General features: G+C 36.9%; 404 protein-coding genes, 4 tRNA genes and 2 riboswitches. Of the genes, 190 read left to right on the top strand and 218 right to left on the bottom strand.

Annotated features, from left to right (window positions below):
• Window positions 1-81 precede the first annotated feature (81 nt).
• The 5 genes from fbaA to AC5YGI_RS02020 all read right to left on the bottom strand — a co-directional run bounded on the left by fbaA (window position 82) and on the right by AC5YGI_RS02020 (window position 4,079).
• The gene (gene fbaA / locus AC5YGI_RS02040; protein WP_137904522.1) at window positions 82-1,152 is read right to left on the bottom strand and encodes a class II fructose-bisphosphate aldolase; all 1,071 of its coding nucleotides are present in this window, start codon (window positions 1,150-1,152) and stop codon (window positions 82-84) included.
• A 70-nt stretch (window positions 1,153-1,222) separates the two neighbouring features.
• Window positions 1,223-2,089, bottom strand: a complete 867-nt coding sequence (locus AC5YGI_RS02035; RefSeq protein WP_110009016.1) for an NAD kinase — start codon at window positions 2,087-2,089, stop codon at window positions 1,223-1,225.
• 1 nt (window position 2,090) lies between these two features.
• Window positions 2,091-2,744, bottom strand: a complete 654-nt coding sequence (locus AC5YGI_RS02030) for a CBS domain-containing protein (protein WP_110009017.1) — start codon at window positions 2,742-2,744, stop codon at window positions 2,091-2,093.
• A gap of 187 nt (window positions 2,745-2,931) precedes the next feature.
• The gene (locus AC5YGI_RS02025; protein WP_110009018.1) at window positions 2,932-3,462 is read right to left on the bottom strand and encodes an RNA methyltransferase; all 531 of its coding nucleotides are present in this window, start codon (window positions 3,460-3,462) and stop codon (window positions 2,932-2,934) included.
• A gap of 5 nt (window positions 3,463-3,467) precedes the next feature.
• Window positions 3,468-4,079: a toxin-antitoxin system YwqK family antitoxin gene (locus AC5YGI_RS02020; RefSeq protein WP_330744800.1), complete on the bottom strand. Its 612-nt coding sequence runs from the start codon at window positions 4,077-4,079 to the stop codon at window positions 3,468-3,470.
• Between the two features lie 64 nt (window positions 4,080-4,143).
• Here AC5YGI_RS02020 and AC5YGI_RS02015 point away from each other — a divergent pair, with 64 nt between their 5' ends.
• Window positions 4,144-4,743, top strand: coding sequence for a hypothetical protein (locus AC5YGI_RS02015; protein ID WP_227941281.1), 600 nt, complete (start codon window positions 4,144-4,146; stop codon window positions 4,741-4,743).
• 12 nt (window positions 4,744-4,755) lie between these two features.
• Here AC5YGI_RS02015 and AC5YGI_RS02010 read toward each other — a convergent pair whose 3' ends face one another.
• Complete coding sequence (locus AC5YGI_RS02010; protein ID WP_110009020.1) at window positions 4,756-5,634, bottom strand: bestrophin family protein; 879 nt, start codon at window positions 5,632-5,634, stop codon at window positions 4,756-4,758.
• A gap of 263 nt (window positions 5,635-5,897) precedes the next feature.
• Here AC5YGI_RS02010 and AC5YGI_RS02005 point away from each other — a divergent pair, with 263 nt between their 5' ends.
• The gene (locus AC5YGI_RS02005; protein WP_496167375.1) at window positions 5,898-6,770 is read left to right on the top strand and encodes a cupin-like domain-containing protein; all 873 of its coding nucleotides are present in this window, start codon (window positions 5,898-5,900) and stop codon (window positions 6,768-6,770) included.
• 191 nt (window positions 6,771-6,961) lie between these two features.
• Here AC5YGI_RS02005 and AC5YGI_RS02000 read toward each other — a convergent pair whose 3' ends face one another.
• Window positions 6,962-7,492 carry a GNAT family N-acetyltransferase gene (locus tag AC5YGI_RS02000; RefSeq protein ID WP_496167374.1) on the bottom strand — a complete coding sequence of 177 codons (531 nt, stop codon included), beginning with the start codon at window positions 7,490-7,492 and terminating at the stop codon, window positions 6,962-6,964.
• Between the two features lie 126 nt (window positions 7,493-7,618).
• On the opposite strand from AC5YGI_RS02000, the gene mutS reads away from it, so the two are divergent.
• Window positions 7,619-10,210 (top strand): DNA mismatch repair protein MutS, encoded by a 2,592-nt coding sequence (gene mutS / locus AC5YGI_RS01995; protein WP_496167373.1) that lies wholly within the window; start codon window positions 7,619-7,621, stop codon window positions 10,208-10,210.
• Between the two features lie 220 nt (window positions 10,211-10,430).
• Here the strand turns inward: mutS and AC5YGI_RS01990 are convergent, their stop codons facing one another.
• From AC5YGI_RS01990 to AC5YGI_RS01975, 4 genes are all read right to left on the bottom strand, one after another.
• Entirely contained in the window at window positions 10,431-10,598 is a 168-nt protein-coding gene (locus AC5YGI_RS01990) for a bacteriocin (protein WP_202842062.1), read from the bottom strand.
• Window positions 10,599-10,753: 155 nt separating this feature from the next.
• Window positions 10,754-10,912 (bottom strand): hypothetical protein, encoded by a 159-nt coding sequence (locus AC5YGI_RS01985; RefSeq protein WP_162800871.1) that lies wholly within the window; start codon window positions 10,910-10,912, stop codon window positions 10,754-10,756.
• Between the two features lie 42 nt (window positions 10,913-10,954).
• Complete coding sequence (locus AC5YGI_RS01980; RefSeq protein WP_171006249.1) at window positions 10,955-11,116, bottom strand: hypothetical protein; 162 nt, start codon at window positions 11,114-11,116, stop codon at window positions 10,955-10,957.
• A 121-nt stretch (window positions 11,117-11,237) separates the two neighbouring features.
• The gene (locus AC5YGI_RS01975; RefSeq protein WP_496167372.1) at window positions 11,238-12,083 is read right to left on the bottom strand and encodes a hypothetical protein; all 846 of its coding nucleotides are present in this window, start codon (window positions 12,081-12,083) and stop codon (window positions 11,238-11,240) included.
• 135 nt (window positions 12,084-12,218) lie between these two features.
• Between AC5YGI_RS01975 and AC5YGI_RS01970 the strand changes: the two genes are divergently transcribed.
• The 3 genes from AC5YGI_RS01970 (at window position 12,219) to AC5YGI_RS01960 (ending at window position 13,848) form a co-directional block, all read left to right on the top strand.
• A complete protein-coding gene (locus tag AC5YGI_RS01970; protein WP_496167371.1) occupies window positions 12,219-12,704 on the top strand; it encodes a TlpA family protein disulfide reductase in 486 nt (161 codons plus the stop codon).
• Window positions 12,705-12,717: 13 nt separating this feature from the next.
• Entirely contained in the window at window positions 12,718-13,374 is a 657-nt protein-coding gene (locus tag AC5YGI_RS01965; RefSeq protein ID WP_496167370.1) for a thioredoxin family protein, read from the top strand.
• 72 nt (window positions 13,375-13,446) lie between these two features.
• Window positions 13,447-13,848, top strand: coding sequence for a ribosomal maturation YjgA family protein (locus AC5YGI_RS01960; RefSeq protein WP_496167369.1), 402 nt, complete (start codon window positions 13,447-13,449; stop codon window positions 13,846-13,848).
• A gap of 17 nt (window positions 13,849-13,865) precedes the next feature.
• Here AC5YGI_RS01960 and AC5YGI_RS01955 read toward each other — a convergent pair whose 3' ends face one another.
• Genes AC5YGI_RS01955 through AC5YGI_RS01940 form a run of 4 tightly spaced genes read right to left on the bottom strand, consistent with a single transcriptional unit; the run spans window position 13,866 to window position 17,074 of the window.
• Window positions 13,866-14,786, bottom strand: coding sequence for a YARHG domain-containing protein (locus tag AC5YGI_RS01955; protein WP_496167368.1), 921 nt, complete (start codon window positions 14,784-14,786; stop codon window positions 13,866-13,868).
• Window positions 14,783-15,421 (bottom strand): DUF2306 domain-containing protein, encoded by a 639-nt coding sequence (locus AC5YGI_RS01950; protein ID WP_496167367.1) that lies wholly within the window; start codon window positions 15,419-15,421, stop codon window positions 14,783-14,785. Before AC5YGI_RS01950 ends, AC5YGI_RS01955 begins: the two co-directional genes overlap by 4 nt.
• Before the next feature lie 5 nt (window positions 15,422-15,426).
• On the bottom strand, window positions 15,427-15,840 hold the full coding sequence (locus AC5YGI_RS01945; protein WP_330744810.1) for a hypothetical protein: 414 nt from the start codon (window positions 15,838-15,840) through the stop codon (window positions 15,427-15,429).
• A gap of 31 nt (window positions 15,841-15,871) precedes the next feature.
• Entirely contained in the window at window positions 15,872-17,074 is a 1,203-nt protein-coding gene (locus tag AC5YGI_RS01940; RefSeq protein ID WP_496167366.1) for a BaiN/RdsA family NAD(P)/FAD-dependent oxidoreductase, read from the bottom strand.
• A gap of 114 nt (window positions 17,075-17,188) precedes the next feature.
• On the opposite strand from AC5YGI_RS01940, the gene AC5YGI_RS01935 reads away from it, so the two are divergent.
• The 5 genes from AC5YGI_RS01935 (at window position 17,189) to AC5YGI_RS01915 (ending at window position 22,340) form a co-directional block, all read left to right on the top strand.
• Window positions 17,189-17,683, top strand: coding sequence for an acyl-CoA thioesterase (locus tag AC5YGI_RS01935; RefSeq protein ID WP_288444340.1), 495 nt, complete (start codon window positions 17,189-17,191; stop codon window positions 17,681-17,683).
• Between the two features lie 88 nt (window positions 17,684-17,771).
• Window positions 17,772-18,824: a thiamine-phosphate kinase gene (gene thiL / locus AC5YGI_RS01930; RefSeq protein WP_496167365.1), complete on the top strand. Its 1,053-nt coding sequence runs from the start codon at window positions 17,772-17,774 to the stop codon at window positions 18,822-18,824.
• 298 nt (window positions 18,825-19,122) lie between these two features.
• Complete coding sequence (locus AC5YGI_RS01925; RefSeq protein ID WP_496167364.1) at window positions 19,123-19,944, top strand: helix-turn-helix domain-containing protein; 822 nt, start codon at window positions 19,123-19,125, stop codon at window positions 19,942-19,944.
• Window positions 19,945-20,112: 168 nt separating this feature from the next.
• Window positions 20,113-21,333: a multidrug effflux MFS transporter gene (locus tag AC5YGI_RS01920; RefSeq protein ID WP_330744814.1), complete on the top strand. Its 1,221-nt coding sequence runs from the start codon at window positions 20,113-20,115 to the stop codon at window positions 21,331-21,333.
• A gap of 98 nt (window positions 21,334-21,431) precedes the next feature.
• Window positions 21,432-22,340: a DUF6268 family outer membrane beta-barrel protein gene (locus AC5YGI_RS01915; RefSeq protein ID WP_330744815.1), complete on the top strand. Its 909-nt coding sequence runs from the start codon at window positions 21,432-21,434 to the stop codon at window positions 22,338-22,340.
• Window positions 22,341-22,394: 54 nt separating this feature from the next.
• Here the strand turns inward: AC5YGI_RS01915 and AC5YGI_RS01910 are convergent, their stop codons facing one another.
• From AC5YGI_RS01910 to pepT, 8 genes are all read right to left on the bottom strand, one after another.
• A complete protein-coding gene (locus AC5YGI_RS01910) occupies window positions 22,395-23,129 on the bottom strand; it encodes a LytR/AlgR family response regulator transcription factor (RefSeq protein ID WP_395972129.1) in 735 nt (244 codons plus the stop codon).
• Entirely contained in the window at window positions 23,119-24,180 is a 1,062-nt protein-coding gene (locus AC5YGI_RS01905) for a sensor histidine kinase (RefSeq protein WP_330744817.1), read from the bottom strand. Before AC5YGI_RS01905 ends, AC5YGI_RS01910 begins: the two co-directional genes overlap by 11 nt.
• 78 nt (window positions 24,181-24,258) lie before the next feature.
• Window positions 24,259-24,852, bottom strand: a complete 594-nt coding sequence (locus tag AC5YGI_RS01900; RefSeq protein WP_496167363.1) for a porin family protein — start codon at window positions 24,850-24,852, stop codon at window positions 24,259-24,261.
• 245 nt (window positions 24,853-25,097) lie between these two features.
• Complete coding sequence (locus AC5YGI_RS01895) at window positions 25,098-26,687, bottom strand: DUF3472 domain-containing protein (protein WP_496167362.1); 1,590 nt, start codon at window positions 26,685-26,687, stop codon at window positions 25,098-25,100.
• Window positions 26,688-26,984: 297 nt separating this feature from the next.
• Complete coding sequence (locus tag AC5YGI_RS01890; protein ID WP_041461961.1) at window positions 26,985-27,236, bottom strand: hypothetical protein; 252 nt, start codon at window positions 27,234-27,236, stop codon at window positions 26,985-26,987.
• Window positions 27,237-27,388: 152 nt separating this feature from the next.
• Window positions 27,389-28,696: a hypothetical protein gene (locus AC5YGI_RS01885; RefSeq protein ID WP_496167361.1), complete on the bottom strand. Its 1,308-nt coding sequence runs from the start codon at window positions 28,694-28,696 to the stop codon at window positions 27,389-27,391.
• Between the two features lie 156 nt (window positions 28,697-28,852).
• Window positions 28,853-29,419, bottom strand: a complete 567-nt coding sequence (locus AC5YGI_RS01880; protein ID WP_496167360.1) for an energy transducer TonB — start codon at window positions 29,417-29,419, stop codon at window positions 28,853-28,855.
• Window positions 29,420-29,425: 6 nt separating this feature from the next.
• Complete coding sequence (gene pepT / locus AC5YGI_RS01875; protein WP_202842024.1) at window positions 29,426-30,673, bottom strand: peptidase T; 1,248 nt, start codon at window positions 30,671-30,673, stop codon at window positions 29,426-29,428.
• Between the two features lie 187 nt (window positions 30,674-30,860).
• On the opposite strand from pepT, the gene AC5YGI_RS01870 reads away from it, so the two are divergent.
• Window positions 30,861-31,709, top strand: a complete 849-nt coding sequence (locus AC5YGI_RS01870) for a hydroxymethylglutaryl-CoA lyase (protein ID WP_110009044.1) — start codon at window positions 30,861-30,863, stop codon at window positions 31,707-31,709.
• A 15-nt stretch (window positions 31,710-31,724) separates the two neighbouring features.
• On the opposite strand, the gene AC5YGI_RS01865 is transcribed toward AC5YGI_RS01870, so the two are convergent.
• The gene (locus AC5YGI_RS01865) at window positions 31,725-32,465 is read right to left on the bottom strand and encodes a hypothetical protein (protein WP_496167359.1); all 741 of its coding nucleotides are present in this window, start codon (window positions 32,463-32,465) and stop codon (window positions 31,725-31,727) included.
• 85 nt (window positions 32,466-32,550) lie between these two features.
• Here AC5YGI_RS01865 and AC5YGI_RS01860 point away from each other — a divergent pair, with 85 nt between their 5' ends.
• On the top strand, window positions 32,551-33,381 hold the full coding sequence (locus tag AC5YGI_RS01860) for a sulfurtransferase (RefSeq protein WP_496167358.1): 831 nt from the start codon (window positions 32,551-32,553) through the stop codon (window positions 33,379-33,381).
• Between the two features lie 51 nt (window positions 33,382-33,432).
• On the opposite strand, the gene AC5YGI_RS01855 is transcribed toward AC5YGI_RS01860, so the two are convergent.
• Both AC5YGI_RS01855 and AC5YGI_RS01850 read right to left on the bottom strand, forming a co-directional pair.
• The gene (locus AC5YGI_RS01855) at window positions 33,433-33,759 is read right to left on the bottom strand and encodes an SUF system Fe-S cluster assembly protein (RefSeq protein ID WP_047422116.1); all 327 of its coding nucleotides are present in this window, start codon (window positions 33,757-33,759) and stop codon (window positions 33,433-33,435) included.
• Between the two features lie 3 nt (window positions 33,760-33,762).
• Window positions 33,763-34,464: a 3'-5' exonuclease gene (locus tag AC5YGI_RS01850; protein ID WP_227941254.1), complete on the bottom strand. Its 702-nt coding sequence runs from the start codon at window positions 34,462-34,464 to the stop codon at window positions 33,763-33,765.
• Between the two features lie 82 nt (window positions 34,465-34,546).
• On the opposite strand from AC5YGI_RS01850, the gene AC5YGI_RS01845 reads away from it, so the two are divergent.
• Complete coding sequence (locus tag AC5YGI_RS01845; RefSeq protein ID WP_496167357.1) at window positions 34,547-35,317, top strand: DUF4382 domain-containing protein; 771 nt, start codon at window positions 34,547-34,549, stop codon at window positions 35,315-35,317.
• 67 nt (window positions 35,318-35,384) lie between these two features.
• On the opposite strand, the gene AC5YGI_RS01840 is transcribed toward AC5YGI_RS01845, so the two are convergent.
• Both AC5YGI_RS01840 and AC5YGI_RS01835 read right to left on the bottom strand, forming a co-directional pair.
• Window positions 35,385-35,732: a tRNA-binding protein gene (locus tag AC5YGI_RS01840; protein ID WP_076595106.1), complete on the bottom strand. Its 348-nt coding sequence runs from the start codon at window positions 35,730-35,732 to the stop codon at window positions 35,385-35,387.
• Complete coding sequence (locus AC5YGI_RS01835; protein ID WP_131436986.1) at window positions 35,729-36,238, bottom strand: hypothetical protein; 510 nt, start codon at window positions 36,236-36,238, stop codon at window positions 35,729-35,731. The genes AC5YGI_RS01840 and AC5YGI_RS01835 overlap by 4 nt, the downstream gene beginning before the upstream one ends.
• Window positions 36,239-36,524: 286 nt before the next feature.
• On the opposite strand from AC5YGI_RS01835, the gene AC5YGI_RS01830 reads away from it, so the two are divergent.
• From AC5YGI_RS01830 to AC5YGI_RS01810, 5 genes are read left to right on the top strand one after another with little or no spacing between them, the layout of a single operon-like run.
• Window positions 36,525-40,454 carry a hypothetical protein gene (locus AC5YGI_RS01830; RefSeq protein WP_496167356.1) on the top strand — a complete coding sequence of 1,310 codons (3,930 nt, stop codon included), beginning with the start codon at window positions 36,525-36,527 and terminating at the stop codon, window positions 40,452-40,454.
• Window positions 40,455-40,484: 30 nt separating this feature from the next.
• Entirely contained in the window at window positions 40,485-42,047 is a 1,563-nt protein-coding gene (locus AC5YGI_RS01825) for a hypothetical protein (RefSeq protein WP_330744829.1), read from the top strand.
• A gap of 11 nt (window positions 42,048-42,058) precedes the next feature.
• On the top strand, window positions 42,059-42,538 hold the full coding sequence (locus AC5YGI_RS01820) for a hypothetical protein (protein ID WP_330744830.1): 480 nt from the start codon (window positions 42,059-42,061) through the stop codon (window positions 42,536-42,538).
• A gap of 57 nt (window positions 42,539-42,595) precedes the next feature.
• The gene (locus AC5YGI_RS01815; RefSeq protein ID WP_330744831.1) at window positions 42,596-44,986 is read left to right on the top strand and encodes a hypothetical protein; all 2,391 of its coding nucleotides are present in this window, start codon (window positions 42,596-42,598) and stop codon (window positions 44,984-44,986) included.
• Window positions 44,986-45,516, top strand: coding sequence for a hypothetical protein (locus AC5YGI_RS01810; RefSeq protein ID WP_330744832.1), 531 nt, complete (start codon window positions 44,986-44,988; stop codon window positions 45,514-45,516). The genes AC5YGI_RS01815 and AC5YGI_RS01810 overlap by 1 nt, the downstream gene beginning before the upstream one ends.
• An 89-nt stretch (window positions 45,517-45,605) precedes the next feature.
• On the opposite strand, the gene AC5YGI_RS01805 is transcribed toward AC5YGI_RS01810, so the two are convergent.
• The 7 genes from AC5YGI_RS01805 to AC5YGI_RS01775 all read right to left on the bottom strand — a co-directional run bounded on the left by AC5YGI_RS01805 (window position 45,606) and on the right by AC5YGI_RS01775 (window position 50,990).
• Entirely contained in the window at window positions 45,606-46,616 is a 1,011-nt protein-coding gene (locus AC5YGI_RS01805) for a trypsin-like serine peptidase (protein ID WP_330744833.1), read from the bottom strand.
• 71 nt (window positions 46,617-46,687) lie between these two features.
• A complete protein-coding gene (locus AC5YGI_RS01800) occupies window positions 46,688-47,533 on the bottom strand; it encodes a caspase family protein (protein WP_120232383.1) in 846 nt (281 codons plus the stop codon).
• Window positions 47,534-47,796: 263 nt separating this feature from the next.
• Window positions 47,797-48,441: a response regulator transcription factor gene (locus AC5YGI_RS01795; RefSeq protein ID WP_062672986.1), complete on the bottom strand. Its 645-nt coding sequence runs from the start codon at window positions 48,439-48,441 to the stop codon at window positions 47,797-47,799.
• The gene (locus AC5YGI_RS01790) at window positions 48,438-49,208 is read right to left on the bottom strand and encodes a sensor histidine kinase (RefSeq protein WP_330744834.1); all 771 of its coding nucleotides are present in this window, start codon (window positions 49,206-49,208) and stop codon (window positions 48,438-48,440) included. Before AC5YGI_RS01790 ends, AC5YGI_RS01795 begins: the two co-directional genes overlap by 4 nt.
• 13 nt (window positions 49,209-49,221) lie before the next feature.
• Window positions 49,222-49,866, bottom strand: coding sequence for a hypothetical protein (locus tag AC5YGI_RS01785; protein WP_330744835.1), 645 nt, complete (start codon window positions 49,864-49,866; stop codon window positions 49,222-49,224).
• A gap of 11 nt (window positions 49,867-49,877) precedes the next feature.
• Window positions 49,878-50,423, bottom strand: coding sequence for a hypothetical protein (locus AC5YGI_RS01780; RefSeq protein WP_330744836.1), 546 nt, complete (start codon window positions 50,421-50,423; stop codon window positions 49,878-49,880).
• Between the two features lie 219 nt (window positions 50,424-50,642).
• Window positions 50,643-50,990, bottom strand: coding sequence for a winged helix-turn-helix transcriptional regulator (locus tag AC5YGI_RS01775; RefSeq protein ID WP_288444303.1), 348 nt, complete (start codon window positions 50,988-50,990; stop codon window positions 50,643-50,645).
• A gap of 119 nt (window positions 50,991-51,109) precedes the next feature.
• Between AC5YGI_RS01775 and AC5YGI_RS01770 the strand changes: the two genes are divergently transcribed.
• The gene (locus tag AC5YGI_RS01770; RefSeq protein ID WP_496167355.1) at window positions 51,110-52,057 is read left to right on the top strand and encodes an NADP-dependent oxidoreductase; all 948 of its coding nucleotides are present in this window, start codon (window positions 51,110-51,112) and stop codon (window positions 52,055-52,057) included.
• Window positions 52,058-52,171: 114 nt separating this feature from the next.
• Here AC5YGI_RS01770 and AC5YGI_RS01765 read toward each other — a convergent pair whose 3' ends face one another.
• On the bottom strand, window positions 52,172-52,996 hold the full coding sequence (locus AC5YGI_RS01765) for a universal stress protein (protein ID WP_496167354.1): 825 nt from the start codon (window positions 52,994-52,996) through the stop codon (window positions 52,172-52,174).
• 229 nt (window positions 52,997-53,225) lie between these two features.
• Here AC5YGI_RS01765 and AC5YGI_RS01760 point away from each other — a divergent pair, with 229 nt between their 5' ends.
• The 12 genes from AC5YGI_RS01760 to AC5YGI_RS01705 all read left to right on the top strand — a co-directional run bounded on the left by AC5YGI_RS01760 (window position 53,226) and on the right by AC5YGI_RS01705 (window position 70,977).
• On the top strand, window positions 53,226-54,344 hold the full coding sequence (locus AC5YGI_RS01760; protein WP_496167353.1) for a sensor histidine kinase: 1,119 nt from the start codon (window positions 53,226-53,228) through the stop codon (window positions 54,342-54,344).
• Window positions 54,341-55,105, top strand: coding sequence for a LytR/AlgR family response regulator transcription factor (locus AC5YGI_RS01755; RefSeq protein ID WP_446107082.1), 765 nt, complete (start codon window positions 54,341-54,343; stop codon window positions 55,103-55,105). The genes AC5YGI_RS01760 and AC5YGI_RS01755 overlap by 4 nt, the downstream gene beginning before the upstream one ends.
• A gap of 272 nt (window positions 55,106-55,377) precedes the next feature.
• Window positions 55,378-56,499, top strand: a complete 1,122-nt coding sequence (locus tag AC5YGI_RS01750; protein ID WP_343640889.1) for an efflux RND transporter periplasmic adaptor subunit — start codon at window positions 55,378-55,380, stop codon at window positions 56,497-56,499.
• Between the two features lie 29 nt (window positions 56,500-56,528).
• Complete coding sequence (locus AC5YGI_RS01745; protein WP_496167352.1) at window positions 56,529-59,687, top strand: efflux RND transporter permease subunit; 3,159 nt, start codon at window positions 56,529-56,531, stop codon at window positions 59,685-59,687.
• Entirely contained in the window at window positions 59,674-61,089 is a 1,416-nt protein-coding gene (locus AC5YGI_RS01740; protein ID WP_496167351.1) for an efflux transporter outer membrane subunit, read from the top strand. The genes AC5YGI_RS01745 and AC5YGI_RS01740 overlap by 14 nt, the downstream gene beginning before the upstream one ends.
• A 253-nt stretch (window positions 61,090-61,342) precedes the next feature.
• Window positions 61,343-61,921: a DUF4840 domain-containing protein gene (locus AC5YGI_RS01735; RefSeq protein WP_330744844.1), complete on the top strand. Its 579-nt coding sequence runs from the start codon at window positions 61,343-61,345 to the stop codon at window positions 61,919-61,921.
• Between the two features lie 102 nt (window positions 61,922-62,023).
• Window positions 62,024-62,590, top strand: coding sequence for an RNA polymerase sigma factor (locus AC5YGI_RS01730; RefSeq protein WP_330744845.1), 567 nt, complete (start codon window positions 62,024-62,026; stop codon window positions 62,588-62,590).
• Window positions 62,583-63,962, top strand: coding sequence for a porin family protein (locus tag AC5YGI_RS01725; RefSeq protein WP_330744846.1), 1,380 nt, complete (start codon window positions 62,583-62,585; stop codon window positions 63,960-63,962). The genes AC5YGI_RS01730 and AC5YGI_RS01725 overlap by 8 nt, the downstream gene beginning before the upstream one ends.
• Window positions 63,963-64,001: 39 nt before the next feature.
• A complete protein-coding gene (locus AC5YGI_RS01720; protein WP_330744847.1) occupies window positions 64,002-64,964 on the top strand; it encodes a T9SS type A sorting domain-containing protein in 963 nt (320 codons plus the stop codon).
• A 453-nt stretch (window positions 64,965-65,417) separates the two neighbouring features.
• The gene (locus tag AC5YGI_RS01715) at window positions 65,418-66,953 is read left to right on the top strand and encodes a YifB family Mg chelatase-like AAA ATPase (protein ID WP_454510818.1); all 1,536 of its coding nucleotides are present in this window, start codon (window positions 65,418-65,420) and stop codon (window positions 66,951-66,953) included.
• Between the two features lie 466 nt (window positions 66,954-67,419).
• Window positions 67,420-70,527 carry a non-ribosomal peptide synthetase family protein gene (locus tag AC5YGI_RS01710; RefSeq protein WP_496167350.1) on the top strand — a complete coding sequence of 1,036 codons (3,108 nt, stop codon included), beginning with the start codon at window positions 67,420-67,422 and terminating at the stop codon, window positions 70,525-70,527.
• Window positions 70,528-70,686: 159 nt separating this feature from the next.
• Window positions 70,687-70,977, top strand: a complete 291-nt coding sequence (locus AC5YGI_RS01705) for a hypothetical protein (protein ID WP_496167349.1) — start codon at window positions 70,687-70,689, stop codon at window positions 70,975-70,977.
• Between the two features lie 80 nt (window positions 70,978-71,057).
• On the opposite strand, the gene AC5YGI_RS01700 is transcribed toward AC5YGI_RS01705, so the two are convergent.
• The 3 genes from AC5YGI_RS01700 to AC5YGI_RS01690 form a co-directional block, all read right to left on the bottom strand.
• Entirely contained in the window at window positions 71,058-72,284 is a 1,227-nt protein-coding gene (locus AC5YGI_RS01700; protein WP_496167348.1) for a spondin domain-containing protein, read from the bottom strand.
• Window positions 72,285-72,414: 130 nt separating this feature from the next.
• Window positions 72,415-72,891, bottom strand: a complete 477-nt coding sequence (locus AC5YGI_RS01695) for a YdeI/OmpD-associated family protein (protein WP_496167347.1) — start codon at window positions 72,889-72,891, stop codon at window positions 72,415-72,417.
• Between the two features lie 84 nt (window positions 72,892-72,975).
• A complete protein-coding gene (locus AC5YGI_RS01690) occupies window positions 72,976-75,180 on the bottom strand; it encodes a S46 family peptidase (protein ID WP_446107066.1) in 2,205 nt (734 codons plus the stop codon).
• An 86-nt stretch (window positions 75,181-75,266) separates the two neighbouring features.
• Here AC5YGI_RS01690 and AC5YGI_RS01685 point away from each other — a divergent pair, with 86 nt between their 5' ends.
• Window positions 75,267-75,701, top strand: a complete 435-nt coding sequence (locus AC5YGI_RS01685) for an META domain-containing protein (protein ID WP_496167345.1) — start codon at window positions 75,267-75,269, stop codon at window positions 75,699-75,701.
• Window positions 75,702-75,805: 104 nt separating this feature from the next.
• Here the strand turns inward: AC5YGI_RS01685 and AC5YGI_RS01680 are convergent, their stop codons facing one another.
• From AC5YGI_RS01680 to AC5YGI_RS01665, 4 genes are all read right to left on the bottom strand, one after another.
• On the bottom strand, window positions 75,806-76,225 hold the full coding sequence (locus tag AC5YGI_RS01680; RefSeq protein WP_110009079.1) for a hypothetical protein: 420 nt from the start codon (window positions 76,223-76,225) through the stop codon (window positions 75,806-75,808).
• 6 nt (window positions 76,226-76,231) lie between these two features.
• A complete protein-coding gene (locus AC5YGI_RS01675) occupies window positions 76,232-78,754 on the bottom strand; it encodes a beta strand repeat-containing protein (protein ID WP_446107064.1) in 2,523 nt (840 codons plus the stop codon).
• Between the two features lie 6 nt (window positions 78,755-78,760).
• Entirely contained in the window at window positions 78,761-79,234 is a 474-nt protein-coding gene (locus AC5YGI_RS01670) for a T9SS type A sorting domain-containing protein (RefSeq protein ID WP_496167343.1), read from the bottom strand.
• 147 nt (window positions 79,235-79,381) lie between these two features.
• A complete protein-coding gene (locus AC5YGI_RS01665) occupies window positions 79,382-80,089 on the bottom strand; it encodes a LytR/AlgR family response regulator transcription factor (protein WP_496167342.1) in 708 nt (235 codons plus the stop codon).
• Window positions 80,090-80,282: 193 nt separating this feature from the next.
• Here AC5YGI_RS01665 and hflX point away from each other — a divergent pair, with 193 nt between their 5' ends.
• The 9 genes from hflX to AC5YGI_RS01620 all read left to right on the top strand — a co-directional run bounded on the left by hflX (window position 80,283) and on the right by AC5YGI_RS01620 (window position 89,750).
• Window positions 80,283-81,506: a GTPase HflX gene (gene hflX / locus AC5YGI_RS01660; protein ID WP_062673053.1), complete on the top strand. Its 1,224-nt coding sequence runs from the start codon at window positions 80,283-80,285 to the stop codon at window positions 81,504-81,506.
• Entirely contained in the window at window positions 81,506-82,141 is a 636-nt protein-coding gene (locus tag AC5YGI_RS01655) for a DUF4919 domain-containing protein (protein WP_330744857.1), read from the top strand. The genes hflX and AC5YGI_RS01655 overlap by 1 nt, the downstream gene beginning before the upstream one ends.
• 20 nt (window positions 82,142-82,161) lie before the next feature.
• On the top strand, window positions 82,162-83,448 hold the full coding sequence (locus tag AC5YGI_RS01650; protein ID WP_227941223.1) for a cation:proton antiporter: 1,287 nt from the start codon (window positions 82,162-82,164) through the stop codon (window positions 83,446-83,448).
• Window positions 83,449-83,454: 6 nt separating this feature from the next.
• Complete coding sequence (locus AC5YGI_RS01645) at window positions 83,455-84,171, top strand: DNA alkylation repair protein (protein WP_330744859.1); 717 nt, start codon at window positions 83,455-83,457, stop codon at window positions 84,169-84,171.
• Between the two features lie 131 nt (window positions 84,172-84,302).
• Window positions 84,303-84,971: a hypothetical protein gene (locus AC5YGI_RS01640; RefSeq protein WP_496167341.1), complete on the top strand. Its 669-nt coding sequence runs from the start codon at window positions 84,303-84,305 to the stop codon at window positions 84,969-84,971.
• A 17-nt stretch (window positions 84,972-84,988) separates the two neighbouring features.
• Window positions 84,989-87,007: a hypothetical protein gene (locus tag AC5YGI_RS01635; protein ID WP_496167340.1), complete on the top strand. Its 2,019-nt coding sequence runs from the start codon at window positions 84,989-84,991 to the stop codon at window positions 87,005-87,007.
• The gene (locus AC5YGI_RS01630; RefSeq protein WP_496167339.1) at window positions 87,008-88,246 is read left to right on the top strand and encodes a hypothetical protein; all 1,239 of its coding nucleotides are present in this window, start codon (window positions 87,008-87,010) and stop codon (window positions 88,244-88,246) included.
• 28 nt (window positions 88,247-88,274) lie between these two features.
• Window positions 88,275-88,613, top strand: coding sequence for a DUF6122 family protein (locus AC5YGI_RS01625; protein ID WP_446107060.1), 339 nt, complete (start codon window positions 88,275-88,277; stop codon window positions 88,611-88,613).
• A 66-nt stretch (window positions 88,614-88,679) separates the two neighbouring features.
• Window positions 88,680-89,750, top strand: a complete 1,071-nt coding sequence (locus tag AC5YGI_RS01620) for a calcium:cation antiporter (protein ID WP_330744864.1) — start codon at window positions 88,680-88,682, stop codon at window positions 89,748-89,750.
• Between the two features lie 114 nt (window positions 89,751-89,864).
• On the opposite strand, the gene AC5YGI_RS01615 is transcribed toward AC5YGI_RS01620, so the two are convergent.
• On the bottom strand, window positions 89,865-90,245 hold the full coding sequence (locus AC5YGI_RS01615) for a group III truncated hemoglobin (protein ID WP_330744865.1): 381 nt from the start codon (window positions 90,243-90,245) through the stop codon (window positions 89,865-89,867).
• 200 nt (window positions 90,246-90,445) lie between these two features.
• On the opposite strand from AC5YGI_RS01615, the gene AC5YGI_RS01610 reads away from it, so the two are divergent.
• The 4 genes from AC5YGI_RS01610 (at window position 90,446) to AC5YGI_RS01595 (ending at window position 93,705) form a co-directional block, all read left to right on the top strand.
• A complete protein-coding gene (locus AC5YGI_RS01610) occupies window positions 90,446-91,438 on the top strand; it encodes a hypothetical protein (protein WP_330744866.1) in 993 nt (330 codons plus the stop codon).
• A gap of 270 nt (window positions 91,439-91,708) precedes the next feature.
• Complete coding sequence (locus tag AC5YGI_RS01605; protein ID WP_330744867.1) at window positions 91,709-92,680, top strand: ion channel; 972 nt, start codon at window positions 91,709-91,711, stop codon at window positions 92,678-92,680.
• Window positions 92,680-93,168: a YkgJ family cysteine cluster protein gene (locus AC5YGI_RS01600; protein WP_330744868.1), complete on the top strand. Its 489-nt coding sequence runs from the start codon at window positions 92,680-92,682 to the stop codon at window positions 93,166-93,168. Before AC5YGI_RS01605 ends, AC5YGI_RS01600 begins: the two co-directional genes overlap by 1 nt.
• Before the next feature lie 234 nt (window positions 93,169-93,402).
• The gene (locus tag AC5YGI_RS01595) at window positions 93,403-93,705 is read left to right on the top strand and encodes a hypothetical protein (protein WP_110009093.1); all 303 of its coding nucleotides are present in this window, start codon (window positions 93,403-93,405) and stop codon (window positions 93,703-93,705) included.
• Between the two features lie 41 nt (window positions 93,706-93,746).
• On the opposite strand, the gene AC5YGI_RS01590 is transcribed toward AC5YGI_RS01595, so the two are convergent.
• The 4 genes from AC5YGI_RS01590 to AC5YGI_RS01575 form a co-directional block, all read right to left on the bottom strand.
• On the bottom strand, window positions 93,747-94,115 hold the full coding sequence (locus AC5YGI_RS01590) for an iron chaperone (RefSeq protein WP_330744869.1): 369 nt from the start codon (window positions 94,113-94,115) through the stop codon (window positions 93,747-93,749).
• Window positions 94,116-94,247: 132 nt separating this feature from the next.
• Window positions 94,248-95,606, bottom strand: coding sequence for an NADP-specific glutamate dehydrogenase (gdhA, locus tag AC5YGI_RS01585; protein ID WP_062673086.1), 1,359 nt, complete (start codon window positions 95,604-95,606; stop codon window positions 94,248-94,250).
• A 190-nt stretch (window positions 95,607-95,796) separates the two neighbouring features.
• Window positions 95,797-96,906: a DNA-processing protein DprA gene (gene dprA / locus AC5YGI_RS01580; protein ID WP_330744870.1), complete on the bottom strand. Its 1,110-nt coding sequence runs from the start codon at window positions 96,904-96,906 to the stop codon at window positions 95,797-95,799.
• 33 nt (window positions 96,907-96,939) lie between these two features.
• The gene (locus AC5YGI_RS01575; protein WP_227941208.1) at window positions 96,940-97,707 is read right to left on the bottom strand and encodes a rhomboid family intramembrane serine protease; all 768 of its coding nucleotides are present in this window, start codon (window positions 97,705-97,707) and stop codon (window positions 96,940-96,942) included.
• Window positions 97,708-97,957: 250 nt separating this feature from the next.
• Here AC5YGI_RS01575 and AC5YGI_RS01570 point away from each other — a divergent pair, with 250 nt between their 5' ends.
• The gene (locus AC5YGI_RS01570; RefSeq protein ID WP_330744871.1) at window positions 97,958-98,884 is read left to right on the top strand and encodes a DUF3078 domain-containing protein; all 927 of its coding nucleotides are present in this window, start codon (window positions 97,958-97,960) and stop codon (window positions 98,882-98,884) included.
• A 227-nt stretch (window positions 98,885-99,111) separates the two neighbouring features.
• Window positions 99,112-100,035: a DUF3078 domain-containing protein gene (locus AC5YGI_RS01565; protein ID WP_202841914.1), complete on the top strand. Its 924-nt coding sequence runs from the start codon at window positions 99,112-99,114 to the stop codon at window positions 100,033-100,035.
• 72 nt (window positions 100,036-100,107) lie between these two features.
• Here the strand turns inward: AC5YGI_RS01565 and sufD are convergent, their stop codons facing one another.
• The 4 genes from sufD to AC5YGI_RS01545 form a co-directional block, all read right to left on the bottom strand.
• A complete protein-coding gene (gene sufD, locus AC5YGI_RS01560; RefSeq protein ID WP_137904484.1) occupies window positions 100,108-101,415 on the bottom strand; it encodes a Fe-S cluster assembly protein SufD in 1,308 nt (435 codons plus the stop codon).
• Window positions 101,416-101,572: 157 nt separating this feature from the next.
• The gene (gene sufC / locus AC5YGI_RS01555; protein ID WP_110009100.1) at window positions 101,573-102,316 is read right to left on the bottom strand and encodes a Fe-S cluster assembly ATPase SufC; all 744 of its coding nucleotides are present in this window, start codon (window positions 102,314-102,316) and stop codon (window positions 101,573-101,575) included.
• A gap of 233 nt (window positions 102,317-102,549) precedes the next feature.
• The gene (sufB, locus tag AC5YGI_RS01550; RefSeq protein ID WP_062673097.1) at window positions 102,550-103,998 is read right to left on the bottom strand and encodes a Fe-S cluster assembly protein SufB; all 1,449 of its coding nucleotides are present in this window, start codon (window positions 103,996-103,998) and stop codon (window positions 102,550-102,552) included.
• An 81-nt stretch (window positions 103,999-104,079) separates the two neighbouring features.
• Window positions 104,080-104,409, bottom strand: a complete 330-nt coding sequence (locus AC5YGI_RS01545; protein ID WP_062673099.1) for a HesB/IscA family protein — start codon at window positions 104,407-104,409, stop codon at window positions 104,080-104,082.
• Window positions 104,410-104,705: 296 nt separating this feature from the next.
• On the opposite strand from AC5YGI_RS01545, the gene AC5YGI_RS01540 reads away from it, so the two are divergent.
• Window positions 104,706-105,566, top strand: a complete 861-nt coding sequence (locus AC5YGI_RS01540) for a GLPGLI family protein (RefSeq protein ID WP_496167338.1) — start codon at window positions 104,706-104,708, stop codon at window positions 105,564-105,566.
• A gap of 58 nt (window positions 105,567-105,624) precedes the next feature.
• Here AC5YGI_RS01540 and ypfJ read toward each other — a convergent pair whose 3' ends face one another.
• From ypfJ to AC5YGI_RS01475, 13 genes are all read right to left on the bottom strand, one after another.
• Window positions 105,625-106,488, bottom strand: a complete 864-nt coding sequence (ypfJ, locus tag AC5YGI_RS01535) for a KPN_02809 family neutral zinc metallopeptidase (RefSeq protein WP_110009102.1) — start codon at window positions 106,486-106,488, stop codon at window positions 105,625-105,627.
• A 65-nt stretch (window positions 106,489-106,553) separates the two neighbouring features.
• The gene (locus tag AC5YGI_RS01530) at window positions 106,554-108,632 is read right to left on the bottom strand and encodes an LTA synthase family protein (protein WP_496167413.1); all 2,079 of its coding nucleotides are present in this window, start codon (window positions 108,630-108,632) and stop codon (window positions 106,554-106,556) included.
• Window positions 108,633-108,801: 169 nt separating this feature from the next.
• Entirely contained in the window at window positions 108,802-109,320 is a 519-nt protein-coding gene (gene ribH / locus AC5YGI_RS01525; RefSeq protein WP_065400059.1) for a 6,7-dimethyl-8-ribityllumazine synthase, read from the bottom strand.
• A 3-nt stretch (window positions 109,321-109,323) separates the two neighbouring features.
• On the bottom strand, window positions 109,324-110,031 hold the full coding sequence (locus AC5YGI_RS01520; protein ID WP_062673110.1) for a YfgM family protein: 708 nt from the start codon (window positions 110,029-110,031) through the stop codon (window positions 109,324-109,326).
• 239 nt (window positions 110,032-110,270) lie between these two features.
• On the bottom strand, window positions 110,271-110,807 hold the full coding sequence (locus AC5YGI_RS01515; protein ID WP_227941205.1) for an adenine phosphoribosyltransferase: 537 nt from the start codon (window positions 110,805-110,807) through the stop codon (window positions 110,271-110,273).
• 3 nt (window positions 110,808-110,810) lie between these two features.
• Complete coding sequence (locus AC5YGI_RS01510; protein WP_496167337.1) at window positions 110,811-112,010, bottom strand: hypothetical protein; 1,200 nt, start codon at window positions 112,008-112,010, stop codon at window positions 110,811-110,813.
• A 116-nt stretch (window positions 112,011-112,126) separates the two neighbouring features.
• Window positions 112,127-113,143 (bottom strand): hypothetical protein, encoded by a 1,017-nt coding sequence (locus AC5YGI_RS01505; RefSeq protein WP_496167336.1) that lies wholly within the window; start codon window positions 113,141-113,143, stop codon window positions 112,127-112,129.
• Between the two features lie 85 nt (window positions 113,144-113,228).
• Complete coding sequence (locus AC5YGI_RS01500) at window positions 113,229-114,560, bottom strand: hypothetical protein (protein WP_034691800.1); 1,332 nt, start codon at window positions 114,558-114,560, stop codon at window positions 113,229-113,231.
• 8 nt (window positions 114,561-114,568) lie between these two features.
• Window positions 114,569-115,258: a c-type cytochrome gene (locus AC5YGI_RS01495; RefSeq protein WP_110009109.1), complete on the bottom strand. Its 690-nt coding sequence runs from the start codon at window positions 115,256-115,258 to the stop codon at window positions 114,569-114,571.
• Between the two features lies 1 nt (window position 115,259).
• Window positions 115,260-115,781: a DUF3341 domain-containing protein gene (locus AC5YGI_RS01490; RefSeq protein WP_027371993.1), complete on the bottom strand. Its 522-nt coding sequence runs from the start codon at window positions 115,779-115,781 to the stop codon at window positions 115,260-115,262.
• Window positions 115,768-117,165, bottom strand: coding sequence for an NrfD/PsrC family molybdoenzyme membrane anchor subunit (nrfD, locus tag AC5YGI_RS01485; RefSeq protein WP_034691792.1), 1,398 nt, complete (start codon window positions 117,163-117,165; stop codon window positions 115,768-115,770). Before nrfD ends, AC5YGI_RS01490 begins: the two co-directional genes overlap by 14 nt.
• A gap of 25 nt (window positions 117,166-117,190) precedes the next feature.
• Window positions 117,191-120,253 (bottom strand): TAT-variant-translocated molybdopterin oxidoreductase, encoded by a 3,063-nt coding sequence (locus AC5YGI_RS01480; protein ID WP_137904465.1) that lies wholly within the window; start codon window positions 120,251-120,253, stop codon window positions 117,191-117,193.
• A 23-nt stretch (window positions 120,254-120,276) separates the two neighbouring features.
• On the bottom strand, window positions 120,277-121,635 hold the full coding sequence (locus tag AC5YGI_RS01475; protein WP_110009111.1) for a c-type cytochrome: 1,359 nt from the start codon (window positions 121,633-121,635) through the stop codon (window positions 120,277-120,279).
• A 184-nt stretch (window positions 121,636-121,819) separates the two neighbouring features.
• Here AC5YGI_RS01475 and AC5YGI_RS01470 point away from each other — a divergent pair, with 184 nt between their 5' ends.
• Window positions 121,820-122,377, top strand: a complete 558-nt coding sequence (locus AC5YGI_RS01470; RefSeq protein WP_330744878.1) for an SPOR domain-containing protein — start codon at window positions 121,820-121,822, stop codon at window positions 122,375-122,377.
• A gap of 56 nt (window positions 122,378-122,433) precedes the next feature.
• Here the strand turns inward: AC5YGI_RS01470 and AC5YGI_RS01465 are convergent, their stop codons facing one another.
• From AC5YGI_RS01465 to AC5YGI_RS01440, 6 genes are all read right to left on the bottom strand, one after another.
• Complete coding sequence (locus AC5YGI_RS01465; protein WP_496167335.1) at window positions 122,434-123,711, bottom strand: DUF6080 domain-containing protein; 1,278 nt, start codon at window positions 123,709-123,711, stop codon at window positions 122,434-122,436.
• Between the two features lie 74 nt (window positions 123,712-123,785).
• On the bottom strand, window positions 123,786-124,601 hold the full coding sequence (locus AC5YGI_RS01460) for a T9SS type A sorting domain-containing protein (RefSeq protein ID WP_330744880.1): 816 nt from the start codon (window positions 124,599-124,601) through the stop codon (window positions 123,786-123,788).
• Window positions 124,602-124,687: 86 nt separating this feature from the next.
• The gene (locus tag AC5YGI_RS01455; RefSeq protein ID WP_496167334.1) at window positions 124,688-126,229 is read right to left on the bottom strand and encodes a protein adenylyltransferase SelO; all 1,542 of its coding nucleotides are present in this window, start codon (window positions 126,227-126,229) and stop codon (window positions 124,688-124,690) included.
• A 75-nt stretch (window positions 126,230-126,304) separates the two neighbouring features.
• Window positions 126,305-128,683, bottom strand: coding sequence for a transglycosylase domain-containing protein (locus AC5YGI_RS01450; protein WP_227941198.1), 2,379 nt, complete (start codon window positions 128,681-128,683; stop codon window positions 126,305-126,307).
• Window positions 128,684-128,689: 6 nt separating this feature from the next.
• Entirely contained in the window at window positions 128,690-129,154 is a 465-nt protein-coding gene (locus tag AC5YGI_RS01445; RefSeq protein ID WP_446107048.1) for a gliding motility lipoprotein GldH, read from the bottom strand.
• Window positions 129,147-130,541 (bottom strand): PSP1 domain-containing protein, encoded by a 1,395-nt coding sequence (locus AC5YGI_RS01440; RefSeq protein WP_496167333.1) that lies wholly within the window; start codon window positions 130,539-130,541, stop codon window positions 129,147-129,149. Before AC5YGI_RS01440 ends, AC5YGI_RS01445 begins: the two co-directional genes overlap by 8 nt.
• Before the next feature lie 442 nt (window positions 130,542-130,983).
• Between AC5YGI_RS01440 and AC5YGI_RS01435 the strand changes: the two genes are divergently transcribed.
• The 5 genes from AC5YGI_RS01435 to AC5YGI_RS01415 all read left to right on the top strand — a co-directional run bounded on the left by AC5YGI_RS01435 (window position 130,984) and on the right by AC5YGI_RS01415 (window position 136,927).
• Window positions 130,984-132,222 carry an OmpP1/FadL family transporter gene (locus AC5YGI_RS01435; protein ID WP_330744884.1) on the top strand — a complete coding sequence of 413 codons (1,239 nt, stop codon included), beginning with the start codon at window positions 130,984-130,986 and terminating at the stop codon, window positions 132,220-132,222.
• A gap of 12 nt (window positions 132,223-132,234) precedes the next feature.
• Entirely contained in the window at window positions 132,235-133,695 is a 1,461-nt protein-coding gene (locus AC5YGI_RS01430) for a G-D-S-L family lipolytic protein (RefSeq protein ID WP_343643873.1), read from the top strand.
• Window positions 133,696-133,780: 85 nt separating this feature from the next.
• The gene (locus AC5YGI_RS01425; protein WP_110009120.1) at window positions 133,781-134,719 is read left to right on the top strand and encodes a ribose-phosphate pyrophosphokinase; all 939 of its coding nucleotides are present in this window, start codon (window positions 133,781-133,783) and stop codon (window positions 134,717-134,719) included.
• A gap of 56 nt (window positions 134,720-134,775) precedes the next feature.
• Entirely contained in the window at window positions 134,776-135,423 is a 648-nt protein-coding gene (locus AC5YGI_RS01420; RefSeq protein WP_110009121.1) for a 50S ribosomal protein L25/general stress protein Ctc, read from the top strand.
• Between the two features lie 283 nt (window positions 135,424-135,706).
• Window positions 135,707-136,927 (top strand): aminotransferase class V-fold PLP-dependent enzyme, encoded by a 1,221-nt coding sequence (locus tag AC5YGI_RS01415; RefSeq protein WP_330744887.1) that lies wholly within the window; start codon window positions 135,707-135,709, stop codon window positions 136,925-136,927.
• A 56-nt stretch (window positions 136,928-136,983) separates the two neighbouring features.
• On the opposite strand, the gene AC5YGI_RS01410 is transcribed toward AC5YGI_RS01415, so the two are convergent.
• A complete protein-coding gene (locus AC5YGI_RS01410) occupies window positions 136,984-137,109 on the bottom strand; it encodes a GNAT family acetyltransferase (protein ID WP_330744888.1) in 126 nt (41 codons plus the stop codon).
• Between the two features lie 136 nt (window positions 137,110-137,245).
• Here AC5YGI_RS01410 and AC5YGI_RS01405 point away from each other — a divergent pair, with 136 nt between their 5' ends.
• A complete protein-coding gene (locus tag AC5YGI_RS01405; RefSeq protein ID WP_496167332.1) occupies window positions 137,246-138,064 on the top strand; it encodes a T9SS type A sorting domain-containing protein in 819 nt (272 codons plus the stop codon).
• A gap of 77 nt (window positions 138,065-138,141) precedes the next feature.
• On the opposite strand, the gene hemE is transcribed toward AC5YGI_RS01405, so the two are convergent.
• The 4 genes from hemE to hemA all read right to left on the bottom strand — a co-directional run bounded on the left by hemE (window position 138,142) and on the right by hemA (window position 142,134).
• Window positions 138,142-139,173 (bottom strand): uroporphyrinogen decarboxylase, encoded by a 1,032-nt coding sequence (gene hemE / locus AC5YGI_RS01400; protein ID WP_034691752.1) that lies wholly within the window; start codon window positions 139,171-139,173, stop codon window positions 138,142-138,144.
• Window positions 139,174-139,216: 43 nt separating this feature from the next.
• On the bottom strand, window positions 139,217-139,900 hold the full coding sequence (locus AC5YGI_RS01395) for a uroporphyrinogen-III synthase (protein ID WP_496167331.1): 684 nt from the start codon (window positions 139,898-139,900) through the stop codon (window positions 139,217-139,219).
• A gap of 64 nt (window positions 139,901-139,964) precedes the next feature.
• Window positions 139,965-140,873 (bottom strand): hydroxymethylbilane synthase, encoded by a 909-nt coding sequence (hemC, locus tag AC5YGI_RS01390; RefSeq protein ID WP_110009127.1) that lies wholly within the window; start codon window positions 140,871-140,873, stop codon window positions 139,965-139,967.
• Window positions 140,860-142,134, bottom strand: a complete 1,275-nt coding sequence (gene hemA / locus AC5YGI_RS01385; RefSeq protein WP_110009152.1) for a glutamyl-tRNA reductase — start codon at window positions 142,132-142,134, stop codon at window positions 140,860-140,862. Before hemA ends, hemC begins: the two co-directional genes overlap by 14 nt.
• Before the next feature lie 392 nt (window positions 142,135-142,526).
• On the opposite strand from hemA, the gene AC5YGI_RS01380 reads away from it, so the two are divergent.
• The 6 genes from AC5YGI_RS01380 (at window position 142,527) to AC5YGI_RS01355 (ending at window position 148,864) form a co-directional block, all read left to right on the top strand.
• The gene (locus AC5YGI_RS01380; RefSeq protein WP_002982450.1) at window positions 142,527-143,552 is read left to right on the top strand and encodes a rod shape-determining protein; all 1,026 of its coding nucleotides are present in this window, start codon (window positions 142,527-142,529) and stop codon (window positions 143,550-143,552) included.
• 28 nt (window positions 143,553-143,580) lie between these two features.
• The gene (mreC, locus tag AC5YGI_RS01375) at window positions 143,581-144,435 is read left to right on the top strand and encodes a rod shape-determining protein MreC (protein WP_330744891.1); all 855 of its coding nucleotides are present in this window, start codon (window positions 143,581-143,583) and stop codon (window positions 144,433-144,435) included.
• Window positions 144,428-144,934: a hypothetical protein gene (locus AC5YGI_RS01370; protein WP_002982456.1), complete on the top strand. Its 507-nt coding sequence runs from the start codon at window positions 144,428-144,430 to the stop codon at window positions 144,932-144,934. Before mreC ends, AC5YGI_RS01370 begins: the two co-directional genes overlap by 8 nt.
• The gene (locus AC5YGI_RS01365) at window positions 144,931-146,976 is read left to right on the top strand and encodes a penicillin-binding transpeptidase domain-containing protein (protein WP_454510840.1); all 2,046 of its coding nucleotides are present in this window, start codon (window positions 144,931-144,933) and stop codon (window positions 146,974-146,976) included. The genes AC5YGI_RS01370 and AC5YGI_RS01365 overlap by 4 nt, the downstream gene beginning before the upstream one ends.
• The gene (rodA, locus tag AC5YGI_RS01360; protein WP_202841875.1) at window positions 146,973-148,202 is read left to right on the top strand and encodes a rod shape-determining protein RodA; all 1,230 of its coding nucleotides are present in this window, start codon (window positions 146,973-146,975) and stop codon (window positions 148,200-148,202) included. Before AC5YGI_RS01365 ends, rodA begins: the two co-directional genes overlap by 4 nt.
• Window positions 148,203-148,282: 80 nt before the next feature.
• Window positions 148,283-148,864, top strand: a complete 582-nt coding sequence (locus AC5YGI_RS01355; protein WP_496167330.1) for a pentapeptide repeat-containing protein — start codon at window positions 148,283-148,285, stop codon at window positions 148,862-148,864.
• Window positions 148,865-149,050: 186 nt separating this feature from the next.
• Here the strand turns inward: AC5YGI_RS01355 and AC5YGI_RS01350 are convergent, their stop codons facing one another.
• Together AC5YGI_RS01350 and AC5YGI_RS01345 are read right to left on the bottom strand one after the other, a co-directional pair.
• On the bottom strand, window positions 149,051-149,761 hold the full coding sequence (locus AC5YGI_RS01350) for a C40 family peptidase (RefSeq protein ID WP_202841871.1): 711 nt from the start codon (window positions 149,759-149,761) through the stop codon (window positions 149,051-149,053).
• A 338-nt stretch (window positions 149,762-150,099) separates the two neighbouring features.
• Window positions 150,100-152,295 (bottom strand): glutamine synthetase III family protein, encoded by a 2,196-nt coding sequence (locus tag AC5YGI_RS01345; protein WP_137904454.1) that lies wholly within the window; start codon window positions 152,293-152,295, stop codon window positions 150,100-150,102.
• A 304-nt stretch (window positions 152,296-152,599) separates the two neighbouring features.
• Between AC5YGI_RS01345 and AC5YGI_RS01340 the strand changes: the two genes are divergently transcribed.
• The 4 genes from AC5YGI_RS01340 to AC5YGI_RS01325 all read left to right on the top strand — a co-directional run bounded on the left by AC5YGI_RS01340 (window position 152,600) and on the right by AC5YGI_RS01325 (window position 157,334).
• Entirely contained in the window at window positions 152,600-154,291 is a 1,692-nt protein-coding gene (locus tag AC5YGI_RS01340; RefSeq protein ID WP_496167329.1) for a DUF6909 family protein, read from the top strand.
• A 46-nt stretch (window positions 154,292-154,337) separates the two neighbouring features.
• Entirely contained in the window at window positions 154,338-154,817 is a 480-nt protein-coding gene (locus AC5YGI_RS01335; RefSeq protein WP_446107044.1) for a cysteine peptidase family C39 domain-containing protein, read from the top strand.
• Between the two features lie 4 nt (window positions 154,818-154,821).
• Complete coding sequence (locus AC5YGI_RS01330; protein WP_496167328.1) at window positions 154,822-155,292, top strand: DinB family protein; 471 nt, start codon at window positions 154,822-154,824, stop codon at window positions 155,290-155,292.
• A gap of 203 nt (window positions 155,293-155,495) precedes the next feature.
• Window positions 155,496-157,334: a M1 family metallopeptidase gene (locus tag AC5YGI_RS01325; RefSeq protein ID WP_496167327.1), complete on the top strand. Its 1,839-nt coding sequence runs from the start codon at window positions 155,496-155,498 to the stop codon at window positions 157,332-157,334.
• 46 nt (window positions 157,335-157,380) lie between these two features.
• Here AC5YGI_RS01325 and AC5YGI_RS01320 read toward each other — a convergent pair whose 3' ends face one another.
• On the bottom strand, window positions 157,381-157,983 hold the full coding sequence (locus AC5YGI_RS01320) for a hypothetical protein (RefSeq protein WP_496167326.1): 603 nt from the start codon (window positions 157,981-157,983) through the stop codon (window positions 157,381-157,383).
• 190 nt (window positions 157,984-158,173) lie between these two features.
• Between AC5YGI_RS01320 and AC5YGI_RS01315 the strand changes: the two genes are divergently transcribed.
• Window positions 158,174-158,932 (top strand): type III pantothenate kinase, encoded by a 759-nt coding sequence (locus AC5YGI_RS01315; protein ID WP_110009141.1) that lies wholly within the window; start codon window positions 158,174-158,176, stop codon window positions 158,930-158,932.
• Window positions 158,933-159,000: 68 nt separating this feature from the next.
• Complete coding sequence (locus tag AC5YGI_RS01310; protein WP_496167325.1) at window positions 159,001-159,528, top strand: GNAT family N-acetyltransferase; 528 nt, start codon at window positions 159,001-159,003, stop codon at window positions 159,526-159,528.
• Between the two features lie 68 nt (window positions 159,529-159,596).
• Here the strand turns inward: AC5YGI_RS01310 and AC5YGI_RS01305 are convergent, their stop codons facing one another.
• The 19 genes from AC5YGI_RS01305 to AC5YGI_RS01215 all read right to left on the bottom strand — a co-directional run bounded on the left by AC5YGI_RS01305 (window position 159,597) and on the right by AC5YGI_RS01215 (window position 179,467).
• Window positions 159,597-160,028: a nucleoside deaminase gene (locus AC5YGI_RS01305; protein WP_496167324.1), complete on the bottom strand. Its 432-nt coding sequence runs from the start codon at window positions 160,026-160,028 to the stop codon at window positions 159,597-159,599.
• Entirely contained in the window at window positions 160,028-160,645 is a 618-nt protein-coding gene (locus AC5YGI_RS01300; RefSeq protein WP_227941181.1) for a hypothetical protein, read from the bottom strand. Before AC5YGI_RS01300 ends, AC5YGI_RS01305 begins: the two co-directional genes overlap by 1 nt.
• A 53-nt stretch (window positions 160,646-160,698) precedes the next feature.
• Window positions 160,699-161,619, bottom strand: a complete 921-nt coding sequence (locus AC5YGI_RS01295) for a helix-turn-helix transcriptional regulator (RefSeq protein ID WP_137904446.1) — start codon at window positions 161,617-161,619, stop codon at window positions 160,699-160,701.
• A 111-nt stretch (window positions 161,620-161,730) separates the two neighbouring features.
• Window positions 161,731-162,285, bottom strand: coding sequence for a hypothetical protein (locus AC5YGI_RS01290; RefSeq protein ID WP_496167323.1), 555 nt, complete (start codon window positions 162,283-162,285; stop codon window positions 161,731-161,733).
• A gap of 230 nt (window positions 162,286-162,515) precedes the next feature.
• Window positions 162,516-162,998, bottom strand: coding sequence for an SMI1/KNR4 family protein (locus tag AC5YGI_RS01285; RefSeq protein ID WP_496167322.1), 483 nt, complete (start codon window positions 162,996-162,998; stop codon window positions 162,516-162,518).
• Window positions 162,999-163,365: 367 nt separating this feature from the next.
• Window positions 163,366-163,722: a hypothetical protein gene (locus tag AC5YGI_RS01280; RefSeq protein WP_496167321.1), complete on the bottom strand. Its 357-nt coding sequence runs from the start codon at window positions 163,720-163,722 to the stop codon at window positions 163,366-163,368.
• 334 nt (window positions 163,723-164,056) lie between these two features.
• On the bottom strand, window positions 164,057-164,701 hold the full coding sequence (locus AC5YGI_RS01275; protein ID WP_496167320.1) for a hypothetical protein: 645 nt from the start codon (window positions 164,699-164,701) through the stop codon (window positions 164,057-164,059).
• Window positions 164,702-164,779: 78 nt separating this feature from the next.
• Window positions 164,780-165,433 (bottom strand): hypothetical protein, encoded by a 654-nt coding sequence (locus AC5YGI_RS01270; RefSeq protein WP_496167319.1) that lies wholly within the window; start codon window positions 165,431-165,433, stop codon window positions 164,780-164,782.
• 273 nt (window positions 165,434-165,706) lie between these two features.
• Window positions 165,707-165,937, bottom strand: a complete 231-nt coding sequence (locus AC5YGI_RS01265) for a hypothetical protein (protein WP_496167318.1) — start codon at window positions 165,935-165,937, stop codon at window positions 165,707-165,709.
• Between the two features lie 95 nt (window positions 165,938-166,032).
• Window positions 166,033-166,938: a hypothetical protein gene (locus AC5YGI_RS01260; protein ID WP_496167317.1), complete on the bottom strand. Its 906-nt coding sequence runs from the start codon at window positions 166,936-166,938 to the stop codon at window positions 166,033-166,035.
• A 5-nt stretch (window positions 166,939-166,943) separates the two neighbouring features.
• On the bottom strand, window positions 166,944-168,965 hold the full coding sequence (locus AC5YGI_RS01255) for a hypothetical protein (protein WP_496167316.1): 2,022 nt from the start codon (window positions 168,963-168,965) through the stop codon (window positions 166,944-166,946).
• Between the two features lie 71 nt (window positions 168,966-169,036).
• A complete protein-coding gene (locus AC5YGI_RS01250) occupies window positions 169,037-172,858 on the bottom strand; it encodes a hypothetical protein (RefSeq protein WP_496167315.1) in 3,822 nt (1,273 codons plus the stop codon).
• Between the two features lie 6 nt (window positions 172,859-172,864).
• Window positions 172,865-175,039: a hypothetical protein gene (locus AC5YGI_RS01245; RefSeq protein WP_496167314.1), complete on the bottom strand. Its 2,175-nt coding sequence runs from the start codon at window positions 175,037-175,039 to the stop codon at window positions 172,865-172,867.
• A gap of 26 nt (window positions 175,040-175,065) precedes the next feature.
• Window positions 175,066-175,683 (bottom strand): leucine-rich repeat domain-containing protein, encoded by a 618-nt coding sequence (locus AC5YGI_RS01240; RefSeq protein WP_454510851.1) that lies wholly within the window; start codon window positions 175,681-175,683, stop codon window positions 175,066-175,068.
• A 13-nt stretch (window positions 175,684-175,696) separates the two neighbouring features.
• A complete protein-coding gene (locus AC5YGI_RS01235) occupies window positions 175,697-176,455 on the bottom strand; it encodes a leucine-rich repeat domain-containing protein (protein ID WP_446107032.1) in 759 nt (252 codons plus the stop codon).
• Window positions 176,456-176,463: 8 nt separating this feature from the next.
• Window positions 176,464-177,105: a leucine-rich repeat domain-containing protein gene (locus AC5YGI_RS01230; RefSeq protein WP_496167313.1), complete on the bottom strand. Its 642-nt coding sequence runs from the start codon at window positions 177,103-177,105 to the stop codon at window positions 176,464-176,466.
• 227 nt (window positions 177,106-177,332) lie between these two features.
• Window positions 177,333-177,503, bottom strand: a complete 171-nt coding sequence (locus tag AC5YGI_RS01225) for a hypothetical protein (RefSeq protein WP_167497887.1) — start codon at window positions 177,501-177,503, stop codon at window positions 177,333-177,335.
• 235 nt (window positions 177,504-177,738) lie between these two features.
• Entirely contained in the window at window positions 177,739-178,776 is a 1,038-nt protein-coding gene (locus tag AC5YGI_RS01220) for a patatin-like phospholipase family protein (RefSeq protein WP_446107031.1), read from the bottom strand.
• Window positions 178,777-178,966: 190 nt separating this feature from the next.
• On the bottom strand, window positions 178,967-179,467 hold the full coding sequence (locus tag AC5YGI_RS01215; protein WP_110008332.1) for a M15 family metallopeptidase: 501 nt from the start codon (window positions 179,465-179,467) through the stop codon (window positions 178,967-178,969).
• A 225-nt stretch (window positions 179,468-179,692) separates the two neighbouring features.
• Between AC5YGI_RS01215 and AC5YGI_RS01210 the strand changes: the two genes are divergently transcribed.
• The 8 genes from AC5YGI_RS01210 (at window position 179,693) to AC5YGI_RS01175 (ending at window position 188,664) form a co-directional block, all read left to right on the top strand.
• Entirely contained in the window at window positions 179,693-181,045 is a 1,353-nt protein-coding gene (locus tag AC5YGI_RS01210) for a Na+/H+ antiporter (RefSeq protein WP_330744911.1), read from the top strand.
• Complete coding sequence (locus AC5YGI_RS01205; protein WP_330744912.1) at window positions 181,046-181,276, top strand: hypothetical protein; 231 nt, start codon at window positions 181,046-181,048, stop codon at window positions 181,274-181,276. It abuts the gene before it with no gap.
• Between the two features lie 155 nt (window positions 181,277-181,431).
• Window positions 181,432-181,770: a Y-family DNA polymerase gene (locus AC5YGI_RS01200; protein ID WP_330744913.1), complete on the top strand. Its 339-nt coding sequence runs from the start codon at window positions 181,432-181,434 to the stop codon at window positions 181,768-181,770.
• 259 nt (window positions 181,771-182,029) lie between these two features.
• Window positions 182,030-183,370, top strand: coding sequence for an SIR2 family protein (locus AC5YGI_RS01195; protein ID WP_496167312.1), 1,341 nt, complete (start codon window positions 182,030-182,032; stop codon window positions 183,368-183,370).
• Window positions 183,367-185,394, top strand: coding sequence for an ATP-binding protein (locus AC5YGI_RS01190; protein ID WP_330744915.1), 2,028 nt, complete (start codon window positions 183,367-183,369; stop codon window positions 185,392-185,394). Before AC5YGI_RS01195 ends, AC5YGI_RS01190 begins: the two co-directional genes overlap by 4 nt.
• A 16-nt stretch (window positions 185,395-185,410) precedes the next feature.
• Entirely contained in the window at window positions 185,411-186,886 is a 1,476-nt protein-coding gene (locus tag AC5YGI_RS01185; RefSeq protein WP_330744916.1) for a putative phage abortive infection protein, read from the top strand.
• 17 nt (window positions 186,887-186,903) lie between these two features.
• Window positions 186,904-187,755: an FRG domain-containing protein gene (locus AC5YGI_RS01180; protein ID WP_330744917.1), complete on the top strand. Its 852-nt coding sequence runs from the start codon at window positions 186,904-186,906 to the stop codon at window positions 187,753-187,755.
• 21 nt (window positions 187,756-187,776) lie between these two features.
• Window positions 187,777-188,664 (top strand): FRG domain-containing protein, encoded by an 888-nt coding sequence (locus AC5YGI_RS01175; RefSeq protein WP_496167311.1) that lies wholly within the window; start codon window positions 187,777-187,779, stop codon window positions 188,662-188,664.
• Window positions 188,665-188,764: 100 nt separating this feature from the next.
• Here AC5YGI_RS01175 and AC5YGI_RS01170 read toward each other — a convergent pair whose 3' ends face one another.
• Complete coding sequence (locus AC5YGI_RS01170) at window positions 188,765-189,007, bottom strand: helix-turn-helix domain-containing protein (RefSeq protein WP_330744919.1); 243 nt, start codon at window positions 189,005-189,007, stop codon at window positions 188,765-188,767.
• 169 nt (window positions 189,008-189,176) lie between these two features.
• On the opposite strand from AC5YGI_RS01170, the gene AC5YGI_RS01165 reads away from it, so the two are divergent.
• The 4 genes from AC5YGI_RS01165 (at window position 189,177) to AC5YGI_RS01150 (ending at window position 190,728) form a co-directional block, all read left to right on the top strand.
• Entirely contained in the window at window positions 189,177-189,539 is a 363-nt protein-coding gene (locus AC5YGI_RS01165; RefSeq protein ID WP_330744920.1) for a superinfection immunity protein, read from the top strand.
• A 14-nt stretch (window positions 189,540-189,553) separates the two neighbouring features.
• Window positions 189,554-189,712 (top strand): hypothetical protein, encoded by a 159-nt coding sequence (locus tag AC5YGI_RS01160; protein ID WP_330744921.1) that lies wholly within the window; start codon window positions 189,554-189,556, stop codon window positions 189,710-189,712.
• A 7-nt stretch (window positions 189,713-189,719) separates the two neighbouring features.
• Window positions 189,720-189,899 (top strand): hypothetical protein, encoded by a 180-nt coding sequence (locus tag AC5YGI_RS01155; RefSeq protein ID WP_330744922.1) that lies wholly within the window; start codon window positions 189,720-189,722, stop codon window positions 189,897-189,899.
• A 124-nt stretch (window positions 189,900-190,023) separates the two neighbouring features.
• A complete protein-coding gene (locus tag AC5YGI_RS01150; RefSeq protein ID WP_330744923.1) occupies window positions 190,024-190,728 on the top strand; it encodes a hypothetical protein in 705 nt (234 codons plus the stop codon).
• Window positions 190,729-190,806: 78 nt separating this feature from the next.
• Here AC5YGI_RS01150 and AC5YGI_RS01145 read toward each other — a convergent pair whose 3' ends face one another.
• Window positions 190,807-190,962: an alpha-ketoglutarate-dependent dioxygenase AlkB gene (locus AC5YGI_RS01145; protein ID WP_496167412.1), complete on the bottom strand. Its 156-nt coding sequence runs from the start codon at window positions 190,960-190,962 to the stop codon at window positions 190,807-190,809.
• 237 nt (window positions 190,963-191,199) lie between these two features.
• Here AC5YGI_RS01145 and AC5YGI_RS01140 point away from each other — a divergent pair, with 237 nt between their 5' ends.
• Genes AC5YGI_RS01140 through AC5YGI_RS01125 form a run of 4 tightly spaced genes read left to right on the top strand, consistent with a single transcriptional unit; the run spans window position 191,200 to window position 200,882 of the window.
• Window positions 191,200-192,819, top strand: coding sequence for a T9SS type A sorting domain-containing protein (locus tag AC5YGI_RS01140; RefSeq protein WP_496167310.1), 1,620 nt, complete (start codon window positions 191,200-191,202; stop codon window positions 192,817-192,819).
• 9 nt (window positions 192,820-192,828) lie between these two features.
• Window positions 192,829-196,737, top strand: coding sequence for a DUF5977 domain-containing protein (locus tag AC5YGI_RS01135; RefSeq protein WP_330744925.1), 3,909 nt, complete (start codon window positions 192,829-192,831; stop codon window positions 196,735-196,737).
• Window positions 196,738-196,743: 6 nt separating this feature from the next.
• Window positions 196,744-200,271 carry a DUF6443 domain-containing protein gene (locus AC5YGI_RS01130; protein WP_496167309.1) on the top strand — a complete coding sequence of 1,176 codons (3,528 nt, stop codon included), beginning with the start codon at window positions 196,744-196,746 and terminating at the stop codon, window positions 200,269-200,271.
• A 2-nt stretch (window positions 200,272-200,273) separates the two neighbouring features.
• Window positions 200,274-200,882, top strand: coding sequence for a hypothetical protein (locus AC5YGI_RS01125; protein WP_123869400.1), 609 nt, complete (start codon window positions 200,274-200,276; stop codon window positions 200,880-200,882).
• A gap of 49 nt (window positions 200,883-200,931) precedes the next feature.
• Here the strand turns inward: AC5YGI_RS01125 and AC5YGI_RS01120 are convergent, their stop codons facing one another.
• Window positions 200,932-201,699, bottom strand: a complete 768-nt coding sequence (locus tag AC5YGI_RS01120; protein WP_330744927.1) for an XRE family transcriptional regulator — start codon at window positions 201,697-201,699, stop codon at window positions 200,932-200,934.
• A gap of 91 nt (window positions 201,700-201,790) precedes the next feature.
• Between AC5YGI_RS01120 and dinB the strand changes: the two genes are divergently transcribed.
• The 6 genes from dinB (at window position 201,791) to AC5YGI_RS01090 (ending at window position 209,208) form a co-directional block, all read left to right on the top strand.
• Window positions 201,791-202,939 (top strand): DNA polymerase IV, encoded by a 1,149-nt coding sequence (gene dinB, locus AC5YGI_RS01115; RefSeq protein WP_330744928.1) that lies wholly within the window; start codon window positions 201,791-201,793, stop codon window positions 202,937-202,939.
• Between the two features lie 16 nt (window positions 202,940-202,955).
• The gene (locus tag AC5YGI_RS01110) at window positions 202,956-206,012 is read left to right on the top strand and encodes a DNA polymerase III subunit alpha (protein ID WP_330744929.1); all 3,057 of its coding nucleotides are present in this window, start codon (window positions 202,956-202,958) and stop codon (window positions 206,010-206,012) included.
• An 87-nt stretch (window positions 206,013-206,099) separates the two neighbouring features.
• A complete protein-coding gene (locus tag AC5YGI_RS01105) occupies window positions 206,100-206,375 on the top strand; it encodes a hypothetical protein (protein WP_330744930.1) in 276 nt (91 codons plus the stop codon).
• 226 nt (window positions 206,376-206,601) lie between these two features.
• A complete protein-coding gene (locus tag AC5YGI_RS01100; RefSeq protein ID WP_330744931.1) occupies window positions 206,602-207,462 on the top strand; it encodes a complement C1q domain-containing protein in 861 nt (286 codons plus the stop codon).
• 10 nt (window positions 207,463-207,472) lie between these two features.
• A complete protein-coding gene (locus AC5YGI_RS01095; RefSeq protein ID WP_330744932.1) occupies window positions 207,473-208,285 on the top strand; it encodes a hypothetical protein in 813 nt (270 codons plus the stop codon).
• Window positions 208,286-208,293: 8 nt separating this feature from the next.
• Entirely contained in the window at window positions 208,294-209,208 is a 915-nt protein-coding gene (locus AC5YGI_RS01090; protein WP_330744933.1) for a hypothetical protein, read from the top strand.
• Here AC5YGI_RS01090 and AC5YGI_RS01085 read toward each other — a convergent pair whose 3' ends face one another.
• The 3 genes from AC5YGI_RS01085 to AC5YGI_RS01075 are packed head-to-tail and all read right to left on the bottom strand — an operon-like array spanning window position 209,209 to window position 212,532.
• Entirely contained in the window at window positions 209,209-210,768 is a 1,560-nt protein-coding gene (locus AC5YGI_RS01085) for a tetratricopeptide repeat protein (protein ID WP_330744934.1), read from the bottom strand.
• 13 nt (window positions 210,769-210,781) lie between these two features.
• Window positions 210,782-211,393 carry a YdeI/OmpD-associated family protein gene (locus tag AC5YGI_RS01080; protein ID WP_330744935.1) on the bottom strand — a complete coding sequence of 204 codons (612 nt, stop codon included), beginning with the start codon at window positions 211,391-211,393 and terminating at the stop codon, window positions 210,782-210,784.
• Between the two features lie 5 nt (window positions 211,394-211,398).
• On the bottom strand, window positions 211,399-212,532 hold the full coding sequence (locus tag AC5YGI_RS01075; protein ID WP_330744936.1) for a serine hydrolase domain-containing protein: 1,134 nt from the start codon (window positions 212,530-212,532) through the stop codon (window positions 211,399-211,401).
• 98 nt (window positions 212,533-212,630) lie between these two features.
• On the opposite strand from AC5YGI_RS01075, the gene AC5YGI_RS01070 reads away from it, so the two are divergent.
• On the top strand, window positions 212,631-213,959 hold the full coding sequence (locus AC5YGI_RS01070) for a M48 family metalloprotease (RefSeq protein ID WP_446107021.1): 1,329 nt from the start codon (window positions 212,631-212,633) through the stop codon (window positions 213,957-213,959).
• A 153-nt stretch (window positions 213,960-214,112) separates the two neighbouring features.
• Here AC5YGI_RS01070 and AC5YGI_RS01065 read toward each other — a convergent pair whose 3' ends face one another.
• On the bottom strand, window positions 214,113-215,642 hold the full coding sequence (locus tag AC5YGI_RS01065) for a hypothetical protein (protein WP_496167308.1): 1,530 nt from the start codon (window positions 215,640-215,642) through the stop codon (window positions 214,113-214,115).
• An 82-nt stretch (window positions 215,643-215,724) separates the two neighbouring features.
• On the bottom strand, window positions 215,725-217,266 hold the full coding sequence (locus AC5YGI_RS01060) for a glycine--tRNA ligase (protein WP_446107020.1): 1,542 nt from the start codon (window positions 217,264-217,266) through the stop codon (window positions 215,725-215,727).
• Window positions 217,267-217,551: 285 nt separating this feature from the next.
• Between AC5YGI_RS01060 and AC5YGI_RS01055 the strand changes: the two genes are divergently transcribed.
• Together AC5YGI_RS01055 and AC5YGI_RS01050 are read left to right on the top strand one after the other, a co-directional pair.
• Window positions 217,552-218,259, top strand: coding sequence for a pseudouridine synthase (locus AC5YGI_RS01055; protein WP_280213234.1), 708 nt, complete (start codon window positions 217,552-217,554; stop codon window positions 218,257-218,259).
• 355 nt (window positions 218,260-218,614) lie between these two features.
• Window positions 218,615-219,652: a quinone-dependent dihydroorotate dehydrogenase gene (locus AC5YGI_RS01050; RefSeq protein WP_496167307.1), complete on the top strand. Its 1,038-nt coding sequence runs from the start codon at window positions 218,615-218,617 to the stop codon at window positions 219,650-219,652.
• Window positions 219,653-219,682: 30 nt separating this feature from the next.
• On the opposite strand, the gene AC5YGI_RS01045 is transcribed toward AC5YGI_RS01050, so the two are convergent.
• On the bottom strand, window positions 219,683-220,573 hold the full coding sequence (locus AC5YGI_RS01045) for a hypothetical protein (RefSeq protein ID WP_330744940.1): 891 nt from the start codon (window positions 220,571-220,573) through the stop codon (window positions 219,683-219,685).
• 27 nt (window positions 220,574-220,600) lie between these two features.
• Window positions 220,601-221,845: a DUF445 domain-containing protein gene (locus AC5YGI_RS01040; protein WP_330744941.1), complete on the bottom strand. Its 1,245-nt coding sequence runs from the start codon at window positions 221,843-221,845 to the stop codon at window positions 220,601-220,603.
• Window positions 221,846-221,987: 142 nt separating this feature from the next.
• Between AC5YGI_RS01040 and msrB the strand changes: the two genes are divergently transcribed.
• Window positions 221,988-222,434, top strand: coding sequence for a peptide-methionine (R)-S-oxide reductase MsrB (gene msrB / locus AC5YGI_RS01035; protein ID WP_330744942.1), 447 nt, complete (start codon window positions 221,988-221,990; stop codon window positions 222,432-222,434).
• A gap of 127 nt (window positions 222,435-222,561) precedes the next feature.
• Window positions 222,562-223,317, top strand: a complete 756-nt coding sequence (locus AC5YGI_RS01030) for a murein L,D-transpeptidase catalytic domain family protein (RefSeq protein WP_062673223.1) — start codon at window positions 222,562-222,564, stop codon at window positions 223,315-223,317.
• 30 nt (window positions 223,318-223,347) lie between these two features.
• Here AC5YGI_RS01030 and AC5YGI_RS01025 read toward each other — a convergent pair whose 3' ends face one another.
• The gene (locus AC5YGI_RS01025; protein WP_330744943.1) at window positions 223,348-224,721 is read right to left on the bottom strand and encodes a HAMP domain-containing sensor histidine kinase; all 1,374 of its coding nucleotides are present in this window, start codon (window positions 224,719-224,721) and stop codon (window positions 223,348-223,350) included.
• On the bottom strand, window positions 224,718-225,404 hold the full coding sequence (locus AC5YGI_RS01020; protein ID WP_446107015.1) for a response regulator transcription factor: 687 nt from the start codon (window positions 225,402-225,404) through the stop codon (window positions 224,718-224,720). The genes AC5YGI_RS01025 and AC5YGI_RS01020 overlap by 4 nt, the downstream gene beginning before the upstream one ends.
• Before the next feature lie 239 nt (window positions 225,405-225,643).
• Here AC5YGI_RS01020 and AC5YGI_RS01015 point away from each other — a divergent pair, with 239 nt between their 5' ends.
• Genes AC5YGI_RS01015 through AC5YGI_RS01005 form a run of 3 tightly spaced genes read left to right on the top strand, consistent with a single transcriptional unit; the run spans window position 225,644 to window position 227,904 of the window.
• Window positions 225,644-226,972, top strand: coding sequence for a hypothetical protein (locus tag AC5YGI_RS01015; RefSeq protein WP_446107014.1), 1,329 nt, complete (start codon window positions 225,644-225,646; stop codon window positions 226,970-226,972).
• 11 nt (window positions 226,973-226,983) lie between these two features.
• A complete protein-coding gene (locus AC5YGI_RS01010; protein ID WP_330744946.1) occupies window positions 226,984-227,403 on the top strand; it encodes a Dabb family protein in 420 nt (139 codons plus the stop codon).
• 21 nt (window positions 227,404-227,424) lie between these two features.
• On the top strand, window positions 227,425-227,904 hold the full coding sequence (locus AC5YGI_RS01005) for a cupin domain-containing protein (protein ID WP_227941155.1): 480 nt from the start codon (window positions 227,425-227,427) through the stop codon (window positions 227,902-227,904).
• Between the two features lie 138 nt (window positions 227,905-228,042).
• Here the strand turns inward: AC5YGI_RS01005 and fabF are convergent, their stop codons facing one another.
• The 5 genes from fabF to AC5YGI_RS00980 form a co-directional block, all read right to left on the bottom strand.
• Complete coding sequence (fabF, locus tag AC5YGI_RS01000) at window positions 228,043-229,284, bottom strand: beta-ketoacyl-ACP synthase II (RefSeq protein ID WP_496167306.1); 1,242 nt, start codon at window positions 229,282-229,284, stop codon at window positions 228,043-228,045.
• Between the two features lie 202 nt (window positions 229,285-229,486).
• Window positions 229,487-230,755, bottom strand: coding sequence for an acetyl-CoA C-acetyltransferase (locus AC5YGI_RS00995; RefSeq protein ID WP_496167305.1), 1,269 nt, complete (start codon window positions 230,753-230,755; stop codon window positions 229,487-229,489).
• A gap of 10 nt (window positions 230,756-230,765) precedes the next feature.
• Window positions 230,766-231,371, bottom strand: a complete 606-nt coding sequence (locus AC5YGI_RS00990) for a TetR/AcrR family transcriptional regulator (RefSeq protein WP_330744949.1) — start codon at window positions 231,369-231,371, stop codon at window positions 230,766-230,768.
• 176 nt (window positions 231,372-231,547) lie between these two features.
• Complete coding sequence (locus tag AC5YGI_RS00985) at window positions 231,548-231,967, bottom strand: OsmC family protein (RefSeq protein ID WP_002982623.1); 420 nt, start codon at window positions 231,965-231,967, stop codon at window positions 231,548-231,550.
• Window positions 231,968-232,055: 88 nt separating this feature from the next.
• On the bottom strand, window positions 232,056-232,922 hold the full coding sequence (locus AC5YGI_RS00980; RefSeq protein ID WP_411414180.1) for a helix-turn-helix domain-containing protein: 867 nt from the start codon (window positions 232,920-232,922) through the stop codon (window positions 232,056-232,058).
• Between the two features lie 201 nt (window positions 232,923-233,123).
• Here AC5YGI_RS00980 and AC5YGI_RS00975 point away from each other — a divergent pair, with 201 nt between their 5' ends.
• The 12 genes from AC5YGI_RS00975 to AC5YGI_RS00920 all read left to right on the top strand — a co-directional run bounded on the left by AC5YGI_RS00975 (window position 233,124) and on the right by AC5YGI_RS00920 (window position 253,836).
• A complete protein-coding gene (locus tag AC5YGI_RS00975; protein WP_496167304.1) occupies window positions 233,124-234,002 on the top strand; it encodes an AraC family transcriptional regulator in 879 nt (292 codons plus the stop codon).
• A gap of 385 nt (window positions 234,003-234,387) precedes the next feature.
• Window positions 234,388-237,354: a SusC/RagA family TonB-linked outer membrane protein gene (locus AC5YGI_RS00970; RefSeq protein ID WP_496167303.1), complete on the top strand. Its 2,967-nt coding sequence runs from the start codon at window positions 234,388-234,390 to the stop codon at window positions 237,352-237,354.
• A gap of 17 nt (window positions 237,355-237,371) precedes the next feature.
• Complete coding sequence (locus tag AC5YGI_RS00965; RefSeq protein ID WP_330744953.1) at window positions 237,372-238,997, top strand: SusD/RagB family nutrient-binding outer membrane lipoprotein; 1,626 nt, start codon at window positions 237,372-237,374, stop codon at window positions 238,995-238,997.
• Between the two features lie 171 nt (window positions 238,998-239,168).
• Window positions 239,169-240,470, top strand: a complete 1,302-nt coding sequence (locus AC5YGI_RS00960; RefSeq protein WP_330744954.1) for an MFS transporter — start codon at window positions 239,169-239,171, stop codon at window positions 240,468-240,470.
• Between the two features lie 30 nt (window positions 240,471-240,500).
• Window positions 240,501-241,472, top strand: a complete 972-nt coding sequence (locus AC5YGI_RS00955) for a glycoside hydrolase family 130 protein (RefSeq protein WP_047376309.1) — start codon at window positions 240,501-240,503, stop codon at window positions 241,470-241,472.
• A gap of 128 nt (window positions 241,473-241,600) precedes the next feature.
• Window positions 241,601-243,832 carry a GH92 family glycosyl hydrolase gene (locus tag AC5YGI_RS00950; protein WP_330744955.1) on the top strand — a complete coding sequence of 744 codons (2,232 nt, stop codon included), beginning with the start codon at window positions 241,601-241,603 and terminating at the stop codon, window positions 243,830-243,832.
• A 30-nt stretch (window positions 243,833-243,862) separates the two neighbouring features.
• Window positions 243,863-245,290, top strand: coding sequence for a glycoside hydrolase family 125 protein (locus AC5YGI_RS00945; RefSeq protein WP_496167302.1), 1,428 nt, complete (start codon window positions 243,863-243,865; stop codon window positions 245,288-245,290).
• Window positions 245,291-245,399: 109 nt separating this feature from the next.
• On the top strand, window positions 245,400-247,550 hold the full coding sequence (locus tag AC5YGI_RS00940; protein WP_496167301.1) for an endo-beta-N-acetylglucosaminidase H: 2,151 nt from the start codon (window positions 245,400-245,402) through the stop codon (window positions 247,548-247,550).
• A 58-nt stretch (window positions 247,551-247,608) separates the two neighbouring features.
• Window positions 247,609-250,017 (top strand): endo-beta-N-acetylglucosaminidase H, encoded by a 2,409-nt coding sequence (locus AC5YGI_RS00935; RefSeq protein ID WP_496167300.1) that lies wholly within the window; start codon window positions 247,609-247,611, stop codon window positions 250,015-250,017.
• A 132-nt stretch (window positions 250,018-250,149) separates the two neighbouring features.
• The gene (locus AC5YGI_RS00930) at window positions 250,150-251,010 is read left to right on the top strand and encodes an ROK family protein (RefSeq protein ID WP_496167299.1); all 861 of its coding nucleotides are present in this window, start codon (window positions 250,150-250,152) and stop codon (window positions 251,008-251,010) included.
• Between the two features lie 21 nt (window positions 251,011-251,031).
• A complete protein-coding gene (locus AC5YGI_RS00925) occupies window positions 251,032-253,314 on the top strand; it encodes a GH92 family glycosyl hydrolase (protein WP_496167298.1) in 2,283 nt (760 codons plus the stop codon).
• 24 nt (window positions 253,315-253,338) lie between these two features.
• A complete protein-coding gene (locus tag AC5YGI_RS00920; RefSeq protein WP_047380263.1) occupies window positions 253,339-253,836 on the top strand; it encodes a cupin domain-containing protein in 498 nt (165 codons plus the stop codon).
• A gap of 260 nt (window positions 253,837-254,096) precedes the next feature.
• Here AC5YGI_RS00920 and AC5YGI_RS00915 read toward each other — a convergent pair whose 3' ends face one another.
• The 5 genes from AC5YGI_RS00915 to AC5YGI_RS00895 all read right to left on the bottom strand — a co-directional run bounded on the left by AC5YGI_RS00915 (window position 254,097) and on the right by AC5YGI_RS00895 (window position 260,365).
• Window positions 254,097-256,802, bottom strand: a complete 2,706-nt coding sequence (locus AC5YGI_RS00915) for a TonB-dependent receptor domain-containing protein (protein WP_496167297.1) — start codon at window positions 256,800-256,802, stop codon at window positions 254,097-254,099.
• 67 nt (window positions 256,803-256,869) lie between these two features.
• Window positions 256,870-257,232 (bottom strand): hypothetical protein, encoded by a 363-nt coding sequence (locus tag AC5YGI_RS00910; RefSeq protein WP_330744962.1) that lies wholly within the window; start codon window positions 257,230-257,232, stop codon window positions 256,870-256,872.
• Window positions 257,233-257,251: 19 nt separating this feature from the next.
• Window positions 257,252-257,896, bottom strand: coding sequence for a hypothetical protein (locus AC5YGI_RS00905; RefSeq protein WP_496167296.1), 645 nt, complete (start codon window positions 257,894-257,896; stop codon window positions 257,252-257,254).
• A 78-nt stretch (window positions 257,897-257,974) separates the two neighbouring features.
• Window positions 257,975-258,661, bottom strand: coding sequence for a response regulator transcription factor (locus AC5YGI_RS00900; protein ID WP_002982671.1), 687 nt, complete (start codon window positions 258,659-258,661; stop codon window positions 257,975-257,977).
• Window positions 258,662-258,820: 159 nt separating this feature from the next.
• The gene (locus AC5YGI_RS00895; protein ID WP_062673264.1) at window positions 258,821-260,365 is read right to left on the bottom strand and encodes a sensor histidine kinase; all 1,545 of its coding nucleotides are present in this window, start codon (window positions 260,363-260,365) and stop codon (window positions 258,821-258,823) included.
• A 201-nt stretch (window positions 260,366-260,566) separates the two neighbouring features.
• Between AC5YGI_RS00895 and AC5YGI_RS00890 the strand changes: the two genes are divergently transcribed.
• A complete protein-coding gene (locus AC5YGI_RS00890; protein WP_454510878.1) occupies window positions 260,567-261,058 on the top strand; it encodes an SRPBCC family protein in 492 nt (163 codons plus the stop codon).
• Between the two features lie 115 nt (window positions 261,059-261,173).
• Here AC5YGI_RS00890 and AC5YGI_RS00885 read toward each other — a convergent pair whose 3' ends face one another.
• From AC5YGI_RS00885 to AC5YGI_RS00865, 5 genes are all read right to left on the bottom strand, one after another.
• Entirely contained in the window at window positions 261,174-261,512 is a 339-nt protein-coding gene (locus AC5YGI_RS00885; protein WP_120232485.1) for a hypothetical protein, read from the bottom strand.
• A gap of 163 nt (window positions 261,513-261,675) precedes the next feature.
• Entirely contained in the window at window positions 261,676-261,921 is a 246-nt protein-coding gene (locus AC5YGI_RS00880; protein ID WP_330744965.1) for a four helix bundle protein, read from the bottom strand.
• 15 nt (window positions 261,922-261,936) lie between these two features.
• On the bottom strand, window positions 261,937-263,979 hold the full coding sequence (locus tag AC5YGI_RS00875) for a S9 family peptidase (protein WP_330744966.1): 2,043 nt from the start codon (window positions 263,977-263,979) through the stop codon (window positions 261,937-261,939).
• A 171-nt stretch (window positions 263,980-264,150) separates the two neighbouring features.
• Window positions 264,151-264,891, bottom strand: a complete 741-nt coding sequence (locus tag AC5YGI_RS00870) for a uroporphyrinogen-III synthase (protein WP_034691594.1) — start codon at window positions 264,889-264,891, stop codon at window positions 264,151-264,153.
• Window positions 264,892-264,903: 12 nt separating this feature from the next.
• Window positions 264,904-265,572, bottom strand: a complete 669-nt coding sequence (locus AC5YGI_RS00865; RefSeq protein ID WP_330744967.1) for a DUF4271 domain-containing protein — start codon at window positions 265,570-265,572, stop codon at window positions 264,904-264,906.
• Between the two features lie 240 nt (window positions 265,573-265,812).
• Here AC5YGI_RS00865 and AC5YGI_RS00860 point away from each other — a divergent pair, with 240 nt between their 5' ends.
• The 4 genes from AC5YGI_RS00860 to AC5YGI_RS00845 all read left to right on the top strand — a co-directional run bounded on the left by AC5YGI_RS00860 (window position 265,813) and on the right by AC5YGI_RS00845 (window position 269,219).
• Entirely contained in the window at window positions 265,813-266,529 is a 717-nt protein-coding gene (locus tag AC5YGI_RS00860) for a polyprenol monophosphomannose synthase (RefSeq protein ID WP_227941131.1), read from the top strand.
• Between the two features lie 5 nt (window positions 266,530-266,534).
• A complete protein-coding gene (locus AC5YGI_RS00855) occupies window positions 266,535-266,903 on the top strand; it encodes a DUF4296 domain-containing protein (RefSeq protein WP_330744968.1) in 369 nt (122 codons plus the stop codon).
• Between the two features lie 66 nt (window positions 266,904-266,969).
• Window positions 266,970-268,100 carry a tRNA guanosine(34) transglycosylase Tgt gene (tgt, locus tag AC5YGI_RS00850; RefSeq protein WP_306596454.1) on the top strand — a complete coding sequence of 377 codons (1,131 nt, stop codon included), beginning with the start codon at window positions 266,970-266,972 and terminating at the stop codon, window positions 268,098-268,100.
• Between the two features lie 6 nt (window positions 268,101-268,106).
• On the top strand, window positions 268,107-269,219 hold the full coding sequence (locus AC5YGI_RS00845) for an LptF/LptG family permease (protein ID WP_034691587.1): 1,113 nt from the start codon (window positions 268,107-268,109) through the stop codon (window positions 269,217-269,219).
• Here the strand turns inward: AC5YGI_RS00845 and AC5YGI_RS00840 are convergent.
• Window positions 269,213-269,926 (bottom strand): biotin--[acetyl-CoA-carboxylase] ligase, encoded by a 714-nt coding sequence (locus tag AC5YGI_RS00840; protein ID WP_110008377.1) that lies wholly within the window; start codon window positions 269,924-269,926, stop codon window positions 269,213-269,215. The two genes, AC5YGI_RS00845 and AC5YGI_RS00840, sit on opposite strands and share 7 nt — an antisense overlap.
• A gap of 87 nt (window positions 269,927-270,013) precedes the next feature.
• Between AC5YGI_RS00840 and rsfS the strand changes: the two genes are divergently transcribed.
• The 9 genes from rsfS to AC5YGI_RS00795 all read left to right on the top strand — a co-directional run bounded on the left by rsfS (window position 270,014) and on the right by AC5YGI_RS00795 (window position 279,053).
• Complete coding sequence (gene rsfS / locus AC5YGI_RS00835) at window positions 270,014-270,379, top strand: ribosome silencing factor (RefSeq protein ID WP_047097448.1); 366 nt, start codon at window positions 270,014-270,016, stop codon at window positions 270,377-270,379.
• Between the two features lie 21 nt (window positions 270,380-270,400).
• The gene (ftsH, locus tag AC5YGI_RS00830) at window positions 270,401-272,422 is read left to right on the top strand and encodes an ATP-dependent zinc metalloprotease FtsH (RefSeq protein WP_330744969.1); all 2,022 of its coding nucleotides are present in this window, start codon (window positions 270,401-270,403) and stop codon (window positions 272,420-272,422) included.
• A 136-nt stretch (window positions 272,423-272,558) separates the two neighbouring features.
• Window positions 272,559-273,140, top strand: coding sequence for an LUD domain-containing protein (locus tag AC5YGI_RS00825; protein ID WP_110008379.1), 582 nt, complete (start codon window positions 272,559-272,561; stop codon window positions 273,138-273,140).
• A 24-nt stretch (window positions 273,141-273,164) separates the two neighbouring features.
• Window positions 273,165-274,037 carry a phosphatidate cytidylyltransferase gene (locus tag AC5YGI_RS00820; protein WP_110008380.1) on the top strand — a complete coding sequence of 291 codons (873 nt, stop codon included), beginning with the start codon at window positions 273,165-273,167 and terminating at the stop codon, window positions 274,035-274,037.
• Between the two features lie 4 nt (window positions 274,038-274,041).
• Window positions 274,042-274,698, top strand: coding sequence for a phosphatidylserine decarboxylase family protein (locus tag AC5YGI_RS00815; protein ID WP_110008381.1), 657 nt, complete (start codon window positions 274,042-274,044; stop codon window positions 274,696-274,698).
• A gap of 437 nt (window positions 274,699-275,135) precedes the next feature.
• Window positions 275,136-276,128: a helix-turn-helix transcriptional regulator gene (locus AC5YGI_RS00810; RefSeq protein WP_330744970.1), complete on the top strand. Its 993-nt coding sequence runs from the start codon at window positions 275,136-275,138 to the stop codon at window positions 276,126-276,128.
• A gap of 97 nt (window positions 276,129-276,225) precedes the next feature.
• A complete protein-coding gene (locus AC5YGI_RS00805; RefSeq protein WP_330744971.1) occupies window positions 276,226-276,639 on the top strand; it encodes a transposase in 414 nt (137 codons plus the stop codon).
• 1 nt (window position 276,640) lies between these two features.
• Entirely contained in the window at window positions 276,641-276,958 is a 318-nt protein-coding gene (locus AC5YGI_RS00800) for a helix-turn-helix domain-containing protein (protein WP_330744972.1), read from the top strand.
• 292 nt (window positions 276,959-277,250) lie between these two features.
• The gene (locus AC5YGI_RS00795; protein ID WP_330744973.1) at window positions 277,251-279,053 is read left to right on the top strand and encodes a phage tail-like protein; all 1,803 of its coding nucleotides are present in this window, start codon (window positions 277,251-277,253) and stop codon (window positions 279,051-279,053) included.
• Window positions 279,054-279,103: 50 nt separating this feature from the next.
• Here AC5YGI_RS00795 and AC5YGI_RS00790 read toward each other — a convergent pair whose 3' ends face one another.
• The 4 genes from AC5YGI_RS00790 to AC5YGI_RS00775 all read right to left on the bottom strand — a co-directional run bounded on the left by AC5YGI_RS00790 (window position 279,104) and on the right by AC5YGI_RS00775 (window position 282,994).
• Window positions 279,104-279,451 (bottom strand): DUF1801 domain-containing protein, encoded by a 348-nt coding sequence (locus tag AC5YGI_RS00790; protein ID WP_330744974.1) that lies wholly within the window; start codon window positions 279,449-279,451, stop codon window positions 279,104-279,106.
• A gap of 18 nt (window positions 279,452-279,469) precedes the next feature.
• On the bottom strand, window positions 279,470-281,308 hold the full coding sequence (locus tag AC5YGI_RS00785) for an ABC transporter ATP-binding protein (RefSeq protein ID WP_131437222.1): 1,839 nt from the start codon (window positions 281,306-281,308) through the stop codon (window positions 279,470-279,472).
• A 232-nt stretch (window positions 281,309-281,540) separates the two neighbouring features.
• The gene (locus tag AC5YGI_RS00780; protein ID WP_330744975.1) at window positions 281,541-282,461 is read right to left on the bottom strand and encodes a M28 family peptidase; all 921 of its coding nucleotides are present in this window, start codon (window positions 282,459-282,461) and stop codon (window positions 281,541-281,543) included.
• A gap of 143 nt (window positions 282,462-282,604) precedes the next feature.
• A complete protein-coding gene (locus tag AC5YGI_RS00775; RefSeq protein WP_330744976.1) occupies window positions 282,605-282,994 on the bottom strand; it encodes a DUF4293 family protein in 390 nt (129 codons plus the stop codon).
• 144 nt (window positions 282,995-283,138) lie between these two features.
• Between AC5YGI_RS00775 and rho the strand changes: the two genes are divergently transcribed.
• Window positions 283,139-284,968: a transcription termination factor Rho gene (gene rho, locus AC5YGI_RS00770; protein WP_110008390.1), complete on the top strand. Its 1,830-nt coding sequence runs from the start codon at window positions 283,139-283,141 to the stop codon at window positions 284,966-284,968.
• Between the two features lie 28 nt (window positions 284,969-284,996).
• Here the strand turns inward: rho and AC5YGI_RS00765 are convergent, their stop codons facing one another.
• Window positions 284,997-285,746, bottom strand: coding sequence for a 4-hydroxy-tetrahydrodipicolinate reductase (locus tag AC5YGI_RS00765; protein ID WP_330744977.1), 750 nt, complete (start codon window positions 285,744-285,746; stop codon window positions 284,997-284,999).
• A gap of 280 nt (window positions 285,747-286,026) precedes the next feature.
• Between AC5YGI_RS00765 and AC5YGI_RS00760 the strand changes: the two genes are divergently transcribed.
• Window positions 286,027-286,623, top strand: a complete 597-nt coding sequence (locus AC5YGI_RS00760; RefSeq protein WP_330744978.1) for a superoxide dismutase — start codon at window positions 286,027-286,029, stop codon at window positions 286,621-286,623.
• 133 nt (window positions 286,624-286,756) lie between these two features.
• Here AC5YGI_RS00760 and AC5YGI_RS00755 read toward each other — a convergent pair whose 3' ends face one another.
• The 4 genes from AC5YGI_RS00755 to AC5YGI_RS00740 all read right to left on the bottom strand — a co-directional run bounded on the left by AC5YGI_RS00755 (window position 286,757) and on the right by AC5YGI_RS00740 (window position 289,757).
• Window positions 286,757-287,524: a GLPGLI family protein gene (locus AC5YGI_RS00755; RefSeq protein WP_330744979.1), complete on the bottom strand. Its 768-nt coding sequence runs from the start codon at window positions 287,522-287,524 to the stop codon at window positions 286,757-286,759.
• 57 nt (window positions 287,525-287,581) lie between these two features.
• On the bottom strand, window positions 287,582-287,845 hold the full coding sequence (locus tag AC5YGI_RS00750; RefSeq protein WP_330744980.1) for a hypothetical protein: 264 nt from the start codon (window positions 287,843-287,845) through the stop codon (window positions 287,582-287,584).
• Window positions 287,846-288,095: 250 nt separating this feature from the next.
• Complete coding sequence (locus AC5YGI_RS00745) at window positions 288,096-288,515, bottom strand: DUF6146 family protein (protein ID WP_330744981.1); 420 nt, start codon at window positions 288,513-288,515, stop codon at window positions 288,096-288,098.
• A 51-nt stretch (window positions 288,516-288,566) separates the two neighbouring features.
• The gene (locus AC5YGI_RS00740) at window positions 288,567-289,757 is read right to left on the bottom strand and encodes an endonuclease/exonuclease/phosphatase family protein (protein WP_496167295.1); all 1,191 of its coding nucleotides are present in this window, start codon (window positions 289,755-289,757) and stop codon (window positions 288,567-288,569) included.
• Between the two features lie 247 nt (window positions 289,758-290,004).
• Here AC5YGI_RS00740 and AC5YGI_RS00735 point away from each other — a divergent pair, with 247 nt between their 5' ends.
• Together AC5YGI_RS00735 and AC5YGI_RS00730 are read left to right on the top strand one after the other, a co-directional pair.
• Window positions 290,005-292,881, top strand: coding sequence for a carboxypeptidase regulatory-like domain-containing protein (locus AC5YGI_RS00735; protein WP_496167294.1), 2,877 nt, complete (start codon window positions 290,005-290,007; stop codon window positions 292,879-292,881).
• 26 nt (window positions 292,882-292,907) lie between these two features.
• Entirely contained in the window at window positions 292,908-294,314 is a 1,407-nt protein-coding gene (locus AC5YGI_RS00730; RefSeq protein WP_330744983.1) for a DUF5689 domain-containing protein, read from the top strand.
• 115 nt (window positions 294,315-294,429) lie between these two features.
• On the opposite strand, the gene AC5YGI_RS00725 is transcribed toward AC5YGI_RS00730, so the two are convergent.
• The 7 genes from AC5YGI_RS00725 to AC5YGI_RS00695 form a co-directional block, all read right to left on the bottom strand.
• Window positions 294,430-294,894, bottom strand: coding sequence for a hypothetical protein (locus AC5YGI_RS00725; RefSeq protein WP_496167293.1), 465 nt, complete (start codon window positions 294,892-294,894; stop codon window positions 294,430-294,432).
• A gap of 351 nt (window positions 294,895-295,245) precedes the next feature.
• Complete coding sequence (locus tag AC5YGI_RS00720; protein WP_110008398.1) at window positions 295,246-295,797, bottom strand: inclusion body family protein; 552 nt, start codon at window positions 295,795-295,797, stop codon at window positions 295,246-295,248.
• 276 nt (window positions 295,798-296,073) lie between these two features.
• Window positions 296,074-296,544, bottom strand: coding sequence for a DUF6702 family protein (locus AC5YGI_RS00715; protein WP_227941116.1), 471 nt, complete (start codon window positions 296,542-296,544; stop codon window positions 296,074-296,076).
• Between the two features lie 58 nt (window positions 296,545-296,602).
• Complete coding sequence (locus tag AC5YGI_RS00710; RefSeq protein ID WP_110008400.1) at window positions 296,603-297,355, bottom strand: LOG family protein; 753 nt, start codon at window positions 297,353-297,355, stop codon at window positions 296,603-296,605.
• A gap of 8 nt (window positions 297,356-297,363) precedes the next feature.
• Window positions 297,364-298,077: a nucleotidyltransferase family protein gene (locus AC5YGI_RS00705; RefSeq protein ID WP_330744985.1), complete on the bottom strand. Its 714-nt coding sequence runs from the start codon at window positions 298,075-298,077 to the stop codon at window positions 297,364-297,366.
• 92 nt (window positions 298,078-298,169) lie between these two features.
• Entirely contained in the window at window positions 298,170-298,577 is a 408-nt protein-coding gene (locus tag AC5YGI_RS00700; protein WP_330744986.1) for a RapZ C-terminal domain-containing protein, read from the bottom strand.
• Between the two features lie 106 nt (window positions 298,578-298,683).
• Window positions 298,684-299,703, bottom strand: a complete 1,020-nt coding sequence (locus AC5YGI_RS00695; protein WP_330744987.1) for an aminoglycoside phosphotransferase family protein — start codon at window positions 299,701-299,703, stop codon at window positions 298,684-298,686.
• 227 nt (window positions 299,704-299,930) lie between these two features.
• On the opposite strand from AC5YGI_RS00695, the gene xrtF reads away from it, so the two are divergent.
• Together xrtF and AC5YGI_RS00685 are read left to right on the top strand one after the other, a co-directional pair.
• A complete protein-coding gene (gene xrtF / locus AC5YGI_RS00690; protein WP_330744988.1) occupies window positions 299,931-300,461 on the top strand; it encodes an exosortase family protein XrtF in 531 nt (176 codons plus the stop codon).
• A complete protein-coding gene (locus AC5YGI_RS00685) occupies window positions 300,448-300,894 on the top strand; it encodes an exosortase F system-associated membrane protein (protein ID WP_202841741.1) in 447 nt (148 codons plus the stop codon). Before xrtF ends, AC5YGI_RS00685 begins: the two co-directional genes overlap by 14 nt.
• Window positions 300,895-300,902: 8 nt before the next feature.
• On the opposite strand, the gene AC5YGI_RS00680 is transcribed toward AC5YGI_RS00685, so the two are convergent.
• The 19 genes from AC5YGI_RS00680 to AC5YGI_RS00590 form a co-directional block, all read right to left on the bottom strand.
• A complete protein-coding gene (locus tag AC5YGI_RS00680) occupies window positions 300,903-301,910 on the bottom strand; it encodes a cation diffusion facilitator family transporter (RefSeq protein WP_330744989.1) in 1,008 nt (335 codons plus the stop codon).
• A gap of 58 nt (window positions 301,911-301,968) precedes the next feature.
• Window positions 301,969-302,961, bottom strand: coding sequence for an aspartate-semialdehyde dehydrogenase (locus tag AC5YGI_RS00675; RefSeq protein WP_496167292.1), 993 nt, complete (start codon window positions 302,959-302,961; stop codon window positions 301,969-301,971).
• Window positions 302,962-303,027: 66 nt separating this feature from the next.
• On the bottom strand, window positions 303,028-303,459 hold the full coding sequence (locus tag AC5YGI_RS00670; protein WP_034691532.1) for a hypothetical protein: 432 nt from the start codon (window positions 303,457-303,459) through the stop codon (window positions 303,028-303,030).
• Between the two features lie 86 nt (window positions 303,460-303,545).
• Complete coding sequence (locus AC5YGI_RS00665; RefSeq protein ID WP_330744990.1) at window positions 303,546-306,140, bottom strand: TonB-dependent receptor; 2,595 nt, start codon at window positions 306,138-306,140, stop codon at window positions 303,546-303,548.
• Between the two features lie 208 nt (window positions 306,141-306,348).
• Window positions 306,349-307,209 carry a carboxylating nicotinate-nucleotide diphosphorylase gene (gene nadC / locus AC5YGI_RS00660; RefSeq protein WP_330744991.1) on the bottom strand — a complete coding sequence of 287 codons (861 nt, stop codon included), beginning with the start codon at window positions 307,207-307,209 and terminating at the stop codon, window positions 306,349-306,351.
• Window positions 307,210-307,222: 13 nt separating this feature from the next.
• The gene (nadB, locus tag AC5YGI_RS00655; protein WP_137904406.1) at window positions 307,223-308,794 is read right to left on the bottom strand and encodes an L-aspartate oxidase; all 1,572 of its coding nucleotides are present in this window, start codon (window positions 308,792-308,794) and stop codon (window positions 307,223-307,225) included.
• 31 nt (window positions 308,795-308,825) lie between these two features.
• Window positions 308,826-309,452, bottom strand: coding sequence for an NAD(P)H-dependent oxidoreductase (locus AC5YGI_RS00650; protein WP_330744992.1), 627 nt, complete (start codon window positions 309,450-309,452; stop codon window positions 308,826-308,828).
• Window positions 309,453-309,574: 122 nt separating this feature from the next.
• On the bottom strand, window positions 309,575-311,833 hold the full coding sequence (locus AC5YGI_RS00645) for an FIDD domain-containing protein (RefSeq protein WP_330744993.1): 2,259 nt from the start codon (window positions 311,831-311,833) through the stop codon (window positions 309,575-309,577).
• Between the two features lie 158 nt (window positions 311,834-311,991).
• Window positions 311,992-314,250: an FIDD domain-containing protein gene (locus tag AC5YGI_RS00640; protein ID WP_446106979.1), complete on the bottom strand. Its 2,259-nt coding sequence runs from the start codon at window positions 314,248-314,250 to the stop codon at window positions 311,992-311,994.
• Window positions 314,251-314,415: 165 nt separating this feature from the next.
• Entirely contained in the window at window positions 314,416-314,892 is a 477-nt protein-coding gene (rnhA, locus tag AC5YGI_RS00635; RefSeq protein WP_330744995.1) for a ribonuclease HI, read from the bottom strand.
• Window positions 314,893-314,953: 61 nt separating this feature from the next.
• A complete protein-coding gene (gene dnaB / locus AC5YGI_RS00630) occupies window positions 314,954-316,540 on the bottom strand; it encodes a replicative DNA helicase (RefSeq protein WP_330744996.1) in 1,587 nt (528 codons plus the stop codon).
• Between the two features lie 155 nt (window positions 316,541-316,695).
• A complete protein-coding gene (locus AC5YGI_RS00625; RefSeq protein ID WP_446106977.1) occupies window positions 316,696-318,843 on the bottom strand; it encodes an FIDD domain-containing protein in 2,148 nt (715 codons plus the stop codon).
• Window positions 318,844-318,946: 103 nt separating this feature from the next.
• A complete protein-coding gene (locus tag AC5YGI_RS00620) occupies window positions 318,947-321,019 on the bottom strand; it encodes an FIDD domain-containing protein (protein WP_330744998.1) in 2,073 nt (690 codons plus the stop codon).
• 165 nt (window positions 321,020-321,184) lie between these two features.
• Entirely contained in the window at window positions 321,185-321,790 is a 606-nt protein-coding gene (locus AC5YGI_RS00615; RefSeq protein ID WP_496167291.1) for a tetratricopeptide repeat protein, read from the bottom strand.
• Window positions 321,791-322,093: 303 nt separating this feature from the next.
• Window positions 322,094-323,329, bottom strand: coding sequence for an MFS transporter (locus AC5YGI_RS00610; protein WP_202844191.1), 1,236 nt, complete (start codon window positions 323,327-323,329; stop codon window positions 322,094-322,096).
• 92 nt (window positions 323,330-323,421) lie between these two features.
• Window positions 323,422-323,784 carry a hypothetical protein gene (locus AC5YGI_RS00605; RefSeq protein WP_110008421.1) on the bottom strand — a complete coding sequence of 121 codons (363 nt, stop codon included), beginning with the start codon at window positions 323,782-323,784 and terminating at the stop codon, window positions 323,422-323,424.
• A gap of 69 nt (window positions 323,785-323,853) precedes the next feature.
• Window positions 323,854-325,353 (bottom strand): GH3 auxin-responsive promoter family protein, encoded by a 1,500-nt coding sequence (locus AC5YGI_RS00600; RefSeq protein ID WP_330745000.1) that lies wholly within the window; start codon window positions 325,351-325,353, stop codon window positions 323,854-323,856.
• A 134-nt stretch (window positions 325,354-325,487) separates the two neighbouring features.
• Window positions 325,488-325,778 carry a hypothetical protein gene (locus tag AC5YGI_RS00595; RefSeq protein WP_330745001.1) on the bottom strand — a complete coding sequence of 97 codons (291 nt, stop codon included), beginning with the start codon at window positions 325,776-325,778 and terminating at the stop codon, window positions 325,488-325,490.
• A 180-nt stretch (window positions 325,779-325,958) separates the two neighbouring features.
• Window positions 325,959-326,354, bottom strand: coding sequence for a hypothetical protein (locus AC5YGI_RS00590; protein WP_330745002.1), 396 nt, complete (start codon window positions 326,352-326,354; stop codon window positions 325,959-325,961).
• Between the two features lie 251 nt (window positions 326,355-326,605).
• Between AC5YGI_RS00590 and mfd the strand changes: the two genes are divergently transcribed.
• The 7 genes from mfd to pth all read left to right on the top strand — a co-directional run bounded on the left by mfd (window position 326,606) and on the right by pth (window position 335,452).
• On the top strand, window positions 326,606-329,974 hold the full coding sequence (gene mfd, locus AC5YGI_RS00585) for a transcription-repair coupling factor (protein ID WP_446106972.1): 3,369 nt from the start codon (window positions 326,606-326,608) through the stop codon (window positions 329,972-329,974).
• A 372-nt stretch (window positions 329,975-330,346) separates the two neighbouring features.
• Entirely contained in the window at window positions 330,347-331,168 is an 822-nt protein-coding gene (locus tag AC5YGI_RS00580) for a hypothetical protein (protein ID WP_330745004.1), read from the top strand.
• 2 nt (window positions 331,169-331,170) lie between these two features.
• Entirely contained in the window at window positions 331,171-331,995 is an 825-nt protein-coding gene (locus tag AC5YGI_RS00575; protein WP_330745005.1) for a hypothetical protein, read from the top strand.
• A gap of 8 nt (window positions 331,996-332,003) precedes the next feature.
• A complete protein-coding gene (locus AC5YGI_RS00570; protein ID WP_330745006.1) occupies window positions 332,004-332,741 on the top strand; it encodes a hypothetical protein in 738 nt (245 codons plus the stop codon).
• Window positions 332,742-332,893: 152 nt separating this feature from the next.
• Window positions 332,894-333,769 carry a hypothetical protein gene (locus AC5YGI_RS00565; RefSeq protein WP_330745007.1) on the top strand — a complete coding sequence of 292 codons (876 nt, stop codon included), beginning with the start codon at window positions 332,894-332,896 and terminating at the stop codon, window positions 333,767-333,769.
• A gap of 99 nt (window positions 333,770-333,868) precedes the next feature.
• Window positions 333,869-334,801 carry a hypothetical protein gene (locus AC5YGI_RS00560; RefSeq protein ID WP_137904398.1) on the top strand — a complete coding sequence of 311 codons (933 nt, stop codon included), beginning with the start codon at window positions 333,869-333,871 and terminating at the stop codon, window positions 334,799-334,801.
• A gap of 87 nt (window positions 334,802-334,888) precedes the next feature.
• Complete coding sequence (gene pth, locus AC5YGI_RS00555) at window positions 334,889-335,452, top strand: aminoacyl-tRNA hydrolase (RefSeq protein ID WP_496167290.1); 564 nt, start codon at window positions 334,889-334,891, stop codon at window positions 335,450-335,452.
• Between the two features lie 87 nt (window positions 335,453-335,539).
• Here the strand turns inward: pth and AC5YGI_RS00550 are convergent, their stop codons facing one another.
• The 8 genes from AC5YGI_RS00550 to AC5YGI_RS00515 all read right to left on the bottom strand — a co-directional run bounded on the left by AC5YGI_RS00550 (window position 335,540) and on the right by AC5YGI_RS00515 (window position 343,090).
• A complete protein-coding gene (locus AC5YGI_RS00550) occupies window positions 335,540-336,466 on the bottom strand; it encodes a hypothetical protein (RefSeq protein WP_496167289.1) in 927 nt (308 codons plus the stop codon).
• 248 nt (window positions 336,467-336,714) lie between these two features.
• Window positions 336,715-337,350: a carbonic anhydrase gene (locus AC5YGI_RS00545; RefSeq protein WP_330745010.1), complete on the bottom strand. Its 636-nt coding sequence runs from the start codon at window positions 337,348-337,350 to the stop codon at window positions 336,715-336,717.
• 51 nt (window positions 337,351-337,401) lie between these two features.
• Window positions 337,402-338,994, bottom strand: a complete 1,593-nt coding sequence (locus AC5YGI_RS00540; RefSeq protein WP_496167288.1) for a SulP family inorganic anion transporter — start codon at window positions 338,992-338,994, stop codon at window positions 337,402-337,404.
• A gap of 148 nt (window positions 338,995-339,142) precedes the next feature.
• Window positions 339,143-339,442 carry a hypothetical protein gene (locus AC5YGI_RS00535; RefSeq protein ID WP_227941089.1) on the bottom strand — a complete coding sequence of 100 codons (300 nt, stop codon included), beginning with the start codon at window positions 339,440-339,442 and terminating at the stop codon, window positions 339,143-339,145.
• Between the two features lie 21 nt (window positions 339,443-339,463).
• On the bottom strand, window positions 339,464-340,132 hold the full coding sequence (locus tag AC5YGI_RS00530) for a carbonic anhydrase (protein ID WP_227941088.1): 669 nt from the start codon (window positions 340,130-340,132) through the stop codon (window positions 339,464-339,466).
• Window positions 340,133-340,765: 633 nt separating this feature from the next.
• On the bottom strand, window positions 340,766-341,323 hold the full coding sequence (locus AC5YGI_RS00525; RefSeq protein WP_496167287.1) for a serine O-acetyltransferase: 558 nt from the start codon (window positions 341,321-341,323) through the stop codon (window positions 340,766-340,768).
• 11 nt (window positions 341,324-341,334) lie between these two features.
• Window positions 341,335-342,483, bottom strand: coding sequence for a glycosyltransferase (locus AC5YGI_RS00520; RefSeq protein ID WP_496167286.1), 1,149 nt, complete (start codon window positions 342,481-342,483; stop codon window positions 341,335-341,337).
• A 37-nt stretch (window positions 342,484-342,520) separates the two neighbouring features.
• Window positions 342,521-343,090, bottom strand: a complete 570-nt coding sequence (locus tag AC5YGI_RS00515) for an acyltransferase (protein ID WP_202841688.1) — start codon at window positions 343,088-343,090, stop codon at window positions 342,521-342,523.
• Between the two features lie 53 nt (window positions 343,091-343,143).
• On the opposite strand from AC5YGI_RS00515, the gene AC5YGI_RS00510 reads away from it, so the two are divergent.
• The 3 genes from AC5YGI_RS00510 to AC5YGI_RS00500 are packed head-to-tail and all read left to right on the top strand — an operon-like array spanning window position 343,144 to window position 345,134.
• Window positions 343,144-344,115, top strand: a complete 972-nt coding sequence (locus AC5YGI_RS00510) for a 3-oxoacyl-ACP synthase III family protein (RefSeq protein ID WP_137904394.1) — start codon at window positions 343,144-343,146, stop codon at window positions 344,113-344,115.
• Between the two features lie 27 nt (window positions 344,116-344,142).
• Window positions 344,143-344,376 (top strand): phosphopantetheine-binding protein, encoded by a 234-nt coding sequence (locus AC5YGI_RS00505; protein WP_047380387.1) that lies wholly within the window; start codon window positions 344,143-344,145, stop codon window positions 344,374-344,376.
• On the top strand, window positions 344,376-345,134 hold the full coding sequence (locus AC5YGI_RS00500; protein WP_496167285.1) for an SDR family NAD(P)-dependent oxidoreductase: 759 nt from the start codon (window positions 344,376-344,378) through the stop codon (window positions 345,132-345,134). The genes AC5YGI_RS00505 and AC5YGI_RS00500 overlap by 1 nt, the downstream gene beginning before the upstream one ends.
• Here AC5YGI_RS00500 and AC5YGI_RS00495 read toward each other — a convergent pair whose 3' ends face one another.
• The 4 genes from AC5YGI_RS00495 to AC5YGI_RS00480 all read right to left on the bottom strand — a co-directional run bounded on the left by AC5YGI_RS00495 (window position 345,135) and on the right by AC5YGI_RS00480 (window position 348,661).
• A complete protein-coding gene (locus AC5YGI_RS00495; protein WP_496167284.1) occupies window positions 345,135-346,292 on the bottom strand; it encodes a glycosyltransferase in 1,158 nt (385 codons plus the stop codon).
• Complete coding sequence (locus AC5YGI_RS00490; protein ID WP_496167283.1) at window positions 346,292-347,131, bottom strand: glycosyltransferase family 2 protein; 840 nt, start codon at window positions 347,129-347,131, stop codon at window positions 346,292-346,294. The genes AC5YGI_RS00495 and AC5YGI_RS00490 overlap by 1 nt, the downstream gene beginning before the upstream one ends.
• A 5-nt stretch (window positions 347,132-347,136) precedes the next feature.
• Window positions 347,137-347,679 (bottom strand): acyltransferase, encoded by a 543-nt coding sequence (locus tag AC5YGI_RS00485; protein ID WP_496167282.1) that lies wholly within the window; start codon window positions 347,677-347,679, stop codon window positions 347,137-347,139.
• Window positions 347,680-347,824: 145 nt separating this feature from the next.
• A complete protein-coding gene (locus AC5YGI_RS00480; RefSeq protein ID WP_496167281.1) occupies window positions 347,825-348,661 on the bottom strand; it encodes a glycosyltransferase family 2 protein in 837 nt (278 codons plus the stop codon).
• A gap of 305 nt (window positions 348,662-348,966) precedes the next feature.
• Here AC5YGI_RS00480 and AC5YGI_RS00475 point away from each other — a divergent pair, with 305 nt between their 5' ends.
• From AC5YGI_RS00475 to AC5YGI_RS00460, 4 genes are all read left to right on the top strand, one after another.
• The gene (locus AC5YGI_RS00475; protein WP_496167280.1) at window positions 348,967-349,737 is read left to right on the top strand and encodes a class I SAM-dependent methyltransferase; all 771 of its coding nucleotides are present in this window, start codon (window positions 348,967-348,969) and stop codon (window positions 349,735-349,737) included.
• 90 nt (window positions 349,738-349,827) lie between these two features.
• Window positions 349,828-350,856, top strand: coding sequence for an acyltransferase family protein (locus tag AC5YGI_RS00470; protein WP_496167279.1), 1,029 nt, complete (start codon window positions 349,828-349,830; stop codon window positions 350,854-350,856).
• Window positions 350,857-351,057: 201 nt separating this feature from the next.
• Window positions 351,058-352,491 (top strand): MBOAT family O-acyltransferase, encoded by a 1,434-nt coding sequence (locus AC5YGI_RS00465; RefSeq protein ID WP_496167278.1) that lies wholly within the window; start codon window positions 351,058-351,060, stop codon window positions 352,489-352,491.
• 1 nt (window position 352,492) lies between these two features.
• The gene (locus tag AC5YGI_RS00460; RefSeq protein WP_496167277.1) at window positions 352,493-353,410 is read left to right on the top strand and encodes an SGNH/GDSL hydrolase family protein; all 918 of its coding nucleotides are present in this window, start codon (window positions 352,493-352,495) and stop codon (window positions 353,408-353,410) included.
• 45 nt (window positions 353,411-353,455) lie between these two features.
• On the opposite strand, the gene AC5YGI_RS00455 is transcribed toward AC5YGI_RS00460, so the two are convergent.
• The 18 genes from AC5YGI_RS00455 to AC5YGI_RS00370 all read right to left on the bottom strand — a co-directional run bounded on the left by AC5YGI_RS00455 (window position 353,456) and on the right by AC5YGI_RS00370 (window position 371,671).
• Window positions 353,456-354,397, bottom strand: a complete 942-nt coding sequence (locus AC5YGI_RS00455; protein WP_343639674.1) for a glycosyltransferase family 2 protein — start codon at window positions 354,395-354,397, stop codon at window positions 353,456-353,458.
• Between the two features lie 172 nt (window positions 354,398-354,569).
• Window positions 354,570-355,508, bottom strand: coding sequence for a glycosyltransferase family 2 protein (locus tag AC5YGI_RS00450; protein WP_496167276.1), 939 nt, complete (start codon window positions 355,506-355,508; stop codon window positions 354,570-354,572).
• Window positions 355,508-357,304 carry an asparagine synthase (glutamine-hydrolyzing) gene (gene asnB / locus AC5YGI_RS00445; protein WP_330745023.1) on the bottom strand — a complete coding sequence of 599 codons (1,797 nt, stop codon included), beginning with the start codon at window positions 357,302-357,304 and terminating at the stop codon, window positions 355,508-355,510. The genes AC5YGI_RS00450 and asnB overlap by 1 nt, the downstream gene beginning before the upstream one ends.
• A 202-nt stretch (window positions 357,305-357,506) precedes the next feature.
• Complete coding sequence (locus AC5YGI_RS00440) at window positions 357,507-358,430, bottom strand: glycosyltransferase family 2 protein (protein ID WP_496167275.1); 924 nt, start codon at window positions 358,428-358,430, stop codon at window positions 357,507-357,509.
• A gap of 4 nt (window positions 358,431-358,434) precedes the next feature.
• The gene (locus tag AC5YGI_RS00435; RefSeq protein ID WP_330745025.1) at window positions 358,435-359,160 is read right to left on the bottom strand and encodes a class I SAM-dependent methyltransferase; all 726 of its coding nucleotides are present in this window, start codon (window positions 359,158-359,160) and stop codon (window positions 358,435-358,437) included.
• Between the two features lie 30 nt (window positions 359,161-359,190).
• Window positions 359,191-360,120, bottom strand: coding sequence for a glycosyltransferase family 2 protein (locus AC5YGI_RS00430; protein ID WP_496167274.1), 930 nt, complete (start codon window positions 360,118-360,120; stop codon window positions 359,191-359,193).
• A gap of 1 nt (window position 360,121) precedes the next feature.
• Entirely contained in the window at window positions 360,122-360,790 is a 669-nt protein-coding gene (locus tag AC5YGI_RS00425; protein ID WP_496167273.1) for an NAD-dependent epimerase/dehydratase family protein, read from the bottom strand.
• A gap of 27 nt (window positions 360,791-360,817) precedes the next feature.
• Window positions 360,818-361,687 carry a glycosyltransferase gene (locus AC5YGI_RS00420; protein ID WP_496167272.1) on the bottom strand — a complete coding sequence of 290 codons (870 nt, stop codon included), beginning with the start codon at window positions 361,685-361,687 and terminating at the stop codon, window positions 360,818-360,820.
• 1 nt (window position 361,688) lies between these two features.
• Window positions 361,689-362,867, bottom strand: a complete 1,179-nt coding sequence (locus AC5YGI_RS00415; RefSeq protein WP_343639660.1) for a glycosyltransferase family 4 protein — start codon at window positions 362,865-362,867, stop codon at window positions 361,689-361,691.
• 1 nt (window position 362,868) lies between these two features.
• On the bottom strand, window positions 362,869-363,459 hold the full coding sequence (locus tag AC5YGI_RS00410; protein ID WP_496167271.1) for an acyltransferase: 591 nt from the start codon (window positions 363,457-363,459) through the stop codon (window positions 362,869-362,871).
• Between the two features lie 16 nt (window positions 363,460-363,475).
• Window positions 363,476-364,381, bottom strand: coding sequence for a glycosyltransferase family 2 protein (locus AC5YGI_RS00405; protein ID WP_330745031.1), 906 nt, complete (start codon window positions 364,379-364,381; stop codon window positions 363,476-363,478).
• On the bottom strand, window positions 364,378-365,013 hold the full coding sequence (locus AC5YGI_RS00400) for an acetyltransferase (protein WP_496167270.1): 636 nt from the start codon (window positions 365,011-365,013) through the stop codon (window positions 364,378-364,380). Before AC5YGI_RS00400 ends, AC5YGI_RS00405 begins: the two co-directional genes overlap by 4 nt.
• Before the next feature lie 2 nt (window positions 365,014-365,015).
• On the bottom strand, window positions 365,016-366,098 hold the full coding sequence (locus tag AC5YGI_RS00395) for a DegT/DnrJ/EryC1/StrS family aminotransferase (protein WP_330745033.1): 1,083 nt from the start codon (window positions 366,096-366,098) through the stop codon (window positions 365,016-365,018).
• Window positions 366,099-366,108: 10 nt separating this feature from the next.
• Window positions 366,109-367,302: an ABC transporter ATP-binding protein gene (locus AC5YGI_RS00390; RefSeq protein ID WP_330745034.1), complete on the bottom strand. Its 1,194-nt coding sequence runs from the start codon at window positions 367,300-367,302 to the stop codon at window positions 366,109-366,111.
• Window positions 367,302-368,042, bottom strand: coding sequence for an ABC transporter permease (locus AC5YGI_RS00385; RefSeq protein WP_330745035.1), 741 nt, complete (start codon window positions 368,040-368,042; stop codon window positions 367,302-367,304). Before AC5YGI_RS00385 ends, AC5YGI_RS00390 begins: the two co-directional genes overlap by 1 nt.
• A 273-nt stretch (window positions 368,043-368,315) precedes the next feature.
• Entirely contained in the window at window positions 368,316-369,179 is an 864-nt protein-coding gene (gene rfbA, locus AC5YGI_RS00380) for a glucose-1-phosphate thymidylyltransferase RfbA (RefSeq protein ID WP_496167269.1), read from the bottom strand.
• A 94-nt stretch (window positions 369,180-369,273) separates the two neighbouring features.
• Window positions 369,274-370,353, bottom strand: coding sequence for a dTDP-glucose 4,6-dehydratase (gene rfbB, locus AC5YGI_RS00375; RefSeq protein WP_496167268.1), 1,080 nt, complete (start codon window positions 370,351-370,353; stop codon window positions 369,274-369,276).
• A gap of 4 nt (window positions 370,354-370,357) precedes the next feature.
• Window positions 370,358-371,671 carry a UDP-glucose dehydrogenase family protein gene (locus AC5YGI_RS00370; protein ID WP_330745038.1) on the bottom strand — a complete coding sequence of 438 codons (1,314 nt, stop codon included), beginning with the start codon at window positions 371,669-371,671 and terminating at the stop codon, window positions 370,358-370,360.
• A 213-nt stretch (window positions 371,672-371,884) separates the two neighbouring features.
• Here AC5YGI_RS00370 and rimP point away from each other — a divergent pair, with 213 nt between their 5' ends.
• The 11 genes from rimP (at window position 371,885) to pckA (ending at window position 390,450) form a co-directional block, all read left to right on the top strand.
• The gene (rimP, locus tag AC5YGI_RS00365) at window positions 371,885-372,352 is read left to right on the top strand and encodes a ribosome assembly cofactor RimP (protein ID WP_034691441.1); all 468 of its coding nucleotides are present in this window, start codon (window positions 371,885-371,887) and stop codon (window positions 372,350-372,352) included.
• A 16-nt stretch (window positions 372,353-372,368) separates the two neighbouring features.
• Complete coding sequence (nusA, locus tag AC5YGI_RS00360) at window positions 372,369-373,604, top strand: transcription termination factor NusA (protein ID WP_002982960.1); 1,236 nt, start codon at window positions 372,369-372,371, stop codon at window positions 373,602-373,604.
• Window positions 373,605-373,680: 76 nt separating this feature from the next.
• Window positions 373,681-376,650: a translation initiation factor IF-2 gene (gene infB / locus AC5YGI_RS00355; RefSeq protein ID WP_110008475.1), complete on the top strand. Its 2,970-nt coding sequence runs from the start codon at window positions 373,681-373,683 to the stop codon at window positions 376,648-376,650.
• A 305-nt stretch (window positions 376,651-376,955) separates the two neighbouring features.
• A complete protein-coding gene (locus AC5YGI_RS00350; protein WP_330745039.1) occupies window positions 376,956-379,751 on the top strand; it encodes a SusC/RagA family TonB-linked outer membrane protein in 2,796 nt (931 codons plus the stop codon).
• A gap of 12 nt (window positions 379,752-379,763) precedes the next feature.
• Complete coding sequence (locus AC5YGI_RS00345; protein WP_330745040.1) at window positions 379,764-381,203, top strand: RagB/SusD family nutrient uptake outer membrane protein; 1,440 nt, start codon at window positions 379,764-379,766, stop codon at window positions 381,201-381,203.
• A 92-nt stretch (window positions 381,204-381,295) separates the two neighbouring features.
• Complete coding sequence (locus AC5YGI_RS00340) at window positions 381,296-383,233, top strand: putative porin (RefSeq protein ID WP_496167267.1); 1,938 nt, start codon at window positions 381,296-381,298, stop codon at window positions 383,231-383,233.
• A gap of 12 nt (window positions 383,234-383,245) precedes the next feature.
• Complete coding sequence (bshC, locus tag AC5YGI_RS00335) at window positions 383,246-384,832, top strand: bacillithiol biosynthesis cysteine-adding enzyme BshC (protein WP_496167266.1); 1,587 nt, start codon at window positions 383,246-383,248, stop codon at window positions 384,830-384,832.
• A gap of 38 nt (window positions 384,833-384,870) precedes the next feature.
• On the top strand, window positions 384,871-386,844 hold the full coding sequence (locus tag AC5YGI_RS00330) for a LysM peptidoglycan-binding domain-containing protein (RefSeq protein WP_496167265.1): 1,974 nt from the start codon (window positions 384,871-384,873) through the stop codon (window positions 386,842-386,844).
• 70 nt (window positions 386,845-386,914) lie between these two features.
• Entirely contained in the window at window positions 386,915-387,790 is an 876-nt protein-coding gene (fabD, locus tag AC5YGI_RS00325) for an ACP S-malonyltransferase (protein WP_330745044.1), read from the top strand.
• 10 nt (window positions 387,791-387,800) lie between these two features.
• A complete protein-coding gene (locus tag AC5YGI_RS00320; protein WP_496167264.1) occupies window positions 387,801-388,706 on the top strand; it encodes a GYDIA family GHMP kinase in 906 nt (301 codons plus the stop codon).
• 127 nt (window positions 388,707-388,833) lie between these two features.
• The gene (gene pckA / locus AC5YGI_RS00315) at window positions 388,834-390,450 is read left to right on the top strand and encodes a phosphoenolpyruvate carboxykinase (ATP) (protein ID WP_330745046.1); all 1,617 of its coding nucleotides are present in this window, start codon (window positions 388,834-388,836) and stop codon (window positions 390,448-390,450) included.
• Window positions 390,451-390,498: 48 nt separating this feature from the next.
• Here pckA and AC5YGI_RS00310 read toward each other — a convergent pair whose 3' ends face one another.
• Window positions 390,499-390,939, bottom strand: a complete 441-nt coding sequence (locus tag AC5YGI_RS00310) for a hypothetical protein (RefSeq protein ID WP_496167263.1) — start codon at window positions 390,937-390,939, stop codon at window positions 390,499-390,501.
• A 37-nt stretch (window positions 390,940-390,976) separates the two neighbouring features.
• A complete protein-coding gene (locus AC5YGI_RS00305; protein WP_496167262.1) occupies window positions 390,977-391,384 on the bottom strand; it encodes a type II 3-dehydroquinate dehydratase in 408 nt (135 codons plus the stop codon).
• A gap of 244 nt (window positions 391,385-391,628) precedes the next feature.
• A riboswitch (SAM riboswitch) is annotated at window positions 391,629-391,726 on the top strand.
• Window positions 391,727-391,809: 83 nt separating this feature from the next.
• Between AC5YGI_RS00305 and AC5YGI_RS00300 the strand changes: the two genes are divergently transcribed.
• Window positions 391,810-394,743 (top strand): SusC/RagA family TonB-linked outer membrane protein, encoded by a 2,934-nt coding sequence (locus AC5YGI_RS00300; protein ID WP_496167261.1) that lies wholly within the window; start codon window positions 391,810-391,812, stop codon window positions 394,741-394,743.
• An 18-nt stretch (window positions 394,744-394,761) separates the two neighbouring features.
• The gene (locus tag AC5YGI_RS00295) at window positions 394,762-396,255 is read left to right on the top strand and encodes a RagB/SusD family nutrient uptake outer membrane protein (RefSeq protein WP_496167260.1); all 1,494 of its coding nucleotides are present in this window, start codon (window positions 394,762-394,764) and stop codon (window positions 396,253-396,255) included.
• A 121-nt stretch (window positions 396,256-396,376) separates the two neighbouring features.
• Here the strand turns inward: AC5YGI_RS00295 and AC5YGI_RS00290 are convergent, their stop codons facing one another.
• The 6 genes from AC5YGI_RS00290 to AC5YGI_RS00265 all read right to left on the bottom strand — a co-directional run bounded on the left by AC5YGI_RS00290 (window position 396,377) and on the right by AC5YGI_RS00265 (window position 406,322).
• On the bottom strand, window positions 396,377-396,838 hold the full coding sequence (locus AC5YGI_RS00290) for a hypothetical protein (RefSeq protein WP_496167259.1): 462 nt from the start codon (window positions 396,836-396,838) through the stop codon (window positions 396,377-396,379).
• A 12-nt stretch (window positions 396,839-396,850) separates the two neighbouring features.
• Complete coding sequence (locus AC5YGI_RS00285) at window positions 396,851-397,279, bottom strand: hypothetical protein (protein ID WP_330745052.1); 429 nt, start codon at window positions 397,277-397,279, stop codon at window positions 396,851-396,853.
• 29 nt (window positions 397,280-397,308) lie between these two features.
• Window positions 397,309-404,013 (bottom strand): RHS repeat-associated core domain-containing protein, encoded by a 6,705-nt coding sequence (locus AC5YGI_RS00280; RefSeq protein WP_496167258.1) that lies wholly within the window; start codon window positions 404,011-404,013, stop codon window positions 397,309-397,311.
• A gap of 6 nt (window positions 404,014-404,019) precedes the next feature.
• Entirely contained in the window at window positions 404,020-404,487 is a 468-nt protein-coding gene (locus tag AC5YGI_RS00275) for a T9SS type A sorting domain-containing protein (protein WP_496167257.1), read from the bottom strand.
• A gap of 6 nt (window positions 404,488-404,493) precedes the next feature.
• Window positions 404,494-405,327, bottom strand: a complete 834-nt coding sequence (locus tag AC5YGI_RS00270; RefSeq protein WP_330745055.1) for a cell wall anchor protein — start codon at window positions 405,325-405,327, stop codon at window positions 404,494-404,496.
• Window positions 405,328-405,515: 188 nt separating this feature from the next.
• Window positions 405,516-406,322, bottom strand: coding sequence for a class I SAM-dependent methyltransferase (locus AC5YGI_RS00265; RefSeq protein ID WP_496167256.1), 807 nt, complete (start codon window positions 406,320-406,322; stop codon window positions 405,516-405,518).
• A 351-nt stretch (window positions 406,323-406,673) separates the two neighbouring features.
• Here AC5YGI_RS00265 and AC5YGI_RS00260 point away from each other — a divergent pair, with 351 nt between their 5' ends.
• The 19 genes from AC5YGI_RS00260 to AC5YGI_RS00170 all read left to right on the top strand — a co-directional run bounded on the left by AC5YGI_RS00260 (window position 406,674) and on the right by AC5YGI_RS00170 (window position 430,489).
• Window positions 406,674-406,997, top strand: a complete 324-nt coding sequence (locus AC5YGI_RS00260; protein WP_120232553.1) for a DUF6660 family protein — start codon at window positions 406,674-406,676, stop codon at window positions 406,995-406,997.
• Between the two features lie 148 nt (window positions 406,998-407,145).
• Window positions 407,146-411,507, top strand: coding sequence for a CusA/CzcA family heavy metal efflux RND transporter (locus AC5YGI_RS00255; protein ID WP_496167255.1), 4,362 nt, complete (start codon window positions 407,146-407,148; stop codon window positions 411,505-411,507).
• A gap of 1 nt (window position 411,508) precedes the next feature.
• Window positions 411,509-412,738, top strand: coding sequence for an efflux RND transporter periplasmic adaptor subunit (locus tag AC5YGI_RS00250; protein WP_496167254.1), 1,230 nt, complete (start codon window positions 411,509-411,511; stop codon window positions 412,736-412,738).
• A 133-nt stretch (window positions 412,739-412,871) separates the two neighbouring features.
• Window positions 412,872-413,753, top strand: coding sequence for a bestrophin family protein (locus tag AC5YGI_RS00245; RefSeq protein ID WP_496167253.1), 882 nt, complete (start codon window positions 412,872-412,874; stop codon window positions 413,751-413,753).
• A gap of 16 nt (window positions 413,754-413,769) precedes the next feature.
• Window positions 413,770-414,666: a cation diffusion facilitator family transporter gene (locus tag AC5YGI_RS00240; protein WP_496167252.1), complete on the top strand. Its 897-nt coding sequence runs from the start codon at window positions 413,770-413,772 to the stop codon at window positions 414,664-414,666.
• Window positions 414,667-414,683: 17 nt separating this feature from the next.
• Window positions 414,684-415,103 carry a Fur family transcriptional regulator gene (locus AC5YGI_RS00235; RefSeq protein WP_002983024.1) on the top strand — a complete coding sequence of 140 codons (420 nt, stop codon included), beginning with the start codon at window positions 414,684-414,686 and terminating at the stop codon, window positions 415,101-415,103.
• Window positions 415,104-415,148: 45 nt separating this feature from the next.
• Entirely contained in the window at window positions 415,149-417,131 is a 1,983-nt protein-coding gene (locus tag AC5YGI_RS00230; RefSeq protein WP_496167251.1) for a heavy metal translocating P-type ATPase, read from the top strand.
• Between the two features lie 553 nt (window positions 417,132-417,684).
• On the top strand, window positions 417,685-418,047 hold the full coding sequence (locus AC5YGI_RS00225; protein WP_496167250.1) for a hypothetical protein: 363 nt from the start codon (window positions 417,685-417,687) through the stop codon (window positions 418,045-418,047).
• Window positions 418,048-418,250: 203 nt separating this feature from the next.
• On the top strand, window positions 418,251-418,526 hold the full coding sequence (locus tag AC5YGI_RS00220; RefSeq protein ID WP_446106921.1) for a YHS domain-containing protein: 276 nt from the start codon (window positions 418,251-418,253) through the stop codon (window positions 418,524-418,526).
• Window positions 418,513-419,190, top strand: coding sequence for an SCO family protein (locus AC5YGI_RS00215; RefSeq protein WP_496167249.1), 678 nt, complete (start codon window positions 418,513-418,515; stop codon window positions 419,188-419,190). Before AC5YGI_RS00220 ends, AC5YGI_RS00215 begins: the two co-directional genes overlap by 14 nt.
• Window positions 419,191-419,380: 190 nt before the next feature.
• Complete coding sequence (locus AC5YGI_RS00210; RefSeq protein WP_330745067.1) at window positions 419,381-420,055, top strand: superoxide dismutase; 675 nt, start codon at window positions 419,381-419,383, stop codon at window positions 420,053-420,055.
• A 4-nt stretch (window positions 420,056-420,059) separates the two neighbouring features.
• A complete protein-coding gene (locus AC5YGI_RS00205; RefSeq protein WP_330745068.1) occupies window positions 420,060-420,428 on the top strand; it encodes a hypothetical protein in 369 nt (122 codons plus the stop codon).
• A gap of 183 nt (window positions 420,429-420,611) precedes the next feature.
• Entirely contained in the window at window positions 420,612-421,442 is an 831-nt protein-coding gene (locus AC5YGI_RS00200) for an MbnP family protein (RefSeq protein ID WP_330745069.1), read from the top strand.
• Complete coding sequence (locus AC5YGI_RS00195) at window positions 421,435-422,484, top strand: cytochrome-c peroxidase (protein ID WP_330745070.1); 1,050 nt, start codon at window positions 421,435-421,437, stop codon at window positions 422,482-422,484. Before AC5YGI_RS00200 ends, AC5YGI_RS00195 begins: the two co-directional genes overlap by 8 nt.
• Before the next feature lie 12 nt (window positions 422,485-422,496).
• Entirely contained in the window at window positions 422,497-423,444 is a 948-nt protein-coding gene (locus AC5YGI_RS00190) for a transporter (protein WP_330745071.1), read from the top strand.
• 92 nt (window positions 423,445-423,536) lie between these two features.
• Window positions 423,537-423,722, top strand: a riboswitch (cobalamin riboswitch).
• A 109-nt stretch (window positions 423,723-423,831) separates the two neighbouring features.
• On the top strand, window positions 423,832-425,865 hold the full coding sequence (locus tag AC5YGI_RS00185; protein ID WP_496167248.1) for a TonB-dependent receptor plug domain-containing protein: 2,034 nt from the start codon (window positions 423,832-423,834) through the stop codon (window positions 425,863-425,865).
• Window positions 425,862-426,995, top strand: coding sequence for a YncE family protein (locus AC5YGI_RS00180; protein ID WP_496167247.1), 1,134 nt, complete (start codon window positions 425,862-425,864; stop codon window positions 426,993-426,995). The genes AC5YGI_RS00185 and AC5YGI_RS00180 overlap by 4 nt, the downstream gene beginning before the upstream one ends.
• A 13-nt stretch (window positions 426,996-427,008) precedes the next feature.
• Window positions 427,009-428,202, top strand: coding sequence for a cell surface protein (locus tag AC5YGI_RS00175; protein WP_330745074.1), 1,194 nt, complete (start codon window positions 427,009-427,011; stop codon window positions 428,200-428,202).
• A 28-nt stretch (window positions 428,203-428,230) separates the two neighbouring features.
• Window positions 428,231-430,489 carry a DUF5074 domain-containing protein gene (locus tag AC5YGI_RS00170; protein ID WP_330745075.1) on the top strand — a complete coding sequence of 753 codons (2,259 nt, stop codon included), beginning with the start codon at window positions 428,231-428,233 and terminating at the stop codon, window positions 430,487-430,489.
• 145 nt (window positions 430,490-430,634) lie between these two features.
• Here AC5YGI_RS00170 and AC5YGI_RS00165 read toward each other — a convergent pair whose 3' ends face one another.
• The 9 genes from AC5YGI_RS00165 to AC5YGI_RS00125 all read right to left on the bottom strand — a co-directional run bounded on the left by AC5YGI_RS00165 (window position 430,635) and on the right by AC5YGI_RS00125 (window position 435,512).
• Entirely contained in the window at window positions 430,635-431,423 is a 789-nt protein-coding gene (locus AC5YGI_RS00165) for a T9SS type A sorting domain-containing protein (RefSeq protein ID WP_330745077.1), read from the bottom strand.
• Window positions 431,424-431,648: 225 nt separating this feature from the next.
• Window positions 431,649-432,422 carry a T9SS type A sorting domain-containing protein gene (locus tag AC5YGI_RS00160; protein ID WP_330745078.1) on the bottom strand — a complete coding sequence of 258 codons (774 nt, stop codon included), beginning with the start codon at window positions 432,420-432,422 and terminating at the stop codon, window positions 431,649-431,651.
• A 287-nt stretch (window positions 432,423-432,709) separates the two neighbouring features.
• Window positions 432,710-432,781 (bottom strand) — tRNA-Glu (locus AC5YGI_RS00155).
• A 63-nt stretch (window positions 432,782-432,844) separates the two neighbouring features.
• Window positions 432,845-432,916: transfer RNA gene (locus AC5YGI_RS00150), tRNA-Glu, on the bottom strand.
• A gap of 82 nt (window positions 432,917-432,998) precedes the next feature.
• A tRNA-Glu gene (locus AC5YGI_RS00145) sits at window positions 432,999-433,070 on the bottom strand.
• Window positions 433,071-433,080: 10 nt separating this feature from the next.
• Window positions 433,081-433,335, bottom strand: a complete 255-nt coding sequence (rpsT, locus tag AC5YGI_RS00140) for a 30S ribosomal protein S20 (protein ID WP_002983073.1) — start codon at window positions 433,333-433,335, stop codon at window positions 433,081-433,083.
• A gap of 66 nt (window positions 433,336-433,401) precedes the next feature.
• Window positions 433,402-433,722: a hypothetical protein gene (locus AC5YGI_RS00135; RefSeq protein ID WP_105683297.1), complete on the bottom strand. Its 321-nt coding sequence runs from the start codon at window positions 433,720-433,722 to the stop codon at window positions 433,402-433,404.
• Window positions 433,723-434,093: 371 nt separating this feature from the next.
• A tRNA-Glu gene (locus AC5YGI_RS00130) sits at window positions 434,094-434,165 on the bottom strand.
• 60 nt (window positions 434,166-434,225) lie between these two features.
• A complete protein-coding gene (locus AC5YGI_RS00125) occupies window positions 434,226-435,512 on the bottom strand; it encodes an N-acetylmuramoyl-L-alanine amidase family protein (protein ID WP_227940981.1) in 1,287 nt (428 codons plus the stop codon).
• Between the two features lie 53 nt (window positions 435,513-435,565).
• Between AC5YGI_RS00125 and AC5YGI_RS00120 the strand changes: the two genes are divergently transcribed.
• From AC5YGI_RS00120 to AC5YGI_RS00110, 3 genes are all read left to right on the top strand, one after another.
• Window positions 435,566-438,151, top strand: coding sequence for a putative LPS assembly protein LptD (locus tag AC5YGI_RS00120; RefSeq protein ID WP_454510961.1), 2,586 nt, complete (start codon window positions 435,566-435,568; stop codon window positions 438,149-438,151).
• A gap of 146 nt (window positions 438,152-438,297) precedes the next feature.
• A complete protein-coding gene (locus tag AC5YGI_RS00115; protein ID WP_034694591.1) occupies window positions 438,298-438,678 on the top strand; it encodes a RidA family protein in 381 nt (126 codons plus the stop codon).
• Window positions 438,678-439,133, top strand: a complete 456-nt coding sequence (locus tag AC5YGI_RS00110) for a hypothetical protein (protein WP_034694594.1) — start codon at window positions 438,678-438,680, stop codon at window positions 439,131-439,133. The genes AC5YGI_RS00115 and AC5YGI_RS00110 overlap by 1 nt, the downstream gene beginning before the upstream one ends.
• Window positions 439,134-439,198: 65 nt before the next feature.
• On the opposite strand, the gene AC5YGI_RS00105 is transcribed toward AC5YGI_RS00110, so the two are convergent.
• Together AC5YGI_RS00105 and AC5YGI_RS00100 are read right to left on the bottom strand one after the other, a co-directional pair.
• Complete coding sequence (locus tag AC5YGI_RS00105) at window positions 439,199-439,768, bottom strand: GNAT family N-acetyltransferase (protein WP_330745080.1); 570 nt, start codon at window positions 439,766-439,768, stop codon at window positions 439,199-439,201.
• Window positions 439,769-439,931: 163 nt separating this feature from the next.
• Window positions 439,932-441,458 carry a trypsin-like peptidase domain-containing protein gene (locus tag AC5YGI_RS00100; protein WP_202840891.1) on the bottom strand — a complete coding sequence of 509 codons (1,527 nt, stop codon included), beginning with the start codon at window positions 441,456-441,458 and terminating at the stop codon, window positions 439,932-439,934.
• Between the two features lie 340 nt (window positions 441,459-441,798).
• Here AC5YGI_RS00100 and trhO point away from each other — a divergent pair, with 340 nt between their 5' ends.
• Genes trhO through AC5YGI_RS00080 form a run of 4 tightly spaced genes read left to right on the top strand, consistent with a single transcriptional unit; the run spans window position 441,799 to window position 445,259 of the window.
• A complete protein-coding gene (gene trhO, locus AC5YGI_RS00095) occupies window positions 441,799-443,160 on the top strand; it encodes an oxygen-dependent tRNA uridine(34) hydroxylase TrhO (protein WP_330745081.1) in 1,362 nt (453 codons plus the stop codon).
• A gap of 58 nt (window positions 443,161-443,218) precedes the next feature.
• A complete protein-coding gene (locus AC5YGI_RS00090; RefSeq protein WP_330745082.1) occupies window positions 443,219-444,463 on the top strand; it encodes a peptidase U32 family protein in 1,245 nt (414 codons plus the stop codon).
• Window positions 444,463-444,693: a ferredoxin gene (locus AC5YGI_RS00085; RefSeq protein WP_454510964.1), complete on the top strand. Its 231-nt coding sequence runs from the start codon at window positions 444,463-444,465 to the stop codon at window positions 444,691-444,693. Before AC5YGI_RS00090 ends, AC5YGI_RS00085 begins: the two co-directional genes overlap by 1 nt.
• A gap of 5 nt (window positions 444,694-444,698) precedes the next feature.
• Entirely contained in the window at window positions 444,699-445,259 is a 561-nt protein-coding gene (locus tag AC5YGI_RS00080; RefSeq protein ID WP_330745084.1) for a 5-formyltetrahydrofolate cyclo-ligase, read from the top strand.
• Here the strand turns inward: AC5YGI_RS00080 and AC5YGI_RS00075 are convergent.
• Together AC5YGI_RS00075 and AC5YGI_RS00070 are read right to left on the bottom strand one after the other, a co-directional pair.
• Window positions 445,223-445,804, bottom strand: coding sequence for a hypothetical protein (locus AC5YGI_RS00075; protein ID WP_330745085.1), 582 nt, complete (start codon window positions 445,802-445,804; stop codon window positions 445,223-445,225). The genes AC5YGI_RS00080 and AC5YGI_RS00075 overlap by 37 nt on opposite strands.
• Entirely contained in the window at window positions 445,788-446,969 is a 1,182-nt protein-coding gene (locus AC5YGI_RS00070; protein WP_330745086.1) for a hypothetical protein, read from the bottom strand. The genes AC5YGI_RS00075 and AC5YGI_RS00070 overlap by 17 nt, the downstream gene beginning before the upstream one ends.
• A 183-nt stretch (window positions 446,970-447,152) precedes the next feature.
• On the opposite strand from AC5YGI_RS00070, the gene AC5YGI_RS00065 reads away from it, so the two are divergent.
• Window positions 447,153-447,482: a hypothetical protein gene (locus AC5YGI_RS00065; RefSeq protein ID WP_034694620.1), complete on the top strand. Its 330-nt coding sequence runs from the start codon at window positions 447,153-447,155 to the stop codon at window positions 447,480-447,482.
• Between the two features lie 119 nt (window positions 447,483-447,601).
• Here AC5YGI_RS00065 and AC5YGI_RS00060 read toward each other — a convergent pair whose 3' ends face one another.
• The 4 genes from AC5YGI_RS00060 to AC5YGI_RS00045 form a co-directional block, all read right to left on the bottom strand.
• Window positions 447,602-448,369: a TrmH family RNA methyltransferase gene (locus AC5YGI_RS00060; protein WP_330745087.1), complete on the bottom strand. Its 768-nt coding sequence runs from the start codon at window positions 448,367-448,369 to the stop codon at window positions 447,602-447,604.
• A 20-nt stretch (window positions 448,370-448,389) separates the two neighbouring features.
• Window positions 448,390-449,181, bottom strand: a complete 792-nt coding sequence (locus AC5YGI_RS00055) for a CPBP family intramembrane glutamic endopeptidase (protein ID WP_330745088.1) — start codon at window positions 449,179-449,181, stop codon at window positions 448,390-448,392.
• Between the two features lie 90 nt (window positions 449,182-449,271).
• Window positions 449,272-450,111, bottom strand: coding sequence for a LytTR family transcriptional regulator DNA-binding domain-containing protein (locus tag AC5YGI_RS00050; protein WP_330745089.1), 840 nt, complete (start codon window positions 450,109-450,111; stop codon window positions 449,272-449,274).
• An 11-nt stretch (window positions 450,112-450,122) separates the two neighbouring features.
• A complete protein-coding gene (locus AC5YGI_RS00045) occupies window positions 450,123-451,628 on the bottom strand; it encodes a DNA recombination protein RmuC (protein WP_330745090.1) in 1,506 nt (501 codons plus the stop codon).
• Between the two features lie 200 nt (window positions 451,629-451,828).
• Between AC5YGI_RS00045 and AC5YGI_RS00040 the strand changes: the two genes are divergently transcribed.
• The 5 genes from AC5YGI_RS00040 to AC5YGI_RS00020 all read left to right on the top strand — a co-directional run bounded on the left by AC5YGI_RS00040 (window position 451,829) and on the right by AC5YGI_RS00020 (window position 459,667).
• Window positions 451,829-452,503, top strand: coding sequence for a response regulator transcription factor (locus tag AC5YGI_RS00040; protein WP_446106901.1), 675 nt, complete (start codon window positions 451,829-451,831; stop codon window positions 452,501-452,503).
• A gap of 2 nt (window positions 452,504-452,505) precedes the next feature.
• On the top strand, window positions 452,506-453,870 hold the full coding sequence (locus AC5YGI_RS00035; RefSeq protein ID WP_496167246.1) for a sensor histidine kinase: 1,365 nt from the start codon (window positions 452,506-452,508) through the stop codon (window positions 453,868-453,870).
• 305 nt (window positions 453,871-454,175) lie between these two features.
• Complete coding sequence (locus tag AC5YGI_RS00030) at window positions 454,176-455,450, top strand: TolC family protein (RefSeq protein WP_496167245.1); 1,275 nt, start codon at window positions 454,176-454,178, stop codon at window positions 455,448-455,450.
• A 3-nt stretch (window positions 455,451-455,453) separates the two neighbouring features.
• Entirely contained in the window at window positions 455,454-456,569 is a 1,116-nt protein-coding gene (locus AC5YGI_RS00025; protein ID WP_330745094.1) for an efflux RND transporter periplasmic adaptor subunit, read from the top strand.
• Window positions 456,569-459,667, top strand: a complete 3,099-nt coding sequence (locus AC5YGI_RS00020; protein WP_330745095.1) for an efflux RND transporter permease subunit — start codon at window positions 456,569-456,571, stop codon at window positions 459,665-459,667. Before AC5YGI_RS00025 ends, AC5YGI_RS00020 begins: the two co-directional genes overlap by 1 nt.
• 57 nt (window positions 459,668-459,724) lie before the next feature.
• Here the strand turns inward: AC5YGI_RS00020 and AC5YGI_RS00015 are convergent, their stop codons facing one another.
• Together AC5YGI_RS00015 and AC5YGI_RS00010 are read right to left on the bottom strand one after the other, a co-directional pair.
• Window positions 459,725-460,480, bottom strand: coding sequence for a DUF5995 family protein (locus tag AC5YGI_RS00015; RefSeq protein ID WP_330745096.1), 756 nt, complete (start codon window positions 460,478-460,480; stop codon window positions 459,725-459,727).
• A gap of 205 nt (window positions 460,481-460,685) precedes the next feature.
• Window positions 460,686-460,940, bottom strand: a complete 255-nt coding sequence (locus tag AC5YGI_RS00010) for a hypothetical protein (protein WP_330745097.1) — start codon at window positions 460,938-460,940, stop codon at window positions 460,686-460,688.
• A 262-nt stretch (window positions 460,941-461,202) separates the two neighbouring features.
• Between AC5YGI_RS00010 and AC5YGI_RS00005 the strand changes: the two genes are divergently transcribed.
• A complete protein-coding gene (locus AC5YGI_RS00005; protein WP_330745098.1) occupies window positions 461,203-461,370 on the top strand; it encodes a bacteriocin-like protein in 168 nt (55 codons plus the stop codon).
• Window positions 461,371-461,373 lie beyond the last annotated feature (3 nt).

The raw sequence follows: 461,373 nt of genomic DNA, 5'->3' as shown, positions 1-461,373 counted from the left end.
GTATTAATGTATAAATGTAAAATGTACCAATGTAAATGCATTTCTATGAATACTTTTTACATTGGTACAAATGTACAGTTCTTATTTTAAAGTATCTACGTTATTTAAATCTTCAAATGCTTTCACCAATCTTGCAGAGAATGTGTCCTCACCTTTTCTTACCCAAACTCTTGGGTCATAGAATTTTTTGTTAGGTTTTTCTTCTCCTTCAGGGTTTCCGATCTGAGCTCTTAAATAATCAATATTGTTTACCATATAATCTCTGATACCTTCTGTGTATGCAAACTGAAGGTCAGTATCAATGTTCATTTTGATAACTCCGTAGTCGATAGCCTCTCTGATCTCCTCTAAAGTAGATCCTGAACCTCCATGGAATACAAAGTTGATAGGCTTGGCAGCTGTTCCGAATTTTTCCTGAACATATTTCTGAGAATTGTCAAGGATTTTCGGCGTAAGAACTACGTTACCTGGTTTGTAAACTCCGTGTACGTTACCGAAAGCAGCAGCGATTGTGAAGTTATCAGAAATAGCTTTTAATTTTTCATAAGTATACGCTACATCTTCAGGCTGAGTATATAATTTTGAGTTATCAACATCTGAGTTGTCAACACCATCTTCTTCACCTCCTGTTACCCCGATTTCTACTTCAAGAGTCATCTGAAGCTTAGCCATTCTTTCGAAATATTTAGCAGAAATTTCAAGGTTTTCTTCTAAAGACTCTTCAGAAAGGTCCAACATGTGAGAAGAGTAAAGAGATTTTCCTGTTTGCTTGAAGAATTCTTCGTTAGCATCCATCAATCCGTCGATCCAAGGAAGTAATTTCTTTGCACAGTGGTCTGTGTGTAGAATTACCGTTGCTCCGTAAGCTTCTGCAAGAGTGTGAATATGTTTTGCTCCAGCAATTGCTCCTAAGATTGCAGACTTTTGTCCGTCATTGCTTAATCCTTTCCCTGCATTGAAAGCAGCTCCTCCATTTGAAAACTGAATAATTACAGGAGCGTTTAATTTCGCTGCAGTTTCCATCGTAGCGTTTACGTTGCTTGATCCAATTACGTTTACTGCAGGTAATGCAAATTTGTTTTCTTTAGCATACTGAAAGATATCAGTAACTAACTGACCTGTGGCAACTCCTGCCGGAAAAATTCTGCTCATGTTTTACTTTTTATTATAAATTTATTAGGTGTTTTAATTTCGTGTAAAGGTAATCATTTTTAAGAAATTACTAGTTTCTTTTATCTCTGCCCCAAAGGAGCTTCTGACGGATGGTTTCATAGAAACTCAAACTGTTGGGCTGCACCAGAAGAAGCTGGAATTTTGCCTTTTTAATGATGATTTCCTTGTCGGTTTCTATATGTATCAGTCGGGAGTCTAAAGAAAGAGAGTATTGTGGTACACGGCTTTCCACCCTGAATTTTATTTCTACTTTATCATTCACAACCAACGGCCTCACATTCAGATTGTGAGGAGCAATAGGAGTAATGACAAAATTTTCGTTATTGGGAGAAATGATAGGGCCTCCGCAGCTCAGAGAGTAGGCGGTAGAACCTGTAGGTGTTGAAATGATCACGCCGTCACCCCAGAATACATTCAAAAACTCGTCATTGATATATGAGTCAACGGTGATCATGGATGTTGTTTCTTTTCGGGAAACGGTAACGTCGTTTAATGCGTAAGGAAAAACTCCCTCCAGTTTTGGAGAAACCACTTCGATGACAGAACGGCGGCTTGTTTTTACATTTCCTTTTAAGATGGAATCCAGTTCCTTAAAGGCTTCTTCTTTCGTGAAAAAAGCTAAAAAACCAAGTCTTCCTGTATTCACTCCTACCACCGGAATTTCAAGATCTTCAATAAATGTCAGTGAGTTTACAATGGTTCCGTCTCCACCAAAAGTGAAAAACAGATCCACTTCTTTATCCAGAAGATCCTGTTTGGAATTGAACGTTTCGAATATTTTTGAAAACTGAAGTGCTTCAGCCATTTCATCATAAAGAACAGATTTTACATCTCTTGCTTCAAGTTCAGAGATAAACTTACTTAAATATAGAAAAGTATCAAGATCCTTTTTCTGAGAATATATGGCTGCCTTCATGTTATATTTCTATGAATTTTTGTAAAAAACCATAACGGTCTTTAAACAGATCGGTTTTCTCATCAGAATAATATTTTTCAACGATTCTGTAGTCATACCGGTCAAAAGTAGCGTCTATCGAGGCCAGGTTTTCATTGCTGATTTTTATGGTGACCTGAACTACCTCTTCAGACATAAAGCTTATAAACCCTCCGTAAAACTTCGAATTGTTGCTTTCTACAATGTTGGTAATTTCCGTCATAGAATATTTTCTGGCCGGAGTTTCTACGGTAAGAATAGCTCCTGTTTCTGAAAATAAAGGATAACGGGAAAGGTCCTGAAAAACATCTTCGCAGGTAATGTACCCAAGATATTTCTCATTTTTATTAATCACCGGAATCACATTGCTGCTGAAGGTATAAAACAGACGGATACTGTCCATAATATTATTGTCCTCCAGAATGGCAAAACGTTCAATCTGGTGTTCCAGATCCTTCAGTGTTCCGCCATCTTCCTCATACAGGAAATCCATGGCAAGAGCTCCGTAGAAGTGATGGGATTTTTTGATGAAAACATGGGAATATCCAAAGTCTTCCAACATATTTCTGGCCGACTCTATAGAGTCAGACAGGCTAAAACACGGAAAGTCTTTTGAGATATAGTCCTTGATAAACATTGTGCTAATTTATAAAAAATTAAATGAAACTTTTTCTGAAAACACGACTTTTTTTAAGATGAAACAAAAAAAGTGCCGTCAAAATTTGTTTGTAAAAAAAAATAAAGTACCTTTGTCGCCTTTCATTTTTACTTTTTATTAGATTTATTTCAAACTGCACTGTCTACTAAGGACATATGCAGTTTTTTTATTTTAATGCTTTTGCAAATTCCCACATCACAATTCCGGCACACACACTTACATTAAGAGAATGCTTCGTCCCAAGCTGTGGAATTTCTAAAAATACATCAATATTCGGGAGAACCTCATCGCTGATTCCTTCCACTTCGTTTCCTAAAATTAGGGCATATTTTTTTGATCTGTCAATGGTGAAATCGGTAATAAGCCGGCTTCCTGTAGTCTGCTCAATCCCGATAATTTCGTATCCTTTGCTTTTCAGATCAGCAATCGCGTTATTGGTATCTGCGTCATGAGACCAGTCTACACTTTCCGTGGCTCCCAATGCCGCTTTATGAATCTCCCGATGGGGTGGCTGCGGTGTAATTCCGCAAAGGATTATTTTTTCAATTAAAAACGCATCTGCCGTTCTGAAAGCTGCACCTACGTTGTGCATACTTCTGATATTATCTAAAATGATGACCAACGGAATTTTTTCAACCTTCTTAAATGTTTCTACATCTATTCTGTTAAGTTCTTCCAGTTTTAGTTTCTGTACCAATTGTATTATTTTGTTGAGATTAATTTTCCGTCTTTATAGACCTCTGTTTTTTCTATGCTTCCGTCTTCACGGTAATGAACTCTGTTGCCGTTTCTTTTATCGTTGGCAAGTTCAGTTTCACGCTGTAATTTTCCTGATGGATAAAATACTTTCCACTTTCCGGTAGCCAGTCCGTTGTCATACTGGCCAATATCTTTTATTGATTTCCCATCTTCATGAAAGGTCTTGCTTTCACCCTGTAATTTATTGAATTTATAATTGGAAATTTCAGTTATTTTACCTGCAGGAGAATAAAAAGTAGCGGTAAGGCTGTTATCATAAATATTCTTCTCCCCATTTCTGAAAACTTCCTTGGACGTAAGAACTCCATTTTTGTCAAAATACGACCATTCTTTTACTTTATATCCTTTTTTATATTCTCCTTTCGACTGCACTTTTCCGTTATCATAATAAAAAACAGCATCGCCATCCAGTTTCCCTTTTTTCCATTCCACGGTATTTTTTACCTGGCCATTGTCATAAAATTCTTTACAGGCTCCTTCCTGTAATCCGTCTTTATATCCACAAGGTTTCTGTGCCATGATCAGGACAGAAGTGGAAAAAAACAATAGAAACATGTGCTTCATAGCTATTTTTAATTCAAAAATAGTAAAATACTTATATTTGACTCAAAAATATACTATGAAAAAATTATTCACATTATTCATATTAATATGGGGATTTATTTACCTGAGTGCACAAAATACTTATTATCCTCAAGCTTTTTTTGATAAAAAGCTCGCAAGAGACATGCTGGGATTTGGAAACTCTACCATTGAAGGAGTGGCTTCTACCAAACAAAAAAACAACTGGGGAATCAAACCATTACTTGGAGAAAAGCATTATGCTCCCAAAGGTACGGTTGTCATGCTTTTTCCTGTTACTCCTTATTTTGAGGAATTTTATAACATGAGAAAGAAATATGAAAATAAAAAAACCACCGTATATATGTCAGAAGAGGCTTTTAAATATAGAGTGGAAGCTTTAACCGATGACCATGGGAGATTTAAATTTGAAAAACTCAAACCCGGTAAATATTATCTTGAAACTATTGTCAACTTTACGGCAACGGCAAGTTACCAGCAGCAGACAGGAACCTCAGATGCTTATAACGGCTATGGAGCCTATCTGTATTCCACTCCTATATACAGCACATTTTTCTACGGATATTCTGCTGCCAACAGGGAAAGCAAATTTGTAGAGATAAAACAGGACGGCGAACTTAAAGAAATCAAGCTTTAAAAGCTTGATTTTTTATTTTCTGATCATAATCTGCTGTACATTTTTCTCAATGTTCTGAGCTAAGGTTTCCATAGGAATATCATTTTCATCATTATTGAACGGGTCTTCAATTTCTTCTGCAATAAGCTCCAGACTCATCAAAACATAATACACAAAAACAGTAAGCGGAATCATAAAAAGCCCGATCGTAATAACGTAAGCAATAGGCAGCGCAAAAACATACAGAATAATAAACTTCTTGATGAAAGAAGAATAGGAGTAAGGAATCGGAGTATTTTTGATTCTTTCACAACCTCCGCATACATCCAGAAATCCGGAAAGCTGGGTGTCTAAGTACAGCATTTCAACTTCAGAAACTTTTCCTTCTTTTTTTAATTGATTCAGTTTATGGCTTAATAGAATAACAATTTCACTTGGTCCATGGTTTTTCAACGAGCTTTCAATTTCAGAATAATCTTCATCCAAAGCCAGCCTTGTAGATTCCTTGGAAAGATGTTTGGCTAAAAAGTGCGGGAAATATTTTAAATATCTGGCAATCTGCTCAGCATCCTGGCGGTTGTCACCAAGAATAGTATTGATTTTTATCGCAAAGTTTCTCGTGTCATTCACTAGTTTTCCCCAAAGTTTTCGACCTTCCCACCATCTGTCATAGGCAGTATTCGTTCTGAAAACCAGCAAAAGTGAAAGCACAAAACCGAGCAAAGAATGGATCATACCTACATTGCTCACTCCTGATTTTGTGGTAAGGTGCAAATATTCAACTTCCAGATACTGAATTCCCCATGAATACAGCCCTACAAGAACCATACTCGGAAAAAGAATTTTTAAAGTATCACTTTTGTGTAAGCTGAAAAGGATTTTAATGAAATGTTTGGTATTGTAGACTCTCATAAATTCACTTATTACTACAAATATAAATTTTTCATATGAGCTCTGCCAATAAAGTAAGGAAGTGTGAAGCAGGAAGAGAGAAGTTATTGAAGCCGAAGAGAGGTCTAAGTCATTTCATAAAATCTTTTTATGAAATGATGTATAGGCGTTTACAGACAAATATTAACTTCCAGCATCCATCCTCCAGCTTCCCTCGCTTTTAATCTAAATTTTCTCAGGTTTCAAAAAAACACTATTTTTATTTCGCATTAAATACAAAGTACATGATCCTCGCAAACGTAGATATTGTAAATGATATCAGTAAAGAAGATTTTCAGAAAAATTATTTTAAAAAGCAGAAACCTCTTTTAATTAAGAATTTTGCCAGCCGATGGGAAGCTTTTGACAAATGGAATCTTGCCTATATCAAAGAAAAAGCAGGAGATCAGGAAGTTCCGCTGTATGATAACAAACCGGCTGATGCTGCAAAAAGTTCTGATGCTCCGGTGACCCGGATGAAAATGAAGGACTATATTGATACCATCAAAAGCAAACCTTCAGATCTGCGAATTTTTTTCTATATCATTACAGACAGGCTTCCCGAGTTACTGAAAAATTTCACCTATCCTGATCTTGGAATAAAGTTCTTTAAAAGACTGCCGACTTTATTTTTCGGTGGAAGTGAGGCGCATGTTTTAATGCATTATGATGTGGATTTAGGTGATTTTATGCATATCCATTTTGAAGGAAAGAAAAGAATCCTGCTTTTTGATCAGAAGCAGTCGCCCTTTTTATATAAAGTTCCTTTATCCGTTCATACCATTTATGAGGTTGACTATGAAAATCCTGATTATGAGAAGTTTCCGGCACTGAAATATGCCAAAGGATACGAAATCTTTATGGAGCATGGTGATGCCCTTTTTATTCCCGGGGCATTCTGGCATTTCAATAGATACCTTGAGCCTGGTTTTTCTCTTTCTTTAAGAGCGCTTCCAAATAAGCCAAACGTTTTTGCCAATATGCTCTATCATGTTTTCATTATGAGGTATACAGATAAACTGATGCGAAAACTTTTCAAAGCTAAATGGGTGAATTACAAGCAGAAATGGGCCTACAAGAAAAGTTCCGAGGCTTTGGAAAAGCATCTTTCTAAATGATAAGAATTAGAGTTTAGGTGATTTTAACGCATTGAACGCTAGTTTAATGCTTATCTGTTTATAAAGGTTCGCAAAGGCATTTCACTCAGCGAGTAAAGCACTTCAATTGCTAAATGAAATGCCTTTGCGAACGAAAATAAGAAGAATCAATATCAATTTTCTTTGCTTCTTAGCGTTAGATTTAAATCAATTTATTTATTGATAAGTCCAAAGATTGTTGCGTCTACAAATTTCCCTTTCTCAAAAAAATAATCTTTCAACGTTCCTTCTTTGCTGAAATTTAAAGAAGACAACAGTCTGTCAGAAGAAATATTGGAAGGATCAATGAATGCGTCCACACGGTGAAGTCTCATCGTTTCAAATCCATAGGTAAGAATGGGAAGAAGGGCTTCTTTCATATAGGACTGCTGCCAGAATTTTGGATTAAGCTCATATCCGACCTCTGCCCGGAAATGCTCCCTGTACCAGTTGTGATACCCGCAGGTTCCAATAACTTTTCCATTCGATTTCAGTTCCAGAGCCCATCTGAAACCTTTTCCTTTTTCGAATTCACTGTTAAAATGCTGGATAATGCGCCGGGAATCATCTTCGGTTTTGAAGGTTTCCAGGTCATAATATTCCATAACTTCATCCAGAGAAAAGTATTCAAAAAGGTCCTGGGTATCATTAAAAGTAAGCTGGCGCAAAGTAAGCCTTTCAGTCTCTAAGACAGGAAATTCCATAAATAATGTGATTTGACAGGCGAAAAGTACGATTAATTACTGATAAAGAAAAGTCGGGAAGATTAACCCTTAAACAATTCTATTACCCTGAATTTATTTTTTTAAATTTGGGGCTCATTTTTTACTATGGCAAAAACGAAGAAGGAAACTCCATTAATGACTCAGTATAATACCATCAAGGGTAAATACCCGGATGCGCTTTTACTTTTCAGAGTGGGAGACTTTTATGAAACTTTTGGGCAGGATGCCGTGAAAACATCCCAGATTCTGGGTATTGTTCTTACCAAAAGAAACAATGGAGAAGGCAGTGTAGAGCTTGCAGGTTTTCCGCATCACTCAATAGATTCTTATCTTCCCAAGCTGGTAAGAGCCGGGATGAGGGTTGCAATCTGCGATCAGCTGGAAGATCCTAAAATGGTGAAAGGAATTGTAAAACGTGGTGTTACTGAATTGGTTACGCCTGGTGTTACTTTCAATGACCAGGTTTTGAATTCCAAAAAGAACAACTTCCTTCTTTCATTACACAAGGAAAAAGAGAAGTACGGAATTGCTTTAGTGGATATCTCCACAGGAGAGTTTCTGGTAAGCGAAGGAAACCTGGAAAAGCTTTTACACATTATCAATACTTTTGATCCGAGCGAGATTATTTTCCAGAGAAGCACACAGATTCCGGAGCAGATCAAAAATAAAAATGCTTTTAAGCTTGAAGACTGGGCCTTCCAATATAATTTTGCCTATGAAAAATTAACAAATCACTTTAAAACCAATTCATTAAAAGGTTTTGGAGTGGAAGGTCTTCCGCTGGCGATTACAGCAGCAGGAGCTATTTTTGCGTATCTCGTAGAAGATACCCATCATAATCTGCTGGCCCATATTACGAAACTGCAGATCATTCCTCAGGAAGATTATCTGATGATGGATAACTTTACCCTGAGAAACCTTGAAATTGTTTATCCAAGCAATCCACAGGGGAAATCTCTGCTGGATATCATTGATAAAACATCTACTCCGATGGGAGGAAGATTGTTGAGAAGGAGAATTATCCTTCCTTTAAAATCGGTGGATGAGATTATGAGGAGACTTTCCCTGATTGATTTCTTGAACGAAAATGATCCTCTGAAATATGAAATCTGCCAGCTTTTGAAATCAATTTCAGATCTTGACAGATTAATGGGAAAACTGGCCGCAGAGAAAATTTCACCTAAAGAACTTGGGTATTTACGCCAAAGTTTAATTAATATCCATAAAATCAAAGCATTATTGCATCCTCATGCAGGTGTGCTGGCATGGTTAGAGCCTTTATTTGATCTGGAAGAATTGATTAAATTCCTGCAGGATCATCTTAATGAAGAACTTCCGGTAAGTATTGCCAAAGGAAATATCATCAAAGAAGGGGTTTCTGAAGAGCTGGACCGACTGAGAAATCTTCAGAGCAAAGGACGGGGTTTCTTAGATGAAATGTGCCAGAGAGAGATTGAAAGAACAGGAATCACCAGCCTTAAAATTGATTTTAATAATGTGTTCGGATACTATATTGAAGTTCGAAACACGCATAAAGATAAAGTTCCTGATGATTGGGTAAGAAAACAGACTCTTGTAAATGCAGAAAGATACATTACCGAAGAGCTGAAGGAATATGAAAATCAGATTCTTGGTGCCGAAGAAAAAATAGGCGTTCTGGAAACGTCACTGTACCGAAATGTATGTGGAGAAACAATGGTTTACATCGATCAGATTCAGGGGAATTCCAATATCATTGCCCAGCTTGATGTGGCTGCGGGGTTGTCTGAACTTGCTGTATCTGAGAGTTATACAAAGCCTGTTTTGAATGACGGTTATGCTATCGATTTAAAAGAAGCAAGACACCCTATCATTGAAAATGCACTTCCGTTAGGAGAGAAATACATCCCGAATGATATCTTCCTGGATAAAGACTCCCAGCAGATTATCATGGTAACAGGACCTAACATGGCCGGTAAATCGGCAATTCTGCGTCAGACAGCTATTGTATGTCTTCTGGCACAGATCGGAAGTTTTGTTCCTGCAAAACATGCGGAGATCGGGATGCTGGATAAAATTTTTACAAGGGTAGGAGCTACCGATAATATTTCTGCCGGAGAATCTACTTTCATGGTGGAGATGAACGAGGCAGCCAATATTCTGAACAATATTTCAGAACGAAGCCTGATCTTATTAGATGAAATCGGCCGTGGAACTTCTACTTATGACGGAGTTTCTATTGCATGGGCGATTGCAGAATATCTTCATCAGCATCCAACGCAGGCAAAAACATTATTTGCTACGCATTATCATGAGTTGAATGAGATGACCGTCAATTTCGAAAGGGTGAAAAATTTCCACGTTTCTATTCAGGAAAACAAAGGAAATATTATTTTCCTGAGAAAGCTTGTTCCGGGCGGAAGCGAACACAGTTTTGGTATCCACGTTGCAAAACTGGCCGGAATGCCTGCCAAAGTGGTAAACAGGGCCAATGAAATTCTTAAAACACTTGAAGCGAGCAGAACTCAAGGAAGTGGAAGTACTTCAGAAAGCATTAAAAGAGTGACAGAAGAAAATATGCAGCTTTCATTCTTTCAGCTCGATGATCCTGTTCTGGAGAATATTCGTGAAGAACTGACGAAAATAGATATCAATACGTTAACACCGATTGAAGCTTTAATGAAGCTGAATGCGATAAAAAAAATGATTGGAGGGTAATCCAATCATTTTTTATAAATGCTAAAAGTCTGATTAGCAGCAGTAGCCGTCATTGCCCCTCGGGCCGATAATAAGGAAGTGGCTGACTCCTCTTAGTTTGCATAAACCTTCAGCGCAGGCAGCTGCCCCTCCGTTGATTTTCTTGAGCTCAGCTTTGTTGAGTTTCCTCGTTTTCAGGTTTGAATTTTTCATATTCCTTGTTTAAATATTATAAACCTGGTTAACAACAAAATCCATCCTGCATACCGGGAACTCCGTATCGCTCTTCTCCGGTATTCGGATCTGTGCAGCTTATCACTCTTGGGCAGATCGGTCTGTTGGCTCCTCCGCTGATCTCTTTCAGCTCATTTTTGCTAAGTTTTCTTTTTTGATTCTTTGAATTTTTCATAATAATTTTAATTTGGTAAAAGCTAATTTACAAGTTATTTTAATAACTACAAAATATTGTGATTCAAATTGTTAGCTTTTTGCAAAAGATTTCTCCTTCGAAAAAAAAGATTGAGGTGCGGCCTCAATCTTTAGTATCTAACAAAGCTTTTGCTATTAACAGCAGTATCCGTTTCTTCCTACGGGCCCGATTACATATTCACCGTCCCCTCTGTCGCAAAGTCCTTCCGGGCATACAACAGGTCCGTTACCTCCGTTAATTTCTTTCAGTTCGCTTTTTGTTAATTTTCTTTTCTGAGCGTTTGATTTTTTCATGATGATTTGATTAGGGTTATTGTTTTATTTAATTTGTATGCATTAACAGCAGAAACCGTCTTTTCCTACAAGGCCCGGTACCGGTTCGACAGAGTCAGGCAGCATGCAGAATCCGCGCAGACACCTTGGAGAAAATGCTCCTCCGTTAATTCTTTTTAATTCACTTTTTGTAAGCTTTTTAGGCTGAATGTTTTGTTTTTTCATGGTAATTTAGTTTTTGATTCAACCCAAATATACAAAACCATTCATATAATTCCATCAATTGTGATAAAATTAACATATGTGTTAATGAAAACAAAAAGAGCGCCTTAAGCGCTCCCTTGTATTATAAATGATTGTATTCGTAAGTGTTCATTTCACTATTTGTTACCCCCGTTCCTGTCTTATTATAGTATGTTTTGACATTCTTTGTAGGATATCCGCTGCTATTATACTCATAAACGCATTTAAAGATTCCCCATTCCCCGCTTCCTGCTCCGTTGTTATAATTAAGAACATGATTATAACTTAGTATATTGTGTACGGATCCGTTTTCATCTTCCGTATCAATAATTTTTAAAAATCCTGTTATATTTTTAAAAGGTACATTTTTGGTATCATACACAATAGGTTGTAAAGCACCTGTTGCACTGTGAAAACCGCCTGTATTACTGGGTACTGATGCCGTTTCTGTCCAGCTGCTAAGAGAACCGTCGGCATTTAATGTGGCCGTTTTGCTGCCTGTTCTTACGGCTGAAGATCCGGTAAAGCTTGCTGTATAGGTGATCTTTACACTATTACCGGAAAGATAGTTATAATTGGTTTCTACCGTAGAAATAGTTCCGGACGTAAGGTAAGTCTCACTGTATGTTTTTTTGCTCAATCTGCTGCTTCCATCATAAACATATGTTGTTTTATAGCTGGTGCTTGAACCCGTTGTTACCTGCTGGGTAATCAGATTTCCAGAATAGCTGAAAGAGGTCACTTCACCATTGGTAATGTTTTTAATCTGGGAAATTTTTGAGCCATTGTAAGTATAAGTTGAGGTCTCGCCGTCAGCAACCATTTTTGTTACTAAAACCGGGCTGTTATCATTATTGTTTTGATTGTTGTTGGATGAATCTGTATCATCATTGCTGCTTGAGCAGGATGCCAAAAAGAATACTGGCAGCAGTAAATAAGCTTTTTTCATGGTTTTAATTTAAGCCGTAAAAATATCAAAAAAATGAATCAATGGACAAATAAATTATTCTTTTATAAGAAATTGATCCAATGGGTGAATTTTATTTTCGTATATTGATGATTTGTAGTTGTTTGTATTTTAAAAATGAAAAATATAGTAAAAATATTAGCCCTGTTTGTATGCTGCCCGGTTTTCAAGGCCCAGCAGACGGAAGTTTCTGTCGTACAATATGAAAACCTGGAGAAGCGTATTGAGCAGGAACATGATAAATTGCTTGTTGTGAACTTCTGGTCTACCACCTGCGGACCATGTGTAAAAGAGCTGCCTCATTTTATGGATGTAAATGCTGAATATGGTGATAATCAAAAATTTAAAATGATTTTGGTTTCATTGGACAGGCTGGCAGATAAAGAAAGGATATTGAAATTCATTAAAAATAAAAACCTTACTGCTGAAGTAGTTCTGTTGGATGATATCAAGAGAATGAATACCTGGATTCCAAGGTTTGAAAAAGACTGGGACGGGAATATTCCGGTAACGCTGTTCTATAAAAACGGATCAAAAATCTATTTCAATGACGGTGAAATGAGCAAAGAAGATCTCGAAAAAACAATTAAAGAAAACCTGTAATAAATAATCGATTATGAAAAACCTGAAAATTGTAATGACCGCATTTGTCGTTGGGCTGGGATTACTGAGCTTTACAACAAAAGATGATCATAAAACTACAGATAAGAACATGAATGTTTCGTCTGTAAAAGGCTACGAAGTAGGGGATGAAGCCACTGACTTTAGGCTTAAAAATATTGACGGGAAAATGGTTTCGTTAAGTGATTTTAAAAGCGCAAAGGGGTTCATTGTTATATTCACCTGCAATCATTGCCCGTACGCAAAGAAATATGAAGACAGGATTATTGAGCTGGATAAAAAATATAAAGCTCAGGGATATCCTGTAATTGCCATCAATCCTAATGATCCCAATGTACAGCCGGAAGACGGTTATCAGCAGATGATTGAAAGAGCAAAGCAGAAAGGATTCACTTTTCCTTATCTTGTAGATGAAGGACAGAAAGTTTATCCGCAGTACGGAGCAACAAAGACACCCCATGTTTTTGTACTGAAAAAAGAAAACGGAAAGAATATCGTAAAATACATTGGTGCTATCGACAATAATTATGATAACCCGGATGATGTATCGGAATATTTTGCACAGGATGCCGTAAATGCTCTGATCAAAGGGGAAACGGTGAAAACATCTAAAACTGTAGCCATCGGGTGTACAATTAAAGTAAAGAAATAATATATTTGTTCCTGTAAAAATAAATCGGTATTCCCTGAATACCGATTTTTTATGCCTAAACTCAATTTTAAAATGAAATTCCAGTTCAGCCTGAAGTATCTGCTTCTCACCATATTTATTTTTCTTGCAGAAGTATTGATTGCCACCAAACTAAGTGATATTTTCTTCGTAAGAGCTTATCTTGGGGATGTGATTGTGGTTATGCTTCTTTACACGTTTGTAAAGAGTTTTGTAAAAGTAAATGATCAGAAACTGATTCCGGGAATTCTTATTTTTTCTTTTGCGGTAGAATTTGCACAGTATTTCCATATTGCAGAAAAACTAGGCTTCCGTCCTGGAAGCCTGATGTATATTGTCATTGGAAACTCTTTTTCCTGGATTGATAACCTTTGCTATGCCATAGGCTGTCTGCTGCTCTATATTTTCGTAAAGATGACAAACAGTGATGGCTTAACCTCAACCCCTAATCCCTGATTCCTAAAACCTATTCTCTATCTGCCGAAACTATCATATTTATCCTCTGCATATTTGGTAAATCGGTTCAGTAAAGCCACATTTTCCTTTTCCAGAGGAGAAAGATCATTGTCCACATTATTAGAAACAGGGATATACCAATCTGTCTGCTCAAAGAAGTTTCTGTAGGTTTCTTTTTTGAAAGAGTAACCATGTCTTGCAAATACAGAATTTTTGATGATCTCGAGATCCAGTTTTCTTAAGTTTTTAAGGTCTTTTTCTGTGAGTTTCTGCTTGGATGCGTTCAGCTTGAAAATTGCTTCAGATGCTATACGGTTTTTAGAGGTTTTATAACTTTCCGTTTTTCCTGTTTCTTCATCGGTATATTTTTCGGTAAACTCTTTCGGGTTTGACCAGTCTACCAGATCAGAATCCTTATCCAGCATAAAATTCGGGTTATAGACAAATTCTTTTTTGGTCAGTTTAAGCGTTTTGGAAGGTGCTTTAACACTTGTTTTATCAAAAGCATTCCACTTTCCGGTTAAGCTGTCGCCTTTTAATTTTACCTCAAACCTTCCGTCTGTTTTGTCACTGCCGGGTTCATCCAGTACAAAAGATGCCGTGGATTCATTGAAAACACCTCTGAACGGGCGCTGATTCCCATTTACGATACTTTGTCCGTAAACACTGTCTTTGGTGATTCTGTTGATCTTCAAAGAAATTCTTTTGTAGTTGCTGACATCATATTCTGAGCCGTCTGTTGGGTCAACAACCTTTTCCATGCCGGCAAATTCACCGGTATAAATTCCGTAATATTCTTTGTGAACCTCGGGGATTATCATAGAGTCTTTCTTTGCAGTCAGAGAATCTTTTCCTGATTCAGTAGTCTTTCCCTCTTTTTTGCAGCTTAACAGAGAAACTGTAAGCAGGGAAATCAGTGTGTAATTTAGAATTTTCATATAAGTTTTTTTGTGATTAAATATTCAATAATAAGGATGTTGGGAATCCAGCCCAGCCATGCAATGATCTGATAGACCTCCATAGGATTGGGATGAAATAAATATACAATAATTACCTTCCACATTCTCAGGGTAATAGCAGATAAAGTAAAAGCGAAACTCCGCCACATCCACTGTTTGTGCTCTTTAAACCTTTTCTGTCTGGCTAATTGATACGCTTTTAATGTTGAAAACCACCATACAAAGCCCAAAATAACAAAAGAAATCTTCGACAAAAGACCTCCGTTGGCAAATATTCCCATATAAATTCCCGAAGGTGCTGCAAAGATCAGAATGAGAAAAATATATACTTTTCCCATATTCCTGTGGAAATTTTTGAATCCAAAATTCTTTCTGAGCAAAGCGAGAAAACCCGAAAGAAGTACAAAAATGCTCGTATAAACATGAGTATAGAAAAACGTAAGATATTCTGGTCTTTCAGCCACTTCCGTCTGTTTAATCATCAGAAAACTCACTTCAGGATTAAAAGGAATGTATTCTAAGGTAATCTTAAGCATCAACCAAAAGAAATACCCGAACCCTAGAACTAAAAGGGTTTTAAAAAAGATAGATGTATTTCTTTTAGCAGAAAGCATTCTGATTATTCAAAATTAATAACGAAAGGAAGATTAAACCAAATCATTACAGTATTCCCCTTATATTCTCCGGGTTTCCATTGAGTTTTCATAGATTTCATCACTCTTTCTACTTCATGATTAAGGGATTCATTGTCTCCGGTTACGATAATCGTTTCAATATAACCTTTAGCATTGACAGAAAACCTTGCTTGTGAACTTGTTCTTCCTTTGGCTCCTTTTATTCGGTTCGTATTTATTTTTTGAGATACCTCACGCATAAATGCTGAAAGCCCCCCGGGATATTCTGCCTGCTTACTTTGTTCAGGAATAAACTTATCTCTGGAATGATCTTCTGTGGGTGGTGTTTTGGTTTTCTGCGTTTGTGAGAAGACGAGGCCGGATCCCAGACATAGAACGAATGCAACTATTTTTTTCATGTATTTAGTTTTTATTAAAAGTAATAATTTTTTATAAGCTGTTGAGATCCTGTGCAATCAGCCATCCTTCACTCCAGCATGCCTGGAAATTGAATCCTCCGGTTACGGCATCTATATTCAAAACCTCTCCGGCGATATAGAAATTGGGAAGTAATTTTGAAGACATGTTTTTGAAGTTAATTTCCTTTAAATCAACGCCTCCGGCCGTTACGAACTCATCCTTAAATGTTGATTTTCCGGTTACCTGAAATTTCTTTTGGCAAAGATTTTCAAGTATTTTATGGATTTCTTTTCCGGAAATATTAGCCACCTGTTTGTTGAGATCAACCTTTGAGATCTCTAAAATTTTCTGCCAGAACCGGTTGGTAATATCAAAGATCTTAGCTTGTCCGATCGTTTTTTTAGGATGGGTTTGCTTGAAATTCTGAAACATTTCTTCCGCTTCATCTATTTCAACAGAAACGAAATTCACTTCAATTTCAAAGTTGTATTTCAACTTTGCCAGGCTTATCGCTTCCCATGCAGAAATTTTCAGAACAGCAGGCCCGGAAAGCCCCCAATGCGTAATAAGCAAAGGTCCGCTTTCATCGGTTTTCAGCTTAGGAATAGAAATTCCTGCATTTTCAAAGCTTGTTCCCGGAAGATCTTTCAGCAATTCATCTTTAATATTGAAGGTGAAAAGCGAAGGAACAAGATCCACAATCTTATGACCAAGATTTTCTACAATTTTCAATGATTTTGGAGAACTTCCGGTCGTGTAAACGATATAATCGGCTTCAAAATCTCCGGAATTGGTCTTTACAATATACTTTTCGTCCTGTTTTTCAATCTCTTTTACAGTACATTTTGTCTGCACTTTGACGTTTTTCTTTTGAGTTTCATTCAGGAAAGTATTGATGATGGTCTGGGAAGAGTTGCTTTCAGGAAAAGTTCTGTTATCATTTTCAATTTTTAAAGGAACGTTACGCTGGTCAAACCATTCCATCGTATCGCCAGGCTGAAATTTAGTAAAGACACTTAGCAATTCTTTATTTCCACGGGGATAAAACTGAACCAATTCTCTTGGATCAAAGCATGCGTGCGTCACATTACAGCGTCCGCCTCCGGAAATTTTAACTTTCTGAAGGACATCTGAGTTCTGTTCTAAAATCGTAATAGTATATTTCTTTTCGTCAAGATTAGATGCGCAGAAAAAGCCTGCAGCACCGCCTCCGATAATAATGATCTGTTTCATGTATGGGTAATCCTATGCGGAAGATTATTTTTTCAAAAGTACAATTTTTATAAACCATCTTATTTGAGTATTTTTGAAGATTATAATTTTAATTATATCAAAAACGATTTTCATATGATTTTCTACCATAAATTTGAAGTAAGATGGAGCGATCTTGATGCCAACAAGCACCTGGCCAATTCATCATATGTACAATATTGTGCACAGGCCAGAATGGCTTTTATGACTAAAGAGAAAATGGGGGTTACCCAGCTGAGCAGATGGGGAATCGGCCCGGTGATCCTGCATGAAAGATATTCTTTCTTCAAAGAGATCTATGCAGATCAGACGGTAATCGTAAGTGTGGAAATAGACGGATGTGCAGAAGATTCTTCCATCTACCGTTTCGTACACAAATTCTATACACCGGACGGAATGCACTGTGCTACGGCAGAAGCTACAGGCGTATGGATTGATATGATGCTTAGAAAAATGACCACTCCGCCGGATGATGTTGTGGAAGCAATGAATAAATATAAAACCCCGGACACTGTTGTACTATCAAAGGAAGACTTCAAAAAGTTTCCTTTCCACCCGCACAATATTGACCCGGCTGAAATTAATATATAAATGATGAATGATGGTTGATACAGAATGAAAATCTGTATTCAGGAATATCAATTATCATTTATCAACCATCACTTATAAAAAGAAATTTATGTTTGAAGATAAATCACAGGAGCTGACGCCCATTTCAAAATTAGGAGAATTTGGTCTTATTAAACATTTGACAGAGTATTTTCCGTTATCCAATGAATCTTCAGAACTTGGAGTAGGAGATGATGCGGCGGTCATTAATCCCGGCAACAAAAAAGTAGTTCTTACAACAGATGTACTGGCAGAAGGAGTTCATTTTAACCTGGGCTATGTTCCTTTAAAGCATTTAGGATATAAAGCAGTGGTCGTGAACCTAAGTGATATTGCTGCGATGAATGCGACACCTACACAGATATTGGTTTCCCTTGCGGTATCCAACCGTTTTCCGGTGGAAGCTTTAGAAGAAATCTATTCAGGAATTCAGGCTGCTTGCGGAAGGTACAAAGTTGATCTGGTTGGAGGTGATACAACAAGCTCCAATTCAGGGCTGGTGATGAGCATTACGGCTGTAGGAATTGAAAATGAAGAAAACATCGTAAAAAGAAGCAGTGCAAAACCAAATGATCTTCTTGTTGTAACAGGAGATTTAGGTGGAGCCTATATGGGGTTACAGATTCTGGAAAGAGAACATGCGGTTTACCTTGCTGACCCCAATATGCAGCCTGAAATGGAAGGCTATGATTATATCCTTGAAAGACAGCTTAAACCTGAAGCAAGAACAGACGTTAAAAAGATCCTGGAAGAACTGGATATTAAACCAACTTCTATGATTGATATTTCAGACGGTCTGGCTTCCGAAATCCTTCACCTTTCAGACCAATCCAAAGTAGGTTTCAGATTATATGAAGAAAAAATTCCGTTGGATAATCTTACCATTTCTACGGCAGATGAAATGAATTTAAACCCGGTAATGACTGCTTTAAGCGGTGGTGAAGACTATGAACTTCTGTTCACGATTTCACCAAATGATTTTGATAAAATTAAAAACCATCCGGACTTTACCATTATAGGACATGCCGTAGAAAAAGAAGATGGAAACTTTATGGTGGCAAGAGGATCCAACCAACTGGTAGCCCTTACTGCTCAGGGATGGGATGCTTTTTTAAACCAATAAAATGTATACTTTTACAGTACTACCATGTTTAGTAATTATAACGTTTGTAATAGTTACTTTATATAAACATTACATAAAAAAACGAAATCAGAACTTGAAAGAGTCTTTCGTTTTTGTCTTATTTTTTGTGAGCATCTGGAGCTTAATTTATTATTTTGTTTTCAGCTGAACGAAGGTAGGCTGGAAAAGCATATCAATAAAATTGAAAAATTATATTTAATTTTAAATATTGTAAGAGAACCGCAGCACTTTTTTTGCTGTGGTTTTTGTTTCCAGTTAATTATTTTACACCATAATAATGATTACGCCTGAAAAAGAAATTCCCATTCACCATCTGACCTCTGAAGAGTTTCAGATGAGTACACTGAGCGCAGCAGGCCCGGAGAATTTTCATGATGTTCACCGACATAACTTTTTTGAAATCATCTGGTTCAGGGAAGTGTATGAAAACAGCCGCTTAGAACTGGATTTTGAAAGCTATAAACTGGAAAATAATCAAATCTGTATCATTGCACCAGGGCAGGCTTTTAATATGAAGCTGGAAGGAGAGGAAGGGTATGCAATGGCAATAAGCAGGGAAATTTTCAACGAAGTATGTGATATAGAATCAGTACTTAACGGAGGTGAAATTCCCTTTTTTTTACATCCAAAAAATGAAAAAACCTGCAGTACAATCATATCTCTGATGGAGCAGGAGTATACAACAACATCAAGAACAGCGCTTTTAAAGGCTTATCTGAAAGCATTCTGTATCATCATCGGGGAGCAGATTATCCCTCAGGAGCCTTTATTGAATGACCGCCAGCGTATTCAGGAGCTGGTGGGACTTATTGACAAACATTATATCGTGCATAAAGAGACTGGTTTTTATGCCGATCAGTTAAAGATAAGTACCCATCATCTTAATGATATTGTGCGTCATCTGAGAGGAACGACTGTAAAAAAAATGATTTCTCAGCGTCTTGTCCTCGAGGCGAAAAGAGAGCTTAGCTTCGGAGCGCTCACGGTGAAGGAAATTGCTTTTAAACTAGGATTTAACGATGCTTCATATTTTTCAAGGTTTTTCAAGAAACATACGGGGCAAAATCCCGACAATTTTAAGAATAATGAAAAAGGGTAATCCTCAATATTTACCACAACAATAGAGTAAAACTAATATTTTTCATTTGTTGTTCTATTTAAATCTTCAGTTTGTCCTATACTTCCTTCAGTTCTTTTATTGAAAAACGATGCTTTTTACAGCAATTTTGCAGCTGAAAAAATCGCCTGCGAAGGCTTATTGTTATTTATGAAGAAGAATTTAAGTATTGTAGTGTTTATTCTTGCACTGCTCAACACACTGGAGTCGTTAAGTATAGATCTTTATCTTCCCGCTTTCCCAAGTATGGCCGAAATCTTTAAAACGGATATCGGGCATATTCAGATCTCTATTTCGGTATTCTTTGCCGGATTTGCCTTCGGGCAGCTTTTGTGGGGACCTTTATCTGATAAAAAAGGGCGTAAACCAATGCTGTATTGCGGGCTTTTGCTTTTTATTATCGGAGCTACAGCCATCTATTTTACATCGGATATTTATGTTTTGTGGGCCATGCGTTTTCTGCAGGCGTTCGGGGGAAGTGCAGGAATTGTGATCGGAAGGGCTATTATCATTGATCTCTATGATAAGCATAAAGCAGTCACCATCTTTTCACAGCAGTCGCAGATCAGTGGAATCGCACCCATTGTGGCACCGCTGTTGGGAAGTGTATTCCTTAAATTCTGGGGCTGGAACAGTTCTTTTGCTTTTTTATGCATCATGGGACTGATCACATTTTTCATGGTCTACAAGTATGTGCCTGAAACCAATACCAGAATCAAGCTTTCTGATGATGAGATACCGGATGAAAAAGGATTAAAAGATCAGTTGAAAATGATCATCTCCAACAGGGATTTTATCAACAGTACGATGGTAGGAAGCATTGCTTTTGCCTCTTTGATTATTTATATTTCCAATGCCCCGTTTTTATTCATGGAGATTCATGGATTTTCGAGCAGTACATTCAGCTTTATTTTTGCTTTTAATTCTTTAGCATTGATAACGGCAGCTTATATTACACCCAAACTGATCAAAAGAATAAGCAATTCCACCCTTTTGTTTGCTGCTACCATTGTTTTACTGGTAGTATGTACACTTCATATTCTGGTTGCAGCTGAAAACCTTTCTGTAGCCTTGGAAATTGCAATGTTGTACCTGTCATTGCTGGCTATTGGTATTTTATTTCCCATCACATCTGCCCATGCCCTGTCACCATTTAAAGAAGGAAGAGGTACAGCTGCTGCACTACTTGGTTTTACGCAGCTGATGGTTACCTTTTTAATGTCAGCATTGCTGGGCTTTTTAGAAGCAGATTCCATCATTCCAATGGTGGTAACGCGTTCTGCTATGGCGTTGATTGCTGTATGGTTCGGGTATCGTATTTTTAAGACTCAAAAAGTGACTGCAGCATTGGTTGCCCAGCCTGGAAATTAATCCTCGTATTTGATCCTGTTGTCATACAATCCGGGCACTTAATCAAGTAATTTTTGTAAAAAATGGTCAAAGGGTTCTCTTTGCATAAAATTTAAAATATGAAAAGAACCCTTTCGACAGCTTTATGCTGTATATTGCCATTAGGATACTGGGTAAGTGCACAGTCCGGACTCTCCGCAGAGCTTAAAACCGAATACATTCCTGCATCCAATTACATCCGTCCGGAAGACAGTACAAAGACCAATTCCAAAAGTGATTTTAAAAGAGTAGATCTGAATCTAAGCATTCCTTTATCTGTAAAAAAAGATACTGATGGAAAAGTAAGAGCATGGTCTATGCTGCTGAGCGGATCGTATGCAAAGATGAATCACAAAAATTATGAAACAGCATTATTTCCGGATCAGATGCTGAGCGCACAGGTCGGAATACAGCATATGAGGCCTTTAGGTAAAAAGTGGAGTATGATGATGACGGCATCCGTAGGAGTGTATACAGACCTTGAGAAAATAGATTTCGATGATGTACTGGGGCAGGGTGGAATTTTATTTATCAGGCATTTTAATCCTAACCTTTCGTTAGGGGCCGGGCCGGTGCTTACCACTGCTTTTGGGGTCCCTATGATTTTACCGTGGATTTATTTCGACTGGAAAACCAACGGAAAGATTAAATTCAAGATCAACTTCCCGGAAGGAATGGAAGCCGGATATCTTTTCTCGGATAAATTTGCTTTAAAAGCTGTTGTAGAACTGAACGGAATGACGGCAGAGAGAAGTATAAACGGAAAATCGATGTTGTTAGGGTATCAGCAGATCACCGCAGGGCTCAGACCGGAATTAAAAATCAATGACAGGCTCACCGTACGTCTTACGGGTGGAACAGCGATACTGAGAAGCTTTAGTGAAAATGACCGGAAAATCAGCAGCATTTTCAGAGACAAAAAAATAGCTGATCCCAGATTTTCAAGTACATTTTACGCTGCAGTATCATTACGCTGGAATCTTCCATAAAAAAACAGCCGGAAACCGGAAATTATTACATTCTCCGTTTCCGGCTTCTTTCAGTTACTTACTGATTAATTTCTTATAAACCACCTGATTAAGCAATTCTTCTTTGCGGGTCCGGGAGATGGGAAGCTCAATTTTATTAATAAAAAGACGTCCCCCGGAAATCATATCAATATGGGTAATATTGATGAGGTATGATTTATGAATCCGGAAAAAATGATCCGAAGGAAGTGACTCTTCAATCGCTTTCATCGTCTGATGGATAATCAGTGATTTATCTTTAAAATGAAGCCTGGTATAATTCTGCATACTTTCAATGTACAAAATATCAACCCAGGAAACTTTAATAAAAGTATCAGATTGTCTTACATACAGAAAAGGATCATCCAGCAAAGTGTTTTTTTTCAGCTTTTCACTGATGATAAATTGCTGCTGAGCCTTATTAACCGCCTGATAAAACCGGTTGAAGGCAATGGGTTTTAACAGATAATCTACCACCTGCAGCCGAAATCCTTCCAGTGCATATTCGGAATAAGCGGTAGTGAGAATACATAAAGGAGGATTCTCAAGCTGTTCCAGAAATTCAAGGCCTGTAAGGTAAGGCATATTGATATCAAGGAAAAGAAGGTCTATTTCACTCTCCTTTACCTTTGCGTCGGCTTCCAATGCTGTTGCGCATGTTCCTTCAACCGATAAAAAATCAATCTGACCGGCCAGTTCTTTAAGATGGAATCTCGCTAAAGGCTCATCATCAATAATAAGGCATTTCATTTTAGGAATATTAGAGCTCATAACTGTCAGATAATGTTAGTGTTAATGTTATTCTAAAGATGTGATTATCGGATTCGATGTTCAGATCATAAGAGTCCGGGTATTGTAATTTTAAACGTTTTTTTACATTTTGAAGACCGATTCCGCCCGTTCCGTCCTTCTTTTTATAGGTTGCCATATCCGAATAGGAATTTTCGACATAAAAATACAGACTGTTATTCTTTTCTTGACAGGAGATTTTCACATAACCTTTATGTCCCGGAAGCCTGCAAACGTATTTAAATGCATTTTCTATGAAAGGAACCAAAAGTAGCGGAGCAATAGAAGCTTTTCTGTTATTGATCTGCCATTGGGCTTTTACGTCCAGCTCATTTCCCCACCTCAGCTTTTCTACCTCAACAAGGTTTTGGAGATACTCCATCTCTTTATCCAAAGGAACCAGTGGCTGATTACAATGATACAGCTGGTACCGGAGAATATCCGAAAATTTCATCAGTAAAAAATCCGCAAGCTGGGTATCCGTTTTCATCAGGATATGAATATGATTCAGGATATTAAATACCACATGCGGGTTGATCTGATCCTGCAGAAGCTTGAGCTGGTTTTCCAGATGAGCCTGCTGAAGGAGAATATGATCACGCTCTATTCTTCCATGTTCATTATAAAATTTTACACCACACGCTGCTCCGTTGATCAGAAAAGAGGCAGGCAGGGACATATAAAAACCCTTCCACAAAAAAGGTAAATGATCTCTGAAGTTGTCCGGAAGCTCATCTTTGGGTTCCACTTCAAGGTAGGTAAATATAACGGAGAAAACCAGACTAAGCATGAAAATCACCATGACCAGCTGTACCAGGAACAGTTTCATTTTCTTTTCCCGAAGTGCTTTCGGGAGAAGTTTATTGGTTAAAAAATGAGTAAATGTAAACGAGAATGCCGCAATGATCACAGCCTGGGTCATCGCAAGATAACTTTCTGTTGTACTCTGGAAATTAAACCACAATACAATAGCTAATACAAGCCAGAAAATAAAAGTAAATATGTATTCTTTTACAATAAAAGATTTTGTCATGGAATGGGAAATAGGTTGATAAAAAAATTAGAAACTGCAGGGAAAACAGTTTCTAATGGTAAAGATAATTTAAGTTTTTTAGAACAGGAAATAGCCTATTCCCAGGGAAAAACTGTGAGGTTTCGACTTAAATTCTTTACTGATGCTTGTAAGGCCGGTTTCATATCTCAAATCTACTGTGAAGTTCTTATAATCTAATCCAAGACCTCCCGTAATGCCAATATTGGATTTGTCAAACTTTTTAAATCCCTCCTGAATGGCTTGAGACGCAGATACTTTATTGTTGAAAGCATAGCTGTAAACACCTCCGGCAAATACTCTCACATTAAAATCATCTGCTTTAATCAGTTTATATCCAACTACCACAGGAATATCAATAGCGTTCCATGAAAGTTTTGAAGAGCTTCCGTCTTGGGATTGGTATGATGTTTTTCTTTTGTTGAACAGAGCTTCTCCCTGCACATACAGTTTTCCGATATCCATTCTTGTCATTACACCTGCCTGATAACCAAATCCGTATTTCCCCTCTAAAGAAGATTCCGTGGAGGTTTTTGTAAAGTTTGCCCCTCCCTTTACTCCAATGTGAAAAGCCGGAGCCTGCTGTGCTTTAGTTTCCATACTGCAAAAAATGCATAATAGCAATGCACTTAAAGCGAAAAATTGCTGCTTCATAATTTTATTATTGTTAAAAATCTGATGCAAAACAACAACTATGACGGATGGAATTAAATTTTATTTGATGAATGGCAGAGATGCTTTGACAAGGATCTGTTTTTAGGTGAAAAATAAAACCGGAAGTTGTCATACTCCCGGTTTTTATTATTTAATAACGCAGCCTTTCTTACCAGGTGTTTACCTGTTTAAATACGTGATATCTGTGTTTGTTTCTGATTGGAAAGACTGAGCCTGCTTTCCATTTAATTTTTAATAAACTTTAAACTTTTTCTGATGGTAGTACCATCATATATATTGAGTATATAGATACCATCCAGCAATGCTGAGATTGATATTTCCTCCCCGTTTGTGTGTCCAGTTTTAATTATTTTACCCTGTACATTCATGATGCTGTATGAAGCCTGCTTAGCTTCCAGTCCTTTTACCTGAATGAAGCTATGAGCAGGATTCGGGAACAATCTGACAGGATCTGTATTTTCAGGAGCCGCTGCAGAACGCTGTTGTATGGTGCCGGTATTATTGCAGTACGGCAAAGCTGATAGATTAATGTTCGGAGCCTGAGCAGGTGCAGTAACGCTCAGCAACGTATTTACCGGAGTATATTCATTGGTAAATCCTCCGTTTCTTAAGAAAAATTTATTATTCACGGTTCCTCCGGACGCATCCACTCTCTGATTGGCGGTGTAAGTGGCATCAACGGTAAAATTCGCTTTTGAAACCGGCATCCATTGTCCCTGCGCTGTTCTTATCCATTGGTTTCCGAACTCAACCCTTCTGCCCAGATACCCATTTTCAGGCTCAAAATTTTCTACAAAACTGTAAAATCCTTTTAAGTAAGTATTGGTATAAGGTCTTTTCCAGCTTGCGATAAGTTTCCAGCTTCCGGCTGTAGGTTCAAAAAACCAGGCTGTGTAATCTGTACTGCCTGCTCCATCCGGATTTGCCTTCAGCAGAAATTTATAGGTAAGGCCCGCTTTCCAAGGGAATTTCAGATAGCTTTGCCCTCCTGAGCCTTCATTACCGAATTCCCCAATGGTAACATTATCCCCCTTACAGTTCAGTTTTATCTTTTTATCTTCAGGAATCGTATCAGGATTGTCTGTTTCGAAGGGACTCCATACTGAAAATAAGATACGTCTTTCCTGTGCACTATTTACCTGCATTCCAAAATATCCTTCTCCAAAACCGTTCACCATAAAATAGGATCCCACCTTATCCTGGCCGACAGGCACCGTTACTTCATTGTAGTAGTAAGAAACGTTTTCGGAAGTGGGAATAACGTATCCTAAGTGACATGAAGGACCTCTTCTTGCCCAATAGTAATAATCCGGATTGTTGCAGAAAATAGTATTCCCCGATGTTGCAGGTCCGTCAATCAGCAGATCAGATACGCGCCCGAAATAGAGCCCGTTTTTCCTGACACCCTGAAGATCTACTTTTACATATCCTGCAGGTACATAAAAGCTTCCAGCGGAATAGGTAGTAAAAGAGGTACCTTTCATAAAAATGTTGTGTGAAACTCCATTAACGGTAACCTTAATGGTGCTGCTTTTATCAAAGAATACCTTTGCGATTACTTTAATGTTTAAGAATCCACTGTTGCTTACCTTAAAATAGGTGCTCACTACCGCTTGAGAACTTGTCCAGTTGGTCAGTCCGTAATCGGTAATCTCCTCCGTTCCGTTACTTGCCGGGCGGGTTATAAAGGCATTTCCTGCAAGAGGAATTTTGTAAGTTTCTCCGTTACAGGTAATGCCTGATCCTGAAGCCGATACAAGATTGGCCGCGAAAAAGAATGTAATTAATGAGAAAATAGATTTTAATACTTTCATTTGTGTGGTTTTTTAATAAAAATACTAATGTAAAAGATTATAATCGAGAGAAAATTGAAGTAAATTCAAATTTGATATCAATTCACTTATATAGGATTTTTTTTGTTAAAAATATTTTGATTTTTAAACTGTTAGATTTAAAAACAAAAGGATAATTAGGGGATTATTTTGAGTATAAAGAGTATTTTTTGTGATTTTTAATGAGATAAATGACAAAATTTCATAATAAGATGCCTTTGGATACAAATACTTAGAATAAAAAAACCGGAAGCAGTAATGCTTCCGGTTTCTTATCGTTTAATAAGGCTGTTCTTCACAAATAGAAGGAGGAATGCATCCGCCAGTGCCTCCGCCACCAGGATTTCCGCCTCCGCCAACAGCGATGCACTGCCCCGGGGTTCCGTCTTCATACATTTCACAGGCTTTTCCCCATGCACACTCACAGTCACTCTGGCAGTTGTAGGAATCTCCTCCCATATGGCACTCATTTCCTCCGCTGCCCAGAATGGCAGATAAATCTTTTCTCAAAAGTTTTTTCATTGTTTTCATGATAATTGGTTTTAATGTTATTGTTTACAATTGTAACTGATTGTAAATATAATAAAATTGACTTAATGTGTTGTAAATGAATTTCATGTAGGACTTTAATAAAGAAAAGCCACTGTAAAAGTGGCTTTCTTATGTTGAATAGTAAAGATGTCTTAAAAACTGAATTCCTTCTGATAAAGCATACGTTCTTTTTTGAAAAGAGGAATAGTTCCTTCATATCGTAAAGGAGCAATTCCAAAACCATAGAACATATCAGCCTGAATTTTACCTTTCACAGAAATCACGCCTTTTCTTTGAGGAACAAGTGTTAATCCTAAAGATGAAAGGGCAGAAGCTCTTCCTTTTACTCCTGAATTAGCAATAGGAATGGTAAGGAACATGAGTCCTACAGCTCCTTTTGCTTCTAAACCTCCTTCGGCAGATAAATTCCCCTCTGCAAGAGTGATGGCTGGTTCTGATTTCTTCTGAAGATTAATGTTAATATCTGGATTTTTGCTTACTAAAAAGTTGGCATTCCCTTCAAGATCCAAAAGCTGGGCCTGGACTTTTCCTGTAGCCTGTACTCCCAGGAAAGGACCTGCAGAAAGAGTAGGGCTTAAAATCAATCCTGTAGGTCCTAAAACGATAGGAACAATAGGAATATTCAGGTAGTCTGTGGTACTTGCGGTGTAGCCCAGGCTTCCTGTGATACTTACAGAGCTTTTAAGTTTGATATCATCCATGATGAGGTTAACATAGAAGTTGGATAAATGTCCCCATGAGAAGGTGATATTATAATCAATTTTGGGTGTAAAACCTCCTTGTACGTTAACACTGGATGTTCCTGCTGAAGTTAAAGGAAACGAAAAGGTTTTATTAAAATTATAACGGTTGAATGTAATTAATTTCTGATTTTGAAGGTTTTTAGCTTCAATAGAAAGTATTCTTTGATTGATCTGCTCAGAAACCATACCTTCTACAGGAATATAATTAACCATTCTTCCATCAATATTAACGGGAGCTTTGCCTGACGTATCATATACACCGCTCAGGGTTCCGCTGTAGATAAATTCTTCAAGCTTTGCACTGGAAGTCTGTACGGTGAATTGGTTATTCAGTTTTGAAACAGAATTTACTTTTGAAAGAATGGTATTCACCTGATCACCTTCTATCTTTGTCCCGACAATAACAGTTCCTACGGAAATGCTATCTGTTTGTGGAGTTGGACGGCTAAATGTAATTTCTCCGTTATTATGAGCAGAAATTGCATTCACTGATTCATCATTCAGAATAATAACATTCTTCTGTAAAGTCAGATTTCCCAGCGTTTTCATTTGGGCAGTCTCTGCAGGTTTTTCAGCAGGCAGATCGGCAGGATCATCCTGAGAACAAGACGTTAAAAGAAACAAACAGAAAATAGATAAAAGTAAAGAAAAACAAAAATTTCTGTTGATTTTGAAAGGGTTGGATTTCATTTTCATATAAAGTGATTTTAAGTTTTAATCAAAATTAGGTGAATTATTTAAAACTTACAAAAGAATTGTGTTAAATTAATATCAACAACATAATGATCTTTAATTATGTTTTTATTATATGAAAAATAAAAAACCCGCTATGATGATAGCGGGTTCTGTATATTATTTTTTAAAGGACATTGTTAAAGGAACAGAAACATTTGAAGAGACGGGTTTCCCTTTGTCTTCTGCCGGTTTCCACTTGCCTTTATCTTTAATCCGGTAAAAAGCGGCTTCGATGAATGCATTTACATCTTCATTATTTCCTTTTACATTGGGATTGAGAGCGTTCCCTTTGGAATCTACAACAAAACTTATTGTTGCTTTGTAGGTTTCCGAAGAAAAGTTCAAAAAGTCAAGATCTACAACTTCATATAAAAGCTTTTGAAAAGCGGCCCTACCTTTATCATATTCTGCGTCCTTACTCACTTTTGTTTTTACAGGAGGGTCTGCCGAGATCATTTTCTGATCTTCAAGAGAAGCTTTATCCAAAGCGGTCTTGTAAGCTGTTATTTTATCCTCTGTCAAAAGCCATTCTTTCTTGGTTCTTAAATCATTAGGCTTAGGATATTTATTATACAGAGCCGTTTTCTTTCTTTCATAGCGTGAGTCTGCCCTCTGAAATTCAGAAATCTGGGCACTGCTGAAAATAAAAGTGAAAATGAATGCTGATGCTAAGACCTTTTTCATGATGTATTAAGCTTTTACAATGTTAATAATAACTTCAGTTGCTTTTTCCATGCTTTCCAAAGCGACATACTCGTATGGTCCGTGGAAGTTGATTCCTCCCGCGAAGATATTCGGGCAGGGAAGTCCCATATAGGAAAGCTGAGCGCCATCTGTACCTCCTCTGATTGCCTTGATTTTAGGCTCAATGCCTGCTTCAGTCATTGCTTTTGCAGCAAGGTCTACAATATGCATTTTACCTTCAAACTGCTGCTTCATGTTTCTGTACTGCTCTTTAATCTCTACTTCAGCAGTTCCTTCCCCATGTTTTTGGTTGAACTCAGCTACTTTTTCTTCCATGAATTTCTTTCTGGCTTCAAATTTATCTGCATCATGATCCCTGATGATATATTGAAGTTTAGCTTCAGAAATATCCGCTGTAATGTCCATCAAATGGTAGAATCCGTCAAAACCTTTTGTCGTTGCAGGTGTTTCGTTCGCAGGAAGCATTTGCGCAAATTCAGCAGCTAAAAGAGCAGCATTGATCATTTTTCCGTAAGCATAACCGGGGTGAACACTTAATCCGTGGATTTTTACCACAGCTCCGGCAGCGTTAAAGTTTTCATATTCAAGTTCTCCAACTTCTCCGCCATCCATTGTGTAAGCCCATTCTGCACCAAATTTAGCAACATCAAATTTATGCGCTCCTCTTCCAATCTCTTCATCCGGAGTAAATCCTATAGCAATTCTTCCATGTTTGATTTCAGGATGCGCGATAAGATATTCAGCTGCTGTTACGATCTCTGCACAGCCGGCTTTATCATCGGCACCAAGAAGTGTATTTCCGTCCGTAGTAATTAAGGTCTGACCAACATATTTTTTTAAGCTTTCAAATCTTGATGGAGATAAAGTGAATCCTGTTGTCTGGTTCAAAAGAAGATCATTTCCATCATAGTTTTCCCAAACCTGAGGTCTTACATTTTCTCCGCTGAAGTCCGGTGAAGTATCATAATGGGAAATAAACCCTATGGTAGGTCTGTCATCATTTTCCAGATTAGAAGGAACATATCCCATGATATAGCCGTTGCTGTCTATAGAAACATCTTCCAGGCCGATGGTCTTCAGTTCTTCAGTAATATAGTTGGCAATATCCCATTGACGTTCAGTAGAAGGTGTTGTTTCACTTTCTGCATCACTGGTAGAATATATTTTTACATAGCTAAGGAAACGGTTCAGTAATTTTTCTTTCCACAAAGGGTTGAATTCTATTGTACTCATCAGATATCATAAATTTTAACAAAGTTAGCAAATTTGGTGCTGAGAATACATTATTTGCGATTTAATATCAGTTATTGAAATTATGAATCAGATATAAATATTTGAAAATCAAAATAGTGTTAGCTTTGTATGTACAGTATACCAAGTAGTTTAGTTTTATTATATTTGAGAAAATCAAAAAGTAAAAATGTTTCTTACCGAATGTCCTAGAGATGCTATGCAGGGATGGGGAGAATTTATCCCTACCGATAAAAAAATAGATTATATCAACTCCTTGATGGATGTTGGTTTTGATGTATTGGATTGTCTGAGTTTTGTTTCTCCAAAAGCAATTCCGCAGATGGCTGACTCTGATGAGGTGGCAAAAAATATTGACAAATCACGCTCCAAGACTAAAGTTTCTGCCATTATAGGTAATTACAGAGGTGCCGAAAAAGCATTGAAACATGAGTCAGTAGATATTCTGGGTTTTCCGTTTTCTATTTCTGAAACGTTCCAGCACAGAAATACCAACAAAAGTCAGGAAGAAGCATTCGATGAAATCATTAAAATGCTTGAACTGGTAAAAAGTGAAGGGAAACAGCTTAATATCTATTTCTCTATGGCTTTTGGAAATCCGTATGGTGAAATGTGGAAATGGGAAGATGTTGACCAGTGGGCACAAAAGTTCTCAGATATCGGAGTGAAAGATATCTTGTTATCAGACACTACCGGCGTAGCCACTCCTGAGACCATTGCTCTTTTGTTTGAAAAAATACCTTCAAAATATCCGGATATCAACTTCGGAGGCCATTTTCATAACCGCTATGAAGATTCGTACTCGAAATTAAAAGCCGCTTACGACCAAGGCTGCCGAAGATTTGACAGTGCGATCAAAGGAATCGGAGGATGCCCAATGGCTAAGGATGATCTTGTAGGAAATATGCCTACAGAACAGGTGATCAACTTTATGAGTGTTGAAAAAGCAGAACATAAGCTGAACCTTCTGAACTTTGAAAGTTCTTATAACAAGGCGAAGGATATCTTTCATTTTTAAAATACAGACAATTATTTAATCAAATTTTATAGAATCGCTGTCTGACTGGGATGGTGATTCTTCTTCATAATGCGGGTTTTTCATGTCATCAAGCTCTTCTTTAGTATATTGATGGAATTCTTCAAAATTGGTAGTTTTTGAAACATAAAGGATAACGCTTTTACGGTATTTAAATTTGATAATAAGCCCATCTTCTGGAGACGGCTCTAAATATTCAGTATCCATAAAAATCTTACTTCCTCTTTTGAAAGAATTGATAACCGGCACTTCGCTATCAAATCTTTTCTTATAAAGAACATCTCCATTACTGGAAATAATGAATAAAATACTGCTGCTGGAGTCTTCATTTTCTACTAAAAATGCGAGATCATCTTTGTTTGTTTCATTTTTTCCAGTAAAATTACCAAATGTGAATACTTTGGGTGCACGGTCTTTGATATTGGTAAGATGAAACCTCTCGGAATGGTCTTCTGCATCGTAAAATTTATTGTTGATAAATATTTGAACGATTCCTTTTTTATATTCTTTGTTAATCTTATTATATTCTTGTATTTTAAACGTGATGCTTGCCAGATAATCAAAATTCTCAATAACGATGGCTGGAGTACCATACTCTACCTGCGGAGAATCTGTTGAGGTGAAATAACGTTGCCAGTTGTATAAAAATGAAAAAGCGATTAATAGAAGAGCTGCTATTACAGATGTTAAAATCCACTTTTTATTTGATTTTTTCGGAAGCTTTGGGTTAGAATTCATATTTGTCTTTTTTAATTGCTTAAATTTATACAAAATAATTCTCAGGAAAATAATTTTAACCTGAAGTATAATTTATCAATCCATTATGAAAACTTCTTCAATTACAAAGACTATTAACGTTTCACAGAATACAATTGTTTTAGATGCAAGAACTGGAAAAGAAGCAAAGCAAAGCTATCTTGACAAGCACATTAAAGGAGCCCGGTTCATAGATCTGGACAGAGATCTGGCTGAAATTGGAGAAAATGCAGCTTTTGGTGGAAGGCATCCTCTTCCTTCGGTAGACAAGTTTGCTGTAACTCTCTCAAATCTTGGAATATCAGAAGATGCTCATATTGTTGTCTATGATGACAAAAATGCTTCCAATGCAGCAGCAAGAGCATGGTGGATGCTGAGATCTTTCGGACTGGAAAATGTTCAGGTTCTTGATGGTGGAATGCAGGCAGCAGAAAAAGAAGGATTAGAATTTTCTTCCGGAGAAGAAACATTTGATAAAGCAGCTTTAATTAAAAAAGATCATTGGAGTCTTCCGGTTTCAAGTCTGGAAGTAGTTGAAAATGAATTAATAAACAATTCTTCTACAGTTGTTGATGTAAGAGATGCCTACCGCTACAAAGGTGAATCTGAGCCTATTGATCTGGTCGCGGGGCATATTCCGGGGGCGATCAATATTCCTTTTTCTGAAAACCTTGATGAAAACGGAAATTTTCTGAGCCCGGAAATCTTAAAAGAAAAATACAGCCAATTTTTAAAGGATAAACCTGAACACCTTATTATTCATTGTGGATCAGGTGTTACAGCTTGTCATACAATTTTAGCCCTGGATTATGCAGGATTTCCCATTCCGGATCTGTATGTAGGTTCATGGAGTGAATGGAGCAGGAGAGAAGGCAAGGAAATCGCAAAAGATATTTAAAAATAAAAACCCCGAAAATACTTCTTCGGGGTTTTATATTGTTAAGAGTAATTAAAGCATTCCCAGCTCAAACTTCGCCTCTTCGCTCATCATATCCTTATTCCAGCTCGGTTCGAAAGTAAGCTCTAAATCTACACTGTTTACATGCTCTACTTCAGCCACTTTATCTTTTACTTCCTGAGGAAGTGTTTCTGCCACAGGACAGTTGGGAGTAGTAAGTGTCATGATAATTTTTACGTCTGCATCATCGGAGATCTGGACATCGTAAATCAGCCCTAATTCGTAAATATCTACCGGAATTTCAGGGTCATATACGGTTTTTAATACACCAATGATTTCCTCACCAATGTCAGCAATTTGATCGTCTGTAAATTTCATTTTTTAATCTAGATTGATATTCCTTTTCAACAAATCTTCCTGACGCATGCGCCGGAAAATATTTGCCAAAGTTAAGACATCTTTTTCACAATAGTCAACAATTCTCTGCAAGTCTTTTTCTATGTAGTAAATTGATGAAACCATTGAGCCGTCAATATCATCCTTCGGAGTAGGAATACCAAAGACATGAGCCAGTAATTCCAGGGAGACAAAACTTTTATAATCCCCGAACTTCCAGAGTTCCATAGTATCTATATGAGGAATTTCCCAGGGCTTTTTCCCAAACATCTGAAATGGTGCCGGCGGCTGCATTCCATTGATGAGATAACGCCTGGCAATCCACGGAAAATCAAATTCTTTTCCGTTGTGGGCACAGAGAATCACATTATAAAGTCTTGGGCTGTTGAAGATTTCTCCAAATTCCTGCAGCATTTTCTTTTCATCATGCCCGGAAAAACTCTTTATTTTTAACGTTTCATTCTTTTCAACCATTCCAATGGTAATACAGATGATTTTTCCAAACTCGGCCATAATACCGGCTCTGTCATAAAATTCTTCAGCAGTAACATCTTCTTTTCTCTGAAATTTTGTTTTTTTATCCCACAGATATTGTTCTGTTTCTGATAACTCGTTCCAGGAGCCGGATTGCGGAACCGTTTCAATATCAAGAAATAAAATTCTTTCTAAAGGAATGTTTTGGATCATTTTTTGTTTTTTATAACCGAAATATATGACATAATAAATCAATTATCCAAAACGTTTTTTATTATACATAAATTTAAAGCTTATGAAGAATTTATTCATTATAGGAAGCAGTATCTGCTTATTATTCTTGGCATCATGTAATGATTCCGATGAAAAAGGTTCTGCTACAGTGAATGTAAGGCTTACAGACGGCCCTGCTGCATATAATGCTGTTAATATTGATATTCAAAAAATTGAAATTAACAGCAATGGAGAATGGACAGCGTTAAACTTTCCAAATCCGGGAGTTTATAATCTTCTTAATTTTAAAAATGGAACAGATGTAGTTTTAGGACAGGCCACACTTCCTGAAGGAAATGTTTCTCAGATGAGAATGGTACTGGGTCCTAATAATAGTGTGGTTGTAAACGGAGTAACTTATCCGCTGCAAACCCCATCGGCTCAACAGAGCGGACTGAAATTCAACTGGAATCAGACATTATCAGCAAACGGAGCATATACCGTGTGGATTGATTTTGATGCCGGAAGATCTATTGTAACGACAGGGAATGGATCATATATTTTAAAACCGGTGATACGGGCATTCTCTGAGCTTACCAATGGACAGATTAAAGGATATGTACAGCCTCAGGCGGCGCAGGCAGTTATACACGCCATTATGGCTTCAGATACGCTTTCTACTGCAATCCCTAACCCTGACGGATTTTTCATGTTTTCAGGGCTTCCACAAGGAAGTTATACCGTTTCTTATGATGCCGGAAACAGCACTGGATATATGGATGAAAATACACCCAATGTATCAGTAAGCTTTGGTCAGGTTACCAATCTTGGGGTAAAAACCCTCCATCAATAAATAATAATATCAAATAAAAAAACCTTAGTGAAAGTCTTCCTAAGGTTTTTTATGTTTTATTGGCAGGTTATCCTACCTGCATTCCGTTTTTTGTGGGTAATGATGGCGTTAAAAGAGTGACATCTTTTTTGTCTTCACCATAAAGCCCTAACACCAGACATTCACTGAAGAAATTAGCAATCTGCTTTTTAGGAAAATTCACTACGGCTAAAATCTGTTTTCCAATAAGCTCTTCTTTTTCGTAGAGAGAAGTAATTTGTGCAGATGATTTTCTGATTCCTAGGTCTCCAAAATCTATTTCGAGCTGGTACGATGGATTTCTTGCTTTTTCAAAATCATTTACTGAGATTATAGTTCCGCATCTGATGTCTATTTTTTCAAAATCTGCCCAGGTGATGTCTGGTTTTACTGTCATGGTAATTCGTTAATTAGATGTTCTACTTCTGTTTTCTGTTCTGCATACTTTTGCTGCAATACTGAGCCTTCACCCATTCTTTTGTAGTATTCCAATGCTTTTCCTCCAAAGAATTTTTTATGAAAATCCGAAACTTCAGGAATCTGTGGGAAAACCTTGTGAAAAAGCATTTCATAATACGCCTGAAATTCCCTTTCATTTTTGTCTTCAATAACTTGTCCGGGTGCTTTTTGTCTTACATGAAGCATTTCGTGGGCAACCATATTCAGAACAAGGTTCAGGTCAAAGTCAAATAAATTTCGTGGGATCATTACGGTTTGAGGTCCTCCCAGATCTCCTTCTGCTGTAAGAAGCATCGACGTAGGAGATAGCTCTTCCCTGAAACCAAATCCCGCAAAGTTCTCATGTTCCAGATTAAAAGAATGGATCAGATACTTGGCAGCATCCAGAATCTGGTTGTGTTCTTTGTAAGCCTCAAGGTGTAAGTTGATCTGCTCGAAATTCATCTGAAGTATGTTTTAAACAAATGTATTAAAATATTGAGAATACCAATAGTTTTTGTTCCAAAGGTTTAGAGTAGAAAAATAACTTTTTTTATACGACGAGTTCTGTCGCTTCTGGGGGTGATCTTTGCTTTAAGAAAAAACACAGAATATGAAACTAGACTTAAAAATTCCAGGTGGACATCTTTTGCCGGAAACCACCTAAAAAAATAAGGCTAAAACCTGAAGACATTCTACTAAAAAGAGCTTCAGATCTCAACCTTTATAAAAATCAAAACAAAATTAAAAAATGGAAGCAATTAATCAAAATAATAGCTCACAAACTTTATTCAGATTTGCAACGATGCGCAACGCGGAATTGTCTGATCCAAAGAATAGGGAGAAAAGATTTATTTTCAGAAACTATCTAAGACAAAAGGGAGTAATTGACCCACGAGTAGAAGCTGGAGAATCTTTGAAAAGCGTCTGTGAAAAGATCACAGGTTTAACTATAGAAACAGAAGAGTCATTAAAAGCTAAAAGTGTACAATTTTATGAATTGTCAGTTTGGGTTGCAAAAAATAAAGTAAAAGCAACCAAAGAGGAGTTTGATGCTAAAATCAAAACTTATAAAGAGACTCCAAAACCTATCGTTGAAATTGACTCTAATATTTGGGATAATCTTATTTATCAGGTGGTCACTCAAAAAGATTTTTACGCAAAGGAAACTTTAATGCAATTTTTACATCTGGATCATATTCTTTCCAATTATGATGGAACTACTCAAACGCAGTATGAAGATGTTATTAAAGCCAAAGTTGTTCTTCCTAAGGAGCTTTTTAGTGCTAAGACTGCTTCTTCAAATACAGTTGCTTCAAGAGAGGGAAACAGTATTCAAAGTCATCCTTTGAGTGATAGTGCCTTGAAGTTTGCAGAAGCTACAGTAAACTTAAAAGGAAATGAGGAGCTTAAAAGAACTTTAGAACAGCTTGAGAAGAATTATCAAAAAGAATACGGAGCGGCTTATGATATTGCCTACAAACAATATCAAGAAGAGGTAAGGCCTGAGCAGTCCAGATATGATGCCCTAGTAAAAGAACAGGAATATCAGAAGGAAATTTTCCTGGCAGCAGATAATCGTGAAGGACTATCAAGTTTAAAATATATTCCGGTTCCGGAAGTAAAGACTTTTACATTTAACTTTCGTCCTGAAATTCAGGCAGATGATCTGCAAAGAAAATTAAGCCAAGAAAATAACGAATCTTTACAACGAATTTTTGGGACATCAAACTCACTAAATGATGTTTCAACCTTTACAGAGCTTTTTCAGACCATTGAACAAAACAGCCAGCAGCTGCAGCAAACGATATTAAATAATACAAATCTTACTCCACAGGTTTCTGCAACAGTAGGAGGTGTTGTTATTCCTGTAACGCAATCTGTAAATACTCAGGAGATTCCTTTTTTTGCAAGAACAATGAGTGGTAATATGGGATTGGGGGATCATACCATGATTCTAACGACTGATATCAATGCTCCTAAGCACATTGTAAGTGGAAATTACAATATAAAGTCATATGATGACCAACTTTTAGCAGGTGGAACCCTGGCTTATACATTTGATGCTCCCAATGTAACATCTTTATTCAATACTCCGGAAAAAATTCCCGCTGCTGTTATAGATAAAAATGAAGTTTTACTATTGGAAGGAGAAGTTATTCTTAATGATGGACTTGCCTATACGATGAAAGCGAAGTTATTGTGGACGGCAAACAGAATGTACAGATTTGAAGGACCAGGAACATTTACATTAAAAAATAAAGGTACCGGAGGTGATGGAGGAACCGGTAACTGCCTGCCTGTTTTATTAAGAACCAGATCTTTTCAGAACTATTCGGACAGATGGTTGCTAAGTATGACACCTAAAGAGACTACATCGTTATTTTCATCAGCTTCAGGAATAATCAAAATATTGGATAATAATGGGAATGTAGTTCAAACCTCAAATCAATTACAGGTTGCCGGTGGGGGAGATTACTTATCCTTGTTTAGCGATGGTGTTTTGCCTCAATTACAAATTACAGACGCTATAAAGAATGGCTGCCAGCTTGAAGCAGAGCTTACCCTTGATGACGGAAAAGTATATACCTGTAAAATTCCTATGACAATATATACTGCAGGAGGAATAGATTCAGTAACAAAAATCTATAATCTGACAGGTGAAGGAAGTGTTTGTCTGAAAAATAAAGATATCCCGACAACACCTGAGGATGATCAGACATTCATCCCATCAGGCTTTGGAATGAGAAATATTGGGATTGCAGATTATCGAAAGGTAGAGCAAAGCACTTACTGTTATGTAGAAGGAGATGTTTCACATATTGAAAACGTCATGGCAAGGGAGTATAGAGAAAAATCTTCGCGAAGATTAAAAAGAAGTGAATCCCAAACTACCAAATCTACGGAATCTGAAAAAGAGAAATTGACGGATACAACTTCCACGGAAAGAAATGAGATGCAAAGTGAAATTTCTAAAGTTCTTCAGGAATCTAAGGATTTTGCAGCCCAGGCAGGATTTAATGCATCATGGGGAGGAAGTGCTTCTCCAAGATACATGTTAAATACTGCTGCTAACTATGCTACTCATAGTTCCAAAGAAGAAAGTAACAGACAGGCCGTTACCGAGGCTAAAGATGTTACCGCCAGAGCCCTGGAAAGGATTGTTACCAAGGTGAAAGAAGAACGAATTGATAAAATCCTTGAGGAATATGAGGAAAACAATAAACATGGTTTTGATAACACCAAAGGCAGCAACCATGTCGTAGGGGTATATCGCTGGGTGGATAAAGTAGTCAAAAACCAGATCTTTAACTATGGAAAGAGAATGATGTTTGAGTTTATGATTCCGGAACCTGCCAAATTACATTCATTAGGAATGAAGGTAAGTAATGTTGTTGAAAATCAATTGGTAAAGCCTATTGATCCGAGAGAATCTGCCGGGATGCAGATCAAAGACTGGAGTGCTCTGGCAGATTCCACAAAACTAAAATATTGGCTGGGTTATTACAATGTTGAAGTTGATGAAAGACTGGAACCAGTTGTGTATGTAGGAAAATCCATTGATTACTCATCCACTGAATCAAAACAGGCCTCTTCAAAATCTGACCTTATTGCGATCCCGGAACATTATATCACTGAATCTTATGTTGTTAAAAGCAATAATTCATTCCCAGGCTACAATGGCTGGGCAAGTGGAGTAAGTTTATTGGTAGGAGGAGATAGTTCGTCTAATGCATTCTTAAAATTTGTAAGGGAGGTTCCTATTACTATTGCGACAACAAATGCCCATTATTTCCATGCAACGGTTAATATCAAATGTGTGCTGCAGGAAGAATATAAAAATGGCTGGCTGCAGAAAGCATTCAATAAAATTATTGAAGCCTATAAAGTGGAGTTGAGCAAGTATGAAGCTGCCTTGGCAGATGCAAAAGCTGTAGGAGCTCAGATCAAAGGATCTAATCCAGGATTCTACAGAAAAATTGAAAATACCATTTTAAGAAGAAACTGTATTTCCTATATGCTGAATCAGAATCCTGATGCATTACTCACTTTCGGTAAAAAAAGATATTATACCAATGATAATGCTTCTACAGAAACTTTTCAGAATACAGACATTAAGGTGGATGAAAAACTGGATCAATATGCTGCATTTATCAAATTTATGGAGCAGGCGTTTGAATGGGAAATCATGAGTTATTATTTCTACCCCTATTATTGGGGTGAAAGAAAATCATGGGCAGATTTATATCAGTTTGATGATAATGATCCTACGTTCAGAGTATTTATGCAGTCAGGTATGGCAAGAGTTATTGTTACGGTAAGACCAGGATTTGAAGAAGCAGTGAGACATTTCCTGGCTACAGGACAAATCTGGAACGGAGGTGAAGTTCCTGTCATTGATGATCCTTTATTCTTATCCATTGTGGATGAATTACGCTCACCAAAAGCGACAAAAGAAGGAGAGCCATGGAGAGAGAAAATTCCTACTTCCCTTACCATTCTTCAGGCAGGATCTATTGGGCTAATAGTTAAAAAAGCCCTGCCTTGCAACTGTGAACCAGGAGTGAAGTTTGATGATGAACTGGGAGAAATCTGCGGAACCAATTTTGAACCCAATGACAATCTTCTTGGAGTAGAATCGCTGGAAGGACAGAAAGTGATTTTGGGAGACTGGAAATAACATAATTATTAACCTTAAAAATTAAAAAAAATGCCAATTATAGGAAAAATTATACGTGTCAATGAATTGCCTCCCATTGGAGAAAGAGAAGTGAACGCCATCTATCAGGTAGCTGCAATAGGTTCTCCCACTTACACAGATTATGCTGTTGATGAAAACGGAGATTTAAAAATGCATGCCGTTGTTGATGGAACTATTCCCCTGGAATTAGCTGATAGTCATATCAGTATTTCAAATACGGATCTTGTAGCAGAAGGAATGGCAAGTCAGGCTCAATATAATATCAATACACAAGAGAAATTAGCTAAAAAATTAGAAATACCTCTGACAGATGGGAATGCGCAGGATTATCCTAAAATCATAGGAATGAATGATAACGGAAATGTTGCCAAACTTCCGGCAGGTGATCTGGGAAAAAATATAGCCAATTCATCACTTACATCTGTTGTGGGAGCAGGACTGAAATTAGGAGCCAACTGGACGTTAGATACTTCAGGACTTTATTATTCGATCACAGGCTTGAATGACGTTTCCAATGATGCTACCTTTAGTACTTTCTTATCTCAGAACTCTTCAGGACGTGTAGGTAAAACAAATGGAAAGCAGCCGTTCTTAAGCTTGCCGGCCACTCTTTCCGAAGCGGAGAAAACAGCATGGAAAACAGCAATGAACGGAGGCTGGACGACTAATACTATGAGTGTTGCTGTTATCACTCCTCCTGTTGTAGATAAGCAGAATAAAAACTACTGGATCAGCTTAAGAGGAGCCAACCTTAACCTCCCTCCCACATCTTTCTCCATAGATATCATGGATGAAAGCGGCTCTACGAAATTAGCGACTGTTCCTAATTCACAGGTACAATTATATACCAATGGATTAGACCTGACATTCTATTACAACTTTAAGGATTTACCCATAGGACAGTATAAGATAAGACTATGGAATGGAGTCGCTTATTATGTGACACCCCTTACAGTTTCAGTAGTGCAGAATCTACAGATTGCAGATGTATCAGCATTGACATGGACCAAAAAGATTTATAATGATGCATCCAATCCCGACACATTTGGTAGCGGAGGATCAGCTATTTATCAAAGCAACTCTGCTGTAAAAGCTTACAGTACGGATGATCCTACTATCGTAGCAGCACTTAAATCCTCAAAGCTTAATAGTGCCGGAGAAAACTTTTATCTGGAATTTTCTGTCAATTATCAGCATGCAGCTAATATGACCTCAAAAACACAATATGTAGGACTGATGAATAATGCATCGAATGTAGAATTATTGGATCAGACTATTACCCGCCTAAAAACAGTAGGAACACTGGGAAACAGTATAGGATACAGAGTTCATTACCTTAATAATGTAGTAGTGGGAGCCGTTAATGCAGGGACTACCGGAACCAATGAGACCATCAATGTTATTATTGTTAAAAACGGAACCTCTATGACTGTTTCTATGACTGCAAGGGGAGTTACATCACTGGCCATTATTTCTGTTCCTGACGTTGAATACAGCTTGAATATGGCCGTCAATAATATGGGAGGGAATGCAACAACATCGTTAAATATTATCAATTTATACAAATTTTAAAAACAAAAATTATGAACGAACATTTAATTATACCCGAAAACATTAAAGAAATCCTTAATAATGTAGAGAATATTTCATTAAGCCTTGCAGAACTTCCACTTCAGGAGCATCCGAAGCTTCCACAATTTCAAAGAAGTATTCGTGTATTGGATATTGATGCTAAATCTGAACAACAGTTCATCAGTTTCAGATATAAGCAGATTTTGAAAGACAAGGAAACAGGAGAAGAAATTAATATTTCACTTCCTTCTCCGGAATGGATAATCTATAAAGATACGTGGAGCTACCTTCGTGACGGAGACAATCATCTTATAGAACTTCCTGTTGCAGAACCTGAAGGTAATATGAATACCGATCTGGTAAAAGTACCAAGCTATCAGTACATGCTTTGGCTGTTGAAAAACAATAAAGCTGGTTTTACAGAACTTCTGGCTTCCTATCTGGATGAATTTGTGGAAAAACACAAAGAGAACCTAGATGCACTTTCTTAAGAATTATTAATTACTGGCAGGGCCTCAAAGCCCTGCCTTTTTCAAAAAAGAAAAATTATGGAAACACTTGAACTTAGGGAAATTATCAGTAAGGAATGGCGTACTGATGATTTTATAAAAAAGCAGCTGTTATGTAATAAATTGAAATACAGCAATCAGTTTAATCAGCGGTTTATTCTGGATTATAACATCAATGATTATGATGGAACTGCCGAAGAAAAATACATTAAGGATGATAAAGAGAACATTATATACTTAAAAACATATCTCAATAAGAATAAAGAGCTTGTGAATCTGGTCCAAACAGAGTGTGAAATCAAATTTGTAATTAATGCTGCCCAAGAGCAGATTTCCTGCCAGCTTATTTATTTTTATCACAGAGATGCAGATCGGGAAGAGCTCAGGAGAAAGAAAGCTATTATATTGGAAACCTTTTCCTATGAAGAATTTAGGAGATTGGTCAATTATGTTGGGTATGGTGATTTCGAAAATTATTCTAAATACAAAAACTACTTCACAGAAATCTTTAAATCAGGTTTTTTAAAAGCAAAGAGTGCAGAGGAGCTTAAATTTCTTTATAACAATACTCCTGAGTTTGTCCTTCGGGGAATGGCTCTTGAAAATGAAACGTTATTTGGGCATCTGCTTGCCTTGACAAAACTTGATGATACTGGGATTTTCAGCGGATGGAAGGATGGAAGTTCTGCTTTAGTCAATGTCTTAAAAGCATTTTCCGATCGTTTTTTTTTAGTGGACAAGTTCAAAAAAAGTCCTGAACTCTGCAACAGGATTTATTTCAACCTGGATGGGGTAAGTGAGTTTAATGGAGAAATGAAATCCAACCGTATCATTTTTGCTACTATCCTGATGGAGTATTGCCTGTTTTCTTATAGTCGTCCGAAGGCAGGAGCTTCTACTTTCAGGATAGGAAATGAGTATAAAGTTAATACTGAAGTTTTCGGGCTGGCGGGAGATCTATTGGGTTTTGGAAAATCAGATGAAAAAACTTTTTTTCTTCAGCAGCAGAAAGAAGTGACAAAAAGAGTTTTCATTGTACCTAAAGAAGGAGATCCTAATGCAACAGAACAGGTAACAGAAGATCTGGATGAAGGAGCAGAGTTTTATCCTCTTGAAATGGTTTATTTTATAAAACAACAGACATCAGAAACCAATGAAGGAGCGGAACAGGAAGGTACTATCATGATGGTTCCGGCTATTTATGTAAAAGCGCTGGCTGATGCAGAAAAGTGGGAAGATATTAATGAAACCATCCGGATTGTGGGCGATATGCTAGGAGTCGTTTTTGGAATCGGAACATTAGCATTATCCGGAAACCCGTATCTCTTATTAGCAGCGGCGGCAGATCTTAGTTTGGCATTACCGGATCTCACCATACGGGCGTTCCGGGCGGAAATTGCCAAACTTCCTGGAGGAGATGAATTTTTGAGGCAATGGGATCTTATTTATAATGTATTGGGATCTGCTGTAGCAGTACCGCAGCTTGCTGTTGGTTTAGCGCAGCTTACTGTCGCTTTTTACAGAAGTTGCTTAAGCTTATTGAAAGCATCTGTGAATGTTGCAGAAAATGTGAGACAGGGATTGCGTGCAAGTGCAATTTCCGTATTTTTGGATTTGAACAGCGGAGTTTATCAAAGGAAAGATCTCCGCATGTTTAATCCAACAGAATGGGTAATCCCAAGCGCAGGGTTCATTTCAAAAACATCGGAATGTGATGCTTTGATACAGAATGGAGCGTTCTTTCTGGAGATTGATGCAGCTGCTATTATGGAGAGTATTGGAAAAAAAGGAGGTATTAATCCTGATGCGATAGGCTCAATAAGTAGTAATAGGAGATTTGCTTTGGTGTATAAAGGTGAGATTATTGCTCAAGGAAGCCGTTATGATAAAGCGTATCAGAAAGTTTTGCAGGAGATAAGAAAAGTAAGTTATGATGCTGGAAAGGTTGGAAAGATTTTAGAAGAATATAGGATAATTGCTTTTTGTGAAAGAATACCGAAAATAGCAAATAAATATCCAATAGAAGAGTTGCCAAAAGATGGATTTGTTCTCGGATATAAAATGGATTCTCAGGGAGTTTTTAGACAATTGAATGATAATATTTTTCCTTCAGACGAATTTGATTTTGTAATTACAAAATCTGGTGAATTAAAAATAGGAGAGAAACATCATTTACTAGGGAATCGTGAGGATGTTTTAGCTGCTGGAGGTATTCGTTTTAAAAATGGTAGAATAGTGGAATTTGATAATATGTCTGGCCACTATACACCAACAGCAGAAGAAGCTGAAAGATTAGGAGAAATACTAAAGGGGCTTGAAATACCTATTAAAAGAGCACGTAATGAAATCACTCCTTTAGGTATAAATAGCAGAGGAGAGGTAGTGCGGACTGGGAAGGATAAAATAATATATATACAAAATATAAAATAATGGAACAGATTATACAAAAATTACATCATGGAATAAAACAAAGTGGTTGGGATTCTTATAAACCTTTAAAAAATGAATTACTAACCTATAATTCAAAAGATTTAATAATTAAGCTGCTTAATTCTGAGGATTTTAGATATAAAAATGTAAGAAGTCTTTTTGTTATTATTCCCGAATTATGGAAAGATTTTAATCTGGATGATTGGATGTATATTATTCGAAAAGTTGACCGTCCTACAAACTACCGATTATATATTGATGACGGACCCTATTTTGAAGACATTCGTTTTTTATATAACTGGATAGGTATAGATAGTATTAGTTTGTATAAAAATGATCCGGGAGTTTCTTCTAAAAATAAACAAAACTTGGATAAAGTATTTCCAATGTTTCTACATGATACATTAAGAAATGGAGATTATAAGGAAGAATTTTCAGATGGAACTTTTGGAGACATAAAATATTTCCGAGATATGAAAACACGATTAATAAATCAAGGGGCAAAGCCAAGTCCAATGCCAAATTTATAATGACTTGGAATAGTTTTAGAAACATTTTAAACTGAAATAACCCCGGCCGCCTTCAAAGGCGGCCGGGGTTATTAAACTAAAAAAATAAATTAAGGATGTTCATTTCTCGCTCTGATGACCAGATTGACTAAATCCGAGCCGCCACTTGCAAAATTATCGCTTGGATTATGTGCGCTTTGAGTAGCCACAGCATACGGAGAGCCATCCCAATATCCCCAGAAAGGACCTCCGCTTTGTCCAGGCCATATATCTGCTTTATGGCTCATGCTTTCGTTGTCATCAGCACTCCAGAAATCTCCATCCAGTGCGATACCTGTCTGGTAGGTAGGTCTTTGCGTTCCGGTAAGATCTCCCGGATAGCCTGCGTGAGTCCAGTAAGCACCTCCGTCCCATGAATCTGAATAGGATTTTGAACCTAACCAGCCTGTGCTGTTTCCGATAGGTCTGTCCAATACAATTACCACATAATCATATTGTATCTCTGTAGAATCAATAGAAGGTCCTGCAACTTTATACTTGTAATACGTTAATGTACCCCAGGCAGTTCCGTAAGGAGCGCTTCCGTTGTAATACATCGGAGTGAATTTCAGCCATCCCGTTGTATTATTAGGCTGCCAGTCTACAATGTGAGAGCAGGTAAGAAGGTGTCTTGGTCCGATCATTACGCCGCTTCCTGAACCCAGAGAGCTTTCTACTCTGCCGACACATCTCCACGGATAAGCTGTAGAATTGTATACTTTTCTCTGATCGACTCCAAAAATGGTTCTTGCATTTTCAGGAGTCAGGAAAGAATCTCTGTCAATAAATTTAGGTTTACGGTCTCTTTTCGGTTCAAGCTTTGGGCTGTATTCAAAATCAGCATGGGTAGGGTAGAAATGGTCAGTTTCCAGTGCACGGTTTTCTGCTGTTTTTTCGTCCATCGGCATTCCTATAGTTTTCATTCCTTTAGGAAAAGTTCTTCCGTTAATGGTTTCCATAGCGGGAGCCTGCTTAAATAGTTTTTCAACTGCTTCTGGTTTTTCAGTTGATTTCGCTTTAACAGTTCTAAGTCTTAGAACTTCTTCAGCGGTCATTGGGTTGTTGTTTTCGGTTTTTGACATGATTATTATTTTAATCTGGTATATTCCTACTCTTTTATGGCTTTTCGGATTCCGCCGGTAATGGTTATTAGTTAAGTGAATATTTTTTGTGAAAATTCTGCAGTGATGCTTTCTGTCTGGTTGATCTGGGCAGCTCCCATAGCCGCTAAGGCAATGGCAACCTGTTTATCAAGAGTTTTTCTTACAATATTACCATTGGTAGCACGTAGTATTTTACAGAAATGATACGTAAAATAGCCTCGTATCTGTCCGCTGATATTTCCTTCCATGGATACCTGATTGTCTTTTGCTGCAGCCCATAACGTATGATTCATTCCGGTAACAGGTACAAGTGCTTTAGTGAGAACGGTTGATTTTTTTGAATTTTTAGAGGTTTCCATTTCACTGGCATAAGTGAGATAAAATTCATCCTCAAGCATTGGAGGGATATAACGGGCCGTTTCGTTGAGAAGATCAGCTTCCAGCCCCAGATCCATTTTTCGGGTTCCCGTTCCCGAATAACAGCAGTCGAAGATAACTTCCATATTTACTCCGGCTTTCAGTTTGCTGAGAACGGTTTTAAAATCATCATCACGAATGACACCGTTATTGGCATAGTCGTGCGGACAAATGGCTTCATCCAGACCATCCAGTTCCAGATCTGATCCTATATTAGCCACTCTGGTTCCGTGTCCTGAATAATAAAAAACAAGAGAATCTCCTTTTACACTCGTGCTGATCATGGATTTCAGATAGTTCAATATATTCGCTCTTGTAGCATTTTGATTGGTCAGGATTTTAATCTTTGCCGGACTAAAACCACAGATCACCAATGTATTGGCCATATCTCTCGCGTCATTTACACAGCCGTTAAGATCCGGACCTCCGTATCCGATGGGTGCATAATCATTAATACCTACGATAAGTGCTTTTTTCATTGTATTAGTTTTAAAAATATTCCCTACTCTGTTCCGGCTTTTCGGGTGCTGCCTTTTTGTGTTTTTTTCTATGACAAAATTCCATCTTTCAGAAGAGCAAAAACAGAGGAGAAAACCGTATTTTGAAAAAGGAAAAACACCTTTTCGTTTGCAAATGAATGAGTTGTGAAATAAAAATCCGGCAGCTTGAAAAGCTGCCGGATACATAAAAAGAATGTAAAGATGTTTATTTTTTCAGGGAATAACTAAGATTAAAAATTAAGTCAGCACAAATCATGCTTCAAAGCAAAAAGTACCAGACCCGCTCTGTTTTTTATATCCAGTTTTACGAAAACCGAATCTCTGTAGCCATCAATGGTTTTAGGGCTCAGGCACATTTTGTCGGCAATCTCCTTATAAGTAAGTTCGCTGCAGGCCCATTTGATAAATTCTTTCTCCCGGTCTCTCAGCTCAGAAAGCAGGGAGGCATTTTTCGCTTCCTCTGTTTTTACTTTCAATAACTTTTGGGCTACAAAATCAGTATAAAAGCTGCCTTTCTCAAATACCGTTTCAATAGCCTGGAAAAGGATAGAAGGCTGCATGTCTTTTAGCAGATAGCCTTTAGCGCCTGCTTTCAGCATTTTAATCAATATTCTTTCATCATCGTCCATGGTAAGGGCAATGACTTTAATATCAGGATAATGCTCTGTAAGCCATTCTGTAGTTTCTATACCATTTTTATAAGGCATATTAACATCCATCAGGACTACGGCGGGTAATTCAGAAGCTTTTTCCACGCCTGCAATAAATTCTTCTCCGTTGGGATGATTCATAATGACCCGATATTGAGTGTTTTCTGTGATCATATTCTCCAGTGCTTTGGAGATTAAGGTATGATCATCAACGATCGCTATGGGAATAGTTTTCATAATAAATTTTTATGATAGGTTATCAAAGTTTGTGTTCCTTTATTCAGTTCTGAATGTATAGACAGTTCAGCATGAATCAGCTTGGCTCTCAGTTCCATATTTTTTAATCCTGAGCCGTCCTGATTACTATTGATATCAAAGCCTCTTCCGTTATCCGAGATACTGATATGTAATTTTTCACAGTCATCCTCCATGTGTATGGAAACATTTTTGGCTTTGGAATGTTTCAGAATATTATTGATACTTTCCTGGATAATTCTGAAAAGGATCAATCCATGTTTAGGCGAAATATCAATATCCTGCTTTTGCGTGATGAATTCTATTTTTAATAATTTCAGTTTTTTAATTCTCTTAACTTCTCTTTCAATGGATTCCGCCAGTCCGAAATGAATGATCTGTTCCGTGATTAATGTTTTAGAAAGATTTCTGATATCCTGTATACATTCTCCCAACAATTCATTGAGCTCGATGAGGTCTTCTTTTTCTGAATTCTGAAGTTTGGTAATCAGTTGGTTTTGGCGTAATCGGACCACAGATAATTTCTGTCCCAGATCATCATGCAATTCCTGCCCGATATAATTGAGCGTCTGTTCTTTCATTTCTACCTGTGAGGTGGCCAGCTCTTTTTCAAACCGTAAATCTTTTTCCTTCTGCTCAATCAGCAAGGTTGTTTTTTTCCTGATAAAAACCGCATAGATGAAGACCATTGTCAAAACAACGATGAATAAAGTAATCGTAAAGATGATAACCAGATTATTCTCTTCCATATCTGCAAAGCTTTTATCTTATTCTTTCCTGTTTGTTCCAGAGTAAACCTAATATAAGTATCCCGTTACTGATCAGATTCAGCATAAATAAAATGAAGAAATAAATACTTTCTGAAACAGTAGTTCTGAAAAAAAGTATCGGAATGCTTCCGATAAAAAATATCATTAGAGATACTGATATCCAGAAGGGTAAATAGTTTTTAATTTCTAATATTTTGTCAGAATTAAAGGTTTGATACAGGAACAAAATAATTGAAAACAACAACAGAAGAATATCTGCATAGAGCATATTAAAAGAAAAATGATGAAGCAGATCATCCTCTGTATAAAACATCACAGCAATATTAAGGACAAAAAGAACCAGGATGATGGCCTGTATCTTTTTGAGCAGCGGAACATACAGTAATTGGAAATAATATAATAAATACAAAAAAAATACAATCATTAAAAAACCAATTACATAGAAGATGTCCGTAGGCAGATTCGTCAGCTTGAAATAGAAATAACAGGAAATATCAATCAGGGAAAACAACAGATATCCTATGATAAAAAATAAATTCTCCTTTCCGGTTTTTCTATATTTTATGACCATTAGAATCATCACTACAATGGATATGGCCATCGATATCTGTTTCCCTGTTTCAATATTCCAGTTCATAATGCTGTGTTTTAAGGCATCGTTTCTGATAACGTTTTTGGTGGCGGTGCCAGATTGGTCATGTTCATAGATTCTATAGAAGTAACGTCTGTGTTTTCTTCGGTGGTGGCTGATCTGGCCATGGCCTTCTCTCTTTCTCTTTTTTGGGCAGTAGGTACTAAAAATATAGTTTGGTAACCTGCATATTCAGGTTTTGCCATTCTGTTTTTAGGATGATTCATTGGATATTTTCCCATGTAGATCCTGATTCCCGGATTTTTTAATTTTTGTTTTCTGGCATTTTCTTTTACATATTTAATATAGCCTTCCATATCTTCAAGCGAAAACCAGTACCATCGCGAATCGGGTTCACCGTTTCTGTACTTCATGAGAATTTCATGATTGGTTCTGGTATATTCATCAAAAAGAACGCGCCCTTCACGGTAGCTGATCAGTTTCTTTTTATAACTGTTGCTTACAGGTTCTTTAGGAGGTTCGGTGCAGCTAAGCAGACAAAATGCCAGAATAAGAGCTGCACATAAGAGACTTAAAATCTTAGTAAAAAAGGAAGTTTTCATTTTTATGGTTTTAATTTTATGGAACAAAATTAGCGAACGGCACAACTATAAAAAAGGGTGAAAACACTGTTTTTATCCTTTACTAAATTTACGACTTTTTGATATTCAGTTGAATATGAATTATGAGGTTTGTTTTTTTTAAGTAAAAATATCCAATGGTACTCCTTCAGTAATAAAATTAAAACCATGATGAACATTCATGGTTTGGAAGGAAACTATTTACCTTTTTATTCTCTCTTTTTCAATCTGCTTTTCACCCCAAAGCCGCAGATAATCAATAAAAGGAATGAGCTCGGCGCCGTTTTCCGTTAAAGAATATTCTACCTTAGGAGGAACTTCGTGATACACTTCTCTATGGATAAGCCCGTCATCTTCCAGCTCCCGGACAGTCTGGGTAAGCATTTTAGGGGTAATATCAGAAAGGGTTTTACGAAGTTCGCCATACCGCATAACTGTCTTCAGATGGAGATACCATAAAATACGGCCTTTGTACTTTCCTCCAATCCGTTTAAAGGCATAGTCAACAGGACAGGATGGCTCATTGGTAACTTTTTTTATTTTTAACATTTTTTCAATGGTTTGATAATCAGTATTAGTATATTTTTAGTATGTAGATTACAAAAAAGTACATACTTGCTGCAAAGATATGATGAGACTACATTTGCCCGATAATTAAAATCAAAAAAATGAAAGCTGTTATTGTAAACGAAGCAGGAGGCGTTGAAAATCTTCAATTTGCGGAAATAGATAAGCCTGTCGTAGGAAATGATGAAGTATTGGTAAAAGTAGTATCGGTAAGCATTAATCCTGTAGATGTAAAGTCCAGAGCATATGAAGGAGTTCTGAACTGGATTTTTGAAGAAAAAAGACCCGTTATTTTAGGATGGGATATCTCGGGAGAAGTAGTGGAAACCGGGAGAAATGTAACTGATTTTAAACCGGGAGATGAAGTCTTCGGAATGGTCAATTTTTTTGGAAAAGGAAATGCCTATGCAGAATATGTGGCCGCTCCGGCGGCTCATCTGGCATTAAAGCCTAAGAATATTACCCATCAGCAGGCTGCCGCGGCCTCAATGGCTGCTTCAACGGCATATCAGGCCTTAGTGGATGTTGCCGGAATTAAAAAAGGAAGCAAGGTTCTGGTCCATGCCGCTTCAGGTGGTGTCGGTCATTTTGCTATTCAGATTGCGAAGTATTTTGGTGCATATGTTATCGGCATATCATCCGGTAAAAATAAAGAATTTGTTTTGTCGCTTGGGGCTGATGAACATATTGATTATACAACGGAAAACTTTTATGAAAAGGTACAGGATGTAGATATCGTCATTGATACCCTTCAGGGAAAAGCTTTGTCAGATTCGGTAGATATTGTAAAAGAGAATGGTATTATTATAACACTTTCGACACCTGAGATTCCTGAAGATATTGAATTGAGAGCCAGGCAGAAAAAGGTGAATATTGAATTTATGATGGTACAGTCTAAAAAAGAAACTGCAGAAGCAATTGCGGGCTTATTGAAGCAGGAAGCCTTGAAACCATTTGTTTATAAAACTTTCCCGTTTGAAGACATAGCACTGGCACACTTGGAGGTTGAGACCAGCCGCGTTGCAGGAAAAGTAATAGTAAACCTGTGAAATAAAAACAGGACCGGAAATCTATTCCCGGTCCTGTTAAACAAGATTAAGTGTAAAATTTAGCCTTTACAGGCAAAAAGGATAATTCAAATGTGAACAGATTTTTATTGATTCTTAATCTATGTTTAAGGGAATTGATAGTAATGGTAATTTATTCTTGTAGGCCATTATGGCTGTTTTGCTTCGATGGAAAAGAGATTCTACAAGATTGTATTTATAAGGAATCATGGTTAAAAGATCCGGACTGGTCAGTTTTATTTCCTCCTCAATCGCCTTGATGACTTCAATGGACTGAATCATTTTAAAGCTGTATTTAATATCATCCAGATCGTACCCGGAATTCAGGTCAATATCATGAATAACCTCAGCAAAATCTTCTAATCTTTCACTTACATTGAAGACCTCAATCTCAGCATTGAATTCATTAATAAAGTGGTAAATATCATTCATGGCAGACCAGGTCATGCTTTTGTGCGTATCATAAGCAAAAAGAATTTTTCTGATTCCTGTATATTCTATATGAGCGGGAACAATGAGTATCGGTTTTTTAATTCTGTGGATAGCTCTTGTTACACTGTTTCCCAAAAGCTTTTGTTCCAGAGTTTTTTCAGCCATTCCCATCACAATAAAATCACAATCGTGAATCTGCATACAGTTTTCAAGCTCTTCAATAAAATTGCCGGAAGCCAGATGATGCTGGGTTTCGACAGTATATAATCTTTTTAGTTCCGCCGCCTTATCCTTCATTTTTTTCTGATTTTTAAGCGTTTGAGTGTAGAAAAAATCAGCTGAAACCTGTGCATTCAGGGCATGGATGGAAACGGATTGAAGATTGAAAAGCACAATTCTGTATTTGTTTTCTTTAGCCATAGATGCTGCATAATGAGTAGCGTTTTCAGCTTCGTGGGAAAAATCTGTGCAGACAATTATTGTTTTCATTGTACCGGATTTAATACCACAAAACTATGATAGACAGCTATTCCCTGATTATAAAAATATTGTGATGTTGCATAAAATGATGATGAAATGTCTTTTTCAGGTGATGAACCGTCACATTCATTTTAACTCTGCTATTTTACGTTTCAGGTATTGTTTTGGCGGCCTCGTCCAAAATAGAAGATATTCATATAAAATCTATTTCTATATTTACATTCATAAAGTCCCGGATATGAACAGGATTTCTGCCATCAGGAAAAAAATAGTACGGAATAAGAAGATTCTTTCCACCATGAAAAGAAGGCTGGTGATCTGGGCATTAGCAGTGGGCACTTTCTGTGTTTTTTCCTACCTTATTGATCCCTTTGATCCCGTTTGGAAAGGCTACCTTGATGCTCCTTTAAAAATGATTATGGAAGACGCCACATGGATTGTCTTTTTTTCCATCATCATTTCTGAGGTAAGTATTTTTATAGACAGGACGCTCAATAAGTGGCTTCCCTGGAGAAACAGGACTGTAAAGCGATTATTTATTCAGTGTTTGCTTCAGATCGTGGGAAGTGTTTTGATTGTGATTATTATTAATGCAATCGTAGATGGCACTTCAGTCACATTACCTGAAATGGATTCCCGCAAAGAATATACACTTCTGGGACAATGGATCGCTACTAATATTGTCATATCATTGATTATCAGTGCTTTTAATACCGTTGATTATTTATTGGAAAACTGGAAAAAAACAGCAGTAGAAGCTGCCCAGCACAAACTGAGGGCATCAAAACACAAGCAGGCTGCAATGGCGGCAGAACTTCAGGCACTTAAGCTTCAGATAGACCCTCATTTTATTTTCAATAACTTAAGTGTGTTGTCAGAACTCATCCTTGAAGATCAACAGTTGGGATATGATTATTCCGAGAAATTTGCGAGAGTATACAGATACTTATTGGTAAATTCCAAAAAAGACATTATTGCCGTAGAAGAGGAACTTAAATTTTTAGAATCCTATATCTTTCTGATTGAAAAAAGAATTGGGGAAGGCGTTATATTCAAAATAGATATTCAGGAAGAATACAGATCCAGATTCACCCTTCCGCTGTCTTTACAATTGTTGGTTGAAAATGCCATTAAACATAACCAGACTTCAAAGGTAAATCCTCTGGAGATTCATGTTTATACAAGCCCTGAAGGAGAATTGGTAGTTTCTAATACATTTCTGCCTTTAATCAATAAGCCGGATTCCTCAGGAGTAGGGCTTACCAATATCATTGCACGATACGAAATCTTAGGATATCCTAAACCTGTGATTGAAAAAACAGAAGATAAATTTATAGTAAAACTCCCATTGATATGAAGATTAATAAAGTTTTAATCGTTGAAGACGAAAGACCCAATGCAGACAGGTTAAAAAGACTGTTGTTGAAGTTAAGACCCCATATCGAAATTCTGTCTGTGGAAGACTCGATTACCTCAACAGTACACTGGCTGGAAAATAATGTGGTTCCCGATGTTATCATGATGGATGTAAGACTTGCAGATGGCCTCAGCTTTGAAATATTTAACAAACATGAAGTTAAAAGTGCTGTCATATTTACAACAGCATACGATGAATATGCTGTACAGGCATTCAAATACAATAGTGTAGATTACCTCCTGAAACCTATTGAAGAAGAAGAGCTGGATGCTGCATTAAAACGCTATGAAACTTTTATGGAAGCCGTCCCGGTAGTAGGAACAGCTATTGAAGGATTATTAAATTATATCCAGCCGAAAGACTACAGAAAACGTTTTCTGATCGCTCATAGAGATGGATATAAGACCGTGCTGGCAGAAGATATCCTTTACTTTTATACCGAATTGGGAATCAGCAAAGCCATGCTGAATACCGGAGTGGTAGAAAATGTTCCCCAAACCCTGGAAGAACTTGAAAAACAATTGGATCCCAAATTCTTTTTCCGTGCCAACAGACAATTTATCATCCATATCAATTCCGTTAAGCAGATTTTAAATCATTTTAATGGGAAACTGAAGCTGGAACTAAGGAAACAACCTGATATGGAAGTGATTGTAAGCCGGGAAAAAGCTTCCATTTTCAAATCCTGGATGGATTATTAATCCTAAAAAAAATACAGAGGAGATTGCTTTTACAAGAGCAATCTCTTTTTCGTTTTACTTGTGAAATACCTTAGTTTATCCTTACTGATTTCACTCTTATTTCCACATGAAAATCTCTTTTTTACCATAATTACAAAGAAAAATAACTGTTTTCCTTTCATTTTTCCGATCGTACGTTTCACCTGCGATTAATGACACTTCACCCAACTTCTGAATGAATATCACTGTAAGATGAAGTTATTTTGCTCCTGTAAAATTTAAAAACCAATGTTATGAATTACAGAAAAGGATATCTGGTACTTTCACTTACAGCTGCAGCGATATTGTACTCGTGTGGTTCCGGGAGCGGTCAGGAGAATGCCCATCAGATGCAGCAGGCATTGCCTACAGATTTTATTCAGGTAAAATCCGGAGATGCAGATGTGTCTACAGGATATCCGGGAAGCATAGAAGGACAGGACAATGTGGATATCAAAGCACAGGTAACAGGATATCTGGAAGCAGTATATATCAAAGAAGGACAGTATGTAAATAAAGGGCAGACCCTTTTCAGAATAAATCCATCTGTTTACAACGAGCAGGTCAATACCAATGAAGCAGCCTTGAAATCAGCGCTGGCGGCACAGGAAACCGCAAGACTTGAAGTAGAAAAGCTGAAACCTCTTGTAGAAGGAAAAGTAGTTTCCGATATGCAGCTGAAAACCGCTCAGGCAAGTTATAAAGCGGCTTCAGCACAGGTTGCACAGGCACAGTCATCATTGGGATCCTCAAAGATTAACGCCAATTTTACGTATATCAAAGCACCAGTGAGCGGATACATAGGCAGAATTCCGAACAGAGTAGGAAACCTTATCAGTCCCTCTGATCCATCACCACTAACAACGCTTTCAAGCATCAACAGCGTGAATGTGTACTTCTCAATGAATGAAGCTGATTTTATTGCACACAGCAGAGCTGCGGCATCAGGAAATACAGCAGAAGATGTAGAACTTATCCTGGCAGACGGTTCCACTTATTCTCTTAAAGGAAAACTGGAAAATGCCAGCGGGAACTTCGACAGAAATACCGGAAGTATTCAGATGAAAGCTGTTTTCCAGAATCCGGATAAATTATTAAGAGCCGGAGGAACAGCCAGAGTGATGATTCATAATGCCCTGAATGGTGTGATTAAACTTCCGAAAACCTCTGTAAAAGATATTCAGGACAAATTCTTTGTTTATAAACTGAATGGTAAGGATAAAGTGAAAATGACCCAGATTACCGTTTCAGGAAGTACCTCCCAGGATTACTTCATCAAAGAAGGCGTGAATGCAGGAGATAAGATTGCCATTAACAGAATTGATGCTCTTACAGACGGAGCACAGGTGGTGGCACACACTGTTCCTTTGAAATAGTTGTATAACCTTTCTTAGAAAATTCAAAAATGTTAAAAAAGATAATAGACCGTCCTGTACTGGCGACGGTAATATCCCTTATCATTGTTATTTTAGGGATTATAGGATTAAACCAGCTGGCGGTGACCAGATTTCCGGATATTTCTCCGCCCACGATTACCGTTTCAGGATCATATCCCGGAGGAAACAGTGAAACCGTGATCCGTTCTGTGGTAACACCTCTGGAAGAGCAGATCAATGGGGTGGAAGATATGGAATACATGAAATCTACGGCAAGTAATGACGGTACGTTCTCGATCTCCATTATATTCAAGCAGGGAGTGAATGCTGATCAGGCAGCCGTAAACGTGCAAAACAGAGTACAGCAGGCCACCCCGATACTACCGCAGGAAGTAGTGAGAATGGGATTGACCACCTCCAAGCAGCAGAACAGTATGGTATTGATTTTCAATATTTATACGGAAGATAATAAACAATATGATGAAACTTTCCTTCAAAATTATGCGAATATCAACCTTATTCCACAGGTTAAAAGAGTAAAAGGGGTTGGGCAGGCCATGGTTTTCGGGCTTAAAGATTATTCCATGAGAATATGGCTTAATCCTCAGAAAATGTCCTCTTACGGACTCGAGCCGGCAGATGTTTCCAGAGCGATCGCAGACCACAGTTTGGAGTCTGCTCCGGGTAAACTGGGAGAAGAATCGGATGCCGCTTTAGAATATGTCATCAGATACAAAGGAAAAAAGAACAAGCCGGAACAATATGAAAATATCATTGTTAAAAATACAGGAAACCAGGTTATTAGGTTAAAAGATGTTGCCCGTGTAGAATTCGGAGCGATTTCAAATACCGGAGATAACCTTTCCAATGGAAAAAATGCGGTTACTGTAGCGATTATGCAAACTACAGGATCTAACGCCAACCAGATTGAAATTGGGGTGAACAAAGCCCTTGACCAATTATCAAAATCATTCCCTCCTGGTATCAAATACACGAAGGTAATGAGTACCAAAGAAAGATTGGATGAAGCTACAGGACAGGTGAAATCTACCCTGATAGAAGCATTTATCCTTGTATTTATCGTGGTATTTATATTCCTGCAGGATTTCAGATCTACGATTATTCCGGCAGTGGCAGTTCCGGTGGCGATTATCGGTACCTTCTTCTTCCTTCTGGTTTTAGGATTTACGATCAACGTACTGACCCTTTTTGCCCTCGTACTGGCCATCGGGATTGTAGTAGATGATGCCATTGTAGTGGTGGAAGCCGTTCACAGTAATATGGAAGGAACGGACCTTTCCGGAAGAGAAGCTACTCATAAGGCAATGAGCGAGATTACAGGAGCGGTTATTTCCATTACACTGGTGATGTCGGCGGTATTTATCCCAATTGGATTTATGTCCGGTTCAGCAGGATTATTCTATAAGCAGTTTGCGTATACATTGGCCATAGCCATTATTATTTCAGCGGTTAACGCGTTGACATTAACTCCGGCTTTGTGTGCCGTGTTTCTGAAAAACAATCACTCGGGAGAAGGTAAAAAACCACAAGGATTCGGGCAAAGATTTGCAGTGGCATTTAATGCAGGATTTAATAATATGACCAATCGTTATGCGAAAGGCGTTAGATTTTTAATAGGAAGAAAATGGATTGCAGGAGGATTAATCATAGCCGTTATCGGGGTTGCAGGATGGCTGATGTCAAGTACGCCAAAAAGTTTTGTACCAATGGAAGACGACGGATTCTTTATGTACACTTTAAGTATGCCTCCGGGGACAGCATTGACCAAAACGACAGAGGTTTCCAACAAGATCAATGATATCTTAAAAGGAGTAGAGGCTGTGCAGGAAAATACTTCCATTACAGGATACAACTTACTCAGCAATAGTGCGGGACCTGCTTATGCGATGGGATTTGTTAAACTGAAACCTAAGAAAGAAAGAGGTGATGTTCAGGATATCCAGGAAGTGGTAGACATGGCAAGTGCAAAATTGGGAGTGATCAAAGAAGGAAGTGTAATGACCTTCAGAATGCCTCCGGTAGAAGGATACGGAATGACGAATGATGCCGAAATCGTACTTCAGGACCGTATGGGACGAGATCCTCAGGTTCTTAAAGCGAAAGCAGATGAACTGATCGGCCAGCTGATGCAGGTTCCGGAAGTAGCATTTGCCTACACGATGTTCAGGGCAGATTATCCTCAGATGGAGCTGGAAGTGAACGAAGATAAAGCAAAACAGCTGGGAGTAAGCATTTCCAATCTGTTGGGAACTGTTCAGACCTATTTCTCGGGAGATCAATCTCAGAATTTTTCAAGATTCGGGAAGTTCTATAGAGTGAATATTAAAGCTGACGGTGTTTTCAGAATGGATGAACAGGCCTTCAATGATATTTTTGTAAAAAATGAAAAAGGGGATATGGTACCAGTGAATACGCTGATTACTTTGAAAAAAGTCTACGGTCCGGAATCCGTTCAGCGATACAACCTTTACAATTCATTAAATATCAACGTATCTCCAAAACCAGGCGTAAGTAATGGAGAATTGATGGGTAAACTGGAACAGACTTTAAGTAAACTGCCATCTGACTACAGCTACGAATGGACAGGGCTGAGTTTGGAAGAAAAATCAGCAGGAAATCAAACCATTGCCATTTTTGGATTGTGCTTGCTTTTCGTGTATCTGCTCTTGGCCGCTCAATATGAAAGTTATATCCTTCCTCTGGCAGTAATGCTTTCCATTCCAACAGGGATTGTAGGTGCATTTTTAGGAATAAAAGCCATAGGACTGGATAACAACATCTACGTACAGGTAGGACTCATCATGCTTATCGGTTTATTGGCCAAAAATGCGATCCTTATTGTAGAATTTGCCATACAAAGGCGTAAGGCAGGACTTTCTATTCTGGATTCAGCACTGGAAGGGGCAAAGGCAAGGTTACGTCCTATTATCATGACATCATTAGCTTTTATTGTGGGAATGGTTCCACTGATGATTTCTTCAGGAGGAATGGCTTCCGGAAACAAATCCATCAGTACAAGTGCTGCCATGGGAATGTTGAGCGGAGTGGTTTTAGGAGTTTTCGTCATTCCTGTACTCTACATGTTCTTTCAGTATCTGGATGAGAAATTTTCTGCCAAAAAGAAGTACAATACGATAGAAAATCAATTGACAAATGACACTATTTAATATAAAGAATTTCCTTATTTCAGGCGCAATGGCATCACTGCTGATGTCTTGTGCCGTAGGGGAGAAATATACAAGAACAGACCTTCAGATTCCTGAAACCTACAAAGAATCTGTGCAGGTGACAGGCGATACTGTAGTGTTGCCATGGAAGACTTTCTTCAAAGATCCAAAATTGATTGGTTTAATAGATAAAGCCCTTTCAAGAAACAATGAAGTAAATGTAGCCCTGAAAAATATAGAACAGCTGGATCTGATCTACAGGCAAGCTAAGCTTAGTTTGATGCCAACACTGGATTTCACTGCAGGCGCAAACAGAAGCTGGGCTTCCAAAAATACCCTTAACGGCTCTCTGAACGAACAGTTTGTCGGTACAAAATACATGGATGATTTCAGTGCTGCACTGAGGCTTTCCTGGGAAGTAGACATTTGGGGAAAAGCTAAAATGCAGAAAGAATCTGCTGCTGCAGAATATTTTGGACAAAAGGAAAATTTAAATGCCATCAAAAGCAGGATTGTCGTTCAGGTTGCGCAGGCATATTACAACCTTATCAGCCTTGACGAACAGTTGAAAATTGCTGAACAGAATATTGAACTGAGCGACAACACGCTCAAGATGATGAATCTTCAGTTTAAAGCGGGACAGATCAATTCATTGGCGGTTCAGCAATCGGAAGCTCAGAAGAAAACCGCTGAGCTGCTGATTCCTTTGGCAAAACAGAATATTTCGATTCAGGAAAATGCTTTGAGCATCCTTTGCGGAGAATATCCGGCGAAGATAGAAAGAGAAGGAACCCTTAAAACAATGATTCCCGAAAACAAACTGTCTGAAGGATTACCGGCACAACTTCTGAGCCGTAGACCGGATCTGAAGATGGCAGAGTTCAACGTAATTAGCCTCAATTCAAAAACCGGACTGGCAAAAGCAGCCATGTATCCGAGTATCAGTTTAAGCCCGCAAATAGGAGTCAATTCCAATAAATTCAGTTCATGGTTTGATATTCCCGGATCTATTACCAAAGCGATTGCTGCTAATTTAGCGGCTCCGATATTTCAGAAAAAACAGTTGAAAACAGCGTATGAAACAGCTTTGATTGAACAGGAAAAAGCAGCCATCAATTTTAAACAATCTGTAATGACTGCTGTGGGAGAGGTTTCCGATGCTATGGCAAAGTCTAAAGGTTCTTCAGAAAGACTGCAGCTTTTAGAACAGAGAACAGCCATTCTGGACAAGGGAATCAATGATGCGCTGAAGCTGTATAAAAGTGGTATGGCAACCTATCTGGAAGTCATCACTGCCCAGAACAATAAACTTCAGAATGATCTGGAAGCTATCAATGTTACCCTTGAAAAACTAAATGCTGAGGTTGATCTTTACAGAGCACTTGGAGGGGGAATACAATAAAATACAACGGGTAAATAATGAAAAGGAAGCTATGTCATGTAGTTTCCTTTTTGCTGTTTTGAAGCATCAATACAACTCTATTATATAACAGGTACGGAATTTGCAATGAAGAGATGAAATTTTACGTGCACTAAATCAATTGGTTATAATTTTTTTATTCTTTTTTCTAAAAAAGGATGCAAGATTTTCAGAAAACAGGATTTATATAGATGAGTACTCGAAAATAATTAATGTTTAACGAAAATGTAATGCAATGAAAAAATTGACAGTACCCCGATTTTTTATGACAGTTTTAATGGTTTTGGCAGGATTGACCCTATTCTCATGTAATGATAATGAAGGACCGGACATTCCGCCTGTAAAAATGGAAGAATTACCAGGAAACTATAAAGGAAAAATGATTATTGTACAAGGAACTACCAAAAGAGAAGGAATAAAAGAATTCAAAGTAAAGAAAGATACGATCTCTTTTGCTGAATTTCCAATAGGTGAAATCGTAAAAACTGTGGTAAAGGATCCTGCAAAAGCTGAAACTGCCATAAAATCACTTGGAAAAGTGAACTATGATATTAAATATGCAGCAGTGATCAATACCGCAAATAATGTGATAGAGCTTACTCTTACTCCAAAAATAATGGAGCTTCAGATTCCGGTAGACGGAGTCAACAAAAAAACGGTTGTGGAATTCGTTTCTAAGCAAAAAGGATATTATGTAGGGATGGATAGAACGCTTAGATATGCGCTCACAGCAGAAAAAATTACAGTAGACGGAACAGTGGTTACTCCTTATGAAGTGATCGATTATAATTTCCCGTTCTGTATAAAAAATTAATAAATAGTATCATCAATGGATTGCACTTTATTAAAAAGATGCAATCTATTTTTGCCTGACAGTTTTATAACATCCCGGTGGATACGGAGGCAGTTGCATCATATGGAAGAAAGTAAAGAACAGATTTTGGTAAAGCACCTTCTGAAAAAGGAAGAGGCTGCCTGGAAAGAGCTTTTTGGAGCTTATTCCGGAAATCTGTCCTATGTATGCTCCCGTTATCTGGCAGAAAAAGAAGATGTTCATGATGTGCTTCAAAACAGTTTTATAAAAATGTTCCGTTCGATAGAATCTTTTGAGTACAGAGGTAGTGGTTCTTTAAAAGCCTGGATGACCCGTATCACAGTTAATGAATCTTTAAAGCATATCAAACAGAAAGGGGATTTTAAATCTGCTGTAGAGGTAGACGATCTTGCGGACATCCCTAATGAAGAAGAACCGGATTTTGAAGAAATCCCCCGTGATGATATTATGATGATGATCAGAGCTCTTCCTGATGGCTACCGGACTGTTTTTAACCTGTTTGTATTTGAGAAAAAAAGCCATAAAGAAATTGCCGGGCTGCTGGGAATTGCAGAGAATTCTTCTGCATCCCAGTTTCACCGGGCAAAAGGATTGCTTGTTCAGAAAATAAAAGAATTTAAAATGTCAAAAAAAGCACAATATGAATAACGAGTGGCTAAATAATCTGCGAAGCAGAATGGATGACCATGAAGAGGACGTTCCGGAAGGGTTGTGGGATGGCATCAGAGATGAATTATTTTCAGGAGAAGAAAATAGCAGCATTCCCGCATTTGTTCCTGAAATGCATGAAGGAGAAACGGGAAAGGCAGAAAAGATAGCTGGCAGAGGTCAAAAATCCCTGTTTTATCGTATCGGAGGAATTGCTGCCGCTATTGCATTGCTGTTTTTGCTGACAAAATTATGGCCACAGAATGATACAGAGAAAATGCTGTCTCAGATACAGACAAACGTGCAGAAAGAGAAAAATTCTTTAAAACCTGTACGAGCCGAACATGCTTCATCAGAAGAAATGACATCGGTGTCAGAAGCTCCGTTAGCTGAAAATATAGTGAATTCCGGACCTTGGTTGAAAGAACAGACCCGAAAATATTTTGAACCCGTAAGGAAAAATGAGCTAAAGGATATAATTAAACTGCCAACGGCTTCAGAATCTTTTCAGCAGGAAAGTAGTAAGATCGCTCAGAAATTATCTCCTGTTGATGATACAGCGAAAGAGCAGGTTGTGGAAAATAAAAATGATGAGGTTCTTTTTAAGCAGGAAAAAATAAAAGAAGTATATGCAGGAAATGCAACCCATCATACCAGAAAATCCAGAGACAAAAAATCATGGATGCTGGGTATGCTTACTGGCAATATGGCTTCCAATTCTGCAGAACAGCAGTTTCCCGGCTATGCTTCAATCACAGGAAAAGCGATGAACGTTGAGCAGGTATGGACGACTTCCGAATATCATGATGATCCTCTTACGGCTATACTACTGGCCAATCAAAGTCAGCCGGTAGAAGCAAGAATCAGACATAAAGTGCCGGTTACATTTGGTCTTTCTGTATACTATAATTTGGGGAAAAGATGGGGAATAGGAACAGGACTGAATTATACCAAGCTGTCTTCTGAACTGCATTCCGGAAGTGACAACAATTATATTAAAGGAGATCAGACGGTTCATTATCTGGGAATTCCGGTACAGGTTAATTATAATGTCATTCAAAAAGGAAGATTCACAGGATATGTTACAGGCGGGGCCCTGGTAGAAAAGCCGATAGCAGGAAATATTACCACAACGTATGTTGTGAATGATGAAATAAAGGAATCCTCAAAGGAACGCCTGGAGCCGAAACCTTTTCAGTTTTCTGTTAATACGGCAGTAGGCCTGCAGGTGAAGCTCATTGACAAGGTTGGAATTTATGCAGAACCGGGAATAGGATATCATTTTAAAGAAGAGAATGCTCCGAATACCATTTATAAAGAAAAGCCCCTTCATTTTAATATGAAATTCGGAATCAGAGTGCTGCTGGACTAATGCAGCCGATTTAAAAACACCAAACTTAATAATTGATATATGAAAACAAAACTAATCTTTTTAGTGGTTTTATTATTCTCTATTTTGGATATAAAAGCACAGTGCACGCCAACAATTACCAGTGCCAGACTCGGACAAAAATACCCGGGAACGATCTTATTCTGTGATACGGAAGATGAAGTTCTTTCCACAACACAGACTTACGCAAGTTATCAATGGTATAAACAGGAATGGACCTGGCAGACCCCTAATAATAACCCTTGGGTAGCCATTCCGGGAGCGACCTCACAACAGTTAACCATTAGTGGTAATGATCAGCTGAATTATTTTAAGGTAGTTGTTTCCCAAGGCGACTGTACAGCCGAAAGTCCTACAGCATTTGCAGATGGTTTTGTATATGGACTGCCGGCAATGATGACTACTTATACTCCAGGCACCTATGAAGAAAATATGGGAACAGTGAAGGTCTGCAACGGAGCTTCTGTACAGTTTGACAATATATTTCCATTAGTATATGGCAAACATACCTGGTTCAAATGTGTGCCGGGGAGCAATCCACCGGTAGCAGGAGATCCTTGTATTATTGCAGGTGTAGTAGGAGACACCTATGTTGCAACAAGCTCGGGGAAATACGGATTTTATGCCTGTACGGAATATTGTCCGGATCAGTGCCAGATGTTAGATCCGTTTGCTTTTGTTGAGGTGACTTTCGGAGATTGGGAATTCTGCAGCAATCTGGGAACAGGAGAAACAAAAATAAAAGATAATAATCTGAAAATTTATCCTAACCCTACGGCACAGCACCTTTATATCGGTAAAGAATCTGATAAAATCTATAAAGAGGTTATCATTATAGATATGTCCGGAAAACTTGTTCTGAAGAAAAATGATCACAGATATAATCAGCCGATTGATGTAAGCGGTCTGGTACCCGGAAATTATATCATTGTTTCCAGGAGCACAGACGGAACAGAATATAAAAACAGATTTATAAAAAAATAATAGGATTATAAAATCTGAAGATGCTAAAATATTGATTGTGGGAAGGAAGATTGGATGTCTGAGGAGGGATGTTCCTTGTATTGAAGAAGAACTGAAGTGATTTATTTTAATACTTTACGCTCATAGATACATTTTCATCCTTGTTAATCTAATGACGATCATAATTACCCCAAAAAGGAATTTCCTCTTTCCGGCATCCGCTTCCTGACTTACACTTAATGTTCAGTAATTCAGATGGCATAATCTTTTTCGTTAGTTTTTAATAATGGTTGAGTCGGTACAAAGAAATTTGTACCGGTTTTTTTTATTATCATCATCGTACTTCTACAAAAATATCTGATGATCTGTTTTCTTAAAATCTTTTTTAAAATCTTTGTCTGGCTAGAATACTGTTAATATAAAACCCGGATTTTCAAAATAGTATATTCATTACTTTTACTTCAAAAACACACCATGCTGATCAAAATTTATGGAAGTGCCATTCATGGAGTGGCCGCACAGACCATTACCATTGAAGTGAATGTAGATACCGGAGGAGTAGGATACCATCTTGTGGGGCTTCCTGATAATGCTATTAAAGAAAGCAGTTACAGAATTTCTGCAGCATTGAAAAATGTAGGATTTAAAATTCCCGGAAAGAAAATTACGATTAATATGGCTCCTGCAGATCTTAGAAAAGAAGGTTCTGCTTATGATCTCAGTATTGCTATTGGTATCTTAACCGCCTCAGATCAGATATCGGCAGAGAATGTTAAAGACTTTATTATTATGGGTGAGCTTTCTCTGGACGGAAGTTTACAGCCGATTAAAGGTGTTTTGCCCATTGCGATACAGGCCAGGGAAGAAGGATTTAAAGGAATCATTCTTCCAAAACAAAATGCCAGAGAAGCAGCCATTGTAAATGACCTTGATGTCTACGGAGTAGAAAATATCAGAGAAGTTATCGATTTTTTCAACGAAGGAAAAGCGCTTGAAAAAGTGACACTGGATACCCGAAAAGAATTTCATGAAAAGATCAATGATTTTCCTTTCGATTTCTCTGAAGTTAAAGGTCAGGAAACAGCCAAAAGAGCGATGGAAGTAGCTGCAGCAGGCGGACATAATATTATTCTGATCGGCCCGCCGGGAAGTGGGAAAACAATGCTGGCCAAAAGAGTTCCCAGTATTTTACCTCCTCTGACATTGAAAGAAGCGCTGGAAACAACAAAAATTCACTCTGTAGCCGGGAAAATAGGAACAGAAACATCATTGATGACTGTTCGTCCCTTCAGATCTCCGCATCATACTATTTCTGATGTTGCTCTGGTGGGAGGAGGAAGTTACCCTCAGCCCGGAGAAATTTCCCTTGCTCATAACGGAGTTTTATTTCTCGATGAAATGCCGGAATTTAAAAGAACGGTGCTGGAAGTAATGAGGCAGCCTCTGGAAGATCGTGAAGTAACGATTTCAAGAGCCCGGTTTACAGTCAATTATCCTGCAAGTTTTATGCTGGTAGCTTCTATGAATCCCAGCCCAAGCGGTTTTTTTCCCGATGATCCTAATAATACCTCATCTGTTTACGAAATGCAGCGGTACATGAACAAACTCTCAGGGCCTCTTTTAGATAGAATAGACATTCATATTGAAGTTCAGAAAGTAGAATTTGAACAGCTTTCCGAAAAAAGAAAAGGTGAAAAGAGTAAAGATATCAGAGACCGTGTACTGAAAGCAAGAGATATTCAGAATAAAAGATATCAAAACCTCAATATCAGCAGTAATGCGCAAATAGGACCTAAGGAAATTGAGGCCTATTGTGAACTGGATGAAACTTCTTTCGGTCTTATCAAATTAGCTATGGAAAAACTCAATCTTTCGGCAAGGGCTTATGACAGAATTCTTAAAGTTGCCAGAACAATAGCCGACCTTGAAGGATCTGAAAATATCCTGTCACATCATATTTCTGAAGCCATACAATACAGAAGCCTCGATAGGGAATTCTGGAATGGATAATGGTGTGCTATTTGGTTGGTTTTTAAATAGATAAATACTTTGTTTTTTCATAAGTTTAATACTTTGTGGTAGGATAAATGTAGCAATTATGTAACGCATAGGTTAAAATATTATGTTAAGTTTGATTGTCAAATTTTTAAAAATCCTTTATTATGAAAATTAAATTCTTAAATTTTGAAGTCCTGAATAGGAAATAATATCAATTTCTGAAGAATATGTGCCATTTATTCTTTCTTCTTTCCGACTGCCATAAACATCGTTTGAACACTGTTTACCGTTCTGCTCACTGAGAGAATAGTGTAAAACTCTGTATCACTCGGTTTTTAAAACTATTATGAAAACACATTGAGTAAAATAAGCTGTGGTTATGTTTTACGTCCGTTTTTCTCATTTCACAGAGTTTAAAATATACTTATCGAAGCATTAAGCTGCTATTTACAAATTTTTTAATCCAAATCAAATCATCATGTTAAACACAATTCCCTCATCAGGAACCTTATCGATAGGTTCAGCGGTATTACTGTCCTCTGAAGACAGAGAAAAATTGCTCAACGGATTTAATAAAACGGGTTGGGATTACCATCATGAAGAAACCCTGGAATCTCTTTTCCGGAAACAGGCAATCCTTCATCCTGATAAGACTGCTGCGGTTTATCAGAATCAGAAGATTACGTATGAAGAGTTGGATCAGAGAAGCAATCAGGTAGCCAATTTCTTATTAGGGCGAGGTATTGAAGAAGGAAAATATGTTCCCATCTGGTTGGACCGTTCTTTGGAATGGGTCATTGCTGTACTTGGAGTTATCAAAACAGGTGCGGCGTACGTTCCAATAGACCCTGCCTATCCTTCCAGGAGGATAGAGTATATTCTTTCCGATACTTCTTCTGATATTATCATTACCAATCAAAACCTCAAAATATTGCTGTCTGAAACTGAAAATGACAAAATATTCGATCTGAGCAACATGGAAAATCTTAATGATTTACCTTCAGAATATCCAGGGATTAACATCCATCAGAACGCTCTGGCATATACCATTTATACTTCAGGCTCAACCGGAAAGCCAAAAGGTGTAATGGTAAGCCATCAGGCTATACAACATCTGGTAACATGGCATAATCATCATTTTCATGTGGATTATAGTTCAAAACTGACTCTTGTGGCGGGATTGGCATTTGACATTTCTGTGTGGGAAATATGGTCGGCCCTTACTTCAGGTGCAACGGTTTTTATTGCAGACAATGAGGATAGAACAGAAGCTCAGGCGTTGGCAGATTACTACAGAAAAAATCATATTACCCATGGCTTTGTGCCTACTGTTCTCGCTCCTTCTGTAGTGGATATTACCCGCAATTATAATGACCTGAAGCTAAAATATCTCTTTACAGCAGGTGAGAAGCTAAAACCGGTACTTACTTCAGAATTAAGCTATGAGCTGGTGGATTATTATGGTCCCACAGAATGTACCGTATACGCTACTTATAAAAAAGTGAAAGATATTAACGGGAAATATGTTTCATCTATTGGCAGACCCATTGCCAATGCAAAAGCCTATATTTTAGATGAAAACAGGGAATTGCTGCCCGTAGGAGCTGTTGGGGAACTCTGTATTGGAGGAAATCTCTTAGCAAAAGGGTATCTTAATAATAAAGAACTTACGGATGCCAAATTTATTACGAATCCATTCAATGAAGCAGAGAAAATCTACCGTACCGGAGACCTGACCAGATGGAAACCGGATGGTGAGATTGAATTCTTAGGAAGAATTGATAATCAGGTAAAAATCCGGGGATTCAGGGTTGAACTTGGGGAGATAGAACGTTCACTGATTCAGCAGGAAAATATTAAAGAAGCTGTGGTGATTGGTAAAGATAGCGAAGGAAGCAGCAAATATCTTATTGCCTTTGTTGTTTTAGATCCCGGAGCCGTAACAAATATTTCGTCAATCCGGAATGCATTGAAAGATGAACTTCCAGGGTATATGATTCCTGCGCAAATTATTTTTATAGATAAAATCCCGTTAACGGCAAATGGTAAAACAGATACTCAGGTATTAAAAGATCTGGCCGATCAAGAAGCAAAAAAATTGGTTTCATCTGAACCTCCAACCAACGAAACCGAAAGAATAATTACAGAAGTCTGGTCTTCTGCATTGGAGCGGCCTGTTATTAATATTACAGATAATTTTTTTGATATCGGAGGAAACTCGCTGTTGGTTGCAACGGTGGCGGTTGCTTTACAAAGAAAGCTGGATGTGAAGGTGTATCTGCGGGATATCTATCAGTATCCGGTACTGCAGCAACTGTCGGAAGTTCTTATTGAGAGATCCGGAGAAACCAGAGAAGCTATCCCCGCGGAAGATGTAGAGCCCTATGTAGAACTTCAGAAAGATGTGTATCTCGCTCCGGGAACTGTTTTCGCAGGTGGTTTTGATCCTAAACAGGTAGAAAATCCAACAACAATATTTTTAACGGGAGCTACAGGATTTGTAGGAATTCACCTGTTGCAGGAACTTCTGGATACTACAAATGCTGATATTTACTGCCTTGTAAGAGCTCAGGATGAATTTTATGCGATGGAAAAGATTGACGAATGCTTTAAACAATACCATATTCCCCGGCATCCGGAACAGAAAGCACGTATTATTCCTGTTATCGGAGATCTGGCTCTGCCATCCCTGGGATTGTCTCAGGAAACATTTACAAAGCTTGCCAGGCAAACCGATCTGATTTATCATTCCGGAAGTTCCGTGAACTTCATAGAACCGTATTCCTATATGAAAGCTCCCAATGTAGAAGGACTAAGGGAAGTCATAAAACTGGCAGGAGCAGAAAGAACAAAATGTCTCGCCTTGCTGTCAACCATTTCCGTATACAGCTGGGGGCATATATTTACAGGAAAAACGGTAATGCTTGAATCGGATGATATTGAGCAGAACCTGATGTCTGTAAGCAAAGATATCGGATACGTAAGAAGTAAATGGGTGATGGAAGCGGTTGCCGATTTAGCAGCAAAAGAAGGACTGCCATTGATTACTTACCGTCTCGGATATGCCATGTGCCACAGCGAAACAGGAGCAAGTGCATCCTACCAATGGTGGTCCGGATTGGTGAAAAACTGTATAGAGTTCAAATCTTACCCTGTACTTACAGAGCTTAGAGAAGGTCTTATCACCGTAGATTATATGACCAAAGCCATGGCTCATATCACAAAAAATAAAGATGCGCTAGGTAAAAAATTCAATCTGATTGCACGTTCTGAAACCAATCTTACTCTAGAAGATTTCTTTGGACTAATGAAAAAATATTATCCTTTCACCCTCAAAGACCTTCCTTATAAAGAATGGAGAAAACAGTGGGAGGATGACAGTAAAAACCGATTGTATCCATTGACAAGTCTTTTCAGGGACAATATGCATGAAGGCTTATCTACTGTAGAACTTTACCAGAATACTTATATATGGGATTGTTCCAATGTTATTCAGTATCTGGAGGGATCAGGCATTCAGGAACCGGTATTTGATAAAAAAATGCTGGATTCCTACTTAAAATATCTCGGAATTCCGGTTGAATAGTATTGAATCATTGAAAAAGCCCAGACAGTATATGTTTGGGTTTTTAATTTTTATTCAGCAAATACGTCAGGTTTTGTCGCAGTGAACCAGGATATTTGTATCAGGGTAATGAGAAATCTTATTTCATTTCCTTAATTAACTGAAAACCAAACAGGATAGATGAATAACGTTATTGTATTGTCAAAAGATTTCGCTGCCAATGAAAGTGCAGTGGTGGATATTAAATCCCGGGGATTTGTAAATCCATTGGGAGTTCTTACCTTTCAAAACAAAACAGGACAGTCTGCACAATTTCTATGGCAGGGAGATACATTCTATAACAGAGAAAATGCCGGATATTTTAAAGAAATAAATAACGACCTGGGAGTGAAGGTAAGCCATTATGAAGGCTTTATAACCGTTATCAATGGAGGAGGGAAACAATATCTGGAAGGAGCACTGAAACAATAATAAAACGGATACACTTTTATTTTCCGAACAGCATAATAAAAAAGGTCAAACAGTATTGTCTGACCTTTCTTATCTGAAGATTATTTGATGGTTACTTTAATCACATTTTGTACAGCAGGAACAGGATAATGGGTTCCTACTTTGGAAATACTTATGTTTTCACTTTGTGGAGTTCCGCCAAACAGAGCCTGATGATTTCCGGCTCCCGGATATTGGTCAATGCCCGTTCCGGAATCAAATAATGAAGTTTTTGAACTAAGGTCTCCTTTAGTATTCGCATCAATATTTTGTTCATTGGCATAGAACCAGTCATTGGAAAATCCGAACATTGTTACGTAGGCAATTTTATCGCCCGGCTCAGCATTAAAACTTGTTGTTACTTTGCTTCCCGGTGCTACGGGAGCACTCCCTGCAACATATACACCTTTTACATCAGATAGAGATTTCAGACTATTTTGAAGCTTGGCTGCATTTCCGAACTGTGCAATGTCTTTCAGGCCCATTCCGCTGTCTGATTTTCCTAATTCATAAATTGGATTTTTATCGCCGCGGTACACAACCACCAGGGCAGGAGAAAGCCCGGTCATAATTCCTGTGCTGGCGTTCAGTTTCGTCATCATTTTATTTATATTTCCCATTTGAGCAATATCTGTAATCTCAGGATTCGATAAAGCGTTAGGAGTAAAAAACGGAGCACTGTTCAACAGCTGAGAGCCATTATAGTTGGAGACCGCCCATACACCTGGAGAAAAAGGAGTTTCGTTGGCCGTTCCGCCGGAGGTATTGGTAATAGTGAGCGTAAACTCCGAACTTACATCATTGTAAGAGAGATTGAGTTTCATAAGCTGAGAAGCATTGACGTTAGGAACCTGCATGACAGGCTTGCTTTCAGCTTGCCCGGTGGTATCATTTTTGGTTCCGTTATCCCATAACCGGACACTTGAAGAAACATCTCCGGTAATAGCATTTCCATTAGCGTCAAACAATTTGATACCCGGCTGTTGGGATGCGAAAAACCAGTCTTTTGAATCTCCGTACATCGTAGCAAACATTAAAGCCTGAGTTTTTCCTGCACTGAATGTAACAGAAACCGATTGTCCGGGCATAATCACAGGAGGAGTTCCCGTTCCCTGAAAACTTCCGCTTTGCACAAAATCTTTGGGAGTTACAACGTTTTCAAAAGTAATAGTTCTTTGAAAAGCCATATCCGTTATCATGCCATTACCCGAATCACGGCATGAAGAAAGAGTGAATGCAGCTAGAGTAGCTGCTGCTAAAACTGATGTTCTGAAAATAAACCTGTTCATAAAAGTAAATTTTTATAGTTATAATTGATATCTGTAACTATAGTCGGCTACTTTTTGAGATCCTGACAAAAAATATTTTCTAAATTCAGTTTTTTCAGGTATAGTTTTTTAGAATGAAAAATAAAATCAATTATATTCCCTTTTTCCCCTCCAGAATCATCTGGATCATTTTTATCTTTCGGTTTTCTCTGGTTTCAGGTTTCTTGGCTTCCTCAATCCAGCGGATGTATTCCTTTCTGTGGGTGTAGCTCATGGCATCAAATAAGGCTTTTGCTCCCGGATTTTCTTTAAAAACAAGGGCAATATCATCTGCAATTTCAACCACTCTTTCCTCCTTGTCTTCAATAAGGGATACGGAAACCTCATCTCCGAAGGTTTTACCAAGTTGCTTTCTGATCTCCTGTGTCAAACCTAAAATATGACAGTCGGATTTCATTTTGGCAAGACTTCCGCGGTATTCAACTTTATCATCAAACAGGGCTTTTATCTTTACCTGTCCTTTTTTGTGAAACAATTCCTCTGTAGAGAATGGAAATTCTACAAACGCAGCATTCATTGCGCCGTTCTGCTGAATAATGGCTGTAAATTCGATACGTTCAGGATTCATGATAAATAAATATTTTAATAATCAAAAATAAAAAAACCGTGAAAAGTAAATTTCACGGTTTCAAAAATATATCAGATAAGATGATTATTTTTTAACTTTCTTAGGCATTGTTGTAGTACCTGAGTTTTTAGTTTTTGTATCAGCAGGAGTGTTTGCGTCTCTTACAAGCTTCAATTCATCAACTATTCTTCTTGCCCCCGCAAACTTATCGATTGTCCAAAGAACAAAACGAACGTCTACGTTGATGGTTTTCTGCCATTCTGGCTCGAATACGATATCACCGCTTAATGCTTCGCTGTTTCCGTCAAAAGCGATACCGATAAGGTTACCGTCTCCGTCAATTACCGGAGAACCTGAGTTACCACCTGTAATATCGTTGTTTGAAAGGAAGTTTACAGGCATATAACCTGCAGCATCAGCATACTGACCGAAATCTTTAAGGTTGTAAAGATCAATCACTCTTTGAGGAAGATCAAATTCTTCATCCCCTTTCTTGTATTTTCCAACAAGACCAGTCATATCTGTATAGTAGTTATCAGTAATTCCGAAATAGTTTCTGTCATTTCTGATAGGTAATTTATCTACAGTTCCGTAAGTTAATCTCATTGTAGAGTTAGCATCCGGGTAGAATTTCTTCTCAGGCATAGCCTTCATTAATCCAGCTAAGAACAGACGGTTGTTTTTTGCAAAGTTGTCATCTATTTTTACAAATCTGTCTGTGCTTATCTTTTGATCAGCAACAATTCCGTTAGCTGCTTTCCAAAGCGGGTCAGCATCAAGCTTCAATGCATCAGGATTCAATAAGAAGTTCGTTGCAGAAGTCTTATTAGCAAAGATTGAAGAATACGCCAAATTAGAAACCGTCTTAGCATCCAGTCCTAAAATAGTAGCGGAAGCAACTTCCGGGTTTTTAACTCTTGCCTGGTAAAGGCTGGTCATAGCAGCAAGCATTTCTCCTTCCAAAGCTGGATTGAAGTTTTCATAAGCAGCTTTGATAGCAGCTTCTGTTTTAGCTTTCATCGCTAATCTTCCCTGCATATCCTGAGCAGCATATGCTTTAAGAGCAGATCCTACCTGAGCAGCAAGGGTAATATATTTTGCATTTCTTGTAAATTGAGTTGCATAGTTTCTTTCAACATTTCTATCAGAAACTTGCTTGTAGTAGATACCAATATCTTCTAAAACGCCATTGTATTGATCATTTCCTGGCATTGCAGCCCACTTATTGTAAGTTTCCTCAATCTTTTGTTTGTCAGAAATAGTTCCGTTTTTCTCTACAGCATCGATAGTTCCCTGTCTGTTTTTCCAGTAGTTAGCTACAGAAGCATATTGAGAAGCATAGTTAAGCTGAGTCGCCTTATCCTTGTCCATGTATTTTTTCATAACATCCATAGCCAGTTTAGAAGCTTCAACCCATGCCGGGTAATCTTTAGTTACCATTTGCTGAATTCCGTAAGAAGTCAGGTAACGGTTTGTTCTTCCAGGGTATCCTAAGATCATTGAGAAGTCACCAGGCTTAATTCCTTTAAGAGAAACCGGAAGGAAATGCTTAGGCTTCAGCGGAGTATTGCTTGGAGAATATTCAGCAGGATTTCCTGCAGCATCAGCATACACTCTGAAAACGGTGAAGTCTGCAGTGTGTCTTGGCCATTCCCAGTTATCTGTATCTCCTCCGAATTTTCCTAATGATGAAGGCGGAGCACCTACCAATCTGATATCTTTATAATCCTGGTATACGAAATAGTAGAATTCATTTCCGTTGAAGAAATCTTTTACGACTACCGTATATTTTCCGTTTTCAGAGTTTTCTGTCTGGATAGCCTTAGTTTCAGCATCGATAACAGCTTTTCTCTCTGCTCCGGTCATATTGTTGTTTAGCTTAGAATTGATTCTTTGCGTAGCATCATCCATTCTTACTAAAAATCTTACATAAAGATCCTTTGCATTGAATTCGTCTTTCTGTTTCATTGCCCAGAAACCGTTCTTCAAATAATCTTTTTCTGGTGTAGAAGCCGCAGCAACAGCACCGTAACCACAGTGGTGGTTGGTAAATATAAGTCCTTTATCAGAAACAATCTCCCCCGTACAGAAACCACCGAAACTTACGATAGCATCTTTTAAGCTTGAATTGTTCACTGAATAAATTTCTTCAGGCGTAAGATGCAGACCTTCTTTTTGCATATCAACACCGTTAAGTCTTTTGATGAGCATTAGCAGCCACATCCCCTCATCCGCCCTCATCTGAGCAAAGCCCAGTAAGAAAGTGAATAGTAGAAATAGTCTTTTCATTTTATAAAATAATTTTTGTGTCGCTAATTTACTAATTTTTACGAGATTCTGTCCCGGAATGGTATGAAAATGGGATGATAATTCACATGAAAAAGATACTATTACCACTTTTTACAGTTTTACTTTTAGGAGTTGTTTTGAGCTGTTCTTCAGTACCTGCCAAAGATCCCTTTCTTCAAAGGCAATGGATGCTGGTTTCTTTTGATGGTTTTTCAAAAGACCAATTAATGGCTAATAAAGCCAAATTCAATCTGACAGCCAATAAGGTAAAGGGTAAAATTCAGGCAAGCTCTTATATGGGATGCAACCGGATGTCTTTTATGACTGAATTTAAAACAGGAGGAAATGTGAAAATCTCAAAAGGAGCGAGTACCATGAAAGCCTGTCAGGATATGAATCTTGAAATGTCTTTTCAGAAGAAAATAGAAACGATGACTCATTATTCTATTGAAGGGCATTTTCTGACTTTATCCGATGATCGTGGAAATTCAATGAAATTTGTAGCTGCTGATTGGGATTAATGATGCTCCCTTACCATACAAAAGTCCGCCTTGCAGCGGACTTCTTTGTTTGAAAAATCTAGTTTGGTTATCAGCTTTTTGAGGTTATTAGCCTTTGAGAGTTATTAGTTTTTGGGAATCGTTTTTTTTATTTCTTCCAGAGTTGCTGTGTTAGGCAGCCCGGTAACATTCATTTTTGTGTTCCTAGAATTTGTAGTATTGTGATATGCCTGTCTGTTGGGAATTGTTTTTTTGAGGTCTTCAAGACTAGCTGTGTTGGGGAGAAGCTTGCCTGAATTGTCTGCAGCTGCTTTGGTTTTAGATTCCTGTTTTTTTACTTCAAGGCTTTGATCAGAAGCAAGACCTGAGTTTACGGTTTTCTTTTCATTATTTTCCTTGGCTTCCTGCATGAGTTTAGCCTGCTGTTCCTGTGCCTGTTTTACAACCAGTGTCTGATCTTCCTCTGTCGGAGCTGCCTTTTTATTTTCCTGCGCATAGATAATAGTGCTTAAAAATAATAACGGGATAATGTATGCTATTTTCATGACGGTTTATTTTATGTTGACTAATACTTGAATTTTTCCAATCTCTTTTTGGTCATAATCCTGAAGTGCTTTTCCGATTACCTGACCAATTTTTACCTTTTTAATATTGGCTTTCATGGCAACACCTGCTTTAGATGAAGTTACCAGGAGATCCCCTCTTTTTATTTTTCCGTTTTCAAGGCATACTTTGGTTGGAATAACACCAATAACACCCATTGGCGCTTTATTGGAAATATCAATGTCGATGTGCTCTTCCGTAAGCAGTACCCCCGGTTTGGTAGCATACACTCCTGCAACAAGAGTAGAATAGGGCGTTGATGATTTTTCAACCGTTCTGTCTGCTTTTGTTGAAATAACAAGAATATCACCAGGTTCATATTCGGAAATGTTTCCTTTAACATCAAAAGCTTCTGCAACGTCAGCACCACTGTTTTGTGTACCACCATTGAAAAATCCTTTTCCGGTATTATCGATACGGGCAACATTTACGGTTCCCGGGTTTCCGGATTTAAACAGAGCCAAAGATCCTGCGCTGTGGGTTTCTACAGTAAGTGCAGGGTTCGTATTTGATGTATTAAAATTAACAAATCTGGCTGCCCGGCCATTACTAAAATTAGGTACCCAGGCATAAATAGCATTTCCTGTTCCGTCTGCAGTGGTTTCTACACCATCTCCAGTGTTGGATGCATTAGCGGTGATACCATTACCATTACCATCTGCAATGGCAATCAAGGCAGGGCCGTTCCCTGCAGGATTGGATGCGTGGAAAAGGCCTGCATATCCTCCGGTTCCGGAAGATACTCCATAAATTCCTGCTGTGCCGAAGTTGGCAAACTGTGAATTGACTTCTCCTCTTACTGCAGGAGAGGTTCCGGTCACTTTATCTACCTTGAAATTACCTGCAATACCGTTTCCAACAGTGGTTACAGTGATGACATCGCTGGTGTTTGATTCATTGAAAATATTAAATCGTCCGGCACGTCCGGTAGCAAAAGAAGGAACCCATGCATAAAGCGCATTTCCGGCACCATCAATATTGGTCTCAACCCCATTTCCGTCTTTACCTGCATTGGCTGTAATGGCGTTACCGTTACCGTCTGTCAAGGCGATCAATGATGCTCCGTTTCCGGCAGGATTGGAAGCGTAGAATAGCCCGGCTCGTCCTCCGGTTCCGGATGAAACACCAAAAATAGCGGCAGCACCAAAATTTCCAAAAATAGTATTGACTTCCCCTCTTACGGCAGCTCCTACACTATTGGTATTATTGAGTACAAAAGAAGCAGCATTACCTTTGGTATTATCAGGGATGTTTCCATTTCCGTTAGATGCCACTTCAAAAGTATTAGCATCAGTATTTGTATTGTTGAAATTTTCAAATCTTCCCGCACGTCCGGTACTGTTATTTAAACCTACCTGACCGTAAACACCAATACCCGTTCCGGCTGTATTGGTAGCTACAAATCCTCTTACTCCATATCCGCCTCCGTCATTACGGCCTACGACTGCTCCGGCAATATCACTGGTGGTTCTGCCCACTACAGCTTCACCACCACCGTTGTTATCGCCTACAACACCGGCGGAAGTCTGTGAGGAAGTTATTCCATGCAGCCCAAATCCGGCTCCTGTAGAACTTCTGACTCCGGCTCCGTTTCCTGAAGTGGTAACATTGATAACTGTACCGTTTCCTACACTGGATGCACTGAGGGCAACATTATTATTCGCATTATTAAAGATTGAAATACTTGCGGGAATCCCGTTATTACTGGTAGCGGTAAGACCTGTTCCTGTATTACTGTTGGCGTAAACCCCGGTTCCGTTGGCGCTGGCATTACCATATACACCCAGTCCGTTCGGAGTAACACCATATACTCCCCAGCCGCTTCCGGCCTGGCTTCCGTAAACCCCGACTCCAAGTCCTCCTGTACCATTGTTAATACCACGTACAGCACTGGAAAATCCACCGGGAGAAGCACTGTTTACAATTCCTCTTACTGCAGAAATATTGGATGTGGTAGTGTTATTTACTCCCTCCAGGGAAGTACCATCTCCATCGTTGATCAATGAAAACAGAGTCGAAGCATTATTAACAGTTGTGCTGTAAGGAATGGCAAAGCTTCCGCCACCGCCACCCGCAGATTTGGCATACATTGCATAAGGAACACTTAACAGCTGGCTGGTTCCTACTATGGTATAGCTGGTTCCTCCGGCAGGATCTGTTTCTGTTTTTAAATAATAGCTTCCTGCAGGCCAGTTGATGGTAGCGAATGTTCCTGTAAGTACAGTTCCGGTTCCTATTTCAAGGCTGATAAGTCCGTTGGCATTTGTGTTTCCGGTGAGTCTTTCAGAGTAGACTGCGGCTCCGGCAGGAGATCCCTGTAATATGCTTACTTTTACAGCAATGGCTTGATTGACTAATAGTTGTCCGGATCCGTTTCTCATGACAGCCTGGTAGCTCATTTTTTCCGGAGCCTGAGAAAGTCCCATAAAGAAACCTATCAGAATCCAAAACAGTGATAATATTTTTTTCATGGCATTTTATTTTTTAATGATTTTAAAAGTTTTGATATTTTCCCCATTTTGGGTAATTCTGATAATGTACATAGCAGACGGAAGTGAGGAGAAATTAAGCTCAGATTTTGATTGTGAAATCTTATCTTTTTTTACCAGCTTGCCTTGAGCATCAAATAGCTGATATTCTGACCCTTTAAAATTATTTGAAGTAAAATCCAAATACAGATAATCTTTAAAAGGATTAGGATATAACAAAATGTCTTTGAGTTCAGAGGAATTTTCCAGAGTGGTAAGTGTGATGATTTCGTAAGGCTGTTGAACACCTTCGAGAACTTGTCCTGTTCCTTTTTCGAGGTAGGTTGTCTGGCCTACACTGTAAGAAACAAAACCATTAGCTGCTGATACATCCAGTCCGGTTGCCAAAACTGCAGATTGTGCGTGCAGTATGGGGATGGAAAAGACAGACAGAATAATACAGTAAATAGATATTCTTTCCATGGATAACAGTTTTGGTGATTAATAGATGTGTTTTCTTGGGGAATTTGGGAAGACTAAATTACCACCTATCTCCATTGATTGGCAGGAAAATAGACCAACGGCAGAAATAATCGACCAATGGCATTGGTGAATTATTATGATGTGTTTTTAAGGATTAAAAAAGGAAAGATTGTCCTTGTAAGTTCGGCCGATAGGAAGTTTTATACGATGCGGAAGTTCTATTTCGTGACAGCTTTTTCCGCGGATAAGATGACGTGGAACGGCATAGCTTCTGTGTATTCTGACAAAAGAATGAAAAAAACTTTTTTGCAGAAGATTTCCCAGCGAATGTAAAATACAATGATTTTTTTCAAGTGTGATGATTCTGGTGTAATCTTTCAGAGCTTCCAGGTAAAGAATATCTTTCATTTTAATCTGAAAAACATGACCACCTTCTTTTATTTTGATGCAGTTTTCTCCAACCATGGCATCATAGCATTCACATTTTTCTTTTACTTCAAAAAAATCAAAAAGCTTTTCCATGGAATAATGAAAGCGTTCTGCGGTAAGTGGTTTAGTAATAAAATCTAAAGTATTAATCTCAAAAGCTCCGGCGGCCAGTTCGGGATGAGAGCTTACGAAAATACAGGCAGGGATCTTATGGGCCAGCTTTCTGAACTCAAGACCGTTCATCCCCTTTAAATTGGTTTCGGTAATCAGGAGATCAACAGGAATGTCAAGATAGGGAACTGCCTTTTCAGCAGAGTCGAAAGTGGCAACAATTTCAATGTTTTGATATTGCCTGATATAATGCTGAAGAACCAGCCTGTCCAGTTCATCATCATCAATAATCATACATTTGATATGGGTAACCATGATATGCCGGAGATTAGTTTTTGATTTAAATAATTAAAAATCAGAAATTTATTATATAAAGTTATTGATTTTTTATAAATCATTCATCAGTAAACTTAAATTTATATTAAAATATGTTATTAAATAAAAATTGATTTTGTTTTTTTTCTGAAAAATATTAACTTGTAAAAATCATAAACATAGACAGAACTTAATGTTAGAAAAGAAAGAACATAACTATGAGAAAGCTGTCCTGGTGGGTGTTATTACCCAGAATCAGGATGAAGAAAAACTGACGGAGTATTTGGATGAACTTGAGTTTTTAGCTTTCACAGCAGGAGCAACCGTACAAAAGCGCTTTACCCAAAAATTAACTCAGCCTGATTCCAAAACCTTTATCGGTAGCGGAAAAGCCATCGAGATAAAAGAATATGTAAAAGAAAACGAGATCGGAACCGTAATTTTCGATGATGAACTCTCTCCTTCACAGCTTAAAAACCTGGAAAGGGAAATGGAGGTTAAAATCCTGGACCGTACCAATCTTATTCTTGATATTTTTGCCCAAAGAGCACAAACTTCTTATGCAAGAACTCAGGTGGAGCTGGCACAATACCAGTATCTTTTACCACGACTGACAAGAATGTGGACCCACCTTGAGCGTCAGAAAGGGGGAATCGGGATGAGAGGTCCCGGAGAAACGGAGATTGAAACTGACCGTCGTATTATCCGTGACAGAATTACATTGCTGAAAGAGAAACTGAAGACGATAGACAAGCAGATGGCTACCCAGCGTAACAACCGTGGGAAAGTGGTTCGTGCTGCTTTGGTAGGATATACCAACGTAGGGAAATCTACCCTGATGAATTCCATTTCAAAATCTGAAGTTTTTGCCGAAAATAAATTATTCGCTACACTGGATACCACGGTAAGAAAAGTAGTAATTGGAAATTTACCGTTTCTGTTGACCGATACCGTAGGGTTTATCAGAAAACTTCCTACTCAGCTGGTAGAATCTTTTAAATCTACATTGGATGAGGTTCGTGAAGCTGATCTTTTGATTCATGTGGTGGATATTTCTCACGAAAGCTTTGAAGATCATATAGAATCTGTAAATCATATCCTGATGGAAATCAACGCTCATCAGAAGCCAATGATTATGGTTTTCAATAAAATTGACGATTTCAGCTACGAGAAAAAGGATGAAGATGATCTTACGCCTTCAACCCGTAAAAATATTTCTCTTGAGGAATGGAAAAAGACGTGGATGGCAAAGTCAAAGTATCCGACAGTTTTCATCTCTGCATTAACGAAAGAAAACTTCCCGGAAATGAAGAAAATGATCTATGATGAGGTCATGAAGATTCATATTTCCAGATTTCCATACAACGATTTTCTTTTCGAATATTTCGACAACGACGAAGAAGAAAGCAACAATTAATGAAGTATCACTTTTTCCTTTTATTCATCATGTTTTCGGTTTTTGGGTTCAGCCAGAAATCAAAAATTGATTTAAAAGCTATTGAGAAAAGTCTCAGGACTTCCGATTCGCCGTACAATTATGAGAAGCTTATTTTCAAATTTAAAGGATACCCAAAGTCTCTGGATAGTATAGAAGCTCAATATCTGTATTACGGAAGAAATTTTAGGAGCGATAAAATAAGCACATCGGGAGACAGCTTTAAAAGTCTTGTAGAAGCCTTTAAGCAAAATAATTTTGCAGACTGTATCAAGCAGGGAAAAGCTTTGTATGGTAAAGATCCTACCAACCTGGATATTCTGTTGATCCTTCTTAGGGCCTATGATTCAGTAAAAGATGGAAATAACTTTGTACACCATCTGAACCAGTTCCGTACCCTTACCGAAGGAATAAGAAGTTCCGGAGACGGAAAATCCGAGAAAACAGCCTATATCGTCAATTCGGTAGGAGATGAATATATTCTGCTCAACATTCTGAATATTGGACAGGATTATACCAGGAGTTCAAAAGCTTCTAAAGATGCGATGTTTGATATATGGGAAAAGGACGGGAAGCAGATTTATATCAAAATACTCTATTTGGAACTCACCAATTAATCTTAAAATAAAAACACTTAGTGGAATTATATTATTCATTTTCAGCATTAATCGTATTAGCATCAATATTTGCCTATCTTAATTATAGGTTTTTAAAACTTCCGAGTACCATCGGAATTATGGTCATTGCCATTGTGGTTTCTATTTTTCTGGTCCTGTTCGGAGAAACGGTTCTTCCCAGAACTTTCGGACATCTTCATAACCTTATGAACGGAATAGATTTTACAGAAGTTCTGATGGGTGCCATGCTTAATTTTCTGCTCTTTGCAGGAGGAATTCATATTAATATTAATGACCTGAAAGAACAGTTCAGACCTGTAGTGATATTTTCCACAGTAGGGGTTGTTATTTCTACCTTTGTTGTAGGATTCGGAATGTTTTATCTTCTTCCTTATGTGGGGGTTAAACTTCCTTTTATCTACTGTCTTGTTTTCGGCGCCTTGATTTCTCCTACCGATCCGGTAGCGGTTCTGAGTGTCCTGAAGCAAGCCAATGTATCCAAATCACTGGAAACAAAAGTAGCCGGAGAGTCTCTTTTCAATGACGGTATGGCAGTTGTCGTTTTTACAGTGATTTTACAGCTGGCCATCGGAAAAGAAGTGGATCTGAGTGTTGAAACGATAGGATTGCTTCTCCTTAAGGAAGCTGGTGGAGGTCTTTTACTCGGGGTTCTGTTAGGATGGGTTACTTCAAGATTGATGCGTGAAGTGGATGATTATATTATCTCCGTATTAGTAACGCTTTCAGTGGTAATGGGAGGTTATCTTATTGCCCGTCAGATGCATATCTCAGGACCATTGACTATGGTGGCGGCAGGATTATTTATGGGAAATTTCAACAGAAGTTTCAAAATGAAGTCTGTTACCCAGGATTATCTGATCAAATTCTGGGAATTGATAGATGAGATTCTGAATGCGGTATTATTCCTGTTCATTGGCTTTGAACTTTTGATGATTAAAGATCTGAGACATTTTATGATTCCGGGCTTAGTGGCCATTGTGGTGGTTTTGCTGGCAAGATTTATTTCGATCTGGGGACCTACAAAATTTACTTCCCTGAGAAGAAGTTTCAGCCCACAGACGGTGAAAGTGCTGGTTTGGGGAGGAATCCGGGGAGGAGTTTCCATTGCATTGGCGATGTCTATCCCTAAAAGTGAATACAGTGAAATTATTTTAAGTATTACCTACTGTGTTGTCGTATTCTCAATCATTGTTCAGGGACTTACCATTGCTAAAGTGGCCAATCCGAATAAGATTGCCAAAGAAGAAGAGGAGCAGGAAAATATTGCTGTAGAAGAAAACGCTTAAAATCATATGAGCATTGTTAAAGAAATACAGGAAGCCCTTGCTGTTTTGTCCATTCCTGAAAAGGCGGAGTTTTTTCCGAGATTTTTCAAAACAGGAAAAGGAGAATATGGCGAAGGTGACTTGTTTCTGGGCGTAAAAGTTCCGGATCAGCGCTCTGTGGCCAAAGAATATTACTCAAAAATAAGCTTAAAAGAACTCAGCTCATTACTTTCTTCAACATATCACGAGCATAGGCTGACAGCTCTTTTTATGCTGATTTTAAAATTTGAAAAAACAAAAGATAAGGCGGTAAAAGAAGAGGTGGTCGCTTTTTATCTGGATCATCTTCCTTATATCAATAACTGGGATCTGGTAGATTCTACCTGCTATAAAATTTTAGGCAGATATGCTTATGAAAATCAGAAAGAAAGCCTTCTTAAGCAACTCTCGGAATCTGATGAGATGTGGCATAAAAGAATTGCTGTAGTGGGTACAATGCATTATATAAAAAAAGGATCATTTGATCTGACCAAAGAATTTGTCACCAGAAATCTTAAACACTCCCATGACCTGATGCACAAAGCAAATGGATGGCTGCTAAGAGAAATGGGAAATAAAAATGAAGGAGAACTGATCAGCTATCTGAATCTGCACTACAAAGAAATGCCCAGAACCTGTCTTCGGTATGCTATTGAAAAACTGGATGAAGATCTTCGCCAGGATTATCTTAAAGGGCGTGTTTAAAAATAAAATACGGAAGCAATACCGTATTTTCCCCTGAAAAAGTACCGGGAAACAGCTATTTATGCCCAAAAAATCAAAGATTATAAGGATGTAAGGCCAGAATTAAGTAATTTTGTGCTTTTAACCTGATCATGAAAAAAATATTAAAACTATTTCTACTTCTGCTTCCCCTGCTTTTTTTAACAAGCTGCTTCGATATCCTGGATAAGGTGAACGTAAAAGCTGATGGTACAGGAGAGTATACTATTATTCTTAACGCCAGTAAGAGCAAGACAAGACTGGCTTCCATCTCAAAAATGGAAACCATCAACGGAAAAAAAGTTCCTAAAAAGTCAGAAATTGAAAATAAAATCAATGAAGCTGCCAGAATTTTTAAAGGAACTCCCGGAATCAGCAATGTGAAAACCTCCATGGATTTTGATAATTACATCATCAAACTGAGCTGTAATTTCAAAAAAATTGAAAATATCAATGCCGGTCTGGAAAAACTGAAAGTCCAGAAAATATTGGGTAAAATGGTTCCAACCCAGGTGTACAGCCAGAATCTTGAAAAAAAGACCCTGACAAGGAATAAAGTCAATACTTTCAAAGCTGACTACGACAAGATGAGTAAGGCAGACAAAGAAGTTTTTAATGATGCGAAATATACTTCCATCATGCAGTTTGAAACTCCAGTGAAATCACAATCGAATACTACTTACGTGCTTTCTCCCAACAAGAAAGCTCTTAAACTGGAAGCTGATATTCTGGACCTCATCCTTCAAAAAAAGCAAATTCAAAATACCATTCTTTTTCAATAAATTTCTAAACTATAGTCATGAAATCTATCTTATTAAAAACGCAAACCATTATTTTCGTTCTCTTTGGCTTTACATTGGTTTTGGGCCAAAACAGTATGAAAATCCCTTCCGATGCCGTATTTTATATGGAAGTCAACGGAAAGCAGCTTAATAATAAAATCAACTGGGATAAACTGAATCCTTTGCTGCATGAGCTCAGCAAAAAGAGTAAAGAAAAGCTTTCGTGGACAGATTATTCCAAAACAGGAATTAAATATGACGCTGTTCAATACCATTACGCAAGTTTTAATGATTCTATTAAGACCTACAATACTCATTTTATCATTGATAATAAAGAAAAGTTTCAGGAGTTCATTAACTCTGTGAAGAAAAAAGGACAGGAAGTTTCCAGCAGAAAGAATTATTCCTATGTAGATATCAATGATGATGTTTTTGTAGCGTGGAACGGGAGCCGTGCTGTTCTCAGTATGATCAGCTATACCAAACCTTATAAGGATCTTTGGGCAGAGGAAGCAGTTGCAGACAGTACTGCTGTTGCAGTGGTAGACTCCGCTTACGCAGAGCCGGGTGATACAGTGTATACCGAAGAACCGGAAAAACCTTTCAATTATAAAGAAGAAATTAAAAGTCTGAAAGAAGATATCAAATACCTGAAAGAAAGTATTAAAGAAAACAACAACGAGATTGCAAGAATCCAGAAAGACATCAAATACCTGGAAAAACATCATAAATATCCTGCAGAGAAAGAAAATGCTGAGAATTCTGAAAATGGAGAGGAAATGCCTGATGCGGAATATGATGAGGAAGAAGATAAAGCCTATCAAAAAGAGCAGGACTCTATCAGGAGAGAAAATTTTAAGGTGGTTAAAAAGAACGCTGAAGATCGTTTCGACCAATATTTCAGTTCAAATTTAGAGATTGAAGTTCCTAAGGAAATGCTTTCATTCAGAGATGCCAATTCCGATGTTTTTGTGTACACAGACTATGGAAGAATTGTAAATGAAGGGATCTATGGAAAAATGACGAAGTATTATGGCTACGGACAGTTTTTCAAAAACATGTACAATTCCAATTATGTATACAATCTGTATTTCGATAAAGATAAAGTAAGACTTGTCAATAATTATCAGCACAAAAATGCTGACATTCAAAAGAATATTTCTGCCATTTATAAAGGGAAGAAAAACAAAAAACTGCTGGAGCTGATCAATGAAAAAAGTGTCGGTTACTATGCTATGAATGTGAATGGGGCAAAATGTTTCGACATGATGTACAGCCTTCTTCAGAATTCCGGAGAAAATGAGTACAAAAAAGAAATGGAACTGATCATGGAAACTATGAAGATAGTGCTGGATGAAGAAGCCATTGCTAAAATTGCACCCGGAAACGGAATCTTTGTTTTGAATGAATTGAAATCCAAAACCGTAGAATATACCGATTATGAATATGATGCAGATTTCAATGAAAAAGAAGTAAAGAAAACCAAAGAAATTGCTGTTCCTAACTTCACTTTCGCTTTTGCAACAGAGAATGAAGGCTATTGGAATCGTATTTTTGATATGCTGACCACCAATAAAAAGTTGTCTGAAAGATTCTCTAAAAAAGGAAATGTATACACCTTTAAGGAAGAAAAAAACGGCGGCTATGTTGATCAGTTATTCTTTACTGTGAAAGATGGGGTGGTGTACTTAATGAGTGCTGCAGATAATAATTTACCGGTAAACCAATCTGATATTTCCAGAAAATGGGCAAAAGACTCCGCTAAATATCCATTGTCCGGCAGACTGGATATCCAGAAGCTTTTAACAGGATTAGACAAAGAATTCAAAACTCCGAAAGAAAGAAAAACATTAGAGGCGATCAAAAAAAATGTTGGAGAACTGTATTATAAAACTGAAGTAAAAGGGGAAAGCATCCAGACTGAGATGAATTATAACATCAAAGATTCTTCAGAAAACAGCCTAATGTATTTCTTTGATATATTCGATCAGGTTTTTAAAGCTAAAGAAACAGAAAAGAAGCCTCAAATTTTATAGATGAACAAAAAGAAGATTATTGTCCCGTTATTTTTATTGCTTGCTGTTGCAGTCTATTTTGTGGCTTTTCACAAAGATAAAAGCCTTCAGTATATTCCTGATAACGCAGATGCAGTCGTCTTAATCGACACGAAGAAATTAACGGGACAATACCTCTTCAGTTTAGTAACCCATCCTTCAAAATGGTCCGGAAGCAAAGTAAAGAGTAAAACCTCCGGTTCACTGAAAGATTCAGGAATCAGAATTCCGGATTTTCTACAGATATTTCATATTAAAGACACTAAATTTTCAGAATGGTACAGTGTTTTAGAGCTTAAAGATTCGCAAAAATTCATTACCTATTTAAAGAAACAAAACTTTGTGGCCAAAGGAAATAACCTTTTTCAGAAAGATCAGTTTTTCTTTATGATCAACGGGAACCATTGTATTGCAGGAACTTCTGACCTCGCTTTTGGAACCATTCAGAAAAAACTTCTCCACCAATCCGGACATCCTGTTTGGGAGGCAGGCCGTTTTATTCAAAATACAGTGGGAAGCATTTCATTCATTTCAGGGCAGAAAATCCAAAACTTTTCCATTGAGCTAAATGAGGATGAAATTGAAATCAATAATAATTCAAACCCAGAGATTTTTAATACGATTGCTTCAAAAGCTGAGACAGGAAATTATTTTCTGGAACTTGAATTAGACAAAGAAAACATCAGGAATTTTACCCGTTTTTTCAAAAAAAGCATAGCAGATTCTTCACAGATAACATCTTTAAAGGCTGCTGCAGAGCTTAGACAGATCAATGATACCATCGTCACTTATGAATATGATGATAATTTTAATGAAGTTGAAAAAAAGACGGTTCAAAAGATCACCCAGCCCAGCTATATGATCGATATTCTGAGTAATGATCCTGAGAAAACCTGGCAATATTTCCAGTCTGAAAAATGGATCAACAATGAAAATCAATTTACTGCAATTCCCTTTCAACCTAATAAAATCACGCAAAATAATAAAGGTGTTGCGATAAAATCAACCCGAAATCCGATATCATTACCCGGCAGGTTAAAGCAAAACTATATTATAATCAGAAATAATGCATTGCTGTATTCATCTTTGAAAATGCTGAGTGACAGTGAAAAAAAGATCATTTCTGACATCGATTATGTGTTGTATGGGAACAAGGCTCAGAATTATTGGGTAAAAATAAAAGCGAAGAAAGGAGAATTACCCTTACTTTTACGGTGGTAAGCACAGAACCCGAATAAAACTTTCTTAAATGGCTCCATCAGATATCGCACTGCTCAAAACTTTTACCCATTATTTTTTGCATCTTGTTTTTCCGGTCTTTATTGCATTGATTTTTTATCGTAAAAACTGGAAAAGGGCTTATTTTATTCTTCTTGCTACGATGCTGGTAGATCTTGATCATCTTTTCGCCAATCCAATTTTTGATCCTTCAAGAGGAAGCATAGGTTTTCATTTCTTACATTCTTATTATGCCATTGCGGTGTATTTTTTGCTGTTGTTCTTTAAAGGAAATATCAGGATAATAGGAATCGGGCTTTTGTTTCATATGTTCACAGATTATCAGGATTTTAACTTCTGGCCTCATTAAAATATTATTAATATTTTCTTTTAATATTGAAATTATTATAGATTTTTTGTATTTTGTAGTCACGATATGAGACTAAAAGAACTTTTACATTATACCTATATTTTTCCTATTCTGGCAGTAGGATACTACTTTTCCGGTTTGATGGGAAGTGGTGTTCTTTATGATATTCTTGCCGGTATTTTATTAATCGGAAGTGTTTTATCTGCAGTACATCATGCTGAAGTGGTAGCTCATAAAGTAGGAGAACCTTTCGGAACGATTATCCTGGCTCTTTGTATCACCATTATTGAAGTGGCGCTTATCATCTCGCTGATGGTTGCCGGCGGAGATCAGGCGATCACGCTGGCCAGAGATACCGTTTTTGCTGCCGTAATGCTTATTCTTAATGGAATTCTGGGGATATGTATTCTGGTAGGCGGCGTTAAATATCACGAGCAGTTCTTTGCAAGGACTTCAGCAACTACTTATCTGGTGAGTATTGTTTCCATCCTGGTGCTTACCCTTGTTCTTCCCAATTTTACTTCAAGTGTCAACGGACCTTTCTATAACGAAGCACAGCTTATTTTTATATCCATTGCGTGTCTTGCCATTTACGGGGTTTTCCTGATGGTGCAGACCGTGCGCCACAGAAGCTACTTTATTGTTCCTGATGAGCATCCTGAGGAACATTATATTCCTTCGTTATCAAAAACCCTTATCAGCTTTATTTTTCTGGTAATTTGTCTTGTTATTGTCGTGCTGATGGCGAAAGGATTATCCGATACTATAGAAGGAATGGTACAAAGCCTTGGAGCTCCGAAATCTCTGGTGGGAGTCATTATTGCTGCCGTGGTTCTTCTCCCGGAAGGGGTTGCAGCGATCCGTGCGGCAAGAGCCAATCAAATCCAGTCCAGCTTAAATCTGGCATTGGGTTCTGCACTGGCAAGTATTGGTCTTACTATTCCTGCGGTTTCAGTAGTCTGCATCATGTACGATATTCCGCTTGTATTAGGGCTGGATAAAAAAGACATTATTCTGCTTTCTTTATCTGTATTTATCGTAATGCTTTCATTGAGCCGGGGTAAGACAAACATCCTTTACGGAACCGTTCTTTTGGTGAATCTGGCAGCCTATATCTTTACAGTGATTGTTCCTTAAGAAAAAAGACAGGAAGATTGGAAAAATAACCGCAAATCTGTTGATCATCAAAATCCCAGAACTTAACGACGGGATTTTGTAACTCTTATGCCATAACCCGGATCCCGAATCCCGTTATAACCTTCTCGCCAGCTCCATTTTAAAGGCCATTAGTTTGGCTATATTCTCTGACTTGTAAATCGCCATATCTGCATTTTCGCCTACGAAATTTTCTTCAATAGTAGTACGCCAAAGCAGCAGCCATCGGTCAAAATGTTTCTGTTCCATAGCCTGTATCTCGTTAATCGGGAAGTGTACGCCCATTGGGTTTCCTTTATAAGTCATCTGCCCGAAAAGGATAGACTCCCAGAAAGAATACATTTTAGGGAGATGCTGATCCCAGTCTACCTTAGCGATATCATTAAAAAAGAAACCGATGGTTTCATCTTTAACGACCTTGTTGTAAAATGAATTCACAAGGTGCTCAATGTCTTCTCTTGATTCAAGCTTTTTCATAGTTCAAAGTTAGTATAATTCGTATTAAAAACTCCATTCCCGAAATTGATAAATTTCATATTAACAGTGTTTTAGAGTAAAACAAGATAGGATAAGAAGAAAAATTGGGAAAGATTAAAATTTGATTAATTCGCAAAAAAACGCCTAAAAAGAATTCATTTTTTGTAAATTTAATTATTAAACACTAAAAAATTATTAAAATGATCAAAAAAATCAATTCTATTTGTATTCTCTTATTGATGTTTTCGGTATCATGTTCAAGGGATGAAGTGAGTGCTATTAATGATGATTCGGAAAAAGTAAATTATTCTGAACTAAACAAATCACAGATGACGGAGGCAGAGATGCTTCAGCAGGGCTGGAAAATTGTAGATGAGTTTAAATTACCAGGGAATAATAGTTTGGGTGCCAGCTATAGTTCGCCAAATGAAGAGCGTGAAATCCCTTTCAAGGCAAATCACCTGAAAGATATGGGATATGATGTCAGTTATTCCGGAGAAAGAACACGGTTGAAAAACGTTTTTGCTTATTCCGGCCAGGTTCCGGATGGAATTATATTTAATCCTGACCTTTCTGTAGACGGAGATGCCCGGAATACAGCTCCAAACCCTAATGTTTCCATTGTTTTGGGAACTCCTGAGGTGACTATAAAAACAGACGGTGCAGATCTGCCGGACAATGCCTATACTACGGAGGCAATTAACAATGGCGACAGAGAAAGTGAAATTACCGTAACGTATTCTTATAAAAAAGGATATTCTACTTCCTGGAAACGTACTGTATCGGGTTCATTTGAAGTGGCAGCTTCAGTATCCGTTGATATTCCGCTGGTTGCAAAAGCTTCGGCAAGTACAAAAGTTGTGGTGGGAGGAGATACCACGGAAGGTACGGAAAATTCTGAAGAAATTACCGAAACCAGCAGCTACAAGACCATTGTGCCCGCTCATTCTAAAAAAACGATTTCTGTCCTTACAAAATTGAAGGGATCATCTGTTGAATACTTTGTACCGATGAAATTAAAAGGAAGATTACAGGCGAACTTTCCTTCTCCCGTAGATGGCCATTACTATTGGGCTTTTCCTATTGAAAGTTTCCCTGATTTTTTGACCAATATACACGGAGAGTCCGGGATCGTAAAATCTATCAGCAATGTAAGTGTTACGGTAATGGAGTCGCCCGCACAAAAGATATAAAACTACTTTAATAAACAATAAAAACACAGCAGACATTCGGAATTTCTGCTGTTTTTTGTGCTTGTTATCTGCGTAAAGTTCAATTAAACCGCTGAGAAAGCCATCTGCCATCTGAATAGTAAAGTTTAAAAATGATTACTACAAAGCATTGATGTCTTAATGGATTCTATTCTTAACTTTGCTTTTTAAATGTTGAAAGAATGAGCTGATCATCAACTGGCTTATTGGTAGAGGAAAATCATCATATAATAAAGTCAAAATGATAATTAAATGACAGGAGGATTCAGAAAAAAGATCCGTCAGAAAAATGCGGAGAACAGCGGCTTCGGAACCAATGCATCCGGAAGGTTCATCAACAAAGACGGTCTCCCGAATGTTCAGAGAAGGGGAGTGAATGTTTTTAACAGGCTAAGCTGGTACCACACCATGCTGAATCTCTCTTCATTCCGTTTTATATCTTATCTGGTTATTGCTTATATTATCATTAATTTACTGTTTGCAATGATCTATTACCTGATTGGGGTAGAGCATCTTACCGGAATTGATAAGAGTGATCCGCTCAATGAATTTATCGATGTCTTTTTCTTCAGTTCCCAGACATTTACTACGGTTGGATATGGAAGAATAGCTCCTGTAGGCTTTTTGGCAAGTCTTGTTGCCACATTTGAAGCTTTTCTGGGATTGCTTACCTTTGCCATTGCAACAGGGCTTTTCTACGGAAGATTTTCAAGACCCCGGGCATATCTTAGATTTTCTGATATAGCAGTTATTGCTCCTTTTCAGGAATCTTCAGCATTAATGTTCAGGCTTGCTCCTTATAAGAATAATGCATTGACGGATGCAGATGTAATCGTATCGGTTGCTATTGAAGTTGTGGAAAACGGAGTTGCCAAAAGCAATTTTTACCGGCTTACAACACAGATGAGTAAGATCAATACACTGGCCCTCAACTGGACTGTAGTGCATAAGATTGATGAAAACTCGCCGTTTTATGGCTTTTCCGAAGAGGATTTTAAAAATACGGATCTTGAGCTTATTGTGCAGGTTCGTGCATTTGATGAAGTATTTTCAAACACTGTGGTTCAAAGATCTTCTTATACTACGGGAGAAATTGTATATGGGGCCAAATTTGTTCCGATGTATTATCCAAATAAGGAAAACCTTTCAACAGTACTGGATCTGGATAAAATCAATGAATATAAGAAAGAAGAGCTTCCGGAATCAGTGAGAAATAAAGAATAATGGATTTAGATTTTTATAAAAAACAGGCGATACAAAAGCAGAAAGAGCACAAGAAATTTCTGGACGGATTGAAGAAAAAACCGCCCAAAAATCTCGATTATATCGTGCAGGAGATCCATGATGAAGTTTTTGAGGAAATTGACTGCCTGCAGTGTGCCAATTGCTGCAAAACAACAGGCCCGCTTTATACTGAAAAAGATATTGAGCGAATTGCCAAACATCTCAGAATGAAGTCCGCAGACTTTGAAGCAAAGTTTTTAAGAGTGGATGAAGATAATGACAAAGTGCTGCAAAATCTTCCCTGCTTTTTTCTGAACAGCGATAATACATGCTCTATCTACGATGTAAGACCGAAAGCCTGTCGTGAATATCCTCATACAGACCGTAAGAAGATTTATCAGATCAATAACCTGATGCTGAAAAACACAGTAATCTGCCCGGCGGCATTTGAATTTGTAGAAAAAATGATGAAAAATGTGGCGAAGTAAGCCTAAGGCGGGGAGCTGGATGATGGAAGCAGGAAGCTTTCATCGTTGATCATAAAACTGTTATTTCTACTCTAAAAAACTTCAGCCTCCAGCATTACTCTTCCAGCAAAATCATCCGGACTCATTTTTGCAAATTCCTCTTAAATAATTATAAAGTACGTTAAATAAACTTTTTACGCATAATTTTCTAAATGATGCTTCGTTTAAGTTAAACAATCATTTAAATATTACATTATGAAAAAGTTATTTTTAACGGCAGCGTTTACATTAGTCGGAGTAATCGCAGTATCAGCACAGTCAACACCACAAAAGCCAGCCGATACTTCTACTAATAACCCTACGACAACTCAAACCCAACAAACGAATACGCAGACTACAAGTCCTGCGGATCCAAAGAATCAACAGGACAAATCACCTGCCACTACAATGGAAACTGCACCGGCAACTGATCCGTCAGTAAGTACAACACCTACTGATGCAACAAAGCCTGCAGATACTCCTAAAGAGGAAAAGAAAGACAAAAAGAAGAAAAAGTAAGCACTTTAGCAAACACTAGTCGGATCCTGAAATCTTGTATTTCAGGATTTTTTTTGTTCAATTTCTTGTGCTCTGAACAGGATGATCTTAATGATCAGATCGAGCGGAAGATTTTCATGAATTGGAAACTGCACGGCTCCTTTAGAGAATTTATATTTTCTCTTTTTAAAAGCTGTCTCAAAAGTACGGATGCCTTCAGCTCCCGGATAGAATCCGATATGCTTTTTATATCCGGCAAAATAAACCAAAGGTTTTCCTTTGTGCCGGAAGGCGGGCATCTGATACCCAATATATTCTTCAATATCCGGAACCTGTAGATGGATTACTTTTCTAAGTTCTTGAAGTTTCTTCTGTACTTCTACCGGAAACAGAAGAATATATTCATCAATATTGGTAAAGGTGTTTTGCATGATATAAAAATAAAAAAAAAGCACTGCATATAGCAGCGCTTTCTCCTTTCACTTTTTACTTTTTTCCCATTATCCCGGGAACAGGCTATATCAAAAAAGGTCGGGATTTTTTCCCAACCTTTGCTTTTTTTGTTACACAACTCCTTGAGCCAACATTGCTTCTGCTACTTTTACGAAGCCGGCAATATTTGCACCTTTTACGTAGTTTACATAACCGTCCTCGTCTTTTCCATAGTCTCTGCAAGCTTTGTGGATACCGATCATGATTTCCTTTAATCTTGCGTCAACTTCTTCAGAAGTCCAGTTCAGACGGATAGAGTTCTGAGTCATTTCTAATCCTGAAGTCGCAACACCTCCAGCATTGGAAGCCTTACCAGGAGAGAATAATACTTTATTGTCTAAGAAATAGTTGATCGCATCAAGTGTAGAAGGCATGTTAGCCGCTTCAGTTACACAGATACATCCGTTTTCAACTAATTTTCTTGCATCATCTAAATCTAATTCGTTTTGAGTTGCAGAAGGGAAGGCAACATCACACTTCACATCCCAAGGACGTTTTCCTGCGTGGAATTCAGCAGATGGATATTTTTTAGCATAGTCTTCAGCTCTGTTGTTTCCTGAAGATCTAAGTTCCAGTAAATAATCGATCTTTTCTCCGCTGATACCATCTTTATCGTAGATATATCCGTCAGGACCAGAGATTGTTACAACTTTAGCACCTAGTTCGGTTGCTTTTTTGATCACTCCCCACGCTACGTTTCCGAAACCTGATACTGTAACGATTTTATCTTTGAAATCCTGTCCGATCGTTTTAAGCATCTGCTCAGCGAAGTATACTACACCGTATCCTGTAGCTTCAGGACGGATTAATGAACCTCCATACGCAAGACCTTTTCCTGTAAGAACTCCGGTAAATTCGTTTCTGATTTTCTTGTATTGTCCGAATAAATATCCGATTTCTCTTGCTCCAACACCGATATCTCCTGCAGGTACGTCTGTTTCAGGACCGATGTGCTTGCATAATTCTGTCATGAAAGCCTGGCAGAAACGCATTACTTCCATATCAGATTTTCCTTGTGGGTCAAAATCTGAACCTCCTTTTCCACCTCCCATTGGAAGAGTTGTCAAAGAGTTTTTGAATACCTGCTCGAAAGCTAGGAATTTAAGAACGGATAAGTTTACAGTAGGGTGGAAACGGATTCCTCCTTTGTATGGTCCAATAGCAGAGTTCATTTGAATTCTGAAACCTCTGTTAACCTGAATTTCTCCTTTGTCATCAACCCATGGAACTCTGAAAATAATAATTCTTTCAGCTTCAGCCATTCTTTCAAGCAGCTTCATTCCGGTATATTCTTTTTTAGTAGCAATGAATGGAATTACGGTTACGGCAACTTCTTTTACAGCCTGTAAAAATTCCGGTTCGTTAGGATTTTTTGCTTCAATTTTTGCAATAAACTCTTGGATTTTCTGGTCAATATTATATTGTTCCATATATTAAGGTTGAATATTATTGTCAACAAATTTAATTTTTTTTTCAAGATTCACAACACTATATTTTAACATTGTTAAAAATTAAATAATAATGTTTCGTAATATTATTAAATTGATAATTTATGTTCAAATTTTATTAAAAATTAAATGTTATGTGTGAAATAATGCAGTATTAAGAAATCGTTAAATCTTAAATTGCGATGAATTGCCTCCCGGAAAATGATTTTACTTTCCCTAAAAGTTCCAATTCCAAAATTATTGGTAAGATTTTGTGGGTAGGAAGATCAATTTTCTGTGCCAGATCATCTAAAGAAATCTGAGGCTGGTCTTTAATAGATTGATATATTAAGTTTTGATTATCAGATAATTGGGTAATAGTCTCACTATAAGGAAATAACTCTTCTATTTTTTCTTTGGGTTCATTTAATCCAAGGAGTCCGATAAGGTCTTTCACGGTAGAAATAGCTGTCGCTTTATGATGGAAAATCAGCTGATTACAACCCTGGCTGGAGCTGTCCGTAATTTTTCCGGGCAGTGCAAAAACATCACGATTATAATCATTAGCAAAGGCTGCGGTGCTTACAGAGCCTCCTCCAAAACCGGTTTCCACTACAATCGTTGCCGGAGATATTCCTGCCACAATTCTGTTTCTCTGGATGAAGTTTTCCCGATCGGGTTTTCTGGATGAACTAAACTCTGTGATTAATGCACCACCTTCCAGTAAAATTTTTTCAGATAGTTTTCTGTTTTTGGCAGGATATAAATATTTAAAACCATGGGCAAGAACAGCTACCGTAGGTTTTTGATGACGAATAGACTGTTCGTGAACCTCTTTGTCGATTCCTAAAGCGAGGCCGCTCACCGTTAAATATTTTGACGATTGTGTCGCTTCGAAAAAATCGTCAAGGAATTGTTTCCCATACGCTGTCATATTCCGGGTTCCTACAATACTTACCTTAGGTTGTATATTTTCAATATTCCCTTTTTGATAAAGGATAGCCGGTGCGTCATTACATTCGTTAAGCAGGGAGGGCGTTTCTTTAAGGTGTTTGAGCCTGATTTGAATATTATTTTTTTCGCAAAAATTTAATTCATCTTCTGCGAATTCCAAATGAGATGTATTTCCAATATCTGAAACTGTTTTCTGTCCTATTCCATCAAGTTGTTTATACTCTTTTTTTGCTCTTTTCCAGGCGTCCTGAGCGCTTCCGAAAGTATGGACAAGCTTATGAAAATGGATATCACCAATCTGGCTGCACTCGCGGAGGGCGATGGCATAGAAGTATTCTTCGGAATTCATGTGTGTTTTTTTTCAAATGTAATGAAATAAGTTTTATCTTTTTCTTAATTCATCCAAATGATCCCAGATGTCATCTTTTTTCTTGTAGGGAAGCTCCATAAAATCTTCAGGATGGTTTTCCCTGTATTCCTGCCATAATTTATCATCCTTTTCGCTGTAATAATTCGGAAACTCCCAGATAAATTTTTTCTTCTTTTCTCCCACATTTTTAAAAGCAAATGCAATGATACTACCTACCACAGCTCCGGAAAGGTGGGCCTGCCATGAAATTTTACTCGGTTCCTGCATGTTGTAGAACAGTTCCTCCGGAAGCATTCCCCATACCAGACTGCCATAATAAAGCACAACAAGCATTGAAATCGTAAGAAGTTTCGTATTCCATTTAAAAACACCGCTGAAGAAAAGGAAAAAGGCAAGCACATATACCACACCACTGGCCCCGATGGTGCAGGTGTACATATATTCACCGGTAAGAATATCAATAGGAGGAAGAAGCCACACCAATAGTCCTGTTGCCAGCCAGCCGATGATAAAGACTTTGTTGGCCACTACGGGATAAAACTGATACAGCAAAAACATTAGTGCTGCTATCGGAATAGAGTTTCCTATGATATGATCGATATTTCCATGTAAAAGGGGAGAGGTAATAATGCCAAGCAATCCCTCGGGTAAGAGGGGAATAATGGCTCCAAAACAGCTTTGAAAAAAGCCCTGCATTTGTAAAAAGTACCCGAACCACATTGCTGAAAGCATCAGCAATGGATAGATAACCGCTCTTTTGGAAATTACATTTTTGAACATGTGGATTTTACGTCAAATCAAAAGCCAATGATAAATTTCGGAAAATTTGTCGATGAATAAATTTCTACCGGTCTGATTTTAAGACAAAAGGTATTAAATTTAACTTTTGAACTCATTATTTGGCATTGATTTTATAGAAATATCTTGTTATGAGATCATTAAACTTTATAGAAATGGGTTCTTTTAAAGCTGAATTTTAGCTTTTAAAAAAATTATATTAATATTTTTGCATTGAAAATTATTTAGAGTAATGAAGAAGTTTTTATTGATTCTTTCCTGTTTTATAGGAATATATGCAAGTGCACAAGAAGAATTGAAAAAAGATTCCGCAGTGGTAGACACCATAAAATACTGGTCGGTTTTAGGAAAAAACACATTAATGATTAATCAGGCTGCCTTTTCAAACTGGGTAGGAGGTGGGGCCAATAACGTGGGATGGCTTGCCGGAATGAATTATAATCTGACATATGAAAAAGATAAAGACCTTTGGGAAAATATCATTATTCTTGGATATGGGCAGAATGATACAAAAGGCCAGGGAATCAGAAAAACACAAGACGTTATCAATGTTTCTACCAATTATGGGCGAAAATTCTCAAAAAGCTGGTATTTCTCTATGGGCGCAGGATTTCAATCACAGTTTGCTGCAGGATATGAAGACGGAAATAATCCTGATGCAAAAAAGATTTCCAATTTTATGGCGCCAGGCTACCTGAACGTCGGGATGGGGATCACATACAGACCCAATGATGATCTCACGGTAACATTACGTCCTACCAACGCCAGATGGACATTTGTACTGGATAAAGACCTTCAGACAGCAGGGAGCTATGGTTTAAAAAATGATGGAGATACTTCTTTATTACAATTCGGTTTTCTGGGTACAGCAATGTATAAATTGAAAATTATGGAAGATATTTATTTAACCAATACGGCTTCTGTCTTCTCGAATTACCTTGATCACCCGGACAGATTAGTTCTTGCCTATGGAGCTTTGCTGAACTTAAAGGTAAATAAATACATATCCTCCAATGTGACCGTAGATTTGCTATACGATCATAATCAGATAGAGAAAACACAGCTGAAACAAACTCTTGGAATCGGGTTTGCCTATACGCTGGCAAATGGTGTAAAACGTTCTGATCGTAAAGACAGCCAGTGGTGGATCAAAAAATAGTTTGAATACTTATATTTTAATTAAAACACTTCAGAAATGAGGTGTTTTTTTTGTTTTTTTAATGTTTTAATTTTAAGTTGACTTAAGTTTGTGGGTCACGATTTTGTTTTTCAAGTGGTTTGTTTTCAATTGATTAAAGTGTATTTTTAAATTATGTTAAATTCATTTTAAAGTGAATTTTATGTCGGCATAAATTATTATTTATACATTTGTAATAAATCAACATTATGAAAAAACTTTTATTGATCAGTTCTATCTCTTTTGGGGCTGCAGCACTCGCTCAGGAGGCTAAGACAGAAGCTCCGGTATCAGACACAGCTAAAGCATGGTCTATTCAGGGACAAAATACATTAATGCTTAATCAGGCTGCCTTTTCAAACTGGGTAGGTGGAGGAGCCAACAACGTAGGTTGGCTTGCTGGCGTTAATTACAACCTGACCTATGAAAAAGGGAAAGATCTTTGGGAAAATATTATTATTCTGGGGTACGGACAAAATAACACACAGGGAACAGGAGTTAGAAAAACGCAGGATGTGATTAATCTTTCTACAAACTATGGTAGAGAATTTGCCAAACATTGGTATTTATCTGCAGGGGCGGGGCTTCAGACTCAGTTTGCTCCGGGTTATGAAGATGGAAATAATCCTGATGCAAAAAAGATTTCCAATTTTATGGCTCCCGGATATCTGAGTGTAGGAGCAGGGGTTACATACCGTCCCAATGATAATCTTACAGTTACTTTACGACCTGCGAATGCCAGATGGACTTTTGTTTTAGACGAAGATCTTCAGAAAGCAGGAACTTACGGTCTTAAAAACGATGGAGATTCTTCTCTTTTCCAATTCGGTTTCCTGGGAACGGCAATGTACAAACTGAAGATTATGGAGAATATAACCCTACTGAATACGGCTTCTGTATTCTCAAACTATCTTGATCATCCGGACAGGCTTGTCCTTGGATATAGCGGAGTTTTGAGCATGAAAATCAATAAATATATTTCTACCAACGTTACCCTTGACCTTTTGTATGACCATAATCAGATATGGAAGACCCAGCTGAAGCAGACATTGGGCGTAGGGTTGGCTTATAATTTTGATAACGGTAAGAAACGTTCAGAAAATAAAGATAACCAAAGCTGGTTGAAAAAATAAGAGACACACAATCCGTAAATACAATAAAAAAGCACTTCATTTGAAGTGCTTTTTTATCAATATATATAAGTTTTAAAATTCTATATCAACTTCTAATTTCTCAGCCAGGAGCTTTGAAATTTTCTCTTTTAGAGGTTCTATATCAATGTTTTGCATTGCATCATTAGCGAAAGCATATAAAAGTAATGCCTGAGCTTCTTTTTTCGAAATTCCTCTGGCTCTCAGATAGAATAAAGCATCTTCATTCAATTGTCCTACTGTACATCCGTGAGAACATTTTACATCGTCTGCAAAAATTTCTAACTGAGGTTTTGTATCAATACTTGCCCCTTCGCTTAGCAATACATTGTTGTTTTGCTGATAAGCATTTGTCTTCTGAGCAATTTTGTCCACAAAAACTTTTCCGTTGAACACTCCGTGGGCGTTACCATCAAAAATTCCTTTGTAGTTCTGATAACTTTCACAGTTCGGGAAGTTATGGTGAACCGCTGTATGGTGATCTACCAGCTGATCTTTTCCAATGATGGTGATTCCGTTCATGAATGAATTGATATTGGATCCGTTATGAATAAAATCAAGGTTGTTTCTTACCAGTTTACCTCCGAAAGAGAATGTGTTTACCGTAGTTAAGCTGTCCTTCTCCTGTTTTGCGAAAGTATTATCGATAAGATAGGTTGTGTTGTTATCGTTCTGAAGTTTGTGCCAGTCAGCTTTCGCATTCGGGTATGTAAAGATCTCTGTTACAGAGTTGGTCAATACATAAGTGCTGTCAAAATTATGGTGGCTTTCAATCACTTCTACTTTTGCTCCTTCTTCTACGATCAAAAGGTTTCTGGTATTGTAGAATGTGTTTTCTTCCTGATTCTGAGAAATATAAAAAACGTGGATTGGCTTTTCAATCACTACATTTTTAGGAACTTTAAGGAAGAAGCCATATTTGCAGTAAGCAAGGTTCAGGTTGGTAAAAGCCTGTTCTTTAGAAGCAATGGTATTGAAATATTTTTCAAAAACTTCCTTATGTTTCTCATCATTCAATGCATAATTGAATGAAAGGAACTCCACATTTTCAATAGAAACTTTAGAAAGTTCTTTGTGAAGTTTACCGTTTACAAAAACTATCCAATCAAAATTCTCTTCACCAAGATGCAGTTCATCAAACTGCTCTTTAGTGATATTGTGGTGCTCTTTCGGGAAGAAGTTGTAGCTTTTTTCCGTGATCTCCTTTAGATTGGTATATTTATATTCTTCGTCTTTTTTAGTAGGAAAACCAAGGTTTGCAAATTTCTGAAGCGCTGTTTTTCTTTCCTCATCCAGAAATCTGTGACGAAGACTCTCCAAAAATTCACTATGGTTCTCTATAATTTGTTCTTTTAATGCCATTACTGGTATATCTGTGGTTTGCACCATTTTTTCTTTTTTTTGAACTAAAATATTGTTATTCCGAGGAATAGGAATCCAATTTTTACTTTAGAGATTCATATTTGCTGCACTTCATGAATGTTGCAATAAATTCAAATCTCAAATAGTAAATTTCAAATTAATTTAAAAGCCAGTCGTAACCTTTTTCTTCAAGCTCCAATGCTAAAGATTTATCACCGGTTTTGATGATTTTCCCATCTGCTAACACATGAACGAAGTCAGGCTGAATATAATTAAGCAATCTTTGATAGTGGGTAATCAGAAGAACTGCGTTTCCTTCATTTTTAAAGTAGTTTACTCCATCTGCAACGATTCTTAAAGCATCGATGTCAAGTCCTGAATCGGTTTCATCAAGAATAGCCAATTTCGGATTAAGCATCATCATCTGGAAGATCTCGTTTCTTTTCTTTTCACCTCCGGAGAATCCTTCGTTCAATGATCTTGAAAGAAAATCTTTTTTGATTCCCAGTTTTTCAGATTTCTCACGGATTAGTGCAAGCATTTCTTTTGCAGGCATCTCTTCCAGTCCGTTTGCTTTTCTTGTTTCGTTTAAAGCGGCTTTGATAAAGTTCGTTACAGAAACTCCCGGAATTTCTACAGGATACTGGAAAGAAAGGAAAATTCCTTTGTGAGCTCTATCTTCAGGAGCATCTTCACTGATGTCCTGTCCGTCAAAAAGGATCTCTCCACCAGTCACTTCGTAATCTTCTTTTCCTGCGATTACAGAAGAAAGGGTAGACTTACCAGCTCCGTTTGGTCCCATAATAGCGTGAACTTCGCCCGGCTTAATTTCAAGATTAATACCTTTTAATATTTCTGCGCCATCTTCAATTTTGGCGTGAAGGTCTTTAATTTGTAACATTCTTGCTAACTTTTGCTTTATAATTGTGTGAGCTTCATTGTATATTCACATTTGTCTTTAACCGAAGTATTTCATCAGCGGACAGATAGAAGCTTTTTATATTTTATTTTACTGATAATCTCCTGTGAAGATTATAATTTATTTCCCGTTGATAACGGTTGATCATCTGATAAGAACTCTGAAAACCTTGCCTTTAAATCAGTTGGTTTTTATCTGAAAATCCTTTTAAAAGTTTATCCTACCGAACCTTCTAGTGAAATTTCAAGTAGTTTCTGTGCTTCAATAGCAAATTCCATTGGAAGCTTATTTAAAACTTCTTTACTGAAACCATTTACAATCAGAGCAATAGCTCTTTCTGTGTCAATACCTCTCTGGTTACAGTAGAAAATCTGGTCTTCCCCGATTTTTGAAGTCGTAGCCTCGTGCTCTAACTGTGCCGTAGGATCTTTAATTTCAATATAAGGGAACGTATGAGCTCCACATTCATTACCCATCAATAAAGAGTCACACTGTGAGAAGTTTCTTGCTCCTTTTGCAGAAGGCATTACTTTCACCTGTCCTCTGTATGAGTTTTGTGATTTCCCGGCAGAAATACCTTTAGAAATGATCGTAGATTTGGTGTTTTTACCAATGTGGATCATTTTTGTACCTGTATCTGCATATTGGTGGTTGTTGGTTACCGCAATAGAGTAGAACTCTCCGATAGAATTGTCTCCTTTTAAGATACAAGAAGGATATTTCCATGTTACAGCTGAACCTGTTTCAACCTGTGTCCAAGAGATTTTTGCATTTCTTTCGCAAAGTCCTCTCTTCGTTACAAAGTTGAATACACCTCCTTTACCTTCTTCATTACCAGGATACCAGTTCTGTACTGTTGAATATTTAATTTCAGCATTGTCTAAAGCGATAAGCTCTACAACCGCTGCGTGAAGCTGGTTTTCATCTCTTGACGGTGCTGTACATCCTTCAAGATAAGAAACATAACTTCCTTCATCAGCTACAAGAAGCGTTCTTTCAAACTGTCCTGTTCCTGCCTGATTGATACGGAAATAAGTAGAAAGTTCCATCGGGCATTTTACTCCTTTAGGAATATAACAGAAACTTCCGTCAGAAAATACTGCGGAATTCAATGCTGCATAGAAGTTATCTCCTCTCGGAACTACTTTTCCAAGATATTTTCTTACCAGATCAGGGTGGTTTTTAATAGCCTCAGAGATCGAGCAGAAAATAATTCCTTTTTCTGCCAGTGTATCCTGGAAAGTGGTTTTCACAGAAACTGAGTCCATTACGATATCTACAGCAACTCCTGAAAGTCTTTTTTGCTCTTCGATATTAATCCCTAGCTTTTCGAATGTTTTCAATAGTTCAGGATCTACTTCGTCAAGGCTTGCCAGTTCAGGCTTTACTTTTGGAGCAGCATAGTAACGGATTGCCTGAAAATCTGGTTTTTCATATTTGATATTTGCCCACTCAGGCTCTACCATTTTCTGCCAGATTTTGAAAGATTCCAATCGCCATTCAGTCATCCATTCCGGCTCTTCTTTTTTAGCAGAGATCGCACGGATGATATCCTCGTTTAAACCAGTCGGGAAGTCTTCATAATCAATCTTCGTCTCCCAACCGAATTCATATTTTTTATTTTCTAGATCGACTCTTAAATCGTCTTCTGTATATTTACTCATTATTTTTTTTTAGGTTTCAGATTAGATTTCAGAAGTCAGAATAGCTCTGAGGTCTGAAATCTAGGATCTAATGTCTTTTCTCTAAAGACTAAATGATTCCCCGCATCCACATGTTCTGGATGCATTCGGGTTGTTAAAAACAAACCCTTTTCCGTTCAATCCTCCTGAATACTCAAGAGTTGTTCCTGCTAAATAAAGGATGGATTTTTTATCTATAATAATTTTAATGTTATTATCTTCAAAAATCTGATCTGTGTCTGTTTTTTCGTTGTCAAACTTTAAAACATACTCTAAACCAGAGCATCCGCCGCTTTTTACCCCTACTCTTATATAATCTTCAGCAGGGTTAAAACCATCTTCCGTCATTAACTGGATGGCTTTCTCCTTTGCATGGTCTGATACTTTTATCATTGTATTTATTTAGAATGATTTAATGATGCAAAAATACAAACTAATTTCCGCAATCTCAAATCGAAGATGTCTATTTTAATGATTATGATATTAATAGCAATTTATCAAAGGATAAATGATGTTAAAAAAAGATAAACTGAGCCGTTTTCTGTTAAGGTTTTATTCATAATTTTAACCTTGAATCGTATTTTAAATCTATAAGGAAGACATATAATCAAGCAATAAGGGAGAAAATTTGTCAAAAACAAGGTACAATAAATCTTTCTTTTAATAATATTCAATAAATAAAAATATAAATGAAAAAAATAGGTATTATCGCATTGGCGCTCTTCATACAGAATGTTTCTGCACAAACCAACAGATTCGTATATCAGGTGACGATGAAGCCTGATGCTGAAAATAAAACAGATATCAAGACTGAAAATGCTTATCTGGATATTTCTCCGGAAAAATCAGTGTTTTATTCTGAAAACAGAATCAAAAGAGATTCTATTATGCAAAAAGCATTTCAGAGCGGAGGCGGAAGAGTAAGCATCAACAGAGACCAGATGGAAGGATTGAGAACGAATATCAGCTATTCCATTGAAAAAGATAAAACCAATCAAAAGACCTATTTCAAAGACAGAATCGGGCGTGATATCTATTCGTACGAAGAAGACAGACCTCTGAACTGGAAAATAGAGCCAGAAACGAGAAAAATCGGCGAATATAAAGTTCAGAAAGCTGAAACCGATTTTGGTGGAAGAAAATGGACAGCGTGGTTTACCACAGATCTTCCTTATCAGGACGGACCTTATAAATTCGGAGGACTTCCGGGACTGATTGTAAAAGTGGAAGATGATAAAGGAGATTATTCTTTTGATCTCATGAAAAATTATAAAATTGCTGAGTTTCCAACTTTGAATCAGTTTGGAAATACTTTGAAAGTAAAAAGATCAGATTATATCAAGCAGCAGCAAAAATTTAAAGCTGATCCAATGTCATTCTTGAGTCAAAGTGGCGGCGGACAAGGTGGATTTTCTAATACAATAAGAGTAGGCGGAGGTGGAAGAGGCCCCGGCGGTGGAAACCAAAATCCTGCTGATATGAGAAAAAGAATGGAAGAAAGGGTGAAAGAAGAGGCTAAGAAAAATTCTAATCCTATCGAATTGCAATAAATAAAAAAGCGGTCTTAAGTCAAGACCGCTTTTTGTATCATTATAATTTTGATAAAAACTATTTCAACAACTGGTTGAAAGTATCACCCTGTCTGATGTCTCCGGTGTTGTATCCTTTCATAAACCATTCTTTACGCTGAGCAGAAGATCCATGGGTAAAACTTTCCTGATTCACATATCCCTGTGCTCTTTTCTGAATATTATCATCGCCAACCGCTTCGGCAGCATCTATGGCAGACTCAATATCTCCGGGTTCCAGAATATGTTTGCTGTCATTGGTTCTTTTTGCCCATACTCCGGCATAGAAATCAGCCTGTAATTCTGTAGCAACGGATACTCTGTTCATCTGTTCTTCGGAATATCTTCCGCTTCTTCTTAGCGCATCCACTTTCTGCGTAGTTCCTAAAAGAGTCTGAACATGGTGTCCTACTTCATGCGCAAGAACATAAGCTACCGTAAATTCTGTTACTTTAGCTCCGAATTTTTGCTGAAGTTCACCAAAAAAACTCATATCCATATAGACTTTCTGATCCGCCGGGCAATAGAATGGTCCCATGGCAGATTGAGCCGTACCACATGCTGAAGATGTTGTATTTTCGAAAAGGACTACCTGAGGAGCACTGTAAGTCATTCCATTTTCCTTAAAAATCTGATCCCAGGTAAGAATATTCCATTTGGCCATCATATCAACCATTTCTCCAACTTGTTTTTCATCGGCTGTAAGCTCTCTCTGTTCTCCGGAATTTCCTGAAGGCTGCATGCCTCCGGAATTCAAGATACCGGATGGATCACCTCCCAAAAAGAATACGATGGCTGCTATAATTAAAGTTCCGAGTCCGCCTCCTACAATCATACCGCCACTTCCGCCTCCTGAACCACGGCGGTCATCAACGTTTCCGCCTCTGTCGTCTGTCCATTTCATACTAATAAATTTATGGGTTAATTTAAATATTTTACACCAGATTATAAGCGAAAATATTTAGATATTTATCTGTTGAGTTGTTTTGTTTTTAGCCAGTAAGAAGTAGACTGATAAGCTGACACAGCATCATCCACCAGTTTCTGATCTGGATTTTTTAATAATTTCTCGTTGTAATACAGTTTAAATTCCGGTTTCAAATTGCTTTTTTCCAGTTCCAAAGAATATTGTTTTACCTTTTTTACCGGCGAAATAATGGTCAAACGTTCACCTTTGATAAATCCAAGATCCTGATAGGTTGCCACATACGCTTTAGGCTGGAATTCCGGTTTGAACACATCCTGACCCAGGAATTTAGACTGATAGCTGAAGTTTAATAATCCCAAAACGGTTGGCATTATATCGATCTGCGACATCAGCGCATCAAATTTCTGAGGCTGAATAAATCCTTCAGAAAATACCATAGCAGGAATTCTGTATTTATCCATCGGAAGTTCCGTTTTTCCCGCACTGGATGCACAGTGGTCTGCGATGATCACAAAAACTGTATTTTTATACCAATCCTGTTTCTTAGCCATATCAAAGAACAGCTTAAGAGAGTAATCCGTATATTTTACACCGCCTTCACGGGATTTTGCCGTTCCCGGAATATCAATTCTTCCGTCAGGATAAGTGAAAGGTCTGTGGTTGGAAACCGTCATCCAGTGATTGAAAAACTGTTTTCCTGACTTGGCTTCAGCATTCATTATCTGAATAGCTTTTCTGGCCATATCTTCATCAGCAACGCCCCAAACATTGGCAAAAGTAATTTCTTCAGGTTTAAAGTTATTTCTGTCTACGATACCATAGCCGTTTCCTCCGAAGAAGTCCTGCATATTATCAAAATAGCTGTATCCGCCATATAAAAATTTAACATCATATCCTTTGGATTTAAAAACACTTCCGGTTGTGAATTTATTTTTATTATCATCTCTCTTGATGACACTTTCCCCTGCAGTTGGGGGAATACACAATGTTAAAGCTTCCAGTCCGCGTACCGTTCTGTTTCCGGTTGCATACAGATTGGTAAACATGAGTGATTTATCAGCAAGACTGTCCAGGAAAGGAGTAATTTTTTGGGTATTGCCATAATGTTCCATGAAATCTGCAGAAAGACTTTCAATGGAGATCAATACTACGTTTTTCTTCACTTCAGGCTGCTCCGCAACGACAGCTCTTGATAACGTATGCTGTGGGTACTGGCTTAAAAAATTCTTTTCGGCCTGCTGTTGGTTAATCTGTGAATAAAACTGGAAATAATCCAGTTCATTATGGGTAAACGCCCAGTAGAACTTAGGAATTCCGTTGGCTTCAATTTCGTCTGCGAAAACATTGTCTGATCTGATTTGCATCAAAGAGGGTATGGCCAGTACACTTAACGCACAAAGTACCATAAAACTGCCCAGCAGCACCATTTTTTGTTTAAAGTCCGGAAGTTCCAGCAGTTCATCTTTTGTTTTCTTATAAATAAACCATGTGATGGACAGGGTAACGATCATGATGGCTGAAAACAATGGAATTACAGGGTAACTTTCCATGATATTACCAATCACCTCATTGGTATAGATAAGATAATCTACAGCAATAAAATTATAACGAACTCCAAATTCATTATAGAAGAAATATTCACTTACCCCGTTGAAAATGATCAGAAGAACATATAACAGTAATGTGATGAAATATAATATATTACGGATCTTAATTCTCTGTGCGGGAAGGAACAGCATCAATCCGAAGAAAAGGGTCTTAATTCCTACGAAAACAAGAGCAATCTCCATAATAGAGCCTCCGTACTGCTTGAAAATATTATTGGGAACAAGCCAGATATAGAGGAAGAACAGAACTAATGCTCCCAAAATACTATACCCGTAAGGCTTTTTATATTTTGAATTGGAAAGAAAGAGGAAGTAAAGGGCGAGAATGGAGCTGGCCAATATGAACACAAAAATGTCATTCACCAGACCGATCAACAAAACTTTTACGACTTCAAAAAATCCGAAACTAGCGGTAGTAATGGGATGGAAAAAGAATACTGTCCTTATTATCAACGATATAATAAGATAGAAAATTCCTAAATACAGGAAAGGTTTTATTTTCTTTAAAAACATGTATTGTCTGTCTTTATTAATTTTCACAAAGATAGTTTTTGTGGGGAACTTTTGACGGAAAAAAAGAAAAACATCCTTTTTATTAATAAGATTTATGAATTATTTATATACTAATAAAAAAAGGACTATTAAAAAATAGTCCCATTATATTGTTAAAGTGAATAAAAAGTTAAGAGTGTCCAAAACCTATATTCCCCTTTTTATCAGATAATTTCTTTTTGAAATCAATCATTCTTAGCGCTGTAACTGCTGCTTCCACCCCTTTATTTCCAAGGTCACCACCGCTTCTTGCGATAGATTGTTCTTTGGTATCATCTGTTAATACACAGAAGATTGTAGGAGTATCCGTCATGATATTACAATCTTTGATTCCCTGTGCTACTGCAGAACACACATAGTCGAAGTGAGGCGTTTCTCCACGGATTACACATCCGATTGAAATTACTGCGTCATATTTTCTCTCTTTGCAAAGCTGCATGCTTGCATAGCTTAATTCAAAAGCTCCTGGTACAGGGAAAAGTTTGATGTTTTCAGGTTTTACCCCTTCTTTTTCAAGAATTTCCAAAGCTGCATCACGAAGATTGTAGGTTACAAAATCATTCCACTCAGAAAAAACAATGCCGATAGAAAAATCTTCGGCATTCGTTATATGAAGTGGCTTGTAATCGGAAAGATTAACTGTTGCCATTTTTTAATAATATTTAGTCATTTCGATATAAGAATCAGACATTCCATTGTCGTAGTCCTGATATTTCTCGTCAATTGCAGAGAAGTATTTTTTAGCTTCTGCATTTTTCTTTAATCCTAAGGCAACGATACCTGCTTTTCTTGTAAAATAATACGTTGTGTAAGGATCATCAGATGCTGTAGCAGCCTGATCTAATAAAGAGAGAGCTTCATCGTTTTTGTTAAGACCTGATTTTGCATCAGCCATCGCTCCATACTTCATTGCCATCAGCGTTTTGTTTTTGGAAGAGAATTTATCCAAAAGATCATATGCTTCCTGGAATTTTCCTTCTTTGAATTTTAATAAACCAGCATTGTAAGCAGAAAGTTTACCAATCTCAGTAGAAGAATATTCATTAGCTGTACCTATAAAACCAGGATTAGCAGCAGATTTTCCACCTAAAGCATCTTTATCTTTGCCTTCTGTAAGGTTTTTTTGAGCAGCAAGGAAACTTTTTACAGCTTCAGTGTTCTTTGGAGCAATCACAAATTGCTTATAAGCAAAGAATCCTAAAACTCCCAAAATCAATGCTCCGAATACAAAACCCAGAGGTTTTGAATATTTTTCAACAAATCTTTCAGTGTTTAAAGCCTCTCTGTCAAGGTCTTTAAAGAACTCAACCGTTTCTTTACCTTCTTGCTCGTTCTGAGCACTCTTTCCCAATTTTGCCATAAGTTTTTAAAAATTGAAATGCAAATTTAATTGTTTCTGAGAGATTTACAAAATACTTTGTTGGTATTATTAATGAAATTTTGTGAATTGTTAATCGTGGATGGTGAATTTATTAAAAAAAGATGCTTCGACCTTGCCCGGCATGACACTTCTAATACTAACTGTTTTAATCTCATAGTAAATTATCAGCCATTGTCATGCTAAGCGGAGTCGAAGCATTTATCTTGTTAGGATCAATCTTAATAACTTAAGATGTGGTAGATCTCTGCACCGAATTTCTTCAGTTTTTCATCACCATTCAAGCCTTGTAAGCCAATAAGGAAACTGAACTGTGAAACTGTTGCGCCTTGCTTTTCTACTAATTTAGCCGCAGCTTCAGTAGTTCCTCCGGTTGCCAGAAGATCATCATGAATTAAAACTCTTTGTCCGGGTTTTATCTGCCCTTCACGGGTTTCTATAATAGCGCTTCCATATTCCAGGTCATATGTTTCTGAAATGACAGGAGGAGGAAGTTTTCCCGCTTTTCTGATTAAGATGAATGGAACTTCCAATGCCACAGCGATAGCGATTCCAAAAAGGTAACCGCGGCTTTCAATTCCGCAGACTGCATCGATTTTCCCTTTACTGAAGGCTACAAGATCTGCAATAACGTCTTCATAAAGTTTTGGATTTAAAAAGATGGGTGAAATATCCTTAAACTGTATTCCGGGAATCGGAAAATCCGGGATATTTTCAATTGTTTCTTCTAATTTCTTGATCAGTTCTGCTGAAGCCATTTATTAATTGATTTTATAGCTGGAAATTTTCCAGTCACCGTTTACATTTTTAAGCCCGAAAGTTACTTTTAAAGAAGTTGTCTTCCCGCTTTTATCCGTCACATCATAAGTGGCGTTTACACTTGCACTGTTGGCAGAGGTACCGTTAGTTGTAATATTTTTTACACTTACATTCTTCACCGATCCGAAACCTGAAGTAGGATTGGAGAAAGACTCATAGCTTCCCCAGCTTGGGTTGCTTGCCGTTTCGTAAGCTGCTTTTAAATTCTGGGAACTTACATTGTTCAGAAACTTGCTTACTGTATTCTTAGGATCTGCTGTGGGCTGCTTTGGAGCTGCTGGTGTCGTTGGAGCCGCTGTTGACGGATCTGTCGTTGTTCCGGAAGGAGCTGTAGGGTTGTTTGGATCCACCACTGCACTTGGCTGTTCTGTTACCGCTGTAGAATCAGTTTTTGGAATGGCAGGCACTTTTAAGGCTGCAGCATTCACATCAAGTCCGATTTTTGACATTTTGAAAGTTTTTGCCGTAGTTTTTACGGAAACTGTGATGTCAATTTTATTATCTACCACTTTTGAAGCAGGAATAGATGAAAACTTTAAGTTGAATCCTTTGAAGTTATTATCCTGCATCAGGTTTTTGGCTGTAGCCAGTCTTACCCCATTGCTGAATACTTCAAGAGTGGCTTCAAGGCCGGCTCCTGTGAAAGATACCGGGTTTCCGGCTGCATCTACAAGTCTTGGAACAATCTGGATGGCTGTAGGCGCTCCGGTTCCGTCATCTCCTGTAGGTCTTGTCACAAGGCTTAATGATCCTGCTTTTACGTCATTAGGATCGCTTTCTTTTGCTTTGTCATCCCCGAAGATATTCATTTCTCCCAATGATGGTGGGGCAGTACTTGCCCATTCAATTCCGTTTTTCTGTGCAACTTCGTCTGCCAGGGACATGATTTCAGGAACTTTCTTCCCGTTGATCAGTTTTCCAAGGGCTTTTAGCTCATTGATATCACCATCAGCTTCTACTCCAAATGTTTTAAGGATGTAAAGAGCTTCATTAAACTTAATCTGTTTAATGGTTGGTAAACTGGAAGTCATATCATTGATACTTGACTGCAGTGTTTTAGTATTCGTAGCATCTACATGATCTTTCTTGCATGCTGTAAAAAGCAACAGACTGAAAACAAGTAGAAAAGAAAACTTTTTCATTTTTATTTGGTTTGTTGCAAATTTAATAAAACCTTTATTAATACTGGATTTTATTTTCACTTTATGTTTTATGACTTATTTTATTTCTTTATCACAGGAGTCATAATCTTTTATTTTTACTTTTTATTGGGTTGTTCTTTTAAGTCTCCTTTAAAAAAATTACTGAAGATGGTCTGCATATTCGGGAATGAAGGATCCTGCCAGTAAGATGTTTGATAACTGCTGTTATCTTTACTGAATTTTACCTTTTCAATATCATTGTCATTAGTAAAGCTAAGTTCCACAGGATAGAAATTAGTGTAAAGTGCAATCTGATTGTATTCGGGTTCACTTTTATGTTTAAGTTTAATAAAAACCAGCTCGTTATATTCCAGAAAATCTTTTAGTGTTTTTTCTGATCCCTTTTCAAAGGACATATTCAAAATGGTTCTGATATCATAAAATCTGTATCCGAAGAATGAAAATTCTTTTTCGTGAAGTGCGCCGCCTGTCACTTCAATCTGATCTTTACGGTCGCCTTTCAATTCTCTGATGATATTTCTTTTGGTTTTATACTCTTCAGGATTTCCTACATTTTTAAGTTTTGGGATTTGCAGAGAGTTCCCATAATCCCATGATGAAGTTTCTTTTTTCTCGTTTTTAGAGTCTGCCAGTCTGAAAACTCTGTATTGTTCAACATTGGTACTTTTTAGTTTTTTTGTTTTGTTGTCAAAAATATAGGTTACAATTCCGTCGGTATAACTATTCAGTTTATTATTTACGGTCACGTAAGCATTAAAATTTCCTTTGATAAAAATGTATTTGGCAGGTTTATTATTTTTGATAACTACCGTTTCAATTTCTTTTACCTGATCATTGATTTTAATAATGGGCTGATCAAAATCGGAATAAGATAAGGTAGCCACCGGAAAATTATTGTAGACAAGCTGAAACTTTTCCTGTGAGGGAGATAATGATTGTTTGTCAATCTTACCTTCAATATCTGAGTATGCCAGAATAGTTCCATCTTTCCCAAATACAGAAACTCTTGGAAGAGGGTTGTTATTTTTTTCAGAAACAAAGGTGATGGTCTGAGCCTGAATAAAACTACATAGCAAAAGGAAGAATGTGTAAAGGCAAAGTTTTGTTTTCATAGTATGTTTTGTTGATGTATGTGCATAAAAAAAGACTGATCGTTTTAACAATCAGTCTTTTATCATTTTATTTTGTTACAAGTCCTTAGAAAGGATACTCATAAATTTCAGATTCGTGTAAGAATGGGTTTCCTGTAGGAATCAACTTCAGTTTAGATAAAGCTGAAAGTACAGTAAACATGAATAATCCGGCTACGAATAAGATTGCTCCAAGGATTAACAGGAATACTTCAGGAGTGTTCCAGTATGGTCCTACCGTTCCCGGCATTACCATGTTGAAGTAATCTAAGATGTGTCCTAAGATCACCACTACTGCCATTGTAGTAACAACTTTGTAGTTTCTCTTGATGCTGCTGCTCACTAATACCAATAATGGTAATAAGAAGTTGATGATCAACATCGGTAAGAAAGTAGGAGAGTAGTGCTGGAATCTACCGAAGAAGTAGTTAACCTCTTCCGGAACGTTGGCATACCAGTACAACATGAACTGAGCAAACCATGTATATGTCCAAAGCATACTTGTAGCGAAAAGGAATACTCCTAAATCGTGTAAGTGGTTGTCATTGAACTGTGGTAAGAAACCATTTTTCTTAAGATAAACACTTAATAGAATGATTACAGCGATACCACTTGAAAGGCAGCTAACCATTGAATACCAGATATACATTGTAGAATACCAGTGAGGGTCAATAGACATCAACCAGTCCCAAGCCCAAGCTGCAGAAGCAAATCCGAAGAATGCGATATATCCTACTGCCCATCTGTAAAGCATTTGGTACTCTACTTTAGACTTCGTTTCATCTACTTTCTTAGACTGAGCTTTTAATTTCCAAGCGAAGAAAGAAGCACCAATCACATAGATTAAAGTTCTTACTGCGTAGAAAGGAATATTTAAGAATTTTTTCTTTTCGAATAAGATCACATCAAAATGCGGAGAATCCGGGTTTGTCAATTCAGGGTCCATCCAGTGGAATAAGTGACCATTATGAGTGATGTTTAAGATCATAAGGATTACCAGGATTGCACCACCGTAAGGGATATAAGAAGCAATAGCTTCCATTACTCTTGTAATGATGATCGGCCATCCTGCGTGGGCAGCGTGCTGAATAGAATAGAAGAATAATACGCAGCAGCTTACTCCAAAGAAAAATACAGCTACAAAATGTATTGCTGCTAAAGGCTGGTTGTGTACCTGCAATGTAGCATGCTCAAGGTGAGCCGCGTGATCCTGAGGTCCAACCATTTCACTTGAGTGTGTAGGAGCAGTATGACCTGAAGCATGAACAGCTTCCATCATTTGTTCTATTTTCTCAGTAGAAATTCCTTTGTTCAAAAAGAAACCAATACCGAAAAGAACTAAACCTACAACAAGAAGTATTATAGAAGTTGATTTTAATTTTGGTGAAAAACTATACATTTCTTTTCTTATTTTTTAGTTTCGGTAGTCGTTTCAGTTGTTGCTGGTGCCGCCGCTGTAGCTGCTGCCGGTGCTGCTGCTCCTTTTTTGAAAGCACTCATCACATACATTGCTACTCTCCATCTGTCTCCTGCGTTCAATTGTCCCGCATAAGATCCCATGGCATTTCTACCGTTTGTTAATACATAATGAACAGATCCTACAGTAAGTTCTCTGTCAGCATAGTTTGGCACTCCGGAGAATGCTCCACTTTGTACGATAGGTCCTTGTCCGTCACCTCCTGTTCCGTGGCATGCAGCACAAGTGTGATCAAACAATATTTTACCTCTTTCAAGATCCTTCGCTGCATTAGCCGGGTTCAAAGGAGATACTGTAAGTTTTTTAGAGGCTTCATACCCTGCGTTGTACTCGTCAACATTTTTAGGTAATAAGCTTTCTTCAAAAACTCCATCTTTATTCTGAGCAACTGATCCTTCTACCGGAGAAAGACCTGTTGCACCATTATTTTTAACAAAAGCAGGAATTTCATTTTCATGATCTGAGTAAGCATCCTGAGCTTTCATCAACGGATCATAAGCTACCGGAAAATACATGTCCGGGAAATATACCAACGGAGTGTTCTCCTTTGGTCCGCAAGAGTTAAGTAAAACTGTTGTTAAACCTAAAACCGCTGTAATTTTTAATACATTCTTTTTCATTTTAAGCGTCTTTAACAGTTATTTCTTCAACTCCAGTTTCAATAAGCAACTGTTTTACAGATTCTACATCTTCAGTTACGAATTCCATCATGAATTTATCATCAGTAGTTCTTGGGTCCGGGTTCTGAGCAGGAGCTCCTGGATACATTTTGTTTCTAACCAGGAAAGTTAAAGACATCATGTGAGCCGCACAGAATACCATTAATTCGAACATTGGAACTACGAATGCCGGCATGTTGTGTCCCCAGTCAAAAGCTGGTTTACCACCGATATTCTGAGGCCAGTCGTGATTCATCACATACCAGGTAAGAGTAGCACCGATCGTTACACCATAACAAGCATAGATGAAAGCAGCATCAGAAATTCTGGTTTTCTTTAGACCTAAAGCTTTGTCTAGTCCGTGAACCGGAAACGGAGTATAAACTTCGTTGATTGCGATTCCTTTATCGTTGAATGCTTTAACGCCGTTCATTAAATCGTCGTCGTCAGCATAAAGTCCGTATACAATTTTAGTGGTGCTCATCTCCTTCTTTTGCTTTATAAGTTTCACCTGAGATTTTCAAAATCGATTTTAATTCAGCCTGTGCAATTACAGGGAATGTTCTTGCATATAATAAGAATAATACAGAGAAGAATCCGATCGTTCCTAAGTATACACCCACATCAATGATCGTTGGCTTAAACATTGTCCATGATCCTGGTAAGTAGTCTCTTGAAAGGTTGATAACGATGATATCAAAACGCTCGAACCACATACCGATGTTGATGATTAATGCAACAATGAATGTCCAGATAATGTTCGTTCTTAGTCTCTTGAACCAGAAAGAAGCAGGAATAACAAGGTTACAGATGATCAATGACCAGAATGCCCACCAGTAAGGTCCTACCGCAGCACCCGGAGAAAGATATGTGAAATCTTCAAATCTGGATCCTGAGTACCATCCGATGAAATATTCAGTTGCGTAAGCTACAGTTACCATACCACCTGTTAAGATGATTACGATGTTCATAATTTCGATATGATACATTGTAATATATTCTTCTAAGTGACATACTTTTCTTGCAACCAACAATAGGGTCTGTACCATTGCAAATCCTGAGAAGATCGCACCGGCAACGAAATAAGGAGGATAGATTGTTGAGTGCCATCCTTTAATTACCGAAGTTGCGAAGTCAAAAGATACGGTAGTGTGTACTGAGAATACAAGCGGAGTTGCCAAACCTGCAAGAACCAAAGAAAGTTCTTCGAATCTTTGCCAGTGTTTTGCTTTACCACCCCAACCGAATGCAAGGAATGTATAAATTTTCTTAGTCCAAGGAGTTTTCGCTCTATCTCTGATCATTGCAAAGTCAGGGATTAGTCCCATGAACCAGAATACTGTTGATACTGAGAAATACGTAGAGATCGCAAATACGTCCCAAAGTAGAGGAGAGTTGAAGTTCCCCCAAAGAGAACCGAATTGGTTTGGTAAAGGGAATACCCAGTATCCAACCCAAACTCTACCCATGTGGATTACAGGGAAGATTGCTGCCTGTACAACCGCAAAGATCGTCATCGCCTCTGCAGATCTGTTTACAGACATTCTCCATCTCTGTCTAAATAATAATAATACTGCGGAGATTAGGGTCCCGGCGTGACCGATACCTACCCACCATACGAAGTTGGTAATATCCCAACCCCAGTTAATAGTTCTGTTAAGCCCCCATGCTCCAATACCTGTCCCGATAGTGTAAGCGATACAGCCGAATCCATAGAGGAATAGAACTAGTGCAGCATATAATGAGATCCACCATAATTTACCTGCTCTTTCTTCGATAGGTCGTGCGATATCTTCTGTAATATCGTGATAAGTTTTGTGACCAATAATTAGAGGTTCCCTTATCGGAGCTTCGTAATGTCCTGACATTTTTTACCTATTTATTATTTAAACTTTATTTTTCTACTCTGTTTCTTACTTTAGTGTGATAGAACACGTTTGGTTTTGTTCCGATCTCCTCTAGTAAATAATATCTTCTGTTAGATGCATATTGCTCTCTGATCGAAGAATCTTTATCATTCATGTCTCCAAATGTCATTGCTCCAGTAGAACAAGCTTTAGAACAAGCAGTCTGGAATTCTCCATCCTTCACTCTTCTTCCTTCTTTCTTAGCCTCAAGAATTGTATTCTGAGTCATTTGGATACACATTGAACATTTCTCCATTACCCCTCTAGTTCTTACAACTACGTCCGGGTTAAGTACCATTCTTCCTAAATCATTGTTCATGTTGAAATCGAACTTGTCATTTAGGTTATAAGTAAACCAGTTGAAACGTCTTACTTTGTACGGACAGTTGTTTGCACAATATCTTGTACCGATACATCTGTTGTAAGCCATATGGTTTTGACCTTGCTTACCGTGTGAAGTAGCCGCTACCGGACATACAGTTTCACATGGAGCGTGGTTACAGTGCTGACACATTACTGGCTGGAAGATCACATCAGGATTATCAGCAGGGTGGTTCAATGCACCTCCTTCTTTGTTGAATGCAGTACCGTATAATTCTGGTACAGCCATTCCTTCTTTTAATCCTTCGTATACTTCTACCGTTTGTCTTGAAGAATAGTAACGGTCAATTCTTAACCAGTACATATCTCTGGACATTCTTACTTCTTCTTTCCCTACAACAGGAACGTTGTTTTCTGCCTGACAAGCAATGATACATGCTCCACAACCAGTACAAGAGTTCAGGTCGATAGATAAGTTGAAGTGAGGACCATCTGTATCATCAAAAGCATCCCAAAGGTCGATTTTTCTCGCTGGAAGTGCTCCGCTGATCGTGTGGTATTCCAAAGGTTTGTTCCATCCTTTGTGTTCGTCATCGAAAGCTACGTTGATGAAATCTGCCAAAGGAACTTCCTTCGCGATTTCATAACGACCCATCAATGTATTTTGAAGCTGGATACCTGCGAATTCGTGATCTTCTCCTGTTTTCTCAATTTTAACACCTGAAAGCACAAGGTTAGAACCGTCAAATAAAGGATAAGCATTTACACCGGTATCAGCAGTTGCTCCTGAGTTTTTCTTACCATAACCAAGCGCAAGACCTACAGATCCTTCAGCTTGTCCTGGTTGTACGAATACAGGAACATCTTTTATTGTTACTCCGTTTACAGTAAGGTTTACAATAGAACCATCCAGCTGCATTCTAGCGTTAAGATCGTTATCAATTCCGAACTTTTCTGCGTCTTTTGGAGAAATTGTCAGATAGTTATCCCAAGACATTCTTGTGATTGGGTCAGGTAACTCTTGTAACCAAGGGTTGTTTGCCTGAGTACCATCTCCCATTGAAGTCTTAGTGTATAATACTAATTCTAATTCAGAAGCTTTAAAGTTTCCTAGTTCAGCAACAGCCTGAGCAGCGTTTCCACCTGCATAAGCTAAAGTAGTTGCGTTGGTAGAAGCGTTGATACCGTTATACAATGCTTTGTTGAAAGAAGTACCACCTAGAAGAGAAGCAGAGTTTGCTTTTAAATAATCGTAGTAATTGTTTGCTGCATTGTTTTTTCCGTTCTTCCATACCAATAGAGATTCTTCAATCTGTCTTGATTTGTAGATTTTCTGGATTGTAGGCTGCATTAATGAATATACTCCTGTCTGTGGTTCGATATCTCCCCAAGACTCCAGCCAGTTGGCTACAGGAATTACAGCTTTCGCTGCTTTGTACATTTCATTTTTCTTATCTGCTACAGCAATTACGTAAGGAACTTTAGATAAAGATTTCTTGAAATCTTCTCCTTTTGGATGAGAATAGATAGGGTCTACATTGTTGGTAACCAATACACCAACTTGTCCACCGTTTACCCATCCTAGGAATTCCTGGTATCTTGCTCCGTCAAATTCTTTAAGGAAGTTTGCTTTACCTGTGAAAGCTACTGAACCTAATTTCTGGTTGATTAAGTGTGCTAAAACCTGTGCTCCTTTAGAACCGTCAGCAAAAACAACAGCTTTGCTGCCTTTTGCTTTCAATTCGTTAGCAATTTCAGTTGCAGTCTTATCAGAAGTACCGCCACCTACGATTGCGTTGTAAACTTCAACTAAGGTTTTGTTTACAGCACTTGGTTTTAATCTGTATCTTGAGTCAGCATTAGCACCGGTTAAAGACATGTTAGATTCCACCTGAATGTGTCTCAACATGTTTGGTCCTGGCTTTCTAGCTGCTGCATAAGAAGTTTCTAAGCTTGAAGCGTTATAGTCTCCTAAGAAATCAGCTTGGAAAGAAACTACCAATTCAGAACCTTTAAGGTCATAAACAGGTAATGCTCTTTGTCCGAATACTTCCTGAGCTGCATCTAATCCTGCAGAGTAAGGGAAAGCATCATACGTTACTAATTCAGCTGTAGGATATTTAGCTTTGAATTCAGCGAATAACTTTTTGAAAGTTGGTGAAGCAAAAGAGTGTGATAAAACCACAATCTTTTTGCCAGACGCTTTAGCTTCTTCCAAACCTTTAATAACAAAACTGTCTACTTTATCGAAAGTTTCATCTTTACCATCCAGTTTAGGCTGCTTTACTTTATCATTATCATAAAGAGAAAGTACACTTGCCTGAGCTCTTGCGTTAGTTTTACCTAAATCGCCGCCAGCTGGGTTTGGTTCAATTTTGATAGGTCTACCTTCACGGGTTTTTACTAAAACACTAGCAAAGTCGAAACCGTCAAAATAGGTTGAAGCGTAATAATTAGGGATTCCCGGAATAATATCATGCGGTTTTACCACGTAAGGAATCGTTTTGATTACCGGAGCTTCGCAGGCAGCTAAGGTAACTGCTGCTGTAGAGAATCCTAGTAATTTAAGGAAATCTCTTCTTGAAGTACTTGATCCGTTTTTCTCAGCATCTCCAAGGAAATCTTCTACCGGAATTTCTTCCTGAAACTCTTTCTGAGCCAGCTTATTATTCAAAGCCGGATCTTTAAGTTCATGAATACTTCTGAATTGTATTTTGTTTGAAGCCATTTATACTTCTAATTTTTTAGTTATTAATAATGACATTTACCACACTCAAGACCTCCAATTGCATCTACAGTGATCTTACCTCCATCTTGTGGATATTGTTTTTTCAACTTGTCATGTAGATTTTTGAAGTACTCTTTATTATAACCGTTGTTCATATCAACTTCAGTCGTTCTGTGGCACTCGATACACCATCCCATAGTAAAGTCGTTAGCCATCTGAACAACATTCATTGTATCAATTTTACCGTGACAAGCTTTACATACAACATCAATTTTGTTGTTAGGATTCTTTTTGTTGAAAGAATTGATGATCGCCTGTTCCCCAGCAATTACGTGCTGAGAGTGGTTGAAGTAAACGAAGTCTGGCATGTTGTGGATTCTTGTCCATTCAACCGGTTGTGTTTTTCCTGTGTACTGTTGTTTTGCAGGATCCCAACCTGTTGCTGCGTAGATCTTCTGGATTTCACCGTCATAGAATGCCTTGTCTTTTCCAGGCTCCATGTAGTGATCTGCGTTGTATTCAGAAATTGTTCTGTGACAGTTCATACAAACGTTCATAGAAGGAATCTCAGATACTTTTCCGTATTTAGCACTGGAGTGACATAACTGACAGTCAATTTTCTGTTCTCCGGCGTGGATTTTGTGAGAGAAGTAGATAGGCTGTTCAGGTTTGTATCCTTTGTAAACACCGATCCACATTAGCCAGTTCCATACTCCGTAAGCAGCCAAAATAGCAAGGATTGCCAATAGACCTTTACCAATGAAGTGGAACTTCTCATACATTTCACTGAAAGAACGAACTCTTGTTTCATTAAGTCCCGCTAAATCTTCAGACTGACCCAGTTTTACCAATTGTCTTAGTTTAACCAAGATCCAAACCAGTAAACCTGCGATCGCTAAAAGTGAAATGATGACAACGTTTGTTGTAGTTTTGTCTGCAGGTGCTGCCGCAGCAGCGTCAGTTGCAGGAGTTGCTTCCGGCTTTTTCTCCTCCGGAGCAGGAGGGTTAGTTGTGAAAGCTAAAATGTCGTCAATATCCTTATCTGTAAGATTTGGAAAGACCTGCATTTCAGTCTTATTAAACTTTTCAAAAATCTCATTAGCGTATTTATCCCCAGAAGCTCTCAGAGCTTTGTTGTCTTTGATCCACTTGTGAAGCCAATCTTTGTCTACACCACCTTCTGTCTTTACTCGTTCTACAACCCCTTTTAATGGTGGTCCTACAACTTGTTTGTCCAGCGCGTGACATGCAGTACAATTCGCTTTGAAAAGTTTCTCTCCGTTTTTAGGATCGCCGTCTTGCCCGTAAAATGAAGCACTGGTTGATAGCAATAAGCCTATCGCGATCAACGTTTTTTTATAATGCTTTCTCCAACTAATCATTTAAATTATCTTATGTTAGTAAATTATTGAACATTCAATCAATTCCGCAAAAATAATATTTTTAACAGGAATTTAACGGTATATCGAAAAGGGAAAATATCATTTACGTTTAATTTGTATTGATTCTAAATAACCAGTTTGGTATAGTTTTTTAATTTGTATAAATTTGCGGAAACAAGTTTAAATGAGAAATCTAATCAAAATATTTTCGATATTATCATTATTTGGATTTTATAATATTGAAGCACAGCAAGTTGTTAAAAAGGATACCCTGTCAGGAACAGAGCTTGTAATGACAATGGATTCCAAAATAAATGCTGCTTTGGAAGGAATTGAAGGGAAATGTGCTAAAGCTGCGCCAACAAATTCTTCCAGAGATTTCAGTAATAATGATAGTGGAATTTCTACAGGAATAAGTACAAAACCACCTAAGATCTTTGTGCCAAGCAGAGAACTTACCAATGCTGAAATCTGTAAGAAAAATCCTAGAATTTTAGGGTTTAAAATTCAGATTACAACAGTGAAAAGTAATGAAGAGGCCAATGAGGTGAAGTCTTATTTCAGAAAAAGATTTCCCAACCTGAAAGTGGAAACAGATGCGTCTTTAAGACCCAACTATAAGATTTTGGCCGGAAGTTATTTCACAAAACAAAGTGCTGCCAGTGATCTTTCCAGAATCAGAGAATATTTTAAATCTGCGGTAGCAGTACAGTATAGAATTTTCTGTGCCGAAGCAAAATAAGAAGAATTTATTTCAACATAAAAAACAAAAAGCTGAGAAAACATTCTCAGCTTTTTTTATTGGTAATAATGTTCCATAAACCAGAAAAATTCTGTCATTCTGAAAATATTACAGGCGAGCAGATAAATGAATAACACTACAACCGTTAATGTTAGCAATGACATGATTTTAGGTGATGATCTGTAAGCAAAAAAGAGCCATCCTAAAAGCAAAGGATATACAAAAACAAAATGTCCTCCGTAAATGTAGGAAGTATGAAGACCAAACCTCATCACACAGTGGATCGCAATGTCAATGAAAAATGAAATGGCAATCACCTGAACCCATTTATTTTTGAAATTTTTACAATAACTCCAAATGATCAGAATCAACAGCAGGATTACAAAAAAGTAAGGAAACACTGACGAATAAAGGTCCATGTAAAGGCCTTTGAAATTAAAGCCTTTCATATTATGCTTGTCTGACATGATAAATCCGGGGAAAAGAATATTACCTCCGAAAAAGAACGAAAGGATCATATCCCATGCCGGCATCGACTTTACATTGGAGAACTTTTCATATTGCTGATTTGTTTTTGAAAAAATATTCTGATATTTAAAATCAATTCTGTTCAAATAAAGAAGTACAAAACAGATCATAGAGACTGTTACTCTAAGCGCTGCATTTCCGAATTTTTTCCAGTTTCTGAAAAGTCCTTTTTCAAATAAAAGTGGGATGAAAACTTTTATAATGTTTGTAATGGTAAGCCCTCCGATAGTAATCCCAGCCAGTGATAAGGCGGTTGCAGGGATCTTCTCTTCCTTCTTTAGTTTTATTGCAGCATAGTGGTTGTATAATGAGAGTAAAAATAAAGTGTAGGTGAAGTTTTCCGGAGTGAATGACAAGATGATATTAGTGGAAAAAGCTCCAAAGAATAATATGATTAAAAGGCATAACCATAAAGGAAGCTGAATGATATTCTTTACATATTTAAATACCTGAACAATATTCAATGTGATGATGATATTGCTGAGCCATGCCAGCGTGAGTCTGAAGCTGGCATCCATTTTTCCTCCTGAAATAAATAATGAAAATTCTCTTACCCAGTTAAAAAAGTAGTAGGACAGAGGGTGTCTTTCAAAGCTGCCTCCTGTCATAAGGATCGATTTATTATCAAAACTGAAATAAGCGTCCCATGGAATTCTGCTGTCAAAAATAATTCTGTAATGCAGGGCTATATAAGACCCTAATATTCCATAACAGATCATGAAAAACAGAAATATTGCCAGTTCGGTATAGGTGGATGGGAAAACCAGTTTTAAAAAATGGATAAATTTTGTTTTGATATAAGACACGTGTCAAATTTTTTGCAAAAGTAAAATAAAAAAACCACCAAAATTGGTGGTTGTAAAAGTTTGTATAAACGTTCTTACTGTTTGATTACTTTCTCGGTTTTGGATGTTCCATCAGAGAAGTCTACTTTTAGTAAGTAAGTTCCTTTTGGAAGTGACGAAATATCTAATCTTTCTGAAGCGTTATTGAGTAGGGATTTTCCGCTCGCATCAATCACTGTGGCAGATTTGATTTTTTTATCAGCTCTGATGTTGATTTCTCCTTTTGTCGGATTCGGATAGATGCTGGTAATGTCTTTTACTTTGGCATTTGTTTCCTGAGTAGATAATGTGCCATTTGCCAAAACCTGTACATCATCTATTGAAAGACTATCCGCGTCATTAGCTACATAATGGAATCTGAATTTGACATTGGCTTGTCCTGCATAAGGAGTTAAACTCACCGTAATTGCCAATGTTTCATAATCGATAAATAATCCATAATTTTCTTCAACCCATACCTGGTTCCATGTGGTTCCTCCGTCAGTGGACACTTCTACTTTTAAATCTCCATTAGGATTAGGATCAACCATGTATTCGTATCCTATTTTCGCGTTAAACTTTAGGACCGGGTTTGTTGTTCCCACTAAACTGAAAGAAGGACTTGTTAAGTGAGCATCCTGTGCCTGGGCAATCCATCCGATACCTGCAGATTTTCCATCTGTGATATTAAATGTTGCTTGTCCAGTTGCATTGAAGATTGTGGTGGTGAATCCCCAAGGTCTTGAAGCTACATTTGTTCCCGTTGTCCATCCTGTTGGAGGAAATGTCGTGCCCTGAAAAGTCTCTGAGAGAATCTGCGCATTTCCCAATAAAGAAGAGACTAAGAAGATGAATAGTAATTTTGTTTTCATTTGGTTTACGTTTAAAGTTGATAGTAAATGTAATAAAAAAATGAAAATAATTACATGTTTTTTAATTTTTTATGAATAATAATCAATTACGAACTGCATGAAAGTGTGGAACATCCCGCTGTATCATCATATCCCGACGGTCTTCTGACGGAGAATTCAGGGTAGATTTCCTGATATGGATTTTCAAGAGCTTTGGTAAGCTTTTCCAACATTTCCTTTTTACCGTTGCTGATCTCATCGATGCATTCGTAAAGAAGATAATTTCGAAGGATGAATTTTGGGTTTGTTTTTTCCATCATGGCTAAAGATTCTTCTTTGGAAATAGAGTTTAATTCTAATCTTGACCTATAACTTTTGATGAAATTATTAAGTTTTGCCAGCTTTTCTTCGTCCAAAATAATATAAGAGACCTCTTTAAAGTGCTCTGATATATTGGTTTCTTGAGTTGTTTTTACCAGTTGATTGAAAAACAGAGTATAATCCAGCTGAAGCTCTTGCATAAGACCTTGCCAGTTGGTGAAGAAATCCTCATCTTCTTTTCGCAGCTGATCAAATCCGAATTTTCTGCAAAGCATCTGGTCGTGGGCTTCCCAAAAATAGGTGCCAAAATTATTTAAAGTATCTTCCAAAAACTTTTCATCTTTGATTAATGGATGAAGAGCATTGGCCAGCTGCCAGAGATTCCACTGAGCGATCTGTCCCTGTTTTCCGAAAGCATATCTTCTTCCGGGAAGATCTGTAGTGTTAGGAGTGAAATTCAAATCATATTCATCCATCATGGAATAGGGGCCGTAATCAATCGTTAATCCGAGAACAGACATGTTGTCTGTATTCATCACTCCGTGTACAAAGCCTACTCTGAACCATTCAACCATCAAGTCGGCAGTCCGGGTACATATATTTTCAAAGAAGTCTCTGTATTTTTTGTCGTCAGTTGATGTAATTTCCGGATAATAGTTTTCAATGGTAAAGTCGGCAAGTTCCTGAAGATTGTTGTATTCCCTTTGGGCAGACATGAGTTCAAAATGTCCGAAACGTAAAAAACTTTCAGCAGTTCTGATAACCACTGCACCTTTTTCCAGTTTTGGATTTCCATTATACATGATGTCACGCATTACATCTTCACCTGTGAAAGCCAGGCTAAGCGCTCTGGTTGTAGGAATGCCCAGATGATACATGGCCTCACTCATCAGGTATTCACGTACAGAAGATCTTAACACAGCTCTTCCATCGGCATGTCTGGAGTAGGGTGTTGCTCCGGCTCCTTTCCATTGAATCTCGGTCTTTTTTCCTGCCTCATTGATAATTTCACCGGCAAGAATGGCTCTTCCGTCTCCAAGTTGTCCTGCCCAGTTTCCGAACTGATGTCCTGCATAAGCCGTGGCATAGGTTCGGACGTTTTCCGGAAGGTTATTCCCCACCAGAAAGTCCAGGTCTTTATCTTCATATTTTCCCAAGCCTATTTCCTCTGATAATGCTTCGTTAAAAGCTATCAGTTCAGGTTTATCAAAGCCTGCAGGTTTAATGGTGGCAAATAAAACCTTTGGAGTGTTTCTCTGCATAGGGTTGTTGGAAAAATCACCGGGAAAAGTTTCAATAAATGGCTGTCTGATGCGTTCGATATTCATGCTTCAAAGGTATTAATTATAAAAGAAAAGACCTTCCAGATTATTGAAAGGTCTTGTGTATTTCTAAAAGAGAATTTATTTATTGAAATCTACTTCATCATTAGAATGAAGGTTTTCATTGATATTATCCTCTTTCTTTTCTGTTGGTTTTTTAGGCGTTGGATCTACTGGCCTTGGATTTTTGATCTCATCAATGGTTTGAAGGCTTCCTTCGTCTCCATATCCTCCGCTTAATCCTTTAAGGTTTGAACATCCGTCTTTCCAGTCTGAAGGTTTTACGAACTTGTCATCAGGAGTAACTCCCAAGCTCTTATCAGCCCATACTTTCTTCATGAAAATTGCCCAGATCGGTAATGCCATTCTTGCCCCCTGACCTTCTCCTGTTCCAAAGAAGTGGGTGGCTCTGTCTTCCCATCCAACCCATGCTCCGGTTGCCAGTTTTGGAGTAATTCCCATAAACCATCCATCAGAGTTGTTCTGAGTTGTTCCTGTTTTGGCAGCAATTTCTACTGCTTTTGAGATTCCTCTTCTTCCCAGCTCTCCGGAAGCGGTTCCGTATTGTGCAACACCCTTCATCAGTTCAATCATGGTGTAAGCATACATTGGGTTCATTACTTCCTTAGGCTCCACGTTTACTTCTTTGATCACCCTACCGTTGGCATCTTCAATTCTCCAGATCATTTCTGGTTTGTTATAGTTACCATAGTTGGCAAAAGTACTGTAAGCACCAAGCATTTCGTAAATTGTAATGTCTGATGAACCTAAAGCAATTGTATTGTTTCTCGGAATATCTTCTGTTACTCCCAGATCTCTTGCCGTCTGGATTACAGCGTCCACTCCTGTCATTTCAATAAGTCTTGCGGCAACAGGGTTTTGAGAATGTGCCAATGCGTCTTTTAAAGTTAGCATTCCGCCTCTTCCCGGTACATGCCATCCGTTATGATCATAAGTTCCGTTAGAAACAGCTGAACAAGGGGTCATTCCCAGTTTCATAATCGCAGTGGCATATACGAAAGGCTTGAATGTAGATCCCACCTGTCTTTTACCTTGCTTGATGTGATCATATTGGAAGTGCTGCCAGTCTATACCTCCTACCCAGGCTTTGATCTCCCCGGTTCCCGGAACCATAGACATCAAACCTGCCTGTGCAATTTGTTTGTGGTATCTGATAGAATCCCATGGTGACATTTCAACCTCTTCTTCTCCGGCCCATGTGAATCGTGAAGTTTTGATTGGTTTCTTGAACTCCATCATAATAGAATCTTCAGGCATTCCGTCAGCTTTCAGTAATTTGTAACGGCCGGTTCTTTTCATTGCCTGAACCATCACATCATTGATTTGTTTGTCGTTCAGATAGTAGAAAGGTCTGTTCTTTCTTCCTCGCTGTTCTGCATCAAATCTTTTTTGAAGATCTGTTAAATGTTCTTTAATTGATTCTTCCGCGTATTTCTGCATTTTAGAATCAAGGGTTACATATATTTTTAAACCGTCTTTATAAAGGTTAAGTTTTTTACCGGTTTCTTTTTCATGAGCCTCAAGATATTTATCAATCTCTTTTCTCAGATAAAATTTGTAATAAGCAGAATATCCGTCAGTGATACTTTTAATAGGGTGGAAATCCACTTCTATCGGTGTATTGGCTGCTTTTTCATAGGTTGCCGCATCAATATATCCGGTTTTCTGCATTTGATCCAATACTACATTCCTTCTTTCTTTAGCCTTTTCAGGATACCTGTAAGGATTATTTTTTCTTGGGTTCTCAAGCATGGCTACAAAGGTTGCCGCTTCAGGTAATGTAAGCTCGGAAGTTTTCTTGTTAAAGTAAACTCTGGAAGCCATTTCAATACCATTGGCATTGAAAAGAAAATCGAATTTATTGAAATAAAGAGTGATGATCTCTTCTTTGGTGTATCTTTTTTCAAGGCTTACTGCTACAACCCATTCTTTCAGCTTCTGGAATGCTCTTTGAACTTTATTCTGAGAAGCATTTCCTGTGAAAAGAAGTTTGGCAAGCTGCTGGGTGATGGTAGAACCTCCACCACGTCCACCACCATAAGCTACGGCTCTGGCAACGGAATATAAATCGATTCCCGAGTGTTCTTTGAAACGCTCATCTTCTTTAGCCTGTAAAGCATAAATAAGATAAGGAGGAAGGTCCTTATAAACAATTGGCTGAGTTTTTTCTTTTTCGAATTTACCCAAGGTTACTCCGTCTGAAGAAATGATCTCAGAAGCAACAAAGATGTCTGGGTTTTCAAGTTCTTTTACATCAGGCATTTCACCAAGGAATCCCTGGGAAACCGAAAAGAAAAGTCCTGAAATTCCAAGAACTACCGCAATGAGTCCTATCCAAATAAATGAAACCCATTTTCTCCAGGAGGTATCTTTCTTTTTCTTGGGAGGCAGAGGAAATGTTTTCCCCTTATTTCCTGCATTTTTTTTGTTTTCTTCCATTTATGGTTACGGTTTAGCCGTTTCTATTTTTACCCCAATATCCTCAATTCCCGGAAGGTTGTCGTTTCTCATCGCCTGGGTAAGGCCGATTTCATATTTTCCTTTTCCCGGAAACTGGTAATTTACTTTATACTGAAATAAAGTTTCCTTCGTATCACCAAACCCTGTACCAAGCCATTCTCCGTTGGGTTTTGCCAGAACATAATTCAAGGTGTCTGTTTCCTTTTTTTTGTTCTGAAGATTGGTGAAATTCACTATAAACCTTATATTGCTGTAAGGATAATTGCTGTTATTTCTTACAACAAATATAATATTTTTAGGATTCTGCGGATCTGAAATTTCAAGATTAAATTTTTGTTCACTTTTCTTATTCCATTTGTTATCAACGGAATTCATAATGATGTCTCCTCCTGAGGAAGAGTTACAGCTAAAGAAAAGGATAAGTGACAGTAATCCTAAAATTTTATGCATTATTATCTTTTTTTGGAGGATATCTCTTTTTGAATTTCTTCTTGTTTGGATTGCTCTGTGGCTTCTTATCAGCATCAGAAGTATTCACTGCTTTTTCCGCAGCTGCTTTTTGCTGTGGGTGCTGCTTTTGAGGTCTTGGCTGACTGGTAGACTGGGCATTTGGGTTTTCGGTCTTTTCAGATCTTTCCGGCCTTTCGTTTTTCTCCGGTCTGTTTCTTTTCTGTCCTTGTCCCTGGCCCTGGTTTTGTGATCCCTGTTGGCCGTTATTCTGTTTATTCCTGTTTCTGTTTCCTCTGTTTTTCTTCTCAAATCGGTCCACATTATTTTCCTGGATCAGGTCAATGGTATGAGTAGAGGCTTCCGGCTGTTTCAAATCTTCAAGAGGAAGCGTTTTTTCTCCTCTTTTGTTTTTTGAAATCAGTTTTTTAACAAGATCAATATCGAAATCATACCATGCAATTGAACTATCCACATAAGCAAACCACATTTTCTTTTTGAACACGTCAATTTTGATACAGAATGCTTTTCCTTTCTCTGTTTCCAAAGTAGTTGAAGAAGAAGGGAAGTTGCTTAACGCATCCAGATAGCTGTCAAGCTCATAGTTAAGACAGCATTTAAGCTTACCGCATTGTCCTGCAAGTTTCTGAGGGTTGATGCTCAGCTGTTGATATCTTGCAACGTTGGTGTTTACAGACCTGAAATCTGTAAGCCATGTAGAACAGCAAAGTTCACGTCCGCAAGATCCGATTCCGCCCACCTTGGCTGCTTCCTGTCTGAAACCAATCTGTTTCATATCAATTTTAGTACGGAAAGCTCCAGCGTAATCTTTGATTAATTGTCTGAAATCCACTCGGTTATCAGCGGTGTAGTAAAAGGTGATTTTTGACGCATCCCCCTGATATTCCACATCAGTAACTTTCATTTCAAGGCCTAATCTTTGTGCAATTTTTCTTGCTTCAAGCTTTACGCCATCTTCTTTTTTTCTTGCTTCCTGCCATACCTCAAGATCTTTTTGGTTGGCCTGTCTGTATATTTTGAGTGCCGATTCTTCAGAAAACTTTTTCTTTTTCATCTGAATCTTTACTAATTCTCCCGTAAGGCTTACTACGCCTACATCGTGTCCCGGACTTGATTCTACTGTAATTACGCTACCTATATGTAAAGGAATATTATTTACATTTTTATAAAACGATTTTCTGTCATTTTTAAACCTAACTTCTACAAAATCACACCTGTTAGGTGCCGGATTGTTGATGTTAGAAAGCCAGTCAAAAACACTTAATTTATAACTATTCCCGCAGGTATTTACATTTTCACAGCCATTTGCGGTTTTTTTAGGGCCGCAAGAATGTGCAGAATCGCCGGATGTTTTACATCCACAACTCATATTTTCTATTATTTATAATCTGCAAATTTATGTATTTTTATCTTTATGCGATTCTAAAATACTTAAATAAGCTGAATTCGGTATAAAACATTTCCATATTTTGACTAAGAATGATGGCTGTAGACGTAATCAGAGGCTTTATAAAAAATAAAAATGCAGATTTTTAATATTCTATTTATTCTATTTTGTTTCCTTTAACATTTATTGTCTTTTTACTTTTCTGTATTGCTTTTTTTAAACAAATGTTTAAAATTAAACAGTGAATATGGCTTTGTTTATCACCTGTTTTAAATACTTAATAATGATTATTTTGCATTTTATTTTATTCGAGGTGTTATTTTAAACATAGTTTTCTTTTACAATATTGTTTAAAATATTAGGAAATATTAACAGACGTATTCAAAATAATTTTATATTTGGCTTATATATATAATAATAGTCTATGAAAAAAATATTAGTATCAACTGCTTTATTGGCGGGAGTTCTATCTTATGCAGGGGGCTTCAGAGTTTCCCTGCAGGGGGTAAAACAATTGGCAATGGCGCATACTAGTGCTCATGCCGAAGACGCGAGTGTGACATTCTTTAACCCGGCGGGTATGTCATTTATCCCTTCCAAGCTGAGTGTAGTGGCAGGAGGGTTTGGTGCAAGTAATAAAGTTACTTTTCAAAACTTTAATACTTTACAAAGTGCAGAAACAGATAATCCTATAGGAACACCTCTATATGCTGCAATTACTTATAGACCCATAGAGAAACTTACCGTAGGGTTCAGTTTTTCAACGCCTTTTGGAAGTACAATCAAATGGCCTGATAACTGGGAAGGTAAGGAATTGGTACAGAAAATGGAACTGAAAAGTTTCTATTTTCAGCCAATGGTCTCTGTAAAACTGGCTCCATGGGTATCTTTTGGTGCCAGCTATATCTACGCAAGAGGAAAAGTGGATTGGGACAAGGCAGTGACTCAGTTTGACGGAAAGGTTAATATTAATGACGATAATGCAACCGGACACGGATATGGATTCGGTTTCTATTTCAGACCTGACCCGAAATTAGATGTGAGTATTGCATATCGTTCAGCAATCGATATGAAAGCTAAATCAGGAACTGCTACATTCCAGTTCCCGTCTCAATCTGTTTATAATCAGCTAAAACTGAATGCTGCAGGACAAGATGGTTTCTCAGCAACGCTGCCATTGGTTGAAGAATATACCATTGGTTTAACTTATAAGATAACACCGAAGTGGCAGGTTTCTGCAGACTTTAACTATCATGGATGGGAAAGATACAGCAAGCTTACATTGGATTTCGAGAATGCGCCTATCGGAAACAATCCGTCAGATCCAACGATTCTTACCAATCCTAAGAACTTCAAAAACTCCAAAACTTTCAGACTGGGAACCCAGTATGCATTCACCAATATGATCTACGGACGTTTGGGTGCTTATTATGATGAAGCACCTTATACTACAGATAACTTTATCCCGGAAACTCCTTCATACGATACCTATGTGGTTACAGGTGGGGTAGGCTTCAAGCTGAAGCAGTTCGGAATTGATGTTGCTGGAGGATATGCAATGCCTCAGTACAGAAAGGTAAATAATGTTAATATAGGGCTTAACGGACAATCAAAGGCAACCGCTTTCTACTTTGGTCTAGGTTTCTCTTATAATCCATTTTAATTTTAGAAGACTATGAAAAAAATTATAATATCGACAATGGCAGTTTCTGCACTTCTTTTTACAGTAAGCTGTAATACGGATTTCGATACGGATGTGAAAGATATCCCGGTAACAAAAGGAGACGCAGACTTTTCAAAATATATATCGTTAGGAAACTCATTAACTGCTGGTTATAGAGATGGGGCACTTTACAGCAGTGGACAGAATGAATCTTATCCAAGCATGATTGCTGCGCAGATGCAATTAGCAGGTGGAGGAGCTTTTAAACAGCCAATGATGCCTAATGACACAGGAGGGTTTACCAATTTATTTAACCCAGCAACAGGGGATTTTGCAGGTAAATATGTGTTAAGTGTTGTGAACGGAGCATTAACTCCCGGCCCAACAGCTCCAGGAGCAGCATTGGATAATGTTTCTGCTGGTGGTCCTTACCAGAATATGGGAGTTCCGGGAGCAAGAGTAGCGCATTTACTGGCTCCAGGATATGGGAATCCAGCCGGATTAATCTCTACGCCTGCTACTGCAAATCCATATTTCGTAAGGTTCGCATCATCAACAACAACTTCAGTAGTAGAAGATGCGCTAAAACAAGACCCAACCTTCATTTCTTTATGGATAGGAAATAATGATGTTTTATTATATGCAACTTCAGGAGGAGCTGATCCAAATGTTCCGATTACTCCAGTAGATGGTGCTGTAGGGGTAGGGTTCAGTAATACCTATGCTTATTTAGTAGATAAACTATTCCCGGCCGGTACAAAAAGAAAAGGTGTTATTGCTAATATTCCAACAGTTACCAATGTCCCTTACTTTACGAGAATTCCTGCTATGCCTCTTACGGGTCTGACAGATGCTCAGGTGACTCAGCTGAATACAGGATATGCTCAGTATAATGCAGGATTACTTCAGGCTAAAACCTTAGGAGCGATCAGCGATGCTGAATATCAGAGAAGGTTGATTAAATTTACTGCCGGAGCAGCAGTCAACGGAGCTGTAATTGTAGATAAAGATCTGTCAACTGTTCCGGGACTTCCAAAATACAGACAAACAACAGCCAAGGATTTAATTCTTTTACCAGCTAGTAAAGTTCTAACTCCACAGGCTGGAGGAGGTACTTCAGTACCATTAGAAGATAAGCTTGTCCTTACTGAAGCTGAGACTGCAAAAGTTCTTGCTGCTACTGCAGGGTATAACACAGCGATAAAAAAAGCCGCAACAGACAAAGGTCTTGCCTTTGTGGATATGGATGCTAAAATGATGGAATTGAATTCTAAATCAGGAATTATTTGGGATGGAGTAAAATATACTGCAACATTTGTAACTGGCGGAGCGTTCTCTTTAGACGGAGTTCACCTGACAGGACGCGGATATGGTATTGTTGCTAATGAATTTATTAAATCTATTAACGCCAAATACAATTCTACACTTCCACAGGTAGATCCGAACAAATATTCAGGAGTTAAATTCCCTTAATAATTGATAAAATAAAAACTTAGAAACCACAGGAGTAAATCTTGTGGTTTTTTTTTAAATTTGCAAAATCTTTTAAAAAGTAAAAATGGCCGATCAGTTAAGTTATCTATTTTGTACAAGAACCAGCAGGGACTTGGCAGAGAAAATTGCCCAGAATTATGGGAAAGAATTAGGAAAAATCAACTTTCAGGAGTTCAGCGATGGGGAATTTGAGCCTGTTTTGGACGAATCTGTAAGAGGAGGAAGAGTTTTCCTGATTGGATCTACATTCCCTCCTGCAGACAATCTTTTGGAACTTCTTCTAATGATTGATGCAGCAAAAAGAGCTTCTGCAAAGAGCATTACCGTAGTAATTCCTTACTTTGGTCTTGCCAGACAGGACAGAAAAGACAAACCAAGAGCGCCGATCGGTGCAAAATTAGTTGCTAACCTTCTTACTGCAGCAGGAGCAACAAGAATCATGACAATGGACCTTCATGCAGATCAAATCCAGGGATTCTTCGAAATTCCGGTAGATCACCTGTATGCCTCTACTATTTTCGTAGACCATATCAGATCTTTGAATCTTGATAATCTTACCATCGCTTCTCCGGATATGGGAGGTGCGAAAAGAGCGAAAAACTATGCCGGTCACCTGGGTGCTGAAGTAGTAATTGCTTATAAGGAAAGAAAAAAAGCAAACGTTGTAGAAGAAATGTTCCTTATTGGTGATGTTACAGGTAAAAACGTAATCCTTATTGATGATATGATTGATACTGCAGGTACACTTTGCAAAGCTGCAGATATCTTAATTGAAAAAGGAGCAAAAACAGTAAGAGCTATGGCTACTCACGGAGTGCTTTCTGGAAAGGCTTACGAGAATATTGAGAATTCAAAATTGCTGGAAGTTATTGTAACTGACTCAATTCCTGTTAAAAATAATTTGTCATCTAAAATAAAAGTGCTATCTTGCGCCCCGTTATTTGCAGACGTTATGACAATGGTTCATGAGCATAAATCAATTAGCAGTAAATTTGTTATTTAATTGATTTTAAAGAGATTGCAAATTAAAATTAGAACAATTTTTTAAATTTTTTATAAATGAAATCTATTACAATTCAAGGTACAAAAAGAGAAAGCGTGGGCAAAAAGTCTACAAAAGCTTTACGTGATGCTGAATTAGTTCCTTGTGTTGTTTATGGAGGTGAAGCACCTTTGAACTTCTCTGCTGAAGAGAGAGCTTTCAAAGGATTAGTATACACTCCTGAAGCACACACGGTATCTATTGAGGTTGACGGAAAAACAATTCCAGCTGTTCTTCAGGATATTCAGTTTCACCCGATTACTGACAAAATTCTTCACGTTGACTTCTATCAGTTATCTGATGATAAGCCAGTGATCATGGAAGTTCCGGTAAGAATTACAGGACGTTCAAAAGGTGTTGTAGCTGGTGGTGTTTTACGTCAGTCTTTCAGAAAACTAAAAGTAAAAGCTATCCCTGCTAACCTACCTGACGAAGTAGTAGTTGATGTTACTCCATTAAGAATTGGTAACAAACTTTACATCGGTGGTATCAAAACAGAAGGATATTCTTTCATGCACCCTGACAACGCAGTAGTAGTTGCTGTTAAGATGTCTAGAAATGCAATGAAAGGAGGTGCAGCAATGCAGGATGATGATGAGGATGAAGAAGTTGCAACAGAAGAAGGTGCAGCTCCTGAAGCGGCAGCTGAAACTGCAGCAGAATAAGAATGCTTATTTAAACAATATAAGAACCCGTCAGTTATGGCGGGTTTTTTATTTGATAACGAGTAAGCAGGATACCTGAACAATCTGGTAGGCTGCTTTCAATTTTGTCTTTTTGCCCTTTAGTAATTTCATCTTTTGTTTTATTGGCTTTCTTCACCTTGCCCTATTGAATATTTCTATCAACAGATAGCGATCAGTACCCAACCCCATGCTTCCTTTCGGAAAAAAAGCCGTAAATTTGAAGAGTTCTAAATAAGGACGTTTTAATTTAAAAAATAAATAAATGTTTGACATTCAGGAAATAAGAAGCCAGTTTTCTATATTGGACAGAGAAGTGAACGGTAAGCCTTTGGTTTATCTGGATAATGCAGCTACATCCCAAAAACCAAATTCAGTTTTGGAAGTCTGTCACGCATATTATACAGAACTTAATGCTAATGTTCACAGAGGAATTCATACGCTGAGCCAGCTGGCAACAGAAGAAATGGAGCTTTCAAGAAGAAAGATTCAGAAATTCATTAATGCTGAACATGACTTTGAAGTGATTTTTACCAAGGGAACAACAGAAGGGTTGAACCTCATCGCTTATATTTTAACACAGAAACTGCAGAAAGATGATGAAATCATTATTTCATATCTGGAGCACCATTCCAATATTGTTCCATGGCAGATGCTGTGTGAAAGAACCGGAGCGAAACTGCGCGTGATTCCTATTGATGAGAACGGAATCCTTCAGATGGATTATTTTGATCAGTTTTTGAGTGAAAAAACGAAGGTTGTTTCTGTAAACCAGGTTTCCAATGCATTAGGTATTGTGAATCCGATTGAAGAGATTATTGCCAAAACAAGAAAAAATACGGATGCTTATGTTGTGATAGACGGAGCTCAGTCTGCTCCGCATTTCAATATTGATGTACAGAAACTGGATTGTGATTTCTTCGTATTCTCAGGTCATAAAATGTATGCTCCGATGGGAACAGGTATTTTATATGGAAAACAAGAAATATTGGAAGCGTTACCGCCTTTTCACGGAGGAGGAGAGATGATTGCAACATGTTCTTTCGATGGTACTACTTATGCAGGTCTTCCATTCAAATATGAAGCAGGAACGCCGAATGTAGGTGGAAATATTGCTTTAGGAGCTGCTGTTGATTTCATGAATAAAATTGGTCATACCCACATTCAGAATCATGAAAATGCTTTATTGGAATATGCGCAAAGACAGCTTTTGGAAATAGATGGTATTAAAATCTATGGTGAAAAAGCAAAGAGAACAGGTGTTGTTTCCTTTAATTTAGAAGGAGTAGGAATTGCCTCCGATGTAGGGATGATTCTTGATAAAATGGGGATCGCTGTAAGAACAGGACATCACTGCACACAGCCTATTATGAACTTCTTTAATATTGCCGGAACAGTGAGAGCAAGTTTTGCTGTTTATAATACTTTCGAAGAAATTGACGCTCTGGTGGAGGGCGTTAAAAAAGCACAGAGAATGTTGAGCTAATCAATATTGGAGTCAATTATATAAAATTAAAAGCAGCTGTTGAGCTGCTTTTTTTATTAGTCAATAGGAACACAGTAGCACCGGCCTTCAATAATGACCTGATAGTAGCCGATAGCACATTCCAGACAGATTTCTCCTCCTGCCATAATGCTTTTCATCTTTTCTTTGTTGAGTTTTTTCATATGATGTAATGTAAAGGTTAAACATGAAATTCTGATCTTTTTAATAATTTCATGTAATGTATTGATTTTGTATATAGTTATTAATGTTTTGTGAAAAATATTTCGCTAATTTTATATAAACATCAAATATTTTATTATGAAAAAATTCTTTATTCTATTATTATCGATTTGTGGTCTGTGTGATGCACAAGTTTTTTCTGAAAATTTCAACGGAAATTCTTTGCCGGCCGGGTGGACGGTAGAGAATCCGGATAATTCATTTAACTGGAATGTGGGTGCACAGAATGGTTTCGCTGGCTTTCCCGATGGAGCAGCTTTTTTTGATGATGATGACGCAGGACCATCCGTAGTTAATACGAATGCCAGACTGATTTCTCCTGTAATTAATCTGACCGGAGTAGTAAATCCAAAGCTCTCGTTTAATTATGCCAATATGATTGATAATCTTGATTCTACTTTAAAAGTTGAAGTTTTCAATGGAACTTCCTGGATTCAGGTTTTTACTTTTTCAGGTGATGCAGGAATATGGGATCTTGATTTTAATACCTTTACATTTGTAGTAACGAGTTATGATACTGCCGCCAATATAGATCTGACACCCTATGCTAACGCAGCTTTTAAATTAAGATTTGTTTATGATGATGCCGGAGATTATTCTTACGGTGTTGTTGTAGATAATGTAAAGATTACAAGCGGCCTCCTGGCAACCTCAGAAGTTTCGTATGCAGATCATGTAGATGTATATCCGAATCCGGTTAAGGGGGATTTTTATATTAAAAGCTCTCAAAGTAAATTTGAAAAGATTTCTGTGATTGACCAGTCAGGAAAACTTGTGAAAACATTTAATAAAGCATCTGATTCCTATGACTTATCAGATCTGCCAAAAGGAGTCTATATTATAATGATCAGTAATCCTGATGGAAAAGTTATTAAAAAGAAAGTGATGAAGGAATAATCATTAAAAAGTAATTCTAACAAAAAACCCTTATAGATTGCCTATAAGGGTTTTGTATATTTTCAAAAGAAATAATCTTATACATTCGGTTTCCAGTCAACCACTGCTCTGATGAATGCTTCCGCATTTTCCACAGGAACATTCGGTAGAATTCCGTGACCTAAATTAGCAATGTATCTGTCTTTTCCAAAACGGTTGATCATCTCATTCACCATTTTCTTGATGGTTTCAGGAGTTGAGTGAAGTCTTGCAGGGTCAAAATTTCCCTGTAGAGTCATCGTATGGTTTGTTAAAGTTCTTGCGAATTCCGGCTTAATAGTCCAGTCTACGCCAAGAGCCGAAGCCTTAGACATTGTCATATCTTCCAGTGCGAACCAGCATCCTTTCCCAAATACGACAACGTGAGTAAGCGGGCTTAATGCTTCAACAATCTGATTGATGTACTGCCATGAGAACTCCTGATAATCCGTAGGAGAAAGCATTCCTCCCCAGGAATCGAAAACCTGTACGGCAGAAACTCCTTTTTCTACTTTTCTCTTTAAATAAGCGATTGTAGTATCTGTGATTTTCTGTAATAATAAATGTGCTGCTTCAGGCTGTTGGAAACAGAAAGATTTTGCAATATCAAAAGCTTTGCTTCCTTTTCCTTCTACACAGTAGCAAAGAATAGTCCATGGAGAACCGGCAAAACCGATCAATGGAATATCATTGTCCAACTTCTGAAGGGTAAGTTCAATAGCATCAAAAACGTAACCTAAAGTGTCATTCACGTCGGGAGTTTCAATATTCTGAACCTGCTCCATTGTTCTGATAGGAGTATCTAACCATGGGCCAACAGATTCTTTCATTTTGAAATCAATTCCCATTGCCTGCGGCACTACCAGGATATCAGAAAACAGAATCGCGGCATCCAGAGGAAATCTGCGGATAGGCTGCAGAGTAATCTCAGCGGCAAGTTCAGGAGTCTGACATCTTGTAAAGAAATCATACTGATCTCTTAAAGCAATGAATTCCGGCAGATATCTTCCAGCCTGCCTCATCATCCAGACAGGAGGTCTTTCAACGGTTTCTCCGCGAAGTGCTTTTAAATATAGGTCGTTTTTTATCATAATCTATTGTAACTAATATTACCGGCATCCGGTAACAGATATTCTAAATCCTACTTCCGATTTCTTTTCTGATCAATGCAAATATCGATTTCAGGGTATTTTCTTCCGAAGTAAAAATTTCTTCCTGCGTATAATTTCTCAGCTCACCGGAAGTGGTTTCGCCAATGGAAAAAAGCTTCATGCCTTCCAGAGAATTTCGCCTTGCAAAACTACGAACTCCGCTCGGACTAAAAAATACTGCAGCATGATATTTTTCAGTTATTACAGGATGAGTTTCCTCAGTATTATAAATGGTAACTTTTTTGTACTTAATGTTTTGTAACGGAAGGTCTTTGTCCAGAACATTGATGGCAAGATTGCCACAGAAGTGCAGGAATTGCTCGTGCTGGCATTTTCCGATAATGAATCGCGAAAGAGTTTCAGCATTTTTCAGTACCTTAAATGTTCCAAAACCATGTTTCCTCAGCTCTCTCTTGGTCTTTTCACCTACACAATAGATTTTGTTATAGTTTTTTGCAGTAAAATCTTCATTGGGTTTGAATCTGTTTTTAAAAAAAGAAGCAACTCCATTGACGCTGGTAAAAATCAGAGAGTAGTTTTTCAGATCAAAAGGATTGATCATAATAGGGCTGGTCTTAATTACCTCAACACAGTCAACCAAAATATCCTCTCCTAATTCTTTGGATATAATAGATGGGTCTATATTTTTGGTAAATAAGATTTTCATGTCTGTAAAATTAAGAAAATGAAAAAGTGTGGCTAAAGGAATATAAAAATGTAAATCTGAACTATCAGATCTGGCTTTTGATTTCTGCCATTAATTCTTTTCCTCCGTTCTCAAGAACAACTTTTGCAAACTTTTCTCCAAAATTCTCATTTGGAGTATAGACAAAGTTTTCATCTACAGCAATACAGTTTTTACCGTCCAGAGAGCAAAGTGCTGCTTTGAAGCGGATCTGGTCGCCGATAATTTCTGCAAAAGCCCCGATAGGTGCAGTACAGCCACCTTCCAAAGTGCTCAGGAAGTTTCTTTCAATCTCTACACAGATCTGAGTCTGTTGATGATTGATCTGGCGCACAATTTCATTGATCTCCGGTTTATCGGTATGTCCGGCTACAGAGATTACGCCTTGTGATGGGGCAGAGATCATTAATGGAAGCATTTCATAATCAATTTCCATTTTCATTCTTTTGATGCCTGCCAAAGATAAAATCGTAGCATCGAAATCTCCTTCTTCCAGTTTTTGAAGTCTGGTTTGAATATTTCCCCTGATATCCGAAAACTCAGCGGTAGGATAATTTCTCAGCCAGAAAGCTCTTCTTCTCAAACTGCTGGTGGCAAGTTTAAGCTCATGGAATTCTTTATTCCTTGCAGATTCTTTTCTGATCAGAATATCCTGTGGATAATCTCTTTCAAGATAAGCGATCATCTCAATATTTTGAGGCAATTGAGTGGGAACATCTTTTAAAGAATGTACGGCAATATCAATTTCATCATTCAATAGGGCAATATCAAGGTCTCTTGTGAAAACCCCGGTAATTCCTAAAGAATAAAGCGGCTGATTAAGGTTCTTATCGCCGGAAGAAACGATAGGAACAATTTCCGTTAAATAATTGTTGTTCTGAAGGTGCCTCGCAACCTCTCTAGCCTGCCAAAGTGCAAGTGCGGAATTTCTCGTTCCGATTCTAATGCTTTTCATTGAATTCGTTGTTTGGTTGTTCAACTAATATTTCGTGCATTAATTTACTAATTTCTTCGGCTTTTAAAGGATTATCGATGATATATTTTGCAAAACGGTTGGTGATTTTCTGGATCATTTTATCAGAAAGTTCCATGTCCGTGATGTTTATGTATTTATTTTTTTTGTAGAAATTATGCATTTCATTACGTTCCATGTTCTTGAGAACGGCTTTGAAATGATGAATATTGGGTGCCAGCTTTCTCTTTTTCTCCCATTCAATAAAGTCTTTCATCAGTTCCTTAATGATTTTTTCAGCTTTCGGGATTTCTCTTTCGCGCTGTTGAATCGTTTCCTGAATCTGTTTTGAAAGCTCATCCACATCAATCAGAGTTACGTTTTTATTTTCAGTAACATTCTTTTCAACGTTATGAGGAATGGAAAGGTCAATGATCAGTGTTTCTTTTCCATTAGGGAAATGAGACCGGTTGACAATAGGATGCTTGGCTCCTGTTGCTACAATAAGAATATCTGTATTTTTTAATTCCTGGTCAAAATCAGAATAATCAACATGAGGAATATTATATTTCTGGGAAATCTTTTCGGCTTTCTCCTGAGTTCTGTTGGCAATTTTAATTTTCGGCTGATAGACATGCTTTACCAGGTTTTCAACGGTATTCTGTCCTATTTCGCCAACCCCCAAAAGAAGGATGTTTTTTTCAGTAATCCTTTTCTGGTTGTTTAAAATATAATGAACGGCAGCATAAGAAACAGAAGCTGCACCATTCGAAATGCCGGTTTCATTTTTTATTCTTTTCGAAATCTGAATCGCAGCATTGATGGCTCTTTCCAGATAAGGATTGGAATTTTGTCTTTCTTTTTTGAAACGGCTGTATGCTTTTTTAATCTGCCCGATAATTTCAAAGTCTCCGATAATCTGGCTTTCAAGGCCTGCCGCTACTCTGAAAAGATGAATCAAAGCTTCCTCTTTGGTAAGAATATTTGCAAACTGAAGAAAATCGGTAAGTTGTACTCCAATCGTTTTGCAATACTCTTCCGCTACTAAAAGATAATTGGGAGAAGTGGTATAAATTTCGGTCCTGTTACAAGTGGAAACCACAAATGCATCACCCAGATCTTCCTGATGGACTCTGGAAACAAAGTTTTTGATGTTCTCATCAAAGAATGCAAACTTTCCTCTCGTTTCTACGTCGGCTTTCTCGTAGCTTATTGAAAGCACGGCAAAATTTGACGTTCGATGAATGTTGGAATACTGTAACATAAGCAGTGGCAAATTTACGATTTTTTTCATTAACCTTTCTCAGATAGTGTATATGATAATTATCGTAAAAAACTATAAAAGGGAATGCCGCAAAAGGCGAAACTCTAAAAAGTCAAAAATGGCATGTTGCTTAAAAGCTGTTACGCTTTTTAAGTTTTACTGATGCCTTTTTTGTGGTACCTTCTCAGGCTTTTTACCCTTTTGCTAATTCGCTTTTCAGCCCTTTTAACATCCCATGAATTTTAGTTGAAATCAAACTCTGTAAATGTCTAAACTAAAACTTAATAAAGAATTATAAATTTTAATAAAATTTTAACCAAATTAAGTTGGTGGGAAATTTCTTTACTAGTGTTAAATTTATATCTTTGTAATCTTAAAATCAGAAGAAAAATATGAGTTTATTTGATATGTTTACGCAAGAAATTGCGATAGACCTTGGAACTGCTAATACCCTAATCATCCATAATAATAAAATTGTTATTGATCAACCTTCAATTGTTGCAATTGAACGTTCATCGGGTAAGCCGATTGCCGTCGGAGAGCAGGCCAAGCATATGCAGGGTAAAACTCATGAGGATATCAAAACCATCCGTCCTTTGAAAGACGGGGTTATTGCTGATTTCCACGCTTCTGAACACATGATCAAGGAATTCATCAAGAAAATTCCTGGAATCAAAGGTAAATTCATTCAACCGGCATTACGAATTGTAATCTGTATCCCTTCTGGTATCACTGAAGTTGAAAAAAGAGCAGTAAGAGACTCTGCTCAGAAAGTAAATGCAAAAGAAGTAAGATTGATCTATGAACCAATGGCTGCCGCAATTGGGGTTGGGATCGACGTACAGAAACCTGAAGGCAACATGATTATCGATATAGGTGGTGGTACTACGGAAATTGCGGTTGTTGCTTTAGGGGGTATCGTATGTGATAAATCTGTGAAGATTGCAGGAGACGTATTTACCAATGATATTGCTTATTATTTAAGAACTCACCATAACCTTTATATCGGGGAAAGAACAGCTGAAAGAATCAAAATTGAAGTAGGTTCTGCAGTAGAAGATCTTGATGTAGACATCGAAGACATCCCGGTACAGGGTAGAGACCTTATTACAGGTAAGCCTAAAGAAATTATGGTTGGATACAAAGAGATTGCACGTGCATTAGACAAATCGATCATCAGAATCGAGGATGCTGTAATGGAAACATTATCTCTTACTCCACCGGAATTGGCTGCTGATATTTACAAAACAGGTATTTATCTTGCTGGAGGAGGAGCGCTATTAAGAGGTCTTGCGGACAGAATTCACAAGAAAACAGGTCTTCCTGTATTTGTAGCTGAAGATCCGTTGAGAGCTGTAGTTCGCGGAACAGGTATTGCCCTTAAGAATATGGATAAGTTCAATTTCTTAATTAAATAATTTTAACTTTTTACGACTTTATATCTGAATGGGATTTTTGCTGAGATTATTTTCGAAGAATACTCTTTTCGTCTTCTTTATATTCCTGCAAATTATTGCTCTGGTTTTGATATTCTCAAGAAATGCCATGCAGAGATCCTGGATTGCGGGCCAGACGGCTGCGTTCAATTCCTGGGTTTCCGGATATATTGATGAAGGAGTTTCTTATCTGAAGTTAAAACAGATCAATGAAGATCTTGTGGTTCAGAATAAAGCCCTTATGACTGAACTCTATGGAAAAGACGGAGCGAAAAATCCTGTTTTTAAAAGAGTACACGATACCATTGGTGGAGGGCAGATCTATACTTTTGTTGATGGAGAGATTGTTTTCAACAGTATCAACAGAAGAAACAACTACTTTACAATCAACCGCGGACGCAGAGACGGTGTCTTTCCTCAAATGGGAGTAATGGCGCCGAGAGGTATTGCGGGAATTGTAATCAATTCTACAGATAGTTATGCATTGGTTCAATCCGTGTTAAGTGTTAACAAGATCAGAATTAATGCAGCACTTAAAAACTCAGGGTATTTTGGTACTTTAACATGGAACGGAGATAACTCAAGGGTAATGCACCTGGCGGATATTCCGAAATATGTTGCCTTAAAAGTAGGGGATACTGTTGTTACAGACGGTAAATCTGCTATTTTTCCTAAAGGAGTAACAATCGGTACCATTGCAGGATATTCTGTAGACAATAAAACCGGCTTCTGGGATATTTCCGTAGAGCTGAGTGAAAAAATGGGAGCGTTGAATAAAGTGTATGTAGTGAAGAATCTTAAGAAAGCAGAAGTGCAGAAGATTCAGGACACTATGCAGGCTGTAATAAAAAAGGAAAATGATTAGCAGGACTTTATTTACCGATATATTGATCATGATCTTTCTTGTTGCATTACAAATATTTGTATTGAACAGGATTACTCTTTTCGGGAAATATACTCCGGTATTATATCCTGTATTTGTCATGTTCTATCCGTTTTTCAGAAATAAATTTCAGTTCCTGGCATTGAGCTTTTTAATAGGATTGTCTATTGACGGTTTTCTTTATTCGTGGGGAATCAATGCATTTGCAACAACGTTAATCGCTTATTTCAGAACGTTGATCTTCAGGACTTCCACAGATACATCTACGGACTTTTTCTCATTTCAGTCCCTTCAATGGGCGCAGTTTTTGCTGTTTTTATTTTCAAGTATTTTCCTGCATCAGCTTTTAGTACAATATATCGAGTTCTTTAAGTTCAGCAGGTTTTTTGAAATATTATTTAATGTGTTGGTAACAAGTGTAATTTCATTTATCTTTATAGTCATCTACGCATTAATATTTAAAATCAAACAAAAAGTTTGAACACACGTTATTTAAAAATTTTTTCCATTCTTGTTGTCATCGCCCTTATTTTTGTGGCGAGACTTGCCTATTTGCAGCTATTTACAGACCGTTATGCGCTGAATGCGGCCAACACCTCCATTAAAACAGAATATGTTATTCCACAGCGTGGGGTAATTTTTGACAGAAATGGTAAAATCATGGTGGGTAATCAGCCTGCTTATGAAATTTCGTTTACCCAGGCTTTGATGAAACCTGACTTTGATACACTGGCGTTTTGTAGTTTAATGAAAATTACAAAACAGGATTTTATCAATAAAATCAATGTGATCAAAAAAGAAAAATATTATTCAAAGCTGACCCCGATGACTTTCATTAAGGACCTCAGCAGAGAAGATATTGCCAGAGTTCAGGAAATTATTTTTAAGTATCCAGCATTCAACATTGTATCCAGACCTCAGCGTCAGTACGAAGTTTCCACATCCGGGAACCTTCTGGGGTATACCAGTGAGGTGAATGAAAGAGATATTAAAAAAGATTCACTATACTATTTACCGGGAGATTTCATTGGAAAAACAGGGGTTGAAAAATCCTACGAAAAAGAACTTCGTGGCGTAAAAGGTGTGAAATATATCCAGAAAGATATCAGGCTCCGGAATATAGGCTCTTATAAAAACGGTGCCCTGGATAAAGACGTCATTACGGGTAAAGATATCACATTAACGATTGATTACGACCTTCAGAGGACCGCTGAAGAAATGCTGGTCAATAAGCATGGTGCAATTGTAGCTTTAGATCCTAATAACGGAGAAGTTTTGGTTTCTGCAACCGGACCGGACATTGACCCGAACCTTTTTACAGGCCCTAATAAATCAAAAAACCTATATGCCCTTTCAAAAGATACGCTTTATGAAAATAAACCTACTTTTGACCGTGCGTTACAGGCTGGATATCCTCCGGGATCCACTTTCAAACTATTGACTGCCTTAGCGGCCATGCAGATGGGGGTAATGGATGAAAAAACTATTTTTCCTTGTGGCGGCGGATTCTTCTATAAAGGAAAAAGAATTAAAGGACATGGTGGAGCAGATCCGCTTATCCCATCCATCCAGGTTTCGAGTAACTGTTTTTTTACCTATGCATTTATTGCCATTATCAAAAAATATCCGGGAAACCCTTCAAAAGGTGTTGATGAGTGGAAAAAAATCATGAGCAGTTTCGGAGTTGGGGAGTTTTTAAATAATGACTTTGCTGTTGGAGCAAAGGGGAGAATACCTTCAGGAGATTTTTACGAGAAAAGATTTAAAGCGATCATGAAGGCAAGCGGTTCCCAGAGAACTGATTTTAAAAACTGGGATGAAATGTCTACGGGTGCCATTTATAACGGAATGGGACAGGGGGATGTTCTGGTAACTCCTATTCAGCTGGCCAATTATGTAGCGGCTATTGCTAACAGAGGATGGTATTATACTCCTCATATCGTAAAAGCAATTGACGGAAAGCCAAATCCAGACCCAAGATTTAAAGTGAAACACAAAACTCTGGTTGATCCAAAACATTTTGAGCCTGTTTTAAAAGGAATGGAAGCTGTAGTTTTAAGAGGAACTGCAAGGGGACTGAAATCCAATGATTTTACCCAACTGGCAAAAACAGGTACCGCACAGGTACCGCAAGGAAAGGATAATTCCATCTTTGTATTGATTGCTCCTGCTGATAAACCTAAAATTGTTGTAGTAGCGGTAATGGAACATGCAGGATTTGGAGCGACCTGGGCAGGACCAGCCTGTACCGTGATTGCTGAAAAATATATTACAGGTGATCTGAAAAGAGAACATCTTTACAAAAAAATGATTACCTCGAGTTTCATGCCTGAATACAAAAGGCAGTGGATTGCTGATTTGAAACGTAAAGGTTTATATATTGATCCTAAACCTGATTCAATCAGACAGAAAAGAATAAAAGATAGTCTTGAGCAGGTAAAACAGCAAAAGGCTAAGCTGCAAAAGAAAATAAACGAAGAGACTAAAAAGAATAACACTGCTAAAAAAACTGCGAAGCAATGAAATGGACAGAAGGAATAGATAAACTTGGCCTTGGGCTGTATTTCCTGCTTTGCATTTTCGCGATTGCAAATATTTACAGTGTGGACCAGAAACTGGGTGAGAAACAGTTGATCTTTTTCTGTATCTCATTATTTGTGGGGCTTATCATCTTTGTCAGCAGAAGTAAATTCTTCGAGAATATGGCAGGGATTATTTATATTGGCGGTGTGCTATTGCTGATAGGGCTTTTTCCGTTTGGTAAAGAAATCCTTGGCCAGAAGAACTGGTATAAGTTCGGAAGTTTTACCATGCAGCCCGTGGAGTTCGCCAAAATAGGAACCGCTTTAATGCTCGCTAATTATGTTTCAGGACCTGATTTTAATCTTAAAAACAGAAAGTCTTTATGGACTACTTTAGCCATTGTTGGTATTCCGGCAGCAGTAGTTCTTGCTATTCCGGATGTGGGATCCATGCTTGTATTTATTGCATTTTTCATTGCTTTATATAGGGAAGGACTGAGCGGGCTTTTATTTGGTATAGGATTTATTTTTGCCGGAGTTTTCCTGATCTCACTGGCTATTCCTCCTGTTTATGTTGCGGTTGCAGTTTTGGTGATTGCCGGTGTGCTGATTGCAATGAATTATCATAGAATGTCATGGGATGTGATTTCTATCTCAGGAATTGCTGGCTCTATTCTTTTACTGTGCGGACTCGCTTTCGGATCTCCTTATATTTTAGAGAAACTGCCCAAGCACCAGAGAGAAAGAATTGAAGTTCTTTACAAAGGGGAAAAGGCATTCAGAGATACTTCAGGATACAATCTTTTATATTCCAAAACAGCGATCGGATCCGGCGGGCTTTGGGGAAAAGGATACCGTGAGGGCTCTGTAACCCAGGGGAAATTTGTACCGGAACAGGAAACCGATTATATTTTTTGTACAGTTGGGGAAGAATGGGGCTTTTTAGGAAGTGCAATTCTTATCTTTTGCTATATGGTCTATATCGGAAGGATATATTATCTCGCAGAGCAGCAGAAATCTACTTTTAACCGTGTATTCGGATATTGCTTTGCCTCGATTCTGTTGATGCACTTTTCAATCAACCTGGGAATGGTTATGGGGCTTTTCCCGACAGTTGGGATTCCGCTTCCTTATTTCAGTTATGGAGGTAGTTCTTTACTGGCATTCTCTATGATGACTTTTATTTTCTTTAAACTTAATTACTCTGATAAGAACAGTTTGGTCTAAAAGAGGGAAGTTGGATAATGGAAGTTTCTCATTGTTCTGCTGATCATTCGTCTTCAAAATTAACTTCATCAACAATTTTTATGAAACAATCCTATTTCTCAGACGAAGATTTCGAGAGCAGAGATTTCACACAACTTCCTTTAGAAAAAAGTGAGTACGAAAACTGTACGTTCAGAAACTGTAATTTTGAATACGGAAATCTATCCGGTTTCAGTTTTACAGACTGTGAATTTCTCGGGTGCAATCTCAGTATGGCAAAACTGATCAAAACAGCTTTTCATGAGGTTGTTTTTAAAGAATGTAAAATGTTCGGGCTTCAGTTTAATGATTGCAATGCATTCGGATTATCCTTTACATTTGATGGAAGTTCATTAAACAATTCCGTTTTTTATCAGACATCCGTTAAAAAAACTGTTTTCAAAAATTCAAAATTAATTGAGGTGGATTTCAGTGAATGTGATCTGTCCAATGCAGTCTTCAGTAACTGCGATCTGTCGGGCGCCGTTTTTGACGGTACAAACCTGGAAAAAACAGATTTCAGGACTTCGGTTAATTATTCGATAGATCCGGCTTTAAATAGGCTTAAAAAGGCCATATTTTCGCTTTCTGAGATCCATGGTCTGTTGTATAAGCTGGATATTGAAATTGATAAGAACAGCTGATGTCTTTGGTTAAGTTCTGTTTGTTTATAAATTTATCAATATTAAAAACAATTAGAGAAGGTTTTAGCCCGTTTTTCTCCTTCATATATCTTCACCTGGCTTAGGTGGAATTTAATTGAAATAGCGTATATAAAAAAGCCATCAGGATTCTGATGGCTTCATTATTTAAATCAATTATTTATAAAATTAAAAATTTGCGGGTGTAGGAAGAGTAGCTGCGGCTAAGTTATTGTAAGCTTCTCCTTCTTCGTTGATCACTCTTTTTGCGAATCTGAATTTAGGTCCCCAATAAGAATCATTCAGTGAAGAAATCATTACTCCTTTTGATGTTGCTGCGTGGATAAATTTAATCTCACCTTCTTCAGTAACACTTTCTACAATACCTACGTGAGAAATTCTTCTTCCATGAGAAAAGAAAATCAAATCTCCCTTCTGTAGTTCTCCTCTTTCTACTCTTTCACCTTCCTGAGCCTGAGACGCCGCTACTCTGGGTAAGCTAAGACCTGCTGCTGCTCCGAATACAGAAAGAACAAAAGCTGAACAATCTATACCGTTTCTTGTAGTTCCTCCATATCTGTAAGGAGTTCCAAGGTATGTTTCAGCTTCTTCAAGGATACCGTCAATGGTTTTATTATGTTTGATTGCTTTTGCAATCTCAGAATTCTTAACTGCTTTTTTAGCACTAGCGATAGATGCCGCCTTTTCTGCAAGGAATGAGTCGATAAGTTTTTGCTTATCCTGCTCCATTTTTTTGTTATCTATAGAAGCTAGTTTGGCATCTGTTTTGTATTCTTTTGTGTAAGTTGCTGGTTTTGAAACCACATAATTTGTAGCACACGATTGCAATGAAACTGTAGAGACTAAAGCAACTAAATAAAACAAAACTCTTTTCTTCATATATATTTGATTATCCGTGTTAAAAAGGAATATTTATTTTCAAAAGCAATACAAAAGTAGAGATTCCGAACAAAAGACCCCTGATATGATAATTGTCAGGATCTTATTTTAACACATTTTAACATATAATTTACATATGTTAAAGAAAAATAAACCGCAACAGCCTGTTTTTGGTAAGTGTGCGGTTTTTTTTATTAAGATTCTTTAACAAACTTCTTCGATTTTCTTCTATATATCACGTTTTGTGATTCAAAGTCCTAATTTTCAGTGCTGTTAAAAAAACAAAAAAATTCCCCGGAAAACCGGGGAATTTAAACTAATATGGAACTTTACAGGTGTTATTTGGTAAACAACATTTCTCTGTATTTTGTCATTGGCCAAAGCTCATCATCCACCATCATTTCCAAAGCATCAGAAGCTTCTCTGATAGGATCAAATAATGGTTTTACTTTGTTACAATAGTTTTCTGCCTGTTTTTGGCTGTCTGATATGGTTTTTGCAGCCTCTCTTGCTTTGATAAGGTCTTCAACACCAAGCTTAATTTTAGAAACATTTTCAGAAATGCTTGTAATTAAACTCATCTGCTCTTTTGCCAGCGTTTTAAATTCTTTATCACCAAAGATATCTTTAAGACCTTTTACGTTTTCAATTAATCTGTTCTGATAATTTAATGCAGATGGAATGATGTGGTTTCTTGCGATATCACTTAACACTCTTGCTTCAATATCAATTACAGTAGAGTATTTCTCTAATTTAATCTCGTTTCTCGCTTCAACTTCTCTGTGGTTGAAAATTCCCATCTCTTCATAAAGGTCTAGGAATTTCTTGTCCATTTCCTGTTTTAAAGCTTCAGGAGTCGTCTTAAGGTTGTTCAATCCTCTTTTCTTAGCCTCTTTCGCCCAGTCATCAGAATATCCGTCACCTTCAAACATAATGTTTTTACACTGCTTGATGTATTCTCTCAATACATTAAAGATCGCTTCGTCTTTCTTAAGACCGGTTTCAATTAAAGCATCCACTTCTTTCTTGAAATCATTAAGCTGTTTAGCTGCAATCGTGTTCATTACGGTCATAGACTCTGCACAGTTTGCAGAAGAACCTACCGCTCTGATCTCAAATTTATTTCCTGTAAATGCAAATGGTGAAGTTCTGTTTCTGTCTGTGTTATCCAGCAGGATTTCAGGAATCTTACCAACTACATTTAATTTTAATTCTGTTTTCTCTTCCGGAGATAGTTTTCCGTTGGTTACTTTTTCAAGTTCTTCCAATACACTGAACAGCTGGCTTCCGATGAATACGGAAATAATTGCCGGCGGCGCTTCGTTGGCACCAAGCCTGTGGTCATTGCTTGCAGAAGCGATACTTGCTCTTAGAAGATCTGCATATTCGTGAACCGCTTTAATGGTGTTAACAAAGAATGTCAAGAACTGTAAGTTTTTCTTTGGATTTTTTCCAGGGCTTAACAGGTTTTCACCAGTATCAGTTGCTAAAGACCAGTTGTTGTGTTTTCCGCTTCCGTTTACTCCTGCGAATGGTTTTTCGTGGAAAAGAATATGGAAGTGGTGTTTGTGTGCTACTCTTGCCATGATGTCCATCAACAAAGAGTTGTGGTCTACAGCAACGTTAACTTCTTCAAACATTGGTGCAAGCTCGAACTGGTTAGGGGCAACCTCGTTATGTCTTGTTGTTGCAGGGATACCCAATTTCATACATTCGATTTCCAGCTCTTTCATGAAGTTCATTACTCTTGTCGGAATAGAACCGAAATAATGGTCATCCAGCTGCTGTCCTTTTGCCGGAGAATGTCCTAATAATGTTTTACCTGTTAATACAAGGTCCGGACGTGATTGGTATAATGCTGAATCAACAAGGAAATATTCCTGCTCCCAACCCAAAGTAGGAGTTACCTTCGTTACATTTTTATCAAAATACTGCATTACATTCGTTGCAGCTTCATCCACAGCGTTCAAAGCTCTTAAAAGAGGAGCTTTATAATCTAACGTTTCTCCTGTATAAGAAATGAAGATAGAAGGAATACATAATGTAGTTCCCATAATGAATGCCGGAGACGTAGGATCCCAAGCTGTATAACCTCTTGCTTCAAAAGTATTTCTGATACCTCCGTTAGGGAAAGACGATGCGTCCGGCTCCTGCTGGATAAGCATGTTTCCGCTGAATCTTTCGATGGCTCTACCTCCTTCGATTGGAGTGAAGAAAGAATCGTGCTTTTCTGCAGTAGTACCCGTCAAAGGCTGAAACCAGTGCGTATAGTGTGTTACACCTTTGCTCATTGCCCAGTCTTTCATCGCTACAGCTACCTGATCTGCAATATGTCTCTGGATTTTAGTTCCTTTTTTAATCGCATCCATGATAGAACCGAATGCTTCTTTTGTTAAATATTCTCTCATGGTTTCTTCTGAGAAAACATTTTTACAGAATAGCTCTGATAATTTCGCAGGGATCTCAACAGAGTTGTCTTTTCTGAAATCCTTAAATGGAAGGGTTTCTAATGCTTTGAATCTTAAGGTTGACATAATTGGGTTGATTTTTTACAGCGCAAATTTACAAAAAAAATGAATTGAAAACATTTTACCCCTAAAAATTTTAGGGGTGGTTTGGAAATTTATATAATCTAAACGAATGTTTAGTGTTTTTTAAGAGGGTTGTTTTGTGATTTAATATTTAGGATGTGAGAATTCACGCCTGTTTTATAGATGTTAATGTAAATATACTATATATTGTGCAAATTACAATAATACGATGGGATTAAACGACTTGTTAAAAGACAGTTAAAATAAAGTGGGCAAAGATTTTGTATATTTGTGTGAAATTTATTTTATGACAAATTCTAGAGCAAGAGAAACAACAGAGGCTATTGAAAGACTATACATCTCTATGAGACACTTATTTTATAGAGGATTTTTCAAGCCGGGCGGAGTTTCAGGAGAAAGTATCAGAAGTTTGTTAAAGACCATCAATCCGGAAATTTATGGAACTATGAATATTCCAAGCAAATTGGAATTGGACGGTTTGATGTATGTACTGGACAGACTTCCGGAAGGAATTGAAGAATGTGCTTTTATTCATCTTACATCTGATGAAGGGTTTGATAAAGGAAGTTTCGAACCTATTGTTCCCAAGAAAAGAAGAAGAAACTGTTATAGAATAGACGAACACCAGATGAATATTGAGGTTCTTTTGGGCCGTTCCGAAATTTATGACATTCTTACCCATCTTACCTTCCTGTTTATAGAAGCTGATAAAATCCGCAATCTGGCATTCATCCAGGATGAAAACTGGAAACCGACACGTGCCTTCAAAATTATTGAAGAAGTAGTGAAGGGAGAAAAGAAATTCAGCAGAAAAGAAAAAGAAGTGGCACTTATTCATCTTTCTTCTTTAATAGGAAGATCTTTTGATGAAACTTTAAGAGCTTATAATACTTTTGGTGACGATCATAATCCTGACCGTCTGTTCAAAATCATTTACAACTTAGGAAAAGTAAGTCTTGATGATGCAAAAGGTAGCAGAGAAAGAGAAATTCATTTCAGTTCTATATTGAAAGAAAGAGTAGGGCACCATTATTTTGGAGAAAAATGGGCAAACAAAGTGAAGGAAGTTTTATTTGAAAACAATCTTCATATGCGTCCTTTACACATTATTTCAGCCAATATGCACTCGGTGAAAAATATGCTGTATGCGAATAATGCCCTTAAAAAGAAGCAGTACCACGAGGTAGATTATAAACTGTACGAAGAGATTTCCAATAAGAAAGAACTTCGTGATAAAGTTTTAAAATATGCTTTGGAGGAAGGGATGATTCATATTGCTGACAAGAGTGGAAGTAATATTGACGTTCAGATTATAGACCTCAACAAAACAGATCTGAAAAATACACCATTTGCAGACATCAAGTTCTCAAGTGATGATGTAGTAATGGTTTTTGACTATGCCTTCGGAGAGCAGGCTTTCGAAGTAATGGACGAATTGCTGAGACCTTTTGAACATAAAGGAGAAGTATACATGATGCATGTAAAATCCGTTTCCATCATGGGTAAAGCAGGTATTCTTACCGGAGCGAAAGGTGATATCATGATCCCTACTTCTCATATTTTCGAAGGAACTGCAGATAACTATCCTTTTGAAAATGCCTTAAAACTGGAAGATTTTAAAGATGATGAATTAAAAGCTTTTGAAGGGCCAATGATTACGGTGCTGGGAACCTCTCTCCAGAATAAAGATATCCTTTCTTACTTTATGAATACTTCATGGAAAGCTATTGGTCTTGAAATGGAAGGAGCACACTACCAGAAAGCTATTCAGGTAGCATCCAAGATCAGACACCATATTTCACCGGATTTGTTTGTCATGTATGCTTATTATGCATCGGATAATCCGTTGGAAACGGGAAGCACATTATCTTCAGGAGGGTTAGGTCTTACAGGAGTAAAGCCAACGTATCTCATCACTTTAAGAATCCTTGAAAAGATTTTAAGAAGCGGTAAGAAAGAAGCTTCTGCTAAAAAATAATTACATTTTTAAGATGACTTTTCTTTATAAATTAAGAAATAATTTCATGAGCGTATCTTTTATGCTCATGATTTTTTTTGTATCAAGTTGTAATGTAAAAGAAGAACAAAATTTTCCTTTTTACCAACAAACGAATGAAAATAACTGTGGCCCTGCTTGCTTAAAAATGATTTTTGAGTATTATGGAAAAATATATTCAGAAAAGTATTTGGGCGAAATGACTCATGTCAATAGTAATGGAACAACTATGCTTGAATTATCTGATGCCTCGGAATCGCTGGGATTTAAACCTATAGGACTAAAGGTTGATTTTCTAAATCTGAGTAAAAATGTAAATTTACCATGTATTGCTTATTGGAAATCTAAACACTTCGTAGTAGTTTATAGGATAGAAAATTCAAAAGTTTATGTAGCAGATCCAGGAGATACCTTAAAGGTTTATGATAAGAATGAGTTTTGTAATTTGTGGGAGGATCCTCAATATATTGGTGAAAAAACTGGTTATATTTTAGAAATTAATAAATAAAATTATGAGCCAAATCTTACAATTATCAAAAAGATTCAGAGAAGTTTTGCTGGATGGTTTCTGGATCGCCAATACCAATTTTAAAGATCAGCTTTCAGAGGTGACCTGGGAACAGGCGGTAACAAAAGTAGATGCTTTGAATACCATTGCGATGCTTACTTTTCACATCGATTATTATATTGCAGGGATTATCAATGTCTTTGAAGGAGGAGCTCTTGAGATTAAAGACAAATTCAGTTTTGATCTTCCTCCCATAGCATCTCAGCAACAATGGGAAGACTTGCTGAGTAAACTCTGGACGGATTCCGAAAAGTTTGCCACATTATTGGAACAGATGCCGGATCCCCAACTGGATGAGGTTTTCGTTGATGAAAAATATGGAACTTACCGAAGAAATATCGATGGAATGATTGAACACAGCTATTATCATCTGGGACAGATTACTTTAGTTAAAAAACTGTTGAAAAACAACTGAAATTGCACATTCTATCCTCAAAAAATATCCTTGTCAAGGTTTTAAACCTTGACAAGGATTGTTGCAAAAGAGCTCAAAAAAGAATTTAACCATCCATATTAAATTCCATCTAAAACCATAACAAACAGAATAAAAACCTCAGAATAACTCCTATTTGAGGTTCTTACTTAAATTAACTACCTTTAGAAAAAATAAAATTTTAAATGAGAAAATCGGCTGCAATCATTTTTGCGTTTATCATTTCACAATTTCAGGCTCAGCAAGGAGCTTATTATCAGCAGGCTGCGAAGTACAAGATGGATATTGATGTCAATGCTGAAAAATTTACCTATCAGGGAAAACAAACAGTAGAATACACCAACAATTCACCCGATGAGCTGAATGTGGTTTATTTCCACTTATACTGGAATGCTTTCAAACCTAATTCCATGATGGATCAGAGAGTGGCTTCCCAGGGAAAAAATGGTGATGGGAGACTGCAGAAAGATGGTATTTCAAGACTCGCTTCCATTCCAAAAGATCAGGAAGGAGCTCAGAACATTCACTGGATTAAACAAAATGGGAAAGACCTTAAGTTTGAAGTTCAGGAAACCATTATGAAAGTGTATCTGGCAGAACCGATCAAGCCTAATTCTACGACTACTTTTACAATGGATTGGGATGCTGTGATTCCTATGCAGATCAGAAGAAGCGGAAGAAACAACAGAGAAGGAGTAGACATGACCATGACGCAGTGGTATCCGAAAATTGCTGAATACGATTATGATGGCTGGGCCACTTTCGATTATCTGGGAAGAGAATTCCATGCACCGTTCTCCGATTTTGATGTTACCATTAAAATCAATAAAGAGTATGTCGTAGGAGCAGGAGGAATTCTGGAAAATCCAACAGAAGTAAAAGGCTACGATGCCAATGCCAAAATAAAAACAGAAAAAGACAAAAAAGCGGTCTGGAAATGGACCGCAAAAAATATCCTTGATTTTGCATGGAGTGCAGACAGAGATTATTCTGTAGAAAGCTTCAATGTTCCGGAAGGCCCGAAAGTATATCTGGTGTATCAGAAAAATGATAAAACGAAAGCGTGGGGTGAATCTCAGCCGTATATCACGAAGTATTTCCAGATCATGAATGCTCACTTCGGGAAATATATATATCCTACCTATGCCTTTATCCAGGGAGGAGACGGCGGAATGGAATACGGGATGTGTACCATGATTTTAGGAGAAGCTAAAAGTGTTAAAGATTTGATGGGATTAATGGCTCACGAAGGAGCCCACTCATGGTATCAGCAGATGCTTGCCACTAACGAATCTGTACGTCCGTGGATGGATGAAGGTTTTACAAGCTATGCGGAAGGCTATACTATGTATCAGTTATTCCCTGAAGATCTTCCGAATCCTTTTGTTGAAAGATTGGATGCCTACAGAAACTTCGTTAAAAAAGGAATTGAAGAACCTGCCGTTTGGTTGGGAGATCATCATGATAACGGTACATCTTACACCTATGCATCCTATGTAAAAGGTGAATTGTATCTGGTGCAGCTTGGATATATTATGGGAGAGCAGAATCTTGCAGAAACCTTAAAGCAATATTATGATCTGTGGAGTATGAAGCATCCTTCAGACAGGGACTTCCTTCACATTGCACAGAAAGTTTCAGGGATGGATCTGAAATGGTTCCATAATTACTGGATCAATACCACAAAAACTATCGATTACGGAATTAAGGATGTAAAGTATGATGCGAAATCTACCACCATTACCCTGATTAATAATGGTCAGGTTCCGATGCCAATTGATTTTGGTGTGATGACGACCGATAAGAAAGTCGTTACCTATCAGATTCCGATGAATATGACCCATACATGGAAAGAAAAAGATATCTATGGTGAGTTTAAAACAATGCCTTACTGGCCATGGACTCAGAAAGAATATACCCTTACTATTCCTTACACAAAATCTCAATTGTCTGTCCTGGGAATCGATTTCAGCCAGAGAATTGCTGATGTGAATATGGAAAATAATTTTGTAGAGGTGAAATAATTATAAATATATCACATAAAAATCCACAGATGAGTCTGTGGATTTTTTATTGTATTCCAAATTGCTGTACCATCCAGTGATTGGGATGATTTTGGATAAGATCTTTCCTCAAAGTTTCATCTTTGGTATTTAGATAATTGTAAACCTTTAAAGGAACAGAATCCGGATATTCTTTTAAGCCGTTTGCAACTGTAATTTGTGCTTCTTCCTTTTTTGTGCCGCTCTCCAAGGCCTCCGCTTTAAAAATGTAAATAATTGCCGGGAGCTTTCCATATACTTCTTTTGTTTCACTTTCCAGAAGATTCATGGTTTCAATCTGAAACACGGGATTCGGTTTTTTTCCTTCTGCCACGGCCTGGCTGATATGCTGCTGATACATCAAAAAAAGATAAAGCAGGTGTATATTCTTGGTATTTGAATCCGAAACTGCTTTTTGAAGTTTGTGGGTAAACTCGGGAGTCATTTCATCATTGTCAGCCTGAAGATTTTTTTGATAAAACTCATCCATCAGATCATAAACTGCTTTATCCTGAGTATCAATTTTTGACTGACTTTTTATTTTTTGTAAAATGCCTGCCATTGAATTGCCGGATTGTGCAAAAACAGAGATGCTGAGACATAGTAAAGTACCGAGGATCAGTTTTTTCATGAGATAGTCAGAATAATTATAATGTGTTATTAAATATACTGATTTGTTCCGGAGAAAGAAAAAAATAAGTGAGCCATTGTAATTTAGTCTTATTATGACAGGTTCTTTTTTTTAAAATTATTAAATTTAGTGCCTCAAAAATAAGCAGGATTTCAATTTGTGTAATGAATTTCTTCTGAAAAATATGTCAATGAATTCAATCGTAATAAACGTAGGAAACAGCAATATCAGATTTGGTCTTTTCAATGGCGATAATTGTGATATTTCGTGGGTCATCAATACAAAACCTTACAGAACAGCAGATGAACTTTATGTACAGATGCTGATGCTCTATCAAACCTATAAAATTGATCCGAAAGAGATTGATAAGGTAATTATCGGATCCGTAGTACCTCAGCTTACCAAAGTAATGAGCTCAGGGATCAAAAAAATTCATGGAACAAATCCTGTGATTGTTGACAGAAATACTCCTTCCGGAGTACAGGCAAAATCTAAGCAGATGGGAACAGATATCTATGCCAACCTTGTAGCGGCACACAATCTGTACCCGAACAGAAAGAAAATTGTCATAGATTTCGGAACAGCCCTTACAGCAAGCTGTGTAGCTGAAACAGGAGAAACTTTAGGGGTAATTATTGCTCCGGGAATTGTTACGTCTCTGAATTCGCTGATCAACCAGACTGCACAGCTTCCGGATATTGAACTGAAGAAACCCAAATCTGTTTTGGGACTGGATACGGTAACCTGTATGCAGAGTGGGATGGTATATGGCTTTCTTGGAATGGTAGAAGGCTTTGTCAGCCGTATCAACGAAGAAGTGAATGACGATTGTTTTGTAGTAGCAACGGGAGGTGTTTCCCATGTTTACAAACCCCTTACGGATAAGATCCATGTGATGGACAGGCTTCATACATTGAAAGGTCTGTATTTCCTCGGAAAAGATTTATAAATTTAAATGATTAAGGTTGAGGTTGGATCCAGCTGATACTTTAGTTCCTCAATCTTACAATTAATATAATGGAAAAATTTCCCGTACTACAAACCGAAAGACTGATCCTTTCACAGCTGGAAGAAAAGGATATTCCTTTTATCGTTGAACTTCTTCAGCATAGGATTTTTTCTGATCTTACTTCCAATATTCCTTATCCATACGTGGAAAATGATGCCAGATCCTGGGTGAAAATGTCAAAAGAAGCTTTTGAAAATAATACAGGGTATACGTTTGCTATCCGGAATAAAGAGGATCAGATCATAGGAGCTATCGGGCTGCATGACAGAGATGATGATAAAGCTGAACTTGGCTACTGGATAGGAATTCCTTACTGGAACAAAGGGTATGTAACCGAGGCTGCAAAAGCAATAATAGATTTTGGCTTTAATGAATTGAAACTGAATAAAATTTTTGCTACTCATTTTCCTCACAATCCTGCTTCCGGAAGAATTATGGAGAAAGTAGGAATGGAGCAGGAGGCTGTTCTGATAAAAGAAGTGAAAAAGGAGGGAGAATATTTTGATCTGGTGAGATATTGTATCTTAAAAGACTAAAGAGATTGTCTTACTATTATAAAATTGAAAGCCGGAGAATATCACTATCCTCCGGCTTTTGTTTTTAATTATCTTTTACTTTTAAAAAATTCTTTAACAATAGAAGCGCATTCCGTCTCCATGATTCCCGTAATAACTTCTGTTTTAGGGTGGAGAGAAAGATGTTTATTGATAAAACCTCTCTGCTCATCACGCGCTCCAATCACTACTTTGGAAATCTGAGACCAGGAAAGAGCTCCTGAGCACATCACACACGGTTCCATCGTTACGTAAAGCGTACAGTCTTTCAGGTATTTCCCTCCCAGAAAGTTGGCAGCAGAGGTGATGGCCTGCATTTCTGCATGGGCAGTCACATCGTTCAGTGTTTCAGTAAGATTATGGGCCCTTGCAATAATCCGGTTGTTGGAAACCACTACACATCCGATAGGGACCTCATCTTTTTCTAAAGCGGCCTCTGCCTCCTGCAGCGCCATTTTCATGTAATATTCGTCGGTAAACATTAATCTGTTATCGTTAAAGTTAAAGGAAGTTTAAAGCGGTAAATAGTAGGGTCGCCCTTCAGCATTGCCGGGGAAAATTTTTCCGCCAGGGAATATAAAGCAATTTCTGCCTGTCTGTTAAAGGTAAAATTATCTCCCTGTGCATGAACATTGCTGACTGTTCCATCTTTTTCAACAATAAAATCCACATCCGTTTTTATCATCTTCTCTTTAGAATATACTCCGTCAACATACAGCAGATTGGCGACTTCCTGCCTTAAAGAATTGATACCTCCGGGATAATCCGCAATCTTTTCAGCATCTGCAAACTTTTCAGATGAGGTGAGCCTGGGATTTTTGATGGTTTGAAGGTCCTCCAGATTCCTGACTTTTAATAAAGCTCCAATCAGAGCATTGTTTTCAATGCTATCCATTTTTTTCATGAAAAAAAGGAAGTCTCCCTTTATCGCAGCTTTTTTTACCGTATTGGATTCTGCATCAAATTTCTTTTTAAACTCTTTATTCAGCATATTTCTGTGCTGGTTATAATAACTCTTTACAAGCCTGAACTCTTCTTTCTGCTGTGCGAGAAAAAAGGAAGAGATAAAGCAGCTGATGCCAATGAATAAAGTTTTCAATAAGGGTATATTTATGTAAATATAACAAAAAATATGAAATATATTCCTGATGATCAGCTTTCAAGATAACGGTTCAAAGATTCCTGCAAATGATTGCGGATCTCTTCAACTAAAGTTTTCGGTTCCAGAACGGTTACTTCTTTTCCGTAAGAAAGAATCTCCTGCATGAAATCATAAGTAGGGTGGAGGAAGAATTCAAAATAGATCTCTTCCGGCGTTTCTTTGGTCTCTTTCTGTGACTGATGAAGTGGGAAACTTCTGATGTACTCTCCCTGATGGCGGCTGCATTTCAATACAATGTTTTGCGGATTCTGTTCTGTCAGGTTCATCACTCCGAATGCATTTTTAAAGTGCTCTCTGAAGTTGTATTTGTATTTCTCCCTGAACTGATTTTTAGCCACATCAAGATAATTGATCCTGTCAAGCCCGAATGATTTTAAAACTTTGTCTTTGGTATCAATAGCAATAAGATACCATCGGTCTTTAGATTCTTTTAAAGCCAAAGGATGCACTTTTCTGGAGGTCATCAGTTTATTCTTGTAATTGTAGTGTTCAAAACTTACAACTCTTTTATTTCTGATCGCGAAGAACAGATCATAAAAATGTTCTACACCGGTGGGTTTACGGCTTTCAAAAAAGATAAAATCTGAAAAGTCCGGATGAAGATTCAGGGCGTTGCTTACCTGGAAAGATTCAAGAAGTTTTTGATTGTATTCATCCACTTCCATAATCGGGCGGCTCTCGATATAATACCGGTTGTCACCCTTTTTTTTGTTGTGAATAGAGAGGTTAAAAAGATCGGAAATCTCCCGGATATCCCTCTGCAGGGTACGGATAGAGTAGCTCTTGATTCCTGCATCCTGGAATTCAAAAGAGTTTAAAAGATAGTCCTCCAGCTGTGAATAGGTAGCCGGAGAACTTTCTAATCTTTTAATAATTAAGGCATATCTTGTCAGATAAAAATCTTTCTTCATTTCTCTATTTTTTAGGGTGCAGCAACGCTGCATTCATGGTAAAGTTTTATAAGACAAATATATGCGGTTAATGCGACAAAAAGTGTCGTGTTTTATTTTTTTGTTGGAAATTTATTGCCCGTAATCTATGAAAGAACTCTTATTTATGAACATATGGAATGAAGTAGGGGTAACTTCTATCTTTGAAATAGGACTATTGGAAATAACGAAAGTTGTTGTATCACTCTGTACATTTTCTGTAAATGACTTTCCTCGCAAATTTGTTTTTACCATATCTTTGAAAACCTGAGAAGGCGTTTGGAACTCCATAAATAAGTTATCCAAATATTCAGTATTTCCTCCGAAGTCAGTTTTTACTCCATCTTTAAAATCGAATTGTATTTTTTTGATATCTTTTCTTTTAGATGATTCTTTTTTTGTTTTCATATCATAATCTACAATTCCTGTCCAGATAGGTAGTGGATTTGCATATTTGTTTTTGAATACTTTGATAATGGTTGCCACTAAATCATTTAAAGAACATTGCAATAACAATTCCTCCAAATGTTCTTCCTTATTCATATTTTCCAATGTATTAGGATCATGTATTTCCTGATCGAGTGCAGTTAATCTGTACTTTTCAGGAGTAGTATAAAATAAAATTTCTAAATCTTTATCTGTTATCATAATTTATAATGTTTTTATGGTTTTTCATGTAGCTTTTTAATACTGTTATCCATACTTTTATAAAGAAGAATTTTCAATTTGACTTATCGAGGATGAAAAATTTATAAAATAGAAACGGTAACTGTAAGTTACCGTTAAAAATTATAGTTTATTAATAGAATTTATTTTTTAAACTGATTTAATAGATAATGGAAGGATTTGCTTAAATAAGTATAGTATATAATCTAAAATTAATATCCTCTTTGGGCAAACAAAATGGATTTATCTACCAATTCATCAACAAATTGACTGAAAGTATCATTTAGTTTGATAAGTATATTGGGGTCTTCATCATCCTCTCCATAAGTAGTGAACCATACAGCGGGATTTTCTGTTCCCTCATTAAGATAGAAGAAGAAAAACTGCTGAAATCCATCTTTTTCTGAGATTACCCAAAAAGGTTTATTGATAGGGATTTGAAACTGTTCTATCGATTTCTCCAGTCTTTTTCTAACATCATCTTTCACCAGCATATCTATACTGCTATTGCCTTCAGCAAGTCTCAAACTACCAGTATAATCTCCTGCTAGATATAAAAATTCTTTATAAACAAGAGGAAACTTTACATTCAGTCTTTTCTCTATTTTTTTTATTGCGTCTTCAGAAATTCCCTCAATTGTTCGTCTGTTAATTGTTGGGTTTTCTTTTAGTTTTTTTAAATATATAATTTCCATTGTTTAACTTTTAATTATACCTAGTTTTTTAAATCATTGTTATTTTGAATATGACCGAAATCGTCATATCTCGCCGCTTCTACTTTTATATTTTAATTTTATACATTTCTTGTCTTATCCTCTATTAATAAAATTATTAATTTTTAGATTATCTTTCATTGCTGTCATATATTCTATTGTCATAGCTATTTGATTTTATTAATACGGTTTTATGGAGATTGAAAGTATATTTTGCTAACATAATTTCTTAAGATTCCTGTAATTTAGATGATAAGCTTTTGATACTCCGCATTCTGTAATTCAAAAGGAGTTTAAAAGATAGTCCTCCAGCTGGGAATAGGTAGCGGGAGAACTTAAAATATGGAGGTCAGGGACACGCAATTATAAAAGAATTAATATTATTTTGTCTATCAAATTTTGATGAAAATTCAAGTAATTGATCTAACTCTTCTGGTGTATAAGAATCTGTAGTATGTTTGTTTTGAATAATAGATAAAGCCCAATGATAGGGAGTTTGGTGATTTATGTAATCCACACTTTCATAATCTTCAAGATTATTTAATAAAGAGATAAAGTAATAGTGAAATTCATTCTCAATAATCTTCTTGTTGAAAAAATCAGTAATGAGTAGACAAAGAAATTCAAAATACTTTTCTCTTAAAAAGATTTTCTCTTGACCATCGTCATCTATAAATAAAAATTGGCTATTTTTAATATGTTTCACAATGTAAATTGTTTCTGTATTGTTGAATTCAAAGAGTTTAAAAGAGGGTTATCCAATTGCGAGGGTAGCCGACGAAACTTTATACTAAGAGGCTGTCTCAAAAGGTAAATTAACGCTCTGAGAATTTCCTAAATGACAAAAGTTGTCAGGCAGGAGTCCGAGAGAGGGGGGACTTTTGAGACAGCCTCCTTATATATTATTGATCAAAAATATTCTTTCCTTTTCGATCTACCCATCCTTTTTTTGCTTTCCGGAGTTTAGAACCTGGCAAAAGCTCCAATGTGGAATTTTGGCTTTGAAATGTTTATTATTATGCTTAAGTTTTGGACATATCCTATTTACAGTTTTGATCAGGAAGAATATCTTTACTGAATAATTCTAAAATCATCCGTTCTTTTTCCATGGACCAGTCGAAATATTGATATTCTTGATCGGTAAAATTATATCTGTCTTTTCCATTATCAGGGAATGCAATAAACTTTTTAAATTTCCCATCTCTTTTAAATAATAATAAAATCTTTGGAAATTCTTCTTGGATACAATCACAGCCGACACTATTAGATAATCCTGTTCTGACAAAAATATTTTTTTTAGAGTAATTAAACAGAATATTTGATAATCTTTCTTTTTCTAATGAAGAAATCATTCTGATTTGATTATGAAATTTAGTATCCAAGTAATTTCGAGGCTCATCTACATTTTTAATAAAGTTAGGATTTGCTATATAAATTGAATCATACTCATTAAAAGGAAATATTTTCGTTCTTTGTATTGATGGAATCGAAAACCTTTCATAGTATTTATTATCAAAATCACCAGGATTTATTTCTCCTTTATTTTTTAATAATAAATCTCTTTTATATTCTTTGCAGTTCTTTTGACAAAATTTCACTCTAAGTGAATCTAAATCATTTACTTTCTGAGAATAAAAAAAATTACATAGTAATAAGACTGCCAGAAAAAGGATATTATTTTTCATGTTATATTCTTGATGTTGCAGTAGATTATATTCAGGGTAAATTTTATAAACAAATACATTTAATGGTTAGTAGAATGTTTATTTTTCTAACATCCAGTTGTACCTCTGTCCATTAGAAAGCTTATTGTAGATTATTTCAATATAAAACAATTTGTTAGTAATGTATACAATAGCTGGATATTTATTATCTATTAAAAATGTTTTTTCTCCATTAATCTTTACCACAGAGCCAAGATTATATTTTTTCTGAATAGTAGTATCATTATAGATGTCCTTTTCAGAATATTTAATATTTGAAGAATTTAATAAATTTTTCAACTGCTCTAAACTGGTAATTGTAGATTTATTTTTTGAACCTGAATTATTTTCAAGTAAATTGTCTATAAGATATACCTTGGAAATAAGGCTGTCATTTCTGTAGTGATAGTAGACAAACTTATTATCGTTTTCTTTATCAAAATATTCAAGAACAACAGGTTTATCAATATAAATAAGTCGTCCTAAAGGTTTAGTGCTTCTGGATGTGCGAATATTATCAGGCTTGATATTTGAGTAAAAAATATTCTTTTCAGATGATGTTTGCAGAGGTAAAACGTTATTATACTCGTATAATGACATTTTTTTGATTTGATTTATAGTTTTAGGTTGAATATCAGTTACTAGTAAATTTTCTTTGCTGGTACACGATATTAAAATTATTACAATTCCAAGATATTTTGATATTTTTTTCATATTATTTTTTTTTAATTAGGTCTTCTTGTAAAAGTTCTAAAATTTCTCCTATGATAAAATCTTCATCTAATTTTTCAGAACTTCTTAATATTTGTTTATAACCACCAATAGGTGTCCCAGATCCATTTGATATATCTGCTTTTTCATAAAAATCATGATAAATCGGAGAAAGTGGGATAGGGCTTCTTTCATCAAAAAATTTATCAATAATCTTAGTTTTAGAATCAACATCACTTGCATAAGCAATAATCTCTAGTAAACTTTGTATTGGTTTTACAAATTTAAGAGGGATCTCAACATATTTTTTTCCGTTTTTATGATAAGATCTGAACCATCCTCCTGATAGCCATCTTTATATTCCTCTTCGCAAAAAAGCTCACCAGTGTCATAGTACCGTAAAACAATACCTGTAAAAGGGCTGCCATTGTGATAATATATAGGAACTCCTCCGCCATCTAAACGGTTACATGTTAACTCGCTTTCTTTTATTTTTAATACTTTCATACGTTTAATTGGCTCCCATTTTTTACATGTGATGAATATAGCAAGAATGTGACAGTTTAAAAAATATAAGCCACAGCATTGCTGTGGCTTATATATTATTGATCAAAATATTCTTTTCCTTTTCTGTCTACCCAGCCTATTTTACCATCTGGAGTTTCAAACCTGGCGAAGGCTCCAAGATAAGGTTCAAGTTTTTTATATCTTGGATCGGTGCCTATATAAGGATAGAAGGTAGACAATCCGTCTTTTTCCAGATACAAATAATTTTGATAAGGAATAATTTTTTTATAATGAAATGGAATAATTTCTTTTTGTTCTTTGAAATCCCAAACACCATACTTTCCATTTAATTTAAGTATAATGTATGTGTGTTTTAGAGGTTTGTAAAGAGTTTCTTCAGTATAATCGGGTGATGATGTTTTTTCGAAGTAATCTGAAATATGAGAATTATAAAATGATAAAATCATTAAGTTTTTTTCATTGTTTACAAACCTGGCATCTTTCCCATCTTTAATTATTTTATAATTGAATTCTCTCGGATAATTTTCCTTTCCAAAATATTCTTTCCGTATATATGTTACACCATTATTTGTTATCGTATAGTTTTCCAGAGCTCTGTCACTTTTAACAAATAGATCTTTTTGTGATCCAATTTTCAATTTAGAAACATCAATTTGTTGTCCTTTGTTATTAAATGTTTTTATTTTATTGTTTTTGGTAATTATTTGAAATATGTCCATTGGAATAAAATATTCATATGCTTTAATATTCTGATCTAAGAGCGTTAAATCATTATTATACAAATCAAATTTATTACCCTTTTTAGCTATTACTAAAAAATCTGTGGAGACATCATCATAAATAGCAGGAACTAAATTTTTACCATCTATCCGAACACCATATTTGCTATTTTCTTCAAATTTTTCTGGAAGATTTTGAGCTTTAAAGCATATAGTAGTCGATATAGTAGCAAATAGTGTGATTATTAATTTATTTTTCATAATTATTATTCTATCAAACGAAGATAATTATTTTTAACTCCAGTATCAATCATTTTTTTCCATTGCCATTGATAAAAAGATTTATACTCAAACTTATTGTTTCTTGGTGCTGCTTCATTTCCATCTGCATCTCCATATTGAGAGTAGTCTAGGAAGTTTTCTAAAGTTTCAGTTTGGGGAAGAACAATTCCTATTTGTTTTTCTTGGCGGGATTTGTTTGCTTGTAAGGCTATAATCTCGTTTCTACGCGTTTGAATAATTGAATTAAATGTAAGAGGAGTTTCTCTTTCTACTCTTTCTTGTTTTTCTTGCTCAGTCTCAGTTTGATCATGTAATACAACAACTTTAGCATCAATATTTTCTTCCATGTGCAAAATAACACTATTAAAAATATTTTTAACTTTCATGTGCTCGTAATACCAGCATTTATCTTCTATATCTTTAATAAAATACACTAAAAAGCTGCTTTCAAAGCTTTCAACTGAAAGTTCTTCCTTCTTTTGTGAAAGGATATCGTATAAACCACTATATATCCAGTCTAGACGAATATATTTTTCATATTCAGAGCTTTTTTGCTTTAATGTTAAGAAGTTTTGTATTTCTTTTTCTTTAGCATCAATTTCTCCCTGTATTCTTTCTACACTACGCTTAGCAACATCTTCCATAGTATGGTTCAGTCCAAAAGCATGTCCTAATTCATGAATAATTAAAGCTTCTGTTTTATCGTCTTGTTTTCTTTCTTTCTCCGCTCTTTTATTGGCTTCTAAGGCGTGGTTGAAAATATGAACGGTACCAAAGCCAGTTGCAGAGAATGCCCGGACATTATCTTTTTCTCCTTTAGTTCTTGCTGATTCGAGATCATTACTATAAAACAAGTAAGTAATATTGTTCTTATTTATAGTGTTGTCTCCTTTGTATTTTTTTTTCAGTTCTTTATATTTTTGATAAGCTTTGTTCACCCTATCGCTTTTCCATGCATTTGTCGCTCGTTTTTCTTCGTAAAATTTAGCTGCTTTTTTTAAATCCGAAGTTTTTCCAAAATTAAATTTATCCTTAAACCCTTGAATCATTTCATAAGCAAGAGTCATTAGCTCTTCATTAATGTTTTGTTTTTCTTGTGCGTCAGAATTATAGGCTGCAAATCTTGATTCTATTAAATTATTATAAGCAAGTTTTTGGCTCCTATCAAGTCTTAGTTTACCTTCATCTGTAAAAAAAAGCTTTTTGTTCATAAATTCATCTAAAGAAAAGGTAACCGTTTTCGTTGTAGGAGCTAATGTAGCCTGAATGTATGCCTGGTTAAAAGATTTATTGTTAAAATATGGTAAAAGTTTGTTCTCAATAAAATCATCATGTTTGGGCAGAGATGCTAATTCTGTACTTGCTTTTTTACCGAAATTGATTAATACTGGCTGAATAGTCGTTCGATACAGTTTGGAGTTTGCTTTTACGATTAACCTTCCAACAATTTGGTTGTTGTATTTAGCAACAATACTTATGTCATTTTCAAAACTTTCTTTACATTCAATATTGATTTTGAAATACTTTATATTATTTAGTATTTCGGGATCTTTTTTTGTTATATTCAGTTTGGATGTGGTTTTTGAAAATGTTTGAGCATTTTTGTCCCATTCTTTACATTCATATTCTAGTATTTCTTCGCCTCCAGAAGTACCTTTTGCTTTTACATATAAAGAGACCTCGGTCTTAGGCCAAATACTTAAATATGGGCAAACATAGTCGTTTATAGAAATTGCATTTGCGTCTTTTAGTGATTTACCATTTTTATCAAAATAGTAAATAAAGCTTTTTTGTGGTGAAGTAACTAAACTATATCTGTCATAACCAAATTTTCCGAAGTATTGTGAATCCTCATTACCTAATTTGTCCTCAATACTTGTTTTTGAACGATAAAAAGTAACATCACCTTCAAGCTTATATTTTGAGTATTTCCTTCTGTCCGTTTTATAGACATCCACATCTGCCAAACCAATCTTTGCTAGGTTTCTAATATCTATATTTTTCATTTCTTAAGTTTTTTGAAATTAAAAATTGTAAAAAATAGCGGTGATATTTCACACCGCCATTAAGGTAAATTCTATCCAACAATTGTTGTAGGCAATGTTGTAGCTCCGTCACTATGTGACAATTGTGCATCTTCATCCAATCTGAAACTTGTTTCAAACTCCAATTCTGAAGGGTTTTCACAATTCTCAGGGGCATTTTCAGGGAAAATCGGTAATGGCTGATTTACCGGAAGTCCTGTAGATTTATCCTGAAGGATCGTTAGGGTAGTAGGGATTCTGGTAATCCAGTATTTACCCTGAGGCTCTCCGGTTGGCTGTCTCATTTCGTCCACGATACTCATGTACATTGGATCTCCGATTACCGGAACAGAACCGCCATTCCAGATCAATCCTGTTTCAAGGAAGAACTGAACCGCTGCTTCGAAACCTGGTTTTACGGTAACGATAATCCTTGCCATACCTGCCTGCAGGAAACTTCTGAACAATGGGTCCATACTTTCGCTGATATAGAATTCCTGCCAGCTCTTACGGTTGGCCCAATAGTAAGGATAGAAGGTATAATCCATGATTTCCCATTCAAATGCCTGCTCCATGAACTTGGCAAGGGCTGTATATCTGTCCAGATTTTCATTCAGGTATACCTGGAAATTATCCATGGTTGTTTTCTCATCAGCACCATTGGTTGTTTCCTGACCTAATGTATAAAGGTAATCCTGTAATAAATAAGCGATACAGTTGTGCTTTAAGACATCATGTTCCATATAGCGGTAGAAAGTATCCTGTCTTTCTTTAAGCTGAGCTTCTTTTTCTTTTTGCTCTGCATCCAGCCTTGCCTGATCTTCCTGGAATTTGGCATAAGCAGCTTCATAGGCTTTAATAATATCATTAAAACTGTCTGTTTTCCACTTGTTGATAAAGGCATCGCTCAGCTCACAGTTCACAACGACTTTGATGGTATAACTTCTTACGTTGTGGCCCTTCACCTGGAAAGATACATTACCTGTGATATTGAAACCAGATGACCCATCGTCAAAATTAAGGTCTCCACCACGTTCAGAACGGCCAATCATATCTCCTTTTAAGTTAGAGAACATCACTTCAGAATAACGTGACCCTGACCATCCACCACCTCTGTTTCTGGTTGATCTGCAGGCAAAGCTTGCATTTTTTCCGGCATAATTGTCCGGGATGGTAAACTGTGTATAGTCAATTCCAAAATCATCATTTGTCTGAGGAACGCTGGAAGCAGTATGAATTACTTGTTTGGTTGCTTCCGGGAATGCCTCTAAAGTTACTCCGTATTCCTGAGCCCAATGCTGGATCTGTACAATCGTTGCAGATTTTGGATCTGCCATTAACCATGGTTCCGGTGCTTTTCTTGGATCTACAGGAGCTTTAAGTACCTGAGCTTTGGCAACAGTAAGAGCCAGACGGTGTAATCTTGAAGGTTCAGGAACCATAAATTCAAACATCGTACGCTTACCATAGTTGTAGATCTGGTTTTTCATTTTCTTGTCGATCCATCTGTAAACTCCGGTAATGTGTTTAGGCTGTGCAGCTTCAGCATTATCAGTGTTGGTTACCTTTCCTCTGTTATCATATTCATGAACATTGGTTTCCGTATATTCCTTGATGATTTTCTGAACTCTTTCTTCTGAAATTTTAGTAAGAACTCTTTCCATTGCTCTTTCTGTAATTTCCTGAGATTTCATTACGGCTTGTCTTGTACTGTCGTGCTGTGCTGAGTTATTGGCATAATCTGCTCCGATTTCAAACTTCATGGCACTGTCATTTCCATAGCTGAATCTTGTGTAGGCAGAAATACTCTGCTGCTTTTCAATTTCTTTCGCAACTTCGGTCTGCATATCCGTTCTGGAAGTTTTGGAAGTGTCTGACATCTTCTCTGTTTCCTGAGATTTGGAAGTTGTATCTGTAATTTCAGAGTACTCTCTGGAAACGGAAGACTTATGTCTCAGTTCGCTTGCCATAACGTTCTCAATATTGGAAACCTCTCCCGGAACATAAGCATGAACACTTTGCACGACTTTCATATAATCTGCTACTCCCAATCTTTTGATCCCGAAGTTTTTACGTTTTTGGGTTGTACCTGGTTCAGGTGTTCCTGGGTTTTCCACTGCTGCACGCTTCAGAGTCAGCATTCCGGTAAGGTTTAAGTCTTCTTTCAGATATTGTGTGGCAATCTCTCCATAAGCCTGGCTTCCGTTATCAAAAATAATTTCTATTTTGAAACTAAAGCTGGTTCTGAATCTGTTTACTAAAGCCGCAGGTAAGGTAATTTTATTATCAACTACAGAAATATTGCTGTAATTTTCTTCGAAAGTTCCGGCAGCATCTGTTGTAGCTGTAATTTTAGCATTGGCAACGCTCCACGAAACATCTTCAACTTCAAAAGAAAAATTAACAAATCCTCTGCTGCCTGCTACTACGTAAGCACTGTGAGCATATAAGCTGTATGCCATCGGTGTTCTGGCTGTATTCTGAATAAGAGGTATTGAAGCTCCGCCGATATTGGCATACTGTTGTTCCGGAAGAGGACTATTTTGAAGTGCGGTCTCCATGGAAGCAGAGATATTGTTTCTTACAACAAATAAAGCATCAGCATAGCTTTCAATCTCATCATCAAGAACAATGGTCTGAGCGCCCATTCTTAAGGTGTCGTGCGAAAGGATCTGAAGGTTGTCTGTATCTTTTGCCACAGAAGTTAAGCTGGTTGTAGATTCACCGAAAAGTTCTACAAAAAGGTCGAAAGATTCCGGAGAAAGCTTTGCCTGCAAATCTTCCAAATTGATTTCATTTTTGTACGTAAATACGAAAGGAGCAACTTCATATTCTTTCAAAGTGTTGTAAAGGCGTTCTTTTTCTTCTTCGGACATGTCCGGAGTGATTTTACTGTCTACTTCTGCCAGCTTTCTGTCATACAGTTCCAAACGCTCTTTGTTTTCTGCCATATATTTGGAATACTCATCTTGATAGACCTGATATCTGGATTTATAGAACTTTTTCTGAAGCTTTTCCAGCTCGGAATTCAGTGTGTTCAGAGATTCTTTTCTGTGGATCGCTTTGCTGGATACAAAAGAAGCTCTTGCTTCAGACTCTAATCTTTGAACCGTTCTTGCTGCCAAAGCCGGTTCGGAACCTTCAGCGTTTGCAGATGAAACTAAAGATGCCGTTTCTGTATCCTCTGAAAATAGAATGGTAGGAAGTATAATTTTTCCATCCATTGCCTTTTCCAATGGTTTTTCTCCATTAATTTTGATGATTTCCTGATCTGTAAGGTCCTGGTTGCTGGCAAAACCAAGCTGAATAGCCATTAAAATGTGGCTGATGGCTTCTTTAATATAGAAATCTCCCTGGGTAACAATCTGATAAATATAATTATTCCAAAGCTGGGAAAATATAGCAATTCCTTCTGCGTTCAACTGTCTGTTGGTATTAATAAGGCTTTTGTAATAATCCGTAACGAACGTCCAGTCAGTGCTTTCTAATGTTTCTTTTTTAGAAAGCTTTCTTCCGATCATCAGAAGATCTTTAAATGCTCCTTCTTCGATTTTCTTCTCGCTTTCGAATCCGGAATTGTTAAACTCACCGGCAGCCCTTTTCATGGCTGTAAATTTTAAAGTTTTGGCAGGTCTTCCAACGACTGCTGTATCAAAGACACCGGTTACTCCTTTAGGTCTGTGGATAAATCCTAAGTTTTTGTCTTTAATTTCTGTCAATTGCGGGTTTCTCAGACTTACAAATCTGAAAAGTGATTGTGATGCGTTATTGGTATTCATAGGGTTTGTTTCTTTGTAGTTAATAATTCCTTCTCCTATTAAGGATTTTCCGACAGTAAATGCGGATTTTACTGTTGATGTATTATTTGTTGACATGGTTGCTTATTTTTTTGTGTATTCAAGGGTTAGGGTAAATGAATTGATAAGAGAATAATTGTAATCAGGTACATTCAACAGCTCAATAATAGCTCTTTCTCTTTCAATTGTGATATAGGCTTTTGTTCTCCATTGGTTGCCTGCAAATGCCGCTTTAAGATCATCCCATTCTGTAAACATTTCGTTGGAGATAATGGTTTCAAGATCCGGGAATTCAGGTATTAAATCGATTTCACCTGTTCTCGGAATCTGATTCAGATACAAGGTCTTTTTATAAACAGGCTTGCCGTTGATCCATTTTCCGCCTGTCAGCTCTTCTTTGGTGCTGTAGGAATGCTGTTTGTCTGCATATTGTTTCTGGATGTAATCATTTTCCTGTGCGTTGTCTCCAAAATAAGTTTTAGAACTTAATCCTCTGGCATCTGTTGTTTCATGCTCTATAAGCACAGGTTCATCAATGTTCGGACTTGCAAAAATTCCTTTTACACCTCCACCGTTTGTCTGTCTTAAAGCGGCACCTACACCGCTCAGCATCAAACGTGAGCCTTGTCCATAAGCGAAAACACCATTTTCTTTACTTACATCTACACTGGAGGCATTTGTTCCATCTAAATTGCCTGAAAACATCATTACAGACTCAGGAAATAAACCGAGTGCACTTTTTACACCATCAAGTTCATTAGTTCTGTAAATGATTCTCTCTTCTGGGTCTTCATCTGTAAACTGGATATTACCTGTCACTGGAGCTCCCGTCCCAGTTCCTGTTAATGAAATGAAATCAGTAAAGTCTGATAGGTTTTTATATCCCAATACATTACCGGCATTCAGAACCGCTACTTTTGTATAGGTATTATCGGCCAGTGGAGTTCTTCTTGCACTGATTACAGCATCAAAATCCAATGTTCTTGCGGCAAAATCGCCACCAATTAATGGAGTGACAAGATCGTGACGTCTTGCTACCGGATTGGATTCAATCACCAGCTTGTTGAATATTGAACCTCCTAACGGGGCATTACAGCCGATAACGACATTGTTATCTCCCCAAACACCCATAGCATGAGTAGTAGAGGCTGCATTATATCCGATAAAAGTATTGGAGCCCCATGCGCCTGAAGTTGTCGCTTTACCATGAACATACCCTGCAAAAGCACCTAAAAAAGTATTCTGGGTTCCATTAGTTAAGGAATAAGCAGCTCCAAGACCCAGCGCGGTGTTATTGGTTCCGGCAATATTTTTGTTTCCTGCCTCATCTCCGATATACGTATTTCCGTTTCCTGTTGTTGTTTCAGTTCCCGCCTGTGTTCCAAAAAAAGCATTGAAATTACCCGTGGTAAGTTTAGCTCCGCTTGAAACACCGGTTGCTGTGTTCCATCTTCCTGTAGTGGTTTCATTTAAAGCGTAAGAACCAAGTGCTACGTTATTTGATCCTGTAGTTAACTTTGATAATGTATTATAACCAATTCCCAGTCCGTAAGCTCCGGTGTGATCCGTGTTCAAATTTCCAAACCAGAAGGAATACGTTGTAGGACTGAAATTGATTTCGCCTGCTCTGCCCTGGCTTGGCTGAAAAATAATAGGTTTGGTTGTTCCGTTACCTCTGTCAATGACATTTTGTAAATTATCATTCCCGCTAAAAGTGGGTTTGTCAGAAAGGTCATTATAACTGCCTGTTACAGCTACTTTTTTCAGGATAACTTTTTCCTGTCCTTCCTGTGACAATGTAACACTTCCATCTGCATTGGTGGTGGGAGTGATACTGAATTCCGAAAGATTAATCTGAAAGGCAGAGCCGTCATTCTGGGTAATGGTAATAATATTTTGAGAGGCATCATATGAAGCATTCTCAATATTGATATCACGGGTTACCAAGCTGCTTAAATCTACGGATTTGCTTTGCTGAACCCCATTCTCACCCGTATAAAATACCGTTAAGACGTTTCCATTCAATTGCGGAGCCTGAATAGTTGTTTGAGTTTCAATTTTTTCTTTCCAAAGCTGAGCATTCTGCGGATTTATATTGGATGCATTTGCATCTGCTTTTTGTGACAGATCATAATCTAATTGAGCTGCAGGAATCTTTTCATCTTTGTGCCAGTATGACTCCTGCCATTCCCAGAATTCTTCCTGTACCGGAATATCTCCGTTTTCGAAATATTTTTTTAATTCTTGTTTTGTTTTCATTTGCTTAAAAATTTAACTGATTGGGTTTATCTGTATGTAATAATTCCGATTGGAATACCTGATCTGCTCAGATCTAAACCTTGTGGTGCAGAGACTGTTTGTAGTGAAGGAATGGCAAATGCATTTTCTCCTACAGAGGTGACTGAATCTGGAATATATAAAGCTGTTAGGTCGTTGCTTGTTGATAACTGAAATGCTGATGATTCAATAGTTTCTACTCCCTCTTCTAATATTATTTTTGATATCCGGGCGTTACCACTTGCAAAAGCGAATGTTTCTATTGTTTTACATGAACCAGGAATTGTTATGGTTCCCTTTAGGTATTGAGAGTTAAATGCTCGAGCTTTTATCCTTTCAAGAGATTTAGGAAAAATAATTTTTGAAATGCGTGGTACGGATACTGAAAAGATAAATCCTCCAATAGTTTTTATACCTTCAGGAAAAACAATGATATTATCAGTTCCAATAATTTCTGTACTATCCGTTGGCGAATAGGCAAATTCTGTATAAACAGGCAGATCAAGTGAAGTATTGTTTAGTTTCTCGTCTTTATGCCAGTAAGAGTCCTGCCATTCCCAGAATTCTTCCTGTACCGGGATATCTCCGTTTTCGAAATATTTTTTTAATTCTTCTTTTGTTTTCATTTTTCTAAAAATTTTAATTGATGAGTTTTCCTCCCACGATTTCTACTGTGCTGTCAAAAGAATAAGGTAAATAGGTCGTTTCCGGGCCTAGTGTTACTTTTGTAAGCTGGTTATCTCTGAAAGCATTGTTTTCAATCTTGAGAACACTATCGGGAATAATCACTGAGGTGAGCTGATTACTGACAAAGGCATCAGATCGAATTTCCGTTACTCCATTGGGAATCTCAACAGATGTGAGTTTATTGACAGAGAAGGCACCTTGTGAGATAACTGTTATTCCTTTAGGAAGGCGGAGCTGTGTCAGCTGATTGGCTGTGAATGCCTGTATTCCAATGTTGATAATGCTGTCCGGAATAACTAAAGACGCCAATCTGTTATTATAAAAAGCCCAATTGGGAATTTCGGTTACCTTTGGAGGAATTGTAATGGTCGTTAAGCCTCCGTTACTAAATGCTCTTTCCTGGATACTTGTTACAGAGTCAGGGATTTCTACATCAGTTACCTGCAGACCTGCGGTGAAATTTTGGGGAATAGTGAGTGTTCCTTCTTTTATCACAATTTTTCTCTTTGAAAAGAAAGCTAATGAAGCATTTTTATCAGCATCTATTTCAGCATAGAGTATGTTGAATGTACCATTCTCCAGACCTGCAACTTTCTGCATGTCAATTTTTTCATCCTTATGCCAGTAAGCGTCCTGCCATTCCCAAAAGTCTTCCTGTTTTGGGATATCTCCGTTTTCGAAATAGAGTTTTAATTCTTGTTTTGTTTTCATAATGTTATTTACATGTCAATGATTAAACTTCCACCCACAACTGTTGTTTGGGCATCAAAAGCATCAGCGTAATATAGGGTTGAGTGCTCCAGCCTTACATACAGTAAATCAGGATTGTTGCTAAATGCTTTGGAACCAATCATGGCAACCGAAGAGGGAATAGACAAAGAGCTGATTTTGTTATAGCTAAAAGCTGAATTTTTAATTTCTATAAGCCCTTCAGATAAGGATAATGTTGTGATCTGATTGTTAGAAAATGCATTATCATAGATGGTTTTAACCTGAGCGGGAAGATGAACATATTTAATAAGGTTATTGCTGAAGGCCTCTTTCCCAATGGTAGTAACGCTGTCAGAAATTGATATTTCTGATATCCCTGTATTAAGAAGAAACCTGTCGGGAATGTATAGTGTTCCTGCTTTAATAAATATTCTTTTGACTTGTAAATGAGCCAGGGAAGCATTTCCATTTTCATCTATCTCAGCATAAAAGTCATTAAAACGGGGTAATCCGTTTTCCAGACCTGCGATTTTTGCCATATCGATTTTCTCATCCTTATGCCAGTAAGCGTCCTGCCATTCCCAAAAATCTTCCTGTTTTGGGATATCTCCATTTTCAAAATAGAGCCTGAGTTCTTCTTTTGTTTTCATAAAACGTTGTGTGATTTGTTGGTTAATAAATTGATTATTGTATCCCTTTTTTAGTGGAGGATGCACTTTTGCTATATTTTCAGACATAGTTCTGGCTGTCCAGCATTTTGTGAATGGTGAATTCAAAGGGGTTCGGGGTTGTTTAATGAGATTGCTGTGCGTGTATTACAGAGATTTAAAGGTAATGTCGGACAGCATCAGAACTTGTCGTGTTTTTTTAATTGTATTTAAAAAATATCTTCTTCAGGTATTCCTTTTTCAAAATCTTCTCTGAAGAAGTTTTCAATGTCGTTGAGATAGTTTTCATAATCCATCTCAGCATTTTCGATATCACTCCATTCTATCGTATAGAGATCTTCATCGATGAGTATATCTGTATTGTGATCTGGTGTTTCCATGTTTTGTGTGATAAGGTGTTGGTTATATTTTTTTGAACATATTTCAGGCTGTTCAGCATAGGGAAATGTTGAATTCAAAGGCTTTTTAAAGTTTTTTAGATTGTTGTTCTGTGTCTTTTTTGATACTCCAAAGGTAGTGGGGCGAAACGACAAAACTTGACGTGTTTAAAAAAGATTTTTTAATTTTTAAATATAATCTTAATAACTTATATAAGGTAGTTATAAGGTAAAAAGCTTATATTTTATTTTTGATGAGTTTCTGAACAATCTGGTTCAAAGTTTCTCTGTTATCATCAATATAGCTCAGTCCGGCCTGTATCAGATTCTCAATATTGGACCTTCTTACATTATCCATGGCGGGAGAAGCATTTTTTAGTGAAGGATTCAAGCGGTAATAATTTTTTTGATTTCTAAGTCCCAGCGTCTGAAACATCTGTTCCAGCTGGTAATCCACTGTTTCTGCATTGGCAGACATCAGAATGTCAACAATAGGGCTTACCCAGCCAATTTTTCCTGCTTTTTCCAGTCTTTTAAAAGAGTAAGGCCTTGCTTCGATCCCTGTTCCGATAGAAACCATTATCATATCGTTTACCGTGGGATGGTTAGCTTTCTGATGATTTTTTAAAACTTCTGCAAAAGGAATCTTTCTTGCCTCTGCATAAGCGCACAATGCGGGATTATTGGCAAACATACCGCCATCAATCAAACTGAAAATCTGGCCATACATTGATTTAATCTGAACAGGACTAAAATAGGTAGGAGCCGCTGAAGTCGCTCTGCAGATATCCCTCACATAGAAATTGTCTGTGCTGAGGTTGGCTTTCCAAGAGTTGAAAAGCTTTGCCCTTCTGTTTTCTATATCATAACTTGTTATCAAACATGGTTTTATTAATTCTTTTAATTCTAAATTTCCAAAGAAATCATGTAAATTTTTTTCCAGAGCTTCCTGGGAAATTTTTTCATTCAATAATCCGAATGGATTAACCAGTTTTTCCCAAAAGGAAACCTGGAAGATGTCGCCGCCCTTTTCAGCATATAATTCCAATCCTTTCTGAATAGAATATTTTGCTTTTCGGGTTTCATCAGGAGAGAGAATAATAGAAGCAATCAGACCTCCGGTGCTGCTGCCAGCTACCAGATCAAAATAATCTCCCAGCTTGGCGGAAGGCTTATCATAATACTGGAGCTGTTCTTCTATGTAACGCAGAATAATGCAGGTTACGATTCCCCTTATTCCACCTCCGTCCAAAGAAAGAATGGTTGTCTTTTTCATGTGATATTTTTAATGGTTTGTTAAAAGGACACATGCAATCTTACATCTACAGAATCTGTTGAATATTTTAAAAATTGTGGAGATTCTATACTTAGATTTCATTGCTTTTTTGTTGTTTTCTTATAAAGCAAAGGTAGTCTGGGGAAGCGACAGAACGTGTCGTATTATATTTAATTTCAAATAAATGAGACTAAAAAATAACGTAATTCTGCTGGTCTTTTGGCATCTTCAAAAGCGTTCTCCAGCTGGTTTTTACAGGTCCTTTTTTAGAGGGAATTGTCTTTTTTTCAAAGTGGGGAAGGTCTTTAAATGTTTTCCAGTTTCCGCCCCAATCCCAGCCGTGGCGGGCAAAGATTTTTACACATTCGTACCAGTCTGCAACGTTGTCATTATCCCAGTCTTTTGCCGTATCCCAACTTGCTGTTTTTCCGTCAATCATAAGACAGATGTCTACCGCAAGGCCATAATTGTGAATGCTTTGCCCTGCCTTGGCATTGGTTACTTTTTTTCCTGAAGTAATTCTTCCGATTGCATAAAGCTTTTCCTGCTCTTCAAAAGATCTTAATCCCTGAGTGATCCGCACTTTAGCTCTTCCGGTAAGTGCTTCATCACATTCCTGTATAATTTGCTTCACTTCATCTCTTACCAACGGGTGAAGTTTCTGAATCCGTTCTAAGGTTACTTTGTCCATATTTCTTATTTTCTTGTAGGACAAAAGTATAGCGCGGATGCGACGAAACTTGACGTGTTATATTTAAAATTTTATAAATATTCAACCTGAGGTGAAAAACATTTAGGAAAAAGATTGGGAAATGGTTAAATTAATCTGTATAACTAAAAAATAAAAAAAAAATGTTTTTAAATTTTTAAAAATCAAATAGAAGTGGTAAATATGATGGATAAAACACAATAGTACATGCATACGATCCTACCTTTTTTATTGGCCATGGTGGCAGCCATTGTGCTGCTCAATATGTGGGCTGCCAAATTAAAAATTGCTTATCCTGTTTTACTCGTTGTATTCGGACTGCTTGTTAGTTTTGTGCCAGGTCTTCCGGTGGTAAAGATCAATCCGGATCTTATATTTTTTATCTTTTTGCCTCCTCTTTTGTTTGAGGCTGCATGGTCAATTTCCTTTAAAGAAATGAAAAGATGGTGGCGTATTATCGGAAGCTTTGCTTTTTTAGTGGTCTTTTTTACAGCGCTGGCAGTAGCGGTGACAGCGAATTATTTTATTCCCGGATTTACACTTGCTCTCGGGTTTTTGCTGGGAGGCATTGTGTCTCCACCGGATGCTGTGAGTACAGGAGCCATTATGAAATTTGTAAAAATACCATCCACTACATCTGCGATTCTGGAAGGAGAGAGTCTGTTGAATGACGCTTCCTCTCTTATTATATTCCGTTTTGCTCTGATTGCTGTAGGAACCGGACAGTTCGTATGGCAGGAAGCTTCTCTGGATTTTTTATGGATGGTAATCGGAGGTGCAGGAATCGGGTTAGTACTGGCATGGTTTTTTGTACAGGCTCACAAGCGGCTTCCTACAGAAGCTTCTTCTGATATTGCCCTGACCCTTATTGAACCGTATCTGATGTATTGGGTCGCAGAGCAGTTTCACTGTTCCGGAGTTTTAGCTGTAGTTTGTGGTGGGTTGTATATGTCTGGAAAACGAATGATATTTCTAAACAGTACCAGCCGTATCATGGGGTATAGCGTATGGGAAAGCTTCGTATTTATTCTGAATGGCATCGTATTCTTAATAATAGGGCTCGAGCTTCCTGAAATTGTCGGAGGGCTGCGGTCAGAAGGAATTCCTTTGAGAATTGCTATCCAATATGGAGTGTTGGTGACCGGTATTCTGATTGCCGCCAGAATCATAAGTTCTTATGCCGCCATGCTGGCTACATTGATTTTCCGGCCAAGTGTCGCTCCCCGTGCTTCTTCTGCAAGAAGACGTCTCCTGATGCCTTTGATGCTTGGATGGACAGGAATGAGAGGTGTTGTCTCACTGGCCGCTGCCCTGGCCATTCCGATTACCCTTGAAAACGGACTCCCTTTTCCCAACAGAAACCTTATCCTATTCATTACTTTCGTGGTAATCTTGCTTACCTTACTCGTACAGGGACTTACTTTGCCTTACTTTATAAAATATGGACATGTATTTGATGATTTCACAGATGAAGAAAAAGATAAAAAGACACGGGAAGAAATAAAATATAAACTAAAGCAGCATGTCTACCATTTTCTTAAAACCAAGCATGAAACCTAATTGAACAGCCATGCAGGATTAGAAAGAATGCTGAAACAATGGGAAGAAAAGATCCAGACCAATAATACTGAATGGATGAATGAAAAGGCCAAAGATATCTTTTTTGAAATGCTGGAAAGCCAGAGACAGTTTCTTTCAGAATTGAATAAAGATACTTCCGTGAATGAAGAAATTATCCGCCATCAGCTCTATCAGCTCGACCTCGAGGAAGAACGGTTGAGAATGATTTAATCCTGATCCCAGTGAATATTTTTTGAAAACAAAATTACAGCACTAATACGACAAAACATGTCGTATTTAAAAATTTTATTCATTTGTTTTCAGAGTGTTAAATATGATGTTAATTATGGCTTAAAAGATTATTTTATTCTTTAAAAACTATAATTTTGTATAGATTTTACTATGCAATTGTCATGTACGCTCTGGTAGATTGTAACAATTTTTTTGTTTCCTGTGAAAGGACTCTAGATCCCGATCTTGAAGGCAAACCCGTTGTGGTTCTTTCCAACAACGATGGATGTGTTGTATCCAGAAGCAAAGAAGCAAAAGATCTGGGAATTCCCATGGCTGCTCCTGCATTCAAGTACAAAGAGCTTTTCCAAAAACATGATGTGAAAAGCTTTTCTGCAAAATTTGAACTGTATAATTACAAAAGCCAGCAGGTTATTAATATTGCCAAATCGTATGTCCTTGACCATGAGGTGTACAGTATCGATTATCAATAGTTATTTTTAATCGTAACTTCAGTTCAATTTATGATGATAATATATTGATTTTTAGATTGTATTTTGATAATAATGTTTCGATATAATTATCAATTTGTTATTTGATTTCGGATCCAATTCACATCTGTTACTTTGGATTTGTACTTTAGTTTTTACGGGAAACCATATTGTTAATATTAAATATTTGTGGATATTTGCTATAATGCTAGTTCCCAATAAAATATGATTAGCATGTAAAAACTAATAAATCAACTCCAATATGCCATTATTTTTTTATAAAGGAAACGAGAATACTATCGAATACAAAAATACTCAATCTGAGAATGTACCAACTCAAAAAATTAAAGATGCTTTTTTAAAGGTCTTAGATAATAAGAATTTATCTTTTTTATTAGGCAGTGGTTGTTCATCGTATGAAATTGAAAATAAATCGGAAGCTGGAACTGACTCTCAAAATGTAAAAATCCAAGTTGGTATACCAATTATGGTCCCCATGGCAAAGGAGTTTTATGGTTCTGAAGCTTTTAGGGAAAAAAAAGAATGGCTAAAAAGCAGCTTAAAAATTGATGTAGATGCTTCTCCATTTGCAACCAATCTTGAAACTTTTTTATCGACGCTTCATAATTTGTCTTTCTATCATTTAAGTATTTTAAGTGATCATGATAAAAAGGAAGCTGTTACAATAATTAACGAAGGAAAAAAAGAATTCGCTATAAGAACTGATTTTCAAAAAATAGAAACTATAATTATAGATGCTCGAAATTTCTTATTACGAAAGTGTATAAATGAATCGAATATTAATTCTGGATTGGATAATGAATTGATTGAGTTGTATAAAGAATTCTATAGGAAATTACTTTCTAGAAATTCAACTTTGCCACGATTAAATATATTTACAACAAATTATGATTTATACTCAGAACGTGCTATGGATTTACTCGGAATTCATTATGTAAATGGTTTTACAGGTGGAATAAGTAAATTCTTTAATCCTGCAATTTTTAATTATGCACTTGCGGAAAAAATGGATTTATCACAGTCTAAATGGAGTGTTATTGATAATTTTTTCTACCTCTATAAAATTCATGGTTCAGTAAATTGGATTGAAGAACAAGGAGAAAACAAACTCTTTAAAGTTCGTGAAATTCAGGAAGCAAAATATGATATTTTAAAAGAAAAAGATAATATCATGATTCATCCTACTCCTTTAAAATATAATGCTAGTCTTGGTAGTCCATATTCAGATTTATTCAGAGAGTTCCAAAAAAAGTTAATGCAAAATAATAATATCCTTATAACACTTGGATATAGTTTTAGTGATGAACATATAAATAACATAATATTTCAAGCATTTACAATTCCATCTTTCAGATTAATTGTAGTTGGTGAACCTAAAAATGGAAATTCTATTGAAAAACTACAAAAGTTAAATGATTCAAGAATATGGATTGTTGGAGGTAAAGATGAATTGGATAGTTCTGATTATCCCTTACATTATTTTAGACGTTTTGTTTATGAAATGTTACCTGATTTAACGGCTGACGATTTGGATAAAAAAATGGAAACGACATTAAATAATTTGAAAGATTTACTAAAATGACAAAAGAGGATAAACAAAGAGTAATTGGTAAAATAGTAACAATTAATTCTGATCGTTTTAGCGTAGAACTTTTAAGTGGGCTGGATAATTTTAATATGAATGGTTATGATGACATACATTATTTTGCGCAATTAAATAGTTACGTTATTATTCCTTACCAGAACTATCATATTGTAGCAGAAGTTGCAGGTGTAAGAGAAAAGGATCTAAATCTTGCATTCTCTAACCCAACTGATCAAATCCTTAGTAAAATACAAGCAGGAAAATTTCTAGATGTTTTACCAATTGGTACTATAAAGGCTAATAGCAAGAACGAAGATTTTGAATTTGGTGTTAGTGTATACCCATCTTTATATTCTGATGTCTTATATATTAAAGAATATGAATTGGATGTTATATTTAAGACTAATAAATTGAAAGAAATAAATTGCCAGAAGTTAGAAGAATGTGCTCAAGGTGATTGTAAGTGTGATAGTAAATATACTTCTTTACCAATAGGAAAATCAATAATTTTTCCAGATTATGAAGTAAAAATTGACATAAATAAATTTTTTGGAAGTCATTCTGCTGTTCTTGGAAATACAGGTAGTGGTAAGTCATGTACAATTTCATCTATGTTGCAAACATTGTATAAATTTAAAAGCTATAGTGCCACTGGAAGTACATTTGTTTTTTTTGATGTAAACGGAGAATACAGCCAAGCTTTTGGAGAAGTAAACATTGAGAATAAAGATATTGAAGTAAAAAACTTTACTATCGATTATATTGAAAAAAGTAATGATAAATATGAGAAATTTATACTACCACATTGGCTTTTAAATATTGATGAATGGGCATTATTATTAAAAGCGAGCGAAAAATCTCAATTACCTATTTTAAGAAATGCTCTTGCCCTTGCTGTATTATTTCAAATGAATTACACTGATAAGATAAAAAATCACATCTTGGCTTCGTGTATTACCCAGATTTTAAGAGATGAGACTAGTAGTCCATCAAAAAAAGACAGAATAAAATCAATATTACAAAAGTTTAATACGCCTGAAATAAATTTGGCAATTCGCTGCGGAGTTGGAGATTTTAATAATGGATTAAGAAATGTTTCTTGTACAATTGAAAATTGTCTTTTTATTCATTTTGGGGAGATGAAAGGCATTAAATATTTATACGATTATTTAGAACAGAAAGATGAAGATGGTGAATATAAATTTTTAGATTCAGACTTTTCACTTCCGTCTTATCAAGGTAATCAATTTTTTGATTTTAAATTTTTAGATGATGCTTTGGATCTTGCAATTCTATATGAAGAAGCTCATGGCAATCGTCAAATTAGAGATTATTGTTCATCATTAATAACTCGATTTAAAAGTATTAAAGAAAGAGAAGATTTTAATTTCTTGACTAAAAACAGAGTTGATATTGATAGTTTTAGTTATTTGAATAAGTTTTTAGGTATAGATGCGGAAATAAAAAAATCTCAAATAATTGTTTTAGATTTAAATTCGGCAAATGATGAAACGACAGAAGTAATATCATGTGTTCTTGCGAGACTTATATTTGAAAAATTAAAGATTGTAATTGAAAGAAATATATTTCCAGTAAACTTAGTTTTGGAAGAAGCACATAGGTATTTATCAACTAATGCAGGAAAAGTATTTGGAGATGCTAATAACATTTTTGAACGTATAGCCAAAGAGGGAAGAAAGTATGGAATGTTTTTACTTGTATCTTCACAAAGACCAAGTGAACTATCAAAAACGGTCTTGTCACAGTGTAGCAACTTTATTGTACATCGAATTCAAAATCCTGAGGATTTATCCCATATACGACAAATAACTCCTCATATATCAGAGACTGTCCTAAAACGTCTTCCATCAATTCCAATACAGCACGCATTAATATTTGGTCACTCGGTGAATTTACCAACAACTTTTAAAGTAAATGATGCAAATCCTAAACCGAAAAGTGACAATAATGAAATAAGTGAAAATTGGTTTAAACCAAGGAATCATCAAGTAAAACTATAAAAACTTAAACTATACCATGAAATCAAAAATTATTTTAGGTGCTGCTATTTCATTAGGTTTGCTTTTCACGTTAATCTCTATTGTTTTTGCTGCTAGATATTTTTATGATAATCAATTATTTCCTATTTCTGAAAAATATAATACAAAAGAATTAAATGATCTCAACGTTGAGAATGACACCGTATTTATTAGGCAAATAGCCTCTCCTAAGACTATTGTTATTGATAGTACTTTGATCAATCCTTTGTCGCCAGGAATAGAAAATTTTTTTCAAAAGAAAGTTAGATTATCTAAAAAAATATTATCTAAGAAAGATTCGATTTCAAAAAATAATTCAGCGATATCAAAAGATGTTAATGCAGTTGATTATTATATTATTCAAAAAGATAAGGAATCTTTCCAGCTTGGAGATATTGGAGATTTTTTAGGTGGGTATTTTGGTGTACTATTGGGGTTCGCAGGAATTGCTTTTACTTTTATTGCATTTTATGTACAATATATAGCTAATATAGAAGTTCAAAAACAATTTCGATTACAGCAATTTGAAACTCAATTTCAAAAATTAATTGATATATATTTAAATAATAAAGATAAATTTGAAATAATAGGATATAAAAATCCAGATAATTTAGAGACAAATCTGAACATGAATAGTGGAACTAATTTATTAGACAAATTAAAGTTCATACTTATTGCTAAAAGAGGACAGAGTGGGATATCCTATTTCGCTCAGCCACATCAGGCGTTATTGACACAGACCAATAATAATCGAATATTTATTGATTATAATACTAAAGATCAAATAGTATTTCAAAAGATGTTAGTAGAATTAAAATGTGTTTACAGAGTATTCTTAGAAGCGTATAAGGAAAAGAAGGGAAAAAGAGAACAAGATCTTTCAGATTTAATAAAAAAAGAATTGTTTTCAATGGCTTACAAAACATTCTTTAAGGGCCTAAATAAATTTTCAAAAGAATACTTAGAAGATAACACTATAAGTACAATAGATGAAGGTGTTATTAAATACAGCTTTTCTATTTTAAAAGAGCTTAGAAGTATTTATAAATTAGATGGAACTAAAGCATACCAAAATTTTTATAAGGACAGTAGAGACCAATGGAAGACTCTCTGGTTAAAAGTTAATTATGAACCGTTTAAAGGCTATCTTCATTTTTTACCACAATATTACCGTAACCTTTATACAATGGTGAAATTTGTTGTAAATGATAATTCAGACTTAAAATTAAATGATGAAGATAAATTAAAATATTTACGAATTTTAAGATCTACTATGTCAGATTATGAACAAGCTATGCTTTTTTATAACTGGTATAGTGGAATTGGTGATGATTGGGAAAACAGCAATAACAAGTTTCTATCAAAGTATAAAATGATTCACAATATGAAAAAAATTACTCTAATAGATCCTCAAATTGACATTTTAACAATTTTAGGAATTTCATCAACAGCTAATTTCTTTGAGAATTATTAATTTATGATTATAAATATATGTACACAATTGTAACCAATTTAGCTGAGTATCAAAAGACTATTGAAAATTTACAAAATTCCGGGATGATATGGTTTAGGGGGCAAAGTAATGCCAGTTATGAAATAGTACCATCACTCTTTCGAGAAAAATTTGTAATTGGAGATGATCAAGGAATTGATAGACATAAGTACGGATTTAAAAAATCCGATGCTATTATGAAAAATGATATTAAAGCAATAGAAATCTTTAAAAATAAATTTGAAACACTATATCCTTCGAGAGTAATACGTGAAATAGATTGTTTGTACTTAATGCAACATTATGGAATAAAAACTAGATTGTTAGATTTTACAACAGATCCGATAATTGCTTTGTATTTTGCGCTTAATAAATTTAAGAAATGTGATAATGAAAACGATGAATACGTTGATATTGATGAAAAATATGGTTATTCAGAAAAAGGGAGCAGTATTTTTTGCATCGATCCCAATTTCTTAAATAAGGAAAGCTTTAATGATGGCGAAATTGTTAATTTAGAAAACTCAGAGTTTTCAGAAATTAAGGATATTTTTCATCCTGTAGCAATAGAAACAGATTTTGATGAGCCTAGAATTAAAGCCCAAAAAAGTAAATTTGTTTTTTTTGGAATTGATTACAAGCCATACGAAGCATATGACGTTTTAAAGAGTCACTATCATAAAATTATCGTTCCAAATTCTGCTAGAAAAGATATGTTTAATGAAATTAAGCAAAATGGATATAATCATTTCACTATATATCCGGATTTAAAAGGATTGGCTTTAGAGACAAATGATGAAATAGAATTTGATTATTCGAAAAGGGTAGAAAAAATAAAGAATAATAGATAATTACCATTTTTTAAATCGATAATGACATATTTACAGATTTCGGAAATTGTGAGAGATAATTTTTTATCAGGCTTAAAAGATTATAAAATTAAAAATCTTGATGATTTACAAAACTTACATGAAGAATTGATACAAATTAGAACTAATTTGCATTTTGATTACGGTTTTGATGTACATACTCATTATAGAGGAGAACAATTATTTGGCAGAGATATCATACCTGGAATTTTTCGTCCTCCTTTTTCAGCAGATGTTAATATGGAGAATGCTAGATTAATCGAAAAAAATGCAATAAATATTTTTAAAGAAAAGGTAATTGAAGAATATGGTAAAGATGTTATATTTAAGTATGAAGAGCATTCTGAACATTCTGAATCTTGGAATTTACTGTTTCAAGCTCAACATGCAGGTGTTAAAACTAATTTAATTGATTTATCTACATCAATTTTTAGTTCAGCTTTCTTTGCTACCGAACCTTCAGAAAAACATGATGATAAAGCTGGGCAACTTTGGTGCTTACTAGTACCCTCAGAATTTATATATGGTGAAAGTACAGAGTATGATAAACCATGCTATTCAAATTTAGATCCATTTAAGTTAGATGAGTCATTTGTTTGTAATGTTCCAACCTTTATTGATAACATTGATCAAAGAAAATATCAGTTTAGATTATTTCGTCAGCATGGTAGATTGTTTGTTTCATCAGATAGGGACATCAATATCCCATTAAATAAGAAAGAATTTTGGAAGAATATGATTGTGCCTATAAAGATATTGCCTCAAAATAAAAAAAAGATTTTTAGACAATTAAATGATAATGGTATCAATCATGGGAAATTAATCTTAGATGATGATGATAAGTCTCGTGAATTTATTACTAAAATTAATGATCAAATAAAAGATATATAAGCGAGTGAAATAATATGAAGCGTATTGGATAATTGTCAACTATTTCTATAAAATTAAAATTTAATTTACGTACAAAGAAAGTGGTTATACTTTATTTTTATTATTCTTCAAATCCTTCTGAAAAAAATTCTTCCAGAGTCATATCAAAAGCATATATTATTTTCGCCAATGTACTGAATCTTAAATCTTCTCCTTTTTCGTATCTTCCAAATTGAGCTCTAGATATATTGTGTTCATAAGCAAAATATTCATAGCTAGAATAACCTTTAGCTATTCTAAGTTTTCTTATTCTTTTCCCAAGCTTCTTCAGGATTTCTTCCTTTAAAAATTCTTTTTCCTCCATATAGCCTCAATTAGAGAATACAAAGCTTGGAAATAAGCGTCAGTTATGTTACCACTAAAAAGATGTATCTTATTAGTGGCTTTTTTTAAGAAAAGTTTTATATTTGACCTATTCTTTATTGTGAGGCTGCTGACATAAAGAGAAATAGATTAAAAATAAATTATAAATAATGTTGGTAATACTTTCTGCTATAAGCCATAGTGATGGAGAAGCTCTTTTTTTTAGAATAATTCTTTTCATTTATTTTGCTCCTACTATAATAGCTTTATTTAGATCTCCAATTATAAAGTTTAAATTCTTCAGTGTATTATTTATTAATCTTTTTTTTGGCTGGACTTTATATGGTTGGTGGCTGGCATTTGCAAAGGCTTTTTCAAGTAAGAATATTATTAATCTTAGGCGAAAGTCACAAGATCCTTTAATACTTGATAAGTACGATCAGCTTAGTAAATTAGATAATTTGCGTTCTAAAGGTATTATTAATGAAGAAGAATTTGAATCCGAAAAGAATAAAATTTTAAATCTGAAATAATTAATCTAAATGCAATGATGAAGGTTGTTCTGAAAATTAATGAAAAGGATTTAGATTCTATGTTAAAAGAGTTTTTTAAACTTGAGATTAAAGAAATTAAAATTAAAAGAATTGCTAAGAATAAAAATATGCGGAAGGTTCCTATCAGCACATATAATGAACCTGATAAATAAATTTTATATGAAAAAAGGAGAATTAAGAAAGCTGATTGATACAACAGAAAAAAGAGGTGTTGTTGTTTATAAAGGAAAAGATACTAGAAAGAAATTTGATGAGAGCGTTACTCAAAATAAATTAATTATATTCTCTAAATTAATAGGAGATAAAACAGAGGAAATTAAAAAGATTTTAACAACCTGATATTATTAAGTAATTTCAGTTGATCTAACTTTAAATAGTGATTTGCGAGAATCCGTAATTTTATGAATAGTTTAATTTGTTTATTTGTTACTTTGATTTATTCGAATAATATAATAAATAAAAAATGAAAAGATTTTTTGATGCACTTCTTGCAAATAGTATATTAACATTTTTAAAGGAATATTTCGCAATTATTATTTTTGTCCCTACTTTATTAGGTGGATTGGGGCAACTTTACCAATTAGTATCACTTTCTCCATCTCTTATAGAATACTTTTCTATTAGCCAGCTTCTAATTGATGGTATTTTAATACTTATCAGATCTCCATTATATCTTATAGGAATTCTTTCATATGGTTTTTATCTGGCTATTAAGAATGATAAACGACAACACATAAAATTTTGGATTACTTTATTTTTTGCTTTTATGGCCCTGGCACTAAATATTTATAGGGATTTCGTAGATGAAAATTATTATAAACTCTTCAAAAGCTTTATGCTACTTGGAATTAATATTTTTTTCATTTTTCTTTATAAAAACATGGGAAATGCAAAGACTAGTTTAAAGATTTTTGGACTTGTTATCACTGCTGTTTTATTCTCAATACTATTAAATATTTTAGATAGACAATTTGATTATAATTCTATAGAAAATATTTCTTTATTAACGGATAAAGTAAAAGCTCAGTATCCTAAAGCTGAATTTAGATATTATAATGATAAGTTTGTGATTTTTGAGAATACAACTAATCAAAGATATATCATTAAAGAGTTTGGAGATTTGTTTAAAGAAAATGATTTAAAGGATAGCTCCATTGAAACAAAATGATTAAACATTTTCAAGATACCTTAAAAAGCTTATTTCAATCGAAGTCGTAAAGTTAAATTAATCCGTTCTTTCATAGTACTATTGATTTAGAATTCTATGTTCCCAATACTCCTGAAGGTCACCTTTCATAATGAGTAATGAACCATTAATGAGTAGTAAGCTATATTTACTTGGATGATGACCTATTTTTCTGAAATCGAAATTCCTGGTTTGTTTAAGGCTTACTGATGCAATAATTGAGTGCTTACCATAGTTGATATCGACGTAAAGTATTTAATATTTTGCGTAGGGTTCTGTCGTTGTACTGTAGTAGATTTGTAGAATCAATGAAAGGCTATAGAATCACAGAAGATTTCCTAATGTTTGGAAATATTTTGTATTAAATCACGTATATACGACTTATATGAACTAAAAAAGTTAAATTTGTGCAAAATTTGAAAAGCTAATTACTAAACTCAAAACAACACGGGAATGAAAAAGATTTATCTCAGTGCATGTCTTATATGTACAGTTCTTGGGGTGTCTGCCCAAGAGGTTCTGTGGCAGAAAGATATCAGATCTTCTACCCAGGATTTTCTAAGTCAGGTTACCACTACCATCGATCAGCAGTATCTTATTACAGGAAGCTCCATACAGAGCGATAAACTTCAGCAGGGAAGCAAACAGAACAACGGTTACGATTTCCATCTGCTTAAGCTTAACCAGCAGGGAGAAGAAGTCTGGGAAAAATATTTCTCCGGGGACAATCACGATTATTTATCTTCTACAGTAAGCACCCAGGAGGGTGGATTTTTAATTTCCGGAACCAGCTATTCGGGGAAAGGTTTAGATAAAAAAGAGGAATCCAAAGGCGGATCAGATATCTGGCTCATCAGAATCAATGAATTCGGGGATGAGTTATGGCAGAAAACGTTGGGAACCTCTTCTGATGAAGAAGCCAAAGCAGTAATTCAAAGTACAGATTTAGGCTTTTTTGTCGCCGGAAATGTACAGAACTCTTCCAGTGGCTATGGTTCAAAAGATGTCTGGATCACTAGGATCAATAAGGATGGCAAGGAACTTTCCCAGCTGATTTTAGGCGGAAAAGGCCTTGATGAAGTGGAAAAGATGATTCCCACAAAAGACGGTGGCGCTTTATTAGGGATTTACTCAAGGAGCTCCGAGTCCCGAGGTTCGGGATCCGGGATTAGATATCCTGAAGCAAGATCTTCTGCTGCAGATACTGCTACCCGCAACCTGCTATCTGCAGTCTCAAAACAAAGCAGTAATTTCGGTGAAGGGGATTACTGGATCGTTAAGCTGGATAAAAACGGAAAAGTAGAATGGGAAAAGAACTTTGGCGGTAAAGGAGATGATCATATCAGAACATTGGCTTTAACATCAAATGGTTACATCATCGGTGGGGAATCGAGATCAGAAAGGTCTGGCAACAAAACCGTAGGAATTGAAGAAGGCACAGATCTTTGGATCATTGCTCTTAACGAAAGAGGGGATGAGCAGTGGCAGAAGTCCTACAATTTCAAAAATCGGGATATACTGATGGGAATGAATGTGATTCATTCTGCAGACAATCAATCTAAAGGAATTCTGTTAGGTGGTTACACCCAAGCCGAGGGAAGAATAGAAAAAGATGATGAAACCTTCTGGATGTTATATCTGGATTGCAACGGCAATGAGCAGTGGAGAAAGCATGTAGCAGGAGAATCTAGGCAAAAAGAAGAGCGGCTTTCGGACTTGAAACTAAATCGTGATGGTTCAATTGTTTTAGCAGGAACCAGTGCCAAAGAATTAGGGAAAGAGAACTGGAAGATTGTAAAGTTGGGTGACAAACAGGTGAATGATTTAATTGCAAAATACGATATCAAAGTCTATCCAAATCCAGTAACTGATTATGCCTATGTAGAAATCGGATTTGATTTCAAAGAAGCTGATATTATGCTGTATGATATGAGCGGAAGACAACTTCAAAACTTCGAAACCAAGAATAGAGTGACTAAAATTAATACGCAAGCTTTAGTACAGGGAGCTTATTTGGTGACGATAAAAACTGATAATAATAAAACAGCGAATGCAAAGCTGATAAAAAAATAAGGATAAATAATGAAAAAAATATTTTTAATATTTCTATTATATAGCTATGGTAGTATATATTCTCAAAAAAGTGTAATAGACTCAATGGCCAAAAGTGATATTCTTAGGTCTTTAGACAAAATATCATCTCTTGGTGGAACTACGAGTAAAAATTCTACTGATAATGATGGCTCTCAATATAATACACAAACTCCCAATACTAACAGAGATTTATTCCAATTTAATAAGATAGAACCATTTGGTTTAAATAAAGTTGTAGGTAAGGTTAATGTTAAAATTCCTTTGTATGAAATTGACTTTCAAGGGTTAAAGATTCCGATTGAACTTGTTTATAATTCTGGGGGAGTTAAAGCTGATCAATTTGCTACTGAGGTCGGATTAGGTTGGGCATTAAATACTGGAGGGGAAATCAATAAAAATATTGTGAAAATAAATGATGCAAAGTCAAATATACAATACTCTTTTGGTTTAAGTAAGTTATATGAATTTTGCTTAGGGTATCTTTCGTCTATTACCATGGATTTTAGTAACTCAATGCCATCCTATAATAAAGATTTACCTGATGTATATGATGTGAATTTTTTAGGATTAAACTCTTCGTTTTATATTGACCCTAACTTACAACCAGTACATATTAATCCCTTTAATGGGCAAAAAATATCACTTACTTATGAAAGATTTGATCCTAATTTTGTAAACAAATATGGATTTTATCGTGAATATTCTTCGGGGCACTTATGCCCATCTAATCCTGGGCTTACCAAAGTTCCAGTATATTTTTTAGGACATCATCAGAATTTGGGGTGTAATTCTATATTTTTAGCTTATAAGGATGTACAGAAAATTAATATCATTAAAGATCACTTTACTTATGACTTTAATGACTTCTCGGTACAAATACCATCAAGTGCCTCTGATTTAGGGCATCTAACAGATTCTGGTGCAAACTATACTTCTACACGTTCTAGTGAAGTAACTAGAAATGTTAATAAATATCACATCAGTTCTATTACAGATAATATAACGAAGAAAAAGGTGCTTTTTTCATACATGGTGCATAGTGGTATAAATGATTATATTAGGCAGGGAGCAACCTATAATGTACTAAGACTTGGTTATGATGGAGATTATCAGGCACCCAATTCAATACAGGATGCAGTAACCCAGGATTATGATGGCTTTATTAAAAAAAATATAACTCAAATTAAAACTGATAAAGAAATCATTGATTTTGAATATATTAATGGTAGAGACGATAGTAAATCTCTTGATATATTGTTAAGCAGCCCAACAAATTGGGTTGGTCACAATAAAGATCCTTATTTATCCAAAGTCTATATTAAGGATTATAAGGGTAATCTTAAATGGATGTACGTTTTTAATTATAGTTATTTTGATTCAAAATGTACAGATTATAATCTGACATATAATGTGGAACAATGTCGTAGATTGAAGTTAACATCAGTTTATAAATATTCTGATGTAGAAATGCAAAATATTGTTGATTATAATATATTTAGCTATTATGAGGATCGTGATCAGCCTAAAATAGGAACTTATCATGTGGATCCTTTTGGCTATAAGTCACCCTTAGATCCTGCTGCAACATCATATTTGTTATCAAATAACGAATGGGATCCTATAGATTGGCCGACCAAAGAATATGGAAAAAAATATGCTAATAAGCGGATGCCAAGAAAACCGAATATGTATAAGTATACAGAAACACAAGGAGGTTTTAGTTTAGATTATTATTCAACATTGATAATACCTGCTTTATCTCCAGTTTTAGTAAACTACGGTGGATATAATCAAGAACTTTCAACATTAGAGGATTCAAGAGCTTGGAGCCTAAAATCAATTCAGTATAGAACTCAAGGATTGCAAAACTTTAATTATGAATTAAATACATTTAATTGGAAAGGGCAGCAAATATCTGGAGCAGGTATAAGAATTGCTAGTATTGATTTAATTGATGATGGTAAAATTTATACTACCACATATCAATATTCTGGTGGGCAAATTGCTCACCTCCCAATAATAAGTAATGGAAAAACTGGTGTTGCCAATCCAGTCCTTTCACAAAATCTATATGGAAAAGAAACTACTTATAACGGAGGTACTGTTCAATATGAAAACGTAACAGAGAAACTCCCTAATGGTGGGAAAATAGTTGAAAAATATTCTTCAATAAGTGATAATCCTCAAAAAGTGACTGCTATAAATACAGTTACAAATGCAAACTTTGATCTTTATAATTATTATTTTCCTGTTGGATCAGAATCGTTTTTGTATATGTTAAAACATCCTCTCGTGGGGCAACTATTAGAAAGAAATGAATATAATGATTCAAATGATTTAATTAGAAAGACAGAATATAAATATACTTTAGAAAATAAGGACTTTCCTATAATGGATATGATTAGGTATGATGCGAACCAGCAATATATACAAGATAATAACATACCATATACTTTTGCTTTTGATTATACAGGACCTGGAGTTAATGTAAAGATTCCTGCTGCATTGTTCAACCTCGTTCCTGGGACTAGTACAGGCTCGTTTACCGTAGGAAAGGATAGCAGAATGTATCGTAATAACCTATTAGAGGTAAAGACAACTGACTTTTTTAATAGTCGAAGTCTCACTAAAAATAAGGTTTATAGTTATCTAGATGCTTATAATTTGTTAAAGAGTACTACAGATTACTTAGGCGCAGATACATATAAAAGTGAATTTTTATATAGTTTTGAACAAGGCGATCAATTTAACCAACAGATGTCTACTGATGATAATGTTAAAACAATGCCTGTTGGGAGTAAAGAGTTTAAAAATGGAAAATTTACTATTTCCAATATTGATAAATTTATTTACACGCCTAGTGGGAGTATTAATTTAACAGAAAAAATAAAAGGTTATCCACAGGATGATTCTGATAAGACTTACTTTACTCGCTATGATAATAAGGGAAACATTATTGAAGTAAAAAATTCTGTACAGACCCCAACAACTTTTATTTGGGGATATGGCCAAAACTCATTAATTGCAAAAATTGAGGGCGCGACTTATGCAGAGGTGATGCAAGCATTCTCTTTGGATCCAAATAATTCTAATTCTTATTTAGATTTGGATATTGTTAAGAAGTCAGATTTACATATCAATGACGGAACCGAAGGTGAATTAATTTCTAATTTAGAAATATTTAGAAAGAAGGCAGAATTTAAAAACTTTAAAATTTCTACCTATACTTATAATACTTTAATAGGAATAAAAACAGAATATAACGAGACAGGAGTTAAAACTGTTTATAAATATGATGCATATAATAAGTTGCAAAAAATTCTAGATCAGGAAGGAAACATTTTAAAGGAATATAATTACAATTTCGCTTCGAGAATATTTTACAGTAATACAAAAAGTGGAAGTTTCTTAAGAGCTAATTGTGGGCCAGGAACTCTACCGGAAGCAAGTCTCTATACTGTTCCTGCAGGGAAGTATACATCTACTTTAAGTCAAGCCGATGCTGACCAAAAGGCCCAAAATGATGTTAATGTTAATGGTCAAAACTATGTGAATAATAATGGAGTATGTAAACCTTATGTATGTACTATTACTCCTACACATCTTGCAGATATTTATTACTCTTCTTTCCAAGAAACTTCTTTCGGACATATAAAGGTTATTCTAAGTTTTCCCATAACTGGCTACAACGGATCTACACCCAATTGGTCTAATGGAGTGTTTATAGGAACATTAGATAGTTTATGTAGGCCAAATTCTTATAAAAATATAGATGTGTCCTCCAATGATGGTGGATGGAGTGTATCATTAGGCCCAGCTGGAGATGTTACAGTAAGATCTACAGGAGGAAACTCAGGCAGTTCAGCAACTTTATATTTTGAATATGATAAAAACTAGTAATAAATGAGAAAAACTATAATTTTAATTAAAATTTTTGCTTGTACTGGGGTAATATATGCTCAAAGTTCTCCAAGTACAGGAGAAAATTATATACAGAAAAAGGAGTATTTGGAGCCTGTTAGTGTGAGTAGTTCAACAGCTAAGCAAATTAATACAATAAAATATTTTAACAGATTAGGAGCACCTAAACAAACGATTAATGTGAAGGGATCTCCAAAGGGAAAAGATATAGTAAAACATATAGAATATGATAATTCTGGAAGACAAATCAAAAACTTTCTTCCAGTTCCTCAAAGCTCTACCCAGAATGGAGCTATTTATTCTAACCCATTAAGTAATGCTACTGATCCGGAAATTTATGGAAGTGAGAAAATATATTCTGAAAGAGTAATAGAAAACTCATCTTTAAATAGGATAAAAGAGGAAAAACCATTAGGAATTGGTTGGGATGGGAAATCAGTACAATTTGGTTATGATGTAAATATTTTTGAAGATTATGTAAGAAAATACGAAACAATTACAGAATGGGATGCAATAAATAAAGTTTTTAAGCCTTCGGTAAAGCTTCTTCAATATTTTGATGCAAATCAATTATATAAAAATACTGTAATTGATGAGGATGGAAATAAAAGTATTAAATTTAAAAATAGTAAAGAGCAAATAATATTAGTTAGAAAGATATTGAGCTCTACTGAAAATGCTGATACTTATTATGTTTATGATGATTATGATCGATTAGTATATGTAATTCCACCACTTGCCTCTGCACCAACTGTTGAGCCTAGTACGCTTGAAAAACTTTATTATGAGTATAAGTATGATAACAAAGGTAGACTGGTAGAAAAGAAAGTACCAGGTAAAGGATGGGAGTATATTATCTATGATAAGCAAAACAGAAAGGTACTAACTCAAGATCCAGCTTTACGAACATTAGAAAATAGCTTTAAAAAGAAAGGTTGGTTATTTAATAAGTATGATAAATTTGGAAGGATTGTCTATACAGGATTTTTTGCTAATACATCTACTAGAGTAGATTTGCAAACTGCCATAAATAACATGACAGCTAATCCTGGGAATAATGAAGAAAGAAGTACTGCTCCGTTTTCAATAAATGGGATGGATGTGTATTACACTAAAAATGCTTTTCCAACAGAGAGTATGACTATACTAAGTATAAACTATTATGACACTTATCAATCCTATAGTTTTAATCCTGTTTTTCCATCTAGCATATTGGGTGCAAATACACTAACAGATAATTCTATTGGTAATATTTTAAGTACTAAGAATTTACCAGTAATGAGTTTTGTTAAAAATATTGAAGATGATAGCTGGACAAAGAATTATACTTATTATGACAATAAGGCCAGAATAATTGGTACACATTCTATTAATCATCTGGGCGGTTATACTAAAACAGAATCTAGGCTGGATTTTGTAGGAGTAGTCCAAACTGTAATCACTAAGCATAAAAGGCTGGAAACAGATCAGGAAAGGGTAATCACAGAAAATTTTGAATATGATAACCAAAACAGACTGCTCGTACATAAACACCAGGTAGACGCCAACCCTGTTGAAATCCTTACCCAGAACAAGTATAATGAACTTACCCAGCTTGAATCTAAAAAAATAGGTGGAACGGATATTATTAATCCTTTACAAACAGTAGATTACAGATATAATATCAGAGGGTGGTTGACTAAAATCAATGATCCTTCTAATCTGAATGGAAAATTATTTGGATATGAAATAAAGTACAATAATCCATTAAACTCCACAAATTCACCTGGCAGATTTAATGGAAATATTGCAGAGATAGACTGGAGAAATTCTTCAGAAGATATTTTGAAAAGATATAATTATCAGTATGATTCCCTGAATCGTTTAAAAAATGGCTTCTACTCAGAACCTAATGCCACTAATCCTGCTAATGGTAATTTTGATGAATACCTTACTTATGACCTGAACGGAAATATCAATACCTTGAAAAGAAATGCGATTCCTGTATCGGGAGGAACCTCTACTTTGGTAGATAACCTGGAGTATAAATACACAGGAAACCGTTTGAATCAAGTTATAGAATCTGCCATGAATGATGCAGGGTATGAAGGCGGGAATAATATGATTGATTATGATGCAAATGGAAATATGACCACTATGAATGATAAGGGGATCTATTCTATTGTTTATAATTATTTAAATTTACCCAACTCCTATTCAATTCAGGATAACAAGTTTGGGCTTCCTATGTATATAGGTCTGAGCTATCTTTACCGTGCAGACGGAACTAAGCTTAGAAAAATCTATTCAAGCAGACCTGTAAGAGGTTCAACCAGTTACACTACAACTGATTATTTAGATGGGTTTCAGTATACTTATAGAGAAGGTGACGGAATATGTATAACCTGTCGTACAGAGTCTGCTTTTGAACAACAGGCTTATGGAAGTATCAGTAAAGTTTTTCCTGATCTGGAACTCCCCCCAAGATGGATACTGGATTTTGTACCTACAGCGGAAGGTTTTTACAGTTTCACAGAAAACCGTTATATTTACCAGTATAAAGATCATTTAGACAATGCCAGGGTAAGTTTTGCCAAAAACAGTGCAGGAGTTCTTGAAGTAACAGATACAAACGACTATTATCCATTTGGGTTAAACCACATCTCAGGAATGTTTAGTCTTTCTAATTTTGGAGGATTGTATAGTTACAAATACAATGGTAAGGAATTGCAGGAGACTGGAATGTATGATTATGGCGCAAGATTCTATATGCCGGATTTGGGAAGATGGAGTGTAATTGATCCAAGGAGTCAATATACTCATGAAGCATATAGTTACGTTTGGAATAACCCAATAAAGTTTGCTGATCCAACAGGTATGCAAGGTGAATTGATTGGAAAGTGCCCGCCTGAATGTCCAGAGGGAGTTAGTGCAATTAATGTACTTCCAAGTGGAGAGAGTGAAACTCAGATTCAGGAAATAACCTTTACAGGTCAAGCAGGAAACAAGAATTCTGGACCTGGTAGTTTAGCAATGATGGCCCTATATGTCTCACAAGTTGATTCTCCGGCACCTGGACCCGCAGATATAGTAGCAGCTGTAATGTTGGCAACAGCGGGGGTTTGGTGGACATACAATCATCTTAGTACACCAACTACAGGATATACTACCATTGCAGATCCTGGTGCTGGTTATGGTAGCATGAAAACAGAAGATGCAGCTGAAGAAGATGTGAATGGAACAGATGTTCCTCAAGAAGATGGAGAAAATTCGCTTTATGAATCAAAGACTGGTAAAAGAGCTGTTAACAACAGGGAAACGAATATCTCTCAGGGAGAGTTTGAAAAGAATTTAGAAGAATCCGGATTTGAAAAAACAACTTCTTCAGATGGAGAGAGAACTACTTATTCGAAAGACGGAAAATCTTATACGGTGAGACGGAATAGTAAAGAAGGAAGCCCAACAGCAGATTTTAGAAAAAGTCCTGATGGAAAAGGAAAAACAGACATTAAAATAAGATTAAAACCATAACAATGATTGATTTTGTAAAAAATAAACAAGAATTTGAAGATTATAGAAGTAGGTTTCTACGATTATTCAATTCTGATAAAGAGATAGAGAATAATATATTTAATAATGAATTAAAATATTATTTAGCTTTTGATTTTGATTATATTTTTGATAATTCGTTTTTTGATACTTTGGTTATGTTTTTAATAAGTATAAAATCTGAAAAGATAATATTTTATACTATCAATCCTTCACCAGAAAATTATTTCCTATCATTCAATAAGTATAATGTTTTTAGCTTTAGTACTTCAACCGATTTTAACGAATTTGAAGATATTCTTTATAAGGAACCGGATAATAATGTAATAGACTCCATAGGTTACAGTTCAAATGATATTGCTTTGTTCTCAAGTAATTCTGATGAATGGGCTATAGCAGGGTCAAGAGATTTGGAAGTAGCTATTATTGGGTTTAAAACTCAAGATATGAAGGAATATTTTTCGAGTTTCTTTACAAGTTTTAATCCATGTCTTCCTATAAAAGAGTATATAAAAGATTTGGATGATAGTATCGGATTTAATGAAAATCAGTGGACATACTATAACAGGATAATAGACAGTTATACTGAGTAATGACGTAAATAATCAGTAGTTTTAAAAGTCTAACCAGCTAAAAGGCAGGTTAGACTTTTTTATGAGATTGTTTGTTGGCGTTAAATGCTACATTTTCTAATCTCTGAATATCTTTTCGTAATTCCAGAAACATGTCTTTTACGTTATGGTCTCTGCTGTCAGGTTCAAAATCCTCTGGAAATATACTCGAAGCGTATTGCCATATCTCCACAATATCTTCTAATGGAATATCATAAGGCTGGTAAAATGGATTATCAGCAACTACGGTAATTGATTTTTTCTTTCCGGCATCGAATCTCTTGTAAGAAATCCCATCATTGAGGGTAACAAATATGTAGCTTTTGCCAGGTTTCAGATCTTCGATATTTTCCACATACTTTCCGATAATGTAAGATCCATCTTTAAAAGGAGGCATTGAATCTCCTTGCGCTGGAAAAGCTCGGTATTTTCCATTGGTTAAAAAAGGAAATGTGATCCTTTGCAGCCCTTCAATATATTCCGGGTCACTGTAGCCGGATAAATAACCCATTGATGCTTTTTGCGGAACTATCTCGATACTGTTGTTTCCTAATTGGTCTACAACAACAGGTAAGACTATTCTATTATCAGGAAGTTTCAGGATATCTTCCAATGGATATTTTCGGATATCAACAGTAAGAAGTAAATCAATGCTTATATTGAAGTACTTCGAAATCTTTATTAAAACTTCGTAAGGAGCTTCCGAACGGCCACTTTCATATTTGGAGTAGCGATCTCTGCTGATGATCAGAATATCATTGGCAAAAGCCTGTTGGGATAATCCTCGCTTAACTCTCAAAAACCTTATGTTATCTGCAAAAGTTGACATTGGGACAAATTGTACCAGCAAATATAATAATTTTGGGACAAATAGTCTCTAATTTTGTAACGTGAATCGTGCAATTGTACATATGGACCTTGATACATTTTTCGTATCCTGCGAGAGGCGTAATAACTCGCAGCTTCAGGGTATTCCTCTCATCATAGGGGGTGGAGATCGTGGAGTGGTAGCCTCGTGTTCCTATGAAGCAAGAAAGTTTGGGGTTCGTTCAGCAATGCCAATTCGTATGGCGATGAGACTTTGTCCTGATGCAAAAGTTATCAAAGGCGATCATGAAATGTATTCCAATTTATCACATACTGTAACCGAAATTATTCAGGAGAAAGTTCCACTGATGGAGAAAGCAAGTATCGATGAATTTTATCTGGATTTATCAGGAATGGATAAGTTTTTTGGCTGCTACCAATGGACCAAAGAAATTGCTGAGGCGATTACCAAAGAAACAGGCCTTCCGATAAGTTTTGCTCTGTCAACTAATAAGACCGTTTCAAAAATCGGAACCGGAGAAGCCAAACCTGTTGGAAGGTTGGAAATCAGAGAAATGGAAGTGAAACCATTTTTAAACCCTTTATCCATTAAAAAAATTCCAATGGTGGGTGACAAGACCTTTCAGTTATTATCAAGGATAGGAATCCGGACGATTCATACCTTATCTGAAATGCCAGTACTGGTTCTGCAGCAGATGATTGGCGTTAACGGAAAGGAACTCTGGAAAAAGGCCAACGGAATTGATGAAAACCCTGTTGTTCCTTATTCTGAAAGAAAATCTATCTCAACTGAAAGAACTTTTACCAATGATACCATGGATATTATCGAGTTAAAACGGATGATATCGGGAATGGCAGAGCAGCTGGCCTATCAGTTGAGACAGGAAAAATGGCTGACATCTATAGTGGTGGTAAAAATAAGATATTCCAATTTCGATACCGAGACCAGGCAGTGTAAAGTGTCTTATACCTCTGCTGATCATACTTTATCCAGGGTAGCATTAGACCTTTTTAATAAAGCCTATACAAGGAGAATGAGGCTTCGTTTGGTAGGGCTGAGATTTACAGGATTAGTACACGGAAACCATCAGATGAATCTATTTGAAGACACCGAGGAACAAATGAGTTTATATCAGACAATGGATGATATCAAAAACCGCTTCGGGTCTGATGCGGTAGGGCGCGCCTCCGGTTTTGACTTCGGGAAATAATTTTAAATCTTTTAACATGTTTATTAATTGTCATTCTTTCCACAGCCTTCGTTATGGAACATTATCCATACAGGAATTAGTAACACAAGCCAAAGCTTTAGGGATCAAAGAGCTGGTGCTTACTGATATCAATACCGTGACGGGAATTTATGATTTTAAAAAAACATGTGAAGAGCTGGGAATAAAACCTATTCCCGGTGTTGAGGTCAGAAACGGGGGGAAACTTCTTTATGTAGGCATAGCCAGAAAATTCTCAGGAATTGGTGAGATCAACAAAATGATTACAGATCATAATTGTAATGGTAAAGAACTGACTGAAGCTGCTCCTGAATTCAAAGATGTATTTATTGTTTATCCCATGAGTAATATTCCTCGGGAATTGAAAGACAATGAATTTATAGGAGTAAGAATAGAAGAATTAAATTTTCTGATACGTCCCGAATATGAAAAACACATCGCTAAAATGGTTGTTTTTCATCCTGTTACCTTTAGTTCTGATGAAGAATACGAATTGCATAAAATTCTGCGGGCTATTGACAACAATACACTACTGTCTAAGCTGACCAAAAGAGAAGTGTGCCGCAGATCTGAGTATTTTATTTCCAAACAGGAGATGATAAAGGCATTTGAAAGATATCCCCGGATTATTGAAAATACGAAAAGCCTCCTCGAACAATGTAACTTTGAATTTGATTTTGGAAAAGTAAAGAATAAGCAACACTATAAAAAATCCAAAGAATCTGATGTAAAACTTCTCAGAAGATTAGCCTATTTAGGATTGAAAAAACGGTACGGAAAAGATCATGAGACGGCAAAAGAAAGAGTTGAAAAAGAGCTGAAAGTTATTGATGAACTGAATTTCTGCGCTCATTTTCTGATCACCTGGGATATTATCCGCTACAGCAACAGTATGGGATTTATGCATGTTGGCAGGGGAAGCGGAGCGAATTCCATTGTAAGCTACTGCCTGGGAATTACAGACATTTGCCCTCTGGAGCTTGACCTTTATTTTGAAAGATTCCTCAATCTTAACCGCCAGGTACCACCCGATTTCGATATCGACTGGAGCTGGCAGAACAGAGATGCTATATTGGAGTATATCTTCAACAGGTATGGAAAAGACCATGTCGCCTTTTGCGGAACTAATGTTGAATTCAAATACAAATCAATTTTCAGGGAAGTAGGAAAGGTATTTGGTCTGCCCAAGGAAGAGTTGGATGATCTGGCAGGTAAATCAATGGAAGTTCATGACCGGAATTCAGTAGTGGAACAGGTGCAGAAATATGGTAAGTTATTGGAAAAGTTTCCTAACCAAAGAAGTATGCATGCCTGTGGAATCCTTATTTCGGAAGAGCCCATTACCCACTACACAGCATTAGAAATGCCCCCCAAAGGTTTTCCGATTGCCCAGTTTGATATGAACGTGGCAGAAGATATAAAAATGGAAAAACTGGATATTCTCTCACAACGTGGGCTGGGTACTATTAAAGACACGGTAGACCTTGTAAAAAAAACAAGAGGAATTGATATTAATATCTGGGATACAACGATTTCCAAAGATGAACAGAAAGCTAACGAATATTTGGCAATAGGAAGAACTATCGGATGCTTCTATATTGAATCTCCGGCCATGAGAGGACTCTTAAGAAGATTAAAATGTGATAATTACAGAATATTGGTTGCCGCTTCCTCTATTATCAGACCTGGAGTAGCACAAAGCGGTATGATGCGGGAGTATATATTCAGACATAATCATCCTGAGCAGTTTGAATATTTTCATCCCATATTTGAAGAGCACTTAAAGGAAACTTATGGCATTATGGTCTATCAGGAAGATGTGCTGAAGATTGCCCAGTATTTTGGAGGGCTGTCTCTTGCAGACGGTGATATTTTACGTAGGGCAATGAGCGGAAAAGGAAGATCAATCAAAAAGCTTCAGGAGGTAAAAGCGAATTTCTTTGCATCATGTAAAACGAAAGGTCATTCGGAGCTAATGACAGCTGAAGCTTACAGACAGATTGAGTCTTTTGCAGGATATTCTTTCTGCAAAGCTCACTCCGCTTCTTATGCCGTGGAAAGTTACCAAAGTCTTTATCTGAAAGTATATTATCCGTTGGAGTTTATGGTTTCTGTGATTAACAATCAAGGTGGATTTTACCGCACCGAAGTCTATATCCATGAAGCAAAAATGTCAGGTGGAAATGTTCAGGTTCCTTGTGTGAATACCAGTGAATATAAGGCAACGCTTAAAGGAACAGATATTTACCTGGGGCTGATGCTTTTGGAAGGGCTCGAAACAAGAGTCGCACATGGTATTATTGAAGAACGCGAAAAAAACGGAGTATACAAATCGCTGGAAGATTTTATCAGACGAATTCCCATTGGTATTGAAACAATACAGATTCTTATTTTTATTGGCGCGTTCAGATTCACAGGTAAACCTAAAAATGAACTGTTGGTGGAAGCCCGATTACTATTGGTCAATTTTAAACCGGAACAGAGAGGGCTTATGCTGATTGAAGAACCTGTGCAGGAATTTAAACTTCCGCAATTAAAAAGGGAACAGTTTGAAGATGCTTTCGATGAAATCGAACTGATTGGTTTTCCGGTTTCATGCAGCCCTTTTGATTTACTGCAGACCCAATACAGAGGTTCTGTTTTTGTTAAAGATCTGCTGCAATATCATAAAAAACAGGTAAAGATACTCGCCTATCTTATTTCAAGGAAACATGTTCCAACCAAAAAAGGAACGATGTATTTCGGAACCTGGATTGATGCAAATGGAGATTACTTTGATACTGCCCATTTTCCGGATAGCCTGAAAAATTATGACTTTCAGGGTGGCGGCTGCTATTTATTACTGGGAACAGTAGAAGTAGATTTTCATTTTCCAACTGTAACGATTCATAAGATGGCCAAAATGCCAATGATCCCAGACCCCAGATACGCTTATGATAAAGAAAAACAATATGATATCCACAGACAGATTAAGGAAGATGTGAGTATGACTTTTCGAAAACCTTATCCACAGGCACATGAGATTGGGCTGCCAAGACATAGAATAGTTAAATAGTATCTCTTATATTAACTTTAAATTTTCATTGACATTATTTTTAATTCAAAAATTCTGTTTATTTTTCCCTTTATTATTTCTTATTGAATGGAAAATAAAATACCTGAAATCAATAATTTAGTATATAAACTTGAACTGGAAGACTTTTCCGGATATGAATTTGTAGATTACTGGGACGCAGATACTACAGCTTTAGGACTGAAGAAGGGAAATGTTCTCATTTATATTTCAGCATACGACTATTTTAAGACCAATGGCTATGATGTCATTATTGAGGAATCTGAAACAGGAACAATATTGAGATCGGAATATGAGAGATCGTATAATGAACTTATTAATGACATCCAATCTTTTCTGAAATAATCTTTTTCATCCAAAAGCATAAATTCTTTAAAAATTTCTTACGAAATAGGGTTCAGTTTTATCGTAAAATAATAAAATTCCGTATTTTGATAATGTAAAATAATATCCTATTTTGCTTATTATCAATATTTTAAGTGTTTGTGTCTTAAGCGGGGCTATTGTGTGGGATGTGCTTTTACATTTATCTTTGACCAAGAAATGTACTCGTTTTAAAACCACAAATTAAATGAAAAATCTAAGTATTTTGATGAAGGGAATTCTGGTTCCCTTATGCTTTACCATAAGCTATTCAAAAGCTCAAGTAGGTATTAATACTTCAGGCCCTCAAACTATTTTCCATGTGGATGGGGCAAAAGATAATCCCTCATCCGGAGCTCCGTCCTCTACCCAAATTTCCAATGATGTTGCCATCACTTCTGCCGGAGAAATCGGAATCGGAACTTTAACACCGGCCACCAGAATCGATACGCGCTCAGCCACCAATACTGATAATGCAATCGGAATAGGAGAAACCAGTCAGACAGCATCAGCTGCAGGCGGAGGTGCTGTACGGTATAATCCGCTGAATGGTGGAAAGATGCAGTATTCGGATGGTATTGTATGGCAGGATCTTATTTCTTCCCCAACAAAGGCAGTAGTGGTAGCCAACCTTCAGGCTGCGAACTTTGCCGTTAAAATTCCCTATCAGGCTGCTACAGGTATTACAGGCTGGACAGAGGTTTCCGACCCGACAGGAAACTTTACTCCCGGAACAGGTATTTTTACAGCGCCAAGAACAGGAGTATATCTTGTTTCTTTTACGTATGACTTTGTAAGAATTCCTATTGTTTCAGGCTATTTTTCAGAAGCAAGATATGTTGTAAACGGAAGCACTACGGTAAAAAAATGCGTAAAATCTTACTCCAATATCTCAAAACAGGCACAGGTGGCAGGATCTTGCGTTGCAGGCGTTCAGCTCAATAAAGGAGACACGCTTCAGCCGTATATCTATCAGTCTGTTTATAATGGCAACCTGAGTCTGAGAACCGATACTTCTTCTGCAAGCAATGAATATGGCTTTGTAAATCTTTCTATTCTGGAACAATAACACATTGGATATGATAAAAAAATTAGGACTGGCCCTGGTCATTTGCAGCAGCATAGCGATGAAGGCCCAGATAGGAATCAATATGTCTTCCCCGGAAGGAGCAGTACATATTGACGGACAGAAAAATACAAATACCTCAATACTTTCCAGTTATTATGATGATGTAGTCATTACTTCTTCCGGAAATGTAGGAGTAGGAAAAAAAACTCCCAAAACAAGACTGGATCTGAGATCAGGGGAACGCCTGAATGCTATTGGAATCGGAGGAACTTCACAATCTGCGTCTGCAGCAAAGGCAGGAGCGATGAGGTATAATTCCGGAACTCAGGATCTGAGCTATTCCAACGGAACGGCCTGGGTAGCACTGGCTCATAAGGCTCCCAATGATTTTGTGGATGCCGAAAATGCTTCCATACAAAGTTTCAGCAATGGAGTACAGACTGCCGTTACGGGCTGGACTAAAAAAACAGATGTGAACAGCAGCTTTAATGCCGGTACAGGAACTTTTACAGCTTCAAAAGCTGGGGTATATATTGTATCCTTTACCTTTTCACTGGCTTCCGGAAGTATTGCAGACGATTCAAGATATGAAACCTTGATCCAGACCAATTCTACCTCTTCCGCAACCGGTAAAGTTTTCAAATGTGTAGGAAGTTATCCCGGAAACAATACAATTGGAAACCGCGTCGCAGGAAACTGCTCAGGTATTTTCAACCTGAACCAGGGTGATAATATTACAGTAAGCCTGAATCAGAAACTGGGAAGTTCAAAAACCCTGGATACCGATTCTACGCTAACTTCTTTAAGTATTTTCGGATTATAAAAACATACATGATGAAAAAAAATTGTTTACTGATTTTAATGACGTTAAGCTTCCAGTGTGCATTTTCACAAATTGGAATCAATACCCCAAATCCGCAGGGCATTTTGCATATTGACGGACAAAAAGATAATCCTGCTTCAGGGTCTGCATTTACTCCAGCCCAGCAGAGTAATGATATCCTTGTGAACAGTGCAGGGAAAATAGGAGTTGGAACTTTGGTTCCAGCCGTAAAAGTGGATGCCAGAAATTCCGGAAACGGCGCCATTGGTTTTGGAACATCTGCCCTTACAGCCGCAGCCGCAGATGAGGGTGCCGTACGGTATAACAACGGTGTGGAATATTCCAATGGAAATGAATGGCTTCCTTTGCTCACAGCACAGCCTGCCAGTAATAAAGTAATCGTTATTGCAGCCAAAACGACCAATAATGTAAAACTGGCAACTCCTGCTGCTCCCACTATAACTGCGGGTTTACAGAACAGAGCAAGCAATTATCTTGTAGACTGGAGTAAAACTTTTGAAAGCAATTCCGGGACGAGCTTTAATGCTGCGACAGGTATTTTTACAGCTCCCAGAAATGGAATTTATGTAGCCACTTTCACTACAGATCTGGCTCCGCTGGCCATTAATTATACAACGGATCCTTTAAATCCTATTCAGATAGAAGCCATCTGGCAGCTTTACGATAACACGGCCGGACTGGCTGTCACCAATATTATCAACACCGTAAAATGTGCCAATACCATGTCCTCAAACAGCGTAGGAAATATTGATGCAGGAAGTAACTGTACTGCTTCATTCTACATGACAGCAGGGCAGAGGCTGATGCCTTATATCTGGTTTAATTTAAATAATTCAAACCTCGCGAATTTTTCACTCAACAATACGGGTGGCTATAATAATCTTACCATAGCAGAACAGTAATCAGGAGATTTCATCAAGGGTTTTGATAAAAGCAGACGGGTGAAGTCCTGTAATCTTTTTGAACTCAAGAGAAAAAGCACTGTGGGAGGAATATCCCGTAATTTCTGCAAGGTGATTGATCTTATACTTTCTGTATTGAGGTTCATTTTTCAACTGGTTAACAATGTAATTGATCCTCAGATGATTAATGTATTGGTTGAAATTGAATTTCTTATGTTTCTTAATAACCGTTGAAAGATATTTTGTGTTGATATTCAATGTGTTGGCAAGATTGTAACGCGAAATGTTTTTGTTGTTAAACTCAAGATTTTCTTCAAATATTTTTAATCCCTGTAATATGTTTTCCTCTACTTCCGGCGAAATTTTTATTTCTGTTGGAGTAGAGGTATTTTTTGCCTGAATATCCTCAGAAATTTCCTGTGGATCTTCCTCATAAATAACGGGTGAAATGCCTTCTCTGTAAATTCTGGAAACAGCTTCTTTATGTTTTTTACGGAGACGAAGGCTATTGAAAATCACAGCTCCTGAAACAATTAACAATGCAAGGCACGCAATAATAAGCCCTTTTGAGACAGAATGGCTTTCATTGAGCTGCTGATGAAAGCTTTCTTCTTTTTTAGAAAGTGTTTTGTTGACGGCCATGGCCTTGTTGTAAGCAATGCTGTCTTTTAATGTAAGATTTTCAATTTTATATTTTTCGGTATTGGTGTCGTCGTGAAGCTGGGCGTAGGCTTCTTCAAGATTTTTAGTTACCTCAATCTTTTTTTCATTGAATCCATACCGATCTACAATGGCCAGGGATTTCTGATAATAAAGCACCGCACTATCCGGTTTATTCTGTTTTGAAAAAGAAAATCCGATATCATTCAGGATGTTTGCCCGAAGATAATAATTGTTTTCCCCTACCAGCGAAAGGGCTTTTACAAAATAAGGTTTAGCCTCCCTGAATTTTTTTACCTCAGATAAATTATATCCCATATTGGTATAAGCGGAAATCAGCAGTTCGTTTCTTCTGTTGACATTCTTAAGCTTCTGAAATTCCTGAATGGCACTTTTGGAATAATATGCTTTTTCTTTATACTGTTCCTTGTTAAGAAGGATCAAAAAAGAATTATAGATCATTCCTTTCAGCTCATGTCCTTCTTCGGTATTATTATTTTTTACTTCAGCGAGTGCATTCCGGAGGCTGGCAGAAGACTCTTTAAGCAGCCCGAGCTTTGCATATTGAGTTCCCTGCATTCTGTATGCGAGAGCTTTTCCGATGCTGTAATCGCTTTGGGTCGCTATTTTAAGCGCCTTATCTGCAAAATCAAGACTTTTCTCAGCATCAGATCTCAGATAGCTGTTGAAAGACTTTAAATAATAAGCTTTTGCTAAAAATTCCGGCAGATTTCTTTTCCGTGCAGAATCTATAATCTTATTCAGAACAATTTCTGAGCTGTCCGGATTTTTGGACGATAGTGTACGGGCATACTTATATTGTCTCTCAAAATCAAATTCCTGAGCGAATGTAAAAATTGAAATAATCAGGAAGAAAAAGAGAATAATTTTTTTCTTCATTGTGTGTGTTTTTTTATTTTTTCTGGTACTTCCAGTTGCGGCCTTTACCTTCGGCTATCCATTCCAAAGACTGTTCCAATCTTTTATTTCTGGTAGCTTCTGTTTTGGCTTCTGTAAGCCATGCAATATACTCTTTTCTGAAAGATGGTGAAGCTTTTTCAAAAATTTCTTTTGCTTTCGGCTGAGCATCCAGAGCAGATTGAAAATAATCAGGAATTTCCATTTCTATCCTGGATGGGGGTGCTTTTTTCATCGTTACACCCATATCTGTAAGCTCCATGGCTTCTTTAATTGCTCTTTTCAGCTGAGATTGGGATGGCAGATCTTCAAGACGGGTTATTTTTCCCAAACTGAACATTGAACTTTTTTCAGTATTTGTTTCTATTTCCTGTAAAGCTTTCATTTCCTGATGCAGCCAGAATCCCAGGCTGCAATATTGCTTGAAAGCGGTGATGGAACATAAAATCTTCCCTTTATACATGAAAGTGGGAAACTTCCATTTGATGGCTTCTTCCACATCGGGGCTGGCTTCATGAATGATTTCACGAAGATAATCTAAGATAGGTTTTGCAAAATCAGGAGATTTTTCAATGTATTCATCAACTTTTACGCTATGTTTTTCCATACTGTTTATCGGAATAGTTCTACAATTTCATTCACAAGGAATTTTACCTGGTCAGGTCTTCCTCTGTCATTCTTAGGATTATTGGAATAGCTCCCGGTTTTTACAATAACCATATTATGCTCCGGAACCATGATAATATATTGTCCCTGTAATCCGAGGAAATAATAATGTTTGACAGGATTGTCATGATTGATCCAAAGTCCCATTCCATAAATGTTTTGAGACTTTTCAGTAGGAGTTCTCATCTGTTCAATAAAGTCTGCATTGAGAATCTGATGATCTCCGGCTTTCCCATCATCCAGAAAAAGCTGCCCCAGTTTGGCAAAATCTCTTGCATTGGAATGAATACAGCAATAGGCTTTTTCCATACCGTGATCATCTGTACTCCATTTCGCATTCTGTTCCATTCCCAGCGGGACCCAGAATTTTTCTGATAAATAAGTTGCCAATGGCTGATTCAATGCTTTTCGGAGTGCAAAACCAAGAAGCTGTGTCGAGCCGCTTTGATACTCAAATCTTACACCTGGTTCTTCTTTAAATTTTCGGGAAAATACAGCTTTTACAAGGCTTTTTCCATAATAGGCTTTAGCATTGGGAAGAAAAGGATTGTTGTAATCTTCATTCCAGTCCAGTCCGGCTTCCATCTGGGCCAAATTCTTAAGGGTAACCTGATTTCCAAAGGGTTTGTTTTTAAATTCGGGATAAAAATCGGAGAACTTTTCATCTAGAGTTGGAATAATTCCTTCTTCCAGTGCCTTTCCCAGAAGCATCACTGTCACTGCTTTTGCCATAGAAAAAGAATTGGTTTGTGATAGCTGGTTGTAGCCATCCCAATACTGTTCATGAAGAATTTTTCCATTCCTTATCACTACCAAAGCAGCTGTTCTGGAACGTTTTAAGTTTTCAACTAAATGTTTAGGTAATTCTGTTTTATTGTAGTCCGGATGTTCCTCCCAGAGTTTAGGTTCTTCTGTTGCAACAGGATTGCTCGGGAAAAGATTTCCATCATCAATATGGGCGCTTGATTTTCCTTTCAGGTAGGTTTTGGAAATGCCATTGAATAAATAATCATATCCCAGAAAATAAGCTGCTGCCGCACCGGCTACAGCCCCGCCTATCATATATTTTAGTATTCTCATTTTTTATGAATGGGTCTTTAACAAATTTAAAATAATTTGGTTATAAAATTTAAAATGAATCAGCAAATAAGTTATTTTTGTTCTTATTGATGAAAACTATGACCAGAAAAATTTTTGTATTGGGGTACTTCCTGTTTTCAATCCTGGGAACAGCCCAGATTTATAAACCGATAGATACTGCAGATTATATACAGAGAAAAGCATTTTTAAAGAGTTTTGAAGGGAATAATGAAGCGACTGTAAAGAGATTAAAGTCTCAATATTCCGGGAAAACAGGCTCTGAATTATCCAAAATTTATAAAGAGTTCGGAACAGACTTTGAAAAGCAGGTGAAGAATAAGGATTTTATTTTTAAATCTGAATTTGAAACCAGTATACAGTCCATGATTCAACGTCTTAAAAAGAACAACCCGGCAATTCCCCAGGATCTTAAAATTCTGATTGCCAAAGACAACACTCCCAATGCCTATTGCCTTGCTGACGGAACTTTTGTCATCAATATGGGTCTTTACAGCTGGCTGAATAACGAGGAACAGATTGCTGCAGTGATTTCCCATGAGCTTGGGCATAAAATAGAGGAGCACTCCCTGAAGACTTTTTTGAAAATTATAGAACAGGATAAACAGGATAAACTGGTGGTTGAGAATATCAAATCCACTACGACAAGCAGAAGCCAGAGCCAGAACCAGAAGGCTTTCGATATTTTTAAAAACAGAGTCTACAAGAAAAGCGTGGAAAGAAGACAAAATGAAATACAGGCAGATTCTTTAGGGTATGTTATTTTTAAAAACAGTGATTTCAGGAAAACAGAATTTGTCAATGCTCTTCAGAGGTTACAGGATTTTGATACGATCTCTCCACGGGAATTAAAGGTGGAAACCTATAAAAAACTGTTTAATCTTCCCAGACAGGCATTCAATGAGAAATGGATGAAAAAGGAAGATTTTTCCCTGTACAATTATAACTTTTATAAAGAAAAGCTGAACAAAGATTCTCTGGCATCGCATCCTGAAGTTTCCAGAAGAATAGAAGCGCTTAAAAGGACTTTTACAGAACTTAAAACTCCTGTCAGTCCGGAAAAACCTTCAGACCTTTTTTTAACATTAAGAAAAACTGCAAGGATGGAGATTTTACCCAATTATTTCCATTCGGAAGATTATGGACTGGGAATTTATGCTGCCATGCAGTTTTTGCAGGATGAAGAGGAAGAAAAATATTATAAAAGCTGGTTGGGAAGATGTTTCTCCAAAATATATGAAGCGAGAAAAAATTATAATCTCAACCGGTATCTGGATAGAATAGAACCTAAAAATCAAAGTGAAAGCTACCAGCAGTTTCTGAACTTTATGTGGAATTTAAGTCTTGATGAAATAAAGAATATAGCAGACTTTTATCAGACGAATGAGACGCTGGCAAAAGCAAACTGATTTTAATTATAACTGATTGAAATATCGATAGGAATGGGCTATTGTCCTGAGCTTAGTAGAAGGGAGCCTGTTTTTGAAATAATAAAAATTCCGCTGGCTTTAGCCAAAACATAAAAGAAAGAACCCTGATGTTTTGTCAGGGTTCTTATTATTTTAATAATTTAATTTTTCCAGACGGATCTTATTGAATTTCTCTTTCTCGTTATACTCACGAAGCAGGATATAGCCTTCTTTTCCTACATATGGCGTTACTGCATAATTATCTTTTTCAGAGATCGGAATAATCTCCTGTTTGAATTTTCCATCAATAATGGTATTGATAAACAGATTCCATCTTTTTTGTTTGGTGACTTCATCTTTTTGATAATCACGATAGAAAAATACCACGTCTTTTCCTCCGTTGAGGTACTGTGAAAACAGATAATCGCTGTTCACCCATTTTGATTTTTCCTTTTCAAAAACCTGAACATTTTTCACTTTAAAATCCTTATCCGTGTAGATGTACACAAGATCAGTCGTCTTTGGTGCGTTATACTGACCGGCCGGCTTATACTTTTCTGATAAAATACCCACACTTCCATCATTCATAAAGTACATGTCTTTAGTCTGAAGCATGTATCCGCTTTCTACTATACCATTTTTATTGAGCTTCGGGAGAAAAGCAGAGATGTTGGGCTCGTAATTAATCGTTTTCGTATCTACAGAGAAATCGGATTTGTTGAGGAGCATTCTTGCAAACCCTACTGATTCTGAGTTATCATAGTTTCTTCCCAGCAAAACTACTTTATCATCAAAGGTTTTATCATTATCAAGCTTTCTGTAATTGGAGTAGAAGGATTCAATATTGTCTATGGTATCATCAGATAATCCGGTAATAGGCTTGCTGGATTTCTCTTTTCCGGTTTTCATATCAAGAACCATGAGACTGAATGTTTTCTGCTTGTCATTCACTTTTTTCATAATGCAGTACATATTGTTCTCATCCCTTTCCAGAACAGAAAGGGTAGTGTACAGTTTTTTGCTGCCGTCTGTGTTGTATTGATACCTCCAGATTTCCTTTTTGTTTTCATCAAATCTCATGAGGCTGTTGCTGTTTTCATACTTACCGTAATCTTTGTATTCAACAGCAAAATAACCGCCTTCTTTCAGTTCTCCTACTGCGGAAACGTAGTTGTAGCCTTTTTCTTTTTTCTCATCACGGTTTTCCTTACGCTGTTCTTTCCAGCTCTTTGGTTCGTTAATCTCTTTGAAAGTACCGTTTTCCAGATAGTCGTAATATATTTTCCGGGTAATGGAGTTGGTTTTCGGATCTATTACCATAGAAACCGGAGTAAATATTTCTTTGCTTTTCACAAGAGAATAATCCATCATGGAAGGCTTTAAGATAATCTGACCTTTAAAATCAACATATCCCAGATAAGAGGCTGCCGTGATATCTCCTTCAAACTCCTTATTGGCAACAGGGTTGAGGTTTTTATCAAGAATTACATACTCAAATTTCTTGGTCTTGTCACCGGATTTACCATAAGAATAGAGAGAAACGTAACCGTACAAATTATCTTTATCATCAAATAGAGCATTCATTCCTACGTGATCGCCTGCAGCAAGTGTTGTCAGGTCCTGAGTTTGGGAAAAAGCAAATGTCTGGATCAGGCCAAACATCATCAGAGTTATTTTTTTCATGGTTAGAATTTGAGACATAAAAGTAATAAATTAACCCATATGTTACGAAAAATAAAAAAGCCCTGAAACCAGGGCTTTTCAACTATATTTTAGAAAGTAAATTTCTGAAGTTTGTTTTTTCATCAATGATTCTTCTCAACTCTGAAACAGGAACTCTTTCCTGCTGCATCGTGTCTCTGTCTCTGATGGTTACCGTGTGATCTGTAAGAGAATCGTGATCCACAGTGATACAGTATGGGGTACCAATGGCATCCTGTCTTCTGTAACGTTTTCCGATAGCATCTTTCTCTTCGTAGAACAGGTTGAAATCATATTTCAGATCATTGAAGATCTTTTCTGCATATTCTGCTAGACCATCTCTCTTCATCAATGGAAGAATAGCTGCTTTAATGGGTGCCAATGCCGGAGGTAAAGATAAAACCGTTCTTTCTGAACCGTCTTCTAAAGTTTCTTCTCTTAAACAATGAGAGAATATAGAAAGGAATAATCTGTCTAAACCTACTGAAGTTTCCACTACATAAGGAACATAGTTTTCGTTTCTTTCAGGATCAAAGAACTGTAGTTTTCTTCCTGAGAATTCTTCATGCGCTTTTAAGTCGAAATCTGTTCTTGAGTGAATACCTTCCAGCTCTTTAAATCCGAATGGGAAGTTAAACTCAATATCAGCCGCCGCGTTCGCATAGTGAGCAAGCTTTTCATGATCGTGGAATCTGTAGTTCTCATCTCCCAAGCCTAAAGCTCTGTGCCAGTTCAGACGTTTCTGCTTCCACTGTTCATAGAATTCAAGTTCTGTTCCCGGAGCTACGAAAAACTGCATTTCCATCTGTTCGAACTCACGCATTCTGAAAATAAACTGTCTTGCTACAATCTCATTTCTGAATGCTTTACCGATCTGCGCAATACCGAAGGGAAGCTTGTGACGTGAAGTTTTCTGTACGTTTAAGAAGTTAACGAAAATACCCTGAGCCGTTTCAGGTCTCAGATAAAGATCCATTGCACTGTCAGCAGAAGCTCCCAGTTTTGTTCCGAACATCAGGTTGAACTGTCTTACTTCAGTCCAATTTTTAGAACCTGTATCAGGATCTGCAATCTCAAGCTCCTCAATCAAGGCTTTTACATCAGCAAGGTCTTCATTTTCCAGAGACTTTGCCAATCTTGAAAGAATAGCCTCTCTTTTTGCTCTGTATTCAATAATTTTTGGATTGGTAGCAACAAACTGATCTTTATCGAAAGCCTCACCGAATCTTTTCGCTGCCTTTTCGATTTCCTTATTCTCTTTATCTTCAATTTTAGCACAGTAATCTTCCACCAAAACGTCTGCTCTGAAACGTTTCTTGGAATCTTTATTATCAATCAATGGATCGTTGAAAGCGTCTACGTGGCCCGATGCCTTCCATGTGGTTGGGTGCATAAGGATCGCCGAATCAATGCCGACAATATTTTCGTTAAGCTGTACCATAGCTTTCCACCAATATTGTTTGATATTATTTTTTAGTTCGGCACCGTTCTGTCCATAATCATAAACAGCGGATAAACCATCATAGATCTCACTCGATGGGAAAATAAAACCATATTCTTTAGCGTGAGAAATCACTTTCTTGAAAACATCTTCTTGCTTTGCCATAATTTTTTTACGTCTGAAATGCAAAAATAGCAATTTGGATCCAAAATCATGAGATTCAATAAAAAAAGCAGTTAATAAACAGACAAATATTGACAATTTAATTTTTCAGGAGCCGGGAACCCGCTCTCCGTTGCAATTCCTCGCTCGGCGGCTCTGCTTCGCGCCGCCGCCTCACTGCGGGATTTTCTCTCAGATCGGGGCTATTGATAAAGGAATGTCTAAACCTGTTAGGTTTACAAAGATGGCAGCATATAATATCAATCGAAAAATCTTTACTTTTGCCGGATGTTAGAAATTCTTTATCGTGACGAGCATCTTATTGCCATCAACAAACCCAGCGGGTTACTGGTTCATAAATCTTTTTATGCCGGAGAAGCTGATACCTATGCTATTCAGGAGTTGAAGAAACAGATCGGGCAAAAAGTGTATCCCGTACACCGGTTAGACCGGAAAACTTCGGGGGTTCTGCTGTTTACTCTGGATAAAGATACGCTTAGAATCATGAGCGAGCAGTTTGCATCACGCGATGTGGAGAAGAAATATCTGGCCATTCTTCGGGGGTGGACAAAAGAAGAAGAAACCATTGATTATGATTTAGTTAATGAAAATGAAGTTAAACAAAATGCGGTTACAAACTATCGTCGTTTGCAGACTTCGGAAATAGATTTACCTTTTTTAAAACATCAGACTTCGAGATATTCTTTGGTAGAAGCAATTCCTGAAACGGGAAGATTTCATCAGCTGAGAAAACATTTTAAGCATATTTTGCATCCTATTTTAGGTTGTAGAAAACATGGCTGTAATAAACAGAACAAATTGTGGCTTCAGACATTTGACATCAACAAAATGACGCTTCATGCCCATCAATTGATTTTTAATCATCCCATTTCTAACGAAAGAATCACCGTAAATGCTACTATAGATGAGGAATTCAAAAGAGTAGGGGATATTCTGAAATTCGATTTGAGTGCGTACTCTTCATTAAAACCTTAAGATTTTAAATATCCTTGTCAAGGTTTTAAACCTTGACAAGGATGGTGAAGGTATTTCTCTGTTTCTATTGTTTTAACGCAATGCTCGCAAAGTTATTGATAAATAGCTTTTATTTCCGATCGCGAGTGCACTTCGTTCAGTAAAGACTGATAGCGTGTACTTTGCTTAGTGAAACGCCCTTGCGAACCAAAATGTTTTCAGGATGGTAATATTTCTTTGCGATCGTAGCGCTTAAAAAAATTATCTCACCAATATGTATATCTTATAGATGCTGTGTATGAGATATTTCGATAAAATATCATACATCAATCCAACATTAATTTTAAAATGAGTAATTTTGTAAAACTTTTTTTCAATGTACAAATCGCTCATTCGTCCGATCCTTTTCAAATTTGATCCTGAAGAAGTTCATCATTTTACATTTTCAATGCTTAAAAATTTTGGATTTCTTACCAAACTGTTTTTACCCAAACCTATTGAAGACAAACGTCTGGAAAGAGAAGTCTTTGGATTGAAATTTAAAAATCCTGTAGGACTGGCTGCCGGTTTCGATAAAAATGCAGTGTTATTTAACGAATTGGGAGATCTTGGTTTCGGATTTGTGGAAATCGGGACGGTAACTCCAAGAGCGCAAGCCGGAAATCCTAAAAAAAGATTGTTCCGTTTGATTGAAGATGGCGGAATCATCAACAGAATGGGATTCAATAATGACGGTCTTGAAGCAGCTATTGAAAAACTGAAATCCAATAAAGGGAAAATAATTATCGGTGGAAACATCGGGAAAAATACAGATACAAGTCCGGAAAATTATACGCAGGATTACTTAGACTGTTTTGAAGGTCTTCATCCTCATGTAGATTACTTTGTATTGAATGTGAGCTGCCCGAATGTAGGAAGCCACGCCAAACTGGAAGACGTAGACTATCTGAGAGAACTGATTACGGAAGTGAAAAAAATAAACCAGTCAAAATCTGTACAGAAACCTATACTGCTTAAAATTGCACCGGATTTGAATAACAATCAATTGGATGAAATTATTGATCTGATCGCAGAAACAAAAATAGATGGTATTGTAGTTTCCAATACATCCGTGAACAGAGAAGGACTGAAAACCTCTCCGGAAGTTTTAGCACAGATAGGAAATGGTGGATTAAGCGGAAAACCCATCCGTGAGAGAAGTACAAACATGATCAAATACCTTTCCGATAAAAGTAACAGAGCATTTCCAATCATTGGAGTTGGAGGAATTCACTCTGCTAAGGATGCGATGGAGAAGCTGGATGCAGGGGCTACGCTGGTTCAGCTATATACAGGATTTATTTATGAAGGTCCGGAACTGATTAACGACATCAATAAGGAATTACTAAAAAGAGCCAGCAGGTTGCCGAGATAAAATAAAAGAGAGTTGATATGACTCTCTTTTTTATTTTGACTTTACAACAGATGCATTTTTAATATTTACTGTAAGCGTATGGGGCGGAGTGCTTTCGGTTTTTCCTATTTTATAGATAATCGTTTGTTTGTCTTTGGATTTCGTTTTGGTAACGTCATATATATTTTCGCGGCAGCTCTCAGTCAGGAATTCTTCATAGCTTTTATAATTCCAGTCTTTTGTGAAGTAAAGAACCCGGTAGCCTTTCTCCCCATTGCTTGCCCCGCATTGCCCGCAGGCATTAAAATTTGATATTTCCTCAAAATACAGTAAAATCCTGTTCCCATTTTCTCCTGAGGAATAAGATATTAGCTCGTTTCCGCCTGCTTTATTAATGAAATCATAGGTGTTTATTTTCTTGTTATTCGGTAAGTACAGATAATTGTTGAGACGGTAGATCATCGTATTGCCTGTAAACAATTTTGCAGGCTGAGCTTTTCCATTCAGATAAAAATGTCCTGGAACAGGGCTGGTATTCCGGCTGCTATTTTCAAATACAATAGATTCCTTTGGAGCTAATTTCTGGGCTATTTCATCAGTCTTTTCTACCTTCTGAAGAGAGGTAATCTGCTCTTTCAAAAGCTTCGAATTCTGTTTTTGTTTCGCTCCAAAATTATATAGCGACAAATTTCCATAATAGTCATATATTCCGGTAAGCGGGATTTTCTTTTTGTATTTGTCATAATAATACCATCCATCCACATAATGCTGATACTGATTACAATCTACTATTCCTGTATAGTTGAGTTCTATGGTAATCGGAATTCCTCCGATTTCTCCGGTAAAGGTCTGGGAAGAATCCGTTACTTTCTTTAATTCAACTTTTTGACACAGGGCAAATGTGAGGAAACAAAAAAAGAAGAGACTGAAAATTTTTTTCATGGCTGAGTGATCGTGGATTTTAGTTTTTTAAATGAAGAAGTGTGCGATGGTGTAGATAATCAGACCGACCAGCCCGCCGACCAGCGTTCCGTTGACCCGGATAAACTGCAGGTCTTTTCCTACTTCCAGTTCCAGTTTTTCACTGAGCTCTTTTCCCTGCCAGTTCCCAACGGTAGTACTGATGAGGTTTCCGAATTGATGAGTGTTTTTCAGGATGTACTTATAAGCCGTTACGCGAACCCAATGGTCAATTTTATTCTGAAGGTTTTCATCTGTTTTTAAATTCTGGGCAAACTCATTCAGATTTTTTGAAAGGTAATTTTTCAAAGCGGAATCCTCCTCCTGAAGTTCTTTCATCAATGTCCTTTTAATGGAAACCCAGATATCATTGGAATATTCATCCAGTTTATCATTTTTGAGAAGACCGTTTTTAATCGTTTTAAATTCCTCATCCCATTTCGGATCTTCTTTCAGATCAACGGAAAATTCATGAATTTTCTGAGTGATCAATGCTCTTACTTCATGCTGAGGATCTTCTTCTATTTCTTTGAAAAAATCAGAAAGTCCGTCGGCAATTTTATCAGCAATTTTGTTATCTACAAAAGATGGAATGAACGAATAACTGCCTTTTTTTACTCTCTCCTGGATCATTTCATCGTTTTCAATGATGTATTCTTTGATCTGTTTTGAAAGATTGGTGATGATTCTCTGGTGATCATTTTTTTCCAGTATATAACCGATTCCGTTTCCTACTACTTTATTAAGCTTGACATCATCTGTCATTTCAGAAACCTTTTTGCTGATAAACTGGCTTACCGTTGAATCATCCAGTTTATTGAGAATATCAAGAACAATATCCGAAAGGTTTTTAATCAAAATGTCCTGGCTTTTTTCCTTGGCCAGCCATTCTCCAACAAAATTGGAAACTTTAAGCTTTTGGATGTAAGGGCGGATATTCTGAGGTGAAAGGAAGTTTCCCACCACGAAATTTCCAAGATTGTCTCCCAGTCTCTGCTTACTGTTTTCAATCAGATTGGTGTGGGGAATAGGAAGCCCGAGAGGATGCCGGAATAAGGCCGTTACCGCAAACCAGTCCGCAAGCGCACCCACCATAGCGGCTTCAGCAAAGGCCCGGACATAGCCAATCCAGTGAGAGTTATCAGACTTCTGTAAAATAGTGGTAACAATGAAAATAACAGCCATCAGGACAAATAATCCGGTGGCAAATGCTTTATATTTTCTAAGTTGTTTTCTTTTTGCTTCGTCATTCATATTCTCAAATTTACTAAATTTGGTTATGAAACCATTCGTGGTTAAAGAATTAAAATTTACTATGAAATTTTTAATTTCAATAACCCTATTAATTATTCTGCAGGCATGTACGCAGAAATATGAACCTATTAAAAAAACTCCTATGGAAAATACACAAGCAAAAAGCAATCCATACTACTCCAGAACAGATACTTCAAAACTCAATGTTTCGAATGAAGAATGGAAAAAAATCCTTGCTCCGGATCTATACGCAATAGCCAGAGAAGCGGCAACAGAAAGAGCTTTTACAGGAAAATATAACGAATTTGATGAGGTAGGAGAATATTATTGTGCGGTATGTGGAAATCATCTGTTCCGTTCGACATCAAAATTTTCCAGCAGCTGCGGCTGGCCGAGTTTCTTTGAAGCTGATAAAGAAGGAGTCTATTATGTAAGAGATCAGTCGTACGGTATGGATAGAGTAGAGGTACTTTGTAAAAGATGTGATTCCCATCTGGGACATGTTTTTGATGACGGTCCGAAACCTACCGGATTAAGATATTGTATGAATTCTGTAAGCCTGGAATTTGTTCCGGATTCTCTAAAATAACCACTTTAATTCACAAAATCAGGACGTTAAAGTTTCTTAAATAGCGTTAAACTTTGTAGAGTTATAACTCCTTGGTAATTATGTTTTTATAATTTTGCCCCACTAATTTGGATTTATATAGTATTGAATGAAAGGATTTTATAGCGTATTAGGCCTTGTTTACATGGTGACGACTTCATTCTACATTTCCCCAAAAGTGGTGGCGAAAAGTGAGAATGTGAAAACAACGAAAACTGAAAAAGTAGCTGAAACGAAATCTGAGAAGAACACTGCAGCAGTGTCTTCATCAGAAGCACTGTACCAATCTATTGCATTTGAGCCGGGGCATGAACTGAATTATGATGTGTTCTCAAAAGCATTGACTGGCTATGAAAATTTAAAAAAAGCAGGATTGCTTACCCAGGACTCGCATTTATTGACTATCTGCGATTTTTCTATGTCTTCTAACACCAAAAGACTTTGGATTATTGACCTTGAAGACAAAAAAGTTCTGTTCAACTCATTGGTAGCACACGGAAAAAATACCGGCGAAGAATTTGCGACGAATTTTTCTAACAAGGAAAGTTCGCTGCAGAGCAGCCTGGGATTTTATATCACGGATGCAACCTATCAGGGTGATAACGGATACTCTCTGAAATTATTGGGAATGGATAAGGGCTTTAATGATGCTGCATACAGAAGAGCAATTGTAATGCATGGTGCGGATTATGTGAGTGATGCATTTGCTGCGATGCACAAAAGAATCGGAAGAAGCTGGGGATGCCCTGCCGTCCCAAGAGAACTGACACAGTCTATAATCAATACGATTAAAGGCAAAAACTGTCTGTTCATCTATTATCCTGATCAGAATTATCTTTCTTCCTCAGAATGGTTGAAAGCATAAATTAAAAAGCAGTCTATTTTAGACTGCTTTTTAATTTATGGAAGGAAATTCCACAGTAAATATACTTCCTTTGGCTACTTCAGAGTCGATAGTCAATTTTCCTTCGTGTATTTCTACAATTCTTTTTACAATGGAAAGACCGATTCCGTTTCCTTTTTCGAAACTCTTATTGGAACCGCGATAAAAAAGATCAAAAATTTTTGAAAGATCCTTTTCTGAAATACCGATCCCATGATCAATAAAATGAATTTTTATATGTTCCTGTTTGGTTTCTATCTCGATATGACAGCTTTTGTCTGCCGAATATTTACAAGCATTCTCTATTAAGTTGGAAAAAGCAACCTGCAGCAGGTAAGGGTTACCAAAAAAATCATAATTGTTTTCATCATCATCTGAGGCATTGCTCATATAATTGATCCCGATTTTGTAACTGGCATTTTTCTGCAGCAATGCAAGTTTGGCTTCTGCCAAAATCTCATCCAGACGTAGATTGGTAAAACTGATTTGTGATACATCATAGCTGGCTCTGGCAAAATCCAAAAGAGCAGAAGATAGTTCCGAAGCATCATTCGCATCCTGCAGGGCATTGTCAATAGAAAGCTTATAGTCATCCAAGGTCACGTTAAGTTCCTTGGCAAGCTCAAGCTCAGCAATTAAGGTAGAAAGAGGTGTCCGGAACTCATGGGAAATAGTGGTGACGAATTGCTTATGATTGTTGAAGGATTTTTCAAGTCTGTTGAAAGTAGAATTAAAAGTTTCCGTTAGTTCATAAATCTCATCTTTTGCTTTGGGAATATCCAGCCGTTTATTAAGGTTGTGCTCTGAAATATCACGGATCTGGAGAATGATATCCTTTAAAGGCTTAAGCGTATAATAGGAAAAAAGAAATCCTATAATAAAAATGATAACAATGGAGCTGATGTAGATGATGATAATATCTTTTTTAAACTCAGAAATATGGGCCTTTCCCGTAACATCTACTGCACTTCCAATGATATAATATTTTTCTCCGTTGGATGGAAACTGCATGGCAATATACTGACGGTCACCCTGCTGCCAGAATATTCTGTTTTTATTGGACCGGGTAATTTTGTTCAGGTATTTTTCATTGCTTTTGAGAGGAGGAATATCTGTGAAGGTAAGCTCTTTTTTGCTGTTATAAACACTGATGTCTGCTTCATTCAGAAGTTTTTGGTTACGCCGGTGAAGTTCACGGATTTTTTCATCACTGATTCTGGCATCAAATATAAATTCTGAACGCCAGATCACTTTGTATCCCAGCCGGTCATTGAATTCATCTTCTCTGTTTTTTTCAGAAACAAAATAAAGAACGTAGGCAAACAAAAATAGGATGCCTGCAGTAAGGATGGAATAAATGAGTGCTGTTCGGGTTGCTATTTTCATAATTGTGAAGCAAAAATAAATCCTACTCCGGGTTTGGTATGAATCAGTTTATGGTCAAAATTTTTATCAATCTTTTTCCGTAAATAAGCAATATAGACATCAATATAATTGGTTCCGGTGTCGAAATGATTCCCCCATACATTTTCGGCAATTTCTTCACGGGTAAGAATTCTTTCGGCATTGCTTACCAGAAATACCAGGAGTTTAAATTCTTTGGGAGTAAGTTCTATTTCCGCTCCGTTTCTAAAAACTCTGTTGAATTTCTTATCGATCTTCAGGTCATGATATTCGAGTTCGGTCAGATAAGCTTCTTTATTTTTATTTGATCTTCTCTGCAGAATGGCTTTGATTCTCACATAGAGCTCCCGGATCTCAAAAGGTTTCACCATATAGTCATCTGCTCCGGCATCAAATCCTTCAATTTTTTCATCAATCGTTCCCAGAGCGGTAAGCATGATGATGGGGAGGTCAGGATATTGCTGTTTGATCAGTTTGCACAGATCAATACCACTCATTTTCGGGAGCATAATATCCGTAATGGCCAGATCAAATGTTATTTTATTCAGCAGGATAATCGCATCTTCTGCATCTTCCGAAATATAAACCTGATATTGCTGGCTTTCCAGCCCTCTTTTCAAAAGGCTTGAAACACGTGAGTTATCTTCTACAATTAAAATTTTCATAAAGAAATACGATGAATAGGGGTGTTGGTTTTTCAAACGTTTTTTTTGATTTTAAAAGCCTGATTTTCATTTATTCCCAAAGCACTTTACAAAGGTATTTTATATTTTTCTTTTATCAGAAAACATTCCCCCTTTTAATAGTTTTCTATAAGGTTTCTAATAGATTTCTAATACCTGTCGGGCTTTTAGCAATCTAATTTTGTCCCGTTGAAATCAACAAAAGATAAGAATAGAAAAATATGAAGACTACCTCTTTCAAAACAGCAATTGCGTTGTTTTCCTTATTAGGACTTATGGGGAAATTAGAAGCCCAGAAAAAAAATGATTTTAATAATCCCGGATTGACTCATTATTTCAATGAAGATCACTCAAGATATATTTCCTTTAGCGGATATGCAGAATTGTGGGGCAGATATACTCAGCTTAACCCTGGGAGCCTTGTCAATAACGAAGCCAAATCAGACCTGTCTGACCTTTCGCTTAGAAGGGTTCGTGTAAAAATGACTTATAAGCCAACAGAAAAGCTGATGTTTGTATTGCAGGGTGGAACTACCAACGTGAATGTCAATGCAAAAGGAAGTAATTATTTTGACCTTCTGGATGCCTACGCTGAATATGCTTTTAATGATAAAATTGCTTTTGGGGCAGGACGTTCTACATGGCGCGGCCTCTCAAGATTTACTACAGGACCTTTGAATACGCTGTTATACGACCTTCCAGCTTACGCAACCTCCAATGCGGGAGCAACAGATTATACCGTAAGGGAATTGAGTGCCTATATTAAAGGACAGCTCGGAAGATTTGATTACCGTCTGGTAGTGGCTGATCCTTATACCATGGCAACTTCTGATCCGAAACTGAATGTAGCTTCCTTTAGTAAAAACTCCCCAGGAAAAGACTTCTCAGGATATTTCAGATATGCTTTTTTGGACAAGGAAAATATTTCCACTCCCTTTAATGCAGGAACTTATGTAGGGAAGAAGAATGTACTGAGTCTGGGAGCGGGGTTTGATTATATTCACAATGCATTATGGCATCTGGATTCCGGTAAGAATACAGTGAATGATGATATGAAAAGCTTTGCAGTAGATTTATTTTATGATGCACCACTGAATAAAGAAAAAGGAATGTCAATAAGCGCTTATGGGATGGCGATGCATAACGACTATGGACCCAATTATATCCGGTATGTAGGTACCAATAATCCTGCAACTTCTGTAGATGTGACACAAGCGAGTCTGAATGGAGCAGGAAATGCAATGCCTGTTATCGGAACCGGAAATACATATTATGTACAACTGGGAGGAACCCTGCCTTATCTGGACAAAGAAAAGAAAAGTCTTCAGCTTCAGCCTGCCGTAGGAATGCAGCTGTCAGATCTGAAAGGGCTTCATGATAATGCTGTGATCTATGATGCAGGAATATCTCTGCTGATGAACGGAATGTCTTCCCGTTTAACCTTTGACGCCCAGAACAGACCTGTTTATACCAATGACCCTTCAAACAATGCCGTAGTTTCAGACCGGAAATGGCAGTTTGTCCTTAAATACAGAATAGATTTTAATTAAAATAAATGACAATGGAAAGAAGAAAATTTTTATTCCGCTCAGTCCAGGCTTCTGCTTTGCTGCTGATCTCAGGAAATATGTTTGCCTCTGCTTTACCCATGTTTAATCCTAAAAAAAAGAAAAAAGTGTACTTCCATTATTTGTTGTTCTGGCTTAGAAAAGACCTTTCCGGGCCTGAGGTAAAAGAATTTGAAAATTTTTTTGAAGGCCTTAAAAAGCTTCCTTATCAGAAGAATCTCCGTTATGGAAAGCCGGCAGCTTCCAGCCCGAGAAGCGTTTTAGACAGCACATTTACTTATAATGCTTCTATGGAATTCGATAGTCTGGAAGAGCTTGAAGCATATGGAAAACTTCCTGAACATCTTTCTTTGGTTCAGAAATATAAACCATTCTTTGACAGAATGCTGGTTTACGATACTGTTTATAATTAAAAATAAAAAATTAAATTTATAATGAAAAACATCATTAAGGGCTTAAGCCTTGTTTTAGTAGTAAGTACTGTAGGATTTATGAATGCACAACATAAAAAACACAACCATGTGAGCGTTACTGCGGAGAGCTCCACTGAGTTTATTCCTGCCATAAGATTAATTAATAATCCTGACGGCTCATGCTCTTTTGAGAAAGGGAAAATACCTACTCTTAAACATATGAATACCACAACATTCTGGATGAGCAATAAAACGGAGGAGTGGGAAAAAAATGCACATCCGGCTCCCAGAAGACAATATGTGATTACCATCAAGGGCAATATACGATTTAAAGTAACAGATGGTTCTACTTTTATGATTAAACCGGGAGTAGTTCTTCTTGCAGAAGACCTTAAAGGAACCGGCCACAGCTGGGATATGGTGAAAAGCAAAGAATGGGAGAGACTCTATATTCCGATTGCTGAAAATGCCGATGATTTTTTTATACCGGATGCTCAATAGTTACAAGTCAATCTCTTTATAAGGGGTATATAATTCGTTATATTTGAAGCAGTCAGTTTTGACTGCTTTTTAATTTTTAATCTGATTAAAAAATCCCTGCATGGTTTTCATACAGGGATTTTCAATTATTTAATCTGATTAGCTGAATTTCTTAAATACTACAGTGGCATTATGTCCACCAAATCCAAAAGCATTACTCAACGCAAAATTGATGTTCTTTTCTTTCGCTTCTCCAAAAACAATATTGATATCCTTAGGAATACTCTCATCAATATTGTGAAGATTAATCGTTGGAGGAATAATTCCGTTTTGAATAGCCTTGATTGAAAGAATGGCTTCCACCGCTCCGGCAGCTCCCAATAAGTGCCCTGTCATGGATTTTGTGGCACTGATATCAAGGTTTTTACTTCCTTTGAATGCTTTATTAATGGCCGTTAATTCAATCATATCTCCTAATGGTGTTGAAGTAGCATGAGGGTTAATATAATCAATATCTTCCATATTGGCTCCTGCTTCTTTCACTGCCAGCTGCATTGCTTTTATAGCTCCTGCACCTTCAGGATGAGGTGCTGTCATGTGGTATGCATCTGCCGTCATGGCAGCTCCTGCTAATTCTGCATAAATTTTTGCTCCTCTGGCCACAGCATGTTCATATTCTTCAAGCACCAGGGCTCCTGCACCTTCACCCATTACAAATCCGTCTCTGTCTGCATCGTAAGGTCGGCTGGCCGTTGCAAAATCATCATTTCTTGTCGACATGGCCTTCATAATAGAGAAGCCTCCGATAGAAGCCGGAGTGATAGCTGCTTCAGAACCACCGCTGATGATTACTTTGGCTTTTCCCAAACGGATATAATTGAAGGCATCCATCAATGCCGTATTTCCTGTAGCACAGGCAGAAACTGTTGTATAATTGATTCCCTGAAGACCGTATTTCATAGAAATCATTCCCGAAGCCATATTGGCGATAAACTTCGGTACAAAGAAAGGATTGAAACGTGGCGTTCCGTCTCCGGCTGCGAAATCCATCACTTCCTTTTCAAAAGTCCACATTCCGCCCTGTCCTGTTCCCCAGATGACTCCTGTGTCGAAGGGATCCATTTTTTCAAGCTCCAGGCCTGAATCCTGAATCGCTTCTCCAGAAGCATACATGGCATATTGTGTAAACAGATCACTTCTCTTGATTTCGTTATGATTCAGATATACTTTTGGATCAAAGCCTTTTACCTCACAGGCAAAATGTACTTTAAATTTTTCCGTATCGAAATGGGTAATGAGTCCTGCTCCGCTGACTCCTTTAATACTGTTTTGCCAAAAATCTTCAACATTATTTCCCAAAGGTGTCACAGCACCTAATCCTGTAATGACAACTCTCTTCATATGTAGTTACTATTTTTTAATAGATTAGACTTTCATAAGATAAACCCTGTTTATCCCATGTTTTATTTTAATTACTTCTTTTATCAGCTAATTTTTGCACTGCAATATTATCAATTTTCTTTCTCTGCAGACGAATAATCAATCATATTATTTACTGCATAATAAAAGAATCTGCTCTTTTGAATATAGGATGAGGCTTTTATTACTTTTCCAAAATCATCGTTACTCCCTGCCCACGGGCTGCACAAATGGATATAAACCCTTTTCCACTGCCTTTTTCATGAAGTAATTTTGCCAGTGTTGCGATAATTCTTCCTCCGGTTGCAGCAAAAGGATGGGCGGCTGCAAGGCTTCCTCCTTTTACATTCAGTTTATTTCTGTCTATTTTTCCCAGCGCTTTTTCCAATCCGAACTTTTTGGCCAGCTCATCATTTTCCCAGATTTTTATGGTAGCCAGGACCTGTGCTGCAAATGCTTCATGAATTTCGTAGTAATCAAAGTCTGACAAATTCATGCCTGCTTTTTTAAGCATTCTCTCTGCTGCAAAAACAGGAGCTAGAAGTAAATCCTGTTTATTTTCAACATATTCTATTCCTGCCAGTTCTGAAAAAGTGATATAAGCTAAGACGGGAAGGTTATTGGCTGTCGCCCATTCTTCGCTGGCAAGCAAAACTGCAGAAGCACCATCTGTAAATGGAGTTGAATTTCCTGCCGTTAAGGTTCCGTTCTGCTTATCAAAAGCAGGTTTCAGCTGCGATAATTTTTCAATACTGCTGTCACGTCTCAGATTATTATCTTTATCCAGTCCAAAAGCTGGAGTGATCATATCATCAAAAAATCCCTCATCATAAGCTTTTGCCATATTCTGATGGCTTTTTAATGCCAGTTGATCCTGTTCTTCTCTTGGTATATTGTAATATTGGGCAGTGATTTCTGTATGTTCGCCCATCACAAGACCTGTTTTGGGTTCCTGCCCTTTATAAGGAATGGGCATCCAGTCTTTCAGCTTCGGGCTTAGCAGTTGTTTTATTTTTCCAAACGCTGATTTTTCTTTATTGGCTTTGAGCAGGGCTTTTCTTAACCTTGGTGAAGATTCAAAAGGAATGTTGCTCATGGCTTCCACACCGCATGCAATACCACAGTCTATCTGACCCAGGGCAATTTTATTCCCAATATAAACAGCTGCTTCAATTCCTGTATCACATGCCTGCTGAAGATCACAGGCAGGAGTAGCGGGATCCAGCGTTGTATTCATCACCGTTTCTCTGATGAGGTTGCTTTCGGAAATGTGTTTAATGACTGCGCCGCCGGCAACCTCTCCGAGTCGTTTTCCTTTTAAGTGATAACGGTCTATTAATCCGTTCAGAGAAGCAAGCAGAAGATCCTGGTTTCCCTGCTCTGAATAAGCGGTATTCATTCTGGCAAAAGGAATTCTGTTGTATCCTACAATAGCCACTTTTTTTGTTTCCATATGGTATTATTTATGATGGAAGAATATTGAGTTCATGATCAATCATTTGGGCCACCTTATCTAAGGCATGGTTGAGATAACTTTGATCACCCATTGTTTTTGAAAGCAGGATTCCGCCTTCAATAAGCATGATGAATAGGGAGGCATATTGCTCAGCATTGACTTTTTGATCAATTTCACCTTTGTTTTGCCCCTCAGCGATAGTAGTTGATATTTTTGTCATCCATTGTGTAAAAGACCTTTTCACCTGAGTTTTTAAAGCAGGAAAAGAGTCATCAGCTTCCGTAGCAGCATTCATCAGCGGACAGCCGCCGTTGGCAAAGACAAACTTCCAGTTTTTTCGGTAAAAATCTACAAATGCATGGAGTTTATCCAGTGAAGTAGGAAATTCATTGCCAAAGGAGCGGCTGAGGGTTTTACTCAACACGGCGGCATTGTATTTATAAACCTCAATGGCTACTTCATCTTTGTTTTCAAAATTTCCATAAATGCTGCCTTTCGTCAGTCCGGTTGCCTGGGTAATGTCTGACAGCGAAGTGGAAATATAACCCTTGGTATTAAAAAGAGTTGCTGTTTTCTCAATGATATGCTGTTTTGTTTTTTCTGCCTTCGACATTATAAATGTTTAAATATGATGCAAATATACAAAAATATACCACTCGGTATATTTTATTGAAAAGAATAATTAATTTCAATGTTTTGGATTTAAGTTTTGGCTGAAGCCAACGGATTCTTTTAAATTAAAAAAACGGGCTAAAGCCCGTTTCTATTGATATTGAATGAATACTTAAATTAGTTTTCCAAAGTAGCATTCAATGTGATTTCAAAGTTGAATGCGGCGCTTACAGGGCATCCTTCTTCTGCAATTTTCGCAAACTTTTGGAATTCTTCTTCTGAGATTCCCGGCACTTTAGCGGTTAATGTCAGTTCAGATTTTGTAATCTTTCCGATGTTTGGATCCAGGGTAATAACAGAAGTTGTTTTTAATTCTTCAGGATTGTACCCTGCCTGAGATAATTCGGCATCAAGTTTCATGGTGAAACATCCTGCGTGGGCAGCTGCCAGCAATTCTTCAGGGTTAGTGCCTACACCGTCTGCAAAACGGCTGTTGAAAGAATATTGAGTCTGGTTTAAAGTTGTACTCTGAGTCGTTAAATGTCCTTTTCCTTCTTTAATAGTACCGTTCCAAACGGCTGTTGCGTTACGTCTCATAATGTTTGTTTTTTTGTATTTAGTATTGTTTGATTTTGATGTTACAAAGGTATGTCTGCGATAAGGATCTTTCAATAGATAAAATGACTTAAATATTGTACTTTTTTCCCGTAGAGTAATTTTTTTTAAAATTTGCGGGAGTGCTTCCTGTTTTATTGGTGAAAAGACGGTTGAAATAAGCCGGATCTTCATATCCGAGATCATAGGCAATTTCTTTTACAGGTTTATCCGTATAGAATAGTAATCTTTTTGCTTCTAATAAAATTCTGTTAATGATAAACTGGTTGGGAGACTCCAGCTTTAAGTTTTTAAATTTATGAGTTAAAGTTTTGGGAGCAATGTGAAGAAGTTCTGCATAATCTGCGACATTATGTTTTTCTCTGAAATGAATTTCCAGGTGTCTGCTGAAATCCCGGAAAATATCAAGTTCGCTGCCAGGAATTCTGATGGTATCATTGTCTAAGTTTTGTTTCTTCCATTTGCGGGTAGCCCGTATGATGATCTGTTTTACATACGTTCTGATCATTTCCTCTGCAGAAGAATCTCTCCATTCAAGTTCATCCTGGATATTCTGGAACAAACTTTTTATAAGAATGGCTTCTGAGTTGTCAAGTTCCACAAAAGGAATTTCAAATACATTATGAAAGAGAAGCCCGTCACAAGCCACTTCCTTATCATGGATCTGGATACAGTAGAAATCTCTGTTATAAAAAAGAAGGATTGATTCGTCCTGTCCTTTTTGTATGCTTAGATGCTGGTTGGTCAGAAAAAACAGAGAGGGTTTCTTTGTTCTATAATGATTAAAATCTACCGTAAGCTCATATCCGGGAGGAATAAAAAACACCTTGATATCAGTTTTGAAATGATTTCCGTTGAAGTTTTCCAGATTTTCTTCTGAAAATACTTCCAGTCCGAGTCTTTTATAGTGATCTTCAAAAATAAGCTGTTGCGGCATCTTTTAACTTTAGTTTAAAGATACAAAAAAGCATGATTTGAGCTGTATTAAATTATTGAACCCTATCATTTCTTATGTTTGATATATAAAATTGAAATAAAATAAATCGGAAATATGTTTTTACATTGATATTATTTTATCATTTTTACAAAGATTTGTATTGTAACCTAAAAGTATTAACTTTTTTTCATAACTGCCTGTATGAGCGAATTAGAAAATATTCTGAGAGAAATAACTCCACTATCTCCTGAGGACAGTTTTCTCGTGTTTGACAGGATTAAGGCCTCCTTCGACTTTCCGTATCATTATCACCCGGAAATAGAAATCAATTTTATTTATAAGGGGAAGGGTTACAAAAGGATGGTGGGAGATCATACCGGAGAGATCGGAAATATAGAATTGGTATTGGTGGGACCTAATTTACCGCATTGCTGGGCCAATTACAGATGTAAGAACAGAAAGACCCACGAAATTACCATACAGTTTAATCAGGATTTCTTTAACCAGTCACTGATGGAAAAAAATATCCTGAAACCCATCAATAATCTTATGAAAGATTCTATCCGGGGAATTCTTTTTTCTACAGAAACTGCCGAGAAACTAAAAGATTCGTTTCTCAATCTTTCAAAGATGAACAGCTTTGAATCTTTCATAGAAATTATGAAAATTCTGAATGAACTGGCTGTAGCGGAGGATAAAACACTTTTATCTTCGTATAGTATTGAACTTGAAACTTTTGCAGATAATGATAAAATGAAAGTGGTTCATGATTTTGTTCATAAAAATTTTGAAAACAAAATTACACTGGATAATGTAGCATCATTGGTGAATATGAGCAATGTAACTTTCAACAGGTTTATTAAAAAAAGAACAGGGAAAACCTTTATCAATTATCTTAACGAGATAAGAATCAGCTATGCTGCGCGCTGGCTGATGGAAAAGAATCTTACTGTTTTTGAAATTGCTTTTGAGGCTGGCTTTAATAATATTGCCAACTTCAATAAAGTTTTTAAGTCGATCAAAAAGACAACTCCAACCGAATTTAGAGAACAGTTCAAAGGAGTTAAAAAGATTGAATAATACGTTTTAAAAATTTATTTTTTAATTTTTTTCATATTTTTTTGCACTAAAATTCTGTGCAAAAATCTACTTTTATTTTGTCAGAATATCAGAATAGATCCTCTTTTTTTTAATGTTTGGAGAGTATTGTATTATGTTGATATATAGGGTTTTAATGTCTTTTGAAATTAATTGCTGAAAAAATAATATCGTTTTATGATAAAATAGTATTATATCAGACTGGTTACAAAATTTAGATTTGTGAATGTGAATTAAATCTTAACAAAACTTTAAATAATTTAATACATAAACGGCAAAATTTTGCTGAAAGAACAATAATTTTTTTTGTATTAAAAAATAAAGTAATGTCACTGATTCTCAATTAAATCTAACGAATCTATACCTTATGAGAAAAGCAGTTATACCCGTTCTGTTCGTTTTTTCACTTACTGCGAATGCACAGGAGCAAAAAGCGGCCGACACTACGAAGACAACCAGTATTGAGGAGGTCGTGGTCACCTCTTTGGGGATAAAAAGGCAGGCCCGCTCTTTGACGTATTCCAGTCAGCAGATTGGTGGAGATGAGCTTACAGAAGTGAAAACTCCCAATCTATTAAATTCGATCAATGGAAAAGTTTCCAACGTACAGATCAACAGAACCAATGGTGTAGGTAGCTCCGTAAGGGTGGTCATGAGAGGAGATAAGTCTGTCAACAGTGCACAGCCACTGTATGTAATTGATGGTATTCCTATTATCAACGGAACTGGAAAATCTGCAGATATCGGACAGTATTCCAATATGCCGGATCCGGGAGATGTACTGAGCTCCATCAATCCTGATGATATTGAAAGCATCAACTTCCTGAAAGGAGCTTCTGCTTCTGCATTGTACGGTTCTGCCGGAGGTAACGGGGCTATCCTGATTACGACTAAAAAAGGACGTGCAGGGAAAAGCTCAATTACTTACAGCTCAAGTCTTACCGTAGACAGAGCATACAGTCTTCCAAAGCTGCAACATAGTTATTTATCTTATGACCCATCTGTATCAGGCTCACAACCTGGACAGGCTGTAGACAGCTGGGGTGCAAAAGGTTCTTCCAAGGACTATCTTAAAGATTTTCTGCAGACAGGAACGACATGGGTAAACAGCCTTTCTTTCCAGTCCGGAAATGAAAGATCAACTAGCTATTTCTCTATCGGAAATACCACCAACAAAGGGGTCGTTCCCATGTCATATTTTGATCAGTACAATGTGTCTTTCAGAAATTCAAGTAAGTTTCTGGATGATAAATTAACACTAGATGCCAATTTCATCGGATCATTACAGGAAAGTAAGAACAGACAGACTCCCGGAGCTTCTTTTTCTCCTTTGACGAGTTTGTATTGGCTGCCAAGAGGAGTCGATTTTGATCAGTATGGTCCTGATAATTACAGTTATTTAAATAAAGAAAGATTTTTACCTGCTCAAAACTGGTGGGAGGTAAATCCGGATGGCAGTTTTAAAGGAAACCCGCCAACACAGAACCCTTATTGGATTTTAAACCGTAATCCTGTTACTGTAAGCAATAAAAATACCTATGGAGCGCTTTCACTATCTTACCAGATTAATCCCTGGTTAAAAGCAAGAGTAAGAGGGAATTATAGCTGGAATATTTCAGACAGTCAGCGTGATATTGCTGCTTTTTCAGCACCTACTTTACTGGCTGTTCAGGAAGGAATTAATGGAAGAATGCTTAAAAACACCTATGAAAACTCTTCTACATACGGGGACGTGTTGCTTATCGGTAGTCCTAAAATAAGTGAATCTTTCTCTTTAGATTTTACGTTAGGAGGAAGTATTAATACCACAAGAAATAAAATAGGACAAATTGATAATGCTTACCTGACAAACCCTAACCTTTTCACTGTAAGTAATCTTGAATGGGGTAAAAAAAGATCCCCTGGTGATGGATATCATAATATTTATACCAATATGAAGAAGCAGGTACAATCTGTATTTGCCAGCGCTACAGTAGGGTATAAAAATATGTTTTATGTGGACATGACTTTTAGAAATGACTGGGATTCCAGTTTGGCCTTAACCGGAAGAACAGGGTTTGACTATGAATCTGTTGGAGCCAATGCTGTATTATCTTCTGTTTTCAAACTGCCGGAAGTTATTAGTTTCTGGAAAGTAAGAGGATCTTATGCAACGGTAGGATTAGGATTGCCTACCAATATCTCCAATGCAATGATTGAATATAATAAAGGATATACCGTTGGCGTAGATGCGGGAACGCTTGTGTTTCCAAAAAGTTCATTCATTACTGATCCCAAGTATAAGGAGCTGTTTCCGAAACCTGAATTTAATAAAACTTTTGAAGTTGGAACAGAGCTAAGGATGTTCAGCAACAAATTAAGTTTTGATATTACTTTCTACAACTCCAATACGAGTAATCAATTGTTAGAAACAAAAATAGATTCTTATTTTGGAGGGATAGCTCCTGGATCATATTATATTAATGCAGGGAAAATCCGAAATACAGGTTTTGAATCTTCATTGTCTTATAAGGTCTTCAGTTCAGAAAAATTTGGATGGACAACTACATTAAATGCTTCTGCCAACAAAAACAAAATTGTTGAATTGTTTCCACCAAGTTTACCTATATCAGAAAACCAACTTTTCTCATTAACAGGAGGAGGGGAATACACAAAACTGAAATTGGGAGGATCTTTCGGTGATCTTTACGGAATCAAGTTTAAAAGAGACGATCAGGGGCGTATTTTAGTGAATGAAAAAGGAATCCCATTAGCAGAAGGTACTCCTTCTTATCTTGGTAATCCGAATCCTAAGTTTATTATGGGATTCAATAACTCCTTTAACATTGGTAAGCTGGGAATATCTTTCCTTATTGATGGTAAATTTGGAGGGAAGGTACTTTCTCTTACAGAAAAAGCCAATGATATCTATGGGGTAAGTCAGTCTACAGCTGATGCAAGAGATGCAGGCGGAGTATCTATTCCAAATGCAGTGTATGCACCCGGAACTCCAAATGCAGGCCAAGCTTACACAGGTTTAACTAATGCAAAAGATTATTATAAAGCAGTAGGAACAACAGAAGGGTTTGGAAAAGGTATTGATGAAGCCTATCTGTACAGTGCTACAACAATACGTTTACGCCAGGCTTCCATTTCATATACTTTCGATATTCAATCTAAATATATGAGAAACGCAACCGTAAGCTTAGTAGGAACCAACTTATTTTTCTTCTACAAAAAAGCACCGTTTGATCCTGAGCAGGTATCAGGAAATACACCTGGTGGAGTTGGTGTAGATTCATTCGGATTACCGGTTACCCGATCTATTGGATTATCATTAAAAGCTAACTTCTAACTTTTACAATTAAGAAAATGAAAATCAATCATATTAAAATATTGGCATTCGGAGCTGTACTGTTATTTTCTGCTTCAGGATGTACTAATGACTTTGAACAGTATAATCAGGAAAAAGCAGGAGGTCCTGAAAATTTTTACGCTGATTTTATCGCTGTTGTTGATCCCATGAAATCCATGCAGAGAGGATTACAGTCAGATTATCAGCTGTACCCTAACCTTAGTGCAGATATGTACAGTGGAATGTTCAGTACAGCAACACCATTTAACGGAGGGGTAAATAATCTAACCTATTCAATGATGGATGGATGGAATAATAGAATTATTGCCAGACAACAGGATATTTTCAATTACTCTCTTATTATTGATAATACGGCTAAGGAAATCTATAAAGGAGTAGATTTTACAGGAACATTTGCTGTGAAAAAAATCCTGAAAGTTATTACAGCTGCAAGAGTTTCAGACAGTCACGGGCCTGTAGTTTACAGCAAATATGAAAAGCCCAATCCGAATGGAGTAACTGATTTTGATTCTCAACAGGAAGCCTACAACTATTTTATTGCTGATCTTACTGCAGCCATTACAGATTTGCAGAAAGTAATTGCCATGTCAGCAACGCAGAATGTAGAAGATAAATCGGCGTTGAAGAAAGCAGATTTAGTATATGGCGGAAATATGGCGCAATGGGCAAAATTTGCCAATTCATTAAAGCTGAGGTTAGCCATGAGAATGAGCTATGCTGATCCTGCAAAATCTAAACAATATGCAGAAGAAGCACTAGCTTCACCTGCAGGATTGATTACGGATAACGCGGACAATGCATTGATCAGCGTAGGACAGTCAGAATTGAGTTTTATCATTTACTCATGGGGAGACTGTTTAATTGGAGCCCCTTTGATGGCATATATGAACGGATACAATGACCCAAGACTTCCTGCCTATGCTATTCCTGCATCTGACCCAAGCTTACAGGGAAAATATATAGGAATCCGCCAGGGAATTGATTTATTAAATGGTAAATCAACGTACGGAGGGTTCTCACAGCCACAGGCAAAATCTGCCAATGGAGATTATTTTTCCGGGACCGACGGTAAAATGAAATTATTCACCGCTGCAGAAACGTGGTTCCTGAAGGCCGAAGCTGCTTTGAGAGGATATGCCGGAGCAGGGGACATTCAAACCAACTATACTACCGGTGTTCAGCAGTCTTTCGGGGAATGGGGGAAAAGTGCAAGTGTTGCCACTTACCTTGCTGATACAACCTCTACAGAAGCTCCTTATATTGATCCGAAAAATCCAGACAATAACGTACCTGTTGGAAATCCACAGTTAAGTACCATCACCATTGCATGGAATAACGGTGATACCAACGAAAGAAAATTAGAAAGAATCATTACCCAAAAATGGCTTTCACTTTATCCCAACGGACCAGAAGCATGGGCTGAGCAGAGAAGAACAGGATATCCGGTTCTTTTCAAGGTAAGAAAGAATGACAGCGGCGGAGCCATCAGTACAGAAGCAATGATCAGAAGAATTCCTTTCACTATTGATACCAAAACATCATTATATAATTACCAGCAGGCCGCTCAAATGCTTAACGGTCCTGATACCGGAGGAACAAAACTTTGGTGGGATAAGAAATAAAAATATTCAGAATCACTCATTAGTAAAGAGGCATCTCAACATCAGATTTTTATTTGATGCATTCATTAAGGCGGGAGAATAGAGTAGAATCTCCAAAAAATTTATAGTTTCGTTTTTTTAGCCTGAATGTATTTTGAGATGTTCTCTTTTATTTAGAACCTTATTTTAAATATGGGAAAAAACAACTCCGGAACCCGTAGGATCCAGCCAATTCTCTGGATTTCCACATTATATTTTGCAATGGGTGTTCCCTTTGTAACCATTAATGCGGTTTCGGGAATCATGTATAAAGATATGGGGGTGTCGGATTCGCAGATCACGTTCTGGACAGCTCTTATCCTTTTTTCCTGGACCCTGAAGCCACTGTGGAGTCCGTTCCTTGAAATTTATAAAACCAAAAAATTCTTTGTTGTTTTTACTGAGTTTGCGATAGGAATTCTGTTTGCTCTCATTGCATTAAGTCTGCCTTTACATGATTTTTTTAAATACAGTATTGCCCTTTTTACGGTAGTCGCATTTTGTGGAGCTACCCATGATGTGGTAGCGGACGGGACCTATATTGGCTTTTTGACCAATAAGGAACAGGCAAAATATATCGGCTGGCAGGGTGCTTTTTACAATCTGGCGAAGATTATCAGTAGTGGTGCTCTCGTTTATTTTGCAGGTATTTTAGAAAAAACAAAAGGAGTTACCAATGCCTGGATAATCATTATGGTGATTTATGCATTGTTGTTTTTTGTATTGGGAGTTTATCACTATTTCATTCTGCCGAAAGAAAACAAGGAAGAAAATAAAGAAGAAAAAACGGCTGGAAACGTTCGTCAGGAACTACTGGAAGTGATTACTTCTTTCTTCACCAAAAAGAAAATTCTGTGGTGTATCCTCTTCATTATACTATATCGTTTTGCAGAAGGATTTGCCATCAAAATTGCACCTTTATTTTTTAAAGCTCCAAGAACATCAGGAGGATTAGGATTATCTACTTCAGATATCGGACTTATTTACGGAACATACGGTTCTGCAGCATTCATCTTAGGATCCGTACTGGCAGGATATTTTATCTCAGCCCGCGGATTGAAAAGATCTCTGATATGGTTATGCTGTGCATTCAATATTCCGTTTGTGGTGTATGCACTACTTGCACATTACCAGCCGTCAGATCTTCTTCCGGTAGGAATTGCTGTGGTCGTGGAGTATTTCGGATATGGTTTTGGTTTTGTGGGGCTTATGCTCTACATGATGCAGCAGATTGCTCCCGGAAAACATAAAACGGCTCATTACGCATTTGCAACAGGAATTATGAATCTTGGCGTAATGATTCCCGGAATGATCAGTGGAACGATCAGTGACTGGATCGGATACAAAATGTTCTTTATCTGGGTGTTGATTGCTACCATTCCTGCTTTTTTGGCCACCTTATTCGTTCCTTTCCCTCATCCGGAAAATCAGAAAGAACAACAAATCAATTCATAATAATTAAAAATAAAAAAGTAAAAATACTTTATGACAGCTCAATCAGTAATGATCCCCTGGCAGGATCGCCCGGAAGGTTGCAATGATATCATGTGGAGGTTTTCCGAAAACCCGATCATTAACAGATACGCGATACCAACATCCAACAGTATATTCAACAGTGCCGTTATTCCTTTTGAGGATGGATTTGCCGGAGTGTTCCGTTGTGATAACAAGGCAGTACAGATGAATATTTTTGCCGGTTTCAGTAAAGACGGAATCAATTGGGACATCAATCATGACCCTATTGAAATGCAGGCAGGAAATACGGATATGATTGAATCCGATTACAAATACGATCCCCGCGTAACTTTTATTGAAGACCGTTACTGGATCACCTGGTGCAACGGATACAATGGTCCTACCATTGGAATCGGATATACTTTTGATTTTAAAGAGTTTTTTCAGTGTGAAAACGCCTTTCTTCCCTTCAACAGAAACGGGGTTTTGTTTCCTGAAAAAATCAATGGTAAATATGCGATGTTGAGCCGTCCGAGTGATAACGGACATACGCCTTTCGGTGATATTTATATCAGCTACAGCCCAGATATGAAATACTGGGGGGAACACCGTTGTGTGATGAAAGTAACCCCTTTCGAAGACAGTGCCTGGCAGTGTACCAAAATCGGAGGAGGGCCGGTTCCTATCAAAACAGAAGAAGGATGGCTGCTTTTCTATCATGGTGTGATCAATACCTGCAGAGGATTCAGATATTCAATGGGAGCAGCTTTGCTTGATCTTGAAGATCCTACGAAAGTATTGTACAGAACGAAACCTTATCTGTTGGCGCCAGCAGAATTGTATGAACTGACAGGAGATGTACCGAATGTGGTTTTCCCTTGTGCAGCATTGACTGAAGGAGACAAAGTAACAGTATATTACGGTGCTGCCGATACCGTGGTTGCGATTGCCTTTGGATATATCTCAGAAATCATTGATTTTATGAAAAAGAATTCAATTTAATACAGTAATATAAAGTTTAGGAAAATAGGTTAATCATCTTAATTTTTCCGTTTGCTGGGAATTTTATAATGGTTTTCCTATTTTTAAACCAACTTTTAAACAAAACAATCTCCGATACCTCTCTTATCATGAAAAAAGAACTGTTAATCTGCTTTTTTACCACCCTGATGTCTGTAGCCAGTGCCCAGCAAAATAAAAACGATGTTTTATCCTGGGTAGATCCTTTCATAGGGACTGGTGGTCATGGACATACATTTCCGGGAGCAACTACGCCATTCGGGATGATACAGCTGAGTCCGGATCAGAATACAAAAAGTGGCGACTGGGATTGGTGCTCAGGATACCACTACAGCAGCAAAACCATCATGGGATTCAGCCATAACCATTTGAGCGGAACGGGATGGGCAGACCTTGGAGATATTCTGGTAATGCCTACCGTAGGACAGGTTAAAATGGTTCCAGGATCTGAAGACAAGCCGGAAACGGGTTACCGTTCAAAATATACCCATGATAAAGAAATCGCTTCTCCGGGATATTATTCCGTAATGCTGGACAGCTATGGGATTAAAGCAGAGCTGACTGCTTCTCCAAGAGTAGGATTTCATAAATATACTTTCCCGAAAAGTAGTGAAGCCAATATCATTATTGATCCTACCAACAAAATCTTCGGAAATATCTACCATACTTTAGTGAGTGTGGAAGGCAATAATAAAATCAAAGGATATTGCTACAGCAATGGCTGGGGAGGTAAACGGTTTGCTTACTTCGTGATGGAGTTTTCCAAACCGTTTAAGTCTTACGGTGTTTATGCTGACGGAAAAATCAAAAATGATGAAAAAATTGCCCTTGCCAAAGATGCGAAAGCTTTTGTTAGATTTTCAACCGAAGATCAGGAAAGTATTGAAGTAAAAGTATCTTTATCTCCGGTGAGTACAGAAAACGCACAGGAAAATTTCGATACCGAAGCAACAAATGTTGACTTTGCCAAAGCAAAAGAAACCGCTCAAAAGACCTGGAGAGATCTGATCGGAAGATTCCAGGTAACAGGAGGTACAGAGAGCCAGAGAAAAATTTTCTATACCGGAGTTTACCATACATTTATTGCTCCAAACCTTTATATGGATGTGAATGGAGACTATGTTGCTGCTCAGGAAAACATGAATACCAAATGGTTTACGAATTACAGCACGTATTCTTACTGGGACGGATTCAGAGCAACGCATCCTCTGTTAACCATTATGGATCAGAAACATACAAAAGAATTTGCTAACTCTTTGATCAGCAGATATACAGATCGTAAAGATCATATGCCGATCTGGGAGCTTTGCGGATATGATAACTTCTGTATGCTGGGTTATCACAGTGCCTCGGTAATCTGGGATGCCATTTCAAAAGGAGTTCCGGGTATTGATGCAGAAAAAGCATTTGCTGCGATGAAAGATGCTTCTTTAACAGATAAAATGAGCAGCAGTGATGGTGGCGGAGGTCTTAACGACTATATAAAATTAGGCTACACTCCATCAGAAAACGGAGCTTCAGTTTCTGCCACGCTGGAATATTCATATGACGACTGGTGTATTCAGCAGCTTGCGGAAAAATTAGGCAAAAAAGAAGAATCGGAAGTGTATAAAAAACGTTCTATGAACTTTCTGAATACCTTCAATAAAGAAAATAATCACTTCTGGCCAAGACAGAAAGACGGGAAATTCTTAGCAGATTTCACCCTTAACGATTGGAAAAAACTTCAGCCACACTGGGTTTCCGGAAACATCTGGGCGTATGATTTCTTTGTTCCTCATCAGATTGACGAAATGATGAATCTGTACGGAGGAAAAAAAGGATTTGAAGAAAAACTGGATAAAACCTTTACAGAAGCGCTTCATATGGAAGGAGAGCAGCACGTAGATATCTCAGGATTCATCGGATCTTTAGGATTCGGGGATGAACCGGGTCATCATGTTCCATACCTGTACAATTATGCAGGAAGCCCTTACAAGACTCAGAAAATGGTAAAATATATCCGAGACAATATGTATGCAGCCAAGCCAGATGGAATTGTGAATAACGAAGACTGTGGTCAAATGTCAGCATGGTATATCTTCTCATCATTAGGATTCTATCCTGTGACACCGGGAAAACCAGTTTATGCCATCGGAGCACCACAATTCCCGAAAGCTTCTTTAAAACTGGAAAATGGAAAAACATTCACCGTAATTGCAGACAAAATATCTGACAAGAATATCTACGTACAGAAAATGTTCCTGAATGGGAAAGAATACAAAAGCTGGGAACTGAATCACAGCGATATCATGAACGGTGGTGAGCTGAGATTCATAATGGGAAGCAAACCAGTAAAATAAGACTCATAAAAATAACGAAACAAAGTATCAATGGAAAGGAGAAATTTTATTAAAACAAGTGCACTGGCAGGAGCCGGATTGCTGTTTACTCAAAATGTTTTTGCTAAAAATTTAGTGCTGGACGATTTTCCTGTTGTCCGTGTTCCTAAAGATAAAAGACATTTTACCAGCGAATCTGTAGAAAATGCTATTGCAGCGTTTAAAAAGAAAGTAAAAAACAAAGAGCTGAGCTGGCTTTTTGAAAACTGCTTCCCGAATACATTGGATACTACTGTTTACTATATGGAAAACGGAGGAACACCGGATACCTATGTGATCACCGGGGATATTGATGCCATGTGGCTTCGTGACAGTTCCGCACAGGTTTTCCCTTATCTGCAGTTTTCGAAAAAAGACGAAAAACTGCATAAGCTGATCTCAGGAGTAATCCATAAACAGACTACTTTCATCCTGAAAGATCCTTATGCGAATGCTTTCTATAACGATGATCAGAAGATCAGTAAATGGAAAGAGTATGACCACACCGATATGAAGCCGGGCACCCATGAAAGAAAATGGGAAATTGACTCGCTTTGCTATCCTATCCGTCTGGCTTACCACTTCTGGAAAACAACAGGAGATACAAAACCTTTCGATGCTAACTGGCTGAAAGGAATTCAACTTACCCTCCGGACCTTTACAGAACAGCAGAGAAAACATGACCTTGGTCCTTACAAATTCGAGCGTACCACAGCCTGGGCTACAGATGGAGTTCCTATGGGAGGATATGGTTACCCAACGAAACCTGTAGGATTGATAAGCTCTATGTTCCGTCCAAGTGATGATGCTACCATTTACGGATTCCTGATCCCTTCCAACTTATTTGCAGTGGTAAGCTTACGTCAGGCTGCAGAAATGGTTTCACAGATTAAAAATGAAAAAACGTTGGCTCAGCAACTGAACAGCCTTGCTGATGAGGTAGAAACAGCCATTAAAAAATACGGAATTTATAATCATCCTGAATTTGGAAAAATCTATGCTTTTGAAGTAAATGGCTTCGGAAGCTACAACCTGATGGATGATGCGAACTGTCCAAGCTTGCTAGGATTGCCTTATCTGGATGCGGTGAAAGCTGATGACCCTGTATATTTGAATACAAGAAAATTTGTGTGGTCAGAAAACAACCCGTTCTTCTTCAAAGGTAAGCTGGCAGAGGGAATAGGAGGTCCGCATATCGGACTTGACATGATCTGGCCAATGAGTATCATAATGAAGGCACTCACTACCAAAGACAAAAGTGAGATCAGATGGTGTATAGATACCTTACAGAAAACGCACGGAGGAACAGGCTTTATGCATGAATCCTTCCATAAAGACGACTCCAAAAAGTTCACCAGAGAATGGTTTGCATGGGCCAATACTCTGTTTGGCGAATTGTTATGGAAAACCTTTAACGAAAACCCGGAGCTACTGACATAGCACACCCTTTTATATGGCTTTTTCATCTGAGATTCCTTCCCCAAAAAGAAGGAGTCGGGGGAATGCTATATAAAATTCAGACACCAAAACACCTTAAAAAAATTATACAATGAAAAAAAAATCCATCTTTACCGCACTGATTGCCATGATGCTTCAGTCTGGTTCTCTGATTAACGCGCAGCAGCTTAGTCCTACCGGAATTTGCTATGTGGAAGTGAATAACAACAACCTCCTGAATGCAGGAGCGTACAAACTGCAGACATCGAACAGCTACCTGTTCAATGTGGTGAATATTTTTGCGGCCAATATTAATTATGATACCAGCCGTGGTAGAGCGTATCTGTATTCCAATAACAACGTAACCAAGGTTCTTACCAATGCAGATACTTACATAAAGCCACTTCAGCAAAAAGGAATGAAAGTAGTTCTGACTATTTTGGGAAATCACCAGGGAGCTGGAATCTGTAATTTTCCTACCCGTGAAGCTGCAAAAGACTTTGCATTACAGTTGGCCAATACAGTGAATACCTACGGTCTTGATGGAATTGATTTTGATGATGAATACTCAGAATATGGAAACAACGGAACAGGGCAGCCTAATGACAGCTCTTTCGTAATGCTTGTTCAGGAGCTCAGAGCCTTATTACCGAATAAAATTATTTCATTCTATTATTATGGTCCTGCCGCTTCAAGACTTTCCTGGAATGGCGCCAGAGTAGGAGATAATGTCAACTACAGCTGGAATGCCATGTACGGAACATTCTCTGCTCCCAATGTACCACCTCTTACCAAAGCGCAAATCTCTCCTGCAGCCGTTTGGATGGGGAATACTTCCAATTCTACCACCACCAGCCTGGCTACCCAAACGAAAAATGGCGGCTACGGCGTATTCATGTGGTATGATTTACATGGAACGAATGAAACGGCACAGCTTTCAGCGGGAACTCAGACCTTATACGGGGAACCGACAGTTTTAAGTAGTACTTTACAATCCTGGACACAGGGAACCAATTGTGATGCCCCTATCGGATTATACACAAGCAACCTTACAGGAACAAGTGCAAAACTGAACTGGTCAGCCGTAGGAACCAACACTTATGATATTGATTACAAACCAGCTTCTTCAACAACATGGACGAATGCGGTTTCAGCGACAAGTTCCACTTCTGTAACCATTTCCGGATTAACAGCCAACACCGAATATGACTGGAGAATAAGAACCAATTGCAGCGTGAAAAGCGCCTATATGTTTGCGCCAAGATTTACAAGCACTTCAGGAACAACGCCTACAGGTTCTTATGCTCTGTCTTTGGATGGAAGCACTGAATCAGGAGCAGCCGGAAGTATGAATCTAAGTGGTTCTGCTTTATCTTTTGAAGGATGGATCAAACCTTCATCATTCAAATCTGCGTCTCCATATATTTCCTCTATCATGGGAACGGAAGTAAGCGACAGCAATTCTGCATTCTTACGATTAGGAGATGCAAGTCTGGCGAATAATAAACTTCAGTTTGTGGTAAGTATTAATAATGTACAGCAAAAACTGGCTTCTGCAACAGCTCTGAATGCCAATACCTGGTATCACGTAGCAGCTACTTACGATGGATCCAATATGAAAATTTACATCAATGGTGTTCTGGATGCTACCAAAGCACAAACCGGAAGTGTGAATTCAACAGGGGCATTCAATGTAGGATATTTATATAATACTTCCAGAAACTTCAATGGGAAAATAGATGAGGTAAGAGTTTGGAAACGCGCATTAAACCAAACAGAAATCAGTCAGAATATGTGTAATGTATCCGTTCCGGCCACTTCACTGGCTGCTTATTGGAAGTTTAACGAAGGAAGTGGTTCTACAGTTCAGGATACTTCCGGAAATGGAGTGACTCTAACCTTGACAGGTGTTGATGCTTCCAATTGGGGAACAGATCTGCCATGTACAACAGGAAGTTCAGCATTAGCAAGAACTGCGGGGCAAAAGGCGATCAATACGGGCGAGACTAACATTAAAAATCAAATTAAATTATATCCTAATCCGGCAAGTAAATCTTCATCACTGACAGTTTCTGTTCCGGATGAATACAGCAAAGGGAAATTGACGATTTATGATTTTAATGGAAGAATTGTAGATACTAAATCATTGAACTCAGGGGATAATCAATATGAATTGAGCAGAGTTCCGGCAGGAAACTACATTGTTCAGTTTGAATCACATGATGGAAGCCTGAAACAATCCGAAAAACTAATTGTAAAATAACAAACCCAGTCATTGGGCTTCGGCCCAATGATTTTTTCTACTACAAAATTGATATACTATGAGAAAAAAATCCTTTTTTATTCCCTTAATGGCCCTGATGCTTCAGTCAGCTCCGGCTCTCAAAGCACAGCAGCTTGATCCTTTGGGAGTCTGCTATGTGGAAGTGAACAATAACAATATGCTGAATGCAGGTTCCTATACTTTACAGAATACCAACAGACAGCTTTTTGATGTTGCTATTATTTTTGCAGCCAATATCAACTATGATGTTTCTAAAAACCGTGCTTATATCTCAAATAATAACAACGTTACCAAAGTTCTGAATGATGTTAATACTTATGTAAAACCTTTACAGCAAAAGGGAATAAAAGTATTGCTTGATCTTTTAGGAAACCACCAGGGAGCCGGAATTTCCAATTTCCCTAACCGTGAAGCGGCTAAAGATTTCGCCTTACAGGTGGCTCACACTGTTTACACCTACGGACTGGATGGAGTAGACCTTGATGATGAATACGCAGGATACGGAAATAACGGAACAGGACAGCCTAATAACAGTTCTTTTGTCATGCTTTTACAGGAACTGAAAGCCGCAATGCCGGATAAACTGATTACATTCTATTACTACGGTCCGGCCACAACCAGACAAACGTATAATGGAGATTTAGCAGGAAATTATATCAATTACACGTGGAATGCGATGTACAGTACGTACAATGCACCTGTTGTTCCACCTCTTGATAAATCCAAAATTTCTGCAGCTGCAACCTGGATACAAAATTCCAATCCAAGCTCTACATCTGCCACTACACTGGCAAGCTTAGCGACCAGCACAAAGAATGACCAATATGGTGTATTTATGTGGTACGATCTGCCGGGAACCAATGTAGCCAGCTACCTGAGTACAGGATCCAATATTCTTTATAATGAAAATACACTCTTAAGCGGTCAGTTGTATTCATGGTCACAGGGACAGGCTTGTGATCCGCCATTGGGACTGGATGTTTCCAATGTGACAGGAACTTCAGCTCAACTGAACTGGACTTCCAATGCTTCCCAGTCTTATAATATTGACTATAAACCGGCTAATTCAACGGTATGGACAAATGTAGCTAATAATTATTCAGGAAATAATATTGTTATCAACAACCTTACCCTGAATACCAATTACGATTGGAGAATCCAGTCGAACTGCTCACCGACATTAACAAGTACTTATATTTTTGCACCAAGGTTTAACTCCGGAAGTGGCTGCACTACGCCATCAGGATTGACTTCCGGAAGTTTCCTTGGTAACACTACCCAACTGTCATGGGATGCAGGCAACGCCACTTCATATACACTGCAATATAAAACAGCTTCAGCAACAACGTGGTCTGAAATTCCAAATATTACCACCAATTCCTATTCATTACAAAACCTGACACCTAATACAAATTATGTATGGAAAGTACAGGCTTCATGTGCCGGAGGAACTACAAGTACTTATTCAGGAGAAGGATCATTCAACAGTGGTTTTGCTCCGGTTACAAGCCCGGGTGCAAGATCTCTTGCTTTCAACGGAAGCACGCATTATCTTAACGCAGGACAATTTAACCTGAGCGGAAATGCTGTAACATTTGAAGGTTGGGTAAAAGTAAATGCTTTCAAAACAGGCTTTCCATATATTTCATCGGTAATGGGGATAGAAGTAGGAGATAACAACTCGGCTATGCTTCGTTTCGGAGATGGAAATCTTGCAAATAATAAGCTGCAGTTTATATTAAGTTTTGGATCGTCACAGGTGAAATTGAATACCAATACAGCATTCAACACCAATACATGGTATCATATAGCAGCTACTTATGACGGAGCAGCCATGAAAATTTATGTCAATGGTAATCTTGATGCAACGTTTGCGGTGACGGGTAATTTTACAGCAAACGGGATTCTTTATCTGGGAAGAAACTATGACAATTCCCGTACAATCAATGGTTTCTTGGATGAATTCAGAGTTTGGAAAAAGGCCTTAACACCACAGGAAATTTTAAGTAACAGCTGTAATGTTCCTGCCAATTCTACAGGTCTTGAAGCCAACTGGAAAATGGATGAAGGAAGCGGAATGGGAGCTTTGGATGCTACGGCAAATACCCATTTTGCAACCCTGATCAATATGACAGATGCCAACTGGAGAACAGATGTTGCCTGCGCTTCATCCCTTGCAGTAAAAGATATAGAATCTGTAAAAGAGAACAGCGCAGTGTACCCGAATCCTGTGAAACGAGGAAATGATATTCACTTTGCTATCAGTGACAACTCTGCAAGTGAAGTAGCATTGTACGATGCGTCAGGAAAATTATTCAAAAAACAGAATATTAATCAAAATAATAATGCAGTGAATACGCAGGATTTAATCAGTGGTACTTATATTTACAAAATTACATCCGCAAACAGTAAAGTAATATCAACCGGTAAAATTATTGTGAAGTAAGATTCATATGATAAAATGGTTATCTGAACTTATGAAATAGAGTCTGAAATACGAAGCAGACAGACAGGGGTGTACTTCTGTTTGTCTGTTTTTTCAGTCACAGGAAGGACTTGAATTTAAAATAAAAAAATAATGCAGAATATAGTAGGAATAGATATTGGAGGGTCGCACATCACATTGGCTCAGGTAGATCCGGAAAAACGTGAAATCATTTCATCCACCTATGTAAGAGAACATGTAGATGCTTTCGAAAACAAAGAAGTTATTTTCAACGCCTGGCTTTCCGCCATTGAAAAAGTGGCTCATGATTTGGTAAAAGAAGACCTTTTAATCGGTATCGCAATGCCCGGACCTTTCGATTATGAAAATGGGATATCGCTGATGCAGCAGGGGAAATTTATAGATATCTATCAGGTCAATATTAAAGAAGAACTGGCAAAAAGGCTGGACATTTCTCAGAAGCAGATTCATTTTGTAAATGATGCGGCTGCATTTATGGAAGGTGAAGTATATGGAGGCTGTGCCCAGGGATTCAACAGAATTTTTGGAGTTACTCTCGGGACGGGATTGGGAACTACTTTTTTCAACGGGGAATTTGCTACCGATGAAGACTTATGGGATTCTCCTTTCAGAGACTCTATCTGTGAAGATTATCTGGCAACACGATGGTTCGTGAATCGTTATAAAGAACTCACCGGAGAAGAAATTTCAGGAACCAAAGATTTGTTGGATAAACCCAAAGAAATACAAAAAAGAATGTTTGATGAATATGCAGACTCTTTCTCAGAATTTATTGTCAGATATGTAGATTCTTACAAACCGGAAGTTTTAGTTATAGGAGGAAATATTGCCAAGGCTTATCCTCATTTTGAGCAAAGATTTATTCAGAATTTAACAAAGAATAATATTAACTTGCAGGTTAAAATTTCGGCTATATTTGAAGATGCGGCCATTCTTGGAGCTGCCAGCTATGCATTAAAAAAGCGTATATAAATTAACAAACGAAAAGATACAATGAAGTTTATATTTTCCACTTGCTTACTGTTATTACAGGCCTGGGCTTTAGGTCAGAATGTATCTCCCGTAGACTATGTGAATCCTTTGATGGGAACCCAATCCAAACCTTCATTATCCAATGGAAATACCTATCCGGCAGTCGGACTTCCATGGGGAATGAATATCTGGACACCACAGACCGGTAAAATGGGCGACGGATGGGCATATACCTACGATGCAGATAAAATAAAAGGATTTAAACAAACCCACCAGCCCTCTCCATGGATGAACGATTATGGCGCATTTGCCATCATGCCTGGAGTGGGAAAAGTGAAGTTTAAAGAAGATGAAAGGGCAAGCTGGTTCAGCCATAAAGCTGAGGTGACCACACCTTACTTCTATAGTGTTTATCTTGCTGACATCAATGTCACAACAGAATTTACACCTACAGAACGAGCTTCTTATTTTAAATTTGATTTTCCAAAGACAGACAGCGCTTACGTAGTTGTCGACGCTCTGAACAAAGGTTCTTATATCAAAATTTTACCGAAAGAAAGAAAAATCCTGGGTTATACCACAAGATATTCTACCGGGAAATATGAGAATTTTAAAAACTACTTTGTCATTCAGTTTGATAAAGATTTTGAACTCACAAAAACCTGGAAAGACAATAAACTGGTGAATGATCAGTTAGAAATTACCAGTGATCATACCGGAGCTGTAGTAGGTTTTAAGCTTAAAAATAAAGAAACGGTTTATGCAAAAGTAGCCTCTTCATTCATCAGCTTTGAACAGGCAGAACTGAATCTGAAAAGAGAAATCGGAAACAGAAATTTTGAACAGGTAAAAACCGATGCTAAAAATATCTGGAACAAAACATTAGGAAAAATAGAAGTAAAAGGAGGAACTGATCAACAGATGAGAACCTTTTATTCCTCTTTATACAGAACTTTATTCTTCCCGCAAAAGTTATATGAGATTGATGCTCAAAACAAAATAAAACACTGGAGTCCTTACAACGGGAAAATTGTTGACGGAAGAATGTTTGCAGGAACCGGTTTCTGGGATACTTTCCGTGCTTTATATCCTTTCCTGAACCTTGTTTACCCAAGTATCAATGTAGAAATGCAGGAAGGATTGGCCAATGCTTACAAAGAAGGTGGCTTCTTACCGGAGTGGAGCAGTCCCGGATATTCTGATATTATGATTGGAAACAATTCCGCATCCGTAGTAGCAGATGCTTACATCAAAGGACTTCGCGGATATGACACAGAAGCACTGTGGCAGGCTGTAAAACACGGAGCAAACAATGAAGGTCCTATAGAAGCTGTGGGCCGCGCAGGCGTAAAGTATTATAATGAATTGGGTTATGTTCCTTACGATGTAAAGATCAATGAAAATGCAGCAAGAACATTAGAATACGCTTATGATGATTTTTCAATCTATCAGTTAGGAAAAGCATTAGGAAAACCTGCTTCAGAAATTGATATCTACAAGAAAAGGGCCTATAATTACAAAAATGTATTTGATAAGGAAACAGGTTTAATGCGTGGTAAAAATAAAGATGGTAACTTCCAGAAACCTTTCAATCCTTTCAAATGGGGAGATGCTTTCACGGAAGGAAACAGCTGGCATTACACATGGTCGGTTTTCCAGGACATTGATGGTTTGGCAGAACTGATGGGTGGGAAAAAGAAATTTGAAGCCAAATTAGATGAAGTATTTTCATTGCCTCCGGTTTTTGATGACAGTTATTATGGAGGCGTGATCCACGAGATCAGAGAAATGCAGATCATGAATATGGGCCAGTATGCCCACGGAAACCAGCCTATTCAGCACATGATTTATCTGTACAACTATGCAGGTGCACCTTACAAAACTCAGTATTGGGCGAGACAGGTGATGAATAAATTGTATCATGCCACTCCGGACGGATATTGTGGTGATGAAGATAACGGACAGACTTCTGCGTGGTATATTTTCTCAGCTCTGGGTTTTTATCCGGTAACACCGGCAACAGATCAATACGTGTTGGGAGCACCATTATTTAAAGAAGCTACCATCCATTTGGAGAATGGTAAGAAAATTGAAATAAAAGCTCCGGAAAACAACGCGGAAAATCTATATGTAAAATCATTGAATGTAAACCAACAGTCATATTCCAAAAACTGGCTGAGCCATAAAGAACTGATGAAGGGAGCTGTTTTAGACTTTAAAATGGACAGCAAGCCCAATAAAGAAAGAGGTTCACAGGAAAAAGATTTTCCTTATTCAATGTCAAAAGAAGAATCAAATAAATAAATTTTAAATTAAAAATATAGCTGTATGAGTACAGAAAAAAAAGAAATATTCGATAGAGTAGAGAGCATGCTGCAGACACAAGGTTTTAATATCGCAGCAAAAGACGATACAAGACCATGGGGAGGATTCTTTGTGATTGATGAAACACAGGCACAGGATTTTGCCAACCAATATTTCGATGGGATTGATGTAGACAACCTGAGAATAGGAGGAAAGCTGAGCCCGAAAATCCTTATCGTAGCTCCTGAAGCAAGATTAAGCTGGCAATATCACCACAGAAGAGCTGAAATCTGGCAGGTTGTAGAAGGAACGGTAGGAATCAAAAGAAGCAATACCGATGAAGAAGGAGAGTTGGGAGAATACGGCCCGAAAGATCAGGTAAAACTTCAGCAGGGAGAAAGACACAGATTAATTGGTCTTGCAGGCTGGGGAATTGTAGCTGAAATCTGGCAGCATACCGATGCATCCAATCCTTCAGATGAAGATGATATTGTAAGAGTACAGGACGACTTTGGAAGATAAATAAAAATTCCGCTTCATTGAAGCGGAATTTTTATTCAGTTAGGAAGCTTGAGGATGGAAGAGGGGAGTTCCTGGTGGTTTTCAAAACTTTTGGATTTTCTCCGCTATGAGTGGCGAATTTTACCTGCTTATGATAAAAATCAAACCTTATAGGTTTCTGAAACCTATAAGGTTTTTGTGTATTCAGCTATTATCCTCAGTAAGATAAAACTTTACTTGGTTGTAGGTACACTCAGCATCATTCTTCCAGCTTCCAGCCTTTAAAACGTCACATCCAGTCCCACATAGAAGTTCGCCTTCATAATCGGAGCATATACCATTCCTCCATCAAAATAGCTTCCGAAAGGATTTTTAAAATCTACAATCGCATTTTTCTGATAGTAAGAAGTAAGGTTTTCTCCTCCTAAATAAGCCCTGATTTTTTTATTGAAATTTCTTGAAATCTGAGCATTAAGAACCGCATACGATTCCGAATACGTTGGCAGTTGAAACTCTGCCGGATTCGTTGAAGTATCAGGAAGTCTTTGCTTTCCAACCCAGTTTAAAGTCGTATCAAAACTCCAGAATCCGCCATTATCATTTTTATTGGTCGAATAGGCCAGGTTCACAAAACCTCTGTGCTTCGCCATAAAAGGAACTTCTCTTCTTCCGCCGATATAATCAGCCTGTACATCATAATATTTATAAGCAAGTCTTACTTCAAGATTTTTGACAGGCATGAAATCCCATTGGGTCTGGAATGAATTGGCAAAAGACTTTCCATCCAGATTATAAAATGTCAGTTGTTGAGGAGATTGATCCAGATCTACCAATACCTGATCCTGGAAATCTGTTCTGAAGAAGTCTGCAACAATGCTCGATTTTCTTCCGAATAACTTAAATTCCTGTTGTAAACTCGCCCCATAATTCCATGCGATTTCAGGTCTTAATCCATAAATATTTCCTCCGTTAGGTAAAATAGTAATCGCTCTGTTGGAAGCAAAATACTGCTGGCTTTCCGCAAAAACATTTGCAGTTCTGAATCCTCTTCCGGCAGAAAGTCTTAAAATAGTTTGAGGCGTAAAGTCATATTTAAAGTTCAATCTTGGCGTAAACTGGGTTCCTGCCAGATTGTGAAAATCTACTCTTGAACCCGCTACTAAAGTATATTTTAACCCTGTTAAAGTATATTCAGCAAAAATTCCCGGTACAATTTCATTTCTTCTCATATCATCCAGCAAATATGTTTCTTTATAACCGTCATATAAGAAACTTGCTCCAGCCTTATACTTATGGTTGGTATTTCCGATGATACTTTCAAAAATTAAATTGGAATAATATGTGTGTTGTTGTCCCGCATAATTTCTCAATCCGAAAAAGCTGTCCTGCTGGTGATACACATACTGGTTCATCCAGCCGATACTCTGGTAAGGTTTTCCTTTAAAAACATATCCTGTTTTGTTCCAGACCTGAAATCTTGAAATGTCGATTCCAACCCCATAAAAAGGCTGTTTGTCCTGACCCAGTTTTTTATCAAAACCAATCTGTCCTGCCGTTCTTTCATCCCTGATAAAATTAATTCCAAAGTGAGACCCGAATCCCGACTTTTCAAGGTCGTTATAATTCAACAAATACGCTGCATTGATCTGTGTTCCTTTCGGTCTGTCCAGAAAGCCGTCATCATTCATATCCGTATTCCCGAAAGTTCCGTTGCCGTGGAGAAGAAAGGTTTGCGACCATTTATCGTTGATAGGGGAAACATTGGTAATATTGATTTCTGCTCTTCCATTAAAATCAGAAAAAAGGTTCAGCGACGTTTCAGGTGTCTTGGCATTCTTCAGAAGTTCAGTGTTGATCTGTCCTGTGATGCTTTCATAGCCGTTCGTTACGGTACTTCCTCCTTTGGTAAGCTGAATACTTTCAATCCACCTTCCCGGGATAAAATTTAAGCCATATGCAGAAGCCAGACCTCTGATTTCAGGTAATTGTTCTTTTGTCAAACTCGTGTATTTCTGATCCAGACCAAGCATTTTCAGCTGTTTTGTTCCCGTAACCGCATTGCTGAAAGAAACATCTACCGTTGCATTGGTTTCGAAGCTTTCAGACAGATTACAGCAAGCGGCCTTTAACAGCTCTTTTTTATCAATATTAAAAACAAGTCCGGCTTCTTTCTTACTTAAAGCGGTCGCTGCCTTAGAACCTGTTACGACAACACCATCAATACTTTTTTCATGTTGAGAATGATCCTCTTTAGCTGGGGAAGTCTCATTGTCTTTATGGTCGTCATGCTTTGTTGCTTCTTCGTAATGAACCTTTGGATTAGGCTGCCCGAAAGTAAACTCTCTGTCATAAAGACAGCATCCCGGAAGTCCGTTGTAAACAGCATCTGAAGCTTTGTATTTTTCATTATCATGTCCTGCATCAGCAATAGCCTTTAAAATCTTATCTGATGAGGTTTTTGAAGGGTCAAAATGTAAAGTAACCGTTTGTTTCCCCGCATTCCATTCTGCAGTATCGGCACCGGCATCTTTGGATGCTTTTTCAATTCTGGCTTTACAAGAAGCACAGTTTCCTCTTACATAGAATTCATTCTCTTTTTTAGCGGAAATAGTAGCATCTGCATGGTGCTCATGGTTGGTTTCTGCCTGTGAAGGCTGCAGATCTCTGTCGTAATGACAACATCCCGGAAGTCCTTCATAGGTTGTATCAGAAGCCTTAAATTTCTCATTATCATGTCCTGCTTCTGCTACTTTTTTCAGAATATCATCAGCGGATGCTTTGTCTGTTTCAAAGGTTAATGTCTGAAGATCAATGGAGTACACTGCTGTTTTTGCGCCCGCTTTTTTAGCGGCACTTTCAATTCTTGTTTTGCACATTTCACAGTTCCCCTTTACCTTGAACTGATTTTTTGAAAGTGTTTGAGCAGATATACATTGTGTAAATAGGAATAATGCACCAAGTATGAACCTGGAAATATATAATTTCATTTTGTTTAAAGTTTTAATTAATTAAAAAACAGTTCATTATAAGGCATAATGAACCCATGGTATTTAATTAACCTATCTTGGGCGGTTGCCAGATTTCCTTCAAACGGTCTGAAAGATAAGGATCTGAATATTGAAACTGAGGATTCTTATTCGCTTTGTAATAAGACAGTTCCAGACGTAGATTTTTTGAAAAAGGGGTTTCAATAAAAGTATAGCAGGCAATGCATGATGAGCAGCAGTCATCATTACATGATTTTGTGTTATCATGTTTGCTGTCTTTTTTTGAAGAATGATTTTTACAGCAGTCCATTTTCTTGGAAGATTCTGCTTTACAGCATGTTTCCTGCATTTCCTGTGCATAGAAATAATCCTTGGGAATCAGAAAGACTCCCAGACAAAAAACTATGGCAAGTAGGTGAAACAGCTTCATCTCTGCAAAAATACAAAATTTATGGCAAAGGATCACCAACTTTTAGAGAGCAGCTGTGCCAGGGTTCTCCGTGTGCCGGGTTCAGTTTCGGTTTTTCTCCCATTGCGAGATTCTGTACTGCAGATGCAGGAGCCGGACTTGAAGTTGCTTGAACTGCATTTTGCACTGCCTGTGGCGCAGAAGCGGGCTTACTGTTTAAGGGCTGTCCCACGGGAATATCGCATCGGTGTCCAGGCTGTCCGTGTGGAGGATTCATTCCTGGTGCGGTTTTTACCTGCTTCCCGTTATTATCAAGGGTGATTTTTCCCGGTGATACAGCATTCGGATCAATCTGGATGGTATTGCCCCCGCTCACATTTACATTTTGTGTTGCAGGAGTGGCTGCGGCAGGTTGCCCATTCAAAGGTTGTCCTACCGGAATATCGCATCGGTGTCCCGGTTGCCCGTGTGGAGGATTCATTCCCGGAGCAGTGGTCATAGGAGCAGGAGCAGCGTTGGACTGGATGCCTGCCTGTTCCATCAGAGCGGTTTTTGAGGTGGTATTTAGAGCTACGTTGGGCTGGCCAGCGTTGGCTTCTTCTTTTAAGTAAGTAGCTCTTTCATCCTTTTTACAGGATGCAGCTAAGAGTGATACGGCGATCAAACCTATAAATGTATTCTTCATATCCATGGGTATGAAACAAAATTAGCAAAACATTTTCAATTGTTTTGCTAATTTTATACTTATAATTTGATTTTTGGATTAATTTTTTACCAAAAGTCTAAATCCTTCCCCGTGAACGTTGATGATTTCCAATCCTTCGTCGTCTTTTAATAACTTACGAAGCTTGGCAATATAAACGTCCATACTTCTTGCTGTAAAATAATTTTCTTTTTTCCAGATCTTTCTTAAAGCAAGATCTCTCGGCATGAAATCGTTTCTGTGAATGCAAAGAAGTTTTAATAATTCATTTTCTTTAGGAGAAAGTTTATATTCTTTATCACCTACTTTCAGCTGTCTCAGCATAGAGTCAAAGAAAATATTACTGATTTTGAACTGCTCCTGTTCCTCATTTTCCAAGGTAGAACTTCTCTGAAGAATTGCTTTTATTTTGTATAAAAGAAGCTCAGTATCAAAAGGTTTTGTAATATAATCATCAGCACCTAACTGATATCCCTTCAGGATATCTTCTCTCATGTTTCTTGCAGTAAGGAAAATGATAGGTGTATTTTTATCAATCTTTTTCACGTCTTCCGCTAATGAAAATCCGTCTTTTTTAGGCATCATTACGTCAAATATGCAGATATCGAATTCATTTTCTGTAAATTCTTTAAGTCCCTGCTCCCCGTCAGTGGCAAGAGTCACTTCAAAATTATTGATGGTCAAATAATCTTTAAGCACCGCCCCGAAACTCTGATCGTCCTCTACTAATAATATTCTGTTGCTCATAATTTTAATAATTAAAAATTAACAATTAAGAATGAACTTCCTCACTCTATCTTCTATATTTTGATATTTGGTTTAACTTTATAATTGATGAATGATCCTTGATAACTGATGTGAAAGAGATCTGTATCATTTATCGTTTATCATCTATCATTAATTTTTCTAGCTCATCGGCAGTTTTATCGTAAACGTACTTCCTTTTCCTTTATGAGAGTCTACAATAATCTGTCCTTTGTGCAGTTCTACAATTTTCTTAACATAAGAAAGTCCCAGTCCCTGGCCTTTTACGTTGTGAATATTTCCGGTTTCTTCCCTGAAGAATTTTTCGAAAATTTTGGTTTTATTCTGTGTATCCATTCCCATTCCTTTATCGGAAATTTCAATCACATACCAGTGTCCTTCATTTCTTGTTTCCACATGTATTTCCGGTGCTTCAGGAGAATATTTATTGGCATTATCCAGTAAGTTGACCAGCATATTGGAGATGTGGAATTCATCTATTTTAAAATTATACTGAGTGGCCGTGAACTTCTGCGTAAGGGTTCCATTCCTTTGTTGTACAATCAGGTTGAAAGATTCTGTCGTTTTTTTGATCAGCTCTCTTACGTTGGTCTCTTTTAAAAATAATTCCACTTCATTTCGCTCAAGCTTGGACATGTTAAGTACATTTTCCACCTGCTTTTTCATCCTTAAATTCTCCTGCTTGATCAGTTCGGAATAGTATTTTACCTTATCCGGATTGGTGGCAATTTTGTCATTAGCCAAAGAATCCGTGGCTACAGAAATGGTTGCCAATGGTGTCTTAAACTCGTGAGACATGTTGTTGATGAAGTCTGTTTTTACTTCAGCAAGTTTTTTCTGCCTCATCATATAATTGATGGAAATAATATAAATCCCAAGAATGGTAAGGAGAGAAAGGAATGTTCCCAAAAGCATCGGCCAGTTGTTCATCGCCAGGGAATATTCTTTTTTAGGAAATACCAGGGCAAGGCTGTATAATGTATTTTTCTTATCGGCAAACAGAGGAAAGCTGTAGGTATTACTGTCTTTCTTTTCTTTATAAGCCTTATTGGCAATGCTTGTAAGCTTATTATTACGATCCAGGACTCCATATCCGAACTTGGCAGTGATACCTCTTATTTTCAGTTCTTTGGCAATAACGGAGTCAAGGGTTTTCGGGTCTACTCTTTTAGTAATAGGAAGGTTGTTTCCATATACTTTCACAAACTCTTTCATGGAATAATCTCCCGTCTCAATTTCCTGATTGATATCTTGCGTTAAAAGTTCGCGATTGGTGGTATCTCTTTTTATTTTATAAGCAGCTTCGTCTGTATACAAAGTCGTCAGCTTGATAGAATCTCCTTTTTGAGAAATAGGCAGCTGCGTTTTTTCAATAATATTTTTGGAATAAATAATCTGTCTTTGAGTACCGGAGTCTTCTACTTGCTGAATGGTAGTTAAAGACGGCTGTTTGCTGTTCGCAAGAATGTTTTTTCTGAAATCTTTATAATCCTGATTCAGGTATTTGTCAGCTTCAATCTCTTCAATACTTTTTGAAGTACTTTCCAAAACCGCATACACTTTATTTGAAAAATCCTGTTCCAGTACGCCATAATAGCCTTTCAACCAATAAAATTGGAGCGTTACAAAGACAATCAGTGAGATCGTCATAAACACTGAAATTATTGGGATGAATTTGTTATTCATTATTTAAAATATATATGTTTTGGAAAAATGAATGTTAAAATTAATTTTTTTAAGAGTACATAAACAAAAAACGAGCCAAAAAATTGTTTTTTTTTTCTTAAAAGAGTGTTTTTTAACAATTATTTATGAATTATCTTTTACTTGTCATATGAAAAGTCCTTTCAATAAATAAAATGCTAACTTTAATAAAAATAAATATATATGGAATCTACGATCATTTTCAACAAAGATTTTGATGCATCAAGTGCTTATGTTATGAAGATTTTTAAGGCTGATGTTTCAACCGTATGGAACTATTTTACACAAGCAAGATTATTGGATCAATGGTGGGGACCTAAACCGTGGAAATGTGAAACGGTAAGTCAGGATTTCAAGGAAGGAGGCATCTGGATGTACACAATGGTAGGTCCAAACGGTGAAAAAGGACCTATGTATGCTCAAACTCAATATGGAGAAATTACAGAACATAGAAGTCTTGACTGGATGAGTGCTTTCTGTGATGAAAAAGGCAATATCAATGAAGACTTCCCAAGGTCAAAATGGCTGATTGGCTTTACCGGAGTGGAGGAAGGAACTAAAGTAACCATCAATATCCATTACCATTCTCCTGAAGTGATGAAAAAGCTTATGGATATGGGATTTGAAGAAGGCTTTAAAATAGGACTGAATCAATTGGAAGAATTGATTGGATGATTTTGAAAATGTAAAAAGCACTTATTTATAAAAAAGAGGATTTTCCATTGGAAAACCCTCTTTTTATTTATCGCCAGGGATTAACTTCCTGCTTCCATCTTCACGCTTCCTGCTTTTACAAAAGCTCTTCTTCCTGAAAGTACTGTATAATCGCCTTTTTCATAAGCAAAGTCTGCTCATTAGGCTTGAGTTCCGGAAGTTCTTCCACAGTTTCAAAGTGGGGCCATCCGTCTTCATAGTGGGTAAATTTATAATATCCAAAAGGCTCAAGCAATCTGCAGACTGCAATATGAATCAGGTTTACCTTGTCTTCTTTCGTATATTTTTGCTGGCCGCTTCCCAGTTCCTGCAACCCTATCAGAAATAAAAGGGTTTCAATGGGCGGGTTCTTCTCTGTCTGGAAATTGTCTTCAAAGAATTGTTCTATTTTTTTCCAGTATTCAGCTTCGTTCATATAATTGATAAATGATGATTAATAATTGATCTTGTTAACGTTTTAATTCTTCACCTAATTTCTTTTTATAAGCAGAGGTTACTTTCAAAATTTCACTGGCTTCGTTAATAAGAATATCTAAATTTTCTTTTTTTAGTATATGGAGTTCATCTATTAACTCCAGTCAGAATAAAGTTTCGTCAGCTTCTTCTACAACAATGCATATTTTGGAATATTTTTCTTTGGTAGATCTGGCTCTGCACATTGCTCTATAGTTGCTTGCTGTGGATGAAACAGATCTGAAAACTTGTTTCCTTATATTTGATATTTTATCAGAATATGAAATATCAGACAACTCATTAATGATTGCAATGGTTAAAGATTTAGTCTTTTGTGCAAACATCTGGTTGTAGTTGTTGTCCATACTCATATCAATTATCTTTTATCAATTATCATTTATCTTTAAAAGAAACGCATACTCCAGTGCATCTTCTTTCAGAGATTCAAATCTTCCGCTTGCCCCTCCATGTCCGGAGCTCATATCAGTTTTGAAGATTAAAATATTATTGTCCGTTTTTAATTCTCTTAATTTGGCGGTCCATTTTGCAGGCTCCCAGTATTGTACCTGAGAATCATGGAATCCTGTAGTGATCAGCATATGAGGATAATCTTTCGCTTCTACATTATCATAAGGAGAGTAGTCTTTCATGTAATGATAGTATTCCTTATCATTAGGATTTCCCCACTCATCATATTCTCCGGTTGTCAAAGGAATCGTATCATCCAGCATGGTTGTAACAACATCTACAAAAGGTACCTGTGCCACAATTCCGTTGAATAACTGAGGTTCATAATTTACCACAGCGCCTACCAGCAATCCGCCGGCACTTCCTCCCATCGCATACATGTGTTTTGATGAAGTATAATTTTCCCTGATCAGGTATTTTCCGGCATCAATAAAATCAAAAAATGTATTTTTCTTAAACAGCATCTTCCCGTCTTCATACCATTCTCTTCCCAGATATTCTCCACCACGGATGTGAGCAATAGCATAAATAAATCCTCTATCCAGCAAAGACAATCTTACATTGGAAAAGCTGGCATCAACAGTATGTCCGTAGCTTCCATATCCATATAAAAGAAGCGGAGTGTCAGGTGATTTCTTAGTGTCTTTATGATAAACCAGGGAAATAGGAACTTTTGTCTTTCCATCTCTTGAATCTGCCCAGATTCTCTCCGAAATATAATTTTCAGGAGCAAACTTTCCACCCAAAACTTCCTGTTGTTTCAGAAGTTTTGTCGTCTTTTCCTTCATGTTGTACTCATACGTGGAACTAGGCTGTGTAAGGGAAGTATATCCATAGCGTAAAATTTCCGTATCAAATTCCAGATTGATCCCGATATAAGCTGTATAAGTAGGATCGGAGAAAGGTAAGTAGTAAGACTCCTGTGTTTTCTCGTCAATGATTTTGATCTGAAGCAATCCTCTTTCTCTTTCCTCAAGAACCAGATAATCTTTAAAGATCTCAAAACCTTCCAGTAAAACTTCTGCACGGTGCGGAATCACATCAACCCAGTTTTCCATGCTGCAGTTATCAATCTTTGCCTTTACAATCTTGAAATTGATCGCATCATCCGCATTGGTAATGATATAAAATTCGTCTTCATAATGCTCTACTGAATATTCAAGATCATCTATCCTTGGCTGGATCACCGTCCATTCTGCAAATACATTGTCTGAAGGAATAAAACGATGTTCATCCGAAATAGTGCTTGAGCTTGCAATGAAAATATACTCTAATGATTTTGTCTTAAATACATTGACATCAAAAGTCTCATCTTCTTCATGGAAAATCAGAACATCTTCCGCTGAATCTGTTCCCAGCTTGTGCCTGTATACCTGAAATGCACGAAGGCTTTTGTCTTTTCTGATGTAAAAAATATGCTGGTTATCATTTGCCCAAACGGCTTTCCCTGTAGTATTAGGGATCGTATCCGGCAAAATTTCTCCTGTCTTTAAATTTTTAAAATTAAGCGTATAAATTCTTCTTCCTACATCATCTGAAGAAAAAGAAGCCAGTTCGTTATTGGGGCTTACTGCTACACTTCCTACTTCAAAAAACTCTTTGCCGTCTGCCAGAATATTAACGTCAAGTACAATTTCCTCATCATTCTCAAGGCTTTTGTACTTTCTGCAGAAGATAGGATATTCTTTGCCCTCTTCATAACGCACAATATACCAGTACTCATTAAAGAAATAAGGCAGAGACTCATCGTCCTTTTTGTAGCGGGCTTTCATCTCTTCGAAAAGCTCTTCCTGAAGAGCTTCCGTATCTTTCATGATGAATTCTTCGTAGGCATTTTCCTCCTCAATGTATTGGATCACTTCAGGGTTTTCCCTTTCATTCAGCCAAAAGTAATTATCAGTTCTTCTATCGCCGTGTTTTTCTAATATTTTTTCAATTTTTTTTGCCTGTGGAGCTTTCATCCGGGGTATTTTTATTTTTTTATTGCATAGAATGTTCTTATACTTTTTCTTCTGAAAGTAAGTAATTTAACCAGAAATCCTTTCAATATTAATTTTTGTTCAAATTTAGGTAAAAAAAAACCATCTTTCCTTTATTGAAAAGATGGTTCACTGTATTTTTATAATTAAAGACTATTTGTGAAGTGCTTTAATATACTTTTCAAGGGCCATTGTCATAGAAGGAGTTTCCTTCGTTGGTGCCATTAAATCTACTTTTAATCCTGCTTCTTCCGCAGCTGCCAAAGTCGTGTTTCCGAAAACTCCGATCTTTGTTTCATCCTGCTTGAAGTCAGGAAAATTTTGTTGCAGTGATTTGATTCCCTGCGGGCTGAAGAAAATCAGCATGTCATAATCTTTGACATTGATATCCGTAAGGTCGCTGCATACGGTACGGTACATAATTGCTCTTGTCCAGTCTACATTAGATGCATCCATGGTTTTTACAATATCCGGGCTCAAAACATCTGAAGATGGCAGCAGATATTTTTCAGTCGGGAATTTTTTGAAAAGAGGAAGCAGGTCTGAGAAGTTCTTCTCCCCAAAGCTGATTTTTCTTTTTCTGTACACGATATGCTTTTGAAGATAGTTGGCAATTGCTTCCGACTGGCAGATGTATCTCATCGTATCCGGAACGGCAAAACGCAATTCCTCTGCTAATCTGAAGTAATGGTCAATCGCATTTTTACTGGTAAAAATAATACCGGTATACTGCGTCAGATCTATTTTCTGTGTTCTGAGCTCTTTATTGTCAACCCCTTCGACGTGGATAAATGGACGGAAATCAATCTTTATTTTTTCCTTCTTCGCTATATCCAGATATGGAGAAGACTCACTAGGCGCTGGTTGAGAAACCAATATAGACTTTATTCTCATCATTGACTTTTATTAAAAAAATAACAACTTCCAAAGCAATAATAATGGTGCGATTTGGAGGGTGCAAATATACAAAAATTTATAATACCATTTTTCAGGAAGAATCTTGTTCTTGTGAAATAAATAGAAAAAGACTTTGAAAATGAATACAAAAGCGAAGAAGCAGAAATAATATAAAAACATTTTATTTCTGTCTATCGGGAAGTAATAATGGGCTACACAAAGAATTATTAACAAAAATGAAAGAATAAAATAGAACTTTGTGGAGGTAAAATAAAAAATAGTCCATTTTTTTCCATCCCCTATACTTTGGTAAAATAAAAAACCTAATGTTGATTTTACTAAATAAAAAAACAGCACTGCCAGCAAAGTATAACCCAATTTATTAAGCTGATATCCCAAAAGCTGAAGATCCGCAATATATTTCGGTACTACAGGAACATACTGTGAAATTAATACAGACAGAGTAAGTGTAGTCACACAGGAGGTGATGATCCAGCTGGGAAGGTTGTTGCTTGCATCAAAATATTTCTGAAGCAGAAAATCTCTGAGACTGGCATCTCTTTCTATGACGTTCATCATAAAAACGTATAAAAATATACAGCCCACAAGGATAAAGATTACCCAATCATTATTTTCAGGTATTCTTACGTGATTGATGAAGTGTTGTGATGATGGCAAAATTTAATTTTTTTATTTATTATTTAACTTCAGATAACACAGCCCGGCACAGATTTTCCTGTCACAGGATCCATGAATCTGCAGTTAAAATATTTGCTCTCATCGATTTTACGTATTGTTCAGATCTGTTGAATAAAAGGATCTGTTTCATCCGCTTAATCCCCGAGAAATATTTTTGCAAAATTATAGATTATTTTGTATAAAATAAAAAGGTTAAATAAACTATCTTTGCAAACTGAAATGAAAAAACTCGTCATCATCCCAACCTATAACGAAAAGGAAAATATTGAAAATATTATTTCCGCGGTTTTTGCATTGGAGGATGACTTTCATATCTTAGTAGTAGATGATTCTTCTCCCGACGGAACAGCAGAAGTTGTAAAAGAATTGCAGAAGAAATATCCGCATTATCTCCACTTGTCAGTAAGACATGTGAAAGATGGACTGGGAAAGGCTTATATTCATGGATTTAAATGGGCCATCGAAAATAAATATGATTATATTTTTGAGATGGATGCCGATTTTTCACACAATCCTAACGATCTGCCGAAACTTTTTGAAGCCTGCAGAAATGCAGATATGGCCATCGGATCCCGTTATTCAAAGGGAGTAAATGTAGTGAACTGGCCCATGGGAAGAGTACTGCTTTCTTACTTCGCCTCAAAATATGTACGGTTTGTACTAGGCCTTCCTATTCATGATACCACAGCAGGATTTGTCTGCTTTTCAAGAAAAGTACTGGAAGAGATAGGATTGGATAATGTAAAACTGAAAGGATACGGATTCCAGATTGAAATGAAATTCAGAGCTTTTAAAAAAGGTTTCAGAATTGTAGAAGTTCCTATTATATTTACCAACAGGATTTTAGGAGAAAGTAAAATGAACGGCGGAATTATCCATGAAGCAGTTTTTGGAGTATTGAACTTAAAATGGAAATCAATCATCAACAGATTATGAAACTGATGAAAAAGTTAATCTTTATTTTCGTTTTGCTGGGCCTGTTTTCGTGCGGCGATTATATTGATAAGCCCAAAAATCTGGTCGATAAAGGTTTGATGGCAGAAATCATTGCCGATCTTGCGATCAACGATCAGGCTATCTTTATCTATCCTGACAAAAATATGGAAGCGGGGACAAGAGCTGTCTTGAAATCACATAAGGTCGCACCTGATGATTTTGTTAACAGTTTCAAATACTATGTAATTAAAGAAGAAATGGACGGGATCGCTAATGACGCACAGGAAATATTGCTGAAAAAAGATCCCAAAGCAGATAAATATGTGAAGGATAAGCTGAAACAGAATGGTGCTGTAATGCCTGTAGTAAGGTAAAATGGACACAGAAGTTTCTGCGATACAAAAAATCACTGGTAAAACAGTGTATAAACAAGTATAAAGATGAAATTTTTTAATATAGAAAAAACCTCTGAAGGAAAAGCAAGAGCAGGGGAAATTACCACAGATCACGGGAAGATTCAAACTCCTATTTTTATGCCTGTGGGAACTGTAGCAAGTGTAAAGACAGTTCATCAGAGAGAATTAAAAGAAGACATTAAAGCTCAGATTATTCTGGGAAATACTTATCACCTTTACCTTCGTCCGGGCATGGAAACGATGCAGGATGCAGGTGGTTTACACAAATTCATGAACTGGGATCTTCCTATCCTTACTGATTCTGGAGGTTTTCAGGTATTTTCATTGGCAAGCAACAGAAAGATGACAGAAGAAGGTGCGAGATTCAAATCTCACATCGACGGAAGTTACCACATGTTCTCTCCGGAAAGATCAATGGAAATTCAAAGACAGATCGGAGCCGATATTTTCATGGCTTTTGATGAATGTACACCTTACCCTTGTGATTACAACCAGGCAAAATCATCGATGGAGCTTACCCACCGCTGGCTGAAAAGATGTATTGAATGGACGAATGATAATCCTGAATTATACGGACATAAGCAAAGACTTTTCCCGATTGTTCAGGGATCTACCTATTCTGATCTTAGAAAAATCTCTGCAGAAGTGATTTCCGAAGCAGGGGCAGAAGGGAACGCGATCGGAGGACTTTCTGTTGGAGAGCCTGAAGAAGAAATGTACAGAATCACTGATGAAGTGACAGATATCCTTCCAAAAGAGAAACCAAGATACCTGATGGGAGTAGGAACTCCGTGGAATATCCTTGAATCGATCGGGCTGGGAATTGATATGATGGATTGCGTAATGCCTACAAGAAATGCAAGAAATGCAATGCTTTTCACATGGCAAGGGGTGATGAACCTTAAAAATGAAAAATGGAAACGCGATTTTTCGCCTTTGGATGAATTTGGAACCAGTTTTGTAGATCGTGAATATTCAAAAGCGTATCTTCGCCACCTGTTTGTATCTAAAGAATATCTGGCAAAACAGATTGCTTCGATTCATAACCTTGCATTCTATCTCGATTTGGTAAAAGTAGCCAGAGAACATATTATGGCAGGTGATTTCTACGAATGGAAAAACTCTGTAGTACCGGTTCTCAGACAAAGACTGTAAAAAAATATGCTTAAAATTGTAGACAGATATATCATTAAAAAATACCTTGGAACTTTCAGTTTCATGTTGGTATTATTGTCTATAGTCGTATTGGTAATCGATGTTCAGCAGAAGATTCCAAGGATAGAAAATGCCAAGGCCATTGATCCGAAACTGGATCTGACCTATTTTCTTATTCATTTTTACCCTTTCTGGATCATCAATCTTGTGGTGACTTTCCTTTCCATTCTGGTATTTATTTCGGTGATCTATTTTACCTCCAGGATGGCAAATAATACTGAAATTGTTGCTATTATCAGTAGTGGAGCCAGTTTTCACAGATTTTCCAAGCCTTATCTGGTTACTTCCATTTTTATTGGGTTGATTGCTCTTGTAGTCTATCATATGGTGCTGCCGTGGGCCAATATCAAGAAAAATGAATTGGAAGCGTATACGTATAATGCAGCCAATAAAGAAAAGATTTTAGGAACGGCACCTGCTTCTTCACAGCTGAGTAAGACGGAGTATATCTTCGTTGATTCCTGGAATAAAAGAGAAAAAAGAGGGTCGAGTTTTGTCTATCAGAAATATGATAAAGACAGAAAAATGACTTATGAGCTGAAGGCAAGTGAAGTGTATTGGGATAAAGCTAAAAAACAGTTTGTTCTAAATAACTATCTGGAAAAAACAATCAATAAAGACAATACCGAAAAACTCGGAAACGGAATAGAATTAAGGAAAAATTACGGGCATTCGCCGGAAGAACTTTTCCCTAACGAGCTCTTAGGACAAAATAAAACCACTCCGGAACTTTTGAAATTTATCGAAAGAGAAAAAGAAAGAGGAAACAGCAACCTGAACTCTTACCTGAATGAACTTCACCAGAGGACTTCCATGCCTGTTTCAATCATTATTCTGACATTTCTGGCGCTTTCCCTGTCATCACAGAAGAAAAGAGGAGGATTAGGAGTTAATCTTGCAATAGGGATCTCACTAGCCTTCATTTTCGTGTTTTCATTCGAAGCCTTAAAAGTGGTTTCGGAAAATAAAAGTTTGTCTCCGGCTGTAGCCATGTGGCTGCCTAATATGGTGTTTTTACCGCTTACCCTTTATTTGTATATCAAGAGAGCGAATCAGTAAAGTAATTTTACTTCTTTGTGATAAAAGGAATGCATTCCGTCTTCCAGTTCGATCCAGAGTTCACCCTTTTCGTCTGCACGCCGGATAATGCCATTTTGTCGCGCTTTTTCAATTTCAAAGACCGATATCTGATCTTTTCTGAAAAGGTTTTTATTAAATCCATCCAGGATTTCCTGATCTGAAGGTATGTTTTTAAGCTTTTCACACAAATATTCATGAAGGTTTAAGGCAAGTTCTTCCAGATCAAATTGGATTCCTGTCTGCGTCAGAAGTGATCCTGCATTGGATATTTCATCAAAATTTTCCTGCAGAATGTTGATTCCAGCTCCGATGATGAAATAATTATTTTGATTAATTTTTTTCTTTTCTATTAAAATTCCAACGATTTTTTTACCTTTAAGGATGATATCATTCGGCCATTTGATTTTTACCTCAGAGTCAGACAATATGGCAAGGAAATCCCGGATCACCATTGCGGTATAATAATTGAACATAAAGTCGGAGCACAGGATGTTCTGAGTATTCACTGCCAGCGTATAAGCCAGATTTTTTCCGGCAGTCTGAGTCCAGATATTTCCATACTGACCACGGCCTTTAGTTTGATTAAAAGTATGAAGTCCTATAAAATTTGAATCTCCGTAAAGTAAAAACTTTGATATTTCGTCATTAGTAGAAGAACATTCTTTCAGGTAAAAGAGTTGGCTCATTTAAGAAAACTTTAAGAGATTAAGAGGGTAAAAGTAAGGTTAAAGTAAAGAAAAAACAATAAATTTGCAGATTATAGTATTTTTTTAATGAATAAAACAGCAGAAAAACAAGCGTTAATAGATAAAATCGTTGAAGCTATCCAGGATGTAAAAGGGGAAGACATTATGATCTTCGATCTTTCAAACATCGAAAACTCCGTAGCAGAGACGTTCGTGATATGTAGCGGAAACTCAAATACACAGGTGGCTGCATTGGCAGGAAGTGTAGAGAAGAAAGTAAGAAACGAACTGCAGGACAGACCTTGGCACGTAGAAGGTACCGAAAATGCGATGTGGGTTTTGGTGGATTACGTTTCAGTGGTGGTTCATATATTCCAGAAACAGGTACGTGAGTACTACGACATAGAAGAACTTTGGGGTGACGCAGTCATTACCAGAATTGAAAATGAATAATAAAAATTTTAAAAAGTCTAAATGAATAATAAAGGATTCAACTGGTTCTTTCCTATTGCAATCGTAGCTCTTTTGCTATTCTTTGGCTCCAATTTCCTTGGAGGTGATGCAGCAAAATCTATTGATGAAGATGGTTTCTTTAGAGAAATGCAGGCGGGCAAAGTCCAGAATATAATTATATACAAAGACATAGAGAAAGCTGATGTTTTCCTAACAAAAGAAGCAAAATCGGCAATGGTTTCCAAAGCCGGAAAAGAAAACAACCCTCTTTCTGCCTTCGAAATGGCTCCTAAAGCAGATTTTTCTGTGAAATATGGAGACCTTCAACTTTTCCTTCAGAAATTTGAACAGGTCAAAGCCAGTAATCCGGTTATTAAAACAACTAAAGATTACGGTACAGGTAAGAGTGCATTAATGGACATCCTGGTTCCTGCATTGGTTTGGATTTCTATTCTTGGATTATTCTACTTCCTTCTTTTCAGAAAGATGGGTGGAGGCGGAGGTCCTGGTGGACAAATTTTCTCTATCGGAAAATCTAAGGCAAAGCTTTTTGACGAAAAAGAAAGAATTCAGGTAACATTCAAGGATGTTGCAGGATTGGAAGGTGCTAAAGAAGAAGTTCAGGAAGTAGTGGATTTCTTGAAAAACTCTGAAAAATATACAAAACTGGGAGGTAAAATTCCTAAAGGAGTTCTTTTAGTAGGACCTCCGGGAACTGGTAAAACCTTGTTGGCGAAAGCGGTTGCAGGGGAAGCTAAAGTTCCGTTTTTCTCACTTTCAGGTTCCGATTTCGTTGAAATGTTTGTTGGGGTAGGAGCTTCCAGAGTAAGAGATCTTTTTGCTCAGGCAAAAGCAAAATCTCCGGCCATTATCTTCATTGATGAGATTGATGCTATCGGACGTGCCAGAGGGAAAAATAATTTTTCCGGTGGAAACGACGAAAGAGAAAATACTTTGAACCAGCTTCTTACTGAAATGGATGGTTTCGGAACAGATACCAACGTTATCGTAATGGCAGCAACCAACAGAGCGGATATCCTTGATAAAGCTCTGATGAGAGCAGGACGTTTTGACAGATCTATTTATGTAGACCTTCCGGAACTTCACGAAAGAAGACAGATCTTTGATGTTCACCTGAAAAAGATCAAACTTGATGATAATGTAGACAGAGAGTTTCTTGCCAAACAGACTCCAGGATTCAGTGGAGCAGATATTGCCAACGTTTGTAATGAAGCAGCACTTATCGCAGCAAGAAACAACCATACTTCAGTAACAAAACAGGATTTCCTTGATGCTGTAGACAGAATCATCGGTGGTCTTGAAAAGAAAAATAAAGCAATCAAACCTTCTGAAAAAAGAAGAGTGGCTTACCACGAAGCCGGGCACGCTACGATCTCTTGGCTGGTAGAGCACGCATCTCCACTTTTAAAGGTGACGATCGTTCCCAGAGGACGTTCACTGGGAGCAGCGTGGTACCTTCCTGAAGAAAGACAGCTTACCACTACTGAACAGATGCTGGACGAAATGTGTGCAACATTGGGAGGTAGAGCAGCAGAGCAGGTGATCTTCAATAATATTTCTACAGGAGCACTTTCTGATCTGGAAACCGTAACAAAGAGAGCTCAGGCAATGGTTACAATCTACGGATTAAGCCCGAATATCGGTAATATTTCTTACTATGACAGCTCAGGCCAGTCTGAATACAATTTCGGAAAGCCTTATTCTGAAGAAACCGCCACAAAAATTGATGCAGAGATCAAATCAATCATCGAAAATCAATATGAGAGAGCGGTAAGAATTCTTGACGAGAATAAAGATAAGCTTGACGCTTTAGCAAGTAAATTGCTTGAAAAAGAAGTGATCTTCCGTGAAGACCTGGAAGAGATTTTCGGAAAAAGAGCATGGGATCCTGAATTGACAGAGAAACCTGTAACCAATACTATTCCTGAAAAAGATCAGCCAATTGTAGAGGAAACACCTCAGATCAAAGAGAAAGAAGAAGAAAGCGAAATACAGGCTCCCGAAAGCCCGACACAGCTTTAAGATTCTTAAAAAATAGATTTAATAAAAACCTGACAATCGCAAAATTGTCAGGTTTTTTCATATTTAAGGAGATATTTTGGACACTATTGTAATTTATTTTCTATTTTTGTATAAAGTTGACTAAAAATAGATTAAGTTGAATTTATTCAAGAGGATTGTAAGCAAACTTACCAACCAGCCTGAAGAAGAGGACAAACAGAGCCTGGAGAAACTTGGGGATTCGCTGAAAAATGCGGATCTTGACTATAAGTTTGCGCAATTATTTACGCATTCGGGAGGATTTTTTAATTATTGTGCAGATGAAGCGGAAGCTCTACAAACTTTAAATCAAATTATTAAAATAGAAGGTGTTCACAACCTTTTCTGCTGGGATAAAGAACTTCAGAACTTTTTGAACGTTGTGAAGTCTTCATATACGTCAGAACTACAACCGTCTAATGACGCCGCATTCATCACGTGTGAATATCTCATTGCCTATGACGGCAGAATCATGCTTTCGCATAACAATATCCTGCATTATCATTCCTCAAGGCTTCCTGATAAAATTATCATCATTGCCAATGTTTCTCAGATTGTAAACAACCTGAATGATGCCATGGGGAAAATAAAAAGAAACGGAAATATCAAGAACCTTACTTCCATCAGCGGAAGCCAATCGAAAATGGACAGTTCTTCCAATTCCAATACAAAACTGTTTTTATTGCTGCTTGAAGATTAAGCAACCACTTCTAAATTTTAAATTTTGGACAAAAATCTCATTCAAAGAACCGTATCAGGTATCGTTTATGTAGCCATCATTATTCTTTGTTCTACTCCGTTGGGAGCGCAGCTGCTGAACAGTATTGCACCTGGTCTTGCCAAACAGCAGTATCTGTATCACGGTTTAATGAGCCTTCTGCTGATTGTAGGAACCTGGGAATGTGTTAAAATTATGAAGTTTGGAAACGGCTATGAAAAATGGGTCGTATATCCATTGGTCATTTTTATTTTCTACATGTTTTCCAAAAGGTATTTTAATCACGATTTCTTTTTTGATTTCAGACTTAGTGAAATATTAGCACTCGCCTTGATCGGAATAGCTGTGGTAACCTTATTCAAATATCCCAACGAATTATACTTTGACAGCGGGAAACTAATTTTTACCGTTATTTATGTGGCTCTCCCGTTCAGTTTTGCTTTGGGACTGCCCAAGTTCTCCAGTTATAATGAAAACTTCTCTCTGGAAGTTCTTTTCCTGTTTATCCTGATCTGGAGTAGTGATACTTTTGCCTATCTGGTAGGAAAATTCTTTGGAAAACATAAAATGGCTCCTAAGATTTCGCCTAAAAAAACATGGGAAGGTTATGCCGGAGGTGTTGTCTTAACATTGGTGTTGTCTTATTTTATCGAACATTATCAGCCCGAGCTGAGAGGAAACTGGATGATCGTAGGATTTCTGGTGGCGGCCTTTGCTCCATTAGGAGATCTGGTAGAAAGTCAATTGAAGAGAAACTTCGGTGTAAAGGACAGTGGAAACATCATTCCGGGGCATGGAGGAGTTTTAGACAGGCTGGATAGTTTTATTATCTGCGTTCCTGTCGTATATTTGTACTTTATTTTAGAAAAATTTATTTAATCTCATGAAATTACATAGAGAATCAAAAGGAACGATTACCGTTGCGACCATACTTTTTATCATTCTGGGCGCTTTAGCAATTTATTTCCTTGAAATATGGTCCCTGCTGATCATTATGCCTTTGTTGGTTATTTACAGTTTAGTATTCTGGTTTTTCAGAGTTCCGGACCGTAATATTCTTGACCACAGAGAAAATGTGATCGCTCCGGTGGACGGAAAAGTGGTTATGATCAAAGAAGTAGAAGAGGATGAATTTATAAAAGGTAAAGCAATCCAGGTTTCTATTTTTATGTCTCCACTGAATGTTCACATCTGCAGATATCCGGTTTCAGGAGAAGTGATTTACAAAAAATACCACCCGGGAAAATATCTGGTAGCATGGCATGAAAAATCTTCTACAGAGAACGAAAGAACTACGGTAGCAGTTCAGACGATGACCAATCATAAAGTAGTCTTCAGACAGATTGCCGGATATGTAGCAAGAAGAATTGTATTCTACTGTAATGAAGGGGATAAAGCCAAAGCCGGGCATGAGTTCGGATTTATAAAATTCGGTTCAAGAATGGATGTATTCCTTCCTTTAGACACAGAGATTATCTGTAAGATCGGAGATATTACAAAAGGAGGTGAGGATGTTATCGCCAAACTGAAAGAAAACTAAGATTCTTATCATAGATAAAAAACCAAAAGAGAGCTTTTAAAGCTCTCTTTTTTATTTGTGGTATAAAGGTATATTTTGTTGTTTGAGTTTAATTACGCATGAGTATTATTGCGTATTGGAAGAGTTATATTTTTCCATTGGGATCAATAATTTTGCATGCTTAAAAACACAAGCTCATGCTTTTTAAGTGATCGGAGGTAAATGATTGTTAATTTATTATCAAAAATGGTATTTCATTTGATAATTTTAACATCGAATTTTAGTAAATTGTAGCTAGAAAAACACCTTAATCATCTCCTTTTTAATGCTGAAAAAGACTGATACATTTCGTTTTGTAGATTTCTGTTTTGCATGAAAGGCTGTTAATATTGGAAAATTTATACTTTCAGGAGTACAAATGCCAACTTAAGCTTGTGAGAGCATAAAAAAACAACAAGATGATTTATAAGTTTTTCTTTAAGATGATTAACGACGAAACTGAGAAGATGGATGATGATTTTGAAAGTAGTTATCTTCATCTTATTAACCGGTATTTGCTTTTATTGTTTTTCATATTCCTGTTTTACTCCATTTTTATTATTACTTTTTTTGGGGATATGCTGATCTCCATATTTCTTACCATTATTACCTTCTTCTGGCTGCTGCTCATGGCCATCAAAGGAAAAACCAAACGGTTCAGAAAGGTTTTAAAACCTTCCATTATCGGGATATTTGTTTTACTCACATTTATAGTAAGTTTTTTTCATATTTATACTTATAAAAACGCTGGTGTAGAGTACTTTTACTTTTGTCTTCTGTTTGCTGTTCCGTTCTTTTTGAAATACAAACAGGACTCCCTTACGATCTTTTTTATTACATTCATCATCAGTATCAATTTCATTGCATGTCTGTATTTTGATTTTGATTTCCTGCCAAAGAGCAGATTCATAGAAAAAGAAGATTTTAAAACAATCAAACTGCTGAATATTTTATTCTCCGTTGCTTCCTTTTTAATGGATATCGTATTTATTACCCAGAAAGACGCATTGATTCATGGCTTAATTTCCGATAAAAAGGAAAAGGATTCCACCATCAAGGATCTGGTCAAAACGAATTCGGAATTGATGAAACACCAGATGCTGATTAACCATCTTTCAGAGGAAAATATTCAGGAAATACTGAATTTAGCGGAAAGCAATTCACCCATGTTTTTTGAAAAATTTCAGGTATTTTTTCCTCATTTTATTCCGGATATTTTACAAATAAATCCTAACCTGATCCATTCTGAGCTCTATTTCTGTGCACTGATGAAGCTGGATTTTGATACAAAAAAAATAGCACAGTGTACCAATAACAGTATCCGGGCTGTAGAAAGTAAAAAATATAGGATCCGGAAAAAACTGAATATTTCCTCAGAGATCAATATCAACAGCTTTTTGATTAAAATTTAAACAGAATTCCGATTTTTGTTACTCATGCGTAATCTTGAGTAGGTTCTGATGGTGTTTTTTGATTTTCTTGTCAATATTTTTACTTAAAAACATTGTGATGAATATTAAGAACATTCATATTGGAAGCCTGATCCAATCCAAAGTGGAAGAGTATCAGATTTCAATAGAAAGAATTTCCCGGTTTTTAAACAGTACGGAAGATGAAGTGGAGAGTATGTATCATGCAAAAAGTATGGATACTGATGTTCTTCTGAAATGGTGTAAACTTTTAAAATTCGATTTCTTCCGGTTTTATACCGGACATCTCATTTTATATGCTCCCCAGGCGAGAATTGATAATGTGTTCACTCAAAAGGAAAATACCCTGGTTTTCAGAAAAAGCATTTATACGCAGGAGGTTAAGGATTTTATTCTTGATAAAATAAAGACAGGGAAAATGACGGCCAATGATGTGGTTAAAAGGTATAAAATACCCAAGACCACTTTATATAAATGGATGAAAAAGATATAAGATGATGCCAGATTATAAGCAGATTTATACCGACATTCTTGAAGAAAAATTTCCCGAGAAATTATCAGATACCGCCATCAGGCTTAAGCTGGAAACATTGCATTCAGCTTTTGATATTCTGAAATTTAATCAACTGGTTTTTGGAGAAACAGAATATACAGTGGAACGTAAAAACCAGAGGCTGCGTTCTTATGATAAGGAATCAATTCTGAAAATTCTCAGTTATCAGAAAAGAAATGAGCTGACCAATCTTCAGGTGAGTGATCATTTTAAGATAAGCCGAAATACCATTGCAAAATGGAAAAGTATTTTTAAATGATGACTGATATTGCGTTTTTTAAACAAAATGATTTTATTTTTTATAATAAATAAGAAGTATTGGTGCTTTTAAGTTATTTTGATTTAGCTATTTGAATGTATGGTTGGGTTTTGTTAAAAAGCTCAACTTTTTATTTGAATTTTTACCGGGATAAATTATTGATATTTTGTGAGTTTTACTACGCGTGAGTAGTATTGCGTAGCAGGGAATTATTTTCTAACCGTCTGTGGTTGATAATTTTGTGGAAGTTAAATGTCCGGATTATTATTATCAAACAATTATAACTTATACAATGATGGAAACAAAATTTACAATGCCTCCAATCAAAGTCCTGCTCATAGCAATGCTCTTTGTTTTTGGAAAATCTTTTTCTCAAACCAATAATGGTGCAGTAGGGATTAATACTACAACGCCGAACTCTAATTCCGTTTTGGATGTTATTTCAGGAAATAACAACAAAGGAGTACTTATTCCAAGGTTAACAGAAGCGCAGCGAAACGCAATTGTAATCAATCAATCCAATGATGATGGCTTGACGATTTACAACACCACAGAAGGCTGTTTCAATTACTGGAGCTTTGCGGATAAAGAATGGAAAAGTGTGTGCGGACAGCTGGGTAAATCTGTTTTTACCATAGACTGTTCCACTTCCAAAGCAATGGGAAGCTATGTAAAAGGAAAAGAACTTACCAATTCCAATTACCTGAAGATTGCCGTGAATGTGACTAAACCCGGTAATTATACCATTTCCGGAACAACCACAAACGGATATAATTTTTATGGAACCGGAGTATTTCTAAACACCGGAACCCAAACAATACAGATTCCGGGACAGGGAACTCCTCAGAATATACAGACAGATAATGTTGCTCTTGAAGCCAACGGAACTGAAGTAACTTGTACCCCTGCGATTTCGATTGCTGTTCTGAGTCCTGCAGGTACCTATACCATGAGCTGTGGAACTGCAACGGTAAATGGAGTATACAAGGTGGGAACAGCTCTTACTGCTTCCAACACAATTACTTTACCTGTAAATGTTTCAACATTGGGAAGTTACACCGTTACCACCAATACGGTTGACGGAATTTCTTTCAGCGGATCAGGCACATTTACTTCTACGGGAAATCAGAATATTACATTAAGCGGAACAGGAACTCCAACTTCTACATCGGTGAAAACAATTACCATTACTTCAGACAGCCAGGGTGGGGTATCTACAACATGTTCTGTAAATGTAGTGGTTGTCATTCCTAAAAAAACGGTTCTCCATATCGGATTAGAAACAGCTTACGGGTATAGCGCCTATACCGGTCCGTCAAGAAGTCTGATGGATTCTCCAACAAACTTTGGTACCACCGCTTCCAGTATTGTTAAATATGAAGGCTTTACGCATACCTCTTTAGGGAACTCACCTTCATCAGCTGCTCTTCAGACGGCTCTTAATAATAAACCGGATATTGTTGTCATTGGCTACAACTATACACCTAATGCTACAGATGCCGGTTATATTGCTTCCTATCTTAATAAAAAAGGAGTTGTTATTGCGATGACAGATGATACGGGCACTGCACAGAATTTATTCAGAGGAATATTCTCAGATCCTACCATTTCAGCATCTTATGGAGGCGGTGCAGGTTCCGTGTATGCTCTTACCAATTCTGATGATCCCATCCTTAACGGACCTTTTGGAGATGTAAGAGGGAAAAACTGGGGTGAAGATGCATCTACCACAGTAAATATTTCAGGGTTGACAAGCGGATTTGTTCCTTACAGCTATGCGCAGCCTATCAACAGTACAACTACCAGAACAGGAATTTCAGGATTAAGAAATACCAGCCTGAACTTTATATGGTTTGGTGACGGTGGCTTTTTAAGTAATGAAAATGCCAATGGAAACCAGTATCCAAGTAATACCATTGAGCCTTTTGTAGCACCAAGTTCAGGAGGATATTTCCCGGTTCAGAAGTCTTCTTACGGATACGCAGGAAACGGATATACGACAGGAGGAATGCAGGTTCAGAATTCAATCCTCTTTGCCAATATGATTGCCTGGGCAATTAAGCAGGCAGAATTCAACGGAATAAACACACAATGATAAAAGGTTTTTAAAGATGACTCCGGCACGATTATTCGTGCCGGAGTTTTTTATTTTATATGTCTTTTAACTTCCTGTACAAGGTTCAATATCAATTCTACGGGAATATCCTCTTCGGTATCAATAAGAAGGATTTTAAACTTCTTTCTGCCGTCCCGGATCAGCTCAGGATAATCAAGTCTGTCACCATGATAAAAACTCAGATAATGCTTTTGATATTTTTTGCTGTAATAGAAGTAGCACAACATTTTCTTCTTGTATTTGATAAACGGAAGTCCGAAACTGAATGTTTCTGTAATATTTTCCGGATCTGAAGCTAATATCATGTCACGTAAAAATAAAAGAGTACTTCTTTCAGGTTCTTCGATTCTGTAGAAATACTCTTGTATAGGGTTCATTGTAAATCAATTAAAAGATTAGTCGAAATTTTGAAGTTCGACAAGTTTATGATACATTCCTCTTTTTGCAATCAGGTCGTGGTGGGTTCCCTGTTCCACGATATCACCTTTTTCCATTACTACAATCCAGTCTGCTTTCTGAATGGTCGAAAGGCGGTGGGCAATCACTAAAGAAGTTCTGTTTTCCATCATTTTCTCCAGCGCATCCTGTACGAATCTTTCAGATTCTGTATCCAGGGCAGAGGTTGCTTCATCAAGAATCATGATCGGTGGGTTCTTCAATACCGCTCTGGCGATAGAAACCCTTTGTTTCTGGCCCCCGGAAAGCTTGTTTCCATCATCACCGATATTGGTATCATATCCTTCGGAAAGATTGGAAATAAAAGAATCTGCATTGGCAATTTTAGCAGCTGCAATTACCTCTTCTTTGGTGGCATCAGGTTTACCCATCAGGATATTGTTATATACAGAATCGTTGAATAATACGGATTCCTGTGTTACCATTCCCAGCAGCTGGCGGTATTCCTGTAATTTTAAATGTTTAATGTTTGTCCCGTCAATCAGAATTTCTCCTTCCGAAACATCATAAAATCTTGCTAAAAGATTAGCAATCGTTGTTTTACCACTTCCACTTTGTCCGACAAGAGCAACCGTTTTTCCCTTAGGAATGGTTAAATTGAAGTTTTTAAGAATAAGATTCGCTTTGTCATAATAGAATCCAATGTCCTTGAATTCAATATTGTTCTGAAGCGTTGTAATAGAAACAGGTTCTGCAATTTCTTCAATTTTCACATCCGCTTCAAGGATTTCCAATACTCTTTTCAGGGAAGCTTCTCCTTTCTGTACATTGGAAATAGAAGTCGATAAACTTTTTGCAGGAGGAAGAATCTGGAAGAACATACCTAAAAATACAAGGAAGTCTGCCGGAGAAATGCTTTGCTCAACAATAATTTGTTTCCCGCCATACCAGGCAATAATCAGGAAAGTAATAGAACCTAAGAATTCGCTCATTGGAGATGCTAATTCTTTCTTCTTACCCAAATTAATAGAACTTGAGATCCATTTGTTCATAGAATGCATGAATCTGTTATTCATGATTTTCTCCCCATTGAATATTTTAATAACCTTTGAAGATTTCAATGTTTCATCCACAATAGAGAAGATGGTTCCCAGTTCGCTTTGTGCTTCGTGTGAGTCTTTTTTAAGGCTTTTTCCGATCAATGCAATCATTGTTCCCATCACAGGAAGAACCAATAGTGAGAAAAGAGTCATTTCCGGGCTCAGGAAAAATAAGGTAACCAATGTACTGATCAGCATAAAAGGCGCATTAATCAGTTCAATCAAGCTTCCTAAAATATTTCCTTCCACTTCTCCTACGTCATTGGACATACGGGACATCATATCTCCTTTTCTGCTCTCTGTAAAGAATGAAACAGGAAGGGAAAGTATTTTTCTGTACATCGCTCCACGCAGGTCTTTGGTTACTCCCACACGGTAATTGATCAGTAATAAAGAGCCGAAATAACGGAATGCGTTTCTTAAAAAGAACATAAATGCAGTAATGATACACAGCCAGGCAAGAACAGTAAGTGCCCCGTAATTGCTCACCAGTGTCTGTACATAATAATTGGAATATTCTTTTACATAAGAGAAAAAATCAACAATATCACCGGAATATACTGGTGCTTTCTCATATTTTTCAGGTTTTATAGTGCCAAAAAGCATTCCTAAAACCGGTAGAATAGTCCCCAGGGAAGCAATCTGAAATACAGAATACAGGATATTGAAAAATAAACTTCCGTAGATATATTTTTGATGCGGCCTCGCGAACTTTAAGATTTTTTTATATTCGTTCATTCAATTAAAAAATTGGATAGCAAAATTACGTAAAATTAAAAGATAAGACGTTCTTAATCCTGTTTTACTTTACCGGATAAGTTTCAAAAAATGTCTTTTTGTTACAACTTAGCATTCTTGAAAGGTATTTTTTAACAGATAAGCCTGAACGAGATTTGGAACAGTACATAAGAATGCTGTCTTGTTTAATGAAAAAAAACCGCTTAAACAGCGGTTTTATATGATTGTTTTCTTAGAACTTCACCTGGTCATTATATTTAGGCGCAAAATTTTTAGGACTCAGTTTATCCAGTGTTTTTCCCAAATTATTGATGATCTGCGTCATATTATCAAAATCTACAATATTGACATCATCATTTTCGTGGTGATAATGAGAGGCTTTCGTCATATCAACAGTAGAAAATGAATGGGCAATGATTTTCTTTTTGACAAAGCTTACATTATCTGAACGGTAAAACAGCTGCTGTTTTGCATAGGGATCAGCATTGATTTTTAATCCGTTTACTGCATTTTGATTGAAAAGTTCATCAAGGTCAGAGAATCCGTCTCCCGTCATATATAATGTATTTTTTCCCCATTGAGATTCCGTAGCAACCATTTCGAAATTAAAAAGAGCTGTCATTTTATTATAAATGTGATCCAGATTCTTATCAGTGGAAATTGCTCTTGAACCCAGCATTCCCTTCTCTTCTCCATTGAATGCCATGAACACCATAGAGAATTCCGGTTTTTTGTTTTTTAAATAATCGGCGATACCTACCAGAGTCGTAATTCCGCTGGCATCATCATCTGCTCCGTTATAAATATTGTCTCCGCTTTTATCACTGGTTCCGATATGGTCAAAATGTCCTGAGAAGCCCAGATACTGATCGGATTTTCCTTTTTTGATTCCGCAAACATTGTATACGGTCTTTCCGTTGTAGTCAAAAGGTACCAGATAAGATTTTCCGGTACAGTATTCCAGATTATTTTCTTTGAAAAGTGTAGCGATGTAATTGGCTGCATTTTCATTTTCCTGTGTTCCGATTTCACGGCCTTTCATTTCATCGGAAGCGAGAGTGGAAAGAACCGTCTTTACTCTTTCTTTGGAAATTTCCTGAGCGAAGGTGAATATGGAGAATAGTGATAAAGTAAGATACGTAAGCTTTTTCATTGTCTTTATTAAATTATATAATCTGTCGTTTTTTTAATCAAAAAGTTGCAATGAATTTACATAATTTAATTTAACAATGGATAACCAATAAAAAAAACAGCTCCTTAAAAGAAGCTGTTCTCACTCAAAAAATCGTTGTAAGGCTATCGAAGTCTGTCTACAGATTTTACGAGCCTCTCATCTTTACGGATGTAAATGTTTGCTATCAGCAGACAGATTACCGCAATCAATGGGAAAATCGGCTCAATACCCTTCTCAGGAATTTGAATTCCTCCGGATAAGTTTAGTAACCAGTACGCCAATACACCAATCAACAAAGCGTTTATAATGATGCTGATGGTATTCAGCAAAATTTGTCTTTTTCTGTTTTTGAAACTGAAAATACTTAATGCTCCGGTAATAACAAGTACGATACAGCCTATATTAAGTAAAGGAATACTGTCTGAAATGACAACATCCTGTCCTGTTATAAAAAGGAAAACTGCAGCTAAAACTGCTAATAAGGTCCATATGGTTTGTATTCTCTGTAGCATTGAATATTAAATTCTTGGCAAAAATAATATAAATTTTGCACAATTCAAAAATAAGTGTAGATTTGCATTATACAATGTACTTGAAAACAAAAGTCACCGGACTTACTTTTCTTACTCACAATTAATTACATTTTTACATTAAATATGTTTAACATAGAAACGTTAAGGTCAAAATCCGTAACGGAACTGACTAAAATCTTAAAAGATTTGGGCGTTAAAGTTGCAAGAAACAGCAATGAAAATGACAAGATCTTTGCTATTCTTGACTTTCAGGCTTCTAACCCTAAAGTCGCAAAAGATTATTTCAACGCCACCGAAACCGCCAGTATAAATACTGAAGAGGCTCCAGCAGAAAAACCTGCCAAAGCCCCGGCAAAAAAAGCTGCCCCTAAAAAAACAGCAGCCAAGCCAAAAGCAAATGCAAAAGCTCCGGTAGAACCTAAAACAGAGGAAATAGTAGAAGAAAAGGTAGCTGCTCCTGAAGAAATTAAACCGGAAGAACCCAAAGTGGAAACCGCAGCAGCCACGGTAACAGAAGAAACCGCAGCAAGCGCTCAGGCAAAAAAGAAAAGAAAAAGAGTTTCTACCAATGCAGCTAATGCAGAAGTATCTCAGGAAAGAGTTGAAACTCCAAAAAACACAGAATCCCAAGAGCCTGTTCAGGCTGAAGAAAAGCCTAACAATCCTCAACAACCACAGGCTAACAGACCTCAAAAAGGACACAACCATCCACAGAACGGTGGAAACCAACATAAAAACCAAAACCAGCAACATCAGCAGCACCAAAACCAAAATCAGAATCAAAACAGACATTCTGAAAAGGCAGAGGAGCAGAATGACCATAAAAAAGAATTTAATTTCGATGGATTGGTAAGCATTGAAGGGGTTTTGGAAATTTTACCGGATAACTACGGATTTTTACGTTCTTCAGATTTCAGCTATATCTCTTCTCCTGATGATGTGTATGTTTCTACCGCTCAGATCAGAAATTTTGGTTTAAAAACCGGAGATACGGTAAAAGGAATTGTAAGACTTCCGAAAGAAGGTGAGAAATACTTTTCATTATTAAGACCTACAGAAGTTAACGGACGTGATCTTGCATTTATCAAAGACCGTGTTGCTTTTGAATATCTTACCCCGCTTTTCCCTGAAGAAAAATTCAACCTTGCTGGAAGCGGTTCTACGGTATCCACAAGAATTGTAGATTTATTTGCACCTATCGGAAAGGGACAGAGAGCAATGATCGTTGCACAGCCTAAAACCGGTAAGACAATGTTGCTTAAAGATATTGCTAATTCTATTGCAGCCAACCACCCGGAAGTATACATGATGGTTCTTCTGATCGATGAACGTCCGGAGGAGGTTACTGACATGGAAAGAAGTGTGAATGCAGAAGTAATTGCTTCTACATTTGACGAAGCTGCTGAAAAACATGTAAAAGTAGCTAACCTTGTTCTTGCGAAGGCACAAAGAATGGTTGAATGCGGACATGATGTAGTCATCTTGCTGGATTCTATCACCAGATTGGCAAGAGCATATAACACGGTAACCCCTGCATCTGGAAAAGTACTTTCCGGTGGGGTAGATGCCAATGCACTTCACAAGCCGAAAAGATTCTTCGGAGCTGCAAGAAAAATTGAAGGAGGAGGATCTCTGACAATTATTGCAACAGCATTGATTGATACAGGATCCAAGATGGATGAAGTAATCTTTGAAGAATTCAAAGGTACAGGTAACATGGAACTTCAGCTGGACAGAAAAATTGCCAACAGAAGAATTTATCCTGCTATTGATCTTGTCGCATCAAGTACCCGTAGAGATGATCTTCTTCTTGATGAAGTAACTTCGCAGAGAATGTGGATCCTTAGAAAGTATCTTTCTGAGATGAACCCTGTAGAAGCGATGGAATTTGTAGATAAAAACATCAAAGGAACTCTTAATAATGAAGAATTCCTGATGTCTATGAATAAATAATAAGTTAAATTGTTAATAGGCCGGGCTTCTATACTTTGAAATAAGGATGTAATAAATCCTCAAATTTATAGAAGCCTGGTTTTTTATTGATCAGATGTTCGGCAGCAAATAAAGCTCCGTTACCAAAGGCATCTCTTGAAATAGACTCGTGAATAAGCCTTACCGTCTGGAATGGAAAACCGAAAATAACCTCATGTTTTCCTACAATTCCCCCGGCTCGGATCGTATTTATCTTTTCATCTTTCAAATCCAGAACATCTGCTATACGGATAGCTGTTCCTGAAATTCCCTGTTTATCTTTAAAATGCTCTTCCACTATTTCAATATCTACAGAAGGAGCAATCTTTTTTAAGAACTGAGCGGCATAAAGCAGATAATTAATACCCAAAGTAATATTAGGTGACCAGAATATAGTGGCTTTCTGAGCCAGTTTATTCAGGAAACGCACTTCCTTATCTGAATAATGTGAAATGGCGGATATGATTCTTACTTTCTTTTGTGCGGCAGATTCTCCGTAAGTATAAATTCCATCTTGTGATGAAAAGTCGATAATGGCATCTACGGGATGCTCTTCCAGTAATTCTTCCACACTCATTTTTTTCTCTGAATAAAAATGACCGGGATCATCACTTTCCACCCCAAGAAAATCTGCGGCATCTCTGGCAGATGATCTGCTTGATTTTCTGTAGATCCATTGCAGAGAATGATCTTTGTTTTGAAGAATAACTGAGGCTACAGCTTTTCCTGCTTTTCCGAATCCAAAAAGTCCAATTTTCATAATAATAAGTATATAAGGTTAAATATTCAGCGATGGAAGTGTTTTTGTATAAAAATTTACTTCGTATTGTGGAAGTTACGAAATTGAAAATAAACGATGCTTTGAATAGGATATAAGGCTTCACAATGAAGAGCTTTTTTTGATGAGATTAAAATTGATTACAATTTAATTCATTCTAAATCAATATATCAATGTTAAAGATTTATTAAAGTAATCCAGAATCCTTGATAATCCCTTAAATATTGGCTAATTTTGAATTATAACATTAAAAATAAAGATTATGTCATTTGAATTACCAAAACTAGGATATGCATACGATGCATTAGAGCCAACGATCGATGCAAGAACTATGGAGATCCACCATACAAAACACCACCAGGCATATATTGACAATTTAAATAAAGCAATTGAAGGAACTGATTTAGCAGGAAAAACTATTGAAGAAATCTGCCAGACAGGGACTGACAAGCCAGCTGTAAGAAATAATGGAGGAGGTCACTTCAACCACTCTTTATTCTGGGAAATTTTAACTCCCGGAGGAAGCAAAGAGCCTGTAGGAAATGTAAAAGCGGCTATTGAAAACTACGGAGGTTTTGATAAATTCAAAACTGATTTTTCTGACGCTGCTAAAACAAGATTCGGTTCAGGATGGGCTTGGTTGGTAAAAAATGCTGACGGTTCCGTATCTGTTTCTTCTACACCCAACCAGGACAACCCGTTAATGCCTGTAGCAGACGTTAAAGGAACTCCTGTTTTAGGATTAGACGTTTGGGAGCATGCTTATTATTTAAACTACCAAAACAGAAGACCTGACTATGTTTCTGCGTTCTTTGATGTAGTAAACTGGGATAAAGTAGAGGAATTATTCAATAAATAATTTTCAGCTATTATAAAAATTAAAAGGAGACTGTCTCAAAAGGTAGACCAACACTCTGAGAATTTCTTAAATGACAAAATTTGTCACACAAGAGTCTGAGAGAAAGGTGCTTTTAGACAGTCTCCTTTGTCTTTTAATCTATGAATAGATTGTCTTTTTTAAATTTTTCGTTAATAACCTTTGGGTCTGCTAATTGAACACTATTCCCCATATACATTTTAGCTTTTCCAGCAGGATCAGCGTAAAAATCGTTTCTTTCTTTAATGAAATTTGCTTTTGTTGTTTCAATAAAGTTTTTTGGTAAGGTTATATTCAAACTTTGTTTCTTAACACCAACCAAACTAAATGTAAAATAATGGTTTAGATCATACACTTCAACAATCAGTCCTGGGAGTCCTTTAAATCGAAATGGTCCGTCATGAGATGGTATGTCAGAAGTAAACCAAGCTGTAAACTTTCTGTTGTCGAGCATACAAGCTGCTTTCTGACAATTAAATTCACCTATTTTCTTTTTCTCATTTTCTATTGTCCAGTTTATTGTTTCGGCGGGATATCCGTAAAACTTATTGACAATTTTATCAAGTACTTTTATTTTTTTGTCTATACTGTAAAATACCTCATGATTTACCCTTGCTTGAGGCATGGAAGCAAAGTTTATAGTGTAATTTCCTTTGTCAAAGTTGCTTTGTACGATTGAATCTCTACGCATTTTTGAGAAGCTTTTATAGATAGATTCTTTACCATCTGAAAGTAGTACCATCGTCTCTTCAAATTTCCGGTCTTTATCTAAGGAATCACGCATGAACGTGTACTTATAATAAAATACGGTACTTGATTTCACTTCTTGTGCTTGAATGAAAGTTGTTATGCTAATAATAAATAGTAGTAATAATTTTTTCATTTTTTACATAATTATAGAACTCAGATAGTTTATTTACTATCTGAGTTATTTTTTTGATTACTGATGACAGTTAATTTGTTCAACGGCTTCTGCATCGCTCATTAAACACTCGGTTCCCCATTCGCTACACCATGTTGTGTATGAATTAAGTCCGCAAGATGTTTGAACAAAAACTTGTATACATCCAAATGCTTTTACTTTGTTTTCCTTTTCCTCTTCTTTGATTTCTGTAACCTTGGAATAAAGATTTGATGCTACTGTGCTTTTAGCATTTACTAATCCAGCAACTCCGAAAGCTGCTAATAAAATAATTTTTTTCATAATGAGTTTTTTTAAATTCATTACTAAAATATAAAATAAAATCAATTTTTCGTGAACTATTTTTTTATGTTAAGTCTCTGTTTTCTAGTTGTTTTTGCATCGTTAAATTAAAGGGTTGTATTTTTACTACGGAAATTCGAAATACTATTAAGAAAGACTTTCTATTGAGTATTTCAATGGAATTTAAACAGCATTTATATAAAAAAGGTTCAAAATTACTTTGAACCTTTTTATTGAGGATGTTTTAAATTTATCTTATTGCATCGCTTCCGGATAATCCATTCAATCTTAGCTTATACTTCCAGTTTACATAGACAAAAACCTGGTATAATTTGTATTCAAACTTGATCCCGTAATTCTCTTTTGGATCATAATCGATTCCGGATTCTATAATATTTCTGTATCTGCCGGAATTATAATAACTGTTCCATTCGTTGACCAAAAAAGTATTTTTTGTCTTGAGATAAGATTCTGAGTACTGGCTGATCGGTTTGGCAACAGCATTTAGAAAATAATCAAATTGGGTATCGATAACGGTAAGGTCCCATTCTCCGTCTTCATTTTTAGAAGGCTTCATTTCATGGTGCTCTTTATCTTTCTTCGGCGTTTCCTGAGAAAAGCAGCTGAAAGGGACCAATGCAATCATTACTAATAAAATAATATTTTTCATGACACAAATATATATATAAAAAAAGCACTCCAATAAGAGTGCCTAAATTTTTTATGGTTCTTTCTGAAGAACTACAAATGCCGGGAAGTGATCACTGTAGCCTCCTGTGAACTGGTCTCCATTCCAGGATCTGAAAGGATATCCTTTATAATTTCCTTCTTTATTAACGAGATAAGCCGGGGCAAAGATTTCTGTTTTATACACAGAATATTCTTTAGTCACCTGATCTGAAATTACATTTTTAGAAACAATAATCTGGTCAAAAAGGTTAGGAGCGTCCTGATAAGCCAGAGAAGCAACTCCTTTCTTATATAAAGGATACATCAGATTAAGATAAGGTGTTTCCTCGCTCAGGTCTTTTGGATTTGCCTGAGCTTTCAGGTGGTTTTTTAAACTTGGGCTTACAGGGTCATCATTAAAGTCACCCATTGCGAAAAGCTTCGTCGTTGGGTCTGCAGCTCTTACACTGTCCATTTGTTGTTTTAATAAGGCTGCAGCTGCATTTCTTTTAGGTAGAGAAATGGCTTCACCACCTCTTCTTGAAGGCCAGTGGTTCATGAAAAATGCTACTTTTTCATTATCTAAGAATCCTGTTACCACAAGGATATCTCTTGTATATTCTCTTCTTCCGTTGTCACCGTAAATAACCAGTTCTTTTTTTAATGAATTGGTAGGCGTGAATCTTCTTTTCTGATAGATCAGTGCGACGTCGATTCCTCGGTAATCATAAGAGTTGTAGTGTATAATTCCGTAATCATATTTCTTTAGGGCAGGTTCGTTCACAAGATCCTGAATCACTTGTCTGTTTTCAACTTCAATTAAGCCTACTACTGCAGGAGCTGTTTTGGTATACTGAGCTCCCATTTCAGAAATTACCTTAGCTTCGTTAGCCAGTTTTGCCTTATAAATTTTACTTCCGTAATTCTTTGGGCTTTTTGGGGTAAATTCTTCAGAACCGCCTTGTTCTCTGACTGCTTTTTTACCAATTAAGGCCCCGTCACTCCATGGCCCGTCATATTTTTCAGCTTCAAGAAATTTAATAGAATCCATAGGAATACTTCTGTGGAATGCCGGATTCTTAATATCCTTGGTTCCGTCTATATAATCTGCTGAACGAATAGTATCCCAAAGGTTTTCTACATTTAAGAAACCTACGGTTGCTACTTTTCTCAGTTTTCCTTGTTGTTGGGAGAATGCCACGATCGAAATAAACAGGGCAAACAGACTCGAAAATCTCTTCATCACTTTGGAGTTTTATTATTCTATTAATTACAAATTTACTTTTTTTTAACTCACTGCGTTTTAAATATTTGTAAATTTAAAAGCAGTAATTCGAATCTCTCTTTTATAATGATTCTTAAAAGATTGCAATGTTAAGAAAAAAATACGTTAAAAAAGTTCTGGATTGCAAAATTTGTTTAAATTTGTGCCCCCAACTTTTAAACTGTTGAAAATTAACAATAAAAGTATTAAAAAAATAAATATACTCATGATTAAAAAATTATCATTGATCTCTTTATTTACCTTGCTGCCTGCGTCCTATTATTATGCGCAGACAACAGTGTTTGCGTATCTTAAGGATGCGGAAGGCAAGCCCGTTGAGCAGGCAAGTGTAGATTTAAAAGGAGCAGGAAATGATGCAAAGGCAGACAAAATCGGATATTTCCAATTTACGGATTTGATGCCCGGACATTATCAGATTATGGTTACAAAACCCAATTTTGAAACTAAAATTTTTGAATTTGACGTAACCAGTGATGAGAAAAGAAAAGATCTTGGAGTAATTACCCTTTATTCTGCATTAAATGGTGCAGATCAGGGGTTGGCTATCATAGAAGATTCCGGGGAAAGTGACGGTGGCGGTGCACAACAAACTGCAACCGTAGGGCTATTACAGTCATCTCAGGATGTTTTCAACAGAATGGCAAGTTTTGATTTAGGTCCCTACTGGTTTCGTCCTAGAGGAATTGACAGCAGAACAGGTGAGAATATGATCAATGGGGTTTCGATGGCCGCTGCAGATAATGGAGATGTAGATTTCAGCACCTGGGGAGGATTGAACGAAATTACCCGTTATCCGGAAATTGCAGCTAATCATGCCCCTTCAGAATATGCTTTCGGAGGAACTACCGGAGTATTTTATAAGAATACAAAAGCCAGCGAGTACAGAAAAGGAAGTCAGTTGACGTACTCCCTGACCAACAGAAATTACAGGAACAGATTATCTTACAGATTCTCTTCCGGAATGAACAAGAACGGATGGGCATTTACCGGAATGATTGCCAGAAGATGGGCACAGGAAGGGATCCAGGATGGTACTGCTTATGATGCATACAGTGGATATCTTGGTATTGAAAAAAAATTCAGTGATAGTCATACCATGACTTTAAATGCCATTGGGTCCAAATATGCAAGAAGTTCTTCAAGTCCAAGTACCCAGGAAGTATACGACTTCAGAGGTGTTCATTACAACTCGTATTGGGGATGGCAAAACGGAGATAAAAGAAATGAAAGAGTGAAAAGAGGTTTCCAGCCGATGATTCAATTGCAGGATTTCTGGAAAATCAATAAAAACTCTCAGCTATGGACGTCTGTTTCTTACCAATTTGGGAAAGAATATAGTTCAAGACTGGACTGGTACAGAGCCAATAACCCGTCTCCAACGTATTACCGTAATCTACCAAGTTATTGGTTAAACTATACAAATCCGTCTCCTGAGCAGGCTGCCAATATCGGAATCACAAGAGACTGGTGGACTAATGATGACCAGTCACACACACAGATCAACTGGGATAATCTTTATAATGCCAACCGAAATGTAGAATACAATGCATTATTGGGCGGAAGAAGAGCCGCTTACTATCTTGTGGATGATGTGAAAGACGATAAAGTATGGAATGTATCTACTCACTATACTTATAACTTCACCGATACTTCCCGTTTTATTTTAAATTTATCTTATCAGAATTACAGATCTGAGCAGTACAGAGAAGTAAATGACCTTCTGGGTGCTGATTTTGCCCTGAATATGGATCCATTTGCATCCAACACCACGGCAGGAAGTGTTTGGGGAAAATTCAATACAAGAGAAAGCGATACTGATGTTGCCAAAAGAGAGGGTGATAAAATCGGGTACAGCTATATTTTCAGAAGACAGGAATTCAAAATAAACCCCGCTTTCAAATTCTCCACAGGAAAATTTGATGTTTTCATCTCGGGATTATTCGGTTACACGACAAACAGCAGAGAAGGACTGTTCCAACACTATCTGTATGAGTCTTCTTATGGTAAAGGTGCAGATCAGAATTTTTGGAATGCAGGTGTTAAAGGTCAGGTTACTTATAAAATCAATGGAAGAAACTTCCTGGTTTACAACGGAGCTTACTTCTCGCAGTCTCCTTTCCTGAATGATATTTACTTTAATACAAGAGTAAGTGGTGTTACCACTCCTGGTATCAAAAATGTTGTTGTTGATGCCAACGACCTGAGCTATGTAATCTCTACTCCGATTGTTAAACTTAGATTGACCGGTTATCTTGTTAATACCCAAAACGAAACAAGTGTACAAAGATATTTCGCACAGGGAGTTAAACTGACAAACCTTACTGAGAGTGGTGATCAGGCTCCGGTTCAGGATGGTGCTTTCATTACGCAGGTATTGGCAGGAGCCAATAAGAGAAATATGGGGATTGAACTTGGTGCACAGGTAAAAGTGACGCCTACTTTAACGGCAAGTGGTTTATTAAGCTTAGGACAATACACGTATACTAATAATCCTACCGTTTATTTTGCATCTGATGCTGTTGGAACGTTCAGAGAGCTTGACGGGAACGGAAATATCGTATCAAGGTCTTATACCAATATGGGGGAAGCAACGCTTAAAAATTACAGACAGGGCGGAACTCCTCAGGAGGCATATACTTTAGGTCTTCGTTACAGCAGTCCTCAATACTGGTGGGTAGGAGCAACATGGAATTATTTCGGGCATTCATTCTTAGACCCATCTCCGGTAACCAGAACCGCAAGATTCTATACCAATCCTAACACACCTGGAGTTCCTTATGATCAGGTAACTGATGAAGAACTTGCAAGAGTTCTTACACCTACAAAGCTTCCTTCAGCATTCTTCTTCAATGTCAATGCAGGGAAGTCCTGGATGATTGGTAAGTATTATGTATTGGTGTCTGCATCGGTTAATAACATCCTTAATAACAGAAATTATATTACAGGAGGATTTGAGCAGACCAGAAACGTTAACTATATTGATTATGCGAATGATTACGACAGCGGAAATATGGTATTCGCTCCAAAGTATTGGTATAATCAGGGTAGATCTTATTTTGTTAATCTTCAATTCAGATTCTAAAAAACTAAAATTAAAAATCGAAAACAATGAAAAATATATATTTTAAAGCGGCGATTTTCAGTGCTATTTCAATGCTGTCCTTCTCATCTTGTGTAAAAACTGATGATTATGAGGTGCCGGAAATCAAATGTACCAACAAATTTGCAGCAGCTAATCACCCGTTAACAGATCTTGCTACTATTGCAAAAGCAAAACCAACTGAAGCTGATATCATTAAAGAAGATTATATTGTTGAAGCATATGTCTCTTCAAGTGATGAATCAGGAAATATCTATAAAATGATGTTCCTTCAGGATAAGCCTGAAAATCCGACGCAAGGGATTGAAATTGACATCGATGGCGGAAATCAGTATCTTGATTATCCTACCGGATCTTTAGTAAGAATCAACCTGAAAGGATTGATCGTTCAGGGAGTTAATGGCAACATTAAAGTAGGTTCTTTTGATCCTAATTATTCTATCGGTAGAATTAATCCTAATAAACTATCCAATTACATGGCAAGAGTTTGTGACGGACAAAAGGCTGTAGTAACCGCAATAAAGCCATTAGAATTTAATTCTATCGCTGATGCTTTGAAGAATGGTGCTCACATCAATCAGCTTGTGAAAATTAAAAATGTTCAGTTTGAAGAGCCTGAACTGACAAAAACTTTTGCGGATGAATCAGGGACAGGAGATCGTTATATTACTGATAAAAAAGCGGGTAGATTAGACCTTCGTTTCAGCAACTATGCAACTTTTGCGAAATCTCCCATCTCTCCTAAATATGAAAAAAGTGGTGATATCGTTCTTCTTCTGAGCCGTTTTACAAGTTCAAGTAACGCAACTATTTTCACAGATCAGGCTTATATCAGAACTCTTGATGATATTAATTTCTCTAATCCAAGATTCAATCCTGGTGAACCAGATGCTCCTTCTGCTTCTGCTGTAAACCTTTTCGCAGGTTCAGATTTTGAAAGCTGGACAACTTTCTTATCAAGTGTAAACAATTTCGGACTTAAGCCTTATGCTACACAAGGCCTAGGCCTGGGATACAATGGTACAAATTCACTTCAGATCAAAGGTACTCCTACAGCTAACGATTATGTATTTACATCTGTTGCTGCAACAGGAATACCAGCTGTACCAAAAAGAATTACAATGTATATCAAAGGTACTGCAACAGGGAAAAGTCTTTCTTTCAACGTATATAAAGCAGGTGGAGGCTTCTATGTATTCAACTTAGGAACATTCTCTACTGGTGCTACTTTAGGAGTAGAAAGTGCTAACTCTTACAACGGTTCTATCAATACAAATGGACAGTGGAGATTAGTTGAGCTTACCCTTACAGGAATTGCAGATATTAACACTACAGCCGGAAAAGATATGTTTGCTATCAAAACCGGGAATGGTGGAGTGTATGATCTTCAGATTGATAATATCAAAATTGAATAATACATTGGTATTTTTTATTAAAGACGACTGATTAGTCCTAAATAAAAAGGCTGTTTTCACAATTGAAAACAGCCTTTTTTATGTTTTGGAGATTGGTTTTATCAAAACTATAGTTTTATTCACTTCTCAGATGCATCTTTACTTCCTGATCAATGTCACTCTTATCCCATTTAAACGGTATTTCAGACAATGGCCATCCAACATTATAATGATCATAATTTTTATAGATGTGATATTTATTTAAAGAATCAGTAATATCAAACTTGTCTAATATCAGATATCCATTTCTGATGTTCATAGAGTCATAAACAACGAGATATTTTCGCCCATAAATAAATTCTCCGTCTTGATGAGCATTTCTAATAACTCCTTCCTCATAACTAAAAGTAAAATCATTTCCCTTTTTACGTGCTCTGTCTCCATAATAAACGGAAGTAATTTCTCCTACAGTATATTTGGCATTTTTAAGTATTATTGCGGTTGGCGGGCTTATAGCCTTATACTTTAAAAAATAGATGATCCAACCTATGCCACAGATTATTATTATTATTATTATTAAAACCTTATTCTCTCTCTTCATTTAATAAAAATTATTTTACTTCCTGATTAACAATATTTCCTGCGTCGTTTAGCAATAGTTTGTACAAACGTTTCATATAATATTTCCAGTATTAATAACAATATTTGCGATTGCTACGCTGTAGGAACTTTGCTTGTAGTTGCTGTGAAGGTAATCATTTTAGGAGTTTCATTAACAAATACATTAAAATTATCGGTCATATATTTTGCCTCTTGAAATTTTTCCACATTAAGGTTGATTTTAATATTAGTGAACTATATCTTGCAATAATTTTATGGTCTACGGGATTTTGAGATATTAAAAAGCAAAAACCACCGCAGTTTATCTAGATGCAGTGTCTTTTATTTTCTTTTATTTAACCGTAATCGTTGGATCCCAGTAAAAGTAACCGTACAGAATCTGTTTGTTACTGTCATTCGGATCTAAAATATAAAGTCCAAACTGTACATAGAAATTCTCTGTTCCTGTAGCTTTTACTTTAGAGTCGATACTCGCAAAAGTAATATCAGCGCTGGCGGCAGGAAGACCGTTTTGAGAATTTAAATTAGGTACCGCAGCCTGTCTTCTTTCAACAGAATTGTACATAAAGCTGTTAAAAACCTGATCACCGGACCAGTATTTAATATTGTAGATGATCACAGCATCATCAGAATTTTGATAGATTGATGTTCCTCTGAAAGAAACTATATCTCCGGCTCTCGCACTGAAGTTCAGATCAGCTGTGCCCTGTCCGGAAATAGCGTTGGCATTTGAAACGATCATATGCTGACTGTTATGATCAATTCCTGTAGGATTATTAGGATCCTTACTTGGATTTGGATAAGTAGATCTTACATAATCTGTGTCAATAACGATCAGGACATCAATTTCCTGACTGGATGATTTTAGTTCTATATCTTCCATGATATTTAGTTTTTGTCTGGTGTTTCTTACTCGTCTGGCTTTTCAGATTCCGCCCCGTTATTTAAGTGAATCCGGCTTCACCTTCTTGGATGTAATTACAATACAAATGTATACTGCTGAAAATGAAAATAGTAGAGTGAAAATGCTGAAATTTATGATTAGGTATTTGTACTTAATTAATCTCTTTGTAGTGATTTTTTATCAGCCCAAAAAAATACCCTGAAAAATTTGACTTTCCAGGGTACCCATTTTATAATGGTTAAATCTAATTTTCGTTTAAAAAGAAACCTCGTTCACTTCTTTTCCTCTCTGAAAATTCATTGTTTTCTGGCTGCCTTTATAGGCAATGTTGACAATGTTGATCTGCTTAGGAAAAGCGCTTAAAAGGATCGTATTTTTAATCTTTAAGGTATTGATATCCGAAACACCTCCGGTTTCAAAATATACCCATACAGTTTCTCCGCTGACCTGACTTCCTGTGAAGGTAATCGTTTTAGGAGAGCCATTGACAAATACATCAAAATTATTGTTCACATATTTTTTTACCTCTGCTTCAAATCCTGCCGTATTAGGGTTGATTTTAATAGCGTCAGAGATATGGCTTGTATTCATTTTTGTGGTAAACTTCAATGTCTTGCTTCCATCAATATAGTCCACTTTGGTCATTGAAGAGAAAAAGTCTACATACATAAAACTCATTAACACAAAAAATGTTAAAATTCCTGATATATATAAAAGTTTTTTCATCTTAATTAATAGATTTACAATCATAGTTGTTCGTTATAAGTCACAAATAATATGCCAATTAAAAATTTACATTCACAGAATACTTGTCATAAAATGCTTTAATATGTGCTACAGCCTCATCAGCAGTATCTACCACACGATAAAGTTCAAGATCATCTTCGGCAATCATTCCTTCTTTTAACAGAGTTGCCTTAAACCAATCCAGTAATCCTCCCCAGAATTCGCTTCCTACTAAAACGATTGGAAATTTTCCAATTTTATTGGTCTGAATCAGAGTCATCGCTTCCGTGAGTTCATCCAGCGTTCCGAATCCTCCAGGCATTACTACGAATCCCTGAGAGTATTTTACAAACATTACTTTTCTCACGAAAAAGTAATCAAAATTCATGGAATAAGATTTATTGATATAAGGGTTGAAATGCTGTTCAAAAGGCAGATCAATATTAAGGCCTATGGATTTTCCTTTAGCATTAAAAGCCCCTTTATTCCCCGCTTCCATGATCCCCGGGCCGCCTCCGGTAATAATTCCGAAACCTAGCTTGGTAATCTTTTCAGCAATATCTACAGCCATTTCATAATATTTGTTCTCCGGCTTCAGTCGGGCAGAACCAAATATAGAAACACATGGACCGATTTTAGCCAGTTTTTCATAGCCGTCTACAAATTCAGCCATGACCTTAAAGACCATCCAGCTGTCCTTGGTGATTGTTTCATCCCAGGTTTTCTGTCTGAAACTGTTATGTAGTTTTGTTTCGTTAATATCAAGTTCCGGATTTATTAAGCTTTCATCTCTGGTTTCATCAATTTCCATTGCAAAATTTATTTAAAGTGTTTTTCGGCTTCTATTACGGATGATGGTCTTCCAACGTCAATAAGAATACTGTCATGTACAAAACCATGTATGTGCTCGGTTTGCATCAGATCCAGATATTCTTCCATAACAGAGAATTTGCCTGTTCTTTTTATTTTTTCAAAGATGACAGGATTAATACAATGAATTCCGCTGAAAGCAAGGGCCTTAAAACCTTTATTGAATTCAGCCAGTCTTTGCTCTCCGGTTTGCACATTGAGCCAGCCTCTCAAAACCATATCATCATTGAAAAGGAGTTTTCTCGAACTTTCTCTGTCCGAAACCGCTAAAGTAGCAAAATCTTTTATCTTTTTGTGGTATTCTACCAGTGCATTGATATTCAGGTCGGTGAGAATATCAGCATTCATGATTAAAAAATCTTCTCCGTGATCAAGAAATTTTCTTGCAAATATCAAGCCGCCACCTGTTTCCAGCAGTTCGCTGGTCTCATCAGAGATTTCAATCCTGCATCCGAAATTATTGTTTTTCTTCAGGAAATCAACAATCTGTTCTCCGAAATGATGAATGTTGATAACAAAATCCTTTATTCCGAAGCTTTTAAGGTAATTAATATTTCTTTCGAGAAGTGGAACTTCATTCACTTTTGCCAAAGCTTTCGGATGGTGATCTGTAAAAGGTTTCAATCTGGTACCTTTCCCTGCTGCGAAAATTAGAGCTTTCATTTTTTATAATTGATAAATGGTAATTGATGAATGATAATACTTTGTATCATCAATAAATGAAATTAAATCATTTATCAATGATCACTTATCGTTTATTTATTCAGTTGCGGTTGTTCATCGTGTTGAAGGGTGACCTCAGTACCTTCAGGATATTTTTCTTTGATAAATTCTGCAATTTTTATAGCACAATATACCGATCTGTGCTGTCCGCCTGTACATCCGAAATTAATCTGCAGATGTTCAAAGCCTCTTTCCAAATAATTATCAATATTGATGGAAACGAGAGATTTTACCAGTTCTAAAAACTTTGGCATTTCCGTTTTTGTTTCCAGATATTCCTGAACTCCTATGTCATTTCCGGTCTGGATTTTATATTCTTCAACTCTTCCCGGATTTAAAATTCCGCGGCAGTCGAAAGCGAACCCTCCGCCATTTCCTGAGTTGTCTTTAGGGATTCCTCCTTTTTTGTATGAAAAACTGTGTATCTCGATGTGTAGCATATTCTTTTTTATCTTTTTTAAACCATTAAGGTTTATTTAGTTATCTTAAAATTGCTTTGTATCTGCTCAGATATTTCGATCTGTCAGTCTGAGCGGAGCCGAAGACTTACTTATTTATTATTTCCTCAATTTTTTGCTTTGCCTTCTCTGAGGTCAGTTGCTGAATTACTTTCTGCAGTTCCGGGTAATTGTTCATCTGTTGCCATGAGTCTGCAAATTGAGTAATATTCTGAATTCCTTGCTCCAGACTGGCCATGAAATGCTGTTTCCTCTGTATCATCCCCCGGAATCCGTAGGCTCCCAAGACTTGCAGAAATCGCATCATTTGAATAGGCATCACTGCATTTCTTAACTGAACCTTTGTTTCAGTATCTTCAAACTGCTCAATATAATATTCCAGCATTTCCTGTTTGAAATCGTCCGGGAAATTAGCTTTAGCCTGAAAAAGAAAAGAGATGACATCATACATTAATGGTCCTTTCATTGCCGATTGGTAATCGATGAAAGAGACCTCATTTCTTTCATTCACCATGATATTTCTTGCCTGAAAATCGCGGATCATAATTCCTTTAGGGTCAAGATTTTCAATAAGTACAGCAATTTTTTTGAACTCTTTAAGGAGAGTCGACTTGTTGTATTCAAGCTCCAGAAAATCGGCGACAAAATTTTTAAAGTAATACAAATCATGAATCACAGGAAGCTCATCATAGCTTTCATATTCAAAGGTTCTGGAAAAGTCGATTTTACCCTGGGTCTGCATCTGCAGTTGGTAAAGCTTTTCTAAGGTCTGCTTAACCAAAGATTGTACAGTGGGAGACAAGTGATCTTTTGCAATTACCTCAGAAAGAGTTTGCTGCCCCAAAAATTCCTGGATATACATCTTTCTGTCCTCTGAAACAGCAAGGATGGAAGGAGTATTAAGGCTCAGATCTGAGAATATCTGGGAATAGTAAAGAAAACTTTCATTTTCCGGGATATTTTCATTGTACGTGATAATGTATTTCTCGGTACCGGCAGCGGCCAGAAAATTGACCCTCGCGGAGCCGCTTTGAGCTAATGTGCCGAATTCGGAAGATTTTTTACCTACATGGTTTTCAAAAAATCGTTTTGCGTTTTCAGAAGTCATAATATGGAACAAATATACTAAATTAACGTGAGTTGGAAATTATAGTGTAAAGAAGTGATTAAGAAGGTGGAAGAGCATGAGAATGGTGGTGTAGAATTTTGATTTTATTGAATGTTTTTATGAAAAATTTTAAGCCTTATAGGCCAGATCGGTTGTTTTTTACTTTTGGTTTTTAACTTTCTTTATTCAAATTCAGGATATTACAGGCTAATTTTTATCTTTGTAGTATGCTGAAAGACTTTAAACCTGTTTTAGGTATTTTATTGCGTTTTATTGTTATCTACCTGGTGTTGCTTTTTGCCTATCAGTTTTATCTGAATAGTGGGAAAGACTCCGGATTGGATTCTTTTTCAAGAATGATTGCCAGTCAGGTAACTTCTCTGCAGAACGCGATAGGTTATCCTACAGAACTTTATGACGATGTAAAGAACGAGCAGGTTTGGTTTTATGTTAAACAGAATTATGTGACAAGAATGGTGGAAGGGTGCAATGCCGTTTCTGTCATCATTTTATTTGTATCTTTTGTTTTTGCCTTTTATAAGGGAATGAAAACTTTTGTTTTTGTGGGAGCAGGACTAGTGTTATTATACATGATAAACCTTTTGAGAATAGTAGGGTTAAATATCGTGATGTCCGACCATAAGGAATATGGAAAGATGTTTCACGATTTTATTTTTCCTGCTATTATGTATGGAAGTGTAGTTGTCCTTTGGCTGATCTGGATTAAATTTTTTGCCTTAAAACATGAAAATTCTTAGCTGGTTTCTGGTGATCGCAGGCGTATGCGGATTGATAGGAGTAAGAGCTTTGGAAGGAACTCTTTTTTATGACCCTTTTTTAGACTACTTTCACGAAGCCAATAAACATATTGAATTCCCTGCCTTCGAATGGGGAAGACTGATTGCTGGTCATGTTTTCAGATTTATTTTAAATCTTTTTTTTTCCTGTCTGATTATTTACGGTTTATTCAGAAATAAAGACTGGACAATACAGGGAGCAGTGATGATGATTGTCGTCTTTGTCATTACATTACCGATTTATCTGTATTGCATTCATAGTAAATTTGAAATAGGATATCTTTTTTCCTTTTATATGAGGAGATTCGTGATTCAGCCATTAATTATACTGCTGATTGTTCCGATGTTTTATTACAGAAAACAGATGATCAGTAAAGAAAGCAGGAAAAGCTAATCTGAATTTTATTCTTCCTCAATAATTGTGTGTTTATCCACACTCGTTACATTTTCCGGAGTCCATTCTACACGTTTGACGAAATCTTTTTCGCGGACAGGGCAGTCCTTGATCTGGCATACCGGGCATGAAATTGGTTTACAGTCATCCATATGAAAATTGAATTCAATCGTACGTTTAATGTTTTTGGCAAGGAGAATAATGACTTTTTCCATTTCATCATGAGCATCACGAAGGTCATAATACCATGGCAGGGTAATATGCGCATCAATATGTAAGGAGGAACCGAATTGCTGGATTTTCATATTGTGCACATCAATCCATTCTGTTTGTCTGTTTTCTTCAAGGATTTTAATCACCTGATTTAATATTTCAGGATCCTGCTCATCCATAATACCACTCAGAGATTTTCGAACGATTTTATAGCCTACAAATATGATGTAAAGCCCAAAACTTAATGCTACTGCGGAATCCAGCCAATAGATTCTGGTGAAGTACACAATAATTAAACTGGCAACTACTCCTAGAGTTGTAATGGTATCGGACTGAAGATGTTTACCGGATGAAATAAGAACCAGAGAATTTTCTCTTTCTCCTTTTTTTATGGAAATATATCCCAGAAGATAATTCACAACCGCGGTGGCAGCAATAATCCAGATCCCAAGATCAATTTTGCTCAGCGTTTTCCCTACAATAAGACTGTGAACACCTTCATAGATGATCATAACACCGGCTATGGCAATCAAAGCTCCTTCAATACCGGAAGTTACGAATTCTACTTTTCCATGGCCATACGGATGGTCATCATCTTTAGGTTTGGCTGCAAGATGGAGAGAATAGAGCCCCATGAATGCACTGATGACATTGACGATACTTTCCATAGCATCAGAAAACACAGCATCAGAATTGGTTAGCTTCCATGCAATAATTTTTCCGACAAAAAGGATGATTCCGAATGTGGCGATGAGCTTCTGAAATCCTATTTTCTCTTTATGGGCATTTTTCTGGGTGTTCATAATTGTGTTTGATAAAAAAAAGAATCTCAATTCTGAGACTCTTTTTAATTTTGTTAGTTTATACTAAGTTGTTTGCTACAAGGTATTCTGCGATTTGTACAGCGTTGGTTGCTGCTCCTTTCCTCAGATTGTCTGCAACGATCCAGAGGTTGAGCGTTTTAGGCTGAGACAAATCCCTTCTGATTCTTCCAACGAAAACTTCGTCTTTTCCTTCTGAATATAACGGCATCGGGTAGTGGTTGTTTTTCACATCATCCATTACAATGACACCAGGAGTTTCAGATAAGATTTTTCTTACTTCATCCAGTTCGAATTCATTTTCGAATTCAATGTTTACACTTTCAGAATGTCCTCCCTGAACCGGAACTCTTACAGCAGTTGCTGTTAAATTAAAGGTATCGTCTCCTAAAATCTTCTTAGGCTCCTTCATCAGTTTGATCTCTTCTTTTGTGTAATCATCATCAGCAAATACATCACAGTGTGGTAATGCATTTTTGAAGATCTGATAAGGATATACTTTTTCAGTAGATTCATCTCCGCTGATTTCACCGTTTAACTGGTCTACAGCAGCTTTACCTGTTCCTGTTACAGACTGGTAAGTAGAAACAATCACTCTTTTTAAATCATATTTTTTGTTCAATGGCCCAAGAACCATGACCAACTGAATGGTAGAACAATTCGGATTTGCAATGATTTTATCTTCTTTTGTTAAAACATCAGCATTGATTTCAGGAACGACTAATTTTTTGTCAGGATCCATTCTCCAGGCAGAAGAATTATCAATTACTGTTGTTCCTGCTTCTGCAAACAGAGGAGCGAATTCAAGCGAAGTAGATCCACCTGCAGAGAAGACAGCAATATCCGGTTTGGCAGCTATAGCGTCCTTCATGCTTACGATGGTAAATTCCTTCTGTTTATACTTCACCTTCTTGCCTACAGATCTTTCGGATGCTACCGGGATTAATTCTGTTACAGGGAAGTTTCTCTCCTCCAAAACTTTAAGCATAACTTGTCCAACCATTCCTGTTGAACCTACTACAGCTACTTTCATTGATTTAATTAAAAATTTAAGATTAAACTATTTATAAATTATAACGCATATAATTTTTTTGTCTTTTTAAGCCCCGAAAACTCTTGTCCAAGGGAATGCAAATGCAAATAAACCTACTGCAATCAGTCCCATAATTACTACTCCTAAAGAAATAGTATCATTGGATTTTACTTTTTTGTTGACGATTGTCATCAAAACTGCCGCAATAAGCATAGAGAATGGATGTTCAACATACTGGAATCTCAATGCCGCATTTTTCATTACTTCTCCCATATTTAATCCTTTGCTGAACGTGGTGATCAACATAATGATTCCCAATAAAAACTGAACGTGGAAGAAAATCATCGTGAAAAGTGTTGTTTTCTTCAAAAATTTGTTCACTTTTCCACTGAAACCGAACATGGTAGCCAAAAGTGCAATAACAAATAATGTTACCAAAAGAATTTCAAGATACCCGAAACCTTTATGGGCATTAAGTAAAATGTTGTAAAAATCCATAATCCTATTTTTTTGTACACAAAGATAACAAAAATCCCGGCTCAAAGCCGGGATTGATATTGAGAAAATCTAATATTGTGATATTATTAGAAGTTGAATGATAATGTTGCTGCCCAGGTAGTTCCGAAACCGAAATAAGCACGGTTACCAGTTGCTAGACCTTTGTACATCATACCAAGTTGTTCGTAAGTCTGATTTTGTGAATTAAGTGTTTTTCCATCAGCCAGATATTTTGGTTTATCATCAGCAAATACACTTGTAGCAGAATCAGAAATATATACAGTATCAAATAGGTTGTAAACGTTAGCTCCGATTGTGAAGTACTGAGCTTCGTTTTGTAATCTGATTTTGTAAGAGAAACCTACATCGAATAAGTTGAAGTCAGGTAATTTCAATACTCCTCTATCCTGTGCAGAAACGTTAGTAAATGTTCCTGCATCAATAGTAGAATAAAGTTTACCCACATATCTCCATGTTCCGAAGATATTAAGATCTTTTACCGGTTTTACAGTAAGTCCTAATGATGCAGTCATCTGAGGGATACTGTTATTGCTTGAACCTCCTACTTTTACTTTATCTAGGTATAGCTCGTTACCTGCTGAACCAGCTAAAGTAACAGGATTGTTGTTATCATCGAAAGAAGCTACACTAGCATTTCCTTTATAATAGTAATCTCCCCAAGAGAACATCCCCTGAACTTCCAAGAAACGGTTAGGTCTGTATACTCCATCAAATTCTACTCCCTGGTGAACTTCAGTAATTCCATTGATTTCAGAGTAACCTGTAGTAGTCGAACCGTCTGCTAAAGTGAAAGTCTGACCTGTTTTTCTCAACCATCTGTCTTTCCACTGTGTTCTGTATACGTTAACATTTGCAGTGAATTTTGCAGATCTGAATCCATATCCAACTTCAGCAGAAGAAATTTTCTCGTTAGTCAGATAAGGATTAATAAGTTGTTGGTTACTTGGATAAACTGTGTTAAGGAAAGGTTGCTTGCTGTAATATCCTAGGTTAGCAAAAACGTTATGTTGTTCATTAATATTATAGTTAGCTCCCCCTTTAATGTTATATCCGAAAAGGTTTTTAAATCCTGTTTTCGTGTTTACAGTCTGACCTTTTACTGTACTTCCGTCTACTATAAAGTTATCAATTCTCTGGTAACCTTGATTAGATACGGAACCTTGTAAGAATGCAGATAGATTGTCTTTAGTATATTCTACCTGTGCAAATCCACTATACCAAAGAACTTCTCCGTCATTGCTATATCCAATCTGGTCTTCAGATGGAGCTAGTTTACCTCCAAAAGGATTCCAGCTAAGTTTTTTATAATCATAAGTATTGCTTACGATTCTTGGAGCAAAATTTTGGTTTGCCTTGTCTTTATATCCTGCTGCTCCATAAAGATCACTAATAACCTGATAATGGTAACCATAATAATATCTGTCATCTGTTCCTATCGAGAAATTCCAGTTGTCATTGATTTTATGTTGGAAGTTTGCTAAGATACCATACCAGTTGTGAGAGTTGATACTTGATCTACGAATTAAAGTACTTCCAGCACCCGCAGTATTTAAGTTAACAGCTGCGTTAGCTGCGAAAATAGCATCGTAGTTAAAGTGACCAGCCGTATCGTAGAAATCAGTCATTCCTTTTCCTCCTACTTTACCTAAATCACCTGTTCCACCACCTCTACCGTTAGACATGTATAAAACAGTACTTAATTTAGACTTTTCACTCATTGTCCAGTCCCAGTTTAACATCATTACTGGTTTAGAGTAATAGTTAGATCTGTTTGCTAAAGCAACTTTGTTTCCTGAAGCATCAGTGTAGTAACCAAAGTCAGAGTTATATCTTCTGTAAGGACTTTTTCCATCATATTCAGGATTATAGTTGATATAATTTTGAATTGTTGGAGCAAAAGTTCGTTGATCGTGCCACTGAGGAGCAGATGTTATGGTAAACTGTAAGTTATGCTTTTTGTTGATTTCATAACCTAATGCAAAGAAATATGCATAAGATTCATAATCTGTATTTTCAATATAAGTACCTCCGGCTTGTCTGCTCATTAAGAATGATGCTGAAACACCATCTTTAGATTTTCCTGTATTGTAAGAAAATGAAGTTTTTAAATAGTCGTTGTTACCAACACCTAATCTGATTACCCCTCCTTTTTTCATATCAGCAGAACGGGTAAGGAAGTTTACTGTTCCTCCTACAGAAGCAATAGCTAATTTAGAAGACCCTAAACCTCTCTGAACCTGTAATGTACTTGTTACATCGGATAATCCGGTCCAGTTTGAGAAATAAACAGTACCACCCTCCATATCGTTAACTGGCATACCGTTTACCATTACAGCGATGTTTCTTGATTCGAAACCTCTGATTGTAAGACCTCCATCACCAAAACCACCTCCGGATTTTGTAGCGTAAACAGATGGAGTAGTGTTCAAAATCTCAGGTAATTCTTGGTTACCTAATCTTTCTGCAAGTTGTGCCGCTTTAATTGTAGATGCAGCAACAGGTGTTTTTCTATCTTTAGCGATATCCGTAACACCTCTTAAGATTACCTCCTCAATATCTTTGGACTTTTGTACTGTGTCCTGAACTTGTTGAGCGTAATAAACACTAGCTGTAGATAAAGTAATTACTGCAGTTAGTATCGATTTGTTGATTAATTTCATAATCGTTAGTAATAATTAGATTTAATTTTCTGCAAAATTCGCAAAATTAAATTTAACTATTATTAACTCAATGTTAATTTTTACTCAGTCTTAATAATGTTAAAGTGTTAAAAATCAGTATTGTGGCTAAAAATTGAATTTTTGTATGAAAAAAGTCATGTTATTGAATTTTTAACAAACTGGGGGTGTTTTTGTTAAAAATTCAACGCTATTTCACTGCTTTGAGACTCAAATCTATATTCTCAGCAGAGTGGGTAAGGGCTCCTACAGAGATATAGGTAACACCTGTAGAGGCAACTTCTTTCAGCATATCGCGGGTAATTCCTCCTGATGCTTCAGATTCACAAGAACCGTTGATCATTTTTACAGCCTCCTTCATCGTTTTTACATCCATATTGTCTAACATGATTCTGTCAACTTTAGCATTGATAGCTTCCTGTACCTCTTCAAGATTTCTTGTTTCAACCTCTATTTTTAACTTTTTCTTATTCTTTTTAACGTAATCCTTTGCCATTGCTACTGCATTGGTGATGCTTCCGTTGTAATCAATATGATTGTCTTTCAGCATGATCATGTCATAAAGACCATACCTGTGATTGGTTCCTCCGCCAATAGCCACTGCCCATTTTTCACACATTCTGAAATTGGGAGTCGTTTTTCTTGTATCTAAAAGTTTAGTTTTGGTTCCTACCAATCGAGAATCCCACTCATGGGTAAGGGTAGCGATACCGCTCATTCTCTGCATGCAGTTGAGCACAAATCTTTCAGTAGAAAGGATAGATCTTGCACTTCCCGTAACTATAAGCGCTACATCTCCGAATTTACATGGAGTTCCATCTTTAATGAAAACTTCAACCTTCAGGTTTTTGTCAAAAGTGTGGAAAATAATTTCTGCCAGCTCAACGCCTGCAAGAATACAGTCCTGTTTTACCAAAAGTTTAGCACTTTGTACAAGATCCTGTGGAATAGTAGATAGGGTAGAGTGATCCCCATCCTGAATATCTTCTTCAAGAGCGTTTTTTATAAATGTCTTTAATGCTTTATCTGTTACGTATGCTGGTCTTTTCATTGTGTGATTTCTGTTAGGCTAAGTCTTTATTGTAAAATGCTCCTTTATTCTCCGTCATTTCCATAGATTGGGTAATGATGAGATGGGCAACGGTTGTAAGGTTTCTTAATTCCGATAATTGGGGGGAAAGAATAGAATAGTGGTATATTTCATCTACAGCAGCGGCAATTTCCTGGTGCTTTTGTAGTGCCATATTCAGACGTCTGTTGCTTCTTACAATTCCTACCAGATCGCTCATCATTTCCTGAAGCTGCTTTCTGAGATAGCTTACGATGACCATTTCGTCCATGATTTTCATACCTTCTTCATTCCATTCCGGAACGGCTTTCAGGTCATCAAAGTTGAAACTGTTTTCATTCAGAAGCTCTACTGTTTTCATCGCGGCATTATGCCCGAAAACCAAACCTTCAAGAAGAGAGTTTGAAGCAAGCCTGTTGGCACCGTGTAGTCCTGAGTTGGTACATTCACCCACAGCAAAAAGATTTCTGATGGAGGATTGTCCGTCTCTGTCTACTTCGATACCTCCCATTAAATAGTGGCAGGCAGGTACAACAGGAATCAGCTGAGTGAAAGGATCAATTCCTTCATCTTTACATTTTTTATAAATATTCGGGAAATGTTCCAGGAATTTTTCATGGTTCATTTCCTTGCAGTCTAAGCCGACAAATTCGTCTCCGGTAATTTTCATTTCGGCATCAATGGCTCTTGCAACGATATCTCTTGAGGCTAATTCTTCACGTTCATCATATTTATGCATGAATTTTTCGCCCCTTTTGGTTCTTAATTTTGCTCCGTCTCCACGAACGGCTTCTGAAATCAAAAACAACATTCCATCCATTTTGCTGTACAGAGCTGTCGGGTGAAACTGGTAATACTGCATATTGGAAACCTTTCCTTTGGCACGGGCAACAAAAGCAATTCCGTCCCCTGTTGCAATCGTAGGATTGGTGGTGTTTTTGTAAACATGTCCTGCGCCTCCTGTGGCAGCAAGCGTTATTTTAGAAGTAATTTTTTTGATGGTTTTGGACTTCTCATCCAGAATGTAAGCACCGTAGCAGTGGATGTCTCCTTCGTTAAGTTCCTTTCCGGGAACATGGTGCTGTGTAATGATATCAATAACGTAATGATGATCCAGGATTTCGATATTCGGACTGTTATTGGCAGTTTCCAATAAAGCTCTTTCGATTTCAAAACCTGTAATATCTTTATGATGTACGATCCTGTTTTCAGTATGGCCTCCTTCTCTTCCTAAAGCAAATTTACCGTTCTTCATATCGAACTGTGCTCCCCATTCTACAATTTCGTTGAATCTCGCAGGAGCTTCTCTTACCACCATTTCTACGACGTCACGTTTGTTTTCACCGTCACCGGCACGCATGGTATCATCTATATGTTTCTGGAAATTGTCATTCTGAAAATCTGTAACGACGGCGAGACCGCCTTGTGCATACTTGGTATTGCTTTCGTCTTCATCAGACTTGGTTACAATAATGATTTTGGCATCAGGGTGCTGTTCAGAAACTTTAATGGCATAGGAAAGTCCGGAAATGCCGGAACCGATTACTAATACATCCGCTTTTATCATATGCTGGCTTTAGGTACAATCGTTTAAAATATTAAATAAATTTAAACAATTTTTCGTTTGGTTTTCTTACTTTTTTCATGTGCTGGAAATGATCTTCTTCGGAGCGGTAACCTAAAGCGAGGGTAACGGTTACTTTTTCTGTTTCAGGATTGATCTTCAGAATGTCTTCTATAAGATCCTGGCGGAAACCTTCCATAGGACAGGAGTCTATATTTTCAATAGCAGCGGCATACATAAGATTGGCCAATACTATATAAGACTGTTTTTCTGCCCAGTTGAAAATTTCATCATGTGTTTTCTGGTTAATATGCTGATTAATGCTGTTTCTGAAAGGATCAAGTTTTTCCATTGGAGTATCCCTTACTTCAGAAATATGATTAAAATAGCCCCGGATATAGTTCTCTTCTATAATTTTTTTTGAAATAATAACAATAAGATGAGAACAGGTGGAAATCTGAGATGGATTATAAAAGGCGGGAATTAATTTCTGTTTCATCTCCTCGCTTTCAACAATCACAATTTTATAAGGCTGAAGTCCCAGCGAACTGGCAGACAGCTTTCCTGACTCAAGAATGTTGTGAAGGGTTTCCTGAGGAATAATCTGATGATTGAATTTTTTTACAGAATATCTTCTGCTTAAAGCTTCCAAATAATTCATACGACAAATTTAAGCATTGAATATGAATAAAGAGTCTTTAAAATGAAATATCTCCTGCCTGTTCATACAAAAAAATCACCCCGGCCGGCGGGGTGATTCTTTTGATGTGTCGGAAAGTGTAATTATTCTCTGTTCTTTACAACAATCCAGCCTGAGAATTTTATCGGAGTACTGTTTTTATTATTTTCATTCCATGAAACAGAATACCAATAGTTTCCTGTAGGAACTTTTTTACTTCCATTGGTAGTTCCTGCCCATTTGTAACCATTGGTTTTATCGGCCTGGAACATTTTATAACCATACCTGTCGAAGATGGCTATTTCCAGGTTTTGTTTATTGGCCAAAGCTGAATAATCTATAAAATCATTCTTGCCGTCATCGTTAGGTGTAATAATATTGATAAGGTTAGGTACTGTAATATTGACTTCAACAGGAACGCAGTTATAACCGTCTCTTACATATACTTTTGCTTCTCCTCTGGCAATATTGGTAAACACATTGGAATCCTGCCAGTTGATATTATCCATAGAATACTGATAAGGAGGAGTTCCGCCATTGGCATATACTGTTACCGTACTTCCCGAAATATCAACCGTTGTAATAACCGGATTATCGGAAGGGTATACTGTTACTTTCTGGGTTGCAACACAATCTCCGGTTTTAAGTTTTACCCAGTAAGTTCCTACCCCTACATTTTTGATAGATTGAGTAGTAGCTCCTGTGCTCCATTCGTAGCTTTTGAAACCTGCGCCTGCATCTAAAGTAGTTGTATTTTCTATACAAATTGTCTTGTCTAGCAAAGTTCTTGAATAAACAGGAGGGATTACCGTTAATGTAACTTTAGCAATAGAATAACATCCGTTTGAGCTGAATACTTTAATATAAACTACACCGTTAGGAGCAATGTATGCTGCCGGAGTAGATATTGCATTGGTTCCACTGATGGCATCTGTCAGCGATGGATAGTATTCTTTTGTAAGTCCGCCCTGAGAAACGACAGCTCCTGTAAGATTAAAGGATGCCATAGACGGGTTGGTCTCAATAAAGCAGGATTTTATTTCAACATCATTCACAACCACAACAGGGTAAATATTCAATGTAATTTTAGAAGTACTCACACATCCCTGAGGAGTTGTTACTTTTACATATATTGTTGCTGCTGCAGACGCATAGGCAGAAGGATTTGTTATCTGGTTCGTACCGTTATTAAGGTCGTATAAAGTAGGATAGAATTCTTTGGTAACTCCGGCAACAGTTGTTACAGCAGCTGTGTTGAGGTCAAATGTTGCTGTCCCTGCATTATTGTTATTACATCCGGTCAGACTGGCATCTGTTGCTGCAAATGGTGTGGGGTTAAGCTGGATAACACCGTCGCCATTATCGCAAAGAGTAGACGTAGGATCCTTAACTACCACTTTGATCGTCGTATTTCCTGAATATTGAAAACTTGATGGATTGGCGATAGGCGTTGAGCTTCCCAATACATAATATGTGAAAATATAATTTCCGGGATTATTTACAAATTGGGAATTATAAGAAGTAAGGTCTACTGTACCATTTCCTGTAGCGGGATTTGTACAAACGAATGGAGTTATGGTATTGCTTAGGATAGGAACTTTATCTACAAATACCTTAACATTTTTAATAGAATGTCTTGCACTGGCACCTCCGGTTGCTGCAGAGAAACCAAAATATCCCTGCGACATTCCTACGGCACCTCCGGAAGGAGCAAAAGACTGATCTACAATAAGAGCACCGTTTATTCTCACTTTGATAATCCAGTTTGTCGGGTTGGTAAGATCTGTTTCTCCATTTACCTCAACATGTCTGTAAGTGTCTCCTACAAACGGATTGGTAGCAATAAGATCAGGAGAGTGAAAAGTACTTCCCGGAGTCGTGTTGAACTCAATATTGTTCCCGGCTGTATTATTGGTACCATAAAGAATGTGAACTTTACTCATCTGGCCTTCAGTGGTATTGTTGAAGATATCAAAGCCAACCATGAGCCCGGAAGCATTGGCCGGAATTCCCAGTCCTCCTCCTGATACAAATCCTGTTGGTGGATTAGCGAGATACCAGAAGGTAAAACCGTCTCCTTTTCCAAATTGTGTAGTTCCGTTTCCGTCTATTCTGAAATCGAATTCCACTTTCCACTTATCACAATAGCTCAGAGTGATAGGAGTGGATAATTTTACGGCCCCGTATCTGCTGGTCTGATCGGTTGTCAGTCTTACAAAGTCTCCGCTTACTACAGCATCAGAGACAAGGTCCCAGCCCGTTGTATTTACAGGGTTTCCGGTAAGTTGATAGGTTTGCGAAAGAAACCTTCCCGGCAGGCATAATAAGATAGCCAGTAAAAAAAAGAGTATATTTTTTTTCATAGTGGATGGATTATGATGTTATTGCTTCTTGATATAAAATTGTTTTTTAAGTTTAAATTATTAGTGAAAAATTAATATCTGATCCCAATCTCTGTTTGGGCAAATTCTGTTTTTTAACACCGAAACTACCCCAAATGAGGTAGTTTCTGATAGTAATTTTATTCCCTGTTTTTAACCAATACCCAGCCTGAGTATTTTGTTTCAGTATTGTCTTTATTGTTTTCGTTCCATGAAATGGTGTACCAGTAAGTTCCTGTAAGAACCTTTTTACCGGAAGCTGTGCCGTCCCAGGTGAAATTTCTCATTTTTCCGGCTTCATACAATTTATTGCCATATCGGTCGTAAACGATGAATACAAGATTCTTTTTGTAAGCCAGCGCTGAATAGTCAATAACATCATTTACATTGTCGCCGTTTGGAGTGATGGCGTTAATCAGGTTAGGAACGGTAATCTGAACTTCAACAGGGGTACAGTTATAAAAATCTTTTACATACACTCTTACTTCGCCTCTTGCTAAACCTGTGAATATATTGCCAGGCTGCCAGTTCACTCCATCCAGAGAAAACTGATATGGAGGAGTCCCGCCTGCTGCATTTACTGTTATGGTGTTGTTGTCAATATCGATGCTGGAAATCACAGGATTTGCAGATGCTTTTACATTGACAGTCTGCGTAGTGATGCAGTTACCGGTCTTCAATTTTACCCAATAAGGGCCTACTCCTACATCTTTAATCGATGAAGTTGTTGCTCCTGTGCTCCATTCATAGCCGTCAAATCCAGGTCCGGCATCCAGATCTGTTTTTTCTCCGATACAGATGGTTTTGTCTTTCAGGACAGAAGACGTTACAGGAGGTAATACAATAAGATTGATTTTAGCAATATTAAAACAGCCGTTGGCATCCGTTACTTTAGCATACACGGCAGTAGTTGTAGATAAATACTGAAGAGGATTCATGATTTCATTGACTCCGTCCAGAGCATTCGCTATAGAGGTGTAATATTTTTTGGCAGCACCAGCACCTAAACTAGTAACATCTGCGGTAGTGAGATTAAAAATAGCACTGGTAATGTTATTTTCAATAAAACATGATCTTAGGGTAGCTTCCTGCACAGGAGTGTCCGGATAAAAGGCCAGCGTGATTTTTGCTGTACCTGTACATCCCTGAGGGGTTGTTACTTTTACATATACTTCTCCGGGAGCAGAGAAGTAGTTGCCGGGATTTTGAATTTCATTCGTATCTGCATTAAGATCTGCTAACGTTTTGTAGTATTTTTTAACAGCACCGGGAACACCTGTGACATTTGCTGTATTCAGGTTGAAAGTGGCTGTTCCTGCTTTGTTATTGTTACATACCGTAATCGTTTTGTCTTCCGCTTTGAAAGGAGCAAGAACCAGCAAAATTTTACCGTCGGGGTTATCACAAAGCAGCCCTGCATTATCTTTAATAACAACTGTTACTGTTGAGTTAGCGTTGAACTGATAATTGGTCGGATTAGCAATAGGTGTAGAACTTCCAAACGGATAATAGGTAAATGTATAATTGGAAGGGTTGCTGACAAATTGTGAGTTGAAAGTAGTCAGGTTTACAGATCCGTATCCGGTTGTAGGGTTGGGGCAGAATGACTGTGTTGCTGAATCTTGTAAAATAGGAACTTTATCCGTATAAATTTTTACATTTTTAATGGAATGTCTTGATCTTGCTCCTCCTGTAGATGCGGAAAAACCAAAATATCCTACTGTCATTGCAGCAGCAGTGCCTGAAGGCGCAAAAGACTGATTACAAATTACGTTACCGTCTATTGTTATCTTTATGATCCAGCTGGTAGGAGCTGCGGGATCTACCTGTGCTGTCACTTCCACATGTTTAAAAGTGGTTCCCTGAAACGGTTGTGTAGTATTCAGATCCGGTGAATGGAAAGAACTTCCGGGAACATTAAAGAACTCAACGTTATTGGTGTCTGTTGTATTTTGAACCTGTCCGTAAGCCACGTGAACTTTGCTCATGGTAGCAGTTGTGGTGTTGTTATAAGTGTCAAGTCCTACCACCAGACCCACTGCATTTTGAGATACCCCAAGCCCGGATCCTAATACGCTGGCAACAGGAGGGTTGGCAAGATACCAGAAGGCAATTCCATCACCGTTGGAGGTTTGATTGGAGTCCATTCTGAAGTCAAATTCCACTCTCCATTTGTCGCAATATTTTAAATTGATGGGGTCATTCAGCCTGATAGAACCGGACTGGTTGTTGGTATCCGGTGTAAGCTGAATAAAATCTGTGTTTACCTGGGTGGGAGAAACCATGGTCCAACCGGTAGTTGTTACCGGGTTTCCTATAAGCTGATAAGTCTGGGCAAAGGACTTCCCGGCTATACAGAGTAAAAAAACAGATAAATACAATAATAGATTTTTATTCATTTATAATGGGACTTAGATTAATATGTAAAGATATTAAATCCCAGTTAAATAATGTGTATTTAATGTTAATTTCGCTTAAATTTTAATAATATTTTAAAAAAATACTGCTAATTATGAGATAATGGTGAATATTATAGTATCTATTAAGTATTTACATTAATTAAATTAAAATAATGAATTGTTGTCCAGCCCTTCAAAATAAGTATCGATTTCAAGATCGGGAGAGCCCGCTGCAGCAACGGCCAATTTGTCGCAAAGCTCGTTTTCAAAGTGCCCGGCATGACCTTTTACCCAATGCATTTTTGGGGAGTGTTTGTTATACAGCTCTACAAATTTTTTCCATAGATCTGGATTTTTTACGTTTTTCCAGCCTCTTTTGATCCATCCGGCAATCCAGTTCTGGTTGATCGCATCAGATACATATTTGCTGTCTGTGTAAACGTGGATATCGTTTTCTGTAGATTTCAGTTTTTCCAATGCTGTAATGACCGCCAGAAGTTCCATTCTGTTGTTGGTCGTTTTCCGAAAACCTTTGGAAAATGTTTTCTGGTAGTTTTTTTCAGGAACACGCATGAGAATTCCATATCCGCCTTTTCCCGGATTTCCGCTGCAAGCCCCGTCGGTATAAATTTCGATTCTCAAATCTTTTTTTTAAAAATGGATGTATTGGCTACAATTAAACTGATCTAAACTTGAGTCTTTCTTAAAACGGGAAATCATCATCGTCATCAAAATCATTCATTGAAGAACCGGAAAGTTTTGAGCTGTCCGGAAGATCAAATGCTGCTCCTGGCTGAATCGTTGTTTTAATCTTGTCAAAGCCGCTTGGTTCTCCAAAGTTGGAAGGATATCCTCCTCCGGCACCACCATCAAATGCTGCTTCAATATCACCGAATTTGGCAAAATGTTTTAAGAAAGATAATCTGACATCTGCTGTAGCACCATTTCTATGTTTTGCAATGATAAGTTCGGCCTGGTTTTCAGTAGAAGTTTCCTGTCCTTCTTCATCATTATCCCAAACGGTAATTTTATAATACTCCGGTCTGAAGATGAAAGATACGATATCCGCATCCTGCTCAATTGCTCCGGATTCCCTCAGATCTGAAAGCTGAGGTCTTTTTCCGGGACGGGCTTCCACACTTCTTGAAAGCTGGGAAAGAGCAATTACCGGTACGTTAAGTTCTTTTGCAATCGCTTTTAATGAACGTGAAATCATGGAGATCTCCTGTTCACGGTTTCCAACTCCTTTTCCACCACCACCGGCTGTCATCAGCTGAAGGTAGTCGACCATGATAAGTCTCACTCCATGCTGCATCACTAATCTTCGGCATTTTGCACGGAAGTCGAATATGGAAAGGGAAGGTGTTTCATCAATATACAAAGGAGCGTTTTCCAGTTCAGATACATTGGAAAACAGTCTCTGCCATTCTTCATCATCCAGGGTTCCCTTTCTTAGTTTCTCTGAGGAAATCCTTGTTTCAGAAGCAATCATCCTGGTGATAAGCTGTACTGAGGCCATCTCGAGAGAGAACAGAGCCATAGGAATTTTGTGGCCTACTGCAATATTTCTTGCCATGGAAAGAAGAAAGGCTGTTTTACCCATCGCCGGACGGGCGGCAATAATGATGAGGTCAGAATTCTGCCATCCTCCGGTTTCCTTATCCACATCTCTGAATCCTGAAGGAACTCCGGAAAGTCCCTGCTTATCTTTTAATGATTTAATCGTGTCAATAGCTTGTTTTACCAATGAGTTGGCAGTATCGAATCCTTTCTTGATAGTTCCGTTGGTAATCTCGAAGAAAGACTGTTCTGCCTTGTCCAGAAGCTCAAAAACATCTGTAGATTCTTTATAGGAAGAATCAATTACGTTAGCAGAAACATTGATAAGGCTTCTTAAAATATACTTTTCAAGAATAACACGTACGTGATATTCGATATGGGCGGACGAGCTTACTCCCATGGTGAGGTCAATAATGTAATGATCACCACCTGCCTGGCTCAGCTTGTCTTCTTTTTTTAAATCCTGAATGATGGTCATTAAGTCTACCGGGTGGTTGCCTTCATACAATTTGAGAATAGTAGAAAAGATGACCTGATGTCTGGGATCATAAAATACCTCCGGGGTAAGAAGGTCGATGGAATGGTCAAGACCTTTTTTGTCAATCAAAAAAGTTCCGATAACCAGTCTTTCAAAGTCCACTGCATTGGGAGGCATTTTTCCATCCGCAATAGACAATTCTTTTGCAAAGTTTCCGTGTGTCAGGGATGATAATGTTTCTTTCTGCGCCATGGTGCAAAGATAGTTTATTTAAAAAATAATCAAAAAATAGTATTCAACAAATTATTAGCAGTCTTTCGTAAAATGCTGTAAACAGGAGGTTGGTCTTGTTGATAAAAAAAATCACCCCGGTCTGAGGTGATTTTTCAAAAAAGATGAAGTAGAACTTATTCTTTATTTTTTACCAATACCCATCCTGAATATTTAGTTTCGGTATTGTTTTTATTGTTTTCATTCCAGGAGATCGTATACCAGTACGTTCCTGTTGGAATTTTCTTACCAAAGGCAGTTCCGTCCCATGTAAAGTTATTGAATTTCTTCGCTTCATGAAGCTTGTTTCCATATCTGTCATATACAATGAAGATAAGGTTTTTCTTGTAAGCTAATGCTGAATAGTCGATAACATCATTTACATTGTCTCCGTTCGGAGTAATGGCGTTAATAAGATTAGGAACCGTTATTGTTACCTGGATAGGTGTACAGTTATAAGTATCTTTTACGTATACCGTATTTTCTCCTCTTGGAAGTCCTGTGAATGTGTTGGATTCCTGCCAGTTAATACCGTCTACGGAATATTGGTAAGGAGGAACTCCTCCTGTAGCTGTTACAGTAATATTGTTGTTGGTAATTTCGATTCCTGATACCACTGGCTGAAGGCTGGCATGTACACGTACTTCCTGAAGAGTGAAGCATTTTCCGGTCTGAAGCTTTACCCAATAAGCACCAACACCTACATTGCTGATAGATTGTGTAGTTTCACCAGTGCTCCATTCGTAGCTTACAAATCCAGGACCTGCATCCAGGGTAGTTTTGGCTTCAGCACAAATTGTTTTATCTTTTAATACCGCTGATTTTACAGGAGGTAATACTACCAGGTCTATTTTAGCAATTGAATAACACTGTTTGTCATTATCCACTCTTGCATATACTGTTTTGCTTTCTGAAAGATAGTTTAATGCTGCTATAATAGGATTTGTCTGTGCTTTCGCATCAGCTACTGTTGTGTAATACTTAATAATAGTTCCGGTAGGGGTTGGAACAGGTACACCAATATCTGCTTTGGAAAGATCAAATGTCGAACGCGTCACATCATTATCGATGTAACAGTTTTGGAGTACAGCATCTTTAAGCACAACCGTTGGGTAGAATAATAATCTGATGGTTGTGGTGGCAATACATCCGAAGGAAGAAACTACCTTTACATAGATGGTAGACTCAGCAGAAACATAGTTGGCAGGATCTGTAATTTCATTAATATCTGCATTCATATCTGCCGCCGTTTCATAATACTTGATCGTTGCTCCGGTTCCTCCAAATACATTGGCTGTTGTTAAGTCATATTTTGCAGTACCCGCTCCGTTGTTGTTACAGGAGTATAAAGTAGCCGAATTGGCAGAGATACCCACATTCACAAACTTGAATTTTCCGGTTATGAAACATCCGTTGATAGGATTGGTCGGATTGGTGGGATCCTGGTATACGATTCTGTAATAATATATTGTGGTTCCGTCTACGGTAGTTACTGTAAGAGGATTCTGTCCTGTAAGGGCGTCGTTGGTTGTTTTGTGATAAGTAACCTTGAAGTTCGTGCTGTTACCATTAATAATCGCTGCAGATAACGTTGTAAAATCAAACTGGGTAGGTAACGCACAAACCATCACCTGATTAGGATCGGTAGGAGTAGCTCCCGGAATACCCGGCGCAATAAATGGATTAGGAGAAAGAACCGGATCATTAAATGCTGAACTTAAGCTTGCAGTCCCTGTCCATTCTAAAGAAAAACCATTAACAGATCTACTGAAGTTGTCAATAACCAGATAATAAGTCTGGCCAACTAACACATCCATATAAGGACTCCATTTACCATTGTTCATGCTTGATGTAACACCTGGAGGATTGGTAGGAAATACCGCTGGTGGAGCAAGAGTCAGATCGAGACCTGTATCTCCTGAAGTACCGCTATAGTTACATCTTATGGGCTGTATGAAAACGTGATCCGCATTCTGTAACGAAGCACAGCCGTTAGCTGTTGGTCCGTAAACTGCAAAATCATAATCATCATCCTGATCGTTAGGTTTTATTGTAAATGCCAGTGTTCCTGGTGTGGATACTGTGAAAGTGTACCAAACTGTATATCTTTCATTGGTACTGAGGCATCCACCGTTCTGGTTAAGAATTTCTATTATATTCCCCGGGCCTGAAGGGGTGTATGAAATGTCAGAATTACCACAGATGGGAATTGCTGTGACACAATCTGACTGTGAAAAGGCCATTTGCGTTATCAATAAAATAAAAAGGAGTAATATTTTTTTCATTGTTAAAACTTTTTTTTGTTAAACAAACTTGAAATCAATAAATGTTTATCATTATTTGTAAAAGAAAAAGCCGCCAAAGCGGCTTTTTGTATTCTGAGGTGTTTTATTCTCTGTTTTTTACAACAATCCAACCAGAAAACTTGAAAGGAGTATTCTTCTTGTCATTCTCGTTCCATGTTACAGAATACCAGTAGGTGCCTGTTGGTATGTTTTTGCCGCCAATTCGGCCATCCCATTTGTAACCATTGGATTTGTCTCCCTGGTGGATTTTTGTTCCATATCTGTCAAAGATACTCAAAATAAGATTCTGTTTGTCTGCCATCGCAGAATAATCTACAACATCATTGATACCATCTCCGTTTGGAGTAATCATATTGATAAGATTAGGAACAAGTACCGTAACTTCAATAGGCTCGCAGTCATAAGCATCCTTTACATACACTTTGTAAGTTCCTCTTGCTACATTAGAGAATGTATTGGAAGCCTGCCATAAAATTTTATCCATAGAGTACTGGTAATCCGGAGTTCCTCCAATAACATTGATCGTTAATGTAGTGTTGGAAATGTCAACATTGGTAACAACCGGCTGCTCAGAAGGATATACCGTTACTTTTTGAGTGGCAACACATTCCCCTGTTTTTAATTTTACCCAGTAAACTCCTACGCCTACATCTTTGATGGACTGTGTTGTAGCGCCAGTACTCCATTCATAGCTTTTGAATCCAGGTCCCGCATCCAAAGTGGTAGTATCTTCCATACAGATGATTTTGTCTTTCAATACACTGGATGTTACCGGGGCAATTACAGTTAAACCAATCTTTACCACTACATAACAACCTCTGGTGTCAGACACTCTTACGTATACTAAACCACTTGGTGCAATATAATTAGCATTTAAAATCTCGTTGGTTCCGTCAATTGCATCGGTCAGTGAAGGGAAGTATTTTTTAGTGATACCTGCCTGGGGCGTAATAACAGCAGCATTATCAAGGTTGAATAAGGCTGTGGAAGGATTCGCTTCAATAAAACATGATCTTAATTCTGCATCTTTCGCAATGATTTGCGGATAGAACTTAAGCGTAATTTCAGCAATATCACTACATCCGAATACCGAAGTTACCTTTACATATATTTTACCCTCTGCGGAAACAAACTGATAGATGTTGGTAATCTCATTAATTGAGTTATTCAGATCGTATAAAGTATAATAATATTTCTTGGTTGCGGTGGGGTCAGGGAAAACATCTGCAGTCGTAAGGTCATAAGTTGCCGTACCTGCATTATTATTGTTACAGCTTGTTAACGTTACGTCTGTTGCCTTGATGGTACCATCTTTGAATTTAAATTTACCGGTCTGTCTGCATTTATTAATAGGGCTGTCAGGATTTGTCGGGTCAGTATAATTGATACTGTAGAAATAAACACCAACAGGAGTTACCGTTTGAGGACCCACAAGAGGGTTGTTGCCGGTTAAGGCATCATTTTGACTTGTATGATAGCTGATGCTGAAATTTGGATTGCCGTTAAGAATTCCTGCTGATAACGATGCAAAATCAAAAGTCGCCGGATTAGAACATATGATGACTTCTCTTGGGTCATTAGGGTTAGCCCCTGGGATTCCCGGAGGTACAAATGGGTGAGGCTGTATATTCGGATCGGTGAACGGAGAAGATAAAGTAGCCGTTCCGCCCCATGATAATTTGAATCCGTTAGCTGTTTCTCTGTGGTTATTCACAATGATATAGTAAGTCTGGCCAGGCAATACATCCATGTATTTTACCCATTTGTCTCCTGTAGCGGTTTCACTAAGATCTGTAGAGGTCATATTAAGACCTGTATTCCCACTTAGTCCGGAATAGGAACAACGTATCGGGGTACCAAGGTTTGAGCAGGATTTGTCAGGCCCGTAAACACCAAAGTCATAATCGTCACTCTGGTCGTTAGGGATGATTTCAAAGGTAAGGGTTCCGCCTGTAGCTATAGTAAAAGAATACCATACCGAGTACTTTTCGTCAGAAGTTAAACATCCGCCCAGATCTTCGGCAATGTCTCCGTGACCGCCTGGTGTATATGAAATGTCAGAGTTACCGCAGACCGCCATTGCAGTACCACAATCTGACTGGGCAAATAAAATATGTGAAAATATGATTAAGAAAACAAGTAATGTTTTTTTCATGAGAATTAATTTTTAAAAACAAATATTAAAACTGTTTAATTACTAAAAATTGCTGTTTTTTATCTGATATAAAAGAGTGTTTCACTATAATGAATTTCCAGATCTTTCATAATAAAAAAACTGATCGTCCCAATTAGCTCAGGAGATCATGCATTTTACTTATTGTTAGTTTGTTCCGATCAGTTGTTTTCCCCAGTTGGGTGAACTGGATGCAGTGCCTGATGTTTCAAATTCTTTGGCTGCTTTTTGATAAAACTTTATAGCTTCAGCCTTGTTTCCCTGCTTTTCAGCAATTTCAGCTTTCAGAAAGGAAAGTCTTGGATTGTTCTTTAAAGTTGTTTCTGCCTTATTCATGAAACTTGTCACAGTCTTTAATTCCTTTTGAGGATCTGCCGCTGTTTTTATTCTGATTTTCTGAAAATGAATAAGCGCAAGAAGAAGGTTTACTTCTCCATTGTTCTTTTCAGAAGCAAGGGATTGCATGGCCAGTTTTCTTGCAGTCTCATTAGGCTCTCCAAGAGGGCTGTTCGGACTGTTATTTAAAAGGAAATTCGTTTTAAGATATAATGCTGCTGCTGCATAATAATTAGCCTGCCATTTATCTGAAGTTTTAGCTTCTGAAAACCTGGAAAATAGCATATCGTAATCGTTTTCTGTTTTAGCGTTATCGAATTGTAAAACAGCTTGTTGTAAGGTTTGATCTGAAAAAAATTGAGCATTCATCAGAGAACCTGTCACGAGAAAGCTCAAAATTAGTAAAAGTTTAGTCATAGGGGGATATTTTATGAAGCAAATATAAAAAATTATTAACGTTAAATTAAAGATTTTAGGATATATTTAATGAAAGTAATGTATTGGTTTTAAATGTGGTATTTTATTATTGGGATTCAATAATGCATAGATCGTAAATATATGAGCGGTTTTAATAAATATTTGAGATCGAATTCTTCAATAAATTTTAAAAAAACAAGTATAAAACAAAAATCAGAATAGAAAACGTTCTATTCTGATTTTAAGTATTTCGGATTTTGATTTTTCAAATATCCGATTTTAAATAGGCTGGTAAACAATAAGTTAATATTGCATCTTTCTCAATTTAGGATTGGTGCTTCCTACAAGCAGTGCAACTAAAACAGTCATACAGCCGCCAAATACAACAGAGCGCACTACTCCCAGTAATTTGGCCATAAGCCCGCTTTCGAACTGTCCCATTTCATTACTGGACATGATGAAAATGGAGTTCACACTCAGAACGCGTCCTCTGATATGATCAGGCGTTTTTAACTGAACAATGGTACCGCGGATAACAACAGAAATCCCATCCAGCATTCCGCTCATCACCAGAAACATAAAAGACAGCCAGTATAGTTTTGATAACCCGAATCCGATGATGCATAACCCGAATCCGGTAACAACCGCAAGAAGTATTTTCCCTTGATTTTTCCGAAGAGGAACAATAGACAAAATAGTAATAATACACATGGAGCCAATATCTGAAGCAGCGTTCAGTAAGCCGAAACCTTCAGCTCCCGACTGTAAAATATCAGTCGCAAATACAGGGATCATAGCTACCGCACCGCCGAAAAGTACGGCAAACATATCAAGGCACAGCGCTCCCAGAATCTCTTTGGTTTTAAAAATATACGAAATCCCTTCACGCATACTTTCCACTACATTTACTGTTTCCTTTTTATATTCAGAATGCTGTTTGTGTAGCTGCCAGAAGAATAACGACGCAACAAATATTAATGTTAAAATAGCAACCAGGGTCCATTTTACCCCGATAAACCCAATAAGAACACCGCCAATAGCGTGGCCGCAAACTGAAGATATCAGGAACGTTGCCTGGTTTAAGGTTACTGCATTCGGAAGGTTTTCTTTCTTTACGATTTTAGGAATCATGGAAGGAACAATAGGACCGATAAAGGCTCTTGCTATCCCTGTGAAAAAAATAACGCCATAAATATAATAGGTAATCTGATGACCTGTAAAGTGCATTTCCACATTAAAGAATGCGGGAATCAGCAGAAGCCCGATCAGAAAAATATAAGCATAATTACAAATAAGAAGCAGCCTCTTCTTTTCATTCATGTCAATAACATGTCCGGCATACAGCGCACAGCTTACCGCAGGAATTACCTCAGAAAGTCCGATAAGGCCTATGGAAAAAGGATCTTTTGTTAATTGATATACCCACCATCCTAATAAAGTGGCAAGCATTCTGAAAGCTAAAACAATAAAAAATCTCCCGGTGAGAAGATTTCTGAACTCAACATTTTGTAATGTTTGTAACGGGGTAAAGGAAATCATGAACAAAAATAGCCCTAAAAATTTATTTAGGGCCATTTATATGTCAGTTTTTGAAAGATATATTAAATAAGTCTCAAAAGATAATATCTATTTTAGTCTGCTCTTGTAGAACTTAGTACGATAGCGGCAACACCAGCTGCGCCAATGATGGTAGCTCCTGCAGCAATTCTTGCCTTTCTTCTGTCTTTTACAGCAGCCACATTGGCTTTAGGAATAATTACTTCTGTACTGTCTTTTTTACCGGCTGTACCCACCAGATTTTCACCAACAACGTTTCTGAATAAGATGGTCTGCTTTGGTGAGCCATCTCTCATCGTTACTTTATATATTTTTCCGGCTTCAAGATTAGAGTAGTTGTTTTTTGAAATATCTTCGCTGTATTTTGTAGTAGCACAAGATGTAATAACAAATAAAGATGTTAGTAAAGATGATTTCAACAGTACAGATGCTTTCATTATTTTCTTTTAGTTTTTCAAATTTATAATTTTTTTTGAATATACGTTTTTGGAATTGAAAAAATATGATTAAAATTTGTAAATTCCCAATAAATCTGCAATCTTTCTGTCATTAGCCAATCTTGGTGTCTTATTCTGGCCCCCTAATTTTCCCTGGGATTTGGCATATTCATGAAATGCACCTTTTTTAAGTCTCGTAATCTGCAATTTCTGTAAAATATTCCCTGAAATCAAATCATCATAGTAAGTATTTCTTTTACGAAGCTGCAGATCAAGGTCATCCCTGAATGCTTCCAGGTTTTCAGGTTCTTTTTCAAATTCAATCAGCCATTCGTGACAGGGAAGTCCTTCATCCGGATTTACCTGCGGAGCCAGATGGAATTCTGTGATCTGTGCCGGATATTTTTCAAGGGCAGCTTTCATTGCTTCCTCTACTTCAAAAGCAATCACGTGCTCTCCAAATGCAGAAGTAAAATGTTTTGTTCTTCCGCTTACCAAAACCCTGTAGGGATCTTTGCTGATAAATCTTACAACATCTCCTATAGAATAGGCCCACAAACCGGAATTGGTCGTAAGAATTAATGCGTAATCTTTATGAAGCTCAACTTCTTTTAAAGTTAATCGCCTTGCTCCGGGCTTACCATATTCTTCCAAAGGAATGAATTCATAGAAAATCCCGTGATTGGTTAATAACAGTAATCCTTCTTGAGTATAATCATCCTGGAAAGCAAAAAAACCTTCAGAAGCTGGAAAGGTCTGAACAATATCTACTTTACCTCCCAATAGCTCCTCCATTTTATCACGGTAAGGTTCGTAATTAACACCTCCGGTTACAATAAGCTGAAGATTAGGGAAAAGCTGTTTGATTTTTTTACCGTGTTTCTCTGTCAGTTTCTCAAAATACATGATCAGCCATGGCGGAATTCCAGAAATCAGAGTCATATTTTCATGTTCCGTTTCTTCAATAATTTTATCTACTTTGGTTTCCCAGTCTTCCATAATATTGGTTTCCCAGCTTGGCAGACGGTTTTTCTGAAGATAATTAGGAATATGATGCGCTACAATACCTGATAGCCTTCCCGTTTTTATTCCGAATACTTCTTCCAGTTCCGGGCTGCCCTGAAGAAAAATCATTTTCCCATTCACGAAATCAGCATTGTTTTTTCTGCTGATATAATGAAATAAGGCGCTTTGAGCTCCGGCAATCTGAAACGGCATTCCTTCTTTGGAGATCGGAATGTACTTAGAACCGGAAGTGGTTCCTGAAGTTTTGGCAAAATACTCCGGAGTTTCTGTCCATAGAATATTAGCCTGTCCTTTTTTTACCCTTTCAATATAAGGTTTCAGATCTTCATAATCAGCTACAGGAACTCTGTCCTGAAATTCTTTTACAGAATGAATATTTTCAAAATCATGTTCCCGCCCGAAAAGTGTTTTTTGAGCAGTATTCACCAGAGAAAGGAGTAAATCTTCCTGGTTTTTCTCAGCATTTTTTTTGAAATCCTCTGCTTTTTGGACGTGTTTTTTTGCCCAGATCAGCGCTGCATTTTTCTTGAAGAAGTTTAACATGGGTCAAATTTATAAATAAGTAGAGAATCTGAAATGATTTTTGTGAAGGTTCACATAAAAAAACCGATGGAACAGGTTCCACCGGCTTTTCGAAATTTGATTATGAAAATAACAACTATATGTTAATGTTATGCTTATTTGTTTGCTTTGTACCTTTTATCAGGAGTGCCGTCTTTTTTCAGGTGTTTGTTTTCTTTATATCTCTTATCCGGAGTACCGTCCTTTTTCATTTTGGCAGCCGGTTGTGCAGGCTTAACTGCTTTTGCATCCATTGCCGGTTGGGCAGCTTTCACTTCAGCTGGTTTTGCAGCTGTAGTTGCTTTTACAGGCGGGTGTGCTGGAGCACTTTTAGCGGGAGCAGTCTGCTGAGCAGTAGCAAGTCCTAATCCCAGGATTAAAGACATTGCAGATAAGAATTTTTTCATAAGAATTATTGTTTGTTTTTGTTGAATAAAGATATACAAAAAGCAGGCAAAAAAACGGGGATTCTCAAACTTAACTAAAGTTTATTACAGCTTAAAAAAAAATTAAAACACTTCATTTACAATGAAAAAGCCTGTCTCCGGAAATGGAAACAGGCTTGCATAATATATAAATAGACATGGCTAGCGCGTACAGTTGGCTGTCCACGTTTTACCATCCTTTGCGTATAGGATTTTTAAAACATTGTTATCAATTCTTATGTAAGAAGTTGCTGTAGATCCAATCATAACAAGGGTATGATCTCCTTCCTGATTAAACTCTATTCCGTTAAGATCCGGAATGCTGTTGGAGAAAGCAAAATTATATTTGGTACCGCTGGCAATCTTTGTTACAAATACACTTCCGTCATCTGTGCTGATATTGGTGGATCCTCCGTCATTATAAGAAACTTTTCCTTTATAAGTTCCTGCGAAAAATTCATTGTTTACCGGATCATCATCTTTACTGCACGACGAAAAAGATAATGCTGTAAATACCAACAGCATCATAACTCCTAAGATTTTAATTGCTTTTTTCATAATATTATTCTTAAATGTTTGGTTATATCTTAAAAGCCAAACTCTATGCCACGGAGAAAATAGTTGATTTTTTTAACAGGTTATTAAATAAAATTGTAAAAAATTAAGAATTGTGGTGCTAAGTCCTTCATTTTAAACTATCAGTCTTTTCGTTTTTTAGAGGAAGATAAAAAATATGCGTACCTTTGTATATCATAAACGGTTTCGGAAAACTCCCGAAATCGCTTTGTCGTTTATACCATTACTTATTTATGCAGTTAAAATCCATCAATGAAAAGTTCCTTCCAGACCTTATGCAGAAAGAGTTTGGAAAAGAAATTTTTACCCACTTAGAAAACAATCAGCATATTGCTGTAAAAGGAAGTGCCGGATCCTCAGTTTCTATTTTTGTGGCGGAGCTATTTTTGGTTCAGAAGAAAAATATTCTTTATCTGGTAGATGATAAGGAGGATGCTTTGTATGCCAATACGGAGATGGAGGATCTTTTGGGTAAGGATAAAGTGTTATACTTTCCGGCAACCCACCTTGAACCTTACCAGGTAGAAAAGACTCAGAATGCGAATCTGGTTTTAAGAACGGAGGTCCTCAATAAAATAAATTCCGGAAGATCTCCGAAAGTGATTGTGGCTTATGCTGGAGCTTTATCTGAAAAGGTATTGAAAAAGGAAGATTTTAAAGCAATTTCTCATCATATAAAAGTTGGGGATCAGCTTGATTTTGATTTTGTGGATGAACTGCTTAATCATTATCACTTCCAGCAGGCTGATTTCGTTTCAGAACCGGGAGAGTTTTCTGTAAGAGGAGGAATTGTAGATGTCTTTTCCTATTCATATGAAAAGCCGTACAGAATTACTTTCTTCGGTAATGAAGTGGAAAGTATTAAAACCTTTGATATCGAAACCCAGCTTTCGGTAGATAAAGTAAAAGATTTTCAGCTGGTGTCCAATATGAACTTTTCTGTGACGGGAACCAGAGTTTCTTTGCTGCAGTTATTGCCTGCGGAAAGTTTTGTAATTTCCAGAAACGGAATGGTGGGAATGCAGAAGATAAGAGCGTTCTACGAAAAGTCTCTGGAAAAATATGATAGCTTAAGTAAAGATATTGCTCACAGGACTCCGCAGGAACTTTTTATTTCTGATCAGGAGTTTTTGTTCGATTATAAAAAATTCAAAACGGTTGATTTTGGAGGAATCATCATTGAAGGATTGAAAGAAGTAACTGAAGTAAAAATGGAGCAGCTTCCACAGCCTTCTTTTCATAAAAACTTTGAACTGCTGATCGAAGATATTGAAGAAAAGCAGAATGACGGATTTGATACCTGGATTTCCTTTTCAACAGAAAAACAGAAAGAAAGGCTGGAGTCTATTTTTGAAGAACTTGAGCATGAGCTCCCATTTAAAAGCTTTAAGTCTGAACTGCACGAAGGATTTGTTGATAATGGGCACAAACTGCTGGTTTATACGGATCATCAGATCTTTGACCGTTACCAGAGATATAAAGCGAAAAATACTTTTGCAAAATCTGAACAGCTTACCCTGAAAGACCTGATGTCTCTGAAAATCGGGGATTATATTGCCCATATCGATCATGGAATCGGGAAGTTTATGGGATTGGTGAAAGTGAACAATGACGGAAAGATTCAGGAATGTTTCAAACTGACCTATAAAAACGGGGACTTATTATATGTAAGTATTCACTCTTTACATAAGATCTCAAAATATAATGGGCCGGATGGAAAAGAAATCGTTCTGAGTAAACTGGGATCTCCGACCTGGAAATCTTTAAAACAGAAAACAAAAGCGAAGGTAAAGCAGATTGCATTTGACCTTATTCAGTTGTATGCTCAGAGAAAAACGGCAAAAGGGTTTGCGTATACTCCGGATTCCTACCTGCAGAATGAGCTGGAAGCCAGCTTTATTTATGAAGATACTCCGGATCAGGAAAAGGCTACCGTAGATGTGAAGAGAGATATGGAAGCTGATACGGTGATGGACAGGCTTGTGTGCGGAGATGTAGGTTTCGGTAAAACGGAAGTTGCAATCAGGGCCGCATTTAAAGCGGCTACGGATGGAAAACAGGTTGCAGTATTAGTGCCTACAACCATTCTTGCTTTTCAGCATTACAGAAGTTTTAAAGAAAGGCTAAAAGATTTTCCGGTAAATGTTGCTTATGTCAACAGATTCAGGACAGCCAAACAGAAGTCAGAGACTTTAGAGGCTTTAAAGAACGGAAAAGTAGATATCATCATCGGGACGCATCAGTTGGTAAGCAGTTCTGTGAAATTTAAAGATCTTGGTTTATTGATTATTGATGAAGAGCACAAATTCGGAGTTTCAGTAAAAGATAAATTGAAAACGCTGAAGAATAATGTTGATACCCTTACACTTACAGCCACTCCTATTCCGAGGACTTTACAGTTCTCATTGATGGCAGCGAGGGATTTATCCGTTATCAAAACACCGCCGCCGAACAGGCAGCCTGTAGATACACAGTTAATAGGATTCAATGAAGAAACGCTTCGTGATGCGGTTTCTTACGAGCTGCAGAGAGATGGCCAGGTATATTTTATCAATAACAGAATCGAAAACCTGAAAGATATTGCAGGGCTTATTCAAAGGCTGGTTCCGGATGCGAGAGTAATTACGGGACATGGGCAGATGGAAGGAAAACAGCTTGAAAAGAATGTTCTGGATTTTATGGAAGGTAAGTATGATGTTCTTGTATCCACTACCATTGTAGAAAGTGGGGTAGATGTGCCGAATGCCAATACTATCTTTATCAATGATGCACATCGGTTTGGGATGGCGGATCTGCATCAGATGAGAGGAAGGGTAGGACGAAGCAACAGAAAAGCATTCTGTTATCTGATCACTCCTCCTTATGATATGATGACCTCCGATGCCAGAAAACGTCTGGAAGCTATTGAACAGTTTTCAGATCTGGGAAGTGGTTTCCAGATTGCGATGAAAGATCTGGAAATCCGTGGTGCCGGTGATCTTCTGGGTGCCGAACAGAGCGGGTTCATCAATGAAATGGGGTTTGAAACTTATCAGAAGCTAATGCAGGAAGCTTTAGAAGAGCTGAAAGATGATGCTGATTTTGAAAGTCTTTTTGAAAATGAAGAAGACAGACAAAAGCTTTTCAAATCTGTGAAGGATGTCAATATTGATACTGATTTAGAGTTGATGCTGCCGGATTTCTATATTTCCAATACTGAAGAAAGGCTGCTGCTGTATCAGAAAATTGCTGAAATTACCAACGAAGCAGATCTTCATCAGTTTGAACTGGAGCTGATTGACCGTTTTGGAGCTTTGCCGAAAGAAGCTGTCAATCTCTTAAAAAGTGTTTCCCTGAAATGGCTTGCTGCTGATATTGGCTTTGAAAAGATTGTCATGAAAAACGGAGTATTTTTAGGCTATTTCCCGGGAAATCCTCAGGATAAATTCTATCAGACAGACAGATTCAGGCATATTATTAATTATCTGACCCGGAATCCGGCTGAGGCCCAGCTTAAAGAAAAGTCCGGAAAAGAAGGTAATCAGTTGATGATGAGAAAAGAAAGAGTTAAAAATGTAGATGAGGTTAATCTGTTGTTGAAAGCAATCATTGAACATGATTAAATTTTAATTCCTGTTTACTGGAAATAATATCATAAAAATTATTAGAAACGTGTAAAAAACTTAATTTTTGCACGTTTTTTTGTGATTCTTATCATGTTTTTATTTTGTAATATTCCTGTTGAGGAGAATTAAGGTAGTTTTTGAGCATTTAAAATCACTTTTCAATGATTAAAAGAATCCTGTAAGTCCCCGTACAGTAAGGGTTTGAGACGTTATATGATTTTTTTGAGATGTTGAAAGTAGAGTTATGTAGAAATAATTCTACTTTTATGTGTGATTAATTCTATTCTGTAATGTGTTTATTTCTATAGGTTTATAGATGTATAACTGGAATTTTTTGGACTTCGTTGTGTACCTTTGCAGTCCTTAATTATGAAAACAATAATACATTGCTGCGTGGCTGGACTTCTTTCAATCTATGCCAACGCACAGGTGGGAATCGGTACTTCAAAGCCTAAATCCGTTCTTGACGTGAACGGAAAAACCACCTTAAGAAAAGAACTTAGAGTAGGAGGTACTTCAACTCAGGCCGGAGAGGCCGGGTTAAACGGCCAGGTTTTGGTTTCTCAGGGCGAGGGTTTGCCTCCTGTGTGGAAATCTTTGAATGTTTCCTTTATGGAAGAGGGACAGTATAAGCTGATTAATTCTTATCTGTCGTCGGATCAAACGGGTATTATTTCACTTACGGACGGTGTTGCCGGTGATGGTATCTACACCAACAAAGTTGGGGATAACATTTCTGATATCACAAAAGGGAATTGGAAAAAAATAGACGGGCTTAGCAATACTTTTACCATCAAAAACGGGAGAAACAGGCTTACTTACCAGTTCCAGACCGGTATTGAAATGAAGGCTTCCACAGCTACTACAATACAAAGCGTCAGATTTACCTGCGGTGTTTTCAGAAACGGAGCACTGGTAGCCGTACGCCCGGATAGAATCGCTTCCAATAACAACAGCGGAAAAGCCGGACTTCAGGATTATATCTTTACCCTTAACTATACTGAGCAGAACGTTCCTGTAGGTGTTCATAATATTGACATTGCATGCAGAAAGATTGATACTTCAAGCGCTGCTTCGCAATTTGCGATCGGACGTAATGTGCAGTCTTCAAATGGAGCTTCCAGTGCATTTACTCTGGAATCTACCATGAAAATGGATGTTATCGAATACGTGAGCTATAAAAACAACTAATGATGAAAAAACTATTATCAACACTGCTTTTTAGCATAAGTCTTTTGGCAACAGCTCAGGTAGGAATAAAAACAGAGTCCCCAAAAGCAAAACTTGATGTAAACGGAGATGTGAATTTCAGAAATAAAATCGGGGTTTTTAATTCTGCTGATAATTCTGTTTTTCATGGAAATAATGACCAGATACTGGTTTCTCAGGGTGAAGGTTTTCCACCGATGTGGAAATCACTTCGGATTCCTGAATACGAACCTAATAAATTTTACCTGATTTATAACAACTCATTCTCGGATAATACAGGAATTACCTTTACCTCTTCCGAAAATTCTTCGGTAAGTATGACTTCGAGAGGAGGAACATTTACACAGGGAAAACAATATAGTACTCTTACCAACTTCAAGAAAATAGACGGGCTTTCACATGTAATCAGTGTATTCAGTACCCAAAGTAAAGCTTATTTTCAGTTCGAAACTGTTGTACAGGCAGATTTTGGGGCGGTAGGAAGTACAGACAACTCTATAGACTATGCTTGCGGAATTTTTGTGGATGACAAACTGGTCAACCTGAGACAACGAAATTTGAAAGCCATTACTACGTCATATCCTTTCCTTACTCATACTCAGATCGGGATTGTAGACAATCTTTCCAAAGGAGACCATACGGTAAGTGTGGCATGTACAAGACTAGGTTCCTATGGTGCTTCGGGTACAGGAAATAAACTTTCCATTGGAACTAATGTGTATAGCAATATCAACAGCTTTATTTCACAGTCTTCCCTTAAAATAGATGTGTATGAAGTTCCGGAAGTATTTAACACGATTATAAATTAAGAAGGATTATGAAAAAAATATTATTTGTTACATCTCTTTTGTTAGCAGCTGCAACAAATGCCCAGGTGGGTATTAATACTCCTAATCCGACTAATATGCTGGATGTGAACGGAGATCTTAACGTAGGAAAAGAATTAAGAACAGGAGGTACTGATTTACTGAAAGGTTCTGCCGGTACAGCTGGTGATATATTTCACAATAATGCGGATTTAGGTACAAATGACTGGAAAGCTATTAAAATTGCTGACGGGCAGGGAAGTATGTCTCTTTTTTCTATCAACACTGTTGCAGATAAAACAGGAATCAGCTTTTCTGGTGCCAGTGGTGCTACTAGCCCCTATGGTAATGGAGATCCTCTGACGGGAGGCTGGACTGTAATCCCAGGAACAGTAGATACATTTTCTGTTACCAACGGTACCAACAAAGCTACTTTTTCATTTCAGACCACTGTTCAGAAGACAGGTACAAATTCTGCAAGTTTTGCCTGTGGTGTTTTTATAAATGATGCCCTTAGAGCAGTGAGAACGGACGTATTATTGGGGGACAGCGGTGCTTATAAAATTTTTAACCTTAATGCTACGCTTACCGATCTTACTCCCCAAAATCAGTATTCCGTTAAAGTAGCCTGTATAAAAAGAGCCATTGCAGGAACAGTACTTGGAATAGGAACAGCGGTTGATACTGCTTTTCTCAACAGTGATATGTCGCAGTCTGTTTTGACGACATCCATATTGCAGCCTTATTAATTTTCATGATCATACAATAATAGGAAATCTAAAAACGTTATGTTTTTAGATTTTTTTTGTTTATTAACTCTATTTCTTGTGAATTTGTTCAGATAAAGTAAAGTGTATTATCAAAAATTGAATTATATTTGGACAAGCTAAAAAAATTCTATATGGTAAAAAACTATTTTTTTAAAATGTTTGCCGGTATTGCTTTTCTTGGGCTGCTGACAGCATGTACTACTACCTCTGATCCCACAGAATCCATCCCGAATCCGGATGACGGGCCACCTCCTAAAAAGATTTTATCGAAGGTTAGTTCGAATAATGTTACTCAGGAAGAGTATGCTACTACAGCGGTAACCGGAGATCTGCAGACAGCAGTATCCAAAGATGAGTCTTTTAGCGGAAGTGCTTATTATACAGCAACGGTAACATACACCAATAAAAATATCACTAAAGTTAAATATGTAAGCTCAGCAGCCTCCAGCCTCACTTATGAATTCAATATTGTTCCTGATGCTACAGGTAAAAAGATTTATAATGCTACTTCTACAGCCACCGGAGCAACGCCGTCAGTGTCTGTTGTAAGTGACTATGCGTTTACCTATAGTGCAACGACCAACAAGCTTACCAAAATTCTTGAGAAAAGAAAAGAAGGTGGAATCAGTGCCTATAACAGATTTATTGACTACAGTTTTGTGTACAATGGTGATAATGTTATTCAGGTTGTTTGTTCCAAAGGTCTGCTGGATATCAATGGAAACCCGAATATGAGTACGGCCGTAATAAGCAAGTATAGTTTCCAGAACTATGATAGTCAGAAAAGCCCATATTCTACCTTGCCATCAGTATATTTCATCACCCGAAGTCTGATCAATCCGGCACAATTCTATAAAATATCTCCGAACAATCCCACTTCTATGTTTATAGAATTACCATCACCGGCTGCGCCTGTTAATACGGCTCAAAGCTATTCTTATGATAATCAAGGGTATGTGGTTGTTGAGAAAAATCAGAATGTAACTTTTACCTATAAAAATTTATAGTAGAAATATAGTTATTAATCTTACCAGAATATAAATAATATTACAAGTTTTAGGCAAAAAAAAATTATATTTGTCAAAAAAATAATCAATTACAAGGAAATGAAGCAAATTTTCTATTTTATTTTACTGATCGCAGGTTTCTCCTCAGTACATTCCTGCAAGGATATGCTGGATGAGGATGGAAATCCTTTGCTGGATCTTAACGAAACAGGAGGATTAAGCGGTCCCAGAGCATTATACAGAGAAATTACAGATAAAGACACCATCGCAGAATATCGTTATAGCGGGCTTCTTGTGACTAAAGTAATCACAGACAGTGCTTCTATCACTGATATTATGTACAGTGGCGATAAAATCAGCCAGATTAATTTTAACGGTTTCCTTGATCTGGACGGAAACGGGAAACTGGATAAAGACAGTGTATCCTACACCCAATTATTCTCTTACGGAAACAACAGCAAACTTCAGACGATTTCTGAAAACCGTTCTATTTTCAGAAGAACTCCGCCTGTAATACCTGGAGATCCTCCGGGACCACAGACTTTGTTGAGAAAAGAGAAAACATCTTATCAGGTTAAGTATAGCACTGCCACAGGAAAACTGGATTCAATCATTATGAGAAACGGTCCGGATGTTCCAGGAGCCCCACTTAATTTCACCGATTATTCTAAGACAGCTTATACTTACGTAGGAGATAATGTTTCTAAAGTAGTAAGACACTACGGAACAATGACAGGAGGAGCATTTGGTGCCGTTACCGGAAAATACAGCTACGAATACTATGCATATGATGAGCAGGTAAGCCCATTCACATTGTTGCCGCATGTATATAAAATCTCAAGATTATTATCTACGATAATCAATGATAAAGAAAGTCTTATCTTGTCTCCGAACAACCCTAAGAGATGGTCGGTAACAGATCTTACGCCGCCAATTCCAACACCGGTTGTAAAGAGTACCAATTACGTTTATGATCCTCAGACTTACATGACAAAAGGATATGGTGTTAATTACATCTATAAGCCACAATAGAAGAATTTTTTTAACAATATTCAAACTCAATCTTTCCTAAGATTGAGTTTTTTATTTTTTATACCTTAATTTTGCAAAAAATTTCTGATGAAATATTTAATTGTCGGGCTTGGTAACAAAGGCTCTGAATATGAAAATACACGACATAATATAGGATTTAAAGTAGCTGAGAAAATAGCGGAAACCCTTGAAGTATCATTCAATACCTCCAATTTTGGCTGGCTGGCAGAAGGAAAGCACAAAGGCAGAAAAGTTTTTGTTCTGAAACCGGACACCTATATGAACCTTTCCGGAAATGCAGTGAAATACTGGATGCAGAAAGAAAATATTCCTTTGGAGAATGTTCTTATTATAACTGATGATCTTGCTTTGCCTTTCGGGACTTTAAGATTGAAAGGAAAAGGTTCAGATGCAGGGCATAACGGACTTAAAAATATCAATGAAGTATTGCAGACTCAAAATTATGCAAGGCTTCGCTTTGGAATCTCTGCAGATTTTGCTGCCGGAAGACAGGTAGATTATGTATTAGGAACGTGGAATGAGGAAGAAGCTGAAAAGCTTGCGGAAAGAATTGAGACCTTTTCCAAAGCTGCTCTTTCTTTCGTTTTTGCCGGATTGAATAATACGATGTCCACTTTTAACGGGAAATAATTTCAGAAGGGAAAAAACTGCAATTACCATAGTTTATAGAATAAATGACTGCCTTAAAAACAAGGCAGTCATTTATTTAAGGTATTGTTAAAATTTTTCTGCTGGTTTTATAGTTAATTGATCGTCTTTCCTGATAAATAATATCCACATCCAAGGAATAAATGATAATAAAAAGGATAGAATAATATTCTGCATAAATATTTCATTTGCTACAGGGTTTGTTTGAAATTCCAATACTGCCTGGCTAATGGTGAACCCTTGTTTTATCAATAAAGCGATAACAGTGATTATATTTGCTGCAAATATGCTTATAACGCTTGTGAAGAAGATGATGTATCTTGTCAGTTTTCCACGAAATCCTTTGAAATAATTATAGCCTAAAAAACCAAGAAGGGCGATAACAAATGCCATTCCTGAGGAAATACCTCCTAAATATACTGCAAGTAAAACCCAAAGTATAATGGCAGGAATTGAGAAAACAACGGACCCTAAAAATCCTGTCAGATAGTTTTTCTCTTTTGAAATTCTTTCTTTTTCAACTTTATTGAACTTATTATCTGTCTGTTTAAAACAATCATCACAAAGGAGTACACCAGTATGGTTCAGATCGTAATAGGTAATTTTTTCATTGGTTTCACAACTATGACATCTGTTTTGCTCCGGTATGTTTAATTTTTTTAATAAATCAACCACAAAATCAAAAAGAGCATAAACAGTCTTTATCTTAGTAGGCATTAAATTTTCAGTGAATTGAAAATAAATGGTATTTTCTCTGATTTCGAAGAGAGTGAATTTTAGCCGTTTTTTATTGATGGTTAGTTCTGTTTTGATTTGCTGCCTTTGCTCCTCCGTTAAATAGCCGGTTGTTACCGAAACATATTTGAATTGTGGAGTGTGTATGATACTTGCGTCTGAAACGTTGAAAAAATAACCTTTGTAAAGTCCGAACACCTTATGGTTTGTTTTATGCCATCCAAGGTCTCTGGCTATTTTTTTTGCTTTTGGAAAAATCATATTCTATTGAGTTTGTGGTCATGGTTTATTGAAAATATTATTTCAATTGCGCCAATATATAATTATTTTCCGATAATGAAAACAAACTCTTTTTAAAATAAATATACTAACCGTTTACGCCAGTTTATTGACAAGATAGGTTTATAATTATCTTATTTTATGATGATATACGATAAAAAATAAATGCCACCGGAATTCCGGCGGCATTTTGTGTAAATTATAATTGAATTTTAAAAGAATATTACTTATTACAACCAGGTTACAGCACCTGTTTCAACGTCATAATTGGCTCCTACGATTTTAATTTTACCCTCAGCTTCAAGATTTTTAAGTGTTGAACTTTGCTTACGGATATCTTCTATTGCACTTCTTACGTTTTGCTGATTAAGCCTTTCAAGAAGCGAGCTGTTTTTTGATGAACGTTCTTCGTTTTCTTCAATGATTTCATTGATGATCGGGTTGAAATGGTTGATAAGGTGGTTTAGGTTATCCATTCCCAGCCCTTCAATTTGTGCGGCATCAAGGCCTCCTTTCAACGCCCCGCACTTGGTGTGTCCTAATACTACAATAAGCTTGGAACCGGCAACATTGCACCCGAATTCCATAGATCCCAGAATGTCCTGATTCACAAAGTTACCGGCAATCCTGATACTAAAGATGTCTCCCAATCCCTGGTCGAAGATAAGCTCTGCAGACGTACGGCTGTCTATACAGCTTAAAACTACTGCAAATGGCCACTGTCCCTCACGTGTTGCATTCACTTGTTCAAGAAGGTCTCTGTTTGCCTTAAGATTGTTTACAAATCTCTGGTTTCCTTCTTTTAAGAATTCCAATGCTTTCTCAGGAGTAATAGTAGACTGGGTTTCGTATGTATGTGCTTTCATATTTTTATTGTTTTCGAATTTAAAGTTAAAAAAATTAATTAATTATTGAGATTACATGGCTCTTTTGTGAGTTACCAGGATATGAGAATCCTCACTTCTTTCGTAATCTCTGTATGAAGTTTTAAAGCCTATCAGTTCTACATTGATGTCTTGTTCCTTTGCACGGATATTGGCGAAATCCTGGATCATTTCCAGTACATCGGTGGCAATATAGGACGTACTTCTTGCATCAATGATCACTGTAGAATTTGGTTTTATATTTTTAAGAGTTTTTTTGATGGCTGCCTTATTTAAAAATGATACTTCTTCAGCAAGCTTGATATTGATTCCATCAGCGTCATCCAGCCTTTCTCTGCTTAAATAATAAGCTCTTTTCATATTTCCCTGAAGAATATAGAAAACGGAGATGGTAAGACCAATTCCTACTCCTTTTAGCAGATCTGTTGCTACTACAGCTACAACGGTTGCTACAAACGGTATGAACTGGAATTTTCCCAAGTGCCAGAAATGTTTGAACGTAGCCGGCTTTGCCAGTTTATATCCTACTAAAATTAATACCGCAGCCAATGTAGCTAATGGAATTAAATTGAGAACAACAGGAATAGAAAGAACACAGATCAATAAGAAGATTCCATGAATGATTGCCGAGATTTTTGAGGTGGCCCCTGCATTGGCATTTGCAGAACTTCTTACCACAACAGAAGTCATTGGAAGTCCTCCAATAAAAGAACTTACAAGGTTTCCGATTCCCTGGGCCTTAAGCTCAAGATTGGTATCTGTAATTCTTCTCTGTCTGTCTAACCGGTCTGAGGCTTCAATACAAAGTAACGTTTCAATAGAGGCCACAATCGCAATTGTTGCTCCTACGATCCATACTTTTGGATTAGTAAAACCATTGAAGTCCGGAGTCGTAATCAGATTTTTAAAATCATCAAAAGACTGTGGAACCGGAAGGGAAACCAAATGCTGGGTTTCGATAGCCAGAGAGCTTCCGGACATCTTAAAGAATTGATTCAAAAGAATACTTATAATTACGGCAACCAATGCTCCCGGAAGCATTTTCATTCTTTTCAGTACGTGGATTTTGTCCCATGCGATAAGGATCGCTACAGAAACCAGCGTAATAACAATGGCTCCCGGATGGATCGCTCCCAATAATTCTGTAAAATATCCGAAGTTCAGGCCGTTATCAAAAATAGATTCATGGCCTTCATAATCTTTATCGAATCCTAAAGCATGCGGAATCTGTTTTAAAATAATAATGATTCCTATCGCTGCCAGCATTCCTTCAATAACATTATTCGGGAAATAGTTGGAAATACTTCCGGCTCTTACAAACCCTAAAACCAATTGAATAAGTCCTGCAATAATCCCTGCACAAAGGAAGAGTTCAAATGCGCCAAGATCTGTAATTGCTGTTAAAACGATAGCTGTCAGACCTGCAGCAGGCCCGGAAACTGAAATATTTGAATTACTGATTGTTCCTACTACCAGGCCGCCTACGATACCGGCAATAATACCGGATAAGGGTGGTGCACCTGATGCTAAAGCAATTCCTAAACACAACGGAAGTGCTACTAAAAATACCACGAGTCCTGAAGGAAAATTTTCCTTGATTCCTCCTATTAATGATGTCTTTTTCATAATGTGAAGCTGTAAGGTATAGCCGGCTTATTTGTTTTTAAATAAGTCAGTTATAAAAAGTTGAGAAAAAATAATTTTTTAATGTACATGAGTCTCCGATATCAAAAAATGATATGGAAATGGTATCAAAAAAATCTAACTATAGGAGTTACGCTTCCGGAGGGGGAGAAAATATAGTAAGTAAAGGTGAAAGATGAAAAGAATCATCAATCAGAATAAAAGACATACCCTGAACATCAGGTTCTGAAAACTTCAGATAATCGAATACATCTAAAGGTTTCGGAATGGTCTTTTCGTAAACAATGAATGAGGATGGGTGAGAATGAGGCTCTTCTTCATTGATTATTACATTCGTTCTTGCAATATCCCAGCCCGCAACCGCAGCAATGCCCGGCAGCGCTGTAAAATTCAGAAAAAACGTTAATACAATAATACTCCAGAATTTCATTTTACCTTCTTTTTGGAAAAACTATTTAGTCTTTCTGCTCATTACCCAATCTGAACCTGTAAGATTATAGATCTTTTGGATATCTTTTAAGATTTTCTCAAAATCAATCTCCAGATCAATGATTTTACCTGTTCTAAGGTCAAATACCCAGCCGTGAACAATAGGATACTCTTCTAAAATGTATCTTTCCTGTACACAGGCCATTTTGATTACGTTGATGCACTGCTCCTGAACATTCAGTTCTACAAGTCTGTCATAACGCTTGTTTTCGTCCTCAATAGAATCCAGCTCTGTCTGATGTAATCTGTACACATCACGAATGGTTCTCAGCCATGGATTCAATAATCCCAGATCCTGAGGAGTCATCGCTGCTTTTACACCGCCACAGTTGTAATGTCCGCAGACAATAATATGTTTTACTTTCAGATGTTCTACAGCGTATTGAATAACTGCTGTGGAACTCATATCTAAAGTATTAACAACATTGGCAATGTTTCTGTAAACAAAAACTTCTCCGGGTTTTGCTCCCATCAACTCTTCTGCAGTAGCCCTGCTATCCGAACATCCGATATACAGATAATCGGGATGCTGAGTTTTGGCAAGTTCATGGAAGAAATCTGGATCTTCAGCTACTTTGGACTCTACCCATTTTTTATTGTTTTCGAAAATAACCTCGTACGATTGTGACATAATTTTAAAATGTATAATTATTTATTTCGTTTAAATTATTTCCAAAATCAATAGACTAAATCAATAATTATGCAAAAATATAATTTTTGCTAAATAATAAATCACTTTTAACAAAGTTTAATATTAAAATATGCTTAAAATCATATTCACTATTCCAATATTATTTGTACTACAGGTATTGAGGAACTTCAAACGTTTAAAAAGCAGGATAAAATTACGAAGTATAAATTAAAATTTGTGATTTGTGAATTAAAATATTCTTAATTATTTAGGTGACCTTCAATTGTTCTTTTGAAATAGTTAATAAAAATACTTTGTATTTGCCAAAAAATGAATAATTTACATCTCTTCCTAATCTCTCTATCTGATGTCTGATTTTGGTCTGCGATCTATTTTTTTACTAGCATTTGATAGTGGATGTAATTCTAAAAAATCATCTTAATGGAATTAAAAAAATATGGGAATCCCTCACCAGAAGAATTTCTAAAAAGCTAAAGCATAGAGATTGAGGGGTGATCATTGGCTGATTTGATTTGCTTCTTACGATGTGAAGAACTACAAATTTACTTTCTCTTCAAATGTATGTGATCTTGCCGGAAAATGTATGAGGAATTTTTATAATCAATACTGGGTTTACGGCACCTTACGGTTGATATAATCCTTTGTTGCATCTGCTGTAGGGATGATTTTTGCGGGATTTCCAATGACAACAGAACCGGAGGGAACATCAAAATTGACATAAGAATTGGGAACAATCAATACATCATTTCCGATGGTGATATTTCCTACAATGACAGCATTGGTGCCTATCCAGACTTCGTCGCCAATTACAGGATATCCTTCATTTTTTCCGCGGTTTTGCTGGCCTATGGTTACTCCATGAGCGATATTGCAGTTTTTCCCGATCACTGTTTTTGGGTTGATGACAAGGCTTCCAAAATGTCCTAAATAAAAGCCTTCACCAATCTGCGTCTCAGGATAAATCTGAAAACCATATTTGATCTGATAATGTCTTAATACAATTCTCCAGAAAATATTCAGAAGAGGGGTTTTCTGATACTTCTGTGCTTTTCTCAGAATATAAACAAAGTGAAGATTGGGATTGATGCATTTTTTCCAGATCTGAAACGTTGAAAGCCACTTTCCGCTTTCCCGGTAAAAGTCTTTTTGAATGATTGAATAATCGGCCATCGTAAATGTTTTTAAACTTCGTCAATTATTTTCTGAAGATGTTCCACAGATTTTTCCAGAACAAACGGAAGCTCTGTTTCCGAAATTCGTTTTTTGTATTCTTCAGCAATATTTTTATCCGTAAGAAACTTTTTCATTCCTTCATAAATTCCTTCCTCGGAATTTGCTGTGATATTTCCAAGCTTTCCATCCTGCAGAAGATCTCTGATGCCGGAAATATCCGTAGCAGAAATAGGTTTGTTGAGGATAAGAGCTTCGGCAATGATTGTTGGGAATCCTTCATGTCTTGAGGACATAATATAGAAATCCGCCTTTTTCATATAAGGATAAGGATTACTGCTAAAGCCAAGCATTTTTGCAGTATCCTGAAGACCAAGTGTATTGAGTTGATCCTGAATAGTATTAAAATCATACCCGTCGCCGATGATCAGAAGCTGATGTTTCAATCCCTCATCAATAAGTTTTTTGTGAACATTGAGTAATCTGTCGTATCCTTTCTGAGGATATACGGTTCCTACTGTTACAAAAGTGGGAATATCATTGTTGAAAGGATAATCATCAACTTCAATATCCGCCTTTCTTAACGTATCGTTTTTGTCAATAGGGTTGAAGATCTTAATAACAGATGCTTTTTCAGCTTCACTTTTAGCCAAATCATGCATTCCTTCCTGAAGTTTGTTGGAAATGACCAGAATTCTGTCGAACCTGAAAAACTGTCTGATGACTTCCGGAGTATATTCTTTTAAATTGAAAATATCATTCTGTACCCAGATAATCTTTTTCGAATCTTTTTGAGGACTGGAGAGAATTTCCTGATGCATCGCATGAATGGCAGCAATCTCTACATCATATTTTTTATTCTTTAAAACAAATTTATAAAGAAGGGAAGGGAACCAAAGGAACATTTTCTGATAAAGAACCCTGTAGGCTTTCACAGGAATATCCTGCAGCCTGTTGGTGGTGATCATTTCTCCTTTTGTCAAATAGTACAGTGTCACCCATGATGGGACCTCTTTAATATATAATCCCGAATAGAGATTTAGCAGAAGGTCAACTTCATACTTATCAGCAGGCAGATTCTTCAAAAAGTTGATTAATACTTTCTCTGCACCACCGTGACGTAATGAACCAATACGAATGAGGAGTTTTTTCTTTTTCAATTTGTTTTTTTCTATTTTATGATTTTACAAGATAAATTTATTTAATTTTTCTTGCTTTTTTATACTTGTGAGGAAGATTTTCTTTGATATAGGCATCCAGCTTTTTTCTGTCTTTTTCCAGTTCACGGGGATATTCAGGGTTGTTTTTAAGAACAATGTCACCATAATCTTCAATAGTGCACAAAAATTGAGCCGGGTTTCCAATAAAGACCGTATTGTCTGGCATAGACTGTGATAATACAGAGTTGGCACCCAAAATACAGTTGTTTCCAATTTGTACATCCTGCATAATAACAGCATTGAGACCAATGGTACAGTTATTTCCGATTTTTATTCTTCCCAGTATTCTTGCATCTTCATAGCCCGGAAGTTTTCTGAGCAGAGTAGTCGTTCCACCATGGTTCACAAATCTTACATCTCCGGCAATGTTGACATTATCACCAATTTCGATAAGGTAAGGTTCAGTTCCGAAATACACTTTATCAGGCATATTAAAGTTTTTTCCTACTTTCATACCTCTGTATTTTGCCACTTCAAGGCTGGCTCTATTCAAAAAAGAATGATAGAGAGAGTCTATTTTTAATAAGATTCTGAATATAAAAATCATCACAAGTGTAAATTTGTTTTCGTTACTTTTGCAAAGAAAGAGAATTTATTAATATGATGAAAATTTCAAAAATAGAATATTATCTTCCTCAGCAGGTGTTAACTAACGAGGATCTTGAAAAGCAGTTTCCTGAATGGAGCTCCGAACGTATCCAGGAGAAAGTAGGTATTTCCCAGCGCCATATTTCTTCTGACAGCGAAACCGTACTGGATATGGCTGTGCAATCTTCAGAAAAAATTTTCGAAAACTATGACAGAAACAAGGTAGATTTTATTTTGTTCTGTACGCAGAGTCCGGAGTATTTTCTCCCTACAACGGCCTGTATTTTGCAGGACAGATTGGGGCTTAGAAAAAATATCGGAGCTATAGATTTTAACCTTGGCTGTTCAGGATTTGTTTATGGATTAGCGTTTGCAAAAGGACTGATTGCTGCTGGAATTGCAAAGAGTATTCTCTTGGTTACTTCAGAAACGTACACCAAACATATTCATCCTGATGATAAAGGAAACCGGAGCATATTCGGAGATGCCTCTGCCTCTGCTATTATTGAAAAGGCTGAAGGTAATGATTATCAGTTCTGCCTGGGAACAGACGGAAGCGGTGCAGAAAATCTTATGGTGAAAAAAGGAGCTTTTAAAAAAGACTTCGAACTGAATCCGGAACACGAATTCGGCCCCGAAAATATTTATATGAACGGCCCTGAAATTTTTAATTTTACGATTGAAAATATTCCGGGACTGGTAAAGGAAACATTGGAAGTGAACGGAATGACCATGGATGATATCGATCATTTTGTTTTTCACCAGGCCAATTCTTTTATGCTGAATTATTTAAGAAAGAAAACAAAAATACCGGCAGAAAAGTTTTATATTGACATGGAAAAAACCGGGAATACTGTTTCTGCAACAATTCCTATTGCTCTTAAAAATATGATGGATAAAGGAATGCTGAAAGAAGGAGATAAGGTTTTAATGGCAGGATTTGGAGTTGGATATTCATGGGGTGCTACTATTATGGAAATTTAAAAGAACAAACATTTAAAATTATAAAATATGAAAACATCCGTTTTTTTAGAAAAACTACAGGAAGAATTGGAAGAAGATGAAACATTGACTACTGAAACGAACCTGAAATCTTTAGAAAGCTATGATTCTATCAGTTTACTTTCTGTTATTGCTTTTGTAGACGAAAATTTCAGCAAAAAAATTGATACCAAGCATTTTAAAGATATTGAAACCGTTTCAGATCTGATGAATGTTATAGGAAAAGAAAATTTTGAGGATTAATGGATGCTTTCTCATTAAAAAATAAAATTATTCTCATTACAGGCGCTTCTTCCGGAATCGGGAGAAGCTGTTCTGTAGAATGCAGCAAAAGCGGTGCTGATCTGATTCTTGTAGGAAGAAACCAGGAAGAACTGATGAAAACCGTTTCTATGCTTGATCCTGGAACAAAAGTTCAAACCATTACTGAAGATATTACCCAACCTGAAAACCTTGAAGCAATGATTGCAGATAAAGTATCAGTTTTAGGGAAAATATCGGGGTTTATTCACTGTGCCGGTATCGAAAAAACGTTACCATTAAAAAAACACAATACTCAGCTGTATCAGGATATATTTGCTGTCAATGTCATTGCTGGACTTGAAATTGCTAAAATTTTATCTTTAAAAAAATACAAAGACGAAAACTCCAGTTTCGTATTTATTTCTTCTGTTGCAGGAATGGTAGGAGAGGCGGGAAAAGCGGCTTATTCTGCCAGTAAAGGAGCAATCATTTCCGGAGCACGTTCCTTGGCTATGGAACTTTCACGAAGTAATATTCGGGTCAACAGCATTAGTCCGGCAATGGTTAATACCCCGATTTTAGAGAAAATGTTTGAAAATATCGGAGAAGAAGCTTCATCAGAAATCATAAAAAAACATCCGCTGGGAATAGGTGAACCTAAAGATGTAGCGAATGCCTGCATTTTTCTGTTGTCTGATGCCTCAAGATGGGTTACGGGCAGCAACCTTGTGATTGACGGAGGCTATTCTGCACAGTAATTACTTTTTGTACAGTGTTTCTATAATGTTTTCTACGCTGTCGAATATTTTCTTGTTATCGAATTGATCTTCAATGGTTTTTAGATTGTTTCTGATATGAGCTATCAGTTCGTGGTCTGTCAGAAATGTTTTCATGGCTTCATACATTTCATCTACTTCATAATTGATGAGATATCCTGTTTCACGGTCTTTGATCATAAGGCCTACATCACCTACTTCTGTTGCAATAATGGGCTTCTGCAGGATTAAGGCTTCAGCAATGACCAGCGGCCATGCTTCAGATTCTGAAGGAAGAATAAAATAATCCGCTTTTTTGATATAAGGATAGGGGTTCATTTGGTTTCCAGCCAGAATAAATGTTTTTTCAACATTATTTTTGGCTGCCTGTGCCCTGAGGTTGTTCATTTCATCACCGTCACCGATGACAATGATGCTGTGATGAAACCCCTCATCCATAAGCTTTTTATGTGCGTCGATAAGTTTATGATATCCCTTTCTGGAATGAAGTCTTCCAATAGATGCAAAAACAGGCCCTTCCGGAAATTTGCCAGCTTTTTCTTCTGCCTTACGTTTAATTTCCTCGATAGGAATAGGATTGATAATCACACTCTCCGCCGGATAATTAAGATTAGGGTAATGCTGGTGCATCATATCTTTTATCTTGTGGGAACAGTATACCATATGGTCAAATTGGGGAAAACTCTTTAGAATATACGGAACCAGAGGCTGGAATTTAGGAACATTAATTTCAGAGTGAAACCATCCGATTTTTTTTGAATTCTTATTGGTTGAATTCAGAACGGCATCATAGTCTCTGTAATCCATCCCGATCTCAATGTCAAAAGTATCATTGATAAGACGATCTGCAATGGCAGGGGTATTTTTCAGATTTCTCAGTCTTATTCTTCTTTTAACGAGCTGAAGTTTCTGTAAAATAGAATTGCTGGAAAAATCTTCTTTTCCATCGGTAAGGTATATTTTTCTGATATGCTTCGGAAGTTCATCACGTAGTTTTCCCTGGTTAAGAGTGAGACATACGGTGATATCAAATTTATCAGGGTTAAGATTATTGAGAATACTTAACATCACTTTTTCTACGCCACCCATTTCCATGGAGCGGTGTCTGAAAAGAATTTTTATTTTCCTGTTTTCCGACATTATCTGAAAATTTTTTGTAAAGTAAGAGAGATTTTTTTCTTTATCCTATATAAAATTCCGTTTTGATATTCCAGAAGGGCAAAAATTTCCTTGTCGACGGAATACTGCTCAGGAATTTTTTTCCCATTGATCATCTTAAGGTTTCTCCGCTTCATAGCTTTAAAAATTACCTGTGCGAAATAATCGTAAGATCTTTCTTTATTATTATTTTGAGAAATTCCTCCATCATGGGTCCTGTAGAGATAGTTTATATCATTAATAAAATAAATATTACCCTGCTCATACATTTTCAGATACAGGTCCTGATCTTCTGCAATTTTTAATTCCGGATTCATTTTTTCAGTTTGCTCATAAACATCTTTTCTGAACGTTACAAAATGGGCTATCTGAATGGGGTAATTGAAAAAATAAGGATCTCCGTTTTTTACCTGTCTTGAAGATTTGAACGGTGTAACAGGTTTAAGATCCTTATCACAGATCATAAATCTGGAATAAGTAAGAACAGCATTCTTTTTTTGTTTGAAAAGACGTACCGCAGATTCAATGGCTGTAGGAAGAATGGCATCATCAGGATCTACAAAGCCACAGATTTCTCCGGCAGCAAGTTCAATAAGTTTACTTTTTGTAACCCCTACCCCGGAGTTGATTTCGTTTTCAAAGAATTTAAATCTTTTATCTCCCTGAATGATTAATTGTATTTCTTCTTTTTCCTGCTTCCTGGAAGCGTCATCCAGAATTACAGCTTCCCAATCCGGATAGGTTTGCTTAAGCAAAGAATGGTAACAATCCTTGAAGAGGGCTGCATTGTTATAATGAGCGATAAGTACTGAAAACTTCATCAGATTTAGAAGGTTTTGAAATTCAGATCCTGCTTATTGATGACCTGGGTATTGGGTGGGACATCTTTATAAATTGTGCATCCGGCACCAATGATGCAGTTGTCACCTATAGTTACCCCTTTCAGTACGGTTACATTGCTTCCAAGCCAGCAATTGTTTCCTATTTTTATGGGTGCTTTTGAAAATTCGGAAGGATGTATTTTTATTGCAGGGGACGTCTCATACGCATGATTATGATCATAGAGTTTCACATTTTCACCGAATAAAGTATTGTTGCCGATTGATATATGTTCTAAACAGTTTATGGAACAGAAGTTGTTCATAAAAAAGTGACTTCCTATTTCCAGGACAGCATTTTTATTGATCAGGATACAGGTGTAATTTCTGAAGTCTGCAGCTGAACCAATGCTTAGCTTTTTTAAATTATTATCTAAAATAAAGCGGTTTCCAACACCTAATTTGAGATCTTCAAAAAATACATTGGGATGCCTTTTCAGCAGAAACAGTTGTTTTTTCCTGTTTATTTTTTCAAAAAAATCATAGAACATATACTATCTTTTGATCATTTGGGTTATACAAATATACCTTTTTTTATGTAACGTAAAAGCCATGTTGTCTGTATCTGTTTATAAAACATTCGTTTACAGCAGTAATCCGGATTTTCCTTTCAGACTTATATTAAGGCTAATATACTTATACTTTACTATAAAAATTATCTACTGTTCTGATTATTTTTCTAAAGAGCCTGGTTAAGAATGCATTTTGTTTTTTAAAAATAAAATCGGGAAGTCTGGAAATCTGTTGAATATCTGTTTTATAAAGTATTTTAATTCCCCTTCTTGTAAGGGTATTATACAATACCTGGTGCCAGTTTTTATAAAGTTTTTCTTTTTTATCTTTATTTTGAGAAACGCCCTGTGAATGATTCCTGTATAAATAAAGACCTCTGTTGACAAATACCAGATTTCCCCTTTCATAAAGTTTCAGGTAAAGGTCCTGGTCTACAGAAGAGGACAGAGTATCATCAATTGTATTCCAATTGATAAATTGATCTCTTTTAAAAGTAAAAAGATGGGCGATTTCAAAATTGATATTAAAAAAATATTTGCTTCCATTCTTTATTCTTGCGGAGTGAGGAAACAGCTTTTGAATGGTAAGATGCTCATCGCATATATAAAATCTTGAATAGGTTCCTATAATCTCCTGATCAGAATAGGCTTTTATACTTTTTTCCAGCGCATCAGGGGTAAGGGCATCATCAGGATCTAAAAAGCCGCATACATTTCCGGTTGCAAGTTTTATGCATTTGTTCTTGGTATATCCTACTCCTTTATTGGTTTCATTTTCATATAAAAAAAAGCGGTCATCGTTGCGGATAAGCTCCTTTAAGGCATCTTTCTCCTGCTTTTCTGAGCAGTCATCTACAATAATAACTTCCCAGTTAGTGTAAGTCTGTTGCATAATACTTTCATAACAATCTTTGAAATAGACTGCATTATTGAAGTGGGCGACTAATATTGAAAATTTCATCTTAAGTGATTTAAATTGAGTAGATTATTATAATTTGGCAATGTTACTTCGTCAATTAGGCAAACGTGTAATGATTTTTATCAATCTACTTGAAATAAATTCAAAAGAACCTTCAGACGTATTTTAATTTTTTTTTTCATTGTGTATGTTGTAAATATAGCAAAATTTTAGGCTTTTGAATTAATATTAAGAAAGGTTTATCAGTCTGTCTGTACAAGGTATGCTGTCTAATTGTGACAACGTGGTAGGTTTTACAATGAAAATAAAAAAAAAGCTTTATTTTTGCCTCAATAAAAAACAACACAATGAGTGAAATAAGTAGAGTTCTCAAAACTTTTATAGGGTTTTTAAAACGACCCGATCTTTATCCGGAATTAGGCCGGAAAATTATTAAAAATACAGTCAATCGAGGAAATGCCTTTAAAGGGAAGGATAAAACAAACTCCTGGGCTGCCGAAAGATGCATTTCACAGGAAGAAGCGGTTTCCAAGCTTTTCGGACTTGAAATCAAGGCATTCCGTAATGAATATCAGGAGATTTTAGACGAAGCTGCACAGAAAGAAAAAAATTGCCCTGTGAAAATGGGAGGGCCGGGAGCGCTGGAACTTATTTACTATGCCTGCGAATTTACCCATGCACAGAATGTGGTGGAGACAGGTGTTGCCTACGGATGGTCTTCATTGGCATCTCTCTTATCTCTTGCAAAGAGAGGAGGAACCCTTTATAGTTCGGATATGCCTTATCTGGCTCAGGATGGGGATCAGTATGTAGGATGTGTAGTTCCTGAAAACCTGAAAAGTAACTGGAAGCTCTTCCGTTTTGCTGATAGAGAATCGCTTCCTAAGATTTTTGCTGAAAATGGTGTATTTGATGTTCTTCACTATGATTCCGATAAAAGCTATAACGGGAGAATGTGGGCCTATGATGAACTTTATGCACATTTAAAAAAAGGCGGGGTTTTTATCAGTGATGATATCGGTGATAATTCTGCCTATCAGGATTTCTGTGACAAGAAGAATATAGAAACAACAGTAGTAGAATACGAGGGAAAATACATCGGAATTTTTATCAAGTAGACCAGGCGGGAAGTCTGTTGCTGGGAATCATTTAATCTGGGTCATGGAAAGTTTAAATATACTTATAATACGTCTGTTTAGACCGTTCTTATGAAAATACCTCAGATTACGTTTACGCGGTTTATTGCGGCAATGGCTATTGTCATTTCCCATTTTAACAAAGATATGTTCCTCTACAATATAGATTACATTTCAAATGTTTTTCTGAAGGCAAATGTAGGAGTAAGTTATTTCTTTATACTTTCGGGATTTATCATGGTGGTAGCCTATCATAAGAAAGAAAGGATAGATTATTTCGATTATTACAAAAACAGGTTCGCAAGAATTTATCCGCTTTATGTATTGGGTCTTTTGCTTTATCTGGTAACAAGGTATTCCAATTTCAGCTTTTATAAAGTTTTTTTATATCTGTTTGGCCTTCAGAGCTGGATTCCGGGAGAAGCAATGATCCTGAATTTTCCAGGTTGGTCTATTTCTGTAGAATTTTTATTCTATTTGATTTTTCCTGTTCTTTATAATTATTTCTATGTCAAAGGGAATAAAAGTATTTGGGTGATTACCGTCATGCTCTGGATTATAACACAGATATTTTCAGGGCTGTATGTGGAATCATCTTATTATGAAGGCCCGCATACACAAAGTCATGAACTGCTTTACTATTTTCCTTTAATGCATATCAACGAATTTTTAGCAGGAAATCTGGCGGGAATATTTTTTGTGAATCATCATCAGCGTAAGAATTATGATGTACCTGTGATGATCATTTTTATCCTTATCATATTGTCACTTATTTTTATTCCTCTTTTCTTTCACAATGGCTTAATGGCTATATTGTTTATCCCTTTTATTGTTCTTATATCTAAAAATAATGGGTTGATTACCAGGTTGTTTTCTTTAAAACAACTGGAATATCTGGGTGAAGCGAGTTATGCCGTTTATATTACCCATATTCCTGTATTATATATACTGAGGGAAGTTATACAATGGAGTGGCCATAACATAGGAATCGATAAAGTATTTGGGATCTATATTATTGTTTTAATATGTACTTCGGTTTTGTTTTATCAGTTTATTGAAAAACCTTTGAGAAATTCTCTGAAAAAGATACGAATAAGATAAAAATGTATTAATTTACATCAACATATCTACACACAATTATGAAATCAAAATTTACCATTCCCTATATTTTCCGGACAAGCAGAAATAAGTGTATTTCTCTAAAAACTGTCAGGCAGCTATATGAAAAAGAAATGTATATTTATTTCCGGAAGAAATCCATAGTTTCAGGGGCCTGTATCTCATAACTTTTAAAAACACATTATGTTATTCAATTCAATAGGATTTCTTATTTTTTTACCTATAGTATTCTGTTTATACTGGTTTGTTTTTAATAAAAAATATCAGAATCAAAATAAGCTTTTGCTATTGGCAAGCTTTTATTTCTATGCGTGCTGGGATTGGAGATTTTTGTTTTTACTGATGTTTTCCATTGGTTTGGATTATTTTTCAGGTATTAAGATCGAAAATAGCAGGAATAAACGTGAAGCAAAATTCTGGCTTACTTTAAGTATTGTGATCAACCTGGGATTTCTGGGATTTTTTAAATACTATAATTTTTTTATTGAAAGTTTTGCAGATCTCCTCGGTGGTATGGGATTTAAGGTGAATATCTGGCTGCTGAATGTGATTCTGCCGGTGGGAATTTCATTTTACACTTTCCACGGACTGTCTTATGTAATTGATGTTTATAAGAAGAGGATCCGTGCTGAACGCAGTTTTATTGACTATGCAGTTTTTGTAAGTTATTTTCCTTTACTGGTGGCAGGACCTATAGAAAGGGCAACCCATCTGTTACCCCAGATTCAGAAAAAAAGAACATTTAGCTACGAGCAGGCCGCAGACGGGATGCGTCAGATTCTTTGGGGTTTCTTCAAAAAGATGGTGATTGCTGATAATTGTGCACCATTAGTGAACGAGATTTTTACCCATTACCAAACAGAAAGTCCTGCCAATCTTTTAATCGGAGCTGTTTTGTTTGCTTTCCAGATTTATGGGGATTTTTCAGGGTATTCAGATATTGCATTAGGAGTTTCAAGGCTGTTTGGAATAGAACTTCTCAAGAATTTTGCCTTCCCTTATTTCTCCAGGGATATTGCTGAGTTTTGGAGAAGATGGCATATTTCATTGTCTTCCTGGTTCAGGGATTATCTTTATATCCCATTAGGAGGCAGTAAAGGAGGACTGGGCATGAAAATAAGAAATACATTTATCATTTTTCTTGTCTCCGGATTCTGGCATGGTGCCAACTGGACATTTATAATCTGGGGCGGTCTTAATGCTTTATTTTTTATGCCACTGCTGATTATGGAGAAAAACAGAACCAATATAGAAGTTGTAGCGCAGGGAAAATGGTTTCCATCTTTTAAGGAAATCCTGCAGATACTGATTACCTTTTCTGCTACCTGTATCGCCTGGATATTTTTCAGGTCAGAATCTGTACTTCAGGCATTTGAGTATATCAAACGTATCTTCAGCCTGGAACTGTTTTCCTTTCCGGCTCAGATGCCGGTGAAAGTTTTTGCTTTGACTGCCTGTATGCTGATTATAGAATGGATTAACAGGGAACAATTCCACGGGCTGCAGATAAGAAGATTCAATCCGTGGGTACGCCGTATTCTTTACGGAATCATCATCTATATCATTCTCCGGTATGCCAATTTCGGGAATAATGAATTTATTTATTTTCAGTTTTAATATGAAAAAGTTTTTATTTAAAATATCATTTTATATCGCCGGAATTCTGCTCATATTCGGAGTTTTGGGGTCGTTTGCGGATGGAAATACAGATGATAACTATATGCATTTCGCAGTAAAAAAACCACAGAATATTATTCTGGGAGATTCTAGAGGAGCTCAGGCAGTTCTTCCCCGGCTTTTAAATCAAAAATTGGGAAGAGACTTTGATAATTTTGCATTGAATGTTGTACAGTCTCCGTACGGACAAATTTATTATAAGGCATTACAAAGAAAACTGGACCCGGAAACCAAAAACGGATTATTTATTATCACTGTAGATCCATGGAATCTATCCTTGGATAAAAATGTGAAAAAAGAAGAAGACTTTCCGGAAAATCATTCTCCGTTGAAGAATATGTATTTTTATGATCTCTCTCCGAATTATGAATATCTGCTGAGAAATTACGTTCGAAGTTGGTTTAAAATTTACACGGAGAGAGAAGAAGCAGGGAGATCAAGCACCTATCTGCATAAAGATGGTTGGATGGAAGTAACGGTGAACATGCAGAAAGATTCTGTAGCGAAAAGAGAAATTGAGAAAGTAAATTTCTACAAACAATTAGCTCAGAAACAGAATATTTCCCAAGCCAGGATTAATGCCTTAGAAGATATTATCAAATTTCTTAAAAGTAAAGGAACTGTTTATCTGGTAAGAATTCCTGCTTCAGAAAAATTGGTAGCACTGGAACAGTCTTATTCACCCAATTTTAATGAAAAAATGGAAGATATCTCCAAAAAATATGGCGTTTATTTCTTTGATTTCTCTTCCAAAGCCAAGGAATATCAATACACAGATGGAAATCATATGTATAAAGAATCCGGAAAAGTATTTACCTCACAAATAGCAGATTCTATTCTGTCTAAAACAAAAAGATAAGTACAATGTTCTGATTGTAGCGCAGCATAATCTCTCAGATCCAGATCAGAATAAGTATTTTCTGAAATTAATATTATACAAGCCGGAACGGATGCTCGGATAATCTGTGACAAGATACTTTAAAATCATATTCCACTTTTTGAGGAGGGGAGCATTGGCAATTTCAAAACTACGGTGCATTCTTTTAATATGAAGTTTCATATGAGCAGGAATCGTACTTTCGTTTTCAGACCAGTCTTTCACCTCTTTCCAAAGCAAAACTCTTGTTGTGGCAGGTTTTATTTTCTTGGAATCTACCTTTGTAATCCTGTTGTCTTCATGCACACCTCTTACTGCAACCGCTTTGTCTAAAATACCCGGATAAAGATCAAGATAATAGGATAAACGGAATAAAAATTCGGTATCCTGATGCAATCTTAAATTTGTTTTGAATAAAGGATTCATTTTACGTAGTAAAGATTCTTTCCTGATCGTTAAAGTATCAATACTAAATAAACCAAAGCTGCCCAACATATTCATTTGCCCCGGAAATACATCCTTAGGCTTATGAATTTTGTACACCGTAGTTAAGCGATCCTGAAAAATTCTATAATACTGTTCTTTTGCCTTTTCCGAGTAATAATGTACACCCAATGCACCATACACACCTTCTACTTCGGGATTTTTAAATAATTCCCTTTCAGCATCAAATCTGTTGGGAAGGTAATAGTCATCGGCATCCAGAAAGGCAATGAAATCACCGGTAGCCTTTTCTATCCCAAGATTTCTGGTAGGGCCTGCACCATGATTGCCTTTGTCGGGGTGCTGATAAAGCTGAACTCTGCTGTATTTTTCAGCGAGTTGCTGACAGACCAGCAAAGCGTTGTCAGGAGACTTGTCTTCCACTAGAATAACCTCATGAACTTCATCAAATTGAAGCGCAGATTCTACTGCTTGGGAGACATATTTTTCTGCATTATAAACGGGAATGATGACTGAGATTTTCATTTTTTCAATTGGAAATTATATTGTGTTTATGCGTTATCTTCTTACTGGAAAATTTAAGCTTTTAATTTTATTTTTAAGTAATGGATTATCTTTTTTCTGCAAAATGATATAGAAATGCGGACACTACAAGTATTTTAATTTTCTGAAAAATATTTCTTCAGGTTATTAAGCTTCATGAGTGCATGTACGTAAAGCGGTATTGCGTTTTCAGAATATCTGGATTTTTTAAAATGGCAGCCAATAGACTCACCATTTTAGAAATTCCTTTTTTCTCCGAAAGTTCAAATGCTTTTTTCCGTAAATAAAGTTGATTTGCGGCATCTGTATCCAGGGGGACAGATCTGGACCACTCGTATAAGGAATTCCAGAAAAGGAATTGTCTGCTGTTATACTGTGGCGAGTATCGGATAATCTTAGTAATTCTGTTATCATCATGTATTCCCCTTATCGCAACGGCTTGGTCTATAATACCTGATTTCAGATAGCAGTGATAAGCCAGTTTAATGATAAAATCAGAGTCCTGATGTACTCGCAGAATATTATTAAACCTTAGCTTATTCTGATCCAGGGCAGATTTTCTGACGGTTAGTCCATTCAAATGAAAGAATGTACCGAAAGTTTTCGGTGTAAGCCCGAGAAGCCCTCTGAATACTTCTTTTCCTTCTGCCGGATAGTTTACTGTTGTCAATGTATTGTCACTGAATTTAGACTGAAATTCCTTTTTCCCTTTTTCAGTGAGATATTCAACCCCTATGGCATTGAAGATCCCGTCTACCTGTGGTTCTTTAAAAAGATCTTTCTCCGCATCAAACCTATTGGGGAGATAATAATCATCAGCATCCAGGAATGTAATGAAACTTGAGGCGGCTTTTTCAATACCCAGATTTCTTGAAGCAGCAGCACCATGGTTTCCTTTGTCAGGGTGCTGTAGCAAATGAACTCTTTGATCTTCGCCAGCTAATTCTTTACAAATTTCCAATGAATGATCAGAAGATTTATCCTCAACTAAAATAACTTCCTTCACTTCTTCAAATTGCAGGGCTGACTGTACTGATTTTTTTAGAAAATCAGCAGCATTATATACAGGGATAATGACAGAAATATCAAGCATCAGAGAACATATTTATTATTATGAGCCCAAAGGGCAAGCTGCAATAAATTCCAGTGCTTATGGTCCTTGTTCAGAAATTTTTGGGTAGTATCAAAATCAATATAGTTAAAAACCTTTTGAGACGAATCTCTTAGAAGATCGTCGGAGAGCTTTAGAAGGTTTTCTTCATTAAACCAGTTCTTAACGCTGTGTCCGAAACCTTGTTTGTGACGTTTTCTGATTGTGTCGGTCCAATAATTATTCATGGATTCACGAAGGATAATTTTATCATTTTCACTGGTGATTTTCAGCTGATCAGGAAGCTGAATACAGAATTCTGCAAAATCAATATCAAGAAAAGGAGTTCTTACTTCTAATGAATTAGCCATCGCCATTCTGTCTGATTTGACCATCATATTTCCAGGGACATAATTTTCCAGATCTACTCTCATGATGTCATTCAACGAATCAGGATTCGGAGTAAAGCTGTATCCCTGCTGATAATCCTGTGAACATCCCAAAAGGGCACGTTCCGATTTATTAAAAACATTTCTGACGGAATTCAGATGAAAATCCAGAATGGAGTCGTACTTTAAATTCTGTTGGGTTACGAACGAAACCGTCTTTGCTTTTTTGTAAAGGTTAAGGCCGAATCTGGCGATTAGATTTTTATAACTGAAATGATTTTTCATCATATTTTCTACTGTATAAAAATGATATCCGCCGAACAGCTCGTCTCCAACATCGCCTGAAAGGGCTACAGTCAGATTTTTTCTTGCATTTTTACAGATCTCATAATGCGGAAGGTAAGAGGTATCAGCAAAAGGTTCGTCAAAGAAAGGAGAAACATGCAGTAATGATTCAGCCAGATCTTTTTTTTGCTCATGAACTTCTATATGATTGGTGTTGTATTTATCTGCGATTTCTTTGGCATATTTGAGCTCGCTGTCTTTATGGTCATAACCAAAACTGATTGTCGTCTGATGGGGTAAGAACTCATCCACAAGAGCAACTATAGATGAAGAATCCAGACCGCCGCTCAGAAAACTGCCAACCTGCACATCTGCAATAAGCTGTTTTTTAACAGCATTTTTCAAAAGGTACAGAAACTCCTCCTTAGCATCAGAGAGGCTGATCACCCTGTCTTTTGACGGCAGGCTGTAATACCGTGAAACAATCACCTTTCCCTCTTTCCAGATCAGCTGATGAGCGGGTGGTAAAGTATATATATTGCTGTAGATGCTCTGATAGGTGCTTACATATCCATATTGGAGATAGTTGGAAATGGCTTCAGGATTTACCTTAGGACGGATTAATCCGGATGCAAGAATCGCTTTGATCTCTGAAGCAAAAATAAATTCATTATTATTTCCGATGGCATAGTAAAATGGCTTTTCACCAAAACGGTCTCTTGCACAGAACAATTGCTGTTCACGGTCATCCCAGATGGCAAAAGCAAACATTCCCGGAAGATCATGGATGAGGTTCTGCTGCTTTCTCTGATACATCGCAAGAATGACTTCCGTGTCGGAACCTCCATGGTAAGGATATTCTGCATATTGTCTCTTAATATCCTGATATCCATAGATTTCACCGTTAAGAACAATACATTCATTTTTTGTATTGGAGAACATAGGCTGTTTCCCGTTTTCGGACAAGTCTATAATGGAAAGCCTGCGGTGGCCTAATATTGCATTATCATAGAATTCAAAGTCTGAAGAATCGGGTCCACGATGAATCAGAGAGTCTGTCATTTTTTTGATTTCCTCCTGATAATTTGCTGCATTATTGCTTATAATTCCGGCTATTCCGCACATATGCTTTTATTTTTCATCATTAATTTTATCATTTTGTAAAGCTAAATTACAATAAATTAAGGAAAGTTCGATCGGTTTAGATCAGCTGTTGCCTCAAACTATTTGAATCGGCTCTGTTCTGAATCATCTGTGTACAAGGGTCTGATAACTATGATTTTATTTTTGACGGATATTCATCAATATCAGCCATTGTAGATATTGATTATCTGGTGAAAGTATATTTTATAATTTTTAGTAGCTGGCTTATCCCCGTTCCGATATTTTTGGAAATGGAAAAGCGTTCAAATATGGCTCCATAAAGCTTTCTATTCCATACAGGAGAAACAAACTCCTTTTCGTAATAATATTTATTGATAAGCTGATCCAGGGTTTTTACTATCTGCTGGTCTGCTCTCGGATCATTATTAATCCTCTTAATATTTTTAAAAATATCAATAGAAGTGCGGTATTGTTTTTCTGTTTCTAATGAGCTGTAAACACCGCCGCTATGAAGACGGTAAACGCCCACTACTTTATTAAAGCTTCTGCCTTTTCCAAATTCAAGGGCATGATAAAAATAATAAAGATCCCTGTAATTGGGATAAATGTCAATCCACTTCTCATCAATACAGTCTTTTCTGATCAGATAAGTAAAAGTTTGGGTAGGGCGCTGTACAAAAAAGCTGTCCTGGGTATAATCAATATATTTCTGTCCGTTAAACATGGAGTCTTTTCCATCTTCTGTCAGTTTATTTTCATCCTGATGGAACAGTAAATTTCTGGCGGTCACCATGACATATTCTGAATTGTTCTCAAGGAAATCATACTGAAACTGTAGCTTTTGCGGGTCAATCCAGTAATCATCCCCTTCACAGTAGGCTAAGTATTTTCCTTGAGCTTGTGCGAATGCAAATCTTTGGTTTTCCACAAAACCTATATTGGTCTTATGATTAAAATAACGTATGATATTTGGGTATTGCTTTGCAAATTCTGAAATAACCCTGTCAGAATCATCCGGTGAATTGTCATTACAAATAACCAACTCAAACGGAAAGTCTGTTTTTTGAGAAAGCACACCTTCAATAGCCTCCTTTAAATAAGGGGCGTGATTATAAGTGAGCATAATGACCGATATTTCTGGCTTCATTGATTTAGTAATGAAATCTGTTAAGGAGGGATGGAATAATATCTTTTGATTTTAAATTGATCAATTCTTGAGGATTCTTTTTGAGATCCTGAAACGTGTAGGAAATAAACTGCCTGAAAAATTCAGTATCCAGCTCAAAATTCATAGGAAGATTATGTTTTTTCTGAATAATTCCGAGACCATAATCTGTGTCAATAACAAAAACCTCAAGATCCTTCGGATATTTTTTTAGCAGATAAAGGATAGATTTCCAGGTATCACCGTTCCACTCACCAGTCCATTCCGGATGTTTTTCTTTCGTAAAAAATTCTTCTGAGTTGTACGCTGTTGAGGCTGGCTCACTCACAGGAAAACAGTCATGCATGACAATAATTGATTTTTCATCCATGAAAGGAAGGATATTCAGAACATCTTTAAGTGCCTGGTGGTACGTATGCATACCATCAACCAGAGATATTTCAACACTGCCGAAATTTTTAAGAAACTCTTTTTTTTGCTCAAAAAAATCATCACTGGTCATTTCAAAATAATGCGTTTTTCTATTATTTTTAATGTCAAAGACTTTTCTTTTGAGTTTTTCCATTTTGGGTATTATGAAGTTGGGGTCTATTGCAATTTTGTTTTTACAGCTTATGGCATATAAAGATGTGCCACTTCGGGTCCCAATTTCAAGATATTTTTTAAAATTAGCTTTCTGGATGATACTGTTGATAAGACGAATTCTATTCATTTTTAATGCTGGGTTTAGATTTATTCTGAATTATACATGTTTTAGATTAAGAAATGCAGCCCCTTTATTTTTAATGATGGTTCTTGCGTTCATGATTTCATTAAACCGGGTCTTCTGATATTGATATTCTTTCAAAGTATCGGAAGCAGCAGAAAACTGCATCTGGAGAGCTTGCTTTATCATTTTAGGAATGAAATCTCTGTTAAGTACCTTGGAATCAAACGGGAGCGCCGGATTCAGATAGCGTTGTTCCCGCTGCACTCTCAGAGCATTGATATGGCTGGTTTTATGGAAATCCTGTTTGCCATCGTGTACAACTCTGCTTGGCGGGCATACGATGATTTTTTTCCTGAAAAAAGAAATACGTTGTACATATTCATAATCTTCAGAATAATGAAAAAAGTAAGGATTAAAGCCCCCGATTTCTTCAATGGTTGCTTTGGGAAGCAGCCAGTGAGCGGCATTCACAAAATCGATCTCATAATAATCTTTCAGACTATTGTTAAAGCTGTCTGAAAATATTCTGTTATCCGGAGTATTTCTTGCCAGATAACGTTCGAAAAAAATATCGAGCTTTTTCTCGCTTCCATCCATGTGTATCGGACTTAAAATCCCCAGTTGATTTTTGTCGGGGTATGCGTTGTAGACATCCAATAGCTTTTGAAAACTATCCGGATAAATCCACGCATCCTGATTCATCAGGTAGAAAAAATCTGCTCCTTCTTTATACGCTTTTTCTATCCCTGCATTATTCGCTTTCCCAAAACCTAAATTTTGTGGAGATTGAGTGAAGTCTACCTCAGGAAAATACTTTTTGATATATTCCTGAGTACCGTCTGTTGATCCGTTATCTATTACAATACATTTTACAGGAACTGAAGAGGTTCTTAAGCTTGAAAAACATCTTTCTGCCCACTTCATGGCATTATAAGTAACAATGATTACGTGAATAGCCACCATCTTAAATATACTTTCGGGTTAACGTTTCAAGATAACTTTCAGGACTGATACCTGAAAAGAAGTCGTGAATTTCTTTATCAAAATCTACTCTGTAGAAGTCTCCTTCGTTCACTTCTGAATAATAAGCTTTTTGATGGGTTTCCTTTTCAATAGCACCTATAATTTCTTTTAAATCAAAATTATAAGGGAAAGAAAAATTAATAACTTTATTAGGAAGGTGGAGACAGTAAGACTCTAAAAATTTAGAAATATCTTCTATATCCAGCAATAGCCTTCTTGCCTTTGTATGAACTGTAAACTGGTTTGAATTTTTAATCTGATTTTTAAGAAAATTGAATAATGTATTTGGGTTTCCTCCGTTTCCTACAATATTTCCAATTCTGAGAATAAGGTAGTTTTTACACTTATTTTTGATATAATTTTCAATTTCCTTTTTATGTAAAACGTAAAGACTGTCTTGTTTTGATTGATCATGAATGCTTAGAGTAGAAAAATAAATTAATTTATGATTGCTGTTACTCTCAATACATTTATCCAACAGAGTAAATTCTCTTTCAAACTCTGAACTTGTCGTTTCCAGAGAATTCGAAACACCAGATGCAAAAAATAGATTTTCCTCTGAGTCTATATTTTTTAATGAATTGGCAATAAGTCCGTTTCCTATGATCATATTATATTAAACAGTTTTAGATAAATTTTAATTCTTAATGTTGTGTTTTTTATTGATACTTCCGGCGTATCTTATATAGCCGTAATACTTTTTGGCTATTTGCAAATGCTCATTAAAATTAAGTTTTTTGGGATAAAATTTTAATGTCAGAAATAGGTTTTTTTTATTAACAGGGTAGTATTTAAAAAAATTGTGTAAAAACCCTAAGAATATTTTCTTTTCAGCTTCCGTGTCGATTTCTTTTTGAAAATCAGATCCTATACTTTCCCTTACCTTGATATTGGCATCTAACCAAGTTTTATCCGGATTTCCACCAGAAAAATGTTGAATCAGGATATCGTTAACCACATAATTCTGTTTTTTTGTAGAAACTCTTAAACTAAAATCAAGATCATAGCCATGGAAACCTTTCAATAGATTTTCGCTGAATTTAAACTGATTAAATATTTCTTTTTTAATTCCCAGAAAAACCCCGTCAACAGCAAAGACTTTATTTCTGTTTTCCCTCGTTGTTTGAATGGGAAAATACAGGGTGTTCTCTTTATTTCCCTGTAAAATATTTACGAAATTATATTTCTCAGTAACGGTCCAGCTTGATGGAGCAGAAGGAACGTAGGATGATCCTGCAAGCCCTATAATTCCTGTATTTTCCTGGTTTAAATGATTTATGAGTGTATTCCCCCAATCTTCATTTTTAAATAAGATGTCTTCATGGATGAAAAGCAAATAATCAAAACCAGCTTTTTCCGCGCCTTTGTTATAAGCTTCACAAATACCCATCAATCCAGGATTGTCTATTTTAATGATTTCATAAGACACCCCAATTGTTTCTGCAATATTTTTTTCAAGTGCAGAAAAATAGTCAGGAAGATATGATGAGATTATGATGGAGATCATCCTAAAGTAAGTTATCAATTATTGTAAAAATTTTACCTGCCAATTTCTTGTCAGAATATTCGTTTTCCAATCTCTGATAAATATTTTCGCCATAACTTTCTCTTAGATTGGCATCCTGCATAAGTTTAACGGTTTCTTCAGCCATGGCATCCATATCCAGATAAGGAACAAGTACTCCATGATTGTTTTCCAGAAATTCAACGGCACCACCGCTTTTTTCAAAAGCTACGATGGGTTTTTTTAGTTTTGCAGCAGTCAGCATAACTAATGGAAAAGGATCTTCACGGGACATTAAAAGAAAAACATCAAAAATATTTATATAATCATTTGGCGTTTTGTTATGATCGATAAAAATGATGTCCTTTTCTACCCCTAATTTTTCAGCATCCAATTTAGCACATCTTACAGCAGCACTTTTGGATGTCCCTCCAAGGTTGATAAATTTAAATCTAAGGTCAGTTTTCTGTTTTATTTTCTGCACCAAAACAGGAACCATCTCTGTACCTTTCCTTAACTCTTGCGAACTGGCAATTCCAACGATCAATTCTTCGTTTTTAATATTCAATTCCTTTTTCAATAATTCTTTATCCTTCTGGAGGTTGAGAACATTGTCTACGAAAGAATGTATTGCTGTTACTTTCTGAGGGGCTGCATTGTACTTGTTGATAAGATTGTCGGCAACAGCTTGCGAACCTGCTATAATTTGGGTGATATTTGAAATGTTTTCTAAAACAAACTCTTTAGAGTAAGTACTTTCAATCCCAAAACTAAGCTCGTGAATAGCAACAATTGTAGGAATGTTTTTTTTATAAAAAGGAAGCGTCCAAATCAATGATTCCATTGTGTTTCCATATACCAGATCGTATCTGTTTTCAAGAAGTGAGGTGGTAATTTTATCAATTTTGTCTTGTTGAGTCTCTTTTTTTCTGAAAACAATTGATTGAACTCTTTTTAAATTTCTTTTTAAAAATGAAAAAGACTGTAAATGATAATGAGCAACAACAATATTGTTAGCTACTTTTGCAAATTCTTCATACAATTCTCCTCCTCTGATCAATAAAATATCGATCTGATAATTCTCTTTTTCTTTTTTTAATCTTTTTATTAAATCTAAAACAAGAATGGGAGCACCGGATAAAGAAGCTTCGTGAGAAATAAATAATATTTTTTTTGTACTCATTTTAGAGGGTTTGAGAAATTAAATTTTGACTATTTTTCATAATTGTGTTTTCAGGAACAGATTTGTGTATTACACAGCCGGCTCCAATAATAGAATTGTCTCCGATAGTAACCCCTTTTAATATTACAGTATTGCTTCCAATCCAGCAATTTTTGCCAATTTTAATAGGAGACGTCATATATTTTTCTTTTTCTACAAAAAGTTTTTTACCTTTTTCGATAAGATGATTATGATCGTATAGCCTTACACCTTCACCAAAAATGGTATCATTACCAATTTCAATTTTATCTAAACAATTAATAGAACAATAATTGTTGAAAAAAACACCTTTTCCAATTCTAAGCTCAGCATTCGGAAAAACTAAAATATTGCAATATTCTCTCAGTAAAAAATTTTCGCTAATTGTAATATTTCCTGTTTGATTATTTTCTCCTTTAAAAATATCTGCATCTTTGGGCGAAAAACTTGGATGAATATTTATATTAGGTCTGGACATGAAAATATTCCATTTTTCCTGCTTTTTTCTTTTATCATTATTCTCGACAAGAGTAATGATTTTTTGTGCGATATTATTTTTAAGCTTTGTAAACATTTTAGAAAATTAATTTTTACAATTTTAATTTCTTCATAATTTTAGATTTCATGATTTTTAAAAGACTTCCCATATTGGTAATCGTTTCAATATATCGATAATCTTTTAGTTTTAAATCTAATGCTTTTTTCTCATCAAAAGGCCTTATTAAAGCATTTCTGAAATTATTATATTGTACAAGAAGATTCTCATGAACTTCTTTATTGCTTTTAAAATGAAGCAGTAAAAATCTTAAGCAATACATGGTATTTACCATTTGATCTACCTTGTTTTGTGTACTCCACATACCGCTTCCTACTCTGTAGGTTGCCATTTCCTGCGGAAAATATTTTATCAACCCGAAAGACGCATTCAGCATGTGCATGGGATAATCGCCGATGGGAGAATATTTCAGCCAGTCAGGGAGAATCTCCATATTTTTTCTGAAAACCACAGAAACGGTGATAATGAAGTTTTCTTTTGCAAGATCTTCAATTGTATAAGTTTCTTCGGTATCAGGATTAGGATAAGTGAATTTTTCGTCTCTTGTGGTAAGTTCGTTAATCTTATGAAATGTCAGACTGTAATCAGGATTTTCTTCCAAAAAATCAACCTGTTTCTGCAGTTTTAAAGGATCTTTCCAATAATCATCGCCTTCACAAATGGCAATATATTGACCTTTGGATTCACAAATGGTCCATACAAAATTGGGGATGGCACCTTTATTTTTCGTATGTTTTATGTATTTTATCCAATGTCCGTTCGGATGGGTGTTGATAATATTTTTTACAACCGCTTCGGTATTGTCCGGCGAGCAGTCGTCTGAAATAATCAGTTCTATTTCTCCATTGAAAGCCTGTGACAAGACCCCATTAATACTTTCTTCTATATATTTTTCATGACCATAGGTGATCATCACAACGCTTACTTTAGGATTCATCATGTATTTGTTTTAATAATTTTTGCAGGAACTCCCACAGCTACGCAATTGTCCGGAATGTTTCTTGTGACAACGGCCCCGGCTCCTATAATGACATTGTTTCCAATCTTAATGCCCGGAAGAATGATAGAACCTGAACCTAATTGACAGAAACTGCCAATATATGCCCTTCCTAAAATTTTCACATCAGGTGAAATTTCTGTAAAATCACCAATTTCTACATCATGAGTGATAATAGAATTGTAATAAACAATAGCACCAGTTCCTATGGTAACATCGTTGGAAATTTTCACCCCGTCTAAAATATTTGCTCCTCTGCCGATGCTTATTCCGTATGAGCCGATGTCGGCTTTCGGGCTTATGGTAGAGGTTAATTTTCCACCGGCTTCTGTAAATTTGTCGGCTAATTTTTTTCTTAATCTAGGATTTCCAATTCCGACGGTGAACTTTTCATCAATGGTTTCAAAATACTTTTCTGCATCCTGAATATTTTTCAGAACAGGAAACTGATTATACAGATTACCAAAGACATCATCATTCACATCGTCATAAAAAGCAAGATCGGCCAGGTCATTATTCTGATGGCAGATCTCTAATACTTCTTTTGCAAATCCTTTGGCTCCGATGATTAACATGATTAATTATTTTGTATTCTCAGCATAAGCCGGGCAATAAGCTCAACTTCTTCAAAAGTCAGGTCATGATAAAGCGGAAGGCATAACGCTCTTTTCGCAATATCTTCAGTCACCGGAAGTTCCAGTTTCGGGAGATAAGGTAATGATGATGCCAGGCTCGGATAGAAATATCTTCGGGTAAAGATTTCTTGTTTATCCATTTCGGCTTTTAATTTTAACAATAATTCTTCACTTTCTAAAATAATAACATAATAAGGGAAATTTTCATTAGCATTTGAATGCCACAATGGTTTTACGGCTTTTAAATTTTTCAGCTTTTCATCATAAAGTCTAGATAAAGCTTTTCTTTTTTCATGAATTTCGTTGATGTATTTAAGATTAATCAACCCCATGGCAGCATGAAATTCAGAATTTTTTCCGTTAAGTCCTAATTCAGCAAATGAATCAAATCCTGAAATTCCAAAGTTCCTGATATATGCTAATTTTTTTAATAGATCCGGATCTTTGGTGATGACCAAACCTCCTTCAATGGTATGGTAAAGTTTTGTTGCATGAAGGGAACACGTAGAAATATCACCATATTCAAAAATTGATTTTCCGTTCACTTCCACTCCAAAGGCGTGGGCTGCGTCATAAATTACTTTTAAATTGTTTTTTTTTGCAATAATCTCTATAGCTTCCACATCACATGGATTTCCATAAACGTGTGTGGCAAGGATGGCGGTAGTTTTTTCTGTGATGGCTTCTTCAATTTTTTTAGCGTCAATGCACAGGCTTTTTGGATCTATATCAACAAAAACGGGCGTACAGTTTTCCCAGACGATAGAACTCGTTGTAGCAATGAAAGAAAATGGGGTAGTGATCACTTCACCTGTAATTTCAAGTGCCTTGATCGCCATTTGTATGGCTACGGTACCGTTGGTTACAAATAATAGATGCTGTACTTTGAGGTAGTCTTTAAGCTCCATTTCTAATTGACTCGCTAAAGGTCCCATATTGGTAAGCCAGTTTCTTTTCCAGATACCGTCTAAATATCTTTCATATTCTTCCTGTGGCGGAAGAAAGGGTTGGGTTACGGGAATCATAAATAAATTTTTAGTGTAAAGTTATGATATTTTCGCTATCAAGCTCAAAGGGTATCCATTGTTCTTTTTCTCCGCTTACCATAAACTCAATAATGTTGTTGATACGAAGAAAAGGTGATTCTGTCGAAGGCTCGTACAACCCGACATCCAGAATGTATTTTCCTAACGTGAAAAGCGGATTTTTAATGGTTGTTTGGTAAGTAATCTTTGTGCTTTGGCCTATATTTTCTCTAGATTCTCTTACAAAAATTCCGGCAATTGGCTTTTGCTCTTTATCCTTGAATTCAAGATATAAAACAGGCAGCTCATGTACAGGTTTATTGATTTTAAATTCAAAAGAAAGAATGAAATCCTTATGGCGGTGAATTTCGTTATTTAAAAGGTTTGTTTTTGCAGAAATTAATTCAAAAGTCTGATTATCATAGACTTTATTTTCGCCGTTATTCGAAAATTTATTGTAATAAAGCTGAATTCCTTTTCCGATTTCTTTTCCATGATATTCAACCTTACCATGATCCATTAAAATAATTTCATTACAAATCCTTGAAACCATCGGCATGCTGTGAGAAACAAAAATTACGGCTGTATGAGGAAGCAGTTCGTCAATTTTGCTGAAACATTTTAAGACAAAACCTAAATCGCCCACGGCTAAAACTTCATCAATAATCAAAATATCCGGTTCGAGATGGGCTGCAACCGCAAACCCTAACCGTACTTTCATCCCTGAGGAATAGTTTTGTACGGGGGTATCAATAAAATCTCTTATTTCAGAAAAATCAATGATAGATTCTATTTTTTCTTCAACATCTTTTTTAGTAAAACCTAAGATGGAAGCATTGTTATAGATATTTTCCCTTCCTGTAAGAATCGGATTAAAACCGGCGCCCAATTCTATCAAAGCTCCGATTTTTCCTCTCATGACGATTTGTCCTTTGTCAGGAGCGTATAATCCGTTCAAAACTTTTAGGAGGGTAGATTTTCCGGCACCGTTATGACCGATCAGTCCGATACATTCTCCTCTTCTCAGCTCAAAACTTACATCATGCACTGCCCAGAATTCTTTGGGACGCAATTCTTTATTGATCGATAAACCCAGTGTACTTCGGATAATGTCTGAAGCGCCGTATCTAAGCGAGCTTTTCAGGTTTTTACTGAATTTTTTAGATACGTTTTGTACCGATACTAATACTTCTTTATCTTTCATTACCCTGCAATTTTTTCAATAACAATCGGCATTGATTTTCTGAAAATAACCAAACCAATCAATAAAACAATAATGCTGACAGCCGTTAAGATAACGGTAAATACCAGTGACTGTGCTTCCATTCCTACCAATGTATTTCGGGTATCATTAATAAGATATGTTAAAGGATTTATTTTAAATAAAATTTTAAAAACCCCAACTCTTGGCGCGGCATACACTACAGGCGTGAGGTACATCAAAAAAGGAATACCAGTAGTAAGTACTTTGCTGATATCGGTGTAAATTAATCCTAATGGTGTAATAATTAGCCCTATAGCAAAAGCAAAAAGTGTTAAAGCCACAATATAAAATGGATACAAAAGAAGGCTCCATGAAGGTACTACCTGATACACAATTAAAATTGCAACGACAGGTATCATTTTTATAGCTAAATTGAAAAGAGTAGTATATAACCCTTTCATTAATAAGGCTTCTTTTGGGAAATTAATTTTTGAAATAATTGCTCTTCCTGCATTCACAGAATTGATAGGGCTCTGAACAGCTTCAGCAAAGATATTCCAAAGAGTGGTACCTACGATAACGAAAACCGGATAGGGAATTCCTCCCGGAATATTGACATTTACCACGCCTGAGCCATTTAGGAATAACCAGATCAATGAATTGATTATTACCGGAGCCAATATCCAGAAAAACCCCAATAAAGACTGCCTGTGCTGAGACTGAATGTCTCTTTTGGTCATTTGATAGGCTAAAAAATTAGAAGATTTTATATCCCGGTAAATCGCTTTGAGCTCTTGGAAAAAATGTGTTTTTTTATCAGATGTGTATACTACGGTTTTCAAAGTAGATTTTTTTTCAAATTTATAATAATTAATCTTATCCCGGATTTTATGTATTAGGAATATTATTTACATGCAACAGGAAAATTACAACTAATATATTAATAGTTGTATTATAATCAAAAGCTATTAACATTTTTATAGAATAGCTTTTGATTTTTGTAGATGAATTTATTATTTTATTACGAGCTGTTTCAGGTATTCACCGTATCCGCTTTTACCATATTTGGTAGCCGTTTCAAGCAGTTTCTCCTCATCAATGAATTTGTTTCTGAATGCAATTTCTTCAATACAGCCGATTTTAAATCCTTGTCTTTTTTCAATAACACTTACAAATTCTGAAGCGTCATGAAGAGAATCAAAAGTCCCTGTATCCAGCCATGCCGTTCCTCTGTTAAGAACAGCTACTTCAAGTTTTCCATTGCTTAAATAAACATTGTTGATATCTGTGATTTCCAGTTCACCTCTTGCAGAGGGCTTGATGTTTTTAGCGATTTCAACGACATTGTTATCATAAAAATACAGGCCGGGAACAGCGTAGTTTGACTTAGGATTTAAAGGCTTTTCTTCAATGGAAACAGCTTTCAGGTTTTTGTCGAATTCTACTACACCATATCTTTCAGGGTCTGCTACGTGGTAGGCAAAAACAACTCCTCCTTCCGGATTGGTTTTGTTTTTCAATAAAGTTCCCATTTCGGAACCATAGAAGATATTATCTCCCAATACCAGTGCGGCGGGGTCGTTGCCAATAAATTGCTCACCCAGAATAAAAGCTTGTGCTAAACCATCAGGGCTTGGCTGTACAACATATTCTATATTACAGCCGATTTGCGAGCCGTCGCCCAAAAGTTTGATGAAACCTTCCTGGTCATGTGGAGTAGTGATGATAAGAATATCCTTAATTCCTGCTAAAAGCAATGTGGAAAGCGGATAGTAGATCATAGGTTTGTCGTAAACAGGCATCAGCTGCTTGCTTACGGCAATAGTTAGAGGGTAAAGTCTTGTTCCGGAACCTCCGGCTAATATTATTCCTTTCATGTTTTGGTGCGTAAGACGCTTATTTCTTTTGTGTTGTGAGTTGAATTTCTGTGAAGATAAAGAGTTCTATTGCTCTGTTATCTCAATAATATATTTAGCTGTATTGTTTGCTGTAATAATCCTGATAATTTCCAGAAGTTACATTTTCCAGCCATTCCTTATTTTCCAGATACCAGTCGATGGTTTTTGCTAATCCTTCTTCAAAGGTAACTGAAGGTTTCCAGCCTAAATCTTTATTCAGTTTTGTTGCATCAATAGCGTAACGTTTGTCGTGACCCGGTCTGTCTTTAACAAAAGTGATCAGTTTTTCTGAATAACCTTCCGGTCTTTCCAGTTTGGCATCCATTTGTTTGATCAGTTCTTTGACAAGATCAATATTCTGCCACTCGTTGAATCCTCCGATATTGTAAGTCTCACCGGTCTTTGCTTCTTTAAAGATCTGATGAATCGCCTTGGCATGGTCAATGACAAACAACCAGTCTCTGGTATATTTTCCATCACCGTAAATAGGAAGGGGTCTCTCGTTGATGATATTCGAAATACAAAGAGGAATAAGCTTTTCAGGGAAATGATTCGGACCGTAGTTGTTGGAACAGTTCGATACGATGAAAGGCATTCCATAGGTATTTCCGTAAGCTCTTACCAAATGGTCAGAGGCTGCTTTTGAAGCTGAATACGGAGATTGAGGGTCGTATGATGTGGTCTCCAGAAAGAATCCTGTTTCGCCTAAACTTCCATATACTTCATCCGTGGAAATATGATAGAAAAGATTGTTTCTTTTTTCATCCGGGAATCTGCCGTGGGTATGATCGGGATTTAATGTCCAGAATTCTTTACAAAGGTTCAGAAGATTAGCGGTTCCGTTCACATTCGTGTTGATAAATGCCATTGGATCTGTAATACTTCTGTCTACGTGGCTTTCTGCTGCTAAATGTATAACTGCATCCGGATTATATTTTTCGAAAACTTTTCTAAGTTCTTCCGGTTTTGTGATATCTGCTTTTTCGAAAACATAATTCGGCTCATTTTCAATGTCCTTTAAGTTTTCCAGATTTCCGGCGTAGGTAAGAGCATCAAGATTGATGATCGTAGTATCCGGATTGTTTTTTACAAACTCTCTTACAACATGGGAGCCGATGAATCCGGCACCTCCTGTAATGATAATATTTTTCATTGATTTATTTTGTGATGGTCTTTCTTCCTATACTTTTATAATGAAATCCATTCTGTTCAGGGATTTCCAGTGGGTACATATTTCTGCCGTCAAAAATGACTTTGTTTTTCATCTTTCTGGCCATAAGGTCAAAATTAGGATTTTTGAATTCCGGCCATTCTGTAGCAATAAACAGTGCGTCTACATCTTCGAGTGCATCATACATTCCTTTGGCGTATTGTATTTTATCACCTAAAAGCTTCTGAACATTATTTTCTGCAACAGCATCATATGCTACAATTTTTGCACCTTTTTCCAATAAAAGAGCAATATTATCTAAAGATGAAGCTTCTCTGATGTCATCTGTATTGGCTTTGAAGGCAAGCCCCCACATAGCAATTTTCTTTCCTTCGATACTTCCTCCGAAATATTTTTCAATTTCAGACACTAAGATCACCTTCTGGGCTGTATTTACATTTTCCGTAGCTTCAAGGATCTGAAAATTAAAATCTTCCTGCTTTCCGGATTTTATAAGCGCTTTTACATCTTTAGGGAAGCAGCTACCACCATATCCGATCCCCGGGAATAAGAATCTGTGTCCGATTCTGTCATCACTACCCATCCCAAGTCTTACCTTATCTACATCTGCGCCCACTTTTTCACAATAGTTCGCGATCTCATTCATAAAGGTAATTTTTACTGCCAGAAATGAATTCGCAGCATATTTTGTAAGTTCTGAGGATTTCTCATCCATGAAAATGATAGGAATTCCGGTGTTGGTAAAAGGCTGGTATATTTTAGACATGATGTCTTTGGCTCTTTCCGAACTTGCACCAACCACTACTCTTGAGGGATTCATTGAATCTTCAACCGCAAATCCTTCTCTTAAAAATTCGGGATTTGAAACAACATCAAAAGGGATATTTGTTTTTGCTGAGATGGTTTCTCTTACTCTGTCTGCAGTTCCTACAGGAACCGTACTTTTATTGACAATGACTTTGTATCCGGTCATCATTTCGCCAATATTATCAGCTACCTGAAGTACATAAGACAGATCTGCAGATCCATCTTCTCCCGGAGGAGTAGGTAATGCCAGATAAATCACTTCGCTTTTGTCTAAAGCTTCTTTAAGATTGGTAGTGAAAAATAATCTTTCAGACTGAATGTTTCTTAAAAACATTTCTTCAAGGTTCGGCTCATAAATGGGAACTATGCCGTTTTTCATACCTTCTACTTTTTTTTCATCAATATCAACACAGTATACTGAATTGCCAAGTTCTGCCAGAGTGGTTCCTGTAACCAAACCTACATAACCTGTTCCTACAATCGTTATATTCAAAATGTCTGTTTTTAAATTCTAAGACAAAAGTAATAAAAATCTTCTGACATATTCTTTTAATTTATTGTAAATGAATCTTACGCTATTTACTTGATACTTAAGATTATTTTGCATTTTTAGAAAAAAAGCTTATATTTGCAATGGATTTACGGAAAAAATGGGAAGGCTTCGGAAGAAAGCCTTTTTTCGTACTGTAAATCAAGATAAAAATATATGGAGTTTAGAAAAAGAATTGAAGAATTATTAAATGAATTCCTTGAGACCAGAAAAGATCTGTTTCTTATTGATCTTAAAATTTCTGCAGGGGATGATATTACAGTGATTTTGGATGGTGATAACGGAGTTTCTTTGCAGGATTGTCTTGATGCAAGCCGTGCAATTGAATTCAATATGGATCGTGAAGAGCATGACTTCAGCCTTCAGGTGATGTCTGCAGGACTGAGCGAGCCATTATCCACACCAAGACAGTTCAGTAAAAACATTGGAAGAGAGATTGAGGTGATGCTGGAGGATTCTTCTAAAATTGAAGGAGAATTGTCAAAAGTAGACGATGAGAAGATCACACTTGTTCTGCGTTACCGGAAACCGAAAGATATCGGAAAAGGAAAAGTAGATGTGGAGGAGGAGAAAGAAATTTCTTATCCTGAGATCAAAAAAGCATTAGTAGTAATTAAATTTTAAAAAGAAAAAAGAATAGATGGATAATATAGCGTTGATTGAATCCTTTGGTGATTTTAAAGACGAAAAAGGGATCAGTAAGATTGATCTTATGGCAATTATTGAAGATTCACTGAAAACTCTTTTAAGAAAGAGATTCGATTCAGATGATCATTTTGATGTGATTGTAAACCCGGATAAAGGAGATTTTCAGATATTTTTAAATAAAACAATTGTAGAGGACGAAATGTCTGAAGATGATGATTTGGAAATTGAAATTTCTGAAGCGAAGAAGATTGATCCTACCTTCGAAGTAGGTGAAGACTTTACAATGGAAATTCCTGTTGCACAGTTGGGAAGAAGAAATATTCTTACCCTTAAGCAAATCCTTGCTACAAAACTTCAGGAACACAATAATGCAATGCTGTACGAACAGTTTAGAGATAAAATTGGTGAAATTGTTGTAGGGGAAATCCACCACATCCGTCATAAGCACGTGATTCTGCTGGATGATGAAGGAAATGAATTTATTTTACCAAAAGAAAACCAGATCCCATCCGATTTCTTTAAAAAGGGTGAGAATATCAGAGCTATTGTTGAGACAGTAGATTTTAAAGGTTCTAAACCACAGATTATTATTTCCAGAACTGCACCTAAATTCCTTGAGAAGTTATTAGAGCTGGAAATTCCTGAGATCCAGGACGGAACAATTATCCTGAAAAAGGTAGTGAGAATTCCTGGTGAAAAGGCGAAGATTGCAGTAGATGCTTATGATGACAGAATTGATCCTGTAGGAGCTTGTGTAGGAGTGAAAGGATCCAGAATTCATGGCGTTGTAAGAGAGTTGAGAAATGAAAACATCGATGTTATTCAGTGGTCTAAAAACCCTGAGATCTTGGTGAAGAGAGCATTAGGAAATGTTACTATTAACAAAATTGAAATCAATGAGGAGACGAACTACGCGTTGGTGTATACTCCTGTTGAAGAAATTTCTAAAGTGATCGGAAAACAAGGTCAGAATATCAGACTGGCTTCTTGGTTGACAGGATATGAGATTGATGTATACAGAGAGTCCAGCGAGGATGATGATGTTGAATTGAAAGAATTTAACGATGATATCGAGCAGTGGATTTTGGATGAGTTTAAGAAAGTAGGACTTACGACTGCAAAATCAGTATTGGATAAAGAAACTGAAAGTCTTTTAAATATGGTTGACCTTGAAGAAGAAACTATTGAAGAGGTGAAACGTATTCTGAGAGAAGAATTTGAAGATTAAGATTTTAAATAAATTTTAATAAACAGTAAAAAAGAAATACTTTAATTTTAAAAATTAAAAACAGTAAATAATATAAATGCCAAAAATTAGATTAAATAAAGCGGTTAAGGAATTCAACATTTCGATGTCCAGATTAGTAGAGTTTTTACAGTCAAGGGGTTTCGAGGTTGAAAGCAATCCTAACGCTCAATTGGAAGAAGCGGCATATTCTGCATTGGAGGCTGAGTTTGCTAAAGACGGCGAACAAAGAAAGGCCTCCCATGAGGTGGTGATCACTAAAGTTCCGGAAGAAAAGCTGGAAATTGAAGAAAAGAAAACCCCTGAAGTGATAAGAGCTAAAGCAAATAAACCAGAAACTAGAATTTTAGGTAAAATAGATTTGGAACCTAAGAAGCCTGAAGCTGAAGAGGCTCCTGCAGCTCCTGCAGTTCCTGTGGCTCCTGTTGCGACACCGGTTGAAGAAAAGAAAGAAGAAATCGTGAAAGAAGAACAACCGGAAGTTAAAGCAGCGCCTGAAAAGCAGGAATTTAAAGTTTTGGATAAAATTGATTTGTCTCAAATAGAATCTAGAAACAGACCTGTGAAAAAAGACAAACCAAAAATGGAGGAGAAAAAAGAAGAAGTTAAACCTGTGGAAACAGTAAAAGAAACTCCAAAACCAGTGGTTGCAGAGGAGAAAAAAGTGGAAACTCCAAAAACAGAGGCTGAACCTGAGTCTCAGGAACCACAGAAAATTGAGACAGTATATCAGAAGCTTGACGGTCCTAAAATCGTTGGGGAAAAGATCGACTTGACTCAGTTTGCGCCGAAGCCGGGTGCCGGAGCAAAAAAGAAAAGAAAGAGAATTGAAAAACCTGGTCAGAATAACCAACAAGGTCAGGGGAATAATCAAAACTCAGGAAATAATAACCAAGGTGGTCAGGGCCAGGGAAACCGTCAGAATAATAACGGTGGACAAGGCGGAAACCGACAGGGTCAGGGAGGACAAGGAAACCGTCCTCAAGGTCAGGGTGGCCAGGGTGGAAACCGTTTTGGAAATAACCAGGGTGGTGGAAACCGTCAGGGTCAAGGTGGTGGCTTCAAAAAAGGAGGTCAGAACAACAGACCAGGGCAAAGAGTTATGCCAGTTGAATTAACTGACGAACAGGTTAAAAACCAGATCAAAGAAACATTAGAAAAACTTACTAATAAAGGAGGAAAATCTAAATCTGCAAAACACAGAAAAGACAAAAGAACTTTCCGTAGAGAGCAGGATGAGCGCCAGCAGGAGCTTGAAGCACAAGACAGAACTCTTAAAGTAACAGAATTCATCACAGTAGGTGAATTGGCAAGTTTGATGAATGTTTCTCCAACTGAAGTAATCTCTGCTTGTTTCTCATTAGGGGTAATGGTTACCATGAACCAGAGACTTGAAGCAGATACTTTATTATTAGTAGCAGATGAATTTGGTTATAAAATCGAATTCTCAGATGCTGATCTTGAAGATACAGATGCTGAAGATGAAGTGGATACTGAAGAAAGCTTATTGCAGAGAGCTCCTGTAGTTACTGTAATGGGACACGTTGACCACGGTAAAACTTCATTATTGGATTACATCAGAAAAACCAACGTAATTGCTGGTGAATCAGGAGGTATTACTCAGCACATCGGTGCTTATAATGTGAAACTGGAAAACGGTCAGAGAATTACATTCTTAGATACACCAGGTCACGAAGCCTTTACAGCGATGAGAGCAAGAGGGGCACAGATCACGGATATTGCAATTATCGTAATTGCTGCCGATGATGATGTAATGCCACAAACAAAAGAAGCAATTGCTCACGCACAGGCTGCAGGAGTACCAATGATTATTGCTATCAACAAAGTAGATAAGCCGAATGCAAACCCGGACAACATCCGTCAGCAGTTATCAGGATTAAATCCACCGGTTTTAGTAGAAGAATGGGGTGGGAATGTTCAGGCACAGGAGATCTCAGCTAAATTCGGTAATAACGTAGATGTATTGCTGGAAAAAGTTTTACTACAGGCTGAAATGCTTGAGTTGAAAGCAAATCCTGACCGTGCAGCAAACGGAGTTGTTATTGAAGCATCCTTAGATAAAGGTAGAGGTTATGTAGCAACAATGTTGGTACAGACCGGAACTTTAAGAGTAGGTGATTATGTAGTAGCAGGTAAAAATCACGGTAAAGTAAAAGCTTTGCTTGATGAAAGAGGAAAAAATCTAAAAGAAGCAGGGCCATCAATTCCTGCAACAATCTTAGGTTTGGACGGAGCGCCTACTGCAGGTGATAAATTCCGTGTATATGCTGATGAAAGTGAAGGTAAGGCTATTGCCAATAAGAGAGAACAGCTGCAGAGGGAATTATCGATCAGAACCAAGAAGCATACAACCCTTGAAGAATTGGGTAGACGTATTGCTTTAGGAGAATTCAAAGAATTGAACATTATCCTTAAAGGAGACGTGGATGGTTCTGTAGAAGCTCTTTCTGATCAGTTACAGAGATTATCAACAGAAGAAATCAGTGTTAAGATTCTTCACTCAGGTGTAGGACAGATCACTGAATCTGATATCAACTTAGCAGCAGCATCAGATGCCATTATCATTGGATTCAATGTAAGAGCAGGTGCCAATGCAAAAGAACTTGCCGATCGTGAGGAAATTGAGATCAGAACTTACTCTGTAATCTATAAAGCAATCGATGAAGTAAAAGAAGCGATGGAGGGAATGCTTTCTCCGGAAATTCAGGAACAGGTGATTGGTAATGTTGAAATCCGTGAAGTATTCAAGATTTCTAAAGTAGGAACAATTGCAGGTTGTATGGTTCTTACCGGAAAAGTAACAAGACAGTCAAAAGTACGTTTGCTAAGAGACGGTATTGTTAAATTTGACGGTGAACTTGAAAGTTTGAAACGTTTCAAAGATGATGTGAAGGAAGTAACAAAAGGTTACGAATGTGGTCTGAACCTTAAAGGTTATAATGATATTGAAATCGGAGATATTCTTGAAGTTTACGAAGAAGTAGCGGTTAAGAAGAAACTGAAATAAATATATCCTAAATATGTGAAAACCACTTTTTTATAAAGTGGTTTTTTTATTTTTTGAATCCATTTAATTTATAATTATTCTAAATAATATTTTTTAAATTATTAATAATTTGTTAAAATGAATTTGGTCGGTAAGAAAAATATTTTTTATTGAATAAAATCTGTAAATTATTATTGAATCCTATTTTATTTGTGTAAATTTTAAATGAAACATTAAAAAAAAGAGTACTTTAAACACTGGTTTAATTTGTGGATGTTAATATTTATTAACATATTTGCTCATTAAATATATTAAAATTTGTTAATATGAATGTTAAACTATGTGTATTGAGTGCAGGGGTTATGTTCTTTTTAGGACAATCTGCTTTTGCACAAACAACTAAAAAGGATACAGCAAATACTAAAGTAATTGATGAAATTGTTGTAGTTGGGGTACAAAAAAAGAAAAAAGAAGAAGTTACCCAAGCTGTTTCTGTAGTATCTGGTGAAGAATTAACGAGAATGTCAGCTTCAAGTACAGGTATTACCAACATGCTTCAAGGTAAGATGTCAGGTTTGCAGGTTTCTACAAACTCTGGTAAACCAGGAGAACCGGGATCAATCAGAATCAGAGGTGCTATCAATGTGTCTTCTACTCTAGGAGCATCTGATCCACTATTCGTTGTTGATGGTATCTATATGACTCAACGTCAGTTTAACTCGATTCCTCCAACAGATATTGAAAGTGTTACCGAATTGAAAGATGCTGCTTCTACTGCTGTTTATGGAGCTAGAGCTGCAAACGGGGTTATTGTAGTTACTACTAAAAGAGGTAAATTAGGAAAACCAGCCATTACATACGATACAAGATTTGGTTTTGCTTATAAGCCAAAGGATATCAACTTCAAAATGATGAATACTGCACAAAAGATTCAATTTGAAGATGAAATGTCCACAATTGGAATTAATCCAAACCCGCTTTATACAGATCAAGAAAAAGCTGCATTATTAGCGCAGGATCATGATTGGTCAAAAGAAATTTTAAGAAACTCAAGCATCCAGTACCACAACTTATCTGTAAGAGGCGGAGGAGATAAAAATTCATATTATGCTTCTATCGGTTATGATTCTGACTCAGGGATCTTACAGGAATTAGAAGGATTTAAAAGATACAATGCTAGATTTAACTTCGATCAGAAGATTACTGATAAAATGAAGTTAGGTTTTGATTTTGGTGTAGTAAATGTTAAGACTCAAGATCAGCGATTCTCATATAACGCATTAAGTCCATTCTATTCAGTATACTCATTGAATCCATATGAGCCAATTTATAATCCAAATGGTTCATTCAATCCTACAACAAACTCTATTAACCCAATTGACCTTAGAAGAAATGAGGTGACAACTGACTGGAGAACAAGATTGTCAGGACAGGTATTTGGTACTTATGAGTTCTTTAAAGGATTATCATTTAAATCTACTTTCGGTACAATCTATGACCTTCGAAAAAACAAATATGTTGTAAGAAAAGGTTCAGATATTGCTAAAGTGTACGGATATCCGGATGGAAGTATTAGAGATACAAGATCAGATTTCTGGACATATGTATTTAATAATAGATTCGACTTCTCAAGATCTTTCGGACAACATAAAGTGTCTGCAGTTGCTGCATTCGAATATAGCCAGGAGCAATTCGGAAGTTTATCAGGAACAAAAAGAGTTATGCTAGGGCCAGACATTACTGATGTAGGTTCGGCAGCTACTCCATTTGCGGTTACAGGTAATACAACTACAACAAATTATGTGAGTTTATTAGGAGTTGTTGACTATAACTATGCTAACAGATATATTATATCTGGATCAATCAGAAGAGATGGAAACTCAAGACTAGGGGAAGGCAATAAATATGGTAACTTCTGGTCTGCTTCAGCAGCATGGAATTTAGCAAAAGAATCTTTCTTTGATGTTCCTTTCTTCAATGATATTAAATTCAGATATAGTATTGGTACAACAGGTAATATCTCTGCTCTTGCAGATTATCAAAACCTTATCTCTATTGTATCTGGTGACTATGGTTTAGATCCTACTTCAGGTCCTTCTAACAGTGTAGGAAACAAAAACCTTAAATGGGAGTCTAAAACATCTCAAAACTTAGGGGTTGACTTTGTAATGTGGAATAACAGAGTTAAACTAAGTGCGGAAGTATTTAAGGATGACAGAAAAGATTTCCTTTATGCAATTCCAAGTACTCAATATGAAGGAGGTGGATACTTATTCTCGAGTGTTACCAATGCTGGAAATATTGAAATTAAAGGTTTAGAATCTGAATTGAATATTGACATCATCAGAAGTAAAGATATTGACTGGTCTGTAAGAGGAAATATTTCAATGCTTAAATATAATGTAAAGAGCTTATACGGAACTAATACTCAGCTTAGCTTAGATGGTTACACATTCATGAGCATTGGAAACGAGCCAACAGTATTTAAAATGGTTAAAAGTGCAGGTGTAGATCCTACTACAGGAGATGCATTGTATTATAAACTTGATGGTTCTATAACTAATGTATATAGTTCAGGTGATGCTCAGTTCCTGCCAGGAAAATCTACATTGCCAAGTGCTTATGGAGGTTTTGGAACAACGTTCAGATATAAAGGATTTGACTTAAACGCAGATTTCTCTTTCCAAACAGGAGGATATAGCTATAATATCGTAGCACAAAACCTTGTTGACTTCTCTGCTTATAACCAAAACTTAAGTACAGATGCATTCAATTACTGGAAAAACCCAGGAGATACAGGTGTGTTACCAAAACCTAATGTAAACGGTCTTCAAACAACAGATCAATTCTTACAAAAAACAGATTTCGTAAGATTGAGATCAGTAGAAATCGGATATACATTTGATAAGAAATTCTTAGGTGAGAAACTTCCTGTAAACAGTATCAGAGTATATGGTTCTGGTCAGAACTTAGCTCTTTGGACTAATTTTACAGGAGATCCAGAAATTGCTGTAGCTTCTGAAACTCAAATTAACAATGGAGCATTTATTCCAGGAGCTTTAAGTTTATACAATTATCCAAATACAAGAACATTCCTAATGGGAGTGCAAGTTAACTTCTAATTCAATTTTATCATGAAAAAAAATATAGTAAGAATAGTATTATTTGCTTCAATGGCTTTCACTGTTGCATCTTGTACTGATGATTTAAGTGTAGAGCCAAATGATAGACTGATTGTAGATAACTATTATACAACTGAAGGAGACTTCAGAAGAGGGGTAGATTATGCATATGATGCGTTTAAAATTGGAGGGTACTATCAAGGAGATAATACTCAATTGATAATACCAGATATTCTTTCAGATAACCTAATTCAGAATCCTCAGGGAAGGAGATCTAATAACGATGGATACAATTTAAATTTTGCTGGAAACGTAGGAGAAATTACTTCTGTTTATGGAGGTGGTTATGCTGTAGCGGCTAGGGCTAATGCGGTTCTTGATAAGATTAATAATTTAGCGCCTGGGGCATTTAGAACTAATATCGAAGCTGAAGCAAGAGGAATCCGTGCAATTGCTCATTTTGATATCGTAAGAAGATATTGTAAAATACCTACTCAGTCTGCTGATGCTGGAGGTTCAATGGGTATTGCATATGTTGATAAATTTGATCCGTTTTTGGTAACTACAAGAAATCTGACCGTAAATCAGGTTTATGACAGAATTCTTGGTGATTTACTTTTTGCAGAACAAAACATTACACAATCTGCAAATGTAGGTAAACTTACAAAGGCAGCTGTACAAGGAATGTTATCAAGAGTATACTTGTATAAAGGTGATTATGATAATGCTATTACTTGGGGGCAAAAAGCTCTTGCCTTAAAACCAAGTGTTGGAACAATCGGAACTTTTAAAAATATCTGGAATGATACTTCTGTTGATGGAGTTTTATTCAAAATATTGAACTCAAGTATTGAAAATATTAAAACAGGTTCTGCTTATAACCAGACTGTAGGAGGTCAGATTAAGTCAGAATATGTTGTAGACTATGATTTATATACTAAGTTCAAGGATATAGATATTAGAAAATCTTCTTATATCGTGACATCTCCTTTCAATGGTAAAAATTATAATAACGTAATTAAATACAAGCAAGCTACAGACAAACCAATTGAAGCCGTTGATGTGAAGTATTTAAGAACTTCAGAAGTACTTTTAAATGTTGCTGAAGCAATGTATAAAAAAGGAAACGAAGCTGGAGCTTTAGGTTTATTGAATACATTAAGAGCTCAAAGATATACTGGATTTGTTCCTGGAGCAGAAGCTGGTCAAGCTCTGTGGGATGCAATTATGTTAGAAAGAAGACTAGAATTAGCATTTGAAACAGACAGATTCTTTACTTTAAAGAGACTTGCTCTACCTATTCAAAGATCTAACTTTGGTCCTGAATCTAATGGAGCAGGAAACCCTGCGACTGTATTGTCGCTTCCTGTTGCAAGTCACAAGTGGCAATTACCAATTCCTCAAGGAGCAATTGATAACAACCCTCAGATTCAACAAAACCCTGGTTATTAATCATACAATAATCATTTGATATACAACCCCTGCTCAAAGCAGGGGTTTTTTATGTCCTTTTATTTCTTATTTTTGCTGTACAATAATGAATAATGAAGTACATCCTTTTCATACTCTTCTCTTTAGGTTTTATAGCCAAGGCTCAGGTCGTGAATAAAGCAGAGACAAAGCCTCAGTCCAAAAAAGAAGACACCCTTGTGATAGATTCCGGGAAAAAAGATTCCCTGAAAATTTTTAAGCCTACCATTAATGACTACCAGTATCAGACTCAGTTTTCTGAAAAGAAAGTTTTTGATACCGTAATGACTTTTGATAAAACCTATATCTTTTCACAGCAAAATAATAAAGATAATTTTGGAAAAGTTCAGCCTGCCAACATTGGTGCAGGATTCAATCCACTTGTATTTGAAGTAAATCCTGAAGAAAATCTTTCATTACTGCCTTCCAATAAATCCTACATGATCATTGGAGCCAATGATGTGAAATACTACGACGTAAAAACACCTACCGCATCATTTATTTATCATAATGCCATGCGAAACGGTGCTGCTCTGAAATCAACCTATACTCAGAACATCGGAAAAAGATTCAACTTCGCTCTTGAATATATGGGACTCCGTTCTCAGGGACTTTACAGAAACTCATTGTCAGCAAATAATAATACACTATTCTCTGGGCACTATGTTTCAAAAAGCGGAAATTATGAGCTTTTTGCCCATTATCTTCATCAGAATGTAAATAATCAGGAAAGTGGAGGTATTACAGAGGATAATCTGTTTCAAAGTGGTGACAGTAATTATAGCAATAGGCAAAATGCGCAGGTAAATCTGGCCTCTTCAAGCTCACAGTTTTCTTACAGAAGATACTATCTGAGTCATCAGTTTACGCCATTCAATTCCGGGAAATTTCCTTTCAGTATAAGACATATTATTTCTCATCAGGGGAACAAATATTATTATAATCAAACTGCTTTGGAGCCGTATTGGTATAATGACCCTGCTGAACTGGTAGACGGTTTCCCGCTGACAACCAAAAAATATTCTGAAAACTTCAGCAATACGGTAAGCTTGATTTTTAATAATGAAAAATTCAAGCTGGATGCAGGGGTACGTTATCAGATGATCAAATTAGGTATAAGAGATGTTGTTGCACTGAACGGTGTTCCTTTCCCTGGCGAACTGAAAGAAAACAGAATTGGAGCTGTAGGAAATCTGCAGGTAAAACTTTGGAACAAAATTCAATTAAATTCATTCCTTGAATTTTCAAACGGAAGCCAGTTTAAAAGTTATCTGAAAACAACCAATAATCTGAAGTTTGAACCAATCAAAGATTATTTCGTTAATGCAAAAGTAAACTTCCAGAGTGCCTATCCTTCTTTCAATTATTTATTAAATACTTCCGTTTATAACAATTTCAATTATTATCTTGAAGATGCGAAGAACCAGTCTGTAATGGAAGTAGGAGGTAGCATCAATCTGAAATGGTTCAAAACAGAGCTTTTCGCCAATTACTTCAGAATTGATAACTATACGTATTTTGATAGTAACGGAAGTCCGAAGCAAAGTAACAATTCTGTGAATATTTCTCAGATCGGAGGAGATGCCACATTCAGCTTCAATAAATTCCATCTGAATACAAGAGTGCATTTCCAGAATACTTTAACCAATAAAGAATTGCTTCCTTTACCAGGTTTTATCGGGAGAGCCAACTTCTTCTATCAGACACAGGCCTTTAAAAAAGCAGCAGAAATTCAAGCAGGGGTTAAAGTATATTATTTCTCTAAATTCGCTTCAAGAGAATATTTCCCGGTTCTTAATGAATACATTCTGCCAAGAGCAGATTCATTTTCAATTGGAGGGCAGCCTATCGCCGATGTTTATATTAATATGAAGGTGAAGAAAATGTTCTTTTTCATAGAAGGGCAGCAGATAGGAACGGTGATCTCCAACAACAAAGCATATGCATTTCCACATTACCCGGTGTATGATTTCAGATTGAATATCGGAATCGTGTGGTATTTGTTCAACTAAAAACTGTACAGGTTGAAAACAATTAATAAAATATCATTTAACGATATAGAAAGCATTCCTCAGCTGGTAAAAGATTTTTTACATCAGAAAATTGAGGGTTTTGAAAATAACACATTTTCCTTAGAGCATTTCAGACATCAGATTCACCTTAAGAAAGATTCTTTCGCATCAGAGAAAAGAAATATTTTGGCTGATGTATTTGAAAGTCAGCTTGCGAGTCTTACTCTTTCTTCAAAACAGAAAGAAAATCTTGATAGGATTAAACAGCCAAACACGTTCACTATTACAACAGGACATCAGCTGAACCTGTTTTCCGGACCTGTCTTCTTTGTATATAAAATTCTTCAGACGATAAAGACATGTACCTATCTGAAAGAAAATTTTCCGGATTTTAATTTTGTTCCGGTATATTGGATGGCTTCGGAGGATCATGATTTTGCAGAGATCAATCATTTTAAAACTGAAAATAACTATTACGAAACCAACGGGAAATCCGGCGGCCCCGTAGGACGAATTGAAATCAGTGATACCTATTTTATTTCTGAATTTGAAAAGGAATTCAAAGATTCTGTTTTCGGGACAGAGCTGATTTTAATGATGAAGGAAGCTTATAAAGCAGGAAACACCTTAACGGAAGCCATTAAGATTCTTGTCAACCGTCTTTTTTCAGAATTCGGACTTTTGATTCTGGATGGAGATTCTGTAGAACTTAAGAATCAGATAAAAACGATTTTTAAAGATGAGCTTCTGAACTTCAGTTTACAGAAAACTTCCAAAGACAAAGTAGATTTTCTTACTGAGAAATATGGAAAGGTTCAGGTAAATCCTCGTGAAATTAACCTTTTCTATCTTTCTGACACCAGAGACAGAATTGAATTTAATGGTCAGAAGTATATCATTGTGGATAAGACCATCCAGTTTACAGAAGAAGAGATTCTGGCTGAACTGGAAAATCATCCTGAAAAATTCAGTCCGAATGCATTAATGCGGCCGGTATATCAGGAAAACGTACTTCCCAATCTGGCTTATGTCGGAGGAAATGCCGAAATCATGTACTGGCTGGAACTGAAAGATTATTTCTCAAAAATCAATATTCCTCTTCCTATCCTGATTCCAAGAAATTCTATGCTTTTCCTGAAAGAAAAAACCTTAGGGAAAATAAAAAAGCTTGATCTTAAAATAGAAGATTTTTTCCGGAATTTTACGGTACTTACCAATCAGAAGATTTTAAAAGATAATTCTGTTCTACGATTGCTCGAAGAAAAAGAAGAAGTATTGATCAGTAATTTTTCTGCACTGAAAGCATCTGCGGAAACTACGGAGAGATCTTTCGGTAATATGGTGAAGGCAGAAGAAGTACGACAGCTGAAATCATTTAAAAGAATGAAAAAACGACTGCTTCATGCAGAAAAAATAAAACAGAATGAATTGCTCGAAAGACTTGAAAATCTGTTTTTAGATGTTCATCCCGCAAAAACATGGCAGGAGAGGGTATATAACTTTAGTGTATTCTTTTCAGATTATGGCTATTCGTGGCTTGAAAATTGTTTGGAAGAAATGGTGGTTCAAGATTCAAAATTAATAATTGTTGCCATTTAATTTTAAAGAAGTATTTTTGTAAATTATAATTATCGAATATGATAAAGAGGTTTTTTATTCTATCCAGTTTATGTATGGTTTTGGGAGTTTCAGCCCAGAAATCACATACGGTTGTGCAAGGTGACAATCCTTACAACATTGCCAAAAAGTATGGAATGACTGTAGATGAATTGCTGAAGCTAAACCCAAAACATAAAGATGGCAAACTGGCGATCGGAGATGTTTTAACGATAAAATCAGAAAAAGCAGCCACTCCGGCTGTAACAAAAACAGCTCCTGCAGGAAAAGTAACTTCAAATACAAGTGCTTCTTCTCTGGGTAAAATTGTTTTACTGCCAAAGCAAACCATCTATGGTATTACAAAACAATACAGAATTTCCGAAACTGATTTAAGAAAACTGAATCCTGAACTGGATTCTCACATGAAAATCGGAGACGAAATCACATTACCTCTTGCCAGCATTAAAAAATATGGTGGTGAGCAACAGGCTGTAACAGCAGAAAAGCACGTTGAAACTCCTGTAGAAAAAGTAACAGCAACAGCAACTGCTGCTACATCTACATCTGCTACCACATCTGCTGCAGAAGGAGAATCTTATGTGATTCAGGCAAAAGATAATTATTACAGAATTACAAAACAGTTTGGCATCAGCCAGCAGGACCTTTATGCTTTAAATCCGGGATTGGAAGAAAAAGGACTGAAACCTGGTGATACCATAACAATAAAAAGATCCAATAACAATACTGATACTGTTGCTGAAACCTCAAATCCAAAAGCAAAAATGGATTCAGGCAACGAAAAATCAACCGCTGCTTCCACTGTTGTTGCAGGTGATGATTATGTTACCTACACGGTTCAGCAGGGAGATACAGTGTTCTCTATTGTTAATAAATTCGGTGTTTCTATTGATGAGCTTATTGCTCTTAACCCGGATCTATCACATGGTTTGAAAACCGGAATGGTTTTAAAAATCAAAAAGCAGGATGCAGCATACATAAAGAAGAATGGTGATGCTTTAAGCGTTATCCTGATGCTTCCTTTCGGGTACAGCACCAATGAAACGCAGTACAGAGGAATGGCACTTGACTTTTTGACAGGAGCTAAACTCGCTATTGAAAGAAATGCAAGAGGAGGACAAAAACTGGATATTAAAGTAGTAGACTCAGGGAATGAAGCTTCGTTCAAAAACTCTTTGACGCAGATCAACCCTGATAATACAGATCTTATTATCGGACCTTTCTTCAAGTCCAATGTCATTGATGTTCTTGATTTCACCAAAAATCAGAAAATCCCGATTGTAGCACCATTTGCCAACTCTCCGGAACTCTATAACTACAGTAACCTTATTATTGTAGAAACCAATAATCAGACGTATGCTGATAAGATTGTGGAAGAAGTAAAAGCAGTGTATTCAGATCAGAAAATATATATAGTGGCAGATGCTAAAAAAGAAGATGCCAACTATATCAAAGCCGGACTTGAAAAGGCTGTAAAAAATCCTAATATCATTATTGTTAATTCGTCGGCAGATATTCAGCCGGATCAGAATATGATGACAGGACAGTCTGCACCGGTTATTGCCATTTTAGCAAATGATGATAATACTGCAGGAGATGCTTTTGCCAACAGAATGATTGCGATGTCTAAAGAAGTTCAGGGAATAAAAGCCTTCAGTATGTTCTATTCTCCTGTTTTTGAGAAGAAAGTGGATGAGCTGAGCCAGGCAAGTCTTGTATATCTGATGGATAGAAAGATCAATACAGACGGAAGCTTTGAGAAAGAAATTCTGGCTGCTTATAAAAGCAAATACTGCAAAACGCCACCGAAATATGCTATCGTAGGTTTTGATGTGGTAAATGACATGTTAACCAGAGAGAATAAAAAAGGAGAGATCTTTAAACAAATGAATAAAGTTCAGACTCAGCTTGCGACCAAATTTGAGTTTGTAAAATCTAAAGCTAACGGTGCTTATGTAAATACAGGTTACAGAGTAATCAGGTTAGTACCATAAATGATTTATAGCACTTAAAACGAATATTGTTAACATTATAGTTATATTTGCATAATATTTAATTCAATACATGAAAGCACTTGTATTTCCAGGGCAGGGTTCTCAGTTCGTAGGAATGGGAAAAGAATTGTATGATTCTAGAAAAGATATTAAAGATCTGATGGAATCTGCCAATGAAATTTTAGGTTTCGACATTCTTTCCATTATGTTTAACGGTACGGATGCGGATCTTAAGAAAACAGAGGTTACCCAGCCTTCAATATTTATACATTCAGTAGCAGCATTAAAAGCCGTAAATGGTCTTGGTGCTGAAATGGTAGCAGGACACTCTTTGGGAGAGTTTTCAGCTTTGGTTGCCAACGGAGTTTTATCCTTTGATGACGGTTTGAAATTAGTTTCTGAAAGAGCGAAAGCAATGCAGGAAGCTTGCGACGCCAATCCAAGTTCTATGGCTGCAATCTTAGGATTAGACGATGCAAAGGTTGAAGAAATCTGTGCGCAGATCAGCGGGATTGTTGTTCCTGCCAACTATAACTGTCCGGGACAATTGGTTATTTCAGGGGAAACTCCTGCAGTAGAAGAAGCTTGTATAAAGCTGAAAGAAGCAGGTGCTAAAAGAGCATTGCTGTTACCGGTAAACGGAGCTTTCCACTCACCATTGATGCAGCCTGCACAGGAGAGACTGGCAGCAGCTATCGAAAAGACAAAATTCAGAAAAGCAACTATTCCTGTATACCAGAATATTACGACTACAGCGGTAACCAATCCTGATGAGATCAAGCAAAACCTGATCGCTCAGCTTACCGGTCCTGTAAAATGGACTCAATCTGTTCAGAATATGATTAAAGATGGTGCCTCTAACTTTGTAGAAGTAGGACCAGGAAAAACCCTTCAGGGATTGATCAAAAAAATTGACGGATCTGTAGAAGCAACTTCTGCAATCTAAATAAAAAAATATGAGCGCGATCTTTTCACCGGGCAAGCTTATGCTTACTTCAGAATATTTCGCAATTGATGGAGCTCTTGTCTTAGCGGTACCTACCAGGCTGGGACAAGAGTTTTTCTTTGAAGAAAAAGAAGATGGAAAATCTCTTATTCTTTGGGAAGCTTATCATCAGAATACATTATGGTTAAAAGCTGTCATTGATTATAAAAACTGGCAGATCTTAGAAACCAATATTCCGTCAAGCGCTGAATTTATTACCAAAACATTACAAAATGTTCAGCTGCTTTCTGACAGTAAATTCAAAACAGACCTTACTTATTATTTAAAAACAAACCTTCAGTTTCCTGCGGATTATGGGCTTGGGAGCAGTTCCACCCTTATGAATAACCTGGCGGAATGGGCTGAAATAGATCCTTTTCATCTTAATACCATTAGTTTGGGAGGCAGTGGATACGATATCGCTGTAGCGAAAGAAAAATCTGCAGTTCTTTTCCAGAGTAAACCGGAGATCAGATATGAGAAAGTAGATTTTAATCCAGCTTTTAAAAATGAACTGATTTTTATCCATTTAAATCAGAAGCAGGATAGTAGGGAAGGAATCAATTTTTACAAATCAAAAAAGAAGTCCCCGGAACTGGTTGATGAATTTTCGGATATCACAAAGAAAATTATGTTATGCGATGAATTGGAAAATTTTTCTGAATTAATGATGATTCATGAGCGGAAAATTGCCGATTTTCTTGAAATTCTCACAGTTAAAGAAAAATTTTTCTCAGATTGCCCTTCATTTGTCAAAAGTTTAGGCGCATGGGGTGGAGATTTTGTGATGAGTGCGAAATTTGGGGACTATAAGAACTATTTTTGGGAGAAAGGTTTTACGACTGTTTTTGAATGGGATGATATAATTGGTTTATAATCAGTATATTACAATCCTGTTTTTTTATTTGCCATTCTGACTTATATCAGTATATTTAAACCACCTTTAACAAATAATTAATATTATTTTTGTTGAAAGCAATAAAGAAATAGAAAATATAAGTAAAATGAAAAACACTAAAATCATCCAGGATTTAGAGAAATTAGGGATTAAAGGAAACTATGAAGTAGTGTATAATCCTTCTTACGAAGAATTATATCAGGCTGAAGTTTCTCCTGAAAATCAGGGGTTTGAGAAAGCTGAGCTTACAGAATCAGGCGCAGTATCAGTAAAAACAGGAATTTTCACAGGTCGTTCACCTAAAGACAGATATATTGTTCAGGATGATGTTACAAGAGATACAATTTTCTGGGATGGTAAAGTAAACTTACCTACAACTGCAGAAATTTTCGGGTCTTGTAAAGAACTAGTGCTGAACCAGCTTGCCGGATCTAAAAAGATCTATGTAGTAGATACATTCTGCGGAACGAATGCGGATACGAGACTTAAAGTAAGATTCATCGTTGAAGTGGCTTGGCAGGCACATTTTGTTACTAATATGTTCATTCGTCCTTCTCACTATGAGCTTGAAAACTTTGGCGAGCCGGATTTCACAGTAATCAACGGATCAAAAACTACCAACCCGAACTGGGAAGCTCAGGGATTAAATTCTGAAAACTTCATCATGTTCAACCTTACTGAAAAACTACAGATCATCGGAGGTACATGGTATGGAGGTGAGATGAAGAAAGGGATGTTCGCTATGATGAACTACTATCTTCCATTAAAAGGGATGGCTTCAATGCACTGTTCTGCAAACGTAGGAGAAAAAGGGGATGTAGCTTTATTCTTTGGTCTTTCAGGAACTGGTAAAACAACTTTATCAGCCGATCCTAAGAGATACCTTATCGGTGACGACGAGCACGGATGGGATAATAACGGAGTATTCAACTATGAAGGCGGATGCTACGCTAAAGTTATCGACTTATCCGCCGAAAAAGAACCGGATATCTTCGCTGCTATCAAGAGAGATGCTCTTCTTGAAAACGTTGTTGTGAACAATGGAGTAGCAGATTATACCGACGGATCTATCACTGAGAACACCAGAGTTTCTTATCCAATCTATCATATCAATAAAATTGTATTGCCTTCTAAAGCAGGTCATGCCAAAAAGATTGTTTACCTTTCAGCAGATGCATTCGGAGTACTTCCTCCGGTTTCTATCCTGAATGAAGATCAGGCTCAATACCACTTCCTTTGCGGTTATACATCAAAATTAGCAGGAACTGAAAGAGGAATTACAGAGCCACAACCATCTTTCTCACCTGCATTTGGTGAAGCGTTCCTTACCTTACACCCAACAATGTATTCTAAAACATTAATTGGTAAAATGAAGGAGCACGGAGCTAAAGCTTATCTGGTGAACACAGGTTGGAATGGTACCGGAAAGAGAATTTCTCTGAAAGATACCAGAGCAATCATTGATGCCATCATTGACGGTTCTATTGATAATGCTCCTAAAACTCAGGTTCCGATCATGAACCTTGAAATTCCTACTGAATTGCCAAATGTTTCTACAGGTATTTTAGATCCTAGAGATACTTATGAAAGTGCTTCAGAATGGGAAGAAAAAGCAAAAGATCTTGCTTCAAGATATATCAAGAATTTTGAGCAGTACTGTGATACTGAAGAAGGTAAGAAGTTAGTTGCTTCAGGACCTCAATTGCAGGAACAAACTATTTAATACTTACCAATCAACAAACAAAACGCCTCATCAATGATGAGGCGTTTTTTATTCATATTTTTTACAGTTTTCAATCAACTCATTCTGTTCATCCAGTTTTAGAACTGTTAATTTGATTGATTCTTCAGTTAGAGATTTTATGATGATAAAGTGCTTTGAAGAAAAATAAGACTCTTCATCTAACATCTTATCTAAATACTTTGGAGTTGTGAAGGTCATCCAATATTTTGCTTTATCAGAAAATGTAATGGTTACTTCTATGGCATCAGATTCAATATTTTCTATTGTATCATCTATGTTAATCGAAATTATTTCCGGTTCATTATTTAAACTAAAATAAAATTTCGAATACCATCTCAGCCTTCCTTCATTATTTTGAATCCTTACATTTGCATCATTTATTTCTTTAATAATATAGGATTCTCTTTTTGTTAATTGACCGGAATAGACCCCAACATCTTTACAGTAAATTTTATCATTTATTTTCATAAATTTATCGATAACTAGCTGCGGGAAATTACTAGAATTATTTTAAACTTAATAAAGCCAATCTATACCCATCCATCCCAAAACCAGATAAAACCGCATCCGTATTGGCTGCCGTTACAGACTTCTGCCTGAATTCTTCTCTTTTGTAGATATTACTGATATGAACTTCAACCTTTGGTTTTCTGATGTTTTTCAAACAGTCAGCTATTGCATAAGAATAATGGGTAAAAGCTCCCGCATTAATCACAACGGCATCAAAGTCATCTTCCTGAAGCTTGTTGATAAGCTCTCCTTCAATATTTGACTGATAATATTTTAATTCATGAGATTGAAACTCGGATTTTAAAATTTCCAAATAATTTTCCATAGAAACATTTCCATAGATTTCAGGTTCTCTTGTGCCCAACAGATTGAGGTTAGGGCCATTGATGATTAAAACTTTCATTCTATAAAATTAAAAAGTTTTTTTAATTAATTACATAAAAATTAAGTGATGCTGAATTTTTATTCCATTGAATTATTGATAATGATATTTGTCATGTGTGAAAAAATGATAACAGTCGCAACTCCTTATTGTTATGGCTTTTATTAAAATTTTATGTTAATTGTTAAAATATTATCATGAAAAAAATATAAGTCTACTTGTTTTGTAGACTAAAAGTTTTTAGCTTTGCAACCATATTTCGATCGGCTTATAAAGAAAGATGGAGGGAACTGACCCTGTGAAGTCTTGACAACCTACCCGTGGGCAAGGTGTTACATTCAGCCTTTTAAGGAAAAATAAGCATTTGGTTTATCGTATTTATCGATGCCCTTTGCTGACTTTTCTGCAAAGGGCAAAATTTTAATATATGGTAAATAAAATTGATTATGATTAGTAAAAAATTATTTAGTGCCCAAGTATGGATTCCTCCGGTTGCTGCTTTCTTTCTGGGAGTCACCAGTGTAAATGCACAGAATTCCAGACTGAAAAAAGATAGTCTTCATGAAAAGGAGCTTGATGAAGTAGTTGTGGTAGCTTACGGAAAAGCAAAAAGAAACAGCTATACCGGTTCTGTAGCCACCATTTCCAGTGATAAAATCAATAACAGACCTGTCACCAATATTACCAAAGCATTGGAAGGGCAGGTTGCAGGGATTCAGACTACCAGTGCCTCAGGGCAGCCGGGTGCGGTTTCTACTATCAGAATCAGAGGAATCGGTTCCATCAGTGCTTCCAGTGATCCTTTATATGTAGTGGATGGAATTCCTTTTGACGGAAATATTAACTCTATCAGCCCAAGTGATATTGAATCCATCAGTGTTTTGAAAGATGCTACAGCAAGTGCTCTGTATGGTTCAAGAGGGGCAAACGGGATCATCATCATTACTACAAAATCAGGTAAAAAAGGAGAAGCAAAAGTTAATTTTAATATCAGCCAGGGATTCTCAGGAAGAGCTGTCAAAGATTATGAACAGGTAAACACAGATCAGTACTTTCAATTATATTGGGAAGCGTTGAGAAACGGATATCAGTCCGGTAAAGTTTCTTCCCAGCAGGCTGCTCAGATGGCAACAGATAATCTTGTTTCTACTCTTGGAATTAACCCATATGGAACTGCTTATCCAAAACCGGTGGGAACAGATGGGAAATTATTGCCTGGTGCTTCACCACTCTGGAATGATGACTGGAGAGATATTCTACAGAGAGTAGCATCAAGAAACCAGGTGGATCTTGATATCAGCGGAGGAAGTGAGAAAAGTAATTACTTCTTTTCCCTTGGTTATCTGGACGACAAAGGTATGGCCATTGAATCCGGTTTTAAAAGATATAATACCAGACTGAAAATTAATTCCGAAGTTAAAAAATGGCTGAATGTTGGAGTCAACTTAAGCTATACGAACAGTATTCAGCAGGCGCCTACTTCTTCGGATTCAAAAGCGAGCAATATCATCAATGCCGCAAGATTCATTCCTTCATTCTATCCTTATTATGAAAGAAATGCTGACGGCACTTATGTTTTGGATGCTGATGGAAATCCTATTTATGATTTTGGAAAATACAGGCCCACAAATGCACTTCAAAATCAGAATGCTGCTGCAACGTTGCCTTTAGATAAAAACGAAAATAAAGAAGATAACTTTTCAGGAAAAGGATTCATGGAATTCACCTTCTTGCCGGAGTTAAAATTCAAGACAAGCTTCTCTGTTGATCTGGTGAATTATAACGGACATTATTATTCAAATCCATTACTTGGGCAAGGAGCGGAAATTGGAGGTTCAGTGACGAAAACGAATACCAGAACACTTTCCTATACGACCAGCAATATTCTGACGTACGATAAAAAGTTTGGAAAGCATCACGTTAATGCACTGGCAGGACACGAATTCTACAAATACGATTATCAGACGATTTCAGGAACGAGAAGTCAGTTTTCACTGCCTTATTACTATGAGCCGGATGCTGCTTCTCTGCTGGGAAGTTTCAGTGGAAACAGTAATAAATTAAGCTTATTGAGTTTCCTTGGAAAAGTAGAGTATGACTACAATAATACTTACTTCTTATCTGCATCGGGAAGAGCGGACAGTTCTTCAAGATTTGCGAAAGATAACAGATGGGGCAGATTCTGGTCAGTGGGAGGTTCATGGAAGATTTCGAATGAGGAATTTATTAAAAGCCTGAATGTTTTCAATCAGTTGACATTGCGTGCCAGTTACGGAGGACAAGGAAATGATAAATTACTTAGACCTAACGGACAGCCGCTTTATTATGCTTATCAGGAGCTGTACAGATTTATCAGCCTTGGCGGAGAACCGGGAACAACATTGGAGAAAACGTCTACCAATAATGTAAAATGGGAAACCAACCTTAACTTAAATGTGGGATTGGAATTCGCTATTTTGAATAACAGAGTTAAAGGAAATATTGAATATTTCAAAAGAAAAAGCCAGGATCTTCTGTTTAATATGCCAGTGGCCCCATCATTGGGAATCAGTGATTATCCTGCTAATATCGGAACGATTCAGAATACAGGATTTGAATTTTCATTATTTACAACACCGGTTAAGAATGATAATTTCCAGTGGAATGTAGATGTGAACTTAAGTACTTTAAACAATAAAGTCACAAAATTACCTGGCGGTTCTCTTGTGGTAGGAACCAAGCTGTTAACGGTAGGTGGTTCTGTGTACGATTTCTTTATTCCTGAATGGGTTGGAGTAGATCCAAGCAATGGAAAGCCATTGTGGAAAACAGTTTCTACTGATGCCAGCGGAAACTCAGTGGAAGGAACAACCTCAGAATATTCAAAAGCAACAAAACTATTACAGGGTTCTGCATTGCCTAAACTGACAGGAGGAATCAGTACAAGCATTACCTATAAGAATTTTGACTTTTCAGGATTACTGACATTCAAAATCGGGGGTAAAATTTTAGATACAGATTATACTTCCATCATGCATAACGGAAGTGCGGGAGGACGTGCGTGGAGTACCGAAATGTTGAACAGATGGACACCGGATAATCCATATACAGATGTTCCCGCATTGAGCACAACAACGAATAACTGGACATCAACGTCTTCAAGATTCCTGTATTCCGGTACTTATGCAAGACTTAAAAATGTAAGCTTAGGATATACACTCCCTGAAGATTATTTTGAGAAAATAGGATTGAAAAAATTCAGAATTTATATCCAGGCAGAAAACCTTCTCACATTCTATAAACATAAAGGAATGGATCCTGAGCAGGCTTTGGACGGAACAACGTATTACAGATATCCTGCGATGAGAACGATCACTTTTGGTCTTCAGGCAACGCTTTAACCTTTTAAAATTGAAACAATGAAAAAATTAAAATATATATCGTTTGCTCTTATCGGATTTTTGTCGTTGGCAAGCTGCGAAAGCGAGCTGGATACAGCTCCTACTGATCAGGCCAGCAGTGTAGAAGTTTTCAAAACAGCCGAAAGTGCTGAGACGGTAGTGAACGGTACCTGGGCAAAATTTAATAATGATGGAACAACCTATGCCAATATCGGGTATTCCACTGTATTGAGAGCCAGTGATGCCATGGGAAGTGATGTGGCAGTATTGACCAATAAGTATGGTTTCGCTTCTACCTATGCCTTTACAGAAATGGTGAACAGTACAGCAAGCCGCCCGCTGTTTATCTGGACTATGTTGTATTCCACCATCAATAATATGAATAATGTGATTACAAGAATTGATGGAACGGAAGGCAGCCAGGAGAAAAAGGATCAGGTGAAAGGCCAGGCAAAGGCATTACGTGCTTTCTGTTACCTGAATCTGGCGAGTTTTTACCAGTTCAGCTATCTTAAAGACAAATCAGCGTTGACAGCCCCGATTTATACAGAACCTTCCACAACAAGCACAGTAGGGAAGAAGAGAGCAAGCCTTGAAGAAATTTATACTTTGATTAAAAGTGATCTTACCGACGCCGATAACCTGTTGAAAAATTATACAAGAAATAATAAGGATAAGATCAATCGTTCTGTGGTAAACGGACTTTTAGCAAGAACTTACCTGAATACAGGAGAATGGAGCAAAGCTTCAGCATCAGCAAAAATCGCAAGGGAAGGATTTTCTCTTATGGCTCCGGAAAAATATAAGGATGGTTTCAATGATATCAACAACGCAGAATGGATCTGGGGACATGCACAGACCCAGGAACAGTCTGATGAAAGTTATGCCTTCCATTATCTGGATGTATCTTCCTCAGGAAGTTATTATTACAGCTTTATGGCAGATCCTTATTTTAAAGACCTTTTTGATACTAATGATATCAGATTTCAATTGTTTTCATGGGACGGACAGAAAGGTAGAGAAGGATTGCTGAGGTATGCCAAGTTTAAATTTAAACCCACTCTTATTGCTGATATTGTCTACATGAGAGCTGCGGAAATGTACCTGATCGAAGCGGAAGCGGAAGCCAGAAGTGGAAATGTTTCTCAAGCGGTAGCAGTCTTGAACCAGTTGAAATCTGCCAGAAATGCTAATATTTATTCTGGATCATTGTCACAGAATGCGGTAGTAGATGCTGTTTTAATTGAAAGAAGAAAAGAATTATTCGGAGAAGGATTTTCGCTTTCAGATATTATCAGAACTCAAGGAACGGTTGTAAGAAAACCATTTGTAGATGCAGATGGGAAACCGATAAAAGTACAGATCACCACACCGGACGGAACGGTGAAAACCGTAGACGGTAAAGGGCATTCTGTTCTTGATTTCCCGGATAAATCTGCTTTTGTACCGAATAGTAATTATTATTTATTCAGTATTCCACAAAGGGAATTTGAGAATAATCCGAATTTATAGGATATAGTCCATAATTAGATTGATTTTTTTAGCCACTGCTTTTGCGGTGGCTTTTATTAAAAGAGACTGCCCAAACTTGTTGGACAGCCTAAAAAAACAAAGTTAGTGTATAAGAAATTTTCTAAAAAACTTTATTTATCATTTCTACTCTAACATCCAAACTTTCATTCATTGTTGAATTAGGTTTATAATAATTTAGCATAAAGTTTTCGGTGTCCCAAACGATATAAATGTATTCATTTAATTTAGCTTTATCAAACTTAAAGTCTTTACTGGATATTATACCTGAGCTAAATGTACCTTCTTTATCATTATTGTTATGACTTGGAAATAGATCATCTTCAAAAGCAACTTTCGGATTTCCATACAACTCTAATAATTTATTTAAGATATCTGAATGCTTTTTAGCATCATCTATGGAAAAAATTATTGAATTTATTGTATCATTGTTAATACCAATGTTAGACACTTTTACTTCTTTTCCCAAAAAGGATAAAGGTAATTTATTTTCAGATGTTTGACCTTTACTATAAGTATTTAAAGACCCTAATTTTTTTCCCAAAATATCATGTGTTAATTCCATTATTGCAAATTTTTATCTTATATTAATATAAAAATTATGTCCTCCTATTCCTCTTACTAAAGGATAATTTGAAACAGTAATAATAATGGATTCATAATTCCATCTTATAACGTCTAAATTCATAATATATTCAATATCAGTATTGTTAATATTTGTAAAAGCTTTTTTTTCAATTTTTGACTCTGAAAAATTACTATTTTGTACTTTTTCTTCATGCCAAGTATTCTCTGTATTTTGTATTGGAGAGCCTAATCTATGTATTAAATCATTTATAAGACTGTATTTGTCAGAAATATTTAAAACCAAGTCAATACTTAAAAGAACTCTATCTAACTTGTTTAATGAAATATATATAACATTTTTTTTAAGAAAAGTATACTTTATTTCATTTTTTATTTCTTTTTCTTCAAGCAAAGAATGTACATTATCAAAAATATCCATACTTAATTTATTTTTAATTATTATTTTCTTTAAAACCAAGACCCTCTCCAATTAGAATGCATAAATTTTCTCATAGTATTGAAAGGAGCTTGGAAACTAGATGTTCCTTTTTCAAACCGTAAATTTAAATCTATTGTATTTTTTAACAATAAATCCATTTCTTGTTGAGTAAATATACCTTCTTGCAATTTAACTTTCAATGATAGAGCATCTAATCCAGCATCAATGGCTTTAGCAAAGATTCTTTGTGCATTAGTTGGTATTCCAGCGTGCTTAATTGTAACACTCATATAGAGGGTTCTAACTGTTCTAAAGCTCGCCTTACCCACTCCTGTATTATCTAAGAAATAAAACGTGTCATTGATATTATTTACTCCCGCAACATAATTTATTCCAACTTTATTAATCATTATAGATTCAGGATCAGTTCCAAAGATTCCTAAAGGACTATTCGCCTTCATTATCTTCATAATTGAAGAGTCTCCATCTCCATCCCCATCTGATTTAGAAGCCTTGAAAAGATTGTCGCCTCTGTGAGCCAGATGATTAAAAATAGCGACAATAGCACCAATCTTCACGCCTTCCCAGAAATTTCCTCCGGAAAGGGCAGACCCCACACCACCGGAAAGCATTCCCAAAGCAACCTGGCTTACACCGCTGTACGCAGCAGCTCCAACAGCTTGTCCATACCCAAACGATACAGCACTTGACAAAAATGCACTGGCAGCCGCAGTAAAGAAATTACCTCCCTGCATAAAGCTCAGCGTTCCCTGTACCCCCGCATGGACGAGACTTTTTAAAGCCTCATTTCCTATACTTGCTGTAGCAGTAGAAAAGACATCTCCTATAACAGTTGTTATCCCCGCACTTATCAAACTCATTACAATACTAGAATATAAGTTGAGAATATTAAACTTCGCACCAGTAATCAAAACAGTAGCAGTGTAAGAGACTACAGCAAAAAGTAACGCTTTAACAATAGGAATTGCAAAAATCTGCCAGAATTCACCACTCGGATCATTAAACATCAATGGATTATTCATTACATACCCATACTTATTGTAATTCTGGGTATTGTATGGATCCTGTATATTTTCATCAGCATTTAAGAATCTTCTTAATAGTGGATCATACAGCCTTCCGTTCATATGGATAATTCCTATCTCTGCAAAATGCTCATGACTAGTATACCCACGATCTATAATGAGATCCTTCGACAGGCTCAGGATGACATTTTTGTCTGTAATGATGGATCCGTTTCCGATTTTTAAATGGGTGAAATTACCCCATGCATCAAAATGTCTTTGTTCTAGTTTATTTCCAGCTTCATCAGTGATAGCTAAGATACTTCCTATATAATCTTTATGTAGGAATTTGTAAGTACCGCTACTCTCCGTAAAGTTCTTTAAATATACAATATTTGATTCATAAGGTGTACCCCCAATATAAATGATATGCTTTTCTTTTCCGGTCGTATTATCTTTTACGATTTCATAGCTTCCGTCTTCACTGTAAAATTTGGTAAACTTACCATCTCCATCATTACTAAAATCGCCACCATAGGTAACTCTTTGTCTCATATTCGTAAGTCCATACTGGAAGGCAACATCTCCTTTCATTCCATCAATAAAAACTGGATCATTGTTTTCGTTATAAGCAATGCTTTGGATTAAGTCATTGTTATAATTCTGAGTTCCTGCCGCATTCAACGTCATTCCGGTTGGCTGGTAAATCTTGGCAGAATTTTCATACTTCATCGCTCCTACCTGATCGTTCTCCATGATTCTACCCTTAATATCGTAAACATTTCGGTTGGAAGATGGTTTAACTCCTGTTACCGGATTTGTCCAATTTACCAAACGGTTATTATCATCGTAATCAAAAGATTCTACAATATTGAAATCTCCTCCCGTTGTTCTACTATTCAATTCATTTTTAATGGCATTGAATGAATAAGAAAGTTGAAGGATACTTGGTTTTACTGTTGAAGAATGGTTAACATTGGCTAAGAAACCATTACCATCGTATATATTATTAATATTAGCAGCACCTAATTTTGCTTTCAATACCTGACCTTTGGCATTGGCTTCTGTCAATTCCCAAAGGGTTTTGCCCGAATTTTTATCTTTTACCAGATACAATTCTCCATTCCATGCGCTATACATATTTTCAATCTGAACTTTAGTAAGAGCACCGGAAGAATAGAGCTGCTTTTCATAAGAAATTACCCTTCCTTTATCATCATAGGTAATTCCTTTCTGGATAAAGTATTTTCCGTTGCTGCTTTCTGAGGATGATAGTACTCTTCCCTGTTGATCATAAGACACATTTGAACTGTAAACTTTTCCTTTAGATGTTCCATCTTTTGAAACTAACCTTCCTTTATTATCATAAGTAAAAGAAATTGTTTTGTTGGTAGCCTGTCCTCCGTCTATACTTGAAATTTCCGTCTGAGCAACCAACTGTCCCAGATTATTATACGTATATTCCTTTGTTCCTTTCGGACTTATAATCTTCTTCGGCTGCCCGAATCCGTCATATTCATATTTATACAATCCGTTGGAAGGATCATTAAATTCTGATTTTCTTCCCCAGGAATCGTATTTTGTGGTGACAATATTTTCTGCATACTGTGCTTTGATTTGCTCTCCGGCTGCATTATAGGAGAAGATAATCGTTCCTCCTTTGTCCGTTGAAGAAACTACATTTCCTAAAGCATCAGTGGTTTTGGAAGTAGTTCTTCCATAACCGTTAAGTTCTTTTACAATTGTGGTCAAGCCTGAGACAGTAGTTTCCATCTGCTTACCATTGAATGCTGTAGCGGTTGCCTTGCTGATAGGGAAAACAGAATCATCATAAGTAATGATATTCCATCCAGAAGCACTTTGCCCTTCAAAATAAGGCTCGGATTCCCTAATTTTTCTTCCCAGTATATCATATTGGATTTCTTTACAAACAAATTGTCCCTGTCCAAATGCTTTAGCAGAGGTTTTATAATCCTGACCCAACCTATTGGTAAATTTTTTAGAGATATTTCCATCAGGATCGTATTGGGTAAGAATTATATTAGCGTTATTATCTCTTTCATACTTATAGGTAGTTGTTCCTCCTAAATTGGTTTTGGAAGTTAATAACTTCCCCCAGCTATCATACGTATTGATAAGTGTATTACCTAATGGATCGGTTTGCTTTTTGATCTGTCCCCAATCATTATATTCAATAATAGTTACTAATCCTAAATTATCAGTCTTTTTCTCTACAAACCTTCCTTTAGGCTCATACAGACTTGTTTCTGTCTGAGTTTGAGAATCTACGCTATTGCTGATTGTTTTTCCGGTGATATTACCAAAACCATCGTATTTGTAGGTTTCCAGTAAGTAGCCTGTAGTATCCCTGTTCCACTTTTTTAAGGTTTTAAGAAGATTATTTTCATAAATATATTCTTCTTTGGCAGATTTTGTATCACCATAAGCTTGTACTACATCGGTTTTAGATTGAGGACGACCTACAAAGTAATCTGGTCCAATTCCTGAGAAATTATGAATATATTCAAAATTAGAATTTGTTATCGCATATCCGTTATTAACATTCAATACACTTTGCTTTGGAAGATAATAATCCCCATAAGTGATAGAAGTGTTTGTTAATGTACCATTTAGAAAATCCTTTGTTTTAGTACTTGTGGGAATAGTAGCTGTTACAACTTTTGATTTATCAGTATCAGCAATTACTCCCGTTACAATTTGCCCGTTTAATAGCTTATCTGTTTGGTAAACAGTAGATTTAAAACTTAATAACTGGGTGTTGTTTTCAGAAATATCAGAAGGAAATATTTTAGATTCATCGTTGGTCGAGATATTCCATTCTTTTACCGGGAGCCCATCAAAAAGAGGATCCATTTCTACTCCTGACCAGATTTTAGTATTTTCAAAACCGTCTGCATACCATGACGAGCGGGCAGATTGATAATAGCCCATCATCCCTTTTCCATGCATATGCCCGGTCATCCCTCTGTATCGAAAATCCTGCTTTCTTCCTTCTTGTCTTAACAGAGATACAGCATAGGATTGGTCAACCCTGTTTAAAGAAAAATAAGGATAATATTCTTTTTTAACCTTTTGATAAAAATTAGGATTAACAGTATTATTCGGGATTATTTCTAAATAATCAGCTGATGTTGTAATCCCTCCCTGGGTAATGGTTTGCACTCGGGACAACTTTCCAACAGAAGAAGTGGATTTAAGCTTGTGCATCCTTTCTTTCCAGAATAAAAAAACATCATAATAATTATTGTTGACCTTTACCTGTGAAGTGATCGGAGAGAATAGAGTAAAGTTGCCTACATCATTGGTTACATAATTATATCCTCCATACGTATAGCTGGTAAAGAAATCAGGGCTGCCATTTGTTGTAGCCCCGTTAGCAGTATAAGCATCAATAGTATAGCCAAAGTATCGGTTAAGTATAAGTCCGCTTGAATTTACCTGCCCTGCCTTGTTAAAAGGGAGGATATGGACAATATCTGATTTCCCATCTTTATTGATGTCTGACACTGCATATACGTGCTGGTATATATTAAAAGTAGGGTAATTACTATTTTGATAGTCATTAGGTTTTCTGTATTTCAAGAAATCTGTTTTTAGAAAATTGGAAAATCCTTTTCCAGTTCCCATATAAAACCTCCAGTCATCTTTTTCTTTGTTATCTGTTGTTGGGATCGTAAAGTCAAGGTTTCCATCACCGTTAAAGTCTCCAAATAAAACAGGAAATTCAGGTGCTTTTGTTTCGGCTAAATTGCCTGTGAATCTAATTTTCTTCAGATACTGATTAGGAGCTGTTTTTACAAACTCAAATACAGTATAGGCGGTATTGGAAACATCAATAATATCTACTTTTCTGTCTCCATCTACATCCAGATATTGTTGTTTATAATATGAATTTTCATTGATTGCGGAATCAACAGTATAGGTAGCGACAGGATTATTTACATTCTTTAAGTCAATAATAAAATTTCCGACTGTATAAGTAGTACAATCAAGTATTGTACATGGGGGAGGACGGCTAACGGTACCATCAGCACTTTTATCGCTACAGTTAGGATCCGGGATCCAACGACAAAGTTCTTGCTTTAATGTTAAAAATATATCTGAAATACCATCTCCATTAAGATCACCTTCGTTAAATATAGGGGATAACATTCGACAGCCTGCAGGATAAGGATCAGTTGTACTTTGTGTACATTGTGATTCATCATATACGGCCTTTTCAAATATCTTTACAAAAGCATTATTTCTGAATATATAACCTACTACTTTACCACTTTCATATTGAAAAATCCCATTTCCATTATAAATCTCCCCTTCTTCATCTAACAGCGTGCTGATAACTTTAGCTTCAGCATTAAAGGTTTTACCTGTTGAAATATCAGTATAGGTGTCATTTAATCCTCCAAGCTTTATTGTTCCGTTATTCATAACAAAATCCAGATAGGAATCACCATTAAAATCTCCTGACAATTTTACATTCTCAAAGCTATCTACATTATTGTTCGAAAACTCTAAAACAGGCTGGGTAGGAGCTGGATAAGTAAAAGCTACCGGATTAGCTGCACTGTTGTCTGTATTATACTCAGTTATCTTATCAACTGATTGATAATTTGTTCCATTTTTAATATAATTAATTCCATATTTTTTAAATTGGCTACCATTTGAAATTACCTTAATTTCGGACAAAAGTTTATTTTGATCATATCTTAATCCCTGTACATATGACTGTTCGGTCAAGTCCCTGTCTATATAAGTAAATTCAATGCTGTTATAATGAGGTTTATTTAATGTTTCATTTCCTCCCCATGTTATAGTGGATATTCTGGACACACCACCATTTATGCCCGCGGAACCAAGTGGTGTATATTCATAGCTGTATGTGATGAAGTTCCCTTGAGGATCTTTCCATTTTGTGATGTTATACTCCAATGCTGGGGTTGTATCTCCCATAAATCCTGATGAAAATGTTTTTTCATATTTAGCTTGAGATCCATTTTCAAAAGTCACTTCCCAATAGTTGGGTCCTGAAATGTTTAAACTATTTCCAACAGATTTAATTTTTACGTTAGAGTATTTTTCCGTCACATATTCAGCGCCATCCTTACCATATTCTCCTGATTTTAAAATTAATCTTTGACCATTAAAGCTATAATAATCGGAATAATCCAATTGTATTCCTTTTATTTCTCCATCCTTCTCAATATTTTTACCAACTCTGGAGATAGAGGTAACACCTGAAATGTTCCAGCCATATCCTGCTATTCCATTGGAAGAACCGCTGGTATACATCAAATTAATTTGTGGAGCTACGCTTTTCACCCCGGGAGGCAAAGCAATAGGTAAAGTAAATTGTAATTGCCCGGCTCCGTTAACCTCAATATTACCCTTGGTATCATGAAAACTCTTTCCATCCGGAGCTGTCGTTCCCGATGGATTAGTTGCCCCCGCATTTGAATCGGCAGGACCACCGCCCGGATTCTCCGTAGCAGGACCAATTTTAGCTATAAATGGATTTGATGAGCTGGAAGACGCTCGAAATCCTGGTGCCAGCACCACTGTTTGTGGATCCTGAACCGTTCTCGAAGTACTCTCTGCCTGATACAGTATGGTTTGTGAAAAGCCCATTACTGCCCATAATGACAGTATGAATGATGAAAATACTTGTATTTTCTTATCGTAAAGTTTCATGGTTATTTATCGTTTGGTGATGTTTTTACTGAAAATTCTGCCATCTTTTAGCGTAAAGCGCAAAACATACACTCCCCAGCCATAACCTGTCATATTGATTTTAACCTGACGGTTTAAGTCCGGGATATTCTGTTGCTGGAATTTCCAGTGAATTGTACTGTGCTGATACAATGAAACGGATTCTATAAGCCCATCCACTTCTTCTGTCCAGTCTATGGTAAGATAGTCATTAACAGGAACCGGGAACAGGCGTATTTGTTTCAGGAATGTTTTTTCATCAATAACAGGAGCTTGTCTGGTAACAGCTGCTACCTTTGATTCTTTTGAAACCATTCCTTCGGCTTGTTTACCAGCAGCGTCGATTCCCCTGTATCGCTGGTTTCCGGCCTCATCATATTTGAAATACACTTCGGTTTGGGAATAGCCGAAGAATCCTATCATCAGGGATGATAGTGAGAGTAATTTTCTTTTCATTGGTGGTTATTTTTGTGTTGATAAGAGTTGCTGAACCTGAGTTTTTAGTTCTTGAAGCTCTTCGGACTGTTTTTTTAACATCTTAATTTCCTCTGCTTGAAACTTTAATTGCTTATTTTGTTCAATAGAGTATAATGTCAATTCTTCAATCTTCTCAAGCAGCTTAGAATTCATCTCAGCAACGTTAATTCCGTTTTTCAGTACTTCCTGAGCAGTGGGAATGTTGGGCAAATGCCCTTTTTCAATAATATGTTTTTCAACATCCTCTAAAGATTTCAGCTGATATTCTTTTTTAAAAACATAATCTGCCCATACATTGGTTTTTACTTCAACTTCTTTAGCCTTAATCTTACCGTCAAATCTGGCAATAGCATTGTTGAAAAACTTGACCCATGTTCCGTTATAAGCATCCTGAATACCAAAATAAGTGGAACCGTCATTACCATCATTAGGTTGGGCGATAATGATATTGTGGCTTGTACCTTTATTTCTTAGAACTGTATCTCCGATTTGCCCACCCCAGCAGCCATTACATCCTGATTTTCCGATCTGGAATGATCCCAAAGAATTAGCAATCTCAAAAGCCGGATTGTCTTCCTTATAGATTCTGAAATACGCTTCATCACTTCCTCCCGGATCATTAATGCCTACTTTTACTACACCATTGGGAAGAATGTTCATCACTTTTGTATTGTTCGTTTTAAAAATCAGAGGTTGATTATCCGTAGTTCCAATAAAATTATTGGATGGGTTAGTTCCTGAATTTCCTGTTGTACTCCAACTTTGTGCAAATGTAAATGATGACACTAAGAATGCCATCGAAAATAATTGAGTTTTCATATCGTGTTTTTTATTATATGTTTAAATAAATATTTTTTCTATTGAATATCTAAAAATCAAAAAACAGAACCCCTGCCATTACTATTATTTTATAATACTATGAAAGATCGATCTTATAGGTCCTCATTCTATATCTATTTGTATCTCCATGTGAATGATTAAACAGTAAATACAAATCATATTGTAGATCATTTTTTTATTATCCACACATCTTGAGATATATTACTGTTAGCTAGATCATCAGAATAAACAATATGGTTCAGTATAGTAAAATCTTTAAATAAGTATTTTACAAATGTTTCCGGATGGAAAGCAGAATACATTCTATGTCCTTCTTTCGTATTGCCCCGTACTACAAGTTTTCCATTAGTAAATTCTTTTAACTCAGAGGACGTAAGCTTTGACTTAAAATTGTTTCCCTGCAGACTTACAATTAAGATCCCGTCTTTTTTTAAAACTCTTCTAAGTTCATTAATCCACTCAGTATGCATTTTTTCAGATAAATGAGTAAAAATTGAAATCCCATAAATTATATCAAAAAAATCATTTTCATAGTGTAATGGTGGAGATAGGTGATTTGTTTTAAAATCAATATGATCTATACTTTTTGAACACCAATCTATTGACTCTTCATTATAATCTGTTGCAAAAAATTGGTTAGTCTCTTCCAAAAGAGTGGGCATATGTCTAATTACTCTCCCCGGACCACATCCCCAATCTAAAATTTTTTTATGTTTAATCTCTTTGTGATTTCTAATTAAACCTATAATCCATTCTGCTGTTACTTTCCCTCCATTATAATAGCTGTCATAATCTAATAAGAAAGATTCATACATTAGATAATCTTTAGGGAGCTTAGTATTTGGATGAATTGACCTGAATTTCTTGTTTTTTTTATACATTTTTAACCAGGTATAATAAAACCTGATTTGGTCAGCGGAACGGAGTAATTTTAGTTTTCTTAAATACTTGGATAACTTACTTTTTATTTTCATTTTGCGTTTTCTATCCCAAAACTATTTATATTTTATATGGTTTCAAAGTACCTTTTCGTAATTACGAATACCTTTCTAAAAGTTTCTGAAACAGACTAATGATCTGCAAAAATATAAGCGTTTTATAGTTTTTTTTTGAGATTAGTGTGTTTGCAATTTGTGTATCTGTCTGAATTACAATTTGAATACAAAAATAAATCCTCTGTCGTTTATACTTCTTTTTAAGTATATAAGCTTTTTTTTAAACTAAAATTCATTCGATCAAATAAACTTGATTTAAAACTATATTTTTAATAATCCAGTTATATAAAGAAAAGTTTCAATTTTGCAAAAAATATCTACCTTTGTACCATGAACCTCTTAAGATGGATACTGGCAATTTATTTCATGGCACTATCATTGATGCCATGTGCTGATGTGTCTCATCCACAGAATTCCGGGAATAAAATAGTTTCCCTGAGTGTTCAGGAAAACCATTCAAAAGAAAAAGGAGATATCTGTTCTCCTCTGTGTGCCTGCAGTTGTTGTCAGATAACAGTTTCAGCATTTAAGATGGATCCTTTACTGGAGATTCCTGAGCAGATTCCTGCTTATTTTTCAAAGAAGATCTTGTTCCACAAAAATGACTTTGCTTACCAGGTTTACGATCCTATATGGCAGCCTCCTAAAATTTAATTTTTATTGACTTTTAGAAAGCTTTTGCTTTCTGATATTTACCTGTGCTTAAAACTTTGCAATACCATTGCAGAGGTTTTCAGGATATTTTTGCTGCAGTATTTTATACTGTGTGCGTTCACTTTTCAATAAAAATTAAATATCAATCGTGTTAGATAAAATTATAAAATTCAGTATCAAAAACAAGGTGATCATTGGATTGATGACGTTGGTGCTGATCATCTGGGGAACATGGAGTGCCACCAGATTACCGATAGATGCTGTACCGGATATCACCAATAACCAGGTACAGATTATTACCGTATGTCCTACATTGGCAGGACAGGAAGTGGAACAGTTGGTGACCTTTCCTATTGAACAGAGTATTGCCAATGTTCCTGATATTCAGGAAACAAGAAGTATTTCAAGATTTGGGCTTTCTGTGATTACAGTAGTGTTCAAAGAAAATGTAGATGTTTACTTTGCGAGACAGCTCATCAATGAACAGCTGAAAAATGCAGTAGAAGAAATTCCGAAAGGAGTAGGAACTCCCGAGCTGGCTCCCGTGAGTACAGGACTTGGAGAAGTATACCAGTATATTCTCCATCCTAAAAAAGGAAGCGAAAAGAAATACAATGCTAAAGAACTCCGTACCATGCAGGACTGGATCGTTCGCAGACAGCTGAACGGAACACCGGGAGTGGCGGAGATCAACAGTTTCGGAGGTGAATTAAAACAATATGAAGTAGCTATTGATCCCAATCGGTTAAAAGCAATGGGAACAAGCATCACCGAAATTTTTACAGCGCTTGAAAAAAACAATCAGAATACAGGAGGAGCTTATATTGATAAAAAGCCCAATGCCTATTTCATCCGTGGAATTGGTTTGGTTACCTCTTTGGAAGATATCAAAAATATCGCTGTTAAAAACGAAACAGGAAGCGTTCCGATCTTTATAAAGGATGTTGCTGATGTCCGATTAGGAAGTGCCGTTCGTTACGGGGCATTAACCTATGACGGGAAAGTAGATGCCGTAGGTGGAGTAGTCATGATGTTGAAAGGGGCAAACAGTAATGAAGTGGTAAGCAATATCAAAGCAAAAATTCCGACCATTCAGAAATCTCTTCCCGATGACGTTATCATTGAACCGTTTCTGGACAGAACAGACCTTGTAGACAGAGCGATCAATACCGTTGAGAAAAACCTCATCGAAGGAGCACTGATCGTTATTTTCGTTCTTGTGATTTTTCTTGGAAACCTGAGAGCCGGACTTATCGTGGCTTCGGCCATTCCGCTTTCCCTGTTATTTGCTTTGGGAATGATGAATGTTTTCGGAGTGAGTGCCAATCTGATGAGTCTTGGAGCCATAGACTTCGGACTGATTGTAGATGGTGCGGTAATCATTGTAGAAGCAACGTTACATCATTTGGGCGTAAGAAAATCTGTCCGCGCTTTGACGCAGTCCGAAATGGATGAAGAAGTATTCCTTTCTGCATCAAAAATCAGAAGCAGTGCCGCCTTCGGAGAAATCATCATCCTTATCGTATACATCCCGATCCTTACCCTGGCAGGTGTAGAAGGAAAAATGTTTACCCCAATGGCCAAAACAGTAGGATTTGCCATTCTGGGAGCCTTGATTCTGTCACTGACCTACATTCCGATGATGAGCGCTTTGTTTTTATCTAAGAAAGTATCCCACAAAGAAACTTTCTCCGATAAAATGATGAACCGTCTTCAAAAGATCTATCAGCCACTATTACAAAAAGCAATCAAAGTAAAGTATATCATTGTTTCTGCAACAGCTGTAGTGTTCCTTATCTCTGCTTTTATCTTTAAAAATATGGGTGGGGAATTTATCCCGCAGCTGCAGGAGGGAGATTTTGCATTCCACTGTATACTGCCACAGGGAAGTTCTTTGAGTCAGAGTATAGAAACCTCCATGCAGGCATCAAGAATTATCAAACAGTTTGATGAGGTCAAAATGGTCGTTGGGAAAACCGGTTCTGCTGAGGTTCCTACAGATCCTATGCCTCCTGAAGCAACCGATATGATCGTAGTATTAAAACCGCAAAGTGAATGGAAAACCAAGAAGTCCTACAACGAACTCGCGGATGAGATCAGTGAAAAACTGGAAACCATTCCAGGAGTATTTTTTGAGAAAAACCAGCCTATTCAGATGCGTTTCAATGAGTTGATGACCGGCATCAGACAGGATGTTGCTGTAAAGATTTTTGGAGAAAACCTGGATTCTTTAGCGATGTATGCGGATAAAGTCGGTAAAATCATTCAGACGGTTGATGGAGCTACGGCGCCTCAGATTGAAAGGGTGAGCGGTCTTCCACAGATCAACGTTCAATATGACAGAACAAGAATCGCTAATTACGGATTAAATATCGAAGATGTCAACAATGCAGTAAGCACAGCCTTTGCTGGAAAAGCTGCCGGACAGGTTTTTGAAAATGAAAGACGTTTTGATCTGGTTGTCCGCCTGGACAGTCTTCACAGAACAGATATTTCAGATGTGAATAACCTGATGATAACATCCGCCAGCGGAGCTCAGATTCCATTGTCACAGGTGGCTAATATAAGTTATAAGCTGGGGCCGGCACAGATCAGCCGTGAACAGGGAAAACGGAGAATTGTGATCGGATTCAATGTGAAAGACAGGGATGTGGAAAGTGTGGTGAAAGATATTCAGGCAAAACTGGAGAAAGTGAAACTTCCTTCCGGATACTACTTTACCTACGGAGGTCAGTTTGAAAATCTTCAGGAAGCCAGCAAGCGCTTGATGATCGCTGTTCCGGTATCATTGCTTCTGATTTTTATGCTTCTGTATTTTACTTTCCGTTCATTCAAACAGGCTGCATTGATCTTTACAGCCATTCCTATGAGTGCGATCGGTGGTGTATTTGCCCTTCTTGTAAGAGATATGCCTTTCAGTATCAGTGCCGGAATCGGGTTTATTGCCCTGTTTGGAGTAGCGGTATTGAACGGAATTGTTTTGATCGGAACATTCAATCAATTAGAAAAAGAAGGTGAAGCGGATATTCTGAAAAGAGTCTTTGAAGGAACAAAAACAAGATTAAGACCTGTACTGATGACGGCTACCGTAGCTTCACTAGGATTTTTGCCAATGGCTATTTCCACCGGAGCCGGAGCTGAAGTACAGAAACCTTTGGCGACAGTAGTAATTGGGGGGCTGGTAACGGCAACATTCCTTACATTATTCGTTTTACCGATGCTGTATATCATTTTTAACACAAAGATTTTGAAAAGAAAAAATAATAATACGGGAATGTTTACGGCAGTTCTTGTTGTAGGATTGATGATGCTGGGACAGACTTTTAAAGCACAGTCCAGGCCTATTTCTGTGGAACAGGCGGTAGAGCAGGCAGTGAATAATAACTTAACCCTGCAGTCAAAAGACTTAAGCATTAAATCTGCTGAAGCATTGAGGGCAACAGCAAAAGAACTTCCGAAATTGAGCTTTGAAGCACAGCTTGGGCAATACAACAGCCCAAAGTTTGACCAATCGTTTGCGATCTCACAGAGTATTCCTTTTCCGACACTTTTTAAAGCAAGAAAAGATTTAATCAGTGAGAATATTAAAAGCAAGCAGATTGATAAGGAGATTACAGCCAATGAGTTGATAAAACAGGTGCGGACTTACTATTATCAGATTGAATATCTTCAGTATAACAAGGCCCAGCTGACCAGCCTGGATCAATATTATGAGGAATTCATCAGAATTGCAACCGTAAGATTCAAAGCAGGTGATATCAAGAAAATTGAGATCAGTACTGCAGAAACCCAGAAAGGGGAAATTGATCTTTTGCTCAGACAAAATGAAGTCTATCTGAATAATGCCTATAAGAATTTAAAAACTCTTATGAACACTTCGGAAGATATTGAAGTCCCGTTTAATAAAGACTATATTCCTTTGAAAGCAGAAAATGTACTCGATAGTGCGGTAGTTGCCAACAATCCTACGGTGAAAGCTTTTTACCAGGAAATGGAAATCGCCGAAAAAAACAAGAAAGTTGAAAAATCACTGGGGCTGCCAGATTTCAGTTTAGGATATACCAACCAGTCCTTGATAGGTCTTCATACCATCAACGGGCAGGAGAATTTTTATAATTCAGGAAAACGTTTTCAGTCAGCAACAGTAGGAGTAGCGATTCCATTGACGTTTGGAGCTACAAAAGCAAGAATTCAGGCACTGGAATATGAAAAACAGGTTGCAGAAACCAATGCTAGAATGCAGCAGAAACAGCTTTCCGCTCAGTTGGAAAATGCTTTCAGCCAATATCAGCAGGATATCCAGCAATATGAATATTACACAGGTCAGGCGCTTCCTAACGCTGAGAAAATCGTGAAAGCAGCACAATTAGGATATAAAACGGGGGAAATTTCCTATGTAGAATATCTTTTTGCCCTGCAGACTGCCACAAATATTCAATTAAAATACCTGGAATCTATCCAGCAGGTGAACCAATCTGTCGTTACTATTAATTCAATCATCAATAAATAACATGAAACTAAAACACAATATCATATATCTTACAGTCACGGCCCTTTCCATCATAAGCTGCGGAAAACAGGAAAAGGCAACGGAAAAGGCAGGTATTAAAACCGAACAATCGGAAAAAGGACATGACGAGGAACCTCAAACCATAGCTTCTCTTGCAGAAGATCAGATGAAATCTGTAGGCGTTGCTTTGGGAACTATAGAAATGAAAGAGCTGACATCCACGATAAAAGCTAACGGTTTACTGAGCGTTCCCAATAGTAATAAAGCAACCATCACTTCCCTGTATGGAGGAATCATCAAAACCATCAATATTCAGGTAGGAAGTATTGTGAAAAAGGGGCAGGTCATTGCCACCATTGCCAATCCGGAATATATCCAGCTTCAGGAAGATTATCTGACTACCAATAGCCGAATTACCTATGCAGAACAGGAATACAGAAGACAGAGAGAGCTTTTTGATAATGATGCAGGCGCAAAGAAAAATCTTCAGAGTGCTGATGCTGAGCTTAAAACCTTAAGAACAAAAAGAGCATCTCTTTTGAAACAGCTTCAGATGATGGGAATAAGCCCGGGAAAAGTAAGCAATGGAAACATGAAATCCGGTTTGGTGATCACAGCACCCATCAGCGGAACAATTAGCAGTATTACAGCACAGATCGGAAGTTATGTAGATATTTCTTCTCCCGTTGCTACTGTGATTGATAACGGTTCTATTCATCTCGATCTTCAGGTGTTTGAAAAAGATCTTCCTAAAATGAGAGTAGGGCAGATTGTTCATTTTAAACTGACCAACAATCCGGAAACTGAATACGATGCAAGAATTTACAGCATAGGATCTTCTTTTGAAAACGAAAGTAAAACCATCTCTATGCATTGTGAAGTAATTGGAAACAAATCCGGTCTGATTGACGGAATGAATATCACCGGAATTGTAAGCCTTGATAAAAGCACAACCCCGGCAGTACCTACAGAAGCCATTGTAGAAGCAGATGGAAAATACTATGTGTTTATTCAGACCGATAAAAAAGCGGAAGAAGAACATGAAGAAAGAGGAAAACCACATCCGAAAACCTTAAACTTTGAAAAAATAGAAGTAGTGAAAGGAACGTCGGATATGGGCTATACCGCGATAACTCCGGTTGGAAATATTCCTGACAATGCAAAAATAGTAGTGAAAGGCGCATTTTTCGTGAATGCGAAACTGGTGAATTCCGGAGAACACGAACATTAATGAAGGCAGCCGGAACCAGTAGAATGTCGTTTTTTATCTTTATATTAGAGCTGTTTACGGAATTTTTATTGAATAGAAACGGCAGAAAAAAAGTGAAGAGTATCTCACCGAATTTTTAATAAATGACCTGATTATGTTACTAAACAAAAAAATATCAGTCTGGTATTTCATCCGTGAAATAAAAACCCAAATTCTGTTCATCGGAATATTTGCCATTGCTATTGGTCTTCTGGACGAATTACCATGGTTTCGTAAGATCTCACTGCCTTTGAATATTCCCGCATTGCTGGGAACTGCGGTGTCATTACTGTTGGCATTCCGTACCTCCCAGTCGTACGAAAGATGGTGGGAGGCAAGAACAGTTTGGGGAGCCATTGTCAATGATTCCAGAACTTTTGTGAGGCTTATCATTCAGTTTATGCCGGCAGGAGAAGACAAAGCAATAAAAGAGTTTGCTGAAAGACAGATCATCTGGACCTATGCCCTTGGAGAATCTTTGAGAAGGTTACCTTTTTCTGAAAAAGTTCAGCAATACCTGGATCAACATCAGATCAAAGCTGTCAATATTCCCAATGCTATTCTGGATGAACATTCAAGACAGCTGAAAGAAATGGCAGTATCCAAAGGATTGACGGATTTCCAGCAAATGCAGCTGAATGACATCATCATAAGACTCTGCGACAGTATGGGAAAATGCGAAAGACTGAAGAATACCGTTTTCCCACGGTCTTACAGTGTTTTAGTTCATATACTGATCTATGTTTTTGCGGCTATCCTTCCTTTTGGGCTTGATGATTCGCAGCTGTTGGTAGAAATTACCATTACTTTCCTGGTTCCGGTGACATTCATTGCGATTGAAAAAACATCTATCATCATGCAGGATCCGTTTGAAAATGGTCCTGTAGATACTCCAATGACTTCTCTGGCGCAGACCATAGAAATCAATATCAGACAGATGATTGGTGAGCAGAATGTTCCACCCAAAAAAGAGAATACATCTTATTATGAAATGTAATTAAACCATACCCAATATGGAAAGCACACCAACACAAACCGTTTCTGCAGGAAGCAGACACAAAAAGAACCTCCTGATTGTTCTCTGCCTTAGCGGAACCTATCTCATTGCTGAGGTAATAGGAGGAATCATTACCAATAGTCTTGCACTATTAGCGGATGCAGCCCATATGCTGACCGACGTGGTAGGATTATTGCTGGCATTTATTGCCATTAAAATAGGAGAAAGACAAGCAGATCCATCCAGAACATACGGTTATTATAGAACAGAAATACTTGCAGCAGTAGTGAATGCTGTGGTTTTACTGGGAATTTCAATCTATGTTTTGTTTGAAGCCTATCAGCGTTTTCAGAACCCGCCGGAAGTACAAAGTAAATCCATGCTGATTGTAGCCGGAATCGGATTGATCGTTAATATTGTCGGAATGGTGATTTTAAGAAAAGATTCAGAAGGCAGTCTCAATATGAAAGGTGCGTACTTTGAAGTTCTTTCAGATATGCTTACTTCTGTAGGAGTTATGATCGCAGGAGTAATTATGCTGACCACAGGCTGGTACTATGCCGACCCGTTGATTTCAGCTGCCATCGGACTGCTGATCTTCCCAAGAACATGGAGACTTTTGAAAGAAGCCATTAATGTTTTGCTGGAAGGAACCCCTAAAGATGTGGATATTCATGCACTTCGTCAATCTTTGGAAAAAAGTCCCGGAGTGAAAGGTATCCATGATCTGCATGTGTGGTCACTGACATCCAGTGTCAATGCGATGAGCGCACACGTTGTAAAAGAGAACGGGTATTCCCAGAATCAATTATTAAAAACATTGACAGATACAACGATGGCTGATTTTAAAATCAGTCATACCACTTTTCAGATTGAAGAAGAAGGCTATGAAGAAAATGAAGTCCATCTGTAACCATTTAAAAGCGTACAATGAAAAAAGATATAGAACACAAACTCATTGATAAAAATACCAAACCTACCAGTATGAGGATTTTGGTATATGATTTCTTAAGCTCTCAGGAAGCGGCTTTATCCCTTTCTGAAATAGAAAATCATTTTGATAATGCTGACAGAATCACCATCTACAGAACCTTGAAAACCTTTGAAGAAAAGGGTATTGTTCACAGCATTCAGGAAAATACCACCACAAAATACAAACTCTGCGAAGATGATTGTGATGAGAAAACCCATAAAGACTGGCATCTGCATTTTTACTGTAAAATATGCAAGCAGACTACCTGCAAAGAAGATATTTCTTTCCCTGAAAACATCCAGACCAATTTCAGAATTGATGAAATAAGACTCTTTGCCAAAGGAATCTGCGAAAACTGTCTTGAAAGTTTGCAATAGCATTGCATCAGTCTCATCTTTACATTTGTATAAAAATATTCAGTTATGGAAAAATGCTGTAGTACAACCCCGGAAAAACCAGATACAAAAGGACACCAACATCATCACGCAGAAGGAGACGGACATGGCCACGATGGGCATGATCACTCTCACGACTCAGGAGATCAGACGGTCTTCCAGATGTTTCTTCCTGCCATAATATCCTTTATCATCTTATTATTGGGAATTGCCTTTGATAACTATATAAAACCTGCATGGTTTACAAGCTGGGTACGGTTAGTATGGTTCCTGGCAGCCTACATTCCTGTAGGATTTCCGGTATTGAAAGATGCTTATAAAAGTATCATTAAGGGAGATGTGTTTTCAGAATTCTTTCTGATGAGCATTGCAACCATTGGTGCTTTTGCCATCGGAGAATATCCTGAAGGAGTAGCAGTAATGCTGTTTTATGCCGTAGGAGAAGTATTCCAGTCTATGGCGGTTACCAGAGCCAAAGGAAATATAAAAGCATTATTGGATCAGCGTCCTGATGAGGTAATGATTATGGAAAATAATCAGCCCAAGACTATGAAGGCCAAAGAAGCTAAAATTGGAGATGTCATCCAGCTGAAACCCGGTGAAAAACTGGCGCTGGATGGGGAATTGCTTTCAGATTCCGCTTCATTCAATACCGCAGCTTTAACGGGAGAAAGCAAACCCGATACTAAAAATAAAGGAGAAGTGGTTCTTGCCGGAATGATCAATATGAACAGTATTGCTCTGGTAAAAGTAAATACAGCTTATGAAGACAGTAAACTGAGCAAAATCCTGGAGTTGGTTCAGAATGCCACAGCCCAAAAAGCACCGACAGAATTGTTCATCAGAAAATTTGCGAAAGTATACACGCCCATCGTTGTATTTCTTGCCATTGGAATCTGTTTACTACCCTATTTCTTCGTGAACGATTACCAGTTCAGAGACTGGCTGTACAGAGCATTGATATTCCTTGTGATTTCCTGTCCTTGTGCTTTGGTAATTTCAATTCCGTTGGGATATTTCGGAGGAATCGGTGCCGCTAGCCGCAACGGAATCTTGTTCAAAGGAAGTAATTTCTTAGACAGTATTGCAGAGATTCAGAATGTAGTAATGGACAAAACCGGGACCATGACAGAAGGCGTATTCAAAGTTCAGGAAGTAAGCATAAGTCCTGAATTTAACAAAGAAGAAATCCTTCAGCTGGTTAATGTTCTCGAAAGTAAAAGTACCCATCCGGTGGCAACGGCAATTCACAATTATGTTGGAGAAATCAATCACAACATTCCTTTGGAAAATGTGGAAGAGATAGCTGGTCATGGATTAAAAGCAACGGTTAATGGAAAAGAACTTCTGGTTGGGAACTTTAAGCTGATGGATAAGTTCAACATCCGTTATGATCTTAACCACTCCAATATTGTATATACGGTAATTGCGATGGCCTATGATAAAAAATTTGCAGGCTATATCACGATTGCAGACAGCATCAAAGAAGATGCTAAAGAAACCGTAGACAACCTGCATAAAATGAATGTAAAGGCTACGATGCTGAGCGGTGATAAAAGCACCGTTGTGAAATATGTAGCAGATCAGCTGGGTATCGACAATGCATTCGGAGATCTGTTGCCTGAAGACAAAGTAAACAAGGTGAAAGAAATCAAAGCTAAAAACCAGACTGTAGCTTTCGTAGGAGACGGAGTGAATGATGCGCCTGTAGTGGCTTTAAGCGATGTAGGAATTGCGATGGGAGGCTTGGGAAGTGATGCCACCATTGAAACGGCAGATGTGGTGATTCAGGATGATAAACCCAGTAAAATCCCGATGGCCATCAATATCGGAAAACAAACTAAAAAGATCGTTTGGCAGAATATTGTCCTCGCTTTTGCTGTAAAAGCCGTTGTTCTTATCCTGGGAGCAGGAGGACTGGCAACGATGTGGGAAGCAGTTTTTGCTGATGTAGGAGTTGCATTGCTGGCTATTTTGAATGCGGTGAGAATTCAGAGAATGAAATTTTAAAAAGCAAATAATAAACACAACTCAATTATATTGAATAAAGCTCTGCTGAATTTTTCAGCAGGGCTTTTGTTTTCAAAATTTAATTTAAAAAAGGTATCAGATTTTTTGTTGGAGAAACGCAAAGGTGCAAAGAAGATAAAAATTGTGCTGTTTTTTAAGGACGCAAGAAAATCAAAGATTTTTAGCAAGATTAATTCTTAGTTATCGGTCTCATTCAGAATCATTATTAGCAGTGTTAAATTTTATCGGAGATAAAATCCTAGCGCCTTAAAAACAGTAAACATTGAAAAAACTTGCGTCTTTGCGTTTCCAACAAAAACAAGACATTAAAAAAATAAAAAACTCTGCCAAAAATATCAGCAGAGTTTTTATTAACAAGATTAAATTGTATATAAAGAACTAAATTGTATTCAAATTTCGGGATAATATGATGACAGTAACAGCCACAGTTTTGTAAATTTTAACGGTAACAGCTCAACTTTCCAATGACATTCATCATAAATGGAATATAAAACAGTTTTGAAGTAGTATATTTGTAACAGAGAAAAAATCGTTGAGGTTATTTATTTCCATATTCGTCATTTTTACCATTGCATTACGCCCTGTTTTGCCATTGGTAAACTATGCCGTGAACTATGATTATATTGTAAAAAACCTTTGTGAGAAAAGGAATGTACCACAATCCACCTGTAAGGGAAAATGCTATGTGGAAAAAGAACTGGCCAAAACAGAAAAGCAGTCCAATAGTTCCCAAACTATAAAGATTGCGGGATTAGATGTTTTTATTTCTCACGATATTCTTTCATTTTCGTCACAGCTGAACTCAGAATTATTTACTAAAGTTCCGGACTCAAGCTACTTTAATTCTCATTCTTCAGAATACTTTTCAAGGATATTCCATCCTCCGTTAGCTTAACTATTTATTAAACTATATTTTTAGTTTAATAAATGGGGGTTTTTAAAATCTTCATTAATAGGCCGTTAAAAAAACATTCTGCAGTTAAAATTAACTGTTGTAAGTATAAAGGATGCATCAGTTATTCTTAAGAAATGTTGTGCTTTTCCGACTTACATTGTACCATAACTTATTTAATAGTATTAATTCAATTTAACATTACAATGAAATCTCTCATTATTTCGGCTGCTGTACTGTCGATATCATTGCTGTCGTGTGCGAAAGAAACGCCTAAGGTAAAGCATGCAAGCCACATGGATACCTCCGGAAAGAAAATAGAAAATATACAGGTAGTGAATGAAGAAGACCCTATCTGCCACATGAAAACTGCCGGATCTACTCAAGATACTGCGGTATATAAAAATAAAACGTACGGTTTTTGCAGTGTGTACTGCAAAGATGAATTCAAAAAAAATCCTGAGAAATATGCCCAAAAATAAAAAGACCGCAAATAAAAGTAAAGTGATCATACCCATTGCGGTATTTGCATTGCTTTTTCTGGGAATCGGGGTAGGAATGGGATATTTTAAAAAGAATCTTTATACTGTCATGAAAGTTCCGGATTTTGAACTTACAGATCAGAACAGTAAAAAAGTTACCAATAAAGATATGCTGGGAAAGGTATATCTCGTAGAATTTTTCTTCAGCAAATGTCCTACCATATGCCCGGTGATGAATACCAATATGAAGGCAATCCAAAACCAGATTAATGATCCCAACTTCGGCATTATCTCCATCAGTATTGATCCGGAAAATGACACACCTGAAGCTTTGAAAGAACATGCCCAAAGAATTGGTGCAAAATCTCCCAACTGGCATTTCCTGACCGGAGATCGTGCCTATATTGGAAATCTCGCTGATCAGTTTAATATCTATGTGGGTGACAAAGAAGATGAAGGAGAAAGCCTGAACCACAGCGGAATGATTGCTTTGGTAGATCAGGAGGGAAATATCCGTTGCAGATACAACAAAGAAAATATGCCGATCCTTTATTATTCAGGATTGAATTACGGAGATCCGGAAGGAAAAACACCCATGCTGACGGGAAAATATCACCCGGACAGAGAAATTCTGATTGAGGATATTAAGAAATTATTGAAATAGAGAGGAGGGGAACCTGAAGCTAGAAGCTGGAAGTTTATTCCAGACGATGAAGCTCCAGCAGTTTTTTGAGATGGCTGTAAAAGGAAATAGAAGTTGAAAAAGTTAGGCTATAACATTAATTACTTCCAGCTTCCATCGCCCATCCTCCCGCTTAACAAGAAAACATTGTTCAACCATAAACAAAAAAGTTATGAAGATTATGAAAATAGCTGCTTTAAGTGCAGTTTTTGCGGCTCAGTTTGCACTGGCCCAGTTTAAGCAGACACCTTTGCCGTATGCTTATAATGCTTTGGAAGGGAATATTGATGCCCAAACAATGGAAATTCATTATTCAAAACACGGTGCAGCTTATGCCGCCAATTTGAATAAGGCCATTGCAGGAACTCCACAGGAAAAAGAAACTTTGTTTCAGATTCTTTCCAATGTTTCAAAACTGCCAGCTGCTGTGAGAAATAACGCAGGAGGACATTACAATCACGAATTGTTCTGGACGGTTCTTACTCCTCAGAAAAATACCCAGCCTTCAGCAAAATTAGCAAAGGCCATCACTGAAACTTTCGGAAGTATGGATGCTTTTAAGGAAAAAATGTCTAAGGCAGGAGCAGACCGTTTCGGTTCAGGATGGGCCTGGCTTTCTGTAGGGAAAGACGGGAAATTGTTTGTTTCCTCTACTCCTAACCAGGACAATCCTTTGATGGATGTTGTAGAAGAAAAAGGAACTCCGATCTTCGGAATTGATGTATGGGAGCATGCTTATTATTTAAAATATCAGAATAAAAGAGCAGATTATCTTACCGCCATCTGGAATGTGACCAACTGGAAAGAAATCAGCAGAAGATATGACGAAGCGATAAGCAAGAAATAATCTGATGAAAATATTGTACAGCATACTTTTTACCTTCTATATGGTGCTAAGACCTTTAGTGCCCGTGGTAGAGTATGCTGTAAATTATGATTATATTGTTAAAGTTCTCTGTATCAATAAAACCAGGCCGGAGGTTCACTGTAATGGAAAATGTTACCTGAGTAAAGAGCTCGCCAAAGCCAATGATTCAGAATCTTCACCTTTTCAGAAACTCAAAAACTCTGGGCAGAAAGTTCTGGATACCTATATTCTGCCGGAGACTGCAGAGATCAACACTACTGGAAAAATTTCGTTTTTCAATTTCAATTTTACCTACGAAACAGCCTATTCTTTTCTGTTTCTTACCCATATTTTCAAACCACCGGTTTTTTAAGTTAAACGATCACTAATTAACCACAAAAGTCACAAAAGCTTAGATAAATTAAAAGCTAAGTGCTCTTATTGTGCATAAAATTTACCACTTGATCAACTTAAGTGTAAGAACTTTTGTGCCTTTTGTGGTAAAAAAACAATGCTGTTACAGCCATTCAAATTAATTCAACTTAAAAAATCAACAATGAAAATTTCTCAATTTTTATCACTATTCTTTATTGCCCTTACTGTATTCTCTTTTACAGCCTGCGGAAGCAGCAGGGATGATGACAACCCACAGGATACTACGCCTGGAAAACTTCAGATCAAATTTGAAAACGGATTTAACAATGTGGGAGATATCGTTCTAAATCAGACGGTTCAGACTTCTGCTAACGGACAGAAACATAACTTTTCTGCTTTGAAATACGTCATCAGTAATGTCGCATTGATAGATGAAAACGGAAACGAATTTAAATACAACGAAAATAATCCTGACAAAGGAGCTTTTATCGTAGATCAGGCAGATGCTGTAGCCGGAATTGTTTATCTTAATCTGGATGGTATCCCGAAAAATAATTACAAAAAACTAAGATTCGGATTGGGTGTCAGCCAGAAAGCATATTTACTGGGACAGGACGGGCAGGCTGAATTCTGGACAAAAGCCAAGCAGAAGGGAATGTCCTGGTCATGGGCGGCCGGTTATGTATTTGTAAAACTGGAAGGGAAATACGGTACAGATTCTCCTTCTAAAGAATTCATGAATCACACAGGAAATATGGGAAATACTGCAGCCAACAATACACCGGATCTTTATCGCGAAATTACATTGAATCTTCCAACAACGGCCAGAGTAACAAGTCAAATCCGTCCTTCTGTTCACATTCTTGCAGACCTGAACCAATTTCTGAGCGGAGATAAGGCACTGACTCTTACCACATCCAATGATATGCTGATGGGGTCCAACCAGCACCTGGTAGACGTTACCAACAATCTTACAAAAATGTTTAAAGTAGACCATGTTCACAATGATTAATTTTTTTATTAAAACGATACTCGTTCTTCTTGTATTGGTCTTAAGCTTCATTTCATGTTCTGATGAGGTGATTCAGCCACTGGAAAAGGATGAAGCCTATAATCTCCAGTTTCCTTCTTATTTTCCGGAAATGACTTTTGATAAATCCATCAATCCGGTGACCAGAAATGGAGTGGAACTGGGACGGAAATTGTTTTATGAAGGAAGACTTTCAAGAAATAATACCATTTCATGCGGTTTTTGTCATATCCAGGAAAATGCTTTTACCCATCATGGTCATACGGTGAGCCATGGGGTAGACGACAGAATCGGAATCAGGAATGCACCCCCCATCCAGAATATGGCTTTTTTGAAAAGATATATGTGGGACGGAGTGATTCACAATCTGAATGAGCAGCCCATCAGCCCGATTACTGACGTAAATGAAATGGACAGTTCTATACCGGAAGCTATTTCGAAAATAAAAGATGATCAGAAATATAAAAAACTGTTCAGAGAAGCTTATGGAGACGAAACCATTACAGGAGAAAGAATTCTGAAAGCATTGTCGCAGTTTATGGCTTCTTTAATTTCTGCAGATTCAAAATATGACAGATTCAGACTGGGAAAAGAACAATTGACTTCAACAGAAGCTAAAGGGATGGCTTTATTCGGGCAGAAATGTGCTTCCTGTCATAGCGGAGAGCTGTTTACCGATGAGAGTTTCAGAAATACAGGACTCTATTACAATACGGAGTTCAAAGATGCCGGACGATACAGAGTTACTCTTAACCAGGTCGACTGGATGAAATTCCGTGTTCCCAGTTTAAGAAATGTGGAATATACCGCACCTTATATGCATGACGGAAGATTTTACACCTTAGAGGCGGTACTTAATTTCTATTCGGATCAGGTGGAAGATAATGCCAATCTTGATCCTCAGCTGAAACAGAACGGCCACATAGGAATTGCCATGAACAGCCAGGAAAAACAATACATCATTGCATTCCTGAAAACATTATCGGATAAAAGTTTCATATCCAATCCAAAATTTGCAGAATAATTTATAAAAAACATGAAGAAGATTATAGTGATAGTAAGTTTGATCCTGTTTAATCAGTATCAGGCGAAAACGATTAGAGACAGTGCGTATATTGCTCCCGAAACCTTTAGCAGATTCGATTTTGATGATGATTGTGATGCCTGTGGTTGTGCAGCAGGAAACGGATCTTCCGGTTTTGAATCTTTACTGAATCCGCAGTTTATCGGGATCAAATACTTTGCGCAGCATTATAAAGCGAAAGAGAACTTATTTGTAAAAGATCTTACCCAGGATCAGTATTTCAATACGCTGCAACTTTGGGGGAAAGTTCCACTGACTAAAAAACTGAGTGTTTATGCGAGCCTTCCATTCCATTTTCATGAAAAGAAAACCATGCAGGGAGATATCAGAATCAATGGAATAGGAGATTTAAACCTGATGGGAATTTACCAGCTGATGAGCTCTAAAGATAATTTCCATCATCTGAGCGGAGGTTTGGGTGTGAAAATTCCTCTCGGGAAGTTTGATGAAAAAGGGGCATCCGGTGTCAACCCAAGCTTTCAGCTGGGAACTGGCAGCTGGGATTATCAGGCGGCTTTGAATTATAAGTTTCAGAAAAATAAAGTAGCCGTACTGGTGAATACAGATTACACCATTAAAACAGAGAACAGGAAAAATTACCGTTTTGGAAACCAATGGAATTATGCAGCAACAGGTTTTTATCAGGTTGCAGGAAATGAAAAATCTATATTCTCTGTAAAAACTGGAGTTCAGGGAGAAGTTTATGCTCAGAATAAACAGTTTGATGAAGCATTGCCGAACACTGCAGGAAGTGCCTTGTATGGAAAATTAGGTTTTGAAGCCTCTTATAAAAAGCTGAGCCTGGGAAGTGAAGTCATGCTTCCCATGTACACGCGCCTGGCGGGAGGAGATATTGAAGCTCAATCAAGATTCAGTATTTTTCTGAATATTGGAATTTAAAAGGAAACCCTTGTTGAAATCATGTTAAAGCTCCTTCGGGAGCTTTAATTGTTTATAAATCATGATTTTAGTTGGGGATTAGGAATAATTATTTATCTTTGCCGGAATTTGGTGAGCCGTAAAAAGCTCTTAAAAGGGAATCCGGTGAAAATCCGGAACAGACCCGCTGCTGTAAGCTCCGCACCAAAGTTTTTGAAGAATATATCCACTGTTTTTTTAATGGGAAGGATTTCAAAAATGGAGTAAGTCAGAAGACCTGCCAGACAATAATCGTTTGACGCTTTCGTGGAATAAAGCTTAGGACATCAATGATTGTGTGCAGTGACAGCTGTGCTTTGTCGTTGTATTCTTATACCCATTAGCGTCTTCATTACCCTAAATGAGCTAATGGCGGCAAAACTAACTACTTCTGCAATTCAAAAAGCTGTTTTCACAATATTGGTGATCACATCTCAACTTTTGTTTTCCCAAACCAAGAAAAAAGATAGTCTTCAGGAAGAGACGATTAAAGGGATCAATCTTTACAAAAAGAATTTTAAAGAAATTATTCCTGCACAAATCCTGCAGGGTGAGCAGCTGGAGAGGCTTAACAGTCATTCTGTCGCAGATGCGTTGCGGTATTTTTCAGGAGTTCAGATTAAAGATTATGGAGGATTGGGTGGTTTGAAAACCATCAACATCCGAAGTATGGGAAGCCAGCATGTAGGTGTGTTTTATGATGGAATTCAATTAGGAAATGCCCAAAACGGGCTGGTGGATCTTGGACGATATTCTTTAGACGATCTGGAAGAAATATCATTGTACAACGGACAGAAAAGTGAGATTTTTCAACCTGCAAAAGACTTCGGTTCTTCAGGATCTATTTATTTACAGCCTAAAACACCCGTATTTAAAGGAAATAGAAAAACCAATTTGGTGATAAGGGCAAAAAGTGCATCTATTGATCTCTTTAATCCTTCATTCCGATTGGAACAGAAGATATCAGACAGAGTTTCTGCCAGCTTCAGCGGAGAATTTATGCAGAGTGACGGAATTTACAGGTTCCGGTACGCGAAGAAATATCCTGATGGGCAGCAGGCGTACGATACCATCGCTAAAAGACAGGACTCAGATATCAAAGCAAAACGGTTTGAAACTTCTCTCAACGGAACTTTAAATAACGGAAGCTGGAATATCAGAGGGTATGGTTATATTTCAGATCGTGGAATGCCGGCTCCCATTGTGAATGGCCGTTTTGGTGGAAGAGGAGCCAGACTTTCAGATGAAAATTATTTCGTACAGGCCAATCTGAGAAAAAAACTGTTCCCGAAATTTGAAACACAGCTGAAAGCAAAATTTGCCTACGATTATACCCATTTTATGGATACGGTTCGTTCGCAGTCTATTATTTATACTGATAATACTTATATCCAGCAGGAGCTTTATCTTTCCTCATCCAATATTTACTCAATCACTCCCAATTGGGATGTCAGTCTGAGTGGAGATTTTCAGTACAATAATCTGGATGCCAATCTGGATAATTTTTCTTATCCTATCCGTTACACTACCTTGGTAGCATTGGCAACGACCTATCAGTGGAACAGATTCAAAATTTTGGGAAGCCTTTTAGGAACTTTTACTTTTGAAGAAGTAAGAAAAAACAAAAGACCGGGAGATGCCAGAGAGTGGACGCCTGCTGTTTTTATGAGCTATCAGCCGGAAAAAATTCCAGAGCTTACTCTAAGGGCTTTCTATAAAAGAATTTTCAGACTTCCAACCTTTAATGATCTGTATTATACCAATATCGGAAATACTTACCTGAAACCTGAATTTACCCATCAGTATGATGTAGGATTTACCTATCAGAAGAATTATACCAACCGTCTCTTTAAGACCTTTTATGCTAAAGTAGATGGTTACTACAACAAAGTACAGGATAAAATTGTAGCGGCCCCTAACGGAAGCATGTTCCGCTGGCTGATGATGAACCTGGGAATGGTTGAAATCATTGGTGCAGATGTGAATGTGCAGACAGAACTTCAATTGGGAAAAGTTACTCTTAGACCGTTGCTGTCCTACACTTATCAAAGTGCAAGAGACATGAGTGATCCTGAAGATACTTTTTACCGCAATCAGATTCCTTATACACCATGGCACAGTGGATCTTTCAGTCTGATGGCGGATTATAAAGACTGGAGTTTCAATTACAGTGCGATGTATGTAGGAGAAAGATATGATGTGAATCAGGACAATATTCAATACAATTATGTACAGCCCTGGTATACTCACGATCTCTCTGTTCAGAAAAAATTCAACTGGGCGAATCATCAGTTTAAAGTAAGCCTTGAGATGAATAATATTTTCAATCAATACTATGATGTGGTCCTCAATTATCCGATGCCCGGAAGAAATTTTAAACTTATTCTAAACTTCACCCTATGAGAAAACTAAACTTTTATTTTTTATTTCTTGTCTTAGCTTTTCTTACGTCATGCCGTACGGATGATATTATTGTCCGTCAGGAAGTGGTGGAAGGACTTCCTTCAGAAAACACAGCAATAAAAGGCTTTTACATGCTGAATGAAGGAAACATGGGAAGTAATAAATGTACCCTTGATTTTTTTGATTACACCAAGGGAACCTATTACCGGAATATTTACGCAGAAATCAATCCCAATGTGGTAAAGGAGTTGGGAGATGTAGGAAATGATATCAAAGTGTACGGAAGCAAACTTTATATCGTAGTCAATGTTTCCAATAAAATTGAAGTTCTTGATGCCAAAACGGCCAAACGTATTACTTCTATTCCATTACAAATCTGCCGGTACCTTGCTTTCAAAAACGGAAAAGCTTATGCCAGCAGCTACGCCGGACCTGTTGCGATTAATCCGAAAGCACCGAAAGGGAAAGTCGTGGAAATTGATACCACTTCTCTTTCCATCCAGCGTGAAGTAGTGGTAGGATATCAGCCCGAAGAAATGGAAATTGTGGGAAATACCTTATTTGTAGCCAATTCCGGAGGATATAAGGCTCCAGATTATGATAATACAGTCTCCGTCATCGACCTGAATACTTTTACAGAACTTAAAAAAATAAATGTTGCCATCAATCTTCATCACATTAAAAAAGATAATTACGGAGATCTCTATGTAACCTCAAGAGGAGATTATTATAATGTTCCTTCCAGTTTGTATTTAATAGATGCAGCTACAGGAACGGTCAAGAAAGATTTCCATCTCTCCGTGAGTGAAATGACAATCGTGAATGATAAACTCTATTTCTATGGAAATGAATTCAATTACAATACCCACAGCTATAAAAAGACATTTGGAATCATTGATGTAAAAACAGAACAGATCATCGCCAACAGAATTTTTGACAAAGAATATGAAGATGCTATTAAAACCCCTTACGGCATTGCCGTAAACCCAATCACAGAAGATATCTACATGACAGATGCCAGAAATTATGTATCCATGGGATTTGTGTATTGCTTTGATAAAAACGGACACTTTAAATGGAAAACGGAAGGCGGAAATATCCCTGCCCACTTCGCTTTTTTATACAAATAACCAACCTTAAGACATGAACAGAAATACCTTTACTTATTTAAAAACCGGGCTTTTATCCTTTTTCCTTTTAGGAGCGATTGCCTGTAAACATGATGATGAAGACGAATTTACCTTTAACGGCCTTGATGATTCCTATACCATTGAGCGTTTAAAGGTTTTGAGTATTCCTACCAATGCATCAGGATCGGTTACTTGGAGTATCAACGATTCTATTATTTCCCAAAACTCAGAACTTGAATTTATCAGTGTGAATGCAGATGCTTATCCTCTGACTTTAAAGATCAGGAATAAAGGAAACGAGCAGGTTTTTCATTCTAAAATAATCGTTACCAAAGAAAAGACGCCATACAGTAAATATATTTCCAAAGTATTGGAGTTCCGCCCTGCCGTAGGACAGTTTATGAATGAAATCCCGGAATATTTACCAGGGAATACTGCCGCGAATATGCTTCAGAAAGCCAATGAATCTTTGGTGGGAGGTAATTCAACCATGATTAGTCTGGGAGGATATGGAGGATATGTAGTGTTCGGTTTTGATCATACCATTCCGAATTTAAATGGACGTGATTTTAAAATACTCGGAAATGCATTCTTTGGAAATGATGCCGCGGATCAACGTTCAGGATCCTGTGAACCGGGAATTATTATGGTGGCCTACGACAGAAATAAAAACGGAAAGCCGGATAATGATGAATGGTATGAAATTGCAGGCAGCGAGTATTTCAAAAATGCTACCGTAAAAGATTACAGCATAACTTATTTTAAGCCTGACGAAAATAAAACACCTGTAGCCGGAACTGAATTCTGGCAGACCGATGTGGAATATATCAAGTGGAGTGATAACCTCGGAAATCAGGGGTTTAAAACAAAAAATACATTTCACGTACAAAGCTATTATCCTTTATGGTATACTGAGAGTTCTTACGGATTTTCGGGAACAAGACTCGCCAATAATTTTTATGATCAGAACGGTGACGGATCCTATTGGGTAGGAAAATCATATGAGTTCGGATATGCAGATAATGCTCCGAATAATGATGAAGCTTCCAATATTGATATTTCATGGGCGGTAGACAGAAGTGGAAAATATGTAAAACTTCCGGGCGTAGACTTTATGAAAATATATACAGGAGTCAATCAGGAAGCCGGCTGGCTTGGTGAAGTTTCTACAGAAGTAGCAGGAGCTTACGATCTGCATTTCAAATAATAATACAATCTATTTAAATTAATAAAAAATGAAAAAGTTTTATCTTTTTATGATGCTTTTTCTGTTTGCATGCGTATCCAATGCACAGATAAAAGTACAGGGTGTGCCCAGAAATGATATTTCAGGGATCAGTAATCTTAATACCACTGCCATCAGTTTTTCTGATATTCAGTATTGGGTAGGGTCGGGAACCAATCAGGCTGCTTTTGTAGTACAGTGGAACGACGGTAAAAATCCTGATGCGATGGTTTGGGGATTCAAATGGAACGGAAGTGCTACCGGAGAAGACATGCTGAAAGCTATTGCTAAAGCAGACCACAGATTATATACGTTGCTTTATCAGGGAACACAATTTGGATCAGCAGTCGGAGGGATTGGATTTGATCTGAACGGCCAGGGGACCAATGCCCTGATCAAAAGCGGAAATACCACTTATCCGTTATATCCGGTCAATGGTTTTGTCAATACGACAGCTTATGATTTCGACAGCTACACCATTATAGATGCTGCGAACGATCATTGGCAGTCAGGTTGGACCGTGAACGGATATTGGGCGTACTGGGTAAAGAATCCGACGGATGCAGATTTCGGATATTCCAGTGTTGGAGCTTCCTCACGGACATTACAAAATGGTTCCTGGGATGTATGGAATTTCAATGTAGGATTTAATGAAACACCTGTTTCTTCTACCATGACTCCGGTTTCTCCCTATGTAGCTTCTACAAACTATACCAACGGATATTTTATGGTGAACGAAGAATGGTTTGGTCATACCAACGGTTCTGTAAACTTCATTGATAATAACGGCCAGATCAATTACCGTGTGTACAGTAATGCCAATAATAATCAGGCTTTCGGGGCAACGACACAGTACGGAACAATCTATGGTGATAAATTTTACTTCGTATCAAAGCAGGCTGCTGATGGGGGAGATACTCAATATACTCCGGGAGGAAGATTGGTTGTAGCCAATGCACAGACTATGCAGAAAATTGCTGGTTTTAATAACATCGGAGGCGGTGACGGAAGATCATTTGTAGGTGTTAATGAACATAAAGGATATATTGGTACTTCCACCGGTATTGTTCTTTTCAATATTGATAATTTACAGGTTGGTAATTTAATTACCGGAACAGGTGGAAACGGGCAGATCGGAAATATGATCCGTACTTCACAATATGTTTTTGCCGTAAAACAGGGAGTAGGAATTTTAGTGATTAATCCTGATACCGATACGATAGTGAGTACTATTGCAGGAGGCTTCTACTCTGTGGTTCAGGCTAAAGACGGAAGTGTATGGGGAATTCAGGATCAGAAGCTGATCAGCATTAATCCTACCACTTTTGCAACACAGATCTACAATATCCCAACTACAAAGTATATCGGAGACTGGGGAGCATGGAATGCCGGAAGATTCACAGCAAGTAACAAAGAAAATGCTTTATACTGGATCAATTCAATAAGCAGCTGGAGCTCAGGAACACAGATTGTGAGATTTGATGTTACAACGAAAACATTTAACGAAAACTTTGCTGCAATTCCAGGACAAACAGGTCAGTTTAAACAAATTCCGTACGGAGCGGCTCTTCGTGTAAACCCTGTTACCGGAGAGTTGGTTCTGAATACCACAGAAAGCGGATATGGAGCACACTACCAGAAAAACTGGATTCATACCTATGATATGACCGGAGCCCTTATCAATACAAAAACTCTGAACGACTACTATTGGTTCCCTTCACTGACGGTATTTACCAATAACTCAGTTCCTGTTGTAAGTAATGTTTTCCCTTCACAGGTTACTGCAGGAAACACAACGACAATTGATCTGAAATCAATAGTTTCTGATGCAGACAATATGACGGTATCTGTTGTGAAATCTATCAAATCAAACAGCAACCCTGCCACGGTTTCTGCGGTGATTAACAATAATGATGAGCTGGTTCTGACACCACTTGTTTCAGGCACGTCTGATATTGTGATCAGCTTTAACTCAAACGGTAAATTAGTTGAAAAAACACTTACAGTAAACAGTACTGCATCAACATTAGCAACTGCTGAGGTGAAGAAACTGGAATTCAGCATTTATCCGAATCCGGTAACTGATATTCTTACGATTAAAACTCAGGAGAAAATTCAGAATGTTTCTCTTTACGATGCTTCAGGCAGAGTAATCAATGTACAGCTGAGCAATGGTCAGATTAATGTAAGTACACTTCCAAAGGGTATTTATATTGTAAAAGCTGTAACCGATAAAGCGGTATATCAGCAGAAATTAATCAAAAACTAATACTATATTGCAGATAGTAATCTTGTTATTTTAACCCCTGATCAATTTTGGTCAGGGGTTTTTATTGATCCATCAATAGGAGATGATATTAAAAACCCGGCAAGCTTTTAAAGCTTGCCGGGTTCATTCTGTTGTTATATCTTCTTTATTTGATAATCACTTTTTTAGAGTATGTTTTTCCTTCTTTTGTCTGAAGTTTCATAATATATACCCCTTGTGGCTGTTTGGTATCAAAAGTATTTGATGTCAGCTTGGAACGGAATACTTCTTTTCCTGAAGTATTGGTTAAAGTAACTTCGGAACCTTCTGCAGAAACATTTTTGTCAAGAGTGAACTGCCCGTCCTGGCTGTGAGCCATGAAATTGATGAAAGGATCTTTGTACTGGTAAGCATAGTATACTCTAAGCTCTCCACCGATGTTCAATAATCCGGAATTCACATTTATTTTAATACGGTCAAAAGGGATGTTCATCGTCATCTCTATTTCTCCTTTGCTTGGATCTCCGCTTCCAAGAGTGATCAGTTTTGTGGCAAGACTTGTGTAATCGTTATTGGAAACATCTCCATTAAATGTTTCAATAGATACCCCGCCCAATAACTGTGCAGATAGAGGAGTCCCGTTTGAACCTATCGCAAGAACAAGTTTATTGGTATTGTTCGCAATATTGGTAGTTGGGAAAATCAATGTCTGTTCTGTTCTTGCAAGAAGACCCACAGAAACCTGTAGTGTAGAGTAATCGTTTTCGTTGCTTCCTACAGCATTCTCAGGATTCAATACACCGCAGCCCAGGCATACGCCAAGCACCTGATTGGTTTGGCTGCTTGCATAGGTTTTTACAATCTGAGCAAAAGACATTGTGCTGGTTAAAAATAGGAATGATGCCAAAACTGCAGCTTTCATCGTGCGTTGGCTCAATAATAAATAAGTTTTCATATGTAGAAAATTTTGGATTTTAGTTTTTTTGTAAATTTATAAATAAAATAATTATGTTGCATATTTTATTTCATAATTATGTGATTTGTTAATAATTTATTGATATTTACAATTGATGATTTATTATTATTTAATGAAGTGGTTATTTGTACTTGACTGAAAATGAATGTGAAAAATACGGCAGGCTTGAAAAAATCTACCGCATTTAATCTATCATTTATTAAATTATTTGATTACAATTTTTTTGGAATAGGTTTTACCTTCTTTCGTTTGCACATTCATGATATAAACACCTTCCGGCTGTTTCGGCTCAAATATATTTGAGGTCAGCTTGGAACGGAATACTTCTTTTCCTGAATTGTTGAACAAAGTAATTTCGGAACCTTCCACAGGAACATTTCCACCAAGAGTAACCTGTCCGTTCTGACTGTGAACCATAATATTCATTAAGGGATCCTGGTAAGAATAATAAACTCTGAAACCACCGCCAAGGCTTAGAACACCACCTGTTAATCCGATTCTTATCCCATCATAAGGCTTTGTAGGTTTGAATTCTATTGTACCTCTGTTTGGGGTTGCGCCCAGTTTAAGAAGGCTTACATCAATTGTTCTCCGGTCATCATTGGATGTACCGCCATTCATTGTTTCAAGCGTTACTCCGCTTAACAACTGTACAGATAATGGTATGTTGTCTGTTCCGATTCCTACTACCAGCCTTGTGTCAGATCTTAGGTCAGGAAAAATCAGAGTTTGCTGAATTCCTCCCAACAGGACTGTTCCCAACACCATTGTTGAATAGTCATCCTCATTATCTCCTACAGCGTTAAGGGGATTATCAATATGACATCCCAGGCAGGCTACTCCGAATACTCCGGAGCTTTGTGCGTGTGCATAAATTCTGTTTTGTGCCAAGGACATTGTGCCGGCAGAAAATAAAAATAAAGCCATCAATCCGGCCTTTAAAGAGGATGGGCTTCCCGAAAATAAATTGAATTTCATGTTATATATTTTAAAAATGAATAGTTTTATCCAAATTTAAGGATTAATGGAAGAAGTAAAAAAAATATTTCCATTATTGGTGATATTTTTAATGAAATTTAATATGACGTTCCTGTTGGGGTGAAAATTGTACAAGAGGTCTGGTGGATAGACTATTGTATCTGAAGAAATTATCGCTTAGTTCCTTAGGGTAGGTATAATGGAGCTATAGAAAGCTTAAACCTTGGGAAGAATCCCCGAAATCTATATATAGAAACGAAAAAAGGACTTTCGAAAAAGTCCTTTTGTAGCCCGTAGGGGAATCGAACCCCTCTTACCAGAATGAAAATCTGAGGTCCTAACCGATAGACGAACGGGCCCTCTATCTTCCATTACCGAAGTAATGTGTTAGCTTTTGTTTTTATAAGTGTCAACTCTTATTGTAGCCCGTAGGGGAATCGAACCCCTCTTACCAGAATGAAAATCTGAGGTCCTAACCGATAGACGAACGGGCCGGTTAGATTTATTTAAATATAGCTTTTTCTACAGTGATCTTTATAAAACCACCGATGTTACAGTGGTCTTATAAGATGTAAGTAGCCCGTAGGGGAATCGAACCCCTCTTACCAGAATGAAAATCTGAGGTCCTAACCGATAGACGAACGGGCCAGCTGTATTGTTACGCTAATTTATTAACGTGCTTTGTTAATTTGCTTTTCAAGTTAGCTGCTTTGTTTTTGTGGATAATATTTTTCTTAGCTAATTTATCCAATAAAGCGATAACTTTTGGCAATTGTTCTGTAGCAGCAGCTTTGTTCTCTTCATTTCTTAAAGCTTTTAAAGCTGTTCTAGCAGTCTTGTGGTAATATCTGTTACGAAGTCTTCTAGTTTCGTTTTGTCTGATTCTCTTTAGTGCTGATTTATGATTTGCCATATCGTTTAAATGTGAGTGCAAAACTATAAACTTTTTTTTAAACTACCAAATTTATTTTTAAAAATTTTAATTTTCTTCTGATAGATACTTTCTGAGTTTATTTATTGCCTGTTCTATTTTTAAATTTTCTTGTTCTTTCTCTAATTTTTTGATCGTATTTCCCAGCATGATCAGTGCATTATTCCATTCTCCAGTGGTATTGGTGAAAGTAAGTTCATCAATTGTTACTTCAAAAGCAACCCTTTCTCCAGTCCTGTAAAGCCTGAAACTGATTTTATCATCTCTGCCTGTAATCCCGCCTTCATTGATTTGTAAATCGTAACTTTTTGGGTTAGAGTGGATTTTCTTAAAAAGCAATTTCGCTTCTTGTATTTTTAAATCCGGCATGATATAAAATTTGATGGTCTGCAGAAAACTGCAAACAATGATTTATCAATAATATTTTTCATCAGTGTTACCATATTGGTAGAACCAACTATGGATAAATTTTTTGCAAATATAATGCTTTTGTGACATATAACATATAGGGATTGCCTTTTTCAAATAAAAGTAATGGACTTTTCAATAGAATAACAGTAATTCTCATGCTGTCAGTATATTAAAATTCGGATATTACTTCATCTATTATACTATAATCACAAAATTTGAAACATTCTTCCATACTGCTAATGCTCAAAAAGCTTTTTTTAAATTAAAAAACAGAATGAAAAAGCTTATAAAAAAACCTTCAACTGATCAGTTAAAGGTTTGTATTTTTGTAGCCTATAGGGGAATCGAACCCCTGTTGCAAGAATGAAAATCTTGAGTCCTGACCACTAGACGAATAGGCCAAATTTTGAGGTTGCAAAAGTAGGAATTAACTTTTAAACTTCAAAATTATTTTTTTTGATTTATCTGTAGACCTTTTGTATCACCGTATTTTTGATACCTTTGGCTTCAAGTTCCTTCTGAAGTTTTACAGCATCTTCCAATGTGTATACTTTTCCATATGTGTAGTAGAATACACCGTTGTCCTTATTTCGTTCCACATCTTTTAAATTCTGGAGGATATAAGAATTCCCGTTCAGTTTATCGCCTGCATACACTTCAATCGTATAATATCCCATGCTGATTCTCTGATTAGGCATAAATCCTACGGCAAATGCATTTCTGAAACCTGCATCTTTCGCTGTTTTAAGGTTAATATCTTTTACCGAAGCCATATTGGTGACAGCATAGTAATACTTGTACTGTCCGTTTTCTTTAAGCGTAAGAATATAGTTCAGGCCTTTCAGGGCAGGATCATTTTCATTGTATTTCGTAGGTGAACTCATTAATAGAATTCTGAAATCATTTTTCAAAGGAACCTCTGCAGGTTTTTCCGGCTCTGGCTTTCTTGTTGCAATAGAACCACCGGATTTTCTGTCAATCGCCTTTTTATAATCAATTATGGCATTGTAGATACTTTCTGCAATTTCAGTCTGCCCTTTATCTGAAGCGATGTAGTGACTTTCTTCAGGGTGATTGATGAACCCGGTTTCTATCAGTACAGATGGCATGGCATTCATACGGAGAACGTGAAGGTTTTTCTGAAATACACCTCTTGAAGATCTTTTATCTTTATTCACAAAGTTATCTTCTACCAATCCTCCCAAAAGAAGACTTGATTCGAGATATTTACTTTGTTGAAGTTTCAGGGCAATTAATGATTCCGGGGAGTCCGGATTATAAGAACCAAAGATCTGCTTATCTTTTTCATCCAGGAAAATTACGTCATTTTCTCTTTTGGCTACTTCCAGGTTTTCATTATTCTGGTTGGGTCCCTGCACATACGTTTCTGTTCCATACGCTGTAGGTCTCTGGGAAGAGTTACAGTGAATGGATATAAAAAGGTCTGCTTTGCTTCTGTTGGCCAGATTGGTTCTGTCAGACAGAGACGGATACTCGTCTATTTTACGGGTATAGATTACCTTAAAATCTCTGTTTTTTTCTAACATGGCACCCACTTTTAACGTAATGGCAAGTGTAATGTCTTTTTCTGCGACTCTTCCGATGTCCGAATAAGTCCTGTTGGCTCCATGATCACTTCCTCCGTGTCCCGCATCCAGAACGATAGTAAACTTCTTCTGGGAGAAAATAAAGTTGCTGATAAGGATAAGGAGAAATGATAAAATTATTTTAAAATTTTGTTTGTGCATCTTACAGTTATAAAAATTATATTAATTTTGGGCCTTAATTATATAGTATAAAATTGGCCAAAACCGTCTTCAAAAATATATTACAAATTTTAATTATCCTAATTTTTAACAATTTTTTAGCACAGAAAACTCCTGAAAAATTGCCTAAAAATGCGGTTAATGATACTATTTCCAAAAAGGATACCATAGTTGTAAAAAAAGAAACCCTCAATGATGTTCTCCGTACAAAAGCGGATGATCAGAGAAGAGACGTTCCGAAAAAAATGACATTCCTGAACAAAAATGCTCAGGTAAAGTATCAGGATATGCAGATTGATGCAGATTATATCTCTATTGATGATAATAAAAATCTGATCTATGCAAGAGGAAAACAAGACTCTTTGGGCAAGATTGTGGAGCCTGTAATCACTACGCAGGCCGGAAAAAAATACGAAACTAACGAATTCAGCTATAATACAAAAACAAAACAGGCCATTGCCTTCAATGCAAGAACAGAAGAAAGTGAAGGGGTAATTATAGCGCAGAAAACTAAAAAATATAATGATTCCGTATTTGCAATGAGAAAAGCAGATTATACAACGGATGATTATTTTATCAAGAAAAAAGATACGGCAGCGGATTATTTTATGAGAGCTTATAATATTAAGCTGATTAAAACCAAAACAAAATCCCAGATCGTGACCGGTCCTATTCAGATGTTTATCGAACAGGTTCCTACACCGCTTTATCTTCCATTCGCTATTTTACCATTCTCAGATAAAAGAGCTGCAGGTATTCTGATTCCAAGTTTCGGGGAAAGAGAAGATGTAGGTTTCTTCCTGAACGGAATAGGATATTACCAACCCATTGGGGAACATTTTGACCTTAAGGTTTTAGCAGATATTTATACAAAAGGAAGCTGGAATTTACGTCCGCAGGTGAATTACCAGAAAAAATACCGTTACTCAGGAAACTTTACGGCAGATATCGGTACAATGGTGAGAGGAATCAAAGGTCTGGACGATTATACTAAAAACAGTACCTACCGAATCAACTGGACTCACTCGCAGGATTCCAAAGCCAATCCTTTCCTTACATTCAGTGCTTCTGTTGATATTGTAAGTACCAAGTTCTATAACAACCCGCTTAACAACAATTACATTTTCAACCAGAATGTATTGAATACTCAGCAGAACTCTACGGTAACCCTTACCAAAAGATTCCTGAAACTGCCGATGACGATTACGGGAACTGCTTCATATTCCCAGAACTTTGCGACAGGATTGGCAGACCTTCGTCTTCCGCAGATGAATGTGGCCATCAACCAGTTCTATTTATTTAAATCAAGAACAGGGATCAGACAGGGATTGCTTGAAAATATTACAGTGAATACCGGTTTCAACCTTACCAATTTCGTGAATACTCAGGAAAATGAGTTGTTTAAAAAAGAAATGTGGGATAAAATGCAGACCGGCCTTAAAAATAATATCGCATTGGCTACCAATACAACTTTGGCGAAATATTTTACTTTCAGTTTAAGTGCGAATATTGACAATGCCCTGACAACAAAAACACTGAACAGATATTATGATCCGGTAAAGAATGTAACTGTTGATGAAATCAATAAAAACTTTACAGGATATTCTACTTTCTCCACTTCCGCCAGTCTCCAGACGACACTTTTCGGAATGATGAAATTCAAAAAAGGATCTGCTGTGGAAGCCGTAAGACATATGATGACCCCGAGTGTAAGCTTTACTTATTCCCCGGATTTTTCAAGTCCTAATTTCGGATATTACAGAAACTATTATAATGCAAACGGAGCGTTGACGCCGTATTCTATTTTTGAAAAAGGAATTGTCGGAAGCCCGTCAAGCGGTATGCAGGGAGCTTTAGGTTTCAATATCGGTAACAATATTGAGATGAAAGTAAAGTCTAAGAGTGATTCTACGGGAGTAAAGAAAATCAAAATTTTTGAATCTTTAAACCTTGCAGGAAGCTATAACTTTGCGGCTAAAGATCACCCTTGGTCTGTGTTCTCCATCAACGGGCAGTCTTCATTTTTCAATAATAAACTGACGGTAAATACCAGTCTTGCACTGGAACCTTATAAAATCGAGTTCTTGCCGGGACAGGATACAGGAATAAGAACAGAGCAGTTCGGACACTTCAGTGTACAGGGATTCAATGTTCAGCTATCATATCCTTTAAGCAGCGAAATTTTTGGAGAAAAAACAGATTATGCCAAAAAGTATTCTTCGAAAGGAGAAATCCGAAATGAAAATTATTATTTTGATGATGATCATTATGCTCATTTTGATCAGGCCTGGACTTTAAATGTCAGCGCCAATTACGCTTATTCTAAAGGATTAAGCAGGTTTGGTAATAAAATTGCATCTTTAGGTTTGGATGGAAGCATCAAACTGACTCCATACTGGAATATCAACGGAAGTACCCATTATGATATGGTGACCAAAGAATTGGCATATACAAGAATTGGTTTTTCAAGAGATCAGCGAAGCTTTACGATCAATTTCAACTGGGTTCCTTTCGGACAGTATAAAGTGTATGACTTCTTTATCGGTATCAAAGCCAATATCTTAAGTGATGCCTTGAAGTACAAAGACAGAAGCTTTACCCAGCCTAATGCACCTTTCTAATATCAGATTGGCATTTGAGAATATAAATTTTATATTTGCAGGCAGAATAAATTCTAATGAAATCACTGTTGGCAGAATTCAAAGACCAACGAATATGGCAGATAGTGATTGCTTATGACCCTTAGAAAAAAATTAAATATCCGCATATGAAACAAATAATCAACACAGTTAATGCACCTGCAGCAATCGGACCTTATTCACAAGCTAATATGGCCAACGGAGTTTTGTATATCTCCGGGCAGATTCCTGTAGATCCTGCAACTGGTAAACTGGTAGAAGGAATTGAAAAGGAAACGCACCAGGTAATGAAAAACCTTGAAGCTATCCTTACTGAAGCTGGCATGACTTTCAAAAACGTTGTAAAAGCTACTATCTTTCTTAAAAGTATGGATGATTTTGCTGTAATGAATGATATCTATGCATCTTACTTGGATTCAGAAAGCTATCCTGCCCGTGAAACAGTACAGGTTTCATGTTTGCCTAAAAATGTGGATATCGAAATTTCTATGATTGCACATCAGGATTAATGAATTTTATAAGAAATACAATTGCGGTTCTGATAGGTCTTGGTATTGCAGGGCTTATTATTACTCTTGGTATAAGGGCTTTTCCGCAATGGGTAACTTTTGAGGCTTTTGCTCCGTTTGAGCATTGGCAAAGGTTTCTCTTCAGTATGAAAGATGATAAGGCGTTTTTTGGCTTCCTTTTATTTATTTCCGGATTAGGAACTACGATTGGAGGAGTGGCAACAGCAATTATCGTTAAATATGCTAAAGTAGCCTATGCTATTCTGATTGGCTTTATTATGCTTTTTATTGCCATGTTGGATGTTATTATTTTTCCTTATCATCCTACATTTTATAAGATCTCCATTTTTCTTACGTTCTTTCCGTTTTCCTGGATTGGAGGGAAGATTGTAGAAGTGATCTATGAGAGAAATAAAAAGAAAAGTATAGCTGACAAAATGAACAAGTCTAAATAAACAATAAAAAAGCGCTGCAGATTTCTGCAGCGCTTTTTGTTGAAAAGAGTTAGTAGATTTCCGTATTAAACATATTTCAAAAAATAAAGTGGATAATCCAGCTCAAAGGTTTCATGGAAAATGGTAAATCCATTTTGTTGGTAGAAGGTTCTGTTTTCTAATGTTGTTGTTTCAACATATATGAGTTCGTTCTCATATTTACTCATAGATTCTTGTAAAAGTTTTGTTCCAATTCCTTTTCCCTGTTCACCAGGAACTACAGCCATTAACCATAAATGAACAAATTTTTCTTCCGGATGAAATTTTGCTAAGAGTTTTTCTCGTTGTAAAACTTTAAAGATATTTTCAATTCCAATACAATTGAACAGCAATTTTATTTCAAGCCAGATTTTTTTTAAACTGATCGGGAATTTGTCTAAGTATAAAATGCACGCTTTGTGATCGTCGCTGAGAAATATACTTCCATTTAGCATTGATAAATCAAATTGAAACTCCATTAATGCTTTCAATCTCTTATATCTGTTGCCAGAATTCTTTATGACAAAATTGATAGAATTGGGAATAAGAACATTTATGAAGGACTGGCATAAAATAGTAACGACTTTCTCTCTATCCTCATAGGTAGCTTTTTTCATGCATTTTTGTTTTTTCAAATATATAAAAAATAGAAGTGTGTTTATCAGTGTTTTATATGGCTTGTGTTAGTTTCTGCATTGAGTTTAGTTAACTTTTTTTCATAAAAAAACCATTCTTAAGCAAGAATGGTTAAATTTTTAATGTGAAATCAAAAAAATTCAATTAAGGCATTTTGAATCCTTTCGTATAAATTCTTCCGTAATCATCCACGAATTTCACCTGTACATTCCCCTGATATTTCTCAAGGATCTTTTCTACATCTTTCTGTGAATTGACAGGTTTGCCGTTTACCTCGATGATGATATAGTTATCTACAATTCCGATTTTAGCCATTTCACTGCCCTCAGAAACGTTTTTAGCTACTACACCACTGTTCAGTCCATATTCTGTTTTGAAACGCTCCGTAAGAGGGTCAAATTCAGATCCGATTTTTTCTGTTACGCTAAGATCGGCTTTCGTTCTGGTTGAAGTTCCTCCTTTCTGGTCTCTGAGCGTTACCGAAGTAGTTCCTTCTTTACCATTTCTTGAATAGGTTACCTGAACTTTGTCACCAGGACGCTTGCTTCCGATAGACATGGAAAGATCAGCAAAGTCTGTAATATCGTAGTTGTCTACTTTGGTGATAACGTCTCCTTTTTTCAATCCTGCATCTTCAGCACCACTGTTTTCACCAAATCCTGTAATATAGATTCCTGAACCTACTTTCAGATTGGTTTTAAACTGCTTGTTGTAAGATGCTACTAACTGATCATTTGAAAGATCTAAAGACTGAACTCCAAGGAATCCTCTCTGTACGATTCCGAATTTCTTGATATCCTCAACAATTTTTCTCGCCAGGTTAGAAGGAACGGCAAATCCGTATCCCTGGTAATATCCTGTGGTAGACTGAATCGCAGAGTTGATCCCGATAAGTTCTCCATTGGTATTTACCAACGCACCTCCTGAGTTACCCGGGTTAATAGCAGCATCCGTCTGGATGAAACTTTCGATAGGATTAGCAGCTTTTCCCTGGCTTCCCAGGATTCCGATACCTCTTCCTTTAGCAGAAACAATACCTGCTGTTACCGTAGAGTTTAATCCTAGTGGATTTCCTACCGCAAGAACCCATTGCCCTACGTCAATATTGTCAGAATTCGCAAAATTCAGATAAGGAAGCCCTTTTTCTTCAATCTTTAATAAAGAGATATCTGTATTGGGGTCTGTTCCAACCAATGTTGCAATATATGATTTTTTGTTGCTTAGTACGACTTCCAGCTTATTGGCACCTGCTACCACGTGGTTGTTGGAAATGATATAACCGTCCGGAGAGATGATTACCCCTGAACCCATTCCCGATGGCATATTATCAGGAACCTGCTGCTTTTGTCTCTGCTGGCCTCTTCCCCCGAAAGGATCTCCGAAGAAAAAGTCAAACAAATCCTGCTCTGAAGCTCTGCTTGATGTTCTGCTTTGATAATTTTTAATAGTTACTACAGCGGGAACGGTTGTTTTAGCCGCCTTTACAAAATCATCACCTACGGCTCCCGTATTCATTCCTGCGAATGAAGTATTGGGTGCTGCTGTTGTGAAATAAGATTGATCTCCATTGTTGGAGCCGTGTCCGAAATATTGTAAAGCTCCAACGGTAGTAGCTCCGGAAAGGACTCCAACTACTGCAAATGGTAATAGTTTTTTTAAAGTACTCTTCATTGTATATCTTTCTTGTTTATTAATTAATTTTCTTTTTATGTTTTTGAGTAAACAAATTTAATGTTAAATAAGTAAGCAATTAGTATGCTATGTTTCAATTTTAACTAAAATTTAACGGCTATTATATGATTTTGTGCCTTATGTCATAATTGTTAATGCCACAGTTAACAAAACTTAAAAAAAAATTAAAGAAAATATGGCAGACTTATCATACATAGTGATCTGATTTTCATTGCTGGCAGGTTACTGCTTATTGTTCGTAATTGGTGTCATAAATATACTTAATTCTAAAATTATTATCTTTGCAAAAATTTTTATTCTCACTTAAAACGTTTATAGCATGCAACTGTATAACACCTTAAGCGCAGAAGAAAGAGCTCAACTTATTGATGAAGCCGGTAAAGACCGCCTTACCTTGTCTTTCTATGCGTATGCCAAAATCGAAGACCCCAAAAAATTTCGCGACGAATTATTTATAGCCTGGAATGCCCTTGATGCTCTTGGCCGTATTTATGTTGCTACAGAAGGAATTAATGCTCAGATGAGTGTTCCTGCAGATCAGTTTGAGGCTTTTCGTGATACGCTGGAAGTTTATGACTTCATGAAAGGAATCCGTTTGAATGTAGCGGTAGACCAGGACAATTACTCATTTTTAAAATTAACCATAAAAGTCAGAAACAAAATTGTTGCTGACGGTTTGAATGACGAAACTTTTGATGTGACCAATAAAGGAATTCACTTAAAAGCTCAGGAATTCAATAATATGCTGGAAGACCCCAATACCATTGTTGTAGATTTCAGAAATCATTACGAAAGTGAAGTAGGGCATTTTGAAGGTGCCATTACTCCGGATGTGGAAAATTTCAGAGAAAGTTTACCCATCATCAATGAACAGTTACAGGATTTTAAAGAAGATAAAAACCTGCTGATGTATTGTACCGGTGGAATCCGTTGTGAAAAAGCAAGTGCTTACTTCAAACATCAGGGATTCAAAAATGTATATCAGCTGGAAGGCGGTATCATTGAATATACACGCCAGATCAAAGAAGAAGGAATAAAAAGTAAATTCATTGGTAAAAACTTTGTATTTGACCACCGCCTGGGGGAGAGAATTACAGATGATATTATTGCACAATGCCACCAGTGTGGAAAACCTTGTGATAATCATACCAATTGTGCCAATGATGCCTGTCATTTGTTGTTTATCCAATGTGACGACTGTAAAGCTGCGATGGAAAACTGCTGCTCTACAGAATGTCTGGATACCATTCATTTGCCGTGGGATGAACAGGTGAAACTGAGAAAGGGATTACAGGTTGGAAATAAAGTATTCAGAAAAGGAAAATCAGATGCCCTGAAATTTAAAAACTCAGGAGATTTAACTGATAAGCCTTTGGCAAAAGCTGAGACAAAAAATATCCGTCAGAAGATTGCTGTCAAAAAAGAATTGATTGGTAAAGCAGAGCATTACTATTCAAAATCAAAAATTGCACAGTTTTTAATTGAGAACAAAGATCTGTCAATAGGTGATAAAGTATTAATTTCCGGTCCAACAACAGGAGAACAGGAAGTTACCATTACTGAAATCTATGCTAACGGAGGGCCTTGTGAAACGGCAAACATTGGAGATCAGATTACATTTGCACTGCCATTCAGAGTTCGTTTATCTGATAAATTGTACAGAATTGTGCAAAATGCATAATTCATAGCTGTCAATACAATTATTTCTGTTTTAACAACTTAATAATTCCAGACTTACAATGACAACAAGCGGAAAAATAGAACTGATGTCTCCTGCAGGAGATTTCATATCACTTCAGGCAGCTATAGATAACGGTGCAGACTCTGTCTATTTTGGTGTTGAGCAGCTCAACATGCGTGCAAGAGCAACAATGAACTTCACGATTGATGATCTGCCGGAAATCGCCAAAAGATGTGCTGAAAAAGGAGTAAGAACGTATCTGACCCTTAACACCATCATCTATGATCATGATCTGTCTATCGTCAGAACACTTTTAGATAAAGCGAAAGAAGCAGGTCTCACAGCAGTAATTGCAATGGACCAGGCTGTAATCTCTTATGCAAGGCAAATTGGTATGGAGGTGCATATTTCCACCCAGATTAATATAACCAATATTGAAACCGTAAAATTCTATGCTCTTTTTGCTGATACCATGGTGATGAGCCGTGAATTAAGTATCAGCCAGATCAAAAAAATCTGTACTCAGATTGAAAAAGATCAGGTAAAAGGACCTTCCGGTAATCTTGTTGAAGTGGAGATTTTCGGACATGGTGCCTTATGCATGGCTGTATCCGGGAAATGTTATCTGAGCCTGCATTCCCATAATTCTTCAGCAAACAGAGGGGCCTGCAAACAGAACTGCCGGAAAAAATATACAGTGATTGATCAGGAGTCAGGTTTTGAAATTGAACTTGATAACGAATATATGATGTCTCCCAAAGACCTTTGTACGATTGGTTTCCTGAATCAGATTGTGGATGCCGGCGTGAAAGTCTTAAAGATAGAAGGAAGAGGGAGGGCTCCGGAATATGTAGCAACAGTTACAAAATGTTATAGAGAAGCAATTGACAGTATTGCGGAAGGAACGTTTTCTCAAGAAAAAGTGGGTGAATGGATGAAACTTCTGGAGACCGTATACAACAGAGGCTTCTGGAGTGGATATTATCTTGGTCAGGAGCTGGGTGACTGGTCTTCAAACTCCGGTTCCAGTGCAACACAAAAGAAAGTTTATATTGGAAAAGGACGGCATTTCTATCCGAAATCCAATATTGCAGAATTTGTGGTTGAAGCCTATGATATTTCTGTAGGAGACAGTGTCCTTATACAGGGACCTACTACAGGATCACAGGAAATGGTCATCGAAAGTATGATTGTTGATGCGAAGACAGGGGCAGACAAGGCAACAAAGTCTGATGTGATTACTTTTCCTACGAAGTTCCGTGTACGGCCAAGTGACAAATTATATAAAATTGTTAAAGCGTAATGGTCATTGCTACACTTCAGAGAGAAAAATGTATTGGTTGTAATTACTGTGTCGAATTTGCTCCGGAATATTTTAGAATGTCTAAAAAAGATGGTAAATCGGTATTGCTTAAGACTATTGATAAAAAAGGCTTCTACACGTTAAAAACACCAGACCACGAAGCGTTTGAATATTTGGAGAGAGCTGCCAACGCCTGTCCTGTGAAAATTATTTCTGTAAGAATCACTTAATCATTATGCTGAAAGCTGAGCTTAGAAAAAAATATACCCAAAAAAGGAAAGCCTTGTCTGCCGATGAGGCTTTTCTGTTATCTGAGAAGATTTTTGAGAATTTCATTCAATATTTTAAGCCAAAAGAATCAGAAAAAGTACACGTTTTTATCCCGATTCCGGCAAGAAAAGAAATTGATACCCAAATCTTCATTCAATATTTTTTAGCACAGAATATCCGGGTGTATGTTCCTAAAATTGTAGCGGATAAACTGATTAATATTGAAATTTCCGAAGATACTGCTTTTGAAACCAACAGTTGGGGGATTTCAGAACCTGTTTCCAATGAAGATTCTGGCGAAAAATACTTTCATTATGTGATTACGCCTTTGTTGTATTGCGACAAAAAAGGGAACAGAGTAGGCTATGGTAAAGGATTTTATGACGGCTTGTTTCAAACTATTTCTCCCGAGGCAAAAAAAATCGGAGTCAATTATTTTGCCCCCGATGAATATGTGGATGATGTCTGGGAAAATGATATTCCTCTTGACTATTTGGTTACTCCTACCGAAGTGCTGTCTTTTTGAAGCGGTTTGGAATAAAAATCTAAAAAGTAGAATTTAAACTCTTTTTTAAGCTTTGATGTAGACAATAAGATGTATTGTGCATTCTTTTCAAAGCTTCCCAGAGACTTGTTCTTACTATCAAAATATTCCACATTAAACTTGGCGTAGTCTAGTGTATCTTTTTTATAAAAATCTTTATATACATTCAGATTGCTGACTTTCGCTGTCTTTACTTTCATGCTGTCCAGTTCTTTCAGTAATCTTTTAAATGTCAGTGAATCCGGTTTGTGAAAATAGCTTTCCATCTGGGAATAAATGACAGTATCTATTTCCGTATTTCTGTTTCCACTGAGATATAGAGTAGATAGATCAAGAAGTTCCTGAACTTTCTGTTTGGTGATGGAATTAATCGCCTGCATGCTATCCATCTGTACGGCAGGGTAGCTTTTTTCGTTGGTGCTGTTTCGTAGCTTATCGAGGTCGCTTACCTCTGAGGTTTTATTATTACAGGCAATAAATAACGTCAGAAGCACGGTGAAAATTAAAAAATTACTTATTCTTTTCATCTGTGGTAGCAATTTTAAATTTGATGGATACAATTTTACCTTTGGTATCCTTTTTCATTTCTATTACATTCAGGTTTTTCAGAGAGGTCGTTGGAGTAGTTACCAGCGTGATATATTTCTGCTTATTCAGGCTTTCTATACCATACGTATCATTGTCATATACCTGATAAATTACTGCATTGTTACTGATCAGGTTTTCAAGCTGATTTCTTTTTTGCTTGATAAGAGCAACCTGCTCATCCGGATTTCCTCCCTTGATGTCTTTGATAGAGAAATAATAAACCGCCATCTTGTAATCATCCGGCTTTAATTCGATCTTTTCTTCTTCAGGAGCATTTTCAAGGTTTCTGTTCACTTCCAGTGGCTCATAGAAAGGGGCGCTGATTCTCATTTTTAAATTTTTATCCTTGGTAGAATAATAAAAACATTCGCCCGGCTTTATTTTATACATCAACGGAGATTCATTTTCCTTCACTACCATTATTTCTAAAGTATTGATCACAGAAACTCCTCTGTCCTTATCAATGAAACAATATTTATAAGTTTTTGAAAAAAGAACATCTTTAAAACCTAAAAGACCGGTAATGGTAATCAAAACTGAAGTAACAAGTGCCCAGGCATTCTTTTTGAAGAAATTTTTCTTTGCCGGAACAGATGAAATTTCAGTTTCGTGGGTAATTGTCTTGTTTTGATTAACTAATTGATTTTCAGTATTCGATTTTTGTAAATCAGTATTTTCTGGGGTCCTGATTTCAACTTTTTTAGGTTGAAATTCAGTTTTTGGAAGTTCAGGAGCTTCAGAAACTGTTTTTTCAAGTTCTTCGAGATCTTCGTCTTCAAAATTTTCATTTTCCTGAAGTAATTCACCCGCAAAAAGATGCTGTTTCTTGAAATCGTACCATGAGTTGTAACCTGCATAAATACTCAATAAATTGAGCATATCTATTCTTGGTAATTTAGTAACCGGTGAAGTTTTAAAATAAGTGTAAAATGACTTTTCACTGATGTTTCCTTTCGCTTTTTTTCGAAGGTCTTCCTGAAAATATATAATATCTATACCCTTCCACTTGGATATGTCATCCTGCGAAGGGGTATATTCTTTTAAGTATTGACCCTGAACATCCTTTTTTAGCTGTTCAAAGTGTAATAGATCCAAATCTGTCAATTTTTCAAAAAATAATTAAATTGTTGATTATCAGCTATGTTTTTTTGTAAAACTATTTTACAAAGGTATTACAATTATTTTTCATAGACAAATTTTCTAACTGCTCTACCTTTGTCTTGTTCAAATAACAGAACAGAAGAAAATTTTATAAAACAATATTAACAAAATTAAATTTAATTTATTATGAAAAAGTCATTATTCGTAGCTGCTATCGCTGCAATCTCTCTAGTTGCTTGTAAAAAAACTGAAGCTACTGCTACTGAAGGTACAACTGATTCTGCTGCTGCTACTGTAGCTGATTCTGCTGCTGTAGTTTCTGATTCAGCTGCTAAAGTTGTTGATTCTGCTGCAACTACTGCTGTAGAAGCTACTAAAGATGCTGCTGCTGCTACTACTGCTGCTGGTGCTGAAGTTGCTAAAGATGCTGCTAAAGGTGCTGCTGACGCTGCTAAAGGTGCTGCTGATGCTGCTAAAGGAGCTGCTGATGCTGCTAAAGATGCTGCTAAGAAATAATTCTAGCATACGCTTAACAATAAAAGAACCGTTTCACCCAGTGAAACGGTTTTTTTATGCTTAGTCATTGCGGGACTTAGGCGAAGCAATCTATTTACTATCAGAATAAGACCAACAGTTTATCCTTTCTTTTGTTTCAGAGATTCATAGCACGTAATTGCTACTGCATTGCTCAGGTTCAAAGAATCAATACTTCCGGCCATGGGGATCAGTGTGTTTTTTCCTTTTCCGATCCAGAAGTCACTTAACCCGGAATGTTCCGTTCCGAATAATACGGCAGAACGCTGTCTGAAATCTCTTTGATAAAGGTCTTCAGCACTTTCGTCCATCAGCGTAGTGTAGATATTGAAACTGTTTTTCTGCAGGAATTCCAATGTTTCCGTATTTTCAGCCTGATAGACTTCCATTCCGAAAAGGCATCCTACACTGGATCTGATCACATTAGGGTTGTAGAAATCGGTTTTCCCGTCAGCAACAATCAGCGCATCAATACCAAATGCCTCACAGCTTCTTAAAATAGCGCCAAGATTTCCCGGTTTTTCCACGCCTTCTACAATGATTATCGTAGCATCTTCTTTAGGAACAAATGATGAAAGTGAATTTTCTTTGGTATGGTAAATGCCGATAATTCCTTCGGAACTTCCTCTGTAAGCTATTTTTTCATAGACTTTTACACTTACATAATGGATTTTTCCATCGGGAAGAGTTCCTTTAAAGATATTTTCACAGATAAAGAACTCCAGCGGTTCAAAATCATACTGAATGGCCCTTTCATTTTCCTGCTGGCCCTCTACCACAAAAACTTTTGATTTTTTACGAAACCTGTTGTCAGTAAGGAGCTTAGTGACGTTTTTTATTTTATCGTTTTGAAAACTTTCTATCAACATGCTGCAAAATTATGCAAAATTTATGATTGAACTTCTCTGGTTTTGATAAAAAGGCTTTTCCATGTAACCTCAAATGGAGTTTTGTTTTTCCTTTTAGAATAGATGACCGCTAAGATCAGGACGATAATGGAGAGAAGTTTATAGAGATTTCCATAGAAGTTTCCGGAAACATTTTCCGATACATTAAAGATTTCCCAGTACAAATTCATAAAAAAATGAAGGAAAATGGCGGTCCATAAGTTGTATTCCGATTCAAAATATGCCCAGGCGAAAAATATTGATCCTAAAAATGTAATGGTAAATATTTCGGTAAGTTCTATTAAGTTCTGACTTTGATACAAATGTACTTGTGCAAACAGCAATGACCCTAATAATGCAGAGGATAAAAATCCAAGCCGCGTAAATCTGTATAGTATTCCGATAAGAAATGCTCTGAAAATAATTTCTTCAAAAAATGCTGATGAAAGAGTATTGATAAACAAGGATTCAAAATTTATTTTAGAGATTGTTTTAAAATGAATCAGGTATCCAATGAGCATAGGAATAGTTCCGGTAAGTGCTAACACAAATCCTATGGTAATGGGTTTGTTTAATGAGAACAGATCAAGGATATTTCTTTGAGGTAACAGAATTTTTAATGTGACTATCAATGGGATTAATGTTACCGAATAAGCAATTATATGGGCTATTGCTTTACTGTGAAACAAATCTTTTGAGAGAGTCTGTATGGTTTTAAAAAAGAGGAAATCAAAGAAATAATAGGCTGTAAATCCTAGAATAAAGATGAAAAAGAAGCGGATGTTTTTACTCATAACTGTTAATTTTGAGCAAAAATGTAGCTTTAAATCAATGTTTTCAAGTTAATGTGATGAATGACAAAGAATAGTGACGAATGACAAAATTTATAGATTTTGCTGCTGTAACTGAGGAATAATTGAAGGAATAAAACTTCTTGAAACAGGAATTTCAAAATCAATTTCCGGAAGAATTAATTTATAACCCTGAGCATTTCCTTTGAGTTTCTTTACCCTTCCAAGGTTGACAATATAAGAACGGTGGCATTTTTTGACAGAGCCTGTTTCGATTTGTTGTAAAGCATTGGCTAAACTTATTCTTATAAATGCTTTTTGTAAGCTGTTGTTCTCTAAGAAGTAAAATGTACAATAGTTTTCCATGGACTGAACGAATAGAAAATCGTTCTCATTGATGATAAGTTCTATATTCTGTGCCGTTATTTTTAACAGATTTTGTCGTTGTTCAGAAGCCGAAACGGGAAGATGTTGAGAAATATCGCGGGCTTTCTTTTCATGAATATTCTTTAAATAGATGTACCGTGATAAAATATAGATGATTGAAATAGGAATTCCGACAGCCAAAGTATACAGGAACATATAAAAGTAATTGACTATATCCAGCTTTACATGGCTCAAGAATAATGAATTGTAAAAGTAGGATAGAACAGAACCCATACATAGAATGAAAGTTATTTTTAAGAGTTCCAAACCAATATTCCAGTTGCTGAAACGGGAAGTTATAAGATTAGCGATTAAAAATGCAGTTCCAAAAATAATACAATAGGGGAAAAGTAGTAAAAACTTGTAAGGATGTTGAAAGTTTTCCGTACCAAAAGGCTGTAAAATAATCAGAAACAAATACACAGCAACTCCTGCTCCCAATGAAGAAACAAAAATTTCTTTGAAAGATTCGGATTTGGGGTATGGATGTGCTGTAAATGAAAACATAAAATCCAGATTTAACTTTCTGATGTTTCAATAAAATTGCCGTTGTCAATAAGACTTTGAGGCAGCTCTTTTTTATTTTTAATGCCTAATGATTTCAATTTCTGAGTCTGGATTACCAGGTTGTCATTTCCGGTATGAAGCTGCTTGTAAGCATCATTGAATACATTTTTCGCCTGATCCAGATTTCGTCCTACTTTTTCCAGATTTTCTACAAAACCTACAAATTTGTCATAGAGTCTGGCTCCTCGATCAGCAATTTCAATAGAATTCCGGTTTTGATATTCGCGTTTCCAAAGATCGGCAATCAGCTTAAGAGAAGTGATCAGATTGCTTGGATTCAACAACAGGATTCTTCTTTCGTAAGCATAGTTCCAAAGATTCTGGTCTGCCTGCATTGCTGCAATATAAGCCGGTTCACTCGGAATAAACATCATCACGAAATCCAATGATTTTCCATAGTCATCGTATGCTTTCTGACTGAGTTGATTAATATGGTTTTTGATAGATCCAAGATGCTGGCTCAGTTTTATGGCATAAACATCAGCATCAGTTTCATCTACCAATTCTGTGAAAGCGGTCAGAGATACTTTAGAATCAATGATGACATTTCTTTCATCCGGGTATTTTACAACAGCATCAGGACGCATTTTCTTTCCGGAAAATTCGGAGAATAAAGCTTTGTTATCTTCATCACGCAATTCATGCTCCAGGAAATATTCTCTTCCTTTTACCAGTCCGGATTTTTCAAGAATACTTTCCAGAATCATTTCGCCCCAGTTCCCCTGGGTTTTGCTTTCTCCTTTCAGAGCACGGGTCAGTTTTTTGGCATCCTCAGAAATCTGCTGGTTCAGTTCTGCCAGTTCTTTCACTTTTTCAGCAAGGGAGAAGCGTTCTTTATTTTCCTTTTCGTAGGCTTCGTTGACTTTGTTTTTTAAGTCCGCGATTTTCTCCTGAAAAGGTTCAAGGATATTTTTTAAATTATTTTGATTTAAAGCCGTAAACTTTTCTGTTTTTTCTTCTAAAATTTTATTGGCAAGGTTTTCAAACTGAAGTTTAGAATCTTCCTGAATCTTGACAATTTCTTCTTTCTGGGTGTCAAGAGATTGTTGGAGACCTTCATTTTTAGCAGAAAGCTCAGAGTTTTTAGCAAAAAGGGTCTGCTTTTCAAGAATGTGGGTTTCTATCTGAGAAGTCTGTCTCTGATTGATTTGTTTTAACTCCTGAAACTGGATGTTCAAAGAAGAATATTCGGCAGAGATTTTAGAAAATTCGTTTTTCAGATCATCCAGAAGGTCCTGCTGCAGCATATTGGCTTCTTTCTCTTCACTGATGATTTGATTAAGCTCCTGAATTTTCTGGTTGGAATTTTCAAGATCAGATTGATTTTTAATAGATAAGGTGTTCAGTGCATCATAAGAACTTCTAGAAACCATTGACGATTTCAGCGCAAAATATAAAATAACCGCTCCCAGTATGCCACCGGCAACCAATCCAATAATTAAATATATCATCTCCATGTTTCAAAATTATGAAAAAAGGCTGGAAGCTGGAAGCGGGATGTTGGAAGTTCCTTTTGGACCGACAAGAACTGACTGTTTTTTTTAAAGGTAAATAAAATGAAACAATTGCTTTATAAAATTCTATTACTTCTCTCTTCCGGCCTCCATCTTCCTTTCTGAATTAGAATACCTATATTTATGGGAAATTTCAGAGACTTATGAATATTTTGCTGGTAGAAGATGATCAAAGAATCAGTAATTTCCTGATAAAAGGCCTTTCCGAGGCTGGCTATAATACGACCCTGGCAGATTCCGGTGAAAAGGCACGCGAGCTTCTTCATACCTATGATTTTGATATTATTTTAATGGATATTATGCTTCCCGGACTGGATGGCATGCAGTTGACACAAATTATCAGATTTAAAGGAAATTATACTCCGATTTTGGTTTTAAGTGCTTTGAACAGTCCTGATGATAAGATCAAAATGCTGGATATGGGTGCTGATGATTATTTATCAAAACCATTTCATTTTGAAGAACTGATTTCAAGGATTAAAGCGTTAACCAGAAGAAATAAATTAAGTTATCAGAAGGAAGACCAATTGTTGTCTTGTGGCAATATCACCATTGATACCGATCTTCATAAAGTAACCCAGAACGGTAGGGAAATAGAGTTTTCACCGACGGAATATAAACTTTTTACTTTCCTGATGGAGAATAAAAATAAAGTATTGAGCAGAACCCAGATTTTGCATAAGGTATGGGGAATTGATTTTGATAATACAACAAATGTAGTGGATGTTTATATTTCTTATGTCCGTAATAAGATTGATGAGACAGAACAGAAAATTATTCATACAGTAAAAGGAACCGGCTATTTGATCAAAGACTGAAAATGACGCTCAGAAACAGATTTACCCTTATTTCAAGCCTTTCATTCGGCATTGTTTCTATCATCACATCTGCGGTGATATTTTTTGCCTACTATGACAGTACCAAGATTTTTTATTTTGAAAAACTGAGAAATACGGCTCTTATCTCTGCTATTTATTATCTTGAAAAAGACGAACTCCCGAAAGACCGACATGCCCAGATCAAAAAAGAATACAATCATCTGATTCAGAATAACAGGGTAGCGGTTTATAATCAGAATAATGAAGTGACTTTTGGACACAATCTGAATGATAAGAATATAAAACTTTCCCACTTGCAGGCTGTCCGGAATAATAAAGGAATTCAGTTTATGTCTGATAATCAATTCTACTACGGAATTTTTTATCCTGATAACCAGGGTGACTTTGTGGTTTTTGTAAAGTCTTCCAACGATTCTTTCCAGTCGCAGATCCTGAGATTGGCTATTATCATGCTTTCGGTGCTGGTCATTGGACTGCTTGCCATCTATTTCCTGAGCAGATATCTTTCCAAGGTAGTTTATAAACCTATTTCCAATGTGGTGGAACGGATCAATAAAGTGGAATATGATAACATTTCTACGGCAATTATTACTTCCACCAATACCAATGATGAAATTGAAGATCTCATTAAATCTTATAATAAACTGCTGGGCAGAATTTCCGAAAATGTGCTTTTACAGCAGAACTTTATCAATTATGTTTCTCATGAATTTAAAACTCCCTTAGCCGCCATTTCAGGGAATCTTGAAGTATTTGCCCAAAAAGACCGTACACCGGAAGAATATAGGGAAGTGGCCAAAGAGTCATTGGAAAACGTATATGAGATTGAAAATATTCTCAATAATCTTTTGCTGATGTCCGGAATGACCAAACTGGAATCTTCTCACAAACCTATGAGAGTAGACGAGCTGATCTGGAAGATTTATGAAAAACTGGAGCCCAAGGCAAAAGAAAATCATTCATCTATCAAAATACAGCTTCAGGTAACGAAACCTGCTTTGCTGGAATTCCCGGGAAACGAGACGCTTCTCTACCTGGCGTTATATAATATTGTAGAAAATGCCATCAAATATTCCTATGACAAACCTATAGTAATCACATTATCTGAAATGAACAGTCAGTTGTACATTGAGGTCAGGGATGAAGGAAGAGGAATTCCGGCTGATGATCTTGTGAAAATATCAGAGACTTTCTACAGAGGAAAAAATGTAGATGCTGTAAAAGGCAGCGGAATTGGTTTATCGCTTTCAAAAAGTATTTTTGATCATCATCATATTGTGATGAAAATTGATTCTGCGGTTAATGTGGGAACCAATGTTCTTCTGGAATTTCCTGCCCATTCCTGATTTTTCTTCCACAGATTTCGCAGATCTCACCAATTGATGATTTTAGCTTCATTTTAAATCTTAAAAATCTGTGTCATCCGTGAAATCTGTGAGAGATTTAAATTCAATAGGAGTGGGTTTTAACCCGCTTACAAAATACAATCAAAATCCTTCGGCTTTAGCCAAAACATACCAATTCAAACACAATTCCCAGGAATAAAAAAAGTTCTAATCAAACTCTAATGTTGAACTAACCGAATTTTAATTCTCTTTACAATTCCCTCTAATATTAGACAAATAGCTTTGTGGTCTTAAATAAGAGACCCTTGAAGAAGCTATTTTTTACACTATTTTATATTCCCTGTTTCAGTTTCTTTTCTGCACAGATTTCAGACACTATGAAAATCAGCAGAAAGGAGGCTGAAACTATTTTTCTGGCTAAAAACCTTGACCTTATTGCACAGAAACTTGAAATTTCACAAGCCGAGGCAAGAGCTGTCCAGGCTAAATACTGGCCTAATCCTACATTGAGTATCAGTGAGGTGAATCTATGGAGAACCTATGACATCGAAGAGCAGCCTGCGCTGATCAGAAACTGGGGAAAAAGTACCCAGATTTCTGCCGAGATCGAACAGGTGATTCAGACGGCAGGGAAAAGAAGAAAAAATATTGAACTTCAGAAAATAGAAGTGGAAGGAGAGAAGTATGAACTGCAGGAAGTTTTGCGTGAACTTAAAAAGACACTCAGAAATACGATTACTGAAATTCTATATAATCAGGAACAGCAAAAGATCTATCAGGGACAGATTGCTTCCATTGAGAAATTAACAAAATCCTATAATAATCAATTAAACCTTGGTAATATCAGTAAAGCTGAATATGTCCGCTTAAAAGCCCAGGAAATTGAATTCAAAAAGAAACTGGTTTCATTGAAGCAGGAAATCGAAGACCAGCAGGTAGAACTGAAAGCTTTATTAATGCTGCCTTCTCAAACCTATCTGGAGATTTCAGATCCATTGGTCATGCCCGAAAAACAACTGTCAGAGCTGGAAATGAATCAATGGATGGAAAAGGCAAAAGAAAACCGTCCCGATATCATGATCTCCAAAAATAAAGAGAAACACGCTGCCAAAAATCTGGAAATTCAAAACGCTATGAAAACACCTGATGTTGCAGTTTCTATTGGATATGACCGCGGAGGAAATATCATGAAAGACTTTATAGGATTAGGAGTTTCTATGGATCTGCCCATTTTCGACCGTAACAAAGGAAATATTCAGGAAGCTAAGCTCGAAATTGAGAAAAGTAAACTGGAGACCCGCAAAAACATGCTGAAATCTGAGAACGAAATTGTATCTGTTTTCAGAAACTATATCAGAACACAACAGGTGTCGGAAGAAATTGATGACAATTACGAATCTACGCTGGACGGACTGTTGATAAGCCATGAGAAAAATTTCAGACTCAGAAATATCAGCATGCTTGAATATATGGATTTTCTGGATACCTATATCGGAAATAAAATGATCATCCTGGATACTAAAAAAGAATTGAATCAATACTACGAAAACCTGCAGTATGTTGTAGGACAAGATTTATAAGATATGAACAAGAATATGAACCCATACATTGCTGCGGCTTACCTGTCTGCCCTCGTCATTTTTACAGGCTGTGCCGGAAAAGCAGAAAATAAAGAAACCCAAAAAGCCTATTGCATCAGCAAAGAACTTAAACAAGAGATTAAACTGGCCAAAGCAGAAATGCTTCCCATAGAAGAAAGTATTACGCTTACCGGGGAAGTGGAAAGTAATTCTGATAAAACGGTTCCTTTTGTAAGTCTTGTAGACGGAGTGGTAATAGATACTTATTTCTCTCTTGGTGATTATGTGAAAAAAGGACAAACGCTGGCTAGTGTAAAAAGTACAGCCGTTAACGAAATGCAGGATGATACCCAGACTCTGCAGGCGCAGCTGGCTGTTGCGAAAAGAAAACTGTCTTCCGTAGAAGCCATGTATAAAGATGATATTGCCTCTCAAAAAGATTTGCAGGAAGCAAGATCTGAAGTAGCCATACTGCAATCCAATATTTCCAAGACACAGAAAAATATGCAGCTGTATTCCGCCGGAGGAAGCACGATTCAGATAAAAGCGCCTGCGGACGGATATGTGATTTCAAAGAATATTTCAAAAGGAATGCCTGTTACTGCCGGAGGAGATCAGCTCTTTACCATTTCCAATCTGGATAAGGTATGGGTAATGGCCAATGTGTATGCTACCAATATGAGACACGTTTATGTGGATCAGCCGGTAGTGGTGAAAACGCTTGCTTATCCTGATGACAGTTTTTCAGGGAAGATTAATACTATTTCCCAGGTTTTTAATGAAAATGAAAGAGTACTCAAAGCCAAAATCATTATGGATAATAACGGGATGAAGTTGAGACCGGGAATGTCTGCAGATGTAGTATTGCCAGTGAATTCACAAAATAAAAGCGCATTGGCTATTCCTGCGAAAGCCTTAATCTTTGACAATAACCAAAGCTATGTAGTGGTTTACAAAAAAGACTGTGAACTGGAGATCAGACCCGTAACGGAAATTGCTTCCAACAGCCAGTATATTTATGTAGAAGGCAATTTAAAACCAGGTGAAAATGTCATTGCTTCCAACGGGCTGCTGATTTATGAAAACCTGAAAAACCAATTAAATAATTCCACGAAGTAATGCGAAAATTTGTACAGAATATAGTTTCCTTCTCTTTAAAAAACTCACTGATTGTTCTTTTGGGAACTTTTCTATTGCTCGCCGGAGGAATCTATTCCTATCTGCATACACCTATTGAAGCATTTCCGGATGTTACCAATACCAGGGTGAGAGTGATTACCCAATGGCCTGGAAGAAGTGCTGAGGAAATTGAAAAATTTGTCACATTACCCATTTCAAAGGAAATGAATGCCATCCCGAATAAAACATCGGTGCGTTCCATTTCCTTATTCGGATTGTCTGTGGTGACGGTTATTTTTGATGATCATGTCAATGATTTTTATGCCCAGCAATATGCTTCCAATAAACTGGGAAACGTAGAACTTCCAGCCGGAGCAGAATACAGTATTGAGCCTCCTTCGGGAGCTACCGGTGAAATTTACAGATATATTATCAAGAGTAAACTCCCGATCAAAGAAGTAACCGCTATTCAGGATTGGGTGGTAGAAAGAGAATTGCTGGCCGTTCCCGGAGTGGCTGATGTCGTGAGCTTTGGAGGAGAAGAAAAAACATATGAAATAAAAATTAATCCTACGGAATTACACAATTACGACCTTTCCCCCCTGGATGTGTATGAAGCAGTTTCGAAGAGTAATATCAATGTAGGAGGAGATGTAGTGGCAAAAGGTGATCAGGCTTATGTAGTGCGGGGGATCGGTCTTTTGGAGAAAAAAGAAGATATAGAGAATATTCAGATCGAGGTCAAAGGTTCAACCCCTATTCTGGTGAAACACGTTGCGGAAGTAAAAGTTTCTGCGAAACCGAGATTGGGGCAGGTAGGATACAACAAAGAAAATGATGTTGTACAGGGAATTGTGATTATGCTTCGGGGCGAAAATCCAAGCGAAGTCATTGCAAGACTGAAAGACAGAATAGAAGAACTGAATGGAGGAGAACTTCCTGGTGACGTTCAGATTGTTCCGATCATCGACCGTACAGAACTGGTGAACACAACGGTTCATACCGTTTCCAAAAACCTTATTGAAGGAGTTATTCTGGTTTCCATCATTGTATTTATTTTCCTTTACAACTGGAGAACCACTTTTATTGTAGCGTCAGTGATTCCTCTGGCTTTCCTGTTTGCTATTATTATGCTTAAAATTCAGGGTCTGCCGGCCAATCTGATTTCCATGGGAGCACTGGATTTTGGGCTGCTTCTGGAAGGAACGCTGGTTATTGTGGAACATGTCTTTGTCGCCCTCGAACTTAAAGCAAAAAAGATAGGGCTGCGGAGATTCAATAAAATTTCAAAACTCGGTATCATCAAGAAAAGTGCAGGAAGCGTAGCGAGCTATATTTTCTTCGCCTTATTGATTCTTATTGTTGCTCTGATGCCGATTTTCTCTTTCCAGAAAGTAGAAGGTAAGATGTTCTCTCCATTAGCATTTACACTTGGGTATGCATTACTAGGATCATTGATCTTAAGTTTAACGTATGTTCCGGCAATGTGTAAGCTGCTATTGACAAAAAATATTGAAGAGAAAGAAAACTTTATTTCAAGATTCTTCAAAGTCAATATCTATAGAATCTACGAGTTCAGTGACCGTCACAAAAAGGGATTCATCATTGGTTTCGTTGCCTTGCTTGCTGTTTGCGGATGGAGATTCTCCAATTATGGATCTGAGTTTTTACCCAAACTGAACGAAGGCGCAATTTATGTAAGAGCAACCCTTCCCAACAGTGTCAATCTGGATGAATCTGTACGATTGACCAAAGAAATGAAGGAAATTCTCATGAAGTATGATGAAGTAAAATTTGTCATGACCCAAACAGGCCGTCCTAACGACGGAACCGATCCCACCGGGTTCTTTAATATCGAATTTAATATTCAGCTGAAGCCGGAAAATGAATGGAAGAAAAAAGTATCCAAAGAAGAACTCCTTGAAGAGATGAGAGTCTCTCTTGAGAAATTTCCGGGTATCAATTTTGGATTTAGTCAGCCTATACAAGATAACGTGGAAGAATATGTGGCAGGAGTAAAAGCTCCGCTGGTGATTAAAATTTTCGGGAATGATTTATTTGAGCTGGAAAATTACGCCAATAAAGTAGCTAATTCCATCAGAACCGTTCCGGGAATATCGGATGTGAATGTTTTCAAAAATATCGGACTTCCTGAGTTGAGAATACAGCTTCACGATTCCAAAATGGCAAAATATGGAGTCTCCACAGCAGATGCACAGGCTGTGATTGAAATGACAATCGGAGGGCAGGCCGCTACCAAGTTTTATGAACAGGAGAGAATGTTTGACGTAATGCTCAGGTTTGAAAAAGATTACAGAGATACGCCTGAAAAAATGGGAAATATTCTGATCCCGACTCAGGACAATAAAAAAGTTCCGCTGAAAGAAATTGCAACCATTGATTATCATACGGGGCCATCATTTATTTACCGTGAAGGAAACAGCAGATATATCGGAGTTGGATTTAATATTGAAGGACGTGATCTGGGAAGTACCATCAAAGAAGCCAAAGCGAAAGTAGATAAAGATGTGAAGCTTCCGAAAAAGCATAAAATGACGTGGGCCGGAGAGTTTGAAAGTAAAGAAAGAGCCGCAAAACAGCTGGCTATGGTGGTGCCGATTTCTTTAGTTCTTATTCTGATGCTGTTGTACTTCAATTTCGGAAATATAAAAGATACGCTGATTTCTTCCATTACATTGGCATTTGCATTCATCGGAGGGTTTTTATCCCTTTGGTTTACGGGAACGATCTTCGGAATTTCAGCAGGAATTGGTTTCATTATCCTTTTCGGAGTGGCCACCATTGATGGTATCGTTCTGATCGGAGTGATGAAAGAAAATCTGCAAAACAGGATGTCACTTAAAGAATCCATAGCTCAGGGAGTGAAAAGCAGAATCCGCCCGGTGGTGATGATTGCCCTGATGGGTTCTATGGGACTTCTTCCGGCAGCCATGTCGAATGGAATGGGATCGGAAATTCAGAAACCTTTAGCCATTATGATTGTAGGAGGATTAATTATCTGTATGCTGCTTTCATTTACGGTGTTACCAATTATTTTTCATTACGCCTATCGCAAAAAGCATAAGGAAGCCATATAGTTTCTTTTATTTTGTTCATTATGAGGCCGGGGTCCGTGAGGAAGATCCCGGCCTTTTTTACGAATTTTTTGTAGATTCTAAAACCTCAATATTTTTTATCACATCACTGCTTTCACATTTTTTAAGCTCCTTCAGAAGAGCAGGAGTGAGGATCTTCGGGTTCAGAATTTGGGTGGCAACTTTTGCAGCGGCATAATCTACAATACCAATCACAGATTCTCTTAAGAAGTTAGGAGTATTGGAGGCAATGACTGCTGTTGCCCAGGAAGTATCTCTTGCTTTGGAAATGGCAAAATCAAGGACAGCATTGTCCTGTCCGTTGGAGAGTTTGTCAACAAGATCTACCGGATAACAGATTTTGTTTAAAGAATCCTGTACGTTCTGATTAATTGATGCAATGACATTATTAATGTTTTCAAAATCTTTTTTTAAAGGATTTATTTTCCGGTAAGGCATAATAGAAGCGGCAGAAACACCAAGGTCCAGGTTGATGTGAGCATTCATACCAAGAAATATATGCTGTAATATTAAAAGATTCCTGTTTTTAGCAGCTTCAAAAGCGATGTACCATGAGTTGGTGCATCTTTCATGTTTACTGTAGCTGTCCCATGCCTGAAGATATCTTTGTGCAAACGCAATGTCAAGTGAAGTCATCCTCGGATTGTCTTCAAATTTTTTCTGCTGAATTCCTTTCAGAACCTGTGCGGTCATGATTCTGTAGGTACAGGCAAAATATCCTGCCGGACTCTTGTTTTCTTTACACCAGATGATTATTTCATCCAGTTTTTTCAGAACTTCGTCAATGGTTTTCATGATGGTTTTTGTTTACTTAAAGATACTAAAAAAGAGGCGTCTCAAAATTGTCATTCTGAACGAAATGTAATGTAGTGAAGAATCTCATGTAGTTGTTTATCAATAAGATTCTTCCTTCGTCAGAAATCGAAGATTCGACGTAGTCAATGACAAAAGCCAATTGTTTGACTTTTGAGACAGCCTCTTTATGTATTTTTCATTCTGATTATGGGGTGATGATAACCGGATCAGTGATGATAATCGGATCAGGAAAAGGTTCAAGGATCAGGGGTTTGCACATGGCGGCCGGTTGACAGGTTCCTCCCATGCATATAAAGTTCGTCATGGTAGTAGTACCGTCAGGACATCTGATCATGCCTTCACCATGGCATCCTCCGGGACATTCTGCCGGGTATAGTGTTCCGCCGAATACATCTTTCAGTTCTGTTCTCGAAAGTTTTGTAATGTTTAATTTTTTCATGAGTTTTTTAATTATGGTGTTGATTGATGGTTAACTTGTTGGTAATTAGTTTAATAATGTTAATTATCAATAAGCTAAAATAGTTAAATTAATTCATCAAAACAAAGTTGATTAATTAAAATTTTTAATTTATTTATATATAATTGTTTGAAATGTAATGAATTAAAAAATAAATTGTATATTTATTTCCAGGTAAAGAGAAATAATAAAGAGGAATCCGAAAATCTTCAAGAGTAGGAAATCAAATTAAACTAAATTAATCATGAAAAATTTAAAAAACTTAAACAGAAAAGAGTTAAAGACTGTTTTAGGAGGTGCAGCATTAGCCTGTGAAGCACCTGTAGATGGGGGATGTCCGGCAGGGTACACATTCTGCAGCAACCCTTATTGCTGCTATCCACCAAAAAAACCATTTATCTGTTTCGATTAAGAA

It is taken from the genome of Chryseobacterium sp. CS3K3.1 (assembly GCF_059515165.1).
Note: the sequence above shows the minus strand (reverse complement) of the source record. Positions and strands in the feature narration are given on the sequence as shown.

What these genes read in the sequence shown, in the direction of transcription:
- fbaA (WP_137904522.1), bottom strand. Translation starts at nt 1,152, where the DNA reads ATGAGCAGAATTTTTCCGGCAGGAGTTGCCACAGGTCAGTTAGTTACT.
- AC5YGI_RS02035 (WP_110009016.1), bottom strand. Translation starts at nt 2,089, where the DNA reads ATGAAGGCAGCCATATATTCTCAGAAAAAGGATCTTGATACTTTTCTA.
- AC5YGI_RS02030 (WP_110009017.1), bottom strand. Translation starts at nt 2,744, where the DNA reads ATGTTTATCAAGGACTATATCTCAAAAGACTTTCCGTGTTTTAGCCTG.
- AC5YGI_RS02020 (WP_330744800.1), bottom strand. Translation starts at nt 4,079, where the DNA reads ATGTTTCTATTGTTTTTTTCCACTTCTGTCCTGATCATGGCACAGAAA.
- AC5YGI_RS02015 (WP_227941281.1), top strand. Translation starts at nt 4,144, where the DNA reads ATGAAAAAATTATTCACATTATTCATATTAATATGGGGATTTATTTAC.
- AC5YGI_RS02010 (WP_110009020.1), bottom strand. Translation starts at nt 5,634, where the DNA reads ATGAGAGTCTACAATACCAAACATTTCATTAAAATCCTTTTCAGCTTA.
- AC5YGI_RS02005 (WP_496167375.1), top strand. Translation starts at nt 5,898, where the DNA reads ATGATCCTCGCAAACGTAGATATTGTAAATGATATCAGTAAAGAAGAT.
- AC5YGI_RS02000 (WP_496167374.1), bottom strand. Translation starts at nt 7,492, where the DNA reads ATGGAATTTCCTGTCTTAGAGACTGAAAGGCTTACTTTGCGCCAGCTT.
- mutS (WP_496167373.1), top strand. Translation starts at nt 7,619, where the DNA reads ATGGCAAAAACGAAGAAGGAAACTCCATTAATGACTCAGTATAATACC.
- AC5YGI_RS01990 (WP_202842062.1), bottom strand. Translation starts at nt 10,598, where the DNA reads ATGAAAAATTCAAAGAATCAAAAAAGAAAACTTAGCAAAAATGAGCTG.
- AC5YGI_RS01985 (WP_162800871.1), bottom strand. Translation starts at nt 10,912, where the DNA reads ATGAAAAAATCAAACGCTCAGAAAAGAAAATTAACAAAAAGCGAACTG.
- AC5YGI_RS01980 (WP_171006249.1), bottom strand. Translation starts at nt 11,116, where the DNA reads ATGAAAAAACAAAACATTCAGCCTAAAAAGCTTACAAAAAGTGAATTA.
- AC5YGI_RS01975 (WP_496167372.1), bottom strand. Translation starts at nt 12,083, where the DNA reads ATGAAAAAAGCTTATTTACTGCTGCCAGTATTCTTTTTGGCATCCTGC.
- AC5YGI_RS01970 (WP_496167371.1), top strand. Translation starts at nt 12,219, where the DNA reads ATGAAAAATATAGTAAAAATATTAGCCCTGTTTGTATGCTGCCCGGTT.
- AC5YGI_RS01965 (WP_496167370.1), top strand. Translation starts at nt 12,718, where the DNA reads ATGAAAAACCTGAAAATTGTAATGACCGCATTTGTCGTTGGGCTGGGA.
- AC5YGI_RS01960 (WP_496167369.1), top strand. Translation starts at nt 13,447, where the DNA reads ATGAAATTCCAGTTCAGCCTGAAGTATCTGCTTCTCACCATATTTATT.
- AC5YGI_RS01955 (WP_496167368.1), bottom strand. Translation starts at nt 14,786, where the DNA reads ATGAAAATTCTAAATTACACACTGATTTCCCTGCTTACAGTTTCTCTG.
- AC5YGI_RS01950 (WP_496167367.1), bottom strand. Translation starts at nt 15,421, where the DNA reads ATGCTTTCTGCTAAAAGAAATACATCTATCTTTTTTAAAACCCTTTTA.
- AC5YGI_RS01945 (WP_330744810.1), bottom strand. Translation starts at nt 15,840, where the DNA reads ATGAAAAAAATAGTTGCATTCGTTCTATGTCTGGGATCCGGCCTCGTC.
- AC5YGI_RS01940 (WP_496167366.1), bottom strand. Translation starts at nt 17,074, where the DNA reads ATGAAACAGATCATTATTATCGGAGGCGGTGCTGCAGGCTTTTTCTGC.
- AC5YGI_RS01935 (WP_288444340.1), top strand. Translation starts at nt 17,189, where the DNA reads ATGATTTTCTACCATAAATTTGAAGTAAGATGGAGCGATCTTGATGCC.
- thiL (WP_496167365.1), top strand. Translation starts at nt 17,772, where the DNA reads ATGTTTGAAGATAAATCACAGGAGCTGACGCCCATTTCAAAATTAGGA.
- AC5YGI_RS01925 (WP_496167364.1), top strand. Translation starts at nt 19,123, where the DNA reads ATGATTACGCCTGAAAAAGAAATTCCCATTCACCATCTGACCTCTGAA.
- AC5YGI_RS01920 (WP_330744814.1), top strand. Translation starts at nt 20,113, where the DNA reads ATGAAGAAGAATTTAAGTATTGTAGTGTTTATTCTTGCACTGCTCAAC.
- AC5YGI_RS01915 (WP_330744815.1), top strand. Translation starts at nt 21,432, where the DNA reads ATGAAAAGAACCCTTTCGACAGCTTTATGCTGTATATTGCCATTAGGA.
- AC5YGI_RS01910 (WP_395972129.1), bottom strand. Translation starts at nt 23,129, where the DNA reads ATGAGCTCTAATATTCCTAAAATGAAATGCCTTATTATTGATGATGAG.
- AC5YGI_RS01905 (WP_330744817.1), bottom strand. Translation starts at nt 24,180, where the DNA reads ATGACAAAATCTTTTATTGTAAAAGAATACATATTTACTTTTATTTTC.
- AC5YGI_RS01900 (WP_496167363.1), bottom strand. Translation starts at nt 24,852, where the DNA reads ATGAAGCAGCAATTTTTCGCTTTAAGTGCATTGCTATTATGCATTTTT.
- AC5YGI_RS01895 (WP_496167362.1), bottom strand. Translation starts at nt 26,687, where the DNA reads ATGAAAGTATTAAAATCTATTTTCTCATTAATTACATTCTTTTTCGCG.
- AC5YGI_RS01890 (WP_041461961.1), bottom strand. Translation starts at nt 27,236, where the DNA reads ATGAAAACAATGAAAAAACTTTTGAGAAAAGATTTATCTGCCATTCTG.
- AC5YGI_RS01885 (WP_496167361.1), bottom strand. Translation starts at nt 28,696, where the DNA reads ATGAAAATGAAATCCAACCCTTTCAAAATCAACAGAAATTTTTGTTTT.
- AC5YGI_RS01880 (WP_496167360.1), bottom strand. Translation starts at nt 29,419, where the DNA reads ATGAAAAAGGTCTTAGCATCAGCATTCATTTTCACTTTTATTTTCAGC.
- pepT (WP_202842024.1), bottom strand. Translation starts at nt 30,673, where the DNA reads ATGAGTACAATAGAATTCAACCCTTTGTGGAAAGAAAAATTACTGAAC.
- AC5YGI_RS01870 (WP_110009044.1), top strand. Translation starts at nt 30,861, where the DNA reads ATGTTTCTTACCGAATGTCCTAGAGATGCTATGCAGGGATGGGGAGAA.
- AC5YGI_RS01865 (WP_496167359.1), bottom strand. Translation starts at nt 32,465, where the DNA reads ATGAATTCTAACCCAAAGCTTCCGAAAAAATCAAATAAAAAGTGGATT.
- AC5YGI_RS01860 (WP_496167358.1), top strand. Translation starts at nt 32,551, where the DNA reads ATGAAAACTTCTTCAATTACAAAGACTATTAACGTTTCACAGAATACA.
- AC5YGI_RS01855 (WP_047422116.1), bottom strand. Translation starts at nt 33,759, where the DNA reads ATGAAATTTACAGACGATCAAATTGCTGACATTGGTGAGGAAATCATT.
- AC5YGI_RS01850 (WP_227941254.1), bottom strand. Translation starts at nt 34,464, where the DNA reads ATGATCCAAAACATTCCTTTAGAAAGAATTTTATTTCTTGATATTGAA.
- AC5YGI_RS01845 (WP_496167357.1), top strand. Translation starts at nt 34,547, where the DNA reads ATGAAGAATTTATTCATTATAGGAAGCAGTATCTGCTTATTATTCTTG.
- AC5YGI_RS01840 (WP_076595106.1), bottom strand. Translation starts at nt 35,732, where the DNA reads ATGACAGTAAAACCAGACATCACCTGGGCAGATTTTGAAAAAATAGAC.
- AC5YGI_RS01835 (WP_131436986.1), bottom strand. Translation starts at nt 36,238, where the DNA reads ATGAATTTCGAGCAGATCAACTTACACCTTGAGGCTTACAAAGAACAC.
- AC5YGI_RS01830 (WP_496167356.1), top strand. Translation starts at nt 36,525, where the DNA reads ATGGAAGCAATTAATCAAAATAATAGCTCACAAACTTTATTCAGATTT.
- AC5YGI_RS01825 (WP_330744829.1), top strand. Translation starts at nt 40,485, where the DNA reads ATGCCAATTATAGGAAAAATTATACGTGTCAATGAATTGCCTCCCATT.
- AC5YGI_RS01820 (WP_330744830.1), top strand. Translation starts at nt 42,059, where the DNA reads ATGAACGAACATTTAATTATACCCGAAAACATTAAAGAAATCCTTAAT.
- AC5YGI_RS01815 (WP_330744831.1), top strand. Translation starts at nt 42,596, where the DNA reads ATGGAAACACTTGAACTTAGGGAAATTATCAGTAAGGAATGGCGTACT.
- AC5YGI_RS01810 (WP_330744832.1), top strand. Translation starts at nt 44,986, where the DNA reads ATGGAACAGATTATACAAAAATTACATCATGGAATAAAACAAAGTGGT.
- AC5YGI_RS01805 (WP_330744833.1), bottom strand. Translation starts at nt 46,616, where the DNA reads ATGTCAAAAACCGAAAACAACAACCCAATGACCGCTGAAGAAGTTCTA.
- AC5YGI_RS01800 (WP_120232383.1), bottom strand. Translation starts at nt 47,533, where the DNA reads ATGAAAAAAGCACTTATCGTAGGTATTAATGATTATGCACCCATCGGA.
- AC5YGI_RS01795 (WP_062672986.1), bottom strand. Translation starts at nt 48,441, where the DNA reads ATGAAAACTATTCCCATAGCGATCGTTGATGATCATACCTTAATCTCC.
- AC5YGI_RS01790 (WP_330744834.1), bottom strand. Translation starts at nt 49,208, where the DNA reads ATGGAAGAGAATAATCTGGTTATCATCTTTACGATTACTTTATTCATC.
- AC5YGI_RS01785 (WP_330744835.1), bottom strand. Translation starts at nt 49,866, where the DNA reads ATGAACTGGAATATTGAAACAGGGAAACAGATATCGATGGCCATATCC.
- AC5YGI_RS01780 (WP_330744836.1), bottom strand. Translation starts at nt 50,423, where the DNA reads ATGAAAACTTCCTTTTTTACTAAGATTTTAAGTCTCTTATGTGCAGCT.
- AC5YGI_RS01775 (WP_288444303.1), bottom strand. Translation starts at nt 50,990, where the DNA reads ATGTTAAAAATAAAAAAAGTTACCAATGAGCCATCCTGTCCTGTTGAC.
- AC5YGI_RS01770 (WP_496167355.1), top strand. Translation starts at nt 51,110, where the DNA reads ATGAAAGCTGTTATTGTAAACGAAGCAGGAGGCGTTGAAAATCTTCAA.
- AC5YGI_RS01765 (WP_496167354.1), bottom strand. Translation starts at nt 52,996, where the DNA reads ATGAAAACAATAATTGTCTGCACAGATTTTTCCCACGAAGCTGAAAAC.
- AC5YGI_RS01760 (WP_496167353.1), top strand. Translation starts at nt 53,226, where the DNA reads ATGAACAGGATTTCTGCCATCAGGAAAAAAATAGTACGGAATAAGAAG.
- AC5YGI_RS01755 (WP_446107082.1), top strand. Translation starts at nt 54,341, where the DNA reads ATGAAGATTAATAAAGTTTTAATCGTTGAAGACGAAAGACCCAATGCA.
- AC5YGI_RS01750 (WP_343640889.1), top strand. Translation starts at nt 55,378, where the DNA reads ATGAATTACAGAAAAGGATATCTGGTACTTTCACTTACAGCTGCAGCG.
- AC5YGI_RS01745 (WP_496167352.1), top strand. Translation starts at nt 56,529, where the DNA reads ATGTTAAAAAAGATAATAGACCGTCCTGTACTGGCGACGGTAATATCC.
- AC5YGI_RS01740 (WP_496167351.1), top strand. Translation starts at nt 59,674, where the DNA reads ATGACACTATTTAATATAAAGAATTTCCTTATTTCAGGCGCAATGGCA.
- AC5YGI_RS01735 (WP_330744844.1), top strand. Translation starts at nt 61,343, where the DNA reads ATGAAAAAATTGACAGTACCCCGATTTTTTATGACAGTTTTAATGGTT.
- AC5YGI_RS01730 (WP_330744845.1), top strand. Translation starts at nt 62,024, where the DNA reads ATGGAAGAAAGTAAAGAACAGATTTTGGTAAAGCACCTTCTGAAAAAG.
- AC5YGI_RS01725 (WP_330744846.1), top strand. Translation starts at nt 62,583, where the DNA reads ATGAATAACGAGTGGCTAAATAATCTGCGAAGCAGAATGGATGACCAT.
- AC5YGI_RS01720 (WP_330744847.1), top strand. Translation starts at nt 64,002, where the DNA reads ATGAAAACAAAACTAATCTTTTTAGTGGTTTTATTATTCTCTATTTTG.
- AC5YGI_RS01715 (WP_454510818.1), top strand. Translation starts at nt 65,418, where the DNA reads ATGCTGATCAAAATTTATGGAAGTGCCATTCATGGAGTGGCCGCACAG.
- AC5YGI_RS01710 (WP_496167350.1), top strand. Translation starts at nt 67,420, where the DNA reads ATGTTAAACACAATTCCCTCATCAGGAACCTTATCGATAGGTTCAGCG.
- AC5YGI_RS01705 (WP_496167349.1), top strand. Translation starts at nt 70,687, where the DNA reads ATGAATAACGTTATTGTATTGTCAAAAGATTTCGCTGCCAATGAAAGT.
- AC5YGI_RS01700 (WP_496167348.1), bottom strand. Translation starts at nt 72,284, where the DNA reads ATGAACAGGTTTATTTTCAGAACATCAGTTTTAGCAGCAGCTACTCTA.
- AC5YGI_RS01695 (WP_496167347.1), bottom strand. Translation starts at nt 72,891, where the DNA reads ATGAATCCTGAACGTATCGAATTTACAGCCATTATTCAGCAGAACGGC.
- AC5YGI_RS01690 (WP_446107066.1), bottom strand. Translation starts at nt 75,180, where the DNA reads ATGAAAAGACTATTTCTACTATTCACTTTCTTACTGGGCTTTGCTCAG.
- AC5YGI_RS01685 (WP_496167345.1), top strand. Translation starts at nt 75,267, where the DNA reads ATGAAAAAGATACTATTACCACTTTTTACAGTTTTACTTTTAGGAGTT.
- AC5YGI_RS01680 (WP_110009079.1), bottom strand. Translation starts at nt 76,225, where the DNA reads ATGAAAATAGCATACATTATCCCGTTATTATTTTTAAGCACTATTATC.
- AC5YGI_RS01675 (WP_446107064.1), bottom strand. Translation starts at nt 78,754, where the DNA reads ATGAAAAAAATATTATCACTGTTTTGGATTCTGATAGGTTTCTTTATG.
- AC5YGI_RS01670 (WP_496167343.1), bottom strand. Translation starts at nt 79,234, where the DNA reads ATGGAAAGAATATCTATTTACTGTATTATTCTGTCTGTCTTTTCCATC.
- AC5YGI_RS01665 (WP_496167342.1), bottom strand. Translation starts at nt 80,089, where the DNA reads ATGGTTACCCATATCAAATGTATGATTATTGATGATGATGAACTGGAC.
- hflX (WP_062673053.1), top strand. Translation starts at nt 80,283, where the DNA reads ATGTTAGAAAAGAAAGAACATAACTATGAGAAAGCTGTCCTGGTGGGT.
- AC5YGI_RS01655 (WP_330744857.1), top strand. Translation starts at nt 81,506, where the DNA reads ATGAAGTATCACTTTTTCCTTTTATTCATCATGTTTTCGGTTTTTGGG.
- AC5YGI_RS01645 (WP_330744859.1), top strand. Translation starts at nt 83,455, where the DNA reads ATGAGCATTGTTAAAGAAATACAGGAAGCCCTTGCTGTTTTGTCCATT.
- AC5YGI_RS01640 (WP_496167341.1), top strand. Translation starts at nt 84,303, where the DNA reads ATGAAAAAAATATTAAAACTATTTCTACTTCTGCTTCCCCTGCTTTTT.
- AC5YGI_RS01635 (WP_496167340.1), top strand. Translation starts at nt 84,989, where the DNA reads ATGAAATCTATCTTATTAAAAACGCAAACCATTATTTTCGTTCTCTTT.
- AC5YGI_RS01630 (WP_496167339.1), top strand. Translation starts at nt 87,008, where the DNA reads ATGAACAAAAAGAAGATTATTGTCCCGTTATTTTTATTGCTTGCTGTT.
- AC5YGI_RS01625 (WP_446107060.1), top strand. Translation starts at nt 88,275, where the DNA reads ATGGCTCCATCAGATATCGCACTGCTCAAAACTTTTACCCATTATTTT.
- AC5YGI_RS01620 (WP_330744864.1), top strand. Translation starts at nt 88,680, where the DNA reads ATGAGACTAAAAGAACTTTTACATTATACCTATATTTTTCCTATTCTG.
- AC5YGI_RS01615 (WP_330744865.1), bottom strand. Translation starts at nt 90,245, where the DNA reads ATGAAAAAGCTTGAATCAAGAGAAGACATTGAGCACCTTGTGAATTCA.
- AC5YGI_RS01610 (WP_330744866.1), top strand. Translation starts at nt 90,446, where the DNA reads ATGATCAAAAAAATCAATTCTATTTGTATTCTCTTATTGATGTTTTCG.
- AC5YGI_RS01605 (WP_330744867.1), top strand. Translation starts at nt 91,709, where the DNA reads ATGACAGGAGGATTCAGAAAAAAGATCCGTCAGAAAAATGCGGAGAAC.
- AC5YGI_RS01600 (WP_330744868.1), top strand. Translation starts at nt 92,680, where the DNA reads ATGGATTTAGATTTTTATAAAAAACAGGCGATACAAAAGCAGAAAGAG.
- AC5YGI_RS01595 (WP_110009093.1), top strand. Translation starts at nt 93,403, where the DNA reads ATGAAAAAGTTATTTTTAACGGCAGCGTTTACATTAGTCGGAGTAATC.
- AC5YGI_RS01590 (WP_330744869.1), bottom strand. Translation starts at nt 94,115, where the DNA reads ATGCAAAACACCTTTACCAATATTGATGAATATATTCTTCTGTTTCCG.
- gdhA (WP_062673086.1), bottom strand. Translation starts at nt 95,606, where the DNA reads ATGGAACAATATAATATTGACCAGAAAATCCAAGAGTTTATTGCAAAA.
- dprA (WP_330744870.1), bottom strand. Translation starts at nt 96,906, where the DNA reads ATGAATTCCGAAGAATACTTCTATGCCATCGCCCTCCGCGAGTGCAGC.
- AC5YGI_RS01575 (WP_227941208.1), bottom strand. Translation starts at nt 97,707, where the DNA reads ATGTTCAAAAATGTAATTTCCAAAAGAGCGGTTATCTATCCATTGCTG.
- AC5YGI_RS01570 (WP_330744871.1), top strand. Translation starts at nt 97,958, where the DNA reads ATGAAGAAGTTTTTATTGATTCTTTCCTGTTTTATAGGAATATATGCA.
- AC5YGI_RS01565 (WP_202841914.1), top strand. Translation starts at nt 99,112, where the DNA reads ATGAAAAAACTTTTATTGATCAGTTCTATCTCTTTTGGGGCTGCAGCA.
- sufD (WP_137904484.1), bottom strand. Translation starts at nt 101,415, where the DNA reads ATGGCATTAAAAGAACAAATTATAGAGAACCATAGTGAATTTTTGGAG.
- sufC (WP_110009100.1), bottom strand. Translation starts at nt 102,316, where the DNA reads ATGTTACAAATTAAAGACCTTCACGCCAAAATTGAAGATGGCGCAGAA.
- sufB (WP_062673097.1), bottom strand. Translation starts at nt 103,998, where the DNA reads ATGAGTAAATATACAGAAGACGATTTAAGAGTCGATCTAGAAAATAAA.
- AC5YGI_RS01545 (WP_062673099.1), bottom strand. Translation starts at nt 104,409, where the DNA reads ATGATAAAAGTATCAGACCATGCAAAGGAGAAAGCCATCCAGTTAATG.
- AC5YGI_RS01540 (WP_496167338.1), top strand. Translation starts at nt 104,706, where the DNA reads ATGAAAAAAATAGGTATTATCGCATTGGCGCTCTTCATACAGAATGTT.
- ypfJ (WP_110009102.1), bottom strand. Translation starts at nt 106,488, where the DNA reads ATGAAATGGACAGACGACAGAGGCGGAAACGTTGATGACCGCCGTGGT.
- AC5YGI_RS01530 (WP_496167413.1), bottom strand. Translation starts at nt 108,632, where the DNA reads ATGTTTTTAAAGAAAATAAAACCTTTCCTGTATTTAGGAATTTTCTAT.
- ribH (WP_065400059.1), bottom strand. Translation starts at nt 109,320, where the DNA reads ATGGCAACAGTTAATCTTTCCGATTACAAGCCACTTCATATAACGAAT.
- AC5YGI_RS01520 (WP_062673110.1), bottom strand. Translation starts at nt 110,031, where the DNA reads ATGGCAAAATTGGGAAAGAGTGCTCAGAACGAGCAAGAAGGTAAAGAA.
- AC5YGI_RS01515 (WP_227941205.1), bottom strand. Translation starts at nt 110,807, where the DNA reads ATGGCTTCAGCAGAACTGATCAAGAAATTAGAAGAAACAATTGAAAAT.
- AC5YGI_RS01510 (WP_496167337.1), bottom strand. Translation starts at nt 112,010, where the DNA reads ATGAAAAAGTTTTCTTTTCTACTTGTTTTCAGTCTGTTGCTTTTTACA.
- AC5YGI_RS01505 (WP_496167336.1), bottom strand. Translation starts at nt 113,143, where the DNA reads ATGAAAACAAAACTTTGCCTTTACACATTCTTCCTTTTGCTATGTAGT.
- AC5YGI_RS01500 (WP_034691800.1), bottom strand. Translation starts at nt 114,560, where the DNA reads ATGTATAGTTTTTCACCAAAATTAAAATCAACTTCTATAATACTTCTT.
- AC5YGI_RS01495 (WP_110009109.1), bottom strand. Translation starts at nt 115,258, where the DNA reads ATGAAAAAGAATGTATTAAAAATTACAGCGGTTTTAGGTTTAACAACA.
- AC5YGI_RS01490 (WP_027371993.1), bottom strand. Translation starts at nt 115,781, where the DNA reads ATGAGCACCACTAAAATTGTATACGGACTTTATGCTGACGACGACGAT.
- nrfD (WP_034691792.1), bottom strand. Translation starts at nt 117,165, where the DNA reads ATGTCAGGACATTACGAAGCTCCGATAAGGGAACCTCTAATTATTGGT.
- AC5YGI_RS01480 (WP_137904465.1), bottom strand. Translation starts at nt 120,253, where the DNA reads ATGGCTTCAAACAAAATACAATTCAGAAGTATTCATGAACTTAAAGAT.
- AC5YGI_RS01475 (WP_110009111.1), bottom strand. Translation starts at nt 121,635, where the DNA reads ATGATTAGTTGGAGAAAGCATTATAAAAAAACGTTGATCGCGATAGGC.
- AC5YGI_RS01470 (WP_330744878.1), top strand. Translation starts at nt 121,820, where the DNA reads ATGAGAAATCTAATCAAAATATTTTCGATATTATCATTATTTGGATTT.
- AC5YGI_RS01460 (WP_330744880.1), bottom strand. Translation starts at nt 124,601, where the DNA reads ATGAAAACAAAATTACTATTCATCTTCTTAGTCTCTTCTTTATTGGGA.
- AC5YGI_RS01455 (WP_496167334.1), bottom strand. Translation starts at nt 126,229, where the DNA reads ATGAATATCGAACGCATCAGACAGCCATTTATTGAAACTTTTCCCGGT.
- AC5YGI_RS01450 (WP_227941198.1), bottom strand. Translation starts at nt 128,683, where the DNA reads ATGGAAGAAAACAAAAAAAATGCAGGAAATAAGGGGAAAACATTTCCT.
- AC5YGI_RS01445 (WP_446107048.1), bottom strand. Translation starts at nt 129,154, where the DNA reads ATGCATAAAATTTTAGGATTACTGTCACTTATCCTTTTCTTTAGCTGT.
- AC5YGI_RS01440 (WP_496167333.1), bottom strand. Translation starts at nt 130,541, where the DNA reads ATGAGTTGTGGATGTAAAACATCCGGCGATTCTGCACATTCTTGCGGC.
- AC5YGI_RS01435 (WP_330744884.1), top strand. Translation starts at nt 130,984, where the DNA reads ATGAAAAAAATATTAGTATCAACTGCTTTATTGGCGGGAGTTCTATCT.
- AC5YGI_RS01430 (WP_343643873.1), top strand. Translation starts at nt 132,235, where the DNA reads ATGAAAAAAATTATAATATCGACAATGGCAGTTTCTGCACTTCTTTTT.
- AC5YGI_RS01425 (WP_110009120.1), top strand. Translation starts at nt 133,781, where the DNA reads ATGGCCGATCAGTTAAGTTATCTATTTTGTACAAGAACCAGCAGGGAC.
- AC5YGI_RS01420 (WP_110009121.1), top strand. Translation starts at nt 134,776, where the DNA reads ATGAAATCTATTACAATTCAAGGTACAAAAAGAGAAAGCGTGGGCAAA.
- AC5YGI_RS01415 (WP_330744887.1), top strand. Translation starts at nt 135,707, where the DNA reads ATGTTTGACATTCAGGAAATAAGAAGCCAGTTTTCTATATTGGACAGA.
- AC5YGI_RS01410 (WP_330744888.1), bottom strand. Translation starts at nt 137,109, where the DNA reads ATGAAAAAACTCAACAAAGAAAAGATGAAAAGCATTATGGCAGGAGGA.
- AC5YGI_RS01405 (WP_496167332.1), top strand. Translation starts at nt 137,246, where the DNA reads ATGAAAAAATTCTTTATTCTATTATTATCGATTTGTGGTCTGTGTGAT.
- hemE (WP_034691752.1), bottom strand. Translation starts at nt 139,173, where the DNA reads ATGATAAAAAACGACCTATATTTAAAAGCACTTCGCGGAGAAACCGTT.
- AC5YGI_RS01395 (WP_496167331.1), bottom strand. Translation starts at nt 139,900, where the DNA reads ATGAAAATCTTATTTACCAAAAATATAGACCCATCTATTATATCCAAA.
- hemC (WP_110009127.1), bottom strand. Translation starts at nt 140,873, where the DNA reads ATGAAAAGCATTAGAATCGGAACGAGAAATTCCGCACTTGCACTTTGG.
- hemA (WP_110009152.1), bottom strand. Translation starts at nt 142,134, where the DNA reads ATGTTACAGTATTCCAACATTCATCGAACGTCAAATTTTGCCGTGCTT.
- AC5YGI_RS01380 (WP_002982450.1), top strand. Translation starts at nt 142,527, where the DNA reads ATGAGTTTATTTGATATGTTTACGCAAGAAATTGCGATAGACCTTGGA.
- mreC (WP_330744891.1), top strand. Translation starts at nt 143,581, where the DNA reads ATGGGATTTTTGCTGAGATTATTTTCGAAGAATACTCTTTTCGTCTTC.
- AC5YGI_RS01370 (WP_002982456.1), top strand. Translation starts at nt 144,428, where the DNA reads ATGATTAGCAGGACTTTATTTACCGATATATTGATCATGATCTTTCTT.
- rodA (WP_202841875.1), top strand. Translation starts at nt 146,973, where the DNA reads ATGAAATGGACAGAAGGAATAGATAAACTTGGCCTTGGGCTGTATTTC.
- AC5YGI_RS01355 (WP_496167330.1), top strand. Translation starts at nt 148,283, where the DNA reads ATGAAACAATCCTATTTCTCAGACGAAGATTTCGAGAGCAGAGATTTC.
- AC5YGI_RS01350 (WP_202841871.1), bottom strand. Translation starts at nt 149,761, where the DNA reads ATGAAGAAAAGAGTTTTGTTTTATTTAGTTGCTTTAGTCTCTACAGTT.
- AC5YGI_RS01345 (WP_137904454.1), bottom strand. Translation starts at nt 152,295, where the DNA reads ATGTCAACCTTAAGATTCAAAGCATTAGAAACCCTTCCATTTAAGGAT.
- AC5YGI_RS01340 (WP_496167329.1), top strand. Translation starts at nt 152,600, where the DNA reads ATGACAAATTCTAGAGCAAGAGAAACAACAGAGGCTATTGAAAGACTA.
- AC5YGI_RS01335 (WP_446107044.1), top strand. Translation starts at nt 154,338, where the DNA reads ATGAGCGTATCTTTTATGCTCATGATTTTTTTTGTATCAAGTTGTAAT.
- AC5YGI_RS01330 (WP_496167328.1), top strand. Translation starts at nt 154,822, where the DNA reads ATGAGCCAAATCTTACAATTATCAAAAAGATTCAGAGAAGTTTTGCTG.
- AC5YGI_RS01325 (WP_496167327.1), top strand. Translation starts at nt 155,496, where the DNA reads ATGAGAAAATCGGCTGCAATCATTTTTGCGTTTATCATTTCACAATTT.
- AC5YGI_RS01320 (WP_496167326.1), bottom strand. Translation starts at nt 157,983, where the DNA reads ATGAAAAAACTGATCCTCGGTACTTTACTATGTCTCAGCATCTCTGTT.
- AC5YGI_RS01315 (WP_110009141.1), top strand. Translation starts at nt 158,174, where the DNA reads ATGAATTCAATCGTAATAAACGTAGGAAACAGCAATATCAGATTTGGT.
- AC5YGI_RS01310 (WP_496167325.1), top strand. Translation starts at nt 159,001, where the DNA reads ATGGAAAAATTTCCCGTACTACAAACCGAAAGACTGATCCTTTCACAG.
- AC5YGI_RS01305 (WP_496167324.1), bottom strand. Translation starts at nt 160,028, where the DNA reads ATGTTTACCGACGAATATTACATGAAAATGGCGCTGCAGGAGGCAGAG.
- AC5YGI_RS01295 (WP_137904446.1), bottom strand. Translation starts at nt 161,619, where the DNA reads ATGAAGAAAGATTTTTATCTGACAAGATATGCCTTAATTATTAAAAGA.
- AC5YGI_RS01290 (WP_496167323.1), bottom strand. Translation starts at nt 162,285, where the DNA reads ATGATAACAGATAAAGATTTAGAAATTTTATTTTATACTACTCCTGAA.
- AC5YGI_RS01285 (WP_496167322.1), bottom strand. Translation starts at nt 162,998, where the DNA reads ATGGAAATTATATATTTAAAAAAACTAAAAGAAAACCCAACAATTAAC.
- AC5YGI_RS01275 (WP_496167320.1), bottom strand. Translation starts at nt 164,701, where the DNA reads ATGAAAAATAATATCCTTTTTCTGGCAGTCTTATTACTATGTAATTTT.
- AC5YGI_RS01270 (WP_496167319.1), bottom strand. Translation starts at nt 165,433, where the DNA reads ATGAAAAAAATATCAAAATATCTTGGAATTGTAATAATTTTAATATCG.
- AC5YGI_RS01265 (WP_496167318.1), bottom strand. Translation starts at nt 165,937, where the DNA reads ATGAAAGTATTAAAAATAAAAGAAAGCGAGTTAACATGTAACCGTTTA.
- AC5YGI_RS01260 (WP_496167317.1), bottom strand. Translation starts at nt 166,938, where the DNA reads ATGAAAAATAAATTAATAATCACACTATTTGCTACTATATCGACTACT.
- AC5YGI_RS01255 (WP_496167316.1), bottom strand. Translation starts at nt 168,965, where the DNA reads ATGAAAAATATAGATATTAGAAACCTAGCAAAGATTGGTTTGGCAGAT.
- AC5YGI_RS01250 (WP_496167315.1), bottom strand. Translation starts at nt 172,858, where the DNA reads ATGTCAACAAATAATACATCAACAGTAAAATCCGCATTTACTGTCGGA.
- AC5YGI_RS01245 (WP_496167314.1), bottom strand. Translation starts at nt 175,039, where the DNA reads ATGAAAACAAAACAAGAATTAAAAAAATATTTCGAAAACGGAGATATT.
- AC5YGI_RS01240 (WP_454510851.1), bottom strand. Translation starts at nt 175,683, where the DNA reads ATGAAAACAAAAGAAGAATTAAAAAAATATTTCGAAAACGGAGATATC.
- AC5YGI_RS01235 (WP_446107032.1), bottom strand. Translation starts at nt 176,455, where the DNA reads ATGAAAACAAAACAAGAATTAAAACTCTATTTCGAAAACGGAGATATC.
- AC5YGI_RS01230 (WP_496167313.1), bottom strand. Translation starts at nt 177,105, where the DNA reads ATGAAAACAAAAGAAGAACTCAGGCTCTATTTTGAAAATGGAGATATC.
- AC5YGI_RS01225 (WP_167497887.1), bottom strand. Translation starts at nt 177,503, where the DNA reads ATGGAAACACCAGATCACAATACAGATATACTCATCGATGAAGATCTC.
- AC5YGI_RS01220 (WP_446107031.1), bottom strand. Translation starts at nt 178,776, where the DNA reads ATGAAAAAGACAACCATTCTTTCTTTGGACGGAGGTGGAATAAGGGGA.
- AC5YGI_RS01215 (WP_110008332.1), bottom strand. Translation starts at nt 179,467, where the DNA reads ATGGACAAAGTAACCTTAGAACGGATTCAGAAACTTCACCCGTTGGTA.
- AC5YGI_RS01210 (WP_330744911.1), top strand. Translation starts at nt 179,693, where the DNA reads ATGCATACGATCCTACCTTTTTTATTGGCCATGGTGGCAGCCATTGTG.
- AC5YGI_RS01195 (WP_496167312.1), top strand. Translation starts at nt 182,030, where the DNA reads ATGCCATTATTTTTTTATAAAGGAAACGAGAATACTATCGAATACAAA.
- AC5YGI_RS01190 (WP_330744915.1), top strand. Translation starts at nt 183,367, where the DNA reads ATGACAAAAGAGGATAAACAAAGAGTAATTGGTAAAATAGTAACAATT.
- AC5YGI_RS01185 (WP_330744916.1), top strand. Translation starts at nt 185,411, where the DNA reads ATGAAATCAAAAATTATTTTAGGTGCTGCTATTTCATTAGGTTTGCTT.
- AC5YGI_RS01180 (WP_330744917.1), top strand. Translation starts at nt 186,904, where the DNA reads ATGTACACAATTGTAACCAATTTAGCTGAGTATCAAAAGACTATTGAA.
- AC5YGI_RS01175 (WP_496167311.1), top strand. Translation starts at nt 187,777, where the DNA reads ATGACATATTTACAGATTTCGGAAATTGTGAGAGATAATTTTTTATCA.
- AC5YGI_RS01170 (WP_330744919.1), bottom strand. Translation starts at nt 189,007, where the DNA reads ATGGAGGAAAAAGAATTTTTAAAGGAAGAAATCCTGAAGAAGCTTGGG.
- AC5YGI_RS01165 (WP_330744920.1), top strand. Translation starts at nt 189,177, where the DNA reads ATGTTGGTAATACTTTCTGCTATAAGCCATAGTGATGGAGAAGCTCTT.
- AC5YGI_RS01160 (WP_330744921.1), top strand. Translation starts at nt 189,554, where the DNA reads ATGATGAAGGTTGTTCTGAAAATTAATGAAAAGGATTTAGATTCTATG.
- AC5YGI_RS01155 (WP_330744922.1), top strand. Translation starts at nt 189,720, where the DNA reads ATGAAAAAAGGAGAATTAAGAAAGCTGATTGATACAACAGAAAAAAGA.
- AC5YGI_RS01150 (WP_330744923.1), top strand. Translation starts at nt 190,024, where the DNA reads ATGAAAAGATTTTTTGATGCACTTCTTGCAAATAGTATATTAACATTT.
- AC5YGI_RS01140 (WP_496167310.1), top strand. Translation starts at nt 191,200, where the DNA reads ATGAAAAAGATTTATCTCAGTGCATGTCTTATATGTACAGTTCTTGGG.
- AC5YGI_RS01135 (WP_330744925.1), top strand. Translation starts at nt 192,829, where the DNA reads ATGAAAAAAATATTTTTAATATTTCTATTATATAGCTATGGTAGTATA.
- AC5YGI_RS01130 (WP_496167309.1), top strand. Translation starts at nt 196,744, where the DNA reads ATGAGAAAAACTATAATTTTAATTAAAATTTTTGCTTGTACTGGGGTA.
- AC5YGI_RS01125 (WP_123869400.1), top strand. Translation starts at nt 200,274, where the DNA reads ATGATTGATTTTGTAAAAAATAAACAAGAATTTGAAGATTATAGAAGT.
- AC5YGI_RS01110 (WP_330744929.1), top strand. Translation starts at nt 202,956, where the DNA reads ATGTTTATTAATTGTCATTCTTTCCACAGCCTTCGTTATGGAACATTA.
- AC5YGI_RS01105 (WP_330744930.1), top strand. Translation starts at nt 206,100, where the DNA reads ATGGAAAATAAAATACCTGAAATCAATAATTTAGTATATAAACTTGAA.
- AC5YGI_RS01100 (WP_330744931.1), top strand. Translation starts at nt 206,602, where the DNA reads ATGAAAAATCTAAGTATTTTGATGAAGGGAATTCTGGTTCCCTTATGC.
- AC5YGI_RS01095 (WP_330744932.1), top strand. Translation starts at nt 207,473, where the DNA reads ATGATAAAAAAATTAGGACTGGCCCTGGTCATTTGCAGCAGCATAGCG.
- AC5YGI_RS01090 (WP_330744933.1), top strand. Translation starts at nt 208,294, where the DNA reads ATGATGAAAAAAAATTGTTTACTGATTTTAATGACGTTAAGCTTCCAG.
- AC5YGI_RS01085 (WP_330744934.1), bottom strand. Translation starts at nt 210,768, where the DNA reads ATGAAGAAAAAAATTATTCTCTTTTTCTTCCTGATTATTTCAATTTTT.
- AC5YGI_RS01080 (WP_330744935.1), bottom strand. Translation starts at nt 211,393, where the DNA reads ATGGAAAAACATAGCGTAAAAGTTGATGAATACATTGAAAAATCTCCT.
- AC5YGI_RS01075 (WP_330744936.1), bottom strand. Translation starts at nt 212,532, where the DNA reads ATGAGAATACTAAAATATATGATAGGCGGGGCTGTAGCCGGTGCGGCA.
- AC5YGI_RS01070 (WP_446107021.1), top strand. Translation starts at nt 212,631, where the DNA reads ATGACCAGAAAAATTTTTGTATTGGGGTACTTCCTGTTTTCAATCCTG.
- AC5YGI_RS01065 (WP_496167308.1), bottom strand. Translation starts at nt 215,642, where the DNA reads ATGAAAAAAATAACTCTGATGATGTTTGGCCTGATCCAGACATTTGCT.
- AC5YGI_RS01060 (WP_446107020.1), bottom strand. Translation starts at nt 217,266, where the DNA reads ATGGCAAAGCAAGAAGATGTTTTCAAGAAAGTGATTTCTCACGCTAAA.
- AC5YGI_RS01055 (WP_280213234.1), top strand. Translation starts at nt 217,552, where the DNA reads ATGTTAGAAATTCTTTATCGTGACGAGCATCTTATTGCCATCAACAAA.
- AC5YGI_RS01050 (WP_496167307.1), top strand. Translation starts at nt 218,615, where the DNA reads ATGTACAAATCGCTCATTCGTCCGATCCTTTTCAAATTTGATCCTGAA.
- AC5YGI_RS01045 (WP_330744940.1), bottom strand. Translation starts at nt 220,573, where the DNA reads ATGAAAAAAATTTTCAGTCTCTTCTTTTTTTGTTTCCTCACATTTGCC.
- AC5YGI_RS01040 (WP_330744941.1), bottom strand. Translation starts at nt 221,845, where the DNA reads ATGAATGACGAAGCAAAAAGAAAACAACTTAGAAAATATAAAGCATTT.
- msrB (WP_330744942.1), top strand. Translation starts at nt 221,988, where the DNA reads ATGGAAAATACACAAGCAAAAAGCAATCCATACTACTCCAGAACAGAT.
- AC5YGI_RS01030 (WP_062673223.1), top strand. Translation starts at nt 222,562, where the DNA reads ATGAAAGGATTTTATAGCGTATTAGGCCTTGTTTACATGGTGACGACT.
- AC5YGI_RS01025 (WP_330744943.1), bottom strand. Translation starts at nt 224,721, where the DNA reads ATGAAAATAGCAACCCGAACAGCACTCATTTATTCCATCCTTACTGCA.
- AC5YGI_RS01020 (WP_446107015.1), bottom strand. Translation starts at nt 225,404, where the DNA reads ATGAAAATTTTAATTGTAGAAGATAACTCACGTGTTTCAAGCCTTTTG.
- AC5YGI_RS01015 (WP_446107014.1), top strand. Translation starts at nt 225,644, where the DNA reads ATGAAGACTACCTCTTTCAAAACAGCAATTGCGTTGTTTTCCTTATTA.
- AC5YGI_RS01010 (WP_330744946.1), top strand. Translation starts at nt 226,984, where the DNA reads ATGGAAAGAAGAAAATTTTTATTCCGCTCAGTCCAGGCTTCTGCTTTG.
- AC5YGI_RS01005 (WP_227941155.1), top strand. Translation starts at nt 227,425, where the DNA reads ATGAAAAACATCATTAAGGGCTTAAGCCTTGTTTTAGTAGTAAGTACT.
- fabF (WP_496167306.1), bottom strand. Translation starts at nt 229,284, where the DNA reads ATGAAGAGAGTTGTCATTACAGGATTAGGTGCTGTGACACCTTTGGGA.
- AC5YGI_RS00995 (WP_496167305.1), bottom strand. Translation starts at nt 230,755, where the DNA reads ATGGAAACAAAAAAAGTGGCTATTGTAGGATACAACAGAATTCCTTTT.
- AC5YGI_RS00990 (WP_330744949.1), bottom strand. Translation starts at nt 231,371, where the DNA reads ATGTCGAAGGCAGAAAAAACAAAACAGCATATCATTGAGAAAACAGCA.
- AC5YGI_RS00985 (WP_002982623.1), bottom strand. Translation starts at nt 231,967, where the DNA reads ATGAGACGTAACGCAACAGCCGTTTGGAACGGTACTATTAAAGAAGGA.
- AC5YGI_RS00980 (WP_411414180.1), bottom strand. Translation starts at nt 232,922, where the DNA reads ATGCCGCAACAGCTTATTTTTGAAGATCACTATAAAAGACTCGGACTG.
- AC5YGI_RS00975 (WP_496167304.1), top strand. Translation starts at nt 233,124, where the DNA reads ATGAGCGAATTAGAAAATATTCTGAGAGAAATAACTCCACTATCTCCT.
- AC5YGI_RS00970 (WP_496167303.1), top strand. Translation starts at nt 234,388, where the DNA reads ATGAGAAAAGCAGTTATACCCGTTCTGTTCGTTTTTTCACTTACTGCG.
- AC5YGI_RS00965 (WP_330744953.1), top strand. Translation starts at nt 237,372, where the DNA reads ATGAAAATCAATCATATTAAAATATTGGCATTCGGAGCTGTACTGTTA.
- AC5YGI_RS00960 (WP_330744954.1), top strand. Translation starts at nt 239,169, where the DNA reads ATGGGAAAAAACAACTCCGGAACCCGTAGGATCCAGCCAATTCTCTGG.
- AC5YGI_RS00955 (WP_047376309.1), top strand. Translation starts at nt 240,501, where the DNA reads ATGACAGCTCAATCAGTAATGATCCCCTGGCAGGATCGCCCGGAAGGT.
- AC5YGI_RS00950 (WP_330744955.1), top strand. Translation starts at nt 241,601, where the DNA reads ATGAAAAAAGAACTGTTAATCTGCTTTTTTACCACCCTGATGTCTGTA.
- AC5YGI_RS00945 (WP_496167302.1), top strand. Translation starts at nt 243,863, where the DNA reads ATGGAAAGGAGAAATTTTATTAAAACAAGTGCACTGGCAGGAGCCGGA.
- AC5YGI_RS00940 (WP_496167301.1), top strand. Translation starts at nt 245,400, where the DNA reads ATGAAAAAAAAATCCATCTTTACCGCACTGATTGCCATGATGCTTCAG.
- AC5YGI_RS00935 (WP_496167300.1), top strand. Translation starts at nt 247,609, where the DNA reads ATGAGAAAAAAATCCTTTTTTATTCCCTTAATGGCCCTGATGCTTCAG.
- AC5YGI_RS00930 (WP_496167299.1), top strand. Translation starts at nt 250,150, where the DNA reads ATGCAGAATATAGTAGGAATAGATATTGGAGGGTCGCACATCACATTG.
- AC5YGI_RS00925 (WP_496167298.1), top strand. Translation starts at nt 251,032, where the DNA reads ATGAAGTTTATATTTTCCACTTGCTTACTGTTATTACAGGCCTGGGCT.
- AC5YGI_RS00920 (WP_047380263.1), top strand. Translation starts at nt 253,339, where the DNA reads ATGAGTACAGAAAAAAAAGAAATATTCGATAGAGTAGAGAGCATGCTG.
- AC5YGI_RS00915 (WP_496167297.1), bottom strand. Translation starts at nt 256,802, where the DNA reads ATGAAATTATATATTTCCAGGTTCATACTTGGTGCATTATTCCTATTT.
- AC5YGI_RS00910 (WP_330744962.1), bottom strand. Translation starts at nt 257,232, where the DNA reads ATGAAGCTGTTTCACCTACTTGCCATAGTTTTTTGTCTGGGAGTCTTT.
- AC5YGI_RS00905 (WP_496167296.1), bottom strand. Translation starts at nt 257,896, where the DNA reads ATGAAGAATACATTTATAGGTTTGATCGCCGTATCACTCTTAGCTGCA.
- AC5YGI_RS00900 (WP_002982671.1), bottom strand. Translation starts at nt 258,661, where the DNA reads ATGAGCAACAGAATATTATTAGTAGAGGACGATCAGAGTTTCGGGGCG.
- AC5YGI_RS00895 (WP_062673264.1), bottom strand. Translation starts at nt 260,365, where the DNA reads ATGAATAACAAATTCATCCCAATAATTTCAGTGTTTATGACGATCTCA.
- AC5YGI_RS00890 (WP_454510878.1), top strand. Translation starts at nt 260,567, where the DNA reads ATGGAATCTACGATCATTTTCAACAAAGATTTTGATGCATCAAGTGCT.
- AC5YGI_RS00885 (WP_120232485.1), bottom strand. Translation starts at nt 261,512, where the DNA reads ATGAACGAAGCTGAATACTGGAAAAAAATAGAACAATTCTTTGAAGAC.
- AC5YGI_RS00880 (WP_330744965.1), bottom strand. Translation starts at nt 261,921, where the DNA reads ATGAGTATGGACAACAACTACAACCAGATGTTTGCACAAAAGACTAAA.
- AC5YGI_RS00875 (WP_330744966.1), bottom strand. Translation starts at nt 263,979, where the DNA reads ATGAAAGCTCCACAGGCAAAAAAAATTGAAAAAATATTAGAAAAACAC.
- AC5YGI_RS00870 (WP_034691594.1), bottom strand. Translation starts at nt 264,891, where the DNA reads ATGAGAATAAAGTCTATATTGGTTTCTCAACCAGCGCCTAGTGAGTCT.
- AC5YGI_RS00860 (WP_227941131.1), top strand. Translation starts at nt 265,813, where the DNA reads ATGAAAAAACTCGTCATCATCCCAACCTATAACGAAAAGGAAAATATT.
- AC5YGI_RS00855 (WP_330744968.1), top strand. Translation starts at nt 266,535, where the DNA reads ATGAAAAAGTTAATCTTTATTTTCGTTTTGCTGGGCCTGTTTTCGTGC.
- tgt (WP_306596454.1), top strand. Translation starts at nt 266,970, where the DNA reads ATGAAATTTTTTAATATAGAAAAAACCTCTGAAGGAAAAGCAAGAGCA.
- AC5YGI_RS00845 (WP_034691587.1), top strand. Translation starts at nt 268,107, where the DNA reads ATGCTTAAAATTGTAGACAGATATATCATTAAAAAATACCTTGGAACT.
- AC5YGI_RS00840 (WP_110008377.1), bottom strand. Translation starts at nt 269,926, where the DNA reads ATGAGCCAACTCTTTTACCTGAAAGAATGTTCTTCTACTAATGACGAA.
- rsfS (WP_047097448.1), top strand. Translation starts at nt 270,014, where the DNA reads ATGAATAAAACAGCAGAAAAACAAGCGTTAATAGATAAAATCGTTGAA.
- ftsH (WP_330744969.1), top strand. Translation starts at nt 270,401, where the DNA reads ATGAATAATAAAGGATTCAACTGGTTCTTTCCTATTGCAATCGTAGCT.
- AC5YGI_RS00815 (WP_110008381.1), top strand. Translation starts at nt 274,042, where the DNA reads ATGAAATTACATAGAGAATCAAAAGGAACGATTACCGTTGCGACCATA.
- AC5YGI_RS00810 (WP_330744970.1), top strand. Translation starts at nt 275,136, where the DNA reads ATGATTTATAAGTTTTTCTTTAAGATGATTAACGACGAAACTGAGAAG.
- AC5YGI_RS00805 (WP_330744971.1), top strand. Translation starts at nt 276,226, where the DNA reads ATGAATATTAAGAACATTCATATTGGAAGCCTGATCCAATCCAAAGTG.
- AC5YGI_RS00800 (WP_330744972.1), top strand. Translation starts at nt 276,641, where the DNA reads ATGATGCCAGATTATAAGCAGATTTATACCGACATTCTTGAAGAAAAA.
- AC5YGI_RS00795 (WP_330744973.1), top strand. Translation starts at nt 277,251, where the DNA reads ATGATGGAAACAAAATTTACAATGCCTCCAATCAAAGTCCTGCTCATA.
- AC5YGI_RS00790 (WP_330744974.1), bottom strand. Translation starts at nt 279,451, where the DNA reads ATGAACCCTATACAAGAGTATTTCTACAGAATCGAAGAACCTGAAAGA.
- AC5YGI_RS00785 (WP_131437222.1), bottom strand. Translation starts at nt 281,308, where the DNA reads ATGAACGAATATAAAAAAATCTTAAAGTTCGCGAGGCCGCATCAAAAA.
- AC5YGI_RS00780 (WP_330744975.1), bottom strand. Translation starts at nt 282,461, where the DNA reads ATGAAAAAGCTTACGTATCTTACTTTATCACTATTCTCCATATTCACC.
- AC5YGI_RS00775 (WP_330744976.1), bottom strand. Translation starts at nt 282,994, where the DNA reads ATGCTACAGAGAATACAAACCATATGGACCTTATTAGCAGTTTTAGCT.
- rho (WP_110008390.1), top strand. Translation starts at nt 283,139, where the DNA reads ATGTTTAACATAGAAACGTTAAGGTCAAAATCCGTAACGGAACTGACT.
- AC5YGI_RS00765 (WP_330744977.1), bottom strand. Translation starts at nt 285,746, where the DNA reads ATGAAAATTGGACTTTTTGGATTCGGAAAAGCAGGAAAAGCTGTAGCC.
- AC5YGI_RS00760 (WP_330744978.1), top strand. Translation starts at nt 286,027, where the DNA reads ATGTCATTTGAATTACCAAAACTAGGATATGCATACGATGCATTAGAG.
- AC5YGI_RS00755 (WP_330744979.1), bottom strand. Translation starts at nt 287,524, where the DNA reads ATGAAAAAATTATTACTACTATTTATTATTAGCATAACAACTTTCATT.
- AC5YGI_RS00750 (WP_330744980.1), bottom strand. Translation starts at nt 287,845, where the DNA reads ATGAAAAAAATTATTTTATTAGCAGCTTTCGGAGTTGCTGGATTAGTA.
- AC5YGI_RS00745 (WP_330744981.1), bottom strand. Translation starts at nt 288,515, where the DNA reads ATGAAAAATATTATTTTATTAGTAATGATTGCATTGGTCCCTTTCAGC.
- AC5YGI_RS00740 (WP_496167295.1), bottom strand. Translation starts at nt 289,757, where the DNA reads ATGAAGAGATTTTCGAGTCTGTTTGCCCTGTTTATTTCGATCGTGGCA.
- AC5YGI_RS00735 (WP_496167294.1), top strand. Translation starts at nt 290,005, where the DNA reads ATGATTAAAAAATTATCATTGATCTCTTTATTTACCTTGCTGCCTGCG.
- AC5YGI_RS00730 (WP_330744983.1), top strand. Translation starts at nt 292,908, where the DNA reads ATGAAAAATATATATTTTAAAGCGGCGATTTTCAGTGCTATTTCAATG.
- AC5YGI_RS00725 (WP_496167293.1), bottom strand. Translation starts at nt 294,894, where the DNA reads ATGAAGAGAGAGAATAAGGTTTTAATAATAATAATAATAATAATCTGT.
- AC5YGI_RS00720 (WP_110008398.1), bottom strand. Translation starts at nt 295,797, where the DNA reads ATGGAAGATATAGAACTAAAATCATCCAGTCAGGAAATTGATGTCCTG.
- AC5YGI_RS00715 (WP_227941116.1), bottom strand. Translation starts at nt 296,544, where the DNA reads ATGAAAAAACTTTTATATATATCAGGAATTTTAACATTTTTTGTGTTA.
- AC5YGI_RS00710 (WP_110008400.1), bottom strand. Translation starts at nt 297,355, where the DNA reads ATGGAAATTGATGAAACCAGAGATGAAAGCTTAATAAATCCGGAACTT.
- AC5YGI_RS00705 (WP_330744985.1), bottom strand. Translation starts at nt 298,077, where the DNA reads ATGAAAGCTCTAATTTTCGCAGCAGGGAAAGGTACCAGATTGAAACCT.
- AC5YGI_RS00700 (WP_330744986.1), bottom strand. Translation starts at nt 298,577, where the DNA reads ATGCTACACATCGAGATACACAGTTTTTCATACAAAAAAGGAGGAATC.
- AC5YGI_RS00695 (WP_330744987.1), bottom strand. Translation starts at nt 299,703, where the DNA reads ATGACTTCTGAAAACGCAAAACGATTTTTTGAAAACCATGTAGGTAAA.
- xrtF (WP_330744988.1), top strand. Translation starts at nt 299,931, where the DNA reads ATGCTGAAAGACTTTAAACCTGTTTTAGGTATTTTATTGCGTTTTATT.
- AC5YGI_RS00685 (WP_202841741.1), top strand. Translation starts at nt 300,448, where the DNA reads ATGAAAATTCTTAGCTGGTTTCTGGTGATCGCAGGCGTATGCGGATTG.
- AC5YGI_RS00680 (WP_330744989.1), bottom strand. Translation starts at nt 301,910, where the DNA reads ATGAACACCCAGAAAAATGCCCATAAAGAGAAAATAGGATTTCAGAAG.
- AC5YGI_RS00675 (WP_496167292.1), bottom strand. Translation starts at nt 302,961, where the DNA reads ATGAAAGTAGCTGTAGTAGGTTCAACAGGAATGGTTGGACAAGTTATG.
- AC5YGI_RS00670 (WP_034691532.1), bottom strand. Translation starts at nt 303,459, where the DNA reads ATGGATTTTTACAACATTTTACTTAATGCCCATAAAGGTTTCGGGTAT.
- AC5YGI_RS00665 (WP_330744990.1), bottom strand. Translation starts at nt 306,140, where the DNA reads ATGAAATTAATCAACAAATCGATACTAACTGCAGTAATTACTTTATCT.
- nadC (WP_330744991.1), bottom strand. Translation starts at nt 307,209, where the DNA reads ATGAAAAGACCAGCATACGTAACAGATAAAGCATTAAAGACATTTATA.
- nadB (WP_137904406.1), bottom strand. Translation starts at nt 308,794, where the DNA reads ATGATAAAAGCGGATGTATTAGTAATCGGTTCCGGCATTTCCGGACTT.
- AC5YGI_RS00650 (WP_330744992.1), bottom strand. Translation starts at nt 309,452, where the DNA reads ATGAATTATTTGGAAGCTTTAAGCAGAAGATATTCTGTAAAAAAATTC.
- AC5YGI_RS00645 (WP_330744993.1), bottom strand. Translation starts at nt 311,833, where the DNA reads ATGAAAAAAAATATACTCTTTTTTTTACTGGCTATCTTATTATGCCTG.
- AC5YGI_RS00640 (WP_446106979.1), bottom strand. Translation starts at nt 314,250, where the DNA reads ATGAATAAAAATCTATTATTGTATTTATCTGTTTTTTTACTCTGTATA.
- dnaB (WP_330744996.1), bottom strand. Translation starts at nt 316,540, where the DNA reads ATGGCGCAGAAAGAAACATTATCATCCCTGACACACGGAAACTTTGCA.
- AC5YGI_RS00625 (WP_446106977.1), bottom strand. Translation starts at nt 318,843, where the DNA reads ATGAAAAAAATATTACTCCTTTTTATTTTATTGATAACGCAAATGGCC.
- AC5YGI_RS00620 (WP_330744998.1), bottom strand. Translation starts at nt 321,019, where the DNA reads ATGAAAAAAACATTACTTGTTTTCTTAATCATATTTTCACATATTTTA.
- AC5YGI_RS00615 (WP_496167291.1), bottom strand. Translation starts at nt 321,790, where the DNA reads ATGACTAAACTTTTACTAATTTTGAGCTTTCTCGTGACAGGTTCTCTG.
- AC5YGI_RS00610 (WP_202844191.1), bottom strand. Translation starts at nt 323,329, where the DNA reads ATGATTTCCTTTACCCCGTTACAAACATTACAAAATGTTGAGTTCAGA.
- AC5YGI_RS00605 (WP_110008421.1), bottom strand. Translation starts at nt 323,784, where the DNA reads ATGAAAGCATCTGTACTGTTGAAATCATCTTTACTAACATCTTTATTT.
- AC5YGI_RS00600 (WP_330745000.1), bottom strand. Translation starts at nt 325,353, where the DNA reads ATGTTAAACTTCTTCAAGAAAAATGCAGCGCTGATCTGGGCAAAAAAA.
- AC5YGI_RS00595 (WP_330745001.1), bottom strand. Translation starts at nt 325,778, where the DNA reads ATGAAAAAATTCTTATCTGCAATGTCTTTAATCCTGGGATTAGGACTT.
- AC5YGI_RS00590 (WP_330745002.1), bottom strand. Translation starts at nt 326,354, where the DNA reads ATGAAAAAAGCAATTAAAATCTTAGGAGTTATGATGCTGTTGGTATTT.
- mfd (WP_446106972.1), top strand. Translation starts at nt 326,606, where the DNA reads ATGCAGTTAAAATCCATCAATGAAAAGTTCCTTCCAGACCTTATGCAG.
- AC5YGI_RS00580 (WP_330745004.1), top strand. Translation starts at nt 330,347, where the DNA reads ATGAAAACAATAATACATTGCTGCGTGGCTGGACTTCTTTCAATCTAT.
- AC5YGI_RS00575 (WP_330745005.1), top strand. Translation starts at nt 331,171, where the DNA reads ATGAAAAAACTATTATCAACACTGCTTTTTAGCATAAGTCTTTTGGCA.
- AC5YGI_RS00570 (WP_330745006.1), top strand. Translation starts at nt 332,004, where the DNA reads ATGAAAAAAATATTATTTGTTACATCTCTTTTGTTAGCAGCTGCAACA.
- AC5YGI_RS00565 (WP_330745007.1), top strand. Translation starts at nt 332,894, where the DNA reads ATGGTAAAAAACTATTTTTTTAAAATGTTTGCCGGTATTGCTTTTCTT.
- AC5YGI_RS00560 (WP_137904398.1), top strand. Translation starts at nt 333,869, where the DNA reads ATGAAGCAAATTTTCTATTTTATTTTACTGATCGCAGGTTTCTCCTCA.
- pth (WP_496167290.1), top strand. Translation starts at nt 334,889, where the DNA reads ATGAAATATTTAATTGTCGGGCTTGGTAACAAAGGCTCTGAATATGAA.
- AC5YGI_RS00550 (WP_496167289.1), bottom strand. Translation starts at nt 336,466, where the DNA reads ATGATTTTTCCAAAAGCAAAAAAAATAGCCAGAGACCTTGGATGGCAT.
- AC5YGI_RS00545 (WP_330745010.1), bottom strand. Translation starts at nt 337,350, where the DNA reads ATGAAAGCACATACATACGAAACCCAGTCTACTATTACTCCTGAGAAA.
- AC5YGI_RS00540 (WP_496167288.1), bottom strand. Translation starts at nt 338,994, where the DNA reads ATGAAAAAGACATCATTAATAGGAGGAATCAAGGAAAATTTTCCTTCA.
- AC5YGI_RS00535 (WP_227941089.1), bottom strand. Translation starts at nt 339,442, where the DNA reads ATGAAATTCTGGAGTATTATTGTATTAACGTTTTTTCTGAATTTTACA.
- AC5YGI_RS00530 (WP_227941088.1), bottom strand. Translation starts at nt 340,132, where the DNA reads ATGTCACAATCGTACGAGGTTATTTTCGAAAACAATAAAAAATGGGTA.
- AC5YGI_RS00525 (WP_496167287.1), bottom strand. Translation starts at nt 341,323, where the DNA reads ATGGCCGATTATTCAATCATTCAAAAAGACTTTTACCGGGAAAGCGGA.
- AC5YGI_RS00515 (WP_202841688.1), bottom strand. Translation starts at nt 343,090, where the DNA reads ATGATTTTTATATTCAGAATCTTATTAAAAATAGACTCTCTCTATCAT.
- AC5YGI_RS00510 (WP_137904394.1), top strand. Translation starts at nt 343,144, where the DNA reads ATGATGAAAATTTCAAAAATAGAATATTATCTTCCTCAGCAGGTGTTA.
- AC5YGI_RS00505 (WP_047380387.1), top strand. Translation starts at nt 344,143, where the DNA reads ATGAAAACATCCGTTTTTTTAGAAAAACTACAGGAAGAATTGGAAGAA.
- AC5YGI_RS00500 (WP_496167285.1), top strand. Translation starts at nt 344,376, where the DNA reads ATGGATGCTTTCTCATTAAAAAATAAAATTATTCTCATTACAGGCGCT.
- AC5YGI_RS00495 (WP_496167284.1), bottom strand. Translation starts at nt 346,292, where the DNA reads ATGTCGGAAAACAGGAAAATAAAAATTCTTTTCAGACACCGCTCCATG.
- AC5YGI_RS00490 (WP_496167283.1), bottom strand. Translation starts at nt 347,131, where the DNA reads ATGAAGTTTTCAGTACTTATCGCTCATTATAACAATGCAGCCCTCTTC.
- AC5YGI_RS00485 (WP_496167282.1), bottom strand. Translation starts at nt 347,679, where the DNA reads ATGTTCTATGATTTTTTTGAAAAAATAAACAGGAAAAAACAACTGTTT.
- AC5YGI_RS00480 (WP_496167281.1), bottom strand. Translation starts at nt 348,661, where the DNA reads ATGAAATTTTCAATATTAGTCGCCCACTTCAATAATGCAGTCTATTTC.
- AC5YGI_RS00475 (WP_496167280.1), top strand. Translation starts at nt 348,967, where the DNA reads ATGAGTGAAATAAGTAGAGTTCTCAAAACTTTTATAGGGTTTTTAAAA.
- AC5YGI_RS00470 (WP_496167279.1), top strand. Translation starts at nt 349,828, where the DNA reads ATGAAAATACCTCAGATTACGTTTACGCGGTTTATTGCGGCAATGGCT.
- AC5YGI_RS00465 (WP_496167278.1), top strand. Translation starts at nt 351,058, where the DNA reads ATGTTATTCAATTCAATAGGATTTCTTATTTTTTTACCTATAGTATTC.
- AC5YGI_RS00460 (WP_496167277.1), top strand. Translation starts at nt 352,493, where the DNA reads ATGAAAAAGTTTTTATTTAAAATATCATTTTATATCGCCGGAATTCTG.
- AC5YGI_RS00455 (WP_343639674.1), bottom strand. Translation starts at nt 354,397, where the DNA reads ATGAAAATCTCAGTCATCATTCCCGTTTATAATGCAGAAAAATATGTC.
- AC5YGI_RS00450 (WP_496167276.1), bottom strand. Translation starts at nt 355,508, where the DNA reads ATGCTTGATATTTCTGTCATTATCCCTGTATATAATGCTGCTGATTTT.
- asnB (WP_330745023.1), bottom strand. Translation starts at nt 357,304, where the DNA reads ATGTGCGGAATAGCCGGAATTATAAGCAATAATGCAGCAAATTATCAG.
- AC5YGI_RS00440 (WP_496167275.1), bottom strand. Translation starts at nt 358,430, where the DNA reads ATGAAGCCAGAAATATCGGTCATTATGCTCACTTATAATCACGCCCCT.
- AC5YGI_RS00435 (WP_330745025.1), bottom strand. Translation starts at nt 359,160, where the DNA reads ATGAATAGAATTCGTCTTATCAACAGTATCATCCAGAAAGCTAATTTT.
- AC5YGI_RS00430 (WP_496167274.1), bottom strand. Translation starts at nt 360,120, where the DNA reads ATGGTGGCTATTCACGTAATCATTGTTACTTATAATGCCATGAAGTGG.
- AC5YGI_RS00425 (WP_496167273.1), bottom strand. Translation starts at nt 360,790, where the DNA reads ATGATCATAGGAAACGGACTTATTGCCAATTCATTAAAAAATATAGAC.
- AC5YGI_RS00420 (WP_496167272.1), bottom strand. Translation starts at nt 361,687, where the DNA reads ATGATCTCCATCATAATCTCATCATATCTTCCTGACTATTTTTCTGCA.
- AC5YGI_RS00415 (WP_343639660.1), bottom strand. Translation starts at nt 362,867, where the DNA reads ATGAGTACAAAAAAAATATTATTTATTTCTCACGAAGCTTCTTTATCC.
- AC5YGI_RS00410 (WP_496167271.1), bottom strand. Translation starts at nt 363,459, where the DNA reads ATGTTTACAAAGCTTAAAAATAATATCGCACAAAAAATCATTACTCTT.
- AC5YGI_RS00405 (WP_330745031.1), bottom strand. Translation starts at nt 364,381, where the DNA reads ATGATGAATCCTAAAGTAAGCGTTGTGATGATCACCTATGGTCATGAA.
- AC5YGI_RS00400 (WP_496167270.1), bottom strand. Translation starts at nt 365,013, where the DNA reads ATGTTAATCATCGGAGCCAAAGGATTTGCAAAAGAAGTATTAGAGATC.
- AC5YGI_RS00395 (WP_330745033.1), bottom strand. Translation starts at nt 366,098, where the DNA reads ATGATTCCCGTAACCCAACCCTTTCTTCCGCCACAGGAAGAATATGAA.
- AC5YGI_RS00390 (WP_330745034.1), bottom strand. Translation starts at nt 367,302, where the DNA reads ATGAAAGATAAAGAAGTATTAGTATCGGTACAAAACGTATCTAAAAAA.
- AC5YGI_RS00385 (WP_330745035.1), bottom strand. Translation starts at nt 368,042, where the DNA reads ATGACCAAAAGAGACATTCAGTCTCAGCACAGGCAGTCTTTATTGGGG.
- rfbA (WP_496167269.1), bottom strand. Translation starts at nt 369,179, where the DNA reads ATGAAAGGAATAATATTAGCCGGAGGTTCCGGAACAAGACTTTACCCT.
- rfbB (WP_496167268.1), bottom strand. Translation starts at nt 370,353, where the DNA reads ATGAAAAATATTATCATTACAGGAGGTGCCGGATTCATCGGCTCCCAT.
- rimP (WP_034691441.1), top strand. Translation starts at nt 371,885, where the DNA reads ATGGAGTTTAGAAAAAGAATTGAAGAATTATTAAATGAATTCCTTGAG.
- nusA (WP_002982960.1), top strand. Translation starts at nt 372,369, where the DNA reads ATGGATAATATAGCGTTGATTGAATCCTTTGGTGATTTTAAAGACGAA.
- infB (WP_110008475.1), top strand. Translation starts at nt 373,681, where the DNA reads ATGCCAAAAATTAGATTAAATAAAGCGGTTAAGGAATTCAACATTTCG.
- AC5YGI_RS00350 (WP_330745039.1), top strand. Translation starts at nt 376,956, where the DNA reads ATGAATGTTAAACTATGTGTATTGAGTGCAGGGGTTATGTTCTTTTTA.
- AC5YGI_RS00345 (WP_330745040.1), top strand. Translation starts at nt 379,764, where the DNA reads ATGAAAAAAAATATAGTAAGAATAGTATTATTTGCTTCAATGGCTTTC.
- AC5YGI_RS00340 (WP_496167267.1), top strand. Translation starts at nt 381,296, where the DNA reads ATGAAGTACATCCTTTTCATACTCTTCTCTTTAGGTTTTATAGCCAAG.
- AC5YGI_RS00330 (WP_496167265.1), top strand. Translation starts at nt 384,871, where the DNA reads ATGATAAAGAGGTTTTTTATTCTATCCAGTTTATGTATGGTTTTGGGA.
- fabD (WP_330745044.1), top strand. Translation starts at nt 386,915, where the DNA reads ATGAAAGCACTTGTATTTCCAGGGCAGGGTTCTCAGTTCGTAGGAATG.
- AC5YGI_RS00320 (WP_496167264.1), top strand. Translation starts at nt 387,801, where the DNA reads ATGAGCGCGATCTTTTCACCGGGCAAGCTTATGCTTACTTCAGAATAT.
- pckA (WP_330745046.1), top strand. Translation starts at nt 388,834, where the DNA reads ATGAAAAACACTAAAATCATCCAGGATTTAGAGAAATTAGGGATTAAA.
- AC5YGI_RS00310 (WP_496167263.1), bottom strand. Translation starts at nt 390,939, where the DNA reads ATGAAAATAAATGATAAAATTTACTGTAAAGATGTTGGGGTCTATTCC.
- AC5YGI_RS00305 (WP_496167262.1), bottom strand. Translation starts at nt 391,384, where the DNA reads ATGAAAGTTTTAATCATCAATGGCCCTAACCTCAATCTGTTGGGCACA.
- AC5YGI_RS00300 (WP_496167261.1), top strand. Translation starts at nt 391,810, where the DNA reads ATGATTAGTAAAAAATTATTTAGTGCCCAAGTATGGATTCCTCCGGTT.
- AC5YGI_RS00295 (WP_496167260.1), top strand. Translation starts at nt 394,762, where the DNA reads ATGAAAAAATTAAAATATATATCGTTTGCTCTTATCGGATTTTTGTCG.
- AC5YGI_RS00290 (WP_496167259.1), bottom strand. Translation starts at nt 396,838, where the DNA reads ATGGAATTAACACATGATATTTTGGGAAAAAAATTAGGGTCTTTAAAT.
- AC5YGI_RS00285 (WP_330745052.1), bottom strand. Translation starts at nt 397,279, where the DNA reads ATGGATATTTTTGATAATGTACATTCTTTGCTTGAAGAAAAAGAAATA.
- AC5YGI_RS00280 (WP_496167258.1), bottom strand. Translation starts at nt 404,013, where the DNA reads ATGAAACTTTACGATAAGAAAATACAAGTATTTTCATCATTCATACTG.
- AC5YGI_RS00275 (WP_496167257.1), bottom strand. Translation starts at nt 404,487, where the DNA reads ATGAAAAGAAAATTACTCTCACTATCATCCCTGATGATAGGATTCTTC.
- AC5YGI_RS00270 (WP_330745055.1), bottom strand. Translation starts at nt 405,327, where the DNA reads ATGAAAACTCAATTATTTTCGATGGCATTCTTAGTGTCATCATTTACA.
- AC5YGI_RS00265 (WP_496167256.1), bottom strand. Translation starts at nt 406,322, where the DNA reads ATGAAAATAAAAAGTAAGTTATCCAAGTATTTAAGAAAACTAAAATTA.
- AC5YGI_RS00260 (WP_120232553.1), top strand. Translation starts at nt 406,674, where the DNA reads ATGAACCTCTTAAGATGGATACTGGCAATTTATTTCATGGCACTATCA.
- AC5YGI_RS00250 (WP_496167254.1), top strand. Translation starts at nt 411,509, where the DNA reads ATGAAACTAAAACACAATATCATATATCTTACAGTCACGGCCCTTTCC.
- AC5YGI_RS00245 (WP_496167253.1), top strand. Translation starts at nt 412,872, where the DNA reads ATGTTACTAAACAAAAAAATATCAGTCTGGTATTTCATCCGTGAAATA.
- AC5YGI_RS00240 (WP_496167252.1), top strand. Translation starts at nt 413,770, where the DNA reads ATGGAAAGCACACCAACACAAACCGTTTCTGCAGGAAGCAGACACAAA.
- AC5YGI_RS00235 (WP_002983024.1), top strand. Translation starts at nt 414,684, where the DNA reads ATGAAAAAAGATATAGAACACAAACTCATTGATAAAAATACCAAACCT.
- AC5YGI_RS00230 (WP_496167251.1), top strand. Translation starts at nt 415,149, where the DNA reads ATGGAAAAATGCTGTAGTACAACCCCGGAAAAACCAGATACAAAAGGA.
- AC5YGI_RS00220 (WP_446106921.1), top strand. Translation starts at nt 418,251, where the DNA reads ATGAAATCTCTCATTATTTCGGCTGCTGTACTGTCGATATCATTGCTG.
- AC5YGI_RS00215 (WP_496167249.1), top strand. Translation starts at nt 418,513, where the DNA reads ATGCCCAAAAATAAAAAGACCGCAAATAAAAGTAAAGTGATCATACCC.
- AC5YGI_RS00210 (WP_330745067.1), top strand. Translation starts at nt 419,381, where the DNA reads ATGAAGATTATGAAAATAGCTGCTTTAAGTGCAGTTTTTGCGGCTCAG.
- AC5YGI_RS00205 (WP_330745068.1), top strand. Translation starts at nt 420,060, where the DNA reads ATGAAAATATTGTACAGCATACTTTTTACCTTCTATATGGTGCTAAGA.
- AC5YGI_RS00200 (WP_330745069.1), top strand. Translation starts at nt 420,612, where the DNA reads ATGAAAATTTCTCAATTTTTATCACTATTCTTTATTGCCCTTACTGTA.
- AC5YGI_RS00195 (WP_330745070.1), top strand. Translation starts at nt 421,435, where the DNA reads ATGATTAATTTTTTTATTAAAACGATACTCGTTCTTCTTGTATTGGTC.
- AC5YGI_RS00190 (WP_330745071.1), top strand. Translation starts at nt 422,497, where the DNA reads ATGAAGAAGATTATAGTGATAGTAAGTTTGATCCTGTTTAATCAGTAT.
- AC5YGI_RS00185 (WP_496167248.1), top strand. Translation starts at nt 423,832, where the DNA reads ATGGCGGCAAAACTAACTACTTCTGCAATTCAAAAAGCTGTTTTCACA.
- AC5YGI_RS00180 (WP_496167247.1), top strand. Translation starts at nt 425,862, where the DNA reads ATGAGAAAACTAAACTTTTATTTTTTATTTCTTGTCTTAGCTTTTCTT.
- AC5YGI_RS00175 (WP_330745074.1), top strand. Translation starts at nt 427,009, where the DNA reads ATGAACAGAAATACCTTTACTTATTTAAAAACCGGGCTTTTATCCTTT.
- AC5YGI_RS00170 (WP_330745075.1), top strand. Translation starts at nt 428,231, where the DNA reads ATGAAAAAGTTTTATCTTTTTATGATGCTTTTTCTGTTTGCATGCGTA.
- AC5YGI_RS00165 (WP_330745077.1), bottom strand. Translation starts at nt 431,423, where the DNA reads ATGAAAACTTATTTATTATTGAGCCAACGCACGATGAAAGCTGCAGTT.
- AC5YGI_RS00160 (WP_330745078.1), bottom strand. Translation starts at nt 432,422, where the DNA reads ATGAAATTCAATTTATTTTCGGGAAGCCCATCCTCTTTAAAGGCCGGA.
- rpsT (WP_002983073.1), bottom strand. Translation starts at nt 433,335, where the DNA reads ATGGCAAATCATAAATCAGCACTAAAGAGAATCAGACAAAACGAAACT.
- AC5YGI_RS00135 (WP_105683297.1), bottom strand. Translation starts at nt 433,722, where the DNA reads ATGCCGGATTTAAAAATACAAGAAGCGAAATTGCTTTTTAAGAAAATC.
- AC5YGI_RS00125 (WP_227940981.1), bottom strand. Translation starts at nt 435,512, where the DNA reads ATGCACAAACAAAATTTTAAAATAATTTTATCATTTCTCCTTATCCTT.
- AC5YGI_RS00115 (WP_034694591.1), top strand. Translation starts at nt 438,298, where the DNA reads ATGAAACAAATAATCAACACAGTTAATGCACCTGCAGCAATCGGACCT.
- AC5YGI_RS00110 (WP_034694594.1), top strand. Translation starts at nt 438,678, where the DNA reads ATGAATTTTATAAGAAATACAATTGCGGTTCTGATAGGTCTTGGTATT.
- AC5YGI_RS00105 (WP_330745080.1), bottom strand. Translation starts at nt 439,768, where the DNA reads ATGAAAAAAGCTACCTATGAGGATAGAGAGAAAGTCGTTACTATTTTA.
- AC5YGI_RS00100 (WP_202840891.1), bottom strand. Translation starts at nt 441,458, where the DNA reads ATGAAGAGTACTTTAAAAAAACTATTACCATTTGCAGTAGTTGGAGTC.
- trhO (WP_330745081.1), top strand. Translation starts at nt 441,799, where the DNA reads ATGCAACTGTATAACACCTTAAGCGCAGAAGAAAGAGCTCAACTTATT.
- AC5YGI_RS00090 (WP_330745082.1), top strand. Translation starts at nt 443,219, where the DNA reads ATGACAACAAGCGGAAAAATAGAACTGATGTCTCCTGCAGGAGATTTC.
- AC5YGI_RS00085 (WP_454510964.1), top strand. Translation starts at nt 444,463, where the DNA reads ATGGTCATTGCTACACTTCAGAGAGAAAAATGTATTGGTTGTAATTAC.
- AC5YGI_RS00080 (WP_330745084.1), top strand. Translation starts at nt 444,699, where the DNA reads ATGCTGAAAGCTGAGCTTAGAAAAAAATATACCCAAAAAAGGAAAGCC.
- AC5YGI_RS00075 (WP_330745085.1), bottom strand. Translation starts at nt 445,804, where the DNA reads ATGAAAAGAATAAGTAATTTTTTAATTTTCACCGTGCTTCTGACGTTA.
- AC5YGI_RS00065 (WP_034694620.1), top strand. Translation starts at nt 447,153, where the DNA reads ATGAAAAAGTCATTATTCGTAGCTGCTATCGCTGCAATCTCTCTAGTT.
- AC5YGI_RS00060 (WP_330745087.1), bottom strand. Translation starts at nt 448,369, where the DNA reads ATGTTGATAGAAAGTTTTCAAAACGATAAAATAAAAAACGTCACTAAG.
- AC5YGI_RS00055 (WP_330745088.1), bottom strand. Translation starts at nt 449,181, where the DNA reads ATGAGTAAAAACATCCGCTTCTTTTTCATCTTTATTCTAGGATTTACA.
- AC5YGI_RS00050 (WP_330745089.1), bottom strand. Translation starts at nt 450,111, where the DNA reads ATGTTTTCATTTACAGCACATCCATACCCCAAATCCGAATCTTTCAAA.
- AC5YGI_RS00045 (WP_330745090.1), bottom strand. Translation starts at nt 451,628, where the DNA reads ATGGAGATGATATATTTAATTATTGGATTGGTTGCCGGTGGCATACTG.
- AC5YGI_RS00040 (WP_446106901.1), top strand. Translation starts at nt 451,829, where the DNA reads ATGAATATTTTGCTGGTAGAAGATGATCAAAGAATCAGTAATTTCCTG.
- AC5YGI_RS00035 (WP_496167246.1), top strand. Translation starts at nt 452,506, where the DNA reads ATGACGCTCAGAAACAGATTTACCCTTATTTCAAGCCTTTCATTCGGC.
- AC5YGI_RS00025 (WP_330745094.1), top strand. Translation starts at nt 455,454, where the DNA reads ATGAACAAGAATATGAACCCATACATTGCTGCGGCTTACCTGTCTGCC.
- AC5YGI_RS00020 (WP_330745095.1), top strand. Translation starts at nt 456,569, where the DNA reads ATGCGAAAATTTGTACAGAATATAGTTTCCTTCTCTTTAAAAAACTCA.
- AC5YGI_RS00015 (WP_330745096.1), bottom strand. Translation starts at nt 460,480, where the DNA reads ATGAAAACCATTGACGAAGTTCTGAAAAAACTGGATGAAATAATCATC.
- AC5YGI_RS00010 (WP_330745097.1), bottom strand. Translation starts at nt 460,940, where the DNA reads ATGAAAAAATTAAACATTACAAAACTTTCGAGAACAGAACTGAAAGAT.
- AC5YGI_RS00005 (WP_330745098.1), top strand. Translation starts at nt 461,203, where the DNA reads ATGAAAAATTTAAAAAACTTAAACAGAAAAGAGTTAAAGACTGTTTTA.